Raw genomic sequence first — 455,531 nt, forward strand, 5'->3', positions numbered from 1 at the left:
TTGATCCGCTCGTCGTCGCTGCGCCGCTCGATCATATCGATATTGCCGACGATAGCGGTCAGGAGGTTGTTGAAGTCGTGGGCGATGCCGCCGGTCAGCTGGCCGATAGCGTCCATCTTCTGGGCCTGGACCAGGGCGGCCTGGGCCTGCTCGCGCTCGCCGATCTCGTTGAGCAGCCGCGCATTGGAGCGCTGCAGCTCATGGACGCTCTCGGCGACCCGCTTTTCCAAGGTTTCGTTCATCGCCATCAAGGCCGCCTCGGCGGCCTTGCGCTCGGTGATGTCGAGCGTCACGCCCGACACGCGCCTCGGCAAGCCCGGGGCTGGGCGGCCGCGAACCTGGAGCCAGTGAACCGAGCCGTCGGGCCAGACGACGCGATATTCAACGCCGTAATCCTCGCCTCGCTCGAAGGCCTCAAGCCCGCCCTGACGCCGCTCCGCATCATCGGGATGAACCGCGGCCTCGACCTGCGCCAGGGTCAGTTCGGCATCGGGGCTACGGCCAAAGTGAGCCTTGGTCATGGGCGACACCGCGATCTGGCGACTGTCGAGGTCGAGGTCCCAGGCGCCAAGCTGACCGGCGTCCAGAGCAAAACGAAGCTTCTCTTCGGCTTTGGCCTGCTCGACCAGGTGATCCCGGGCCACGTACTGGCGTCGACGCGCACGCACCGCCGAGGCCGCCGCGCTGATCAGCGTCTCGGCGTTGATCGGCCGCTCGAGCAGCACGATGTTGCCGATCGCGCTCAACCGCGCCGCATCGGCCTGGGTGCGCTTGCCCGGCTGCTTGGTGACCAGGACAATAAACGGAAAGTCCGACCATGCCGGTTGGGCGGCGAGCCACGCGGTAAGAGTATCGGTGGCGTCGGCGGCCAACGCCTCCTCGGTCAGGACGGCCGCCCCTGCGTCCTCCCGCAGCGCCTGCGTGAGCGCCGACAGGTTGGGACAGATCAGCGTTCGGTGGCCCAGATTGGCCAAGGTCTCGGCGATCACCGGCGCATCCCTGCCTCGCGGCGCCAGGATCAGGATGCGTTCATCCATGCGCGCGCGGCTCATCGCCTTGGCCGAGCATGGGCACCTTGCCTTCGTAGGACGGCAGGCCCGACATCACGCCCTGGAAGTCGGTCAGGGCTTCGCCCACCTCGATGCCATCATGGGTCAGGCGGATCTCGCGGATGGTCTTCTCATGCTCGGTGGTGCGGCTCTTGACCGCCGAGATGGCCGTGCGGATCGCGCCGGCCGCCTCGAAGAAGCGGAACAGCAGGATGCTGTCTGACAGATAGCTCAGATCGATGTCGCTGCGGACTTCGCCGATGAAGCCGTGCTGGCCAAGGATAAGCAGAGTGACGACGCCCTGCTGGTTCAGGTAGGTCAGCAACTCGTGCATCTGCAGCAGCAGGAACTTCTGGCCCGGCATGGCCTGCAGATAGGCGTTGAGGCTGTCGATGACGATAGTCTTCGCGCCGACTTGCTCGACTGCGCCGCGGACATGGAAGGCGAACTCTCCCGGCGACAGCTCAGCCGGATCGATGGCGCGGATCGTAAGCTGGCCGTTGTCGAGGAAGGGTTGGAGGTCCATCCCCAATGATCTGGAACGGGTCAGAAGGGTCGGCAGGCCCTCGTCGAACAGGTAATAGGCGACCTTTTCGCCACGCTCCAGGGCGGCCAGGGCGCAGCGCACCGCCGTGGTGGTCTTGCCCACGCCGGATGGTCCGCTGATCAGCGTATTGGTGCCGCGCGACAGGCCGCCGCCGACCAGAGCGTCCAGGCCCGGCGTGCCGGTCGACACGACTTCGTGTGTGAAGTCAGCATGATGATGGGCCGCCACCAGCCGCTCGAAGACGGTGACGCCGCCGGTGTCCAGCTCGAAGTCGTGGAAGCCGCCGCGATACTTGACGCCGCGCATCTTGACCACTTCCAGGCGCCGACGCTGCGCGCCGTATTCCTGAGGGGTGCGCTGCAGGCTGATGACGCCATGGGCGATGCTGTGGAGCTGAAGGTCGCCATCTTCGGCGGTCATGTCATCCAACAGCAGCACCGTGCACTTACGGGTGGCGAAGAAGTGCTTGAGCGCCAGGATCTGTCGGCGATGGCGCAGCGGGTTCTGCGCCAGCAGCCGCATTTCCGACAGGCTGTCGAAGACCACCCGCAGCGGCTTGGTCTCCTCGACCTGACGCATGACGCCGCGCGTAGTCTCGCCCAGCTCGACGTCGGAAGGATGCAGCACCGATTGTTCGCTGTCGGGATCCAGGCCCTCCTCGCTGACCAGCTCGAAGAGGTCGATGCCGTCGAGCGACCAGCCGTGACTGGCCGCGGCGGCCCGCAGCTCGGTCTCGGTTTCCGACAGGGTGATGTAGAGCCCGCTTTCGCCCAGCTCGCGGCCTTTGAGTAGGAACTGCAGGGCCAGGGTGGTCTTGCCCGAGCCCGGCGTGCCTTCAATCAGATAGATGCGATCGCGCGTCAGCCCGCCGCCCAGGATCTCATCCAGGCCAGGGACCCCGGTGGCCACACGCGGCTCGGACTGGCTGGCGGTCGGATCAATCTGCATAGGCGCTCCTGGCACAGGGTCTCGGACTTATCGGCAAGCGCCTCAAAGGCTTTGCACGGCCTTTTAACTCGCGAGCTAAAGCCAAGGTTTCTCCGGACCGGAAAATGTGCCGCTGGAACGGGTCAGCACGGCGGCTGCGAGGGAACCTTTGCCTTGGCAGGCCGCTTCCTCGCCATGAGCGATCTGAACCGCGCCAGCCTCGAAGACATCACCGCCACGGGCATAGAGGCGCACATCGCGCGCCAATTGATGTTCTGGGGTCCTTTTCGCGCGTGGGAGGACTTGCTGTGGCTCAGCGATGTTGACGACGAAACCCTGGAGCGCCTGAAGGCGCGTGGCTTTGAACTTCGGGCCGGTTTCGATCACGACTGGGCCCCGCCGAAGCGGTTCGAAGTGTCCCAAGCCGCCGCTCGGCGCTGAGACCCCGCCGCGCCCGATCGCCACCGCGGCCCAAGTCCAGGACCCCGTGCTGCGCCCAAGAATGGCCTAGCGCCGACATGACCCGCTCGTCAGGCGGCGATGTCGTCGTCCATGGAACGTGGCGGAAAGAAGAACCGCCCCGCAGTGGCGCCGTCACGCAGCTTGATTTCCAGGACGACAGGTTCGCCGGCGTCAGCCAGGCGATGGGCGAGCGCACGCGCGGCCTGCTCGGCGCTCGCGCCGGTAGCGAAGATCATCGGGTTGTCACTGAGGTCGCTGAGAACCGCCCACGCTTCACTGGCGGGCTCGACATAGATATGAGTCGGCATAATCGATTTTGAACTGGTTAGAGGTTCCGGGCCGATGACGGCCGGCCCAGCGAGGACCGGCCGTCCGCCCCAACTCAAGACAACCCGGCGCCGTCCAGGCGGCGAAGCGCGGCGAGCACCTCGCTGAGCGCCACCGGGGCCAGGGTTCCCAAGAGCCATCTCTGAGTGGGCTGATCCTCCACCGCGCTGGCGTCGGAAGCCCAGGCGGCCAGGATCTCGCGCTTGGCGGCAAGATCGAGGTCCTCGTCCTTGACGACCTCCAGCGGATGGAGAAAGCCGACGGCGGGTCGCACCCGCCAAGGTGAGGCGCGATCCGCAACAGCCGTGGAGAAGGGCATGGCCGTTCCCCCGTGCTTAGGCCGCGCGCCGCGCCTTCGGCGCCTTCAGCGCCAGAGGCGACACCCCGCTTGTTCCGATCGGGATCTGCCGCGGCTTGGACGCCTCGGGGATTTCCCGAACCAGATCGATCGTCAGGACGCCGTCCGCGTGACGGGCCTCCTTGACCACCACATAGTCGGCCAGCTCGAACCGACGCTCGAAATTACGGCGCGCCACCCCCTGGTGGATGAAGGTTCGCGCGGTCTGGCTGTCGGCTTGCACCTTGCGTCCCCGGACCACCAGGAGATTGGGCTGGGCGATGACTTCCAGGTCGTCCCGCGCAAAGCCGGCGGCCGCCACGGAAACGCGGTAGCCGTTTTCACTGGTTTTCTCGATGTCGTATGGGGGATAGCCGCCTTCCTCGTGACCGCGCAGCGCGGCTTGCGCCAGATCGACCAAGCGATCGACACCGACCATGGTGCTGTAGAGCGGGGAAAAATCAAAAGCGGTGCTCATTTCCATCTCCTCGAAAGCAAGTTGGACATGAGGGGCGCATCGAAGCGCTCGAGCGCCCCAGGCCGCAGGGCCCTGTCGGCGCCCGGCAAGCACCGGATCAATTAGTTCGCGTCGAACGGCCGTCAAGAGGTGCGTTGGCCCAAAAAACACCGACGCTCTGAGCAGGCCGAGCGGCGCCATAAGCCAACCCAACGATCGCTTCACAAAGCGGACCTTCGGGCGTCAGGACTAGAGCGTTAGCCTCTGCTTCAACCGGTCGCGGCCAGCGACGGCCATAGATGTGCACGGTAGGCCTCGTAGCAGCGGCGGCCGGCTTCCAGGCGCATGAGCGCGCCTTCGGCGATGAACCGCGCGCAGTCGGGATCGGCCGTGACCAGCGGGCGCAGGACCTCGGCGTTCCAGGCTTCCGAATGGGCGATGTCGAGCGTGGCGTGCAGCGCGAAGTACTTGCGCGTCTTGCCCACGCCCAGGCGCTTGAGCCCCTTGGCGACCAGATCGGCGCGCCAGGGCGCGGTCAGCTCCACCGCGCCCAGCGCGCCAACAGCGTGGTAGGCGTAGCGCCGCGTGGTCGCGAAGGCGACGAGCGTGTTGCCCAAGGCCAGCGACGCCGGTTCGGTCGTCTCTATCGCCGGCCGTAGCTCCAGGGCCTGGGCTAGCTGGTCCAGCATCGGCCCGTGCATGCCGGCCTGCGCGCCGCGCCCCATCTCGTCCCAGTAATTGCGAGCCAGCTCCAGCTTGGCGACGACAGGCATCTTCACCTGGGTCAGGGCGACCAGATCGTCGAAGCCGGCTTCGCCCGCCACTTCTTGCTCAAGGAACCAGCGCATCGACTCGAAGTCGGCGGCCCTCTCGAGCCACGGGAACAGGGGATCGTCCTGGCCTGGACCGTCGACCTTCAGCCCTTCGAACCAGGCGATGAAACCTTCGACGTCGCTGGGCGCGGCGGCGGCGCGGTCGGCGACCAGCAGGCGCTGGCTTTCGACGAAGGCGCCTTCCAGCTGGCGCATCGTGTGCTCTTCCGCAAGGTCGGCTTCCCAGTCGGCGTGGGGCTTGGCCGGGTCGAGCCGGCGGTGGTTCCAGCGCGACAGGCGCCGCTGGAGCGCCGCGTCGATGGCGGCGGAGTCGTCCAGCGCCGGCGTATTGGCCGGGCTGACCTGGGGACGGTGGGCGAACGTGTTGATCATGGCGGCGTAAGACCCTCAGCGCGTCCTGGGTTCCCGCCAAACCATCATCCGATAGGTCGCCGAGCCCGTAGAGGAACCACCCGGAACCGGCCCATGGAAGGCGTGTTCTTGCATCCCGTTCTCGGTAGGTGACGACATGCACGACGATCCGATGGTGAGGTTCTCGATCGCCCCGACAAGCTCCGGCGCCTGGCTGTGGCGGACCTTCGATCTGGACGGTCAGCTTCGCGCCCAGGGCCTGGTGGCCACGCGGAAGCTGGCCGCAGCCCTGGTGATCAGGGACATCGTATCTCCCGATCTTCGGCGGGTTTCGCAGCTTTCCGCAAAGGCCGCCTGACATGCGCATCCTAGAGGCGGCGACCTATCGCGGGCCGCATCTCTACGCCGCCCGGCCCATGGTTCGCATCCAGCTGGACCTCGGCGCTCTTGAAGCCTGGCCGACCAACCGGCTCCCGGGCTTCACCGATCATTTGATGGCGGCCCTGCCGAGCCTCGAGGCGCACGGCTGTTCCTATAAGTCCCATGGCGGGCTGCTGCTGCGGATGCGCGAGGGAACGTGGCTCGGCCACGTGATCGAGCACGTCGCCCTGGAGCTGCAGAAGCGGGTCGGGGTGGAGGTCGGGCGCGGCAAGACCCGTTCGGTCAAGGGGCGTCCCGGCGTCTACAACATCCTCTACGCCTATGAGGGCGAAGGCCTGGGCCGGGCCGCCGGACGCGCCGCCATCGAGTTGGTCCACAGCCTGCTGCCCCGCGACCTGCGGGGCGTGGAGGGTCTGGACCGCGTGGCCCCGCCGTTCAGCGACCTGACGCCGCCGCTGTTCGATTTGCCCCGCACCTTGGAGCAATTGCGGGCGATCTCGCGCCGTGAGACGCTGGGCCCGACCACGCGGTCCCTGGTGCAGGAAGCCCGCCGCCGCGGCATCCCCGCCCAGCGCCTGGATGAGCAGAGCCTCGTACAACTGGGCTGGGGCGCGCGTCGAAAGCTGATCCGCGCCAGCATCACCGGCCAGACCAGCCACATCGCCGTCGTGACCGCGGGCGACAAGGCCCTGACCAAGACCCTGTTGGCGGCCGCCGGCGTCCCCGTCCCTCGCGGCGGTGTCGTGCGCACGCTCGACGAGGCCCAGGCCCAGGCCGCGCGGATCAAGGGACCGGTGGTGCTCAAGCCCCTGGACGGCAATCACGGCCGCGGCGTCAGCCTGGGCTTGGAGACGCCCGAGCAGGTGCGGTGGGGCTATGAGCAGGCGATCAAACACGGCCGCCGCGTGATCGTCGAGGAGCAGTATGTCGGCCGTGACTACCGGATCCTGGTGGTCGGTGGTCAGGTGGTCGCCGTGGCCGAGCGGGTGCCCGCCCAGGTCGTCGGCGACGGTCGCGGCACGGTGCTGGACCTGATCGAGACGGTGAACCAGGACCCTCGACGGGGCGTCGGCCACGAGCAGGTCATGACCCGGATCGTCGTCGACGACCAGGTGCGCGAGATGCTGGCCCGCGCCGGCCTGGGACTGGATGATGTTCCCGCCGCCGGTGCGGCGGTCACCTTGCGCGCCACCGCCAACCTTTCGACGGGCGGCACGGCGATCGACCGGACCGACGAGATCCATCCCGACAACGCCGCCATCGCCCGCCGAGCCGCCCTGACCGTCGGACTGGATGTGGCCGGCATCGACTTCATGGCGCCCGACATCACCCGCTCCGTGCGCGAGACCGGCGGCGGCATCGTCGAGATCAACGCCGCCCCGGGCTTCCGCATGCATCTGGAGCCGTCCCAGGGCCAGCCCCGCGACGTGGCCAAGGCCGTGATCGCCAACCTTTTCCCACCAGGCGGACGCAGCCGCATCCCGATCGTCGCGGTCACCGGCACCAACGGCAAGTCGACGGTCGTGCGCATGGTCTCCCGCATCGCCCGCGAGATGGGCAAGACGGTGGGCCTGACCAACACGACCGGCGTCTACATCAACGACGAGAAGATTCTCGAGGCCGACGCCAGTGGGCCCAAGAGCGCGCGCATGGTGCTGCGCGACCCGACGGTTGAGGTCGCGGTGCTCGAGACCGCGCGTGGCGGCATGTTGCGCGAGGGTTTGGCCTTCGACCGCTGTGACGTCGGCGTCGTCCTGAACGTCACGGCTGACCATCTGGGCCTGAAGGGCGTCGATACGCTGGAGGACCTGGCGGCGGTCAAGTCGATCGTCACGGAGTCGGTCTCGCGCCGCGGCGTCAGCGTCCTCAACGGCGACGATCCCCTGACCCTGCGCATGGCGCGTCACGCCGGTGGACGGATCGCTTACTTCACGCTCGAAGGCGGGCTGGAGATGAGCCCTTTCCTGCAGAAGCACCAAGCCGAGGGTGGACTGCTGGTCGCGTTGGAACCCTCCGTCGGCGGCGGGGACATCGTCCTCTACGACAAGGGTCGGCGCTGGCCGATCCTTCGAGCGGACGAGATCCCCGCCACCCTGAACGGCCAGGCCCGGTTCAACGTCGCCAACGCCCTGGCGGCGGTCGCCGCCGGGCATGGCCTGGGCGCGGCGCCAGAGGTGATGGCCAGGGCTCTGCGAGCCTTCACCTCTTCGCACGCGGAAAATCCGGGACGGTTCAACGTCCACGACGCGCACGGCTTCCGGGTCATCGTCGATTACGCCCACAATCCCGGCGCCATGCGGGCGATGGGCCAGCTGGTGACTCAGCTGCGGCCGTCGGTCGGCCGGGTGATCGGCGTGGTCAGCATCCCGGGAGACCGCCGCGACGAGGACATCCTGGAGATGGGCGCGATCGCGGCGGAGATGTTCGACGACCTGATCTTCCGCGAGCTGCCCGACGGCCGTGGGCGTCCGGAAGGATCGGTGCTGTCTCTTCTGACCCAGGGCGCGCTGGAGGCCGGCTTTCCCGCCGAACGGCTGCATCGCATCGCCAGCGAGTCCCGCTCCGTCGACGCCGCGCTGCGCATGGCCCGGCCGGGTGACTTGGTCCTGGTCTTCCCGACCGCCGTCGGGGCGGTCTGGAACCAGGTGGTGGCCTTTCAAGCCGCATCCCCGCCCCTTTCCAACGCCGGACAGGACGCCCTCCATGCCTGAGACCGCCTGGGCGATCATCCTGCACGGCGGGGCCAAGACGATCGCGCCCGACCAGGAACAGGCGCATCGCGACGGCTGCCTGCTGGCCCTGGCGGCCGGCCAAGCCATCCTCGAAGCGGGCGGCGACGCCCTGGACGCGGTGGAGGCCGCGGTCCGCGCCCTCGAGGACGATCCGGCCTTCAACGCCGGCTACGGGGCCGTGCGCAACGCCAAGGGCGAGGTCGAGTGCGACGCCGCGATCATGGACGGCCGAACCCTGGCGGTCGGCGGCGTCGCGGCCGTACAACGCCTGCGTCACCCGATCTCGGTCGCCGCCGCCATGCTGCCCGAAACACCGGTCCTTCTAATCGGGCACGGCGCGGAATGCTTCGCCAGGGAGCATGACGCCGAGCTCTGCGAGCCCGCTGACCTTGTCGTCGAGCGGCCCGGCGATCCCGGCTGCGACACCGTCGGTTGCGTCGCCCTGGATATCCACGGCAATCTGGCGGCGGGCACCTCGACCGGCGGTCTGACCGGCTGCCACCAGGGCCGGGTCGGCGACTCCCCCCTGCCCGGCTGCGGCCTCTACGCCGACAACGCCGTCGGCGGGGTGTCGCTGTCGGGCGACGGCGAGAGCCTGATCCGCACCACCTTGGCCGCGCGCCTCATGCACAGCCTGGAAGCCCTTCCCCCGGGCGAGGCCATCGCTGCGGCCCTGGCCCGCCTGGCGCGGGTCGGCGGCGAGGCCGGCCTGATCGTCATCGACGCCGACGGCCGCCTCGACTGGGGTCACAACAGCGCCCACTTCGCCGTCGCCCACGCCCGCGCGGGACATCTCGCGCAGGCCTTCGTGAACCGGGCCGAAGACGCCCAGAAAGAACCGACATGACCGCACCTCCCGCCGCGGAAGGCCCGCTGATCATCATCGGGGGGCACGAGGACAAGGAAGGCGACAAGGTCATCCTCAAGGCCGTGGCCGAACGTCTCAAGGGCGGCCGCCTGGTGCTGGCCACCGTCGCCTCGCATGCGCCGGAGGGCTATTTCGAGACCTATCAGAAGGCGTTCGCCCCGCTGGGCGTGACTGACTTGGTCGAGCTCTATGTCGACGACCGCGCCGAGGCGCATGACCCCGGCAAACTGGCCCTGCTGGACGGGGCTGCGGGGGTGTTCTTCTCCGGCGGCGATCAGCTGCGGATCAGCAGCCAGATCGGCGACACCCCCATCGAAGCGCGGATCCGCGAGATTTGGAAAGCCGGCGGCGTGCTGGCCGGCACCTCGGCGGGCGCGTCGGTGATGAGCGACACCATGATGGTCCGCGGCGCCAGTTCCGAGACCCATCGGATCGGCGACCTGCAGATGGCCCCCGGCCTAGGCCTGGTGCGCGACGCGATCATAGACCAGCACTTCGCCGAGCGCGGCCGGATCGGACGTCTGCTGGGTGCGGTCGCCCAGAGCCCGCGCGTCCTGGGCGTCGGCATCGACGAGGACACCGCCATCGTCCTCCAGGGCGACGATTTCAAGGTGATCGGCAGCGGCGCGGTCTATGTGGTCGACGCCGAGGGGGTCAGCGCCTCGAACGTCGCCGAGGCCCGGGCCGAGCGGGCCCTGTCCATCTTCGACGTCCGCCTCCACGTCCTGGCCAGCGGCGACGGGCTGAACCTGACCACGCGGCGGCCGCACGGCCAGCCTGCCGCGCCGGCGCCGGCGGAGACCTAGCCCGCGCGCCGGATGACCGCCCCGACGGCGGCGATGCGCTCAACGTCGGCATAGGCCTCACGCCGCAACTCGCCGCCGAAGATGTCGGGATCCAGCTCTTCGTAGGTGAGATGGTGAGACGAGCTCGCCACCAGGCCTTCGAGAGCCGAACGGAAGGCGTCGATCCCGCCGTCCAGGATGGCGCTGCCGGTGTAGAGCACGAACTTGCCGCCGACGCTCAGGCGCTCCAGAGCCTGGCCGCTCCAGTCCAGCGACAGGCGCGCGCCGCGCAGGTCGCCGCCGTCCTTGTAGGCCCGGCCGGACTCTCCGGCGACATAGGGCGGATTGGCGACAATGAGATCGTACGGCCCGTCGAGAGAGGCCATGCCGTCGCTCAGCCGCGCTTCGAACGCGACCCCGGCATGGGCGGCGTTGATCGAAGCCAACTCCAGGGCGCGGGGGTTGACGTCACCGAGCGTCAGCCGCGCGCCGGGAAAGAGCCTGGCGGCGGTCAGTCCGCCGACCCCCGCGCCGCAGCCGATCTCCGCGATCGAGCCGACGCGGTCGCCAGCCGTGGCCTGGGCGATCAGGCGGGCGAAGCGGTAAGAGTCCGGCCCCAGGAATACCGCATCGGCGGCCGTCGCCGGAAAGGCCGAATGCAAGAACAGGGTTCCAGCCAGACGCGACACCCGCAGCTTACTCCGGAACCGCCCCCTTTCCTCGATCAGCGCGTCCCCCACCGCCAGCAGGTCGAACAGCGCGGGCTCAAGCTCGTCGCGGTCGAAGGTCTGGCTCCAGCCGAGGATGGCCCGGAGCGGATCGCCTTGTGACAACCGCCGTTCCGCCGCCCGCCGGCAGACCGACGGCGTGGGCGTGACGAAGTCGTAGGCCCGCGCGTCGAGCGCCGCCAGCAGGGCGCCGAGCGCCGAGGATCTGTCCAAGTCTGATCTCCCTGGGGCCATCAACGGCCCTATCTTTTGATGTCGTGGCCGAGCGAGCGCCCAGCGATTGTTCAGCGTCGGGCGGCCCGTTTCGGGGCGTCGTCGATGCTGGACGCGAGACCAGAGCCCGCGCCTGCCCCTTTAAGTCCAGGCTCGCCCCACCGTTCCCTTCCGGCCGGCCGGAAGGCGGGCGGAACACCCCCGGGGACCAACGGTTACAGTCACACGCAAAACGCGTGGTTCCCGAAAGCTGCAATGCCCCTGATCATCCTCGCGCGGATCGCGCTCTCGCTGTTGTCCCTGGCCGTGCTGGCGGCCGGCGGATACGCCCTGTGGTCCTGGTACGACGGGCGATGGATGCTCGACGCGGCCGGCCACGCGCTGCACGTCCGCGACGACTGGCGTCTGTGGCTGGGCCTGGGGCTGCTGGCCTGGTCGTTCCTGGGTCGCCTGGTGATCACGCCGCTCCTGGCCCGCCGCGACAGCGATCCCAGCCGACCGGAGCGCGGCGAGGGCCAGTTCCTGGATAGCCCGACCGGCTCGCGGCTTTATGTGGAAGTCCACGGCCCGGCGAACGGGCCGACCGTGATCCTGACCCACGGCTGGGGCCTGGACAGCACCATTTGGTTTTATCTCCGCCGCGCCCTGACCGCCCGCTACCGTGTCATCGTCTGGGACTTGGCGGGCCTTGGCCGCTCGCGCGCGGCGAAGGGCGCGGTGGACCTTTCCCACTTCGCGCAGGACCTGCGGGCTGTGATGGCCTTCGCGGGCGCGCCGGCCGTGCTGGTTGGCCACAGCATCGGCGGCATGACCATCCAGACCCTCATTCGCGACCATCCCGGCTCGGCCGAGGCCATGGCGGGCGTGGTGCTGGTCAACACCACCTACACCAATCCCCTGAAGACCATGGTCCTGGCGCCCCTGGCCCAAGCCCTGCGCTGGCCAGTCCTCGAACCGGTCCTGCGGTTGGCCATCCTGTTGCAGCCCCTGGCCTGGCTGTCGGCCTGGCAAAGCTATCTGAGCGGTTCGGCCCACCTAGCCAACCGCCTGGGGTTCGCCGAGCACGTGACGCACAGCCAGCTGGAGCACACCACCCTTCTGGCCACTCGCAACCCACCGGCCGCCCTCGCGCGGGGCAACCTGGCGATGTTCGACTGGGACGCCGACGGCGCACTGCAGGCCGTGACGTCGCCGATCCTGATCCTGGCCGGAGACGAAGATATCGTCACGCTGAAGTCGGCAAGCCAGGTGCTGGCCCGCGCGACGCCGGGCGGCCAGTTGCTGACCATCGACGCGGCCAACCACATGGGCTTCCTCGAGCGGCACGACATCTACCTCGAAAAGATCGAGGCCTTCTGCCTGACCGCCTGGAGCCCGGCGCCTCGGGCCGCGTTCGAGGTGCACACGATCCGTGACCACGGTCTTGAGGTCGGAGAGCGATCATGACGCGTTGGATCAAGGACAACAGCCTCACCTTGGTTCTGATGCTGATGTTCGCCGCCAGCTTGGTCGGCCAGTGGCTGACCGGGTGGCGGGTGGCGGTCGAGGACCTGCAGCGCCACGGCCAGGCGGCCATCGGCCCGTTGATCTATCTCTCCGACCCGATGTTCATCTCGACGGTGTTCGAGAACTGGGAGAGCGAATTCCTGCAGATGGCGGTCTACGTCGTCCTGACGGCGTTCCTGATCCAGCGCGGCTCATCGGAATCCAAGGATCCGGACGCGCCGGAACGCGATCGCCTGCCCAGCCGGAATTCCAAGGCTCCTCGCTTCGCGCGTGTCGGCGGCGCGCTTGGCTGGCTCTATGCCCATTCTCTGGGCATCGCCCTGGGCCTGCTGTTCGTGGCCTCGTTCCTCCTGCACTGGACGTTCAGCGCAAAGGCGGCGGCGCAGGAGGCCGCCGAGCATGGCCGGGTAGGAGTTTCGGCGCTGGCCTATCTGGGCGACCCGCAGTTGTGGTTCGAGTCCTTCCAGAATTGGCAGAGCGAGTTCCTGTCGACCGCGGCGCTGGTGGTGCTCTCCATTGTCCTGCGCCAGAAGAGTTCACCGGAGTCCAAGCCCGTGGCCGCGTCGCACGGCCAGACTGGGGCCTAGCCAGGCTCAAACCACGTCGCTCTGCAGACGAAGGTAGGTCGGGTCGAACTGTCCGAGGCTCACCAGGCTGTCCCAATCGGGAATGGTCACCAGGCCCGCCCTCCATTCGAGCAGACCTTGCTGGCGCAGGTCCATCAGGACGCGGTTGACGTGGACGGGCGTCAGGCCAAGGACATCGCCTAGATCGACCTGGGTCATGGGAATGCTGAACCGGTAGTCGCGCGCCAGACCCGCGCTCTCCAGGCGGCGGTAGAGCTCGCAGACCAGGTGAGCCAGACGACTGGCTGCATTCTGCTGTCCCATGGTCACCAGCCATTGGCGATGAATGGCTCCATCGACCACGGTCTCCAGCCACAGGAGCCGCGCCAGGTGCGGATGGCTTTCGGTCAGCCGTCGCAGGTCGGCGTGGGCGGCGGGCGCGATGACGCAGTCGCCCAGCGCCACGACGCCGTGGTCCATCTGGCGCATCAGCAGACTGTGAAGATCGACGAAATCGCCCGGGACATTGACCTCGGTCAGTTGCCGGCCGCCGTCCACGGTCAGGCTGTAGCGCGCGCAAAATCCACTCACCAGGAAGGTGCTGAAGCCGGGCCGGTCGCCCGGTTCGACCAGCAAACCGCCGGCCGGAACGTGCCGTTCGGGTCCGAGCAGGCCCGCCAGGACGCTGCGCTCCTCGTCGGACAAGGCGTCGCGCCGCGCCAGCTTGTGGATCAGGGGCGTAATCGTCGGTGATGAGGACATGGCGCTCAGGGACGCTACGTCCCGCTCTGGGTCAAGACCGGTCGGTCGGCCGACTGATCGCACATCAAATGATCGGTCGAACTAACCTAGATCAACGCCCGCCTCCGCCCATCCGCCTAGGATGTGTCGATCCACGGAGGCTCTGTGTCGACCAGACCTATCGAACGCGGCGGCGCCGACAGGGTTCAGCGAGCCCCAGCCCTAAGAGGGCCTGCTTGAGCCGCCTGCTCATCGCCAGCCTGGACCGCTTCGGTCCCTTGCGCGACAGCGTCCGCGACAGCCTGATGTCGTGCACCCAGACCGTCGAGCGCTTCGAGGCGGGACAAACGATCCTGGCGGCGGGCGGACGATCGCAGTTGCGACTTCTGTCGCGCGGCCTGGCGGTCAGGCAGCGCGTGCTGCCAGACGGCGGGCGGCAGATCTTCGGCGTCGCCACGCCCGGCGACCTGATCGATATGGCTGGGCTGTTCGTCGGCGCCGATCACGAGGTGCAGGCCCTTGGGTCGTGCGAGGTGCGCAAGACCACTACCCACGAACTGCGCACGATGGTCCGCGCGCATCCTAATCTGCTGGCCGCCCTCTGCCGTGTCGTGCTGACCGAGGCCCAACAGCAGCGCAACTGGATGATCGGCCTGGGACGGCGCTCGGCCGCGGCGAGGACCGCCAATCTGCTGTGCGAGGTCTATTGGCGGCAGCAGGCGCTGCAGCTGGCGCGGGACGGTCACTGCGAGTTCCCCGCCGTGCAGGGCGACATCGCCGACGCCTTGGGCCTTTCGGTCGTCCACATCCACCGCGTGCTTCGGGGCCTGCGCGACGACGGTCTGGCAACACTGCGCAACGGGACGCTGCAAATCGACGACTGGGACAAGCTCGCGGCCCTAGGGTCGTTTGACGCCGAGCGGCTGCGGCCGCAACAGGATCCCGCAGAGCAGGCCACAGTCACGACCGCCCGACGTCACGCGATAAGCCCTGACGAGGCCTGACCCATAGTCCGATCAATTGATCGCAAGCGCGACCAGGCAAGGCGTGAGCGGTCAACCAAAGCTCACCGTTGAGCCGCCTATCGGCATTGGACGTGGAACAGCGCCGCTCAGGGAACCTTGATCAAAGGCGGGCCAGACCGCGCGAGGTGCGGCGATGAAGACCTATCACTTCGATATTTCGGGCGAGGTGCGACCGACGCTCGAAGTCGTCGAAGCCGCCGACGACGCCTCCGCCGCACGCCAGGCGCTGCTTTTACTATCGGAAATCCTGCGCGACCGGGCCCTCTCCGCCGATGCCGGCGTGGCCCTGCGTATCGTAGTCCGCGATGACCGAGGCCGCACGATCTGGGACGGCGCGGCTTCGGGCCGGCTCTGACGCGGAACGTCGTATCGCGCGTGGCGCTATGTGACGGAAGGGATCTTAAATGACCAACCGCCTGACCCAGGCCCAGGCCATGGAGGCCCAGTCGGCGCCGGCCCTGCCGAGCGATGCGGGCTGGTGGTACGAGCCCAAATGGGACGGCTTCCGCTGCCTGGCCTTCCGGCAGGGCCGGGTCGTGACCTTGCAGGCCAAGTCCGGCAAGCCGCTGACCCGCTACTTCCCCGAGGTCGTCGATCTGCTGGCGGCCCTTCCCGAGGACAGCTTCGCGCTCGACGGCGAATTGCTGATCCCCATGAACGATGGTTTCTCCTTCGAGGCCTTGCAGATGCGGTTGCATCCGGCGCAAAGCCGCATCCTTCGCCTGTCGGCCGAGACGCCGGCCATCCTCGCCGCCTTCGACATGCTGCAGGCGCCCGACGGCGCTGACCTGCGCGACGCGCCCTGGCGCCGGCGGCACGCCGTCCTGACCGCCTTCCTTGAGCGCCACGGCGGCCCTCGCCTGACGCTGACGAAAGGGACCGAGGACGCGACCCTCGCCCAGGCCTGGCTCGACGAGGGCAAGCTGGAAGGGATCGTCGCCAAGCGCGTGGACGGCCCCTATGCCGAGGGCGAGCGGGCGATGATCAAGGTCAAGCGCCAGCGCACGGCCGACTGCGTGGTCGGCGGATTTCGATACGGCAAGGACAGCAAGCTGGTCGGGTCTCTGCTGCTGGGCCTCTACGACGACAAAGGCCTGCTCGACCATGTCGGCTTCACCTCCGGCCTCGCGGCCGCCGACAAGCCGGCCCTGACCCGGCGGCTCGAGGCCCTGGCCGGCGGCAGCGGCTTCACCGGCGACGCGCCCGGCGGGCCCAGCCGCTGGTCGGACGAGCGGTCCAGCCAGTGGACCCCGCTCTCGCCCGAGATCGTCGTGGAGGTGTCGTTCGACCACGTTTCGGGCGGGCGTTTTCGCCACGGCACGAAGCTGATCCGCTTCCGGCCCGACAAGGCGCCCGGCCAGTGTCGGATGGAGCAGATCGCCTAGGCGTCGAGCTCGATCCAGGTCGGGGCGTGGTCACTGGTCTTGTCCCAGCCACGGACGTGACGATCGACCTGGGCCCGCGACAGTCTCGGCGCCAACTGGGGACTGAGCAGCAGGTGGTCGATCCGCAGCCCCGCGTCCCGCCCGTAGGCGTTCCGGAAGTAGTCCCAGAAGGTGTAGATCCGCTCGTCGGGATGGAGCGTACGCAGGGCATCGGTCCAGCCCTGATCGACCAGGCGACGATAGGCTTCGCGCACTTCGGGACGAAACAAGGCGTCGTTGAGCCAGCGCTCGGGCTTGTAGACGTCTAGATCGGTGGGCATGACATTGTAATCGCCGGCCAGCACGATGGGGACGTCGTGCTCGAGCAAGGAGGCCGCATAGGCCTGAAAGCGGGCGAACCAACGCAGCTTGTAATCGAACTTCGGACCCGGCGCGGGATTGCCGTTGGGCAGGTAGAGGCACCCCACCAGCACGCCGTTCACGGCGGCCTCGATATAGCGGCTGTGCAAATCCTCGGCTTCGCCCGGCAAGCCGCGGCGTGTCTCATGCGGCTGATCTCCGCGCGCCAGGATCGCCACGCCATTCCAGCTCTTCTGGCCCAGCCAGATCGCGCCGTAGCCTGCCGCCTCGATCGCCGCGAGCGGAAACCTCTCCTGCGGGGCCTTGAGTTCCTGCAGGCAGACGACGTCGGGCCGGGCCTCGTCCAGCCAGCGCAGCAGCACCGGCAGGCGGCCGTTGACGCCGTTGACGTTGTAGGTGGCGATCTTCATGCGGCGGTCGGCGAAGCCATCCACACCTGAATCTTATGCGCCGCGCCGGGACCGTCTTCGTTGAGCTGCAGATCGACCCGCCACGCGGCCAGGCCGGGATGGCGACCGAAGAATTCCTGGTCATGGGCGGCGTGGACGACGAACTCGGCGTCGGCCGGACGGGTCGGGATGTCGGCGTTGGCGGCGATCCGCGCAGGGTCCTGGCCGGGGTTCGGCTTGAGCCAGACCAGGACGGTCCACTCCGCCAGGTCCGCCTCACCGGGGTGCATGGTCACCTTGTAGCGGTCGACATCGGGATGCCCATCCCAGAAGCCCTCGTCGTGGGGCGCGGCTTTGATCAGGAGGTCGGCGCCTTCTGGCGCTTCGGGCGCCGGGATCGGGGCCGCCACGGCGGGGTCGGAAGAAACGGCTTCGAAGGTCATGACGGCTCCTGAGCGCAAGGAACTGCGCGGCGTCGGCGCATGGGGCGCCCTGGTTTGCGGAACGCGTGACCGGCCTATCGGCCGCATTCGAGCTGGCTGTCTTCTGTTCTTCGATCCGGCTCGCATTTCGTGGTGATCGCGGCCGGCGAGATTCTCGAACCGCGCGCTTTTGGCGCACTGTTCCTGCCCCAACCGGTGTGGAGCTTTCCGGTGTCCATCCCCATCTGACTCTTTCACCAAGCTTATGAATCGGAGACGCGATGGCCGGCGGCTGGACGCATGACGGCGGGGTTCTAGACCAGATCAACGACACGGTGTCGGACGGCGTCTCGCACGCTCGCGCCCGCCTGCCCGTCGGCGAGGGCACGGCCTTCTGCGTCGAATGCGGCGAGGACATTCCGGCGGCTCGTCGTCAGGCGCTGCCCGGTGTGCGGACGTGCGTCCACTGCCAGTCGGGCCGTGACAGCCGCATCGTCCTGGGCGGGATCAATCGCCGAGGCAGCAAGGACAGCCAGCTGCGCTAGGCGGGATCGTCCTCCCGGAAAGCGACCAAAAACGTCTCGATCAGACCTCGCGCCAGCGCCTCGAACCGATTGGCCGCGCCGGCCGGAACGCGCACGCGAAGCTCGCCGCCCCTGTCCGCGATGGAGCCGCCGGTGAGGGCCACGATCAGATGTAGCTGATCTTGGGCGTCCCGCGTCCGATCGGGCGCGTTGAACGACGCCGCCTCGGCGCCTGGCGGAATGATGAAATGATAGACCGCGACCCGGCGGACCGCCGTGGCATGCGCCTCCAAGCGGGCGAGCCGGGCGGCGACGCTGTCTTGATCCTCCGTCAGCGCGGAGGCCTCACCGATCGCATCGAATCCGAGATCTCCCGGATAGCTTTTCATGACCGGCGAGGTCATGGCGCCTAGCCTTGGCGATCACCCTTGTCGCCCTGGCCCGGGCCGGCGTCGTGCTCGGAATGGCGTCGCTGGTCGGCGGCCGAGGACTTGCCGACATCGGCCGCCTCGGTGAAGTGGCCTTTGTCGTCGCGGCGGACATAGCGCTTGTCGCCGGGCGTGGGTTCGATCAGTTCGCGTTTGGACATGTGAAGACTCCTTGCCGAAAACCAAGCCGTCGGACGCGACAAGGTTCCCGATCGGCTTGTCGGGCTTCAGCTTCTGGACGCTTCCGAATTGGCGGCGATCGAAGCGGCCACAGCGCCTGGATCGACCGGCTTGGCCATGGCGTCGGATTCGCGATCGACCCGGTCGGCGACATTGGGCTGATCGTGACGCAGCTCCTCGAGCAACGCGATGATCTTGGCGCTTCTCTTGTCGGCCAGCAGGGCCAGTTCCAGGGTCAATTGCGCACGCTGGTCCGCCAGTTGGTCCTCGCGCCGCTGGGTGACGAGGATCAGGACCGAGACCAGCAGGGCGGCGATGGTGGCCGCCAGCTCCAGCCAGGCGAATGACGGCTGATCGACGCGCCCGCCGCCGCGCCAGGCCGCCAGGCCCGCCCATATCCCGACTATCGCCGTCAGGACGATGACCGCCCAGGGGCGGCCCAGGCGCTCGGTGGTCGCGTCGATGACCTTTTGCAGGCCGCTGGCGCCTCGGTAATGCTCGCGATGGAAATCGGCTACCGCCTCGACGGACTGGACGACGTGATCGTCCAGATCGCCTGGCGACGCTGAAGCGTCCAGCTGTCGCGCCGTTTCACTCACGACGCCGGTCACCCCCGCTGGGCGACGCACGAGGCCGAGGCGCGTTGCTCCTCGATCATCACGCCGCTTGCTTCCGCCAGTCGGGTTTCAGGACGACCTTGGTCACCTCGTTCTGGTTTTCCTTGAACATCTTGTAGCCGTCCGGAGCGCTCTCCAGCGGCAGGCGGTGACTGATCAGGAAGGTGGTGTCGATGACGCCCTCGCCGATCAGATCCAGCAGCGGACGCAGGTATTTGTGGACGTGGGTCTGGCCGGTGCGAATCTGCAGGCCCTTCTCCATCAGGGCGCCGATCGGGATCTTGTCGCCCATGCCGCCGTAGACGCCGGGCACAGAGACCCGGCCGCCGGTGCGGCAGGCCATCAGCACCTCGCGCAGCACGTGGGCGCGGTCGGTGCCCAGGCGGGTGGCGACCTTGACCGCGTCGACGACATTGTCGATCGAAAAGCCGTGGCTCTCCATGCCGACCGCGTCGATGCAGGCGTCCGGGCCGATGCCGCCGGTCATGGCCATCAGGGCCTCGCGCACCTTGACGTCATGGTAGTTGATCACCTGGGCGCCCAGGGACTTGGCCAGCTCCAGGCGGTGGGGATGGTGGTCGATGGCGATCACCTTGTGGGCGCCCTGAATCAAGGCGCTCTGGATCGCGAACAGGCCGACCGGGCCGCAGCCCCAGACCGCCACGGTGTCGCCCGGCTCGATCTGGCAGTTCTCGGCCGCCATCCAGCCGGTGGGCAGGATGTCCGACAGGAACAGCACCTTGTCGTCCTCCAGCCCGTCGGGAATGACGATCGGGCCCACGTCGCTATAGGGCACGCGGACATATTCGGCCTGACCGCCGGCATAGCCGCCGGTCATGTGCGAATAGCCGAACAGCCCCGTCATCGCCGTGCCGTAGGCGATCTCGCCCAAATCCTGGGTCTCGGCCGGATTGGAGTTCTCGCAGCCTGAGAATTGCTGCTTCTCGCAGTGGAAGCACTTGCCGCAGGCGATCACGAACGGAACCACGACGCGCTGGCCCTTCTGCAAGGTCGAGCCGGGTCCCGTCTCGACGACCTCGCCCATGAACTCGTGTCCCAGGATGTCGCCCTTCTCCATCGACGGGATCATGCTGTCGTAGAGGTGAAGGTCCGAACCGCAGATGGCGGTCGAGGTGATCTTGATGATCGCGTCGCGGGGATTGACGATCTTGGGGTCGGGAACCGTGTCCATCCGGACGTCGTGTTTGCCGTGCCAGGTCAGGGCGCGCATGCGCGTCTCCATCAAATGAGGGTTCGGGGTCAGCCTTGCGGCGCGGCGTCGGGGCCTTTGGCGGTCGAGATCTCGCCGGTCTCCATCAGCTGCTTGAAGCGGCGAAGCTCGCGGCGCGCCTGGATCTTCGGCTCCTTCTGGAAGAGCTTGGCGATCAGCTTGCCGAGATCGCCGCCGGGCGGCTCGTAGACGATGGTGGCGGTGACCTCCGTGCCGCGTCCCGGCGGAGCGTCGCGGAATTCGATACGGCCGGCGTTCTTGATATCCGCGCCCTCCGCGGACTCCCACGCCAGGGCCTCGTTCTCGACCTCTTCGGTGAGGACGCCGTCCCACTCGACGGTCTTGCCGGCCGGGGCCTTGACCACCCAATGGGAACGGCCGCCCTCACCGGGCGTGACGCTCTCGACGTTCTCCATGAACAGGGCGAGGTTCCGGAAGTCGCGCCAGAAGGCGTAGAGCTCCGCGCGTGGGCGGTTGATGGTGATGGTGCGGCCTACCAGGGCGGCGGCATGCCAGTCGTGCTCCTCGGCGACGGCGTGGGCGACGTCGCGCTGGCGGACGGCGGCGGTCAGCGGCGCATCGCTTTCCAGCGCGCGGGCGATGGTCTCGTCGGACATTGGGGATGTTCCTCCTGCCCGCTGACAACCGCCCGCGACCACGCCCGTTCCTATAGTGAAGTCAAAGACTTGCTATGTCGTTCAGCCGACCGAGCGATGCGATCGGACGGCGTGGCCGCCTCGCGACGCTCAGGCCATGCCTCTGCGTCACGCCATAGGAAACGCCCTCGGAACCGGGTTCCGAGGGCGTAGATCATCATGACGGCGTTGAGGATCAGCGCGCGTCGCGAAGATAGATCGTCTTGCTGCGACCACGCAGGAGAAGACCCACGACAATGCCGATGGCCCCGGCGATCGCCACCGCGGGCAAAGGCTTTGACAAGACGTAGGTCTCGACCGCATCGAGCTGTTCGTGGACCTGGCTCCGGACGCCATCCAGTCTGTCTTCGAACGCATCCTTGACGGTGCTCTTGGCCTCGCCGAAGGCCTGCTGCACCGAGCCGACCGCTTCCCTGACCTTGCCCTTGGCCTGGAGATCGGCATTGCCGGTCAGGCCGCCAACGGCGTCTTGGACGCGTCCCACGCCTTGGTTCGCCACGCCCGTCACTTGCTCGTTCATCACCGGCTCCCGCTGGTTCGACGCCCGCTTGATCGCGAGCCCTCCTCAAACCCCCGCCGTCACGGCTTGTTCCTGGGAGGCTTGACGCGGCGTTCGTGGACGGTGGCGAGGAGCATCATTTGATGGGCCGTTACGGGATCGTCGGAACGGCGGCCCCGGGGAGTCGGTTGATGAGGCCTCTCCCAATCGGAACTCGCCCCATGGCCACCACGGCTAAGACCAAAGCCAGGAAGACATCGACGCGCGCGGCCACCAAGGCCGCCGCCGCGCCCAGGACCGCCGGACCGGACGCCATCTCCCTGCTTATCGCCGACCATCGAGAAGTCGATGACTATTTCGACGAATACGAAACCCTCACCGACGACGCGGCCAAGAAGGCGTTGGCTGACAAGATCTGCCTGGCGCTGAAAGTGCACGCCCAGATCGAGGAAGAATTCTTCTATCCCCCGGCCCGAGAGGAGACCGGCGACGGCGACCTCATCGACGAGGCCATTGTCGAACACATGGGCGCCAAGACCCTGATCGCCCAGATCGAGGCCGGCGCCCCCGGCCAGCCGCTTTACGACGCCAAGGTCAAGGTGCTGGGCGAGCAGGTCCGCCACCACGTCAAGGAGGAAGAGGAAGAGCTCTTCCCCGAGGTGCGCCAGACCAAGATCGATCTGGACGCCCTGGGCGCCAAGCTCGCCGCCCGCAAGGCCGAACTGATGGCTTTGCTCGCCGTCCCTCCGGTCCTGGCCTGAACGCCCCTTCCCTTTCATGACGAGCGCCCGCGCTCGAAGGACATCCCATGGCCAAGAGCCCCTCGAAGACCATCCCCAAGTCCCCGGCGAACCCCACGTCCCCCGCGAACGGCGCCCAGGACCGCAACGGCGCCGTCGGCGAAACCCTGGTCGCGCCGGGCGGCGAGTTGCACCAGCAGGCCGGCGAACCGGCAAGCCAATTGACCACCAACCAAGGCGTGCCGATCGCCGACAACCAGAATTCGCTGAAGGCCGGCGCGCGGGGCCCGGTTCTCCTGCAGGATTTCATCCTGCGCGAGAAGATCATGCACTTCGACCACGAGCGCATTCCCGAGCGCGTGGTCCATGCCCGCGGCTCGGCCGCGCACGGGTTCTTCGAGTGCCTGGACTCGGCGGCCGACGTCACCAGCGCAGACTTCCTGCAGCGGCCCGGCGAACGCATCCCCGTTTTCACCCGCTTTTCGACCGTCGCCGGCAACAAGGGCTCGATGGACCTGGCCCGCGACGTGCGCGGCTTCGCGGTTAAGTTCTACACCCAGCAGGGCAACTTCGATCTCGTCGGCAACAACATCCCGGTGTTCTTCATCCAGGACGCGATCAAGTTCCCCGACCTGATCCATGCGGCCAAGCCCGATCCCGACCGGGAGTTCCCGCAGGCGCAGACCGCGCACGACACCTTCTGGGACTACATCTCGCTGACGCCCGAGAGCATGCACATGATCATGTGGATCATGTCGGACCGGACGATCCCGCGCTCCTATCGAATGATGGAGGGCTTCGGGGTCCACACCTTCCGGCTGGTCAACGCCGCCGGAGCCTCGACCTTCGTCAAGTTCCACTGGCGGCCCAAGCTGAACGCCCAGTCGGTGGTCTGGGACGAGGCCGTCAAGATCAACGGCGCCGACCCGGACTTCCATCGCCGCGACCTCTGGGAAGCCATCGACACCGGCGATTTCCCTGAGTGGGAATTCTGTCTCCAGACCTTCACCCAGGAACAGGCCGACGCTCTGCCCTTCGACGTCCTGGACGCGACCAAGGTCATTCCCGAAGAGGTCATCCCGCTGCGGGTGGTCGGGCGCATGGTGCTGGATCGCAACCCCGACAACTTCTTCGCCGAGACTGAGCAGGTCGCCTATTGCGCCTCGCACGTCGTGCCCGGCATCGACTTCACCAACGACCCGCTGCTGCAGGGGCGGCTGTTCTCGTATCAAGACACCCAGCTCAAGCGCCTGGGCTCGCCCAACTTCCATCAGATCCCGATCAACCAGCCCAAATGTCCGTTCCACAACCTGCAGCGCGACGGCCACATGCAGATGGGCGTCCCCAAGGGCCAGGTTAACTACGAGCCGTCCAGCCTCGGCGCGGACGTGGCGCGGGAGTCGCTCGAGACCGGCTACCGCACCTTCCCCGCTCCCGAGACCGGCGAGCAACTGCGCGTGCGGCCAGAGACCTTCGCCGACCACTTCACCCAGGCCCGGATGTTCTTCTTCAGCCAGACCGAGCCCGAGCGGAATCACATCGTCGCGGCCCTGATCTTCGAGTTGAGCCGCTGTGAGGTGGCCGCCGTTCGCGAGGCGATGCTCTCGCGCCTGGCCAATATCGACGAGACGTTGGCCCTTCGCGTGGCGGCCGGTCTTGGCCGGGCCGGCGACATCATGCCCGCGCCAGCATTGGTCCCGGCCGCGGAGATGGAGTTGTCCCCGGCGCTCAGCATCCTCGCCAAGGCCGCCCCGGGGTTGATCGGTCGAAAGGTCGGCTGCCTGGTGACCGACGGCGTGAATGACGCCCTGCTGGCGCAGGTCCGTGAGGCGGTGGCCGCGGCCGGCGCCAAACTCGCCATCGTCGCCCCGACGATCACCGGCGTGGTGACGGCGGGCGGAGAACGCGTCCCCGCCGACTTCCGCGTGGACGGCGGCCCTTCGGTGCTGTTCGACGCCGTCGTGCTGCTGCCCTCGGACGAAGGGGGCGCGGCGCTGGCGTTGGAGGCCACGGCCGTCAACTTCGTACGCGATGCGTTCGGGCACCTGAAGGTCATCGCCTACCTTCCGTCCGCTACGCCCCTTTTCGTCAAGGGCGGGCTGTCGGACGCCAATCCTGACGCCGACATCGGGCTGATCAACCTGCCGAAAGCCTCGATCGCCGACTTCATCGCGGCGGCCGAAGCGGGACGTGTGTGGGCGCGTGAACCTCTGGTGCGCAAGGTCTTCTAGGCGTCAGAACGTCGAAGCCCCATGCGCCGTCGTGCGTATGGGGCAAGCCCTAGAGCATGATAGGACGCTAGCCGCTGTCGTTGAACGCCCGTCGATCATCGTTTCCAACCCAGATCAACGCGGACCTCTCGACGGTCGGCTACGAGATCGCGGAAGTCAGCCATGTCGCCGAAGATCGGATCGATCGCCACGTGGTCGCGTACGTCGGAGCCGAAATCGCGCATCGGCGAGCGATAGAACGGCGACAGCCAAAGCGCGTCCACGTCCAGATCGACCAGATAGTCAAAGCGGCGCACCACGCCACGGAGGTCACCGATTCCATCCCCGTTCGTGTCCTGGAACGAGCGCGGGTAGATTTGATAGATCACCGCGTACTTCCACCATACTTCGGCGCGTACAGCCTTCTCTGGCGCCATCCCCTGCGCCAAGCTTGGGCGCGCCAGAACAACAAACCCGACCGCGCCTGGCGGTCGCGCTCGATCACCAGAGCCTGTCGCTAACCCTCCAGCGGCCTTGCAACGCTGGCGCAACTGCGGTGGAACACGCCAGCGCCCCAGCGGTTAGAGCCTCCGAGCCAATTGGGGGCCCCATGTCCAAGTATAGGCCGATCAACCCACCCGCCGTGGTCGGAGCCGGACGTCGAGAGTTGCCGGCCTATGTCTCCAACGGCCTCATCGGCCTGCGCGTTCGTGACGTACCGCTGACCACGGGCATGACTTTGCTCAGCGGCTATAGCGGCGAGCATTATGAGCGTCAGATCGAGGCCGCCGCCGTCGCGCCCTACCCGATCGCCGGGGACATCGCCCTGGACGGCGCCTGGTTGTCGGACATGCCCCATCAGGTCTTCGATCTGCAGCAGGTCTACGACTTCTCGGCGGGCGAACTGACCAGCCGGTTCACGTTCCAGGCCGAGGGCTTCACCGCCCAGGTCGAGGTCCTGACTTTCTGCAGCCGCACCGATCCGACGCTTGTATGCCAAGAGGTCAGCGTCAAACTCGACAAGGCCTGCAGCCTGGGCCTTCGCGCCATCGTCGACGCCAGCGGCGCCGACGGTCGCGCTCTCAGGCACAGCCGTGTGACCCCCGGCGAGCCCGAGCCCGCCACCGACGGAACCTTGCTTTGGGAGTCGGCCGGCGCTCTCTCCACCTGCGGGGTCGCCTTCGTCACCGAGCTGCTGGGCGCGGGCGATCGGGAAGCCACGCATCCGAAGTTGCGCGATCACCGGCTGGTCACTGAGTACGGCTTTCGCGCGCGAGCCGAGCGAACGGTGCGCCTGCGCCAAATCGCCAGTCTCGTGCCGTCGGCCCTCCATGCCCTGCCCGACCAGCAGGCCGCGCGCCTGGCGGCCAAGGCGGCCAGCGACGGGTTCGACAAGATCCGCCGGCAGAACCGCGCGGTCTGGAACGAGCTGTGGAAAGGCCGCATCCGCCTGGAGGGCGCCGGAGACCGCTGGCAGGGACTGGCTGACGCGGCCTTCTTCTATCTCAACAGCTCGGTTCATGCCTCGTCGCCCGCCTCGACCTCGATCTTCGGCTTGGCCACCTGGCACGACTACCACTACTATTTTGGCCATGTGATGTGGGACATCGAGGCCTTTGCGGTCCCGGCCTTGTGCATGGTCCAGCCTGATGCGGCCGAGGCGCTGCTCGATTATCGGTCCTCGCGGCTCGAAGCCGCCCGTCAGAACGCGAAGCTGATGGGCCGCCGCGGTCTCCAGTTCCCCTGGGAAAGCGCCCCGACAAGCGGCCAGGAGGCCGCGCCGCTCCCCGGCACGGCGGCTTGGCACGAGGACCATGTCTCGCTCGACGTGGCGCGCGCCTTCGCGTTTTATGCCGACGTCACCGGTGATCGGGAGTTCCTGCGCACCAAAGTCTGGCCGGTGCTGGCCGGGGTCAGCGAGTGGATCACCACGCGGGTGACCAGGACCCGCGAGGGCTATGCCATCAACGCGTCCATGGGCATCGCCGAGCGCGAGAACCCGGTCGACAACGCCGCCTTCACCAACATGGGCTCCGTGGTGGTGCTGCGTAAGGCCATCCGCGTCGCGGCCGATCTAGGCCTGCCAGCCGATCCGGCCTGGGAAAAGATCGCCGAAGGCATAGCCATCCCCATGCGCGGCAAGGCGGTGATCTCGCACGACGCCTATCGCGTCGACGAAGAGAAGGGCGCCACGCCTGACCCGCTGATGGGCCTTTTTCCGTTCGGCTATCCGTTGGCGCCCGCGGAGGAGAAAGCCACTCTCGAGCTTTATCTGGGGATGGCGCAGGACTATATCGGCAGCCCGATGCTTTCGGCGCTTTACGGCGCCTGGGCCGCGCGGCTGGGCGACCGCCCGCTCGCTCTCAAGCTGCTGGACGAAGGCTATGGGCAGTTCTGCACCGGACGGTTTCTACAGACCTTGGAATACCGCGCCGACCGTTTTCCCGAACAGCCGCAGGCAGGGCCCTTCTTCGCCAACATCGGCGGGTTTCTGACCGGCCTGCTGTTCGGGTTTACGGGTCTGCGGGCTGGGCCCGATGCGCTCGAGACGTGGATCGAGCGCGAGGTGGTTCTGCCCGACGGGTGGACGGCCATTGAGGTCGATCGCCTATGGATCCGTGGGATGGCGACCCGGCTGTCCGCGCGGCAAGGTGAGAGGGCCCGCCTCGAACCTCTGTGATCCGTCGCATCGGTGTTGCGCCATTAGCGGACATTGGCTCACCTCCCGGAAGCCGCCCTCCGTGCGGCCTAAACTGAAAGTACGCAAAGACGAGAACGTCGATCGAAACGCTGATGCCGCACTGACGATCGCCGCAGGTCTTACGTCAGGACCGATGGACCATTCTCCCGTCATCCACCGCAGAGAAAGGTTCTCCCCATGCTTTCGAAGACCACGATCCGCCCCGCCGTCGTCCTGGGCGCCGGCGCCGCGACCTTGCTGCTCCTGACCGGCGCCGCCCTCGCCCAACCGCGAGCCCAGGCCGCGAGCGCCAGCTTTGCGCGCGCCGCCGAACGGGTGGAAGCGCAAGGCTTCACCATCCTGGAAATGGACCGCGACCGGAAGGGCTTCGACGTCGAGGCCGTGGCGCGTGACGGCCAACGCATGGAGCTCGACGTCGCCGCCGACGGCGCGATCCTTCGCCAGCGACCCGACCACTGATCTCTTGCGCCCGACGCCTCGGCGTCGGGCGCCCTAGCCCTGGGCGGCCGCGATGATCGCCAGAAAGCTGTCGGCGCGCAGCGAGGCGCCGCCCACCAGCACGCCGCCCACCTCGGGCGCGGCCAGGATCGCCGCGGCGCTGTCGGCCGTGACCGAGCCGCCATAGAGGATCGACGCCCGGCCGGCGTCGGGTCCCATGTCCAGCAGTTCTTCCCGGATCGCCTGATGCATCGTGGCGATGTCGCCTTCCGAGGCCCGCGCGCCCGTGCCGATCGCCCAGACCGGTTCATAGGCCACCGCGATCGCGCGCCCCGCCGGGACCGGCGGCAGCGAGCCTCGCAGCTGGCGGCGCACCACCTCCAGGGCCCGTCCGTCCTCGCGCTCGTTCCACCGTTCGCCGACGCAGACGATCGGCTGGAGCCCCGCCTCGAAGGCCGCCAGGACCTTGCGCGCCACCAGGGCGTCGCTCTCGTCGCGTCCCCAGCGCCGTTCGGAATGACCCAGGATCACCAGCCGCGCGCCGGCCTCGGCCAGCAAGGCGGCCGAGACCTCGCCCGTGAAGGCGCCGGAGGCCTCGACATGGCAGTCCTGGCCGCCCGTCAGGACCCCCGAGCCCCGCACCTGTTCAGACACCCTGTGCAGCAGCGTGGCCGGCGGACAGATCGCGACCGTCGGCCCGGAGATCTTGCCGGCCAGGGCGGCCGCCACTGTCGCGGCTTCCCGCAACGGGTCGGGACCGCCGTTCATTTTCCAGTTGCCGGCCACCAGGCGCGACGAAGCGGGCGTCGAAATCGCCATGGGTCGTCTCTCGATGTCGGGGAAGAGCGGACGTGACAAGGCCCGGACGTCACGGGGACGCCCGGGCCTCGCGCGGGGTCTAGAAGGTGTAGGACAGGCCGAAGCGGTAGGAGCGGCCGTAGGTCTCGGACTCCGCGAAGCGGCTGCGGGTCTGGTAGTAGTAGTAGTCGGTCGCGTCGTTGAGGTTGTTGCCCTCGGCGAAGATCTCGACCTTGTTGATCCGATAGGCCACGCGGGCGCTGAGCGTGGTGACCTTGTCGAAATAGATGTCGCTGGCCCCGGTGGCGTCGCCGGTGTTCAGCTCGAACAGGTAGGCCGAGCGGTAGGTGTAGGCCAGGCGGGCCGAGAAGTTGTACTTCTCGTAGTACAGCTGGGCGCTGGCCAGTCGCTTGGACTGGTTGGGCAGCTGGATCTTCCGCGAGCGGTCCGGCACGTTCATCTTGCCGTCGACCAGGGTGGCGTTGAAGTTCACGCCCAGGCCGTCGAACGGCGACGGCAGGAAGGTCAGCGGCTTCTGGACGTTGAACTCCAGGCCCGTGACCCGCGCCTTGTCGCCGTTGGTCATCTGGGTGACGTCGGCGTTGACCAGGGCCACGCCGCCGAAGGTGCCGCTCTCCGTGACCGTCGACGAGAAGATCGGGTTCTCGATCCGCTTGTGGAACAGGCCCAGCGAGATGCCGCCTTCACCGGCGAAGTAGTATTCCAGCGAGGCGTCGAAATTGACGGCCTTCTGCGGCTGCAGGTCGGGGTTGCCGAGCGTGACCTCGTTGTCGGCGGCGCTGACCGCCAGGGTCGGCGCCAGGTCCGCGTAGTTCGGGCGGCCCAGAGCCGTGGTCACCGCGGCGCGGGTCAGCAGGCGCTCGGAGATGTTGTACTTCAGGTTCACGCTGGGGAACCAGTCGGTGTAGTCGTACGCGCCGAACTGGTTGTAGGTGTCGTTGACCGTCGAGGTCGGCGTCACGGCGATGGCCGAGGTCTTGCCCTCGGTGTGCTCGACCCGCACGCCCGGGATGACGGTCAGGTCGCCCCGCGTCACGCTGGCCATGCCGTAGCCGGCGGTGATCTTCTCGACGACCTTGAAGTCCGAACCCAGGGTCTCGATCAGGCGATCGGTGGCGGAGTCGGTGAACAGCCCCTTGTTGGCGTCGAAATAGGCTCGGGCCAAATTGTAGTCGACGGTCGGGCCGAACGCGAAGCGACCCTTGTAGACGGTGGGGATGGTCGCGTCGGTCTCGCCCACCAGGGTCTCGCCGTTGCCGCGCGTATAGACGTGGCCGTTGGCGTCGGTGAACTTGTCGCGATCCAGGTACTTGGCGCCGAATTTCAGGTAGCTGCCCTCGCCCCAGGCGTCCATCGGCAGCTTGTAGTCGACCCGCGCCTGGTTGAGGTTCTCCTCGGCGCGGCGGCTGACTTGCTTGTACTGGCGCAGGTTGTAGGTGCTGGCCGCCAGGGCCGAGGTTCCGGCCGTCAGGCTGTCGGGCAGGCCCACGGTGCCGGTGAAGGCGCCGGTCAGGGTTCCGGTCGAGCGGTAGTCGAACTCGTCGCGGATCGGGTCCTTCTTCTCCGACAGGGCGTGGGTGCCCTGGACGGTCAGCACGCCCTTGCCGACATTGAAGTCGCCGCCGAAGGCCAGGGTGGTGGTGTCGGTGATCTCGTTGCGCAGACGCACCAGGTGCCGCGCGGTCGTCGAGGTGATCACCCCGCCGTCGGCGTTGAGCGAGGAATAGCTGCCGGCCGATCCCGGGAAGAAGAAGCGGAAGCGATCGCGCGTCTCGTTGTCGTCGAACTTGGAATACATCAGGCGGGCGTACAGCTTGACGTCGTCGTTCGGCCGCCAGTCGAAGTTGGCCACCGCGCCCGAGCGCTTGCGGACCGCGGGGCTGTACGAACGCATGTCCAGTTCGGCGGGCAGGTCGACGCCGCCGACGATCTGGCGGCTGCCGGCCAGCACGTCGTCCGACACCGACGGACGCTTGGAATAGTTGCCGGCCAGGACCAGGCCGAACTGGCGATCGGGGCCGAACTTGCCGCCGACCGAGACGTCGCCTTCGGTGCCCTTGGCGTCGGTGGCCTCGAACGTGCCGCGCACGATGCGGGCGCTGAGGATGTTCTTGTTCCGGTCGAAGGCGGTCAGGGTGTTGATGTCGACCTGGCCGGCGATGGCGTTGGCGTCGAGGTCCGGCGTCAGCGACTTGATCACCGTGACCGAGCCGATCAGGGCCGAGGGGATGTCGTCCAGCTTGACGTTCCGCGACTCCGGCTCGGGCGCCGAGGCGGTCTGGTTGTTGATCGTCACGTTGGCCAGGTTGGGCTCGATGCCCCGGATGATCAGGTAGCGGCCTTCACCCTTGTCCGTGGCCACCGACACCCCCGACAGGCGACGGACGGCTTCGGCGACGTTCTGGTCGGGCAGCTTGCCCACGTCGTTGGCCGAAACGACTTCGACGGCGCTGACGGCGTCCCGCTTCTTCAGCAGCGAGTCGCGATCCGAGGCGCGTTGGCCGGTCACCACGACTTCTTCGACCGTCGTGGTGGCGGCTTCCTGCGCGGCGGCCATGCACGGCGCCACGATGCAGGAGCTCAGCAGCAGCGCGCCAATTAGATTCCTGGATGCCATGGTCGTCACCCTCCCCTTCTGTTCGCCGACTCTCCGCAACGGCGCCATTGGGCGCTCTGGGCCGACGACCAGACACTACGAACAGATTTTCTATTTTGCAAGTGAGATAGAAAATTTCGTGCAGTTATCCATTTCGACCGTTCATTCCAACACGGTCGTTCACCGCGGCCCTACACGACGTCGGCCGCCCGCGCCCTCCAGAGGATCGATACGGCCAGGCCGCCCAGGTCCGAACGCCCCAGGCTGAGTTCGCCCGCCGAGGCCTCGACCAGATCGCGGACGATCGCCAGGCCCAGGCCGTGGCCCGGTCCGGCCTCGTCAAGCCGTCCGCCCCGCATCAGGGCCGCTTCCGCCCGCCCCTCCTCCATGCCCGGCCCGTCGTCGTCGATGGACAGGCGCACCCCGCCGTCGGTCACGACGCCCGCCACTCGCACCTGCCGGCGGGCGAAACGGGCGGCGTTCTCGATCAGGGCGCCGAGCATTTCGGTCAGCACGTCCTCCGCCACCGGCGCGCTCAGGGTCTCGTCGAGCTCGACGTCGAAGATCAGCCGCTCGCCCTCGGCCGTGCGCTCGACCACCGCCACCAGGCGTTCGGCCACCGCCAGGGGCGAGGCCTGGGCGTGAAGGGTGGTTTCGCGCGCGGCGGCGGCGCGGGCCCGCGCCAGCTCGGTCTCCAGCGCCGCCGCCATGGCCTCGATGGCGCGGTCCAGGCCGTCGGCGGCGTCGACCGCCCCGGCGGCCCGGGCCCGGCGGCTCTGGGCCGACAGGGCGGCCAGCGGGGTCTTCAGGCTATGGGCCAGGTCGCCGGCCCGGCGGCGGGCGCGCGCCAGATCGGCCTCGCGGGCCTGGGCCAGGTCGTTGATGGCGCCGATCAGGGGCGCGATCTCGCGCGGATGGTCATCGGCCATGCGGGCCGAAGGGCTGCCGCGCAGCCGGGCCAGGTCGGCGCGGATCCGGGTCAGGGGCGACAGGCCCAGCACCACCTGCACGGTGGCCGCCGCCGACAGCACCAGCCACAGCCCGCCCAGGAAGATGGCGAGGTCGCGGCCGAACTCGGCGCGGGCGGCGCGCAGGGCCTTCTCCTCGCTGGCCACCTGGACCAGCACGGCGGGGCCGGCATGGTCGGGCCGAACGCGGCGCTCGACCAGCAGGATGCGGTCGTCGAACGGTCCGGCGGCGATCCGCGCGCGCCAGGTCTCGGCCGGCGCCTCGGCCGGCGGCTTCAGGGCCTGGTCCCAGAGCGAGCGCGACCGCACCGCCCCCGCCGCCGTCGACACCTGCCAGTAGAGGCCGCCGGCCGGGGTCTCCAGGCGCGGATCGGCGGGCGCGGCGGCGACCACCGGCTTGCCGGCCGGATCGACCGACAGCCCGGCCACCAGGTTCAGGGCCACGCGGGTCAGTTCGTCGGTCTCGCGGCGCTCGATGTGGCGCTCGAACAGCCAGGTCATGGCCAGCCAGGCCACGGCCAGCGCGACCAGGACGGCCATGGCTCCGCCGAGGATCAGGCGCAGACGGAGCGAGCCGGCCTTCACGGGCGAACCTTCATGCGGTCGCGCCGCCCAGCTGGTAGCCGAAGCCCCGGCGGGTCTCGATCACCTCGGGCCCGACCTTGCGCCGCAGCCGCACCACCAGGGCCTCGATGGCGTTGGCGTCGCCGCTGTCGGCCACGCCGTACAGCTGCTCGGCCAGCTCGCCCGCCGACACCGCCCGCCCCGGCTGGTGGGCCAGGCAGTCGAGCAGGCGGAACTCCAGCGGCGACAGCCGCACGGGCGCGCCGTCGATGGTCGCCGACATCCGCCGGGTGTCGAGCGCCAGGCGACCGATCTCGATCACCGGCGACACCCGGCCCGCCGCGCGACGCACCAGGCCGCGCAGCCGCGCCAGCAGTTCGCCCATCTCGAACGGCTTGGCCAGGTAGTCGTCGGCGCCGGCCTCGATCCCCTCGACCTTTTCGGTCCAGTCGCCGCGCGCCGACAGGATCAGCACGGGAAAGGCCCGTCCGTCGGCCCGCCAGCGGCGCAGCACCGACAGGCCGTCCAGGCGCGGCAGGCCCAGGTCCAGCACCACGACGGCGTAGTCCTCGACGCTGCCCTTGAACGAAGCGTCCTCGCCGTCGCGCGCCAGGTCGACCACGAAGCCGGCGGCGCTCAGCGCCTTGACCAGGTCGGGCCCGACGACGGGATCATCCTCGACGACCAGCGCCCGCATCAGTCGTTCTCGATCTTCAGCACCGTCCCGGTGCGGGCGTCGATGTCCAGTTCGCGGACCCGGCCGTTGCGGCCGAGGATCTTGACCTCGTAGACCAGCTTGCCGTCGTCGTCCTCGAGCTCGACCTTCAGCACGTCGCCGGGGGCGCGCTGTTCGGCGATGGCCAGGATGCGGGTCAGCGGCAGCACCTGTCCCCGGGCCAGGGCGGTGCGCGCGGCCTCGTGGTCCTTGCTCTTGTGGTCGTCCGCCCAGGCGGCGGCGGGGACCGCGGCGGCGAGCGACAGGGCCAGGACGGCGACGAGGCGTGAGGTGAGGTGCGGTTTCATGGGGCCCAGGATTCCATGGCCATCCTGACACCGCCCTGACGAACCGCAACGGCCGGATGTCAGGCGCGCACAGACAAAGCTTCTCCAGGGACGCGGAAGGGCCGCGTGGGGAAGACCGACATGACCGCAAGATCCTTCGCCGTTCTGGCGGCCGGCCTGATTTCGACGGGCGCCGTCACCCAGGCCCAGGCGGCCCAGGACGCGGTCACGCCCTACCCCGCCGCCTATTTCGCCGACGCCCAGCCCTATTCGGCCTTCGACATGGTCAGCCGCCTCCCCGGCTTCGGCTTCGACGGCGGCGACAGCGACATGCGCGGCTTTTCCGGCGCGACCGGCAACGTCCTGATCGACGGCCAGCGGCCGACCAGCAAGTCCGAGAGCCTGGAGACCATCCTGCGCCGCATACCCGCCCGCTCGGTCGTTCGCGTCGAACTGATCCGCGCCGGCGCCGCGGGCGTCGACATGCAGGGCCGGGGCCTGATCGCCAATGTCGTGCGGGTGCGCGAAACCACGACTCGCGGCCGGCTGGAGGCGTCGAGCGCCTTCCACCCCGACGGCGTCATCGCCCCGCGCCTGGCCGGCGAGGTGTCGCGGCGACGCGGCGACCGGCTGCTGGAGCTGTCGGCCTCGATCGGCCGCACGGTCGACGACGAGAAGGGTCAGGGTCCGCTCATCCGGACGCGTCCGGACGGAACCCTCCAGCGGGACGCCCTCTATCGCGAGGACAAGGGCGCCCGCGTGGCCGAAACGGCGGTGGGCTACGAGCGCCGGGCGCTGGGCGGGAAACTGCGGCTGGACGCCAATCTGAGGAATGAGAAGACGCGCGCGGACATCCTGGAAACCGAGCGCGCGCCCGACGCGTCGGTCGAGGCCGTGGTCGAACGCGAGCATGTCCAGGAGACCGAGTTGGGCGGCCGCTTCGAGCGCCCCGTGTCCTCGCGCTGGACCCTGGAGGCGCAAGCCCTGCGCCACGCCACCCGCACGCGGGCCGGCGACCATGCGGTCGAGGGAACGGAGACCTCGACGACCCGTCTGTCGTCGGAGGCCGACGAGACCATCGCCCGCGTCCTGCTGCGCCGGGACGCCGCGACGGTCACCCTGGAGCTGGGCGGAGAGGCGGCGCTGAACAGCCTCGACAGCCGCTCGGCGCTCGAGGAGAACGGCCAGGCGATCGCCCTGCCCTCCGCCAATGTCCGGGTCGAGGAACGGCGGAGCGAAGCCTTCGCCACGGCGACCTGGCGCGCGCGCCCGGCGCTGACGATCGAGGCCGGCGCCCGCGTCGAGGCCTCGCGCCTGCGCCAGACCGGCGACAGCCAGATGGAGAAGACCTTCCTCTACCCCAAGCCTCGCCTGCAAGTGACCTGGGCCCGCGACGCGCGTCACCAGCTGCGGTTCGAACTGGAGCGCCGCGTGGGTCAGCTGGACTTCGAGGATTTCGTCAGCTCGACCTCCCTGACCTCCAACACGGTGACCGCCGGCAATCCCGATCTCGAGCCGGACAAGACCTGGCGACTGGCCGCCACCTGGGAACGGCGCTTCGGACAGGCCGGCGCGATCGTGCTGACCGCCCGGCACGACGAGATCACCGACGCCATCGACCGCGTGCCGATCGTCGGCCCCGGCTACGCCTTCGACGCGCCGGGCAATATAGGCCACGCCACGCGCGACGAGATCGCCCTGAACCTCAGCCTGCCGCTGGATGTCCTGATCCCCGGCGGTCTGTTGAAGGCCGACGTCGTCGCGCGTCGCAGCCGTGTCGTCGATCCCGCCACCGGCGCGCGGCGCGGCCTGTCGGACGAACCTGCCCTGGAAGGCGCCCTGCACTTCACCCAGGACCTGCCCGCCCGCCGCATGCGGTGGGGCGTCGACGCGGTGATGGGCGAGGAAAAGCGGGAGTATCGCTTCGACGAAGTGCGGACCGACAAGGTCGCCGCGCGCTGGTCCGCCTTTCTCGAGATGCGCCCCGCCCCCGCCTGGAATCTGCGTCTGGAGGTCGACAACCTGACCAGCGGCGCGGTGGACCGCCGGCGCGAACAGTATGCGGGCCTGCGCGGCGGGGCGCCGCTGAAGCGTGTCGAGACCCGGAGCATGGATCACGGAGCGTTCGCCGGCGTGACCCTGCAGCGGTCGTTCGGCGGCTAGGCCGCCTTGCGCGCCGCCCCGCCCATCGCCCGCCAGCGCTCGCGCTTGGCCAAGGCCCGTTCCAGGGTCGAGCGCTTGACCGGCAGGCCCTTGCGCAGCTTCACCCAGGTGAACTCGCTGATCCCGAACACGTCGAACAGATAGCGGTCGGTGATGGCCGGAAGGCTCGCGCGCAGGTCGGCGAACTCTTCGGCGGTGACGGTGACAAGGTCGAGCATGGCGATCGGTCCTCTTGGCGCATGCGGGATCGACGAGCGGCCGGGGTCGGCGCTCGGTACAGCGGTTTGCTTACAGATGTAAGAACGTCAGGCGGTCTCGACCGGCCTCAGTTCGTGCAACAGAGCCGCGCTCAGTTGCGGCGTCACGGCCAGGACCGTGCCGTTCATCAGGTCCAGCGGCCGACCCAGGGTGTCGGTGACCACGCCGCCGGCTTCGCGGACGATGACCGCGCCCGCCGCCATGTCCCACGCGCTGACGCTCTGCTCCCAGTAGGCGTCGAAGCGGCCGCAGGCGACATAGGCCATGTCGACGGCCCCCGCGCCCAGGCGGCGCACGCCCGACACCCGGTCGGTCAGGCGCTTCATCTCGGCGTGGAACTGCGCCTGGCGCGGCTTGCCCATGAAGGGAATGCCCACGCCCAGCACGGCCTGCTCCAGGCCCTGGCGGGTGGAGACCTTGATCGGCTGGTCGTTGAGCCAGGCGCCCTGCCCGACCTCGGCCCGGAACATCTCGTCCAGCATCGGCACGTAGGTCACGCCGGCGATCACCTCGCCGTCGCGGGCCAGGGCGATGTTCACGGCCCAGATCGGCAGGCCGATCAGGAAATTGGCGGTGCCGTCCAGCGGGTCGCAGATCCAGGTGTGCGAGGCGTCGGCGCCCGGCACGACGCCGCCCTCTTCGCCGAGGAAGCCATAGTCCGGATAAGCCTCGGCGAGGATCGTCTTCACGGTCTGCTCGGCGCGGACGTCGGCGATGGTGAAGGGGTCGGCCGGACCGTTCTTGTGCTTGATCTCCAGGGTGGCGATCTCGGCGAAGTCCTGCTTCAGGCGGTCGCCGGCGGCGCGGGCCGCGCGGATCATGGTCTGGATCAGGGGGGAAGGCTGGCTCACGCTCAATCTCTCAGTTTCGTGCGCCACAGGCTGGTGGCGAGGGTCAGGGACAGGACCGACGCGCCGATCCAGAACAGGATGGCCGGTCCGAAGTCGTAGTGGCGCACGCCGTCGACGACGCGCATGCCCTTGTCGATCAGGGCGCCGCTGACCTGCTCCTGGATGGCGGCGCCGATGTAGCTGAACACGCCGATCAGGCCCATGGCCGCGCCGGCCACCCGCTTGGGGCAGATGTCGGTGGCGAACAGACCGCCCAGCGAGGTGACCAGCGCGGTCATGCCCAGGCCGAACAGGACCATGCCGGCGATCAGCACCGGATAGGTGTTGGGGCCGTAGAAGATGATGGCCAGCCCCGCCAGCTCCATCAGGCCAAACAGCAGGTTGGCCGGCGGACGGCGGGCGTTGAACAGCTTGTCCGAGATGAAGCCGTAGCCGATGGCGCCGAAGATCCCGGCCAGGGTGCTGATCATCAGCATGCCGCCGGCCTGGGCCAGGGAATAGCCCCGCGCCTCCTGCAGATAGAGCACGCCCCAGCTGTTGATCGCGTAGCGGGTCACGTAGATCAGGGCCGACGACAGGGCCAGGGCCCAGACCGCGGGGATCTTCAGGATCTGCAGCTGGGTCTTGAAGGTGCTGCCGGCCGCCGACTTGGCCTTCTCGGCCTGCCAGTGATCGTTGCGCCAGTCCGCGACCGGCGGCAGGCCCAGGGTGCGGGGGCGGTCCTGGATCAGGAAGTAGCTGCCGATCGCCACCAGGATCCCGACGAAGGCCGGGGCCCAGAAACCGTAGCGCCAGCCGAAGGCGCCCACGACGCCGCCGACCGCCACGAAGGTCAGGCCCTCGCCGATCGAATGGGCGGTGCTCCAGATGCCGTAGTAGCGGCCGCGCTCGCGGTTGGAGAACCACTGGGTCATCGACACCACGCCGGCCGGCGCGCCGAAGCTCTGGAACCAGCCGTTCAGGCCCCACAGCACCGCCGACAACGCCACGGTGGTCGAAAAACCCATGCCGATGTTGGCGATCGCCGAGATCAGCACGCTGAAGGCGAAGAAGCGCTTCATGTTGGCGTGGTCGGCCAGGAAGCCGTTGGTCAGCTTGCCGAAGGCGTAGGTGTAGAACAGGGCCGAGCCGATCAGGCCCAGCTCGGTGGGCGAGAACACGCCGGCGTCGATCAGCGGCTTCTTGACCATGCCCAGGGCCAGGCGGCAGGTGTAGGACAGTCCGTAGCCGAGCGTGATCGCCACCATGATCCGGAAGCGATGGCGCTTGTAGAGCGTGTCGATCATGCCCTTGTCGCCGAGCAGCGGCGCGTCGGGACCGGGCGCGAAGAACTTCAGCAAGGCGCTCATGTGCGGATCGTCTCCCCGGTCCCCCGCGACGCTTCGAGCGGCGTCGTCATCGACCTTCATTCGAACAGACTATTTCATTTCGATTTTGAATGGAAGATTTTTTCTACTTCGAGAACGATTTGGAACACCCAAAAAGAAGGCCCCGAACCCGTGAGGTTCGAGGCCCAGTTCAGCGCACGCAGGAGCGCTTCCGTCCGGGGGAGGAGCCCGAAGTCACATCGTCGGAATGACGAAGCTCTGGTCCAGCACGGCGCCGCCCTTGGGCCAGCGCTGGGTCACGGTCTTGGTGCGGGTGTAGAACCGCACGCCGTCCAGGCCGTACTGATTGAGGTCGCCGAAGCCCGAGCGCTTCCAGCCCCCGAAGCTGTGATAGGCCACCGGCACGGGGATCGGCACGTTGATCCCGACCATGCCGATCTCGACCTGGTCGGCGAATTCGCGAGCGGCGTCGCCGTTGCGGGTGAAGATCGCCACGCCGTTGCCGTACGGGTGGCGCGAGGGCAGCTGGATGGCCTCGGCCAGGCTCTCGGCGCGGACGATCTGCAGCACCGGGCCGAAGATCTCGTCCTGGTACGATCGCATGCTCGGCTTGACGTGGTCGAACAGGGTCGGGCCGACGAAGAAGCCGTCCTCGTGGCCTTGCAGGGTGAAGCCGCGGCCGTCGACCACCAGCTCCGAGCCCTCGTCGACGCCCATCTGGATGTAGCTTTCGATCCGCGCCTTGTGGGCGGCGCTGACCACGGGGCCGTAGTGGGCGTCCTTGTCGGTGCTGATCCCGACCCGAAGCCCGCCGATCGCCGCGACCAGCTTCTCGCGCAGGGCGACGGCGGTCTTCTCGCCGACGGGCGTGACCACCGGCAGGGCCATGCAGCGCTCGCCGGCCGAGCCGTAGGCGGCGCCGATGATGTCGGCCACCGCCTGGTCGAGGTCGGCGTCGGGCAGGACGATCCCGTGGTTCTTGGCCCCGCCCATGGCCTGCACCCGCTTGCCGTTGGCGCCGGCCCGCGAGAACACCGACTGGGCGATGTCGGAGCTGCCGACGAAGCTGACGGCCTTGATGGTCGGATGGTCGAGGATGGCCTCGACGCAGTCCTTGTCGCCGTGCACGACGTTGAGGATCCCCGGCGGCAGGCCGGCCTCGAGCAGCAGCTCGGCCAGGCGCACCGGCACCGACGGATCGCGCTCGGACGGCTTGAGGATGAAGGCGTTGCCGCTGGCGATGGCCGGTCCCATCATCCACATCGGGATCATGGCCGGGAAGTTGAACGGGGTGATGCCCGCCACCACGCCCAGCGGCTGGCGCATCGAATAGACGTCGATGCCCGGCCCGGCGCCCTGGGTGTATTCGCCCTTCAGCAGGTGCGGGATCCCGCAGGCGAATTCGATCACCTCCAGGCCGCGCATGATGTCGCCCTTGGCGTCGGCGATGACCTTGCCGTGCTCGGACGACAGCAGGTGGGCCAGCTCGTCCATGTTGGCGTTCAGCAGGCGCACGAACTCGAACATCACCCGCGCGCGGCGCTGGGGATTGGTCGCGGCCCAGGCCGGCTGGGCGGCGGCGGCGTTGGCGACGGCCGCGTCCAGCTCGCCCTTGGTCGCCAGGGCGACGCGGGCCTGGACCTGGCCGGTGTTGGGATCGAAGACGTCGCCGAAGCGGCCGGAGGCGCCTTCGACGGCGCGACCGCCGACGAAATGGGGAATGCTACGCATGGGTCGTCCTTCCTTGGGAGACCGGATCAGCTCTTGCGGGCGATCCAGTCGTGGGCCGGGTCGTTGCGGAAGATCCACTTCCTGTGCGGGCCGGCCATGACGTTGAGGTAGTAGAGGTCGTAGCCGTGCGGGGCCCCGACCGGGTGGTAGCCGCGCGGCACCATCACCACGTCGCCGTCCTGCACGCAGACCGTCTCGTCCAGGCTGCGATCGTCGGTGTAGACGCGCTGGAAGGCGAAGCCCTGCGGCGGGTTCAGGCGGTGATAGTAGGTCTCCTCCAGCGCGGTCTCCTCGCCGTCGGTCGCCGTGTCGTGCTTGTGCGGCGGATAGCTGGACCAGTGGCCGCCGGGGGTGATGACCTCGACCACCAGCAGCCCTTCGGCCGGCGCGGTCTCGGGCAGGATGTTGCGGACGTGCCGGACGTTGGTCCCCTGCCCGCGCACCTCGCGCGGCATGTCGCCGGCCGCGATCAGGCGGGGCGGCAGGCCGGGCTTGGCCGGCGCCGAGCACAGGGCCAGCTCCACCGGCGTGACCGCCGTGACGCTGAACGCCGCGCCGGCCGGGGCGTAGACCGCGCCGGGGGCCGCGTCCTCGAACACGCTGGCGCGGCCGCCGATCTCGCCGAACGCCTCGTCGGCCACGGTCACCGCCGCCTTGCCGCTCATCACGACCAGGCAGGTCTCGCGGGCGGCGTCGCCGCCCTCGAACCGCTGGCCGGGCTCCAGCGTGACGACCTTGAAGCCGACGTGGCTCCAGCCGGCGCTTCGCGGCGTGACTTCCAGCACAGCGCCCGAGGCGTCGGGCGCATGGGGGCGGACGAGAAGGTTGGTCATGACCTCACGCCGCCTTCAGGCCCGCCGCGGCGGCTTCCTTCTTGAGGGTCGCCAGGCCGATCTCGCCGTATTCGCGCGGGTTGGCGACGGCGGGATCCTGCTCGGCCTCGACGATGATCCAGCCCGAATAGCCGATCTCGGCCAGGGCCTGCATCACCGCGCCGTAGTCCAGATAGCCGTCGCCGGGCACGGTGAACATGCCGGCCAGCACGCCGTCCAGGAAGCTGCCGCCGCCGCGCGAGATCACCTTGCGGAACACCTCGCTGCGGATGTCCTTGCAGTGCACGTGGGCGACGCGGTGCGGATAGCTGCGGATCATCGACACCGGGTCCAGCCCGCCCAGGGCCGCGTGGCCGGTGTCGACGGTCAGGCCCACCGACGGACCGGTGTTGGCCAGGAAGGCCTCCAGGTCCTCGGGCCGCTCGACCACGGTGCCCAGGTGATGGTGGTAGGCGAACTTCAGGCCCTGGGACTGGATGTAGTCGGCCACCTTGGTCAGGCGCGCGCCGAACTCCTTCCAGCCCTCGGCGTCGAGGCGCGGCGTGGCCGACAGGGCCTTGGACTTGTCGCCGTGGATGGCGTTGCTGGTCTCGGCGTGGACGAAGACGGTGCTGCCCATGGCCTTGAGCAAGGCCAGGTGCTTTTGCAGGGCGGCGATTTCCTCGTCGGCCGACTGAACTAGAAGATTGCCGCTGTACCAGCCGCCGACCAGCGACAGGCCGTAACTGTCGAGCAGCGGCTTCAGCACCGCTGGATCGCGCGGGAACACCCCGCCCAGCTCGACACCTTCGAAGCCGATCGCCTGGCAGTCGGCCAGTACGCTGGCCAGCGGCGTGTCGCCGCCCAGCTCGGGCATGTCGTCGTTGATCCAGGCGATGGGGCTCACGCCGAAACGGATGGTCATGGGCATCTAGTCTCCCGTACGCTGTTGCTTGATCTTGTTTTCGTAAGTTTCGCGGGCCGCGTTCACCGTGGGGCGCATCGAGACCTCGGGCACCGCCACGTCCCACCACGCGCCGCCGCTCTCGGTGGTCGGCATCGGGTCGGTGTCGATCACCACGACATAGCTACGGTCGCTGGCCTTGGCGCGTTGCAGCGCCGCCCCCAGCGCCGCGAGATTGGCGACCTTCTCCGAACGCGCGCCCAGGCTGGCGGCATGGGCGGCGAAGTCAATGTCGGGCAAGGTCTGGTGGACCGTGTCGGCCAGCAGGTTGTTGAACGGCGCGCCGCCGGTCGCGGCCTGCAGGCGGTTGATGCAGCCATAGCCGCGGTTGTCGAGCACCGTGACGATCAGCTTGGTCCCCAGCATGACCGAGGTGGCCAGCTCGGAATTGAGCATCAGATAGCTGCCGTCGCCGACCATAACGTGGACCTCGCGGTCCGGCGCGGCCATCTTCACGCCCACCGCGCCGGCGATCTCGTAGCCCATGCACGAGAAGCCATATTCGACGTGATAGCCGCCAGGCTGCTTGGTGCGCCAGAGCTTGTGCAGCTCGCCGGGAAGGCCGCCGGCCGCGCAGACCACCACCGCATCGTCGGACGCCGCGCGCGACACCGCGCCCAGCACCTGGGCGTCGGTCGGCAGGGCGCGCTCGTCCGGCGCCGTGGCGGCGTCGAAGATGGCGTCCCAGCCGGCAACGCGTCCCACGCTCTCGTCCATCCAGGCGGCCGGGGCCTTCCAGCCGTCCAGCCGCTCGGCCAGGGCGGAGATCACCGCGCCGGCGTCGCCGACCACGCTGACCGCGCCGTGCTTGTGGGCGTCGTGCGGCGCGACATTGACCTGCACCAGCTTACGGCCCGGCGCGCCGAACAGCGCCCGCGAGCCGGTGGTGAAGTCTTGCAGCCGCGTGCCGATCCCGACGATCAGGTCGGCCGCCTCGGCGGCGGCGTTGGCGGCCGACGAGCCGGTGACGCCGACGCTGCCCAGGTTGCACGGATGATCCCAGACCAGCGCGCCCTTGCCGCCCTGCGTCTCGGCCACCGGCACGCCGGTGTCGAAGGCCAGGGCCGCCAGGGCCGCCTCGGCGCGGGCGTACAGCACCCCGCCCCCGGCCACGATCAGCGGCGTCTTGGCGGCCTTGATCAGGGCGACCAGATCGTCCAGCTCGCGCGGGTCCGGCTGCGGCGCGCGGATGCGCCAGACGCGCTTGGAGAAGAAGGCTTCCGGATAGTCGAAGGCCTCGGCCTGGACGTCCTGGCAGAAGGCCAGGGTCGCGGGTCCGCAGGTCGCCGGATCCAGCATGGTGGCCAGGGCGCGCGGCAGGCAGTCGAGGATCTGCTCGGGCCGGACGATGCGGTCGAAATAGCGCGACACCGGCTTGAAGCAGTCGTTGGCGCTGATCGTGCCGTCGCCGAAGTCCTCGACCTGCTGCAGCACCGGATCGGGCCGGCGGCTGGCGTAGACGTCGCCGGGCAGGAACAGCACAGGCAGGCGGTTCACGTGCGCCAGGGCGGCGGCGGTGACCATGTTGGTCGCGCCCGGGCCGATCGAGCTGGTGCAGACCATGGCCCGCTCGCGCCGCGACTGCTTGGCGTAGGCGATGGCGGCATGGGCCATGCCCTGCTCGTTGTGGGCCCGCCAGGTGGGCAGCACGTCGCGGACGCCATGCAGGGCTTCGCCCAGGCCGGCGACATTGCCGTGGCCGAAGATCGCCCAGACCCCGGCGAAGTACGGGACGACGCCCTGGCGGGTCTCGACATGTTGCCGGCTCAGCCAGCGGACGGTCGCCTGGGCGGCGGTGAGACGAACAGTAGCCATTACGCGGCCTTCTCCCCAGCGGCGCGCGCTCGGCGCCAGGCTTCGACCAGGACCGTCAGCTTGCCGGCCAGCGCCCGCACGGCCGCGTCGTCGTCGAGACGGTCGCTCAGCCAGTCGCGGGCCACATCGTAGAAGATGGTCCGGCCGACGGCGAAGCCCTTGATGATCGGGAAGCGCGCGGCGACCTCGAACGAGGCCAGCAGTTCGGCCTCGGGGGCGGACAGGCCCAGCAGCACCACGCCGCGGCACAACGGGTCGTTCTCGTTGACCGCGCTCTCGATCTCGCGCCAGGCGGCGGGGTCGGCGACGGGCTCCAGCTTCCACCAGTCGGGGCGCACGCCGATGGCGTAGAGCCGGCGAATGGCGCGGGCCACGGTGTGGGAGTCGGTGTCCATGCCCTTTGGCAGGATCACCTCGACCAGCAGCTCGTGGCGGGTCTTGCGGCAGGCGTCGAACAGCCGGAGCAACTGGCGCTCCTGGCGCTCGCGCAGCGCGATCTCATCGTCGGGATGATAGAAGACCAGGCACTTGACCACGTGGTTCAACGGCCACTCGGCCAGTTCGGTGGCCACGTCGGCCGAGCTCTCGAACTCCAGCGGCCGCGACTTGGGCAGCTCGATCGGACGACCGATCCAGTAGGGGCGATCGGCCGCCTGGGCCAGGGCGTCGAAGCCGAATCGGCCGTCCAGCAGCACGCCGAAGCGATCGTCGCCCCCCGCCACCGCCTCGACGGCGCGCAGGGCCAGGGTCTTGAAGTGCGGGATGCGCGCGGCGTCGCCGCCGGTCTCGGCGATCAGGTCCTCGAACTGGCTGCGATGGTCCATGGCCAGCACCGTCAGTTCGTCGTGCACCCCCTCGCGGGTGGTGGCCCAGTGGGTGTGCTCCAGGTCGGCGTCCTCGCGCAGGCGGAACGGCCGCTCGCGCTCGCCCAGGAACTGCTCCAGCTCGATCCAGGTCGGCATGGCCGGGGCGCAGCCGTGGCGCGAGACGACGATGGCCCCGCAGGCGTTGCCCCACTCGCAGCAGGTCTCGACCGGCTCGCCGCGCAGCCAGCCGCGCAGAAAGCCGGCCATGAAGGCGTCCCCTGCTCCCAGCACGTTGAACACCTCGACCCGGAAGCCGCGGGCGCTGACGCCTTCGTCCAGCGTATCGGGAACGGCGCCCGGGAAGGCCACGCAACCGTCCGGACCGCGCTTGCAGACCAGCAGGGCGCCGGACCGCTCGCGGATGGCGCGCAGGGCGGCGATGGTGTCGGTCGTGCCGCCCAGGATGTGGATTTCTTCTTCGGTACCGACGATCAGGTCGCAGAGGGTCAGCACCTCCTGCAGCTTGCGCGTGACGTCCTGGTTCTCGACGAAGCGGTTCTCGCCGGCGTCCTTGCCGGTCAGGCCCCACAGCACCGGGCGGTAGTCGATGTCGAAGGCCACTCGGCCGCCGGCCGCCTTGACCGCCTTGGCCGCCTTCAGGCTGGCCGCGTAGACGTTGGGCTGGGACAGGTGCGTGCCGTTGATCAACACGGCGCCGGCCCGGGCGAACCAGGCCTCGTCGACGTCGCCGGCCTCCAGCGCCATGTCGGCGCAGTTCTCGCGATAGAAGATCAGCGGAAAGGTGTCGCGGTCGCGGATGCCCAGGACGACCAGGGCGGTCAGGCGCTCGGCGTCGGTCAGCACCCCGGCCACGTCGACGCCCTCGCGGGCCAGCTGTTCGCGGATGAACCGGCCCATGTGGTCGGCACCGACCCGCGTCAGCAGGCCGGTCTTCAGGCCCAGGCGCGCCCCGCCCGAAGCGGTGTTGGTCGGGCTGCCGCCCAGGTACTTGGCGAAGGAGGCCATGTCCTCCAGCCGGCCGCCGATCTGCTGGCCGTAGAGATCCACGCTGGAACGGCCCACGGCGATCAGATCGAGAGTTTTAGCGTCCTGCGCCATGCCAGTTCCACGTCACTTGGAGCCGGCTTCCCACCGGCGATATGTAACGCATATTCTAACTCTGGAACGCTTGCAATATCCATTTCATTTTGGAGGCGAGATAGAACAGATCGTTCAACCCGGCTTGGCGGCCTTGGCGGAGCGCCCCTTGGCGCGCGAGCTTTCGAAGGCGAATCCGATGACCAGGGCCTGGGCCAGGCAGATCGAGGCGGCCAGCGAGCGGAAGGTCCGCACCTCCGATTCGCGCACGTGCAGCACCAGCGCCGCCGGCTTGGCGATCGGGCTGACCAGGCTGTCGCTGATCGACAGGATGGCCGCGCCGCGCGCCGCCGCCATCTCGACCGCCTGGATCGTCTCTTCCGCATAGGGGTGGTAGCTGACGGCGATCAGCACGTCCTTGGGGCCGATGGTCTGGACCTGCTGCTTGGTCAGGCCCGCCACGCCGTCGATGAACAGGGTGCGCTTGTTCACCTGCTGCAGCGAATAGGCCAGGTACGAGGCCACCGGGAACGAGCGCCGGAAGCCGACCACATAGACCGTCTCGGCCTTGTCGATCATCTTCACCGCCTGGGCCATGTCAGCCTCGCTGACCGTCTGGGCCAGGTTCTGCAGGGCCAGGGTGTTGCCCTCGACGAACTCGGCCAGCACGTCGGCCCCGCCCTCGGGCTTCTTGGCGACCGCCTCGTTGAAGTGGCGCACGCGCTCGCCGTATCCCAGGGCCGCGTGGCCCGACAGCAGGCCGTCGCGGAACAGCCGCTGCATCTGGCTGGCGCCGGGATAGCCGAACGTCTTGGCGAACCGGACGATGGCCGACGGCTGCACGCCGCAGCGCTCGGAGATCACCGCCAGGGTCTCCAGCGCCATCTCGTTGGGCTCGTCCAGCACATAGCGGGCGATCTGCTGCAGGCGCTTGCTCAGCGAGTCGTAGCGCTCGAGAATCGCCGCGCGCAGTTCCTCGGCCGTCTTCGGCGCCGTTTCCAACGCCGGGGTCGCTTCGTCCATCGGTCCCTCGATATGATCGCTCTAGAATTAGAATATCCGTTCCGCGCCCGAACACAAACGCACCAGATTCATCGCCGCATTCCACTTTCCATCTGGAAGGAATTTTTGTTCCATATTACAGCACAATGGAACGCGGCCCCGGAGAGCCGCCGATCGGGGAGTGACGAACATGATCAAGGTGGCTCAGCTGGGCGCGGGCAGGATGGGGGCGATCCACGCCCGCAACGCCGCCGCCAATCCCCGCCTCGACCTCGTCGCCCTGGTCGATCCCCGCCCCGAGGTCGCCGGCCCCCTGGCCCAGGCGCTGGGCGCGCGACTGGCCAGCTTCGACGCGGTTCTGGCCGATCCGGACATCAAGGGGATCATCGTCGCCAGCTCGACCGACGCCCATCTCGACAACGCCCTGGACGCCCTGCGCGCGGGCAAGGTCGTCTTCTGCGAAAAGCCGCTGGACCTGGACCTGGCCCGCCTGCTGGCCGCCTCGGGCGAACTCGAGAAAGCCGAGGGCAAGCTGTTCGTGGCCTTCAACCGGCGCTTCGACCCGCACTACCAGGCCCTGAAGGCCAGGATCGACAGCGGCGCGATCGGCCAGCTGGAGAGCCTGCACATCGTCAACCACGACCCGGCCACGCCGCCCCCGGCCTTCATCCCGACCAGCGGCGGCCTGTTCAAGGACTTCACCATCCACGACTTCGACCTGGCGCCCTGGCTGATGGGCGAGCGGCCGGTCCAGGTGTTCGCCTGGGCCAGCTGCCTGATCGATCCGGAGATCGGCCGCCTGGGCGACGTCGACACCGCCAAGGTCGTGCTGACCACCGCTTCGGGCCGCCTGTGCATGATCAGCAACAGCCGCCGCAGCGGCTACGGCTACGACCAGCGCATCGAGGCCTTCGGCTCGAAGGGCGCGGCGCGGGTCGACAACCTGACCAACACCGCCGTGTCGGTGTGGGGCGAGGCCGGCGCCCAGGCCGACAAGTTCCCCTACGCCTTCATCGACCGCTACGCCGGCGCCTATGCCGCCGAGATGGATCATTTCGCCGATGTCCTGGAAGGCAAGGCCGCGCCGGAGACCGGCTTCGCGGCCAGCGTCGCCTCCCTGGAACTCGCCGAAGCCGCCGCCCGCTCGGCGGCGACCGGCGCCCCTGTCCGACTCTAGAGTATCGAGGTTCCCATGCACGACATCGCCATTTTGGGCGCCGGCCGCATCGGCCGCATCCACGCCAAGAACGTCGGCGGCCAGCCCGGCCTGCGCCTGAAATACGTGGTCGACCCGGTCGCCGCGGCGGCCGACAGCCTGGCGGCGGACACCGGCGCGAGCGTCACCGACCTCGACACCGCCCTGAACGATCCGGCCGTCGCCGGCGTCATCGTCGCCAGCTCGACCGACACCCACCTCGACTACTGCCTGAAGGCCGTGGCGGCGGGCAAGGCGGTGTTCTGCGAGAAGCCGATCGACCTGGACCTGGCCCGCGCGCGCTCGGCGCAAGGGCTGCTGGGCGGCAAGGACGTCAAGCTGTTCCTCGGCTTCAACCGCCGCTTCGATCCCAACTTCCAGGGCCTGAAGGCCCGGCTGGCCGGCGGCGTCGTGGGCGCGCTGGAGACGGTGCACATCACCAGCCACGACCCGGCCCCGCCGCCGGTGTCGTACGTCAAGGTGTCGGGCGGCCTGTTCAAGGACATGGCCATCCACGACTTCGACATGGCCCGCTGGCTGCTGGACGAGCCGGTCGTCGAGGTGTTCGCCGCCGCCAGCTGCCTGGTCGATCCGGCCATCGGCGAGGCCGGCGACGTCGACACCGCCAAGATCCTGCTGCGCACGGCCTCGGGCAAGATCTGCGTCATCAGCAACAGCCGTCGCAGCGGCTACGGCTACGACCAGCGCATCGAGGCCTTCGGCGCCAAGGGCCTGGTGCGGGCCGACAACGTCATGGAAAGCACCGTCAGCGTCTGGGGCGAGGCCGGCGCGGCCAGCGACAGTTTCCAGAACTTCTTCCTCGACCGCTACGCCGAGGCCTACCGCCGCGAGATGGCGCACTTCGCGGGGATCCTGCGCGGGGATGAACTGCCGTCGGTCGGCTATGTCGACGGCGTCGAGGCCCTGGCCCTGGCCGAGGCGGCGGGCCAGTCGGCGAAGACCGGACAGGTCGTGAAGCTGTAAGACCCTTCTCCCCCTGCGGGAGAAGGTGGCGGCCGAAGGCCGACGGATGAGGGGTCGCACCGGCGAAAGCCGCGCGGCCCCTTCTTCGTCCGGCGTTTGAGAGACCCTTCATCCGGCCCTTCGGGCCACCTTCTCCCGCAAGGGGAGAAGGACGCAAAAAGAACGGCGGCCCTCTCGCGAAGGCCGCCGCTTCCAGTCTCACCTAGCAGGTTGGTTCAGTTCTTCGCCGGATTGGCCAGCTTGCCGCCGACGATCTTCTGGAAGGTCTCCAGCGGGCACACCGTGGCGTCGCCCTTCACGCCGCAGCCGGGGATCGGGAAGTACGAGAAGGCCGGCGGATTGCTGGCGGTCAGCGGCTGCAGCTCGCGCAGTTGGTCCATGCTCTGGGCCGTGTAGAAGGCGCGGACGAAGGCGTGGCCGCCGCTGTCCTTCAGCAGCTCGAAGCCCATGGCGCCGCCGGGGGGCGGATCGTCCCGGGGATAGTCGGCGGCGGTGAAGTGGGCGCCGAAGAAGCCGCGCAGGGCGGCGATGTTGGTGTCGTGGCCGACCAGCAGGGTCAGGCGGCCGGTATCGGCCTCGCCGTTCAGGGCCGACAGCAGACGCTTGGCGATCGGGGCGGCGTAGCGTTCGGCGATGTAGGGCGCGCCGACCTCGTAGTTGAACTTCACCGGATGGAAGCGAAGCATGGCGTGGATGTCGGCCTTGGAGGCGCGGCCCCAGCCGACCTGGTCCATCGGCTTGCCCTCGACATATTCCAGCAGGACGGTCTGGCCGCCGGTCGAGGCGATCGACAGCGCGCCTTCCAGGTCGGGACTGTCGCCCTTGTTGCCCTTCAGCTCGGACGGACGCTTGGCGATGTCGCAGCCGGCCTTGGTGGTCGGATCGCAGCCCAGCACGCGTTGCAGCACCGCGAAGTCCGCCGCGTGGACGCGCGCCTCGGCGGCGACGCCGGGCTTCTGCCGCTGGGCGGCCTTCAGCGCGATGTCGCCGTCGATGCCCTCGGCCGGATGGAAGACCGGGTCGTTGTCCTCGGTCTCGGGATGGTCGACCACGATGCCGCAGCCCGGCTGCAGGCCCTCGACGAACGACTCGGCGGTTTTGATGGCGCGCGACTTGCCGCTGGCCCAGACCACGATCTCGCCCTTGGGCGCGCAGCCGTCGCGCGGGATCAGGCCGCGCGCGCCCAGGAAGGTGCGGTTATAGGCGCCCATCAGCCGCGCGCCTTCGATCCCATGCGGCGTCAGCTCGCCGAACGGCGTGGTCCAGGTCGACCAGGGCTGGGCGGTCGTGCCTTCCGGCGTGGCGGGCGACTTGGTCGGCGGGCGGACGCTGTGGCGCATGACCATGACCATGCGGTCCAGCTTCAGATCGCCGGTCGGACCGCCGTTCGAGGCGGCGGCCGCCGGGCTCGTGACCATGGCCGCGGCTAGGGGCGCGGCGATCATCGCGGCCGTCATCAGTGCGTATCGAAGTCTCGCCATAACGCCTCCCTCGCCGCTCACGGTCGGCGGCTTGCTTGTTGACCGAGTTGTACGAATGGATATTCTATTTTGCAACTCAGTTAGAATTTTTAGTGCAATTTTTGTCGCCCAGCCCGATTTCGTCAGCGGGGCGTCAGGGCGACCGCTCTAGCCAGGTCGCACGACACAGATGCGACATCAGGGGGACCACATGATCCATCGCCGCACCACCTTCGCCGCCGCCAGCGTCCTGGCCCTGCTGATCGCCGCCCCGGCCCTGGCCCAGACCGCCGGGGTGGCCCCGGTCGGCGCGACCGTCCCGACCGCTCAGGGCGGCGCCAACGCCTCCGCCCTGCTCTACAACGCCGCCGATCCGGCCAAAAGCGTCATCGCCGCCACCGGCGAGTTGGGCGGGCTGGAGTTCTACGGCCTGGACGGCCAGCGGCGCTCGGCCCTGGCCGGCGGCGAGACCTACGGCGTCGACGTGCGCGGCGACCTGATCGCGGTGCTGGACCGCAAGGACGGCCGCCTGCGCCTGTCGCGCTACGACTTCGCCGGCGGGACCGCCGCCAGCCTCGACGCCCGCCCCCTGACCCTGGGCTACGCCGGCGAAGGCCTGTGCCTGCACAGAAGCGCCCGCGACGGCGCGCTCTACGCCTTCACCCTGGGCGGCGAGGGCCAGTTGGACCAGTGGCTGCTCTTCCAGGCCGCCGACGGCAAGCTGGACGGCCGCATCGTGCGCCGCCTGCACCTGTCGTCCGAGGCCAAGTACTGCGTCGCCGACGACGCCGCCGGCACGCTGTATGTCGCCCAGCAGGCGGTCGGCATCTGGCGCTACGACGCCGATCCCGAGGCCGAGGCCGTGGCGACCGTGGTCGACATCAACCGCCTGGGCCGCATCAAGGGCGAGGTCGGCGGGCTGGCTGTCCTGAACGGCGGCGCGGGGGGAAACTACCTGGTGGCCGCCAACGCCGACGCCGGCGACTACAATGTCTATGACCGCAACGCCGACGACCGCTTCCTGGGCGCCTTCCGCATCCAGGCCAATGGCGCGGACGTGCTGCAAGGCCCGTCGGGCCTGTTCGGCCTGCGCGCGCCCGTCGGCCCGGGCCTTCCGGCCGGCGCCCTGCTGGTCACCGACGATCGCAAGGCCGGGGCCAACACCCAGGTGCTGTCGTGGAAGGACGTCGCCGCCGCCCTGAACGTCTCGCCCGGCGCCGACGCGCCGACGGTCGCGCCCAGCAAGCTGGCCCTGGTGACGGCCACCATGGAGACCCAGCCGGTCGAGCACGGCGGCGACGCGGCCGACGACCCGGCCATCTATGTTCACCCGACCGATCCCGACAAAAGCGCCATCATCGCCACCGATAAGAAGGGCGGCATGCTGGTCTACGATCTGGCGGGCAAGCCGCTGCAGTACCTGCCCGACGGCAAGATGAACAATGTCGACCTGCGCCACGGCTTCAAGCTGGGCGGCAAGAGCGTCACCCTGGTCACGGCCAGCGACCGGACGCACAAGGCCATCGCGATCTACACGATCGACCCGGACACCCGGCAGCTGACCAGCGTCGCCGACGGCGTCCAGGCCACCGGCCTATCGGATCCCTACGGCCTGTGCATGTACCGCAACAGGAAGGGCGCGACCTTCGTGTTCATCAGCGATCCCGACGGCCTGGTCCGTCAGTGGAAGCTGGTCGCCACCCCGGCCGGCAAGGTCCGCGCCGAAGCCGTGCGCGACGTGAAGTTCGACACCCAGACCGAAGGCTGCGTCGCCGACGACGAGACCGGCGCGCTGTATGTCGCCGAGGAGGACGTCGCGCTGTGGAAGCTGGGCGCCGAGCCGGCCACGGGCACGGCCCGCAAGGCCGTCGCCCGCGTGGCCGACAATCCCGCCCTGAAGGACGACCTGGAGGGCGTGGGCCTCTACGCCCAGTCCGGCGGCAAGGGCTATCTGGTGGTCTCCAGCCAAGGCAACAACAGCTACGCCCTGTTCCGGCGCGAGGGCGACAACGCCTTTGTCGGCAGCTTCGCCGTGATCGCCGACGGCGCGACCGGCATCGACGGCATATCCGAGACGGACGGCCTGGACGTCACCAGCGCCTCGCTGGGCGCGGGCCTGGAAGGCGGCGCCTTCGTCGCCCAGGACGGCCGCAACGTCTCCCCGCCCGAGAACCAGAACTTCAAGCTGGTCCCGTGGTCCACGATCCCCCGGAAGCTGGGGCTGAACTGAGCCGAGCAAGATCGGCATGGCGCCGCTACAGGCGGTCACGCCGATATGCGCCAGGAGCTGACGTTGGCCCAGCTCCGGCAATTGGACCTTAAAGGCGCGTCGTTGCGCCGAGCCGATCCTCAAGGACGCTGCGTTGCGTATTGCCTTCCACATAAAGGCCGAGCATCGTCGCGCCATTCCTTGAAGTGGGCTTGAGCGTGACGGAAATCGCTGACGACATTGCGGCGATCGCCTCGATCGGGCTTGTTCCCAGAATTCTACAGAACATATGCCGCCTGACCGGTATGGGGTATGCGGTCGTCGCTCGGGTCACGGCCGATCGTTGGGTCGCCTGCGCGGTGGCTGACGACATAAACTTTGGCTTGCCGGTCGGCGGCGAGCTGAAGGTCGAGACGACGCTTTGCGGCGAAATTCGCGACCATCACCGATCAGTCGTGATCGACCACGTCGCGGCCGACCCGGTCTATAGCAACCATCCCACACCTGCGATGTATGGACTGCAAAGCTACATCGCCGTCCCCATTTTCCGCCGCGGCGAGTTCTTTGGCACCCTGTGCGCAATTGATCCGGCGCCGGCTCCGCTGACGGATCGCGACGCGCAGGAGACCTTCGAGATCTTCGCGGAATTAATCGGCCAGAAGCTAGCGGATCAGCAGCAGCTGGCGTTGAGCCAGGCGGCGCTGTCAGATGAACGGGCCGGTTCTGAACTGCGCGAGCAGTTCATCGCCGTGCTCGGCCACGACCTGCGCAACCCGTTGGCCGCCATCGAGGGCGGCGTGCGCCTTCTGCGCAAAGACCCGACCGGGCCGAAGAGCGGCTGGATCCTCGGGCAGATGGAGACGAGCACCGCGCGAATGGCCGGCCTGATTTCTGACGTAATGGATTTCGCACGCGCCCGTCTGGGCGGCGGCTTCAATGTCGATCTTTCTCTCGAAAACGACGTCGGGTCCGCACTGCTCGATGTCGTGTCTGAGCTTCGGACCGCCCATCCCGAACGGATCATCGAGGCTGACGTCGACATTCCCACGCCGGTGCCGGCCGACCCCGCCCGATTAGCTCAGCTCCTTTCGAACCTTTTGGCCAATGCGTTGACCCATGGCGCCGGAGACGCGCCCGTTTCGGTCGAGGCCAAGATTGTGAACGGCGTGTTCGAGCTCTCCGTGGCCAATCAAGGTCCGCCGATCCCTAGAGAAACGCTTGCCCGTCTTTTCCAGCCGTTCGAGCGGGCCGCGGCCAAGCCGACACAGCAGGGCCTTGGGCTTGGCCTTTACATCGCGTCCGAAATCGCGCGCGCCCACAATGGGAACCTGAGGGCCAGTTCGGATGCGACCGAGACGCGCTTTACCTTTCGCATGCCGCTCGAGAACTAGCGCGACCACTCAGATGCGTGTGCCGCCCCCCCAACCAGCTTGTTGGTGGACTGTGGCCGACCCGCGCCATCAGCGGACCTTCCGATCAGTGCAGAGAGAAGACCTTGAGAAATGTGAGCGGCGGCGTTGGCTCGTACCATATCAACACCCCCGGCTAGGGTCTTGGTTGCGCCTGCGCCTGGCCCAGTTCAACCCGCCGGAAGCAGACACCAGCTTTGAAGCGACGATCCTCAGTTAGATAGCTGTGCGCAAGCATCAGCTCGTACCGTGCCATGAATGGCAGGTCCCCGAGCGCGAAGGCGTCGCTGTCGTGAAGAATGCAGAACACGACTGTGTAGTCGGTGTCGTTGAAGTCAGCTGCCTTTGCCGGAAGCAACCCCGCAAACCGCGCCTTGTCCTTGGTTGCGTTGGCGTCGTGGTCATCGTTCTGGACCCACTCGGCGATCCCCACACGGGTCGGCTCGTCGGAGCAGATCGCATGGGAGTACATCTTGGCCTGCGTGAACAGATGGCTGATGGAAGCTGATCCGGACGCGTACTTCTTCACATGCACGAAGTGCTTGTTGCCGTGCAGTAAATCACAAACCTCGTAAAGGCGACGCCCCGCTATTTCGATCTTGGCTTGGTCGAGGAGGAAGAGGTCGTCGCTGCCCCGGGCGGCCGCCTCGTTGTAGACTTCCTCGCGGTTCTGGTTGCGCCCGGCATGGAAGATATTCGTTCCTGCGGGTAGGTACGGCGCATCAACGTCAAGATCGCGGGCGTTGAAGTAGCCATCGACCTTGTCCTTGAGCTCTTGCGAGACCTCGCGCCACAGGCCGTTCGAAAGGACGTAGGTCTTCCCCAGATACTCAAGTTCGGCGACGATGCACTGATAGGTATTCCAGAGAGGGAAGGTCCGCTCCTGCTCCTCATCGTACCGATAGATGGGCCACGTCCGGAGCTTGCCAGCCGTTAGGTTCCGGATGAACCGGCGGGTCGCCACGATGTCGTCGATCCGAAGGTCATCGAAACGGGGAACTTCGTCGTCATCTTCCTCGCGCTTTCGGTAGGCGAAGCTTGGATCATCCACCTCAAGGAACTCCGGAGGAGCGAGATGGATCTTGGAGAAGTCCAGCGCTTCGATCTTCGCGCAGAGCGCCGCGTCGAGAGCATCCACGATGTCAGGGTCCGACTCGTGCCGAAGATTGTCGTAGCTTCTGAATTCGGTGTCGCGGTAGTCGGCGGCCCAATAACGCTCTTCAAGGCGACGGCAGACGTCGGCAAGCGCCGACCAGCCGAACTGCGCATCCTTCGGTAGCTTGATCTGGATGCTGTCCTTGCCCTTGAAGGACTCGATCAGGTCGGCATAGGCATTCTTCACGCTCCCGGCGAGGGTACGAAGGATTTCCGCCTCGGTGTTGATCCCGAATGCGCGAAGGCTCGCGCCGATGCTGGCCTGGCGTTCGGTCTGGCGGCTGATCGCCTCGTGTGCGGATGTCTGGACGCGACGGAGTTTGTCGATGTCGCAGATATTCATCCCGACCTTGATGCCGAAGTCGTGGACGATGCGGGATCGATCGAGGAAGGCGTCGCCGTGCTGACCGAAGGTGGCGACGTAGTGGACATTGTCGCCGGCATCCGTCGAGACGCGCAGAGCCATGATGGCCCGCGGGAAGAAATTGTGGGCGACGTACGTGTATCGCTTGACGTCGAATCCCGAGTTCAGAAAACGCAGCCACGGAATGGCGTCGTCTGTCTTCTCAGCGCCGCCCGCTTTCACGTACCTGATGTAACCTGAGTAGCCGGCGTCGGCGTCGGCGAACGAGTCATACGTGTTCAGGTCGCCGTTGAGATAGTCGTCGAACTCAAGGTCGGACTTGATCTTGTAGAGAGTGACTCTCTTTATTTCACTCATCCTCCCCCCCTGGCAGCCGGCATTGCCAGCAGCTTAGCAGCGATGGAGGCAAATCCGCTAGGGATGGCTGTAGTACGGACGTATGCGCGCGTGACGCGAGATCAAATCGCCGCAAGCGGCCCTTCATTTAGCCGCGCACGAACCTGCTGCCAGCCTGGCATGTGCCGATCGAGAAGGGCTGCGAAGTGTTCGTTGTGGTTCGCCACAACAAAGTGAGCGAGCTCGTGAAGCGCAACATAGTCGAGGCAATCGACCGGAAACCGCGCGAGATCGAGGTTGAGCCTGACGGTGCGGTTGCCGGGGTTGCTGCTGCCCCATTTGGTGCGCATGCGCTGGACGTAGAAGCGGTCGAGTGAGACGCCGAGCCGCTCCTGCCATTTAGCAAGGAGCGGAGCGGCCTGACGGCGCACTTCGGCACGATACCAGTCCTCAAGCACTTGGCGGCGCGTCGCAGCCGTCGCCTGATGCGGCGCACTGAGTTCAATCGAGCGGCTGCTGATTTCGACGCCGGGATCGCCATCTGCCAGGCGGAGCAGATAGCGCCGGCCCCAGAGATAATGGCTTTCGCGCTCCAGAAACTCGCGGGGCGTTTCACGCGGCTGCGCACAGATCTTCCGCTGATGGCGCTTGATCCAACCGATCTTCGCGACCGCGAAGAGCCGTATACCTTCGAGGGTCATGTGATGGGGCGCTGAGATGCGCACCCGGCCTGTGGGCGGATAGACGCTGAGGTGGACGTTCTTGATGTCCTTGAACACCACATCGACCGACACGTCGCCAAGGCTGAGCACCTGTGCCATCAATACTCCCGCTGAGCCTTGATGATCGCGAAAACGCGTTCGACCTCGGCTTCTTCGCCAAGGACGTCGTACATGGCGGCCTTAATGACGCGCTCCTTCGGCTCGACGCCGCGCCAGCCATCCGGACGAGCATCCTTGACGGCGTGATCAACGCGAAGGGCCAGCTCCTCGTTCTCGCCGAGGTTATTGAAGAGCGCGCGCTTGCCGGGCGTGTCGAGGGTCGGCGGCGCTGCGGCCGCCGCGCCCTTACTGAGCTGGGCGGCGATCTCCGCGATGCGCTTGAGATAGGCTTCGTAGTCGATGGCCTTGGCCTTGCGGGCCCGGATGATCTCTTCGAGCAGCGCTGAAATCCGCTCGTAATAGGCGGGGTCGTTCAGGTGCTCTTTGACGATCTTGCTGCGGACATTGTTTTCAATCGTCTCGGCGATGGCCTGCTGATCGCCCTTGAGGCCCCCAAGCTGGCCCGCGATCACGGCGGCAATGCCGCTTTTGACGATGAGATCGACGAGGCTGATCCCGTCGAAGGGGGAGATTTTCCGCGGCTCGTCAGCCTCGATATAGGTGTCGATGAGGTGCCGCATATCGGCCTCGTAGGCCTTGAGATCGAGGACTTCGCTGCTGGCCAGCTTGATCATGTCGCGCAGGCGAACGTAGTGCTCGACTTGGCCTTTGATCCGGGTGATGTCGTCTTTGCTGTAGCCGGCTTCCTCCATCTCGTCGGCGATGCCCGCATAGGACCGGACGAGTGAGGCGACCGCCTTGTAGAGCGCGGCGCGCTGCGGCTCGTGCTCCTCGAGATCGGTGGCGATCTCGGTGTTGCCGCAGAAATAGCGGATGTGCTCGAGCTCGCCGCGCGGCGGCTCGACTGGCTCACACAGTGTCGCCAGCACTTCGAGCGCGTCGTCCAGGCGCTCGCGGCCCTTCTCAAGGCGGTCCTTGATCAGGATTTCGGGGCTCGCGCCGCCGGCGCTGTCGTCGATCTCGGAGGTGTAGACGGAGATCGCGTTCTCGACCTTCTTGAAGAGGTCTTTGTAGTCGACGATGTGGCCGAATTCCTTGTCCTCACCGTCGAGGCGGTTCGTCCGGCAGATGGCCTGGAACAGGCCGTGATCCTGCATGGATTTGTCGATGTAGAGATAGGTGCAGCTGGGGGCGTCGAAGCCGGTCAGCAACTTATCGACGACGATCAGCAGCTTCATGTTCACCGGCTGGTGGATGAAGCGGTCTTTGACATCCTCTTCGTAGCTCTCGGTCCGGGACATTCCGGGCTTGGCTTCAACGTCCTTCAGGAGCGCCGTGTAAGTGTTGTAGATGAACTGCTTGTCGGTTTCGGAGTTGGCGCCGGTTTCCTCCTTGGTTACATCCTGGGCTTGCGGGTTGTAGGAGGTGACGAGCGCGCAGCGCCCTTTGAGGGTGGTCTTCTGGAACGCCTCGTAAAACTTGCAGGCTTCGTAGATGCTGGACGCGACCAGGATGGCGTTGCCGCGGTCGTCGCTCAGGCGCGGTTTGACGCCAAAGTCATGGGCGATGTCCATGACGATGCGCTCGATCCGGTGCCGCGAGCTGAGCACGGTCTGCATCGTGCCCCACTTCTTCTTGAGCTCGTCCTTCTGCCAGTGGTTGAGCCCCTTGGTTTTGGCGTCGAACCAGGCCTCGATCTTGTCCTCTGAGCCGAGCTTCTGGTCGATGTCGCGGGCCTCGTAGACTAGATCGAGGACCACCTCGTCGTCGACGGCTTCGCTGAATTTGTAAGTGTGGATGTAGCTCCCAAAGACCTCGAGACTGGTGGCCTTGTCCTGCTTCAGGAGCGGCGTCCCGGTGAAGCCGACGAAGACGGCGTTCGGCATCATGGCCTTCATGGCGCGATGGAGTTTGCCGCTCTGTGTACGGTGGCACTCATCAACGAAGACGAACACTTCGCCGACCGCGACGCTCGGCTGCTCTTCAAGCTCCTTGATGAAGGCATCGAACTCGTCGCCCTTGCGCCCGAACTTGTGGACGAGCGAGCACAGCAGGCGCGGCGCGGCCTGGCCGAGTTTGGCCATGAGATCGCGGCCACTGCTGGTGCGGTGGATTTGTTCGCCGGCATCGGTGAAGACGCGCTTGATCTGCTTATCGAGTTCGTCGCGGTCGGTGATGATCGCGATGCGCGCGTTGGGGTTTTTCTCCAGTATCCACTTGGCGAGGAGCACCATGACGATGCTCTTCCCGGAGCCCTGGGTGTGCCAGATGATCCCGCCCTTGCGCTGGCGGACATGCTCCTGCGCCGCCTTGATCCCGAAATACTGGTGAACCCGGGGCAGCTTCTTCTGGCCCCCATCGAAGAGCACGAAGTCGTGCATGAGCTCGATGAGCCGGCCTTTCCGGCAAAGTTTCAGGAGATACTTGTCGAGCTTGAAACGGGCGTTGTCGTCTTCATCTTCCTTCCACTTGAGGAAGAACTTCTCCTGCGTGCCGATGGTCCCGTACTGGAGCCCTTCGGAGTCGTTGCCCGCGAAGACGATCTGCGTCGTCGCGAAGAAGGCCTCGTTGAACTCAGGCATCTGGTTCGAGAGGAGCTGCCGGATCCCGTCGCCGATGCTGACGCGGCTGCTCTTCAGCTCGATCACGCCGACGGCGATGCCGTTGATGTAGAGCACAAGGTCAGGCCGGCGCTCATGGCCGCCCTTGAGCGTCACCTCTTCGGCGACGGCAAAGTCATTGGCCTCCGGGTTTTTCCAGTCGATGACGGTAACGAGCTCGGTGACCTTGCCGGCCTCAACCTTCACCGGGACGCCGTAGCGGAGTAGCGAGTAGACTGCCTTGTTGTTGTCGTAGAGGCTGCGGCTGCTGTTGATCGCCTCTAGGCGAAGCCGGTAGGTGGCCGCCGCAATCTGCGCGTCGGAATGGCCCCGGCCTTTAAGCCAGGGCGTAAGATACTCTTCTTCGATGCAGCTGTTGCTCTGCCGGTCGGACCAGTCGCCGAGATAGTCATATTTAAGCTCATCGCGGAGGAGCTCGATCACTCTCCGCTGCGTCGCGCGCTCTGCCTTGCCGACGTGATCGCTCATGCGAATGCCACCCGAGAGGCAAGGAGCTCTCGTCCCATGCCTTGCTTGATCTTGCGAGCCTTATCAAGGCGAAGGCTTAGGGCTTCGATCTCTCGATCTAGGTCCGAAAGAACACAAGCGATCGCGACTTGCTCGTCCGGGGGTGGCACATCCAGCTTGATGGCGGACAGGAGGCGGCCATTTGTCAGAGCCCGCGTCGTGTACGAAGCGGTCGCCATGATCTGACGGCGTACATACTCTGAGCGGAGAACGTGACCTGCGAAGGCTGGCTTCAGTAGGTCTTGCTTTGGCCTAGCACGGAGGACGAAGCCACTGAAGACAGCGTTTGCCAGCTCGTCAGTCAGTACGGATGCCATGCCGATTTCGTCGACCGTTTCGGAGGTTCTCGTGAAAAAGACGTCGTCCTTGCGGGCCGAGTAGTTGGATCGCTCGACCGCGCTGACCGTCACCCTGCCTGCGAGGCTATTCGGCCGAATATAGGGACTAGAGAACACATCCATGTAGTTGATGATAGGCGTGCCGATCCCAAAGAACCGCTTCTCCTTGTTGAGCCCATTTTTGAACTCGTAGGCGTCACTGAGGGTGTGCGAATTCCAAGCTTGCGTGAAACCGGCAAGGCGACGTTCACCAGTCAGCAGCTCCTGTGCAAACCCTTGCTTGATCGCCTTCTTCTTAGTGATGAGTGCCTGAATTCCATCTATCTGAGCGTCAGCGTCGAGGAGCTTGCGCGCGACATCTTCCTGCTCTGCGATGGTAGACGGGAGAGGAACATAGAGATTGTTGAGATCGCGCAGGTTGACAACGATCTGAGCGGAGCCAGCGCTCGGCTTCAGAAACTCAGCTCTGCCAACTGAAGAGTTCAGGTAGCAAGTCAGGAACTCTGGCAGCAACTCGTCGGTGGGTCGAAGCAACCCGACGGCGCGCGAGATATTCGCGCCTTCAAGGTCTGGCGGAACCACCGCGGCCTCGCCTGGGTAGCCGACGAGCGCAATCAAGACGTCGCCCATCTTGACGATGGTTCGCCTAAACTCGTCGCTTTTCGCGGGCGATACATGGGGCATGTCCCGGCCGATCCGGCCGGCCTTGATGTCGCCGCCGCGCACCATCGGCACACCGCTGCGCACGAAGGTCCCGGCGGTGACGATGCCATAAGTCGCATCCTGACTAAGCAGCGAGCGAAGGCGGGTCGGGGTCCACTCTGAACGGTTTGCTACCATGCGAACCCCATGGCCTTGAGATGGCCCTCAACCTTGGCTGATAGCTGCTCCGTGTTTGCGATCAGTGTCGGGAGAGACGTTTCATAGCGATCCGCGAGGGTTCGCGCCCTATCAGTCAATGTCTGGCTAATTCGATCCATCTCGCCGTGAATGTCAGCGTCCACCCGAGCGAGCCACTTTTCGTCGACGGCAAGGATCTGAACCTCTGGCTCGGTGAGCTTGGCGTACTGCGCGAGTGCTTTGGCGTCGAGTTCTGCCTCGGCGCGCTTCAGCCGCCTTTTGAGATCAGCCTCAACTTCCGAGAGGCGCAGCCACTCCTGAAGGGCTGCCAGTTCCTCCTCGGTGTCGGCTGCGCCCTTGAGGTCCTTTGTCTGTGCCTTGACGGACTTGGCCGTGATCTTGCGCTTGTCGCCTTCGCCCTCGACGACGTCGCTCAATAGCCCGTCGTCGCCGGCGTTCTCATCCTCGTAAGTCGCCAAGGCGTCCGACGCTGCTTCAAGACTGGCGGTGAGCGTTTCAATCTCCGCTTGGTCGGTCTCGAAGTAACGCGCGACGATCAGGTCCTTAGGCACGAGGTCGCAGGCCCAACCCTTGTCCTTCTCCCTACCCTTCTTGTCCTTCTCGATGATCCGGTAGGGGATCGCCTTCCAGCCGTCCTGCGCGACGGCGTAAACGTCGTCCTGCATCGTCTCCGCCCAGTAGTCCATGAGGTGCTGGTAGACGTCGTATTTGTCGATGAGGGGCTTGCCGGCGTAGTGGCCGAGGAGGCTCTCCGAAGTCTCGAAGATCACGTCATTGGGGTGGACGCCAACCTTCAATGCCTTCAGCTTCTGCGCGGCCTTCGTGCGCCAAGCAGCGAAGTGATCGCCCATCGATTTGATGAACGCGGCGAACTCCGGGTGCTCGTAGATCGTCGCCTTGATCGCCGCTTTCTCGGTCGCGAGCGCTACATAGCCAGGGCGCAGATCGCGGAAGAGCGCTGACCTCAACCCGGGGCACACTGCCCAATAGGCTTGAAGCGCATCGATATCGGCTTGCGGGATGCCGCCGCGGAGGTGGCCCTCGATATCCTGCCGGTCCTCCTGCTTCTGGCTGTCGATGTAGCGGGGGAGATTGAGGTTGAACTCGTTCTTCTCGATCTCTTCGAACGGGACCATGCGGGAGTAGCCAGGGAGATCGGCGAGCTTCGTGAAGGCGTCGACAATCTTGTGGATGTCCTGCACGCGGAGGCGGTTCTTGGGGCCGTCTTTGATGAAGCCCTGAGAAGCGTCGACGATGAAGATGCCTTTACGGGCCTGCGCGTCCTTCTTGTCGATCAGGACGATGCAGGCGGGGATGCCGGTCCCGTAGAACAGGTTCGCCGGTAGGCCGATGATGCCTTTGATGTAGCCCCTGCGGACGAGCGAGCGGCGGATCTCGGCTTCCGCGCCCCCGCGGAAGAGTACGCCGTGGGGCAGGATGCAGGCGCCGGTCCCGGTGCTCTTCAGGGAGCGGACGATGTGAAGGAGGTAGGCATAGTCGCCTTGCTTCGCCGGCGGGATGCCGAAGCCTTTGAAGCGGCCATGCTTGTCTTTGAGCGTGTCCAGGCCGGTGCTCCAGCGCTTGTCGCTGAAGGGCGGATTGGCGACGACAAAGTCGAAGGATTTGACGGTTTCACCGTCGAGGAATTTCGGGTCGGTGAGCGTGTTGCCTTGCTCCACGATGGCGGTCGGGTTGTCGTGGAGGATCATGTTCATGCGCGCGAGGCCGCTGGTCGCCGCGTCTTTCTCCTGGCCGTAGAGAGTGACCTTGGCCTGCGCCTCGTCGCCGACCTTGAGGAGCAGTGATCCTGAGCCGCAGGTGGGGTCATAGACGGTCGTGTCGTTACTGGTCGCGGCCTGGCGGATGCCGATGATCTGCGCCATGACCCGGCTGACTTCGGCCGGCGTGTAGAATTGACCTTTGGACTTGCCACTCTCCGTCGCGAAGTGACGCATCAGATATTCGTAGGCGTCGCCGAGAATGTCGTCGCCTTCGGCGCGGTTCTTAGAGAAGTCGAGGCTCGGCGCTTCGAAGATGGCGATGAGGTCCGTCAGGCGATCGACCATCTCCTTCCCGGAACCGAGCTTCACCGCGTCGTTGAAATCGGGGAAGTCCGCCTGGTTGAGCTGCTGGTTCGCGGCCGCCAGAGGCGCGATGATCTTCTTATTGATCTGGTCGCCGATGTCCGGCTTGCCCTTGAGCGCCACCATGTCGGCGAACGACGCGCCTTCGGGGATATTGATCGGCGCGAACTTCCGGCCCGCGTATTTGTCGCTCACATATTTGATGAACAGAAGCGAGAGGACGTAGTCCTTATACTGGCTCGCATCCATCCCGCCGCGCAGCGCGTCGCAGCTCGCCCAGATTGAGCTGTAGAGTTCGGATTTCTTGATAGCCATTCGCACTCGTCCAAGCCGCGAGCCTCAAGACGGCAGTCCGGCGATTCCCACCCATTGTGCGCGATCCGGGGGCCTCCCGATAGTGCTACGAAGGGGGCTTGGACTTCTGCAGAAGCTCTAGTCGGTGCCGGTCGCTCAAACTCCGAAGATCAGGTGAGCGTCGGCTGCTGACAGCGCGCGGCGAAGCTTGAATTGAGGGCGGAAGGCAGCCCTTCCGAACGTCGCCTAAGAGGCATGTTTGCCCGCTCGCGGATCGAAGTCGGAGGGGCCACCGCCGGCGCCGGGAAGCGGACCTTCCGAAGGTCAGAGAAGAGTCATTATCGGTGGTTCCGACTCAGCCGCTCTAGCCGATCGCGTCAGCGATCGTCACCCGGATGGGCCGAGACCGCGGAGCGGGCTCGGCGGCGGCCGGCGCGGTTTGCCGCGTCCGGCGCCGTAGAGCGCGGTCGCGCGCCTAGCGCGCGAGACGCCCAATCAGATTTCGATCTTGTCGGGGGCATGAGCCAGGAACGTGGCGAACAACTCCTCGGGCCGCCGGCCCATAGCTCGGGCAAGAGCGATAAATTCAAGCACGTCGATGCGCCTCTGCGATCGCTCAATCAATGAAATGAAAGTCTGGTCTTTTCCGACACGCTCGCCGAGTTCTGCCTGGGTGAGACCCGACTGCTTACGCGCGCCAATCATGATTTCAACAAGTGCGCTGTGCGCGCCCTCGAATATAGTTTTTGGCATGGAGAGCCGACCAGGAATTGGACCGGCAACCCAGGTATATGGAAAAAGGCCGTATGCACTTTTTCCGTATTTTCCTCAATCTGACATCGCTTGAGCTTGTAGCAGCGCTTTGAATATCACTTCGACGTCTTCGTTCATTGCTCTGCTCAGCGCGATGAATTCCACCACATCGACGCGCCGCTGGCTTCTTTCGATCAGTGAGATAAAGCTCTGGCTTCGACCGACCCGCCGGCCGAGTTCTGCTTGTTTGAGGCCCGATTTCTTGCGCGCGTCGATCAATAGCTCGACAAGCCGTCTATGCCCTTCATCGAAAATTGAACTCGCCATTTGGGCCGACCAATCGTTGATCGGCAAAGCACCTATACGGAAAATTCGCGTATGCAGTTTTTCCGTATTTCGGTAGGATTCACCCCGTGCCTGCTCGGTCCGGGATGTTTCATGTCTCCGCTAGACGTCCAGTTCACCGCCCCCGACGCCCCGCCCTCCGAGGACGGGCGGCCGCCGCTGGCCGACGCCTATCTGCGCCACCGCGCCTGGCTGACGGCGCTTCTGGTTCGGCGCTACGGGCCTGACGAGGCCGCCGACATCGCCCAGGACACCTGGCTGCGGATCCACCGCTACATCCCGCCCGCCCCGATCCGCAGCCCCAGGTCCCTGCTGGCCCGCATCGCCCTGAACCTGGCCGCCAACCGCCTGCGCAAGACCGCCCGCGAGACCGCGACCGATCCGGGTCATGACGACCTGGCCGGCCAGGTGATCGACCAGAGCCAGGAGCAGGCGGTCTTTTTCGAACAGATGTTGCTCGCCTTACCGCCAAAGTTGCGCGATGTTTTCGCCCTCAGCCACGTGATGGGGCTCACCTATCGCGAGATCGCGCAACTTCGCGGGATTTCGGTCAAGGCGGTGGAAAAGCGAATGACCCAGGCGATCGCCCGGTGCGCCGACATGGTCCGGGGCTAGTCAGGCCCGGCCATGATCGAGAATGGAACCACGGCGCCGGACGCCCGGGACCGGCGCGCGCAGAGCGAGGCGGCGGCCTGGTACGCCAAGCTGGCGGGCCAGCGCGTCAGCAACGCCGACCTGGCGGCCTTCTACGCGTGGCGGTCCGACACGCTCAACGACGCGGCCTATACGCGGGTCGAGGCCCTGGCGACCCAGACCCGGGCCCTGGCCGACGATCCCCGGCTGCGGGCGATCGCCGAGGCGGCCGCGCGCCGCCCCAAGGAAAAGCCCTCGCTGCCGGCCCGGCTTGGCCGCCGCCCCTGGGCGACGACGGCGGGGTTCGGGTCGGTGCTGGCGGCCACGGCCTTGCTGGCCGGCCTCTTCGTCGCCACACCCTGGAACCAGAAGACCTACAGCACCGCCGTGGGCGAGCGCCGGGCGATCAGCCTGCAGGACGGCTCGACCATCGAGCTGAACACCGACAGTCAGGTGCGCGTGCGCCTGACGGACAAACGGCGCGCCCTGGTCCTGGACCGGGGCCAGGCGATGTTCGCCGTCGCCCACGATCCGAGCCGCCCGTTCGTCGTCACCGCCGACGACACGGCCGTGCGCGCGATCGGCACGCGCTTCGAGGTCTATCGCCGCCAGGGCGCGGTGCGGGTGACGCTCGCCGAGGGCCGGGTGGAGGTGTCGCAGGACCGCCCCGGGACCAGACCCCTGACCCTCAACGCCGGGCAAGGCGTGGAGATGGGCCGATCCGCCGCGCCCCGGCCCGCGTCGGTGGACGTCGCCGCCGCCACCGGCTGGACCGACGGGCGCCTGACCTTCAGGGACGCGCGCCTGGCCGACGCGGTGGCCGAGGTCAACCGCTACAGCCGCCGCCAGGTGGTGCTGGGTCCGGGCGCGCCAGCCAATGAGCGGATCAACGGGGTGTTCGACGCCGGCGACCTGGAGGCGTTCGTCACCGGCATGGCCGCGGCGCTGGACCTCAGGAGCGCGCCGCGCGCGGACGGCGGCTTCGAACTGACCCCGCGCCCCGCCCCAACCGGCTGACGCGGCTTCGCCGCGCCCACGGCCCGATCAGGCGGTCGCGTACAAGGCTTGCGACGCGCGCGGCGGCTTGACGTCATAAATCTTTCGCATCCCGGTAGGGTAGGACGCGCCCCGGCGTGTCTCACCCGCGTCGCGCTTCGACGACGGCCGCCATGGAGGCGGCGGCCAAGCGCCTTGGGGGATTGTGATGAGCGTGCGCTTTGCGTTGTTGTGTCTGAGTTCCACGGCTTTCACCGCCGGTCTGACCGGCGCGGCGTGGGCCGCGCCGCCGGCCGCGGGGCGGGCCGACCAGGTCGCCGAGATCCGGCTCGAGCCGGGTCCGCTGAACCTGTCCCTGTTCGCCCTGGCCAAGCAGACGGGCGTGCAGATCGTCTTCACCAGCCAGATGGTGGCGGGTCGCCAGGCCCCGGCGGTCAGCGGCCGGCTGACCGCCGACCAAGCGCTGGAACGCCTGATCGCCGGCAGCGACCTGCAGGTCCAGCGGGCCGCCGACCGGGTGCTGGTCCTGCGGCCGCGCGGCGGGCTTTTTCCGGCGGCGGCGGTGCGAGGGGCGCAGGACCCGGGCGTCCCTGAGCCGACGGGCGCCGACCTGCCCGTCACGCCGCCGCAGGCCCTCGCCGAGGACCCGACCCTGCTGTCGGAGATCGTGGTCGGCAGCCATATCCGGGGCGTCAAGGACGGCGCCTCGCCGGTGATCGTGCTCAGCCGCGAGGAACTCGACCGCGACGGCCGGGCCAGCGTCGCCGACGCCCTGGCCGCCCTGCCCCAGAACTTCGGCGGCGAGGCCAGCGAGGACACCGCCTCGACCGGCGCCGACCCGCTAGCGACCAATTCCAGCTCGGCCAGCGGGGTCAACCTGCGGGGCCTGGGCGCGGACGCCACCCTGGTGCTGGTCAACGGCCGGCGCCTGGCCGGCACCGGCCTGAAAGGGGATTTCGCGGACGTCTCGTCGATCCCGATGAGCGCGGTGGACCGGGTCGAGATCCTGCTGGACGGCGCCTCGGCGCTCTATGGTTCGGACGCGGTCGGCGGGGTGGTCAACATCGTCCTGAAGACCCGCTACGACGGGGCCGAGACCCGCCTGCTGAGCGGCGGCGCCACGCAAGGCGGGGCGACCCAGGTCGTGTTCGGCCAGACGGTCGGCAAGACCTGGGACAGCGGCCATGCCCTGGTCTCCTACGAGCATTCGGCGCGCGACCGCCTGCGGGCGATCGACCGGCCCTATGCCGGCCAGGCCGACCTGCGCCCGTATGGCGGGGCCGACCACCGCTGGAGCTACGGCAGCCCCGGCAACCTGCTCAAACCCGACGCGAGCGGCGCCCTGATCCCGGCCTACGCCATCCCGGCCGGCCAGGACGGCACGGCCCTGACGCCGTCGAGCTTCCTGCCCGGCGTGGTCAATCTGGAGAACCAGCAGGCCGGCTACGACCTCCTGCCCCGCCAGCGCCGCGACAGCCTCTATCTCGCGTTCGGCCAGGACCTGGCGCCGGCGATCGCGGTGTCGGGCGACGCGCGCCTGGGCCGGCGAAAATTCCACAGCCTCGGCCCGCCGGCCAACACCACGATCTATGTCGACGCCAACAATCCTGGCTACGCCACCCCCGACGGCTCGGCGATGGAGACCATCGCCTACTCCTTCCAGAACGAGCTGGGCGGCTCGATCACCGACGGGACGGCCAAAAGCGTGGGCCTGTCGCTGGGCGGGCAGGCGCGCCTGCCCAAAGGCTGGCGCCTGGAGGCCTACGGCGCCTTCGGCCAGGAACGGTTCGAGGTCCTGACGAGCAACCTTCCGCACTACGCGCGGCTGGACGAGGCGGTGGGCGTCGTCCCCAACGACCCGGGCACGGCCTACGATCCGGCCGTCGACGGCTACTTCAACCCGTTCATCGGCCAGGGCAAGAACGCCCAGAAGGTGCTGGACTTCGTGTCGGCCGGCCAGATCTGGCGCAAGTCCAGGAGTTGGACCCGCTCGGTCAACTTCAAGCTCGACGGGACGCTGCTGACCCTGCCCGGCGGGCCGGTCGGCGTGGCGATCGGCGGCCAGGCGCGCAAGGAGGCCCTGCACAGCCGCGGCTCGACCTTCCAGTACACCCTGGCCTCCTCGGCGGTCAGTCCGCGCGACGCCGAGCGGACGGTCACGGCGGCCTTCGCCGAAATCCGCGCGCCGCTGTTCTCGTCCGCCAACGCCCGGCCGGGCCTGCGGCGCCTGGAGCTGTCGGCGGCGGTGCGCCGCGAGGACTATGGCGGCGCGGTCCACAGCACCGACCCCAAGATCGGGATCATCTGGTCGCCGGCGGCCGGCGCGACCCTGAAGGCCAGCTACGGGACGTCGTTCCGGGCCCCGGCCCTGACCGAGCTGACCGATCCGCAGATCATCGCCCCGACCATCCTGCCCAACGGGCCGGCCCAGGTGATCTCGATGCTGCTCTACGGCGGCAACGCCGATCTCAAGCCCGAGACCGCCACCTCCAAGGCCCTGACCCTGGAGCTGGCCCCGCCGTCCTGGCGAAGGCTCCAGGCCAGCGCGACGCTGTTCGAGACCGCCTTCGACAACCGCATCGGCCGCCCGGCCAGCGAGAACATCTTCACCGTTCTGTCGGGCCCGGAGTTCTCGCCGTTCCGCGCCTTCGTCTCGCCGGCCAGCGATCCAGCGGACCTGGCGCGGATCCAGGCGCTGATCGACGCGCCCAATTCCTACGCCAAGGGGGTCTTCCCGGCCACCTCGTACGGGGCGATCGTCGACACCCGCTACAGCAACACCGGCCAGCTGCGGGTGCGCGGCCTGGACGCCGGCGTGCGCTACCAGGCCAGCCTCGGCGACGATCCCCTGGCGCTCAGCCTGTCGGGCTCCTGGCTGCTGGACTACCAGCGCAAGGTCACCCCGGCCGCCTCGGCCGTCGAGCTGGCGGGCACGGCGGGAAACCCGGCCGACCTGCGCCTGCGGGCCAGCGCGTCCTGGACCCACGGGGCGTTCACCACCACCTCGTCGCTCAACCGGGTCGGGGACCTCGACGGCGACGGCGGCCGACGGATCCACGCCTGGACCACGCTCGACCTCAACATCCTGTGCGCCCCCAAGGCGTCGGCCTGGCGGGGCCTGACCGCCAGCCTCAACGTCCAGAACCTGCTGGACCGCGACCCGCCGTTCTACGACTCGGCGCTGGGCCTGGGCTACGACCCGGCCAACGCCGATCCGGTCGGGCGCGTCGTGACCCTGCAGCTGAGCAAGACCTGGTAGCCGCCCCCTAAGACCTGGGCGGCGCGCCGCGCCGCCCTTCCCTCCCTTGAAGACGGAGTTTCCCATGCGACGGCTCGCGCCGCGTCTGCTCGCCTGCGCCTGGCTGCTCGCCGGCGCGGCGCACGCCGATCCCCTCGCCGACCCCACGCTTGCGCCCTCCCCGTCCGGCCGTCTCCATCCGTTCGGCCTGGACGACCTCCTGGCCCACGAGAGCCTGGGCGAGGTGACGTTCTCGCCGTCCCGGCGCTGGCTGGTGACCCAGTCGACCGGCCCTTACGGGTCGATCCGCGACTGGTCGCTGCTGGCCTGGGCCGAGATGACGATCAGCCGGCTGGACGTCGTCGACCTGAAGACAGGCGGCCCGCCCCGCCGGCTGTTCGCCGACGCCGCCGACCACGGCTACCTGCCTGGGCCCTATTCGCCGTCGGGCGACAGGATGGCCGTGACGCGGGTGCGCGGCCACGACCGGGAGCTGGGGGTCGTGGACCTGGCGACCGGCAAGGCGATCTGGACGGGCCTGACCCCGGCGCACAACTACTTCGGGGCGACGCTGCAATGGCGCTCCGAACGCGAACTGATCGCGGTGACCCAGAACCCGGACGCGCCCAGCGTCACCCCGATCTACGAATGGCAGGTCCAGGCCCGCCTCCTGACGGCCTGGACGGACGCGGCGGCCGGGCGTCTGAGCGTCACCCCGGTCGGCAGCGGCAAGTATCTGGGCCGCCACGCCCCGCCGACCTTGCGGCAGCTGGTCTCGATCGACACGGCGACCGGCCGGGCCAGGCGGCTGCTTGACGCCGACGTGCGGGACCTTGCCCTGTCATCGGACGGGGCCAGGGTCGCGATCCTGTCGGCCGAGGAGGACGTGCGGCCCGACCCGACGCAGGTCGCGCGCACCAACATCCCCTCGCGCCGCCAGCGGCTGGCGATCCTCGACCTGGCCACCGGCCAGATCTGGCGTCCCTGTCCCGATCGCGACGTCGCCACGGGCCTCATGGCCTGGTCGCCCAGCGCCAAGGGGCTGCTGATCTCCGCCAAGGCCGACGGGCAGCCCTGGGAGCAGTCGGTCTATTGGCGCATCGATCCTGGTCCCCGTCGGGCCGCACCGCTGGCCCTTGGCCCCTACAAGCCGGCCCCGGACGGCGACCCCAACAACCTGGGCGCGGCGCGCGGTCAGTGGTTGGGCGAGGATCCGCTGGTGCTGGCGCGGCCGGCCGAGGCCGCGCCCGACGCGCCCCGGACCTGGATCCGCCTGTCGCGCCAAGGCCCCATAGCTTTGGGCGGAGATGTCGCCCCGGGGGCCGACCAGCTGCTGGCCGTGGGCGCCGACCATGTGGTCCTGGGCGACGGCCGGCGCCTGTGGCGGGCCAGCGCCACCGGCCGGGTCCGCCCCCTGGCCGACAACCTCCGCCCCGCCCCGCGGCCCGCGCCCGCGCAAGGCCAGCGACCGGCCGCTCCGCCGCCCGCCCCCGCCGACCTCATCCTGGCGCGCGGCGCGGCCGCCGCCGCCCCGACCACGCTGCTGGTCCTGGCCGGCGGCGTCGCCGAGCGGGTCCTGATCGCCGCGCCGGCCGGCGAGACCGTCCTGGCCGCGCAGGCCCGCCCGGCCGCCCTGGCCAGCCGGACGCGCGACGCGCAGGGCGTGGAACGCGTCTGGCTGCGCCAGGCCGGCCGCGCCCCGATCCCGGTCCTGACCCTCAACGCCCGTCAGGCCGACGTGGCGTTCGCCCGACCGCGCGCGGTGCGCACCACCGGCTCGGACGGCAAGGTCCTGACCCACTGGCTCTACCTGCCGCCGACCCTGTCCCCGGGGGCGCGCGCGCCCCTGGTGGTCGTGCCCTATCCGGGCCGCGCCTTCCCATCCGACCCGGCGCGGCTGCGGCCGCCGGGAGAGGAATACTTTCCCAGCGTCCAGATCCTGGCGGCCGCCGGCTATGCGGTGCTGACGCCCAGCCTGCCGATCGACGAGACCCGCGAGCCGATGGAGGGAACGGCGGAACGGATCCTGGCCGTGGTCGACGCGGCAGCGGCGGCCGGCGAGCCGATCGACCTGGATCGACTGGCGCTGTGGGGCCAGAGCTATGGCGGCTATGCGGTGCTGGCCGCGGCGACCCAGAGCCCGCGGTTCAAGGCCGTGGTTGCCTCGGCGGCCTCGCCGGACCTGTTCGGCGCCTACGGCGCCCACGGCCTGACCTCGAACCTGGCGCCCGACGCCGGCTCGGCCATCCTGGGCGCCATGGGCTGGCTGGAGAGCGGCCAGGCGCGCATGGGCGTCCCGCCCTGGCGCGACCCGCAGCGCTATGTCCGCAACAGCCCGCTGCTGGCGGCCGACAAGATCACCGCGCCCATCCTCCTGATCAGCGGCGATCTCGACGGCGATCCGAACGGGCCGCGCGCCATGTTCGACGCCCTCTATCGCCTGGACCGGGACGCGATCCTGCTCGACTACCACGGCGAGGCCCACGTGCCGGCGATCCCCGCCAATCTTCGCGACCTCTACGCCCGGGTGCTCGCCTTCCTGGCCGATCAGCTGCCCCCGACCGCCGCTCCCCCGGGCGGCGGCGCGGCGGCCGCCGGGCCGGCCGGCGAGGCGACGTCCCCGGCGTCGGGCGGGTCCGCGGCGGCTCCCCCCGCCGCCTGACCCGGAGCCTGGCCGGGGTCAGGCGCCCCTGCCCCGGCCAGGCGATCCTCCCAGGTGCGCGCCCAGGCCTCGACGAACACCACCCGCATGATCTCGCCGATCAGGTCGCGCCAGATCATCACGTGGGGATCGAGCAGCGGCGCGAGCCGCTCGCGATCGATCAGGCCCCGCGCGGCCAGGCGCCCTTCCATCAGGAAGGGGGCCAGGACGTCGAGACTGCCGGCCACGCTGCGGGCGAAGAAGGCGGTCACGTCGCCCTTGCCGCGACGCTCCAGGATCGCGGCGGGCAGCCGCCCGGCGAAGGCGCGGCGGGCCAGCGGCCTGTCCAGCGCCCCCACCGCCAGGGCGAGCGTCGGGGTGGCCAGGCACAGCTCCACCACCGGCTGGGCCAGCAGCGGATGGACAAGGTCGGCGACCCGGCCGCGCCGGCTGTCGCCGATCAGCGCCTGGGTGTTGACCAGGGCCTGGACCTGCACGCGCTTGGCGCCGGTGACGCCGCGCACGGCCTTCTGCCAGGGATGACGACGACGCCGGTCCTGGGGCCGCGCCAGAAAGCTGGGCCCCACGAGCCCGGGCGGGTCGGCCGCCGCCCGGCTCAGCGCCAGCGCCGCAAGACGCCACACCGACATCCGCATCCGCCGGGCCAGCAAGGACAAGGTCTCGCGCCGCCGGCGCGCGCCCCGCGGCCCAAACAGCGCCTCGCGGGCGACGGCGACGTCGGGCATCTGGTAGAAGACCGCGTCGCCGCCGTGGCCGGTGAACAGGGCGTCCGCGCCCAGGGCCTTCAGGCGATCGGCCAGCTCCTGGTCATGGTCGGGATCCTGGGCGTTGAACGGCGGGCGCGGGCCGCCGGCGCAGGCCAGCAGCTTTTCCAGATCGTAGTGCAGGTCGCCCCGGGCCACCGCGGTCAGCGGCAGGCCATGCTGGTCGGCGACGCCCTGCGCGTATTGGCGCTCGTCGCCCTCCGGCTCGGGCCAATAGTGGTGGCTCAGCGCCACGACGGGCGCGCCGGCCTCCAGGAGGGCGCAGGCGACGATGGCGGAATCCAGCCCGCCGGAGGCCTCGGCCAGGATCGCCTCGCGTCCCTGGGCCAGGGCCTTGGTGACGCCGTCGATGCAGGCCTCCAGCGCCGCGGGGGCCGTCGCGGTCCGGGCGTGGCGCGCCCGGCGCGCATGGACGGCGGGCGCCCACAGGCGCAGCATCTCCTCGCCTTGCGGTCCAAACCGCAACGTCCCGGCCGCCACCGCCTGGACCCCGGTCAGGCAGACCTCGTCGCTGGAGAGCGCGATGTCGCCGAGCAAGGCCTCGACCCGCGCCCAATCGATGGCCAGACCCTCCGGCGCATGGGGACCCGTCGCCGGGATCTGGCTGGCGACCAGGGTCACCTCGTCGCGCGTCCAGGTCACCGCCTCCAGCCCGCCCATCGGATCGCGCAGGATGGCCGGCGGCTCGCGGCGCGGCGTGAACAGCGCGACATAGGCCCCCCATCCGCAGCGGGTCAGGACCAGGCCGGCGTCGCGCGGTTCCAGACCCTTGAGCAACGAAAGGTCGAAGGCGGCCGGCGCGCCGGCAAGGGTCGCCTCGGTGTCGAACACCTTGCCGATCAGCACGCCGTGGCCGTCGGGCAAGGCGGTGACGGCGGGCGGGTGGTCGCCGCGCACGCAGACCAGCTGACGGAACGCCTCGTGGGCGATGCGCCACCCACCGTCGCCCAGGATGGCCTCGCGCATGCGCTCGGCCGCCACGCCCGGCATGCCCGGCGGCCAGGTCAAGGCCAGATAGTCGCTCATCTAGACCACCAGGATCGGCCGGTAGGGCATGACCCGCGCGGCGGTGTCGTCGAGCACCACGTCGCCGGCCTGCAGCCAGCAATGGGCCGAGAACGGCCAGGTCCGCACGCCGATCACCCACCAGGCGTCATGGCCGCAAAGCCGCAGGTACCGCAGGGCCATGTAGCTGCGCGCCAGGCACGCCCCGTCGAACGGCGCCCAGACCCGCAAGGCCGCGAACCGGGCCGCCTCGGCCAGCAGCGCCGGGCTCGGGGCCGGGACCAAGGGCGCCGGGTCGGTCCGACGCGCCGCCGCCCAGGCCAGGAGTTCGCCGAACGATCGCGAACGCAGGTGGCGGCGGGCGGTCCAGGCCGCCCGCAGCAGTCGCAGGAGCGTCTCGGCGTCGACCTTGGCCGGCGCGGCGGCCTCGACCTCGCGCCGCGCAGGCGCCAGGGCCGGCGCCGGACGCGGCGGTCCCCGGTCGATCAGGCCGGCCTCGACAAGGCTCTGGCGGATCGCCTCGTCGGTGATGTCGACCGCGCCCCCGGAACCGACCTCGACGCACGATGCCGCATCGACCAGGCAGAAATAGGCGTCGGCCTCGACGTCCAGCAGCACCAGGTCCTGGTCGATCGCCACGCCGTGGACCCGCGGCGACAACCGCCAGTCCACGGCCGCCGCCGCCCCCGCGCCGACGCGATCCCTCACGGCAGGTCGTAGGTCAGCAGGATGTTGTGCGGCTCGCGGTACATCAGCCCCATGACCGATCGGGTCAGGCGACGGGCCGAGCCGAGGCGCAGCAGCGCCGGGGGACGGGCTTGGAACTTGGACATGGCGGTTCTTTCGTTGGGGCCTGACGAGGCGAAGGCGCGGGTGGGCAGGACAGGACGGCGGTCCGACGCCGGCGAACCGGCGCCGGACCGGGTGTCGGCGCCTTTCGGCGCCCGGCCTTCAGAGCGGGAAGACCTTCAGCGCGGCGTTGTTGGCCTCGCTGACCGTGCCGTCGCGGATCGACAGGGTCAGGGTCTTGGCCGAACCGAGGCGCAGCAGGGTGATCTTGCGGGACATGGGATCCCTCCTTGGGCTTGAAACCGCCAATCGCGGCCCCTCAAGCCAGCGCCCCGGGCCTTTGATATTCAAACGATATCCGATCGATATTTTTCGCCCAGGGCCAGGCGGGCGATCGTCGGCGACAAATCGATCCGGACCCGGTGGTGGCGACGCACCCGCGCGCGCACGGTCGGCTTGTCCCGGGCCTGGAAGGCGGCCATCAGCGCCTGGGCCTCGATCGCCAGGTCCGGGATCAGACGGGCCTCGATCGACCGGAACGGGGCCAGGCGCTCGGCCGTGCGTTGGTAGGCCTGGGCGAGCATGAGGTCATCGCCCGTCAGCATCAACTCCAGATAGAGGGCGTCGACGACGGCGGCGGGATCGTCGAGCGGATCGGCGGCGGGGAGCGGCGGCCTGGGCGGCCAGCGCCGCCGACCGGCCCGTCGCGCGGCGCCGGGCGCCAGGGCGGCGGCGAGATAGAGCCGCCGCAGGTCATAGAGTTCCGCCAAGGCCGGCCCGTCCAGCAGGGGGCGCGTGTAGATCGGCCCGCGCTTTTCCACCAGTTCCTCGCCCGCCAGCCGGGAGAGGGCCTCGCGGACCGGCGTCGTCGACAGGCGAAGCTGCGCGGCGATCAGCTGGATCGGCAGGGGTGCGCCCGGCGCATCGGCGCCATCGCGCAGACGCTGGCGCAGGGCGCTCAGCGCCAGGCCGAAGGAATCACGGGGTGGAGACAAGGTTCTGGTTCCCAAACCACCCAGGCAGTTTCAACGCCGTCGCGGCCCGGTCGAGCCCGCGACGCCGGCGTCCTCGGCTGAGGCGGAGGTTTTTGCGGCGCCGCCAACGATTTTGGCGCGCTTTTCGGCCGGCCGGGCGACCGCGCTCGCCTTCGAACCCCCGCGCTGCACGCTCCATGCAGGAAACCGGTACCGCCCTTCTGGAAATCGGCACGGTACACGGATCAAGGCGCTTGGTGGTCGGGCAGACGACATTAAATCTGGCTCCGCGGCGCGGAATACGTAGGGTTGTAGTTTGACCATGGGTTCGCGTGCGGCCTCATGTCTGTAGCCAGTGTCGAGTACAGCTTTGGTCAAACACGCATCCGAGGACCTGGAGCGTCAGCGCCAGCTCCTGTCGAAAACCCTGAAACTGATCCGCGGCCTGCGCCACATGAGCGCGCGCGAAGTCGCCGCCGCCATGGGCCTGCCGCTGCGAAGCTACTACAGCTTCGAGGCCGGCCAGGGCCCGCTTGACATCGCCAAGATCTGGCGGTTCGCCGAGGCTGTCGACTGCGACCCGGCCGGGATCATGGACGCCTTGATGCTCGGCTCGCCCGACCACGCCCTGCGCAGCATGGACAACAAGATCGCCTCCATCCAGCTGGCCTCGTTCCGGCGCTTCAGCGACAAGGTCGGCGACCGCATGACCCACATCGGTCCCTCCACCCTGATCGAGGCGTTCAAGCGCCCGTTCGACAGCCTGGAGGAGTATCTGGACAAGCGCGACGAGAGCACCGAGCGCTGGCTGGCGGAGAACCTGCCCAAGATCCTTCCGCCCGGCGACGGGACCTGACGGGCGCGCGCCAGATCGCCACGGCATCGATATCGGAGGCGTCCGGATCGGTCGCTTCGCACAGGCCCCAATGGGCGGGCAGATCCTCGATCGCGCCCGACCCGACGCGCTCGTAGTCGGCGCGGTAGCGGTCGTTGCGGCGCAGGAACTCCCAAGCCAGACGCGCCGCCGAAGGATCGATCGCCGGGGCCCGCGCCTGGCGAGGCGAGGGTCGCGAGGGGCCGGAAGGGGCGACGCGGTGTTTGGCCATGCCTGAATTGAGCGCCGATCCGCCTCGCCGGAAAATCGCCTCGGCGCCTGACCGGGCGACCAGCGGACAAATCCTCGCCACCCGACCGGCTCGAGCCGAAATCACGTCCGGCCGTACCGGATTCGGGCACGTTTTCTACCAAAGCTGGCACAGACCGTGCAGCCAATCGGCCCCTCCGGCAGATGTCCCCAGGAAAGACCCGCCCAGCACGAGCAGGCACAGACCGCCCCCGCGCCAGGCGGCCGAGCGCCAGATCTCGACGACCTCGGGCTTATCCCCTCGGGCCGGCCGCAAGCCGCAGAGCGCGCGATAGCCGCCCGCGACGAGCCCCTCGGCGGCGCGCAGCAGGCGCTGGACCCGCATGCGCATGTAGTCCGAACGGCCGGCCCAATCATCGCGGACCCTCCCCGCGCCAAACAGCAGCATGGCGATGTCCCTCTGGCTGGCGCCGTGCGCCCGGGCGTCATGGGCCTGGAGGATCTGCGCCCACCGCTTGGCCTTGGGCGGCGAACGCCCTCCCGTCGACGGCAAACGGCCGGTGTCGCGCAGGGCCACGAGCAGCCGCAGGCTGGCCAGCGAGCCGACGCCGACGGAATGAGGCGGCAGCAGGTAGCGGCAGCGCACCGGCCCGGCCAGGACATCGCCCTCGGCGACCGCGAAGCGCAGGCGGCGCGGGCCGTCGCTGACCACCACATGCTGGCCGCCGTCGCTGGTGCGCACGACCAGGATTGCCAGGCCCGAGCCCAGCAGGTCCAGGGCGTCGCGATCACCCGCCGCCGAAGGCGACACGCTGAACACGGGCACCGAGGGATCGGCCTGCCAGCGCCAGATCACGGCCGGGATCGGATCGCCCTCGGGCCCGGTCCCGGCGAAACAGAGGTCGGGAACCTCGCCCCCGCGGTCCCCGTCCGCCCGCTCACCGGCGCCGGGCGCCATCCCTCGCCGGCCGAACTCCCAGGCCCACACCGCCGCGTCGGCGCCCAGCAAGGGACGGTAGGTCTCGGCCGTCCTCCAGGCCGGCGGGGGCGTTCGATCAGCCGGCATGGGACCTGCGCGTCGTAAGCTCACGCAAAGTCTGATCAGCCTTGTTGGCCGAGTCGAGATCGACAGGGCGGCGCGAGCGGTTGCGCGCCGGCCGCAAGCGGGCCATTCATCTCCCGTCGTGGTCGCCGTCGGCCTGCGACCTTCGGTCGTGGACGGCCAGGCCCAGCGTTGGATGGAGGAGGCATGCCGCCCGTGCTCGACCCTCAGATCGCCGACGCGGCGCCCTGGTCGGAGACCCTGACGGACTACGATCTGGCCCACCTGGTGGTCTATCTGCGCCTGCTCGACGCCGAGCGCGAGGGCGCCGATTGGCGCGAAGCGGCGCGGCTCATCCTGGGACGCGGCGCCGATGTGGACGAGGCTTCGGCGCAGCGCTGTTGGGAGACCCACCTCAAGCGGGCCGAATGGATGACCGTCACCGGCTACAAGGACCTGCTGGCGGCGAGGCGAGGCTAGGCCCGCGCGGCGACATCGCCAACCTGCCGTCTGGAACCCCGTGGCCGCCGCTTGGGCCGCTCAAGGGCTGTTGGGCCCGCACGTTCCTTGCGGGCGACAGCCGTGTCGCCAAGGTGAAGGGCCGTGAACCCGAAGGAACAGGCGGCCGTCTTTGCCGACGCCCGCCGGACGCGAACGAGGGAGCCGAGCCGTGGCCGACGAGAAGTTCCTCACCACCGACGAGGTCGCCAAACGCTATCGCGGCGAGGTGTCTGTCGGCACTCTGGAAAACTGGCGCGCCCAACGGATCGGGCCGGCCTTCGTCAAGGTCGGCAAGGCGGTGCTCTATCCGATCGAGGAACTGGACGCCTGGGACCAGCGCAACCTGGTGGCCTGCGATGACGCCAGGGTGGTGGGCCGACGGCGGCGGCGGTCCGAGGTCCCGCCGCCGCCGCCGCGCGCCTTGAGGTGAGCGCCCGGCGTCGAGCCGGGCCCGGCGCCATCGCCCATTCCGTTCGACGGGCCCAACCTCGCCCGCACGGCGACGAATGCCGTGCGGGCCTCTCCGGGTCCTTGGCGCGACGCCAAGGACCCGGGATTTCGGATCGCGCCGGGGGCCTTGGCCGCGGCGGCGACTAAAGGACGTGCTTGAAGGACACGCCCAGGAAATAGCGGCGACCAAACACCTCGTATCGGCCCGTCCGCTCCTTGTAACCGTTGTAGGTCTGGAACGGCGCGTCGGTGAGGTTGTCGGCCTGGAACCGAAGGCTCACGCCCTTGAGCGGCGAGGTGTCGGCGAAGTTATAGGACGCGGAAAAATCGACCAGGGCGTCGCCCTTGTTGAAGGTGATCAGATTCTGGCCGCCGATGTTGATGGCGTAGTCGGAGCGGGTGCGATAGTCGACGAGCGCCTCGAAGCCGCTCTTGTAGTAGTAGACGCCCGCCGCGCCGACCTTCTTGGAAAGGCCCGGCAGCGGAATGTCGCCGATGGCCGAACCTGGATGCGGGGTTGCTGTTGAGCGCGCGATCCGATCGGCCGACGACGGCCGGCTTCGACTACGAGCAGGTCGTGGGGCGCTTGCTGGAGCATAACGGCTGGAAGGTCACCAGCACGCCGACGCCTCCAGGTGCATTTAGCAGAGAAAGCGATTTTCGCGTCGAGGGAAGGGGCTTTGGCCTAGATGTGGAGGCCAGGCTGCCAGGCAAACGCCGGCCGACGGCGCTGTTCGATCTGCCGTCCGATCTGAAGATCAACGTTGCCGATGGGCTGGTGGTCAGTGAGAGCGCCGAGCCTGGTCCGATCCTGGAAACCCTCTGCCAGGACGGGAAATTACTGGTGAACCTGCAGGACCTGCGCTGGCTCGACGCCGAAGCCAACAGCTTGTGGATCATCGTCGCGCATCAGGCTCGCCGACTGCTGCGTGGCTTGAGCGGACGCGCGCGCTCCCTCTATTTCCGGGCCTTAGCCCAATCGGCGATCGACGCTAACCGCGTCGACGCCCCCGATCGTAAAGTCTTCATCCAAAGCCTGGGTCCCGTCGAGGCTTGGGGGATCGCCCTAGAGGCCTTCGGCGACGATCACGTGGTCCTCGAGGTCTCCCTGGCCTACGATCCCGCTGCGCCGCAGGACGCCGCCAAGACGTTCTTCCTGAGCGTGGACCCTGGAGGGCCATCCATTCACGTCCCGTCGTTGCCCACTTAGAGGGCGGTGGCGTACGCGTAGTTCTCAGTTCCGACCGCCTCTGCGCACCTACGCCCAAGTACGCAACGGCCCCGGGAAGGTGCCGTTTGGCCGCACTCAGTACGCCGCGAGCCGCGTACCCCTGGGGCCGGCGCTCATTTCGCAACCGGGCCGTCGCAACGTCCGCAAAGGGTGGATTGCGGCCCTCTCCGCTTGATCTATAGACAGCTATTTCTACAACTGTAATTCTTCATTCTCGGCTGCGCTGGAGAAGGTGATGCGGTTTGTCGTTCTACCTTTCGCGGCGCTCGCTGCCGTAGCGATCTCGTCAGATATAGAAGCCGCTCAGCGCCTCGCGCCCTCTGCGTGGACCGCGAAACCCGGCGCTGCTGACTTTGCCCGGTGCATGCCGGGAAGCACGGACATTCGACCCGGCGAAGCGCTTCTGATCTGCAAAGTTCAGAAGGATGGGCACCTCACCGATTGCAGCGCACGCTCAAGCAGAGACCCGCGGCTCGAAGAGTGGGCGCTTTGTGTATCCACGGAATTCAGGACTTCGCATCGCCGACAAGGCCAAAGCGTGGAAATTCCATTGCGCTGGGCTTCGCCCGATTGATTGTCCGTTCTGGGTCGGGAAGAGAAATTGGGTCCGTGCCGAAAACCGGACCTTAGCCAACTGGGGCGACGCGGTGTCGGCCGGCTCAATGTCCAGTTTCGGGCGGGTCGCTGAGTTCCGCTTCCGACCCATCTCCGCCGTTCGATAGGTCTGCTATAGAGAGCGTGTCGCTACCTAAAACGGGCGTGACTACGGCTTCGCCCCCCGAGGGATACGACCGGGCGCTCCCAATGTGAGTTGGGAGCGCCTTGATCGCGCCTTCGACCCTTGCTGACATTGCGAGGGCCGTACATCCTTGCTGGATGACCTACTCCGCTGAAGTCTTGCGCACGGCACATCGACACTCGTCCAAGCATCGACGGGTCATTGAAGCCAGTGACGTTTGCGGCTGTTTTTATTGCCTGGAGACGTTCGGGCCAGCGGAGATTGAACGTTGGCTCAACGAAGGCACTGGCACAGCCATTTGCCCGCACTGCCAAATCGACTCAGTGCTCGGATCGGCATCTGGCCTTCCCGTAGAAGATCCCGACTTCCTGCGCGAAATGAACAATCACTGGTTCGGATATCTAGGATCCAGCGACGGCCGCGCGGCCGTCGAGCTCTAGGGTCAGGTGGACGAATTGCACAGGGCGGACGTCATGCCGAAGTACAAAGTCGAATGGGACTTCGGTGACCAGAAAGTCCGACTTGGCACGTTGATCTTCAACGATGACGAGGCCGCCGTCTCAGAGGTGGCTGAGCTCTGTCGGCGCGAAGGAGTGGGCGCTACGATCACACGACCTGATCGCAAGCTCACTGTAGCGAGCATTGTCCGCCCGAACTTCCGCTAACCACCCCGAACCGAAGTTGGGAAGGTCCGTAGGGCGGCAACGCGCCGAATGTCGAAATGCTGGCGCGATGCTCCCGGCGATGAACGAATCAATCTGTCATCAAGTCTGCCCATTGCCCTGGAAAAACGGTCTGGACGATATGGCCCCGCCTTTCAGCGCCTTCTCGGCGCTCCTGCGGAGTGTTTCGTCGGAAACCTTTCCCGCGAGGTCGGCGGCGAGGTTGGCATCTCTTCCCAGCAAAAGCCGAATGACACCTTGGAAATTGCGCCTCTGCCGCCAGTTCAGCACTGGCTCGGATGCTATGACCAGTTCGTCCAGGACCGGCGCCCAAACCACCTTGTCGTAGGGAAGTGCGGCCTGAAAGAGCAGCATCAGCGCCTCTGACCGGCTGCCTAGGTTTTCGATCCGGCGCGCGAGCGGAAGCGTCCGCCGAGCGATGGCGGTCGCCGTGGCGCCTCTTTCCAGCAAAGCGCGGACAGGCCACGCGCTGGCGCCGACCGTTTGATACGGGTCGCTGGCGCGCAACGCGACGTCGGCTGCTTCTTGGAGGATCTCGGCGAATTTCGCGTCCCTCCAGTATCGTCCCACCCAAGATAGGGCCTGGCTGCAGAACCATGGGTCCGAGATATGTCGGGCGATCTTCAGGGCCTCGGCCGGCTCGGCCTCGCATAGTCGCTGCACTTGGTTACGCATCTGGCTGGGTTGCAAGGCGGGCATCGACGGTCCGAAGTGACTTCAATCGGTGGTTATGGAGAAGGTTGACGCTCGCGAGCTTAAGGTCGGGTTTCCACCCACTTCTGAAGTTCGCGGCGTCGGCTTATCGACCGTCTTATCGCACGAAGCCGCAACGAGCAGAGAACGGAAGAGGGTGATGGGCTGCTTACGACCCTTGTCGGACTCTTTGACGCTGTGTGATGTGAGACGCAATCAATCAACGGAATGCGGCTGACAGCTATGACACCCGACGACTGGTACGATCACGATGCTCTGATTGAGGAGGTGATGATCGACGTCCCTAATCGCAGGGTCTCGATACGAGGGGCGTCGTACGCGGGGCCAGAAGCGGCTGCCCGCAGCCCTTTCACTATCCTATTCGTAGACGTGAATACCGTCACCACGGTCGCCGACATGGTCGAGCTGACGGCGAACACCTTCGCGGGCCATGTCAATCACGCAAAGCTCGCGAACGGGCCCGGCACATCGCACCTCTATCTGGTGGAGGGACATCTGTCCGTGACCTCTCAGAGTGCGCCGCGCTTCGTCTAAATTGGCGAGCGAAAGGTCTGTAAACCACCCTTTGCAGACGTTGCGACGGCCCGGTTGCGAAGTGAGCGCCGGACCCAGGGGCACGCGGCTCGCGGCGTACTGAGCGCGGTCAAACGGTACCTTCCCGGGGTCGTTGCGCACTTGGGCGTAGGTGCGCTGAGGCGGTAGAAACTGAGAACTACGCCTAAGCAATGGCCCTTTGAGATGCTTGCGCCTGAACTGGACACATTGAAGGTCGGCAACGGTTAGGGGCGTCGACAAGCCGTTCTGGAACGTCAGACAGGAATTCGCTCTCGCATCACTGCGGCCTAGTGTCGATGCGCGATTCCACCACCTCCTGCCCCGGCCTTTGCCAGCACATAAACGATATCTCTGAACCTTCTCCAGATTCATCCTTCTGGATATAGGTCATACGAATTATATTTCCCCACACAGCACTGGCGCTGTACGAAATGCTTTTCGGATTAGCTTGGGCGTGGTGCAAATATCGCTCTACGATGACCTTACAGCGCGAAAATCCAAGCTCTTCACCCGACATTTTCTTCTCGCCTGACCCATCTGGAAAGGGCTTCTGATCCATGGCTAAAGTTCCATTCAGCTGAAGCGAGACCACGACGACCGTCAAAGCCAAAATGCCCGCTCGCCGCGACACAACGATCTACCTCACGCCTAGCTTCGGCGTTCGCATAGGCTTCGGTAAAGGCTGAATCCACACGTCCGTTGGAAGCCCTCCCGGCCTGAAGAACACCTGAGATCCGTCTGGAAAGTATACTGTTCCCATATGCCAGATCGGATCCTCTCTATGCACAGCTTCGAGGGCGTCACAGGCCATCTTAGCTTGAGCACAATTTGTAGGACGCCCCCCCGGGGGGCTGGAGTTCTCGTTGCGCGGTATACCTGTCCACGCCCTACTGGCCCTGCATTGTATATCGGCCCTCACGCATGGCGGAAGAACGTAGTTGTTTTCGGCGACCTCGGTCACCTCATCCTCGTCTTCGCCCTCAATCTGACTGGCGTCACCTGTCTGGGTGGACTGATTGGATTCATCAGATTTCGGCGGTCCTCTTTCGCCATTGTCCACGAGCACACTGCACGTGCCCGGTAGATCGAAATCACTCTCGCAAGGACCTAGCGACTGTGTCCTATCGGGAGTTTTGGCGTTAAGTCCGAGCGCATCGCTCCGATTCAGCGGGTCATTGCCCACATAGGCATACCAGTTGAGCCCGTCGCTATAACCGATGGGATCAGTCTGGAGGAACCGCCCCAGGGTCGGCGAATAGGCCCGGGCCTTGTAGTGATAGAGCCCCACCTCCGGCAGCCAGATCTGTCCGGTATACTGGAAGCGGCCTGTGTTGATCCCCGGGACCCCGTACTCGTCATAAGTGTTGATGTTGATCGCAGCGCCACTTGCGTTGGTCGCTGCCACAATGGAGCTCCGCTCATCGGCCAGCAGCCAGCGGCGGTCGCTCATCCCCGAGCCTTCGTACCAGACCAGCGGCTCGTCGGTTCCCGGCCCCGGCACATAGCGGCGAAGCACGGCGTTGCTGGTGTTGAGCTCGGCGATCAGGTCAGGTCCGGAATAGACGAAGCGCGTCACAGCGCCACCCGTCGTCTGGCCAAGCCGACCGAGCGGATCGTAGCTCAGGGTGGCGCTGATCGAGCCGGACGCACCGGTTAGGCGGTTGTCGAGATCGTAGGCGAACCCCGTGGCGCCGCCGCTGATCAAGTTGCCGCGGCCGTCGTAGGCCAGAGCCGTCCCGCCCGCCGTGGTCGCCTGGTTGAGGCCGTTGATCGTGTAGGAGAGGCTGCTTGCCGCTCCCGGCGCCCAGAGATAGGCGCTGTTGTAGGAGGTGCGGCTCTTGATCTGATTGGCGGCGTTGTAGACCAGGGTCCAGGTCTGGTCCTGCGATGTACTCGCCAAGTCGAGGTTCAGGGAGTTAAGCCGCGAGGCAGCGTCGTAGCCGTACCAACTGACAACGCCGTTGCCGCGCGACAGATAGGTGCGACGCCCGAGGTTGTCGTAACCGAAGGTGGCCAGATAGACGGCGTTATTCTCACGGATGCCGACCACCTCGCCAGCGACGTCGTAGTCATAGTTGACGTAGTTGCCGTCGGACCATTGCAGCGTCGTTCGCCGCCCGGCCAGATCGTAGCCGGTGTAAGTCGGAAACCAGGTCCCGTCGCGATAGTCGTAGGTATAGGACGGCCGACCAAGGCCGTCATAATAGTGGGCGATGATCTTCTCGGCGGCGTCGCCCGAATAGGTGTAGGTCGGGCGGCCCAGGTTGTCGAAATAGTACCAACCCTTGGGACCATCGCGATAGGTCATCCGGTTGAGGGCGTCGAACGTGTAGCTTGTGGTCTGCCCGGCCTGCCCCACGACGCTAGGGCGATGCAGCCAGCTGGTGCGATTGTCGTTGGCGTCATAGCCGTAGGCGTCGAAGTCGGTGGTCGAGCTGGCGCAGCAGGTGGTGTTGGGATAGCGCGCCTTGGCCAGCCGATCGAAGGCGTCGTACTCGTAGGTGGTCAGATTGCCCTTGCCGTCGGCGACCGTGCCTTCCTTGCCCTGGAGGGTGTAGGTGACGACCTTTTCGACGCGCGGCTGGCTGGTTCCGTAGCCGGTGGTGATCCTGGTCACCCGATCAACGCCGTCATACTCGGTGTAGGTCACCCGATCGTCGCCGTCGGCGCCGCCGAGGGTCGGCGTGCAGGCAGAGGCCGGCGGAGTGGCCGTCGGGTTCATCCGCACCGCTTGGCAGGTCAACCGGCTGTCGGCGTCATAGCCGTACTGGGTCAGGGTCTGGGCGACGCCGCTGACGACCAGGCTCTCGAACGCCTTGCGTCCCGGAAGGTCGTAGGTTGTCTGGACCGCCTGCAGCGCGACGAAAGTGGCCAAGTCGGCGTCCGATTGCCCCGTCGTCGTGCCGGTTTCGACGTTGGTGACCTGGCCATCGAGATTGTAGGTCGTGCGCGTGGCGCGGTAGAGCAAGGCGCCCGCACCGTCGGGGTCCGGGCCGATCACCATCACCGGCTGGCGACCGTCGTCATAGGCCGTGCGCGTGATGTCGGCGCCCCCCGGCAGCGGACCATCGACGGTGCGCACATCGCCACGGTAGCTATAGGTCACGGTCGTGGTGGCGGTGAGCGTTCCAGCGCCATCTCCCGAGGAGGTGGCCAGGGCCAGCAGGTTGCTGCCCAGCGACGCGCTGCCCGCCTCATAGGTCGTGGTCGTGCGGACCTCGTCGGCGGTGTTCACGCAGGGCGCCGGCGCGGTGGCGGTCGCCGGACCCAGGGTGGCGCAGACCGAGGTGGCGACAGGCAGATAGGTCGGTCGCGCATCCTGGACGATCGCCCCGGCGGCGTTCTTGTACCAGGCATAGAAGGGCGCGTAGCTCGTGCGGACCTGCGGCTGGATCGCGCCAGACGTCGGCGCTGGCGAGGTGACCGTGAGCACGCCGCCATGCGCCGGATCGTAGGTGTAGGCGGTCACCGCCCCGCGCGCATCGGTCACCGTGGCCGGCTGGTTGCAGATCCGGAAATTGCTGGCGTCGCAGTTGGCCGGATAGGTGGCGGTGACGACCAGGGGCGAGGCCCCAGAGTTCAGCTTCGGGCTGCGCGAGACCGAGGTGATGTTGCCGCGGGCGTCGAAGCCGTAGCTGGTCCCGTTGTATTCAGTCGCCCGCTGGATCGAGGACAGCCGGAAATTGGTGTAGCCGTAGAGGGTGGCGTAATCGACGCCGTTGGAGACCGAGTACAACCGCGTCACCCGGTGATGGGTGGCCAGATCGACCAGGGTCGAGCGATTGGTGACCACGCGGGTGTGACCCAGCGGATCGGTGACCTGGGTGGCGCTGTTGATGATGACCTGGTTGGGATTGGACGGATAGCCGTACTTATAGCCGTCAGGTATCGCGTAGACGTAGTTGCCCGTGTCGGTCGTGACCTGCTCTACGATCTGGGTTTCGCCATTGTAGTAGACCAGGACGTCCTGACCGCTGGCGCGCCCAGGACGGCGTATTCCGCTCAAGAGGCCATTGAACAGGTAGTGCGTGGTGCGCCCCAGAGCGTCGGTGACGCTCCGCTCGTTGGCGGCGTAGCCGAAGGTGAGACTGGGCCAGGTGCGGGAATAGCTGCAGGTCAGCGCCGACGGGTCGCAGGCGTCATAGGCCCTGTTGAGCGCCGTGACCTTGGCGATCTGGTACCAGGCCGAGCCTTGCCCGCCCCAGCTATTGCTGGCGTAGTCGAAATGCAGCTGATAGCCGTCGCTGCTGTTGACCGATTGCAGGCGCACGTCGGTGTCGACGCGGTAGGTGAAGTCGATCGTGCGACCGTTCGGATAGACGATCTTGACGATCGAGCCGAGGTTGTTGACCACCCCCAGCATGTAGGTCGGATAGGCCGACGAATAGGTCGCCACGGTGCCGTCGAGCAAGGTGAGGGTGAATAGTCCGCCGCCCATCACCAAGGTGGCCGTGTTCCCCTCCTGGGCGGCGAAGGTGTCGCCGGTCCGCTTGAAGGGGAAGGTCTGCCCCATCATCGTGACGGTGTACCAGGCATCATTGGTCAGGGTGGAGGTGGCCACCATGCCGTTGGTGGTGTCGCTCCACGGCGTGACCGATCCGGAGTCGTAGCTCTGCGAATAGCTGAGCCCGCCGCCCTTGGGGCCGATCAAAATCGTCGGCGTGGTAGCCGTCATTGACCCGCTGAGCAGGTTTACCCCGTTCCCATCAATGGGATTGTAGGTGTCGGGCGGCTTGATCGCGCCGGCCTGAGCGTGGGCCGTTCGGGCGCCGCCCAAGACCGCTACGCTAAGAAGCAAAGCCGCGGCGGCGCACACGCCTCGCGAAATCTTGGAAAACGTCACGATCGCCCCCTTTCCTAGTTCGCGACCGCCAGCGGAGAGCGCGGCGGTGGCGGCGGACTGGGGAACGGCGGTGGGGGCGGCGTCGGAGGCGGAGCTGGGGGTGGCGGCGCCGAGTGGACGGGCAATGCAGACACGGCCGAGGCGGAGGTTTGGCCAGCGACACTGCTGGAGGGGGCGGAGGTGCTCGCCGCGCGTCCGAGGAGATTTGTGGACGTCATCTGGGTCCGATTGGCCGCGGCGTCGTAGGTGTAGGTGGCGCTGCGGGAAGGGCTTGCGACGATGCGCACCTGACCTTGCGGATCATAGCTGTAAGTCGTCGTCACCTGTGCTGACGAAGGTCCGGCAACGCTCAGCAGCGCCGCCGCACTCGCACCAGCCATTATAGTCAGATGCCCTCGAACGCTCACGGCGCCACCCTTGATTGCGAAGCTCAACCATACACCTCGCCGAGGGAGCAGGCAATTTGTGCAATTTGAAGTAGTGAGCATTCACCATGCGGTGAAGCAGGCGCCAGACCGATGACGTGTCGCTCGCAGCGTAATGCGTGCGGTGTAAGGGTAGCTTCCGCGTACCGGGGCGTATTTGAGCGTAGGTGCGCTGAAGCGGTAGGAACTGAGAACTACGCCTACGCCATGGTCCTCTAGATGTTAGCGCCCGGGCGGACGTCGTGAACGTCCGCAAAGGGTGGGAAGTGAACGCCGCTTCGCTCACTCCGAGCGCAATGCGGCAAGCGCCGCGAGATCGGGCATCTGACCGTAATCCGTTGCGAAAACTTCGGGTGACGTTCGCGCCCACTCCAGCACCGACGCTTCGCTCTCGATCCAACTAGCGAACCCTCGAGCCTGCCACGAGTAGCCCTCGGCATTGGCCAATTCGAACAGCTTTTCGACAAAGCGCTCAGCTAGCGACTGTCCCCAAGATAGCGCTGCGTCAGCCGAGGGGGCATCGATCCAGACAGTCTCACTGGATTCATCATCCCAGCCGCCGTCACGATTGGCGGCAAACTCGTCCGGGCTCTCAAATCCAAATCTGAACAGGTAGCGCATACGCAGACCATAGAGCTGACACTGCCAAGTTCCGCAACGGGTCGGGTGCAGAAATGGGGGCCGAGCCTAAACCGGACCTTGGGTGTCATTCCGGAAAGCGGACGGCGCGAAGGTCTGTTCGGGGTGGCCAGGAGACCTAGGGAACGTGAACCGACCAGACCTCAATCCGCCCTTGGAGGCCGCCGAATAGTTTGGCGTGGAGGACTAGGTCGCTAACGGCCTCCTCGTCGGTGCTGAGGTCAATCAAGAACTCCCACCAGCCGTCCATCCAACGATAGACCGAACGTTGCCAAACCTTTTCGCTCAGCGGAACAAGCCTTGCTCCATAGGCTGCAATCTGCTCTTCGATGAACCGAGCCGTGTCCGCCTCGATCTGCGCAACGCCATTGAGCTCATGTCTCGCCAGCTGGAAATCACCAGCGACGAAGGCGGCCACTACCGCCTGAAACCGAGATCGTAGCCCCTCGGGCACCGCGTGTTCTTCATCGTTCTGAGCGAGCATGGGCGGGACTATGGCAACGCTCCACAAGGTCAGCAACGGGTCGTAAGCGGCTGTCGACTTGGTTGCTGGATCCAGACGCCAGGCGCGTCGGATCGTTGGACGGGCGCCGATGTCGGCTTGCGACCCATCTCCGAAGTTCGTCGGGTCTGCTATAAGACCAGCGTCGCGCTTAAAACGGGCGTTACTACGGCTTCGCCCCCCGAGGTAACCGACCGGGCGCTCCCGACGTAAGTTGGGAGCGCCTTGGGACCGACAACCACCCTTTGCGGACATTGCGACCGTCCAGTTGCGAAGTGAGCGCCGGACCCAGGGCACGCGGTTTCACCGGCGTACTGAGTGCGGCCAAACGGTACCTTCCAGGGGCCGTTGCGTACTTGGGCGTAGGTGCCCCGGGTACGATTCGTACCGCCAGATCGCTCGCATCCGCCCCCCCCCCCCAGCCTACCCCAGGCCGTCCTGTAACTGCCCGAAATTGACTCCGATGAAGAGAGCCGAGCAATAAGGACAGGGACGCGGCGATCGTCGGCCTCCGCCTCGAATCTACTCACGCGCTGCCCCCGGACATAACTCGGGAGACGCGGGCTCTACGGCGACCGTTAGTTCGTCGGTCGTGGACGGTTGCTTCTCCGCCCCCACGACCGAGATCGCCGGGTCCCTCGAAGGCTTCTGAGCTATCGTCACGACATCATCAGCCGCGAAGACCTTTCTGCTTTCGGAGGAGCTATCTAGCGGCGAGGACACATTGGGTCCGTCGCCCATTCTCCATCGACTACCATTCGCCATCGCCCACGAACTAAATTATCCGCAACTTCAAACATGGATGCTCGTGATAATCCGTGATTTTAGCCTGCCTCCTGAACGCAAGAGCGAAATACATCCCCGATAACCGACATCAGTTGACTCCCGATTTTTAGAAAATCCACCAGAATCAAACACTTAAATACTATGCATTACTGCTGCACAACCACCCGAGCGGCGATCCCACGCCCTCGCGGCCCGACATCGAGATGACCAAGCAGATCGTCGAGGCCGGCAAGGCGCTGAAGATCAACGTCCACGACCACCTGGTGGTCGGCCGCGACGGTGTGGCCAGCTTCAAGGCGCTGGGCCTGTTCTAGTCCGGCGTCCGAAGACAGGACCCTCGCGCGACTTGCGGACTTTCAGACCAGGCGCGGACCCAGCACGGCCAGGAGGGCGCGCGCTTCGTCCCGTTCATCCTCGGAGATGTGGACGCCGCCATCGGCGATCGCGAGGCATCGCAGGGCCAGCTGGACGTTCTTCCGGACACCCACGCCTTCGAGATAGCACTTCGCGAGATCCAGCTGCGCGCCGTCGTCGCCGCCTCGAGCCGCCCGCTGGAACCAGCCGAACATGTCCTGGTAGCGCCCAAGCTCGCGATAGAGGATAGCGATGTTGTTCGCCGCGCCCGTCGAGCCGTGGCGGCGCCAGGCGCGGCGATAGAGTTTCATCGCGAGGGGCTTGTCCACCTCGACCCCCAGCCCTTCGTCATACAGGTAGGCCAGCCGGGTGAGGCACTCCGCCGAGCCGAGGGACGAGCCACGCTCGAACGAACGCAGCGCCAGATCGAAATCGCCCGCCTCCTCGGCGGCGTCGCCAATTCGAAACAGGGCGTCCGTCGTCACCATGACCCTGTTCTTGCATGGCGGCCGGAGCGCGCCAACGGCTCACGAGGCGCCGACGTGAACCGGCAGCGCTTTGCAGCGTTCAAGCCTGAACGCTCGGAACGAGCGGCAGTGGGAGCTTGAGCATGGATCGTCGCCTCTTCGTCGCCTCGGCCCTGGGACTGCTGGTCCCAGGCGCGGCCCTCGCGCAATCGGGCGGACCGCCCGGCGGCGGGAAACCCGGCGGCGGTCACGGCGGAGGCGGACCAGGCGGCGGCGGTCATCCGCCCGGCGGCGGGAATTCCGGCGGCTCGCGCCCGCCCGGCGGCGGGAACGGCGGAGGACGACCGCCCGGCCAGGGTCAGGGACCGGGCCCGAGACCGCCCGCGCCCAAGCCCCCGCCCCGCCCGCCGTCGGGCGGTCACCGCCCTCCCCATCCCGGCCCCGGGCCGCGTCCACCGGGCCCCGTGGGTCCGCACCGCCCCGGCGCGGGCCGTCCGCCCGGCTTCCGTCCGGTCCATGGTCCGCGCTGGCGCTATCCGTCGGGCTATCGCTACCGCCGCTGGAGCATCGGCGTGGTGCTGCCGTCGCTGTTCCTGACCCCGACCTACTATTACGACGACTACTGGCGCATGGGCCTGGAAGGGCCGCCGTGGGGCTATCAATGGGTGCGCTACGGACCCGACCTGCTGCTGGTCGAGACCCGCACCGGCCGGATCGCGGACGTCATCTACGGCGCGTTCTACTAGGGTTCGAGTCCGGCGCGGCGAACACTTGCCCCCTACGGACCGCTTCGCGGTCGTCTTCCCCCGCAGGGGGAAGAGCCTCGCGGCGGCGGCTCCGCCCCCTACGGGGGCGGACAGACCGCTTAGCGGTCAGGTGGGGGCAAGTGGGCCGCCCCGCCTTGACCGACCGCCCGCAATCCCCGAGCGTGGCCTTAGCAAACGCCATGTCGGAGCCAAGATGTCCCGCCTGCTGACGATCCTCCTCGGCTCCGCCGCCCTCGCCGCCGCCGCGCCCATCACGACCTGGGCGGCCGACGCGCCCATCTCGAAGGCCGATCGCGCGCTGCACGAGAAGATCCTGACCCTCGACACCCACCTGGACACGCCCGAGCACTTCGCCCGCAAGGGCTGGAGCATGGCCGACCGGCACGACGTGAAGGCGGACGGCACCCAGGTGGACCTGCCGCGCATGGACGCCGGCGGCCTGGATGGCGGGTTCTTCGTGATCTACACCGAGCAGGGCGCCCTGACCGCCGAAGGCTATCGCGGGGCCCGCGACGCGGCCCTGGAGCGCGCCGCCGAAATCCGCGAGATGGTCGCGGCCCATTCCGACAAGTTCGAGCTGGCCTACACCGCCGACGACGCCGAGCGGATCAACAAGGCCGGCAAGAAGTTCGTCTTCCAGAGCATGGAGAACAGCTGGCCGCTGGGTGAGGACCTCACCCTGATGCAGACCTTCTACGCCACCGGCGTGCGGATGGCCGGTCCGGCGCACTTCAAGGCCAACCAGCTGGCCGACAGCTCGACCGACAAGCCGCTCTGGCACGGCTTCTCGCCGCTGGGCCTGCGCTGGCTGGCCGAGGCCAACCGGCTGGGCATCCTGATCGACGTCAGCCACTCGTCCGACGACGTGGTCGACCAGGCCGTGGCCCTGTCAAAGGTTCCGATCATCGCCTCGCACTCGGGCGCCAAGGCCATCTACGACCACCCGCGCAATCTGGACGACGGCCGGCTGAAGAAGATCGCCGACGCCGGCGGGGTGATCTGCATCAACTCAGTCTATCTGAAGAACACCAACGCCAGCCCCGAACGCCTGGCCGCCCTGAAGGCCCTGGGCCCGGCGCCCGACAGCGAGACGGCGAGCGAGGCCGACATCATCGCCTATCTGAAGAAGAAGGCCGAGGTCGACGCCAAGCTGCCGCCGATCCGTGCCTCGTTCGAGGACTTCATGGCCAGCCTGACCCACACCCTGAAGGTCGTGGGTCCCGAGCACGTGGGGATCGGCGCCGACTGGGACGGCGGCGGCGGGGTGGTCGGCTTCGAGGACGTCGCCGACCTGCCCAAGGTCACCGCCCGCCTGAAGGCCGCCGGCTACACCGACGCCGACGTCGCGGCGATCTGGGGCGGCAACGTGCTGCGCGTGGTGCGCCAGGTGCAGGACTACGCGGCCAAGCAGGCCGCCGCGAAGTAGACGCCCGCTTTCGGGTAACGTCGTTCTCGGTTAGCGTCTCCCGGCGTCGCTGGGAGGGGTTTCCGCATGAACCGTGTCGCGTCCTGGGTCGGCTTGGCCGCCCTGCTGTGTCTCGCCGCCCTTCCCGCCGGGGCGCGGGCCGCCAGTTTCGACTGCGCCAAGGCCGGCACGCCCACCGAGAGGGCGATCTGCAAGGACCCGGCGGTCTCGAAGCTGGACGAACAGGTCGCCGCCGCCTTCAAGGCCGCCCAGGGCCTGTGGCCGGCCGGGAACTGGTCGAGCTACATCCGCACCGAACAGCGCAACTGGCTGGGCGACCGCAACACCATCTGCAAGGCCGACGCCGCCTGCCTGAAGCAGGACTACGAGCGCCGCCTCAGCTTCCTGACCCATCCCAGCCTGAAATGGATGGGCCGCTACGTCGCCGGCAAATGCCCTGCGGACGGGGTCTATCTGGACGTGTCGCAGAGCTATCCCGACGCCGGGATCGGGGTTGAGCTCTACATCTGCCCAAACTCGGCGGGGAACATGCTGATGCAGGCCGAGGGCGCCGTCGACGCCTCGGGCAAGCTGAGCTTCGAGGATGCGGGCTGCCCGCGCACCCTGACCTTCACCCAGGACACCGCCACCCTGTCGTTCCCGAAGACCGAACGCTGCGCCCTGGGGACCGACCAGCGGGTCTTCCGCCGCGATCCGGCCAAGTCGCCCTATCTGAACGAGTAGGCCCTCATGACCCGTCTCCTCGCCATCCTCGCCGGCCTGCTGCTTGTCGCGACCGCCGCGCCGGCCGCCGCCGCCAGCTTCGACTGCACCAAGGCCCGCACCAAGGTCGAGAAGCTGATCTGCAAGGACCCGCAGCTGTCGCGCCAGGACGAGGACCTGGCCAAGGCCTATGGCGAGGCGCTCAAGCTCTGGGACGGCCAGATCGCCGCCTATGTGAAGCTGAGCCAGCGCGGCTGGGTGGGCTCGCGCGCCCTGGAGCCGCCGGAGGTGAGCGGGGGCGGGATCCTGTGCACCGACGACGAGACCGCCCTGCCCTGCCTGCGGACCATCCACGCCGACCGCATCGCGGTGCTGAGGAACCCGGGCTTCCGGCTGAGCGGCGTCTACACGCGCGGCCCGGACATGATCAGCCTCAAGGCCGTGCCGAACGGCCTGAACCTCGGCTACATGCTGGGCGATCCGAGCGCGACCCAGGGCTTCACCGACGACACCCGGCCCGTGAAGATCGCCGTCGGCCAGACCGTGGTCAGCTTCCCCCTGACCGGGACCGGTCCCGACGCCTGCGTCCTGGACGCGGCCTTCGTTGTCGACACCGTGACGATCACCCAGAAGGGCCCGTGCGGCGGCGCCAAGCTGGGCGGCTGGTGGAAGCGGGACCAGACGCGCGATCCCGAGGCGGAGCTGTTCTAGGATTCTCACCGGTGTCATCCCGGAAGCCTCGCAGAGGCTGTCCGGGACCCAGGTGACTGGGCGCACGCGGCGCGGCTGCCCTGGGTCCCGGACAAGCGCTGCGCGCTTTCCGGGATGACAACCGTTTTTGAGTTCAGGAGCGCCGAGCTCGCTGCCACGCCTCCCAGACCCGCCACCCGAGCAGCACCGCCAAAATCCCCGCATAGACCAGGGGCGGCCGGTGGTCGGCCTTCACCAGCAGGTAGTAGTGGGCCACGCCCAGCGGGACGATCACGTAGATCAGCCAGTGCAGTTTCTGCCAGGTCGCCCGGCCCAGGCGCACGACCCAGCCGTTGGTCGAGGTCACGGCCAGGGGGATCAGCAGGGCGAAGCCCAGCATGCCCAGGGTGATGAAGGGCCGCTTGAGGATGTCCTTCACCAGCTGGCCCCAGTCGAAGAACAGGTCGACGCCGATATAGGTCAGCAGGTGCAGGCAGATATAGGCGAAGGCGAACAGGCCGACCGTGCGGCGGAAACGGACCAGGCGCGGCTTCTTCAGGAGGCGGGCGGCGGGGGTGATCGCCAGGCCGACCAGCAGCAGGCGCAGGCCCCAGACGCCGATCTGGCGGATCAGGGCCTCGATCGGATTGGCCCCCAGGTCGTCGCTGAACACCCGCCAGGCCAGCCAGACCAGCGGCGCGAAACAGGCCAGCCAGACGGCGGCGTAGACCAGGTTGTCCTGGGTTTTCGAAGGGCGCTTGCTCTTGGCCGCCCGCTTCACCGAGGCGTCCATCAGAAGTTCCGCTTCAGGTCCATGCCGCGATAGAGGTCGGCCACCCACTCGCCGTAGCCGTTGAACGGCAGGGTCTCGCGGCGGCGGAACTCGCCGATCCGGCGCTCGGTGGCCTGCGACCAGCGCGGATGGTCCACGGCCGGATTGACGTTGGAATAGAAGCCGTACTCGCGCGGGGCCAGGTCGTTCCAGGCGGTGCGCGGCATCTTCTCGACCAGGCTGATCCGCACGATCGACTTGGCGCCCTTGAAGCCGTACTTCCAGGGCACGACCAGCCGGACCGGCGCGCCGTTCTGGTTGGGCAGGACGTCGCCGTAGAGGCCCACGGCCAGGATGGTCAGCGGATGCACGGCCTCGTCGATCCGCAGGCCTTCGCGATAGGGCCACTGCAGGGTGTCCCAGCGCTGGCCGGGCATTTCGGACGGCCGCATCAGGGTCTCGAAGGCGACGAACTTGGCCTTGGAGGTCGGCTTGACCTTGGCCAGCAGGTCCTTGAGGGGGAAGCCGACCCAGGGGATCACCATCGACCAGCCCTCGACGCAGCGCATGCGGTAGATGCGCTCCTCCAGCTTGTTTCCCTTGATCAGGTCGTCGATGGCGAAACTGGCCGGGGCCTCGCACTCGCCGTCGACGCGGACCGTCCACGGGCGGGTCTTGAGGGACCCCGCGTTCTCGGACGGGTCCTCCTTGTTGACCCCGAATTCGTAGAAGTTGTTGTAGCCGGTGATGTCCTTCTTCTGCGTCTTGGCCTCGGTCGTCGAGAAGCCGGGACCGTAGGCCAGGTCCCGCGCCTGGGCCGCGCCGGCCGCCGCCATCAGGCCCAGCCCGGCCGCCCCGCCGATGAACTCGCGCCGACGCAGGTAGAGCGCCCGGTCGGTGACGTCGTTGTCGGTCAGGTCGGGGGCGTGGCGGATCAGCATGGGCGGGCTCCGGGGAGGCTACCTTGTAGGATACGTGCCGGGAGCCAGAATGGTTACAGGGCGTGTGTTGAATGTGACCACTTGCCCCCTACGGGTCGCTTCGCGACCGTCTTCCCCCCGACGGGGAAGAGCGCTGAGGCTCCGCCCCCTACGGGGGCGGACAGACCGCGAAGCGGTCAGGTGGGGGCAAGTGGGTGAGCCACCCTACCCCTTCACCACCGCCTCGAATGCGCCCCGCGCCTCGGTCTTCGCCTTGGCCAGCTTGGTCTTCAGCGAGCGGAACTCGCGCACGCCGCCGGCCCGGGCCAGCAAGGCGCGGAAGGCCTTGGGCTCGGTGTCCGGGTCGTGGCCGTCCTCCAGGGCCACCTTCAGCAGCTGGGACAGGTCCTGCTCCAGTCGCCAGGCGCTCTCCAGCGCCGTCAGCGCCGCCGGGTCGCCCAGCTTGGCCCGGCCCAGGGCCGCCAGGGCCTCGCCGGTGTTCTGGGCCAACGGACCGCCGTCCGCCGCGTGGACCAGCTGCAGGAACTGGGCGGCGAACTCGATGTCGACCAGGCCGCCCGGCGTCAGCTTCAGGTCCCAGTCGCCCTTGCCCGGCCGCTCGTCCTCCATCAGCTGGCGCATCTCCAGCACGTCGACGGCCGTCTTCCTCGGATCGCGCGCCCGGCGCAGGGCCGCGGCGATCGCGGCCTCGGCCCGCGCCTTGAACGCCGGCGAGCTGGCCCAGATCACCCGCGCCCGGGTCAGGGCCTGCAGCTCCCAGGTCTCGGCCTCGCGCTCGTAATAGTCCTCGAACGCCGCGTAGCTGACCGCCACCGGCCCCTTGGTGCCCGAGGGCCGCAGCTTCAGGTCCACCTCATACAGCGTGCCCTCGCCGGTCGGGGCCGACAGGGCCGAGGTCAGGCGCTGGGTGAAGCGGGCGTAGAAGCTGTCGGCGCTCCAGCCCTTGATGCCCGACATGCCCGCCGGATCGTCGGACGCGTACAGCGTCATCAGGTCCAGGTCCGACTTGGCGGTCATCTCGCGCGAGCCGGCCTTGCCCAGGGCCACGACGGTCACCTGCCCCGGGAACTCGCCGCCCAGCCGCTCGACCTCGGCCAGGGCCGCCGGGGCCAGGCCGCCGACGATCAGGTCGGCCAGGTCGGCGAAGGCCGCGCCCGCGTCGCGGGCCCCGGCCGTACCGCTGATCACCCGCACCCCGATCCGGAAGCTCTGGTCACGGAACAGCCGCCGCGCCGCGTCCATCGCCCCCTCGAAATCGGCCGGGTCCCAGGGCGCGTCCTTGGGCATCTCGATGGGCCCGAAGAAGGCCGGGTCCAGCAAGGCGTCCAGGGCGGTGGGGCGCCGCGCCAAGGTGCTGGCCAGGCGCGGCGCGAAGGCCATGACCTCGACGATCAGTTCGAACAGGCGCGGCTGGGCCAGGAAAAGCGACTGGATCTGCACCCCGCTGCTCAAGGACGAGAAGAAGTCGCCGAACCGGTTGAAGGCGTCGTCGGGCGCGCCGGTGGCGTTGGCCGCGTCCAGCAGGCGCGGGGCCAGGCGGGTGAACAGTTCGCGGCCCCGCTCGGTGCGGGTGGCGGCGATGTGGCCGTGGTGCCAGCCGCGGATCGTGGCGGCCACCCGCTCGGGATGGCTGAAACCCATCCGCTTGAGCGTGGCCAGGGTCTCGGGATCGTCCTCGACGCCGGTGAACACCAGGCTGCCGAACCGCGACGACAGCTCCTCCTCGCCCTTGAACAGCGCGCCGTAGCGGCGGTTCACCCCCTTGAGGATGTTGCCGATCACTGCGTCGAAGCTGCGCAGGGCGGCGTGGCCCCACAGGGCCGCCACCTTCTTGCGGTCGGCGTCGCTCTCCGGAAGCTTGTGGGTCTGGTCGTCGGCGATCATCTGGGCCCGGTGCTCCAGGGCGCGCAGGTCGCGATAGGCCTTGACCAGATAGTCGCGGTCCTCGGGCGTGACGTGCCCGGCCTCCGACAGGGCGGCCAGGGCCTCCAGGGTGCGCGGGCTGCGCAGGTCGGGATGGCGGCCGCCCAGGATCAGCTGCTGGGTCTGGACGAAGAACTCGATCTCGCGGATGCCGCCGCGCCCCAGCTTCAGGTCCGCCCCCTTGGCGGTCAGGCGGTCGTCCACCTTGTAGGCGTGGATCTGGCGCTTGATCGAATGGATGTCGGCGATGGCGGCGAAGTCGAGGTTCTTGCGCCAGATGAACGGCTGCAGCTCGGCCAGGAACGCCTGGCCCCGCGCGAAGTCGCCGGCGCAGATCCGCGCCTTGATGTGCGCCGCCCGCTCCCAGTTCTGGCCGACGCTCTCGTAGTAGTCCAAGGCCGCGTCGATCGGCATGGCCGGCGGGGTCGACGAGGGGTCGGGGCGCAGGCGCAGGTCGATGCGGAAGACGTAGCCGTCGGCCGTGCGCTCGGCCAGCAGCCGGCCCAGATGGTTGGCGATGCGCACCGCCACGCCCTGCGGCTCGACGCCCTCGGCCACCGGCAGGGCCTCGGGCGCGTAGAAGATCGAGAAGTCGATGTCGCTGGAATAGTTGAGCTCGAACGCCCCGTGCTTGCCCATGGCGATGCAGAACAGGCCCGGGGCCGGACCGTCCGGGCCCTCGCCCACGTGGGTCAGGGCGCCGCGCGCCACCTCCAGCCGCACGGCCTGGGCCAGCGAAGCGTGCAGGACCGCGTCGGCGAAGCGGGTCAGGGCGCCGGTCACCGCGTCCAGGTCCCAGACCCCGCCCAGGTCGCACAGGGCGGTCAGCAGGTGCAGGTCGGCCTTCAGCTCGCGCAGCGCCCGCCGGGCGGTCTCGAAGTCGGGTTCGGCGGCCACGGCCTCGGCCTGGGCCAGGATCTGGGCCAGCCGCGCTTCCGGATCGCCCTCCAGGATCAGCGGCAGGCGCTTGCCGTCGCGCCGCGCCAGGCCGGTCAGATACGGCGAGGCGGCGAACACCGGCGCCAGGGCCGGCCAGGCGGCCTCGACCGACGGCGCGGCCTCGCCGACGCGCCGTGTGATCGTCTCGTGCGCCCGCTCGGCGGCCTTGGGATCGACGACGGGGCCGCAGGGGGTGAGGCGTTCGAGCAGACGAGTCATGGCGGGCACTGTGGCGCGGGAGGGCGGCGAGGTCATCCCGTCTCGTGACGGATCACGCGAGCCCATCGACGCCCGCTTGACAGTCGATGTTACAGGCGTAATCGTTCGAGTCTGGAGACCGAACGCCATGAACATCACCCAGGCCGAAAGCCGCATCATGGACGCGCTGTGGATGCGCAATCCGCTGACGGTGGACGAGATCATGGCCGAGGTGGCCGAACCCCAGGGCTGGGGCGAGGCGACGGTCAAGACGCTGATCAACCGCCTGCTGAAGCGCAAGGCGATCCGGTCGGACCGCATCGACGGCCGGGCGCGCTACGCCCCGATCATCCAGCGGGCCGACTATGTGCAGGCCGAGAGCCAGAGCCTCCTGAACCGACTTTTCGACGGCCAGCTGACGCCGCTGGTGGCGCACTTCGCCCAGCATCGCGCCCTGTCGACCGACGAGATCAAGCAGCTGAAGTCCCTGATCGAGGGCCTCGAAAATGATGGCTGAACTGCTGGCCCTGACCCTGTTGCGCACCCAGGCGGCGGCCGCCGCGGCGGTGCTGCTGGTCCTGTTGCTGCGGAGCCCGACGCGGGCCGTGTTCGGCCCCGGCCTGGCCTATCGCCTGTGGGCGCTGGTGCCGGTCGCGGCGATCGCCACGGTCTTCCCCAGCCTGTCCGAGACCCTGGGCTCGGGCGCCCCCGCCTCGCTGATGGGCGAGGAGCGCGCCGTGCTGCTGCTGGCCGTCTGGCTGGCCGGCGGCGTCGCCCTGGCCACGGTGATCCTGCTGCAGGAGCGCGCCTTCCGCGCCCGGGCCGAAGCCGGCCGCGCCGGCCCGGCGGTCATGGGGGTCTTCTGGCCCCGCGTCGTCCTGCCCGCCGACTTCGCGACCCGCTTCGACGAGCAGGCGCGCAAGATCGTCGACCTGCACGAGCGCGCCCACATCAAGCGCGGCGACCCGATCGCCAACCTGGCCATCGCCGGCATCCAGGTCCTGGGCTGGTGCAACCCGCTGATCCATGTCGGCGCCCTGTGCGCGCGGCTGGACCAGGAGATGGCCTGCGACGCCACGGTCCTGAGCCTGCGCCCCAACCTGCGCCGCACCTACGCCGAGGCCCTGGTCGAGGCGCACACCCGCCGGACCGGCTCGCCCCTGGCCTGCTTCTTCGCGGCCCATCCGCTGCTGCTGCGGGTCAAGCTGCTGGCCAAGCCCGAGCCCAGCTATCGCCGCCAGACCGCCGGCGCGGCCGCCGTCGCCCTGATGGCCGTGGCCACCGCCCTGGTCGTCTGGACCGTCACGCCGCGCGGCCCCCTGCCCAACCAGGAGATCTCCTGGCCCGGCCGGTTCGTCGGCGACACGCCGGTCGACAGCATCACCCTGCCCAAGCTCAACCACTGATCCCGAAGCCCGCCGCGGTCCCGCGCTCATGGCTTGACGACTCGGATTACGTTTGTAAGTTTTACAAACTACGGACGTAATCCACGCCTCGCGTGGAAGCAGGCGGGGCGGCCATGACCTTCGTTCTCAGGATGCCGGAAACGCGCGGCCCCAAGAGCCGCCGCAAGAGCCTGGCGGTGAAGGCCTTCGACCTGGGCGTCATGGCCCTGGTCGCCTTCGCCGTCGGCCTGATGGTCATGTACACCGTGCAGTACGAGCTGAAGGTCGAGCCCAAGGCGCCGGCCCGGGAGGGCGCCCAGCTGATCAAGGCCAGGTCGATGGCCCGTGTCCGCTGGGCCAGCGTCAAACCGCGGCTGATCGCCCGCCTGGCCCAGCCCCATTCGCTGGAACTGGGCCAGGTGTGGGCGCGGCGCGACGGCCGGGTCTGCGGCCTGGTCAACGGCTGGGGCAGCTTCGGCGGCCTGACCGGCATGACCCGCTTCTACGCCCAGGGCGACGAGCCGGTGTTCAAGCAGGACGGCGGCGGCCAGGCCTTCGAGGAGGAGTGGTGGGCCTGCAAGCGCGACCGCTACGTCGTCATCCGCGAGGGCTCTGACGAACCCGGCTTCTGCGCGACGAAGCTGGGGCAGCAGCGGTGCTACACGGTGGTGTACGGGCGGTGAGTTGAACACTTGCCCCCTACGGACCGGGGCGGACAGACCGCGAAGCGGTCAGGTGGGGCAAGTGGGTGCGCTTCTGACCCCTACTCCACCCGTGGCAAAAGCAGCGCCACTCGCAGGCCCGGCCCGAAGCCGCCGTATTCGCCGGGCCCCTCGGCCAGCTCCAGCCGTCCGCCGTGCGAGGCGGCCACCGCCTGGACCAGCGACAGACCCAGGCCCGCGCCCGGCTCGCTGCGGCTGTTCTCCAGGCGGACGAAGCGCTGGATCACCCGGACGCGGTCGGCCTCGGGCACGCCGGGGCCGGTGTCGGTGACCGAGAACTCCAGCTCGCCGGACGAGGTGCGTCGGGCCCGCAGCATCACCGCCCCGCCTTCCGGCGTGTACTTGATGGCGTTGTCCAGGATGTTGGCCAGGGCCTGGGCGATGAACTCGCGGTTGCCCCGGATGTTGAGCGCCGGGACGATCTCGGCCTTGAAGTCCAGGCCCTTGTCCTCGCAGCTGGCCTCGTAGAGCTCGGCCATGTCCGAGGCCAGCTCGCTGGCGTCGAACACCGTCTGGTTGGGCGCCTCGCCGGCCGCCTGCAGGCGGGCGATGGCCAGCACGGCGTTGAAGGTCTTGAGCACGCCGTCGGCGTCGATCAGGGCGGTCTCCAGGGCGGCCACGGGGTCGCCCTTGCCGTTCTCGACGTCGATCAGGGCCACCTCCATGCGCGCTCTCAGCCGCGTGAGCGGCGAGCGCAGGTCGTGGGCGATGGCGTCGCCGGCGTGGCGCAGGCCGCCCATCAGCCGCTCGATGCGGTCGAGCATGTCGTTCAGCCCCTCGGCCAGCTCGTCGTACTCGTCGCGGGTGCCGCGCACCCGGGCCCGGGCGTGCAGGTCGCCGGCCCGCACCGCGTTCACGACGTCGACCAGCCCCTGCATGCTGCGCGAGACGTTGCGGCTGATCAGCACTCCGCCGGCCAGGCCCAGGATGATGACCAGCGCCCCGGCCCCGCGCAGGGCCCGGACGATCTTCATCACATAGCCTTCGGACTCCTGGACGTCGGCGCCGACGAACAGGGCCTCGCCGCCCGAGAGGCGCTCCTGCACCCCGCGCGCCGCGCGCTTGACCTCGGCGCCGTCAATGTCGGTCTCGGTGAGCTTGAAGGTCTCCCAGGTGGGGCCCGGGCCCGTGAAGTCGTCGATCGGCGACTCCTCGATCGAGCCGGAGATCCGCTTCCCGTCCTTGTCGAGCAGCAGGTATAGGAACGGCCGCTCGCCGGTGGCGCGCTCGACGATGGTCTGGTTCAGGGCGTTGACCCCGCCCACCCGATAGGCGGCCTCCAGGCTCTCCATCTCGCGGGTGATGTCGGCGTCGGCGCGGCGGTTCACCTCGCCGGCCGTGGCGATGTAGATGTAGCCCAGGAACGCGCTGGCGGCCGCCGCGAACAGGGCCAGGAACAGCAGCGTCAGCCGGAACGGCGTGGATCGGATCAGGCGCGGCAGGCGCATGGTTCAGCGGGGCTCGTCTAGAAGAGCGGACAGGTCGCGGCGGCCATCGACGATACGCAACACTTCAACGTCTCCCTCCACGAGGTCGTAGATGATCACCCACGGCCGAACCGGCAAAGTGAATGTATTTTCACCCAGGTCACGCCGGGCGCGATCCAGTTGAGGAAACGCCGCGAGCCGGTCCAGGGATTTTTCCAGGCGTTCGAGCTGCGCGACCGCGACGCCAAGCCCGTTGTCCCCCGCGACCCTCGCCATTCCGACCTTATCGCTTGGCGAGATGCCGGCGCGTTCCTTCGGCGATGATCTCGGCGATCGTGCGCTTGTCCGATCGCCCCTCGGCGAGCTGCCGGCGCGCGACGTCCAGCGACTCCTTCAGCGCGTCCCGATTGCGCTCGAACCAGGCTTCGAGTTCGGCCTCGGACGGTTCAGCGCTGAAGTCCTCGCGCTCGGGAACGGGCTGGGTCAGCTTGTTCATGGCTCCAGCCTATCACGCCCGGGACCAACCGCCTACGGATCGAGCCGGTAGCCGGCCCCGCGCACGGTCTGCAGCATGGGGCGGTCGAAGCCCTTGTCGATCTTGGACCGCAGCCGGGAGATGTGCACGTCGATGACGTTGGTCTGGGGATCGAAGTGGTATTCCCACACCTTCTCCAGCAGCATGGTGCGCGTCACCGACTGACCGGCGTGGCGCATCATGAATTCCAGCAGCTGGAACTCGCGGGGCTGGAGGTCGATCTCCTTGCCCTGGCGATGGACCGTGCGGTTGATCAGGTTCATCTCGAGCTCGCCCACCTTCAGGGTGGTGGCCACCGCGCCCGTCTCGCGGCGGCGCGACAGGGCGTCGACCCGGGCGATCAGCTCGGCGAAGGCGTAGGGCTTGACCAGGTAGTCGTCGGCCCCGGCCCGCAGGCCGGTGACGCGGTCGTTGATCTCGCCCAGGGCCGACAGGAACAGCACCGGCGTCTGGTCGCCCTCGCGGCGCAGGGTCTCGACCACCTCGACGCCGTTCTTCTTGGGCATCATGCGATCGACGATCATCACGTCGAACCCGCCCTTGCCCGCCTCGGTCAGGCCGGCCTCGCCGTCGGGCGCGTGGACGCACTCGTAGCCCGCCTCGGTCAGGCCGTGGCTCATGGCGCCGGCGGCTTCGAGATCGTCCTCGATAATCAGGATACGCATGCAGGTCCCCAGATGCACGAAAGGGCGTCACCGTGCGAATCGATGACGCCCTCTGTCGTGTCGTCGTCACGTCCCCGCAATGGTGACGTGATCCGGGCGCGGGCGAAAGCCCCCGCGTACCGGCGTTAGCCTATGCCTCCTACGGCGCGATCTTCAGCGGCACGATCGTGGGGCGACCGGCGCGGATGATCCGCAGGTTGACGCTGGGGCGCTGCAGCTTCTTGGCCGCCTCGACCGCCGCGTTGACCTGCGAGGCCGAGGTGACCGGATCGCCGTTGACGCTGGTCAGCACGTCGCCCTTGCGCAGGCCCTTCTCGCCGGCGTCGGAATTGACCTTCACGCCGTCGATCAGCACGCCGCGGACGGTGGGATCGATGCTGTAGGTGCGGCGGGCCGCATCGTCGATCGGCGCCAGGCTCATGCCCAGGGCTTCCGACTTCTGGACCTGCGGCTTGGTCGGCGCCTCGGCGCCGCCCTCGTCGCTGTCGTCGTCGCTCAGCGCCAGTTCCTTCTCGGTCGGACGCACGCCCGACTTGATGTCGATGGTGCGGGGCTTGCCGCCGCGCAGGATCGACAGCTTCAGGGTGTCGCCGGGACGGCCCTTGGCCACTTCGCGGGTCAGTTCCGAACCGTTCTTGATCGCCACGCCGTTGACGGCGGTGATCACGTCCTCGGGCATCAGGCCGCCCTTCTGGGCCGGACCGCCGGCCACCAGGTCGGCGACGATGGCGCCCTTGACGTCGCCCAGGCCCTGGGCGTCGGCCATTTCCTTGGTGAAGGGTTGGATCTGCGCGCCGATATAGCCGCGCACCACCTTGCCGCCGCTGATCAGCTGCTTGGCGGTGGCCTCGGCCACGTCGGCGGGGATGGCGAAGCCGATGCCCACCGAGCCGCCGGTCGGCGAGAAGATCGCGGTGTTGACCCCGATCACCCGGCCGTAGATGTCGAACGACGGACCGCCCGAGTTGCCCCGGTTGATCGGCGCGTCGATCTGGATGTAGTCGACGAAGGTCGACGAGCTGTCGCCCAGGTCGCGGTTGTAGGCCGAGATGATGCCGGCCGTGGCGGTGCCGCCCAGACCGAACGGGTTGCCGATGGTGATCACCCAGTCGCCGACCCGCGGCTTGGCCTGGTTCTCGAAGTTCACATACGGGAACGCCGCGCCCTTGGCCTTGGGGTCGACCACCTTCAGCACGGCCAGGTCGGTGCCCTCGTCGCGACCGACGATGGTGGCCTTCAGCTCACGGCCGTCCTTCAGGACCACGTTGATGCCGTCGTCGTCGGCGTCGGCGACCACGTGGTTGTTGGTCACCAGATAGCCGTCGGCCGAGATGAAGAAGCCCGAACCCGAGGACTGCTGCTTGGGACCGGGGGCTTCCTCGCCCTCCTCGCCCGGCTTCTGGCCGCGCGGCACGATGTCGAAGCCTTCCAGGCCCGGGATGCGCAGACGCGGGGCCGCGGCGGCCTTGGAGGTCACGTCGATCTGCACCACGGCGGGCGAGACCTGTTCGAAGATGTCGGCGAACGACATCGGCGCGCCGGGCGGCGGGGCGAACATCGGAGCCGGAGCGCCCGAGGTGCGGACCACCTGGGCCGGCTCGGCCGCCCCCGCGGGCGCCATGCGCATGCCGACCCCGGCCAGAGCCGCGCAGGCCACGCCCGCGCCGGCGACCGCACCGACAAAGAAACCAGACTTCCTAGCAGCCATCTTACGTCTTTCCTCACCCACGGCGCGCGGCGCCGGGTCCTTGGCTTGAGAACCTAGTTGCGCTGGCGAAAGGCGCAATGGTCTTCGAAAGAGATCATGCGTCCACGCTCAAGATGGTCTTGGGGCGTCTTCGCGGCGCAATCGTGTCATTCGTCCTTCAACAACACCTGAAGACGCGCTTCTTCCTCCTGGGAAAGTCGCTGCGCGTCTTCACCGTCGACCGCCGAAGCCGACCGCCTACGTAGAAGCAAAATCATCAACACGCCGCCCAAGATCAGCGCAATCCCAGGCGTGGCCCAGAGCAGCGCGTTGCCCAGCGAGAACGGCGGCTTGAGCAGCACGAACTCGCCGTAGCGCTCCACCAGGAACGCGCGGATCTCCTTGTCGCTGCGTCCCTGCTTCACTTGGTCACGGACCACCTGGCGCAGGTCGCCCGCCAGGGACGCCTCGGAGTCGTCGATGGACTCGTTCTGGCAGACCAGGCAGCGCACCTCGCGGAAGATCTCGCGGGCCCGGGCTTCCTGGACCGGATCGGGCAGGCGCTCGGCCGGATCGGCCGCGGCGCCGGCCATGCAGGCGATGGCCGCCAGGACGATCAGGAGGCGCTTCACGCCGCCTTCTCCGCTTTGCGCGCGCTCGCCTTGTTCCCAATGGCGAACCGCAGGCGGCGGTCCGACAGCGAGACCAGGCCGCCGATCGCCATGATCAGCGGGCCCAGGAAGATCAGCCGCACCCACGGATTGACGAAGGCCCGCACCAGCCAGGCCGGTTGGCCGTTGTCGCCCGCGCGGCGCTCGCCCAGCACCACGTAGAGGTCGTCCAGCACCTTGGGGCAGATCGCCACTTCCGAGGTGGTCTGCTTGCCGGTCGGATAGAAGCGGCGCTCGGGCTTGGCCTCGCAGACCGGCGCCCCGGCCTTGGTGATCGTCACGATCCCGCGCTCGGCGATGTAGTTGCCGCCCTCGGCCGTGCCGACGTCGGTCAGGGTCAGTTCGTAGGCGCCCAGCTTCAGCTGGCCGCCGACGCTCAGGGCCTGGGCCGCCTCGACCCGCCAGGTGGTCTCGAACGACGCGCCCAGCACGAAGACACCCAGGCCCGCATGGGCCAGGGTCGTGCCCCAGGCGCCGCGCGGCAGGCCAGTGGCCCGGCGGCGCACCTCGGCCCAGGGGGCGCGGAAGGCCTTGACCCGCTCGGCGAGCTCCAGCACGGCCCCGCCGATCAGCCAGAAGCCCACCACCAGGCCGGCGCTGGCCAGGGCGCTGCGGGGCGAGACCACGGCGAAGGCGACCAGGCCCAGGATGGCGGCGACCGCCAGGGCCAGCCACAGGCGGCGGACCACCAGGCGCGCGTCGCCGCGCTTCCAGGCCAGCAGCGGTCCGGCCGGCAGCACGGCCATGGCCAGCACCATCAGCGGCACGAAGGTCATGTTGAAGAACGGCGCGCCCACCGACACGGCCTCGCCGTCGGTCGCCTCGCGGATCAGCGGGAACAGGGTGCCGACCAGAACCACCGCCGTCGCCGTCGACAGGATGATGTTGTTCAGGACGATGGCGCTCTCGCGGCTGACCGGGGCGAACAGGCCGCCGCTGTTCAGGCTGGGGGCGCGCAGGGCGAACATCGCGAAGCCGGCGCCGGCCGCTATGCCCATGATGGTCAGCAGCAGGACGCCGCGCGTCGGGTCGACGGCGAAGGCGTGGACGCTGGTCAGCACGCCCGAGCGCACCAGGAAGGCGCCCAGCATCGAGAAGGTGAAGGCCGCCAGCCCCAGGAACACGGTCCAGCCCGGCAGGGCGCCGCGCTTCTCCAGCACCACGGCCGAGTGCAGCAGGGCCGAGCCGATCAGCCAGGGCATGAAGCTGGCGTTCTCGACCGGGTCCCAGAACCACCAGCCGCCCCAGCCCAGCTCGTAATAGGCCCAGAAGGCGCCCAGGGTGATGCCGACGGTCAGGAAGCTCCAGGCCGCCAGGGTCCAGGGCCGCACCCAGCGGGCCCAGGCCGCGTCGACCCGGCCCTCGATCAGGGCGGCCATGGCGAACGAGAACACCACCGAGAAACCGACATAGCCGCAGTAGAGGAACGGCGGGTGGAAGGCCAGCGCCGGGTCCTGCAGCAGCGGGTTCAGCGACGCGCCCTCGACCGGGACGTCGTAGAGCCGCGCCATCGGGTTGGAGGCGAAGACCGTATAGGCCAGGAACAGCACGCCCAGCGCCCCCTGGGTGGCGGCCGCATAGGCCCGCAGGCGCGGCGGCAGGGCCTCGCCGAAGCTGGCCACGGCCGCGCCGTAGCCGGTCAGCACCAGGCACCACAGCAGCATCGAGCCCTCGTGGCTGCCCCAGGCGCCGGCCACCTTGTAGAGCATCGGCTTGGCGGTGTGGGAGTTGGCCGCGACGTTGGCCACCGAGAAGTCCGACATCACGAAGGCGTGGATCAGGGCCAGGAAGGTCAGGGCCGTGCAGAGGAAGGCGCCCAGCGCCGCCCCGCGTCCGGCCCCGGCCAGCAGCGCCGACCGCCGCGCCCCGCCGACCGCCGACAGGATCAGCTGCAGCGCCGACAGGATCAGGGCCAGGACGAGGGCGTAGGCGCCGAATTCGGTGATCATGATTTCGGCTTCTGACCGTAGGGGGTCGCGTCATAGGCGGGCTTGGCGCCGTCGCCGCGCCACTCGCCCTGTTCCTTCAGGGCCTTGGAGACCTCGCGCGGCATGTAGCGCTCGTCGTGCTTGGCCAGCACCTGCTTGGCGACGAAGGTCCCGGACTCGTCGAAGGCGCCCGAGGCGACGATGCCCTGGCCCTCGCGGAACAGGTCCGGCAGGTCGCCCTTGAAGCGGACCAGGGCGGTGGAGCGCTGGTCGGCCACGACGAACTCGACCAGGCCGTCCGGGTGCTTGACCACGCTGCCGGCCTTGACCAGCCCGCCCAGTTGCACCTTGCGGCCGGCCGGCACGTGGGCGGCGGCGGCCTGGGCCGGGGTGTAGAACAGCGAGATGGCGTCGCGCATGCCCCACAGGGCCAGGCCCACGGCCAGGGCCACGACGGGGGCGGCCACGGCCAGGACGGTCAGGCGGCGGCGCGCCTTGCGGGATTTGGGCAGGAAGCTCATGGCTGGCCGGTATTCTGGGGCGTCTTCTGGGAAGGGGTTTGGGCCGCCTGGTTGAGGGCGGCCAGCACCTTGGGCTGATCCTTGTAGCGCGCCTGGGCCGAGGCCAGGGCGGCGTCGCGGCGGGCGGTGTCGCCCAGCACCGAATAGGCGCGCACCAGCTTGACCCAGCCGTCGGGATCGTCGGGATTGGCTTCCAACCGGGCGGCGAGGCCCGCGACCATGCCCTGGATCATGCCCTGGACGTCGCCGTCGCGCGCGCTCTCGGCCGGCTGGCCGGTCGGGGCGGCCGAGGGGCGCAGGCCGCCGTCGGCCTGGACCTGGGCGATCTGGTGGCCGAAGCCCATGCGGCGCGGATCGTCCGCCGGCAGGTCGGCCAACAGGGCCTTCCAGTCGGCCAGGCCGCCCTGGACGTCGCCGTCGCTGATCCGGGCCAGGCCCAGGTGGTAGCGGGCGCTGGTGTTCTTGGGGTCGCGCTTCAGGGCTTCGGCGAAGGCCTTGCGGGCGTCGGCCCCGATCTCGCCCTGGGCCTCGGCCACGAAGGTCTCGCCCAGTCCGGCCCACAGGTCGGCGCGGGCGGGGGCGATGATCACCGCGCGGCGCAGGGCCTGGGCCGCGCCCGTGGCGTCGCCGGCGGCCATCCGGGCCAGCGCCAGGTTCTTCAGCGGCTCGGGGTCCTTGGGACGCTGGACGGCGATCTGCTCCAGCACGGCGGCGATCTTCTCGGGCTCCAGCCGGCTGGGGTCGCTGTTGCGCCACTCGGCCACGCGCTTGATGTAGGGCTGGTCGGGCACGCCCATCCCGCCGATCATGCCGTAGACGCCCAGCGCCACCAGCGGCGCGGCGGCGGCCAGGACCAGCACCAGCGGCCGCAGCCGCGGATTGGCCGGCGGCCACGGCGCCTGGCCGTCGGCGGCGGCGATCAGCCGGCGGCCGGCCTCGGCCCGCGCGCCCTTCAGCTCGGCGTCGGCCAGCAGGCCGCGCTCGGCCAGGTCGTCGATCTCGGACAGTTGGCGGCGATGCACGGCCAGGCTGGCGTCGTCGCCCACGCCCGCGGACGCCTGCGCGGCTCCGCGCAGCATCAGGGCGGCGACGACGGCCGACAATCCCGCCGCGGCGATCCAGAAAGCGATCATGAGGGCGTGTTAGCCGGGAAAATGGCGGCGCCGTTAGCGAAAAAATTCCGTAAGGGGAGGCCATACACCCTGATCCGCTCATCCCGGCGAATGCCGGGACCCAGATGGAATAGCGGCGTGGTGGGGTCCATGAGCTCAGCGCTCATCCAGCCAGCCCAAACGACATGGGATCTGGGTCCCGGCATTCGCCGGGATGAGCGGGATGGAGTTAGGCCGCCGCCGCCATCGCCGCGGCCGCGCGGCGGCGGACGATCTCGGCGGTCTTCTCGTCGCGGCTGTAGGCGATGTAGCCGGCGGCCAGGTCCAGGTACTGGCGGGCCAGGCCCTGGTCGCCGCCGTCGCCGGTGCGGACGATGTGCAGGATGTCCTCGATGTACTGGTCCAGGCGGCCGTTCAGCTTCTCCAGCACCTTGGTCCGGCTGGAGCCGTAGCCGCTCTGCTGGGCGCAGCCGCGGATCTCGGCGATGAACACCAGCACCGCGGTCAGGCGGCGGCCCAGCGTCTCGTCGGGCTCGGACGTGAGCAGGGGCACGCCCTTGCCGTTCTTGCCGCTCAGGAACGAGATCGGCCGCAGCGGCAGGGCCGCCAGCAGCTCGCGCTCGGCCGCGCCCATCCGCGCCTCGACCGCCTCGGCGACGGCCGTCTTGTGCTTGGCGATCCGCCGGCCCCACGGCCCGTCCTTGGCCAGGTTCACCGACCGTTCGACCTCGGTGATCTCGGCCGCGGCCTTCTGGGCGGCCAGGGCGGCCTTGCGGCCCTCGGCCTCGCCCTTGGCGGGATCGAAGCCCTCGATGAATTCGATGTTGCGGGCGATGTCGGCCAGCACCCGCTCGCCGAACACGCTGACCTCCGACGAGGCCCAGAACTTGTCGCCCGGACGGTCCATGACCGCCGAGATCACCCGCAGGATCCGCCAGTCGTCGGGCAGGTGGGCGGCCAGGATCTCGAACAGCAGCGGCCCGGCGTCGGCGCGGATGTCGCAGGCGTCCTTGTAGGCCAGGCGGGCGGCCGAGGCGCGCTCGTCGCTCATCTTGCTGACCCATTCCGACAGCCTGGGCAGGGCGGCGCGGACGATGTGCGACAGCTCCAGGCACGAGGCCAGCTCGTCGATGTCGCAGATCGGGTCCAGGGCCTGGAAGCCCGGCTCGGCCTGGGCGCGCAGTCCCTTGGCGGCCAGCTTGCACAGGTCGTTGAAGACTTCCGGCGGCCCCTCGTCCAGGTCCCACGGATTGCAGCGCGCCGCGGCCTCTTCGACCTGCTTGGGCGCGACGTCCTTCAGGGCGCTCCACAGCAGGGCCAGGGTGCGGGGCGGGAAAGAGGTCTGCTCGGTGTCGCGGTTGGCGCACAGCGGCGCGATCGGGGCCAGCACGCTGTTGCGGACGTAGCGGGCGGCGGTCTCGTCCTCGACCAGGCCGCGCACGGCCGCCAGCGCGCCCTGCCCGCCGGCCGGTCCGGCCAGGGCGAGCTCCAGGCTGCGCAGGGCGGCGTCGGGCGCGGCTTCCACCAGCTTCCGAACCATCAGCAACTTGTTGGCGGCGATGCCTGCCATAATCCCCCACCGGACGAGCCCGAACCAGGCCGCGTCAACCATGTCTCCAACGAGGTTAAGACTTTCCGAAACCATAAGTTTTCGCGACGCGAAGACCGGCGTCGAAACGTCGCTGCCGCAAGCCGCCGGCGTCTGTCGAAAACCGACGAAATTTCAGGTTGCAGGCGCCCGCCTCACCCCTCCGAGCGCGGCAGCACCAGGGTCACCCTCAGACCGCCCAGCGGCGAGGCGCCCAAGGTCACCGAGCCGCCGTAGGCGCGGGCCAGTTCGTCGACGATCGACAGGCCCAGGCCCGAGCCCGGCGTGTGCTCGTCCATCCGCTGGCCGCGCTTGAGGGCGTCGCTCCAGCGGTCGGGCGGCAGGCCGGGGCCGTCGTCGTCGACGGTCAGGGTCATCTGCTCGGGCGAGCTGGCCACGGCCTCGGCGCGGACCTTGCCCTTGCACCACTTGCCGGCGTTCTCCATCACGTTGCCGGCCAGTTCCATGAAGTCCTGGCGCTCGCCCTGGAAGCACAGGTCCTCGGGGCAGCGCCAGTCGATCTCGATGCCGCGCCCTTCCGACTTGTCCTGGAAGATCCGCTCCAGGGTGACGGCCAGCTCGTCCAGGATCGGCTCGACCGGCGTGCGCTCGCCCGAGGTCTGGGAGCGGGCGGCGGCGCGGGCCCGGCGCAGGTGGTGGTCGACCTGCTCGCGCATGGTCTGGGCCTGGCGCTCGACGACGTCGGCCAGCCCGCCCGGCTGCTGGCTGGCCTCGGTCAGCATCACCGACAGCGGGGTCTTCAGGGCGTGGGCCAGGTTGCCGACGTGGGTGCGCTGGCGCTCGACCACCTCCTGGTTATGGCTGAGCAGGGCGTTCAGCTCGACGGCCAGGGGCTCCAGCTCCTCCGGATAGGCGCCCTCCAGCTTCTCGGCCTTGCCGCGCCGCACCGAGGCCACCTCGCGGCGCAGGCGGAACAGCGGCAGCAGGCCGACCCGCACCTGCACCACGACGGCGGCGATCAGGCCTGCGCCCAGGATCACCAGAGCCACGGTGGTGATGCGCCCGAAGCGGTCGGCGTCGGCGTCGATGGGCGAGCGGTCCTCGGCGGCGATGAACACCACCGGCCGCGGATAGCCGGGCAGGCGCGCCAGCAGGGCGGCCGCGCGCAGCGGCCGGTTCTGCGGCCCCTTGAGGTCGAAATAGAGGGTCTTGCCCGACTCCGACATCAGCCGCTCGGACTGCTCCATCGGGATCATCAGGTCGCTGTCGAACAGCGAGCGCGACCGCTCGATGACGTTCAGCCCCCCGCCGCCGGCCGGCTGGTCGAAGATCGTCCAGTAGCGTCCCGAATAGGCCCGGGTGGCGCGGATGTCGGTCAGCACCGGGGCCTTCAGCACCCCGTCCTCGACCGTTGAGCCGGCGTAGAGGTCGTCGGTCAGCACGGCCAGCGACTGGTCGAACCGCCGGATCGCCGCGTCGCGGAACTGGGCGGTCAGGAACACGCCCGCCACCAGCAGCACCACCAGGTTCCAGATCCCGGCCAGCAGCACCAGCCGACGGACCAGCGAGCGCTTGCTGAGGTCCCACATGGTCAGCTGGCCTGGCGGGAAGGCGTCACTCGGTCGTCTCGCCTTCCAGCGGCGTCAGGCGGTAGCCCAGGCCGCGCACGGTCTCGATGCGGTCGCTGCCCAGCTTCTTGCGCAGACGGCCGATGAACACCTCGATGGTGTTGGAGTCGCGGTCGAAGTCCTGGTCGTACAGGTGCTCGACCAGCTCGGTGCGGCCGATCACCCGGCCCTGGTGCATCATCATGTAATGCAGCAGGCGGTATTCCAGCGAGGTCAGGCGCAGGGGCTCGCCGTTGACGCTGGCCCGGGCGGCGCGCGGATCCAGGCGCAGGCCGCCGCACGACAGCGTCGGCGACGCGTGGCCGGACGAGCGGCGCAGCAGGGCGCGCAGGCGGGCCAGCAGCTCCTCGGTGTGGAACGGCTTGGTCAGGTAGTCGTCGGCCCCGGCGTCGAAGCCGGCCACCTTCTCGTTCCACGAGCCGCGCGCGGTCAGGATCAGCACCGGCGTGGCGACGTTGCCGCGCCGCCAGCGCTCCAGCACCGACACCCCGTCCACCTTGGGCAGGCCCAGGTCCAGGACGACGGCGTCGTAGGGTTCGGTCTCGCCCAGGAACTGGGCTTCCTCGCCGTCGGCGGCGTGGTCGACGGCGTAGCCGGCGTCGCCCAGGGCCAGCTTCAGCTGGCGCGACAGGTCCGGATCGTCTTCGACAAGCAGGATACGCATGAAAAGCCTCTGTCTCGTGACGCGGTTGGCGGCTTAGTTGGCGCTGAGGATCTGGCCGGTCCGGGCGTCGACGATGAAGTCGATGCGGCGGCCGTCGGTGGTGGCCCAGCGGACCCGGTAGTTGGGACCTTCCAGGCCGGCGTCAAGCACGCGACCGGGCGTGCGCCGGCCGATCTGTTCGATCACCCGGCCCAGCGGCACCAGTTGGCCCGATTGCACGCCGCCCCGCGCCTGGTCCTGCCGGGCGCGCCAGTCGGCGCCCAGCGAGTCCGGGCCGCGCTGCGCCGACGCCACGCCCGGGAGGGTCGAGGCGGCCAGGACGGCGGCGAAGAGGAAGTGAATAGGCTTCATGGGCTAGGGTTTAGAGCGCTGCGGCTGAATAGAGGCTGAACACGGCCGTTATGGACGGGTAGCGACGTTCTGTCACGGATTCGGCGTGGGAAAAGCCGGCGCCCGCCCGGCGGCCCGTTCCTTGGCCGGAAAAGGTCGTGGTCGGAGCATCGGCGCGCCGATCGCGGGCTCGTCGCGCGTCGGCCGACAGCCTTGCCAGTCGGATAACGCGGTTCTAGCGTGCAATCTTCGCGTGCAGGGCGGCGGATCGCATCCTTCGAGCCCTGCATCACCGTCCTTGGGGGGACCAGGCATGCGACCGTTCGGAAATCCGCGGGGATGGGCCCTGGCCCTCGTGTTGGCCCTGGGCCTGGTCGCCGCCGGCGGGGCGGTCTCGAAGGCGCGGGCCGACGGGCCGCCGCCCAGCGCCACGCCCGCCACCGACGACGGCGTGATCCAGTCCGTCGGGCTGCCGGGCTCCAGGCTGGGCGCAAACTCCGACCAGATCACCTTCCTGCCCACCGGCGCGGCCCAGCCGGTGACCCTGACCGTGGACCGCATGGCCGACAAGCTGACCCTGGACCAGGGCGCGCGGCCGGGCGACCGCATCTGGCTGACGGTCGACGACCCGCTGAACCCGCGGCACGTGGTGCAGATCACCCGCCTGGCCCGGCCCGCGCCGGTCCTGCAGCGGCTGATCGCCCTGGGCGCGGCCTTCGCGATCATCGCCGCCCTCGCCGCCCTGGCCACCGCCGGCCGGCCGTGGAAGTTCCTGGTCGGCGACGACAACCGGATGAGCAATTCCCAGGTGCAGCTGGTGCTGTGGTTCGGCGTCGTGGCCGTGGTCTACGGCGCGGACCTGATCCTGCGCGCCTGGTTCCTGGGCTGGGACTTCATCGGCGGCATCTCGATGACCCCCAACGTCCTGGCCATGACCGGCCTGTCGGGCCTGTCGTTCGGCGCCGCCAAGGTGGTGGCCGTGCAGAAGAGCGCCGACGCCCCGGCCCCGGCCGTAGCGCCCCCGGCGTCCGGAGCGCCCGCGACGCCCGCCGCCCCGGTCCCGCCCGCCGTCGCCGCGAAGCCGAAGTTCACCGACCTGGTGCTGAACGACTACGGCGACGCCGACCTGGGCGACTTCCAGATGATCCTGATCAGCAGCGCCGCCACCGTGATCTTCGCCTGCGCCAGCTGGGAATTCCTGACCCTGATCGACATCGCCAAGACCACCACCCTCCCCGACGTCGACACCGCCCTGCTGGGCAGCTTCGGCATCGGGCAAGGAGCCTATCTGATCAAGAAGGCGGCGCTGCCGAACGGGGTGGGCTGAGGGCGACCTCGCTTCAGTCCTCCACGGCCTGCGACAGGTCCATGTCCGTCACCGCCGCCGTCTCGGCCTTGCGCCGTTGCACGCGCGCCGGATCAAGTTCCTTGCTCGACTTCCCGCCCCGGGCGCGCAAGGCCGCCTCCAGGTAGGACCGCCGGTAGAGCCTGGCCTGGTCCACCGCCGTGCGCCCGTTCTCGTCCACGGCGTTGACGTCGATCCTGGCGTTGTCGAGCAGCGCGGCCACGCTGTCGGCGTTGAAGCAGCCCGCCGCCAGGGTGTGCAGCGCCGGCCAGCGGCTGAACTCGCTGGGCGGATAGACCACCGGCAGACCCGATCGCGCGAGCAGACGGCCGGTCGACGGCTTGCACGGATTGCCCAGTCCCGACCAGTTGAACCAGATCACCTCCGGCTCCTTGGCCTTGGACGGATCGAAGCCCTTGGCCAGGAACAGCGCCAGCACGTCGTCGTAGCCGCTGTAGGTCGCCGAGGCGAACGACGGCTCCAGCGCTTGCGGCCCTTGGGTGCGCGCCAGCTCGGTCGCCACCAGGTCCATGGCCTTCAGCTTGTCGGCCCCCGGCCCCGATGGCAGGCCGGAGGTGTCGGTGCTGGTCTGGCCCAGCGAGAACGACGGCAAGCCCGGCGGGGGATTGCCCAGATTGCCCAGGTTCTGCAGCGCCGACGGCAGGCCTTTGGCCCCCGCATCGACCAGCATCCGCAGGCCGCGGGCGTCGCCGCGCATCGCCACGGCGACGACGGGCATGAGGTTGGAGGGCTCGGACAGGTAGCCGGAACCCGGCGCGCCCAGCGCCGGATCGGGCTTCAACGCGCCCTTGTAGACCGGCGTCGCCGAGCGTTCGTACCCGCCCTCGCCCCCGGCGCCCCGGGCGATCAGCGCCTCCAGCATCTCGGGCGTGCCCTTGATCGCCGTCGCCGACAGCAGGGTCGCCTTGCCTCGTTCGCGCAGGTCGGCCGCCTCGGCGACCAAGCCGTTGAAGGCGGCGGTGTCGCCGGCTTCGAGGGCCGCGCGGATCCGCAGGCGGCGTTGGCCGGCCTCCTGCACGCAGGCCAGCAGGGCGGCCTCGTCGCCCTGGCGGGCCGAGGCCTCGCACTGGGTCAGGCGCGCGGCCGGCAGCAGGTTCAGGTCGGCGCCGTAGTCCTGCAGGAAGTCCAGCGCCGCGTCGCGCCGCGCCTCGGCCGCCGCCCGCCAGATCCGCGCCTCGGCGGGCGAGCGGGCCGCTTCCGCGCCGGGCCCGGCGACGTACAGGCGGACGAGGTCTTCGCGCCCCAGGCCCCGCAGCCAGGCCAGCGCCGAGGCCGCGCCGTCGGGCGTGGCGCCCAGATAGGCCAGCAGGCGCCGGCTTCTGGCCTTGTCGTTCGCCTGGATCGCCGCCAGCAGCGACGCCCGGATCTCGTTCCCGGCGTCGAAGCCGCCCTTGTCCACCCCGGCCGCGAGCGGGGCGTCCAGCACGTCGAAGCGGTCGCGGTCCACCAGCAGACCCGGCCAACTGCAGTGGCGATTCTCAGGCGGCGCGTCCGGCCCCTGGAAGAACAAGCGGCCGCGGAAATCGCACAGTCCGGTCATGCCGGACGGCCGCGCGCCCTTGGCCAGCATCAGGTCGGCCAGGGCGGTCTGCCTGTTCTCCAGCGCCAGGGCCAGGGGACCGGCGTCGCCCGGGTCATGGAGATTGGGATCGGCGCCCCGCATCAGCAGGGCCTTGGTCATGGGCTCGTCCTGGCGCTCCGTCGCCCAGTTCAGCGCCGTCTTGCCCAGGGGATCGACGGCGTTGACGTCGACGGCCGGGTCCAGCGCCGCCAGCTTGGCCAGGTCGCCCGACCGCGCCGCCTCGCCCGCCGTGCGCACCGGCCCCTCGTAGCGCGCGGCCCGGGGCAGACCGATGGGCGTGCAGACGTCGCGATAGGGAAAGGCCGGATCGGCGACCAGGGCGCCGTTATAGATCCTCATGAAGGCCAGCGACGCGGCCGTGTGCTCGCCGTCGCCGCCGCGGATCACGTCCTGGTTCACGTGCCACTTGCCGATCAGGTCCAGCTTCCAGGCCGTGCACGACACGCCCGGCAGGCTCCAGCCGCTGGGCTCGGGGCCGATGAAGTTGGTCGCGGCCAGCCTGAAGTCGCCCCTGGCCGCGGCGGCCAGGGCCTCGGCGCGCGGACTGCGGGCGTTCAGATTGGCCACCCGCTGGCGCAGGACCCGGCAGCGCGGGTCGTCGCTGTCGCAGCTGGGCAAGGGTTGGGGCTTCCAGGGCTGGGCCTGCGCCCAGAGCGCCGCCAGGGTCTCGAAGCGGTCGCCGCCGCAGCCGGCCGCGTTGCTGGCCCCGTCGGGCGCGCCGCGCTCCAGCGCCGCCACGCAGGCGTCCGTTTGCCGCGCCACGAACGCCGGCAGCCCGCCCTGCGGGATGATCATCGGCACGACGCGGCCGGGCGCGCCGTTCAGGCCGGCCATGTAGGTGGTGATGTGCAGCGGCGCGCGCGCCGCCAGGGCCTGGGCCTTCAGCGTCCTGGCCTCGGCCTCGTCGCGCGGCGTGTCGCGCAGGCCGTGGGCCCTGACGATCGCCAGGGCGTACTGGGCGTCGTCCTTGCCCTGGGCGGCCTCGGCCGCCAGGACGTCGACGGGCGTCGTCAGCACCTTGATCAGCGGCCCGGGCGGAGGCGGGGGCTTCTTGTCCGCGGCCTGGGCCGCGCCCCCGACCGAAAGGACGGCGACCGCCGTCGCGAACACTGCTGCGCGCATACCCGAGCCCCCGCGGATGACGGATGTAATCTGTCAGGCCGCGACTAGGACGGCAAGACCTACCGCCGCTTCGGCGCGTACGGCCGTTTCTCGCGCCACGTCTCCGCGAACTTCTCCAGCTCGGCGTCCGGCGCGTCCGGCAGGGTCACCACCAGGCGGGCGAACAGGTCGCCGCGATGGCCCTTGGCGTCGGCCAGGCCCCGGCCCTTCAGCCGCAGCTTGGCGCCGCTGTTGGAGCCCTTGGGGACGGTCAGGGTCACCGGGCCGTCGGGCGTGGGGGCCTCGACCTTGCCGCCCAGCACCGCGTCGGGGACGGTGATCGGCAGGTCCATGACCAGGGCGCCGTTCTCGGGGCGGTAGATCGGGTGCGGCTTGATGGCCAGCTCGATCAGGGCGTCGCCCTGCCCGCCCCGGCCCGGGCTGCCCTGCCCCTTCAGCCGCAGGGTCTGGCCTTCCTGGGCGCCGGCCGGGATGGTGACGTCGATCGTGCGGCCGTCCGAGAAGGCCACGCGCTTCTTGCCGCCCTTGATCGCCTCTTCCAGGTCGATGTCGAGACGGGCGCGCACGTCGGCGCCCTTGGGCGAGAAGCCGCCGCGCTCGCCGCCGCCGAAACCGCCGCGGTTGCGGCCCAGGATGTCGCCGAACAGGTCGTTGAGGTCGATCTCCGGCCCCTCGCCGCCGCCCATGCCGCCCCGGCGTCCGCCGAAGCCGGCGCCGAACGGATTGCCGCCGCCCCCGCCGAAGCCGCCCCGCATGGTCTCGCGGCCGTCGGCGTCGATCTCGCCGGCGTCGAACTTCTTGCGCTTGTCGGCGTCGCCCAGGATGTCGAAGGCGGCGCTGACCTGCTTGAACTTCTCCTCCGACTTCTTGTCGCCCTTGTTGGCGTCGGGGTGATGCTGCTTGGCGAGCTTGTGGAACGCCTTGCGGATTTCCGCCGCGCTCGCGGTGCGGGAAACGCCAAGCTCCAGATAGGGGTCGCGCGCCAAGGAGGCTCCTCACGTCAGTTCGAAAAGGCGGAACGTCTCAATTAGGCCGTTCGGCGCGGCGCGCAAGCATTATGTTGCATTAATATCACAGCAAGGTTCGCGATCGAGCGCCCCAGCCGAACAGCGCCGAGCCCTGGGCGATCCTGACAGCCAGGGTCCCGGCCGGTCCAGAGGGGAAATCGGCGGCGCGCTGGGCGGCGGTGTAGGTGAAGGCCGGCGTCGTGGTTTCGACCGCCCGGACCACGGTCTCGCCGTCCAGGACCTCGACGCGATAGACCTCGCGCTCCTCGCCCAGCGGGACCTCGGCGTCCCAGCCGTCGCCGGCCAGGCGAGCGCGGCGGATCCAGGTGACCACGGCGTCGCCGCCCTGGGCGCGGACCTTCAGGCGGGCCGGCGACCAGGGACGGGCCGACAGGCCGCGCCAGGTCTCGACAGCCTCGCTCATCGACGGCCCCGAGGCCGGACCGCCGGCCGGAGCGGCGCGCCAGGTCAGGGGCAGGCCGCGCTCGGCGGGCGTCAGATCGGCGCGGACCAGGGCCTCGTCCAGCATCACCACGCCCGCGCCTTCCGGGGTCAGGGCGGCCATGGCCGGATCGCTGCCGGCCTGGCCGCGCAGCAGGCCCGACAGGGTCCAGACGTCCTCGGCGACCGGTTCGGCGGTCAGGAACTGGACGACCTCCCATTCGCCGTTCGCGCTGCGCACGGCCACGGCGTTGGCGCCGGCCAGCACGGCCGAGCGGTCGCGGCTGATCGGGGCCGCGCCCTCCAGCCGCACGGTCAGGCGCGTGGCGCGGTCGAAGCGATGCAGCGGTCCGGCCGGCAGGTCCGACAGGGTGACGCCCACCGTGGCCGGAACGGCGGCGGTGGCCCGGACGCCCAGGGCCTCGAGCCCGACGCCGGCGTGGACGTCGAACGACCGCCAGGGCGAGGCGGCCACGGCGACCAGCGGCCGCTCGTCCGCCTGGCCCGGCAGGTCCAGGACGTGCAGCACCGGCGGGCCGGCGATCTCGCGCGGCGCGGCGGGCGACCAGTCGAGGTCGCCGCCCACGCGGACGGGCTCGACCACCGGCGCCAGCCGGGCGCGAGGATGTTCGTCCAGGTCGATCCGCGTCACCCGCCAGGTCGCATCGTCGAGGGAGAGGCGGTCGCCGGGCTCCAGGCGCAGGGCGGCCAGGGGCGACAGATGAGCCGTGACCTCGCGCGGGTCGGCGGCGGCCAGCAGGCGCTCGGCCACGGCGCGGGCGTCGGCGGCGGCCAGGACCAGCGGGGCGTCGAGGTCGGCGCTCCCCTCGCCGTCGTCGCGGCGGACCAAGATCGAACCGGTCTGGTAGTCGCGGGCGGCGTCGACGAAGCGCAGGCGCAGGGCCTGGACCGGGGCGGTCATGGTCCGGACGGCCTGGACCGGCGCCTCGCGGTCCTCGGGCCAGGCCAGGTCGTCGTCGCCGAAATCCAGGGCCGCGACGCCCGAGCGTCCCGCCAGCACGACGCCGTCGCCGCGCTCGACCGGATCGAGGGCGAAGGCCTCCAGCAGCGGCGCCAGGGCGTCGCGCAGCCGCATCGGCCGGTCCACCACATAGCCGACGATCGACCCGCCGGCCTCGCCGGGATCGACCGCCACGCCGGCCCGGTCGGCCAGGGCCGCGATCAGCTCCGGCAGCGGCGCGATCCCCGAGCGGCCGTTCAGCCAGTGGCCCAGGGTCCAGTTCGGCCCGTCGGCCCAGACGGCGGCGCGGGCCGGGAAGTCCGGGAACGGCCGGGCGTCCCAGCACCAGGCGGCCGCGTCCTGGATCATCGGTCCGCCATAGACCGGCGAGAGCGGATTGGCGGCGGGGTCGGCCAGCCAGGCCAGCACCGCCTCCAAGGCCCGCCGCTGGCCCAGCTCGTCGCGGGTCCCGTCCGAGAACGGCGGCAGGGCGCTCTCGGCGCTCTTCGTATCGACGAACAGGTTCGGGGCGTTGGCGCCCTTGTCGACCGCGCCGCAGCCGAATTCGACCAGCCGCAGCGGCTTGGACTTCGGGACCCAGGCCGTCGGCGTCGTAGAACGCATGCCGCCCGGGCGGTTGAAGTGCTGGCGGCTCCACCACGAGGCCAGGTCCTTGGGCCGGAACACCCAGGGCTCGGCATGGGCGCCGTCGGTGATCGGCGTGCGGACCTGGGCCGTCCGCGCGGCGTCCGAGACGTAGAACCAGTCGAAGCCCTCGCCGCCCGCGAGGTTGGCGCGCAGGTAGGCCTGGTCGTGCGGCCCGCCCTGCCCCGCGTCCAGATGCGTGTCGCCGTCGCGCCAGTCGGCCATCGGCGGATAGAAGTCGACGCCGACGAAATCGATGTCGGCGTCGGCCCACAGCGGGTCGAGATGAAAGTGGACGTCGCCCGTCCCATCGCCGGGCTGGTGCCCGAAATACTCGCTCCAGTCGGCGGCGTAGCCCAGCTGCGTCGCCGGCCCGAGCAAGCCGCGGACCTCGGCCGCCAGGCTCCTGAGCGCCGTCACCGCCGGATAGGACGAGGCCCCGTCGCGCACCGTGGTCAGGCCGCGCAGCTCCGAGCCCAGGATGAAGCCGTCCACCCCGCCCGCCAGCTGGGCCAGCTTGGCGTAGTGCAGCAGCATGCGGCGCAGGCCCCAGTCGCCGGCCGGACCGCCATAGGTCGGCAGGCCGTCGGCGGCCCCGAACTGCGCCGCCGTGGCCGCGCCGAAGAAGGCGGCGACCTGGGCGCCGGCGGCGGCGGTCTTGTCCGGCGATCCCGCACGGCCGGCGGCCGGGTGGCAGGTGATCCGGCCGCGCCACGGATAGGCTCCCTGGGCCGCGCCGCCGTAGGGGTCGGGCAGCGCATTGCCGGCCGGCACGTCCATCAGCACGAACGGATACAGCGTCACCCGCAGCCCGCGCCGCTTCAGCTCGGCGATGGCCTGCAGCACCGCCCGGTCGGCCGGCGTGCCGCCATAGGCCGGGCCGCCGCCACTGAACGAGACCACGGCGGCGGAGGCGCGGTCGACGCCGTTCACCCGCCACTCGAACGGGATCGTCGCCTTGGCGGCCGTCTCGACCTTGGGCCGGATCGCGCACGAGCCGCAGCGCAGGTCGTCGCCGAACCAGGCGACCACCAGGGTCACCTCCTCGACGTTCGGCAGCTGGACCTGCAGCTGGTCCAGCGACACCACCAGGTCCGGCCGGCCCTCGCCGTTGTTCACGGTCTCGGCCTTGGTCCGGGTCAGGCCGTCGCGGCGCAGGACCGTGTCGGTGGCGTAGACGAACTCGCCCGCGCCGGGGATCAGGCACACGCCCTTCAGGCGCTCTTCAAGGCCCGGTGTCGCGCCGCTGGCGCGTGGCCGGTGGAACACCTCGAACGACAGCTGCGGCGGGCGATTGCCGTAGGCGCCCAGCGGCAGGTCCTCGAACACCACATAGGCCGTGCCGCGATAGGCCGGGGCCTCGCCCTCGACGGCCGCGATCAGGGGGTCGGGCAGTTGATCCTCGCCGCCCGTGTGGACGCGCATGACCACGCCGGCCATGTCCATCGGCTTGCCGTCGGCCCAGACCCGGCCGATCCCGTCGATCGGGCCTTCGCAGACGGCGACGGCGAACGACAGGCTGTAGGCGGCGCTGGTGGTCCGGGCGCCCTTGCCGCCGCCGACCCGGCCCTCGACCCAGCGCTCCTTGAAGCGCGCCGCCCAGATCACCTGGCCGGCCACGCGGGCCCGGCCGAACACCGCCGCCATCGGCGCCCCCTCGGCGGCGCCCGACAGCCGCAGCTCCGGGATGCGCGGCCCGACCTGGCGGGCGGGCGCCAGGCCGTTGAGCGCCGCGCCGGCGACCAGTCCGACGGCGGCCTGGCCGGCGGCGGTGAGGATGACCTGGGCCATGGGGTTCTCCTTCAGGATTCGGGATAGCGGAACGCCGCGACCAGCCGCTCGCGCCACCAGCGGCCCAGCCAGCTCTCGACGCAGGCGCGGCCCCAATAGGCGTGAATCATGCGGTCGTCGGCCGAGCGGATCGCGCAGTGCTTGGCGGGGGCGCCGGGGGCCATGCGGAACAGCAGCACGTCGCCGGGGCGGGCGGCGGCGGGGTCCAGCGGGATCAGGCGGCGCTCCAGGGCCTCGCGCAGCAGCTCGCGCCCGCCCAGCTCGGCCCAGTCCGGGCGGTAGGGCGGCGGGACCTCGGGCTCGGCCCCGTGCAGGGCCCGCCAGACGCCGCGCACCAGGCCCAGGCAGTCGCAGCCGACGCCGCGCAGCGAGGCCTGGTGCTGGTAGGGGGTGCCGAGCCATCGGCGGGCTTCTTGGAGGGCGCGCTGACTTACCGAGTCAGGAACGGCGAACGCTTGCCCCCTACGGACCGCTTCGCGGTCGTCTTCCCCCGGAGGCGGAAGAGCGCTCCGCCCCCTACGGGGGCGGACAGGCGGCGAAGCCGCCAGGTGGGGGCAAGTGATCCCCTCACCGCCGCCCGCCGTCATTGCGCTCCCCCTCGTTGGGATACAGCGTCAGGAAGTCCTCGCCCGGCGCCGTCGGGAATCCGCGGAAGTTCGGGCCGTTGCCGAACACGCCCCGGCATGTCGTCCAGCGCTTGTCGCAACTCGCCCCCGGGAAGGCCGAGACATCCACGCCGCAGCGCGCGTCGCCGAACGCCGCGTCGCAGGAGCGGCCGAAGGTGCGCCCCGCCACGCGGTCCAGGGCCGCCAGCGGTCCCTCGAGGCTCAAGGTGAAGGCCCCGCCCTCGGCCTTGGCCGCCGCCACGCGGGCCGACCACAGCGAAACCGACAGGGCCGGGGCGGACCAGTCCACGACCCGGCAGTCCACCCGCGCCCCGTCATAGAGCCCGGCCAGCAGGTCGGCCTCGGTCAGGGCCGCGTCGTCGAAGCCGCCGACCGCCGCGGCCTGGCCGGGCGCGAAGCCGGCCGCCGCATCGGAGGCTCCGGCGGTCCAGCCGCTGGCCGCGCGGCACGTCACACCGTCGACCACGAGATCGCGGTCGTGGTCGGTGAAGCCCAGCGTCGCGCCGTCGGCCCGGGTCAGGATCCAGGCATGGCAGAGCGACGCCGCGCCGCCCTCCAGGCGCGCGGCCAGGTCGGAAGGGACCGCCCGCATCAGACCCGCACCTCGACCAAGGCCACGGCGCCCACCCGGGCGGCGTTGAAGCTCTCCAGGGTCACGTCGATGCGGTCGCCGTCGAAGCGCACGGGCACGTCGAACTCGAAGCCGGCGGTGACCGTCGCCCCCGCCGCCGGGGCGGTCGTCAGGGTCACCAGGCCCGTGGTCGCGTCGACCGCGAAGGCCCCGGCCCCCAGGGCCACGCCCGCCACCGCGACCTTGACCGTGCCGGCCACGGGCTTGGCGATCATGCGGACCGCCGCCGTCTCGCCGGTCCCGTAGGTCTTGCACAGCGGGAAGGTCCTGCGCGTCCCGTCGCCGATCCCGATCGCCTGGTCGGTCGCCGCCGGCGTCGCCGAGGGCGCGCACGACTTGCCGTCGGCCGGGTCGCGGAAGCGGAAGCCGTGCAGCCGCCCGCGCCGCGCCTCGAAGAAGGCGACCAGCTCGGCCGCGTCGTCCAGCGGCCGCGTCGCCGTGCCGATCAGGTAGCGCCGCCGCCCCTGGGCCCAGGGGCTGGAGCGCCGCTCGAAGCCCGAGGCCAGGGTCGTCACCTGGGTGCGCCGCTCGACGCCGCCGGTGCAGCCGAAAGCCAGGCGCGCGGGCAGGCGCGCCTCGTGGAACGCGGTCATGGCGCCGCCTCCTTGCATGTGAGTGAACATTCACTTATGATCACCATATCGGAGGGGCGACCATGAATTTCGCGAAGCTGTTGCTGGACCCGCGCGGCGTGATCGGACGACAGGCGTTCGCCGACGGGCTGCTGGCCCTGGCGGCGATCATCGCCCTGCTGCTGGTGAGCCTCGGGGTGCTGGCGCTGGCCGCGTCATGGTCGGTCGGCGACCTGGCGATGGCCCTGACGCCGCTGCTCGGCACGTCGTTGCTGGTGACCAAGATCGTCGCGGCGAACATCGAGAATAGAGCCGCGCCCGACCTGATCGCGCCCGCCCTGCTGATGGGCGCCCGCCTGTACGTTCTGGCGTGCCTGTGCCTGAAGCGCCTGAGGGACGCCGGGCGGGGCCCGAGCGGGCTGATCATCGCCGGCGCCATGAGCCTGGGCTTCCACGTGCTGATGGGCCAGTGGGCCCAAACGCTGCTGACCTCGGAGATGGGCGAGCTCTTCCCGCCCCTGATCGACGTCACGTTCAACCTGCTGCTCTGGGGCGTCTTCCTGCTCTCGCTCCTCGTCAACCGCTCGCGACGCAACGCCTGAAGAAAGGTCCGCCCGACGCTGCGGCCTTAGCGCCCCTGCATGTGAGTGAATATTCACCTATTGAGCCGAGAACCTTGGAGGAACCCGTCGATGCGTGCGTTGTCCCTGCTGTTCGATCCCCGCGGCGCGATTGACCGCCGCACGTTCTGGAGCGGCCTGCTGCAGCTGGCGGTGCTGGGCCTGGCGATCGATCTGGGCCTGGCGAATCTGGGCGTGGACCCGGCCCTGGCCGCCCTGCCGGTGGTCGGCGACGCCTTCGTGATCGGCGGACTGGCCGGCCAGGTCTACGGAGGAACCGCGCCCGACGTCGCCCTGACCTCCGCGCTGCTGATCGTCGCCGCCCGCTACTACGTCGTGGCGTGCCTGATGTTGAAGCGCTCGCGCCACGCCGGCCAGGGCCTTCGCCCGACGATCGCCTTCGGCCTGGTCAACCTGGCGGTCCACGGACTGATGGGCCTGTGGGCCTGGGGCCTGTACGGCGAGGACATGGCGGTGCTGGTCCCGATGTTCGCCGACATGGCGGCGGGCGCGCTGGTCTGGACGATCTTCCTGGGCTGGCTCGGCTCGCGCCGCGCGTGGAACCCGCTGCCCGGGACGCGGGTGTTCAGGTCCGCCCAGGTTAAACCCGCGTCATGACTTGCAATTCACTTAAACCGCGAGCCTGCCGCCCCTAATCTCGCTTCAGGATTTGGGAGCTGGAAATGGACTGGAAATCGCTGTTCTTCTCCGCCGAGGGCCGCATCGGCCGGCAGGCGTTCTGGATCGGCTGGCTGGTGCTGCTGGGGGTTCAGATGTTGGCCGGGTGGATCCCGGTGGTCGGCCACGCGCTGGGCCTGATCGCCCTGTTCGCCTGGGTGTGCCTGTGCACCAAGCGCCTGCATGACATGGGCCGCAGCGGCTGGTGGCAGGCGCCGGCCCTGGCCCTGGGCCCGGTGCTGGTCGTCGGCTCGGCCCTGTGGATCGGCTTCGGCGCGGCCGTCGCCGCCCTCACCGGCGGCGAGCCCGAGCTGGCCGCCCTGGCCGGGGTTGGCGTCCTGCTCGTCAGCATCGCCGTCGCCTTCATCTCGATGATCGCCTTCACCCTGTGGGTGGGCGTCGTCGAGGGCGAACCGGGCGACAACCGCTACGGCCACCCGCCGCTGACGGCGGTGGTGGTCTGAGCCTAGGGCGACGCGAAATCCCTCTCCTCCGGGAGAGGGATTTTTGCGTTGCTTCCCTTCCCCCGGACCGCCCCCTAAGCTGCGCCTTCGCAATGGCGTCGGGGGACGGTCGTGAACGAACTGAAAGCCTACCTGCTCGGGCGGTCGACCCGATCGGAATACTGGATCGGCGTCGTCTGCATGACGATGGCCTGCATGGTCGCCAACTTCCTCTTGCGGAATCCGACCCTGGTCAGCGGCCTGAGCTTCATCCCCTGGGCGGTCATCGCCTCGCGCCGCCTGCGCGACTTCGGCCGTTCCCCCTGGTGGTGCGTCTCCACGGTGGTCGGCGGGTTCGTTCTCGGCCTGGTCGCCGGCGTGATCAACGCCTTCGTCCAGGCCGGCGGCGGCGCCGCGCCGCTGACGCCGCCCTTGATGATGCTCGGCTATGGGCTGGTGAACTGGGGCGTCATCATCTTCATCGGCAGCCAGAAGAGCGTCGCGCCCGGCGCTCGCGCGTCCACCTCCAGTGAAGAGGCCGCGCTGCTCAACACCTTCGATTGACGGCTAAAGCCGCCTCGCCCCAAGGCTGACCGCCCGGGCCAGGGCCTGGGCCAGCTGGGCGTCGGAGCGGGCCAGGGACGCGACCTCGCCGCCCTGGACGTTGACGGTGACATTCACGCCGCCGGTGCCGGCCGGCGCGATCGTCCCGCCGCTGGCCGGCCGGAACAGCTCGGGCCCGCGCTCGCCCACCAGATAGGCCCCGCCGGCCGCCACAGGGCCGCCGTCGGCCCTCGCTCCGGAGAATGGGGCTCCGGAAAACGCCGAGCCCAAGGCGCCGGCCAAAGCCTGGACCAGGCCGCCGCCGCCGCCGGAGGTCCCGGCCGACATCGCGTCGATCACCGCCCGCGCCAGCTCGGCCAGGCTGACCTTGCCGTCGGCGGCCGCGTGGGCCAGCGAGCGGACCAGGCCGGCGCCGGCCTTGGCGAAGGCCTCGTCGATGCCGCGCGCCGCCTGCTCGGCCGGGGCGCGCAGGGCGGCCAGGGCGGCGGCGGCCTCGGCGGCGCGGGCGGGGACGGCGTCCAGGCCATCCGGATCGAAGTCGCTCATGGGGTTTCCTCGTCGGGAAAGCGGGCGATCAGGGCGCCGAGGGCCGCGCGGTCCAGGACCGGGGCGGCGGGGGCTTCTGTCAGGGCGCGCCACTCGGCCAGGGACAGCCGCCAGAACGCCTCGGGCGGGATGGCCAGGTGCAGCGCGGCCAGGCGCAGGGCGTCTCGCCAGCGCGCCGTCATGCGCAGGCCGCCAGGGCGGCGGCCACGGCCGCGACCGCTTCGGGGATCGAAACCCCGTCCGGCACGGCCGGGTCCTCGCCGCCGCCTTCCAGCAGCGCCGCCAGCACGGCCAGCAGTTCGCCCGCCGACAGCCGCGCGAACCGTTCGGGCAAGGCGCTCCAGTCCTGCAGGCCCAGGGCCGCCTCGATGCGGGCCAGGGCGCCCAGGATCAGGCACAGCCGGCGCGGCGTCCCGGCCAGGGGGACGACGACCTCGCCCCGGGCGGGGTTGGGGGTGTGGGGCATGGACTGTTCTTCTTCGAAGCCATCCCCTCTTGCACCGTCATCCCGGGCCTCGTGCCCGGGACCCCTGGTTCAGCTCGCACGTGAAGCGCAAGCGGTTCGCCAGCGAACCGCCCCTCCCGCACCTGCGGCGGACAGAGGGGTCCCGGGCACAAGGCCCGGGATGACGGTGGTTTGTAGGGATGGATGTTGTGATCGGACGCTAGATCGCCGTGAACGTCACCGCCCCGGCCGAGGCCAGGGACAGGGCGAAGGCCGCCTCGCCGTCGTGGTCGCCGGCGTATTCCAGGGCCGCCACCAGGAACGGCCCCTCCAGCTGGACGAAGTCGGGGATCACCAGCCGCCACGTCCGCGCCGTCTGGGCGAAGAAGCTGTCGCGGACCAGGGCGTCGGACGCCGTGTCGCGGAACACGCCGGCGCCCGAGACGGCGACCGAGCGCACGCCGGCCCCGGCCAGCAGCTCGCGCCAGCGGCCGGCGCTGTCGCCGTCGGTGGCGTCGATGGTCTGGGCGTTGAGGCTGATCGTCCGGGCCCGCAGGCCGGCCACGGTGGTGAAGGCCGGCGTCGGGGCGCCGTCGCTGATCTTCAGCAGGATGTCTTTGCCGGCTTGGGCGGCCATTTCAGGATCTCCGGTTTTCGGGGATTGGGGCGATCACTTGCCCCCTACGGACCGCTACGCGGTCGTCTTCCCCCGGAGGGGGAAGAACCGCGCGCGAGAAGGCTCCGCCCCCTACGGGGGCGGACAGACGGCGAAGCCGTCAGGTGGGGGCAAGGGGGTGAGCCGCTGAAGCTCAGACGCTCTCGGTCACCGCCCGCACCCGCAGCACGCCCAGCGACAGCTCGCGGTCGGCGGCGCGGAAGACGTCGGCATAGGTGACGCGCAGGGTGACCAGGCGCCGGCCGGCGACGGCGGGCGAGGCGTTGTGCAGGGCCGCGCGGACGGCGGCGGTGACGGCGCGGGCCTCCTCCGGCCCGCCGAACTTGCTGGCGCAGGTGACGGTCAGCAGGTGTTCCAGGCCATCCGCCTCAGGCCCGAACGGCCGGCTCTCCTGGCGGCTCAGGCTGACGCACGGATATATCGGCCGCCGCGGCGCATCGATATGCACGCGGCCCTCGACCAGGGCCGAGACGGCGGGCGCGGCCTTCAGGGCCTCGACCACGGCGGCGGCGATCGCCGCGTCGGGGCCGCTCACAGCCGGGCCTCGCGATACGGGGCCAGCCAGGCCTCGACCAGGCCGGGCGGCGGTTCCGAACCGTCCCGGTGTTCGTAGGCGTGGGCGACCAGGACCAGCACGGCCAGGCGCAGCGGCGCGGGGCTGGCGGCCGCCAGGACCAGGCCCGTGGCGGCGGCGACGCGCGCCTCGGCGGCGTCGATCAGCAGGCCGACCAGGGCGTCCTCCGTGGCGTCGGCCACGCGCAGGAAGCCCTTGGCCTCGGCCAGGGTGATGGAGAGGGGCATGAAAACCTCCTGAGCCCCTCCCCCTCGTGGGGAGGGGTTGGGGTGGGGGGCTACGACGGTGGAAACGGAGTGGGGCGGCCAACGCCGTTCCCCCCACCCCCTGCCCCCTCCCCACGAGGGGGAGGGGGAGCCGCGATGCCCTTACGACACCGCGAACTTCAGCAGCTTGATCGCGTCGAAGTTCTGCACTCCGCCGCCGACCCGCTTGGTGGTGTAGAACAGCACGTGCGGCTTGGCCGAGTACGGGTCGCGCAGCACGCGGACGCCGGCCCGGTCGACGATCAGGTAGCCCTTCTCGAAGTCGCCGAACGCGATGGCCATGGCGTTGGCCGCGACGTCGGGCATGGCCTCGATCTCGGTCACCGGATAGCCCAGCAAGCTGGCCGACTGGCCCGGCTGCAGGGCCGCGTTCCAGATGTAGTTGCCCTGAGCGTCCTTGAACTTTCGCACGGCGCTGACCGTGCGACGGTTCATCACGAAGCGGCCGTTCTGGCGGTACTGGGTCTTGGCCGCGTAGATCAGGTCGATCAGCTTGTCGGTCGGGTTGCTGGCCGGCCAGGCGCCGGCGACGCCGGTGGCCAGATAGCCGACCTGCCCCCAGGTGGCCGAAGCGTCGGCGGCCGCCGTATAGGCCAGCAGGCCTTTGGGTTTGTTGACCCCGTCGCCGGCGACGAAGGCGCTGGTCTCCTGGGCGGCGAAGGCGTCCTGCACCTCTTCCGCCAGCCACTCGTCGATGTTCACATAGGCGTCGTCGAGCAGGGCCTGGGTGGCGGCCGGGCTGGCGTAGAGCTCGCCGGCCGGGAAGTCGATCACGTCCAGGGTCGGGGCCGTGGTCTCCGGACGCGCCGCGGTCTCGGCCACCCAGCTGGCGGCCAGGCCGGCGGTCGAGACGGGCTTGCGGAACGTGCCGGCGCCGATGGTGCGCACCTGGCAGATGTCGCGCATCGGGCTCGCCGCCGCGAGACGGCGCAGGATCTGCCGCTCCAGCTCGGCCGGGGCGACGTAGCCGCCGGCCGTGGCCACGCCTTCGGACAGGCCCTTGGCTTCCAGGAGAAGCGCCGGGGTCTCGCCGGTCTTGATGTAGCGGTCGAAGGCGGCCTTGCGCTCGTCGACCCGCGCCAGCGGCGTGTCGCCGCCGATGGAAGGCCGCCGGGCGTCGGCCAGCACGCGGTCCAGCCGCGCCTGGGCGCTGGAAACGGCCTCGTCGATGCGGGCGACCTTCTCCTCCAGCAGCACGTCGGCGCGCTTGGTCTCCAGCGCGGCGAGGCGCTGGTCGTTGGCGGCCTTGAAGCCCTCGAACGCGGCCAGCACCTCGTGCAGCGCCGCCCGGGCCTCGGGCGAGGCCGCGGCCTGTTTGGTTTCTTTCATGGGGTTCTCCGGTTTTGGGAACGGTCCTCCCCGCGCGGGGGAGGCGTCGGCGAGGCCGACAGCGGGGTTCACGGAGGGGAAGGGTCGCTCCCCTCCGTCGCCCGGATCGCGTCCGGGGCGTCACCTCCCCAACGGGGAGGATTTCGGCGGCGCGGCTTTTCGTACGACGTACCGACTGGCGCGAGCCGGCTTCAAGCCCGGACCACGCACGGAAGCTCCAAGCTCAGTCGAAGTATACGCGCCACAATGCAGAGCAAGACTTGCCACGGCCGAAAGAAGATAGTCGCTTTTATTTCGACTTTCCGGCCAAACTCAGGTATAGTGTAAGAATGGTGGTGAGGCCAAAGGCAGCATCCACCTGCGGCCACCCTCGCGCTCTCGAGGGCAACCTAAAGGACACCATGTCCCCTACCTCTCCGCAGAAGCGGATCTACAAAGTGACCGGCGTGATGCCGGACCATAAGCGGAAGCACCCCCAGAAGGTGGTGCGCTACGTCATGGCCTTCGAGCCGAGCTACGCCGTGTCGCGCTTCCAGACCGATACGAGACGCGTCGCGCGGGCCTGGAAGCCGATCATCGTCAAACGCCTGCCGCCCGGCTCACGGCTTCTGCACTAAACCCAGAACGCCCCCGGTTCGCCGGGGGCGTTTTTCGCGCCGGCGCCCAAGGCGGGGAGCCCCCCCTGTCCGCTGAAATCCTGTACGGCCGCTAGGGCCGCGCCGCGGCCGCCAGGTCGATCTCGCGATAGGTCGACAGGCGTTCGAAATGCAGGTTGCAGATCTCGGCGCCGGGCGAGACCATCAGCCGTATGCGGGTCTGGGCCGGCTCGTCGTGCCAGATCACCAGCCGCAGGATCACCTGGTCGCTGATCCTCAGCGGCCGGCCATGGTCGCGCTGCAGCTGGTCGAGGGTTGCGCCGCAGGCCTTGAAGGGCACGCGCAGCATGACCAGCGACAGGCCCTTGTCGTCGTAATAGTAGGTCGTCCGGACGGCCTGGCCGTTCAGCACGTACTGACCGGCCGACCGCGCCTGGCCCTTCGACAGCACCTCGCCGCGCTTGACCGGCTTGGTCCCGGGCATCGCCGCCTCCACCTGGGCGGGCGACATGTCCCACTCGGTGGCGGCCCACCCGGCGTGGGCCGCGGCCGGAACGGTCGCCAGGACCAGGGCCGTCACGATCGTCCAGATCCGCGTCATCGAAACTTCCCCCCGCCCTTCCGGGCAAGCTAGACCACGGCGCGGCGCCGGGCTAGCCGACCTCCGCCGCGCTGGGCGGGCCCGAACTTCCAAGGCCGACGCCGCGCGCTATGGTGGGGCATGGACCTCTCAGCGAACCGCCGCCCGGCGGCCGTCGCCGCCCTGCTCGCGGCCTCTCTGCTCGGCTCGGCCTGCGCCTCGCCGTCGGACCAGGCCCCGCCCGCGCGCGAAACCGGCGCCGCGGTGTGCCAGGCCCGGCGCACCGAAGCCCAGTGCACGAGGCTCGGGCCGCCGGGCGTCGACGCCGCCGGTTGCCTGTGGAACAGCGCCCGGAAGCTGTGCCTGTACGACGAAGGCTACCGGATGCCGCCGCCGCCCTTGCCGCCGCCGCCGGTCAGGAGCCTCGTCCCGAACCCCGGCTCACCCTGAGCCGCGCCCCCGGCAGCATCGGGAAGGTGACGATCGACACCTCCCACAGCTCCACCCCGGTCAGCACGCGCAGGCGTCCGGTCTCGTCGGGGCGGGCCTTCACGGCGCGGAAGCCAATGGAGAGGCCGTCCAGGGCCCCGGCCTCGACCAGGGCGGCGACCAGGCGGCCGCGCGGCGTCGTGCGCAGGACGCGGCCCCGGACGTAGAGGCCCTGGGCGTCCTCGAAGAGCTCGTCCCAGACCCCGATCGGCTCGGCGTCGTCGTGCTGGTGCAGCATCTTCACGGCCGCCGGGCCGGTGCGCGCCAGGCTGGCGGCGAAGGCCCCGGCGGCCGTGACGTCGTCGTTGAGGTCGCGCGTCCAGAAGAGGCTGGCGTGGCCTTCGATGGGGAGGTCGTCTTCAGTCATTCCGGTCTCCGTCCAGCTTGCTCTCGATCCGGGCCAGCGAGGCGCGGGCAGCCTCGGTCTGGGCTTCCAGTCGGGCCAGGCGCTCGGCGACCGGGGCCTGGGCGTCGAGGCGCTGGCGCAGGTCGTCGATCCGCGCCGACGCCCGTCCGGCCCACATCAGGGCGGCGGCGGCCTGCAGGGCCACGGCCACGAGGAGGCCGACCGAGACCTGGCGGTCGAGCCGCCAGCGGGTGGGTGAGGTCATGGGTTTCTCCTGGGGCGGCGAGCACTTGCCCCCTACGGACCGCTTCGCGGTCGTCTTCCCCCGGAGGGGGAAGAGCCTCGCGCGTCAGGCTCCGCCCCCTACGGGGGCGGACAGGCGGCGAAGCCGCCAGGTGGGGGCAAGTGTCAGCCCTCCAACCCCGCCAACCGCCGCCGCTCCGCGTCCGTGAGGAAACTCGCCCCCTCCAGCCGCGCCCACAGCGCATCCCGTTCGGCCGACAGCGCCGGCACGGCGTCCAGGTCGCAGGCCACCCGCGCGCCCGGGAACTTCGGCTCGAGCCACACCGACAGCGCCCGCGCCGCCCGCTCGGCCAGGGGCACGACCGTGTGCCGCCAGAACGCGCCGTTGGCCTCGCGGTAGTTGGCGTAGGTCGCGTCGCCCGGCACGCCCAGCAGCTGGGGCGGCACGCCGAAGGCCAGGGCGATCTCGCGGGCGGCGGCGTGCTTGCCCTCGACGAAGTCCATGTCGGCGGGCGTCAGCGACATCGGCCGCCAGTCCAGCCCGCCCTCCAGCAGCAGCGGCCGGCCGGCGTTGGCGGTCCCGGCGTGGGCGTCGCCCAGCTCGGCCTTCAGCCGCTCGAACTGCTCGGCGCTGAGCCGGTCGCCGGCCTCGCGGTTGGCGTAGACCAGGGCCCCCGACGGCCGGGCGGAGTTGTCGAGCAGGGCCTTGTTCCAGGCGCCCGAGGCGTTGTGCACGTCGATGGCGAAGGCGGCGGCCTCCAGCGGCGAGAAGCCGTAGTGGTCGTCGGTGGGGTTGAACAGCCGCAGGTGCAGCACGGGCAGCCAGCCGGACGCGTCGCGGCCGATCCGGGCGGTGCGGCCGGCGACCTGGTAGTCGTAGGCCAGCGGCCAGCCGCGCGGGCCGGGCGCCACGGTCATGCGGTCGGGTCGCAGGGCGTAGAGCTCGGTCGGGACGGCGTCACCGCCCGTGTTGTCCTGGGACGCTTCGAGATAGCCGTTCCCCGCCACCTGCAGATGGCCGAAGAACGCCTCCATCAGGTCGGCCCCGCCCTGCTCGGGATTGGGGGCCTGGAGCAGCCGGCGCAGCGGATGGTCGTCGGCGCGTTTCCCACCGACGAAGACGGTGAGCGGCACCGCGGCGGCGGCCTCGGCGATCATTCGCACGCAGCGATAGGCGATCGGGTTCTTGGCGAAACCTTCCGACGCCAGGGCCGCGTAGTCGCGCGGCGTCCAGCGAGGACGTCCGGCCGTGGTCAGGGCGATCAGGCGGGCGGCGCGGGAGTCCTTGGCCTCGGGCGGGCGGGGTTTGAACAGGGGCATGGAAGGCCTCGCGGAGGTTGAGAACATAACGGGAACATGTTAGGGATGAGCCGCCCGGCCAAGAGGCTCCGCCCCCTACGGGGGCGGACAGACCGCGTCGCGGTCAGGTGGGGGCAAGGGGGTGAGCCACATGCCTGCGCCACGACCTACGATCGCCAACGCCAGACGGCTTCGCAAAGAGATGTCCCTGCCGGAACTGATGCTGTGGAACGCCATCCGGCGAGGACAGCTGGATGGCTTGAAGTTTCGACGCCAGCATCCGATCGGACCGTACGTGCTGGACTTCTTCTGTCCGGCGCACCGGCTGGCGGTCGAGGTCGACGGCGCGGAGCACTACGCCGAAGATCGTTCAGAGAAGGACGCGGCGCGGGATCGTTGGCTGGCGCGACAGGGAATCATGACCCTGCGCCTTCCGGCGAGCGGGGTGCTCAACTCCCTCGACGGCGCGCTGATGGCCATCCGTGAGCAGCTCACCCACTTGCCCCCACCTGGCGGCTTCGCCGCCTGTCCGCCCCCGTAGGGGGCGGAGCCTCGCGCTCTTCCCCCTATGGGGGAAGACGACCGCGAAGCGGTCCGTAGGGGGCAAGTGTTCGGTGCAGGGCGACAGAAGAGTAACATCGCACCGGCGATCACTTGCCCCCTCCGCGCCTTCGGCGCTCCTCCCCCGGAGGGGGAAGAGCCTCACAACACCGACAACCGCGGCCGTCGCCCCACCCCCAGCATCAGATCGCTCACCGCCCAGACCAGCGCATCCGCCCGGTCCGGGCTGTGGTCCAGGTCGCCGGAGCCCAGGGCCATCAGTTCCTCCTCCAGGGCGACGAACGCCCCGCAGTGGACCACCCTGCCCTGTTCGTACAAGGCCGCCACCGGCTCGGCCCTCGCCCGTTTGCCGGTCGAGGCCTTGACCAGTTTCACCGGGCACGGCGGCCCCGCCTGGGCCAGGACCGAGCGGACCATGTCGCCGCCCTGGTTGGCCTCGGCCACCAGGGCGTCGGCCGACCAGGCGACGGCGGCCTCGACCGCGCGGCGGGCCCAGGCGTTGGGCGACAGGCCGCGGGCGGTGCGGTCCTCGAGCACGAAGGCTCTTCCGTCAAAGCGTCCGCAGACCACGATCCCGCAGGCGTCGCCGCCCGCCGTGGCCGGCGGATCGACGGCCACGACCACGCGCTCGAAGGCGGCCGGCGGCGCGCCCCGGCAGCGGGCCAGGTCCTCGGCGCGGAACAGGCCGCCCTCGCCCTCGACGATCAATCCATCCAATTCCTGCGCGGCAAGCCGCGTGCCGCCGTAGAGGCCCTGCAGCGTCGACAGGAAGGCCGGCGCCAGGTGGGCGGCGTTCGCCGAGGTCGGGGCCCGGGTGTCGACCGTGCCCGGCTCGGCGATCAGATTGCGCAGGGCGCGGATCGGGCGGGGCGTGGTGGTGACCACCAGGCGCGGATCGGTCCCCAGGCGCAGGCCGAAACGCAGCATGGCCAGGGTCTCGGCGGGTTTCGGCCAGGCGCAGAACTCGTCGGCCCAGGCGGCGTGGAACTGCGGCCCGCGCAGGGCGTCGGGGTCCTCGGCGGAGAAGGCCTGGGCGACGGCGCCCGACTTGAACACCAGCCGCCGGCGGCTGACCTCCCAACGGGGGCGCTCACCGGGGAGGTACAGACTCTTGATGCCCGAAGGGCCCTCGATCATCACCTCGCGCACGTCGTGGAAGGTGGGCCCGACGAGCGCGAGGCTGCCTTGGCGTTCGGCCTGCTCTTTGATCCAGGCGGCGCCGGCGAAGGTCTTGCCGGCGCCCCGACCGCCCAGGAACAGCCAGGTGGTCCAGGGGTCAGACGGGGGAGTCTGATGCGGCGCCCGCGCTCGCCGCGCCCGCAACGCCGTCAAGCAGCGCATCACCAGCTTCCACGGCGCCAGCTCCGTCCAGAGATTTAGATTCTCGGGCTCCTTCAACAACGCCCAGTCGGCGTCGGATCTCGGCTCGAACTTGCTCCACCCGCTCGGGGGTTCGACCAGTGTCGTCATCCATTTCCATCTCCTCGGGGGTCTCGGCCTGGTTCTCGTTGGCGGCCGGGACCTTCAGCCCCACCGCCTCGGCGGCCTTGGCCCGGGCCGCGACATCGGCCACGCCCTTGCGGCTGGCCGACAGGGCGCCGCTGACACGGCGGCTGGCCAGGCCGGAGCCGGCGATCAGCGCGTTGAGTTCGGCCTTGGAGCACGCGGGCGCGTCGGTCTTGATCCGATCGACGTTGAAGGCCTGCAGGTCCGCCAACACGGCGTCGCTGTTTCTGATGCTGTGTTCGGGGCTCATCTCGCTTCTCCCGGCCATGACACAAAGGTACGGGAGCAGCGAGCGCCGCTGATAACTTAGGTCGAAAAAGTTCAAGGCCTTGATTTCGCTTAAGATCGATCGCTATCCGCCGAGCATCGACGACGCTCCATCCCCGTCAGGCCGGCCCCGGAACGCCATCCGCCGCGGTCGGCGCGCTTTCCCGGCCGTCCGCGAGGCAGTAGCTAGGCCGTATGACCGAACCCCAAGTCGATGAAGGCGACCTGATCTTCCAGAAGATCGCGGGCGTCGTCCTGGCCGCGATCCTGACCGTCGGCGGCGTCGCCGCGATCGGGTGGGCCGACGCCTCCGTCGAGCCGCGCATGGAAGCCTTCGCCCGGGCGGCGCCCGGGATGATCTTCTGGTGGCGGGAAGACGTGGGCTGGCCCCTGGTGCTGGGCATGGCGCTGCTGCTCACGCCCCTCGTCGTGGTGCCCGGCGCCTTCGGCCTCCGGTTCCGCCAGTTCCTGCCGACCTTGCGCCCCCGCTGGCGCGTCGCCCTGGTGCTGGGGCTCGCCGTCCTGATCGGCGGCGACGCCGCGGTCTATCGCTGGCTCGGCGGGCGCGACGTCGGCGTGGCGACGATCGACGGCGTCCAGTGGCTTCGCGACGGCGCGCCCCACGATCAATGGCGCTGGGAGCAGGCGGTCGAGATCACCGGCGGGTGCTCGACCTCCCGCCGCAACGCCGGATCCGAGCCCCACTACGGCGTGGCGTATCTCGTCGCCTTTCCGGGAAAGCGGGAAGCCCGGCTGTCGTTCAGGATGGCGGACCCCGCGACCTGGACCGCGGCCCTGCGGCCCATCGACGACAAGCTGACCGCCGCCGGCGTGAAGCGGTCAATGGACGGCGACGCCGAATGCCTCGCGCACTACCAGGCGGGGATGCTCGAGGACGATGGGCGGGCCTTCCAGCATGTCCTGAGGCCGGCCGACTGACGGCCCGACCGCCGGTCCTGGGCCGCGCACGACGGGACTTTGGAAGCCCCTGCAGAATTTCAATCACCGCCCGGGGGTGACATCCGCCGAACTTGCCCCTACCTTGGCCCCATGATCCTCGCCGCCCAGCAACAGCTGTTTTGGTATTTTAGCTATCCGACGCCTCTGGCGCCGGGAGGGGATCGTTCGGCCTGAGATCAGGCTCTTTAGAACACCTTTCACCAGCCGCCAGGGGTTCCCCGGGCGGCTTTTTTGATGGCCGCCGGACCTCCCAGACTTCCAGGAGTTACCGCCGTGCCTTCCTCGACCGCCGCCGCCAATATCGCCCAAAATCTCGCAGCACTCCCCGTCCCCACCGACGACCTGCGGATCAAACAGCTCCAGACCCTCAGTCCGCCCGCCCAGGTGATCGGCGAGGCCCCCGCCAGCTCGTCGGTGGCCGAGGTGGTGGGCGACGCCCGCGCCGCCGTCCACCGCATCCTGCACGGCCAGGACGACCGGCTGGTGGTGGTGATCGGGCCGTGCTCGATCCACGACCCCAAGGCCGCCCTCGACTACGCCCAGCGCCTGGCGGCCGAGCGCGAGCGCCACGCCGGCGAGCTGGAGGTGATCATGCGGGTCTATTTCGAGAAGCCCCGCACCACGGTCGGCTGGAAGGGCCTGATCAACGACCCGGGCCTGGACGGCGGCTTCCGGATCAACGAGGGCCTGCGGCTGGCGCGGCGGGTGCTGCTGGACGTCAGCGCCCAGGGCCTGCCGGCGGCCTGCGAATTCCTGGACGTGACGACGCCCCAGTACATCGCCGACCTGGTGGCCTGGGGCGCGATCGGGGCCCGCACCACCGAGAGCCAGATCCACCGCGAGATGGCCTCGGGCCTGTCGTGCCCGGTGGGCTTCAAGAACGGCACCAACGGCGACGTGAAGGTGGCCGTGGACGCGGTGACGGCGGCGGCCCAGCCGCACCATTTCCTGGCCGTGACCAAGGAGGGCCGCGCGGCCATCGCCACCACCACCGGCAACGAGGACGGCCACGTGGTGCTGCGCGGCGGCAAGGCCCCCAACTACGACGCCGCCAGCGTCGCGGCGGCGGCTGAAGCGCTGACCAAGGCGGGCCTGCCGGCGCGTCTGATGGTCGACGCCAGCCACGCCAACAGCGGCAAGAACCACGAGAACCAGCCGGCCGTGGTGGCCGACATCGCCGCCCAGGTGGCGACCGGCGCCGCGCCGATCATGGGCGTGATGATCGAGAGCAACCTGGTCGCCGGCCGCCAGGACATCGTCCCCGGCCAGCCGCTGGTCTACGGCCAGTCGGTCACCGACGCCTGCGTCGATTGGGAGACCTCGGTGCGGATGCTGGACGCCCTGGCCGCGGCGGTGAAGGCGGGCCGGGCGGGGCGGGCCGGCTAGAACGGCTTCACGCAGGTGATCCCGGCGCGGGCGTTCATGTCGTTGCCCATGCCGTCCACGTCGCCGGCCAGGCGGGCCCGGCAGCCCTTGCTGGGCCGGCGCGACAGGAACGGCTCAGGGTTCTTGGCGTAGCGGCCGGTCAGGTCCAGGTTCAGGCGCGGGTTGGCCGGGGCGGCGTCCGCCCAGCGCCGGGCCTCGCAGTCCTCGCGCTCGCGGCGGGTCAGGTCGGCCCGCGCGCAGCCGCCCAGGCCTCGCAGGACCGGCGCCGGCCCCTGCGCTGGCGCGGGCTCCGGCCGGGAGTCGCCCATCGTGAAGGGCGCCACGTCGCCGGGCGGCGGGGACGCCGCCGCCTGGACCTCCGGCTCGGGCCTGGTCCGGGCCCGGGCGGCGCGATCCTCCGGCGCCGACGGACGGGCCCGGTCGCGGCGGGGCGTGCCCGGAGAGGCGGGCGGGACCAGCGAGGCCTGGATGACGGGGGGTTCGACAAGCGCCGGCTCGGTTCGCGACGCGTAGCGCACCAGCAGGACGAGCAGGACCCCATGGAAGACGGCCGACACGGCGATCGCGGCCGTGCGCACGCCGCCGGCCCGTGTCTTCCCCCGTCCGGCCATGCCGCCCCGTCCTCCCAAGACGGCGGGTACTGCGCCCTGGATTGCGGACTGAAGTGTGGCCGAGCTTGGACCTCTTCGAGGCCTCGAACGCCGTCGTCATCCCGGAAAGCGCGCAGCGCTTGTCCGGGACCCAGGTGAACCGCACCGCGCCAGCCCAGTCCCCTGGGTCCCGGACAGCCCCTGCGGGGCTTCCGGGATGACAACGTGAGGGGAGGCGGCGGAAAATCCGCTCCCTCTGTCGGCTCCGACCGACCTGCCCCGTCCTAGCTCCGAACACCGAAACGGAGCCCGCCATGTCGTTCCAAGGCTATCTCGACACCATCCAGGCCAAGACCGGCCTCGACGCCGACGGGCTGAAGACGGCGGCCGACGCCGCGGGGCTGTCGACCGACGGGGCGCTGAAGCCGGGGGTCAAGGCCGGCCAGGTCGTGGCCTGGGGCAAGGGTGAACTGGACCTGGGCCACGGCCATGCGATGGCGATCTACGCCCTGCTGTCGGGCAAGCGGGCGGAGGGGGACGCCTAGCGCCCTTCCCCCCGCGCCCCTACCCCGCGATCGGCGACAGCGACTTCAGCTCGTTCAGGCCCTTGACGCTGTTCTTGGCCCAGGTCTCGACCTGGCGGCCGAAGTCCTGGCGGTTGCTGACCCGGTTGCGCCATTCCATCGAGAAGTCGTCGATCGTCCGGCTGTCGACCGCCCGGCCCAGCAGCGAGCCGGTCAGGGAATCCCGGGCTTCCACCACCAGGGTGGCCCCGCCCGCGTCGCGGCTGTAGCTGCGGACGATCCCGGGGGTGTCGATGTCCGGCGCGGTGACGGTGATGTCGATCAGGGCGGTGCGCACCCGCAGGACGTCGGACGCCGCCTCGGTGACCACCGGATAGCCGCCGTCCGTATAGGCCTTCTCGAGGATCTTGGTGGCGCCCTTGCGGCCCTCCTCGGCGATGCGCGCGATGTCCCGGTCGGTGATCTCCATCGAGGGCGACCGCTGGTCCCTGTTGAAGTCGCGCTGCCAGTTCTTCTCGAACGCGATCTCCGTGGGGTCGATGATCACCTTGGCGTAGCCGCGGAAGTCGGCGCCGGGCCGCAGATAGACCAGCTCGAACCGCTTGGCCTTGACCTTGACCAGCCCGTCCCACTCGGCCGGCGGCTTGGCCGCCAGGGCGGGTCGGGCGACGGCGGTGAAGACGAGACCGCCCAGGGCGAGGGTGGTGAAACGGCGTCTGTCCATGATGGCGCTCCGGATGCCTGATCCGTGGCGACGATCCGGCGGAGGCCCCAGGGTGTCTATCGGTGCAAACCCTTGCCGGGCCCGGGAACATACCGATGCGAGGGGTTGCGGGCGTCTCCCGAAACGTCGCAAGCTCGACCATTGCTTTTGGGGAGCCCGCGATGGGAAGCATGTCCTGGATACACTGGCTGGTCTTTCTGGGCGCCACGGCCGTGTTGTGCGCCGCCCTGTATCCCGGCGCGCGAATTCTCCAGCGGGCCGGCTTCTCGCCCTGGTGGGTGGCGCTATGCCTGATCCCGGGCGGCGTCTTCGTCTGCTATCTGCTGCTGGCCTTTGTCCCGTGGCCGGCGCTGGACGAGCGGCGGACGGAGGCCTGAGGCCCCCGTTCAGAACCCTCAGTCCTCGGGGTCGTAGATCACGTCGCTCTTGTCGTACATCAGGTCGGTCGCCACGAAGTCCAGGGCGTCCTCCGGGTCCTCGAAGCACAGCTCGCTGACCGTCTGGTCGCGCACCGAGATGCCCGCCTTGTGGGTGCTTTCCGGGTCGCCGGTGATCAGCGGGTGCCACAGCGGCAGGCTCTTGCCCTCGTGCAGCCGGCGGTAGGCGCAGGACGGCGGCATCCACTCCAGCCCCTCGATGTTGTGGGGCGTCAGCTTGATGCAGTCGGGCACGGTCTTCCTGCGGTTGGGATAGTCCTTGCAGGTGCAGCGGTGCTCGTCGAACAGCTGGCAGTGCACCCGCGTGGGGATGATCTCGCCGGTGTCTTCGTCTTCGAAGCGAACCAGGCAGCAAAGGCCGCAGCCGTCGCATAGACTCTCCCACTCGGGGACGGTCATCTGGTTTAGGGACTTCGTCTCCCAGAAAGGTTTGCGCGCCATCATCGCGGCGTCCTAAACCCAAATGACGCTGAGACCAAACGGGACCGTGGGGCCGACTTGAACGACTGGACGCTGCCGCCCTATCGCTTCGACGACAAGCCGGCGGGCCAGGAGCCCGCGCGGCCGCCGGAATTCGGCGCTTCCCCGCCCCCGCCGCCGCCTCCCGAGCCGCCGCCGGAAGAGCCCTACCGCGCGGATTTGAAGCACGCCAAGGCCAAGGCGAAGGCCCGCAAGGCGCGGTGGATCTGGATCCCGCTGCTGGTCGTGCTGGTCCTGGGCCTGCTGGCCGCCGGGGCCGGCGGGACCTATGTCTGGCTCAAGTACCTGAAGGACGCCCCGCCCCTGCCCTCGCGCGAGGCCCTGTTCGCCGTGAACCGGGCGCCGGGCATCCGCTTCGAGGACCGCAACGGCCAGGTGATCGCCACCCGCGGCCCGCGGTACGGCCAGCGCATCACCCTGGCGGGCGTGCCCAACTACGTGCCCCTGGCCTTCCTGGCCGCCGAGGACCGCCGGTTCTACAAGCACGGGGCCATCGACCTCTACGGCATCGCCCGCGCCGCCTGGGCCAACCACAAGGCGGGCCGCACCGTGCAGGGCGGCTCGACCCTCAGCCAGCAGCTGGCCAAGGGCCTGTTCCTGACCCCCGACCGCATCACCAGGCGCAAGGTCCAGGAGATGTACCTGGCCTGGAAGCTGGAGCGGGTGCTGACCAAGGACGAGATCCTCGAGCTCTATCTGAACCGGGTCTATTTCGGGGCCGGCACCTACGGCGTCGACGGCGCGGCCCAGACCTATTTCAACAAGCCCGCCAGCCAGCTGACCCTGTCGGAATCGGCCCTGCTGGCCAGCCTGATGAAGGCCCCCTCGCGCCTGGCCCTGACCCGCGACATGTCCGGCGCCCTGGCCCGCTCGCGCCTGATCCTGGCCAACATGCGCAAGGAGGGCTGGATCACCGCCGAGCAGGAGAGCCGGGCCCTGGACGACACCCCGCGCCTCTCGCCCCTGGCCGCCCAGGATGAGGGCGACTTCGGCTGGGTGCTGGACTACGCCACCTCGGAAGCCGTCCGCATCGCCGGCCAGAACGCCCCCGACCTGGTGGTGCGCCTGACCATCGACCCGCGCCTGCAGCACGCCGGGGCCCAGACGGTCCGCGAGGCCATCCGCGTGGCCGGCGAGGGCGCCGGAGCCCGCCAGGCGGCCCTGCTGTCGCTGTCGGGCGACGGCGCCATCCGCGCCATGGTCGGCGGGACCGACTATAGCGAAAGCCCGTTCAACCGCGCCGTCCAGGCCCGCCGCCAGCCGGGCTCGACCTTCAAGCCGTTCGTCTACGCCGCCGCCCTGGAGAAGGGGGTGCTGCCCACCGACATCCGCGTGGACGGCCCCGTCCAGTTCGGCGACTGGAAGCCCGAGAACTACGCCGGCGGCTATCGCGGCCCGATGACCGTGCAGGACGCCCTGGTCAATTCGATCAACACCATCGCCGTCAAGCTGGCCCAGGAGGCCGGGGGTCCCGCGATCGGCGACCTGGCCCGGCGGTTCGGGATCACCAGCCTGCCCTCCAACCCCGACCTGTCGGTGGCGCTGGGGGCCTACGAGGTCAACCTGCTGCAGCTGACCTCGGGCTTCCAGGTGTTCCAGCAGGGGGGCCTGCGCGTCCAGCCCTACGTGATCGAGAGCATCGCCACCCAGGGCGGCGAGCCGATCTTCAACCACACCGCCCCCGCGACGCCCTCCAGCGTCTACGACATCAGCAAGGCCAGCATGATGGTCAAGATGATGAAGAAGGTGGTCGAGGTGGGCACCGCCAAGCGGGCCGCGTTCGGCTGGCCGGCGGCGGGCAAGACCGGCACCAGCCAGAACTGGCGCGACGCCTGGTTCGTGGGCTTCACCCCCGACTACGTCACCGGCGTCTGGGTGGGCAACGACGACGACCGGCCGATGAACAAGGTGGTCGGCGGCGACATCCCGGCCAGCATCTGGCGGCGCTACATGCTGGTGGCCCACGAGGGCGTGGCGGTGCGCGACTTCCCGTGGCTGCTGCCCGATCCCGAGCCCCAGTCCTCGCCCGATCCCCGCAACGGCTTCTACGAGACCCTGTCGGCCGAATTCGCCCGCTCGGCCTCGGAGCTGGAGCCCCCGGCCACGCCGGACAGCGCGCCGACGCCGGGCCAGGCGCCGGAGCAGCTGCCTTACTAGGCAACCTGAATCCCTCTCTCTTTGAGAGAGGGAGGGGCCCGCCGCGAAGCGGTGGGAGGGTGAGTGGTTTCACCGCCGGCCGGAAACCTCCATCCGTTCCGCCACGCTTGGATCGCGGGAAGAAGAGCAAGACGGCCGGCCGAACGGCCGACGCCCCTTTCGGTGAGGGTGTAACCACTCACCCTCCCATGGCTTCGCCATGGGCCCCTCCCTCTCTCCAAGAGAGAGGGTGTCGCGCGCCCTCCATCCCCGTTCCATCCCCCCAAATGCCTGCCACCCCGCAACCCCTTACGACGCGCATCAAACCGTCTGAAATCAACCATTTGTGCGGTTACACATATCGATAATCGATCTGAAGATATCGACCGTCGATGAGCAACGTTACAGTACTTACAGCCTCGCAAGGATTCACACTCAGATCACAGAGCTATTTGAGGACTCATCTGAATAGTGAGGCTTAGATATCGGCGTTTTCTCTACGCCCCATTGCACCGCTGACACCCAAAAGTCCCATTCCCGCCGCAATTGGGTATCAGCCGTTGCTTGGATGTGACAGGTCCTAGACATATTCATTACATAACGGCGTCCACGATTGACGGTCGTCTCGGGCCGCTCCTATCCCAACGTCAACCGGGGACGGAGGTCCTCCGGGAAACCTGAAACTGACAGGGCGACGGGACGAGCGGGTCGATAGGGCCAGGCTCCGAGCGCCCGGAGGGACCGACATGAAATTGCAGACCAACCGCGGGCGCCTGCTCGCGACGACGATGATCGCGGGGGTCGCCACCTTCGCCGCCTTCGCCGCGAACGCCCAGGACGCCGCCCCCACGGCCGCCCAGGCCGCCGCGCCGGCCGACAACGAAGTCGAAGCCGTCGTCGTCACCGGCTCGCTGCTGCGCCGCACCGACACCGCGACCCCGTCGCCGGTGACCGTGCAGACCACCGAGCAGTTGAAGGCCCAGGGCATCACCACGATCTCCGACGCCATCCGCAGCCTGTCGGCCGACAACTCCGGTTCGATCCCCGCCGCCTTCGGCAGCGGCTTCGCCGCCGGCTCGACCGGCGTGTCGCTGCGCGGCCTGTCGGTCAACTCGACCCTGGTCATGATCGACGGCCTGCGGAACGCCAACTACCCGCTGGCCGACGACGGCCAGAAGGCGTTCGTCGACCTGAACTCGATCCCGTTCAACGCCGTTGAGCGCATCGAGACCCTGAAGGACGGCGCCTCGTCGCTGTACGGCGCCGACGCCATCGGCGGCGTCGTCAACATCATCATGAAGTCCAACTACCAGGGCATGAGCGCCGACGCCTCGTACGGCGCCAGCCAGCACGGCGGCGGCGACCAGTTCCGCTTCACCGGCGACGTCGGCTACGGCGACCTGGATACCGACAAGTACAACGTCTACCTCGACGTCGAGTACCAGCTGGACAAGCGCATCAAGGGCGACCAGCGCGGCTTCCCGTACAACACCAACGACCTGACCTCGATCCCCGGCGGCCAGAACAACAACCCGCAGACCGGCGGCAGCACCTTCTACGGCAACGTCAAGCCGGCCACGATCACCGGCAACGACCTGACCACCGGCCTGGCCGTCGACGGTTCGGTCTGGCAGCCGCTGCGCACCTGCGCCAGCAACGCCCCGCTGACCGAGCAGTTCGACGAGGACGGCGTCTCGATGGGCACCTACTGCGCCCAGAACGTCGCCAACTTCGCCGACATCCAGCCCAAGCAGGAACGCGCCGCGATCTACGGCCGCTTCACGATCAAGCCGACCGACAACCTCGAAGCCTACATGTCGGGCAGCTTCGTCCAGTCGAAGACCTCGGTGAACGGCACCCCGACGACGCTCACCTCGAGCACGCCGAACAACCTGTCGAACCTGGTCCTGCCGGTGTGGATCTGCTCGGCCGGCGCCGACTGCGCCACCGCCGCCGACCGTCAGCTGAACCCGAACAACCCGTTCGCGGCCAGCGGCCAGTACGCCCTGACCAAGTACCGCTGGAGCGACATCCCGGCCACGTCGGACTACACCAACCGCATGCTGCGCCTGGTGGGCGGCGTGAAGGGCGCCGCCGCGGACTGGAACTACCAGGCCAACCTGGTGATCGCGCATGACTCGCTGGAAAGCACCCTGACCGGCTTCATCAGCTACAAGCAGCTGATGAGCGACATCCAGACGGGCGCTTACAACTTCATCGACCCGACCAAGAACAGCCAAGCCGTGCGCAGCGCGCTGTCGCCCGACCTGGCCAAGACCTCGACCACGGACCTGGACTCGATCAACTTCCAGGCCTCGCGTCCGGTCTTCAGCCTGCCGGGCGGCGACGCCCAGCTGGGCCTGGGCGGCGAGTTCCGCTACGAAGCCACCAACGACCCGGCCCTGAACCCGGTGAACGACGCCCAAGGCCTGGGCAACGCCCGCACCGAGGGCAACCGCACCGTGGCCTCGGCCTTCGCCGAACTGGGCATGCCGATCACCGACAAGATCGAAGTGAACGCCTCGGGCCGCTACGACCACTACTCGGACTTCGGCGGCAACTTCTCGCCGAAGATCGGCGTGAAGTTCACCCCCATCAAGACGGTCGCCCTGCGCGGCACGATCTCGAAGGGCTTCCGCGCGCCGTCGTTCTCCGAAGCCGGCAACTCGGCCAGCCAGGGCTTCACGACGTTCTCGTTCAAGGCGGACAAGTACGCGGCCTTCCGCGACTCGCACGGCAACAACGAGTACATCAAGGACTACTCGCTCTCGTCGATCACCACGGCCAACCCGGACCTGGATCCGGAAAAGTCGACCAGCTACACCCTGGGCGCCGTGTGGGCTCCGACCCGCAGCTTCAGCATCTCGCTGGACTACTACCACATCAAGAAGACCGACGTGATCGCCCAGGCCAGCGCCGGCGTCGCCCTGGCCGCGTACTACGCGGGCGAGGCCATCCCGGCCGGCTACATCGTCACGCCGGACGCGATCGACCCGGAACACCCGACGGCCCTGCCGCGCGTGCTGTCGGTCAGCTCGCCCTACATCAACGCCGACTCGCTGGTGACCAGCGGCCTGGACCTGAACGTCCAAGCCACGTTCTACCTGCCGGCCGACGTGAAGTGGTCCAGCAACCTCGATGCCACGACCATCTTCGACTACAAGTACACGCAGGACGGCACGACGTATAACTACGTCGGCAAGGAAGCGCCGTACGTGCTGTCGTCGGGCGCCGGCACCCCCAAGAACCGCCTGTCGTGGACCAACACCTTCGAGCGTGGCCCGATCCACGTGACGGGCGTGATGAGCTACGTCAGCGGCATGCGCGAGGAAGACGACAGCTACACCGAGGGCTGCCTCTACGGCGACGCCGCCTTCAACTGCCGCGTCAAGTCGTTCACGACCGTCGACCTGACGGGCGCCTACGACGTGAACGAGAAGGCCACCGTCTACGCCGACGTGATGAACCTGTTCGACACCGGCCCGATGTTCAACCCGGCCAACTACGCCGGCGTGAACTGGAACCCGACCTACTCGCAGTCGGGCATCGTGGGCCGCTACTTCCGGGTGGGCGTCCGCCTGAAGTACTAGGATCTCGCGTACGGGGGCATCAGTTCGCCCCCGATGAGAGGAGGGGCCGCCCGCGAGGGCGGCCCCTTTTTCGTTGGGGACGACACAGGGGACACACACTCACTCTCAAGTCTCTGCCGGACTGGCTGAGGCCGTGCCGTGAGTGTGTGTCCCCACCTTCGCCCACCGCCTCACTTGACAATAGAACAAATAGAGAACATAATTTATCATCTTCGGGGGAGATCGCATCGATGCCCAGAACGGCGCGCGTGGTGTTCCCGGGCGTTCCGCATCATGTGACCCAGCGCGGCAATCGACGGCAGTCGACCTTCTTCAGCGTAGACGACTACGCGACCTATCTACGCATCGCAGCCGGCGTCTTCGCCGAGGCCGGGGTCCAGGTCTGGGCCTATTGCCTGATGCCCAACCACGTCCACCTGATCGCGACGCCTCCCGACGAGGCGAGCCTGGCGCGCGCGATCGGCGCGGCTCACGTCCGCTACGCGCGTCATATCAATCGCCGCGAAGGTTGGTCGGGCTATCTCTGGCAAGGCCGGTTCGCCTCGTTTCCGATGGACGAGCCATACCTTCGGCTTTGCGCTCGCTATGTAGGCCTCAACCCCGTGCGCGCGGGCTTGACCAAACGGGCCGCCGACTGGCCCTGGTCCAGCGTGCGGGCGCACCTGACCGGCGAGGCCGATCCCCTGCTGACGCCCGAACCGCTGGCCGAACTCCTGGGCGCGGAGATGGCGACCTTCTTCGATCTCGACGCTCCCGAAGAAGGATACGATCTGGTGCGCGGCGCCACGCGGACAGGCCGCCCCTTGGGATCAGCGGCCTGGCAGCGGGCGACACAGGGGACACACACTCACTCCACGGCCCCAGCCAGACCGGCCAAGGCCTTGCCGTGAGTGTGCGTCCCCGTCAGACCCTGTAGGCCCTGTTGATCCGGTAGTAGGCCAGCAGCACCGCGCCGACGATCAGGGGCGGGAGGAGCGCGAACAGCCAGCCGCCGAGGTCGATCCCGGACGGGGCGGCGCCCGCGGCCAGGCCGGTCATGATCCCGATCCAGGCCAGGGAAACCACCGTCCAGCAGGCGAAGGTGCGGGCCCAGCCCTCCAGCCGCCAGAGGGCCAGGGCCAGGCCGCCGCCCATGGCCAGGAACAGGGCGGTCAGGCCGGCCCGCGCGCTCGCGCCGGCGCCCGGGTCGAGCGCGCCGATCAAGGTCCAGATCAGGCCGCCGCCCAGGACCAGCAGCACGCAGGAGCCGACGCCGTAGGTGATCCGCGAGGCCGCCATCCGGGCGCGCCAGGCCCGCGGCTCCCGGTCCCAGATCGCGTTGGCGGCGATCACCGCCAGGATGCAGCCCCCGCCCAGCAGGAACAGGTTGCGCGCCCCGCTGCTCTCGGCGGCCCGCGCGCTGAGCCCTTCGCCGACGATCCAGAAGAACGCGCCGTAGAGCAGCACGGCCACGACCCGCCCCAGCCGCGACTTCGAGAGCCAGGCGTTCGGCACGAGCTGCAGCAGGAGGAACAGCCAGAAGAAGCCGCCCAGGCGATCCGCGACCGAGGGCCAGAGCCGGCCGTCGGCCAGCCAGAGCAGGCCCGCCACGATCACGGCGGCGACCATGTGGACGCGATAGGGTTTGGCGATGGGTTCGGCGGTGTCGGTCATGCTCGCCAAGGTAGCGCTAGTTTCGCCCGCCGGGGCAAGCCCCAATAAATCCCACCGCCCCCTCGCCCCGCCTGCTATACGCCCCCATCTCCTCCCCTTCCCGTCCGACAGTTAGACCCTCTCGATCATGGCTTCCCCGACTCGCGCCCCTGTCCTGGCCCTCAAGGACGTCCGCCTCGCCGATGGGGCCAAGCCGCTGTTCGACGGGGTGGACCTGGCGCTGGAGCCGCGGGTGCGCGCCTGCCTGGTCGGGCGCAACGGGGCGGGCAAGTCGACCCTGCTGAAGATCCTGGCCGCCCAGGGCATCGAGGCCGACAGCGGCGAGCGCGCGGCCCAGCCCGGCGCCAAGATCGTCTATGTCAGCCAGGAGCCGGACATCACCGGCGAGACCCTGCTGGACTACTGCACGGCCGGCGGCGCCGAGGACTACGAGGCCCACGCCACCCTGGCCGACTTCGGCCTGGACTACGCCAAGAGCACGGTGGGCCTGTCGGGCGGCGAGCGGCGTCGCGCCGCCCTTGCACGAGCGTTCGCCGAGCAGCCCGACGTGCTGCTGCTGGACGAGCCGACCAACCACCTGGACATCTTCGCCATCCAGACGCTGGAAGAGGAGCTGGCCAATTCCAAGTGCGCGGCCCTGATCGTCAGCCACGACCGCGCCTTCCTCAACCGCGTCACCCAGCGCACCTTCTGGCTGGAGCACCGCAAGGTGCGCCGCCTGGACAAGGGCTTCCACGAGTTCGAGGTCTGGAGCGAGCAGGTGCTGGCCGCCGAGGCCGACGAGGAGCGCCGCCTGAACAAGCAGCTGGAGCGCGAGAACGCCTGGCTGGCGCGCGGCGTCCAGGGCCGCCGGGCCCGCAACGAGGGCCGCCGCCGGGCGCTGATGGACCTGCGCGCCCAGAAACGCGACCTGCAGGCCGACAAGCGCGGCAGCATGACCCTGGCCGTCGAGAGCTCGGGCACGTCCGGCAAGAAGGTGGTCGAGGCCAAGCACGTCACCAAGACCTTCGGCGAACGGGTGATCGTCCAGGACTTCTCGACCCGCATCCTGCGCGGCGACCGCGTGGCCCTGGTCGGTCCCAACGGGGCGGGCAAGACCACCCTGGTGCGCATGCTGCTGGGCGAGATCCCGATCGACAGCGGGACCATCACCCTGGGCACCAATCTCGAGATCTCCTACGTCGACCAGAACCGCATGGCGCTGTCGGAGAAGATGACGCTGTGGGACTTCCTGACCCCCGGCGGCGGCGACTCGATCCTGGTGCGCGGCCAGCCCAAGCACGTGGCCGGCTACGCCAAGGAGTTCCTGTTCACCGAGGCCCAGCTGCGCCAGCCGGTCACCAGCCTGTCGGGCGGGGAACGCAACCGCCTGCTGCTGGCCCGGGCCCTGGCCACGCCGACCAACCTGATGGTCCTCGATGAGCCGACCAACGACCTCGACATGGACACCCTTGACCTGCTGGAAGAGGTGCTGGCCGACTTCGAGGGAACCCTCATCCTGGTCAGCCACGACCGCGACTTCATCGACCGCCTGGCCACCTCGACCATCGCCATGAACGGCCACGGCAAGGTGCTGGAGACGCCCGGCGGCTGGAGCGACCTGATCGACCAGGCCCCGGATTTCTTCAAGGGCGCGCGGGGCGCGGCCGGCGACTTCGCCACGGGCGCGGGCTCGCACAAGGCCATCGTCACCCCGTCGGCCCCGCCGCCGCCGAAGAAGACCGTCAAGCTGTCCTACAAGGACCAGCGGCGGCTCGAGGAGTGCGAGGCCCTGATCGCCGCCTCGCCCACGATCATCGGCGACCTGGAGGCCAAGCTCCACGACCCGAACCTCTACGCCAAGGACCCCGTCGGCTTCGACAAGCTGATGAAGGCCCTGGACAAGGCCCGCGCCGACCTGGCCACGGCCGAGGAGGACTGGCTGGCCCTGGAGGAGAAGAAGGAAGCGCTGGCGGGCTAGCTGGCCTTGTCCAGGCGGTCGGCCGTCTCCCGGTCCGACTTGGCGCCGGGGCCGTCGCCCAGCTCGTCCTTGACGTCCGCGCGCCAGCGCAGGGCGTCGGCGTATTCCGGATCGGCCGCCAGGGCCGCGTCCAGCTCCTCGAGCGCGCGGCGGTAGTCCTTCACCAGCCAGTAGACCCGGCCCTTGCGGGCCAGGGTCATGCTGTCGTTCGGCGACAGGCGCAGCGAGGCGTTCAGGTCGCGGATGGCCCGGTCGTAGCGGCTCTGGTCGATGAACACGTCGGCGCGGTTGTAGTAGGCCGGCTCGTAGTCGGGCTGGACGACGATCGCCTGGTCGTAGTCGGCCAGGGCGGCGGCGTAGCGTTCGGCCCGGGCGTGGGCCAGGGCGCGGTTGTTCAGGACGAAGGCCGACTTGGGGGCCAGCTTCACCGCCGCGTCCAGGTCGGCCATGCCGGCGGCCTCCTGGTCGTCGAGGGACAGCACCTGGGCCCGGGCGACCAGCAGGTCGGCGTCGTCCGGCGCCAGGGCCACGGCGCGGCCGTAGTCGGCGATGGACTCCCGCAGGCGGCCCATTCGGCGCAGCAGCCGGGCGCGGGAGCGCCAGGCCCCGGCGTCCTTGGCGTCCAGCTTCACGGCCTGGTCGTAGGCGCGCTTGGCCTCGTCGTACTGGCCCTGGTTCACCAGGGCGTCGCCCAACGAGATCTGCAGGTCCGCGCGTTTCGGCGCCGCCTGGGTCGCCAGGCGGTAGGCCGCGACCGCCGCCGGCCAGTCCTCGCGATCGGCGTAGACGATGGCCTTGTTGACCTTGGCGGCGATGTTGGCGGGATCGATGGCCAGGACCTGGTCGTAGGTCTTCAGCTCCGCATCGCCCTGGTTCAGGTTGCCCAGCTCGATGCCGATATTGATCAGGGCGTCCAGGTCCTTGGGATCCAGCTCGGCGGCCTTGCGGAAATCCGCGAGGGCCGCCTCGTGCTCGCTCTTCTTGGACAGCTGCTGGCCGCGATTGTAGTAGGCCGCGGCGCTCTTCGGCAGGGCGGCGATGACGACGCCGTAGGCCTCTATGGCCCGGGTCGTCTCGTCCCGGGCGCCCAGGATCATGGCGCGCTCGAACAGCAGGTCGGTGTTCTTCGACGCGCGCTTGAGGCCGGCGTCGGCCGCCGCCAGGGCCGCGTCGTAGCGTTCGGCCTTGCGCTCGAGGAACGCCACGGCGACCCAGGCGTCCAGATAGTCCTCGTCCAGCTTCACCGTCTCGCGGTAGGCGGCGAGGGCCTCGTCGGGCCGCTCCAGCGCTTCCAGGGCCCGGCCCTGGACGTAGCGGGCCCGCGCCAGCTTGGGCTCCACCCGGATGGCCGCCTCCGCGTCGCGCAGGGCCGCGGCCTTGTCCGAGCCCAGCTCGAGCAGCGACCGGTAGGTCAGGGCCCGGGCGTCGGCCGGGTCGGCCGCCGCCGCCACGCCGTAGGCCTTCAGCGCCTCCGCCGTGCGCTTCTGGTATTCGATCGCCAGGCCCAGCGGCAGCAGGATGTCCACGTCGCCGGGCGACAAGGCCAGGGCCGACCGCAGGTCGCGCTCCGAGGCCGCCGGATCGTCGTCCATCGTCAGGTCGGCGCGCTGCACATAGGTGCGGACCGACTTGGGATCGACCGCCAGGGCCGCGTCGTAGTCGGCCTTGGCGCCGGCGCGGTCGTCCTTGAACCACTGGCGCACGCGGCCGCGGTACAGCAGGGCCGCGGCGTTGCGGGGCTGGACCTTGAGGGCGGCGTCGAAGTCGGCGATCGCCTCGTCGGCCCGGTCCTGGTCCATGCGGGCCGCGCCGCGCGCGACCAGGGCCCCGGCGTCGCCGGGCGCCAGCTTGAGGGCGGCCTCGGCGTCCTTCTCGGCCTCGGCGTTGAGGTCCAGCCGCCACTTGGCCTGGCTGCGGATGGTCAGGACCTTGGCGCGCTGCGCCGGATCGGCCACGCCCGCCTCGATCGCCTTGTCGCAATCGTCGACGACCTTCTTGCGGTCGCCCTTGTGCGGGAAGGCCTCGCCGGCCAGGCACGCGGCCAGGGGGTCGGAGGCCGGCGCCGTGGCGGCCAGGCTGGGGACCGAGGCGGCCGTCGCCAGCAGGGCGAGGACCAGGGACGGCAGGCGGACGGGACGGTTCATGGTTCTGCTCACTTCGTCCAGCCCGCGGGATAGGCCACGCCGACGATCGGGTCGCGGGCCAGCCATTTGGCCGCCGCCGCCCGCACGTCCTGCAGGCTCACCGCCGACATCAGCGGCTCGTAGCTCAGCGCCTCCTCGAGGATCGCCGGGTCCTGGTTCGAGCCGGCCATCGCGCCGGCCCACCAGGCGTTGGTGTCGCGCCGGGCGCGGGCGGCGGCCATGATCGGCTGGCGCGCGTCCTCCAGCATCTGGGGCGTGATCTCGCCGGCCCGGAGCTGGGCGGCGACCTTGCCCGCCTCCTCCACCAGCGCGTCGATGTCCTTGGGGGCGGCGTCGATATTGACCTGCAGCACGCCCTGGTCGCCGAAATCGGGACCCAGGGTGAAGACCTGGGGCGCGTAGGTCTTGCCCAGCTCCTCGCGGATGCGCCGGCGCAGCGCCGTGTCGAACACGGCCGCCAGCAGCTTGAGCGAATACTCCTCGGGCCGGCGCTCCGGCGTCGAGACGTAGAGCGGCCAGAGCAACTGGGCGGCGGCCTTGTCCCGCTGGCCTTCGTGCGTGACGTGGATCGGCGGGACCGGCGCGTCGGGGTAGCGCATGAACTGGGGCTGGACCCGGTCGCGCGGCGCGGTCGACCGCGCCGGCAGGGCGCCGAAGGTGGTCGAGACCGCCGCGATCGCCGTGGCCTCGTCGATGTCGCCGACGATCGTCAGTTCGACCGGCGCGGTCGTCAGGATCGGCTTGAACACGCGCTCGAAGTCGGCCGACCGGATCCGCGCCATCTCCTCGCGCGACGGGGCGTTGCCGGGCCAGTCCGGCGCGATCTTGCGCGCGACCGCCATGTTCACCGCGGCCTCCGGCTGGGTCAGATAGGTCCGGTACATCATGTCGATGGCCGTCGGCAGCCGCGCGTCCAGCGACGGCCGGAACCCGGGGTCCGACATGTAGGCGGCCATGACCTGCAACTGGTCGTCGACCCCGCTGGTGAAGGTCGTGTTGCGCATCGAGAAGCCCTTGGGACCCATGCCCAGCTGGAAGGCCCAGGCCGCCCGGGTCTCGAACATCGTCTGGATGTCCTCGAAGCTGTGCTTGCCCAGTCCGCCGGCGATCACCACCGCCGAGCCCAGTTCGGCGGCGGCATACTGGCTGTCGTCGACCTCGCGCCGGCCGGCGCCGAAGTTGAGCCGGACCTCGACCTTGTTGGGCTCCAGCTTGGTCTGCTTGAAATCCAGGACCAGCCCGTTGGCGAAGCGCAGGCGGGTGAAGCCGGGATCGGCCACCGGCTCGCGCTTGATCACCTTCCCCGGCTTGCCGAAGCTCGTATAGCCCCAGGTCAGGGCGGCGCGGTCGGCGTAGCGCGCCTGCGGCGTCTCGCCGGCCCCGCGGGTCCAGGCGGCCAGCAGCGCCTCGCGCGAGGCCGGCTTGGCGCCCGTCATGAACAGCAGGGGCTCCGAGCCCGTCCAATCCGCCGCGAAGCTGGCCTTGACCTCGTCGGGCGTCATGTCCTCCACCGCCAGGTCGTAGGCGTAGATGGCGTCGGCGGGGCTGGTCGCCACGTCGCCGACCAGGGCCTTGGCGACGATGTCGTCGGCCAGGTTGGACGACTTGCGCGACCCCACGCCCACCACGCCGCCGCGCAGGCGGGCGCGGGCGATCTCGACCGCCTTCTCCACCTCCAGCTCGGTAGGGCCGTCCTTGGCGAACCGGTTGATCTCGGCTTCCCCGGCCCGCAGGGCCTCGGCCCAGCCGTCGCCCGTGGGCATGACGATCAGGCAGGCGATCCCCATGTCCCGCACCTCGGTCGACAGGGCCATGGCGCCCAGCAGGTGGTCCTCGTTGGCGGCGGCCTTCTGGGCCAGCCTCTGGTTCAGGATCGCCTGCCAGACCTGGCTGCGCGTCCGGACGCGCAGGCGCGCGACGTCGTCCTTGGCGACGGGGTCGCCGGGGCGCACCCGGCAGGCGCTGAGCACGGTGGGCAGGCTCTCGCCGGCCACCGACAGCGCGTCCTGGACCCGGCCGGGCGGCGGCTGCACGATCTTGGCCCGCACCGGCTTGGGGCCGCGCCCCGTCCAGCTGGAGAAGGCGCTCTCGATCATCGCCCGCATGTCCTCGACCGGCATGTCGCCGACCACGGTCACCACGGCGTGCTCGGGGCGGTACCAGGTGTCGTAGAAGCGCTTGAGGTCGGCCGCCCGGGCGGCCTGGACCGTCTCCAGCGTGCCGATCGGCGAGCGTTCGGCCGACCGCTGGCCGGCGCCCTGGAACTTGGCGGCGGTCTCCTGGGCGGTCAGCAGCGGATTGCTGCGGGACTCCATCTCGGCGATCACCACGCCGCGCTCGAGGTTCACCGCCTCGTCGGAGAAGATCACGCCGTCGGCCACGTCGCGCAGCCAGCCGAAGCCGGTCTTCAACTGCGCCGGGTCGGGCGCGGGCATGTCCAGCTGGTAGGTCGTCGAGAAGATCGTCGTGGCGGCGTTCTGGTCGCGCCCGAACGCCACGCCCCAGGGCGCGAAGACCTTGTCGGTCGCGCCGTTCGGGAAGCCGCGCGTCGAGCGGAAGGCCATGTGCTCGATGAAGTGGGCCAGGCCGCGCTCGGGATCGGCCTCCTCGTAGCTGCCCACGTCGATCGCGAACCGCAGCGAGACCGCGCCCTTGGGCGCGGCGTTGCGCATGATCAGGTAACGCACGCCGTTCGGCAGGGTCCCGCGCGTGATGCTGGGGTCGGGCGTCAGGGACGCGTGATCGACCTTGGGGGCCGCCCGAACGGCCTCCTCCGCCCGGGCGCCGCCCGTGGCGATGACGGCGAACGCCAACGCGCCCGCCATGCCCGCGATTTTCCTCAAGACGCCCCCGGAACGCTGAACTCAACCCCAGGGAAGGCCTAGCCGTTATGGCGACGCTTCGCCAGAGGGTTCGAACACGCCCTACACCACCACCTGCGACCCCATCTCCACCACCCGGCCCGCCGGGATGTGGAAGAAGTCGACCGGGTCGGCGGCGTTCTTGACCATCCAGATGAACAGCTTGTCGCGCCACAGCGGCATGCCCTCGTGGGGCGAGGCCACCACCGTGCGGCGGCCGACGAAGAACGAGGTCGACATCAGGTCGAAGGCCAGGCCCCGGCGGCGGCAGCTGCCCAGGGCGCGGGGGATGTGCGGGGTCTCCATGAAGCCGTAGCGCACGGTCACCCGCTTGAAGCCGGGGCCCAGCGGCGCGATCTCGATCCGGTCCTTCTCGTCCACGCGCGGCCGGTCGGCGGTGACCACGCTCATGACGATGTTGTCGGCGTGCAGGATCTTGTTGTGCTTGAGATTGTGCAGCAGGGCCGTGGGCGCGACCTCGGCGTCGGCGGTCAGGAAGATCGCCGTGCCCGGCACGCGGTGCGGCGGCCGCGCCTCCAGGGTGGCGATCAGGTCGGCCAGGGGGATGTTGTCGCGGTGGGCCTTGGCGTGGACGATGTCGGCGCCCTCGCGCCAGGTCCACATGACCACGACGATGGCGGCGGCCACCACCAGCGGCACCCAGCCGCCGTCGGCGATCTTCAGGACGTTGGCGCCCATGAACACCAGGTCCAGGGCCAGGAACGGGGCCAGCAGCAGGGCGCAGGCCCACAGCGGCCACTTCCAGTAGCCGCGCATCACCACCGCCAGCAGGACCACGGTCACCACCATGGTCGTGGTCACCGCCACCCCGTAGGCCGAGGCCATGTTCGACGAGGTGCGGAACATGAACAGCAGGAACAGCACCCCCGCGGCCAGGGCGACGTTGATCGGCGGCACGAAGATCTGGCCGGCCACCGTCTCGCTGGTCCGCTTGATGTTGATCCGCGGCAGCAGGCCCAGCTGCACCGCCTGCTGGGTGACCGAGAAGGCGCCGGTGATCACCGCCTGGCTGGCGATGATGGTGGCCAGGGTCGTGAGGATGATCACCGGCCAGTAGAAGGCGTCGGGGATCAGGCCGAAGAACGGGTTGGCCATGGCCTCGGGGTCGGCCAGGCACAGGGCGCCCTGGCCCAGATAGTTCAGCATCAGGCACGGCAGGGCCACGGTCAGCCAGCCCAGGCGGATGGGGGCTTTGCCGAAGTGGCCCATGTCGGCGTACAGCGCCTCGGCCCCGGTCACGCACAGGAAGACGCTGCCCAGGATGGTCACGCCCAGAGGGCCGTCGGCGACCAGCAGGCGGACGGCGTGCATCGGGTTCAGGGCGGCCAGGATCTCGGGGCGGGCCAGCACGTGCGGCAGGCCCAGGGCCGCCAGGGTCAGGAACCAGACCAGCATGATCGGCCCGAAGAACTTGCCCATGGTCTCGGTGCCGCGCATCTGCACGGCGAACAGGCCCAGCAGGATGGCGGCGGCCAGGGGCAGGACGAACGGGGCGAAGTGCGGGCCGATCACCGGGGCGGTCGTCAGGCCCTCCACCGCCGACAGCACCGAGATCGCCGGGGTGATCAGGCCGTCGCCGTAGAACAGGGCCGCCCCCGCCACGCCCAGCAGCATCAGCCAGGCCGAGCGCTTCTTCATCGCGCGCTGGGCCAGGGCCATCAGGGCCAGGGTGCCGCCCTCGCCGCCGTTGTCGGCCCGCATGACGATGACGACGTATTTGAGCGTGACCACCAGGGTCAGGGCCCAGAACACCAGCGACACCACCCCGAACACCGCCAGGCGCGGGTCGACCGCCCCGGCGTGGGCCAGGGCCTCGCGCATCGAATAGAGCGGGCTGGTGCCGATGTCGCCGAAGACCACCCCCAGGGCGCCGAGCCACAGGGCGCCGAACCGGGCCGCGCGCGCGGCCGGCTCGGCCGGTTCGGGGGATGTATGGGCCATCGGCTCCGGAGTCCGTCGAAAGGAGCGACGGCCTACGCCCACGGGGCATAAGGGCTCCATGCGGATTCCCGGGCCGGGCATAAGGGAGTTATAAAGATCAGTATACGGATCGAATAAGCGCCGATGCGCGGCTTTTCGTCGATTTCTCGACTTAGGAACACCCGCCGCCGGGCCCCGTTGATCTCCCCGCCGGAAGCCTCCGGCGCGATCAGGGAACCACGACCATGGGCGAGCAAGACAACCGCGAGAACCTGCAGCAGCAACCGTCCGACGACCAACGCCGGCAGGCCGACCAGCAGAACCAGCAGGGCGAGACCCGTACCCCGCAGCAGCAGCAGGACGACGCCGCGCGCAACGCGCCGGGCCAGCAGAACCAGCAGGGCCAGCGCCGTGACGACGGCCTGAACGAAGGCGTCGAGGGCACGCGCGTCGAAGGCCTGGACGAAGGCCTGGAAGGCGGCGTCGACACCGGCGCCATCGAGCCGGGCAACACCGGCCAACGCTGATCCCGCGATCAAACGACGAGGCCGCCCCCTCCCCGGGGCGGCCTTTTCCGTCCGCGATTTCCGTAAAGAGACCCGACAGGAGCACGCCGTGTTTGGTGGCGAACGACTGGCGCGCATCGGCGCCTTCACCCCGGAATTCCCCGACGCCGAAGCCCTGCACCGGGGCTTGGCCCACTGGAACCACCGCCGCCTGGCGGTCGGCACGCCCGATCCCGACTGGCGGGCCGAGCTGTCCGACGACGCCCGGATGAAGCGGATCGAGGGCGAGTATGTCGAGCAGTTCCGCGACCACATCCTGCCGCTGGTCAGCGGCGTGCCGACCAACGCCGACGACTTCGTGGCCTGGTTCGAACAGCTGCGGGAGACCGGCCCCGGCCAGGACGACCCGCTGTTCGACTGGCTCGAAGGCGCGGCCAGCCTTCCGGACCTGCAGTGGTTCCTGACCCAGGAGGCGGCCGGCGAGGCCGGCTTCGACGACCTGGTGGCCATGACCCAGGTCAAGGTCAGCGACCGCGCCAAGCTGGAGCTGGCCCGCAACTACTGGGACGAGATGGGCCGCGGCGCGGCCGCCGGCATGCACGGCCCGATGCTGACCCGCACGACGCAGGTGCTGGGCCTGACCCCGACCATCGATTCCACCCTGTGGCAGTCGCTGGCCCTGGCCAACACCATGACCGCCTTCGCCACGACGCGGCGCTACACCTACCAGTCGATCGGCGCCCTGGGCGTGGTCGAGCTGACGGCGCCCGGCCGCGTGGCCTGCGTCGACGCCGGCCTCAAGCGCCTGGGCGTCTCGCCCTCGGCCCGCAAGTATTTCGCCCTGCACGCCCAGCTGGACATCGAGCATTCCAAGGCCTGGAACGCCGAGGCCCTGCATCCCCTGGTCAGCGAATTCCCCGACTGCGCCCGCTTCATCGCCGAGGGCGCGGTCATGCGCCTGATCTGCGGCGAGCAGTGCTTCGACACCTATCGCGCGCACCTTTGGGCGCACGTGCACCCGGTGGTCTACGCGGCGGAGTGACAGACCGGGGACATGCCCTTGCGGCGTGTCCCCAACCGCAAGCGCCGCGCCAAGACCTGGGGACACGCCGCGAGGGCATGTCCCCGGTTGCTAATCGTGCAGCGGCGCCTCGGCCTGCTTGCGCGACGGGTCCGTCACCACCGTCCCCACCGAGGCGGCGATGACGAAGGCGATGGCCAGCCACTGGCGGCCGACCAGGTGCTCGCCCAGCACCAGCAGGCCGGCCAGGGCCCCGACCGCCGGCTCCAGGCTCAGCATCACCCCGAAGCTGCGCTTGGAGATGCCGCGCAGGGCGACCATCTCCAGCGAATAGGGGATGGCGCTGGACACCACCGCCACCACCAGGCCCAGGCCCAGGGCGAGCGGGCTGAGCAGGGCCGCCCCGGCCGCGACCAGGCCGAACGGCGCCACCACCAGGGCGGCCGTGGCCATCCCCAGGGCCACCGAGCGGCCGCCGTGCAGGTGCCCCGTCCGCTGGCCGGCCACGATGTACAGCGCCCAGCACACCCCCGCCGCCGCCGCGAAGCCCACCCCGACCAGGTCGAGGTTCAGGCTGACGTCGCCCAGCGGCAGCAGCAGGCCCAGGCCCGCGACCGCCAGGGCGATCCACAGGAAATGGACCGGCTTGCGCGCGTGGATCATCGCCAGGCTGAGCGGTCCGGTGAACTCGATGGCGATGGCCAGGCCCAGCGGGATGGTGCGGATGGCCATGTAGAAGCACAGGTTCATCACGCCCATCACCGCCCCGTAGCGGACGACGGCCAGCAGGTCCCCGCGGGTCATCGGCATGCGCCAGGGCCGCCAGATCAGGCACAGGATCAGGGCCGAGAAACCCACGCGATAGGCGCTGGTCCCCTGCGCCCCGACCAGCGGGAACAGCGTCTTTGCGAACGAGGTGCCCGCGCACAGCGACACCATCGCGCCCAGGAGACAGACGTAAGGGAGGGCGGCGCGAAGGCTGGCGGACGCGGTGAAACGGGACATGGGCGGTGTCTAGCAGCTACAGCGTCTTCCCCCTATGGGGGGCGCGCCGGCGAGGCGGACGAATGAGAACGCGTCGATGCGGTTCAGCGCTCGCCCGGGAAACGGCGTCGCATTTGTCGGAGCCACAGCACGGGAAAGACCACGCCGAACACAACCGCCAGGACGATGGTCGGCCACGGATTGCTCACGCCTCGCTCGCCGTCGATCAGCCCCAAAGCGTCGACGCCCAGCATGACGGCGCCCCAGAAGATCGCCATGAACACGCCCATGGCGGCCAGCGCCCAAGGCCTGACGTGAAAACCGGGAGGGCGATCGATCGGCTGAGTCATGCCCAAGCTTTAGCAGCACGGGCGGCGGATCGAAATGCGAGAACTCACCTCGATCCCTTGGTCAACGTCGGTAGATCGCCTGATTTACGGTTCGACGACATCCGCCAGGATGCGCCTTCCGCCTGGGAGACCGCCGTGGCCGTCCGCCGCCTCACCGCCGCACTGGCCGCCGCGTTCGTCCTGGCCGCCTGCGGAAGCACGCCCAAGGGTTTCCTGCTGCCGACCGCCGCGCCCGCGGCGCCCGGCGCGCGCCATATCGACATGCTGGTGGTCACCACCCGCGCGGCCTCGCCCGCGCCGGGGGTGATCTACGGCGGCGAGCGCGACACCAGCGCCTCGGCCGCCGAGATCGTGGTCTCGGTGCCGCCCGGCCACAGGATCGGGGCCGTCGAGTGGCCCAAGCACGAGCCGCCCGACCCGGCCACCGAGTTCACCACCGTCAGCCTGGCCCCGTCCGACAAGGCCAACACCCTGGCCTGGTTCAACCGCATGGGCGGCGAGCACGCGCGGCTGCTGGTGTTCGTGCACGGCTTCAACACGCGGTTCGAGAGCGCCGTCTACCGCTACGCCCAGTTCGTGGCCGACTCCCAGGCCGACGCCGCGCCGCTGCTGTTCACCTGGCCCTCGCGCGGCAAGCTGCTGGACTACCAGTACGACCGCGACAGCGCGATCTATTCGCGCGACGCCCTGGAGGAGGCCCTGACCAAGGCGGCCGACGCCCCGGCGGTCAAGGAGATGACCGTGGTGGCCCACTCTATGGGCACCTACCTGACCATGGAGGCCCTGCGCCAGCTGGCCATCCGCCGCGGCGGCCTGCCGGCCAAGATCAACAACGTGGTGCTGGCCTCGCCCGACATCGACCCGCAGGTGTTCGCCCACCAGGTGCAGGCCCTGGGCCCGAACCCGCCGCACATCACCATCTTCGTCTCGCGCGACGACCGGGCCCTGATGGTCTCGCGCCTGCTGTCGGGCAACCTGCTGCGCCTGGGCGCCATCGACCCCAGCCGCGAGCCCTTCCGCTCGAAGCTGGAGGCCAACGGCAACATCACCGTCATCGACCTGACCAAGCTGAAGGCCGGCGACAGCCTCAACCACGGCAAGTTCGCCCAGAGCCCCGAGGTGGTGAAGATGCTGGGCCAGCAGCTGATCAACGGCCAGGTGCTGACGCAGGGGGAGTGAGGGGGCGGAGCGCTCTTCCCCCTGCGGGGGAAGACGGTCGCGAAGCGACCCGTAGGGGGCAAGTGTTCGCCGCCGCGGCGACGGACGGGGATCGTGGCTCACCCACTTGCCCCCACCTGGCGACTTCGTCGCCTGTCCGCCCCCGTAGGGGGCGGAGCTAGAACGCCTCGTCTTCCTCGGCGCCCTCTTCCTCTTCCCCGCCCATGGCCGCTTCCAGGCTCTCGATGATGTCGTCCATCTGGTCGGGCGTGATCGAGACGTAGAGCGCCTCGCCGCCGACGGCCGAGACCAGCAGGCGGTAGCCGTCCTCGGTTTCCTGCAGGCTGAAGGTTTCGAGGGGCTGCAGCTTGGCCATGGGGGTGTTCCGGCGTTCGGGATGGGGAACGGCGGATATAAGGGGTGTTCCCCCGGAAATCACCCCTTCAGCGCCCCGCGCCGCAGCATGGCGATGTGGCCGGCGATCAGGGCCTCGCGCTCGACCCACGGGAACTCGGAGCGGGCGATCAGCAGCGAGACCAGGCCGTGCAGGCCGGCCCACAGGGTCTGGGTCAGGCGCAGGGGGTCGTCGTCGCGGGTCAGGCCGGCGGCGTGCAGGTCGGCGATCATGGCCACGAAGCCCTGGAAGGCCTCCATGCCCGCCGCCATCGGCCGTCCGCCGGTGCGGGCGTGGAACGCGCCCTCGGGGCCCTTCTCGACCATGAAGGCCACGCGGTAGGCGTCGGGCTCGCTGAGGGCGAAGTCGATATAGGTCATCATCGCCCGGTCGAACATTTCGGGCGTCGGCGTCCAGCGCGACCTGCCGTCGTCCATCCGCGCCTTGAGCTTGGCGAAGGCCCGCACGCACAGCTCGGCGATCAGGTCGTCCTTGGTGGCGAAATAGGCGTAGAGCGCCGGCTGGCTGATCCCCGCCGCCTCGGCGATCTGCCGGGTCGAGACCCCGTGCACGTCCTTGGCGCTGAACAGCCGCAGGGCCGCGTCGAGGATCTCCTCGCGGCGCTCGGCCCCCTGGCCCTTGGGTTTACGCGGCGATCGGACCTGGGGCGACTTCATCGTGTTTCAGCCTTTCCCAGGCCCGAGGCGGCTTGACAAGAAGCGATAATCTATCACTGATAACTTATCGCTGATCGATAGTCGAGGGGTTGGGCTGTGGGCGAGGACTTGAAAGCCGGATCGCTGCGGGACGCCCCCTCCGTCACGTTGCCGATGGCGACGCGCCACCTCCCCCGTTTCACGGGTGAGGAGGACCCGCGTCGACCTTCTCCTCACCCGCGCAGCGGGGGAGGTGGCGCGAGGCGCAGCCTCGTGACGGAGGGGGCGTCCGCCGCGCTCCTCCTGACCCTCGCCGCCTGCGGTCCCGCCAAGACCCCCGCCGCCCCGCCGCCGCCCCAGGCGGTGGAGGCCGTCGCCGTCGGCGCCCCGCGCGCCAGCGGCGGGGTCACCGCCACCGGGACCCTGGAGCGCCGCCGCGAGATGGCGCTGTCGTTCCGCATCGCCGGGGTGCTGACCAAGGTCGGGGTCGAGGCCGGCGACCCGGTCCGGGCCGGCCAGGTGCTGGCCAGCATCGACCCCGCCGCCGTCGACGCCCGCCAGCAGGCCTCGTCGTCCGACCTCGACAAGGCCCGCCGCGACCTGGAGCGCGCCAAGACCCTCTACGCCAAGGGCTACGTGGCCAAGGTGCGGGTCGACGACGCCGAGAGCGCCGTGCGCTCGGCCGCCGCCGCCTACAATTCCGCCGCCTTCGACCGGCGCTGGGCCCAGCTGGTCTCGCCGGCGTCCGGCGTGGTGCTGGAGCGCAAGGCCCAGGCCGGCGAGGTGGTCAAGCCCGGCCAGGCCGTGGTCACCGTCGCCGACCTCAACAGCCCGCTGGTGCTGCGCGTGCCCCTGCCCGACCGCGAGGTGGCGGGGGTGAGCGTCGGGACGCCGGTCGAGGTGACGGTGGACGCCCTGCCCGACCAGGTCCTGGCCGGACGCGTCACCCGCGTGGGCCAGTCGGCCGACGCCCGCACCGGGGCGGTGACCGTCGAGATCGAGGTCGCCGCCCGACCCGACCTGCGCAGCGGCCAGATCGCCACCGCGCGCCTGGCCAGCCGCGCGCCGGCCACGACGGGTCCGACCTTCGCCCGCATCCCCGCCGAGGCGGTGCTCGAGGCGTCGGGCGGCAAGGCGGCCGTGCTGCGGCTGGATGGAGGCCGCGCCCGTCGCACGCCGGTCCAGTTCGGCGGCTTCGACGGCGACGACGCCCTGGTCGCCGGCCTGCCCGACGGGACGCGGGTGATCACCGCCGGCGCGGGTTTCGTCTCCGACGGGGATAGGGTGACGGTGACGGACCCGAAGGCGCTGGGCGCGGCGAAGGCGGGCAAGTGATGCCGGTGGCCTCCATCATGCGTGACGAACGCAAGCATCTCGCGCCCCCCTCCCCCGTCATCCTCGGACTTGTTCCGAGGACCCCTCGCGCCGCCGCGCTGTCGGGGGCGGGCCAGCGCTCGTCGACGCCGCGCGCGCCTTGGAGCGGCAACTTGGTTGAAGCAGGGGTCCTCGGAACAAGTCCGAGGATGACGGGGGCTGAGGGTGTGACGGGCGTTGGGGGCTTCGCATGAAGTTCGACCTCGCCGGGTTCGCGGTCCGCCGCTGGCAGTTCACCCTGGTCGCCTTCGGCCTGCTGGTGATGCTGGGCCTGAACGCCTTCATGAACGTGCCGCGGTCCGAGGACCCGCACTTCCCCGTGCCCATCGTGGTGATCCGCGCCGTCCTGCCCGGGGCGGAGCCGTCGGAAATGGAGCAGCTGGTCGCCGACCCCATCGAAGACGCGGTCGACGGCCTGGACAACATCGACAAGGTCGAGTCCACCAGCCTGGACGGGGCGGCGGTGATCCGCGTCCACTTCACCTGGGACGTCGACCCCGAGCGCAAGTACGACCAGGTGGTGCGCGAGGTGAACGCCATCCGGGGCAACCTGCCCGCCGGCCTGGCCCGCCTCGACATCGACCGCGTGCGCACCACCGAGGTGTCGATCGTCCAGGTGGCCCTCACCTCCGACGTCCTGCCCATGCGCCGCCTGGAGAAGGTGGCCGATCGGCTCCGCGAACGCCTCGACCGCGTGCCCGGCGTGCGCCAGTCGCTGTACTACGGCGCGCCGCCGTCGGAGGTGCGGGTGTCGCTGGACCTGGCGCGGCTGTCGGCCCTGAAGCTGCCCGCCACCGCTGTCTCCGACGCCCTGAAGGGCGCCGGGGCCGAGGCCCCGATCGGGGCCGTCCAGGCCGGCGACCGGCGGTTCAACGTCAAGGCCGGCGGGGCCTTCCGCTCGCTGGACGCGGTCAAGGACACCCCGGTGCGCTCGATCGGCGGCCAGGTGGTGCGGGTGCGCGACGTGGCCCAGGTGGCCTGGGCCCAGGACGAGCCCACCCACCTGGCGCGCTTCAACGGCAAGCGCGCGGTGTTCGTCACCGTCACCCAGAAGGACGGCCAGGACGTCGCCAAGATCACCGCCAGCGTCGACAAGGTGCTGGACGACTACGAGAAGACCCTGCCGGCCGGGGTGAAGCTGGAGCGCGGCTTCGTCCAGGCCCGCAATGTCGAGCATCGCCTGAACAACCTGTTCCGCGACTTCGGCATCGCCCTGGCCCTGGTGCTGATCACCCTGCTGCCGCTGGGGCCGCGCGCCGGCCTGGTGGTGATGGTGTCGATCCCGCTCTCCCTGCTGATCGGCCTGGTGCTGCTGCAGGCCTTCGGCTTCACCCTGAACCAGCTGTCGATCGCCGGCTTCGTGCTGGCCCTGGGCCTGCTGGTCGACGACAGCATCGTCATCACCGAGAACATCGCCCGCCGCATCCGCGAGGGCGAGGAGCGCACGGCCGCCGCCGTCAACGGCGCCAACCAGATCGCCCTGGCGGTGCTGGGCTGCACGGCCTGCCTGATGCTGGCCTTCCTGCCGCTGATGGCCCTGCCGGCGGGTTCCGGCGCCTACATCAAGTCGCTGCCGGTGACGGTGCTGTGCACCGTGGGCGCCTCGCTGCTGGTGTCGATGACCATCATCCCGTTCCTGGCCAGCCGGGTGCTGGACAAACACTCGGACCCGGAAGGCAATCCGCTGCTGCGCGGCGTGAACGGCGCGATCCACCGCTTCTACCGGCCGGTGCTGCACTTCGCCCTGGCGCGGCCGTGGCTGAGCCTGGCGATCATGCTGGCGATCTGCGCCACCACCGTGCCGATGCTGAAGATCGTCGGCTCGTCCCTGTTCCCGGCCGCCGAGACGCCGCAGTTCCTGGTCCGGGTCGAGACCCCCGACGGCAGCCCCCTGGCCCGCACCGACCGCGCCCTGCGCTTCGTCGAGGCCCGGCTGAAGCAGGAGCCCAAGATCGTCTGGCAGGCCGACAACCTGGGCCGCGGCAATCCGCAGATCTTCTACAACATCACCCAGCGCGAGAGCGCCACCACCTATGCCGAGGTGTTCGCCAGCCTGGAGCGCTGGGAGCCGGGCCAGAGCGAGAAGGTGCTGGACCGCCTGCGCGAGGATTTCGCCCGCTTCCCCGGGGCGCGGATCAGCGTCGTCACCTTCGAGAACGGCCCGCCGATCGACGCCCCGGTGGTGATCCGCCTGACCGGCCAGAACCTGGAGGTGCTCAAGGCCCTGGCCGCCCGCGCCGAGCAGGTCCTGAAGGCCACGCCCGGCACGCGCGACGTCAACAACCCCGTGCGGCTGGACCGCACCGACCTGGACCTGGGCGTCGACGAGGGCAAGGCCGCCGCTCTGGGCGTGCCGGCCGGGGCCCCGCGCCGCGCCGCCCGCCTGGCGCTGTCGGGCGAGGAGACCGGCCGCTTCCGCGATCCCGACGGCGACGACTATGCGGTGAAAGTCCGGCTGCCCATGAGCGTGGGCCCCAATCCGCTGGGCAGCCGCAACGCCCTGGCCGACCTGTCCAAGATCTACGTCCCCACCGCCGACGGCGAGGCCGCGCCCCTGGGCTCGATCGCCACCCCGACCCTGCGCTCCAGCCCCGCCCGCATCGACCGCTTCGACCGCGAGCGCACGGTGGCCGTCAGCGCCTATGTCCAGACCGGCTACCTGACCGCCAAGCTCACCCAGGACGTGGTCGCGCGCCTGGACCGCGAGCTGCCCATGCCGCCCGGCTACCGCCTGACCCTGGGCGGCCAGGCCGAGGCCCAGTCGGAGAGCTTCGCCGGCCTGGGCGCGGCGGTGATGGTGGCGGTGTTCGGCATCCTGGCGGTGCTGGTCCTGGAGTTCCAGAAGTTCAAGACCGCCCTGGTGGTGGCCGGCATCATCCCGTTCGGCCTGTTCGGGGCCGTGGCGGCCCTGTGGATCACCGGCTATTCGCTGAGCTTCACCGCGACCATCGGGCTGATCGCGCTCATCGGCATCGAGATCAAGAACTCGATCCTGCTGGTCGACTTCACCGAACAGCTGCGCAAGGGCGGCATGGGCCTGCACGACGCCATCGAGCGCGCCGGCGAGGTGCGGTTCCTGCCGGTGCTGCTGACCAGCGTGACGGCCATCGGCGGGCTGCTGCCGCTGGCGATGGAGGGGTCGGGGCTCTACTCCCCGCTGGCCATCGTGATCATCGGCGGGCTGATCACCAGCACGGTGCTGTCGCGGGTGGCGACGCCGGTGATGTACTGGCTGACGGCCCGGGGGAAGGCGGAGCGGGCCTGACGCACCGCTTCCGCCCAGGGCGCGCCGGCTTCAGGGGATGTAGCTGGCCGTCGTCTTGAACTCCAGGTGGCCCAGCAGCGACCGCATGAAGCCGCCCAGGCCCTTGGCCCACATGAAGTCGTAGACGCGACTGTACTCTTCGAGCAGCACGCCCGGGTTCGACCATTCCCGGGTCTGGGTGTCCGGATCGGTATAGGTTTCGCTGCCATAGGACAGCTCGAACCAGAGCCCGGCATAGGTCCTGTTCGACGGGGCCTTCACCGCATAGGTGAAGCGCCTTCTGCGGTCGCCGACCCCGTCCCAGGTGTTGACCTTGTAGTCCAACCTGCTGACGCTGTGCTTCCCGGCCTCGATATTGACGATTTCGCCGGACTCTTCGGGAACCTGGGTTATCAGCTTCCCGAGAACATAATAGTTGTGCAGCTTCTTGCCGAGCTGCACGAAGTCATAAGCCACGAAATCGAAATTATACTGCACGCTGGTGACGCTGTGCACCATTCCGCGTTCCTTATCCAGGACGCTCAGAATGGAGTCGAATATCTGCTTAAACCCAGGCACCGCGGCATGGTACCAGTGATGGAAGGTGGGCAGCTGGACGCCGGCCTTGCGGACGACAATCCTGTCCTGGTAGACGGCGACCTGGAAGTCGTAGATGTCGTCCTTGAATTCGACCGCGAAATAGTCCGCCCCCTTTCTATTCTCCAGGGAGCTTTCGTTGAAGAATTCCGCCGTTCTCAGAAGGCTCGCGACATCCTCGCGCAACCGTTCCTGAAGTCGCGCCCGCAGCGCGCCATCTTCCCAGTCGGCGATCGCCGGGAAATAGGCGGTCAGGGTGAACCCGTTTATATCCCCGACCTTGTATTGGAACGCGTTTACCGGAGCTAGATTTTGCCAATCCGGTATAACCAGATTTCCCATACTATATCTCCAGAATCTCTTCAGTTATATTGATCACCTTCTCGGTGTTGCCTTCGAAGGCGTAGGCCCGCTTGGCCAAGGCCGGGAAGACGATCTGCTGCAGGCCGCGCGCGCCCATGGACAGGGCGGCCGCCCGCTTGGCGACGGCCCGCATGAAGCCGTCCGAGAACTTCAACGTCTTCCCAATTCTTCGAAAATGCTGTCGCCACACCAGTAGAGGCGAGGTGCGCCCGTGCCTCAGTATCTGCAGAAGGGCGTCTTCCGGCAGGGACTCGTACTGGATGATGGCCGGGAGCCGCGCGACCAGCTCCGGCATGAAGCCGAAATTGACGAGATCATCCGAGACGATCGTGCCCTTGGGCGCCTCTCTCAGCAGCCTGGCCACCTCCGGACGGCGCTTTCGGGTGTTCTCGGTGCCGTCGATATCGACGAACGCCCCGCCCGCCAGCACCATCGCGCTCGACCCCGTCCCGCCCTCGGCGACCTTCGCCTGGCCCTCTATGAACTTCAGGAGGGATCTCTGGATGTCGACTTTCCATTCGCGGTTGTTGTCGTGGGACTTCGCCGCGATCTTGTCGAACTCGTCCAGGAACACGACGATCTTGCCGCGATCGCCGATGAGATTGTTGATCCTGTATTCGATCTCCTCGACCGCCGACCCGCCCCTGGCGCCCGACGGAACCAGGGTCGTGCTGTCCACGATCAGGAACGGGATGCCGAGATAGGCGCACGCGATCTGGATGGAAAAGGTCTTGCCCGATCCGGTCGGCCCCAGGACGAGACCGTTGGGTGGCGGGTGCAGCACGTTCTTCTTGGAGTCCCAGGACAGGTACATGGAGAGGATGAGGCTCAACCGCTCCTTCGCCTCCTCCTGGCCGACGACGAAGGAATCCAGATGAGCTCGGATGTCGGAGGCCCGGCGTTCGCGGCCCTTCGACTTGTCCTTTTCGACGTTCAGGCGAAGCGCCCTGCCGGAAGCCGACCTTCTGCGCCGCGGGGGGATCAGCTCGCCGTCCGCCTCCATCGCTCAGCTCTCCGCCTGACGATTGACGAGACCCTGCATCGCCGCGCGTATGTCCCGGACCTCGCTGCTGGCGGCGATCAGCTCGTCGATCAGCGCGATGACTTCCGACGTCCCCTCGCGAACCAGGGAGCTGGTGCGCTCGTCGCTCTGGATGCGGGACTTCAGATCGATCAACATCAGCACCGAAGCGGGAACCTCCTTCAGCTCCGGCCGCAGCTCCAGGATCGACTTTCTGTTTTCGCTGACGATCGTCGTGATGATCTGCAGTCGGGTCGAGAGTATCAGCTGGTCCAGGCTGCTTCTCGAAGAAGCCTGGTCCTCGAGGAACTGCTCGTCGCGCTTCATGGCGTCGCGGTGTTGCTGATGAAGCGTGTAGAGGACGCCCAGCAAAGCGATCCCCGAAAACAGCGAGTTCACAAGGCCGAAGGAGTCGCCAATGACCCCGGCGTCGGACCAGGACTTCACCCCTGCATGCAGCAGCAGAACGGGCGCGATCCATAGAGCCAGCATAGCGGCCCCGACCGCAACATACGGTATCTTTCGCACGACGACTCCCCCTAAGGGCGATCTAGAAGCAAGCTGCCCGCTCTAGTCAAGATTGCTCGACGCGCCAGCTCAACTATTCTTCGCCCATCGCGGCCCCTTGCCTATTTTACACTCGTATAGCAACCTCCTCCCCACACTCTGGGGAGAGGAACGAGCATGGCCGTCCAGCAGCGCGACGCCGTCATCATCGGCGGGGGCCACAACGGGCTGGTCTGCGCCTTCTACCTGGCCAGCGCCGGGCTGAAGGTCACGGTCTGCGAGGCCCGCGACGTGGTCGGCGGGGCGGCGGTGACCGAGGAGTTCCACCCCGGCTTCCGCAACTCGGTGGCCAGCTACACGGTCAGCCTGCTGAGCCCCAAGGTCATCGCCGACATGGACCTGCACGGCCACGGCCTGCGGATCCTGGAGCGGCCGATCTCCAACTTCCTGCCGATCGACGACAAGACCTACATGAAGCTGGGCGGCGGACTGGAGCGCACCCAGGCCGAGTTCCGCAAGTTCTCGGCCCGCGACGCCGAGCGCCTGCCGGCCTATTACGACATGCTGGACGAGATCGGCGACGTGCTGCGCGACCTGGCCGCCGAGACCCCGCCGAACCTGGGCGACGGCCTGCCGGGCCTGCTGCGCGGGCTGAAGCAGGGCGGCCGGCTGGCGGGCCTGTCCCGCCAGCGCAAGCGCGACCTGCTGGACCTGTTCACCAAGAGCGCCCGCGACGTCCTGGACGGCTGGTTCGAGAGCGACGCGGTCAAGGCCAGCTTCGGCTTCGACGCCGTAGTCGGCAACTTCGCCAGCCCCGACACGCCGGGATCGGCCTACGTCCTGCTGCACCACACCTTCGGCGAGGTGAACGGCAAGAAGGGCGCCTGGGGCCACGCGGTGGGCGGCATGGGCGCGATCACCCAAGCCATGGCCAAGGCCTGCCGCGCCAAGGGCGTGGACATCCTGCTGAACGCCAAGGTCGAGGGCGTGCATGTCGAGGACATGCCTAAAGGCGCCGGCAAGCGGGCGGTGGGCGTGCAACTGGTCGACGGGACCCAGATCATGGCCCCTATCGTCAGCTCCAACCTCAACCCGGCCCTGCTGTACGGGTCGCTGGTGCCGCCATCGGCCCTGCCCGCCCCGTTCAAGAAGGCGATCAAGGGCTACAAGAACGGCTCGGGCACCTTCCGCATGAACGTGGCCCTGTCGGAGCTGCCCGACTTCACCTGCCTGCCCGGCAAGGCCGTGGCCGAGCACCACCAGTGCGGCATCGTGCTGTCGCCGACCCTGGACTACATGGACGAGGCCTATCGCGACGCCAAGGCGACGGGGATTTCGAAGCGGCCGATCGTCGAGATCCTGATCCCCTCGACCCTGGACGACAGCCTGGCCCCTCCGGGCCAGCACGTGGCCAGCCTGTTCTGCCAGCAGTTCGCCTGGGACCTGCCGGACGGCCGCAGCTGGGACGACGAGCGCGAGGCGGCGGCCGACCTGATCATCGACACGGTCAACCAGTGGGCCCCGAACTTCAAGGCGTCGGTCCTGGGACGGATGATCCTGTCGCCGGTCGACCTGGAGCGGAAGTTCGGCCTGGTCAACGGCGACATCATGCACGGCCACATGTCGCTGGATCAGCTGTGGGCGGCCCGGCCGGTGCTGGGCCACGCCAGCCACCGGGCGCCGATCAAGGGGCTCTACATGTGCGGCGCCGGGTGCCACCCGGGCGGCGGCGTCTCGGGCAATCCGGGGCGCAACGCGGCGCGGGAGATCCTGCGCGACCGGGATTTCACGACGGCGGTGAAGCTGAGCCTGGTGGGGCGGTGATGTCTCGAAAATCCGCTCATCCCGGCGAATGCCGGGACCCAGATGGAATGGCCTTGAGGCTGACGCCAAGAGCTCTGAGCTCCTCCAATCAGCCACCCCACTATGGGATCTGGGTCCCGGCATTCGCCGGGATGAGCCGATTTAAGGAGATCTGGTGATGGATATGGCCCAACTCCCCGACCACGACCCCGACGCCGACGCCGACTACGGCCTGCCCGGCTGGATCTACGGCAGCGAGCGGTTCTTCCGCGAGGAGCAGGACAAGGTCCTGCGCCCCTCCTGGCAGATCGTCTGCCATCTGAACGACATCCCCCGGGCCGGCGACTTCCACACCTTCGAGTTCCTGGGCGAGAGCGTGGTGGTGGTGCGCGGCAAGGACGGCGGGGTCCGGGCCTTCGCCAATGTCTGCCGCCACCGCGCCGCCCGGCTGCTGGACGGCCCCGTCGGCCACTGCGCGCGGATCGTCTGCCCCTACCACGCCTGGACCTACGCCCTGGACGGCCGGCTGATCGCCGCGCCCTATCCCGAGACCTACCCCGCCCTGAACGTCGACCAGCAGAGCCTGGCCCCGTTCCAGGTGGAGGTCTATCGCGGCTTCGTCTTCGTGCGCCTCGAGGGCGATGGCCCCAGCGTCGCCGAGATGATGGCCCCCTACGACCACGAGCTGGAGCCCTACCGGTTCGAGGAGATGGTCCCGTTCGGCCGGGTCACCCTGCGGCCCCGCGAGGTGAACTGGAAGAACATCAGCGACAACTATTCCGACGGCCTGCACATCCCCGTGGCCCATCCGGGCCTGACGCGGCTGTTCGGCAAGGGCTACGGCGTCGAAGCGCAGACTTGGGTCGACAAGATGTGGGGCCAGCTGATCGACGAGCCGTCGCGCAACCCGTCCGAGCGCCTCTACCAGCGCATCCTGCCCGACTCCGACCACCTGCCGCCCGAGCGCAAGCGGCTGTGGACCTATTTCAAGCTCTGGCCCAACCAGGCCTTCGACATCTATCCGGACCAGGTGGACTTCATGCAGTTCATCCCGGTCTCGGCCACCCGGACCATGATCCGCGAGATCGCCTACGCCCTGCCGGACGAGCGGCGCGAGATGCGGGCGGCGCGCTATCTGAACTGGCGCATCAACCGCCAGGTCAACGCCGAGGACACCGAGCTGGTGGCCCGCGTCCAGCAGGGCATGGCCTCGCGGACCTTCACGGCGGGACCGCTGGCGGAGACCGAGGTGAGCTTGCGGAGCTTCGGCCGGAAGATGCGGGCGCTGATCCCGCAGGCAAGGCTGCCGCGGCCGCCGGAGGGGTGGTGACCCACGGCCCCATCACGACAACAAAGGTTGTCATCCCGGAAAGCGCGCAGCGCTTGTCCGGGACCCAGGGGCGGCTGCACGGCTTTCGCCCGGTCCCCTGGGTCCCGGACAGCCTCTGCGGGGCTTCCGGGATGACAACCGTTTTGGATGCTCGGGGCCTTCAGCCATGACCCCTCGCGCCGCCTTCACCCGCGAGGCTCCCGACGTCCGTCGCACGGCCTTGATCGAGGCCGCCGCCCGGGTGCTGGCGGCCAAGGGCGTGGCCGGCGCCTCCGTGCGGACGATCTGCGCCGAGGCGGGGGTCAGCGCCGGCCTGCTGCGGCACTATTTCGACGGCGTCGACGCCCTGATCGCCGCGACCTACGAGGCGACCGGGGCGCGGATCGACGCGGCGCTGGAGGCGGCGGTCGAGGCGGCGGGCGGCGATCCCCGCGCGCGCTTGTCGGCCTATCTGACCGCCAGCTTCGCCCCGCCGGTGCTGGACCCGGACCTGCTGGCCACCTGGCTGGCCTTCTGGAGCCTGGTGAAGGTGGACGCCGACGTCGCGGCGATCCACCGTCGCACCTACGCCGGCTATCGCGCCCGGCTGGAGGAGCTGCTGGCGGCCTGCGATCCGTCGGTGGACGCGAGACTGGCCGCCATCGGCCTGACGGCCGTCGTGGACGGGCTGTGGCTGGAGCTGTGCCTGGACGAGACCGTGTTCACCCCGGCCGAGGCGGGAGCGATCGCCGAGCGGCTGGCGGCCTCTTACCTGACCCCTCTCCCAGAGGGAGAAGGTGAGTTTTAAGCCGCCGCCTGGGCGCCGAGGCTCGCGCGGCCCCAGCTGGCGCGGCGGACTTCCGGTTCGGAGACCGACACCCGGGCGGTCTTGCCCTGGGTGCGCATGTGGCGGGCCAGCATCTCGGCCACGCCGACGGCTTCGGGCTGGGCGGGATAGGAGCCGATCAGGTCGGGGGCGTCGTTCCAGGTCACGTGCCAGACGCCGGAGACGGGTCGAACGAAGTAGGTGTGTTCGTCGGCCATGGGGATCACTCCTTTATGCTCACTCAGCGTCGGTCTTACCGCGCGTGCATGACAGCTGTTTCAATGCTGCACAGCAACATCGTGTTGCATTGCACACTGCAGGAGCCACGCCAAGCGGACTTTTGGTGAATCCCCAGGCAAGATTGCGGCGGCTCGAGTGATAAAAGGAAATGCGCGGACGACACGGGGGACACACACTCGCGGTGCGGCCTCGAAAATCGTCACGGCGCGAGGGGCGAGTGTGTGTCCCCTCCTTCGGCCGTTCCTAGTGCTTCCAGACGAACAGCGAGACCACGGCGAGGATCAGGCTGACATAGAAGCCCAGTCCCCACATCAGGTGCTCGCCCTCGTCGTCGCTGTAGCGGGAGTCGAGCAGGCGATCGCCGAGCGGCAGGGCCGCCCCGAACGAGACGACCAGCTGACCGGTGGCGATGAGGAGGCGAGTGATCATGGTACGGACGGTGCGCCTCAAAGGTTAACGGGACGCTTAAGTTGTAGGTTGCGATTCGCTCAACGACGTTGTGGCAATTGCGCCCGGAAGACCTTTTCCCGCACGGAGCTTTCAAACCGATCGCCTCGCCCTATGCTGTGGTCACGCTTCGAGCCGTGACATGAGCCTGACCGACGCCCTTCTCCTCCTGGCCTTCATTCTCGCCAACATGGCGGCCGGCGCGATCTCGATGTTCCGCTACGCCCAGGTGAGCAGCATCCTGGCCCAGCGGCATCCGGACCTCTGGCGGACCTTCCAGGGGTATTCCTTCGCCGCCCGCGACGCCGCGGGCCGCTTCTACTGCAGCCGCGCGCCCTTCCGCCTGAACGACCCCGAACTGTCGCGCGCGGTCATCCGGTCGTGGATCGCCACGGGCGTCTGGATCGCCGTGATCCTGGCCGCCTTCGCGACCGCCGTCGTGCGCGGCGGCTAGGCGCTCAGTCCTTCACCACCACCCCGCCCTTCATCACCGCGCTGACGTGCTCCAGCACCGAGACGTCGGCCATGGCGTCGCCGTCCACGGCGATCAGGTCGGCGTAGCGGCCGGGGGCGACGGCGCCGACGTCGGTCTTGCCCATCAGCTCGGCCGCCACGGTGGTGGCCGACTGGACGGCCTGCATCGGGGTCATGCCCCACTGCACCATGTACTTCATCTGCCGGGCGTTCAGCCCGTGCGGATAGACCCCGGCGTCGGTGCCGTAGGCGATCTTGACCCCGGCCTTCACCGCCTTGCGGAAGCCCTCGCGCTGGGCCTGGGTGGTCTCGTAGTTCTTGCGCAGGGTCTCGGCCGGCCAGCCGTGGGCCTTGCCGTAGGCGTCGATCCAGTCGCCGTCATAGATGTCGGCCACCAGGAACACGCCCTTGGCCTTCATCATGGCGATGGCCTCGTCGTCCATCAGCGAGCCGTGCTCGATCGAGCGCACGCCGGCCCGCATGGCCGACTTCATGCCCTCGGCCCCGTGGGCGTGGGCGGTGGCGTAGGTCCCGCGGCGGGCGGCCTCCTGGATGGCCGCGCGCATCTCGTCCTCGGTCAGCTCCTGCTGGCCGGGCTCGGTGCCGACGGTCAGGACAGCGCCGGTGGCGATCAGCTTCAGGAAGTCGGCGTGGTGGGCCAGGATGTTGGCCGCCTTGCGACGGGCGTCGGCGGCGTCGGTGACCACGCCCACGCGCATCTCGTCGGGCAGCTTCACGTCGTCGGAGATGCCGGTGATCTCGCCGCCGCCGCCGGGAATGGTGATGTAGGCGCCGGCCACCGACATGCGCGGGCCAGGCACCAGGCCGTTGTCGATCGCGTCGCGCAGGGCCACGTCCCCGAACGCCCGCCAGGTGCCGACGTCGCGCACGCTGGTGAAGCCGGCCTCAAGGGTCTTCCGCGCGTGGTCGGCGCCGATATAGGCCTGGTAGGCGGCCGTGGTCAGCAGCGGCTCGGCGATGTTCTCGGTCTGCTCCTGGTCGACCAGGTGGGTGTGCATGTCGATCAGGCCGGGCAGCACCATGCGCTTGGACCAGTCGACGACCTTGCCGTCGGCGGGGGCGGCCTTCCACGGCCCGACCGCCACGATCCGCTCGCCGTCGATGGTGATCATCTGGTCGGTCAGCACCTTGCCCTGCAGGGTGTCGACCAGCTTGCCGGCGTGGACGTAGACGGGGGCGGCGTGCGAGGCGAACGCGGTGAGCGTCAGGGCGGCGGCCACGAGGGCGGTGCGGATCATCTGAACGAGCCTCTTTATGATCCGCTCATCCCGGCGAATGCCGGGACCCAGATCCCATGGCGGTGTGTCGGATTGGATGAGCTCAGCGCCCTTGGCGTCAGCCTCAAAGCCATTCCATCTGGGTCCCGGCATTCGCCGGGATGAGCGGATATCCTGAATGTCATGAGCTGGCCGAACGCCCCCGGGTCAGCAAGTAGAACGGCGCCCCCACGGCCAGCAGGGCTATGCCCCAGAGGACGGCCTCCTTGCCGGCCCCCACCAGGGTGAAGACCGCGTAGAGCCCGGCCAGGACGGCGATGACGGTCAGGGCCAGGGTCGGGGTGATCCGCCGGGCCGCCTGCAGCTTCAGCGCCGCCAGGGCGCAGGCCAGGTAGGTGAACAGCGAGGCCGTGGTGGCCAGCAGGGCGATGAAGGTGAAGACCTCGGCCATCGACTTGGCGTAGTTCATCGCCACCAGCACGGTCAGGAAGCCGGCCGACATCAGGTGGGCGCGGGCGGGCGTGCCGCGTTTCGACTCCTTGGCCAGGAAGGCCGGGAACACCCCGCCCCTCGCCATGGCGTAGGGCATCTCGCCCTGCAGCAGCACCCAGCCGTTCAGGGCCCCGAAGGCGCTGATCGCCGCGAACAGGGCCAGCAGCTGGCCGGCCGCCGGCCCCCACCAGCGGCCGACGAAGTCCGACAGCGGGGCGTTGGACGTCTTCAGCGCGTCGACCGGGGTCAGCAGCACCACCGCCGAGCAGACCAGCAGGTAGATCAGGCCGGTGAACACCGTCCCGGCCAGGGTGGCGCGCGGGATGGTGCGGGTGGGGTCGACCACCTTGCCGGCCGGGACCGTGGCCGACTCCAGGCCCAGCAGCGCCCACAGGGTCAGGGTGGCGGCGGCGGTGATCGCGCCGGGATGGATGTCGGCGGGGCGGAACGGGGTCAGGCTGACGCCCCCGGGAGCGCTTGGGCCGCGGCCGATGATCCAGAAGGCTAGGCCCGCCACGGCCACCAGCGGCAGCAGCTTCAGCACCGTCGTCACCACCTGCACCCCGCCGGCCAGGCGGGCGCCGGCGATGTTGATCCCGACCATCGTCCAGACCGCGCCCAGGGTGACCAGCAGGTGCATGCCCGGCACCTTGGCGATGGCCGGGAAGATCACCGACAGGTAGCTGACCGCCCCCGTGGCGATGGCGGCGTTGCCGACCCACAGCGAGATCCAGTAGCTCCACGCCACCATGAACCCGACCAGCGGCCCGAAGGCCTCCTGGGTGTAGGCGTAGGGACCGCCGGCCTTGGGGAACTCGCGCGACAGCCCCGCGAACACGAAGGCCAGGGCCAGGCCGCCGGCGATCGTCACCAGCCAGCCGAACACCGCGTTCCAGCCGTAGGGGGCCAGGGAGGCGGGCAGCATGAACACGCCCGAACCGATCATGTTGCCGACGACCAGCGCCGTGCACATCCAGAAGCCCAGGGCCTTGGGGCCCGTGACCTGGGGGATGGGGACCTTCTGGTGGGTCTCTGTCATGCGGTTACGCTTTCACGGGAACAGAGGTTCGTCACGCAAAACTCGTTGTCATCCCGGAAGCCCCGTAGGGGCTGTCCGGGACCCAGGGGACTGGGCAAAGGCGGTGCGGTTCACCTGGGTCCCGGACAGCGCTGCGCGCTTCCGGGATGACAACCCTGACTGCGGTTAGAACTTCTGCCCGAACTTCACCCCGAAGGTCCGCGGCTGGTTGGGCACGATGTAGACCTGGGTTCCGCAGACGGTCTCGGCGCATTCGGCGTAGCGGTTCAGGCTGGCGCGCTTGTCGAAGGCGTTTTCGAGGAAGGCCTGGAAGGTCCAGTTGTCGCGCCCGACCCCGGCCGAGAAGTCGGCGGTGGCGTAGCCCGACTGCTTGCCGATGATGCCGCGCTCCAGGATCCGCAGGTCGGTCCAGTTGCTGGTCTGGCCGGCCGCCGAGCCCTGGACGAAGGCGTCGTAGCCGTTCAGGTCGAACTCGTAGCGGGCGGTGATGTTGGCCTTGAACTTCGGCGTCACCGGCAGGGCCGTGCCGTCCGGGGCCTCGGGATCGGGGCAGTCGGTTTCCGGATTGCCCGAGGCGTCGACGAAGCCGCAGTAGTTCTTGGTCAGGGCCGCGTCGGTGTAGGCCGCCGAGCCGTTGATCGTGAAGCCGTGGCTGACCGCGAAGGTGAAGTCGGTCTCCACGCCCTTGATCTCGGCGGCGCCGGCGTTCTTGATCTCGGTCAGGCCGTTGGCGCCCAAGAGGGCGAACTGGAAGCCGTTCCACTTCTCGAGGAAGACCGCGCCGTTCCAGCGGAAGCGGTTGTCGGCCCAGGTGGTCTTCCAGCCGAACTCGTAGTTCTTCAGGTAGTCGGAGCTGTAGGGCGGCAGGGTGCCGCGCCGGTTGATCCCGCCCGGCCGGAAGCCTTCCGAATAGGTGACGTAGACCAGCTTGTCCTCGTCGACCTTGTAGGTGAGGTTCACCTTCGGCGTGTTGCCCTTCTCCTTGGTCCGCTTGTCGAGGTTCGTACAGGGCGAGCCCTCGATCTCGGGGCCGGTGAAGCAGGCGCCCTCGCCCGTGCCCGAGCTGTAGCCCAGGCCGTAGCCGTAGAAGCCCTTCAGGCTGTTGTCGGCCTTGAAGAAGCGGATGCCGGCCGTCACGGTCAGCTTGTCGGTGATGTCGAACGCCGCCTCGCCGAACGCGGCGCTGTCGCGGTCGACCCGCTTCTGCTGGGTCAGCCAGATGGTGTGCGGATAGCCCGGCACCGACAGGTCGGTGCCCAGCGCGTCGATCTGGTAGTTCTGATAGATGCCGTGGGTCTGGCGCTGGTAGAATAGCCCGCCCACCACGCGGAAGCGCTTGTCCTGCGGAGTCGAGACGCGGATTTCGTGGCTGACCTTGCTGTAGGCGTCGTGGCCCGTGATGTATTGCGACGGGTCCACCGGGTTGCCGGCGTTGTCGGTCCAGTAGGCGCCGTAGCCGGCCAGGGTGTCGTAGAAGTACGAGTAGTCGGTGTAGTCCTGGTGGGTGTCGACGTCGCGGTCCAGGTACGAGCCGGCATAGACCACGTCGAGGTTGGCGATCTGGCCCTCGACCGTCATGGCCGCCTGCCACCACTTGTCGTTCGAGCTTTCCGGATAGTAGTGCGCGACCTTCAGGTCGCCGACCGAGGGGTCGTACGAGAACAGGCCGCCGACCTTTTCCTGCTGGGCCATGATCGAGGGCGTGATCACCCAGTTGTCGCCGGCCTCGACCCGCAGGGCCGCGCGGCCGCCGTAGACGTCGACGTCGTTGTAGTTGTCCTTGATCCGGTAGCCGTTGCTGACCGTCACGCCCGAGGTCGGGTAGGTGCGCGACCCGGCGACGTTGTCGATGAAGCCGCCCTGGTGCTCGGCCCAGCCCACCAGGCGCACGGCGACCTTGTCGCTGAGCGGCTGGTTGACGAAGCCCTCCAGCACGTAGCCCGGGTCGCCGTGGTCGATGACGTTGCCCTCGATGTCGTAGCCGGCGCTGAAGCCGGCGGTCGTGGGCTTGTTGGTGATGATCCGCAGGGTGCCGGCTTGCGAGCTGGCGCCGTACAGCGTGCCCTGCGGCCCGGCCAGGGCCTCGACCCGGGCGATGTCGTAGATGTGGATGTCCAGCGCGCCCTGGATCGTGGTGATCGGCTGTTCGTCCAGATAGATGCCGACGCTGGGCAGCGGGCCCGAGTGGTTGCCGTCGCCGCCGCTGGCCACGCCGCGCATGTAGACGTTGGAGAAGCCCGGCGAGGTGGTCTGGAACGACACGCTGGGCAGGTACTTCACATAGTCGGTGAAGTTCTGGACCTGCAGCTGCTCCAGCTTGGCCTCGCCCAGGGCCTGGATGCTGACCGGCACGTCCTGCAGGTTCTCGGAACGCTTCTGGGCGGTGACGACCACCTCTTCCAGCGCCACCGAGCCCCCCGATTGCGCCTGCGCGTGGGCGGTGACCGCAGTCAGCATGGATGAAGCCAGAAGGGCCGTGGTCCAGACCGCCATCTTGGACGATCCGTGCGCACTACGCTTAGTCAACGGCATTATCGCTCCCCCGGAACACGTTAGGTGAACGATGGTCATCCCGTGGTTACGGACCCGCAAGGATCAAAATTCAAACGAACGTCAATTCCGCCGACTGTTGCAGAAATGGCAGGGTCCGGAGCGAGTGATCAAAATTCAGGCGCGGCGGGGTAACAGGTCAGGACGGGTCCCAGGGCGGACTTCAGGGGGTCCAGCCACGATTCGTAGTTCTGCCAATGCTCGACCGCGTCCTTGAAGATCGGGCGGCGCACCTGCTCTGAGCTTGCGGTGCGCACGGCGCGGTCGTTTTCGTGGAAGTTCAGACAGCTTTCCTCGAACGGCAGGCCGCAATAGTCCAGCAGCGCGCGGATCTGGGCTTCCGGGTCGGCGACCATCTCTTCGTAGATCACGCGGTACGCGCGGCCCGGCAGCACGGCGTCGAAATGGGCCATCAGCTCCACATAGTCGGCGTAGTAGCGGCCGATGTCGTCCAGGCCGTAGCTGAAGGCCTGGCCGCGGGCGAAGTGCTGCTTGAAGCCGGAGAAGCAGCAGCCCATCGGGTGGCGGCGGGCGTCGATGATCTTGGCGTTCGGCAGGGTCAGGGCGATCAGGCCGACGTGGGCCCAGTTGTTGGGCATCTTGTCGATGAACAGCGGCCGGCCGGTCTTGCGCTGCACCCGGGTGCGGTCGAGGAACTCCTGCCCCAGGGCCGCCAGCTGGTCGGGGTCCAGGTCGGCCAGGATCTCGGGATAGGCCGAGGGCTCGCGCGAGCTCTTGGCCCCGCCCAGCCGCTTGGCGATCGCGCCGATGTCGGGCAGCTCCATGGTGCCCTCGACGGCCGAGTGGCTGGCCAGGATCTGCTCCACCAGGGTCGAGCCCGAGCGCGGCAGGCCCAGGACGAAGATCGGGTCCGGCGCCGGGCAGCCCTGCCCGGCCCGCTCGGCGAACAGGTCGGCGGTCAGCACCGCCTTGGACCGCGCCACGTGCCGGCGGTTGCGCTCGGGATCGTAGGCCAGCTGGGCCCGGCGCAGGGCCGCGCCGCGCGCGTAGTGCTCGAACGACCGCGCCCAGCGGCCGGCGTCCTCGTGGGCCTTGCCCAGGGCGTAGTCCAGGTGCAGGCGGTCGTCGTCGGACAGGTCGGCCCGCGCCAGCTGCGCCTCCATCGCCGCCAGGTCGGCCTCGTCGAAGCGCCAGGTCTTCATGTTGGCCAGGCTCCACCAGGCCTCGCCCAGCGAGGGGGCCTGGTCGACGGCCTTGCGGTAGGCGGCCGCGCAGTCGGCGGCGCGGCCGACGGTCTTCAGGGCGTGGCCGTAGCTCATCCAGCCCTTGGGCTGCTGCGGATGGCGGGCCAGCACGTCCTCGTAGATGGCGATGGACTGGGCGTATTCGCCGATCCGCGCCAGGGCGGCGGCCTTGAGGTTCAGGTGGGCCGGGTTGCGCGGCTCGTCGGCCAGCAGGCGCTCCAGCTGGACCAGGGCGTCCTCGGACCGGCCCAGCCGGTAGAGGACCGTGGCCAGGTTCTGCCGGGCGGCGGTGAAGCCGGGGGCGATCTCCAGGCAGCGGACCAGCAGGGTCTCGGCCTCTTCCTGCCGACCCAGCCGGGCCACGGCCTCGGCCAGCATGCGCAGCGCCGCCGGGTCGTCGGGGCGGGTGTCCAGCAGCGCGCGCAGGGCCTTCTCGGCCTCGCCGGGCTTGCCGTCGACCAGGGCGCCGGCGGCGGCCATCAGGGCCGGGTCACGGACCCCGCCCTTGATCTGCAGGACCGTCTGCCGGGCCCGGGCGACCTGGGCGCCGGCCTCGTCGCCGACCAGCTCCAGGGCCTCGGCCAGGCCGCGCCAGGCCTCGGCCAGGTCCGGCTCGGCGGCGACGGCGCGGCGGAACGCGGCGACGGCGCCCTGCGTCTGGCCGGCGGCGGCCAGGCTCCAGCCGTGCTCCAGCTGGACCGGCGGCGACTGGGGGAAGGCGCGCGACAGGGGGTCGAGGGTCCGCAAGGCCTGCGGGAGGTCGCCCGCCAGCCGCAGGGCCGTGGCCAGGATCAGCGTCGCCTCGGCATGGCGCGGCACGGCCTCCAGGATCGCCCCGGCCTGCTCGGCGGCCAACCGCGGGTCGACGCCCAACAGCCGCCGGGCATGGGCCAGGGCGGTGGCGACGGTTCCGGCGGGCTCGGTGGTCGTGGTGGACATGGGAGGATGGGAGGATGGGGCGGTGGGGATGTCAATCGGCGGCGCCCTGCCGGCGACCACTTGCCCCCTACGGGTCGCTTCGCGACCGTCTTCCCCCACGGGGGGAAGAGGCTCCGCCCCCTACGGGGGCGGACAGACCGCGAAGCGGTCAGGTGGGGGCAAGTGGGTGCGCCGCCGCCTCACAACCGATCCCGCATCGCATACCAACTGAGCCCCGCCACCGTCAGCGGCCACCGCAGCAACCGCCCTCCGGGGAACGGCGGCGTCGGCAGCCGCGACAGCAGCGCCATCCCCTCCCCCTCGCCCAGGGCCGCGTCGGCCAGCAGCTTGCCGAACCACGGCGCCAGCATCACCCCTTGCCCCGAATAGCCCGCCGCGATCCGCACGCCGGGCGCCAGGTCGCGGACGAAGGGCGCGCGGTGGACGGTGATGCCCAAGGTCCCGCCCCAGGCGTGGGTGACCTCGACGTCGGCCAGGCCCGGATAGACCTTCAGCATGTGCCGCCGCACGAAGGCCTTCAGGTCGGGCGGGAAGCCGGGGCGGTAGTTCTCGCCGCCGCCGAAGATCAGCCGGCCGTCGGGGCTCTTGCGGAAATAGTTGATCACGAACCGGCTGTCGGCGACGGCGGCGTTGGAGCGGATGATCGTCTCGGCCCGCTCGCCCAAGGGCTCGGTGGCCAGGATGAAGTTGTTGATCGGCATCACACGGGCCCGCGCGGCGCCGCCGACCAGGTCGTCCAGATAGCCGTCGCCGGTCAGGATCAGCTGGTCGCAGGCGACCGTTCCGCCGGGGGTGTCGACGCGGATCGTCGTCCCTTCGCGCCGCCAGGCCGTGGCCCGGGTCTGCTCGAAGATCACAGCCCCCGCCGCCATGGCCGCCCGGGCCATGCCCAGGGCCAGGTTCAGCGGATGCAGGTGGCCGCCGCCCCGGTCGACCAGGCCGCCGTGATAGACGTCGGTCCCCAGCTCGTGGGCCAGGGCGTCGTCGTCGATCAGGGTCAGCTGGTCGTAGCCGTAGCGCGCGGCCATGTGCGCGATGTGGGCCGCGTCCTCGGCCTCGCCGCCGCGCTTGTGGCGGGCGTGGATCATGCCGGGGCGGAAGTCGCAGGCGATGGCGTGCTCGGCGATCAGGGCCAGCAGGTGGGCGCGGGCGTCCTGGGCCATCTTCCACAGGGCCAAGGCGTCGTCGCGGCCGACCGTCTTCTCCAGCCAGGCCTGGTCGTTGCGCTGGCCGGTGTGGACCTGGCCGCCGTTGCGCCCCGACCCGCCGCTGCCGACCTGGGCGGCCTCGAGCACGACGACGGAGACGCCGCGCTGGGCCAGCTCGAGCGCCGCGCCCAGGCCGGTATAGCCGGCGCCGACGACGCAGACGTCGGCGCGGGTGTCGTGTTGCAGCGGCGGCAGCGTCGGGAAGGGCGTGGCGGTCGCCGCGTACCAGGACGTGGCGGGGTGGCCGGCGTTGGCGAACACCTACTTGCCCCCACCTGACCGCTTCGCGGTCTGTCCGCCCCCATAGGGGGCGGAGCCTCTTGCGCGGAGCCGGCGGAGGCTCTTCCCCCTGCGGGGGAAGACGATCGCGAAGCGATCCGTAGGGGGCAAGTGGTCCAGCGCCCTAGACATTCAGCAACAGGAACTCCCGCTCCCACGGGCTGATCGTGCGCATGAAGGTCTCGTACTCGGCCTGCTTCACCGTGGCGTAGGCGTTGCAGAAGGTGGTCCCCAGGATCTCGACCAGGGGCTTGGCCTCCTCGAACAGGGTCACCGATTCCAGCAGGGAGCGGGGCAGCTCGATGCCGCGCACGCTGGCGTCGGTGTCGACCGGGGCGGTGGGCGACAGGTTGTGGATCATGCCCAGATAGCCGGCCGCCAGCACCGCCGCCATGGCCAGGTACGGATTGGCGTCCGACGAGGGGATGCGGTTCTCGACGCGGCGGTTGGCCGGGTCGGACGGCGGCACGCGCAGGCCGCAGGTGCGGTTGTCGTAGCCCCACTGGGTGTTGACCGGGGCCCCGCTGTCGCGCGCGATCCGGCGGTAGCTGTTCACGTAGGGCGCCAGGATGGCCATGATCGCCGGCAGGTAGCGCTGCTGCCCGGCGATGAAGGCGTAGAACAGCGGCGTGGCGTCGCCGCTGTCGGCGTTCGAGAACAGGTTCTGGCCGTCCTTGTCGAGGATCGACTGGTGGATGTGCATGGCGCTGCCGGGCTCGGCGGCCATCGGCTTGGCCATGAAGGTGGCGTAGATGTCGTGCTCCAGCGCCACCTCGCGGATGGTGCGCTTCATCATGAACACCTGGTCGGCCAGCTCCAGCGGATTGCCGTGGCGGAGGTTGATCTCCATCTGGGCCACGCCGCTCTCGTGGATCAGGGTGTCGATCTCCAGGCCCTGGCGCTCGGAGTACTCGTACATGTCCTCGAACAGGGCGTCGAACTCGTTGACCGCGGCGATGGAGTAGCCCTGGCGGCCGGTCTCGGGCCGGCCCGAACGCCCGATCGGCGGCTTCAGCGGGTAGTCGGGGTCGGTGTTCTTGTCGACCAGGTAGAACTCGATCTCGGGGGCCACGATCGGCTCCCAGCCCTTCTCGCGGTACAGCGACAACACCCGGCGCAGCACCTGGCGCGGGCTCTCCTCGACCGGCCGCCCGTCGGGATGGAAGGCGTCGTGGATCACCTGGGCGGTCGGGTCCTGGGCCCAGGGCACCACGGCCAGGGTGGCCAGGTCGGGGGTCAGGAAGATGTCGGTGTCGGACTGCACCGCGTTCACCGCCCCCTCGAACTCGGGGAAGTCGCCGGTGATGGTCTGGTAGAACACCGCCAGCGGCAGGTTCATCGACGGCGCGCCCAGGAACTTGCGCACCGGCATGATCTTGCCCCGCGCCACGCCGGCCAGGTCGGGCACGACGCACTCGATCTCCTCGATGTTCTGGCGGGAGAACCAGTCGCGCGCATCGTCGAGGGTGGGCACCCCGCGCGTGGTCTTGGGGCCGGGCTTGGACTTCTTTTCTTTGTACTTCATGGGGCGCTCCTCGCGCTTTTCGAAGTCTAGTCTCTTGAGTTTTGGCGACAATCTCACCGTCGTCCCATGACGACGGACGGGCGTCAGGAGGTGTTCTCACGTCCTCTCCCGTTGTCATCCCGGAAGCGCGAAGCGCTGTCCGGGAGCCAGGGGCGGTGCGCACGGCCCCTGGGTCCCGGCTCTCCGCTGCGCTTCGGCCGGGATGACAACGGTGGGGTGCGGATCAAGACACGGGCTCTGCCTTCAGCGCCCGCAGCACCGGCTCGGCCTCGTCCAGGGACTTCCTGATGATCGCCACCAGGTCGTCGATCTGGGCGTGGGTGATGATCAGGGGCGGGCAGCAGACGATGCTGTCGCGGATGGCGCGGACCATCAGGCCGTTGGCGATGCACAGGTCGCGCACGATCGGCCCGGCCTCGCCCTCCTTGTCGAGGAAGCGGTGATTGGTCCCCTTCTCGCGCACGATCTCGACCGCGCCGATCAGGCCCAGCGAGCGGGTCTCGCCCACCAGCGGGTGGTCGTTCAGCGTGGCCAGGGCCTTGGCCAGGTAGGGGCCGGTGTCGTCGCGGGTGCGCTCGACCAGGCCCTCGCGTTCCATGATCTCGATGTTCTTCAGGGCCACGGCGGCCGCCGTCGGGTGGCCCGAATAGGTGAAGCCGTGGATGAAGTCGCCGCCCTTCTCGCGCAGCTCGGCGACGATGTGGTCGGCCACGCCGACGGCGCTGATCGGCAGGTAGCCGGACGACAGGCCCTTGGCCATGGCGATCATGTCGGGCTTCACGCCGTAGTGCTGGTGGCCGAACCATTGGCCCAGGCGTCCGAAGCCGCAGATCACCTCGTCGCAGACCAGCAGGATCCCGTACTTGCGGCACACGGCCTCGACCGCCGGCCAGTAGCCGTCCGGCGGGATGATCACCCCGCCCGCCCCCTGCACCGGCTCGCCGATGAAGGCCGCGACGTTCTCGGGGCCGACCTCCAGGATCTTGTCCTCGATCGCCTGCACCGCCCGGTCGCGGAAGGCGGCCGGGTCCTCGCCGAAGCCCTCGCCGAAGTGATAGGGCTGCATCACGTGCTCGACGCCGGCGATCGGCAGGTCGCCCTGCACATGCATGTGCTTCATGCCGCCCAGGCTGACGCCGGCCACGGTCGAGCCGTGATAGGCGTTCCAGCGGCTGATGAAGACCTTGCGCTGCGGCTGGCCCTTCAGTTTCCAGTAGTGGCGGGCCAGGCGGAAGACCGTGTCGTTGGCCTCCGACCCCGACGAATTGTAGAAGACGTGGGTCAGATGGCCGCCCATCTTCTCGGCGATCTTGGCCGCCAGCTTCACCGGCGGCGGCGTCGCGGTCTTGAAGAAGGTGTTGTAGTACGGCAGCTCCAGCATCTGGTCGTAGGCCGCCTTGGCCAGCTCGTCGCGGCCGTAGCCGACATTGACGCACCACAGGCCGGCCATGCCGTCCAGGATCTGGTGGCCCTCCCCGTCATGGATGTAGACGCCGTCGGCCCGGGTGATGATCCGGCTGCCGCCCAGCTGGGCGATGACCTTGTGGTCGGCCTGGGCCGGCAGGTGGTGGGCCAGGTCCAGGCGCTTGAGCTCGGCGATGTCGTGGTTGCGGATCGGGACGGTCATCGGGGGTGCTCTCCTGGACGTTTCTTGTTCTCTAAAATCCGCTCATCCCGGCGAATGCCGGGACCCAGATCCTATGGCGCTGGGTCGGGCTGGACGGACGCTGCGCTCAAGGACCCCACCTCAACGCCCCGCCATCTGGGTCCCGGCATTCGCCGGGATGAGCGGAACGAGGGGTTCGCCCCGCAGCGCGCGGCCGAACACTTCGAAGAACGCCTGGCTCTGCGGGTTGCGCTCAGGCTTCCATTCCGGATGCCATTGCACGGCCAGGACCGGCGCGCCGTTGACCTTGGCCGACACCGCCTCGACCACGCCGTCGGGCGCCCGGGCCTCGACCAACAGGCCCTCGCCCAGCCGGTCGACGCCCTGGTAGTGGACCGAGTTGACGACGGCGGTCTCGGCGCCGAACGCCGTGGCCAGCACGCCGCGCGGGGTCAGGTCGACGCGGTGCTCGTGGTCGAACATGGCGTCGAAACCGGCCTCGTCGGGGGCGTGATGGGCCAGGGGCGCGCCGTCGGCCGACATGTCGCGCCGCAGGGTGCCGCCGAACGCGACATTGATCTCCTGGAAGCCCCGGCAGACGCCGAACACCGGCCGGCCCAGGTCGAGCATGGCCTCGATCAGGTCGGCGGTCATGGTGTCGCGCCCGGCGTCGAACGGGCCCGGGGCGTCGGGGACGTCCTGGCCGTAGAGGGCCGGGTCCATGTTCGACGGGCTGCCGGTCAGCATCAGGCCGTCCAGGCGGGCGGCGACCTCGGAGGCCTTCATCAGCTCGGGCATCGACGGCACCAGCAGCGCCGCGGCGTCGGCGTACTTCATCGCCCCGGCGACATAGCGGTTCATCACCGCCTGGGCCGGTTCGATCCCGACGGTGCGGGTGCAGCAGATGATCCCGGCGACGGGTCTCATGCCGTGCCTCCCTGCTTGCCCCCTACGGACCGCTTCGCGGTCGTCTTCCCCCATAGGGGGAAGAGCCTCGCGGCGCAGGCTCCGCCCCCTATGGGGGCGGACAGGCGACGAAGTCGCCAGGTGGGGGCAAGTATGGACGCAGGGCCTGTCATGATCAGCTCAACAACACCGCCGGCGAGCACGCGTGCCAACCCAGCCACACGGCCTCGCCCAGCTTGAAGTCCTCCTGGTCCCAGCGGGTCAGGTTCTGGCGCGCCACCTTGATGCGGCGGCCGCTCTTGATCTCGACCTCGTAGAGGCTCTGGCCGCCCAGATAGGCCTCGTGCTTGATCACCCCGGCCACGGCGTTCTGGCCGACCGGGCAGTCGCCCATGTTCGGCGGGGGCGCGCCGTCGGGGCGCTTGTGCAGCTCGATCTTCTCGGGCCGCAGCGCCGCCCAGACCGTGCCGCCGCGCGCGCCGGTCACCCCGTGGTCCAGGAAGATGTCGCAGTCCAGGTCCGGCGATTTGACCACCGCGTGGCTGGGCTCGTCGACGGCCAGCACGCCCTCGAACAGGTTCACGCTGCCGATGAAGTCGGCCACGAAGCGGCTGTTGGGGAACTCGTAGAGGTCGCTGGGACCGGCCACCTGCTGCAGCACGCCGCGGTTCATGACCGCGCAGCGCGACGCCAGGGCCAGGGCCTCGTCCTGGTCGTGGGTGACCATGATGAAGGTGATGCCCACCTTCTCCTGCAGGGTGCACAGCTCGGTGCGCATCTGCTCGCGCAGCTTGGCGTCCAGGGCCGACAGCGGCTCGTCCAGCAGCAGCACGCGGGGCCGCTTGACCAGGGCCCGGGCCAGGGCCACGCGTTGCCTCTGTCCGCCCGACAGCTGGTCGGGCTTGCGGCCGGCCAGGCCGTGCAGCTGGACCAGGTCCAGCGCCTCCTCCACCCGCCGGTCGCGCTCGGCCTTGCCGACCCGGTCCACCTTCAGGCCATAGGCGACGTTGTCGGCCACGCTCATGTGCGGGAACACGGCGTAGGATTGGAACACCATGTTCACCGGCCGCTTGTTGGGCGGGATGGTCGAGACGTCCTGGCCGTCGATCAGGATGCGGCCCTCGGTGGGCGTCTCGAACCCGGCCAGCATCCGCAGCAGGGTGGTCTTGCCGCAGCCCGACGGCCCCAGCAGGGCGAAGAACTCGCCCTCGGTGACCGTCAGCGACACGTCGTCCACCGCCGCCAGCTTGCCGAAGCGCTTGGTGACGTTCTCGAAGGTGATGATGGGTTGGCTGGTCACCCTCGGTTCCCCCTACTTCCGCTCATCCCCGCGAAAGCGGGGATCCAAGCGGCCTTGGCTTGCTGTGCGCTGAGCGAAATCACCAGCTCGGCTTGGGTCCCCGCTTTCGCGGGGATGATCGGCGTGAAGGCGGCGTTCATTTGCCGTCCCCGTGCGCGCCCGCCGTCGCCGCCGGGTCGCCCTGCAGCTTCAGCGCCACGGCCGTCAGGATCACGGTCAGCACGATCAGGATGGTCGAGGCGGCGTTGACCTCGGGCGTCACCGAGAACCGGACCATCGAATAGACCTTCACCGGGAAGGTCACGGTGTCGGGTCCGGCCGTGAAGAAGGTGATGACGAAGTCGTCCAGGCTGAGCGTGAAGGCCAGCAGGGCGCCGGCCACCAGCGACGGGGCCATGTGCGGCAGGATCACGTCCTTGATCGTGCGCCATTCGCCGGCGCCGAGGTCGCGGGCGGCCTCCTCCATCTCGCGGTTGAAGCTGGCCATGCGGGCGCGGACCACCACCGCCACGAACGGGAACGAGAACGACACGTGGGCGATGGTGATGGCCCCCAGGTTCAGCGGCCAGGGCAGGCCCACGGGCCAGGGCAGGACCTTGGCGAAGAACACCAGCATGGCCACGCCCATGCAGATCTCGGGCACCACGATCGGCAGGGCCAGGGCCCCGTCCAGCACGGTCTTGCCCGGGAAGCGGAACCGCCACAGCACCAGGGCGACCATGGCCCCCAGGGCCACGCTCAGCACCGTGCACAGGGCCGCGATGGTCAGGCTGTTGGCGAAGGCCTCGATCAGCGACGAGTTGTTGAAGGCCTTGTCGTAGTATTTGAGCGTGAAGCCCTTCCAGACGATGTTGCGCCGGCTGTCGTTGAAGCTGAAGGCCATCAGCGCGATCAGCGGCGCGTAGAGGAACACCCCCACGGCGGCCAGCCAGGCCTGCATCTGCCAGCGGCGGAGGTATTCCAGGGGGCCGGGGGGTGATCTCTTCGGCATCAGAAGTCCCCCAAACGGTTGTCATCCCGGAAGCCCCGCAGGGGCTGTCCGGGACCCAGGGGACCGGGCTGATGCGGTGCAGCTGCCCTGGGTCCCGGACAAGCGCTCCGCGCTTTCCGGGATGACAACAGGAGGTGCGGAAGTGAGGTGCTCATGCCTGCGCCCCCTTCTTCCGACCCAGCAGCGCCTGCACCGCGATCGCGACAAACGTCAGGTACATCAGCAGGAACGACAGGGCCGCGCCGAAGGGCCAGTCGTTGGCGCGCTTGAACTGGCGCTCGATGACGTTGGCGATCATCTGGCTGTCGGGACCGCCCAGCAGGTCGGGCGTCAGATAGGCGCCCAGGGCCGGGATGAAGGTGATCAGCACGCCCGAGGCGATGCCCGGCAGGGCCAGGGGGACCACCACCTTGAACAGGGTGCGCATGTGGCCCGCGCCCAGGTCGAGGCTGGCCTCCAGCAGCGACTTGTCCAGGCGGTCCAGGGCCGAGTACAGCGGCAGCACCATGAACGGCAGGTGGACATAGACCAGGCCCACCACCACCGCGAAATTGGTGTGCATCATCTCCAGCGGCTGGAACGGCTGGAGCGGCATGATCTTGGCCGCCAGGGTCCAGATCGCCTCCAACCCCTTGTTGATGTAGCCCTCGTTGCGCAGCACGGCGATCAGGGCGTAGGTGCGGATCAAGAGGTTCGTCCAGAACGGCAGCATGATCAGCAGCAGCAGCCAGGTCTTGGCCTTCTGCGAGGCGAAGGTGATGGCCAGGGCGACCGGGAAGCCGATCACCAGGCACAGGAAGGTGGTCAGGGCCGCCATCCAGGCCGACTTCAGGAAGATCTTCAGGTACAGCGGCTCGATCGCCCGGGCGTAGTTCTTGAACGTGCCGGTGATGGCGATCTGGGTCAGGCCCTCGTTGTGGCCGAAGCTGTAGGCCCAGACGATGGCCAGCGGCAGCAGGAAGAACAGCACCAGCCACACCAGCGGCGCGCTGAGCGCCGCGGCGAAGACGGATTTGGCCTGTTTCCAGGATTGCTCCATGGTCCCTCTATTCCAGCTCTGAGGTTGTCATCCCGGAAGCCTCGCAGAGGCTGTCCGGGACCCAGGGGACCGGGCGGAGGCGGTGCGGTTCGCCTGGGTCCCGGCTCTACGCTTCGCTTCGGCCGGGATGACAACGTTTTGAGTCAAGTGATCCGATCAGGCCGCCCGCACGCGGGTGATGACTTCCTCGTACAGGCTGGCCTTTTCCGGCCCCTCGAACGCGCCGTACTCGCACTTGGCCAGGGCCGCGGCGGACGGGAAGATCACGGGGTTGTCCTTGTACTCCGGCGGCATCAGCGCCTTCGCGGCGGCGTTGGGCGTCGGGTAGAGGATCGTCTTGGAGATCTCGGCCCCGGCCTGGGCGTCCAGCAGGTAGTTGATGAACTTGTGGGCGTTGTCCGGACGCGGCGCGCCCTTGGGGATGCACAGGGTGTCGGAGTTCAGCAGGCTGCCCTCCTTGGGGATCACGAAGTCGATGTCCGGATCGTCCTTCATCACCTGGGCGATGTCGCCGTTGTACTCCAGCACCAGGTCCACATCGCCGGCCACCAGCATGTCCTGGCCGTTGTCGTCGTGGAACGCCTTCACGTAGGGCTTCTGGCGGATCAGCATTTTCTCGATCTGCTGCACCATCTCGGGCGGGATGTTGTTGACGCTGTGGCCCAGGTACTTGGCGCACAGCCGCACCAGGTCGGCGCTCTCCGACAGCAGGGCGATGCGGCCGTTGTACTGGGCGCTGTCGAACAGGTACTTCCAGCTGTCGGGCACGCCCTTCACCTTGGACTTGCGATAGCCGATGCCCAGCACCAGCCAGGTATAGGGCAGCGAGTACTTGCGGCCCGGGTCGTAGTCCGGGTTCAGGAAGGCCGGGTCGACGTTCTTGATGTTGGGGATCTTGGCGTGGTCCAGCACCTCCAGCATGCCCGCCTGGCTCATGCGGGTGACGAACTCGTTGGACGGCACGATCACGTCGTAGCCGGCGTTGCCCGCCTTCAGCTTGGCGAACAGCTCGTCGTTGGTGGCGAACAGGCTCATGTTCACGTCGACGCCGGTGGCCTTCTTGAAGTCGCCCAGCGTGGTCTCGCCGATGTAGGTGTCCCAGTTGTAGAAGTTCAGCTTGGGCTCTTCGCCGTTGGCCGACTTGGCGGCCTCGCCCTGGGGCTTCTGGCCGCAGGCGGTGAAGCTGATGCCGATGGCGGCCGCGCCCATGGCGGTCAGCAGCGAGCGGCGGGTGCCGAGAATGCGGTTGGTGCTCATGCCCTTACAGACTCCCCAGAGGTTGTTTCCCTTGCGCGATCAGGAACCCTCCCGACCCCGCGTTCAACTCAAGCCGTACTCCCAGCGTCCCGCCGTCAGGCGTTGCGCAGATACCAGTCATAATCCAGCTGCCCGACCACCTCGGCGAAGCGCGCCTGTTCGGTGCGCTTGACCGAGACGAACATCTCCACGAACCGCTCGCCCAGATAGTCGCGCAGCACCTCGCTGGCCTCGAACAGGTTCACCGCCGCGTACCAGTCGGTGGGCAGGCGCACCTTCTCCTTGGCCGCGGCCGCGTAGCCGTCGCCGACCACCGCCGGGCCCGGATCGATCTTGTTGCTGATCCCGTGGTGGGCGCAGGCCAGCAGGACAGCCAGCACCAGATACGGGTTGCCGTCGGCCCCGGCCACGCGGTGCTCCACATGCCGGGTCGGCGGCGGGCCGGCCGGCACGCGCAGACTGACCGTGCGGTTGTTGACGCCCCAGGTCGGGGCCACCGGCGCGTAGCTGTTGGCCTTGAAGCGGCGATAGCTGTTGGCGTTGGGCGCCAGGATCGCCATGCAGTCGGCCATCAGCGCCTTCATGCCGCCGATCGCGTGCTTGAGCAGGGGCGAGCCTTCCGGATCGTCGGCGGCGCAGAGGTTGTTCCCCTCGCTGTCGTTGAAGCTGACATGCACATGGAAGCCGTTGCCGGCCTGGTCGGCCCAGGGCTTGGCCATGAAGGTGGCCTCGCAAGCGTGCTTCAGGGCCACGCCCTTGGCGGCCCGCTTGTAGCGCAGGGCGTCGTCGGCGGCCTGCAGGGCGTCGGGCTTGTGCTTGAGGGTCAGCTCCACCTGGCCCGGGGCGAATTCCGAGATCGCGCCTTCCAGCGGCACGCCCAGCACGTCGCACACGTCCCACAGCTCGCGCAGGAACGGGGCGTAGGCCTCCAGCTCGGGCAGGCCGTAGACCTGGATGCCCTGCGGCCGCTCGCCGGTCTGCAGCGACCGGGCCGGCAAGAGCTCGCCGGCCGGGCCGCGATGCTGTTCGACCAGGTAGTATTCCAGCTCGCAGGCCACCACCGGGGTCAGGCCGTCGGCGGTGAAGCGGTCCAGCACCCGCCGCAGCACGTGGCGCGGGTCCAGGTCGTTGGCCGCGCCGTCCAGCTCGTACAGCGACAGCATCACCTGGGCCATGTCGGGACCGAGCCACGGCGCCAGGGTCAGGGTCCCCGGCACGGGCCGCGCCCGGCGGTCGGCGTCGCCGTCCTCCCAGACCAGGCCCGTGTCCTCGCAGTCGGCGCCCTGGGTGTCGACCACCAGGATCGAGCCGGGCAGGAAGCGGCCGTACTCGTAGATCGCCTGCAGCTCGTGGACCCGCAGCCGCTTGCCGCGCGGCACGCCGGTCATGCTGGTGAAGAAAACGTCGACGTACTTCACCTGCGGATGGGCGGCGAGGAAGTCGAGGCATTCCTGCGGGTCGGCGACCAAGGGGAGCGTCATGGGCGTTTCTCGACACCCTCTCCCATGGGGAGAGGGTGGGACCCACGCGAAGCGTGGGAGGGTGAGGGGGTAAGGTGTCGGACGGGGTGCCGGAAAAGGGTCGAACGAGGACGGCGAAGGCGTAACCCCTCTCCCTCCCACCGCTTCGCGGCGGGCCCCTCCCTCTCCCTCTGGGAGAAGGTGTCGAAACGCGAACCCGTCATGTCCCTAGCCCTTCAAGCGCCCCAGCAAACCCATCCACCGCCTCGACCAAACGATCGATCGCCGCGTCTTCGGTGACCGGCGACACCAGCATCATCGTATGGAAGGGCGCGATCAGCACCCCTCGGTTGATCAACCACAGATGAAGCGCGTGCAGCAGGTCCGGGTCCAGCGTCTCGCGCATGGCGGCGGCGTTTTTCGGCGGGCTGGCGGCGAAGACCAGCTCGACCCGCGCGCCCACGTGAACCACCGACCAGGCCAGGCCGCGCGCCGCGATCACCCCGCGCAGCCCCTCGACCAGCCGGCCGGCCCCGGCCAGCATCTTGGCGTAGGCGGCGTCGGTCATCACCTCGGACAGCATGGCCCGCATGGCGGCGATCGCCAGGGCGTTGCCCGACAGCGTGGTGCCGACGCCGGACTGGCCGGGGCCAATCCGGGCGGCGGCGGCGTCCATGCGCTCGGAGAGCTCGGCCGTCACGCCCCAGACCGCGGCCGGCACGCCGCCGGCGATGGCCTTGCCGACCACCAGCATGTCGGGCTCCAGCCCATGGGCGCGGGCGTAGCCGCCGGGCGCGGTCGAGATCGTGTGGGTCTCGTCGACGACCAGCAGGGTCCCCGCCTGGCGGGTCAGGTCGCGCATCACCGACAGGAAGCCCGGCTGCGGCAGGATCATCCCGCAATTGGTCATGGCCGGCTCGGCCAGGACGGCGGCGACGTCGCCCGGCGCCAGGGCCTGGGCCAGGGCCTCGGGGTCGTTGAACGGCACGACGCGGGTGGTGGCGGTCAGGTCGTGCACCTGGCCCAGCAGGCCCGGCTTCATGACCGGCCGGCCGTCATCGAGGACCACGAAGGCGTCGTCGACCATGCCGTGGTAGCAGCCGTCGAACACCACGATCACCGGCCGCTGGGTCACCGCCCGGGCCCAGCGGATCGCGGCGCGGTTGGCGTCGCTGGCCGTGGTCGCCATCTGCCACAGCGGCAGGCCGAAGCGCTCGGCCAGCAGCCGGCCGACGATCACCGCCGAGGCCGTGGGCAGCATGAAGCCGGTCCCGCGCTTGGCCTGGTCGGCGATGGCGCGGGCCACCGCCTCCTGGCCGTGGCCGAACATGGCCGGCGTGTCGGCCAGGCAGAAGTCGTCATACAGCTTGCCGTCGACGTCGGTGACCTGGGCGCCCACGCCCTGGGCCGCGAAGATCGGGCACGGGCTGGCCCAGTCGGTCATCCAGTGCATCGGCGCCCCGCCGCGCCAGACATCGGCCGACTGCCGCGACATCGCGCACGACCGCGGATGCTCGGCGACGAACCGCCGGGCCTCGTCCTGGATCAGGTCGGCGAGGATCGGGGCGTTGGCGGGTTGGGGCGTCAGGGCCGGGCTCACACCACCCCTCCAAAACACAGGTATTTCGTCTCCAGATACTCGTCCAAGCCCTCGGAAGACCCCTCGCGGCCCAGGCCCGAGTCCTTGACCCCGCCGAACGGCGCGACCTCGGTGGAGATGATGCCCTCGTTGATCCCGACCATCCCCGCCTCGATGGCCTCGGCCACGCGCCAGCAGCGGGCGACGTCCTTGCTGTAGAAATACGAGGCCAGGCCGAAGGGCGTGGCGTTGGCCAGTTCGACGGCCTGCTCCTCGGTCTCGAACTTCACGATCGGGGCGACCGGGCCGAAGATCTCCTCCTGGAACAGCCGCATCTCGGGCGTCGCGTCGACCAGCACCGTCGGCTGCCAGAACCGGCCGCCCAGGTCGTGGCGCGCGCCGCCGACCGTGGCCCGGGCGCCCTGCTCCACCGCCTCGCGCACCAGGCCCTCGACCTTGGCGATGGCCTTGTCGTTGATCAGCGGGCCGATGGTCACGCCGTCCTGCGTACCCGGCCCCACCTTCATCGCCCCGACCTTCTCGGTCAGCCGCGCGACGAAGGCGTCGTGGATGCCCGACTGCACGATCAGCCGGTTGGCGCAGACGCAGGTCTGGCCGGTGTTGCGGTACTTGCTGGCGATCGCCCCATCGACGGCCGCCTCCAGGTCGGCGTCGTCGAAGACGATGAAGGGCGCGTTGCCGCCAAGCTCAAGGGAGAGCTTCTTCATCGTGCCGGCGCACTGGGCGTAGAGGGTCTTGCCGACGGGCGTCGAACCGGTGAACGACAGCTTGCGCACCCGGGCGTCCTCGCACAGGGCCTTGCCGATGCCGGCGCTGTCCTTGCCGGTGACGACGTTCAGCACGCCGGCCGGCACGCCCGCCTCGACCGCCAGCCGGGCGATGGCCAGGGCGCACAGCGGCGTCTCGGCCGCCGGCTTGACCACCACGGTGCAGCCGCTGGCCAGGGCCGGTCCGACCTTGCGGGTGATCATGGCGATCGGGAAGTTCCACGGCGCGATGGCGGCGCAGACGCCCACCGGCTGCTTGATCGAGGCCAGGCGCTTGCCCGGCATCGGGGTGGGGATGGTGTGGCCGTAGGCCCGCTTGGCCTCGTCGGCGAACCAGTCGATGAACGCCGCGCCGTAGGCCACCTCGCCGCGCGACTCCGCCAGCGGCTTGCCCTGCTCGGCGGTCATCAGCCGGGCCAGGGCCTCGGTGTGGGCCAGCATCAGGTCGGACCATTTGCGCAGGATCGCCCCGCGCTCCTTGGCGGTCCTGGCCGCCCAGGTCGGGAAGGCGCGATGGGCGGCCTCGATGGCCACCTTGGTCTCCGAAGCGCCCAGGTCGGCGACCTCGGCGATCACCGACCCGTCGGCCGGGTTCAGCACCTGGAAGGTGGTTTCGCTCTCGATCCAGAGGCCGTCGATGAAGGCGGCGGTTTCGACGAGTTCCAGGGTCTTGAAGGTCATTGGGTCATCACCTCAGCGTCACGGACACCGACTTCAGGTCAGCGTACTTGTGCAACGTATGTAGGCTCCGATCGCGACCGAATCCCGACTGCTTGAAGCCGCCGAACGGCATGGTGATGTCGCAGGCGTCCCAGCCGTTGACCCAGACCAGCCCCGCCTTCAGCCGCCGAGCGGACGTGAGGGCACGGTCGATGTCGCTGGTCCACAGGCCGGCGGCCAGGCCGTAGACGGTGTCGTTGGCCAGGGCGATCGCCTCGTCGGCGTCCTTGAAGGTCTGCACCCCCAGCACTGGGCCGAACACCTCCTCCCGCGCCAGGGTGTGGTCGGGCTGGAGGCCGTCGAAGATGGTCGGCTCCACATAGAAGCCGCCGGTGTCCTGGCGCACGCGCTGGCCGCCCAGAAGCCGGCGGGCGCCCTGGCTTTCGGCGGTGGCGATGTAGTCGAGGGCGGTGTTCATCTGCCGCTCGCTGACCATGGCCCCGAACACGGTGTCGGGGTCCAGCGGGTCGCCGGGGACCATGGCCTTGGCCACCGCGATCACCTTCTCGACGAAGGCGTCCTTGATGCCCTCCTCGACCAGCAGGCGGGAGGCCGCGGTGCAGACCTCGCCCTGGTTATAGAACACGCCCCAGGCGGCGGCCTCGGCGGCGGCGTCCAGATGCCTGCAGTCGGCGAAGACGATCTGCGGCGACTTGCCGCCCAGCTCCAGCGACACGCGCTTGAGGTTCGACCGACCCGAATACTCCATCAGCCGCCGCCCCACCGGACCCGACCCGGTGAAGGCGATCATGTCGACGTCCATCGACAGGGCCAGCGCCTCGCCCGCGACGCCGCCCAGGCCGGGGATCACATTCAGGACCCCTGCCGGGAGTCCAGCTTCAAGGGCCAGTTCGCCCAACTTCAGCGCCGTCAGCGGCGACTGCTCGGCGGGCTTCAGGACCACGCTGTTGCCCATGGCCAGGGCGGGGGCGACCTTCCACATCGCCATGTGCAGCGGGAAGTTCCACGGCACGATGGCCCCGACCACGCCCAGCGGCTCGTGCACCGCCCAGCTCAGCCGGTCGACCGGCGCGGCGCCGACCTCGCCATACACCTTGTCCAGCGCCTCGGCGTACCAGCGACAGGTGCCGATCGACAGCGGCACGTCGACGGCGCGGGCGTCGCGGATCGGCTTGCCGGTGTCCAGGCTCTCCAGCAGGGCCAGGTCCTCGGCGTCGCGCTCCATCAGCTCGGCCAGGCGGAACAGCACCGCCTTCTTGGCGCGCGGGCCCTGGTCGCGCCAGCGGCCGTCCTCGAAGGCCTTGCGGGCCGAGGCCACGGCGCGGTCGACGTCGACGGCCTGGCAGGCGGCGACCTTGTTGATCAGCGTCCCGTCGCGCGGCGAGACGTTGTCGAACGTCTGCCCCGACGCCGCCTTGACCAGGCCGCCGTCGATCACCGCCCGGTCGGGCAGGGACAGAGCCTTCAGGGCGTCGAAGATGGACGGGGCGGTCACGCGGGGTTGCTCCAGAAACTGTGATCACAGTTTGCGTCGGGTGGGCGACTGTCAAGGTGGGGGCGCACCGTGACGATGGGGAGCGAGACCACCGCCCAATCCCTATGCACCGTCATCCTCGGACTTGTTCCGAGGCCCCCTGGTTCAGCCGTGTTGACGTTCGCGGGACGGACACGGCGATCGCGGCGCTCCAATCTCGAAGGACAGCGAAGCGGCACGAGGGGTCCTCGGAACGGGTCCGAGGATGACGGAGCTAAAAATTGCACATGCCGTGGCGCCGCCCTCACCGCCCCGCCTCCACCGCCGCGCGCATCTTGTCCATGCCCTCCGACAGGTCGGCGGCGATGGCCCGCCTCGCGCCGTCGGCGTCGTGGGCCTTCAGGGCCTCGGTGGCTTCGACGTGGCGGTCGGCGGCCAGGCCGTCGGCGCCGACGCGGCCGAACACCACGCGCATGAACGGACCGATCTGCAGCCACAGGCCGTTGGCCATGGCCAGCAGCACTTCGGCCTCGGCCCGCTCGTAGATGGCGAAGTGGAAGTCGTGGTTGGCGGTCATGTAGGCGTCGACGTCGCCCAGCTTCAGGGCCTCGTCGACGGCGGCGTCCAGCTCGCGCAGGCGCTTGACCAGGGCGGCGTCCACATGGGGCGCGGCGCGGGCCGCCAGCTCGGGCTCGACCCACAGCCGGGCCTGGGACAGCTGCTCCAGCCGGCTCGCCGTCAGCGAGGGCACGGACAGCCGCTTGTTGGCCGGGTTGATCGCCAGGGCCCGCTCGGCCGCCAGCCGCCGCACGGCGTCGCGCACCGGCATCGGCGACACCCCCAGCTCGGCCGCCAGGCTGCGCAAGCTGACCCCGACGCCCGGCGCGATGCGGCCGGTGATCAGGGCCAGCCGGATGGCGTCGTAGACCTGGTCGTGGACGGCCACGCTGTCGGCGAGGGGTTTCCTTCGCGGCGAGGCGGGAGGCGAAACGGGGGACACACACTCACTCCTCTGCCTGCGCCCCGATCACACCAAGCCCGAGGGTGAGTGTGTGTCCCCACCTCCGGCCGCGGCGTCCGGTTTGGTCTTGCCAGCAGACCTCCAATCGCGATCACAATGCAAGACCTTGGAGCGCGCCCCATGCCCGATTTCGGCCCCAACGACCTCGACGCCTTCTGGATGCCGTTCACGCCCAACCGGCGGTTCAAGGCCAACCCGCGCATGCTCTCGTCGGCCGAGGGCATGTGGTACCGCACGCCCGACGGCCGCCCGGTGCTGGACGCCACCTCGGGCCTGTGGTGCGTCAACGCCGGGCATAATCGCCCGAAGATCGTCGAGGCGATCCGCAAGCAGGCCGGCGAGATGGACTACGCGCCCAGCTTCAACATGGGCCACCCGGCGGCGTTCGCCTTCGCGAGCAGGATCGCCCAGATCACCCCGCCGGGCCTGGACCGCATCTTCTTCACCGGCTCGGGTTCGGAGTCGGTCGACACCGCCCTGAAGATCGCCCTGGCCTATCACAGGGCCCGCGGCAAGGGGACCAAGACCCGGCTGATCGGCCGCGAGCGCGGCTATCACGGCGTGGGCTTCGGCGGGATCTCGGTGGGCGGCATCCCCAAGAACCGAATGTACTTCGGCGCGTTGCTGACCGGCGTCGACCACCTGCCCCACACCCACGGCGTGGCCGGCAACCTGTTCAGCCGGGGCCAGCCGAAGAACGGCGCCGAGCTGGCCGACGCCCTGGAGGCCATCGTCGCCCTGCACGACGCCAGCAACATCGCCGCGGTGATCGTCGAGCCGGTGGCCGGCTCGACCGGCGTGCTGGTGCCGCCCGAGGGTTATCTCCAGCGCCTGCGGGCGATCTGCGACAAGCACGACATCCTGCTGATCTTCGACGAGGTGATCACCGGCTTCGGCCGGGTGGGCGCGCCGTTCGCGGCCGAGCGGTTCGGGGTGATCCCGGACATGATCTGCATGGCCAAGGGCCTGACCAACGCCGCCGTCCCGGCCGGCGCCGTGGCCGCCTCGGACGCCATCTACCAGGCGATGATGGACGGCGCCGACGCGGCCATCGAGCTCTTCCACGGCTACACCTATTCGGCCCACCCCCTGGCCTGCGCGGCGGGCATGGCGGCGCTGGAGGTCTATCAGGAGGAGGGCCTGTTCCAGCGTGCGCTGGAGATGGAGCCCTACTGGCGCGCGGCCGTGCACGCGCTGAAGGACGCCCGCCACGTGATCGACATCCGCGACTTCGGCCTGATCGCCGGGATCGAACTGGAGCCGAGGCCGGGCGCCCCGACCGCCCGGGCCATGGCCGCCTTCGAGACCGCCTTCGACCAGGGCCTGCTGATCCGCGTCACCGGCGACATCATCGCCCTGTCGCCCCCGCTGATCATCGAGAAGGCGCAGGTCGATCGGGTGGTGGAGACGATCAGAGGGGTGCTGGCGGGGGTGGACTGAGACGCCGCGCCCGGCTCGGGGGACACACACTCACGGCAAGGCCGCGCCGATCCGGCACGCCGTCGGGTGTGAGTGTGTGTCCCCAAAGTCGTCCGCCCAAGCTTGACTTGAACCCCTCCCCCTCTCGACCTGAGAGGGTATAAGAGGCCATGACCGTCACCGACATCCGCCCGTCCAGGCCCGCCCCGATCAGCGGCAACGCCCTGATCCTGATCGCCGCCTTCACCGCCCTGACCTTCGCCCTGGCGTGGATGGACGAGCCGCCCGGCGTGCTGACCTTCGCCTTCGTGGCGGTGGGCTGGATCCTCAGCGTGGTGGTCCACGAGTTCGCCCACGCCTATGTGGCCCACAAGGCCGGCGACCATACGATCGTCGAGAAGGGCTACCTGACCCTGGACCCGCTGAAATACACCGACCTGACGACCAGCATCCTGCTGCCGCTGATCGTGCTGGCGGTGGGCGGCATCGGCTTCCCCGGCGGGGCGGTCTATCTGCGCGAGGACCTGATGCGCAGCCGGCTGGGCCGGTCCATGGCCTCGCTGGCCGGGCCGCTGGGCACGCTGGCGGTGCTGGTCGCGCTCTCGGCCTGCCTGGCCGCCGACCGGGCGTTCGGCGTCGACGACAGCGCCCTGGCGCGCGCCGCCTCGTTCCTGGCCTTCCTGCAGGGCTTCGCCCTGGTGCTGAACCTGCTGCCCCTGCCCGGCCTGGACGGCTTCGGCGTGATCCGCCCCTACCTGCCGCCCGCGATCCAGCAGGGCGCCCTGCGCCTGGGCAACCTGGTGTTCATCGGCCTGTTCCTGGCGATCTTCTTCGTCCCGGCGGTCAACGACGCCCTGTTCCGGACGGTGCTGGCGATCACCGACCTGTTCGGCGTGGCGCGGCCGGAGATCGGCGCGGGGCTGCGGGCGTTCCGGTTCTGGGAGGCCTAGCCTAGGCCGCGCTCAGCTTCGCCGCCGGGGTCGGCGTCACGGCCGGGCGAAAGGTCGCCGCCGGCTTTTCCACCCCCGCCGTCTGGACCAGGCAGCCGTACCAGCCCAGGCCCTCATAGGTCTCGTAGCCCGGGGTCAGGGCGTAGCCGACGGTCCGGTCGCCCTCGGCGTAGCTGCCCATGTCGCCGCCCGAGGTGTCCAGCTTGAAGGTCTCCTCCAGCACGCCCCTGCCGTCCGAGCTGGCCAGCACCCGGTGGTTCTGGTCCAGCAGCAGCACGCGCGAGCGGGCCTTCTCCTCGTCGGTCAGGCGCACGCCGTCGACCACCGCCTGGGCCTGGGGCTTCCAGTCGAAATGGACGCCCAGCACGCCGATCACCCGGCCGTCGGCCTGGCCGCCCTCGCGGATGGCCGTGGCGTAGGTGGCGACCGGGGCGTCGTTCAGCGCCCGCACCCGCTCGATGTCGCAGACGGTGAAGTCGTCGCCCGACTTCGTGCGCATGGCGTTCTTGAACCAGTCGGTCTCGGCCACCGAGGCGCTGCGGGCGGCCGGATACTTGTCGGGCCGGCCGCTGGCGATCACCCGGCCGGACGGGTCGGCGATCCAGAGGTCCAGATAGACGGTGTAGGCGTCGAGGATCACCTTCAGCCGGCGGCTGGCGTGGTCGCAGGCCTCGCGCGACGGAGCCGCCACGCAGTCGACCACGGCGCTGTCGGTGGCCCACCAGCGCACGTCGCAGGTGCGCTCATAGAGGTTGCGGTCGATGATCTCGATGGCGTTCAGGGCCAGGTCGGCCAGGCGCTGGCCGCGCAGGTGGCCCAGGATCGCCCCGCCGATGGCGGTCAGCTCGTTGAGGTCGGCGCGCACCTGGCTCTCCAGGGCGGCGGCCACCACGTCGATCTGGGTGGAGATGGTCTTGAACTCTTCCGCCACGATGGCGAAGCCGCGCCCCGCCTCGCCCGCGCGGGCGGCGACGATCAGGGCGTTGATGGCCAGCATCTTGGCCGAACGGTTGACGTAGGCGATCTCGCCGATCTTCTCGCCGGCGACGTGGCTCAGGCGTTCGCTGAGCTCCAGGATGCGCTCTGGGCGGAGGCTGGCGTCTTCCGTCGACATGGTTTCCCCCGAAACCGGGCGGCGACGCTCCGAACAGCCGAATCGCTCGCCAGACAAGCGAGAATGACACCCGTGTCAGCTTTCGGGGATGGGGGAAGGACAATTCGTCGCGCATTTTCACAGGTTTAGCGGCAAGCGGCCTGTGGAAATGTTCAGTTTCGCGGCAATCTATGCCTCATTAATCATCAACGCCCGACAGCGGTGTCATAGCGACGTCGCAGCGAAGCCTTGCCGCACAAGAAATGACACCGGTGGACAGGATTTAGGGAACACGAGACAGTCCCACCGATAATCCGCTCATCCCGGCGAATGCCGGGACCCAGATGGAATGGCTTTGAGGCTGACGCCATGAGCGCTGAGCCTGTCCAGTCAGCCTCCCAGCCATGGGATCTGGGTCCCGGCATTCGCCGGGATGAGCGGTTCAAGAGGGGAAACGACAGATGATCCGAACCGCCCTGGCCCTGACCCTGGCCCTGTCCGCCACCGCCGCCCAAGCCGCGCCGCGCGAGGTCCCGGCCTTCCCCGGGGCCGAGGGCGCGGGACGGCTGTCGCTGGGCGGCCGCGGCGGGGCGGTGATCAAGGTGACCAACCTCGAGGATTCCGGCCCGGGCAGCCTGCGCGCCGCCGTCGAGGCCCAGGGCCCGCGCACCGTGGTGTTCGAGGTGGCCGGCACGATCCCGCTGAAGAGCGAGCTGAAGATCGCCAACGGCCGGATCACCCTCGCCGGCCAGACCGCCCCGGGCGGCGGGATCACCCTGCGCGACCACACCCTGGTGGTGGCCGCCGACGACGTGGTCATCCGCTTCATCCGCTCGCGCCTGGGCGACGAGAGCAAGACCGAGGGCGACGCGATCTGGATCAATTCCGGCCGCCGGATCATCCTGGACCACGTCTCGGCCAGCTGGTCGGTGGACGAGACCCTGTCGGCCAGCGCCCGCTACGACAATCCCGGCCAGGGCTTCCATGATCTCACGGTGCAGTGGTCGATCATCGCCGAGAGCCTGCGCCACTCGATCCACGCCAAGGGCGACCACGGCTACGGCAGCCTGATCCGCGGCGGCAACGGCTCCAAGATCAGCTTCCACCACAACCTGTGGGCCAACCACCTGGCCCGCATGCCGCGCCCGGGCAACTACGACGGGCCCGACAAGGACCCGGTCGGGGCGTTCTTCGAGTTCCGTTCCAACGTCTTCTACAACTGGGGCAAGGGCCACGCCGGCTACGACGCCGACAAGGCGGCCCTGGCGGCCTACAGCTTCGTCGACAACGCCTATGTCATGGGCCCCGACAGCGAAAAGCCCATCGCCTTCAACGAGAGCAACAGCCTGGCCAAGGCCTGGTTCGCCGGCAACAGCATGAACGGCCAGGTCCCGGCCGATCCGTGGAGCCTGGTCAGCGGCCTGCAGGCCGACGGCTGGCGCCAGGCGGGGCCGATCGAGGTGGCGCCGGTGGCGGCCGACCCGGCGGCCTCGGCCTACGAGCGCGTGCTGAAGGACGCCGGGGCCAGCGTGTTCCGCGACAGCGTCGACGCCCGCGTGGTGGCCGGGGTGCGCGACAAGACCGGCAAGCAGATCGACAGCCAGAAGGAGGTCGGCGGCTGGCCCGTGCTGCCGGCGGGCAAGGCGGCGGTCGACACCGACGGCGACGGGATGCCGGACGCCTGGGAGAAGGCGCACGGCTTCGATCCCCGGAAGGCCGACGGGGCGGCCCTCGCCAAGGACGGTTCGGGCTACACCAACCTGGAGCTCTACCTGGCGGACGCGGCGAAGCGGCGGGGCTAGCGGCTCACCCACTTGCCCCCACCTGACCGCTTCGCGGTCTGTCCGCCCCCATAGGGGGCGGAGGACCTAAGCGCGCGCCCTCTTCCCCCTGTGGGGGAAGACGATCGCGAAGCGATCCGTAGGGGGCAAGTGATCGCCGCGCCGACCTTTGCCCCTGTTCAAGCTTTCCGCTAAACCCGCCCCCATGTCGCACAACACCTTCGGCCACCTGTTCCGCGTCACCACCTGGGGCGAAAGCCATGGGCCCGCCCTGGGCTGCGTGGTCGACGGCGTTCCGCCCGGGATCGCCATCAGCGCCGAGGCCATCCAGGCCTTCCTCGACAAGCGTCGTCCCGGCCAGGGCAAGTTCGTCACCCAGCGCCAGGAGCCGGACGCCGTGCGCATCCTGTCGGGCGTGTTCGAGGACGAGCGGACCGACGGCCTGCGCACCACCGGCACGCCGATCAGCCTGATGATCGAGAACACCGACCAGCGGTCCAAGGACTATGGCGAGATCGCCCAGGCCTTCCGCCCCGGCCACGCCGACTACCCCTATTTCGCCAAGTACGGCGTGCGCGACTATCGCGGCGGCGGACGCAGCTCGGCGCGCGAGACCGCGGCGCGGGTGGCGGCCGGCGCCGTGGCGCGGCTGGTGATCCCGGGCGTCACCGTGCGCGCGGCCCTGGTGCAGATCGGGCCGCACAAGATCGACCGCGCCAACTGGGACTGGGACCAGGTCGAGCAGAACCCCTACTGGTCGCCCGACGCCGCGATCATCCCGGTCTGGGAAGAGCACCTGGAGACGATCCGCAAGGGCGGCTCCTCGACCGGCGCCGTCGTCGAGGTGGAAGCCACGGGCGTGCCGGCCGGCTGGGGCGCGCCGCTCTACGGCAAGCTGGACGCCGAGCTGGCCGCGGCCCTGATGTCGATCAACGCCGCCAAGGGCGTGGAGATCGGCGAGGGCTTCGACAGCGCCGCCCTGACCGGCGAGGAGAACGCCGACCAGATGCGGATGGGCAATGACGGCCCGGTGTTCCTGAGCAACCACGCCGGCGGCGTGCTGGGCGGCCTGTCCACCGGCCAGCCGGTGGTGGCGCGCGTGGCCTTCAAGCCGACGTCGTCGATCCTGATCCCGCGCGAGACCGTCAACGAGGCGGGCGACGAGATCGACCTGCGCACCAAGGGCCGCCACGACCCCTGCGTGGGCATCCGCGGCGTACCGGTGGTCGAGGCCATGACCGCCTGCGTCCTGGCCGACGCCTTCCTGCGCCACCGCGGCCAGACCGGCGGCGGGGCGTTCGTTCCGGGCGTGGACGGGCGGCGGGGTTAACCCTTGCGCGCCTCCGGCCACTCTTCGGGCCGCAGGATCATCGTGGGACGGAGGAAGGGCGATCGGACCCGATCGTAGTCCTGCACGTCAAGATCTCGACAGATGATCTCAAGCAACTCGCCACCCCCGACTTCGGGCGGGGGGCCCTCGTGCGTCTGGCGCCAGAGCTCCAAGGCTTCGCGCTTGATGAGTTCGTCGCGAGACGGCATGGGAAACAATATCCTCCGCCCCTGAGAACTCTTCGCACTGCGACTCGTTCAATTTTTTTTCGTTGACAAAGGGTAATCAAGCACGACCTGGCGTTAATAATATTCTGAATATCGGTCGTGAAGACTCGCCCCCGGACGCCGTGTCGCGATGGGCAAGAACTGAGCCAGCCCCGCATTTCGGAAACCAACGTTTTCCGGAAAAGCTTGAGCATTCAGGTAAATCACCCATTGACCGATTATTTCGGGCTCGTAACGTTCATCCCACAACGACGCGTCGGGGGACGCGTCATTTCGAGCGAGCCGGGGGGCGCGTGCGCTTCGATCTGCTGAAGATCCTTCTGGTCGACGACAATCAGCACATGCGCATGCTGCTGACCGAGATCCTGCGGGCGCTGGGCGTGCGGCAGATCTTCGAGGCGCTGGACGGGGCCGAGGCCCTGCAGCTGATGCGCGACATCGAGATGGACCTGGTCATGACCGACCTGACCATGGGACCGCTGGACGGCATCGACTTCGTCAACCTGCTGCGCAACTCGCCCGACAGCCCGGCCCCGTTCTGCCCGGTCATCATGATCACCGGCCATTCCACCCTGCGCCGGGTCGCCGAGGCCCGCGACGCCGGGGTCAACGAGTTCCTGGCCAAGCCGGTCACGGCCCGCGGGGTGATCCACCGCATCAACCTGCTGATCGAGCATCCCCGCCAATTCATCCGCTGCGCCGACTATTTCGGCCCCGACCGCCGGCGCCGCCCGGACCCGGCCTTCACGGGCCCCTATCGCCGCCAGGGCGATCCGGGGGTGGAGCTCCAGCTGTACTAGCTATTCTTATTCCGCTCATCCCGGCGAATGCCGGGACCCAGATGGAATGGCGGTGTGGCTGACGCCATGAACGCTGAGCGCCTCCAATCATCCGCGCCGCCATGGGATCTGGGTCCCGGCATTCGCCGGGATGAGCGGAGCATGGATAGGCCACACAGCGGCCATCGGACGCGGCGACCCTCGCCTCGCCCCGGGCTAGAAAGCTCGCCCAGTCTCCAGTGAGCTTGCCCCCATGCCGCGTTCCATGTCCCCGCGTCGCCTGCCCCTCCTCCTGACCCTGCTGGCCGTCGCGGCCGGAAGCCAGGGCTGCCTGGCCGTCGCGGCCGGCGGCGCCGTGGTCGGCGCGACCGGGGCCGTGGTCGGGACCACCGCCAAGGTCGCGGTCGGGGCCGGCAAGGCGGTGATCCCCGGCGAAAGCAAGAAGGACCGCGAGAAGCGCGAGTTCAAGGAATGGAAGAAGGCCCAGCGGGACGGCTAGGCGTCAGCGGTCTTCCGGCGCCGAGTCGACCAGGGCGCCGCGCAGCGCCTGGACCTGGTGGTTGAGCGCGACCAGCTGGTCGACCGTCATGCCCGAGCGCCGCAGCAGGGTCTCGGTCAGGCAGCCCGACCGGGCGTAGAGATCGCGCCCCTTCTCCGTCAGGCTGACATTGACCTGCCGCTCGTCGGCAGGATTGCGCAGCCGCCCGACGAAGCCGGCCTGCTCCAGGCGCTTGACCAGCGGGGTGATCGTGCTGGGCTCCAGGGCCAGTCGGTCGGCGATGGCCCCGATCGTCAGGCCGTCGGCCTCCGCCAGGGCGGTCAGCACCAGGTACTGCGGATAGGTGACGCCCAGCGCGTCCAGCAGCGGCTTGTAGGTGCGGTTGATCGCGATCGTCGTGCTGTACAGCGAAAAGCACAGCTGGGCGTCCAGCGGGATCAGGTCGTCGGCCAAGGCGGGTCTCTCCATGCAGGGCGCCCCGAAGCGCCCATTCATCTTTTATCACAAAAAAGCATATCGCGATAAGAAATATCTGGACAAGCGATCCGCGGCACCTTAGCCATATCGTTATCGCGATAAACATTATCGCATTGAGACAACCAAGGGAGATCCGACATGACCTCGTTCCGCAACCTGATCGCTTCCGCCGCCGCCCTGACCCTGGCCGCCGGCGTCGCCGCCACCGCCGCCCCGGCCTCGGCCGCCCCCGCCTCGGCCAAGGCCGTGAAGAACATCGTCCTGGTCCACGGCGCCTTCGCCGACGGCTCGGGCTGGGCGGGCGTCCACAAGATCCTGGTCAAGGACGGCTACACGGTCAGCATCGTCCAGAACCCGACCCTGTCGCTGACCGGCGACGTGGCGGCGACCAAGCGCGTGATCGCCTCGACCAACGGCCCGGTGATCCTGGTCGGCCACTCCTACGGCGGCGCGGTGATCTCCGAGGCCGGCACGGACGCCAAGGTCGCCGGCCTGGTCTATGTGGCCGCCTTCGCGCCCGAGACCGGCGAGTCGGTGCAGTCGCTGATCGCCACCCCCGTCCCCGGCGCGCCGGTCCCGCCGATCCTGCCGCCCAAGGACGGCTTCCTGTCGCTGGACCGCGCCAAGTTCGCCCACGCCTTCGCCGCCGACGTGGACCCGGACGTCGCCGCCGTCATGGCCGACTCGCAAGTGCCGTGGGGCGTCGAGGCCCTGGGCGGCAAGATCACCGTCCCGGCCTGGAAGACCAAGAAGAGCTGGTACCTGGTGGCCGCCGACGACCTGATGATCCCGCCCGTCGCCCAGCGCGCCATGGCCAAGCGGGCCGGCGCGACCGTGGTCGAGACCGCCGGCAGCCACGCGGTCTTCGTCGCCAACCCGGCGGTCGTGGCCAAGCTGATCGAGGACGCCGCCGAAGGCGTCGGCAAGTAGTCGCCGGACGCCCCGCTTCCCTCTCCCCTGGCCTCCGAAGGCGGTCGGGCGAGGGACGAAGAACAGAAACGCCGCGAACAGCCCTTCAGCTGTCGCGGCGTTTTTCGTCTATGCGACCCGTCAGCCTCCGGCCGACACCTACGCCGCCGCGATCGCGCCCGGCAGGTACAGCCGCATCGGGCGCACCTCGTAGGCCCCGCCGGGATTGGCCACGGCCAGTTCGCGGGCGATGGCCAGGGCCTCGTCGATGTCGGCGACGTCCAGGGTGTAGAAGCCCAGGAACTGCTCCTTGGTCTCGGCATAGGGGCCGTCGACCACGAAGGCGGGCTCGGTCTTGACCAGGGTCTTGGCGCTGGTGGTGCCGTTCAGCCGGCCCGACGGGCCCATCTTGCCCTCGGCCAGCAGACGGTCGTGGATGACGCCGAGACGGCCCATGACGGCGTCGTCCTGTTCCTTGGTCCAGCCCAGGACCTCGGTCTCGTTGTTGTAGCAGAGCAGCATGTAGAGCATCGGCGGCCTTCCCCGGCGTCATCGGCGAGGCAGAGATAGGGCACGGGGACGCGGGTTGGAAGAGCGGCGTTTTCCGACACGTGGGCGGATCGCCGGGATCGCGGCGTCAGGCCGGATACGAAACGCTCTGCTCGACCTTGTAGCGCAGCAGCCTCAGCTCGCGCCGGGCCTCGTCGACCGCCATGCGGATGGTGGTCACCGCCGAGCTGTTGGCCGGCGCCCGGTCCAGGACCTGGGCCGCCAGGGTGATGGCGGCCAGGCTCTGCCCCACCTCCTCGTAGAGACCGGCGACGCCCTCGGCGTGCTCCCGCCGGACGGTCGCCAGCCGGACGCGGGCCCGGTTGCGCTCGCGCCGCGCGACCAGCAGGGGGGTCAGGTCCTCGTGGGCGATCAGGACCCGCGCCGCCGGATGGATGATCGTCCTGGCCCGCAGGCGGAAGGTCCGCGCGGCGCAGTGATAGGCCAGGCTGAACCGCTCGGCGCGACCGCCCAGCAGGGCGGCCAGTCCGCGCTCCGCGCGCCCGGCCGTCCGGTCGCCCTGGGCCGCGGCCTTGCGGCAGACCTCCAGGTAGTTGCAGCCGACATAGTCCGAGGTCGCGTCGTTCTGGCGGCCGAACCGCCGCCAGCTGCTGTTGACCTCGATCACCCGCCCGGTCGCGTCCAGCACGGCGACGTGCGCGTTGAGCACGTCGATCCCGTCCCAGGCGCCGGCGGCGTCCCGCCCGTCCATGCCGAAACGCTCCGTTCAAGCCTCGATCGGCTTCAACAGATCATGTCGCGGACAGTCTGCGAATTCGGCCGTTTACGCGGAAGGCCGGGGGGCGAAACCCCTATAGATTCAACGCGCAGCTTTCGCCGATGGTCGGGCGCGACAGCACCACGCGCGACAGGCCCGGGAACTGCGGCTTCAGGCGCTCGGCGAAATAGAGGCAGATGCGCTCCAGGGTCGGGCTTTCCAGGCCGGGGCGGTCGTTGAGCAGGCCGTGGTCCAGCTCGGAGGCGACGGCCTTCAGGGCGACGTCCAGGCTCTCCAGGTCGGCCACCCAGCCGGCGTCCTGCATCTCGCCCTTCACGCTGGCCTCCACCCGGAACGAGTGGCCGTGCAGCTTGCGGTAGCGATGGTCCGTCGGACCTTGCTCGATGTAATGGGCCGCGTCGAAGAACGCAGCCTTCGTGATCTCGAAGACGGGCTTCATCTGTACTTCTTTTGACAGGCCTGGGAGGCTCTAGCGCGTCGACCCTGTCACCAAGTCGAGCGCCTTATCCGTCAGGGCAGGCCGAGATATTTGTGCGTCTGGACGCTTAAACGCCATTGTGGGTGCGAAAGGCAATAGGCGACGGCCAATTGCGTGTTCCTGTCGCGGTCCGGGCCGTCCATCGGCTGCAGGTAGAAGCGCTCGAAATCCAGGCCCTCGAAGCGTTCGGGAAGCGCCTTCTCCTGCGGGAAGACCAGCTTGATCTCCTGCCCCCTGGTCTGCACGACGGGGGCGTCGGCCTTGGGGCTGACGCAGACCCAGTCGATGCCCTCGGGGGCCTCGACCGTGCCGTTGGTCTCGACCGCGATCATGAAGCCGCGGGCGTGCAGGGCGGCGATCAGGGCTTGGTCCAGCTGCAGCAGCGGCTCGCCGCCGGTGCAGACCACCAGGCGGTCGTCCGGCCCGCCGGTCCACTGGGCCTCGATCACGTCGACCAAGGCGTCGGGCGTGGCGAACTTGCCGCCGTTCTCGCCGTCGGTCCCGACGAAGTCGGTGTCGCAGAAGGTGCAGACGGCCTTGGCGCGATCCTGCTCGCGGCCGGTCCACAGGTTGCAGCCGGCGAACCGGCAGAACACCGCCGCCTTGCCCGCCTGGCCGCCCTCGCCCTGCAGGGTGAGGAAGATCTCTTTGACAGAGTAGGTCATCGAGCGATCTCGCCCCCCACCGTTGTCATCCCGGAAAGCGCGGAGCGCTTGTCCGGGACCCAGGTGAACCGCATCGCCTTTGCCCAGCCCCCTGGGTCCCGGACAGCCTCCGCGAGGCTTCCGGGACGACAACTGAAAATGCGAATCTCAGACACCGAGCACGTCCCGTCCCGCCGCGTCCCAGTCCTCGTACCCCTTCTGGCGCAGGTCGCAGGCCGGGCATTCGCCGCAGCCGTGGCCCCAGGCGTGCAGCTCGCCGCGGTCGCCCTGGTAGCAGGTGTGGCTCTCGACCACGATCAGGTCGACCAGGTCCTCGCCGCCCAAGGTCTTGGCCAGGGCCCAGGTCTCGGCCTTGGTCAGCTTCATCAGCGGGGTCTCGACGACGAAGTCGCGGTCCATGCCCAGGTTCAGCGCCTGCTGCATGGCGTCCAGCGTGTCGCGCCGGCAATCGGGATAGCCCGAGAAGTCGGTCTCGCACATGCCGCCGACCAGCGCCCCCAGGCCCCGGCGGTCGGCCAGGGCGGCGGCGTAGATCAGGAACACCAGGTTGCGGCCCGGCACGAAGGTGGACGGCAGGCCGCGCTCGGTCATCTCGATGGCGACGTCGGCGGTCAGGGCCGACTGGGCCACGGCGCCGAAGCCGGTCAGGTCCAGTACATGGTCCTCGCCCAGGCGCTCGGCCCAGTGCGGGAAGCGCTGGGCCATCTGGGCGCGCACCGCCTGGCGGGCCTGCATCTCGATCACGTGGCGCTGGCCGTAGTCGAAGCCGACGGTCTCGACCCGGGCGTAGCGCTCCAGGGCCCAGGCCAGGCAGACGCTGGAATCCTGGCCGCCGGAGAACAGCACCAGGGCGGCCTCCGCGCGGGACGCGCCGGCCGGGGATTGGGGGGAGGTGGACATGGCGCCTCTCTACACGAGGCGCGGGCGGTTGGCACGCCCGACGAGGCCCCGCCCGAGACGGCAAGACCTTGCCGGTTTTCCGCCGTTTCCGCCGCCCGCATGCCCGGAGGACCGGGCCTGGGGGTGTGCGCCTCCCGCATCAGCCTGAAACATTTGTTTCGAACGCTGATATTTGGGCTGTACCTTCAGCGCGAATGCGACACTATGGGCCAAGCGCGTCGGCACGCCGCGTCAAGGTTTCCTGGCCTGAAGCCACGACTGACGTTACGTCAGCCGCCGGACCGACTTTTCTAAATTCGGCGAAAACTTGCATACCCAGAGGTTAATGTGACCCTGGGTAAAGTGAAAACGCGTAACCTATCAATGATTACTTAGCGTGAGGCCGGTTGACAGCCTCAAACGCCAAGTATGCAATCCCCTTATGCTGCGAGGGGTCCGCCGTACACCCGCGTAGTGCTTAAAAGTACGGCGCCGAGGAAACAACAGGCGTCCGCAGGCCCCGCCATAAGGAGCCGCGACGTCCAGGGAGGGAATAGAATGTCGCGATCTCTGCGTATGCGGAGCCTGCTGGCCATGGGCGCGTCCGTGACCGTGCTGGCCGCCGTCGCCGCTCCGGCCTTTGCTCAAACCGCATCGACCCCGTCCGCCCAGCAAGGCGGCGGCAACGTGCTCGAGGAACTGGTCGTCACCGCCCAGAAGAAGGAAGAAGCGCTGCAGGACGTGCCGATCGCGGTGTCGGCCTTCAGCCAGGACAGCCTGCAAGCGCAGAAGATCGACGGCGGCCCGAACTTGCAACAGGCCATTCCGAACGTCACCTTCGCCAAGGGCAACTTCACCAACAGCTTCAACTTCGCCATCCGCGGCATCGGCAACAAGGCCGTGGGCGTGTCGACCGACGCCGGCGTCGGCGTCCACCTGAACAACGCCCCGATGCAGTCGGGCAACCTGTTCGACGCCGAGTTCTTCGACGTGGAGCGCGTCGAAGTGCTGCGCGGCCCGCAAGGCACCCTTTACGGCCGCAACGCCACCGGCGGTCTGGTCAACGTCATCACCGCCAAGCCGACCGACAGCTTCGAGGCCGAGGTCACCGGCGAGGTGGGCAACTACAGCACCCAGAAGCTGCGCGGCATGATCAACATGCCGATCGCCGGCGACAAGCTGGCGATCCGCGTGGCTGGCAACTATCTCAAGCGCGACGGCTACGTCACCAACACCTTCAACAACCACAAGGTCGACGACCGCGACCTGTACTCGACCCGCGTCTCGGTGATGTTCAATCCCATCGAGACCCTGCGCACCAACTTCATGTGGGAGCACTTCAAGGAAGACGACAGCCGCGCCCGCGTCGGCAAGCAGCTCTGCACCAAGGACCTGGGCCCGGCCACCATCGGCGGCGTGGCCACCGGCACCGCCCGTCCGTTCCTGACCCAGGGCTGTCTGCCCGCCTCGCTGTACGGCGACAGCGCCTACGGCACGGTCAACACCTCGGGCACCCTGACGGGCGAGCTGGGCAACCTGGTGGGCTTCACCAGCGGCGACGCCAACCTCGGCGACACCACCAGCCGGAACCTGCGCGAGATCGAGACGCTGTTCGACCCGATCTACCAGTCGAAATCCAACGTCTACCAGTTCAACCTGGAATACGATCTCACCGACGACCTGACGCTGACGTCGCTGACCTCGTACAGCAAGGGCAGCGTCTATACGAAGCTGGACTACAACCGGAACGTCTCGACCGTTCCGTTCAACAACACCCCGTTCACGCCGGGCGGCTTCTTCACCGACCCGCAGGTGGGCACGACCAACAAGTTCACGACGCTGGACGTCTCCTCGGGCAGCTCCGAGCAGTGGAGCCAGGAAGTCCGCCTGCAGTCGAACTTCGACGGCCCGCTGAACTTCAACGTCGGCGGCATCTGGTTCGACTACAAGACGGTCACCGACTACTACGTGATCGGCAACTCGCTGACCATTTCGGCCCTGGCCCTGAACTACCAGAACACGGGCAACCCGAACTGCAGCCCCACGGCCCTGCCCACCAGCTGCATCGGCATCGACACCAACGCCACGCCGGACGGCAGCGGCCACAACTACTATGACAACCGCTCGCCCTATCACCTGAAGTCGAACGCCATCTTCGGCGAACTGTACTGGCAGGCCAACGAGAAGCTGAAGTTCACCCTGGGCCTGCGCCGCACCCACGACGACAAGCGCCTGGACGTGTACGACACCGTGCTGCTGGCGCCGGGCATCGGCCTGACCCAGAGCGCCACCAACCCGCAGGAAAAGTCGGTCTTCAACGAGCTGACCGGCCGCTTCGGCTTCGACTACAAGCTCAGCGACGACAACCTGCTCTACGCCTTCTATTCCAAGGGCTACAAGGGCGGCGGCTCGAACCCGCCGGCGGCGGTCGGCTCGGCCGTCAAGCCGACGTTCGCGCCGGAATTCGTCAACGCCTTCGAAGTGGGGTCGAAGAACACCCTGCTGGGCGGCAGCCTGCAGCTGAACGCCACCGGCTTCTACTACGACTACCAGGGCTACCAGATCTCCAAGATCGTCAGCCGCACCTCGGTCAACGAGAACATCGACGCCACGGTCTACGGCCTGGAACTGGAGTCGGTCTGGTCGCCGGTCCACAACCTGCGCATCAACGCCAACCTCGGCTATCTGCACACCAAGATCGCCGACGGCGTGTCGTCGATCGACACCATGGACCGCACCCAGACCAACCCGCTGTACCAGGTGGTCAAGGCCGGCCCCAGCATCCCGGGCGTGGCCGTCGGCTCCAACTGCGTGGTCGCCAGCGCGGGCATCGCCACGGCCCTGACCGTCAACCCGGCCCTGGGCGCCACCGTCCCCTTCGCCTGCGGCGGCAAGGCCTTCTACACCGCCTTCCTGCAGAGCCGCGGCGTGCCGCTGGTCTTCGCGAACGCGATCAGCAACGCGATGTTCAACTACGGCTCGGGCTACTCGATCGAGGGCAAGGCCGCGGACCTGTCGGGCAACGAGCTGCCCAACTCGCCGCACTGGACCGCCTCGGTCGGCGCCCAGTACACCTGGGACTTCTCGGGCGGCTGGTCGGCCACCCTGCGCGGCGACTACTACTACCAGGGCGAACAGTACGCGCGGGTCTACAACACCGCGTACGACCGCCTGAAGTCGTGGGAGAACGCCAACGTCACGCTGAAGATCGAGAAGCCGGAGTGGGGCTTCCGCATCGACGCCTACGTCAAGAACATCGGCAACGACACGCCGATCACCGACGCCTACACCACCGACGACAGCTCGGGCCTGTTCACCAACCTGATCACGCTGGAGCCGCGCACCTACGGCGTCGCCCTGACCAAGCGGTTCTAGGCCTCGGTCTCGAACCATCGCTCCCGGGGCGACCCGGGAGCGCCCTACCAAGGGCGGCGGAGCGATCCGTCGCCCTTTCTGTTTGGGGGTCCGGGATCAGGTCTGCGGGCAGAGGAAGCTGGCGGTGACGTTGCTGAGCGGCCCCGGCCACTCGCCGAACATGATGGTGCCGCTGTAGCTGTAGAGGGGCGAGGCCGGGAAGCAGAGGTTCATGTTGAACTTCAGCAGGTCGCCCGTGCTGGCCGCGACCACCGTCAGCGGAAAGCCGATCAGCGGCGCGTTGTCGTAGATGAACAGCACGCCGGTGAACGGCGAGATGACCGGCGCGGCCGGGTTGGGGAACTCCAGCGTCCCGGTCACCGGGACCACCTCGCATCGCGCAGTCGAGATCGAGGCCGCCGGATCCCCGGTCGTCTTCGCGGCCAGCTCGTCCGGCACGACCAGGGTCAGGTCGTATTCGAAGCCGACCTGCTCGCCGGGGCCGGCCATGATCTCGGGCTGATAGACCGTCAGTTTCAGCTTGATGGACTGGGGCATCGGTGGGTCCTCGATCCAGGGTTCGGGCAATCGACCGCGGAGTGCGGCCACGCCCGATGGTGGCGTCGCGAACATGTCACCCGTATGAAGGGAATTTCGTCGAGCGCTCTACGGCAGGTTTCGCGCGACGTCCCACCTTCCTGCCAAAAGAACAGGCGGTACGCGTCGCCGCGTGACCGCCTGAAGTCGTAGCCGGGGTCGGGGGAGAAACCGCCGGCTATTCGTGGCTGTCGGCGAAGGCGGTGTGCATGCGGTGCAGCCTTGCCTCGTCCTCCGGCGACAGCTCGCGCGGACCCAGCACGACGTCGACGCGCAGCACCTTGCCGGTGAAGCGGAACGGGGTCTTGTAGCTCTTGCCCACCGGCGAGCCGGTGTCCGAGCCCACCCCGAAGGTGTCGATGCCGAAGCGGCCGGCGACGGTGTTCTCGATCCGCGCCCGCCCGACCTCCTTGCCGTCGATGCCGATCACCGCCTCGCCGCCCTTGCCCAGGCCCCCGCCGTCATAGGCGAACTCCATCGACACCGTGCTGCGGCCCGGCGGCACGGGGACGCTGGAGATCACGTCCGTGCGCTGCCGCTCGAACCAGTTGTAGTGATAGGCCAGCTTGCCGTTCTGGACGTACAGGGCGTAGCCGGCCGAGGCGCCGCCGGCCGCCAGGATGATCCCCTCCCCGCCCTTTTCCGGCATCTCGATCTCGGCCGTGATCCGGTGCGAGCGGTTCTTGGTGTTGGGCGAGGCCGTCTCGGCCAGGCGCGAGGCCCCGGCGTAGTAGGTGAAGTGGGTGCGGTTCGGGTCCGCCCCGCCCGGCGAGGGCTTGGGCGTGGCCAGGCGCCCGGAGCCCCGGTCGTCGAACGGATAGACGTTGTTCTTGCGGGCCTCCTCGTCGAACACCGCCTTCAGCTCGGCCAGCTTGTCGGGATGGACGGCGGCCAGGTCGTTGGCTTCGGAGAAGTCCTCGTCCAGGTGGTACAGCTCCCAGCGATCGTTCTCCCAGTGGCCGGGAGCCAGGTCCTGGCGCCACGGCAGGGTGTGCTGGGCGCAGGCGATCCAGCCCTTGTCGTAGATCGCCCGGTTGGTGAAGACCTCGAAATACTGCCGCTCGCGCACCGGGCGGGCCTTGGGGTCGGCGAAGGTCGAGGTGATCGCCACGCCGTCCAGCGGCTTCTGCTCCACCCCGTCGACGAAGGCCGGCGCGGGGATGCCGGCGACGTCCAGGATGGTGGGCATGATGTCGATCAGGTGGGTGAACTGGTCGCGCACCCCGCCGTGGTCGGTGATCCTGGCCGGCCAGGCGGCGACCATCGGATTGCGCGAGCCGCCCAGGTGCGAGGCCACCTGCTTGACCCACTGGAACGGCGCGTTGCCGGCCCAGGCCCAGCCCAGCGGATAGTGCGGCTCGGTCTCGGGCCCGCCGATCTCGTCCAGCTTGGCCAGGTTGTCCTCCAGCTTCGAGGGCACGCCGTTGAGGTTCATGATCTCGTTGACCGTGCCGGTGAAGCCGCCCTCCGAGCTCGCCCCGTTGTCGCCCACGATGTAGAGGATCAGGGTGTTGTCGGCGTCGGGCAGGGCCTCGACCGCCTCGATCAGGCGGCCGCATTCGCTGTCGGCATAGGCCAGGTAGCCGGCGAAGTTCTCCATGAACCGGGCGTAGAGCCTGCGCTCGTCGGCCGACAGGCTGTCCCAGGGCTTCACCCAGTCGGGACGCGGGGTCAGGGCGGTGTCGGGCGGGATCACCCCGGCCTCCAGCTGACGGCGATAGGTCGCCTCGCGCACCGCGTCCCAGCCGGCGTCGAACTGGCCGGCGAACTTCTCGCGCCAGGCCTTGGGCGCATGGTGCGGGGCGTGGGCGGCGCCGGGGGCGAAGTAGAGGAAGACCGGCTTCTGCGGGGCCACGGCCTTGCTGTAGCGCATCCAGTTGATGGCCCGGTCGGTCATGTCCTCCATGAAGTGGTAGCCCTCTTCGGGCGACTTGTGGGGCTCGACCGCGACGGTGTTCTCGAACAGCACCGGATAGTACTGGTGGGTCTCGCCGCCGATGAAGCCGTAGAAGTAATCGAAGCCCAGGCCCGTGGGCCAGCGGTCGAAGGGCCCGGCGACGCTGCTCTCCCAGTCGGGCGTGTTGTGGTTCTTGCCGAACCACGAGGTGGCGTAGCCGTTGCCGCGCAGCACCGAGGCGATGGTCGCCGTGCTCTTGGGGATCATGTTGTTGTAGCTGGGGAAACCCGTCGCCCACTCCGACAGGAAGCCCACGCCGCAGTTGTGGTGGTTGCGCCCGGTGATCAGGGCCGCGCGGGACGGTCCGCAGATCGCCGTGGTGTGGAAGCGGTTGTAGCGCAGGCCGCGCGCCGCCAGCTTGTCCAGGGCCGGGGTCGGCACCGGCCCGCCGAAGGTGCTGACCTGGCCGAAACCCACGTCGTCCAGCAGGATGACGATGACGTTGGGCGCGCCCTCGGGCGGCTTGGGCACCTTGGGCCAGTCTTCCTTGGAGTCCAGGTAGGTCTTGCCGATCACGCCCTGGAATGGCGGCTCGGGCAGAGGCAGGCGCGAGCGGTCGGTGGCGTCGGCCATAGCGGTCTCCTGGAAAGCGGTCGAACTCGCGCAGGAGCTAGCCAGCGCGGCGGCCAGCTCGCCATGGGGTGAAGCCCCTAGAGCGATCGACGCATCTCCCGGTTTTCCGTCGCGGCGACGGCGACCGCCCCGTTCGACTCCAAATCCCCAAAAACCCTGACCATTTACGACTCCGCAACGCCAACAGGCGAAGGTGAGGTCCCAAAGACGTTCCGCCAAACGGCCGCATGGACACGCTCGCCCGCCTTATCGACCGCCGAGCCCCGATCGACCCCGCGACCCCGTGCGCCGAGGTCGTGGCGATGTTCGACGCCGCTCCGCGCGCCGCCGCCCTCCCCGTGGTCGTGGACGGCAAGCCGGCGGGCCTGGTCTATCGCGACGTGTTCCTGGCCCAGATGGCCGTCGCCCCCGCCCTGGCCGACCGCCCGGTGTCCGAGGTCATGGACCGCGAACCGCGCGCCGTCTCCGCCGGCGTGACCGCCGCCGATTTCGTCGACCGCCTGGCCCAGAGCACCACCCCGATCTTCCGCAGCGCCTATGTCGCCGTCGACGAGGCCGGCGACTATGTCGGCGTCGGCGGGCTGGAGTCGCTGCTCACCTCCCACCGCCGCCGCCAGCGCGAGGCCGACGAGGCCATGGCCCTGGTCGAGCGCATGGCCCACGACATCGGCCATCACCTGGACGGCGTCCTGGCCTTCACCGAGCGGCTGGAGCAGTCGCGGCTGACGCCCGACGCCGCCGCCTATGTCCGCGCCATCGGCGACACCAGCCGCGACATGAGCCAGGTGCTGGGCCGGGCCATGGACCTGCGCCGCGCCGCGACCGGCGGCCTGACCCTGTCGCCCGCCCCGGCCCTGCTGCGCGACCTCAGCGACGCCGTCGAGGCCCGCTGGGCGCCCCGCGCCGCCGAGGGCGGCTCGACCCTGCTGTTCTCCTATGACGGCCCGCCCGACGCGGCCGCCCTGATCGACGCCGACCGCGTGCTGCAGGTGTTCGACGCCCTGATCGAGAGCGCCCTGGCGAGCGGCCGCGGCGTCATCGAGGCCAGCCTCAAGGCCCACGCCGTCGAGAACGGCCTGCTGCTGGAAGGCCGCGTGCGCGACAACGCCCCCGGCGCCGCCGAGGCCCGCCTGGCGCGCGTCCTGGCCCCGCTGGGCGCCGGCAGCATCGAGGACAGCAACGAGCTGGCCCTGGGCGTGGGCATGGCCCTGGCCCACGGCCTGACCCGCGCCATGGGCGGCCCGCTGCGGGCCGAGGCCAACATGGGCGCCGGCCTGACCCTGCAGTTCGCCGTGGCCGTCCCGGAGGCGATCCTCGCCGACCAGCACGACGACGAGCCGGTGCTGGACGCCCGCTCGGCCCACATCCTGATCGTCGACGACAACGCCACCAACCGCATGGTCGCCGAGGCGCTGTGCGAGATGTTCGACTGCACGTCCGAACAGGTGGCCGACGGCGTCGAGGCCGTCGAGGCCGCCAAGTCGGGCCGCTTCGACCTGATCCTGATGGACATCAAGATGCCGCGCATGGACGGCGTCACCGCCACCCGCGCCATCCGCGAGCTGCCCGGCCGGGCCGGCGCCGCGCCGATCGTCGCCCTGACCGCCAACGCCGACCCCAACGACGTGGCCACCTACATCGCCGCCGGCATGCAGGACGTGGTCGAAAAGCCCATCAAGCCGGAACGCCTGGCCGTGGTGCTGTCGGCCCTGCTGGGCGATGACGATGGGGACGAAGACGGCGACGCCGAGGCCGCGGCCTAGCGGGCCGCTAGAGCTTCACGACCTCGCCGTCTTCCTTGGTGAAGCCCTCGGGCCTGCGGTCCAGCAGGTCGAGCACTTCCTCCGACGGCCGGCACAGCTTCACCCCTTTCGGCGTCACGACGATGGGCCGGTTCACCAGGATCGGGTGCTCGACCATGGCCTCCAGCAGGCGCGCCTCGTCGACGCCCTCGGCCAGCAGTCCCAGCGCGTCCGCCGGCGTCCCCTTCTCCCGCAGCAACTGGCGCAAGGTCAGGCCGGCCCTGCCCGCCAGGTCGCGGAGCTGGTCGCGGGTCCAGCCGGCCTGGAGGTATTCGACCACCTGCGGCGCGTAGCCGGCGGCCTGGACCATGGCGACGGTGTTGCGCGAGGTCCCGCAAGCCGGGTTGTGGAAGATGACGATGGGGAAATCGGCGTCGCTCATGGGGTCGTGTCCGGCTTGAGGAGCCAGCCGAAGATGCCCGCCGCGAGGAGGGCGCCGACGAACTGGGCGAGGATGAAGGCGGGGGCGCTGGAGGGCGCGATCCCGGCGAAGGAGTCCGACAGGGCGCGGGCCAGGGTCACCGCCGGGTTGGCGAAAGAGGTCGAGGCCGTGAACCAGTAGGCGGCGGTGATGTAGAGGCCGACGGCCATGGCCGTGCTCTCGGGCCGGAAGCGGCTCACGCCCAGGATGGCGGCGACGAGGCCGAAGGTCGCCACGACCTCGGCGAAGGCCTGGGCCCCGCCGCCGCGCAGCTTGGTCGAGACCTGCAGGATCGGCTGGCCGAACATGGCGTGGGCCGCCCAGACGCCCAGCACCGCGCCCGCCACCTGGACCGGCGGATAGGCCAGGGCCAGGCGCCACGGCAGGTCGTGCCGCAGGACCGCCACCAGGGTCACCGCCGGGTTGAAGTGGGCGCCGGAGATCGGCCCGAACATCCAGATCAGCACCACCAGCGCCGCGCCCGTGGCCAGGGTGTTGCCCAGCAGGGCGATGGCGACGTTCCCGCCGGCCAGCCGCTGGCCCATGATCCCCGAGCCGATCACCACCGCCAGCAGCAGGGCCGAGCCGAGGCCTTCCGCGACGAGGCGGCGCGCGACGCTGAACGTCACGGCTAGCCGCCGGAACCGACGGGCGCGCAGGCCGGGCAGCAGTCCTTCACGCGGGCCAGGATCGAGCCCAGCGGCGCGCAGATCTCCGGCGCGCCGTCGCAGCAGTCCTCCATCAGGAAGCCCAGCAGGCCGCTCATGGCGTCGTAGTCGGCCGAGTAGATGATCGACCGTCCCTCGCGCCGCGAGACGATCAGGCCCGCGTGCGACAGGACGTTGAGGTTGGCCGACAGGCTGTTGGGCAGGACGTCCAGCGTCCGGGCGATATCGCCCGCCGCGATCCCCGCGGGACCGGCCTTCACCAGCAGGCGGAAGATCGCCAGGCGTCCCTCGTGGCCGAGGGCGGACAGCATGTTGACAGCGGGCTTCGATTCCATATTTCCAATATGCTGGAAATATCTGACAGTTCAATGACGCATTTGGAGACGCCCGTGAGCCCGTTCCCTGACCTCGACCCGAAGTTCCTGGCCCAGGTCGACCAGGAGCGGCTCGACGTCGCCGCGCCGTCCGCCCATCCGCCGCGCATCCTGCTGCTGTACGGGTCGCTGCGGGCGCGCTCGTTCAGCCGCCTGCTGGTCGAGGAGGCCGCCCGCATCCTCGACGCCCTGGGCTGCGAGACCCGCATCTTCGACCCGCGCGACCTGCCGCTGCCCGACGCCACCGGCCCCGACCACCCGAAGGTCCAGGAACTGCGCGCCCTGTCGCAATGGTCGGAGGGCCAGGTCTGGTGCAGCCCCGAGCGGCACGGCGCGATCAGCGGCGTCATGAAGGCCCAGATCGACTGGATCCCGCTGGAGATCGGCAGCGTCCGGCCGACCCAGGGCAAGACCCTGGCGGTGATGCAGGTCAGCGGCGGCTCGCAGTCGTTCAACGCGGTCAACACCCTGCGCCTGCTGGGACGCTGGATGCGGATGATCACCATCCCCAACCAGTCGTCTGTGGCCATGGCCTACAAGGAGTTCGGCGAGAACGACCGGATGAAGCCCTCCAGCTACTACGAGCGGGTGGTGGACGTGATGGAGGAGCTGGTGAAGTTCACCCTGCTGACCCGCGATCGGGCCGACTACCTCGTCGACCGCTACAGCGAGCGCAAGGCCAGCGGCCGCATCCCCGAGCACGTGGCGCTGGCCGCCGAGGCCATGCGCCACGAGACGGCGCCCACCGCGCCCTAGCCCGCAGCCTAGCCCGCCGCCTTCTGGGGTCCGGCCCGAGCCGCCTCGGCCTCCAGCCGCGCCAGCAGCTGGCGCGCCGCGTTGCTGCCGTCGTGCGGGTCGTTGGCCAGGGGCTTGAGCAGGGCCACGGCGCGCCGGTAGTCGCCGCGCATCGCCAGGGCCTGGACCGCGCTGAAGGTGACCTCGGACACCTGCGGCGCCAGCTCGTTGGCCAGCAGCAGCCCCTCCATCACGTTGTCGCTGGGATAGCCCGGCGACAGCGAGCGGCTCCGGGCGTAGGCCAGCAGGATCTGGTAGCGGGCGCCGTCGATCTTGAACGCCCGGCCCAGCACGCCCTGGGCCTGCTTGTACAGCGCCGCCTTGCGGGCGGGATCGGCGTCGCCGGTCTCCATCAGGATCTGGGCCTTCAGCTCCAGGGCCTCGACATCCTCGGGCGCGGCCGCCAGCCGTCGATCGATCACGCCGTCGGCGGCGGCGAAGTCCTCGGCCTGCAGCCGGGCCCGCGCCAGGGCCCGCTGGGCCAGGCCGTCGTCGGGATAGCGGGCCGCGCGCTTGGCCACGTCCTCGGCGAAGGCCTTGCGCGCCGCCAGGTCGCCGGGCGGCGAGATCATCCGGACCGTCTCCAGCAGCAGGTCGTCGGCGGAGGCCGGCATCGTGGTCACCGTCACCTCGACCGAGCGGGCGCGCTTGCGGGTGAAGACCTGGACCGGCAGGTTGGTGTGGGTGTAGTCGTGCAGGTCCTTCTGCAGGTCGGCCAGGCTCCGGCCGGTGGCCGCCTCCATCGCCTTGACCGACGGCGTCCCCTCGCCGACCGCCTTCATATAAGCCTGGAGCTGGGCGTAGCGGGCCGGGTCGCTCATCAGGTAGTGGGTCAGCAGCCAGGCCAGCGGGTAGTAGGTATCGGCCGTCGGCTCGTCGACCCGGGGCGCCTCGGTCAGCAGCCTGTCCAGCGGCATCCAGCGGCTCTGCATCAGCCAGGAGGCCCGGTTGGTGTTGAACTTGCCGACCACGATGCTGTCGCCGTCGAACGCCGTGGTCATGAAGTACTCGGCGTAGCCCTCCACCAGCCACGGCGCGTAGGCGTAGTTGAAGTACTGCTTCATGAAGTGGTGCACGTACTCGTGCAGCATCACGTCGTCGTTCTCGACCTCCTTGGCCCGGCCGACGATGGCGACGCAGGCGATGCCGCCGGCCGAGGTGGTGTAGTAGCCGCGAAGGGTCTCGTCGGCGCCGGGCATGGCCCGCCGCAGGGCCGGCGTGCCGCGCACCAGATAGACGTCCAGCTTGCGCGGCGGCACGGCGTCGACCGGCAGGCGGTGCATGAACCGCAGGACCATGTCGAAGTCCTCGAGCTTGGCGGCGTAGTCGCGCAGCACGTCCTCGCCCACGATGCCGTGGACCACGAACCGCGGCGTCTCGGCGCGTCGCCACGAGCCCGTCCCGGTCGTTTCGGCGCGCGCGGCGGCGCCTCCCATGGCCGAGAGCGCCAGCAGCCCCGCCATCACGTCACGACGACCGGTCCGGCCGTCCCCGGCCGCCGCGTCCCGCTTCTCGATCATCCCCGTCCCCCGAAAGCCACTCGCCCTCAGGTTAGGGCGCCCGGGCGTCCAAACTCAAGCTTGGGGACGGCGGCGCATGGGCTAGGGTGGCGCCATGCCCGCGATCCTGCTCCAGCGCCTGCGCCGGTCCCTGACCACCCTGCCCGACGCGCGAGGCTGGGCGCTGTGCGGCCTGGTCGCCGGGGTCGTGGGCGGGCTGATGGCGGCCATCGGCTTTTCGACCGGGCTCTACGCCCTGACCCCGACCGTCCCCGGCCTGCCGCTGCGGCTGCTGACCGTGCTGTTCGTGCCCGCCCTGGGCGAGGAGATCCCGTTCCGCGGCCTGCTGGTCCCCGCTCGTGACGAGACCCGGCGGCCGTGGATCGCCATCGCCGTCTCGACCGCGCTCTACGTCGCCTGGCATCCGCTGGAGGCCCTGACCTTCCTGCCCCAGGCGGGCATGTTCCTGCGCCCGGACTTCCTGGCCTGCACCGCCCTCCTCGGCCTGGGCTGCGCCCTGATGCGCTGGCGCACGGGCTCGCTGTGGCCGGCGGTGCTGCTGCACGGCGGCTTCGTGGTGGTGTGGCAGACCTGGCTGGGCGGGGTGAGGCTGTAGGGAGCGGTTGCGAACCGGCGCCGCCCCATGTCTAAGCTCAGCCATGACCTCGACCGATCTCAGCGCCCGAGACCGCGATATCCGGATGCTGCACTGGACCGATCAAGGCGACAGCGACTGGAGCGCCACCGCCCCCGGCGGCTGGGACCTGTACTATGCGGGGGCGCGGTTCGGCCTGCGGCGCGGCTACAGCCGCTACACCTCCACCGTGACCCTGACGCGGCGCGGCAAGGCGCCGGCGAGCCTGGTGCGCGAAGGCGGCTTCGACCGGCTGGCCAAGCGGATCGGCTACGCGGTCGAGCCCCAGACGGGCGACGCCGATTTCGACCGCCGGGTCTATCTGATCACCGACGACGACGCCCTGGCGCGCGCCCTGGGTGACAGCCCCGAAGCCCGGCGGGCCGTGCTGGACCTGCTGGACCTCGACATCTCCAGGATCGACGTCACGGGCAACGGCTTCACGATACGGCTGGGCGAGTCGGCGGATCCCGAGAACGACGGGGGCGGCGCGCTGTCGAACCTGGCCCTGCATCTGGACGCCCTGTCCGACGCGGGCCGGACCCGTCGAGCGCCGCCGGGTCCCGACGGGGGTCGGGGCTGGGCGGTCTCGGCATCGGCTGGTTCTGCGTGGTGGCCGCGGCGGTCTTCGGCTTCTGGGCGTGGGGCGGCGACCAGGCCTGGGACCAGCAGATCGAGACCTTCGCCGACACCGATTGGCTGGGCATGGGCCTGCTGGCCGCCGTCGCCGTGGGTCCGTACGCCTTGCTGGGCGGCCGGCGGGCGAACTCGCACCGGGCGCTGGCCCTGATGACGGCGGCCATCCTGGCGCTCATGCCGCTCAGCCAGCGCTTCCTGCAGATCGAGGTGAACCGTCTCCACGCCCGGAGCTGGACGCTTGCCCCGGCGGTTCCCACCGCCCTGCGTCCCGATCCCGATCGCCAGTACAGCAAGGGCTATCTGCTGGACGCCACGGTCGAGGACCGGCCGGTCGTCAGGGCGCTGAGCCTGGACGAGGGCAAGCTGGCCCTGGAAGGCCGCTTGTGCCTGACGGGCGTGGTGATCGAGGGCCTGCGCGGCCTGCGCTACGTCAAGGGCGTGCGCACCTGGACCTGCCGACCGGGCGAGATCAGCCCTGTCCCGCCGCCCTCGCCCGCTCCGCCGGCCGAGGACGCGTCCTAGGACCCGGCTAGAACCGAAACCCCAGCTTGGCGCCCACGAACTTGCCGTCGGGGTCGTAGCCGCGCGCCCGGCCGGCGCCGCTGTCGTCGGCGTTGGGTTGGAGGCCGCACAGCAGGCCCGCGCCCAGCAGGGCGTCGCCGGCCTTGCCCTCCACCGAGGTCCGCGCCACGCCGGGCGGCAGCGGCGCCGGGGCGCGGGAATACAGCACCGGCAGGCCGGGCGCCTTGAGGTCCAGGGGCTTGGGCGAGGCCAGGGAGAGCCTGGGCGCGGGCGCCTGCGCCTGGGCTTCGCCCGCGCAGGCGACGGCGGCGATAAGGGCGAAGACCGCGAAGGTGGGGCGAAGGGCCGTCATGCCTTCAAGATGGGGAAGCGACGGCCGGCGCCAAGGGGCGACCCGCGATGTTGCGTCGCAGCAAAACCCCTTGAAAATGACAACGTTGTCATCCATATGGGGCGCATGGGGACGATTTGATGTCCCGTCCAACCGAGAACGGAAGAAACCAATGCTCAGCCTGATCGTCCTGACCCTGTCGGCCATCAAGGCCCAGCGCGCCGCCTAAGCGCGCCGGCCTCCGCCGCAGAAAAGAGCCCGCGAACCCGGTTCGCGGGCTTTTTCTTTGGGCGCCTAGTTCCCCTCTTCCAGCAGGCGCCGGGCGATGACCTGGGCCTGGATCTCGCCGGCGCCCTCGAAGATGTTGAGGATGCGGGCGTCGGCCAGCAGGCGGCTGGCGACGTATTCCATCGCGAAGCCGTTGCCGCCGTGGATCTGCAGGGCGTTGTCGGCGGCGGCCCAGGCCACGCGGGCGGCGACCAGCTTGGCCATGCCGGCCTCCAGGTCGCAGCGCTTGCCCTCGTCCTTCTGGCGGGCGGCGAAATAGGTCAGCTGGCGCACGCCCATGATCTCGGCGGCCATCATGGCCAGCTTGTTGTGGACGCGCGGGAATTCGAAGATCGCCTGGCCGAACTGCTTGCGGTCCAGGGCGTAGCCGAGGCCGGTCTCCAGCGCCGCCTGGGCCACGCCCACGGCGCGGGCGGCGGTCTGGATGCGGGCGCTCTCGAAGGTGGCCATCAGCTGCTTGAAGCCCTGGCCGGGCACGCCGCCCAGCAGGTTCTCGGCGGGCACTTCGAAGCCGTCGAAACCCAGCTCGAACTCCTTCATGCCGCGATACCCGATCACCCCGATCTCGCCGCCGCTCATGCCCTGGGCCGGGAAGTCGTCGCCGTCGACGCCGCGCGGCTTGGGGGCCAGCAGCATGGACAGGCCGCGATAGTCGGTGGTGGCCGGGTCGGTGCGGACCAGCAGGGTCATGACGTCGGCGCGGGCGGCGTGGGTGATCCAGGTCTTGCTCCCGGTCACCACGTACTGCTCGCCCTTCAGCTCGGCGCGGGTGCGCAAGGACCCCAGGTCCGAGCCGGTGTTGGGTTCGGTGAAGACGGCGGTCGGCAGGATCGAGGCGTCGGCGATCTTCGGCAGCCAGTATTGCTTCTGCTCCTCCGTGCCGCCGGTCAGGATCAGCTCGCCGGCGATCTCCGACCGCGTGGCCAGCGAACCGACGCCGATCCAGGCCCGCGACAGCTCTTCCGACACCACGCACATGGCGGTCTTGCCCAGGCCGCTGCCGCCGTATTCCTCGGGGATGGTCAGGCCGAACACGCCCAGGGCGCCCAGCTCCTCGACCAGTTCGATGGGGATCAGCTGGTCCTTCAGGTGCCAGTCGTGGGCGAAGGGCGTGACCTTCTCCTCGGCGAAGGCGTGGAACTGGTCGCGGATCATCTCGAAGGTCTCGTCCAGGCCCGTGTGCTCCAGCGTCGGGCGACCGCGCGCCTCGGCCAGGCGCTTGGCGACGCGGGTCTTCACGGCCTGGGTCCCGCCCTCGACCATCAGCTTCATGATGCCGTTCGAGAACAGGCGGTTCATGACGCCCCGGTCCTTGACCAGGTGGGCGGGGCGGACGATCTCGCCCTGGTTCATCGGGACGCCGCCGATCAGCTGGGCGGCGTATTCGGAAAACAGCAGCTGGGCCAGCAGGGCCTCGATCTCGCCGAACCGGCCTTCCGCCTCCAGCCGCTCGGCCCAGCCGGCGACCTGGTTCAGCAGCTCGGCATAGGCGGCGTACCAGCCGTAGCCGTGGACCTGGTGCTGGTGCTCGTCGGCCAGGGCGCGATCGATCTTGCCGTTCGCGCCGGTGATGGCGGCCTTCACCTCGGGCTTGGCCTCGGCCACGAACAGCTGGGCCGCGCCGGCGGCTTCACGCAGCAGCACGGTCAGGCCCGGCAGGATGAGGGTCTGGGTGTCCGTGCTCGTCATGGCTTGCTCCCGTGCGGCAAACAGTTGTTTTCTTTCACTGTGGAGCCTTTCGCAGCTGCGAGCAATGCCGCACTGCAACATAAATCGGTCCGACGGGGGCGAAAGTTCCCCCGGGCGCGTTCACCAGGGCCCAGGGGAGAGAAACAGATGCTGGTCGTCCACCACCTCAACGAATCGCGCTCGCAGCGCATACTGTGGCTGCTGGAGGAGTTGGCCCTGCCCTACGAGATCCGCTTCTACGAGCGCGATCCCCAGACCCGCCTGGCCCCGCCCGCCCTGCTGCACGTCCATCCGCTGGGCAAGTCGCCGGTGCTGACCGACGGCTCCACGACGATCATCGAGAGCGGGGCGATCACCGACTACGTCATCCGCCGCCATGCCGGCGGCCGGCTGGCGCCCGACCCGGCGAGCGCGGACTACGACGCCTACCAGCAGTGGCTGCACTACGCCGAGGGCTCGGCCATGCTGCCGATGCTGCTGCGGATGTATGTCGGCCGGCTGGGCGCGGCGGGCGCGCCGCTGCACCCGCGCATCGAGAGCGAGATGGCCAACCACCTGTCCTATGTGGACGGGGCGCTGGAGGGCCGCCAGTTCTTCGTCGGCGACGGCCTGACCGGCGCCGACATCCAGATGAGCTTCGTCGCCGAGGTCGCCAAGGCCCACGGCAAGCTGGCCGACTATCCGAACCTGGAAGCCTGGATCCGCCGCATGCACGCCCGCCCGGCGTGGAAGACGGCGCTGGAGAAGAGCGGGCCTTACAAGCTGGGGGAATAGCGCCCACGCGGCGCCGCTCGCCCCACAGTTACACACAGCCGCGTGCTCACCCGCGCTTCACAAGCTTGACGATATCGGTTTAGGTGGCCGCGCGGGATGGGGCCCGCGGGGGGAAACACTTTGAAATTATTTCATAAAGCCGCCTTTGCGGCGCTGTTCGTCATGGCCGCCACAACCGCCAGCGCCCAGACCATCAAGGTGCCGGAGGGCACTGAAATGGTGATCAGCATCGACGAGAAGCTGTCGTCCGAGAGCAGCCACGAGGGCGATCGCTTCTCGATCAGCCTCGACGAGGACCTCAAGCTGTCGGACGGGACGGTCCTGCGGGCCGGATATCGCGGGGTCGGCGAGGTCGTCGAGGCTCGCGACAACGGGGCGCTCGGCAAGAACGGGAAGCTGAACGTTCGCCTTGTCTACCTGAAGGTCGGCGACGACCGCATCAAGCTCCGCGCCACCAAGGGGTCCAAGGGTGAAACCCGCGTGGGCGCGACGGTCGCCACGGTGATCCTGTTCTGGCCGGCCGCGCCGTTCATCCGGGGCAAGGACGTCAGCATCCAGAAGGGGACAATCATGACCGCCTTCGTCGATCAGGATACGAGCTTGCCGACTCCTCTACCGTCCCCGCCCGGCGACATCGACTAGGTCGCCGGCGCCGCCGGCGGCCAGGCTTTCGGGTTCGGAAGCGACAGGCCCCCTCCCTCGCGGAGGGGGCCTTTTCGTTGCGTGGCCCCACAGCGGCCCCCGCGACAGCAACCTGACACTGCGCGTAACTTCTGGTTTAGCTTCCGGGACTAGCCTGACGGGGCCGAGCCCCCTCGGCACAGTCCTGGAGCGCCCGTGCAGATTTCCGCCACGACGCCGAACGCCACCGCGCCGAACGCCGCCGCGCAAGCCCCGACGCCCGCGCCCGCCGACGCGCCGCAAGCCGCGCCGCCCGCCGCGCCGGCCGTGACCGTGACCCTGTCGCCCGAGGCCCGCGCGGCCCAGGCCGCCCTGGCCGCGATGCCGATGCAGGACGCCGTCGAGCAACTGACGTCCGGCGCCCAGGACGCCCCCTCGGCCGGCCCGCTGGACCGGATCAAGTCGCTGCTGCTGAAGCTGGCCGACGGGTCCGGCGTCCCGAAGGCCGAACAGGTCCAGGCCTATGTCGATGTGCAGAAGGCGATCTTCCTGGACGACGACAGGACCTGGTGGACCCAGAGCAGTCCGGAGGACCGCAAGGCCTACGCCGCGATCATGGACGGCGGCGCGATCAGCACGGAAATCCGCAAGGCCGCCGACGACTTCAACCGCTGGAGCCTGTCGCAGGACATGCGCTCCAACGTGCCGCGCAAGAACCTGGCGCACCTGAACGCCCTGTCGCCGCTGGAGCAGCAGATGGTCTTCGCCGGCACGGCCAGCGCGGACGGCACGATCGGCGCGGGCGTGACCTCGCTGGACCAGTGGAAGGCCCAGATGCAGGTCGACATCGTCAATGTCGACAAGATGATCGCCATGGACGAGACCGAGAAGAAGGGCGGGTCGGGCAAGACCGCGACCCCGGCCAAGACCGGCGCCAAGGTCGCCGACGATGGCGCGGCGGCGGCGAACGACGCCTCGCCCGAAGCCCAGGCCCTGGACGCCCTCACCTCGCCCGACCGGGGCGATGGCCTCGCGGCGGCGGCCCTCAGGATGCTGCGGAAGGCCGCCGAGGCCCGGGCCGAGGCGAAGGAACAGGCCGAAAAGGCCCGCAAGGACGCGCCGCGCACGGACGGGACGCCTCGCGCCATCCTCGAGCCCTACGTGATCGGCGACAAGGTCGACAAGGCGGTCTGAGGGCCCCTCACGCTGTCATCCCGGAAGCCTCGCAGAGGCTGTCCGGGACCCAGGGGACTGGGCTGAGGCCTTGCGGTTCACCTGGGTCCCGGACAAGCGCTGCGCGCTTTCCGGGATGACAACGTTGGGCGCCGCCCCCCTACGGCGACGTCGCCACCGCCCACGAGAAGTCGGTGTGGGTGACCGTGGTGCTGAAGTAGGTCGGGTCGGTGAAGAAGGCGATCGGCTTGTTGTAGTTGGCCGGATAGGGCTGGCTGTTACCCACCACCGCCACGCCGTGACAGCTCATGCAGTTGGAGGTGATCCCGGCCGGGATGCTGGGATCGGTCTCCAGATAGGGGTTGAAGCAGACCTGCATGGTCTGGCTGCTGGGCGTGGTGGTCTGGTTGTAGGCCGTACAGGCGGCGTAGTTGCTCCAGGGGCCGCCCAGCGAGGTGGGCTGGCCCTGCTTGCTGCCGGGGAAGCCGTTGGGCGTGTCGCCGCCCGGCTGCCACCAGAAGGTCTGCCAGGTCCAGAACGGGATCTCCTTGGTGTTGACGTGCATGGCCAGCAGCACGGCGTAGTCGCCCTCGGCCACGGTCTTGCCGGTGGCGGCGGCGAAGTTCTTGGCTTCCGGGGCGGTCAGGCGCACCGCGTAGAGGGTGCTGAGCGGGGTCCACAGGAAGGTCTTGCAGGCCGTGCCGGCGGTGCTGACGCTCGCGATCTCGGCCGGGGTGGCGGGCCGCACCGGGCCGGTCCCGTCCGGCGAGACCAGCATGCAGGTCGTCCAGGTGCGGATCGTCGGATTGGTCGGGTTGGTCGAGCCGCCCGGCCCCTGCCACAGCGGCTGCACCGTCAGGCCCTTGGCCGCGACCGTGCCGAACACCGGCTTCAGCTCGATGGCCTGGACCGGGAACTCGTTGATCCCCCGGTTCTGGGGCGTGGTCCCCGTCGGCCACGAGGCGTTCAGCTTGGTCAGGCCCGACTGGGTGCTGTAGTCGTACTTGGCCCCGCCCGGCCCCGCCTGCGGCGAGTCGATGAAGGTCGCGGCCTGCGGGTTGAACTTGTTGTCGGCGGTGACGTCGGAATTTCCGAACGTGCCCAGCGCCCCCAGCTTGACGCCCTTGGCGTGGTGGAACTGCAGCGGGGCGGCGAAGTTGCGGATCACCCGCGGCTTGGCCAGGCGGGCCTCGAGGCTGACGCCGTTCGTGCCGGCCTGGACGGCCGCCAGGTTGGTGGGGAACACGTCGTTGGGCCCGGCCCAGGTTTCCCAGATCGGCAGCTCCTGGTCGTTGAACTTCTGGCCGGACGGCGCGGCCATGGCCTGCCACAGGCTCCAGGCGTGGCCGCGGATCGAGGCGGTGTCGCCGGCGTCGATCCAGGCGTTGATGGTGGCGGTGGGCACCGGGAAGTTCGGACCGACCGGCAGCGGCACCGGCGTCACCACGCCCGGCGTGGCCGGGGCCGGCGCGCCCTCGCCCGAGGTCTTGGTCCCCTGTTCGCAGGCCGCCGTCAGGGCCAGCAGTCCGGACGCCGCGATCAGACCGATCTTGCGCATAGCCGTTCCTCCCATAGGGACGACTTTCGCGCACATTCGTCGACATCGCCCTCATGGGTAGTATTCACCGCGCGGCTCGACCGTCAATAGAGCGCGGGAGCCGGGGGCGCGCGGACGCCGCCTCCCGAAAAATTCTCAGATGAACGAATTCTGTCGGTCCAGCTGTCGGCGCGGTTCAGCTTCGCCTTGGCATGGTGCGTCTCACGGGGCCGACGGCTCCGGACCATTCAAGGGACGAAGGACGAAGACCATGACCAAGACCATCACCTTCAAGAAAGCGATCGCCGGCCTGGCCATGACCGCCACGGCCCTGACCCTGGCCACGGCGCCCACCACCGCCAGCGCCATGTCGCAGAAGCTGGGCGGCGTCATCGGCTGCAACGCCTCGGGCGGCAAGCAGGAAGCCGGCGCCGTGATCGGCGGCCTGCTGGGCGCCGTCGCCGGCAACAAGCTGGCCAAGAACGACCGGGGCACGGGCACCGCCATCGGCGCCGTGGTCGGCGCGGGCGCCGGCTCCTACGCCGGCTGCCAGATGCAGAAGACCCGCGCCGCCAACAACGCCGGCGGCGTCTACACCAGCAACGGCATCCGGGTTTCGAACAGCGTCGACGCCGCCCCGATGACCAAGATCAAGGGCAAGTACGTCGCCCGCTCGAACCTGAACCTGCGCGCCGCCGCCTCGACCCGCGGCGAGGCCGTCGGCACGGTCGAGGCCGGCCAGACCTTCCAGGCCCTGGGCCGCACCGGCGACGGCAAGTGGATCCTGGTCGGCCAGGACGGCGTGGGCGTCGGCTACGTCTCCAGCGCCTACGTCTACCGGGCGTAGGCGTCCTTCCGGAACGGGCCGCTTAGCGTCGGGCCCGGGTGCAGTAAGCGTAAGGCGAGCCCGTCTGTCCCCCCGGCAGGCGGGCTCGCTGCGTTGCGGCCTCAGGCCTTCTTTCAGGCCTTAGGGCAGCCCGTGGACGCGATGCCCCGGGGCTTGAGCGCGGCGCACAGCCGCCCCTTGAACCGCTCGGTCGCGCCGGACACCTCGCGGAGGCTCAGGGACTGGCTCAGCTCGATGCTGCCGATCGTGGCGCCCAGCACGTCGAGGATCGCCGGATTGCGCATCATCGTCATGCCCGCCTCCTGCTTTTCGGCCTCGGTCAGGGCGTCGGGCGTGCGCACCGTCTTCTGGCCCAGGGGCGACTCGTAGAAGGCCAGGGCGCCGGTCAGCTGCTCGGCCGTCAGCCGGGCGGCGTAGTAGCGGTCCAGGCCCTGGATGATCTTGTCCACCATGTCGCGGCGCGTGTCCGTCAGGGCGTCGTCGAGGGCCGCCATGAACTTGGCCTTCTGCTCGGGCGGCGCGTTCTTCAGGCCCTGGAGGGTCATGTCCCGCGCCGGGGCCAGCGCCTGCTTGAAGGTCTCGTCCAGGCCGGCGCGGATGTTCATCGCCTTGACGAAGCGGCCGCCCAGGGCGAGCTGGTCGGCGGGGATCGGCTGCGTCCCCAGGGCGACGGCGACCGCCGCGCTGTTCAGGGCCTGCAGCTTCTCGGCGTCGGTCTGGCCTGGCGCCTGGGCCTGGATCTGGGTCTGGGCTTGCGGCTGAGCCGGCGGCGCGGCCTGCGCCCAGACCGGGGACGCGCCCGCCAGCAGGCCGACGACGCCCAGGCCGGACAGGACGGCCTTGCGGAATTGGATCATGGAACTCCCCCTCGATGGTCGCCGCCATAGCACCGCTTCGCGCGCCCGCCCAGGCGCCGCGCTCCGCCTTGCCCCGACTCCGCGGCTAGGCTTCAGTGCGGGCCTGACTTTTCCGGGACGCCACCATGATCGCCACCACCCGCCGCGCCGCCCTGTTGTCGGCCTTCGCCACCGTCGGGGCCGCGGCGCTGGCGAAACCGGCCTTCGCACGCCAGGCCGGCAAGGCCGGCGCGGCGGTCGACCAGTTCGCCCAGGAGGTCATGGCCGCCTTCCCCGACGAGCCGGGCCTGGGGATCTGCGTGGTCGAGGACGGCGAGATCACCCTGGCCAGGGGCTACGGCGTCAAGCGCCTGGGCGCGCCGGACAGGGTCACCGACTCCACCCTGTTCGGCGTGGCCTCCAACACCAAGGCCTTCACCGCCGCCGCCCTGGCCATGCTGGTCGAGGAGGACAAGGTCAAATGGGACGACCCGGTCACCAAGTACCTCCCGGCCTTCGAGATGAGCGACCCGGTCGTCACCAGGCTGATGACCGTGCGCGACCTGCTGTGCCACCGCTCGGGCCTGACTCTGGGGGCCGGCGACCTGATGATCTGGCCCAACCCCACCCACAGCCGGGCCGACATCGTCGCGGGGCTGAAGTACCTGCCGATCGGCGGCCAGTTCCGGGGCGGCTACGCCTATGACAACGTGCTGTACGTGGCCGCCGGCGAGGTGATCGCCGCCGTCACCGGCGCGCCGTGGGAGGTGTTCATCCAGAAGCGGATCCTGGACCCGCTGAAGATGACCGACAGCGTGCCCCTGCCCTCGCTGATCGGCGGCCGCTCGCGGGCCGAGCCGCACGCCCGGATGGGTCCGCCGGTGCGGGGCCTGGGGCCGCAGACGGTGCTGCCGTTCGACGGCAGCTTCGACTCGGCCGGCGCGGCGGGCGGCCTCAACGCCAGCCCGCGCGACATCGGCAAGTGGATGCAGGTCCAGCTGGGCCTGGGCACGACGCCGGGCGGGGTGAAGCTGTGGACCGAGGCCTCGGGCCGCGAGATGTGGAAGCCCCAGACCATCACCGCCTGGTCCGACGGCCCGACCGCCGACAATCCGGTGCGCGCTTCGCTGCAGGCCTACGCCCTGGGCTGGTTCGTCAACGACCACCGCGGCGAGAAGATCGTCTGGCACACGGGCGGCCTGGCCGGCTTCATCTCCTATACCGGCCTGCTGCCGGGCCGGAAGTCGGGGATCATGGTGATGACCAACGCCGAGGAGGCGCCGGTCTTCCGGTCCCTGCGCTACGGCGGTCCCGACCGGCTGCAGGGGCGCAGCGACTTCGACTGGATCGCGTCGAGCCGGAAGGTCCAGGCCGAGAACGACGCCAAGACGATCAAGGAGGCCGCCGAGGCGGTGACGCCCAAGGGCGGCGGGGTGGCCCCCACCCTGCCGCTGGCCGCCTATGCCGGGACCTACCGCGACCCCTGGTACGGCACGGTGACCGTCTCGGTGTCCGGCAAGGGCAAGAAGGCCGGGCTGAAGATCGCCTTCGACAAGACCCCCGCCCTGCGCGGCGCGCTGGAGACCTTCGACGGCGACACCTTCAAGACGCGGTTCGAAGACCGCTCGCAGGAGGACGCCTTCGTGGTGTTCTCGGTGAAGGACGGCAAGGTCACCGGCGCGACCATGCGGGCGGTCTCGCCCCTGGCGGACTTCTCGTACGACTATCAGGATCTGAAGCTGGTGCGGGTGTAGGGGGCGAAAACCCTCTCCCGAAGGGGAGAGGGAGGGGCCCAACGCGCAGCGTTGGGAGGGTGAGGGGTAAAGCCGCGAAAAGCGAAACGCCCGTTACTTCGCTTGCCATTGGCCGGGCCAAGGCCAAGCTCTCGCCGTGGACCGGATCGTCAACGCCCGTCGCCTGCGTCAGAGCCAGACCTTGGCCGAAGAAAGGCTCTGGGCGATCCTGCGTGGACGCCGCCTCGACGGGTACAAGTTTCGTCGCCAAGTTCCTATCGACCGCTACTTCGCTGACTTTGTTTGCCGGGACGCCAAGCTGATCGTCGAGCTCGACGGCGCTTCACACGAGGATCGCTTCCTGCATGACCAAACCCGGACCGAGGTGCTGGAGCGCTGCGGTTTCCATGTCCTGCGGTTCGACAACGAGGCCGTGCTGTCCGATCCCGGTGGAGCCGCCGAGGCCATTGGCGCGGCGCTCCGGCTGAGGTTTTAACCCCTCACCCTCCCACCGCTTCGCGGCGGGCCCCTCCCTCTCCCAAGGGAGAGGGTGCTAGGTTACCCGCCACCCCTGGGCGATGAACAGGATCTGCTTGTCCATCATCGCCGACAGCTCGGCGGCCGTGGCCTGGCGGCACGCGGCCAGGCGGTAGTTCCAGGCGTAGGCGGCCTTGAGCACGTCGATGGCCAGCTGCGGGTCGAGGTCGGGGCGGACGTCGCCGCGCTCGACGCCGCCCAGCAGGACGTCGCGCAGCATCTCGGTCAGGGGCTCGTTGCGGCCGTACGGCGTGACGCCGGGGTCCTGGCTGGGGCTGTAGGAGGCCGCGATATGGGCCAGGAACAGCTTCACCCGCCGGGTCTCGAACTCGTAGTGGATGGCGAAGATCGAGCACAGCCGGTCGGCCGTCGAGCCGCGCAGGAAGGGCACGACCCGGTCGAACTCGGCGTAGAGGTCGCCCAGGCGTTTATCCATGACATGGCTGAGCACCTCCGCCTTGGAGGCGAAGGTGGTGAAGACGCTGCCGACAGAAACCCCGGCCCGTTCGGCGATCGCCCGGATGGTGGTCTCTTCGTAGCCTGTCTCGTTGAACAGGTCGCGAGCGGCCTCGAGAACCTTCTCGCGCGTCGCCTGTTTCTGCTCGTCTCTTACGCCCACGCATGTCCCCCCGGATAGCCTGCGTCGTACTATTGTCCCGGCGGCGGACGCTCCGACAAAGAGCGTCCGCCCCTGGTCGTGATCTTACGCGCGCGCGCCCGCCAGGATGACCTTCAGTTGATCCGAAAGTCGCGACAGCAGTGCTTCGACCGACCAGGCGTCGAAAATCGCCCGGCGATAGTTGGCCACATACACGTCCCAGATGATCTCGGCGAGCAGCTTAACGTCGGCTTCACCCTTAAGTTCGCCGCGCTCGACGCCGCGGGTCAGCACGCCGTTCAGCAGGTTGAAGATGTGCTTGAGGTGCGAACGGTTGCGGCGCTCGGCGCTTTCCGAACGGGTCCACGACACGGCGATGCTGGCCTGCAGCAGCGGCAGTTGCTCGACATGGAAGCCGTAGGCCACGGCGAACATGCCGATGACGCCTTCTTCCACGGTGGCGGCGGCCAGGCTGGCCTGCTTCATCTGGGCGTAGATGACTTCGTAGTCGGCGGTCAGGATCTCGTCGAACAGCTCGCTCTTGTCCGAGAAGCTGGCGAACACCGCGCCCGTCGACATGCCGGCGGCCTGGGCGATGTCGCGGATGGTCGCGCCTTCGTAGCCACGCTCGGTGAAGAGACGGCGGGCGGCCGACAGGACGCGTTCGCGCGTGCGCTGCTTGGCCAGGGCCCGGCGGGTCAGCTTGACCGGGGTTTCGGTCGGGGACTCGATGTTCAGCGAAACAAAGCTCATTGGGCAGTCTCCAGGCGAGCAAGCGCGGCTTCGGCGCGCTTCTCGAATTCATTGCAATATTCGTCGACGACGGCGGTGAGGACGTCGGCGTAGCGACGCGCCAGGGCGCGTCCGTCCTGCGCGGCGTCACGCAGGTCGATGATCAACTGGCGGACTTCCGCCATGGCGTCTTCGCGCTCGGACGCGGAGAAGTCGGCGACAGCGGCGCAAGCGCTCTGGGCCATTCGGTTTTCTCCTGCCTCCCCGCTGAGGATGGGCGCTGACATGACCTGCGGTGAGGAGTTGATCATGTTCAACGAACGCGCACTGGAATTTGAAGGTGGCGCGTTTATCCCCTGCTGCAAGGGCGCGCAACCAAAAAACCGAACCAAAATCATCGAACAGCAGCGTTTCCGTCATGTATGGTACCGTTCTCGCGCGGTCACTGCGACAAATGCACTCAACGAACAGAGTCGCCGAATCTTGGTATGGAACCCAAGGATGCACGCGCGACCGACTCGCGCGGCCAAGCTTGCGATCCCTTCCTCCGGCGCTCTGGCCAAGCCTGAAGCGAGGGCCTACTTTCCGCCGCCATGAGCCACCTGTTCGATTTCCTGATCCCGATCGCGCTGGCCGCGGTCCTGATCACCCTCTGCGTCGGCATCTACGCCCTGTTCCGGGGCGGGGATTTCGGGCGTTCCTATTCCAACAAGCTGATGCGCCTGCGCGTGGCGCTGCAGTTCGTGGCGGTGCTGGTGCTGGTCGCCGCCTTCTGGTGGCGCAACCACTGACCGTCGTTCTCTCAATGGACGAGGGTCCGTTCGGTTGCGCGACGCGCTCGAGATCGTTCGCGTTCAGATAGATTAGGCAGGGGTCCGCCGATGGTGACGCTGAACCGCATCTACACCCGCACCGGCGACAAGGGCCTGACCCGGCTGTCGACCGGCCAGCCGGTCAGCAAGGCCTCCCTGCGGGTCGAGGCCTATGGCGGGGTCGACGAGACCAATGCCTTCATCGGCGTCGCGCGCCAGCACACCAAGGCCGACGCCGAGCTGGACGCCCTGCTGGAGCGCATCCAGAACGACCTGTTCGACCTGGGCGCGGACCTCGCCACGCCCGAGCAGAACGAAAAGCCCGAATGGGAGCCGCTGCGGGTGGTCGACAGCCAGGTCGAGCGGCTGGAACGCGAGATCGACGCGATGAACGCGCGCCTCTCGCCCCTGACCTCGTTCGTCCTGCCGGCCGGCAGCCCCGCCGCCGCGGCCCTGCACGTGGCCCGCACGGTCTGCCGCCGCGCCGAGCGCAAGCTGGTCGAGCTGATGGGAACCGAGGGCGAGATCGTGGGCGAACCGGCCCTGCGCTATCTCAACCGCCTGTCGGACCTGCTGTTCGTCGCCGCCCGCCGCGCCAACGACGACGGCGCGGCCGACGTCCTGTGGAAGCCGGGCGCGACGCGGTAGGATTTTGAAACCCTCTCCCAGAGGGAGAGGGAGGGACCCGCGCCGCAGGCGTGGGAGGGTGAGGGGTTACACCCTCACCGATTTCGCACGAGCGCCCTGCCGGCACGCCGTCAGACGTTTAAACCCCTCACCCTCCCAGGCTTCGCCTGGGCCCCTCCCTCTCCCTTTGGGAGAGGGTTTCGGGAGGACCTACTTCTTCGCCGAATGCTCGGCCCGGGGGCCTTCCATCTTGTTCGGGTCGGTGTTGATCGGCGGCACGTTCAGCGGCCGGTGCGTGATGGTCTCGATCGAATAGAGCTTGGCGCACTTCATCCACTTGCCCGCCCAGGCATACTCCGGCCCGCGCGCGACGCAGCGGTCGCGCGGCCAGACGTAGAAGTAGTGGAAGCAGAAGACGCTCAGCGTGGCGCCGAGGAACACGGCGAAGAAGATCTTCTGCAGGCGGGAGATGTTGCTCTTCATGGAGCCGCCTCATACTGGGCCGCCGCCCAACTGGCCAGAGACTTCTGGCCAGAGGCTTCTGCGTCGCGGCCGGCGGCGCTGGAAAGCCGGCCCCGGATGCGCTTAGCTGCCCGCGAGCGCGAGGGTCCGCCATGCTGCAGCCGTTCGGTGAGGAAATCTGGCTGGCCGAAGGCTCCATCGCCGTGGTGGCGGGCTTCCGCTATCCGACCCGGACCGCCGTCATCCGCCTGCCCGACGGCGGGCTGTTCGTCTGGTCGCCCATCCGGCTTTCGGACGACCTGAAGGCGGCGGTCGACGCCCTGGGCGAGGTTCGGCACCTGATCGCCCCCAACTCGATGCACCATCTGTTCGTCACCGACTGGCAGCGCGCCTATCCGGCCGCCAGGCTCCACGCCACGCTGGGCCTGCGCCAGAAGCGCCAGGACCTCGACTTCGACGGCGATCTCGAGGACGCCCCGGCCCCCGGCTGGGCCGGCGAGATCGACCAGGTCCTGGTGCGGGGCAACAGGATCACCACCGAGGTCGTGTTCTTCCACCGGCGCAGCGGCACCACGATCTTCACCGACCTGATCCAGCATTTCGGCCCGACCTGGTTCACCGGCTGGCGCGCCGTGGTCGCCCGGCTGGACCTGATGACGGCGCCCGAACCGGAGGTGCCGCGAAAATTCCGCGTCGCCTTCGTCGATCGCCGCGCCGCTCGCATGGCGGTGGAAAAGATCCTGGCCTGGCCGACCCGAAAGGTGGTGATGGCGCACGCCCCGCCCGTCGAAACCGACGGCCAGGCCTTCATCGCCAGGGCGTTCCGATGGTTATCGCCTTGAACGATCCCGTCCTTAAGTGTGCAGCGCAGCGGACGCGGGCGGCGAAGTATCGTACAACTGTTTGAACGTAGCGGCCGTTTATGCGTTACGCTTACGTCAGGGGAAACTTGCAAACCTGCCGCAACGCGGTAAGTGCGTTCGCGCAGGCAGGAAAAACTAGCCAGGAGGCGGCGTAGACCGATGAAGGTTCTGGTCCCGGTCAAACGGGTTATCGATTACAATGTGAAGGTCCGGGTGAAGCCCGATCAGACCGGCGTCGACCTGGCGAACGTCAAGATGTCGATGAACCCCTTCTGCGAGATCGCGGTCGAGGAAGCCGTGCGTCTGAAGGAGAAGGGCGTCGCCACCGAGGTGGTGATCGTCTCGATCGGCCCGGCCCAAGCCCAGGAAACCATCCGCACGGCCCTGGCCATGGGCGGCGACCGCGGCGTGCTGATCACGACCGACGCCGATCCCGAGCCCCTGGCCGTGGCCAAGCTGCTGGCGGCCGTGGTCGCCGAGGAGCAGCCCAACCTCGTCCTGATGGGCAAGCAGGCCATCGACGGCGACAACAACGCCGTGGGCCAGATGCTGTCGGCCCTGCTGGGCTGGCCGCAGGCCACCTACGCCTCGGCCGTTGAGATCTCGGGCTCGACCGCCAAGGTCACCCGCGAAGTCGACGGCGGCCTCCAGACCCTGGACGTCGACCTGCCGGCCGTGGTCACCGCCGACCTGCGCCTGAACGAGCCGCGCTACGCGTCTCTGCCCAACATCATGAAGGCCAAGAAGAAGGAGATCGTCAGCAAGACGGTCGCCGACTACGGCGTCGACATCGCCCCGCGCCTCAAGGTCGTGAAGGTCGCCGAACCGGCCAAGCGCTCGGCCGGCGTCAAGGTGGAAACCGCCGCCGATCTCGTCTCCAAGCTCAAAACCGCGGGGGTGCTGTAATGGCCGTTCTCGTCGTCGCCGATAACGACAACGCGCACCTGCGCGACGGCACCCACAAGACCGTCACCGCCGCCCTGAAGCTGTCGGGCGACGTGGACGTGCTGGTGCTGGGCAAGGGCGTCAGCGGCGTCGCCGCCGAGGCCGCCAAGATCGCCGGCGTCCGCAAGGTGCTGGTCTCCGAGAGCGATGCGCTCGGTCACGGGATCGCCGAGGCGGAAGCCGACGCGGTGCTGGCCGTCGCCGGCGCCTATGACGCCATCCTGGTTCCGGCCACCTCGGGCGGCAAGAACTTCGCCCCGCGCGTCGCCGCCAAGCTGGACGTGGCCCCGATCAGCGACATCGTCGATGTCGTCTCGGCCGACACCTTCACGCGCCCGATCTACGCCGGCAACGCCCTGGAGACCATCCAGACCAGCGACGCCAAGAAGGTGATCACCGTGCGTCCCACCGCCTTCGCGGCGGCGGGCGAAGGCGGCTCGGCCTCGGTGGAGACCGTGGGCGGCGCCGACGCCGGCAAGACCCGCTTCGTCAGCGAAGAGATGGTCAAGTCCGACCGTCCGGAACTGGCCGCGGCCAAGATCGTCGTCTCGGGCGGCCGCGCCATGGGCTCGGCCGAGGAGTTCCAGAAGGTGGTCGAGCCCCTGGCCGACAAGCTGGGCGCCGCCGTCGGCGCCTCGCGTGCGGCCGTGGACGCCGGCTACGCGCCGAACGACTACCAGGTCGGCCAGACCGGCAAGGTGGTCGCCCCGGCGCTGTACATCGCCATCGGCATCTCGGGCGCCATCCAGCACCTGGCCGGGATGAAGGACTCCAAGGTGATCGTCGCGATCAACAAGGACGCCGACGCCCCGATCTTCCAGATCGCCGACTATGGCCTGGTCGCCGACTACAAGACCGCCGTGCCGGAACTGATGGACGCCCTGACGGCGGCCGGTAAGTAAGGCTTTCGCGGTTTCGCGAATGGAGAAGGCCCGGGCGCGATCCCGGGCCTTTTTCTTTGGGCGCCGCGGGCGAAGGTGGGGACACACACTCACCCCGCCGCCTCGCCCCTTGACCATGAGCCGTGGGGTGAGTGTGTGTCCCCCGTGTCTGTCACCGATCCCACCAAGGACCCCGCATGCCCTACGTCACCCATCGCGGCCAGCGCATCCACTACACCGTCGAGGGCGAGGGACCGCTGGTGGTGCTGCAGCACGGGCTGTTCATGGACAGCGAGAGCTGGCGGGCCAACGGGATCGTCGACGCGCTGAAGGGCCGCCACCGCGTGGCCTGCGTCGACTCGCTGGGCCACGGCCTCAGCGACAAGCCGGCCGATCCGGCCCTCTACGCCCAGGACCAGCGGGCCGGCGACCTGGCGGCGGTGATCGACGATCTGGGAGAGTCCAGCGCGGCGGTGTTCGGCTATTCGATGGGCGCGTGGATGGCCGTGGGCCTGGCCAGGCATCACCCCGAGAAGGTCTCGCGCCTGATCGTCGGCGGCTGGGACCTGGTCAACGGCGTTCCCAAGGGACCGCAGGGCCCGCTGACCTTCGACATCTTCATGGCCTTCGCCCGCGCCACCGCCCCGGCCCTGGTGGGCTGGGTGACGCCGGAGATCGAGCCGGCCATGCGCGCCTGCTTCGAGGCCCTGGGCCAGCTGGACGGCGCGCCCGAGGCGGTGCTGGGCGGCGGCTTCCCGGTGCTGCTGTGGGACGGGCGCGAAGACCCCTATCACGCCCCGATGCAGGCCTTCGCCGCCGCCCAGGGCCTGCCGTTCCTGTCCAGCGACGGCGGCCACGTGCCGGCCATCGTCACGCCGGGGGCGGAGACCGTCCGTCAGTTGGTCGGATTCCTCGACACCCCTTGAACCCGCTCATCCCGGCGAATGCCGGGACCCAGATCCTATGGCGGAGGGTCTGATTGGATGGACCCAGCGTTCTTGGCGTCCGCCCCATCGCCATTCCATCTGGGTCCCGGCATTCGCCGGGATGAGCGGAGGGTGGGGTTAGCGCGGGCTGTGGATCGGCACGCTGGCCGCCCAGGGGACCTCGGCGTTGGGCAGCGGGGCCGACAGCCTGTCGAGCGAAGCGAACAGGAAGGTCAGGACGGCGACGCCGGAGATCAGAAGCAGCTTCATGGGAGCACCTGTGAGAATGGATGGCGGCCACGGCGGCCTTGCACAGGTAGAATGGCTCGACAGGGCTTGAATTACGAACGATGGTATCTGGCCTAACTTGTGAGCCAGACTAACGACCCCAATGGCATCCATGCGCCTGCCGCCATTCCTGACCCTGACCGCCCTCGAGGCCGCCGCCCGCCATCGCAGCTACAGCCGCGCGGCCCGCGAGCTGTTCGTCACCCACGGCGCGGTCAGCCAGCAGATCCGCAAGCTGGAAGACGAGCTGGGGACCAAGCTGTTCGTCCGCCAGGGCAACGCCATGGTCCCCACCGCCACCGGCCAGCGCCTGGCCGGCCACGTCACCGACGCCCTGGCGACCTTGCGGGCGGGCGTCGACGAGGCGCGGCTGGCCGCCAACGGCCCGCTGGTGATCAGCAGCAGCGCCGCCTTCGCCCGGGGCTGGCTGGTCACCCGCCTGGAACGCCTGGCCCGCGAGGTGGACGAGCCCGACCTGATCCTCCGCGCCGAGGACCGCGTCGCCGACCTGACCACCGACGGCGTCGACATCGCCCTGCGCTTCGGCCTGGGCGCCTGGCCGGGCGTGGAGGTGGCCACCCTGATGATCGAGCGGCTGTTCCCGGTCTGCAGCCCCGATTTCCTGGTGCGCCACCCGATCAGGGAACCGCGCGACCTGCTGGACGTGCCCCTGCTGCGCCACGTCGGCCTGCCGTGGTCGATGTGGCTGACGGCCATGGGCGTGGACGAGGTCCCGCGCCAGCAGGGCCTGGGCTTCGAGGACACCGCCCTGATGCTGGACACGGCGGCGCACGGGGTGGGCGTGGCCCTGGCCCGCAGCGGCCTGGCCGAACGCGACCTGCGCGAGGGCCGCCTGGTCCGCCCGTTCGCCGACACCATGGGGGGCGAGGTGGCGGTCGAGACCGGCAACCACTTCGTCTGGCGCGCCGACAGCCCCAAGCTGGCGCGGATCCTCAAGCTGCGGGACTGGTTCCTGGCGGAGACGGCGGGGTTGCGGGGGTAGCTACCCCTCCTCCGTCATCCCGCGCATCCCGTCGGCGAACTTGCGCATCAGGCGCACCAGGTCGTCGAAGTCCCGCGCGTTCCAGTCCTCGAACAGCTGCACCGCCATGCGCCCGCGCGCGGCGTCCAGGGCGTCGGTGGCGGCGCGGCCCTTGGCGGTGACCACCGCCTCGCGGACCCGGCGGTCGACCTGGCCGGCCCGGCGCTCGACCAGGCCCAGCTCCTCCAGCCGCGCCACCTGGCGGCTGACCGTGGTGTGGTCGCGCCCCACCCGGCCGGCCAGGTCGACCACGCCGATCGGCCCCAGGCGCTGGATGAACACCAGCAGCGGGAACAGGGCGCGCTCCAGCGCCAGCCCGGCCTTTTCCAGCAGGGCGGCGTCGTTCTCGGGCCGGTTCAGCACGCTGGCGATATCGATCAGCGACCGGTGCAGCTCGGGCAGCGAACGCAATATATGTGTATTTTGCACATTATTTGTTGACATGGATCCTGCGGTCTCGATATGTGTGCGAAATACACACATTATCGAGGCGGCCATGAACAAGCAAGCTTCCACCAACACTCAAGTCCTGATCTGCGGCGCCGGCGCGGCCGGCCTGACCCTGGCGATCGACCTGGCCCGGCGCGGCGTGGCGATCCGGCTGATCGACAAGCTGCCCGCCCCGTTCGCCGGCTCGCGCGGCAAGGGGATCCAGCCCCGCACCCTGGAGGTGCTGGAGGACCTGGGCGTCGTCGACCGCCTGGCGGCCGTGGGCGCGCCCTATCCGGTCCAGCGCCTGCACAAGGCCGACGGGACGTTCACTGACAGCCAGGAGGTCATGGTCTCGCCGCCGACGCCGGAGGAGCCCTACCGCACGCCCCTGATGGTCCCGCAGTTCCGCACCGAGGCGGTGCTGCGCGAGCGCCTGGCCGAACTGGGCGGGACGGTCGAGTACGGCCGCGCGCTGACGGGCTTCGACCAGGACGCCGACGGGGTCACGGCCACGGTCGCCGGTCCGGACGGGACCGAGACGATCCGCTGCGGCTGGCTGGTCGGCGGCGACGGCGGCCGCTCGTTCGTGCGCCACGTCCTGGACATCGGCTTCCCCGGCAAGACCCTGGGCGTGCGAGCCGTCGTCGCCGACATCGCGCTGGAGGGCCTGTCGCGCGACTTCTGGCATCGCTGCGGCGAGGGCGACATGGACCGGCAGATCGGCCTGTGCCCCCTGCCCCACACCGACCTGTTCCAGCTTCAGGCGCCGATCCCTCTCGAGGGCGAGATCGACCTGTCCGTCGCCGGCCTGCAGGCCTTCATCGACGATCGCTGGACCGCCGGTCGCCTGAAGGTGAACCGCGTGGACTGGGCCTCGGCCTACAGCATGAACGCCCGCCTGGCCGACCGTTACCGCGAGGGCCGGGTGCTGCTGATGGCCGACGCCGCCCACATCCATCCGCCGACCGGAGGCCAGGGCCTGAACACCAGCCTGCAGGACGCCTACAATCTGGGCTGGAAGCTGGCCGCCGTGCTGGCCGGCGCGCCCGACGCCCTGATCGACACCTATGAAGAGGAGCGCCGCCCGATCGCCGCCGGCATGCTGGGCCTGGCCACGGGCCTGCTGGAAAAGGCCAAGCAGGGCGAGATCAAGCGCGGCCGCGAGGTGCACCAGCTGGACCTGGGCTACCGCTTCTCGTCGCTGGCCCCGGACGCCGTCCGGCCGGAAGACCTGCTGCAACCCGGAGACCGCGCGCCCGACGGCCGCCTGGCGGGCGCGGCCGGCGGCGCCAAGCGCCTGTTCGACCTGCTGGCCGGTCCGCACTGGACCCTGCTGGCGCGCGCCGTCGACCCGGCCGCCCTTCCGGCGCCCCGCCCCGGCCTGCACGTCCACCGCGTCGGCGGCGCGAGCGGCGACCTCCGGGACCCCGACGACGTGCTGGGCGCGACCTACGGCCTGGCCGAAGGCGAGGCGGTCCTGATCCGGCCGGACGGCTATGTCGCGGCGTTCCCGGCCGCGACGGACGGGGCGCGGCTGGAGGGCTATCTGGCGGAGGTGGGGCTGGACGCGCCCTCCCGGGCGGCGCGGGCGGCCTAGCGCCTAGCCGCCGCGCTCGCAGCCCAGCACGGCCCCGACCACCAGGGCCAGGGCGCCCGCCACCAGCAGGAGGAACTTGACCCAGGTCGCGACCTGGGCCGCCCGCGCCGTCCCGTCCCGGGCGCCCTTGGCGATCATCCAGGCCTCGAGCCCGTCCTCGACCAGGTCGGCCAGGGCGGCCAGCAGCACCAGGCCGGCGCCGGCCCGGAACATCGGCGTCAGATAGGCGTGGACCGGGACGCCATGGCCGTAGACCGGCTGGTTGACGATCAGCAGCTGGGCCAGGACCACGGCGAAGGCCGCGTAGCCGGCGATGAACAGCAGGTCGAAGCCGAACGCGGTCCGGACATAGGCGAAGACCTTGGGCGGGTCCGCCGCCGCCCGCCAGCGCGCCACCGCCGCGTCGAAGGCCGCCGCCGTCCGCCGCCGCTGCAGGCCCAGGGTGGTGGGCAGCTTCATCCTGCGCAGCTTGCGGTCGGCCCAGCCGATGACGCCACCGCCGACCGCCATCGCCAGGAGCGCCGCCGCCAGCCACCGCCACAGCTCCACGCCCTTGGCCTTGCCCGGCGCCGGGCGGGTCTGGCCGCCGACCGCCTGGAGGCCGACGTCGCCCAGGATGTCGCGCAGCCGGGTCTCGGCCAGGCAGGCGCTCTTCATCTTCAGGTCCGGCGCGATCAGAAGCCGCTGGGCGTCCTTCGGCTTCGGCTGGATGCCCAGGGCCTCGTCGGCGTGCTGCATGGCGCTCTTGGACAGCGCCCAGTCCATCGGCACCTGGCCGCTGCTGGGCTTGCACAGGTGCACCAGGCGATAGGTCGGCGACACGCCCCATTCCCCGGCCTCCTCGGGACTCGCCTTCGGCGCGGCCTCGCCGGGGGCGGGGCGGTCGTCCGGGGCGATGTCGCCGCCGTGGTTGCGCACGGTCTGGGCCAGGGACATGGCCGCCGCCGTATCGTGGGAACCGCGCGAGGCGGCCAGGCCCAGCAGCGGCCCCAGCACGTCGGGCGCGAAGTCCTGCGGCTTGGCCTTGAACAGCGGGTCGGGCTCGCAGCCCTCGGGCGGCTTGCCCCCCGGCGGCGTCTCGCAGACCTCGGCGCCCGCCCGGATCAGGTCGGCGGCCGTGTCGTCCTGGCTGGTGGCGTTGTTCAGCTCGATGAACACCGGCTTGAGCTTGTACCCGCCGGCGTTGGCCAGGCGCAGGGCCGCCGCGGCGACGTCGGCCATCGAGGTCACCCCGCCGCCGTCGAAATAGCCGCCATCCAGCAGGTGGCCCTGGCTTTGGCGATGGGCGTCGATCAGGGTGCCGCCCGGGCTGACCAGCGGGAAGCGCGCGCCGTTGTGGATGGCCGTCGAGATCCGCACGTCGCGGCCGGTCAGGGCGTGGAAGTCCACCGCGTTGGGGAAGTCCTCGGGCGTGATGGCGATGTCGGCGGTGATGATGCGCCGGCCGTCCTCCTGCCGGGCGCCGTTGATGATCACGATGGGCAGCCAGGACGGCGCGGCGGCGCCGGCGGCCGGACGCCACAGCGACAGGAACGGCCGCGTCCACAGGTCGGCCTCGGCGCACCGCGCCTGGCCGGCGGTCTCGTCGCCCGCGCGCCGGCAGTGCTGCCGCCAGCCGGACTCGAAGCCGGTCTCCAGGGTCTCGGCGCGGTCGGGCAGGACCGGCAGGGCCACGGGCAGGAAGCGCTGGGCCAGGTCGGGGAACAGCAGGCCCGAGACGGCCGGGCTGAGATAGTCGATCCCCGCCACGTCGGCCACGCGGTCGGCGAACGGCGCGCCGTCCAGGTCCGGCCGGTCGGCCAGGGTCGAGACATAGGCCATCACCCCAACCGAGCCGCCCGAGACGCTGCTGATGGCGAACACCCGGTCGCTGAACGGCCTGGGCTGGTCCTTGGTCTCGTACTGCAGCTTGCCCAGGACGTCGGCGGCCCAGTAGCCGGCGCGCGACGCCCCGCCCTGGGCGGCCACGAAGACGATCGGCGTCTCCGGCCCGCCCGGCTGGCACGCCTGCGGTCCCTGGGCCCGGCACCAGGCGTCCAGCCGCATGGCGATGGTGTCCTTGCCGGTCTTGGGATCGGGACGATCGGTCGCTTCCGGCGGGACCGGGCGGGCGGGCGGCAGCGGCATGGCCGCGTCGGCGTCGGTCTGGCGCTGCAGCGTGCGGCGGCCGATCGCGTGGTTGTCGTTGATGAAGCTGAAGCCCAAGGCCAGCAGCACCAGCCCGGTCAGCACCGGCAGACGGGTCGAACGGCTGGCGTGCAGCATGGCGGCCAGGGCGGCGGTGATGAAGGCCAGGCCCAGGAAGACCACGCTGATGGCGCCCAGGAACTGCGACGGCCCCACCGGCCAGACGCACAGCACCGCCATCGACGCCAGGCCCAGGACGAAGGTGCCCCACCGGGTCAGCCGGCTGAGCCGGCGATTGTCCAGCCGGAAGTACATCGTGACGTGGCGCCGGGCCCAGAGCACGAACACGGCCACCAGGCCCAGGCCGAAGAAGATCCAGGGCAGGGCCCAGAGGTCGACCTCGGCCCGCCAGGTCGCCACCCCGGCGATGAAGAACGGCCCGCCGCCCAGGATGCGCGGCGTCCACTCGCGCAGCCAGTCGATCAGCCGCGACTGCCGGCGACGGGCGGCGAACGCCTGGGGCTCGCGCCGCCGGTGCTGCTCGATGATGTAGCGGGTCCAGAACCAGCACTGGAAGCCGTAGAAGGCGGTGGCCAGCACCATCCAGGCGGCCTTGCAGGTGTCCGACCCGGCGGTCACCGCCAGGTCCGCGCCCTGTTCCATGAACATCAGCGCCGCGCAGACCACCAGCAGGGCGGCCACGGCCGGCGCGCCGCGGATGGCTTCCAGGTCGGACACGAGCGCGGCCCAGAACGCCTGGATCGGCGCGAGCCAGCGCCTGAGGCGATCGCGGGCGGTTCTCCAGGCCGAGGCCTTTTCCGGTTGCCCGGTTTCCGGTTGATCGTCCATCGCGCCCCAGCCCCCCGAGGTCGACGCTCCAGGGCGCCGTCGCCGGTCAGCCTAACCCAGAGTTGAAGGTTTTCAATCTATAGAGACAACCACTCTCGCCAAAGGCGCATGGCCGGTCGCCGCGATCCGCGCCCTCACGCCGTCCTGAACCCGCGCAGCACATTGGCCTCGGTGCTCAGCTGCAGCTGGGCGTAGTCGATGCGCGGCGTGTCGGAGAACAGCAGGTAGTAGTACTTCATCTGCTCGGACCACCAGTAGCCGGGGCAGTTGTCGCCCTGGGTCATCGGCCGGGTGGTGATGTCCTTCAGCGCCGTGTAGCCGAAGGCGGCGCGGCTGGTGGCCTTCATCTCGCGATAGTGGATCGCCGCCAGCCGGCGATAGCGGTCGTCGCCGTCGTCCAGCCACAGGTTCAGGCAGGCGTCGGGATATTCCGGACGCAGGCCGGTGTGCTTGCGGCGCGGCTGGGCCGTGGTCACGTCGATGGACTCGGGGATCACCCCGAACCTCTCCTGGAGGTAGGTGAACGAGGCCAGGTAGTCGTCGCCCTGGACCTTGCGGCCGATCTGGCTCAGCAGGCCGGCATAGTAGCAGGCCAGCTCGCTCTGGGCCGTGGCGGTCACCGCCCCGGTCTCGAAATCGACCATCGGGAACCACAGCCGGCCGTCGTAGCGCTTGGCCTGGTGGGCCAGCTGGGCGTCGATGCACTCGACCGCCCAGCGCTGGCAGTCGGCGTCGGCGAACAGCTCCCAGCCGTCCTGCAGGTACTCGTAGAAGCTGTCGGCATAGACGTCGATGCTGGCGTTGCGGCTGGTGAACTCGCCGGTCACCGCGTGGATGTTGGCGGCCATCAGGCCGATCTTCGAACGGCGGTCCAGGGCGTGGCGCATGGCCCGCTTGGCCATGTCGAAATACTTGCGGTCGCCGGTCAGCTGGCTCAGCACCCCGAACTCGGACAGGTAGGTGCCGATCTCTGCCAGGTTGGTCTCGGGGTCGCTGACCGCCCCGGTGCGCAGGTTCACATAGCGATACGGCAGGCCGTGGGGCGAGGCCTCGAAGGCCTTGGCCAGGCGGTCGGCCAGGTCGCGGGCCTTGGCCAGCAGCACGGGATCGCCGCAGGCCAGGTGGGCCGAGAGGAGGCCGCCGACCAGGCGGATGTTGGTCTCGAAGACCTGCGCATTGCCGTCGACGTCGAAGTCGAGGTTCTGCTTCACCCAGTCGACGCCCGCCTGGAATTCGGCGTCCAGCCCCATGATCCATAGGGTGTCCAGCGCCTCGACCAGCGACAGGCCCAGGTCGTGGCCCTCGACGAAGAACGATTGCGACGTGCCGCTGACCGGGTTGATCTCGTCCTTGCCCCAGGCCTTGGCGACATAACCGCGCCAGGCCCACTGGAACTCGGAGCGGACGTCGGCGGCCAGGGCCTTCCAATCCTCGGCGGGAGCGGCGGCGGCGAAGGCGGGGGTCGCGGCGGCCGAGGCGACCAGGGCCAGGGCGCGACGGCGGGAGGGGCGGAAGCTGTGCATGGCGGGAGCCTATCTCATTGCTGTCGTCCCGGAAGCCTCGCAGAGGCTGTCCGGGATCCAGGGCGCCGGGCTGATGCTTTGCGGGTTCAGCTGGGCCCGGACAAGCGCCGCGCGCTTTCCGGGACGGCAACCGCATCCACAACCCTGGAGAATAGCCCCTGCGGCGTTTCCGCTGCGTCGCAGCAAAGCCTTGGCGACGACGGGGTTGGTCGTGCTAGAAAAGCCGGCATGAACTCGGGCACGGCGCGTGACGCCCTGCCTCGCCTCGAACAAGGCTAGTCTGAATGACGGATATCAAGACGGTCGGCGTGATCGGCGCGGGCCAGATGGGGTCGGGGATCGCTCATGTCGTCGCCCTGGGCGGCTACGACGTGCGCCTGCACGACGTCTCGCGCGAGCGCATCGACGCCGGCCTGGCCCTGGTCGAGAAGAACATGGCCCGCCAGGTGCATCGCGGCATCATCGACCAGGACGCGATGGACGCGGCCCTGAAGCGGATCACCGCCGCCGAGGACCTGGCCCTGGTCGGCGCGACCGACCTGGCCATCGAGGCGGCCACCGAGAACGAGGAGATCAAGAAGTCGATCTTCCGCGGCCTGCAGCCCCACCTGGGCCCCAACACCCTGCTAGCCTCGAACACCTCGTCGATCTCGATCACCCGGCTGGCCAGCGCCACCGACCGCCCCGAGCGGTTCATCGGCCTGCACTTCATGAATCCCGTCCCGCTGATGAAGCTGGTCGAGATCATCCGCGGCATCGCCACCGACGTGCCGACCTACGAGCGCGCCGTGGCCTTCGCCAAGTCGCTGGGCAAGATCACCAGCAACGCCGAGGACTTCCCCGCCTTCATCGTCAACCGCGTGCTGGTGCCGATGATCAACGAGGCGATCTACACCCTGTACGAGGGGGTCGGCACGGTCGACGCCATCGACACCGCCATGAAGCTGGGCGCCAACCATCCGATGGGCCCGCTGGAGCTGGGCGACTTCATCGGCCTGGACACCGTGCTGAGCATCATGAACGTGCTCTACGAAGGCCTGGCCGACAGCAAGTACCGCCCCTGCCCGCTGCTGGTGAAGTATGTCGAGGCCGGCTGGCTGGGCAAGAAGACCGGCCGAGGCTTCTACGACTACCGCGGCGACGTGCCGGTGCCGACGCGGTAGGGGCTACCAGAGCGTCGGGACGCCGTAGGCGACGAGTTGCGGGTCGCGGGTGATCACGGTGGCGTTCTCGACCAGTCCCTGGGCGGCGATCAGACGGTCGAACGGATCGCCCTGCTGACGAGGCAGCCGGCCCGCAGTCACGGCGTGGCGGGTCTCGACAGGTAACCAGGTGAAATCGAGCGCACGCACCGCATCCTCGATGTCGGCCGGCAATAGCTGGATTTCGGCGCTGCGGGGTCGCTTGAACTCGATTTCGTAGGCGCAGGCGGCGCTGACGAAGACTTCGTTGTCGATGTCCTTGAGCAAGGCGGCGAGTCTCGAAGGCAGACGCCGTGACTGGCTCAGCGCCCAGATGACAGCGTGGGTATCAAGCAGCAGCTTCATCGTCGGTCGGGAAGATCGGCCCATCGACCGCGTCCAAGGTCTCGGGATCGGGCCCGATGAAGAGGTCTTCGGGCAGGTCGAGGTTCAGGTGGTCCCAGATCCCAAGTTGACGCTCGCGTTTCGGCGAGGCCGTGTCTGGGATCGAGGCATTGTCCGGGACCGGCGACGGCGTCGCGACCGCCAGCACCTCGCCGTCGCGTGTCAACTCCACGACTTCGCCAGCCTGAAGATGCGCCAGGAACTCGGCCAGATCGGCCAGTCGTTGATGTCGACCCGGGTCGTCATGACGCGAGCATAACACCGGAACACAACCAGAACAACACCCGTCCCGCCCCCGCTCTTGGGGGACACGATGGCCTCGCGAACCTCGAGACCCGGAATGCCGAGACCGCCGAATAAGGTGTTTCCCCCGCGTCCGGAGGGGTTCGCCCAATGGCGTTTTTCCCGTGGACCGGCCGAATCCTCTCCCTGCCAGACGCCGTCAGGGAGCCCCGCCGTGTCCACGCCCGATCACCTTCCGCGCCCCGATTTCCGCTTCACCGGCCAAGTGGGGCGAACCTTCAAGGACTCCGATCCGGCCCAGTTCCCCCAGCCCGTGCAGCCGCCCGAAGGCGCGCCCAACATCGTGCTGATCCTGCTGGACGACGTGGGCTTCGGCCAGTTCTCGACCTTCGGCGGCGGGGTGCCCTCGCCCACCATGGACCGGCTGGCCAAGGAGGGGATCCGCTACAACCGCTTCCACACCACGGCCCTGTGCAGCCCCACGCGGGCGGCCCTGATCACCGGCCGCAACCACCACTCGGCCACCTTCGCCGGCATCACCGAGGCGGCCACGGGCTTCGACGGCTACACCTGCGTCCTGCCCCGGAACTGCGGCACGGTGGCCGAGGTGCTGCGCCAGAACGGCTACATGACCGCGTGGATCGGCAAGAACCACAACACCCCCACCTGGGAGACCAGCCCCGCCGGTCCGTTCGACCGCTGGGCCAACGGCCTGGGCTTCGACTATTTCTACGGCTTCAACGCCGGCGACATGAACCACTGGCACCCGGTCCTCTACGAGAACCACAACCTGGTCCCGGCCTCGGACGATCCCGACTACCACCTGACCGAGGACCTGGCCGACAAGGCCGTCGAGTGGGTCAGGCGGGTGAAAAGCATCGCGCCCGACAAGCCCTACTTCCTGTATGTCGCGCCCGGCGCCACCCACGCGCCGCACCAGGCCCCCAAGGCCTGGATCGACCGGTTCAAGGGCCAATTCGACGACGGCTGGGACGCCTATCGCGAGAAGACCCTGGAACGGCAGAAGGCGCTGGGCGTCGTGCCGCCCGACACCCAGCTGACCGAGCGCTCCAAGGGCCTGCCGGCCTGGGAGGGCCTGAACCCCGACCAGAAGCGCCTCTACGCCCGGATGATGGAATGCTTCGCCGCCTACGGCGCCCAGGTCGACGAGGCCATGGGCCGGGTGGTCGACGCGGTGAAGGACCTGCCCGACGCCGACAACACCGTCATCCTCTACATCGCCGGCGACAACGGCTCGTCGGCCGAGGGCGGGCTGGAGGGCTCGCTGAACGAGAACCTGTTCTTCAACGGCTTCCCGGAAACTTGGCAGGACAATCTCACGGCCATCGACGAGCTGGGCGGGCCCAAGCACTTCAACCACTTCCCCTCGTCCTGGGCCCACGCGATGAACACGCCGTTCCAGTGGACCAAGCAGGTGGCCAGCCATTTCGGCGGCACCCGCAATCCGCTGATCGTCAGCTGGCCCAAGAGGATCAAGGACAAGGGGGCCCTGCGCGACCAGTTCCTGCATGTGATCGACATCGTGCCGACCCTGTACGAATGGGCCGGGATCACCGCGCCCCTGGAGCTGAACGGCGTGGCGCAGAAACCCATCGAGGGGATCAGCTTCGCCTTCACCGCCGACGACGCCGAGGCGCCCAGCCTGCGCCGGACCCAGTATTTCGAGCTGGGCTGCAACCGCGGCCTCTATCACGACGGCTGGATGGCCTCGGCGCCGTCCTTCGTGCCCTGGGAGCCGACCCGCGACGAGAACTGGAATCCCGACAAGGCCGTCTGGGAGCTCTACAAGGTCGACGAGGACTTCTCCCAGGCCAGGGACCTGGCCAAGGACCACCCCGACAAGCTGCGCGAGCTGCAGGACCTGTGGTGGGCCGAGGCGTCCAAGTACAGCGTCCTGCCGCTGGACTGGCGCGCGACCATCCGCATGAACGCCGAGGCCATGGGCCGGCCCAGCCTGATCGGCAAGCGGACCAAAGCCGTCTACTACGAGGGCATGACCGCCCTGCCCGGCGCGGCCTGCCTGCCCATGCTCAACAAGTCCTGGACCATCACCGCCGAGGTCGACCTGCCGGACGACAAGGCCAGCGGCATGATCGTCACCCAGGGCGGGTCGGAGGGCGGCTACGGCCTCTATCTGCGCGAGGGCCGGCCGGTGTTCGTCTACAACTTCCTGGGCCAGGAGCGGCCCACCTTCGCGGGCGAGGCGGCCCTGCCGGCGGGCAGGACGACCCTCGAGGTCGCGTTCAAGTACGACGGCGGCGGCATGGGCAAGGGCGGCGCGTTCACGCTCAAGGCCGGCGGCAAGACGGTCGCGGGCGGGCGCATCGAGCGGTCGGTGCCGATCCAGTTCGCCATCTTCGAGGGCCTGGACATCGGCCTCGACACCGGCTCGCCGGTGGACTGGACCTACAAGCTGCCGTTCAAGTTCACCGGCAAGGTCGAGAAGGTGACGATCGAACTGGGGAAGTGAGGGTTGCCTGAGTGGTCATCCCGGAAAGCGCGCAGCGCTTGTCCGGGACCCAGGGGCAGCCGCACCGCATCAGCCCAGTCTCCTGGGTCCCGGACAGCCTCTGCGAGGCTTCCGGGATGACAACGGTTTGGGTTGCGGGAATAGAAGCCCCTACCCCGCCCCCATCGCCACGGCCACGTGGTAGACGGCGAACGAGGCCAGATAGGCCAGGGCGGTCATGTAGACGAACATCACCGTCGGCCAGGTCCAGCCGTTGGTCTCGCGCTTGACCACGCCCAGGGTGGCCATGCACTGCGGGGCGAAGACGTACCAGGCCAGGAACGACAGGGCCGTGGCCAGCGACCACTGGTGCGACAGCAGGGTGCTGAGCGCCTCGTGGGAGTCGGCGTCGCCGCCCACGGCGTAGACCGTCCCCAGGGCCGCCACCGCCACTTCGCGCGCCGCGAAGCCCGGGATCAGCGCCACGGTCATCTGCCAGTTGAAGCCGATGGGCTCCATGACGGGGGCGATGAAATGCCCGATGCGGCCGGCCAGGCTGTAGTCGATGGCCGGCCCCGTCGCGCCCTCGGGCGGATAGGGGAAGGTCGACAGCACCCAGACCACGATCATCAGCGGCAGGATGATGCGGCCGGCGCGGCTGAGGAAGATCTTGGCCCGGGTCCACAGGTTCATCGCCACGTTGCGCGGCTCGGGCCAGCGATAGGTCGGCAGCTCCATCATGAACGGCTCGACCGTGCCCCGCCAGAACACCCGGCGGATCACGAACGACACCACCAGCGCGCTGACGATGCCGGCGGCGTAGAGGCCGAACATCACCAGGCCCTGCAGGCTCAGCACGCCCCAGACCTTGGTGTGCGGGATGAAGGCGGCGATGATCAGGGTGTAGACCGGGATCCGCGCCGAGCAGGTCATCAGCGGCGCGACCAGGATCGTCGTGAGCCGGTCCTGCTTGTTGTCGATCACCCGCGTGGACATGATCCCGGGGATGGCGCAGGCGAAGCTGGAGAGCAGCGGGATGAACGCCCGCCCGTGCAGGCCCGCCCCGCCCATGATCTTGTCCATCAGGAAGGCCGCGCGGGTCATGTAGCCGCTGTCTTCCAAGAGCAGGATGAAGAAGAACAGGATCAGGATCTGGGGCAGGAAGACCAGCACGCTGCCCACCCCGGCGATCAGGCCGTCCGTCAGGAAGCTGGCCAGCAGCCCCTTGGGCATGTGCTCGCCGATGAAGCCGGCCAGGGCCTGGAAGCCCCCGTCGATCGCGTCGGCCGGCACGGTGGCCCAGGTGAACACCGCCTGGAACATCACGAACAGCAGGGCGAACAGGATGATCAGCCCGCCGACCGGGTTCAGCAGCACCGCGTCGACCTTGCCGGTGACGGTGTCGGGGCGCTCGGGCGGCTTCACGCAGGCCTTGAAGATGCGCTGGGCCTCGGCGTGGGCGGCGCGGATCTCGCCGGCGGTCGGCTCGCGCCAGACGTTGTCGTGCGCGCCCTGGTGGGACGCGGCCAGGGCGCTGGCCTTCTCGACCAGCTCGTCCAGGCCGCGCTTGCGGGTGGCCACGGTAGTGGCGATCGGCGCGCCGATCTCGGTGGACAACCGCTCCAGGTCGATGCGCAGGCCCTGGCGCTGGGCGATGTCGAACATGTTGAGCGCCAGCACGAACGGGCGGCCCACCTGCTTCAGTTCCAGCACCAGGCGCAGCACCAGCCGCAGGTTGGTGGCGTCGGCCACGCAGATCAGGACGTCCGGGGCGGCTTCGCCCGACAGCTTGCCCAGCACCGCGTCGCGGGTGACGATCTCGTCGGGGCTGCGGGCCCGCAGGCTGTAGGTGCCGGGCAGGTCCAGCACGTGGGCGCCGCGGCCGCCGGGCAAGGTCAGCACGCCCTCCTTCCGCTCGACGGTGACGCCGGCGTAGTTGGCGACCTTCTGGCGGCTGCCGGTCAGGGCGTTGAACAGGGCGGTCTTGCCGGAATTGGGATTGCCGACCAGCGCCAGGCGCGCGGGGCCCTGGGGGGCTTTGGGGACAGCGTCGGTCAAGGCCTTAGATCTCTTCGAACTGGACGGTGACGGCGGCGGCCTCGCGGCGGCGCAGGGCCACGCGCATGTCGTCGATGCGGACGGCGATGGGGTCGCGGCCGAACAGGCCCTCGTGCAGCACCTCGAACGCGGCGCCCTCCACGAAGCCCATCTCCAGCAGGCGGCGCTCCAGCTCTTCCGGATCGATCGACTCGGACCGGCCCGTCTCGCCGCCCACCCGCACGATGACCCCGCGCTGCCCCTTGCGGGCCGTGCTGAGCGGGCCTTCCGCGCCGCGCGCGCCCAGGGGGGCGCCCGAGGCGGAGTCTGGGAGGTCGATGACTTCGGAAGCTAGGCTGAGAGCGTCGGACATGATCGCACCGGAAAAACTTGCGAACGATTATCAGTCCAAGGTCACGCTGTCATGCGGCGATTGGGCGGCGGCGCGACATCGCGGTGGGACGCGATGTCGCGCCGGGCCGCTAGGCGTTGAAGACCACGGCCGCCGGACCGTTGCTGATCCCCGCCGAATTGGAGACCGCGGCCTCGGTCGACCAGTTCCCGTCGGCGTCCACCGAGTGGTAGAGGAAGCCGCCCGGCTGATCGCGGCGCTGGTACAGCAGATAGAGGCTGCCGTTGTAGACGACCGCCGCCGGCGTCGAGATCTGGCCGACGGTGCCGGGGATCACGGAATCGTCCGACCAGCTGGTCCCGTCGAAGGTCTTGTAGACGAACTGCCGGCTGGGCTCGGAGAACACCACCCAGAGCTTGCCGTCGAAACCCGCCGCCCCGACCCCGTCGAGCACGCCGGGGGTGTTGTCGACCTGGGTGGTCTGCCACAGCGCGCCGTCATAGGCGGCGTACCACAGCCGGGTCTGGTTCCTGGGGTCGCGCCCCTCGCCGCCCCGCACCAGGACGTAGATCTTGTTGTCCCACACCGTCGCCGCGGGCGTGCCCAGGGTGTCGAAGGCGGCGGGCTCGGACTTGATGTACTCGTCCGGCCCCCAGTTGGTCCCGTCGAACGTCTTGCACCGCAGCGCCGGGTCGTTGGGGATGGTGTGGAACAGGTAGATCTTCTCGTTGTAGGTCACCGCCGCGACGCCGGCCGCCAGCCCGCCGGTGTTGGGCACCTGGGCCTCGTCGGTGAACGTGTCGCCGTCGTCGGTGGAGACGTAGTAGAAGATCCCGCCGCGGCCGTAGAACAGGTAGAGCACGCCGTTCAGCACGGCCGCGCCGGGCGTGGCGTCGATCCCGCCCTGGTTCTGGACCGACTGCTCGTTGGACCAGTCGTCGTCGTTCAGGCTCTGGTACATGAACCCGTTGCTGTTGGCCGTCCGGTGGAACGTATAAAGCTTGTCCATCGCTGGTGTCCTCCCGACGGGCCGGCGTCGGAGGACGCCCGTCGCCCCGCCTTGTTGGCGCACGCGTCATGCGCGTGTCGAAAGAAAACACCGCCCGGAAGGCGAGTCTGTCCCGCGAAATAGCGACAGGGCGCGGCGCCCGTCGCCCGGCCCCGCGCGTTCACGAACAGATGATTTGTGGTTAAGGCGCGGCGTAATGGCTCAGAGTCGTTAATCTGTTCGACTCACGGCCAGCGCGACTCGCATACTGAGCTTGACGATTCGTAGGGACCCTCGAATGCGAAGGCTGATGCTGGCGCTGCTGACCGGCGCCTATCTCTGTCTGGCCTTGGTTGTCTCCCTCGCCCTGTGGCGCATGGGAGCGGCGCCGGCTGTCGGCCTGGCCGCCTTCATCGGCGCCATGGGTCTGTGCTTCGCCATCCACGGCGTGATCGCCAACGTCCTGCAGGGCGCGGCCCTGCGCGTCGACATCGAGACCATCCGCGAGGCCCACGGCATCCTGCTGGAGCAGGTCGAGAAGGTCGACGCCCGCATCACCGGCCTGCTGGAGAGCGTCGCCGACGACGCCCAGCGCCGCTCGGCCGAACTGACCAGCGAGGTCCACCAGCTGGAGGACCTGGTCGTGCGCATGAGCGAGCGCCTGGAACACCAGCTGAGCTACCAGGTCGAGGTCGCCCGCAGCGAGCCGCGCGGCCGCTCGCCCCAGTCCACCGCCCTGATCGAGGTGGTGCAGGACGCCCTGGCCGAGAACCGCGTCGACCTCTACCTGCAGCCGGTCGTCAGCCTTCCCCAGCGCCGGACCGTCTTCTACGAGAGCTTCTCGCGCCTGCGCGACGAGACCGGCCGCGTGATGATGCCGGCCGAGTACCTGGCCGTGGCCGAGCCCGAGGGCCTGACCGCCGCGATCGACAACCTGCTGCTGTTCCGCTGCGTGCAGATCGTGCGCCGCCTGGCCAAGCAGGACCGCAAGGTCGGGATCTTCTGCAACATCTCGCTGGCCAGCCTGGCCGATGAGGCGTTCTTCGCCCAGTTCCTGGAGTTCCTGCAGGTCAACAAGGACCTGCACGGCGCCCTGATCTTCGAACTGGGCCAGCAGGCGTTCAACGACCGCGGCCCGGTCGAGGCCCGCCACATGGCGCGCCTCGCCAGCCTGGGCTTCCACTTCAGCCTCGACAAGGTCACCGACCTGGACCTGGACTTCCAGGACCTGGCCCGCGCCGACGTCAAGTTCATCAAGGTCGGCGCCCAGCTGATGCTGGACCAGCTGGAAGAGCAGGACGGCAAGCTGGTCATCGCCTCGCTGCCCGACCTGAACGCCGAGGACTTCGCCGGCCTGACCCGCCGCTACGGCATCGAGCTGATCGCCGAGAAGGTCGAGGAAGAGCGCCAGGTCGCCGAGGTGCTGGAGCTCGACATCGGCTACGGCCAGGGCCACCTGTTCGGCGAGCCCCGCGCCATCCGCGACTCGATCATCGCCGAGGCCGACCCGCCCCAGGACTTCATGCGCGGCGCCCTGCGCCGTCGGGCCGGGCGGTAGGGCCCCACCGGAACGAACATCGAAGGCCTCCCGGTCGCCCGGGAGGCCTTCTTCGTTTCAGGATGGCCTAGGCGTTCATGCCGACCACCCGCTCGACGCCGGCCGTCGTCTGGTTGTCGACATTGCCCAGGTTGACCGCGCCGTAGAAGACGTTGCCCGTCACGGCGAAGTCGTTGCAGGCGCTGTCGATCCGCACGCCCCAGTAGGTGGCGCGGTCCAGCTGGGTGGCGACGTTGCCAGAGCACGCGAACCCGCGGCTGTTGTAGAAGCCGATATAGTGGTCGAGGTTCGTCCCGTCGTTCTTGCCGACCGCGTAGATGCGGTTGCCCGAGACGACGGCCCCGTCGACATTGGTCAACTCGACGAACGGCTGGGAGGTGTTGCCGACCCAGTTGTTGACGATCGACACGGTGCGGATCCGGCCGCCGCCGGACGTGGTCGTCTTGATGGTCGGCTGCGCCGCGTACAGCCCCCGGAAATAGAGGCCCTCGATGTTGAGGTTGTCGACCAGCGAGTTCGCGCCGGTGGCGGTGACATCGAAGCCCCGGCCCGAATTGAAGCTGGCGTCCTGACCGTCGAACTGGCTGCGGGGATTGAACCAGATGTCGCCGACGGCGCCGCCGGCCTGGGCCAGGATCTCCACGTTCAGGTCGGCCTGGTTGATCACCGAGTTGTTGAAGCCGAAGCCCTTCACCTGCCCGACGTCACCGGCCTCGGTATGGTCGGAAGGCCCCACGGCCTTGAGCACCAGACCGCGTGAATTGCCGCCGGGCTTGCAGACGATGTTGCACAGGTTGAGGTTCACGTCGCCCGTGAAGCCCGACGGGGTGGCCTCGATCAGCATGCCGACGGCGTTGTCCACCTTCTGCGACCAGATTCCGCAGTGCTCGAAATTGATCTTGCCGCTGTTGTAGATGTGGACGCCGTACTGGGCGTTGGCGATCGCGACGTTCTCGACGGTGTTGGCCGTGAAACTGCCGGTGCGGCCCGTCGTGCTGATGATGCGCACGCCCACGGCGCCGGGGACGATATGGTCGACCCCGTTCACCGTGTAGGTGCAGTCGATCATGAAGTCGCGCAGGATGAAGTCGGTCAGCGGGCCGAAGGCGCCCGGCGTGACGACCAGGTTGATCAGCGGCGAGTTGGCCGGGAAGTTGACGGTGGGGACCAGCTTGGTCGCATAGGTGGCGCCCGCCCCGAACATCTCGAGGCTCAACCTGTCGGTCAGCGTGAGATTCAGCGGCGCGTCGAGCAGGTACGACCCCTGCTGCAACCGGATCGTCGGACGCGTACCGTCCGGGTTCGAGGTCGCGGCTTGCAGCGTGTCGAAGGCGGTCTGGATCGCGGCCCCCGTGAAGGCCGTGGGAACGATAATGGTCATTTGAAAATCCTCAAAAATCAGAAATTCCGGACAGGCGAAATGCGCCGCCGGCTTCTTCCTTCTATGGTCCAGGCACGTCAAAATCGGTCGCTAAAGCTTGACCGGTCCGCGCATTTGACCGCTCACGTCGGCCCACCCTAAGGTTGTTCCGCAATCGAAGGGGGACTCGACATGCAAGCCGGACCGCCGCCCGCCTCGCCGCCGCCCATCGCCTCGCCTCAAGTTCCCGCGCCCAGCACGGTGAAGGGCGCCAGCGCCACGATGACGGTGGTCGCCCGCGACCAGTCCCTGGTCCTGACCAAGGCCCGCCGGTCCGAGAGCGCCCTGGTCCGCCACCAGGTGTTCCTGCGCTACGACGTCGACCGCAAGGTCCCCGACGGCGCCGACCAGCGGACCGTGCAGTGCGGCTGGCGGCTGCGGGCCTATCTGCAGCGCTCGATCTGCTTCTCGTCGATGACCGGCCTGCTCTCCTGCACCGACCCGGTGTCGGAGGAGCTGCCCACCGGCGAGACCGGCGCGGCCGACCAGGGCCAGGACCCGGCCCTCAGCACCTGCGACCTCAACTTCGCCCCCGCCCGCGAGGCCCGCGACCGGGTGATCGCCGCCGTGAGGGCCGACGCCCAGGCTCGGTTCGACGAGGACTACGCCCTGAACGTCAAGCCGCAGATGCTGGCCTCGGGCGTCAAGATCGCCAAGCCGAAGTCCTGAGGCCTCAGCGCGGCACGGCGAAGCTGAACGGGATCACGACCGGTTCGCCGGTGGTCGTCCCGTCGATGCTTTCAGGGCTGTAGCGGAAAAGCCGGCTCACCTTCAGCGCCGCGTCGCCGAAACCGTATTCGGGCGGGGATTCCGACAGCACCTGGCAGCTTTCCAGAGCCCCCCTCGCCCCGATGGCGCAGCTCATCCTGGCCGTGCCGCCGACCTCCATCCGCTGCGCGCGATCCGGATAGTAGCGCGCCATGTCTTCCCCGTTCGGCGTCCGCAGGGGGGTGTTGGGGCGGTAGTCGATCACCCCCGGCGCGACGACGGGCGGGACCGGCGCGGCGGCGACCAGCCAGGGCGGCGTGTAGGGCCCCGTGGCGACGTTCAGCTCGACCGTCGATCCGACCGTCGAGTGTCCTTCCTGGGTCCAGGTGAGCGTCCTGATCCCCTTCAGGTTCTCGAGCACCTGGCGCTCCACCTCCGGGTCCGAAGGGAGGTTTTCCAGCACCGTGCAGGCCTCCAGTTCGCCGCCCTGGGCGACCTGGCAGCGCAGGCGGGAGCGTCCGGCGACGGGCGGCGTGGAGGGCGCGGGCGGCGCCTTGGCCTTGCCCGCCCTGCCCAGGGGCGCGGCCGGCGTCCGTCCGGGGAAGGGGTTGGTCAGCCAAACCCGGTCGGCCACGCCGAGGCTCTGGTCGAAAGCGACCGAGAAGGAGATACGACCGGGATAGGGGGACGCTTCGGCCTTGAACCTGTCCGCGAGCGCCAGGGCCGCCGCTCCGAAGCCTTCGTCGGCGGGCGCCTGCGCCAGGACGCGGCAATCGCGCAGTACGCCGGCCGGGGTCGGCGTGCAGGCCAGCCGGGCGAAGCCCGCCAGCCCCTTGGCCTTGGCCGACGCCGGATAGGCCGCCTGCACCTGGGCCGGGGTGGGAACAGCGGTCCATTCGCCCGGCGTCGAGCCTTCGCCTTCGAACGGACGACAACGGACGTCGCAGGCGAAACTGACCATGATGGGGATCGACATCGCCGCCGGCGCGCCCGCCTTGCGGCCGGGCGTGAACCGATAGAGCGGCGCCAGCTTCAGGGCCGCCTCGCCGAAGCCCAGCCCGACCCGGCCTTCCTGGCCGACCGCGCAGGCGGTCGTCCGTCCCTCGACCGTCACCGTGCACCACAGGCTGGCCCAGCCTTCGACGCCGGTGAAGCGCGCGGCGCGCGGCCAGGCGGCGTAGAGGGCGTCCGGCGACGGCGCCGCGACGCGCGCCGGGAGCCGATACTCCACCCCGCCCGCCCGGATCGGATTGTTCTCGGGCAGCTGGAACTGGATCCGAAACGGTTCGGACCGGACAAGGTTGGCGTCCGGGTTCTTGGGACCGCCGACTTCGTAGCGCTTGACCAGGGCCAGGGCGGCCGGGCCGAAGCCCGCGCCGGCAGGGCTTTCCGAGATCAGCCCGCAGGACCAGAAGCCGGCGCCATAGGTCTGGCAGGCCACCACCGCCTCGCCTTCCACGCCGTTGGCCCGGGCCTCCGGCGGATAGGCGGCCTGGATCTCCTGGCTACGCAGACGGAACTCCGGCTGGCCGGTCCCCTCCTGGGCCGCCGCGCGCCCGGCCAGGCAAGCCGCGACCACCGCCGCCAGGACGCCAAAACGCTTCATCATGCCCGCCGCCCCCAAAGCCACGCTTGCAACCCTAGGGGGCGGCCCGGGCGGCGACAAGGACCTGGCGAAGCCGTCAGGCCACGGGCCCCTTGTTTGGCGCGGCCGGATCGCCCGGAGAAGCGGCCCGAGGGGGCGAGCCCTGCGTGGACGACGACCCGGCGCTCCATTGCGAGCCGCTGGAGAACTCGAAATCGACCCCCGCCTTGGCCGCCGCCTTGCCCAGGGCGATCAGCTGGCCGGCCGGCAGGCCGCCGGGCTTGTCGAAGACCGCCCGCTCGCCGCCGTCGGGCAGCTTCTCGACATGGGACTGGACCGGGGCGGCGGAGAGGCGGTGCTGGGCGATCAGCGCCTCGACCTTGTCGGCCGGTCCCGACAGCACGACATGGGTCGACTGGGAGCCCTGCCCGCAGGCCGCCAGCAGGCAGGCCGCCGCCAGGGCCGCCGTCATCAGGGCGGAGCGGAGCATAGGCTTGGCGTCGGATCGGGTCATCGGAACCTCGTCGCGGAAGGGCGCAGCTTGGACCGGCCGCGCGACGGCGGCAACCGTCCCTCCGGGCGACTATCGCGGCGCCTGGACAGACCGGCCGAACGCGGGCCTGTTCCCGGTCCACGCCAACCGACACGTCCGCCCGCCCATGCTGATCGAAGCCACCGACGCCCACTTCGCCGCCCTGATCGCCGGGCGCGCCCCCGACGGCCTGGCGGTCGCCGAGGGCGGGGTCGAGACGCCGGAGGTCCTGGCCATGCTGCGCGGCCTGTCGGCCGAGGTCGGCGAGAGCTTCCAGCCCAACGCCTGGCTGATCGTCGAGGACGGCGAGGTGGCGGGCCTGACCTCGCTGGTCCGCACGCCCTATGTCGGCGACACGGTGATGATCGGCTACGGCGTCGCCGCCTCGCGCCGGGGCCGCGGGATCGCCCGCCGGGCCGTGGCCGAACTGCTGGCCTGGGCGCGGTCCGACTGGCGCGTGAAGACCGTCACCGCCGAAACCTCGATCCACAACGCCGTCTCCCAGCGCGTGCTGGAAGCCAACGGCTTCGCCCGCACGGGCGAGCGGACGGACGAGGAGGACGGGGAGCTGGTGTGCTGGGCGGTGGGGGTTTAGTTCAGTCCGTCATCCTCGGACTTGTTCCGAGGCCCCCTCTGTCGGCTGGTTTGCCGTTTGGGTGGATCCGCGACCTCGCCGCGCCACGGATCACCCTTCTTCTCGGCTGAAGCAGGGGTCCTCGGAACAAGTCCGAGGATGACGGGCATGATGGTGGCCGTCAGCTACCGCCGCGCCAGGCCGTCCAGCATCCACAGGGCCGCCAGGGTGCCGAACAGCACGGCCAGGGCCGAGAGCAGGAACATCCGCAGGCCCTGGGCCAGGGCGACGCTGAGGGTGGTCAGGGCGGCGACGGCCCAGGCCGAGGCCAGGACCTTGCCTTCCAGCGAGGTCAGGACGGGTCTGGGGGGCAGGAGGAAACGGACGGCGCGCCAGCCTTTTCGCCACAGACGTTTTGCCCGAACCCCAAGCCGCACGAGAGAGCCCCTCCACACTGACGGCAAAAGTGTAGGGGTGGGCGCCGGGTGCGTCCACGGGGAAAACAACGTTATCCGTGATTTATCGATCTTTTCGACACGGCCTTGCCGGGTTGTGTCGCGTCGCCGACGATGTTCAACCGCGCTTGCGCGCCCGAGGGGTAATCGTCACCGTCATCAGCTTGCCCTGGCGGATCAGGACGAACGGCGCCGGCTTGTCGATGCTGTGGTGGTCCAGGGCGCGCAACAGGTCGTCCAGCCCGGTCAGGGGCGCGCCGCCGGCGCTGATCAGCAGGTCGCCCTCGCGCACCCCGGCCTTGGCGGCGGGACCGCCGGCGTCGACCTGGGCTACGAACACCGCATAGCCCTGGGTCACGCCCGTGGCCCGGGCCAGACCCGGCGGGATCGGGGCCTGCTGGGCGACCAGGCCGATCGAGCCGCGCCGCACGTGGCCGTGGGCCACCAGCTCGGCGATCACGAAGCTGGCGGTGTTGGACGCCACGGCGAAGCACAGACCCTGGTAGCCGGCGATCACGGCGGTGGCGATGCCCACCACCTCGCCGGACGAGCTGACCAGCGGGCCGCCGCTGTTGCCGGGATTGAGGGCCGCGTCGGTCTGGATCAGGTCCTCGATCAACCGGCCGCGCTCGCCGCGCAGGGACCGGCCCATGGCCGAGACCACCCCGGTGGTCACCGTCGCCTCGAAGCCCAGCGGGGCGCCGATGGCGATCACCAGCTGGCCGCGCCGCAGGGCCTTGGAGTCGCCCAGCCGCGCGACCGGCAGGTCCAGCCTCTGGTCCAGCTGCAGCAGGGCCAGGTCGGTGTCGGGGTCGTCGCCCACGCAGCGCGCCGTCACGCTGCGGCCCTCGGCGGTGATGACGATGAAGCGGCTGGCCCCCTGGACCACGTGGCTGTTGGTCAGGATCAGGCCGTTCGGCGCGATGGCGAAGCCCGAGCCCACGCCCTGCATGCGCGGGTCCTCCATCATCGGATGGATGCGCACGACGCTGGGCCCCACCGCCTCGACGGCGCGGACCACGGCGTTGGAATAGGCGTCCAGCAGGCTGTCCTGGGAGGGGACGACGCAGAACGGCGCCGGCTCGCCGGCGTCCAGCACGAAGACCGCCTCGGACTCCTGGTCGGGATACGACAAGATCTCATGCCGCCGCGGCGCCTTGGGCCGCCGGGCCTTGGCGAACATCTCGTACTTGCGCGCTTTCAACATCCGGCCCCCGCCCCGTCGTGCGGCGAAGGTTAACGGCAAGAACGTGGGTTGGCGAGTCGGAGCGGGGCCGGGACGCCCCCTCCGCCATGTCGCGTATCCGCGCCATGCCACCTCCCCCGTTTCACGGGTGAGGAGGAAGCCGAGCCGCCCGGCTCCTCACCCGCATGGCGGGGGAGGTGGCGCGATGCGCAGCATCGTGACGGAGGGGACGTCCCCGTGTGTGTCCTCAGAACGCCGGCGCCACGATGGCCCGCGCCGCCACCTCGTCGCGCAGCACCTGCTCGACCAGCAGCTCGATGCTGTCGAACTTCAGTTCGGGGCGCAGGAAGGCGATCAGGTCGGTCTCGATGACCTGGCCGTAGAGGTCCTCGTCGAAGTCGAACAGCCAGGTCTCCAGCCGCGTCTCGACCTCGCCCGTCGTCGGGTTGTTGCCCAGGTTGGCCACACCGGGCACCTCGCGGCCGTCGGGCAGGCGGGTGCGGGTGGCGTAGACGCCCAGGCGCGGCACCACATAGTCCTCGACCTCGACATTGGCCGTGGGGAAGCCCAGCTGGCGGCCCAGCTGCTGGCCGCGCCGGACCACGCCCTCGATGGCGAACGGCCGGCCCAGGATGCGGGCGGCGCCCTCGGGATGGCCGTCGCGCAGGGCGTCGCGCACGCCGGTCGACGAGAACTTCTCGCCCTCGCGGTTGGCCACCGGCTCGGCCACCGAGACCGAGAAGCCGTACTCCGCGCCATAGGCCTTCATCAGGTCGGCGCTGCCGGTGCGGCCCCGGCCGAACGAGATGTCGAAGCCGACGGCCACGTGCTTCACGCCCAGGCCCTGGACCAGCACCTTCTCGACGAACTCGCGGTCGCCGAAGCTGGCCATCTCGAAGTCGAACGGCAGCAGGTACAGCAGGTCCACGCCCAAGGCCTCCAGGGCGCGGGCCTGCTGGTTGTGGGTCATCAGCTTGAAGGCCGGCTCGCTGGGGCGGAACAGGCGGCGCGGGTGCGGATCGAAGGTGACCACGCCCAGCGGGGCCTTGGCCGCCTGGGCCGCCTTGGCGGCCTGGGCGATCACCTGCTGGTGGCCGCGATGCACGCCGTCGAAATTGCCTAGGGCCACACAGGCGCCCCGCTCGCCCTCGGGCAGGTCTTTCCAGCCGTGGATCGTCTTCAGCCGCATCGAGGACACCTCTTACGCCGCCTTGCGCGGCACGAGGACCACGGCCTCGCCGCCGACCACGGCCTTGCCGTTCACCAGGCAGCTGGTGTCCAGGGTGACGCGGGCCTTGGCCTCGTCGATCGCGGTCACCGTCACCCGGGCCACGACCTCGGCGCCGATCTTGACCGGGCGCTTGAAGTTCAGGGTCTGGGACAGATAGACCGCCCCGGGACCGGGCAGGGTCGTGCCCAGCACCGCCGAGATGTAGCCGGCCGACAGCATGCCGTGGGCGATGCGCTCGCCGAACGACGTGGTCGCGGCGTAGTCGGCGTCCAGGTGCACGGGATTGGTGTCGCCGGTCACCTGGGCGAAGGCGACGATGTCGGCCTCGGTCACGGTGCGGACCAGCTCGGCCGATTGGCCGACGCTCAGGTCCTCGAGAAACAGTCCCGGCATCACGCGCCCCTCATTCTTCTTGTGCATTGCACCAATCTTAGCGGCGCGGTTCCTACCAGACCAGATCGCCCATGGCGTGGGTCGCGCCCACCCGTTCGGCGGCCAGCAGGCCCTCGACCTTGGCCGGGTCCAGCCTGCCGTCGGGGCCGACCGCGGCCGCGCCGTGGATGCCCTTGGCGATGAACAGGCAGGCCAGGTCCTGGTCGTGCGCGCCCTTGACGTCGGTGATCACGCCGTCGCCGATGCACAGCACCCGCGAGCGGTCGACGGGGCCGCCCTTCAGGGCCTGCGCCTCGGCCAGGGCCAGGTCGTAGATCGGCCCGTAGGGCTTGCCGGCCATCAGCACCTGGCCGCCCAGGGTCTCGTACAGGTCGGCCAGGGCGCCGCCGCAATAGATCAGCTTGGAGCCGCGCTGCACCACCCGGTCGGGATTGGCGCAGATCAGGGTCAGGCCGCGCTCGGCGGCGATCGCCAGGCGGTCGGTGTAGTCGGCGGGCGCCTCGTTCTCGTCGTCGACCATGCCAGTGACGGCGACGAAGGCGGCGTCCTGGGGACCGGCGGTCTCCAGGCCCAGGCCGTCATACAGCGGCAGGTCCCGGTCGGGGCCGACGATCCAGGCCGGACCCGGCGCGCGGGCGGCCAGCAGGGTGCGGGTGGCGTCGCCCGAGGTGACGAAGGCGCTCCAGGCCTCGCGCGGCACGCCCAGCCGGTCCAGCTGCTCGATCACGTGCTCGGAGGGGCGCGGCGAGTTGGAGATCAGGATCACCGGCCCGTGGTGTTTGCGCCACTCGACCAGAGCCGCGCAGGCCTCCGGGAAGCTCTCGACCCCGTTGTGGATGACGCCCCAGACGTCGCACAGCAGCACGTCGTAGCGGTCGGCGAGGGCGGACAGGCCAGTGGGCAGATCGGTCATGGACAGGGGCGGTACCGGGCGGAGACGGATGCGTCAACGGTAGCGCATGTAGGGACGCGGGGGCGCTGGGGCCAGCGGAGGGATGCTGGTGAAGGGATGAGCTTTGCTGCCTTCCCCCCAACTGTTGTCATCCCGGAAGCCCCGCAGGGGCTGTCCGGGACCCAGGGGCGGCCGCACCGCATTCGCCCAGTCCCCTGGGTCCCGGACAAGCGCTACGCGCTTTCCGGGATGACAACCATCTTTACAGCCGCAATGGTTGAGTTCCATGCGCAGCTACCACGTCTACATGCTCGCCAGCCAACGCAACGGTACGCTCTATGTCGGCGTGACCGGCGACTTGTCGCGGCGCGTATGGGAACATCAGGAAGGCCTGACACCTGGCTTCACATCGAAATACGGCGTCGTCCGCCTGGTCTGGTACGAGGAATATCCCGACGTCGGCGATGCGATCAGGCGGGAGAAGAGCCTCAAGCGCTGGCGTCGCGCCTGGAAGCTGCGGCTGATCGAAGAGAACAATCCGCCGTGGCTGGATCTCTACGAGACCTGGAACGGCTGACCGTCCCCCAACAGTGTCATCCCGGAAGCCTCGCAGAGGCTGTCCGGGACCCAGGGGCGGCCGCACCGCATTCGCCCAGTCCCCTGGGTCCCGGACAAGCGCTACGCGCTTTCCGGGATGACAACCGTGGGACGGACGGGCGGAGAGGGTTACGCCCCGAACCCCTCCTCCATCCAGCGCCGGTACAGCGCCACCCGGTCGTCGTCCCAGTACGGCCCGCCCATCGGCATGCGGGGCTCGTTGCCGTCCGGGCGGACGAAGTCGAACACCGTCCGGCCGTTGGCGTGGTCGGCGTAGCCCTCGCCGCCCGCCGGGTCGGCCATCCAGTCGTAGCTGTCCAGCTTGACGCCCTTGCGCTTCATGCAGGCCAGGTCGTGGGCGTTGAACAGCGGCCGGATGTCCTTGGCGTAGGAGACCATCGCGCCCTCCCTACCAGTTGAAGCCCTGGTCTTCCCGGGCCTCCTTGATCTGGTCCTGGAACTCCATGCCGAACGACCAGGCGAACTCGGCCGGGAAGTTGGTCCGCCGCAGGGCGCGGCCGTACTGCGGATATTCGGCGGCCATCGAGGCGGTGTAGGTGTCGTTGAAATAGGTCTCGCGGTTCTTCAGCTCGTTCCAGGTGACCGAGTACTGGTGGCAGCCGATGCAGTTGGTGCGGCCGTTGCCGGTGTGGTGCTCCAGGTTGGGGTTGCTGCACCAGGTGGTGACCTTGTCGTAGGGCGCGGGGTTGCGCTGCTCGGTCGCGCCGTCGTAGGCGGCCTTGATCGCCGAGGCCAGGCCGGGCTGGCCGCTCTCGTAGGGCCCCCAGGGCTTGGGGTCGGTCTCGTTGAAGGCCGTGGTCACGCACATCTTGTAGTGCGACCAGACCCCGCCGTTGAACTTGGCCAGGGCGGCCGGGCGGTCCTGGCCGAAGTCCTCGTCGGGCTTGGGGCTCCACCACAGCGAGATCCAGATCCATTCGCGGGTGTCCTTGGTCGAGAAGTGGATAGACTTCAGGCCGTAGACCTTCCCGTCGGTGGTCTGGACCGCGTAGATGCCGTTGGTCGTCACCGGCTCCAGGGTGGGCTTGGGCCAGCTGCCGCCCTTCAGGACGGCGGTGATCGCCGCGGCGTCGGTGGCGTGGGCGCTGACCTTGGGCGCGGCGCCGTCGATCTCGTCCCAGCTGGTCTTGACCATCACCGCGTTGCGCGGGAACTCGTCGACGCAGGGCGAGAACTGGCTGGCGCTGGGCGGCGGCTGGTTCCACGGGATCTTGTTGGAGCAGGTCTCGATGCCCTGGGCCTGGGCCAGGACGTGCTCGACGAACGACGGGCTGAACAGGGTGAAGCCCCGGCCCAGCTCCTCCTCGGGCGCGCCGCGGTCGAAGCCCTCGGACTGCTTGAGCACCTGGGTCAGGTTGGCCGAGACCAGGCTGCGGACCATGTTCTTGTCGGTGCCGGCCTGCTCCATCACCTCGTGGGCGATCTCGGCGCGGGTCTTCTTGCAGGCGGCATCGGCCTTGCAGGCCGCCAGCTGGGCGATGAACAGCTTGATCTTCTGGTCGACCTCGGGATTGACGCTCATCCCCTCGTACCAGGTGTGCCACAGGGGCACCTCGTAGGTCTTGCCCTCCAGGGTCAGCTTCTGGGGTTCCAGCAGGGCCTCGACGATGGTCCAGGCGGTCTTGCGGCGATCGGCCATCGAGGCTTCCAGCCGGTCGAACAGCGCCTTGGGGTCCTCGGCGATCGGCGTGTAGTCCTTGCCGCGCCCGATCAGCAGCCGCCCCAGGGGCGAGGCTTCGCCCGCCTGCGGGTTCAGGCCGTTGGCGGTGAGGAACTGCACCGGGGCGCCCTCCCCGGCCGGCGGCGCCTCGGCCGTGGTCCCGCCCGGCCCGCAGGAGGCCAGCAACGCACCAATGAGAGCCAGTGGCGCGGCCAGGGCGGCCAGCAGGGGGATCCTCGTTCTCGACGATGCGGACATGGGGCGTTTCCTCGAATGGGGCGGCTTACCCGCCTTGCCAGGTTTGGATCAGTCGCAGGTGGTCGGGGGTGAGCAGGGCGCCGGAATTGACCCCGGGCCCGACGTCGGCCGGGGTGGCGTCGGCCTCGTAGCCGTGCACGGCGACCACGGTCGGGGCGGCGGCGTCGCCGATCCAGACCGGGCCGCCGCTCTGGCCGTCGGTGGTGTCGATCTCGTAGTACAGTCGGCCCTCCAGGCTGGTGCGCACCGGCCCCTTGGCCACCAGCAGGTGCTCGTAGCTGCCGGCGTATTCCGGATAGCCGGAGACCACGGCGGCGGTGCGGGGCAGCGCGGCGGGATCGATGGCGTCGTGCTTCATCCAGCCCACCCGCTCGCCGACCGGCTCGTCCAGGTGGATGCAGCCGATGTCGTGGGCGCGGTCGCGGTCCGCCAGCCAGGGCGGGGCGCAGTCGAAGCGCGTGGAGACCACCGCCCCGAACGGCCGCTTGTTCCAGCTCTGGCCGGGGATGACCGTGACCCGGCGGGCCCAGCCGCCGAAGGCCGGGTTGTGCAGGCAGTGGCCGGCGGTGATCACGGTCGAGGGGCCGGCCAGCCAGCCGGTGCCGTTGAACACGCCGGCGCCGGTCTCGATCCGCAGGGCGCAGACCATCCGCCAGGGCGCGGCCGTGGTGGTCAGCTCGACCCGGCGACGGTCGCGCGGGCCCAGGATGCTGAACATCCGGGCGCGGCCGGCGGGCGCCCGGGAGGGCGGCTCCGGCGCCAGGAGCGGCGCCAGGGTTCCCTCCGATCCCGCCGACAGCGGGACATCCAGGTCGATCGATACGGAATCGGACTGCGGACGATCCATGGCGGCCCCGCCTGCTTGGCGGGTCAAGGCTCGCCCAAAACAAGCACCCGCGTAAAGCTCAATCTTTAGGGGAGCGATGCGCGACGTCGGCAGGATCGTGCATCAAGTCTGCAGGATCGGCCTACCGTCCCGCGCGGCGCCGTGGCATGCCCCGCCTGTTCATCTCCCCCTGAACTTCGAGGACTCTCCGATGGCCATCGCAAAGGGCTACGCGGCCGCATCCGCGTCCGCGCCTCTGACCCCCTTCACCTTCGACCGCCGCGAACCCAACGACGACGACGTCGTCATCGCCATCAAGCACTGCGGCGTCTGCCACTCCGACATCCACATGGTCGACAACGGCTGGGGCCAGAGCGTCTATCCGATCGTGCCGGGCCACGAGATCACCGGCGTGGTCACCGCCGTCGGCTCCAAGGTCAGCCGCTTCAAGGAAGGCGACCGGGTCGGCGTCGGCTGCTTCGTCGACAGCTGCACCACCTGCGCCGCCCGCGACCTGGACCGCGAGCAGTACATGCCCGGCCTGGTCCTGACCTACAGCGGCTTCGAGCCCGGCGCCGACCTGCCCACCTACGGCGGCTATTCCGACCACATGGTGGTCAAGGAGGGCTATGTCCTGTCGATCCCCGACAACCTGCCCCTGGACGCCGCCGCCCCGCTGCTGTGCGCCGGCATCACCCTCTATTCGCCGCTGCGCCACTGGAACGCCGGTCCCGGCAAGTCGGTGGCGATCCTGGGCCTGGGCGGCCTGGGCCACATGGGCGTCAAGATCGCCCACGCCATGGGCGCCGAGGTCACGGTGCTGAGCCAGACCCTGTCCAAGCAGGCCGACGGCCTGGCGATGGGCGCCGACCACTATTACGCCACCAGCGACGCGGCGACCTTCGAGACCCTGGCCGGGACCTTCGACCTCTTGATCTGCACGGTGTCGGCCGGGATCGACTGGGGGGCGTACCTCAACCTGCTGAAGGTGGACGGGACCATGGTGCTGGTCGGCGCGCCGGAAGAGCCCGTGCCGCTGAACGCCTTCGCCCTGATCCCCGGCCGCCGCACCCTGGCCGGCTCGATGATCGGCTCGATCAAGGAAACCCAGGAGATGCTCGACTTCTGCGGCGAGCACGGGATCGTCGCCGACATCGAGACCATCGCCATCGACCAGATCAACGCGGCCTACGAACGCATGCAGAAGAGCGACGTGCGCTACCGCTTCGTGATCGACATGGCGACGCTGTAGGGCGCCTCGGGGACACGTGCGTGCGCGTGTCCCCCGGTTCTACGGCCTTCCCCCCGAGGGATCGAGGGAACGGCCCGAGTGTGCCGCCCGGCCGGACGGAGCACCTTGCCGGGAGTGCAATCCCGACCGAGGTCCCTCGTCATGAACTCCACCGTCCGCGCCCTCGCGGCGCCTGTCCTGGCCGCCTTCGCCCTGGCGGCGACCTCGGCCCCCGTGCTCGCCGGCGGGGCCGACCCGGCCAAGAAGGGCTCGGTCTCGCAGGAGGCGACCGGGGCCATCGAAATCCACGGCGGCGGCGTCGCCCTGGGCGTCGGCGTCAGCTGGGGCAAGGGGACCCTGACCTATCGCGGCGAGAAGCACGCGCTGAAGGTCAACGGCCTGTCGGCGGTCGACATCGGCGCCAGCGGCTTCACGGCCAGCGGCACGGTCAGCAACCTCAAGCAGCTGTCCGACATCGAAGGCACCTACCAGGCGGCGTCCCTGGGCGCGACCGTCGCCGGCGGCGGCAGCGTCTCGACGATGAAGAACGACAAGGGCGTGGTCATCAAGGTCAACGCCACCAGCCGCGGCCTGCGCCTGACGGCCGCGCCGTCGGGGGTGAAGATCCAGCTGGCGAAGTAGGCGGCGGACGACGCCCCTCCAATCTCCGGGGACGACGAAGGGGACACACACTCACCCAACGGCCTTGCCGAACTGGTGGCGTGCCTGCCGTGAGTGTGTCCCCACCTTCGCGCGCGGCCCCTCACGTCGCGTCGTGGAAGATCACCCCCAGCACCCGCCGGCGCCCCGACCGCACGGTGCTGACCCCGTGGCGCAGCACGCGGCGGTGGACGCCGCGCGTCCCCGTCGCCGGGCGCTCGCGCACCGCGAAGATCACGCCCTCGCCCTGCTTCAGCGGCACGACCTGCGGCCGCGACTGCTGGCGGGGACGCTGCTCGACCAGCACGAACTCGCCGCCCTCGAAGTCGCGGCCCGGCTCGTCCAGCAGGAAGGCGGCCTGCAGCGGGAAGACGTGCTCGCCGTACAGGTCCTGGTGCAGGCAGTTGTAGTCGCCCGGGCCGTAGGTCAGCAGCAGGGGCGTCGGCCGCGCCTGGCCCGCCGCGTGGCAGCGGGCCAGCATGTCGTCCAGGTCGTCCGGGAAGCGCCGGTCCTCGCCCAGCACCCGCGCCCACCGGTTGGCGACGGCGGCCAGCGGGCCGTAGAGCCCCTGGCGCAACCGCTGCACCGGGTCGGGCAAGGGGTAGGCGAAGTACTTGTACTCGCCCTGGCCGAAGCCGTGGCGGGCCATCACCACCCGGCTGCGGAAGCCGGCCTCCTGGTCGTAGAGGCCGGCGACCTTGGCGCAGGTCTCGGGCTTGAGCAGCGGCCCGGTCAGGGCCCAGCCCTGGGCGTCGAGGTCGGCTTCGATGCGGCTCCAGTCCAGGCTCACGCGGCTTCACTCATTTGCGTTTCTTTGGCGAGCAGCGCGCGCTTCCGCTCGACGCCCCAGCGGTAGCCCGAGAGGCCGCCGTCGGCCCGCACCACCCGGTGGCAGGGGGTGATCACCGCCAGCGGATTGGCCCCGCAGGCCTGGGCCACGGCCCGCACGGCGGCGGGACGGCCGATGGCCTGGGCGACGGTCTTGTACGAGGCGGTCGTCCCGGCCGGGATGGCCCGCAGCGCCGCCCAGACGGCCTTCTGCAGGTCTGTGCCCTGGGCGTCGAGCGGCAGGTCCAGCTTGGCCTCCGGATGGTCGACCTGGCGGGCCACGGCCTCCAGGTCGGCGGCCAGGCCGGCGGGAGCGGGCGTCAGCCGGGCCGCGCGGAAGCGGCGCTCCAGGTCGCGGACCAGAACGTCGGGATCGTCGCCCAGGGTCACCAGCCGCAGGCCGGCGTCGGAGCGGGCCACCAGGGCCAGGCCCAGGCTGGTCGGGACCGTCGCCCAGCGCAGGGTCTCGCGCGGCTGGTCGGGCTTGCAGCGCAGGCAGGCTCGGAAGCCGGCGGCGCGGGCGCTTTCGCGGGTGTCGTGGAACTCGACGTTCTTGCGCAGCGGCCGCCCGGCGCAGCTGGCCAGGCAGTAGACGCCGGTGGTGCGCACGGCGATGAAGAAGGCGCCGTCGAGGTCGCGGTCGCGGCGGCGCATGGCCTCCCAGCGCGCGTCGTCGGTGAGGAATTGAGAAGCGGTCATGGTCGGTCTCCTTTCGTGAGAAGGAGCATGCGCGCCATGACCTGCGGCGTCATTCCGATGCTTGCGGTTCCGGTTTGGGGCCGCAGATCAGGTCGACCATCACCGGGATCGTGGCCTCCAGCTGCTCGCGCGTCTCGCCGGCCCGGGCGCGGACCGACAGGGCGTTCATCATCATGCTGGCCACGCGGCCCAGGGCCACGGGATCGGCGCTGGACGGCAGCTCGCCCTTGGCCTGGCGGCGCTGGATCAGGCCTTCGACGCCCCGGTCCAGCTCGTGCAGGCCCTCGGCGACAATCCGGCGGGCCTCCTCGTCGACGGCCGCCTGGCCCAGGCCCGCGCTGACCAGGAAGCAACCGCGCCCGCTGCCGTCGTCCGCCAGGTAGAAGCCCAGGGCCGTGCGGTAGATCCGGGTCAGCACCTCGCGCAGCGACCCGCCGCCCCGGAAGGCCTCGGTCATGGCGGCGCGCGAGCGGTCCATGTAGGCGTCCAGCGCCGTCTTGAAGAGCGACTGCTTGTCGCCGAACGCCCCGTACAGGCTGGGCCGGTTCATGCCGGTGGCGGCGCTCAGGTCGTCCAGCGAGGCGCCGGCGTAGCCCTGGGACCAGAAGGTCTCGGTGGCCTTGGCCAGGGCGACCTTGGGATCGTAGGCGCGGGGACGGCCCCGACGCTTGGCGGGGGTTTCGGACATGGCTCTCTCCTGGTCCGGAATCTAATTTTTGTACCGTTTCGCAGTTTATTCCTTGACCACCGTTATTTTTATGCGAAACAGTATGAAAAAGCAACGGAGGGTTCGATGGACCTCTATTTCTCGCCGATGGCCTGTTCGATGGCGACCCGGATCGCGGCCTACGAGGCGGGGGCGGACATCCGCTTCCTGAAGGTCGACACCAAGGCCCGGCCCAAGGTGGTCGAGGACGGGACCGCCTTCCTCACCCTCAACGGCATGGGCCAGGTGCCGGTCCTGCGGACCGACGACGGCGAACTGATCGTCGAGAACGCGGTGATCCTGCAGTACGTGGCCGACCGCTTCCCGGCGTCGGGCCTGATCCCCGCCGACGGGGCGGAGCGCCGCAAGGTGCAGAGCTGGCTCAGCTTCGTCGGCACCGAGCTGCACACCGGCGTGTTCATCGCCCTGCTCAGCAAGACCGCCCCGGAAGGCGCCAAGGCCTTCGCCCGCGAGCTGCTGGCCGAGCGCCTGGCCTTCCTCGACGCCCACCTGAAGGGCCGCGAGTTCCTGCAGGGCCGGTTCAGCGTGGCCGACGCCTACCTGTTCGTGATGCTGACCTGGGCCCGCTACCTGGCCATCGACTTCACGCCCTATCCGAACCTGGCCGCCTATCGCGACCGCCTGCAGACCCGGCCCTCGGTGGCCAGGGCCTTCGACGAGGAATTCACCCTGTTCAAGGCCGCGGCCTGAAAGCCGTGACCTGAACGGGGGACACACACTCACGGCGCGGCCGTGATCCACGCGGCCCTATCCCCGCCGTGAGTGTGCGTCCCCTCCTTCAACCGCTCCACTCCCCAGGAGACACCCATGCGTAACCTGATCATCGCCGCCGTGGCCCTGGCCGCGGCGGGCGGCCCCGCCATGGCCGAAACCAAACCCCAGACCGGCTGGCTGACGCTGGCCGCCCCCACAACCCGGGACCACCTGGTGTTCGACGGCACGCTGTGGCGCTGCAAGGCCGACGTCTGCCGCTCGACCCAGGTCAAGTCGCTGCCGCCCCTGCGCAGCTGCAAGCGCCTGGCGCGCGAGCTGGGGCCGATCACCGGCTTCGGCTATCGCGGCGTGACCCTGTCGGACGCCGAACTCGGCGAATGCAATCCGGCCCAGATCGCCAAGACCCCGGCGGCTTCGGAAGTCGCCGTCGCCCACTGATCTCCGACCTCGGAGGAGGACCTCGGGGGCGTGCGCAAGCGCGCCCCCTTTTTTTCGTCCCCATAACCTCCGTCATCCTCGGACTTGTTCCGAGGACCCCTGCTTCAGCCGAGAAGAAGGATGATCCGTGGAGCGGCGAGGTCGCGGATCCGCCCAAACGGCGAACCAGCCGACAGAGGGGTCCTCGGAACAAGTCGAGGATGACGGTGATCGAGCTAGCTGACGCGGTGAGAGCAACGCGTTTGCCCCTCCCCGCCTCGTCTGCTATCCCCCGCCCATGCCTTTCGTTCGGAAGACCTCGCGAATTAACCGCCCGGCGTGACGCCGCCGGACGAGTTTCCAGCGCGCGCCGGGTTCCCCCGCGAATTTTCCCGAACATTCCAAGCTGGATAGCTCTCCCATGGCCGACGACGCCACGACGACCGCCCGCGACTACCGCGAAACCGTCTTCCTTCCCGACACCCCGTTCCCGATGCGCGGGGGCCTGCCCAAGAAGGAGCCCGAGATCCTGGAGGGCTGGGCCGCCCTGTCGGACAAGGGCCTGTACGGCGCCGTGCGCGCCGCGCGCCAGGCCGCCGGCGCCCCGCTGTTCGTGCTGCACGACGGCCCGCCCTATGCGAACGGGGCCATCCACATCGGCCACGCCCTGAACAAGACGCTGAAGGACTTCGTGGTCCGGTCGCGCTTCGCCCTGGGCTACGACGTCGACTACGTGCCCGGCTGGGACTGCCACGGCCTGCCGATCGAGTGGAAGATCGAGGAAGAGTTCCGCGCCAAGGGCCGCCGCAAGGACGAGGTGCCCGCCGCCGAGTTCCGCGAGCGCTGCCGCGAATACGCCGCCCACTGGATCGAGGCCCAGAAGGTCGAGTTCCAGCGCCTGGGCGTGCTGGGCGACTGGTGGAACCGCTACGCCACCATGGACTACGGCAGCGAGGCCACGATCGTGGCCGAGTTCCACAAGTTCGCGCAAACCGGCCAGCTCTATCGCGGCTCCAAGCCGGTGATGTGGAGCCCGGTCGAGCGCACGGCCCTGGCCGACGCCGAGATCGAGTACCACGACCACGTCAGTCCGACCGTCTGGGTGAAGTTCCCCGTCAAGGCCTATGACGAGGACCGCTACGCCATGTCGGGCGCCGCCGCCGGCGACAACGTCTTCCGCCTGCCGCCCAACGACGCCAGCGTCGTGATCTGGACCACCACCCCGTGGACCATCCCGGCCAACCGGGCGATCTCGTTCGGGCCCAAGGTCGAGTACGGCCTCTACGAGGTCGAGGCCCTGGAGGAGAACCTCGAGTTCGCCCCGTGGTCCAAGGTCGGCGACCGCCTGATCGTGGCCGACAAGCTGGCCGAGGACGTCCGCCAGGCCGCCAAGGTCGCCAAGTGGCGCCGCGCCGAGCCGGTCGACCCGACGGGCCTGATCTGCGCCCACCCGCTGGCGCAATTCGATGAAGGCTACGGCTTCGACGTGCCGCTGCTGGCCGGCGAGCACGTGACCGACGACGCCGGCACCGGCTTCGTCCACACCGCCCCGGGCCACGGCGCCGACGACTACCTGGTCTGGCTCAAGAGCGGCTACAGCCTGGACGCCATCCCCGACACCGTCGATCCCGACGGCGCCTACTTCGCCCACGTGCCCCTGTTCGGCGGCCTGAAGGTCATCGAGACCGAGGGCAAGAAGGCCGGCAAGTTCGGCCCCGCCAACGGCGCGGTCATGGACAAGCTGATCGAGGCCGGAAACCTGCTGGCGCGCGGCCGCGTCGAGCACAGCTATCCGCATAGCTGGCGCTCCAAGGCCCCGGTGATCTTCCGCAACACCCCGCAGTGGTTCATCCGCATGGACCAGCCGGTCCCGACCCTGGGCGGCAAGACCCTGCGCGAGACGGCCGTGAAGGCCATCGCCGACACCGCCTTCCACCCCGACGCCGGCCGCAACCGCATCGGGGCCATGGTCGAGACGCGTCCGGACTGGCTGATCAGCCGCCAGCGCGCCTGGGGCACGCCGCTCGCCATGTTCGTGGACAAGGAGACGGGCGTCCCGCTGATGGACGAGGCCGTCAACCGCCGCATCCTGGACGCCATCCAGGAAGGCGGCGCCGACGCCTGGTTCACCCGTCCCGACGAGGACTTCCTGGGCGGCGACCACGACCCGGCCCAGTACGAGAAGGTCGTCGACATCCTGGACGTCTGGTTCGACAGCGGCTCGACCCACGCCTTCACCCTGGAAGGCCGCAACGACAGCCGCAGCCCGGCCGACCTCTATCTGGAAGGCAGCGACCAGCATCGCGGCTGGTTCCAGTCGTCGCTTCTCGAGAGCTGCGGCACGCGCGGCCGCGCGCCGTACAAGGGCGTCCTGACCCACGGGTTCACCCAGGACGAGAACGGCGAGAAGATGTCCAAGTCCAAGGGCAACACCGTCGAGCCCCAGGCCATCACCAAGGAGTCCGGCGCCGAGATCCTGCGGCTGTGGGCGGCGATGGTCGACTATTCCGAGGACCAGCGGATCGGCAAGACGATCCTGGCCACGACGACCGACGCCTATCGCAAGCTGCGCAACACCACGCGCTACCTGCTGGGCGCCCTGGCCGGCTTCGACGAGGCCGAGCGGGTCACCGACTACGCCGACTTCCCGCCGCTGGAGAAGTACGTCCTGCACCGCCTGTGGGAACTCGACGCCCAGGTGAAGGCCGCCTACGAGGCCTATCGCTTCAGCGACGTGATCCGGCCGCTGATCGACTTCTGCCAGGGCGACCTGTCGGCCCTGTTCTTCGACATCCGCAAGGACAGCCTCTATTGCGACGCGCCCACGGCCCTGCGCCGCCGGGCCTATCGCACGGTGCTGGACTACGTGTTCGAGCGCCTGACGGTGTGGCTGTCGCCCCTGACCTGCTTCACCATGGAAGAGGCCTGGACGACGCGCTTCCCCGACGCCGGGTCGAACGTGCTGCGGGTGATGCCGGAGACCCCGGCCGCCTGGCGCAACGACGCCGAGGCCGCCCGCTGGGCCAAGGTCGAGGCCGTGACCTCGGTGGTGACCGCCGCCCTGGAGGTCGAGCGCCGCGAGAAGCGCATCGGCTCGGCCCTGGAGGCCGCGCCGGTCGTCCACATCGCCGAGCCCGACCTGCTGGCGGCCTTCGACGGCGTCGACGCGGCCGAGGTGTTCCGCACCAGCCAGGCGACCCTGGTCGCCGGGACCGCATCCGCCGCCTTCGCCCTGGACGAGATCAAGGGCGTGGCGGTGGAGCCCAAGCTGGCCGAGGGCAAGAAGTGCGCCCGCTCGTGGCGCATCCTGCCGGAGGTGGGAACCGACCCCCGCTATCCGGAGCTTAGCCTGCGCGACGCCGAAGCTGTGGCGTGGTGGGATAGCCAGCACGCCGCCTGACATCCTTATCGTTGTCATCCCGGAAGCCTCGCAGAGGCTGTCCGGGACCCAGGGGACTGGGCTGACGCCTTGCGGTTCCCCTGGGTCCCGGACAAGCGCTCCGCGCTTTCCGGGATGACAACCTTTGGGGACCGCTTCCGGGATGACAACGGTTTTGCGGCGGCTTAAGGACGAAGAATGCTCAAGATCACCCGCCTCGGCTGGACCGCCTACGCCATCGCGATCGTCACCATCGTGCTGGACCAGATCAGCAAGGCCTGGATCCTGTCGACCCTGGGCGCGGCGCCCGGCGCCAGCCAGCAGGTGGCCGGGCCGTTCTACCTGACCCTGGTGCATAACCTGGGCATGAGCTTCGGCCTGTTCCGCGGGTCGGAGCTCAGCCGCTGGCTGCTGACCCTGTTCTCGGCCGCGGTGGTGATCGGCCTGGCGGTCTGGGCGCGCAAGGCGGTCAAGCCGCTGGTCGCGGCGGGAATCGGCCTGATCATGGGCGGGGCGTTCGGCAACAACCTGATCGACCGCATCCGCTACGGCTACGTCGTCGACTTCATCGACGTCTCGCGCCTGCACTTCCCCTGGGTGTTCAACGTCGCCGACTCGGCCATCAGCATCGGGGTCGCCCTGCTGCTGCTGGACAGCTTCCTGTCGGAAGAAAAGACCATGGCCAATCCGGACGGACACGGGCTTTAGGCGTACAATAGCGCCCTAACACAGCCACGATTTCGAGGAAGATTGGCGCCCGGCCTCGGATGTCGTATCGAGAGCGTCCGAATTTACGGCCCGGGGGGCCGGTGGAGCAGGTTTCATGAGTTTCTATCGGGTCGCGACCCTGGGCGTTCTGGCCTCCGTGGCCGCCATGGGCCTCGCCGGTTGCCAGTCCACGTCCAAGGCGCTGGGCATGAGCAAGGTGGTTCCTGACGAATTCCGCGTCGTCACCAAGGCCCCGCTGGTGGTGCCGCCCGACTACAGCCTGCGTCCGCCGGCCCCCGGCGAGCCGCGCCCGCAGGAGCTGCAGCCCGAAAGCGCCGCGCGCCAGGCCCTGATCGGCCAGAGCAACGCCGCCGGCCGTTCGGACGGCGAGAAGCTGCTGGTCTCCAAGGCCGGCGTCGACAAGGCCGACCCGCTGATCCGCTTCGTCGTCGACGACGAGAACGGCGACCTGGCCCACAAGGACGAGAGCTTCTCGCAGAAGGTCATGTTCTGGAAGAAGGGCGACAAGACCGCCGCCCCGACCGCGTCCGAGACCGGCGCCACCGACGCCACCCCGGTCGACGCCGCCACCGAAGAGGCCCGCCTCAAGGAACTGACCGGCAACGGCACGATCGTCATCGCCCGCGAAAAGGACAGCAAGATCAAGCTGCCGGGCCTGTAGGGCCGGGTTTTGACCCGCTGAAGTTCGAAAGGCCCGGAGGGAGACTTCCGGGCCTTTTGCTTTGGCTCCGCCCCCTACGGGGGCGGACAGACCGCGAAGCGGTCAGGTGGGGGCAAGTCGGTGAGCCTCGGCGCCCTACGACCCACTTGCCCCCTACGGATCGCTTCGCGATCGTCTTCCCCCACAGGGGGAAGAGCCAGCCTCACTCCCCCGGCGTCGACACCTCGAACCCCCGCGCCCGCATCTGGTCCAGCACCCCGCCCCGCGCCACCAGGCTGCGGACGCCGTAGACCGCCACCGCGTGGCCCGGCGTGCGCATCGCCGCCGACAGCGCCTCGACCTCGTCCGCCGTCCCCTTGCGCTCCAGGTCGGCCATGCCGGGCAGGGCCAGCAGGCAGCGCTGGAAGTTGCGGGGGCCGGCGATGGCGCCGCGCACATCGCCGCGCGCCCAGGCGCGGGCGGCGGCCCGGGCGGCCTCGGGGCCGGCGTTGACCTCGTCCAGCACGCCCTCCAGGCAGATCAGCCCGGCCTCGCGCGAGTGCTCGCGCACCGCCGTCCTGATCAGCGGCATGGCCTTGTAGGTCGCGGCCGGCCGGGCCTTGACCCCGTGCTTGCGGGCCAGGCGGCCGATCGTGCGTTCGGGCTCGGCCGTCTCCAGCCGCACCGACTTGCGGTAGTCGCCGGCCATCATGATCCCCGCCCCCAGCGGGCTCCAGCCCTCGTAGGCGTCCGGCCCCTTGCCCAGGGTCGCGCGGGCCTTCGCCAGCTTGGCGGCCAGGCCGCCGGCGGACGCCTCCAGCGGTTCCTTCGACTTCAGCTTGCCGCGCAGGGCCAGGGCGGCCGGCAGGTCGCCGATCCCGGCCTTGCCCTCCGGCGGCAGGATCACCGCGAAAGCCCCGTCCAGCCGATGCTCCAGCACCCCGGTGTCCCAGGCCTGGCCCTTGGGCAGGGCCTGCAGCACGCCCAGCATGTAGATCGTGGTGTCGCCGTCCGAGATCCGCCACCAGGCCGGTCCCGGCAGCCTGGCGCTGACCACCAGGGCCTCGACGACATTGGCCTCGGGATCGTCGAGGCCGGGCGCGGTCTGGGCGTGGGCGGGGGTGGAGGTCAGGGCGAGGGCCGCCGCCAGGATCGCCAGTCGCCGCATGTCGTGGACCTCCAGCTCAGCCGGGGACACGCCCTCGCGGCGTGTCCCCAACAGACGCAGTGCGAGACTTGGGGACACGCCGCAAGGGCATGTCCCCGTCAGAACCCTCTACTCCCCCGGCGTCGTCACCGTGAAGCCCTTGGCCCGCAGCTGGTCCAGCACCCCGTCCTCGGCCAGCAGCGAGCGCAGCTCGATCACCGCCACGGCCTTGCCGGGCGTCTTCAGCGCCGCGGAGATGGCCCGCACCGCGTCGTCGCGGCCGTCGCGCAGGTCGCGGGCGATCGACGGGGTCGAGGCCAGGCAGCGCGAGAAGCCGCGGTCGGCGGCCAGCACCTCGCGCACCTCGCCCCGCGCCCAGCGCTCGGCCAGGGCCTTGATCCCCTCCTGGCCGCTCTCGGCCTGGCGCAAGCCGGCGTCCAGGCACAGCTCCTGCAGCGGCTGCGGCGCCCCGCCCAGCGACTTGATGGCGTCGACCAGGCTGTAGCCGGGCAGGTTCTGGATGCGGGGACGCTTGTCCAGGTCCTTGCCCTTGGCGATGTCGCGGATGGCGTCGGTGACGCCGCCCAGATGGATCGAGACGTCGCCGCCCTCCCCGCCGTTGGCCACCAGGAAGCCGGCGAAGGCGGGTTTGACCTCGTCCATGCTGTCGGGCTTCTCCTTCATCGCCGCCAGCCGCGCCTCCAGCCGGGCCCGCAGGTCCGGCGGCAGGGTCTGGCGCATCGGCTTGTCGGTGATGAAGTAGCGCTTGCCGGCCAGGGCCAGCGAGATCAGCCGCACCACGCTGACGTCGGCCTCCTGGCCCATGATCAGCACGTTGGCCCCGTCGACACGCCGCTTGAACACCGACTCGTCGACCTCCAGCTTGGCGGGCGTCAGGGCCGGCACGCCCAGCACATAGACCGTGGTGTCGGCGTCGCTGACCTTCCACCAGGCCGGCCCCGGCAGGCGGGCGTTGACCACCAGTTCCTCGACCATGTTGGCCTCGGGATCGACCTTGCGCAGGTCGATCGGCCCGGAGGCGTCGACGGCCTGCTGGGCGAAGGCCGAACCGGAAAACATCAGGCCCAACACCGCCAACGAGGCGGCCAAGCGCAACTGCGTCACTATCTGTGTGTCTCCAGCCGTGGCGGAATCGATCTAAGATGATCGGTCTTCCACACTTGGAAGGGCCCCAAGCTGGGCCGTCAAATTACCATGCTGCAATGCGGCCCCGGCCGCGCCGAAAGCCGTCCCAGATGCCGATCCGCCGCCTGCCGCCCGAGACCGTCAACCGCATCGCCGCCGGCGAGGTGGTCGAGCGCCCGGCCAGCGCCATCAAGGAGTTGGTCGATAACGCCATCGACGCCGGCGCCACCCGCATCGAGGTCGAGGCCCACGGCGGCGGCCTGACCCGCATCCTGGTGGCCGACGACGGCTGCGGCCTCTCGGCCGAGGAACTACCCGTCGCCATCGAGCGCCACGCCACCTCCAAGCTGGCCCCCGACGAGGACGGCCTGTGGGACCTGCTGCGCATCCACACCATGGGCTTCCGGGGCGAGGCCCTGCCCTCGATCGGCTCGGTGGCGCGGCTCTCCATCTCTTCGCGCGCCAAGGGTCAGCGCGACGCCTTCTCGATCCTGGTCGAGGGCGGCAGCGTCGGCGACGTGGCCCCGGCCGCCTTCGCCGGCGACCACGGGGCGCGGATCGAGGTGCGCGACCTGTTCTACGCCACCCCCGCGCGCCTGAAGTTCATGAAGTCCGAACGCGCCGAGGCCCTGGCCATCACCGAGGAGCTCAAGCGCCAGGCCATGGCCCACGAGGCCGTCGGCTTCTCGCTGGACATCGACGGCCGCCGCATCCTGCGCCTGCCGCCCGAGCATCCCGGCCCGCAAGGCCGCCTGGCCCGCCTGTCGGCCGTGCTGGGCCGCGACTTCCACGACAACGCCCTGGAGATCGACCAGACCCGCGACGGCGTGCGGCTATCCGGCTTCATCGGCCTGCCCACCTACAACCGCGGCAACGCCGCCCACCAGTACCTGTTCGTCAACGGCCGCCCGGTGCGCGACCGGCTTCTCCAGGGCGCGCTTCGCGCGGCCTACGCCGACTTCCTCGCAAGAGATCGTCATCCGACCGCCGCCCTCTATGTCACGCTCGACACCGCCGAGGTCGACGTCAACGTCCACCCGGCGAAAGCCGAAGTGCGGTTCCGCGACCCGGCCCTGGTGCGCGGCCTGATCGTCGGGGGCCTGCGCCACGCCCTGGCCGCGGCCGGCCACCGGGCCTCGACCACCACGGCGGCGAGCGCGCTGGACGCCATCCGGGCGCAGAGCCTGGTCCCGCCGGGCGGCGGCGGTTACAGCGGCTACCAGCCCGCCCCCTCCCCCGCCGGCTTCTCGGCCTGGCAGTCGGGCGGCTGGACGCGGCCCGCGCCCCAGGTGCTGCCGGGCCTGTCGGACGTCTCGGCGAGATACGAGGCCGCGCCGGAGGAGGTCTACGCCACCCGCGCCGAGGCCTTCGGGGGCGGCGGCGGCGGCGTCGCCGAGGCGGTGCGCGAGGCGGCCTACGGCGGCTACGACGCCCCGCCCAGCGTCGCCTATCCCGGCCAGCCGGACCACGGCCCCGCCCCGGCCTTCGACCCCGTCGACTTCCCGCTGGGCGCGGCCCGGGCCCAGGTGCACGAGACCTACATCGTCGCCCAGACCCGCGACGGCGTGGTCATCGTCGACCAGCACGCCGCCCACGAGCGCCTGGTCTACGAGCGGATGAAGGGCGAGATGGCCGCCGGCGGCGTCGCCCGCCAGACCCTGCTGCTGCCCGAGGTGGTCGAGCTGGACCCCGCCGAGGCCGAACGCGTCGTCGCCCGCGCCGAGGAGCTGGCGGCCCTGGGCCTGGTCCTGGAAAGCTTCGGCCCCGGCGCCGTCCTGGTCCGCGAGACCCCGGCCCTGCTGGGCAAGACCGACGCCGCCGGCCTGGTCCGCGACATCGCCGACGACCTGGCCGAGAACGGCCAGGCCCTGGCCCTGAAGGAACGCCTGGAAGAGGTCTGCTCCACCATGGCCTGCCACGGCAGCGTGCGGGCGGGGCGGCGGTTGAACGCGGTGGAGATGAATGCGCTGCTGCGGGAGATGGAGGCGACGCCGCATTCGGGGCAGTGCAACCACGGGCGGCCGACTTATGTGGAGCTGAAGTTGGCGGATATTGAGAGGCTGTTTGGGCGGCGGTAGGGGGGCGGGCCAGGTCGCCCCCCTACCGCCGGGCGTCTAGACCAAGGCCGCGCGACGCTTGGCCTTGTGCTTGATCAGCACCTTCTCGAATTCGCCGACGGCGAACTCGTGGCTCGCCTGGTTCTTCGAAAGCTTCTGAGGATCGAACCGCGCCATGTCGAGAACAAGCCGATAGGCACCAGCGATGTCAGGCAGATACGCGTCGAGAAATTCGAACGGGTCCGTCGCCCAAACCACACTATTGCCGTCGATCGTCATCAGTCCCTTGAGCCCATACACCAACGGCATGATCAGGCCGTCCGGATAGCGATAAGTAACCGGCCGATCCGTGAACGGGGTACGAGGCTGAGTCGCCACGTATGCGGTTTTGTCTTTCGCCTGCTCGCGTCTGGCGGGGTCATAGATCTTTACGATCGGGTTCGCCCCGAAACGGAAACCGTTGGAATTATAAGCCTCCGGGAATTGGGCATAGATCTTGTCGTAGAGCTTCGGAAGATTAGCCAGGATATCGAAGCAGGAGGCGACTGTATCGTTGATGAGTTCATGGGTGGGTCCGTCTCGAGGTTCGGAAATCTGCGGATTCAACATCAGCTTGTCGAACTGCTTCGAGCACTCTCCCTTGTTCCGGTAGATGTTCTGAGGGGTCACCGAAATATCGAGCGGCAGCAGCTGCTCTTCATTGGCCTTGTTCAGCGGGATCCACGCGAGGGCGAGGAGGTCGCGCACTTTGATAGGCCTGGCTTCGCTGCTCTCCCACTCGTTGCTCTTCCACTCGACGCGAGCGGCAAGGTCCGGATCCAGACGCTCCCGAATCTCCGTGTAAAAACCAAGCTTGTTCGACTTCGTTTCCTGGGTCAGTTGGGCGTTGTTGTTCCGCGCCGCGCAGATCTCCAGCACCGACATCTCGAACTGCTGCACCGAGTTCGCGTCTTCAGTATCAGAGGGAACCAGCAGTTCGACGGGAACGAGAAAGTCGAAGCGATCCCGGACCTCTTCGAGTTCGGACCGGCGTTCCAGCCAAAGATCCTTCATCTCGTCCCAGCGAGAGACGCCAGCGAGTTCTCGCCTTTCGACGACGTGAGAAAGCATGTGGATGCCGATGCCCAGCATATTGTGGCCACCATCGAGAACACCTTCAGACGCCGGATCCTCGAAAACCAGTTGGAAGCGGTTGCGCTGGAGGGGTTCGTACATGGAAGTGCCGAGCAGGATGCCCTTCGTCTTGAAAGGGAAGAGCTCCGGAGTGCTAACGAGCGAGTCGATGATCGCCTCGGTCACTGCCCCGGTTTTTGCGGCACGGGGGTTAGCCTCCAAGGAAAGATGATCAAACAGAGGGTAGAGGTCCCGTCCACGAACGAAGCCCGTGTACCGCTTAATGCCGGCGATGGAATTTTCGGCCGAGACGTGGCTCAACCGCTCCTCGTCGCGCGCATTCGGCTGTTCGGCCACAAGGGCAAAACGGATGATAATCTTGGGGGTGTCAGTCATTTCCAGTCCTTCAATCGAAGAGACTGGCCTCGGCCATCAGACGCACCTTCGTGCGCAAGCCATTTCGGTCCAGGACCGATCTGATTTCGCCGCTTTGCAGCAGCACAAATAACCGAAACCATCTCGGTTTCTTTTCAGCCTCCATCCAGAGGCACGGTGAAGTTGTGGCTTTCGCCACCAGTTGTCAAGGTAGCAGTGAAGCTGCCTACCCCTGGCTCGATCTCGGCCAGCGGAATACCACCCAAAACTCACGGCTTTGCTTGAGGCGTTCCTATCGCCAGTCGATGTCGATGGGGGTGATCAGGCCCGTCTCGTGGTCCCAGACTTCAGGATCGTCCCTCGCCGCGCGGACGATGATGCGGTCGCCCTGGTCGTTGATCGCCAAAGGGATCGCGTCGGATGGGAAGCCGGCCCAGGCTCGCGCCTGGTCGACTTCCTTCACGATGTGGCTGGCGGTGCGCGCGATGGTCCGGCGATCGGTCGGGTCCCATACGGGGTGGATGGTCCAGTCGTCGTCGGCGGTGGCGACCTCCCCGCCATTGTCCTTCGTCAGGCGCTCCCGGAAGGTTGGCGGCAACCGGCGCCCCAAGGCCTGCTCGGCCTCGACGATCAGCGCCTCGCGGACTGGAAATGGCATGAGCTCCCCCTCGGCGGCTTTGACGGCGAAGGCTGCATCCGCCCCGCCGGATGCGGCCACGCCTTAAACCCTTGGTGGATGGGAGCTCTGGGGACTGACCGAGTCAAGGACCGCCTCCGGCGGCCGCGGAGCGGCGGCGCGGCGCGCCGTCCTTGACTCGGTCAGTCCCCAGAGCACGCTGGCAGCCAAGGTTTCAAGGCGCGGCCTCGCCGCTGCGGGCGGTCTTTCCGGGCTCGGCCACTCCCTTTTGATCCGCTCATCCCGGCGAATGCCGGGACCCAGATGGAATGGCTTTGAGGCTGACGCCACGAGCGCTGAGCCTCTCCAATCAACCAGACCGCCATGGGATCTGGGTCCCGGCATTCGCCGGGATGAGCGGAGGTTAGGGGGATACAGCGCGCTCAATCCCCGCGACCGTCGAGACAAACCCCAGCCAATTCAACGCCCTGCAACAAAATCAGCGTCACATCCGCCGCCGCGTTCAAACCGCCCGCATACTGGTCCTCGCCCTGTCGTGGGGAGGACGTCCGGCCGGCGACCGATACGTGCGACAGGGGCGGTCGAGCGGGAAGCGTTCGTCGGTGGTCTTCAGTGACGCTTCGGCGTCCTGGGCAGGTTTCCCTGAAACATCGGGACGAAGCCCAGGCGGCGGAGGATCGGCGGACGCGGCGGGCCCGGGCTGAAATCGCCCGGGCGGTCCGGAAGGGTCGTCAACCTTCCGCCCGTCGGGGGCCTCCATCGGGAGCGGGTTAAAACCCCGCACCTCGAAGGCTCACCGGAAAACGATCCGCGCGGAGCGTCCAGACCCTGTCGAAACGGTACTCTCCACAATCCTATGCCGGGCATGGCCCGGACGCTCCGCCGCCTCCCACCCGCCGGGCTCCCCGGTCGGGGACATGCGCTCGCGCGTGTCCCCAGCAGCAGTCTCCGCGCCAGGACTTGGGGACACGCCCAAAGGGCATGTCCCCGGCCTTGCCGGCCGCCTGCCGCCCGAAACTGCGCCGCGCCCCGCCACGTTGATCCCGGAACACCCGTCCTCCGGAGCCCTCCCATGCAACTCCATCGCGGCCGACTGATCGACCATGTCCACCTGCGCACCCAGGACCTGCCCGCCATGAAACGGTTCTACAAGGCCGTGCTCGAAACGATCGGCGTGCCGCTGGTCGAGGGCAGCATCCCCGGCGCCGGCGACCACGTCTGGGCCGACGAGCTGTGGATCGACGTCGGCGAGCCGGCCAGCCACGTGCACCTGGCGTTCCAGGCCGCCGACCAGGAAGCGGTCAAGCGCTTCCACGCCGCCGCCCTGGCCAACGGGGGGCGCGACAACGGCGGGCCGGGCGAGCGGCCCTACCACCCCGGCTACTACGCCGCCTTCGCCTACGACCCCGACGGCAACAACATCGAGGCGGTGTACCACGGGCCGCACGAGCGTTCGGCGCCCAGCGTGGAGATCACCTTCCCCGATCCGCCGAAGGGCTAGAGGCGCGGCGTCAGGCCGTGGGTTCGACCAGGGTCAGGCCGTAGCCTTCCTGGCCGTCGTCGGTCACGGCCTCGACCATCTGCAGGGTCACGTCCTGGCCGGGCCGGCCGGGATCGACCTCGACGGTGTTGGTCACCACGCCATCGACCACGGCGTAGAAGGCGAAGCTGTTGCCCGTGCCCACGTCCAGCCGCTCGGTGGGCTGGACGACCAGGTCCGAGGACAGCACCGCCTGGCCGGGCGCGTCGGCCGCGTAGGCGGTGATCGTGAACAGCACCGGCTCGCGCAGGGTGTTGATCAGGACCAACCTGTCGGGCACGTCGCCGGGCTGGCTGGCCAGCTCGAAGAAGAACACCCCGTCGCCGGCTTCGAGCCGGGCGGTCAGGCGCCAGGCGCCGTCGGGCAGATGCACGGTGTTGGTCGTGTAGGTGTTGCCGTCGATCGCCACCGAGGCCGAGACCGTATAGCCCTTGACCGGCGGGACGATCACCACGCCCTCGGCGGCGACGTCGACCTTGCCGGACAGCGCCTGGGTCCGCTCGTCGCCGCCCTTCAGGATGGTCAGCTGGGCGGACTGGTCGGTGGAATTGACGGCGGTGATCTGGGTCATGGCGGCTCCCCCCGGGGCTTCACATCCCGGGGATAGCACAACCTTGGCAGGCGGATCACGCCTTTCGCGGTAGCTCCAAAACTAGCGGCCGGACGCCTCGAACGCCGCGAACTCCCGCTCCAGCCGCCATTGCGCCGTCGCCTTGCGGCTGCCGGCCAGGAAGGCGTCGCAGGCCGGGCCGGCCTTGGCGCAGGCGGCGACCGGCGTCTTGGGCGCGGTCCACAGGCTGGGCCCGGGCAGGAAGCTGTATTCCAGGCTGGCCCGGGCGGCGGCCTTGAGGTCGAGATAGGTCAGGCCCTGCTCGGTGACGGCCCGCAGGTACTCGTTGGTCAGGTCGATGCGCGAGACGCCCTCGTCGTCGGTGGACAGCACGAACGGCACGCCGGCCTTGCGGTAGAGGTGCAGCGGGTGGTCGGCGCCCTTGACGCCCAGGATGACGTCGTTGCTGGTCAGGTTGATCTCGACGGCCACCTTGTCGCGGGCCATGCGGGCCAGCAGGTCGTTGGCGCCGTCCTCGTAGGCGATGTCGACGCCGTGGCCGATGCGGCGGGCGCCGGCTGTCTCGACCGCCTCGCGGACGTGGAAGCGCAGCTCGCGCGGGGTGACCAGGCCCAGGGTCAGCTCGCCGGCGTGCAGCGACAGCTTCACGTCCGGATACTGGGCGTGCAGGTACTGCAGCATGCGCATGTGCAGCCGGTAGTCGGACAGCGAGACCGGATGGTCCTCGGGCGCGACGATGTTGACGCCGACGAAGCGCGGATCGGCCTGCGCCAAGGCGAAGGCCGAGGCCAGCTGGGCGAAGACCACCGACGGCTTGAGGATGCGCACCGCGAAGCCCTGATAGCCCAGCACCACGGCGCAGGGACCGGTGCGCGGCTTCTGGGCCAGGCAGCCCTGGCGGCGGTCGGCGTCGGCCTCGGCGGCGTCGAACTCCTGGCGGGCCTGGGCGACCATGGCCGGCAGCCGGGGCTTGATCGCCGCCAGGGCGCCGGCGAAGTCGTCGGTCCAGGGCGTGTCGCTGAACGACCAGGCCAGCTCGCCCATCGCCGTGGGGTTCACCGAGGTCTCGACATAGCCGACGGTGTCGCCGGCGGCGTATTCGCGGGCCACGGCCAGCAGGGCGCCCAGCTTGCCGTCGCCCGCGGCGCCGAACCGGCCGAAGGTGGCGAAGAACTGGTCGTGGCCCGAGGCCATGGCCCCGTCGGCGCCGGCGTCGTAGTTGCGCATCGACAGGGCGTTGATCGCCCGGTTGTAGAGGCCCGTATTGGCCGCGGCCAAACCCTTGGCCGGGACCCTGCCCGGCGCGTCGCAGGGGCCGGGGACGATGGACGGCAGGACGTCGGTGGTCACGCACAGGCCGCCCTCGTCGGCCCAGGCCAGGAAGTCCTCGGCATAGGCCGCGCCGGACAGGTGGTTGTGCAGGTCGCCGCCCTTGGGCATGGCCCGCAGGAACAGCCGCAGCTGGGCGCGGTCCTTGGCGACGGCGTTGAAGCGGCCGACCGTGCTGGCCTCGGCGGCCTGGGCGACCGCCGGGGACGGAGACGTGGCGGGCGGAGGCCGCTGGGCGTGGGCGGTCCCCGCCGTCGTCAGCAGCGCGGCCGTCAACACCGCGACAGGAGCCGCGCCCGCCAGTCGTTTCACGCCGATCATCGTCTCGCCCACCCAACCCCATTCGAAGTGTCGGCCAAGGTGATCGGCATCGCCGGCTAAATCCAGCGCAAATCCTGTCCCTGGAACGCCTTCGTGGGGTTTGCCCCCGCCCAGGGGGAACGGGACGCGGCTCAGGCCACCGACGAGACGGGGGCGATCTCGGGGGTCGTCGACCAGTCGTGCATCGGCAGGTTCAGCCAGGGCAGGTGCGTGGCGCCGACCGGCTTCTCCAGCAGGTCGGTGACCGCCTCGCCGGTCAGGAACGGCGCCTGCTGCTCGATGCAGTGGTTCAGCTCGCGGCGGGTGCGCACGTCGGTGATCCCCTGCCAGACCTGCTTGCGGCGATAGACCGGGGCGTCGCGCAGGAAGCGGTTCACCGCCGCCAGGCGGGTGGGCTCGTCGGCCTGGGGCAGGACCAGGGTCACGCTGCTGGCCAGGTCGGACGGCAGGTCCTCGATCCGGAAGGCGGGGTCGGCGACCCGCAGGTCCAGCCGGGCGAAGAACGGGTCCAGGACGCGCTTGACCTGCGACAGGGCCGAGAACGACGGGGCGCGGGGCGTATCGTAGACCGCGGCGGCCAGGCGGGCCCGCGACCCGGCCGGCAGGGCTTCCAGATGCGGCAGCAGCTCGGCCCGGGCCCCGGGCTTGACGATGGTCGAGAAGCTGATCGGGAAGAACATCACCCCCACCGGCACGGCGGCCAGGGCCTCGGCCGCGGCGGCCAGGGTCGGGATGTCGTCCTCGGGGCGGTCGGCCTCCTGCCGCGCCGGCGACAGGCCGAACACCGACGCCGTCCGCGCCGGCCGCCAGACCGCCACGCTGCCGATGAACACCTGGCGGGGTCCGTGATAGACGCCGCGCCAGCCGACCCGGGCCGGCGGGCCGGGGTCCTCGGCGGGCGGCGGCGCCAGGGCGGCCAGCTCCTCCATGGTCGGCGCCCCGCAGACGGGTCCGCCCTGGGGCACGACCGAACTGACCTCGTTCGGCGTGATGCGGCAGACGCGCCCGACCAGCGAGCCGTCGTCCTCGCCGTCCAGCAGCGCCTTCAGCTCGGCGGCGTGCAGGCCGGCGAAACGCATGACGTCGGTCTGGTCGCCTTCGAACATCAGGAGGACGATGTCGCCGTCGCCCTTGTCGCCGAACAGCTTGTGCTGGAGGTCGCGCGACAGGGCCTGCAACTCCCGGGCGTCCAATTGGGTGGCGCGCGGGTCGGCCAGCACGAACGAGAACGGCGCCACCAGCCCATAGCGGCGCGGCCACAGCCAGGTGGTCTCCAGATAGGCTCCGGCCACCTTGCCCACCAGGCCGGCCATGGTGTCGTTGTCGGCGAACCGGAGTTCGTCGCCCACGAAGACCTTCAGGCACGCGATCGCTGTCATGCGGCCAACATGCGCGGGGAAGGTTAGCGGTCCTGACCCTCGGGACCGAAATCGCCCGCGACCCAGCGTCGCGGGGGATGGACCTCGCTAGGCGACCTTCAGCGGCAGGGCCGCGGCCGGGGCGGCGCCGATCGGGCTGGCCATCAGGTCGGTGATCGCGGGGCCGGAGACGAAGCGCAGGCCGGCGGCGCGGCAGGCTTCCAGCTCCTTGGGGTCGCGCAGGCCGGTCACCCCTTGTCGAACCCCCTTGGCGCGGTAGGCGCCCTGGGCCGAGGCGAACTTGCCGATCGCCTCGATGCGCAGGCGCAGGTCGTCGTCGGGCAGGGTCAGGGTGATGCTGGTGGCCAGGTCGCCCGGCAGGGTGGCGACCGGGAAGTTGGGCTCGGTGATGTTCAGGTCGATGAACGCGAAGTGCGGCTGCAGGAACGCGCGGATCTGGCCCAGCGTGCCCAGCGAGGGCTCGCGCGGGGTGTCATAGATCGTCGCGCCCAGGCGGGCCTGCATGGCCAGCGGATAGCGCGACAGCCGGCGCTTGTAGGCCTCCTGCGAGGACGGGGCGGTCAGGTTCCAGAAGCTGAACGGCACGAACAGCATGCCCGCGTCGCCGGCCTTGGCGAAGGCGGCCTGGGCGTCGTTCAGGCAGGTCAGGTCGCGGGTCAGCAGCGGGGCGTCGTCGGTGGGGCGCGGGGTCAGCAGGTCGGCGCGCAGGCCGATGGCCGCGCCGACGAACGACTCCGACGGCGGATGGTACAGGCCCCACCAGCCGGTGGCGGGCGGGGGCGGCGGCTTGGGCTTTTCCGGGGCGGGCGCCGGCTTCGCGGCGGCGGCGGGCGCCGACGGGGCGGCCGGGGCCTTTTCGGCGGCCGGCGCGGCGTCGGCGACGGCTTCGGCGGCCTCGACGATTTCCGCCGCGGGCTCGGCGACGGCCGGAGCGGCCTTGGCCGGCGCGGTCTCGTTCAGGGCGGCCTGCAGTTGCTCGTCGACCACGGCCTCGCTGGGCGCGCTGGGCACGGCGCGGATCTCGGCGGCGGTGATCACCTGGACGTGGCCGGCCGGACCGGCGTAGCCGCGGCCGGCGATCAGGCTGGCCAGGGACGCCTGGGACAGGGCTGCGAACTGCAGGACCGAGGTCTCGTCGCCCTCGAAGGTCAGCAGGCAGACCTGGCCCGCCTGACGGTCCGGGAACAGGCCGGCCTCCAGCTCGACGGCCAGGGTCTGCATCTCGACCGGGTCCAGGCTCTCGGCCTTGGTGTCGGCCAACACGAAGGCCAGGGGCGCGACGGCGCCGTAGCGGCGCGGGGCCTTCCAGCGATGCTTGAGGTACAGGTCGGCGGCGGCTTCCACCTGGGAGACCGGGATGTTCCGACCCGCCTCGCCCAACGGACTGGCGGTCCCGGCGACCAGAATTCTCAAGCACGCAATAGCCGTCATGGGCCGGGAAACTACGCGCGAAAGCTTGGCGAAATCTTTACGTGAAGATAGCTAACGCCATCTTTACCTCAAAGATCAACGTTCTTCGCAGAACTGTGACAATTGGGCGCGGATTCGCGGGGAAAACGCCCCATTCAGCCCAGCCTCCGTCATCCTCGGACTTGTTCCGAGGATCACGAGCGGAGCTACGCGAACGTCTCCTGCAGCCGGAAATCCAGCCGCTGCTTCACGCCCGGCCAGTCGGCGTCGGTGATCGAGAACACGGCGGTGTCGCGCACGTGGCCGGTCCAGGTGATCTTGTGGTTGCGCAGCACGCCCTCGCGGTCGGCGCCCAGCTTCTCGACCGCCGCCTGGCTGCGGGCGTTGCGGACGTCGACCATGAACTCCACCCGGATCGCGCCGGCGTCGAAGGCATGACCCAGCAGCAGCCGCTTGGACTCCGGATTGATCGGGCCCGAGCGGGCGTCGGGGTGCAGGAAGGTCGAGCCGACCTCCAGCCCGCGATGCAGCTTGCGGATGTTCAGGTAGCTGGACGTGCCCACCACCTTGCCGTCGCTCAGGCGGCGGATGGCGTAGCCGATGCGCTCGCCGCGCTCGGTCTCGCCCTTCAGCGCGCCCCACCAGTCGGCGAAGCCTTCGCCGCAGCCGTTGGTCGACATGATCTCCCAGCTGGCGGGATCGCAGTCGATCGCCCCCTTCAGCTCGGCCCGCAGTTCGCCAGGTACTTGGGGGGTGATCGGTTCCAGCCGGACGTAGCGGCCTTCGAGGGGGTGAATCTGGATGTTCATGGCCGGCAGGATGGCCTCGACCGGCGGCCCCGCGCAAGCATCTGGCGCCCCTCTTTTCCATCGGTCTGGCTCTTTGCGCCCAGGGCGGCGGCGGGGAGAGTGCGGGCGGCGCGACGCTGCCGACACATCCTGACACCGACAGGCCGCAAGTTCCGGGCGGCGGTCGCGCACCTGACCGCCTAACGACGACGCGCGGCCGCCTTGGACCGCGACGCACACGGGGAGAGACCGATGACTTCCAACCCACGCCGGGTCGCGGCCGGGCTCGCCGCGCTGCTGGGTCCGCTGGCCCTGGCCGCCCCCGCCTTCGCGACCGATGAGCCGGCCGCCCGCCAAGCCGTGTCCGACGCCTGGTGGACCGGACCGATCCTGGCCTCGGGCGCCTCGACCCTGCCCAAGGGCCACGCCCTGATCGAGCCCTATCTCTACGACGCCAAGCCCTACGGCGCGATCGACGGCGAGGGGAAGCGCCACGACGTTCCGGACGCCGACGGCTTCGGCTCGCTGACCTATCTGCTGTACGGCGTCACCGACACCTTCACCGCCGGGGTCATCCCGCGCTTCGGCTACGCCCGGACCAAGGCCGGCTCCAGTTCGGGCGTCCAGCTGGGCGACTTCACCGTCCAGGGCCAGTACCGCCTGACCCAGTGGAAGGAAGGCGGTCGCACCCCGACAATCTCGGTGCTGCTGCAGGAGACCCTGCCCACCGGCCGCTACGACCGATTGGACGACCGCCCGCACGACGGGTTCGGCAGCGGGGCCTACGCCACCACCCTGGGGGTCAATTCCCAGACCTATTTCTGGACGCCCAACGGCCGCATCCTGCGTACCCGCCTGAACCTCGCCTACACGGTCTCGGGCCACGCCGACGTCGAGGGCGCCAGCGTCTATGGCACGCCGACGGGCTTCGACGGCCGGGCCAAGCCGGGCGACTCGTTCAACGTGGACCTGGCCTTCGAGTACAGCATCACCCGCCAGTGGGTGGCGGCCCTGGACCTGGCCTATCAGCGCGACGCCTCGACCAAGGTCAGCGGCGTCGACGGCGCCGGCGTCGCCTACGAGCGCCGCTCGCCGGTCAGCCAGGCCCTGATCCTGGCCCCGGCCGTCGAGTACAATTTCAGCCCCGCCGTGGGCGTGATCATGGGCGCCCGCATCGTCCCGGCCGGCCGCAACGTCACCGCCTCGGTGACCCCGGTGATCGCGGTGAACTACGTGCTGTAGCACCTGGCCCGACCCTATCGGTTTTCCCAGCTTGCCCTGGACGGCAACCGGCGCTAGCTTGCGTTCAAACACTTGTTTGACACGCAGAAAAAGAACGGGATCGGGAAGCGCCATGGATTTCGACATCTCCCCCACGCAGCGGCAGTTCCTGGACCGCGTCACCGCGTTCATGGAAGAGCACATCAAGCCCGCCGTCCCGGTCTACGAGGCCGAGATGAACGTGCTGGGCGCCGAGCGCTGGAAGGTCGTCCAGGTGGTCGAGGAGCTGAAGGCCAAGGCCAAGGCCGCCGGCCTGTGGAACTTCTTCATGCCGCCGCACAGCGGCCAGACGCACGTCGACGACACCTTCCAGTTCGAGGGCGTCCAGCTGACCAACCTCGAATACAGCCTGATCGCCGAACAGCTGGGCAAGATCGGCTTCGCCTCCGAGGTCTTCAACTGCTCGGCGCCGGACACCGGCAACATGGAAGTGCTGATGCGTTACGGCACGCTGGAGCAGAAGGAGCGCTGGCTGCGCCCGCTGATGAACGGCGAGATCCGCAGCGCCTTCCTGATGACCGAACCGGCGGTGGCCAGTTCGGACGCCACCAATATCGAGACCCGCATCGAGCGCGACGGCGACCACTATGTGATCAACGGCCGCAAGTGGTGGAGCTCGGGCGTGGGCGATCCGCGCTGCAAGGTCGCCATCGTCATGGGCAAGACCGATCCCGACAACGCCAGCCGCCACCAGCAGCAGAGCCAGGTGCTGGTGCCGATGGACGCCCCCGGCATCGAGATCGTCCGCATGCTGCCGGTGTTCGGCTATGACGACGCCCCGCACGGCCACGCCGAGGTGATCCTCAAGGACGTGCGCGTGCCGATCCAGGACGCCCTGCTGCTGGGCGAGGGCCGCGGCTTCGAGATCGCCCAGGGCCGCCTGGGCCCCGGCCGCATCCACCACTGCATGCGCACCATCGGCACGGCCGAGGTGGCGCTGGAGAAGATGTGCAAGCGGCTGATGAGCCGGAAGGCCTTCGGCAAGTACATCTCCGACCACTCGGTCTGGGAGGAGCGCGTCGCCGAGGCCCGCATCAACATCGAGATGTGCCGCCTGCTGTGCCTCAAGGCCGCCGACATGATGGACAAGGCCGGCAACAAGTCGGCGCGTCTGGAGATCGCGATGATCAAGGTCGCGGCCCCGCGCCTGGCCCTGAAGATCATCGACGACGCCATCCAGGCCCACGGCGGCGGCGGCGTGACCACCGACTTCGGCCTGGCCAAGGCCTATGCCGGCATCCGCACCCTGCGCCTGGCCGACGGTCCGGACGAGGTGCACGAGCGCACCATCGCTCGCATGGAGTACGGCAAGTACGGCGACCTGGTCTTCAAGCAGAAGGCCGAGAAGGAAGCCGCCCTGCACGTGCCCGGCATTCGCTAGCCGCGCCACCCCCGACGCGGTGAAGCGGTGAAGGCCTCCCGGAGCGATCCGGGAGGCCTTCTTCAGTTCTGGACGTCCCCTCCCGCTATCGGACCCCGGCGGCTATTTCGCCGACGCCGGGCCCCACCCGCCGTCGGGGTCGTCGTCCGCCGCCGCCACCGACGCCACCGCCTGGCCGCCGACCGGGATCGTGAAGCCCGGCATGCGGCGCGGCGCCGCCGTCGGGATCGGCGTGGCCGGAGCCCGGGGCGCGCCCGCCGCGGCGTTGACGCACTGGGCGGTGTCGCTCAGCGCGTGCTGCCCCAGGCAGAAGACGTCCTCGTACTGGGGACCGGCCACCGCCAGGCATTGGTAGAGGTTCAGCTTGGCCATCTTCATGCACTGGCCGCTGGTCTCTTCGTGCATGACGTTGTCCAGCTCGCCGACATGGTCGTCGTCGGCCGCGCCCAGCAGGGCCAGGGCCGCCAGGGCCGCGGCCCGGACGGTCACCGGCGTGAAGGCCGCGCCGCCCTCGCCCCCGCCGCCGAAGGTGCGCTCGCCCCCCTCGCGCGGGGCCGTCGCCGCCTGGATCAGCCGGCCGGCGTCGTGGTCGTCGGGATTGAAGAAGGCGGCCGAGATCGCCTTGACCTTGGCCAGACGGCCGGCGCTGTCGACGATCGCCCCCTTCGACCAGTCCTGGCGCTGGATGTCGTAGGCCGCCTTGCGCACCGCCTTGCCGGTGGCGTCCAGCGGCGCGCCGCGCTTGAGCAGGGCCGCCTGGGCCCGGCTGGCGGCGGCCGCCACGCCCTCGATGTCGAGGACGCTCTCGGGGTCGTCCTGCAGGCGGGCGGCCAGCACCTCGGACGGGGTGTCGCGGGTGGCCCGCCGCACGCCGTCGATGAAGGCCGGCTCCTGCAGGGCCGCGATGGCCCCGTAGGCGATCATCCCGGCGTCCAGCTGTTCGGGCTGGTAGGCCGCGCCCTTGGCCAGGGCCTCGGAGACGCCGCCGCCGTCCGCGAACGCCGCCGAGATGCCGCCCGCGCCCCGGGTGTAGGTTTCGAAGGCGCTGGCCGCCGCGACGACGTCGCGGGCCAGGCTGACGCCGGGTTCGCTCCGCTCCTGACGAGCGACCGCGAAACCGGACACGGCGACCACGGCGACAAGCGCGCTCGTCGCCCAAATGACAGGGTGTTTCATCTTGATAGCCCCAGGCCGAACTTCAGCCCTACTGAACGTCCCTCAACTGGAGCATTCCCCAATATTTTCGCCATAGCGAGAGACATGGTTCATGTATTGGACTATTTTACTGCACACCTCCGGTGCGTTAATCTTAAAAATAAGGTCTTCACCCTAGTTCACTACGGGAACTACCTTATGTCGGAAAGTCGACACTTCTCCAAACGTCAGTATTCAAAGCCCGGAGCGCACCGCCGCGCCCGCGGCGGGCCGGGCCGCCGACGGGAGCGGTCCGGCCGCTCCCGTCGGGATTCGCCTCAGTTCCCGACCGGGATCGGCGACGACATCGCCGCCACCGCCTGACCCGCCACGGGGATCGTGAAGCCGCGGGACGGACGGGCCGCCGGACCGGGCGCCGTCGTCGGGAGCGTCCCGCCGCCCGCCGCCTCGTTGACGCACTGGGCGGTGTCGATCAAGGCGTGCTGGCCCAGGCAGAAGACGTCCTCGTAGTGCGGACCGGCGACGGCCAGGCACTGGTAGAGGTTCAGCTTGGCCATCTTCATGCATTGGCCGCTGCGCTCGTCGTGCATGACCTTGTCCAGGCCGTCGACGTCGTCGTCACCGGCCGCGCCCAGCACCGCCAGGGCCGCCAGGGCCGCGGCGCGCGTCGTCACCGGGGTGAAGGCCGCCCCGCCCTCGCCGCCGCCGTTGAAGGCGTCGCCCTCGCGCGGGGCCGTCGCGGCCTGGATCAGCCGACCTGCGTCGTCGTCGCCGGGGATGAAGAACACCGCCGAGATCGCCTTGACCTTGGCCAGGCGGCCGGCGGCGTCGACGATCGTGCCCTTGGACCAGTCCTGGCGCTGGATGTCGTAGGCCGCCTTCTTGACCGCCTTGCCCGTGACGCCCAGCGGCGCGCCGCGCTTGAGCAGGGCCGCCTGGGCCCGGCCGGCGGCGGCCCCGACGCCGTCGATCTCGAGGACGCTCTCCGGATTGGCCTCAAGGCGCTCGATCAGCGCCTGCTCCGAGGTCTCGCGGGCCGCCTGGCGGACGCCGTCGATGAAGGCCTGCTCCTGCAGAGCCGCGATGGCGCCGTAGGCGATCATGCCGGCGTCCAGCTGCTGGGGCTGGTAGGCCGCGCCCTTGGCCAGGGCGTCGGCGACGCCGCCGCCGCTTTCGAACGCGGCCGAGATCGAGCCCGCGCCGCGGGTGTAGGTTTCGAAGGCGCTGGCCGCGGCGACCACGTCGTGGGCTAGGCTGACGCCCGGCTCGCCGCGCTCCTGGCGGGCGACCGCGAAACCAGAGACGGCGACGACGGCGATCAGCGCGCTCGTCGCCCAGAGAACAGGATACTTCATGATGATGGCCCCAGACCGAACTTGAGGCCTATTGGGCGATCATCGCGGTTGATCAGGTCGTAATTTTCACCCTTAATCGACCGTTAAGATACAAGTATTGGACTAGTTTTGACGCGCATTTTGTCGCACTTCGCGTTTCACATTCAGGAACATTACTTCCAATAGACAATTATATGAACGAATGTCGAGCAGCCGACAGTTTCCACTACTGAAACCTCAAAGCGAGGAACACTGCATGGCAACGACGACGGGTGGCGCGCGCCCGTCGCCATGACGACGTCCGAAAACCGCGAGACGGCGCCCCTTCCGGGGCTATGATCGGGCGCATGGACCTCGACCCCGACGTTTGCTACCGCGCCATCCAGACCCGCGACGCCCGCTTCGACGGCCGGCTGTTCGTGGCCGTGAAGACGACGGGCATCTACTGCCGGCCGGTGTGCCCGGCCCGCACGCCGCTGCGCCGGAACGTCACCTTCCACGCCACCGCCGCCTCGGCCCAGGAGGCCGGCTACCGCGCCTGCCTGCGCTGCCGCCCGGAGACCTCGCCGCAGCTGGGGGCCTGGAACGGGGCGTCCAACACCGTCAGCCGCGCCCTGGCCCTGATCGAGGCCGGCGCCCTCGATGAGGGGGACGTCGAGACCCTGGCCGAGCGCGTCGGCGTCGGCGGCCGCCAGCTGCGGCGGCTGTTCCTGCAGCATCTGGGCGCCACGCCGGTCGGGGTAGCCCAGACCCGGCGGGTGCTGCTGGCCAAGCAGTTGATCCACGAGACCGACCTGCCGATGGGCGAGGTGGCCCTGGCCGCCGGCTTCGGCAGCGTGCGCCGCTTCAACGAGACCTTCCAGCAGCTGTACGACCGGCCGCCCGCCGCCCTGCGCCGGCGCAAGGTCCTCCCCTCTTCCCATGGGGCCGCTCCGCCCGGCGAAGCCATCTCCCTGACCCTGCGCTATCGCCCGCCCTACGACTGGGACGGCATGCTGGCCTTCCTGGCCATGCGCGCCATCCCCGGCGTCGAGGTGGTGCGGGACAACGTCTACCGCCGGACCATCGCCCTGGACGGCGCGGCCGGGACCCTCGCCGTGACGCCGATCGGCGGCGACCGTCTGAGCGTGGCGGTGCGCTTCCCCAAGCCCTCGGCCCTGCCCCGCATCCTGGCCCGGGTGCGCGGGGTTTTCGACCTGTCGGCCGACCCGGTCGGCATCGGCGAGGTGCTGTCGCGCGACCCGCGCCTGGCCCGGATGGTCGCCGCGCGCCCCGGCCTGCGGGTGCCCGGCGCCTGGGACGGGTTCGAGCTGGCCGTGCGCGCGATCCTGGGCCAGCAGATCACCGTGGTGCAGGCGCGCAAGCTGGCCGGCGAGCTGGTGGCCTCGCATGGCGAGGCGCTCTCGGACCCCTGGGCCGAGCCCGGCCTGACCCACGCCTTCCCGACGCCCCAGCACTTGGCCGCCGCCGACCTGTCGGGCCTGAAGATGCCCGGCGCGCGCATCCGCTGCCTGTCGAGCATGGCCGCCGCCGCCGTCGACGATCCGAACCTGCTGTCGCCGACCGCCGGCCTGGCCGAGATGGTCGCCCGCCTGCGCGCCCTGCCTGGCATCGGCGAATGGACGGCCCAGTACATCGCCATGCGCCAGCTGCGCGAACCCGACGCCTTCCCGGCCGCCGACGTCGCCCTGATGCGCGCCCTGGCGGACGCCGACGGCGTTCGTCCGACGGCGGACGAACTCCTGGCCCAGGCCGAGGCCTGGCGCCCCTGGCGGGCCTATGCGGCCCTGCACCTGTGGGCGTCGCTGGCCGACGAAGGCGCGCCGCCGATCCGGAAGGTCAAGCGTGCGGCCTGAGGTCCTGACACTGAGCGTGCTGTCCACCCCGATCGGCGAGATCGACGTGGTCGCCGACGCGGAAGGCCGCCTGCGGGTGCTGGAATTCCACGACCAGCCCGAGCGCCTGGCCAGGGCCCTGCGCCTGCACCACCGCGGCCAGACCGTGGAGACCGGCGCCGCGCCGGCGGCCGTGCGCGATGGCCTGGCCGCCTATTTCGCCGGCGAGCTGGAGGCGCTGCGGACCGTTCCCTGGACGATCGGCGGCACGGACTTCCAGCACCGGATGTGGCGCGCGCTGGTCGAGATCCCGCCCGGCGAGACGACGACCTATGCCGGCCTGGCCCAGCGGCTGGGCCGCCCCTCGGCGATGCGCGCGGTGGGCGCGGCCAACGGCGCCAACCCGATCGCCGTCGTCGTGCCCTGCCACCGGGTGATCGGAACCGGCGGGTCCCTGACCGGCTACGGCGGCGGGGTGGAGCGCAAGCGGTGGCTGCTGGAACATGAAGGCGCCCGCGCCTAATCCGCTCATCCCGGCGAATGCCGGCACCCAGATCCCATGGCCGTGTGGCTGACTGGAAGAACTCAGCGCTTTTGGCGTCGGCTCCAAAGCCATTCCATCTGGGTCCCGGCATTCGCCGGGATGAGCGGATTTCAAAGGTTCCCCCGCCTCTCACATCCCCTAAGATGGCCAGGTCCCGCGGAACCCCCAGGCCCCATGCAGCTGTCCCTCCCGACCACCACCTCCGTCCGCTGGCTCAGCTGGCTGCGGCGGCGGATCCGGTCCAGCGAGCTGTGGCTGATCGCGGTGGCCATCCTGATCGGGGCGGGCGCCGGGGCCCTGGCCGTGCTGCAGGCCAAGCTGGCCCACGGCCTGCAGGTGATGCTGTTCGCCATCGACATGGACGAGCGGCTCAGCGCCCAGAGCGTGATCGCCCCGTGGCGACTGTGGGCCATCCCGATCGGCGGCCTGGCGCTGGGCGCGGCCACCTGGGCCTGGCTGAAATACCGCCCCAAGCCCGCCGTCGACCCGGTCGAGGCCAACGCCCTGCACGGCGGCCACCTGTCGGTCCGCGACAGCACCTTCATCTGCGGCCAGACCCTGCTGTCGAACGGGGTCGGGGCCTCGGTCGGGCTGGAGGCCGCCTACGCCCAGGCCGGCGCCGCCATCGCCTCGTTCGTCGGCCAACGGCTGAACCTGCGGCGGGCCGACATGCGCACCCTGGTCGGCGCGGGCGCGGGCGCGGCCATCGCCGCCGCCTTCGGCGCGCCGCTGACGGGGGCCTTCTACGCGTTCGAGATCGTCATCGGCGCCTACACCGTCGCCAACCTGGCGCCCGTGGCCGCCGCCGCCCTGGCCGCGGTGCTGGTGGCCGGGCGCATGGGCGGCCTGCCCTATCTGCTGAAGACCTCGACCCCGGCCGTGCAGTCGTGGTTCGACTACGGCCTCTACGCCCTGCTGGGCGTGGTCTGCGCCTTCGCCGGCATCGCCCTGATGCGGCTGGTGGCCTCGGCCGAGGGCCTGGTCGGCAAGACCAAGCTGCCCAAGACCTTCCGCCCGATGGTCGGGGGCCTGGCCCTGGCGGCCATGGCGATGATCACCCCCCAGACCCTGTCGGCCGGCCACGGGGCGGTGCACGTCAACCTGACCGCCGACCTGGGGCTGAAGATGCTGGTGATCCTGCTCTTCATGAAGGCCCTGGCCAGCGTGGTGTCGCTGAGCTTCGGCTTCCGGGGCGGCCTGTTCTTCGCCTCGCTGTTCCTGGGCGTGCTGGTGGGCCAGATCTTCGCGGCCCTGACCGTCTTCGTGCCCTGGCTGCCGTCGCTGGATCCGACGGTGGCGGCCCTGGTTGGCCTGGGCGCGTTCGGGGTGGCCGTGGTCGGCGGCCCCTTCACCATGTCGTTCCTGGTGCTGGAGGCGACCGGCGACTTCACCGTGGCCGCCGCGGCCCTGGTGGCCTCGCTGATCGCCAGCGCCATCGTGCGCGAGACGTTCGGCTACTCGTTCTCGACCTGGCGGCTGCACCTGCGCGGCGAGACCATCCGCAGCGCCCACGACGTCAGCTGGATGCGCCCCCTGACCGCCGGCCGGATGATGCGCAAGGACGCCAAGACCATCCCCGCCGAGGCCACCCTGGCCGAGTTCCGCCGCCGCTATCCGCTGGGCTCGACCAAGCGGGTGGTGGCCCTGGACGCCACGGGCCGCTACGCCGGCATCGTCCGCACCGCCCTGGCCTACGCCCATCCCGACGAGAGCGAGGAGGCCGTCGCGTCCCTCGCCCAGTACGGCGACACCGCCCTGACGGCCGACCAGTCGATCAAGGAAGTCATGCGCGCCTTCGACCACACCCAGGCCGACGAACTGGCGGTGATCGACGGCAATCGCGAGGTGATCGGGATCCTGTCGGAAGCCTATGCGACGCGGCGGTACGCCGAGGAACTGGACAAGGCGCGGCGGGAGCTGACGGGGGAAGTCTCCTAAAACCTTCTCCCAGAGGGAGAAGGAGGGGCCCGCGCCGAAGTCGTGGGAGGATGAGGGGTTACACCCTCGACCGGCGTGCCGGCCCGCCGTCAACCGTTCCTACCCCCTCACCCTCCCGCCGCTACGCGGCGGGCCCCTCCCTCTCCCTATGGAAGAGGGATCAAATAAATCGGATTCCCGATCAGCAGCAGCCGCCCCTGCGCATCCCGCAGGTTCAGCCGCACCCACGACGCCTTGTCGCCCATCTTCACGGTGAAGGCCCCGTTCGCCCCCACCGCCACCGGCAGCTTGGCCCCGTCGCGGATCACCTCGACGCCCGCCATCTCGCCGCCGGTCACGGACACCGTGAACGCCACCGCCTCGCCCTTGCGCGCGGTCAGCACGCCGCCCATCGCGGCCGCGCCCGCCTTGGACCTGGCCGAGAAGTCCAGTATCCGGTCCCGGGTCCCGTCGAGATCGATGAACACCCGGCCCGCGCGCACGCCCGCCAGAATCCCTGCCGTCGACAGCTCTTCAGCATGGACCACCGTGGTCGGCCGGCCCACGGACCCGGGCGTGTCGGGCGTCAGGCCGGCGTCGTGGTTGTCGCTGCCGCCGACGGCGGTGATGCGGTGGCCGGCGTTCAGCTGGGCCTCCCAGAACGGAACCCCGAACAGCGGACCTTCGACGCCGCCCTGGGCGCGCTGGGAGCCGCCGTTGGCGACCTCGATCGACTGCACCTGGTCATAGTCCGTGTCCGGAACGGTCCAGCCGCAGCCCATGCACTGCTCGCCCGAGGGCGAGCTCGGGTGGTTGATCGAGAACACCCCGCCGGCCGCCGCCACCGCGTCCTGCAGGGCCTTGATCGTCGGCACGCTGGGGTCGCCCAGCCGGAAGTCGATGAAGGCCGTCGGGCCGAAGACGTTGGCGTGGCCCTGGAAGGTGGTGACCTCGCGGCCAGGGATCAGCAGCAGCTGGTCAAAGGCCGGCTGCAGCTCGGCCATGGCCTCGTAGTGGCTGGTGGTGTTGTGGTCGGTGATGGCGATGAAATCCAGGCCCCGGGCCTTGGCGGCCTCGACGGTGCGGTAGACCGGGCACGGGGCCCGGACGCCCGACTGCGCCAGGCAGGAGCCGTCGCTGTGGGCGGTGTGCATGTGCAGGTCACCGCGATACCAGCCGGGCGCGGCCTTCAGCGGCCCGGGCGCGAAGTTGGTCACGCCGGGTCGGCGCTCGAAGGTGATCCTGGCCTCGTAGGCGGCGCTGGAGTTCGGCCGGGCGTTGGGCACGCCCAGCAGCAGGGTCCAGCGGCCGGCCGGCAGCGGACCGGGCAGGTAGCTGGGGGTGGCGTCCTCGGCCGAGACCGTGAAGCGCTTCTTGTTGCCGCCGCTCCAGCCGCGGAACCGCACAGGATCCAGCAGGCCCAGGTCGACGACGGTCTTCTGATCGCGGGCGTAGTCGACCTCGACGGTCAGGCGGATGACGCCTTCCGGTACGTCGAAGGTCACCGGCTTGTAGGTCTGGTGGTCGGCGCCCAGCACCTGGCCGGTCAGGACCAGGTCGGGCTTGCCCGCGTCGGCGGCCCAGGCGGGCGAGGCCAGGAAGAGGAAGATCAGCGCCAGCCAACGGACCATGTTCGGCTCCCTAAAAAGGCGGGCGACCGGTCGAAACCGGCCGCCCAGTCGCGGGGAATGCGGGGAAGAAGGACTAGAACCGGTACATCAGCGCCGCGCGGAACGAGCGGCCGAACTCCGGACGGCCGATGCCGTACAGGGCCCCGGCCTCGCCGCTGATGATCTGGCCGGCGCGGGGATTGCCCTCGGTCAGGCCCAGTTCGTTGGTGAGGTTGTTGCCGTAAGCGTAGACCGTCAGGGCGTCGGTGATGTTGTAGCGGACCGTGGCGCCCAGCAGGGTGTAGGCCGGCAGCTTCGAGGTGTTGGCGGCGTCGGAATAACGATCGCCGTAGCGCTCGACGGTGGCCTGCAGGCGCAGCTTGCTGTCCAGCAGGTTCAGGCCCGGCGTCACCCGGAACGAAGTCTTGGGCACGCGGATCAGCTGGTTGCCGGTGAAGTCGCGGGTGCGGCTGGCCGTCGTGGCCGGCGGCTTGACCTGGCAGGTCGGGTCCGAGGCCGCGACGGTGCAGCTTTCCTCGAACTTGTAGTCGCCGAACTCGGGGTTCTGGATCGTGGCGCTGACGTTCAGGTCGAACCACGAGACCGGGCGCACCGTGCCTTCCAGCTCCAGGCCCAGCGTCTTGGTGTCGGTCATGCTGGTCTGGTTGACGTAGGCGCCGGTGGTCGGATTGAACACCAGGCTGCCGAAGCCGAGGTTGTCGTAGGTGGTCTGGAAGGCCGTGGCGTAGAGCTCGATCTTCGGAGTCACCCATTTGAAGCCCAGCTCCGACAGGTCCATCGTCTGGACCATGCCCGTCGAGTTGGTGGCGTTGGTGATGTAGTCGCCCAGAGACGGCAGGCGGAAGGCCGAGGTGTAGCGGGCGAACATGCCCATATCGCCGGTGAACTTGTAGTCGACGCCCAGGGTCCAGCCGGCGTGGTCGAACTTGCGGTCCAGGCGGTCATAGACGCCCGTGCCGGCCAGCACCGTGTCGTCGGCCGGGGTGGGGGACTGGCCGAGATTGATTGTGGTCGAGCGCTCGCTGCGGCCCTCGAACTCGATCTTCTCCCAGCGCACGCCGGCGTCGACGCGCAGCTTGGGCGTGATGCTCCACTCGTCGGTCAGGTAGAGGGCCACGGTGTTGGACTTGCCGTCGCCGTTGGCGAACTCGGCGCCGTAGCGGCTGATGCCGTTCTCGGTCAGGCTGGACAGCACCTTGCCCGTGGCGTCGACGGCCACCAGGTCCAGGCGGCGGGCATTGCTCCGCACGTCCAGCAGGGCGTTGGCCGAGTAGCGGTTGAAGGCCTCCTCGACGTGGGCGGTGTAGACGCCGAACGCCACGTCATGGCTCTGCTCGCCGAACTCGAACTTGTGCAGGAAGCGGGCGTCGTTGATCAGTTCGTCCAGCGGCACCGAGACGTAGCGGAGCGAACCGTCCAGCACGAGGCCGTTGCCGTTCTGGCCGGCGCCGGCGGTGTTGAACACCTCGCCGCTGGTCGTGTAGCGCAGCTGCACATCGGTGGCGCCGGGCGTGGCGGCCAGCAGGGCGGCGCGGTACTGGGCGATGCGGGCGCTGCCCAGCACCGGGGTGTTGGGGAACAGGCCGATGCGCTTGGACTCCGAGGTGCGGTAGCGCAGCGTGTCCTGGAAATGCCAGCCGTCGAACGGCTCGTACTTGAACACCGCCGTGGCCTGGGTCAGCTCGACCTCGGTGCCGCGCGTCAGGTCCCAGTTGAACGGGCCGGTCGGGCCGCGCAGGGTCAGGTGGGCGGTCTCCGGCCCGGCCAGGGTGCCGGTCAGCGGGTCGAAGCCGGGGGCGGCGCTGGGCTCGCCGGCGGCGTTGAACTTCAGCGGCACGCCCGCGAACAGGATGACGTTGTCGTCCAGGTGTTTCAGGTTGAACTCGATGCTGCCGCGCTCGAAGTCGCGCCCGGCCTCGATCCGCCACTGATAGCCCTTGTTGGCGTCGAAGCCCGGGTCGCGGATGCCGTCTTCCTCGCGCCAGAAGCCGCCGATCGAAGCGTGCCAGCCGGCCGCCAGCGGGCCGCCGTAGAACAGGTCGACGCGCTTGGTGCCGTAGTCGCTGATCTGGACCTTGGCGATGCCTTCCGGCGTGTCGCCGCCCTTGCGGGTGATGAAGTTGACCGTGCCGCCGGGGGCGTAGGAGGCGAAGATCGACGAGGGGCCGCCGCGCACCACCTCGATGCGGTCGATGGTCTCGTCCAGGCGGAACGACTGGTCGGCGTTCAGATAGCCCAGGCCGCCGTCGTGCTGGATCGGCGCGCCGTCCTCCTGCAGGGCGATGGCCGAATAGCCTTCCTGCGGGATGCCGCGGGCGCGGATGTTGGCGCTGGCCTCGCCGCCCGAGGCCTCGACCCAGAAGCCGGGCACGGCCTTCAGCGCGTCGGCCACGCCCATCGGGGCGCGCATCCGCAGCGCCTCCTCGTTCATGGTGGTGACGGCGTAGCTGGTCTCCAGCCGGGTGCGGGCGTCCGAGCCGGCGCGCGAGGTGACGATGATCTCGGCGACGGTGTCAGCGGCCGCCGAGCCGGCGGCCAAAGGGGCCGAACCCTTTTCGCGCAGGGTGATGACCTGGGCGTTGGCCGAGGCGATCTCCAGCTCGCCGCCGTCGATCAGCCGGCGCAGGGCCTCCTCGCGGCCGTAGGCGCCCTTCAGCCCGGCGGTGCGGTGGCGGGCGGCGACGTCGTAGGGGAACATCAGCTGCACGCCGGCCTGGCGCGAGAAGGCGTTCAGGGCGGTGGCGGTGTCGCCGGCCGGGATGTCGAAGGTCACCCGCGCGGCCGCTTGGGCCACGGCCTTCACCGGGACGACGGAAACCAGCGCCGTGGTGGCCAGCAACGCGCATGCGCCCAGGCGCAGACCCAAGGTCTTGATCATAGGAGAGCCCCCTGTTGTCGTTGATCGCCGTGATCGGCGTCTCGAACGGCAAGACGGGGGAGCGGGGCAAAACCCCTATCGAGATTTAAGAAGAATTCGCGACGGCCCGTCCTCGACGATCCGTACACCGAAGGTCATGCGCAGGGCGTCCAGGAAGCTGTCGGGATCGCCGGTCAGGAAGCGGCCGCCCAGGCGCAGGGACCCGGCCTTGTCGTCGGCGATCACCAGCTTGCGGGTCAGGTAGCGATTGTACTCCTCGACCGCGACCGACAGGGGCTGGCCCTCGAAGACGATCTCGCCGCGCCGCCAGGCCTGGACGCTCTGGACCTCGTCCTCGGGCGTGGCGACAACCGCGACGCCGTGCGGCGTGACCTCCAGGGCCTGGCGGGCGTCGGCGGGCCCGACCACCTGGGCCCGGGCCGCGCCCGAGGCGGTCTCGACCGCCGCCTGGCCGGCCAGCACGATCAGGTCCAGCCCCGCCGGGCGCAGGCGGGCGTTGAACTGGCCGGCGGCCAGACGCGCCAGGCCTTGAGACGTGAATAGCTCGAACGGCCGCAACTGGTCGTGGGCGATCATCAGCGCCGCCTCGCCGCGCGACAGCCACAGCCGCCGCCGCTTGCGGTCGAACCGCCAGAAGACCTCCGTGTCGGTGTTCAGCTCGACCGAGCTGCCGTCGGGCAGGGCCAGGGTGCGGCGCTCGCCCACCCCGGTGGTCACGCGGTCGCGCAGCAGGACGTCGCGCTCCAGATAGGCCGCGCCCGCCAGGCCGGCCGCCAGGGCCGCCCCGCCGCCGGTCAGCCAGGCGCGCCGGCTGGGCCGCGGCGTCGCCTCGTCCTCGGCCTCGCGCAGGGCGTCCAGGCGGCTCCAGGCCGTGGCCACCTCGGCGAAGGCGGCGGCGCGGCGCGGATCGGCCTCGCGCCAGGCGTCCAGGTCCTGTTCGGAAGCACGGCCGGCGTCGAGGCGCGCCAGCCACAGCGAGGCCTCGGCGATCAGCGCGTCTCTGTCTTGATCGCCCGGTTTGCCCATGAACTCGATCGTTTCCCGATACTGCGGCCATCGCCCGTGGCCAGGGCCTTGGTCAAGAGCTTCAGGCCCTTGGCGAGGTGTTTCTCGACTGTAGAGACGGACAAGTTCAACCTAACCGCTATCTGCCCGGGCGAAAGGCCGTGCATTTTTCGCAAGGTCAGCACTTTTCGGCACTGGACCGGCAGCCGCTCGAGGGCGGCCAGCACCAGGTCCAGCTCCTGGCGGGCGCTGGTCACCGCATAGGCGTCCGGCGCCGGGTCGGGCAGAGCGTCCATCTCCAGCACCCCGATCTGACGGATGCCCACCACCTTGGCGCGGCGGAAGCGTTCGAAGGCCAGGTTGCGGATGATGGTCATCACGAACCGCTCGGGCGTCTCCAGCCGTCGCCACTCGGCCACGCCCAGCACCTTGGCGTAGGCCTCCTGCACCAGGTCCTCGGCGTCGCCCTCGTCGCCGACCAGCTTGCGGGCGTAGGCCCGGTAGTTGGCCGCGTAGGGCAGGACGCTGGCGGCGAACCAGCGGTCGATGTCGCGTAGCCAAGCCATGGAAGACGTCCGCCCCCTCATCGCTGCGCCGGATCCTCGAGGCGCTGAACTAGCCGCATCGTGTGTCGGTTTGCTGACAGCGCCCCGGGGCCTTGCCGACGGCGCGGATGGGCTTAGGTGTGAGGGGCGGCGCAGCGCGAGGGACCCCGGTGGTGAGCGATCGGCTCTGGCATGGCCAACTGGACCTCGGCGACCGCTGGGCGGTGTGGACCGGCTCCATCGGGGCCAGCGTCCCGCACCGCCACCTGGCCGCCCAGCTGGTGTTGGGCGACACGCCGGTGGGCGTCGTGGACGGCCTGGGCCGGCGGCATGAGGCCCGGGCCGTGCTGGTCGATCCCCTGGTTCAGCATCGCCTTGAGCCGCACGACCAGGCCCGCCAGGTCTTCGTCGAGGCCATGGCCCCCAGCGCCGAGGCCGTGGCCATGCTGACGGCCCTGCGCCCCCTGCCCGACGCGCTGGTCCTCAGCTCGCCCAATCCGCGCCTCCAGGCTTGGCGGCGCATCCTGACCGATCCCGAACCGCATGACGCCGCGCCGCTGCCCGAGGCCCTCGCGCGCTCGCTGGCCGTGATCGACGCGCGGCTGGCCGAAGGACCCGTGCCCCTGGCCGTGGCGGCCTGGGCGGCGAACCTGTCGCCCGAGCGCTACCGCCACCTGTTCGTCGAGGCCCTGGGCCTGCCCTATCGCCGCTACCTGCTGTGGCGCCGGGTCCAGCGGGCCTTCGTGGCGCTGAAGTCCGGCGAGGACGTGACCGCCTCGGCCCACCTGGCGGGCTTCGCCGACGCCGCCCATTTCGCCCGCACGCTGAAGGGGATGTTCGGGGTGATGGCGACGCAGATCCCGGTTTGAGGCCGCCGCACCAAAATCGTTGTCATCCCGGAAGCCTCGTAGAGGCTGTCCGGGACCTAGGGGACTGGGCGAATGCTGTGCGACTGCCCCTGGGTCCCGGACAAGTGCTGCGCACTTTCCGGGATGACAACCGTGGGATGGCGGCTAAGTGAGCCCCCTAGCCGCTACGTTCAATCGCCCTCCTCCGCCGCCGGCCATGCTGCCCCCATGACCGACACCCGCCCCCCGGACACCCGCCCCTACGTCCCCGCCCTCGGCCGGCCCGAACTGACCGGCCTCTACGACTACGTCGTCGCCCTGGCGACCCGCGAGCGGACCTGGCGCTCGGCCCTGGTCGCCCTGATCGATCCCCGGCCCGGCGAGACCATCCTCGACGTCGGTTGCGGCACCGGCGCCCTGGCGGTGATGCTGAAGACCGCCTGCCCGGCCGCGCGGATCGTCGGGGTCGATCCCGATCCGGCCATCCTGGCCCTGGCGACCGCCAAGGCGCGCAGGGCGGGGGTCGAGATCGACTGGCGCCGGGCCATGGGCGACCGGCTGGCCGAGGTCGCGCCGGCGGGATCGGCCGACAAGGTCGTCTCCAGCCTGGTGCTGCACCAGTGCCCCCTGCCGATGAAGCTGGCCATTCTCCAGGCCATGCACGCGGCGCTGAAGCCGGGCGGGGCGATGATCGTCGGCGACTACGGCCTGCAGCGCACGGCGTTGATGCGGCTGCTGTTCCGTCAGGTGCAGATGGTCGACGGCTTCGCCCTGACCGAGCCCAACGCCAAGGGCGTGCTGCCGTCGCTGATGGCCCAGGCCGGCTTCGCGGGCGTCGAGGAGCGGCGCGTGGTCCCCACCCTGACCGGCTCGATCTCGCTCTACCTGGCGACCAGACCGGAGCCCAAAGCCCTTCCCCGCGTTTGACGTCCATCTGTTTCCGAGGTGGCGTCATGACCGATTTCGATTTCCGCCGGGACCTGATCTCCCGGCCGATCCTGCAATGGGCGCGCGGCGTCATGCCCGCCCTGTCCCAGACCGAGCGCGAGGCGATCGACGCCGGCGACACCTGGTGGGACGCGGCCCTGTTCACCGGCGATCCGGACTGGAACGAACTGCTGGCCTTCCCCACGCCGAAGCTGCGCCCGGACGAGCAGGCCTTCATCGACGGGCCCGTCGACACCCTGTGCGCCATGCTCGACGACTGGACCATGACCTGGGAGACGCGCGACCTGCCGCCCCAGGCCTGGGCCTATCTGAAGAGCCAGAAGTTCTTCGGCATGATCATCCCCAAGGACTACGGCGGCCTGGGCTTCAGCGCCTTCGGCCACGCCGAGATCGTGCGCAAGATCGCCACCCGCTCGGTGTCGGCGGCGGTGACGGCCATGGTGCCCAACAGCCTGGGTCCGGGCGAGCTGATCATGAAGTTCGGCACCCAGGCCCAGCGCGACCACTGGCTGCCGCGCCTGGCCGACGGCCGCGAGGTGCCCGCCTTCGGCCTGACCAGCCCCGAGGCCGGGTCCGACGCCGGGGCCATGATCGACGAGGGCGTGGTCTGCCGCGGGCAATGGAAGGGCCAGGAGGTCCTCGGCATCCGCCTGAACTGGCACAAACGCTACATCACCCTGGGACCGGTCTGCACGGTGCTGGGCCTGGCCTTCAAGCTGCGCGACCCGGACGGCCTGCTGGGCGGCGAGGAGGACATCGGCATCACCTGCGCCCTGGTCCCCACCGACACGGCCGGGGTCGAGATCGGCCGCCGCCATCTGCCCGCCTTCCAGACGTTCCAGAACGGTCCCAACTGGGGCAAGGACGTCTTCATTCCGATGGACCTGGTGATCGGCGGGGCCGAGCGCGTGGGCCAGGGCTGGAAGATGCTGATGACCGCCCTGGCGGCGGGTCGGGGCATCTCGCTGCCGGCCCTGTCGGGCGCGGCGGCGTCGTTCAGCGCCCTGACCACCGGCGCCTACGCCCGCGTGCGCAGCCAGTTCAACGTGCCGATCGGCAAGTTCGAGGGCGTGCAGGAGCGCCTGGCCCGCATCGCCGGCAACGCCTACCTACTGGACGCCGGTCGCCGCCTGACCTGCGCGGGCCTGGACCTGGGCCATCACCCGTCGGTGATCTCGGCCCTGCTGAAGTCGGGCGCCACCGAGCGGATGCGGGTGGTCGTCAATGACGCCATGGACGTGCACGGCGGCAAGGCGGTGATCGAGGGGCCGCGCAACTACATGGGCTCGCAATACCGGGCGATCCCGGTGGGCATCACGGTCGAGGGCGCCAACATCCTGACCCGCAGCCTGATGGTGTTCGGCCAGGGCGCGATCCGGGCCCACCCGTACCTGCTGCAGGAGATCCTGGCCATCGGCGAGGAAGACCGCGCCAAGGGACTGGCCGACTTCGACGCGGTGTTCTGGAAGCACGTGGCCCATTCCGTCCGCACGGGCCTGCGGGCCTGGAGCCGCAGCTGGACCGGCGGCGCCTTCGCCCCCGCGCCGGACGCCGGACGGGCCTCGAAATTCTACCGCCGGATGGGCCGCTACAGCGCCGCCTTCGCCCTGACCTCGGACATCGCCCTGCTGACCCTGGGCGGCGCGCTGAAGCGCAAGGAGATGCTGTCGGGCCGCCTGGGCGACATCCTGGCCGAGCTCTATTTCCTGTCGGCCGCCCTCAAGCGCTGGGAGGACGAGGGCCGCCAGGACGCCGACTTCCCGCTGCTGCAATGGTGCATGGACACGGGCTTCGCCACGATCGAGCAGCGCTTCGACGAGGTGTTCGCCAACCTGCCCAACCAGCTCGCCGGCTGGCTGCTGCGTGCGGCGATCCTGCCGCTGGGGCCGCGCCGCCGGGGGCCCTCGGACAAGGTCACCACCGCCTGCGCCGAGCTGCTGCTGCACCCTTCCGAGACCCGCGACCGGCTGATCGAGAACGTCTATGTGGGCGGCGCCGACGAGGCCGTCGGCCAGCTGATCGACGCCTTCGAACGGGTGGTCGCCACCCAGCCGATCCACGACCGCCTGCGCGCCCAGAAGGTCCGCCACTGGCGGGACGGGGTCGAGCAGGGCTGGGTGTCGGCGGAGGAGATCGCGGCCCTGGAGGCCGCCGACAAGGCCGTGGCGGCGGTGATCGCCGTCGACGACTTCGCGCATGACGGGCTGAGCACCCGGAGCGTCGCCGACGCCCATCCCGCGCCTCCGATCTGGACCGACGGCGTGACGCCGCGGCCGGGGTTCGAGGAGCAGCGGACATTCAGCGGGGTGGGGCCGTAGACGACTTGGGGGACACACACTCACCCATGGGCTTCGCCAGGTCGGCAAGGTCTCAGGGTGAGTGTGTGTCCCCGCCTTCAAACTCCGCGCTTGATTTATAATATAATTGACGACACCTTCCGCCCGCCTCCTCAACGAGGCGTGTAAACGTCGGGAGAGAACGTCATGCGGGGCAACCGCTTCATCATCGCCGGGATGGCCGCCAGCCTGATCAGCCTCAGCGCCGCCCAGGCCGCCCCGGACTCCATGAAGCCCCCGATCTATCTCGGCGTGGACATCTCCTACGCCAACGAGATGGACGACTGCGGCGCGGTCTACAAATCCGGCGGCCAGCAGGTCGACCAGTTCCGGTTCTTCAAATCGGCCGGCGCCAACGTCGCGCGCATCCGCATCTGGAACGATCCGGACTGGACCAAGTACTCCAACCTCGCCGACGTGAAGCGCAGCATCAAACGCGCCAAGCAGGCCGGAATGCAGGTGCTGCTGGACTTCCACTATTCCGACGACTGGGCCGACGGCGACAAGCAGATCGCCCCCAAGGCCTGGGCCAAGCTCTCGACACAGGACCAGGCCAAGGCGTTGTACGCCTTCACCCACGACACCCTGGTCGAACTGGACCGCGAGGGCCTGATGCCCGAGCTGGTGCAGGTGGGCAACGAGACCAACGGCGAGATCGTCTCCAGCCTGGCCAAGGCCAAGGAACCCATCCACTGGGACCGCAACGCCCTGCTGTTCAACGCCGGGATCAAGGCCGTGCGCGACGCCGGCAAGGAGACGGGCAAGCCGCCCCGGGTGATGCTGCATATCGCCCAGCCCGAAAACGCCGAGCCCTGGTTCGCGGCGGCGACCAAGGCCGGCGTCACCGACTACGACATCATCGGCCTCAGCTACTACAGCAAGTGGTCCAAGCGCTCGATGGCCCAGCTGGGCCAGACGATCGACCGGCTGCGCCACACCTACGCGGCCGACGTCCTGGTGGTCGAGACAGCCTATCCGTTCACGACAGAGAACGCCGACACCTCGCCCAACCTGCTGGGCGAGGACTCGCTGATCGCCGGTTATCCGGCCACGCCGGCGGGCCAACAGAAATATCTGGTCGACCTGACCCAGCTGGTGCTGTCCAGCGGCGGCACGGGCGTCTTCTACTGGGAGCCGGCCTGGGTCTCGACCAAGTCGTGCGGCACCCGCTGGGGCAAGGGCTCCAACTGGGAGAACGCGGCGGTGTTCGACTACAAGGGCCAGGACAACGGCAGCGCCGAGGCCTGGCTGAAGCACGCCTACGTCCTGCCGGTGGAGGTGACGTTCAAGACCAAGGCGACGAGCGAAGCCGCCTTCATCGACGGCGACTTCCTGGCCGGCGTCGGCCCCAGGCCCATGACCCGCGAGGGCGACGCCTTCGTCTACCGCACGCGCTTGGCGCCCGGGACCTCGGTGACCGTGGCCACGGCGACGACGGCGGCGGGCGTGGCGGACGCCTCGGCGGTCACCGCGACGGTGGGACAGCGAGCCAGCGTGGTGCGGGTGGGGGAGTAAATACCCCTCCCCTCAGCCACTCAAAGGTTGTCATCCCGGAAGCCCCGCAGGGGCTGTCCGGGATGACAACGGTTTTGGGTGAACCCCGCTACTTCCCGTAATCCAGGCTCGGATACCAATCCCCGCCGCGCCCCTCCGGCGTCATGTCCAGGAAGTTCCACAGCGGGACCAGGTCGGGGGCGCCGCGGGGATCCTGGCCGGGATCGGCGCTGTCGCCGGTCATCTCGCCGGACCAGAAGTGGCGGATCGTCCCGCCCCGGCGGGTGAAGACGTTGTAGGCCGGGATCTCGTCGCCGTTCGGCAGCAGGCCGAAATAGTCGCGCGAGTAGTTCCCGTTCAGGTCGGTGTAGAGCCGCAGGTTCCGCCAGCCGCGTTCCCGCTTGAAGGCCAGCAGCTTGTCGAGCGGCGAGCGGGCCACCACCGCCAGCGACATCTTCTGGTCGAGGTCGGCGGCGTTGCCGTCCAGCGGGCCCAGCAGGGCCGTGCACATCGGGCAGGGCCGCTCGCGCTGCGGTCCGAACATGTAGCTGTAGACGCCCAGGGTCTGCTTGTCGCGGAACAGGCCGGCGAAGTCGACGCGGCCCTCCTCGCCCTCGAACTGGTAGTCGCCCCGCACCTCGCCGCCGGGCGGCAGGTCGCGGCGCTGCTGGGCGACGCGTTCGAGATGGCGGCGCAGCTCCAGCTCCTCGGCCAGCAGCGCGGTGCGGGCGGCGCGGTATTCGGGACTTTCGTTGGGGAACCGCACCGGGCTGCGCGCGGCGAGTTCGGCGGCGGGGGTGAGGGTTGGTCGGGCGTCCATGGCGACGGCCTCCGTTTCTGATGTCGACATAACTGAAGACGCGCGAGGTGGGTTCTTTGCGACACAGCGGTCCGACAAATCGGCCGTCCCACATGCTGAGGCTTGTCATGTGTGATTGATATGATAAATAAAGGCTCCGCTTGGCGCTCGCGCCAGGACGGGAGCGCTCGCCAGAAGCGCAACGGCGCGGACCCCGCGCCCACCTCGAACCGGCCGCCTTTTTCGCGCCGGAGAGTTCACCGCATCACAAACACAGAGCAGCCGCGTCTTTGCGAACGCGGCGCCGTCGTCCCTGGGGGAACCAACGATGACCCACTACAAATTGCTTGCAGCCGCCAGCGGCCTGGCCCTGATGGCCGCCGCCAGCGCCCATGCGCAAACCGCGCCGGCCCCGGCCTCCGACTCGTCGCAGGTCGACGAAGTCGTCGTCACCGGCGTGCGCAAGAGCCTGCGTGAAGCCCTCGACGTGAAGCGTGGTTCCGACAAGGTCGTCGAAGCCATCTCGGCCAAGGACATCGGCGTCCTGCCCGACGTGACCATCGCCGAATCCATCGCCCGTCTGCCGGGCGTCAACGCCACCCGCGACCGCGGCAACGACAGCCAGGCCGTCGTGCGCGGCCTGGGCGCCCGCCTGGTGCTGGGCACCGTCAACGGCCGCGAAGTCGCCTCGTCCGAGCCGGACCGCAACGTCCGCTGGGAGATCTACCCCTCGGAAGTCGTCCAGGGCGTCCAGGTCTACAAGTCGCAGTCGGCCGACCTGATCGCCGGCGGCGTGGCCGCGACGATCAACATCGATACGATCGCCCCGCTCGATTACAAGGGCCCCGAATTCGTCCTGCGCGCCGGCCCGGTCTTCTACGACGGCGGCAAGGACATCCCCAACTACGACCAGACCGGCTACCGCGCCTCTGGCTCGTGGGTGCACAAGATCAATGACGACCTGGCCATCGTGCTGGGCCTGACCAGCCAGAAGCAGAAGAACGGCTACGTCTCGTTCCAGGGCTGGGGCTACAACGACTCGACCATCCGCCAGCCGGCCGGCGCCAGCGATTCCAGCGGCGACCTGAACGGCGACGGCAAGCTGGACGCCACCCCGTGGGGCGCGCAGCTGGAGGTCAAGAAGCTCAGCCAGAAGCGCAACGGCGTCTCCACCGGCCTGCAGTGGAAGCCCAGCGACAACTTCGAACTGAAGTTCGACGCCCTCTATTCCGACATCAAGATCAACGAGAACCAGGACCAGGCGATCTACGGCTGGAACAACTGGGGCAACTGGGCCAACGGCAACGCCGGCGACTACAACGCCCCGGGCGCGTCCTACACCCTGATCAACAACACGGTCGTGGCCGCCAACCTGGTGTCCAACAACGCGGTGCACAGCGTGATCGCGCGCTACACCGAGGACAAGAAGCTGTTCGTCACCGGCCTGAACGGCAAGTGGACCAACGACGCGTGGACCGTCGTCGGCGACCTGTCCTATTCGAAGGCCGAGCGTGAGAACAACTGGGCGGCGGTGCGCCTGGAAACCTATCCGTCGACGATGTCGTTCGACACCCGCGCCGGCGTGAAGCCGACCGTGAAGCTGACCCAGGACATCACCACCCTGCCGCAGTACAACTCGTGGAAGGGCGGCCAGAACGACGGTCCGGAACACCTGAACGACGAGCTGGCGGCCGGCGCGCTGGACTTCACCCGCGACCTGGCGGGCGGAGCGTTCAAGAGCGTCCAGTTCGGCGCGCGGGCCTCCAACCGCACCAAAGACCACAGCATGTTCCAGTTCTACCCCTGGGCCAACGCCGGGACGGTCGTGCCGGCGAGCATGCTCAGCTACTACAAGGTCAGCGCCTTCGACGTGCCGGCGGTCGTCACGGGCGACTTCGACGCCCTGGCCGCGGTCCTGTACGGCGCGAACGCCTTCGACCCCAGCCACGGCTCGGAGAACCTGGCCCAGCAGTGGAGCGTCAACGAGAAGGTCTTCGAAGGCTACGGCAAGCTGAACTTCGCCGCCGACAGCATCGGCGGCTCGTGGGCGACCGGCAACATCGGCGTCCGCGTGGTGCACACCGAGACCAGCAGCGACGGCCAGCAGGCCGACACCCTGGGCGTGTTCTCGCCGGTGTCCATCGACAACGACTACACCGACATCCTGCCCTCGGCGAACGTGAAGTTCGACTTCGGCGACGGCAAGGTGTTCCGCCTGGGCCTGGCCAAGGTGATCGCCCGTCCGCCGCTGGACGAGCTGCGCGCCAGCCGCACCCTGACCACCTGGTCGCCCTACACGGGCAGCGCCGGCAACCCGACGCTGAAGCCGTTCGAGGCGGTGCAGTTCGACGCCTCGGCCGAGTGGTACTTCCGTCCGGAAGCCCTGATCGCGGCCTCGTACTACTACAAGGACGTCAGCTCCTACATCGGCTGGAAGCAGACCCCGATCGCCTACGGCGGCACCACCTACGCCGTCTCCAGCCCGACCAACGGCGGCGACGGCTACATCCAGGGCCTGGAACTGACCTTCCAGACGCCGTTCTTCTTCCTGCCGGGTCCGTTCGACAAGTTCGGCGTCTATTCGAACTACGCCTACGTCGACTCCGACCTGAAGGAGTTCTCGCCGGTCAACAACCCGCTCGACATGACCGGCCTGGCCAAGCACACCGCCACGGTCGACCTCTGGTACGCCAACGGTCCGGTCGAAGCGCGCCTGGGCTGGAAGTACCACTCGCCGATGACGGTCATCTACGGCTGGAACGGCGCGGACCTGCAGACCCTGGAGAGCGAGAAGACCCTCGACTTCAGCGCGTCGTACAACATCAACGACCACGTCACGGTCCGCTTCCAGGCCAACAACCTGACCAACGAGGAACTGCGGATGTACCGCGACAACGATCCCAACCGGATCGGTCGCTATGACGTCTACGGCCGTCGCTACCTCGCCGACGTGACCTTGAAGTTCTAACCCTTTCCGCCACCCCTTCGTCCTGCGGGGGTGGCGGCGGCAAGCTCGTCTTGCCAAGCTGGGATTCATCACACCTCCCCGATGACATCCTGCACCTGGGGAGGAAGCCATCCGCGCTTCCTCCCCATTTTTTTGCTTTCCGCGTGAGGACCCCATGGTCGATTTCAGCCGCCGCCAAGCCCTGGCCGCCACCGCCGGCGCCGCCGTCCTTGCGGCCGCGCCCGCCCGCGCCGCGCCGAAGAGCGCGCCCGCCGCGTCCTCCCGCCCCGTCCTTCCCGTCATCGACCTGGCCCCGCGCGAGCGCCTGTCGCTGGACTTCGACTGGCGCTTCAAGCTGGGCCACGCCCAGGACCCGGCCCGCGACTTCGGCTTCGGGGCCAACCAGCGCACCTTCGCCAAGGCCGGCGCGACCGCCGCCAACTGGCAGGTCAGCCAGCTGTCCGACCCCGCCTTCGACGCCGGCGCCTGGGCGTCGGTGACCCTGCCCCACGACTGGGCCGTCGAGTTGCCCTTCGTCGACAACCCCGCCTATGTGCCGTCCGGCAAGCCCGACGACGAGGACCTGCGCGCCGCCCACGGCTACAAGCCCCTGGGCCGCGAGTTCCCCGACACCAGCGTCGGCTGGTACCGCAAGACCTTCGCCCTGCCCGCCGCCGACGCCGGCAAGCGGCTGTCGATCGAGTTCGACGGCGCGATGCGCGACGCCCTGGTCATCGTCAACGGCTACATCCTCGAGCAGGAAGACAGCGGCTATTCGCCGTTCCGCGTCGACATCACCGACATCGCCAATCTCGGCGCTGACAACACCCTGGTGGTGCGCGTCGACGCCAGCCTGGGCGAGGGCTGGTTCTACGAGGGGGCGGGCCTCTACCGCCACGTCTGGCTGGTCAAGACCGCCCCGGTCCACGTGCCGCAATGGGGCGTGTTCGTGCGCGCCAAGGCCGATGGGACGCTGACGATCGACACCGACCTGGTCAACGACGGCGACGCCCGCGCCGAGTTCGAACTGCTGCACACCGTGCTGGACGCCGCCGGCAAGCCGGTGCTGACCCCCGCCGCCGCCTCCGACCGGCTGCCGGCCTGGGAGCGCCAGTCGCTGTCCCTGACCGTGGCCCTGGACAATCCCGTGCTGTGGTCGCTGGAGACCCCGCACCTCTACACCCTGGTCACCGAGGTGAAGGTCGGCGGCGCGGTCGTGGACCGCCATGCGACCCGCTTCGGCTTCCGGTCGATCGCCTTCGACGGCGCAAAGGGCTTCCTGCTGAACGGCCAGAGCGTGAAGCTGAAGGGGACCTGCAACCACCAGGACCACGCCGGCGTGGGCGCGGCCATTCCCGACGCCCTGCAGGTCTGGCGGCTGGAGCAGTTGAAATCGATGGGTTGCAACGCCTATCGCGCCGCTCACAACCCGCCGACGCCCGAGCTGCTGGACGCCTGCGACCGCCTGGGGATGGTGGTCATCGACGAGACCCGCCGGATGTCCAGCGACGCCACCTCCCTGGACGAGCTGGAGCGCCTGGTCCGCCGCGACCGCAACCACCCGTCGGTGATCCTCTGGTCGATCGGCAACGAGGAGCCACAGCAGGGCACCGCCCGCGGCGCCAAGGTGGCGACCACCATGAAGCGGCTGGTCAACCGCCTGGACCCGACCCGCCCGGTCATCGCCGCCATGGACTCCGGCTTCGGCGAGGGCATCAGCGCCGTCATCGACGTTCAGGGCTTCAACTACCGCCACGAGAAGATGGACGCGTTCCACGCCAAGTTCCCGGACAAGCCGATCATCGGCACCGAGAGCGCCAGCACCGTGGCCACGCGCGGCGAATACGCCCGCGACGACGCCAAGCTCTACGTGCCGGCCTACGACACCGAGCACCCCTGGTGGGCGACCACGGCCGAGAAGTGGTGGAGCCACGCGGCCGACCGTCCGTGGGTGGCCGGCGGCTTCATCTGGACCGGCTTCGACTATCGCGGCGAGCCCACGCCCTTCAACAAGTGGCCCAGCATCAGCTCGCACTTCGGCGCGCTCGACACCTGCGGCTTCCCCAAGGACAACTACTACTACTACCGCGCCTGGTGGCGGCCCGAGCCGCTGTTGCACCTGCTGCCGCACTGGAACTGGGAAGGCCGCGAGGGCCAGCCGATCGCGGTCTGGGCGCACAGCAACTGCGACAAGGTCGAGCTGTTCCTGAACGGCAAGAGCCAGGGCGTGCGCGACGTGAAGCCCAACCACCACGTCGAATGGTCGGTCCCTTACGCGCCGGGCGTGATCGAGGCCCACGGCTACAAGGGCGGCAAGGTCGTCCTGCGCGAGCGCCGCGAGACCGCCGGCCCGGCCGCCGCCCTGCGACTGACCGCCGACCGCTCGCGCTACGCCGCCGACGGACAGGACGTGGCGGTGCTGAAGGTCGAGGTGCTGGACGCCAAGGGCCGCATCGTGCCCCGCGCCGACGACCTGGTGACCTTCGCGGTCGCGGGTCCTGGCGACGTGATCGGGGTGGGCAACGGCAATCCCACCAGCCACGAGGCCGACGTCGCCAGCCAGAGGAAGGCCTTCAACGGCCTCTGCCAGGCGATCGTCCGCACGCGGCGCGGCCAGGCGGGCGAAGTGCGGGTGACGGCCTCGGCGCCGGGGCTGAAGACAGCAAGCGTCAGCTTGACGGCGGGCGCCTAGAGACCTCTGACCTCAACAAAAGTTGTCATCCCGGAAGCCTCGCAGAGGCTGTCCGGGACCCAGGTGACTGGGCCAATGCAGTGCAACCGCCCCTGGGTCCCGGACAAGCGCCACGCGCTTTCAGGGATGACAACGGATTGTGCGATCAATCCAGCGCCTTGAACCGCACCGCCGCGCCGCCGCCCGGCGCCATGTCGAACTCCAGCGAGTCCTTGCTGGTCACCACCTTCTTCGACACCGTCAGGGCCGTGGTGTTGGTGATGTAGTCCGCGCCCGGACCGTCGGCGTAGATCTGGGCCTCGTAGCGCTTGCCGGGGGCCAGGAAGTCCAGTTTCTGAGTCAGCTTGCGGGCCGTCTCGTCGGTCAGGGCGCCCAGGAACCAGTCCTTGCCGCCGCGCGGTTGGCGGGCCGTCACGATGTAGTCTCCGATCTCGCCCTGCAGGGTCTTGGACGTCTCCCAGTCGGTGGGCACGTCGCGGATGAACTGGAAGGCGTCGGGCCTGGCCTCGTAGTTCTCCGGCAGGTCGGCCGCCATCTGGATGGGGCTGTACAGCACCACGTACAGCGCCAGCTGCACCGCCAGGGTCGACTGGCCGCGGCGGGTCAGCTCGGTCTTGCCGTGCACCACGTCGAAGACGCCCGGCGTGAAGTCCATCGGCCCGCCCAGCATGCGCGTGAACGGCAGGATCACCGTGTGCTCGGGCGGGTTGGTCGGGTTGCCCCAGGCGTTGAACTCCTGGCCGCGCGCGCCTTCGCGGCTGAGCATGTTGGGCCAGGTTCGGCGCAGGCCGGTGTCCTTGACCGGCTCGTGGGCGTCGATCGAGATGTGGTGCTGGGCCGCCACCTGGGCGACGTGCAGGTTGTGGCGGACCATGTACTGGCCGGCGAACCACTGCTGCTCGCCCTGTTGGTCCAGGATCGTGCCGCTGTGGCGGACATAGCCGGTCTTCACCTGCGAGATGCCGACGCTCTCATAGAGCTTCATGGCGTCTTCCAGCTGGGCCTCGTAGTTGGGCACCGCCCCGGCCGTCTCGTTGTGGCCGATCAGCTTGACGCCCTTGGACTTGCCGTAGTCGGTGATCGCCTTCAGGTCGAAGTCCGGATAGGCCTTGGTGAAGCTGAACTTCTCGCCGTTGCTGATCCAGTCGCCGTCCCAGCCCTCGTTCCAGCCTTCCACCAGCACGCCGTCGAAGCCGTACTTGGCCGCGAAGTCCATGTAGCGCTTGGTGTTGGCGGTGTTGGCGCCGTGCTTGGGACCGCTGCCCCAGGTCGAGCGCTCCAGGTGCATCTCCCACCAGATGCCCACGTACTTGCCCGGCTTGATCCACGAGGTGTCGGCGATCTTGCTGGGCTCGTTGAGGTTCAGCTCGATGCGGCTGTCGGCCAGGGCGCCGGCGGTCTCGCCGATCAGCACCGTGCGCCACGGGGTGGTGAAGGGGCCGGTCTTCTTGGCCAGGGTCCCGTCCTGCCACGGCATCAGCCGGGCCTTCAGCGTCCCCGCCCCGTCGCCGGCCAGCAGCATGCTGGGGAAGTCGACCAGGGCCGCCTCGTGGAACGACAGGTACAGGCCGCCGGCCTCGTTGCCTGCCGTGCGCTTCAGGGTCAGCGGCGTCTCGGCCAGGGTGATCCGGCGGGCGTCGGTCTGCTTGTAGAGGTACTCGTCGCGCTCCTGGCCCAGGCCCTCGTACCACCAGGCGTCATAGGCCCCGACGGGCTTGAAGGCGGTGCGGTCGTCGGTGACGGACACGTTCTGGCCGGCGGGAACGGCGCCGTAGGCGTAGCGGAAGCCCAGGCCGTCGTCGAACAGCCGGAAGGTGACGTCGAAGGTCTTGCTCAGCGGCGTGTCGCCGGCCAGCGAGACGGTCAACTCCGAATGGTTGTCGCGGATCACCCGCTGCTCGCCCCAGGGCTGCTCCCAGCTGCTGTCGGAGGCCGAGCGCCTGGCGCCGGTCAGGGCGGTGATCCGCGCGGCGGGCTCGCCGGCGAAGGTCAGGCCCAGGGGCGCGGCCGCCAGCACCGGCTTGCCGCCGCGCGACACCTCGTAGAAGGCCGAGCCGTCCTTGGTGAAGACGCAGACCTCGATCACCTTGCCCGGCGACTGGGCGCATTCGCGGTCAGCGGCGGCCGCGACGGCAGGGGCGGCCAGGGCGCTCAGCAGAGCGCCGAACAGGGCCGGGGTTCGCAACATCATCGAACGGTCTCTTTCGTCAGAAGAAGAAAAAAGGGCGTCTCGGCTCCGCAGGCCAAAGCCGAGACGCAGGGGAGGACTGGTCGCGTCGCCCGCGCGCGGACGACGATGAGGGAGAAGGAACGGCGCATCAGGAGCTCACCGCCTCGATGAAGCCGTTGGCGGTCAGCCGGCCCTGGGCCGGATCGGCCTTGCCCGCCTCGGGCCCCAGCAGGGCCGAGTGCAGGACGTGGTTGCGATAGACGATCAGCCGGTTGAACACGCCGTCGGCCTGGCCGATCAGGTCGTAGTCGGCCATGTCGGCCCCCGGATAGACGGCCGTGCCGACGCCGCGCTCGGCCAGCTGGGCCTGGGCCACGGCCACGTAGGTCGCATGGCGGCTCTGGTCGACGCTCTCGAAGCCGGTGGCCTTGTGGCGGAAGAAGCCGGTGCCCCCGTGATCGCCCCGGCCCAGGTAGTGGACCATGGCCAGCCGGTTCGGATCGGGCCCGTCGTGGTGCGGGATCTTCTGCACCGGCTGGGCGTCGCGCGCCGAGGTCGTGGCCAGGCCGAAATAGCCGAAATACTTGACGTAGACGTCGCTGGGCAGGCCGAAGGCGGCCGCGATCGGCCCGCGCAGGGCGGTGACCACGGTGCGGTAGTACGACTCCGGCAGGTTGGCGTTCAGCCCCGGATAGTTGGTGTGCGGCGGGCTGTAGAAATCGGCCTGGCGCGCGGCCTCGATCATCGAGTCCGGATCGTCCAGCACCTCGTCGACCACCAGCAGCGGCTGGCGCTCCTCGCCCAGGTGGAGGAGCTGGAGCCGAATCTGGCGACCGAGCAGCAAGGGGGGAACGGCGATGGCTGCGGTCATGCGCCGCCCTTCAGGAAGGCCATCTTCAGCTGGCGCGCCAGGTTGGCGCGGAACGACGGGCTCATCGGCCCCAGAGCGCCCTTCAGACCGTCCGGAATGTGGGCCGTCGCCTCGCCGTCGCCGGCGAAGACATAGGCCTCGAACATCGACCGCCAGTAGGCGCGCTCGCCCGGCGGCAGGTCCTTGAAGGCCAGAAGCGCGGTCAGGAAGACGTCGTTGGCCCGCTCCAGCCCCGCGCCCGTGTCGCCCCACCACCAGTTGACCATGGCGTTGTAGGGCGCGAGCGAGGTGACGTGGTGCCACCAGTATTTCGGCACGAACAGGGCGTCGCCCGGCTCCAGCCACGCGACCTCGGCCGCGGCGTACGCGTCGCGATAGCGCGGGAAGCGGGCCAGGTCCGGGGCCTCGGGATCGACCAGCGACAGCGGCGGCGGATTGTCCAGCGGGCCGACATAGAGGTTGGCGACCTGGGTCGGCGGGAACAGCACGAAGCGGCGGCGGCCGGCGATCACGCCGGCCAGGTTGTGGTCGCGGTCGTTGTGGGTCTGGGTGCGGACGGCCCCGCCCACCCACAGGCGCGGCATGACCTGCGGCGGCAGCAGGGGGCTGGGGTTCCGGCGCACGAATTCCGGCATGTGGCTGGCCAGGGGCAGCATCTGGATGGCCACGAACGGGGCGTCCGGCTCGCCCAGCAGGCGTTCGATGCGGTCCAGGGTCTCGCCGATCCCGGCCTGGCGCTTGGAGAAGGCGAACTCGCGCAGGTCGGCGCCGTAGCCGAAGCGGCCGCCGGTGGCGGCGGGGGCCTCCATGACCGGGGCCGGGGCGCCGGCGTCCATGGCCTTGAGGTAGGCGTTCAGGGCGGCGGGTCCCTGGCGCCCAGCGGCCAGGGCGGGCCAGGCCTCCAGCAGCCCCTTGATCACCACCGGCCGCTCGGCGCGGACGATCGCGTCGAAGTCCGCCGGCGAGGCGCAGGCGGCCGTCGCCACGCGCGGCAGGGCGTCGATGTCGCAAGGCTGGATCATGCCGCCGCCGTCCATCAGCAGAAGCTTTCCAGATAGAGGTCGTGGGTCGGCTGCTTCAGCACCTGGCCCTTGATGAAGGCCAGGATGCGCCGGAACTCGCCCTTCACGACCTCGGGCGAGGTGCGGTCGATCATCGGCGCGTGGGCCTCGGGCGTCACGCCGTGACCGGTCAGCAGGGCCCGCCAGCTGTCGGCGACGAAGGTCTCGTGTTCCGAGGGCGGGATGTCGCCCCGCGCCTGGAAGGTGGCGATCTTGTGGGCCAGGACCTCCGAGACGCCCGCCGCCCGCGCCCGCTCCCAGAACGGCGCCTTCGCGTAGCGGTTGGCGACGTAGTGGGCCGACTGGAAGTCGCGCAGGCGCTCGTAGACCTCGCGCATCGTGGCGTTGTACGTCGCCCGCTCGGCGTCGAAGTCGGCGGCCACCGGGAACAGCGGCAGCAGGTGCACCAGCCCCAGTTGCACGGCCTGCAGGTCGACGCCGTGCACCGGATCGAAGGCGCAGGCCGCCTCGCCCACCGCCACGCAGTTGCGGCTCCAGGCCTGGACGCGACGGCCCGGATCGCTGACCGAGACCACGGCGTCGGCCAGGGCCAGGCCCGAGATGCGGCCGGCCATCTCGAGGGCCTGGTCGTCCGTGCACAGATCGCCTGCATAGGCCTGGACCACATGGGTCGCCGCCTGACTGGGGTGCAGCCCCACCCAGCCGCGCGCCCAGGCGCGGATGTCGGCGTAGGGCGGCAGCGAAGCGAAGCGCGGCCCCTGGGCGCGCAGCACCCGGTCGGCCGGGAAATGGCCGCGCCCGCTGTCGCGCGCCACGCCCAGGGCGGTCATCAGCAAGGCCTCGCCGCCCGTGGCGTCGACGAACAGGTCGCCCCGCACGCTGCGGCCCTCGCCCAGGTCCAGGGCGGCGATCTCGCCGTCGGCGTCGAGGGTCGGCGCGACGGACAGGGCCTGGTGCAGCTCGACGCCCAGCCGCTTGGCGAGGCCCTTCAGCGCCGCGGCGTAGGCCAGGGCCGGCAGGTGGTAGCCGTAATCGGTGCGGCCGAAGACCTCGGTCTCCTCGTCGGGCAGCAGCACCCGGCCCTGGCGGGCGGCGGCGGCGGTCAGCGAGAAGTCGTCCAGCGCCACGTTCAGCCCCAGGCCCCGGGCCTTCAGCCAGAACGGGAAGAAGTCGCGGTTGTCGATCGGCGCGCCATAGGCGCCGTGGGCGTGGAAGAAGGCCGGGGTCGCGCCCGAGACGTCGGCGAAGTTCTGGCCCAGCGAGAAGGCGCCGCGCGTGGCGCGCAGCACGTCCGCCTCGTCCAGGCCCAACATCCCGTGCAGGGCCTCCAGCGGCGGCAGGCTGGCGTGGACGTCGGCGGGCGTCAGGCGGGTCGGCAGCTCCACCGCCGTGACGCCGACCCCGGCCGGCCGCAGGGCCGCGCGCAGCACGCAGGCCGACAGCCACAGGGCCGCATCGCGCCCCACCACGACGATGCTGACGGGCGCGCTCATCACGACACCGCCCGCACGGCCTGGACCGGTCCGCCCAGGTCCCCGGGCGCGTAGCGGGCCAGGAAGTCGGCGTGGTTGGTCATGGTCGCGACATTGCCGTCGATCCGCGCCTTCAGGTCGGCCAGGCGGGCCTCCAGGTCGTCCAGCGTCAGGCTCTCGGCCAGGCGGTCATACGCGCGCGGAACCAGCCCCTGCCCCTCCAGCACCGACAGCCAGCTGTCGCGCGAGAACAGGCCGTACTGGTAGTTGGGCAGGGCCGCGCGGCGCTCAAATAACAGAAGCTTGGCCGCCAGGCTGTCGGGGATCGGCATGGTCCGCACATGGTCCCACAGCGGTTCGCCTAACCGGCTGTTGGCGCGGTAGTGCAGGATCAGGAAGTCGCGGACCCGGTCGTACTGGATCTCGAACAGGCGGTTGAACTCGGCGACCAGCCGCGGGTCCATGCGGTCGCCCTCGCCCGGGGTCGGCATCAGGTTGACCAGGTCGATCACGGCCGCCTGGATCAGGAAGATGCTGGTCGACTCCAGGGGTTCCAGGAAGCCGCTGGACAGGCCCATGGCCACGACGTTACCGCTCCAGCCCCGCACGCGGCGGCCGGCCTTGAAGCGCAGCAGGCGCGGCTCGTCCAGCGCCGGGCCGTCCAGCTTGGCCAGCAGGGTCTCGCGCGCCTGGTCTTCGCCCAGGAAGGCGCTGGAGAACACGTAGCCGTTGCCGGTGCGGTGCTGCAGCGGAATGCGCCAGCGCCAGCCGCCCAGGTCGGCGCTGGCGCGGGTATAGGGCGTCAGGCCGTCGCCGCCCGTGGCGCAGGGCACGGCCAGGGCGCGGTCGCAGGGCAGCCAATGGCCCCAGTCCTGCCAGGCCACGTCCATCTGGCCGGCCAGCAGCAGCGAGCGGAAGCCGGTGCAGTCGATGAAGAGGTCGCCCGGGATCACGGCGCCCGACTTCAGGGTCAGGCTGCGCACCTGGCCGCCGGCCGTGTCGCGGGCGATGTCGGAAACCAGGCCCTCGATACGCGTCACGCCCCGCGCGGTCGCCCAGCGGCGCAGGAAGCCCGCATAGAGGCTGGCGTCGAAATGGTAGGCGTAGGCGTAGGTCGAGCGGATCGACTTGTCGTCCTGGTTGGGAAACTCGAAGGCGTTCGCCCGGCACGCGGCCACGGCGTAGGAATAGGCCTGCAGCGGCGCGACCTCGCGCCCGGCGTTCCTGGCCCGCACCCAGTGATGCTGGAAGTCCACCCCGTTCCACGGCTCGCCGAACGTGCCGAACGGATGAATGTAGCGGTCGCCGGGACGGTTCCAGTCGCGGAACTCGATGCCCAGCTTGATGGAGCCCTGGGTCTCGCGCAGGAACTGCGCCTCGTCGATCCCCAGCATGTCGTTGTAGGTCTTGATGTGCGGCAGGGTGGCTTCGCCGACCCCCACCGTGCCGATCTCGTCGGACTCGATCAGGGTCAGGTCGTAGGCCTTGGGATCCAGCAGCCGCGCCAGGCCGGCCGCACACATCCAGCCGGCCGTGCCGCCCCCGACGATCACGACCTTCAGGGTCGCGCCCTTGTCCGTGTGCATTGGTCCTGGCCTCCCGTCTACGCCGGAACCGACGCCGCCGCGGAGGATCCGCGACGGCGTGGCCCGATCGGGGGATTAGTACTTGAAGCGGATGCCCAGTTGGATGCGGCGGTCGTTCCGGATCCACGACGAGTCGATCTTCACCGGCTTGGCGCCGGGGGTCAGGGCCGAGTCGCCGAAGACCTGCTGCTGGAAGACCGTGGTGGTGTCGAGGAGGTTGGAGCCGTCCAGCGACACTTCGATGTTGTCGCTGACCTGGTAGCGGATCGAGCCGTCCAGGAACCCCGCGCCCTTCTGGTACATCGGCAGGCCGATGCAGCAGTCGAGGTTGTTGGTCAGGAACGCCGAGCGCCAGCTGTAGGCCAGGCGCATGGCGATCGGGCCTTTCTCGTACAGGCCCACGATGTTGTAGGCGTCGTCCGAGATGCCGGCCAGGCGGTGGCTGTCCATGACCGCGCCGTTGACCTGCAGGCCGCCGCCGAAGGCGACGGTGCCGCCGGCCGCGTAGCCGGGCTGGGTGGCCAGGTTGGAGTTATGGATGTCTTCCTGCTTGGTGTGGGTGTAGTTGGCCTGGATGCCGAGGCCGTCCCACGGGCTGGGCAGGAAGTCGAAGAAGGTCTGGTAGGCCACTTCGAAGCCGGTCAGTTCGCCGCCGCCGTTGCCGTTGCGCGGGCCGCGGACCAGCACGTTCTGGGTCGAGCCGTTGTTGGTGAACGAGCGCAGGAACTCGCCGTAGGCGATGCTGCCGTTCAGCTTCTTGTAGAAGACATCGAAGGTGAACGAGCTGCTTTCGGTGAAGTAGTGCTCGAAGGCCAGGTCGAACTGGTCGGCGGTGATCGGCTTCAGCGCGCCGAAGCCGGAGTCGGCGTTGAACTGGAAGTTGAAGCCCTTGACGTTGGACGCCACGTGCGGGGCGTTCGGGTCGTTCCAGATCACGTACTGCGAGTTCGGCGAGGTGTCGGTCGACGGCACCTGGATGCCGACGAAGTTGCGCAGCAGGCCGAAGTCAGGCCGCGACATGGCCCGCGAGGCGGCGAAGCGCACGAAGCTTTTGTCGCTGAGGCCGAAGCGGACGTTCAGGCTGGGCAGCCAGTTGTCGTGCTTGCCGCTGAAGTCGTTGTCCGCGCCGCCGCCGTTGCTGAAGTTCAGCAGGTCGGGCGTCAGCCAGCACGAGATGTTGGTGACCGAGTTGGGACCCAGCGGCGCGTTGCACGGCGTGGTGGCGGCCGAGGTGTACCAGGTGCTGGTCGGGAACGCGACGCCGCCCGAGCTGGTGGTCTTGGTCTGGACGAAGCGCAGGCCGACATTGCCCTGGACAGTGATGCCGTTGAAGATCGTCATGTCGTCGCCGCCGAAGCGCAACATGCCGTAGGCGGCCATGGTCTCTTCCTCGACATCGACCATTTCCGGATCGATGAAGCAGCCCTCGGTGTTGTTGGCGCGCTGGCACAGCGGGGTCCAGGCCATCGGCGAGTTGGTGGTCGCGCCGCTCAGCGCCTTGATCAGCCCGTCGTGGTCGGCCAGCGTGCCCTTGCTGAGGAACACCAGGTCGTTGTTGGGGAACACCTTGCCGTCATAGAAGTCGCCCAGGCCGGCGACGCTCCAGATGCCGGCGCCGTAACCCTGGAAGTTCCCGGCGTGGCCGCAGGCGGCCGGATAGGGCTGGGGCGTGGTGTTGTCGACGTTGAAGCCCGGGCCGTTGCAGTTCCACGGCGCGGCCACCGGCGACCAGTTGTAGGTCGAGTAGCGGACCTTCTGCTTGCGGTCGGCGTAGCGCACCCCGACCTTCAGCGAGTTCAGCCAGCCGCCCTCGTTGAACTCGTACTCGCCGTCGGCGCGCAGGGCCAGTTCGTGGGCGTCGTTGTCCTCGTAGTGGTCCTGGATGAACGGAATCCAGTAGTTGTGCGGGTTCGACAGGAAGCCCGGGGCGTAGTTGACGTTCGAACCCGGCTGCAGGGTGATCTGCGGCGTGCCCTTGTCGTTCACCTTGTACTGGGCGTCCGCCATCGTGCGGTTGGCGACCAGGATGTCGTAGTTGTTGGTGTTGGCGTCGATGTACTGGACGTCGAAGCTGGTGTGCAGCCGGTCGTTGACGTCCCACTGCAGGTTCGCCGAGAAGTCGCTGGTGCCTTCGGAGTGGTCGAAGTTGCGCGCCTGGTTCTCGATGTAGAGGCCTTCGCGCTGGGTGGCGCAGGCCGAGCCGGCGCCGCAGTAGTTGACGAAGGGCAGGCCGGGGACCGCCGAGCCGCGGTTGATGTTGTCCTGGGTGCTGGTGCCCCAGTCGCCGGTCGGCTGGGTCAGGATGCCCGAGGTCAGCATGCCGTTCGGGCCGAAGGTGAAGGCCGGCGAACCCTGGGCGGGCGCGATGACGGCCGAGGTCTGCGGCGAATAGGCCGACGCGGCCCACAGGCCGAACAGCACGACGTTGGTGCTGCGTTCCAGCCAGGCGTTCTTGTACTTGGAATTGTTGTACTGGGCCTTGAAGCGGACGGTGCCGTCGTTGTTCTCGTACTGGACGGCCAGGGCCGTGCCCTTGCGGACGCGGTCATACTCGACCTGCGAGTAGTTGACCTGGTCGGGCATGTAGACCCAGCCCGTGCCGCCGTAGGGGTTGGCCGTACAGGGGATCGAGCCGTCGGCGTTGACGATCGCCTTGCCGCTGGAGTCGTTCATGCCGGCCGAGCAGAAGGTGCCGATGCGCTGCATCACCACGCCTTCGGTCTGGGTCAGCACGTGGGAATAGGCGTAGTCGGCCATTACGCCGATGCGCCCGAAGTCGGTGTCCCAGTTCTTGCTGACGATGCCCGAATATTCGTAGGTGACCTTGTCGGAGCGGTCGCCGTAGTTGGCCTTGCCCGACAGCGAGATCACCTGATCCTTGGCGTCGAACGGCAGGCGGGTGCGCAGGTTGACCGTGCCGGCGATGCCGCCTTCGATCATCTCGGCCGTCTGGTTCTTGTAGCTGTCGACGCCGGCCATCAGTTCCGGCGAGATGTCGTTGAAGTTCAGGCCGCGGGCGGCGTCGGCCGAGAAGCTGTCGCGGCCGTTGAACTCGGTGCGCACCTGGGTCAGGCCGCGGATCAGCACCCCGGCCGGCTCGGCCGAGAAGTGCGAGCTGTCGTCGCTGGACTGCAGGCGGGACACCGTGATGCCCGGCACGCGCTGCAGCGCCTCGGCGACCGACTTGTCGGGGAAGGCGCCGATGTCGGTGGCGGTGATGGAGTCGACGACGGTGTCGGCGTTCTTCTTGATCTGCTGCGAGGTCTCGAGCGACTTGCGCACGCCCACGACCACGACCTCGTCGACCGTGGCGGCGTCGTTGGCGGACTTGTCCTGCGCGAAGGCCGGCGCGGCCGCGCCCATGACGCCCCCCAGGACGCCCAGGGCCGCGATCGCCGCCAGCGACACCCCGCCGCGCAGAAGCGCCTTGCGGCGGACATTGAACTTGCTCATCCCGTTCTCCCTAATTTTCTGCCCGCGCCTTGGTCGCGCGGGTTTTTTTTGATGAAGCCGCGCCGTCCCTCCCGGAGCGTTGCGGAGACCCCTGCACCCTCGGTCCGTCCGCGCCCCGCGGGGACGCGTCGAACCGGTGATTTCCGTTGAAAGGCGTCGGCGCCGCGCGGCGCGTTCGACGCGATGAGCGTCCGGTCTCCCCGACCGGGATCGCTCGCGGGGCGCTCGGCCCCGTCATCCCCCTCCTCCCCTCCTCTTCGTCACGGCGTTCGCCGTTGTCCGGTCCGCCGCCAGCGCCGGCCCCTCGGGGCCGACTCTCGCAAGATTTGCGGCGCCGAGCGGCCGGAAAGCGATGCGGATAAGCCTCCGCGCGCCGCCCAACCGTTCGACTTGCGCAATCTTGCGTTCTTTTGCGTCAAACGCAAGAGCGTTGTTTTGCGAAATTTCGCGCCGTTAGCGCTAACTTTCCCGCAGAATCGCCAGTTGTGGCATTTTTGGAACGATGGATTTTCTCGAGAGGCCTTGCGGAGCGGCTCATTCCACGCAATTCTTGCGTGAATTCGAAAGGCGAAGGGATGAGCGCAATCCCCACGACGCGCGTGCAAGCTTTGCCCCGCCCCGCCGGACGGGGCGTCCGGCTATCGAATCGGATCTCGGGCGGGATCGCGGACGGCCAGGGCGCTGATCGCGGCCAGGGCGAAGGCGCCCGCCGCCAGGCCCAGGGCCTGGATCGCCTCGCCCTTGAACAGACGTCCGACCACCGGACCCAGCACCACGGCGGCGATCAGCTGGGGCAGGACCAGGAACAGGTTATGGATGCCCATGTAGACGCCCATCTTGTGGGGCGGCACGGCGCTGGACAGCATGGCGTAGGGCGCCGACAGGATCGAGGCCCAGGCCACGCCGATCCCCACGATCGGGATCCACAGCAGGGCCGGGTCGTCGATCACCACGAAGCCCACGAAGCCCAGGGCGCCCATGGCCAGGCAGAGAGCGTGGCTGACCCGCAGCCCGATCCTCGCCACCAGGGCCGGCAGCAGCAGGGCGACCAGGGCGGCCACGCCGTTGTAGCCGGCGAACAGCACCCCCACCCAGTCGGCGCCCTGGTTGTAGGCGGCCGAGGCCGGATCGGTCGCGCCGTAGTGCCGGGCCGTCACGGCCGGGGTCGTGTAGATCCACATGGCGAACAGGCCGAACCAGGTGAAGAACTGCACCACCGCCAGGCGGATCAGCACCTGGGGCATGTGCAGCATGTCCTCGACCACCTCCAGCACGCCCAGCGACGCCTTGCCCTGGCGGCGCAGCCAGGTGGCGGCCAGCTGGGCGGCGCCGAAGGCGGTGGCCGAGCCGGCCAGCACGTAGATCTCGCGCGCCCAGCCGCTGGCGAAGGCCAGGGCGCAGGCCACCAGCCCGGCGATGGTCCACAGCGCCCCGCTCTTCAGCATCAGGGCCGCGCCCTCGGCGCTGGGCGTGCGGTGCTCGGGCTGGACCCGCGCGCCGTCGGCCAGGGTCTCGGGCGGATGCTCGTGCGTGGTGAAGACCGTCCACATCACCGCGACCAGCAGGGTGACGCCGCCCACGTAGAAGGCGGTGTGGACCGACGGCGGCAATTGGCCGGCGACGGCCTGGCCCGACACGCCGAACCAGTGGGTCAGGACCCACGGCAGGGCCGAGGCGAACACCGCCCCCGCGCCGATGAAGAACACCTGCATGGCGAAGCCGGTGGTGCGCTGCTCCTCCGGCAGGGTGTCGGCGACGAAGGCGCGGAACGGCTCCATGGCCACGTTGATCGAGGCGGACAGCACCCACAGCATCAGGCTGGCGGTCAGCACGCTGGACGCGTTGGGCATCAGGAACAGCGACACCGCCGTCAGGATCGAGCCGTAGAACAGATAGGGCCGCCGCCGACCCAGCCGACCCCAGGTGCGGTCGCTCAGATGGCCGATGATCGGCTGGACCAGCAGGCCCGTGGCGGGCGCGGCGATCCACAGGATGGCCAGCTCGTTGAGGTCCGCGCCAAGGGTCTGGAAGATCCGGCTGGTGTTGACGTTCTGCAGACCCCAGACGATCTGCACCCCGAACAGACCGCAACACATGTTCCAGATCTGCGCAAAGGACAGCCGCGCCTTCGTCATGCGGCGCGGGTCCCGCGTCGCCCAAAAAAGTCTTGGGGGGCGAGGTCTTGGCGGCTGCCTTGCAAAGGCTTTCCTTCGATGTGCATTAAGGCGCAGAACGTGGTTCTCCTGACAGTATCTGGACGCAATGGGCAGCGGTAGCAACAACAGCACGACGCTGGACGATCTGGCGAAGCTGTCGGGCGTCTCGGCCTCGACCGTCTCGCGCGCCCTGAACGACCACCCGTCCATCAGCACCCGCACCAAGCAGCGCATCTGGGCCCTGGCCAAGGAGCACGACTATCCGTTCCGCCGCTACATGCCGGCGGGGCCGATCGGGTCGGAGGGCTCGATCGCCATCGTCACGCCGCGCACCCACGGCCGCCCGCTGCCGCTGTCGCACCCGTTCTTCCTGGAGCTGCTGGCCAGCATCGGCGAGGCGGCGCGCGACCGCGGCTGCGACTTCACGGTCAGCCACACCGCCCCGGCCAGCTACGACGACCTGCTGACGGTCACCACCACCAGCCGCGCCAACGGTGTGATCTTCCTGGGCCAGAGCAACCTGCACGAGGCGTTCAACGAACTGGCGGCCGCCGACGCCCGCTTCGCGGTCTGGGGCGCCCAGCTGCCGGGCCAGAGGTACTGCTCGATCGGTTCGGACAACCTGCTGGGCGGGCGGCGGGCGACGCTGCACCTGGCTCGGCTGGGCCGCAAGCGCATCGTCTTCCTCGGCGAGACCGAGCCGGAAGCCCTGCAGCGCAAGGCCGGCTATCTGGAGGCCCTCAAGGAGAGCGGGCTCGAGGCCGACCCGGCCCTGATCTGCCCCGTCGATTTCGAGCTGGAATCGGCCGAGGCCGCGGTCAGCACCCTGGTCCGCCGCAAGGCCGCCTTCGACGCCATCTTCGCCTCCAGCGACCTGATCGCCCTGGGGGCCATCCGCGCCCTGCGCCGGGCCGGCATGCGCGTGCCCGAGGACGTCTCGGTGGTGGGCTACGACGACATGCTGCTGAGCCGCCTGTCGACCCCCGCGCTCAGCACCATCAAGCAGGACACCTACAAGGCCGGCCGACTGCTGGTGGCCCGCGTGCTGGACGCCGACGGCGACCACCGGCCCGAGCGCCTGGCCACCGACCTGATCGTGCGGGAAAGCTGCGGGGGCTAGGCCAGCCGGAGCCTTCTCGCCGAAGTGTGGCGAAACTCACCAACGAGCTGTGCCGTTCGACACCGCCGCCTGGGGCCGACGCTCCCAGAGTGAGCTGGCCATTCCCATGGCGGACGTCGAACGGCCTGCCTCCGCCTTGGCGCGGGCGCCCGGAACGCGGCGTCGCAGCTCACCTCGCGGAGAGGATTCGTGATGGACCTGACCTTGAACGACCCGCCGGCCACGCGCCGCTACCAGCTGAGCGATCTGATCGCGGGCGCCGACGACAGCGTGCGCGGCGCCCTGGTCGGCGCGCACGGCCTGCGCCAGTTCCTCAACACCATCGACGAGCTGGACCATGCCGCCCGCGTCGAGATCGTCGAGCAGGCCATCTGCCTGCTGGAGGGCTTCTACGCCCACCTGCCGCTCAAGCGCGCGATGCACGCCGTGGATCCGATCCAGCGGCTGAAGCTCCTGAAGCGCCGCCTGCACATGGTGGAGTCAGAGGTCCAGTTCCACCACGAGATGACGACCATCTTCACCTCGCTGCGGGACCTGCACACCAACTACATCCTGCCGAAATACTTCGCCGATGCGGTGGCCTTCCTGCCGTTCAAGGTCAAACCCTGCTACGACCGGGGCGATCGTCGGTACGTCGTGTCCGACCTGGTGGCCGGCGTCTCGGACCCCAACTTCCGGCCCGGTGTGAAGCTCACCCACTGGAACGCGATCCCGATCGACCGCGCGGTCGAGATCGCCGCCAGCTACCACGCGGGCAGCAATCCGGCCGCCCGTCACGCCCGGGGCGTGGACCTGCTGACCACGCGCGCCATGAACCTGTGGCCGCCCCCGGACGAGGAATGGGTGATCGTCGGCTACCTGGACGCCAACAACCAGGCGCGGGAGGTCAATGTCGAGTGGAATGTGATGAAACTGCCGCGCCGCCCGGAAAGCGTCGCCGCCGCGCCGGCGATGGCGGAGTTCATGGGCATCGACCTGGAAGGCGACTCCCGGCGCCGTCTCACCACCCTGCTCTATGCCCCGGCCGCGGCGAAGCGACGGGCCGCCGTCGCGGAGGCGGCGGGCGGCGATGTCGCAAGCGCCGCCAGCGGCCTGAAGTCCAACTTGCCGGAAGTGTTCACCGCGGCGGCCGTCAGCCACGGCGGCCAGACCTTCGGCTACCTGCGTATCCAGACCTTCGACGTGGACGACGATGCGTGCCTGGTCGAGGCGATCCGCCTGCTCGAGCACCCGCTGTTCCCGAAGACCGGCGTGATCCTGGACGTGCGGGGCAACGGCGGCGGGCTGATCTGGGCGGGCGAGCGCCTGTTGCAGCTGTTCACGTCCCGCCGCATCGAACCGACGCGGGCCCAGCTGGTCGCCACGCCGCTGGCCGTGGAGCTCTGCGGCGCCGATCCGATCCTGGAGGCGTGGAAGCCGTCGATGGCGCGCGCCTTCGAGACCGGCGCGATCTATTCGGCCGCCTTCCCGATCACCGACCTCGCGCGCTGCAACGACATCGGCCAGCGCTACTTCGGTCCGGCCGTGCTGCTGACCGACGCCCGTTGCTACAGCACCACCGACATGTTCGCCTGCGGCTTCCTGGACCACGAGATCGGCCAGATCATCGGCCTGGACGCCACCACGGGCGCGGGCGGCGCCAATGTCTGGGACCACGAACTGGTGCGGCAGCATTGCCTCACCGCGGGCGTCGTCACGCCCCTGGCGCAGATGGACGCCGGAGTGGGCATGCGGGTGGCGATCCGTCGAACCCTGCGCGTGGGCCCCGAAGCCGGGACCGAGATCGAGGACCTCGGCGCGCCGTCCGACATCATCCACCAGCCGACCCTCGACGACATCCTCCACGACGACAGGGACCTGCTGGACCGGGCGTGCCTGGTGCTGTCCGGAACCTCGACCGCCAGCCTGCCGGTCACGATCACCCGCAACGGCGCTTCCGTCACCCTGGACATCGTCACGACCGGGATCGACCGGCTGGAGATCTTCGTCGACCGGCGCCCGAACCTGTCGAAGGACGTCACCACCGCCTCGACGCAGCTGACCGTGCCGGCGTCCGTCGGGTCCACCCTGCAGATCGACGGCTTTGTGAACGGTCAGCTGGCCGCCGTGCGGCTTCTGACGATCTGAACCCGTCCCCATTCCGACCGGAGGAACCCCCATGGCGACCCTGAACGAACTGCTGGCCCGCTGGGCGACGCTCGGCCCGCCCGCCGAGGACGGCGCGGCGCAATTCTCCATCGTCGCGGGGAGGGAGACGACGGCCGACGCGCTTCAGGCGCTCGTCGAAGCCGCCGCACCGGGCCACGACCCCGTGGTCACGCCCGCCTTCCTCGGCGCGCTGGCGGAGGAGACCGGCGGCCGCTTCTGGATCCTCACCTTCCCGGACCTGGACGCGCAGCGGGGCGAGACCCTGGCCTTCGAGGTCGCCCGGGCCCTGGCCAGCGAGCTGGGTCTGGAGTCCTGCCGCCCCGTGCTGGTCGACTCCCTGATCGGCCAGGCGATGGTCGATCCCACCGTGGCCGGCGCCGCGGGCCTCGTGGGCTTCTTCACCTGCAAGGGCGACAACATGGGTCCGGAGGCCCGGGGCTGGGCGCCGTGGGCCCTGGGCGTCAAGGCGGCCTGGGACGCGCACGGCAAGGGCGCGGGCGTCACCATCGCCTCGATCGACACCGGCTACAGCGATCACGTCGAGCTGCAGGGCGTGATCAGCGCCAAGCCCCAGCTGAACCTGGTCGAGAACAACGCCAACGCGCGCGACCCGTTCTCGACCAATGTCCCGTTCAACAACCCCGGCCACGGCACCCTGGTGGCCAGCGTCGCCGCCAGCCGCGGCGACATCGACGCCGAGGGGAACACCACGGGACCCGGCGAGATCACCGGCGCGGCGCCCGAGGCCGAGATCCTGCCCATCCGCGCCATCCGGTCGGTCGTGGACCTGCGCCAGTCGCGCATCCCCGCCGCCATCGAGCACGCGATCGCCCAGAACTGCGACGTGATCGTCATGGCCCTCGGCAGCCCCTTCCCGATCGAACCCGTCGAGGTGGCCTTGCGGGCCGCCGTGCGCCAGGGGATCGTGGTGGTCTGCGCCGCCGGCAACTGCGTGGGCCTGGTGGTGTTCCCGGCCCGCTTCGCGCCCCTGGGACTGTCCACCGCCGTCGCCGCCGTCGACTACCTCAAGGCCCCCTGGGAACGGACGTCCAAGGGCGACTCCGTCACCGTCAGCGCCTTCGGCGAGGCCGTGTGGGGCGCGCGCAAGCGGGACCAGGCCTCGCCCAACGACGCCGTCGCGCGCTCGGAAGGCACGACGCTGGCCACGTCGCTGACCGCCGGCGTCGCCGCGCTCTGGGTCGCCCGGCACGGCGGGCGCGCGGTCCTCAAGGCCCATGCGGCCGCGGCCGGCACGACCGTGCAGGCGATGTTCAACCGGCTGATCGCCGCCAGTGCGAGCAAGCCGTCCGGCGGATGGCCGAAGGGCATGGGGGCGGGGCTGGTGAACGCCGGCGAACTGCTGTCGCGCCCGCTGCCCGAGACCGCGACGCTCCTGGCGGACGTGCCGCTGGCCGACGACCACGTCACGCCGCTGAAGCGGTTCCTGGGCCCGACGGCGTCCGAGATCGACGGCCTGGCGGGGCTGGAGGCGGCCGGCCTCGACGAGGGTCTGGCCGCCGAGGCGCTGTGGCGGCTCTATCGCGGCTCGGCCCGCGACCGGACCGCCGCGATCGCGGGCCAGGACGTGATCGGAGCGATGGGCGGCGCCCAGCTGACACGGTTCAACGGCCCGCCCCCGTCTCCGGACCTGGAGGCCGCCCTGGCGGGCAAGCCCCGGCTGAGGGATCTGGCCCGATAGCCGGCTCGGCGATGGCGCCTTACCTCGCCGCCAGCAGCGCCGCGATCGGCACGGCCTCGCCCATCGCCTTGTAGCCCGCCGCCGACGGATGCAGCTGGTCGCCGGAGTCGTAGGCCGGCAGCAGCCGTTCGGGATGGGCCGGGTCGCGGGTCACGGCGTCGAAGTCGATCACCGCGTCGAAGGCGCCCGAGGTCCGGATCCAGGCATTGACCGCCTGGCGGTCGGCGTCGGCGTCCGCGTCGGAGCGGTAGACCTTGGTCCCGCCGCACGGGAGGATCGTGGCGCCCACCACGCGGATCCCGCGCTCGTGCGCCCGGGCGATCACCTGGCGGTAGCCGGCGATCAAGCCCGCGACCACCGCCGCCCGCTTCTCGGCCGTGACCGGGCCCTCGCGCGACAGGCCGCCGATGTCGTTGATGCCGATCAGCACGATCACCGCGCGCACGCCCGGCTGGGCCAGCACGTCGCGCTCCAGGCGCGAGAGGGCGTTGGGGCTGGTGTTGTCGGTCAGCAGGCGGTTGCCGCCGATGCCGGCGTTCAGCACCGAGACGCCCCGCGTGCGCGGATCGGCCTGCAAGCGGGCGGCCAGCACGTCGGGCCAGCGCTCGTAGACGTCGACGCCCGCCCCGGTGCCGTCGGTGATCGAGTCGCCCAGGGTGACGATCGCGCCCGCGCTTTTTTCCGCCCCTTCGACATCGACGCCCGCCAGCTGGGCCCATTGCAGCCACGTGGCCGCGCCCCGCAGGTCCGGCGCGGCCAGCTGGTCGCCGGCGGCGACATAGGCCGTGGTGCGGGCGGCTCGGTGGGCGGTGATCCGGTCGGGCGGCTGGGGCAGACGCAGGCTGACGGCGACGCGGGCCAGGCCCTGGGTCGGCAGGTCCACCGGATCGGACAGCCAGGTCGCGCCGGGCGGCACGGTCACGCCGGCCTGGCCGCCGTCGAAGGTGACCCTCCGGTCGGTCCCGGCCGCGACCGCCGAGCCGGCCGGCGCCGCCGACAGGGCCACGTGGGCGCCGTCGATCCGCAGCGGCGCCGCCCCGAACTGGTTGGAGACCCGCAGCCGCAGGCGCGGTCCGCCCGCCGTCAGCCGCACCACCTGGCGCAGGGTGACCTCGCCGCTCGGCGATCCCGGCAGGGTCGCCGCGGCCTCGGACGGCACGGAGGCCGTCGTCCACGAGCCGATCCAGCGCGACGCCGAGACGGCCGGCCAGGCCGTCCCCACGCACAGGGCCAGAACCAGAAGACCCGAACCGATCCGACGCATCGCGCTCTCCCCGATATCTCATAAAATGGATTGACGTTACAGAATATGGAATTAGCGTCGCTGGCAAGATCGCGCTTTCCGGCCGTCGGCGCCGAAGACGGCGCACGAAGAGGAAGCGCGCCATGAACACCCCCACACGACGTGACGTGCTGGTGCAAACCGCCCTGGCCGGAGCCCTGGTCAGCCTGTCGGGCAAGGCCCTGGCCGCCGCCCCGGCCAAAGGCGCGCCGCTCCCGCCGACCGAGGTCCGCTGGATCGACGACAAGGCGCCGGGGTTGAACGCCGGCCAGACCTGGGGCGTCCCGTGGCCGCAGGGCGCGTTCAAGCCCAAGCAGCCGTTCCTGGCCCGCGACGCGGCCGGGGCCGAGGTGGCCCTGCAGACCTGGCCCCTGGCCTATTGGCCGGACGGCTCGCTGAAGTGGACCGGTCACGCGGTCCCAGCGGGCGACCTGGGCCAGCGCCTGACCATCGCGCCGGGCAAGACCGGCCTTGCCGCAGCCGGCGTCCGCGTGACCGAGACCCCGGCCGCCGTCGAGGTCTCGACCGGCCCGGCCACCTGGCGCTTCCCGCGCGACGGCTCGGCCCTGATCGCCTCGGCGACCCGGGGCGGCCGCGAAGTGCTGCGCAACGTCCGCCTCGTCCTCCAGACCCAGGACGCGCCCGAGATCGAGCAGTCACCCGTGGGCCGCAAGACCTTCGAGAGCGTGCTCGACAAGGTGACCGTGGAGCAGTCCGGTCCCGTCCGGGCGGTGATCCGGATCGAGGGCCGCCACAAGAACGGTGACCGCGCCTGGGCCCCGTTCATCGTGCGGTTCTACGCCTATGCCGGCGCCGACTCCCTGCGGATGCTGCACACCTTCATCTTCGACGGCGACGCGGCCAAGGACTTCATCTGCGGCCTGGGCGTGACCGCCGACGTGCCGATGACCGACGCGGCCTATGACCGGCACGTCCGCTTCACCGGCCAGGACGGCGGCCTGTGGGCCGAGGCGGTCAAGCCGCTGACCGGCCTGCGCCGCGATCCCGGCAAGGCGTTCCGCGAGGCCCAGATCGCCGGCCGCAAGGTCCCTGCCCTCGACCAGATGGCCGCCCCGGTGCGCTCGTCCCTGCATCTGATCCCCGACTGGGGCGACTTCCTGCTGTCGCAGCCCACCGCCGACGGCTTCACCATCCGCAAGCGCACCGCGCCCGGGCACGCCTGGATCCCGTCCGACGGCGGCCAGCGGGCCAGCGGCGTGGCCTATGTGGGCGGCGCCGCCGGCGGCGCGGCGATCGGCCTCTGCAACTTCTGGCGCGCCCCGCCCACCGCCCTGGAGGTCCTGGGCGCGGCCGGCGACACCGCCCGCCTGACCGCCTGGCTGTGGTCGCCCGACGCTCCGGTGATGGACACCCGATTCTATCACGACGGCATGGGCATGGAGACGCACGCCCAGGAGACCGAAGGCCTCAACATCACCTACGAGGACTACGAAAAGAACTGGGGCACGCCGACCGGCGTCGCCCGCACCTCGGAGCTGCGGCTGTGGGCGCTGGAGGCCACGCCGACCCGCGACCAGTTCCCGAAGATGGCCCAGTTGAACGACAAGCCGCCCCGCCTGATGACCACGCCCGAGCGCCTCCATGCGGCCGGGGTGCTAGGCGCCTGGAGCCTGGTTGACCGCAGCACGCCGGCCCGGGCCCGGATCGAGGACCGCCAGGACCAGCTGCTGAACTACTATCTGGGCCAGATCGAGCAGCGCCGCTGGTACGGCTTCTGGAACTACGGCGACTTCATGCACAGCTACGACGTCGACCGCCACGTCTGGCGCTACGACATCGGCGGCTTCGCCTGGGACAATTCGGAACTGTCGACCGACCTGTGGCTGTGGCTCAGCTACCTGCGCGGCGGCCGGGCCGACGTGTTCCGCATGGCCGAGGCCATGACCCGCCATACCGGCGAGGTCGACGTCTATCACGTGGGTCCCTACCGGGGCCTGGGCACCCGGCACGGCGTGCAGCACTGGGGCGACAGCTCCAAGCAGCCCCGGGTCAGCAACGCCATCTACCGCCGCATCTATTATTACCTGACCGCCGACGAGCGGGCGGGCGACCTGATGCGGGCCCTGACCGACGGCGACGAGTCGCTGACCCGCGTCGACATCGGCCGCAAGCTGGGCGACGACGGCTGGCCCAAGGGCGAGGTCCGCGCCTCGTTCGGCACCGACTGGAGCTCGCTGTGCGGCGCCTGGTTCACCGAGTGGGAACGCACCGGCGACCCGCGCTGGCGCGACCGGATCGTGGGCGGCATGAAGACCATCGCCGCCCTGCAGAAGCAGTGGTTCGCCGGCAGCGCCACCTACGACGTCAAGACCGGCAGGTTCTCCGGGGCGGGCGACAAGCTGGCGGTCTCGCATCTGAACGCGGCGTTCGGCGCCCCCGAGATCCATGTCGAGATGTTGTCGCTGATCCGCGAGCCCGCCTACGACAAGGCGTGGCTGGACTATTGCCGCTGGTACAACGCCTCGCGCGAGGAGCAGACGGCCCAGTTCGGCCAGGCGCTGGGCGGCAACGGCCTGCGCCAGGGGCATTCCCGCCTTACCGCCTACGCCGCCTCGCGCCTGGGCGACAAGGCCCTGGCCCAGCGGGCCTGGAAGGAGTTCTTCGGCCGCGGCGTGGTCGAAGACCTGAACCTGTCGACCGCCACCAGGCACTACGCCGGACCCGACGTCCTCAACCCCATCGACGAGGCCGCCGGGGTCACCACCAACGGCACGGCGCAATGGGGCCTGGCGGCGATCATGAACCTGGCCCTGGTGGCCGACGCCCTTCCGGCGAGCGAGGGGTAGAGTTGGGGACATGCCCTTGCGGCGTGTCCCCAAATCCAGGCGCCGCGCTTGACGATGGGGACGCGCGGCAAGGGCGCGTCCCCAGCCTCGGCTCGGTATCCAGCGACACACTTCCGAAACACTTCATCGCTTTCGGACAGTCCAGCTTATCGACGTCGATACCGAGGGGTCATCCAGGAGCCACGGCGGCGCTCTAGCCAGGGACGGCACGCAGCACAGGCCGTCCATGTCCCGCAAATTCCTCGCCACGGCCGCCTTGGCCCCTCTGCTGATCTGCGGAGGAAAGGCGGTCGCCGAAACCCAGGTCACCAGCAGTTCGCGCACCACGCCGATCGCCACCTCCACCGCCAATTCGGGGGCGGCCGACGACGTCAAGATCACCAGCGACGGCGCGATCACCCTCTCCAGCTCCGGCGCGATCGCCACGCTGGACAGCGACAACACCCTGACCAACGCCGGCTCGTTGAGCAGCGTGGGCGTCAACGACTCCATCGGCGTGCTGGTGCTGGGCGGCCATACGGGCACGCTGCTCAACAGCGCCACGATCAGCCTGACCGAGGACTACGACTACACCGACGACGACGACGACGGCGACTATGACGGCCTGTTCGCCAAGGGTTCGGGCCGCTACGGCATCCGGGTGACCGGGACCGATCCGTTCGTCGGCACGATCACCAACGACTCGACGGGCGCGATCACCATCGAGGGCAACGACTCGGCGGGCATCAGCCTGGAGACAGCCCTGACCGGCTCGCTGCTGCACGCCGGGACGATCAGCGTGGTCGGCGACCGCAGCTACGGCGTCCACACGACGGGGACGATCAGCGGCAACCTGACCAGCACCGGCTCGATCAGCGTGACCGGCGCCGGCGACGTCGGCCTGGCGGTCGACGGCGACGTCGGCGGCGTGCTCGCCATCCAGGGCACGATCTATTCGACCGGCTACCGCGTCACCAGCCGCTACACCGATCCGGACGACGAGGCGTTGCTGGACGCCGACGACCTGCTGCAGGGCGGCGGCGGCGTGAAGGTCACGGCCAATGTCGCCGGCGGCGTGCTGCTGGACGTCCCGCCCACCGACACCAACGACGACACCTCCGACGACGAGGACGGCGACGGGACCACCGACAGCAGCGAGGGCTCGGCCGCGATCACCGCCTACGGCTCGGCCCCGGCCCTGCTGATCGGTTCTGACACCCGGTCCGTCACCCTGGGCGCGGTCGGGACCGGCGAGGACGCCTACGGCCTGATCATCCGGGGCTCGGTGACGGCGGCGGGCGTCCACGACGGGATCAGCGCCACGGGCGTGCAGCTGGGCGGCGACGCCGGCCAGTCGACGATCATCACCGGCGGGGTGAAGGTCAGCGGCTCGATCGCGGCCAGCGCCTACGAGGGCGACGCCGTCGCCCTGAAGCTGAACGCCGGAGCCGTGGCCGACACCCTTTGGAACACCGGCTCGATCGCCGCCTCGGTCACCGGCGACACCGCCGTCACCGCCAAGGCCGTCAGCATCGGCGCCGGGTCGGTGATGACCAGCATCACCAACGCCGGGGTCATCAGCGCCACCGTCGGCGGCGAGGGCGGCTCGTCCTACGCCATCATCGACGAGACCGGCGGCCTGAAGACCATCACCAACACCGGCTCGATCGCGGCCTATGTGGTCGCCACGGACGACGAATACGATACCGACGACGACGACACCGACGCCAGCAACGAGGTGATCCACGGCCTGGCCACGGCCATCGACGTGTCGAAGAACACCACCGGCGTGACCATCGTCCAGTCGGGGGTCAACGACGGCGACGACGGCGACGACGGGGTGGCCGACACCGACACGGACGGCGACGGCGTGGACGACGCCGACGAGCCGATGATCCGCGGCCGGGTGGTGCTGGGCTCGGGCGCCGACAGCCTGTCGATCCTGAACGGCGGCCTGATCGGCGACGTCTGGTTCGGCGACGGCGCCGACAAGCTGACCATCGACGGCACCGGCTACATGATCGGCGCCCTGCACGACAGCGACGGCCTGCTGGACATCAAGGTGGGCAACGGCTCGCTGGGCCTGACCAATACCGAGACCATCAAGGCCACCAGCCTGACCCTGGGCGCCGACAGCGTGCTGGTCTTCACGGTCGACCCGGCGGCCGGGACCCAGACCAAGCTGGTGGTCGACACCGCCACGGTCGAGACCGGCGCCTCGCTGGGCCTGAACTTCAAGAGCCTGCTGACGACGCCGACGACCTACACCGTGATCCAGGCGAACAACCTGACCGCCGGGACGATCGACCAGGACCTGCTGGGCCACGTGGCCTACATGTACGTCGCCAACGGCTACGCCTCGGGCAACGACGTCAATATCGACGTGCGGCGGCGCACGGCGGCCGAGGCCTCGCTGTCGCGCAGCCAGACCGCCGCCTACGACGCGGTGTTCGCGGCCCTGTCCAACGACGACGACATCGCCACTGCCTTCCTGAACCAGAGCACCCGCGACGGTTTCCTCAGCGTCTACGACCAGATGCTGCCCAGCCAGGGCGAGGGCCTGTTCGCGGCCCTGCAGACCGTGCAGCAGCAGATCTCGGCGGCCACGGCCAACCGTCCCGATCCCGGCGACCGCTACGGGCCCGACAGCGTCTGGCTCCAGGAGATCAACGTCCTGGTCCGCCGCGAGGACGGCGACACCCAGGGGTCGGACACCCAGGCCCTGGGCATGGTCGCCGGCTACGAGGCGATGGGCGACGCCGGCGGGGCGCTGGGCGTGACCCTGGCGGCGGTCAGCCTGGAGGAGCACGACACGGTCGCCAAGCTGGGCGAGAAGACCACCGCCTCGATCCTGCAGGCCGGCCTCTACTGGCGGCGCTCGGTCGGCGGCTGGCGGTTCAACCTCGGCGGCGGGGCCGGCTACAGCCGCTTCAACGGCGACCGCGGCCTGGTCACCGCCGACGTCGACGGCGATGGCACGGCCGACGTCAGCATCACCAACACCGCCGCCTGGAACGGCATGGTGGCCAACGCCTTCGCCGGCGTGGCCTACGAGGCGCGGCTGGGCGACGTCTACCTGCGCCCCGAGGGCCGGCTGGACTATGTCTGGCTGTGGGAAGGCGAGCGCAAGGAGCACGGCGGGGGCGCCGGCTTCGACCTGACCGTCGCCTCGCGCGAGGCCGACAACCTCAGCGGCGACGTGGGCCTGGTGCTGGGCAAGTCGTACGGCAAGGACGTCTGGGTGCGGCCCGAGCTGCGGGTCGGCTATCGCAAGACCCTGGCCGGGGCCATGGGCGACACCATCGCCAGCTTCACGGGCGGCACGCCCTTCACCCTGCTGGCCGACAACGACCGGGACGGGGCGGTGACCCTGGGCTTCGCCCTGCGCGCCGGTTCGGCCCTGTCCTACGTGGCCCTCGAAGGCGGGGCCGAGGCTTCGCGGAAGCAGACCAAATACACCATGCGGCTGACAGGGAGGGCGATGTTCTAGCCCGTGGAAAAGCGCATCCTCATCCTCGACGGCGACCCCGTCGCCCGTCACGACATGACCGGCCTCCTATCGGGCTACGGCCTGACGGCCCTAGGCGCCGGCACCGCCCGCGAGATGGAGCAGATCCTCCGCGAGACCCAGGTCAACCTGGTGATGCTGGACATGGTGCTGCCCGACGCCTCGGGCCTGTCGGTCTGCTCGCGCCTGCTGACCCTGCCCTCCCCGCCCGCGATCATGGTGGTCTCGGACTCGGGCGAGGAGTGCGACGTGGTGGTGGGCCTGGAGTTGGGGGCCGACGACTACGTGATCAAACCCTACCGCCCGCGCGAGCTGCTGGCCCGGGTCCGGGCGGTGCTGCGCCGTCACGACGACGGCCGCCCCGACGAGCCGGCGCGCGACGCCACCCCGGTCTTCAGCTTCGACGGCTGGCGGCTGAACGTCGCCACCCAGACCCTGCTCGACCCGCGCGGCGGGACCGTGCCGCTGGCGACGGCCGAGTTCCTGGTGCTGTGGGCTTTGGTCGATCGGCCAAACCAAGTGCTGACCCGCGACGAGCTGCGCCAGGGTCCGCCCGACGCCCACGCGCGCCCCGCCCCGCAGCAGGTGAACGTCGCCATCAGCCGCCTGCGCAGCAAGCTGGGCCGCATCGACGGCGGGGCCTACCTGATCCGCACGGTGCGCCACGTCGGCTACATCTTCGCGACCCGGGTGGACCGGGTGCAGGAGTAGGGGGCGGGCGGGAAGCCAGCTAGCCGTCGACCATCCCGACCGCATCCGGGCTTCTCGCGCGGGCCGCGTCCGTCATGCGCGACAGGGCTTCGGCGATGAAGTCGCGCTCGGCCTCCGGAGTCGCGAAGAAGCGCCGAGGCAGGACCATGGCGCTGCTCTGCACCAGGAAGACCCAGTGCTTGCGGGTTCGATAGAGGTCGGTGACGCACGACCAGCGGGCGGTCGTCGTCAGGTCGGCCAGGTCATAGACGATGGTCTCGGGCGTCAGGCGCAAGGTGAGCGCCAGGTCAGCCCGCTGTCCCCGCTTGCCGAGCGCTTTCCGCAGGCTCGGGCCCGACAGTCTCTGGACCACGAGAACGCCCACGACCAGCCCGCCGATGGCGAACTCGACCGACATGAAGGCCGAGAACCACGATCCCGACGCCCACACGGACAGGGGAACGCCGACGCCCAGCATGCAGACCATGATGATGGCCTTGGCCTGGCGCGGCGACAGGCCCCAGCGGGCCTTGATATAGGCCATGGCCGACGCGCTTTCGCCCGCCACGATGATCCCTGAAGCTTCCATCGCGTCCCCCTCCGACGCGTCTAGCTCACGACGCGGCCCGCGGGAAGCGCGTTGCGGCTCCTACCCCAGGTCCAGCGCCCAGGTCTGGCCGACCAGGTCCTTGCCGAACGACTGGTGCGGCGCTTCGGCGACCAGGACGAAGCCGGCGCGCTGGTAGATCCGCCGCGCGGCGACGAGCACGCTGTTGGTCCACAGCTCCAGGCGGCGGCAACCGACCGCCCGGGCGCGGTCGATGCAGGCCTGGACCAGCATCGCGCCCACGCCCCGGCCGCGGGTGTCGGGCTCGACATAGAGCAGCCGCAGCTTGCCGGTGTCCGCCGTCTCGCCGCGCACCAGGAAGATCGAACCCACCACCCGGCCGTCCAGCTCGGCGATCCAGGCGGCCTCGCGGGCCGGATCGAACGCCTGGACGAAGTCGGCGAGGATGCGGGCGACCAGGGCCTCGTAGTCCTGGTTCCAGTCGTACTCCTGGGCGTAGAGCACCGCCTGGCGGTGGATGATCCAGCCCAGGTCGCCGGGCCGCAGGTCGCGCAGCACGACGCCGGACGACGCCTCGGCGTCGGGCGTCTCGTCGAACACCCGGCGGATGGAACGGGTCGCCGCCAGCAGGGTCTCGCGCTTGGGCGCCGGCAGGCCGTCCAGCAGCTCGCCGACCGCGCCGCGGGTGTTGCGTTCCAGGGCCGCGAAGGCCTCGCGGCCGGCGGCCGTCAACCGGATCGACCGACTGCGCCCGCCGCCGGGATGGGGCGCGGTCTCGACCAGGCCCCGCGTCTCGAAGCGCTTGAGGGTGCGGCTCAACTGGGCGGGGTCCAGGTCGAGGGTCCGGGTGATCTCAGCGGCGCTGGGTTCGTCGCGGTGGGCCAGCTCATAGAGGATCCGGGCCTCGGTCAGCGAGAACGGGCTGTTGTCCAGCCGGGGGTTCAGCAGGCCCAGCCGGCGCGTGTACAGCCGGTTGAACGCGCGCAGGGCGGCGATTTCCGTCTCCGGGACCATGGCTGTCTCCTCGGTGTATATTGACTGAGTCAAATAACCGATATCTTGACTGAGTCAACACGTTGCGACGGAGGTGATCGCCGGCCGCCGCGACGTTCGGCCGCGCCTCCGAAACCGCTGAATCCAGGCGTTGTTTTTCACGCTCGATACCAACCGATACAAATGACCCGCCCTCGAGGCGCGACCCGAAATCCGCGCGAAACAAACGCGGTCCTCCTAGGAGATGGGACGCACGACCCGCCCATGGCGCTCATGGCGAAGGTCCAGCCGCGGCCATAATCTGGCTGTATGGGGCCCACATGACTTTGCGCGCACTCGCCGAAACCGCCACCGTCCTGCTGGTCGAGGACGACGACGTGCTGCGCCAGGAGATGGCCGGCTATCTGGACACCCAGGGCTACACCGTCCGCGAGGCCCCCACGGTCGCCGCCGCGCGCGAGGTGATGGAGACCCGCTCGGTCGACGTGATGGTGCTGGACGTCAACCTGCCCGGCGAGAACGGCCTATCGCTGTGCCGCCAGGTGGCGGGGTCCGACGGCCCGGCCATCCTGCTGCTCAGCGCCCTGGGCGATCCGGTCGACCGCATCGTCGGCCTGGAGCTGGGCGCCGACGACTACGTGGTCAAGCCGATCCCGCCGCGCGAGCTGCTGGCCCGGGTCAAGGCCCTGCTGCGCCGCCGGGCCGGGGGCCAGGGTCCGCGCAGCGACGTGCGCCTGTTCGCCGGCTTCCGCCTGGACGTCGCCGCCCGCCAGCTGACCGCGCCCAACGGCGTGCTGCTGCTGCTGACGCCCGGCGAGTTCACGATCCTGTCCACCCTGGCCGACCACGCCCGCTCGGTGGTGTCGCGCGACGAGCTCCTGACCATCATCGCCGGCGAGACGGTCGAGAACCTGGGCCGCCGCGTCGACCTGCACATCAGCCGCTTGCGCCGCAAGATCGAGGCCCAGTCCGACGCCCCGCTGATCCGCACCTATCGCGGCATGGGCTACATGCTGGACGCCAGGGTGACGGTCGAATGACCGCCCGGGGGGGCGCTTCGAGGGGCTCCTTCCTGGCCGGACTGTCCAGGCGGTGGCCCAGCCCGCCGATCGCCGTGCAGATCCTGGCCCTGCTGCTGGCCGCCCTGATGGTGGCCCAGACCGTGACCCTGGGCCTGACCCTGCTGCTGCCGCCGGCCCCGGCGATGCACCACAGCCTGGCCGACATCGCCTCCGGCCTGCGCGGCGCCGTGCCCGACAACGACAGCGACCGTCCCCTGGTCCGCACGATCGAGACCCAGCCGCCCAGCCTGCAGAGCCCCGGCTGGGTGGCGTCCGAACCCGCCAGCGCCGACCTGGCCCGCCTGCTGAAGGTCCCGCGCGAGGACGTCCGCCTGCTGTTCTACGCCCCGCCGCCGTTCGCCGGCGCCGAGAGCCGCCGTCCCGGCCGGCCGCCCTCCCTGGCCCTGCTGTTCACCACCTACGCCGAGGCCCAGACCCTGCCGGCCGGACCCGGCCCCGGCGGAGTCGGGATGCGCGGCGGCATGGGCCCAGGGGCGATGACGGGCGTCATGACGGGCGGTCCGCAGGGCTTCCCCGCCGGCGGCGGCCAGCGGGTCTTCCGGGGCGGCTACGGCGCGCAGGACGGCTCCGGCGGCCAGCGGACCTTCAGCTACCAGTCGTCCGGCGCCCGCTCGGATCGCGCGACCGACCCGCTGTTCGCCGCGCCGTTCCGCTCTCGCCAGGTGACCCTGCCCGACTCGCTGCGCGGGGTGACGCCGTCGTCCCCGCCGCTGGACCCGGTGGCCGACGCCGCCGCGCGCGAACCGCCGCCGATCCGCCGCCCGACGCCGCCCCAGCCCCTGGCGCCCGCCGTGCCGGTCACCGAGCCGGTCCAGGCCGCCCCGACCGTCGCCCTGCCCGCGCCCCGGGCCAGCGCGCCCGCCCCCGCGCCCGAGCCCGCGGTCGGCCGCCCCCTGCCCGCGCCGGTGACCCGCAGCCTGTTCGGCCTGGCCCCGCCGCCGTTCATCGAGGGCGACTTCGTGGCCGCCCTGCGCGTGGGCCCGAACCAGTGGGTGACCCTGCGCCCCCGGCCCGAGGCCTTCCCCAACAGCTGGCAGCGGCGGGTGCTGATGTGGTTCGCCCTGTCCCTGGCCGTGGTGGCGCCGCTGGGCTGGGTGTTCGCCCGCCGCCTGGCCGCGCCCCTGGCCGGCTTCGCCGCCGCCGCCGAGCAACTGGGCCGCGACCCTGCCTCGCCGGTGATCGTCGCCGACGGCCCCGCCGAGATCGGCCGCGCCGCCCGGGCCTTCAACGCCATGCAGGGCCGGCTCAGCCGCTACATCACCGACCGCACGGCGATGATCGGGGCGATTTCGCACGACCTGCGCACGCCCCTGGCCCGCCTGCGCTTCCGCCTGGAGCGCGCCTCGCCCGCCCTGCGCCGCGAGATCGGCCAGGACCTGGACCAGATGGAGGCGATGATCACCTCGGTGCTGGCCTTCATGCGCGAGGACGCCGAGGCCGGCGCCCGCCAGCGGGTGGACCTGCGCTCGCTGCTGGAATGCGTGATCGACGAGGCCGAGGTCACCGGCGCCGACGTCGCCCTGGAGCCGGGCGAACCGGCCGAGGTCGAGGTCTCGGTGCTGGGCCTGCAGCGGGTGTTCGCCAACCTGGTCGACAACGCGGTCAAGTACGGCGACAGCGCCCGCGTCGCCCTGCACGTCGAGGGCGACGAGACGGTGGTCGAGATCCGCGACCGGGGCCCGGGCCTGGAGCCCGGCGAGCTGGAGCGGGTGTTCACCCCGTTCTACCGCGGCGTCGAGGCCCGCACGTCCAGCAAGCAGGGCGTGGGCCTGGGGCTCAGCTCCGCCCGCTCGGTGGTCCGCGCCCACGGCGGCGACATCCGGCTGAGCCTGCCGGGCGAGGGGCTGCTGGTGCAGGTCCGCCTGCCGCTGGTGGCCGCGGCCGCGCCGGCGACGCCCGTGCGGCTGCAGGCGGCGGAGTAGAGGGCGTCTTCCAGCTCGAAGTTGGGGACACACACTCACTCAAAGGGGCGGCCAGCTTGGCGGGGCCGCAGGGTGAGTGTGTGTCCCCCAAATCGTCCCGATCAGTGCCCCTCGTGCCCCCCATGCGCCTCGGCCATGCCGCCCTGGCCGTCGGGGATGCCGATCTTGACGTTGGCCATCATGCCCTGGTCCTCGTGGTCGAGGATGTGGCAGTGCAGGACGTACTCGCCGATGTAGCGCTCGTAGCGGGTGCGCACGGCGATCTTGTAGCCCCGCTTGACGAACAGGGTGTCCTTCCACTGGTCCAGCACCCCGGCGTAGTCGGGGTCGTAGGCCGGCGTGCCCGGGTCGGTGACTGGTTGGCCCGCCGGGTTCAGCACGCTGATCACCTGGAACGGATTGACGTGGATGTGGAACGGGTGGGACCCGACGTCCGAGGTCAGCCGCCACTCCTGGACGTCGCCGATCTTGGCCGTGCGGTCGATCCGCGACGGCACATAGACCCCGCTCTCGTCCGGCGGCAGCTTGGGTTATTGACCTGGAACAGGGACTTCCCCGGCCGCTTCGGGTCCGCGACGATGGCGAACCGCAGGTCCTGCGGCGGCGCGTTCAGCTCCGCCTCGGCGATCGGCTTGTGCCAGACGAACTTCGACAGCTTCAGATTGGCGTCGATGTCGGCGACCACCTCGGCCTTGATCTTGCCGTCGGTGATGTTGCGGTCGGCGGCGGCCTTCATCTGGTCGCGCAGCGCCTTGTCGGGATCGGCGGGCGCCCTGCCCGCGGCCACCACCGCCACGCCCAGCAGCTTGATCGGCTCGGCCGCCTGGCTGGGGCTGCCCAGGGCGTCGCTGGCCCCGTCGATGATGCAGTAGTTCCCGGCGGTCGGGAAATAGACCAGCAGGTCGGCCCGGTAGCCGGGCTGCAGGCGCGCCTCGCTGGTGCGGAACACCTGGGACCGGGTCAGGCCGTCGACCGCCACCTCCCACATCGGCAGGGCGCTTCCGCCGCAGAACTCGCGCATGAACTTGTCCTGCCGATCGGCGGACACGGTGTTCCAGTCGGGCGCTCCGGCCTTCATCGGGAACAGCCGAAAGTTCACGGCCTCGCGCACCCCGCCGTGGATCAGCCGCCAGCGCTCGAACCGGCCGGCCTGGAGCCCCGTGACGCCGGGCTGGACCTTGCCGTTGATCGAGGTGAAGCGGCCGGAATACTGCCAGCTGGTGCTGTTGCTCAGCTGCTGATCGTAGTCGCGGATCTCGCCGACCTGGCCCGCGTTGCAGAGCCACGGCTGGCCCTTGGGCGTGTTCGACTGCTGGATCTTCCCGTCCTTGTCGAAGCAGGCGTACTGCACCTGCTGGAACATCAGCACCTTGTCGGGGAAAGCCTGGCCCTTCTCGTCCTGCAGCAGGACGTCGATGTCGCCCGGCGTGGTCGCCGTCGGCACGCGGTCGTCCTTGATGATCAACGCCCCGGTCATGCCGCTGGACACCTGCAGGGCGGTCGAGCCGTGCTTGTGCGGGTGGTACCAGAAGGTGCCGGCCGCGTGGTCGGACGGGACGTTGTACTCGTAGTCGAAGGTCACGCCCGGATTGATCGAGATCAGCACGTTGTCGCTGTTGCCCGACGGCGAGACCCACAGGCCGTGGGCGTGCAGGTTGGTCTCGTTGAAGCAGTGGGGCACGTTCACGCCCCCGTCCGGCATCTTGCACTTCTCGACCGGCAGGCGCTTGCCATCCTTGGTTTCGAACAGGTCGTTGTTCAGGCTGATCCGCACCGTCTGGCCGGGGCGCATGGTGATGGTCGGGGCCAGGAAGGGCGTGTCCGGGTCGACCGCCGAGCTGTGGTACGAGCGCAGCAGCACCTTGTCGTCGCTGAGCGTCCACGGGTTGCGGACCGTGCCCTCGGTGAACTCGATCGAGAATTTGTAGAGGATGTTCTTGCGCGGATCGACGTAGCTGTCGGCGCCGGGGATGGGCTCCGGCGGCTTGATCACGCCCAGGGGCGCGGTCAGCCTGGGCGGCGCGGGCTCTTCCTCCGGGATGGCGGCCGGCGGGTTGGCGAAGACGTTCGGCGGGGCCGCCTTCAGCGCCTGGGCGGCCGGCTTGGCGGCCTTGTCCTGGGCCAGCCCGTGCGACGGCGCGGCCGCCAGGGCCAGGGCGACGGCCGAGACGCCGGCCAGGGCGACGCACCGCGTGCGAGCGTGAGATTCCATGACTGCCCCTCCCAACGGCGCCGCCTCGGCCACGGAGATTGACCAGGGATTGCGGCGCGCCGAATGACTACCCATGCGCGAACTATCGCTCAAGGAGGGCCGATTGGAAAGGCGCAGCTTTGGGTTGGATCAGGCCGCCGAGATTCCGCAGTACCGCTCCAGGAAGGCCTGGTGCCCGGGCAGCCCGCCGACGGCGCGGGCGATGTTGGCGCTCAGGCCCGACAGCGCTCCGCGAAGCTCCTCGGGCGGCATCAGCCGGCCCATCTGGTGATAGCCGGTCGGCTGCAGCCGCTGACCCAGCATCACCTGCAGCCACGAGTCGACCTGGAACAGCTCGCCCGGCGCCTGGAAGGCCTGGGCGCTTTCGCGGAAGAGCTCGATGCGGTGGGCCAGGCTGTCGGGCACGTCCATGGTTCGGCAGCGGTCCCAGAACGGGCTGTCGGTCCGCTCGGTCAGCTTGTAGTGCAGGATGATGAAGTCGCGGATCTTCTCCAGCTCGTCGACGGCCTGCTGGTTGTAGCGGGCGATCACCGCCTCGCTGAATCCGGTGAACGGGAACAGCTGCATCAGCCGCGTCACCCCGATCATGATCAGGTGGATCGAGGTCGATTCCAGCGGCTCGACGAAACCGCTGGCCAGGCCCAGGGCGACGCAGTTCTTGGACCAGGTCTTCAGCCGCCGGCCGGTGCGGTAGCGGATGACGCGCGGCTCGATCAGCCGCTCGCCGTCCAGCGCCTCCAGCAGGGTGGCGCGAGCCTCGTCGTCCGACATGTACTCGTTGCTGTAGACCAGGCCGTTGCCCACCCGGTGCTGCAGCGGGATCTTCCAGCGCCAGCCGGCCGTGTGGGCGATGGCGCGGGTGTAGGGCACGGCGGGGCCCGTCGACTTGGTCTGGACCGCCAGGGCGCTGTTGGTCGGCAGCCAGTGCCCCCAGTCCTCGTAGCCGGCCTTCAGGGTCTGTTCGATCAGCAGGCCGCGGAAGCCCGTGCAGTCGACGAACAGGTCGCCCTCGACCCGGTCGCCGTTCTCCAGGACCAGGGCCTCGATGAAGCCGGTCTCGGCGTTCTGCTGGACCTGGCCGATCTTGCCCTCGACCCGCTTGACGCCCAGGGCCTCGCTCATCTTGCGCAGGAAGCCGCCATAGAGCGTGGCGTCCAGGTGGTAGGCGTAGTTCAGCTCCGGCCCCTCGCCCACCGAGAACTTGTCGGCCTCGGCGGCCTTCAGCTCGAAGCAGTAGTCGCCCAGCTCGCCGCCGAAGCCGGCCGCCTTCGCCTGCAGCCAGAAGTGATGGAAGCTTCCCATCCAGTTCGACTTCCCCACCTGGCCGAACGAGTGGATGTAGCGGTCGCCGATCTGGCCCCAGTTCTCGAACGAGATGCCCAGCTTGAACGTCGCCTGGGTGGCGCGCATGAACGCCGGCTCGTCGATGCCCAGCAGGGCGTTGAAGGTGCGGGCCGTGGGGATGGTGGACTCGCCGACCCCGACCGTGCCGATCTCGTCGGACTCCACCAGGGTGATGTCCAGCAGCGGGCCCAGCTGCTTGGCCAGGGCCGCGGCGGCCATCCAGCCGGCCGTGCCGCCCCCGGCGACGACGACCCTCTTCACGACCTGATCCTGCATGGCGTTCTCCTGGTCGTCAGCGGTTGAGGCGGTTGAGCAGATAGGCCCGCAGCCGGCGGGCCTTGCGGTCGTCCATCGGTCCGAGGTCGCCGCGCGCGCCCTCGGGCAGGTGCGCGCCGGCCCGGTCGGCGGGACCGAAGACGTAGTAGTCGAACAGTTTCTTCCAGGCCTGCTTCTCGAAATCGGGCCGGTCGCGCAGGCTGAGCAGGCCGTGCAGCAGGGTGTTCATGGGGGTGTCCATGAAGGCCGGCGCGGCGTTCCACCAGTAGTTCACCAGCACGTTGAACGGAGCCAGCGCCTCGACCTGGTGCCACCACAGGGCCGGATAGACCAGCACGTCGCCGGGCTCCAGCTCGGCCACCTGGGCGGCGGCCAGGGCGTCGCGGAAGCGCGGGAACCGCTCGAAGTCCGGGGCGTCGAAGTCGACCATGCTGACCGCCTGGCCGCCCGGCGTCATGTCCAGCGGGCCGGGATAGAGGTTCTCCACCTGCTCGGGCGGGAACAGGGTGAAGCGACGCCGGCCCACCGCGCAGACGGCGATGTTGTTGGACATGTCGTAGTGGGCGGCGGCGACCGTGCGGTTGCCGATCCAGATGCTGGCCAGGGGCGTGGCGTCGCCCAGGGCGGTCAGGTCCAGGCCCAGGTCATTCTCGGCCCGCAGGCCCGGCAGATAGGCGTCGATGTCGCTGGAGCCGATGTAGAGCGACGGCGCGCCGGGTTCGTCCCCAGGTTCGTCCAAGGTCTGCTCGATCCGCTTCAGGAAGGCCGGCAGCGGCGTGCGCTCGGTCTGGAAGTTCAGGCGGGCGACGGCCTCGTCATAGCCGAACCGCCCCTTGATCTCAGGCGCGCCGGTATAGCCGACGAAGCGCTCGCCGCGATCGTGCGACAGGAGGTAGTCCATGGCCGCGCGGGGCGACCGCAGGCCCGCCCGCACCAGCGGCCAGTCGCGGGCCATGCCGCGGAAGATCGTCGGCCGCTGGAGGGTCAGGATCTCGTCGAACGGGATCTGCTCGGGCGTCAGCCCCTCGACCACCGGCGTCCTGCGAGCGATGTCGGTCATCGGATCCCTCCGCTCAGGCCCCGGCCCGCTTGCGGTTCTTCAGCTCGACCAGGAACCCGACATTGCCCAGGGACGACAGGACCCATTGGGCGGCGGCCAGGAACCCGCTGCGATGCAGCGCCTCCAGCCCGGCGGCGTCCAGGGCCGCGAACCGGTCCTGGGAGATCGTGTAGAGCTCGGGCAGGTCGTACTGGGTGTAGTCGTCCAGCTTGATCTCGACGTCGACCGGCTCGACCAGGCCGTGGGCCTCGAAGGCCGCGAACATCGCCTTGCTGAACTCCAGGCCGTCGTAGATCACGCCCAGCAGGCGCGCGACGTGCTGCAGATAGGGCGAATTTCCCCCGGCCGGCAGGAACACCGGCTCGCCGTCGGCGGCGCCGACGCGGGGGTGGTCGAGGTCGACATGGATCATCGGCTCGGCGCCCCGGTCGCGCAGGGCGATCGAGAACGGACCGCGCTGCTGGATGGCCGGCACGTAGCGGGCGTTCCAGCCGCCTGGCTCGAGGAACAGGTTCTCGTCCCGGTCCAGGCCCAGCAGGGCCACCGACTGGAAGGCGCCCTCGGCGTCCTTGCGGAAGAAGATCGGATACTCGCGCTGAACCGCCTCGAACTCGGTGGGGAAGATCAGCACCTGGTTGATGTCGTCGCCAAAGGCGGGACCGTGCCCCGTGGCGACCCGCAGGTCGCCGTGGTCGACGTTGTTAAGCAGCACTCGGTTCGTCATGTCCGCCCCAACTTCCGGTCCCGGACCCGCGGCGCGGGTTCGGTGTCCGGCCACTGTAGAGAAGAAAGGGCCGCTGCGAACAGCGGCCCTTCCCCCCGACCTAGGTCGGGGCCCCAAGACAAGAGTCCCGCGACCCGACCATGGCTACGTTCCTTAGAACTTGTAGCGCGCTCCGAGCAGGAAGCGGCGGTCCAGTTCTTGCGCGTACCACAGCTCGTGTTCGTCGCGAGCGTAGGTGCGCAGGCTCTCGTTGGTCAGGTTGATGCCTTCCAGCGAGATCGCCAGCTTGGACGTCACGTCGTAGCTGATGTTGAAGTCCAGCTCGCCGAACGGCGCGACGAACACCGGGTTGCGCGAGCCGCCGCGGTTGGTGGCCTGCAGGAACTTGTCGCGCCAGTTGTAGGCCAGACGCGCCGAGATCCCGTTCTTTTCGTAGATCAGGGTGGCGTTGGCCGTGTCGCTCAGACCCAGCAGGGCGAACTGGTCCTGGCCCGGGTCGGAACCGATGTCGAAGCCGACGTCGCCGCGCACCAGGGTGTAGGCCCCGGAGACGCCGAAGCCGGTGTCGCCGAAGAAGTGCTGGGCGGCGATTTCGAAGCCGTGGATCTTGCCCGTCTTGTTGTTGATCGGCTGCGCGACCTGGAAGTTGAGCAGCGGATCGGACGCGTTGGGCGAGACGTCGGTGGCCGCGAGGATCGCATCGACGAAGGCCTGGTTGAGGTCGCCGGACGGACCGCGGTTGGCCTGGTACTGGGCCGTGGCGGCCGCCACCGAACCGGTCGTGTTGATCAGCGAGGTCATCGTGAACAGGTTGACGTCGGTCTGATCGGCGCCGATCGCGGCCAGGGACGCCTTGGCGTCGCCCGAACGGGTTCCGGCGGCGCCCGAGCTGGCGTCACGCAGGCCGAACAGGCTCTGGTTGAACGTGCCCGTACCCACGAAGTTGTTCACGCGCTTCTCGAAGAAGCCCGCCGAGATGTAGCTGTCGGGCTTGTAGTACCACTCGACCGAGACGTCGAAGTTGTCCGAGATCAGCGGCTGCAGTTCCGGGTTGCCCCGGGTGGCCAGCGGGATGGCGCCGTTGGCGATCGGACGGTTCGGCGCCTGAGGGGCGACCGAAGCGAACAGGTTGCCGTAGTCCGGCCGCGCGATCGTGCGGCTGAACGAGAAGCGACCGATCAGGTCCTTCCTCAGCTCCATCTGGAAGTCCAGGGCGGGCAGCAGGTTGCTGTACTTGTTGCTGCCCGAGATCGGCGAGTAGGTGGACGCGGTGTCGATGCGGAAGTCGTTGTCGGCGGTCCAGACGACGGCTTGCGGCGTGCGGATCAGCGACACGGACTCCGACTTGGTCTCCTCGTAGCGGGCGCCGGCGACCATGCTGGCCTCGTGGCCGGCCAGTTCGCCCTTCCAGGTCAGCTGGCCGTAGACGGCCCAGATCTTCTCGTCGACGCGGTTGTCGTCCTGGCTGGTCACGCCGATGGCGTTGCCGACCGAGACGTAGTGCGGCGACAGGGCGTTGTAGAGGGCGATCGCGTCGGCGCGGAAGGCGACCAGGCCCGTGCCGCTCTGATGCGCGTCGAAGGTGTCGAAGCGGCAGGCCAGGCAGAATTGTTTCACCAGGTTGCCGGCGTACTGCGACACGTCGCGCGGGTTGGAGATGCCCCAGCTGCCCAGGTCCTGCTGGGTGTTGATGCTGGCCTGCTTCATCTTCGAATTGCGGTAGTCGAAGCCGAAGTCGAAGCGGCTGCCGCTGTCGTCGAATTCGTAGCCGCCGTCGGCGCGGAATTCCTTGATCTCCTGGTCCTGGCTCTGGGCCGAGGTGCGGGCCACCTGGCTGCCCAGGTCGCCGACATCCAGCACGCCGTTGCCGTTGCCGCGCGGCAGGGCGTCGTTGATGACCACGGCCTGGACCGGGATCTTGCCGTTGTAGTCCACCGAGTGCGTCGAGATGATCGGCGCGCCGATGCTGACCGAGGTCGAGCTGGTGCCGTTGGGGGCGTCAGGATCGCTGGACGCCTTCGAGATGTGGCCGTCGACCGTGATCTTGAAGCGGTCGGTGACGTCCCAGGCGCCGTTCAGGCCGAACGACTTCAGCTTGTCCTCGTTGGCGCGGTACTGCTGCTCGAAGCCGGTGTCCTTGGTGCCGCTGAGGGTTTCCTGCAGGAACACGGCGGTGGCGACCGTCGGGTTCTTGTCGAAGGTCACCTTGTCGAACGGACGGTTGAACCAGTTGGTCTGGTCGTTGCGGCGTTCGAACGACTTGTTGTCGGCGTACAGGCCGTCGGCCGTGATCAGGATGTTCTCGGTCGGGCGCCATTGCACCGACGCCTGGGCGTTGATGCGTTCGCGGCTGCCTTGCGAGAAGTGGTAGCGGCTGTCGTTCGGGATCGCCACCAGGGTGTCGCCGCTGGCCGGCGCATTGGTGATCTGGGTCGCGCCGCCGTTGCGGACGAAGCCGTTGGCCGGATTGATGAAGTCGGAATACTTGCGGATGTTCCAGTCGTTCGACGTGGCGCTGGTGCTGGTGAAGTTGCGCTTCTGGTAGCTGCCGAACAGGGTGACGCCGAACTTTTCGTCCGCGTCGGTCCAGTTCAGCAGGCCCGAGACTTCCGGCGTCACCTTGGACGCGTCCTCGAGCTTGTTGTCCATGCTCGTATCGTAGACCGCCTTCACGCCGAGGCTGCCCGTCAGGCCGCTCTCGCGCGCGTCGAAGGGACGGCGGGTCTTGACGTTGATCGTCGCGCCGATGCCGCCCGACGGGATGCCCGCGCGGCCGGTCTTGTAGACTTCCAGGGTCGAGACGCCTTCCGAGGCGAGGTTCGAGAAGTCGAACGAACGGCTGGTGCCGGTCTGGAAGTCGGCCGACTGGTCGCCGCCGACGGTGGAGACGTTGGCCGAGGGCATGGTCCGGCCGTTCAGGGTCACCAGGTTGAAGCCGCCGCCGAAGCCGCGGACCGTGACCTGCGAGCCTTCGCCGTTGGTGCGGTCGATCGAAACGCCGGTGATGCGCTGCAGGGATTCCGCCAGGTTGGTGTCGGGGAACTTGCCCATGTCTTCGGCCGAGATGGCGTCGACCACACCGCTGTTGCTGCGCTTGATCTCGATCGAGCGCTCCAGAGAGGCCCGGATGCCGGTGACGACGATCTCGTCGACCGTGCTGCTGTCGTTGTTGCTCTGGGCCTGGGCCTGACCGCCGGCGAAGATCGCCACGGACAGCGCTATCAGAGACGCAGAGGTATTCAGGCGACGGTGTCGCTTCATAGCCGTTTCCCCGCACAAGTAGCCCCCGAGGGGGCATTGGTTCTTTTTGTTTCGACGCCGATACGTGGACCCCGACCGTTTTTGCGATTGTCGTCAAAAACAGCGGAATATCGGCGATCGAGTTAGCGGTAACATCAGTACGCGAAATCGGTCAAGCGACCCAAAACCGATTTTGACAGCGCTGTATCGGCTCATTTCTCATACAAATGATCAGAAACCCTGACAAATAAGCGGGTTGCCGCTTTTTTGACGCAAAAGCCTTTTTCGCAAGGCGGTTCGGTTGTTGCAGTCCCGACACAGAGGGCGCCCGAGCAATCTGCGCGTCATCCGCTCACGGCGCTTCGTCCTGACGTAGCGGAAACCGGCTTTGGACGGATCGGCGGTCGCCCGCCGAAGCTCTGCAAGAAACCCCGTTGACGAGACCCTGAACAATGTTACCGCTATCGCGGGCTTTTCAGGCTGGCGGTCATTCGCTCGCCCATCCGCCCGTGGATTACTCAAGGGGCCGGCGTCCTCGCGACGGCGGCCCCCTCTTTCTCCCAGCCCCTCTCCGCCCGATCGCCACCGGACCTCGAAATATGGGACCGGTACCAAAAGTGCGTTGACGCCCGCCCGCAAGACGGGAAGGTTGCGCCCGGAACCTGGAGAGACGTCCAGGACGGGAGGAGCATCATGGAAGTCTTGTCGCGGTCGTTGAAGGCCGCCGCGCTGGCCGCGAGCCTGATGGCCGGCGTCGCGCCCGCCGCCCTGGCCCAGGCCCCGGCCAAGCCTGCCGCGAGCCCGGCTTCCGGCGCCCTCAAGCTCAACGCCAAGGGCTATCTCGAGACCCCCGGCCTGAACGTCCTGGTGTTCAGCAACGGCTCGGAAGACCTGTTCAACGACGCCAAGATGAGCGGGGTCGAGCTGATCCAGCACGGGGTGCGCACCGTCACCAACGGCGACGTCCGCCTGAGCCCCACGCCCGGCCAGTGGGACCCGATGGCCAAGCTGATCGAGCGCAAGGTCGACCCGGCCACCGGCGTGATCACCGCCACCCTCGAATTCGTCGGCCAGGACTTCCGCTACGCCATCCGCGTCGAGCCGCGCGGCCGGGACTTCACCGTCAGCGTCAACCTCGACAAGCCCCTGCCCGCCGCTCTGGAGGGCAAGGCCGGCTTCAATCTCGAGGTCCTGCCCTCGGCCTATTTCCGCAAGACCTTCCTGGCCGACGGCAAGCCGGGAAGCTTCCCGCTGTATCCCAGCAGCCCCATGGCGGCGCCGGTGGACGGCCGCGCCGAGCCCCTGCCCCTGGTCACCGCCGGCCGCTTCGTTCTGGCCCCGGAAGACCCCGCGCGGCGGATCACCATCGCCAGCGCCGCCGGCGGCCCGGTCTCGCTGTACGACGGCCGCAACCAGGCCCAGAACGGCTGGTACGTGCTGCGCGCCCCGATCCCCGCGGGCAAGACCGGTCGGGTGGTCGAATGGACCGTCTCGGCCAACGCCCTGCCCGGCTGGGTCCGCCCGCCGTCCATCGCCCACTCACAGCTGGGCTACGCGCCGGGCCAGAAGAAGGTGGCGATCGTCGAGCGCGACCCGGCCGATCCGCCCAAGGCCCAGGCCCGGCTGCTGAAGGTGGGCGAGACCGGGGTCTTCACCCCGGTGCTGACCGCCCCGCTCGGGGCCTGGAAGCCCTGGCTGCGCTACGCCTACGCCGACTTCGACTTCTCGTCCGTGACGACGCCGGGCCTCTATGTCGTCGAATACGCCGGCCGGCGCACCGCGCCGTTCAAGATCGATCCGACCCTCTACGCCGACGCCTGGCATCCCACCCTGGACGTCTATTTCCCGGTCGCCATGGACCACATGTTCGTCAACGAGGCCTATCGGGTCTGGCACGGCGACAGCCACCGCGACGACGCCCTGCAGGCGCCGCTGAACCACGAGCACATCGACCTCTATCGCCAGGGCCCGACCACCGACACGCCGTTCAAGCCGATGGAGCACATCCCCGGGCTCAACGTGGGCGGCTGGTTCGACGCGGGCGACTTCGACATCCGCACCCAGACCCACTACGCGGTCGTGCGCACCCTGGTCGACACCTGGGAGCAGTTCCGCCTGACCCGCGACGAGACCACGGTCGACGAGGCGCGGCGGCACGTCGAGATCCACGTGCCGGACGGGACGCCCGATATCCTGCAGCAGATCGAGCACGGCACGCTGCAGCTGCTCGCCCAGCACAAGGCCGTCGGCCACGCGATCCACGGCATCGTCGAGCCGGACGTCGGCCAGTACACTCATCTGGGCGACGCGGTGACCAAGACCGACGGCCTTGTCTATGACGCCAGCCTCGGCCCCGACCAGGTCAAGGACGGCCGCAGCGGGGTCAAGGACGACCGCTGGGCGTTCACCAGCAAGTCCACGCCGCTGAACTACGGTTCGATCGCCGCCCTGGCGGCGGCCAGCCGCGCCCTGCGCGGCTATCGCGACGCCCTGGCCGACGACTGCCTGGCCACCGCCCAACGGGTCTGGGACGAGGAGCACAGCCACGCCCCCGACCTCTTCCACCACGGCAACACCACCGGCGGCGACATCGTCGACGAGGAGTTCAGCGCCGCCGTCGAACTGCTGATCGCCACCAAGGACCCGAAATACGCCGCCCGGATCGACGAGCTCTGGCCCAAGGTTGAGGCCCGCTTCGCCCAGAACGCCGACTTGGCCGCCCGGGCCGTCCCGTTCATGCCGCCGGCCTTCAAGGCGCGGATGGCGCCGGCGGTGCGGGCCTACAAGGCGCAGAGCGACAAGCTGCTGACCGAGAACCCGTTCGGCGTGCCGATCGCCATGGGCGGCTGGGCCGGCAGCGGCGGCGTCGCCGAGTTCGGCCTGACCCATTGGGCCCTGCACAGGGCCTTCCCCGAGATCATCGACGGCCAGGCGGTGTTCCGGTCGCTGAACTATCTGTACGGGACCCATCCGGGCTCGGACATCTCGCTGGTCTCGGCCGTGGGCACGGTCTCCAAGGAAGTCGCCTACGGCAACAACCGCGCCGACTTCAGCTTCATCGCCGGCGGCGTGGTGCCCGGCGAGCTGATCGTCAAGCCGGACTTCCCCGAGAACAAGGAGGACTGGCCGTTCTTCTGGGGCGAGAACGAGTACGTGATCAACGTCGGCGCCAGCTACATCCAGCTGGTGAATGCGGCGGCGGCGTTGGCCAAGGAACCCTCCAACGCTCCAAAATAACAACCGTCATTCCGGGCCTTGCGCCCGGAACCCCTCGTTCAGCTCGCACGTGAAGCGCAGGCGGTTCGCCGGCGAACCGCCCCTCCCGCACTTGCGGCGGACAGAGGGGTCCCGGGCACAAGGCCCGGGATGACGGCTGAAATTGAAGGGCGAAACGACTAGGCCGAAACAGCCGGATCCAGCTGCGCCCACAGCTTCCGCTCCGCCCCGAACCGGTCCGGGACCACGCTGCAGGCCACGTCCAGCACCATGGTCGATCGGGTCTTCAGGTCGTAGGCGGGCCAGGCCGGCTGGCCGGGCGCGCTGGGCTTTCCCGACCGCGCGAAATTGGCCCACATGGTGCTGATGTTCCGGGCCGCCTCGAAGCGGTCGGCGCGGTCGCCGGCCAGGGTCTTGGGCGAGGCCACGGTGTTGAACACCAGGGGGATGTCGCTGGCGTGCATGGCCCCCAGCTCGATGTCGGTCCCGTCCATCTTGCGGTTCGAGCGGTAGGCGATGTTGTAGACATAGACCGGCGCCTTGCCCTGGGCCGCCTTGCGCTCGGCGGTGACCACCGAGCCCGCGCCCATGGCGTGGTAGCTGAGCGCCGTCAGGTAGAGGTCGCTGGGGCTCGCGCCCGGATGGGCCGCCCGCAGGGCGTCGATCACCATCGGGGTCTTGTCGCCGAGCCTGGGCGCCAGCCGCGCCTTCAGCCCCGCCTCGTCCAGCCGGAAGGCCTCGATGTCCTTGTTCTGCCACGAGAAGAAGGCCGCCTCGCGATCCAGCCAGCCGATCATCAGCGGCTTGCCCGCGGCGCTGGCCGGGGCCGTCGGGTCGAACGGGTGGTGCGGCAGCAGACCGCCGTCGACGATGGGTCCGTAGCTGCCCGGATTGAGCGACTGGATGCCCTTCCAGCCGCCGCTGTCGCCCGGATACTTGGCCAGCAGGGCCTTCTGGGCGGCCAGGACCTGGGGCGCGGGGACATCCAGCAGCTTGCGCCAGTCGGCCGGGGCGATGCCCAGCAGGTCCAGATAGAACCGCGTCGTCTGGGCGGCGACGTCGGGCGTGGAGATCCGCACCACCGGGCCGCTCTGGATGATGGCCTTGGAGAACAGCGGCGCGACCGACGGCATGGCGTAGAGGCACGAGGTCTTGGCCCCGCCGCCGCTCTCGCCGAAGATCGTCACGTTGCCGGGATCGCCGCCGAACGCGGCGATGTTCCGCTGCACCCACTTCAGGGCCAGCACGATGTCCGACAGGCCCTGGTTGCCGGACCCGGCGTATTCCGCCCCGCCCAGCTCGCCCAGGTACAGATAGCCCAGCACGCCCAGGCGATGGTTGTGGGCCACCACCACCACGTCGTGCTCGCGGGCCAGCATCGAGCCGTCCTGGGCCGTGCTGCCGCCCGAGCCGGTCGTGTAGCCGCCGCCGTGGCTGTAGAACATCACGGGCTTGCCCTTGCCCCCGCCCGCGGGGGTCCAGACGTTCAGCACCAGGCAGTCCTCGCCCGGGGCCGGCTCGTTCAGGCCGTAGACGGTGGTCGGGTCCTGCAGGGTGGGCGTGCCCAGCCGCGTGGCGTCGCGCACCCCGGTCCAGGGCGCGACGGGGCGGGCCGGCTTGAAGCGGTTCGGTCCCGAGACGCTGTCGCCGTAGGGCACGCCCTTGTAGGCGTCGACGCCGCCGGTCCGCACACCCCGCAGGCGGCCCTCGGCGACCTCGATCTCGACGGCTTCAGAGGGGGCGTCGGCGCGCGCCGCCCACGGCAGGACCAGGCTTCCAGCGATGGCCGCGCCGCCGGCCAGCAGGCGCCGGCGATCGACGCCGTTCTCGAAGGACTTCATGGAAGCCTCACCATTCTCGAGCGGTCTCCGGCCGACGCCGGAGCCCGGGTTCATCCTGCGTGACTCCGGGATCCGACAGGACCCCGACCTTGGTCGAAGCCTGCTAGCGGCACATCTTGTCAAGTTCCGCCCCGCCCCAGGCGGGCTGCGACGGCACGGGCAGTCCCTTGGCCTTCATGGCCTCCTCCAGGGTCGTGGGGACGGCGGTGGCCTCGGCGTGGAAGTCGGCGGCGTAGAACTTGTCGCGCTCGGCCTCCTCCAGGCCGACGAAGGTCACGCCGTTGTCCTGATACAGCTTCAGCAGCCTGGGCATCATCCGCGCGTCGAAGGCCCCGGCGTGCATCAGCAGCACATAGGGGATGTCGCGGCCGTACAGCGTCGCCGACAGGCCGCGCTCGAAGTCCAGGCTGTCCTTGGCGGCCTTCAGGTAGCTGGCCTCCAGCACCGCCACGGCGGCCGTGTCACCCTTGGCCATACAGCGGGCGTAGGGCTCGTTCCAGGCGTAGTCGCCGAAGCTCATGGTGACGCTGGCGATGCGGTAGCCGCGGGCCTTCAACACCTTGCGGGCCGCCGCGTGCTTCTCGGGCGTCTCGCCCTCGCTGAGATAGGGGTAGCGCACCCAGCGCCAGTCCTGGCCGGCCATGTGCTTTTCCAGCAGCGGCTCGTTGCGGACGAGGTCGGCCTCCCAGTCGGCCAGGCCGTTGGTGTTGAGGTTCATGTGCGACCAGGTGTGGTTGGCCAGCGGATGGCCGGCCGCGCGCCACAGCGACAGCACGCCCACCGAGTCCGGCTCCTTCTCCTCCTGCACGCCGTTGACGAAGCCGTAGACCGGCCCCGTCCTGGCGTCGTGGAAGGCGGCTAGCAGCCGGCCGGCCACGTCCATGCGGCTGACGCCGGGCGGCAGGGCGCTGTGGGCCGGCAGGTCGTCGAAGGTCAGGGCCATCTTCACCGGCGTCGCGGCCCGGGCGGCCTGGGCCGCGCCCGCCGTCATCGCCAATACGGCCAGCGGCGCGATCCACCGCGACCAAAGCCCAGCCCGCGCGCGCCGCGCTCCACCTTCGACAGCCATGCGTCCTCCCGTTTCATCCTTCGCGGATGATAACGGTAACAGTTATGCCGTCCGCAGGCTTCGCCGCAAGGCCCCTAGAAGGTGTAGTCGAACCCGAGCCGGAAGAGGTTGCCGCGCACGTCCGCCTCGGAGCTCAGGGTGGCGTAGCTCGACCCGACCGTGGCCTGGGACTTGATCGTGCCGAAGTCGGTGTACAGCCACTCCCCGCGGATCGCGGTCCTGTCGCTCAGGGCGTAGGCGCCGCCGAGGCCAGCGGTCCAGCCCCACTTGACGTCGGACTTCTCGTTGTTGCCCGTGATCGGCGTCGTGCGGGTGTCGCGGTAGCGGGTCGACAGCTTGATGTCCGACGCGGCCACGCCGCCCGTCGCGTACACCAGCCAGGTGTCGTTGCCGTAGCCGATCCGGGGACGCAGGGTCCACATCCAGTCGGTCTTCACCTTCTGCTCGATCGTGAAGTCGACCGGCGGATTGATCGCCAGCCCCGACCGGTAGGTCTTCTCGCGGTCCTCGCCCAGATTGTAGTAGCCGATGTCGGTCTCCATCCCGATCAGCCACGCCCCCGTCCAGTAGTTGACGCCCGCCTGGAAGCCGCCGGTGAACCCGACGTCGTTGTCGTCGTCCTCCGAGATCGGGGCGTTGATCAGGCCGATGTCGCCGGGCGGGATGACCGTCCCGCCCGAACCGGCCGCCGCCTTCATGCTCAGGGTGGTGTCGCCCCACGACGCGCCGACATTGCCGCCGACATAGAACCCGTCCCAGGGCGCGCTCTGGGCGACGGCCGCGCCGGCTCCCAGGCAAACGACCCCGACCGCTCCGAGAGCGGCCATGAACTCCGACCCGCGCATGCTCGTCCTCCACGCCTTACGATGACGGGGGCGAGCATTCCCGCCGAACCCGCCGCCCGGTATCCGGTGCGGACCTGAGGGCGGAAGACGGGGGACCGGAGGCGGCGCGCGGAACGACCCGCGCGCCGTTCACGCCTACTCGATGATGCGCAGCACGACACGACGGCTGGCGGCCAGGTCCTCGGGCGTGTCGCCGGTCGCGGCCGGGCGTTCCTCGCCCCACGACACCGTCTCCATGCTGGCCAGCGGGATGCCCTGGCTGAACAGGAAGCGGCGCGTTTCCAGGGCGCGCTTCTCGCCCAGGATGCGGTTCTTGTCGCTGTCGCCGCGCGGGTCGGCGTTGCCGACGATCTCGACGAAGACCTTCTTGTTGTCGGCCTTCAGGCGCTCGGCGAAGGCGGTCAGGGTGGCCTTGGCCTCGTCCGACAGGTCCCACTTGGCGGTCTCGAAATTGATGGTGTCGCTTTCGCTCACCACGGTGCGGACCATCTTGCCCCGCGCCAGGCCGTAGGCCTCGTCGGCCCGCGACTGCGCCGCCTGGGCGGACTTGTCCACGCCGTCGACCCGCGTCGACAGCGCGTTCACCTTGGCGTCGACGGCGTCGACGCGGGCGTTCACGGCGGCCACGTGTTCGTCGACGTACTGCTCGGTGGCGCAACCGCTCAGGGCCAGCCCACCAGCGACCAAGACGGCGGCCGCGACGCCCGAAAGATAATGACCCATCTTGGATCTCCCAGCTCTTGCCAAACTCGGCGAGGAGTTTGGCGCCCGGGCGGACAAGACCTATCAGGTGTAGACCTGAGCCTAGACCTCAGTTCACCCGAATCTGGGCTTGCCGAATCCTATGGTCGCGCATTGGCCTTTTCCCAGGCCCGCACCTTGACCCGGGCGGCGTCGAAAACACGTTCGTAATTGCCCTTCAAGACCTTCTCGCGCGTCTCCGGCGTCAGCTTGGCCCAGAGCGGCTTGTAGGCCTCGTAGACGGCGAAATACTGCTCGGGCGAGCGGGGCGCGACCACGTCGCTGCCGAACAGGAAGCGGTCCGGGTATTTGTTGATCAGGGCCGCCGCCAGGGTCGAGGACTCGTCGGTCGCCACCAGGTACTTGGCCACCTCGTCCCACGAGATGTCGAACATCACGTTCTTCATGGCGGGGTTGGAGAGGATCTCCTCCAGATAGGTCGCCTCGGACTTCACCGGCTGGACGACCCGCCCCATGCCGGCATGGGCCCAGATGATCGTCGTATTGGGATGGCGCGCGTACAGCGCCGTCAGCTGGTCGAAATAGCCCCGGACCTTGGCGTCCTTGGTGAAGGGCCGGACCATGTCGTTGTGCAGGATCGCCACCAGCCCGACCTCGCCGGCGAAGTCGAGCAGGCGGTCCAGCGACGGGTCGGTCAGGCTGGCCCCGCCGCCGGCGATCTTGGGCGAGACGAACTCCTTGTGCACCGAGAACTCGCCGATGCCGGTGAAGACCCCGGGGAACAGGGTCAGCACCCGCCGCACGTGGTCGGCGGCGTACATGTCGGCCGGGTTGAAGCCGGTGATCATCGGATCGACCCGCTTCTGCTGCTCCGGCGACAGGGCGCGGTACTGCAGGGCGATCTGGGCGTCGGTGAACGAGTAGTAGTACAGCGGCGCGTCGGCCTCGAGATAGTAGGTCGGGGCGATGTCGCCGCTCTCCAGGTGCGACCACTCCTGCTGCAGCGGGATGCCGAACAGGGTGGTGCGGCACACCCGGTCGCCCATCAGCTTCAGCACCTCGGCGGCCGAGGGCCCTTCCTGGATGTAGTTGGTCAGGTGGAAGTGGCTGTCGCTGAACTGGCAGCCCTTCGGGGTCGGGACCGGGGTCTGGGCCGCGACCTGCGCGGCGACGAGCGCCAGCGGGAGCCCCAGGGCGGCGAAGAGAAATCGGCGAGGCATCGCGACCTCCTGGTCCTAGAAGGCGAGGGAGAAGTCCGAGACGAGGGTGAAGCCGTTCGCGCCGACCGGGACGGGATAGGCCGTGTAGCCGACGGGAGAACGGTCGGTGTAGAGCCCCATCACGTTGACCCGCAGGTCCCGACGCTGGAACGGGTAGTAGTTGACGCCCAGGGCGACGTCGTAGGGGTCGCCGTAGCCGCCGTAGATCTTGGAGCCCGACAGATAGAGCATCAGGGTCTTGGGGATCAGCATGGCCGAGGCCTGGAGCTGGAAGCCGGTGTCGTGCAGGTCGGTGACCGGGACGATCCCGTTGACCTTGAAGTTGTCCAGCCAGCGCGAATAGTACTCGAACTCCAGCGCATAGCCCCGGTGCTTCACCGCCGCGTCCAGGGCCACCATCTGGTAGCGCGCCTCGGTGATCCGGCCCGGCGTGCCGAAGGCTTCGTTGGCGAACAACAGGGTGCCGTCGGACAGCCGCAGCTGGGTGTTCTCGATGGACTCGGTATTGGGTTGCGACTGCGGCGTCTCGGTGCTGCGCGTGTAGTGGACGCTGAACAGGGTCGCGACCTTGTCGTGGTTTTCCGGATCGCCGAAGCCGTTGGCCGGGCCGAACTCTCCGGTGGTCGGCATCCAGGTCAGGGCGCCCGACCAGGTGTTGGGCTTGGCGTCCAGCTGGCCGGCGTTGACCCCCAAGGCGCTCAGGTTGTTGGCCACCATCACCCGGTATTCCAGGCCCTTGGCCAGCTTGCCGTCGGCCCAGATGCCCTGGGTGTACGATCCCCGGAAGAACTCGTCGGCGATCGGCCGGTTGTCGTTGCGCAGCCAGTACGGGAAGGTCCGGTTGGTCGAACGCGTCGACGGCACCGACTGGATGCCGAAATAGACCCGCAGGGCGTCGTTGAATTTCCAATTGAGGTTGCCGGCCAGCACCACCTGGGCGCCCAGGCCCTGGGCGGTCTGCGAGGTCCAGGCATAGGCGTTGTAGCCGAACCGCGGATCGAACAGCCAGCCGCGCACGGTGATCTGCACCTTGGCCAGCTGGAAGTCCTCGCGCGGTGTGACGGTCTTGGTCCGCCCGAAGGCGTCCACATAGGATTTGTCCAGCTGGTGCTGGTTCAGGTAGCGCAGGTAGCTGACCAGGCCCAGGTCGACCTCGCCGATGTCGGAGCGCATCAGGATCAGGCCCTTGCCGGGCTCGAAGCCGCCCCAGCGCGCCGGCGGGGCGGCGTCCTCGGCCGCTCGGGTCGGCAGCCGCACGATGTCGTCGGACGCGGCCGTCGTCGTGGCGACCGGCGCCGTCGGCGGCGGGGCGCCCGCGGCCCAGGAGAGCTGGGCGTCCAGGGCGTCGATGCGCTTGGCCCGCGCGGCCTCGGCCGCCTTGGCCGCCTCGTTCTCGGACCTCAGGGCCTGGAGCTCGCGGCGCATGGCCGCCAGGTCCTCGGCGCTGGCGACCGGCGGCGGCGGCGGCGCCGTGGCCTGGAGCTCCTGGGCCAGGACGGGGCTCGCCGCGCCCGCCAGCACCAGGCCGGCCGCGGCGCAGGCGAGGGAGGACGCCGGGCCCAGCCGGGTCCGACGCCGATACGCAAAGCGTGGCATGAACTTCACCTCGGACCGATCAGGTCGGCTTGGCTTCGTACGGATTGCCGCCCAGGGCGTTCGAGATGTCGATGATCGCCTTCTGGCCGCGCACGCTGTTGCCGGCGGCGTCGAGCGGCGGCGAGAAGGTGCCGACCCCGAACTTGCCCGGCGACACGGCGATCAGCCCGCCGCCCACGCCGCTCTTGGCGGGCAGGCCGGTGTGGAACAGCCACTTGCCGCTGTCGTCGTAGAGCCCGGCGGTCGCCATCACCGCCAGGAGGCGGGAAACGTGCTTGGGGTCGATCACCTGCTTCTTGGTGATCGGGTTCTTGCCGCCGTTGGCCAGAGTGGCGGCCATGTTGCCCAGGTCCTTGGCGTTGACGGCGATGGCGCACTGGCGCGTGTAGATGTCGGTGGCCACGGCCGGGTCGCTCTTGAACCGTTCGTAGGCCCACATCAGGGCGCCGATGGCCCGGTTGCGCTGGTTGGTGTCGGCCTCGGACTTGTAGACCTCCTCGTCGACCGACAGCTGGCGGCCGGCGAAGTCGGAATGCAGGGCCAGGATCTTCTTCCAGACCTCGTCGGGCGTGCCCTTGACCATGCCGGTGGTGGCGATGGCGCCGGGATTGACCAGGGGGTTCATCTCCTTGCCGCGGTATTGCTCGACCGCGACGATCGAGTTGAACACCTGGCCGGTGGCGTCCACCCCGATGCTGTTCTCGATCAGGTCCTCACCGGATTCCTGGAACACCAGGGCCAGGGTGAAGACCTTGGAGATCGACTGGATCGAGAAGGTCGGCTCGATGTCGCCGGCGGTGGCCAGCGCCCCCTGGGGCGTGGCCAGGGCGATGCCGAAATAGTTCGACGGCACCTTGGCGAGCGCGGGGATGTAGTCGGCGTTCTTGCCTTCCTGCAGCCCCTTGTACTTGTCGTAGGCGGCCTTGACCGCCGCGGCGGCGGCGCCCGAGGCCTGGGCCTGAGCGGGCGGAGCCGCGGCCAGGCCGGCGCCGGCGGTCAGGCCGAAACCCAGGACGGCGAGACCCCTGGCGAGGTCGCGGCGGGAAGCGTTGGTCTGCATCATCGGATCGTCTCCCGTGAGCCGCCTAGCGGAAATCTTTGCTGGAGAAGCTGTACTTGAACGACACCTGCACCCGCAGGTCGTCGCCCTTGTTGTCGTTGAAGTCCTTGCGCTCGCCCCACAGCAGCTCGCCGCCGATCAGGATCCGCGGGTCGGGCGTGTAGAGCAGGTTGGCCGAGGCGTACTGGCCGTACGTGTAGGCCGTGGCTTCCTGGAAATCGGTGTTGTCGACCTTGGTCATGCTCCAGCCGACCGAGCTGGACCATTGGTCGTTCCAGTAGTGGTCGTAGTAGGCCGTCAGGCCCAGCAGCGGCAGCACGTCGCCGCGCAGCGAGCCGGGCGGCACGGGGGTGGGCAGCGGCAGGGTGACGCCGGTCGCCGCTTCGGGGCCCATGTCGGTGCCGCCGTCGTTCATGTAGCTGGCGATACCTTCGCCGTAGACCACGCCCAGATGGACGACGTCCTTGGCTCCGACCTTGATGTTGGACGTGGCGTTCACGCCCCAGCCCAGCTTGGTGTTCTTGGGTTTGTTGTCGGTCGCGCCGACGGTTTCGTAGCCCACCCGCCGCAGGATGCCCGCCAGCTGCACGTGGCCCCAGTCGCCCTGGTAGCGATAGTGGCCGGTCAGGTCGGGCAGGCTCTCGTCGCCCCGGATGTTGGCGCCCAGCTCCGGAGAGACGGTGCGGATGTTGCCCGGATCGATGTCGTTGCCGGGCTTCTCGACCGCGATCGCGAACTGGCCCGGGCCTGAACCGAAGGTGTAGCGGATCTGCGGGTTGCGCAGGAACACCATCCCCGTCGGACCCCAGTACTCGATGGTGTTGGGGAAGATGTCGCCGTCCATGAACACGCTGTTGGTCTGGCCGGCCAGGACCGGGCCCCACTGACCGTAGGCGTGGCGCAGACGGAAGGTGGTCTGGCCGGCGTCGCCGCCGACCCCGAACAGGTCGAATTCGAACTGCACGAACAGCGGCTTGCCGGCGATGTCCTGCTGGGCCTTCACGCCGAACCGGCTCTGCTTGACGCTGATCGAGGTCTGGCCGTTGTCGCCGAACGTGCCTTGCGTCGTCGGGATCTTCGAGGGCCGCAGGGCGTCGTCCCAGGCCGGGTCCACGCGGTTGAAGTCCTGGGTGAAGTCGACCTGGGCGAAGCCGTAGACCTCGAAGTTCGGCGCGTCCTGGGCGTGAGCCGCCTGAACCATGCCGAGGCCGCCGACCAGCGCGGTCGCCATCAGCAATCGCGGCCCGAGCCGCCCGTGGAGAGTTCCCATCGTGTCGCCCCTATGTACTGGACCCGGTGACCGGCGCGGCTGATCCACGCGTCTCCGGCAGAGGCTAGAAGCGGCTCCGGAGCGAACGTATCCGGTGGGGACCTGATACGACCCGAGGTCGATTGCCCGTAACCCTCGCGCCTTTCGCGAGCGCCGGAACGGTCGGCGCGGCCGGGACGCGGGCCTCGGCTCGGGCGCCTGCGGCCCGGCGGCTGGGGTATCCGCCGGATGGCCCAGGCCCGCGGCCCACCCGACCGTGGGCGCCAACCTGGAGGCTTCCCATGACCCCCGCCCGCCCCCTCGACGCCGGAGACCTCGCCTGACCCTGGCGCTGCTCGTCGCGGCGGCGCTCGCCACGACGGAGGCGCCGGCCGAGGCGGCCCGACCTCCCGCGACGACGCCCTCCGCCGAACAGGCCCCGCAGCAGCCGCCGACGGCCGAGGACCAGGCCGAGGCGCCCCACGCCCTGCTGGTCGTGCCCCTGAAGCTGCTGTCGGTGCTGGACCAGGACTTCAGCCTGGGTCCGTGGACCTTCCGGGGCTACATCCAGCTCGACGGCGCGAACTACACCCAGCCCGCCGCCGGACCGCCGGAGACCGACTTCCGGCGCGGCGCCATCGGCAGCGGCGACACCCTGGACGCCCGGGCCCTGGCCGACGGCTCGTACCTGCGCAAGGCCCGCCTGGGCGGCGAGGGCCAGTGGGGCGAGAACCTGTCCTACCGGGCCATGTTCGACATCGGCGGCCGCGACGAGCACGGCGAGGCCCGCGTCGCCGAGGTCTGGGCCCGCTACAGCCGCTTCGCGCCCTGGGTGTTCATCGCCGGGGCCTATCCCCAGCTGACCAACATGGAGGATGCGACCAGCACCGACGCCAACCCGTTCCTGGAGCGGGCGACGGCCGCCAACCTGGCGCGCGGCCTGGGCGGCGGCGACGGCCGGCTGGGCGTGACCGTGCGGCGCGCGACCCGCAACTGGATGACTGCGGTCAGCCTGACGGGACCCGTCCTGCACGAGGACGACGAGACCTCGCCCAAGTCGGCGGTGATCGTGCGGACCTCGCGGGCCTTCTATCCGTCGGCGGACTCCAGCTACCACCTGGGCGGATCGCTGATCTACGTGCTATCGCCCGGCGACCCTCAGGACGGCCGGACGCCGGGGTTCGGCGTGCGGCTGCAGGCCACGCCGGAGGTGCGCGTCGACGACACGCCCCTGCTCGACACCGGCGACATCGTCGCCCACCACGTCCGGGTGCTGGGCCTGGAGTTCGCCGCGCGCCGCCGCAACCTGTTCCTGCAGGCCGAGGCCTTCCATTTCGCGGTCGAGCGCTCGTCCCGCGACCTCCCGCGCGACCCGCGCTTCTTCGGCTTCTACATCGAGGGCAGCTGGATGCTGACGGGCGAGGCGCGGCGCTTCGACCAGACGCGCGCGGTGTTCGGACGCCCCCTGACCCGGCGCCCCCTGCGGACCGGGGGCTGGGGCGCCTGGGAGCTGGCCGCGCGCTACAGCCGGATGGACGCCAATTCCTACGCCGGCGACCCCGGCGCGCCGCCCCCGCCCGGCGGGGTCCGGGGCGGCGACCAGGCCATCCTCAGCCTGGCGCTGAACTGGTACCCCTCCAACCGCATCCGCCTGATGCTGAACGCCATGCATGTGAAGGTGGACCGCCTGAACCCCGCCAGCCCCGCCGATCCCGAGCCTTTCGGCCCCGCCCCGACGACCCCGCCGGTCGGCGTCCAGATCGGCCAGACCCTGGACGTCGTGGCCATGCGCCTGCGTTACGCCTTCTGACGCGGTATGCGCCTGATACGCCGGCGCGGGGTGTACGGCGCCGGCCCGAGGGTTTTCCCCGATGGTGATCCCGGCCGTCATGGCGATGCTTGGCCGCAGCAGATCGAGGCCGAGAAAATGGATCGTCGACAGCTCATCCCGGCGGTGTTCCTGGCGTTCACCGTCGCCACCGCCGCACCGGCGCTGGCCGCCAAGCCCCCTCAGACCTGGGACGGCCTGATCCAGGTCAAGACCAAGGGCTTCGACCTGGTCTACCTGGCCCCGGGCGCGACCTTCACCGGCTACACCAAGATCAAGCTGGACCCCACCGAGGTCACCTTCGAGAAGAACTGGCGTCGCGACTACAACAGCCAGGGCCTCGGCGTTTCGCGGGACATTTCCGAGAAGGACGTCCAGAAGGCCATCACCCAGGGCGTCGCCGGCGCCAGCGAGATCTTCGCCGAGGAGTTCAACAAGGGCGGCTATCCGGTGGTCACCGAGGCCGGGCCCGACGTGCTGTGGCTGAGGACGGGCGTGCTCAACGTCCGCGTCTCGGCGCCGGACACCATGGACCCCGGCCGCACCTACAGCTTCGCCAACGACGCCGGCGAGGCGACCTACTTCATCGAGGTGCGGGACTCCCAGACCGGCGCCCTGCTGGGCCGCGCCGTCGACCGGCGCGTCGTCGGCGACAACACCTACGGACAGCGCAACCGCGTCACCAACCGCATGGACTTCCGGCGGGTGGTCGAGCGATGGGCCGAGCTGAGCCTTCGCGGCCTCAACGAACTGAAGGCGCGGTCGCCGATCAGCGACACCGGGCAACCGGCTCCAGCCCCGCCCAAGTAGCCGTTTGCAGTGGACGGCCCGCGCGCGGAGGCGGGCCTTGGACTTGCTTTCTGTCGGGAGAGGCCAGTGGAAGGACGCTTGAGATGTCCCATCGGCTCGACCAGACGCTGCCGCTGCTGTGGCCCCTGTTCGGCGGCCATCAGGGGATCGCGTCGCCCGCCCCGCCCGCCGCCCTCGGGCTGGCGGTGACCGGCATGCTGCGGCGGGCCAGATCGGCCCTCGCGCCGGTGCAGGCCTCGTTCGACTCCGTCCCGATGCTGAAGCCCGCCAGTCGCGCCGCCGCCAGGCTTCTGGCCACGGTCTCCAAGGCGCTGGTCCAGGAGACGGCCCTGATCAACGAGGCCGGCGTGGTGATCGCGGTCAATCCCGCCTGGAGGGACGCCGCGCGCCGCTCGGGCGCGTCGCGTCACGCCGGCCTGGGCGAGCCCTATCTGGACTTCTGCACGCGGATCAGCCCGGTCCTGGGACGGAGCGCGTTCCGCAACGGCGTCCAGGACCTGCTGAGCGGTCGCAGCTCCTCGTTCACCCACCACTACACGGTGACGGACAGCGAGCCGCCCCACCGCCGCCATGTGCGGATCAGCCCCCTGCCGTTCAGTCCCCAGCCGGCGTTCGTGGTGGTGCACGACGACCTGCCCCTGCCGAAGGCGCGGCCGTCGCCGGCGCGGGCCTGCGACCTGCTGGCGGCCCAGGAGGAGGAGCGCGTGCGCATCGCCATCGAGCTGCACGACTCCACCTGCCAGCACCTGGCGGCGCTCAACCTGTCGCTGGGACGCCTGCGCCCCCTGGTCTCGGGCGACAAGGCCGACGCGGTGCTGGACGACATGGAGACCTCGGTCGGCGAGGTGATGAAGGAGATCCGCGTCCTCTCCTACCTGATCAAGCCGGCGGGCCTCGCGCAGAACGGCCTGGCCCACGCGGTGCGCGGCTTCGTCAACGGCTTCGGGGCCCGCACCGGTCTCACCGCCAGCTTCCTGACCCGCGGCCCGGTCGACGCCGCCCCGCCGCCGGTCCAGCACGCGGCCTACCGCATCGTCCAGGAAGCGCTTTCCAACGTCTACCGCCACGCCGAAGCCCAGCACGCCGACGTCGAGCTGATCAGCCACGGCGGCGTCCTGACCGTCCGGGTCAGCGACGACGGCAAGGGCGTCGCGGCCCTGCTGCGGGGCGACGGCGCCGGCCTGGACTCCGGGGTCGGCATCGCGGGCATGCGCGCCCGCGCGGCCCAGCTGAAGGGGCGGATCGAGATCACCTGCCCCGGAACCGGCACGGTCGTGGTCGCCGTCCTGCCCGCCGGGGCCGGTACGGTGCGCTTCCCGGCGTCGTCGCCGCGAGCCGGCAAGCCCGGGCGGCTCCGCCCTCGACGTCAGGGTAATCACGGATCGTCACGGCCTCCGCCGGGCGCGAGTTTGAACCGTCCGCCCTCCTCCCCTCAGACGGCGGACTAGGAGGTTTCCAGACCTCCTTACTGGGCCCCGCACGCGTGCGGGGCCGTTCTTTGAGACCCTCAGGGAGAGCCAAGGATGGCCCGTCGGCCCGACGCCAACGACAACGCCGAAACCTCGGCCGGGGCCAGGCTGGTCGAGACGGTCACGGCCGTCGTCCTGTCCGTCGCCGGACTGATGGCGTCGTGGGCCAGCCACCAGGGCGCGATCTGGAACGGCATGCAGAGCGTGCATTTCGGCCGGGCGAACTTCGAACGCGGCGCCGCCTCGCGGGCCCGGTTCGAAGGCGACATGGTCCGCTCGGTGCAGATCGACCTGTTCAGCGACTGGATCGAGGCCAAGAGCCGGGGCAACGACGCCCTGGCCCAGTTCTACCGCACCCGCATGCCGGCCAACTTCCACGACCAGTTCGAGGCCTGGCTGGCCACCCGCCCGCTGGACGACCCCAAGGCCCCGCCGACCCCGTTCGCCATGACCGGCTACCGCACGCCGGGCTTCGAAGAGGCCGAACGCGCCGAGAAGGAGGCCGAGACCCAGTTCGCCTTGGGCGAGGCGGCCAGCCGCACCTCCTACGCCTACAACCGCGCGGGCGTGGTGCTGGCCACGGCGATGTTCTTCGGCGGCATCGGCCAGGTCTTCCGCCAGACCTCGGTGCGCTTCACCCTGGCGGCCGTGTCGATCGTGACCTGGCTGATCGGCCTGCAGATGCTGCTGACCATCCCGACCTCGACCGACGCGTTCTCGCTGAAGGCGATCCTGGGACCGCCGCCGGCGTCCGCCCCGCCGCCCGCCCCGCCGCCCTAGGGCTGGGTCGGCGGCGGGTTGGTCGGCGTCGGAGTCGGCGTGGGCGCCGACGAGGTCGTCTTGCCCGGGGCTGCGGCCTTGCCCTCCGCCGAGGCCGGGTCGGGCACGTTGACGTAGACGATCGTGTCGCCCTCGTAGCGCGGCTCCAGATAGTAGCCGTCGCAGCGGTAGTAGGAGTGGCCGTAATACGGATAGCCCCCGCATCCGGCCGGCAGCGAATAGTAGGCCGCCCCGTAATAGGGATAGGGCGTCAGGGCCGCCGCGGTCACCGCCGCCGTGGCGCCGATCACCATCCCGGCCGCGATCGGGTGATAGAAGCCGTCGTCCCAGCCGCCCCAGCCGTCATCGATGTTGATGTTGGTGTTGTTGTTGATGTTGGTGTTGCGGTCGCCGCCGCCGATGGTGTTGTCGCCGCGGTCGGGACGGTCGCCGCGATCCCCCCTGTCGCCGCGATCCCCCCGGTCGCCCCGGCCGCCGTCTCCGCGATCGCCCCGGCCGCCCGCATCGGTGCGACCGCCGGCCGCCGCCCGATCGCCCGTGGACGGCCGCGAGCCGGTGGACGGCCTTGAGCCGGCGCCGGCCCCGCTTCCCAGCCCGGACCCGCCGCTGGGCCGTTGGGCCGCGCCGCCGCCCAGGCCGCCGCCCGCCCCCGCCCCCGCCCCGGTGCTGGGACGCGTCCCCGCGCTGGGACGCGAGCCGGTGGACGGCCGGCTGAAGCTGCTGCCCGAGGACGAACCCCGGTTGTAGCTGGACCGGCTGCCGCCGCCGAACGACGAGGAGCCGCCGCCGCGGCTGAAGCCCCCGCCGCCGCCTCGGCTCATGCTGCTCATGCCGCCGCCGCGCGCGCCGCCACCGCGGCCGCCGCCCCGCCCCGCGTCGGCGGCGTCGACATAGATGATCATCGAGGCCGCGACGCCGGCCGTGATGGCGATCACATGGGGGATACGGACTTTCATGGCGTGCTCCCGGTATCGGTCTCGAGCGTACTCATGCGGATGGATTTGGCGTTGGGACCGGCCTTGAACGTGAAGGTGTCGGCCGGGAAGGTCGGGTTCAGGGTCCAGGCCAGCCGCGCCACATAGGCGGGCTGCTCGGCCTGGGAGCGATCGACGATCAGCAGCTTGCGCGGCAGCGGGCGGTCGCCCTGCTCGATCCACACCGACCAGTCCACCTCGCCCTGGCGGAAGGCGTACTGGTTGGTGAGCACCCCGTCGATCGTGGCGGGGCCCACCAGGAAGCCGCTGCTCAGGTCCTCGGCCCGCCGGCTCTTGGTGTCGTTCCAGCGGAACAGGTCCTCCAGCGGCAGGGCCAGGCCGAATTGGTCCCACAGGACGTCCAGCGTCTTGATGATGGTGTCCGGCGCGGGGACCGTCGCGTAGTAGTCGTGCCGGGGCGAGAACACCGTGAACGACTTGCCGTCGTAGAAGAAGCTGCGCGTCTTCATGTCGGTGACGACGTCGATGACGAAGCCGTTGGGGCGACGCACCTTGTAGTGGGCCGACCCGTCGATCTGCACGCGCTGTCCGATCTCGGTGATGACGTCGACGGTGGTCTGGGTCTTGATCTCGAAGCTGGACAGCGTGCCGAGATAGGCGCTCATCCGCTCCAGCGCCTGGCGCGCCTCGGGCTCGACCGTCGGCGTCGCCGGCCCGGTGTTCGGCGTCGCCGCCGGCGCGGCGGCGGGCTTCGGCGCCGCGGGGGCTAGCATCGCCTGGGCGAGGGTCAGGGAGGGTAAGGCCGCCGCCGCGACGCTCAGGACGCAGCAGGCGACGAAGGGCAGTGGTCTCACGACGGAGTCCTCCTGTTTGGCTTAAGACTTTCGGACGACGCGCCCCCCGGCCTGGAGCCGTCCACGTCCAGGTCCACGATCTCGATCGGCGGCATGCGCCAGGCGCCGGACAGGGCCTCGCCGCGGGGCGCGTAGAGCCGCATGATCAGGCACATCTCGCCGTGCGGGGCGGACAGCCAGTTGCCCAGGTCGCCCGGGGCGGGCGGCAGGTCGTGGATGATCAGGCTCAGCGCGCCGTCGTCGTCGGGGCTGAGGTCGTTGCGGTCGCCGATCCCGTGCCGCTTGTCCCCCGAGGCGGTCGGGCGGGTGTGCAGTCGCCAGAACCCGCGCACCGGCGGCAGGCCGTCGGGCGGGAAGCGCAGGCGCGAGCTGCGGTCGCCGCGCAGCGGACGGCCGTGGCCGTCGTGCTCGCAGACCAGGGTCAGCAGTTCCTCGCGGGCGGGGGCGCCGAGGCTGGAATAGGCGCGGCCGGCCTGGGCCAGGGACGCGCCGGACTCGTCGTGCTGCGGCACGGCCACCGCGTGCCAGCCGATGCCCCGGCTCTCCGAGATCGCGGCCGTCGCGGCCCGGATCGCGGCCAGGCCGTCGGCGAAGCCCAGCTCCAGGGCCTCGGCCAAGTCCGGCGACCAGCTGGAAACCGGCGGCGGTCCGTCCAGGTCGCGGCGGAACTGGTCGATCAGGGGTCGCACCGACCGCTCGAAGCCGATCGGGGCGCGGTCCAGCACCGAGTCCAGGCGATGGAAGAACACGGCCGGCCCCAGCTCGATCACCTGCCGAAGGCTGGAGACGGCCGGCGGCTCCAGGCTGGTGACGTGGTCGGTGCGATGCTCGGCCCGCCGCCCCAGCGAGCTGACGTGCTGGTTCCGGGAGACGGCCTCGGCCTCGGGGCGGTCCAGCGGCGAATGGGCGTGGATGCGGCTGACCGCCCAGCAGGCGTCGCTGGGCGCGCGGCGGGCCAGGTGGGTGTGCGGGACCTCGCCGCTCCAGCGCGGGCCGACCACCGCGACGTCCACGCCGTCGTCGTTGTCCGTGCGGGTCCCCAGGCTGGCGAACGGCTCGCCGGCGGTGTCGATCAGGGTGAGGTCGAAATGCCGCCCGTGGGTGTGCGGCAGGTGCAGCACCACGGGGCCGTCGGTCAGGTCGATCCAGGCGCTGGCGATGACGATGCGGGGGTCGTCCTCCAGCAGCCCCGGCGCCAGGTCCGCGCCGTCGGGCGGCAGCAGGTGGAACTGCTGCAGCGCGACGGGATGGACCCGCCGCACCGCGTCGACCAGGAACAGAGGGAAGCACAGCGAAAACACGTTGGCCGCGATCGCGCGGGTGGTGTTCTGGCCTCGCGGCTTGAAAATCTGCTTGGTCACCGATCGCCTCCGCACACGCGAAGTGTTTCGAGATCACGGCGAGGGGGGTATCAGGCCGAACCCGGAGGCGACCCTGGCGCCGACCTAGGCCTGGATCATTTTGTGCTTTATCGCGAAGCGGACGAACGCCGCCGCGGTCCGCACCCCGGCCTTGCGCATGCCCGCCGCCCGATGGCTCTCCACGGTCTTGATGCTGATCTTCAACTGGCGGGCGATCTCCTTGTTGACCTTGCCCTCGGCGATCAGCTGGGCGACCTCCAGCTCGCGGGTGGTGAAGCTCTCCAGCCGCGATTTCTTGCGTTCGTTCAGCGCGGCGTAGAGCAGCAGCTCCGAGACCGGCGACGAGAAGTACAGGCGGTTGACGTGCAGGGCCGAGATCGCGCCCTCCAGGTTGGTCCCGGTGTCGGACTTCAGGACATAGCCCCGCGCCCCCGCCGCCAGGGCGCTGCTGACCGTCTCGTCGTCGTCGTGCATCGTGAACAGCAGGACGCGGATCTTGGGGCACTCCTTCTGCAGGAGGCGCGTCAGGGCCACCCCGTTCAGGATCGGCAGCGACACGTCGAGGATGGCCACATCGGGTTTTTCCTGGAGGGCCAGTTCCAGGGCCTGCTGGCCGTCGGAGGCCTCGGCGCAGACCATCCAGCCGGGATGGTCCTCGATGACGTTTCGAACACCTCGACGGACCAGCTCGTGGTCGTCGGCAATCAGAATACGCAGCATCCTCGCCCCTCCCTGTGGACAAGCGCCGCGCTCGACCGAAGCCGCGCGCGACCGCCGGCAGGACAGGGGGACAGGCCCGCTCACGCGGTCGCCTTCGCGAAACCTCGCCCCTCAACGCCCCTCAACACCAACGCGGACCATGACGAGGGTTTCTCCGGATCGATCGTCCCTTCGACGAAGGGACTCCCCCCGCACGAACAGCGCCCAACCGTTCGTTTCAATGCTGAAACAGACACCCAAAGGTGGTGGAGCGCCATCCGCATAAACCTCCAGCGTCTCTCAGGTGTTCACCCAAGGGGCATCTAGGTCCCCGCGGCGCATGATGGGGCGAAATCGGAGGCTCCCCGTGCCATCGACCGCCCTGCTCGTCCCCCTGCTGGCCCTTGCCCTCGCCGACCCTCCGACGAGCGACGCCTTGATCCTGCGATGCCGGATCGACAGCGCGACCCAGACCACGCGGACCTTCCGCGTCGCGCCCCGGCTGCTGCAGGAATGGAAGCCGGCCGAGAAGCGGTTCGGACCCAATCTGTGCGAGGTCTTCAGCTGCACGGCGGATCGCGCCAAGCTCGAGGGCGTCATCGCCTCGGCCTCGCTGATCCTGACGCTCAGCGTCGACCGGGCCAGCGGGCGGGGATCGTGGAAGACGGTCGGCGCCTCGGGCCTGAAGCAGACCACCGGCCCCTGCGCCGTGGAGCGCGAGAAGCCGGCGCCGAAGCCCGCCGGCGCGCCCTAGCAGGCGTCGAGCCCCGCCGCCCGGAAGACGCCGATCGCCGCCGCGACCTGCTGGGCCGACGGCGGCTGCGTGGCCTCCAGGTCGTAGTCCAATCCCAGCCGGGCCCACTTGAAGGCCCCCATCTGGTGGAAGGGCAGCACCTCGACCCGCTGGACCACGCCCAGGCCGGCGGCGTAGTCGGCCAGGGCGGCCATCTCGCCGGGGACGTCGGTCAGGCCCGGGACCAGCACGAACCGCAGCCACATCGGGCGCTTCAGGCGGGCCAGGCGCTCGCCGAAGGCGATGACGCGGGCATTGTCGACCACGCCGGTGACCCGCTCGTGCTGCGCCGGCGTGAAGCCCTTCATGTCCAGGATCACCAGGTCGATGTTCGACAGCTCCTCGTCCGACAGGCGTTCGGCGTAGAACCCATTGGTCTCGATCGCCGTGTGCACGCGCATGGCCTTGGCCGCGGCGAACAGGCGGGCGACGAAGCGGGCCTGCATCAGGGGTTCGCCCCCCGACAGGGTCAGCCCCCCGCCCATCACCTTCAGGCCGTTGGCGTAGGTCCGCAGTTCCTCCACGGCCCGCTCGAACGGCACGGGCAGGCCGTTGGTCAGCGTCCAGGTGTCGGGGTTGTGGCAGAAGCGGCAGCGGAACATGCAGCCCGCCAGCCAGGCCACCAGCCGGATCCCCGGCCCGTCCACCGCCGAGCCGGTGGTGAACGAGTGCAGAAAGCCGATCTCGCCCGTGGCCAGGCCCGTGCGGATGTTCATCTCCGGCACCTGCCGGCTGAGCCCGACCCGCAGCTCGAACTCGTTGGCGGCCTCCAGGGCCGGCGCCTTGTCCTGGCCCGCCTCCGCCACGTCAGCCGCCGTGGAAGGTGCGGTTGATGACGTCCAGCTGCTGCTCGCGCGTCAGCCGCACGAAGTTCACCGCGTAGCCCGACACCCGGATGGTCAGCGACGGGTAGTTCTCCGGATGCTCCATGGCGTCCAGCAGGGTGTCGCGGTTCAGGACGTTGATGTTCATGTGGTAGCCGGTCGAGCCGAAGAAGGCGTCGAGGATCCCGGTCAGGTTGGTGATCCGGTCCTCCGCCGTCCGCCCCAGCCCGCTGGGCACCAGGGTGGTGGTCAGCGAGATGCCGTCCTCGGCGTCGCGATAGGGGATCTTGGCCACCGAGGCGGCCGAGGCGTGGATGCCGTGGGTGTCGCGGCCGTGCATCGGGTTGGCCCCCGGCGCGAACGGATCGCCCTTGCGCCGCCCGTCCGGCGTGTTGCCGGTGTTGCGGCCGTAGACCACGTTCGAGGTGATGGTCAGCACCGACTGGGTGTGCCGCGCGTGGCGGTAGGTCGGGTACTTGCGCAGCTTCTCCATGAAGGTGCTGACCAGCCACGAGGCCAGGTGGTCGACGCGATTGTCGTTGTTGCCGAACACCGGGAACGCGCCGTCGATCAGGTAGTCGACGATCAGGCCGGTCTCGTCGCGGACGACCTTCACCTTGGCGTACTTGATGGCCGACAGGCTGTCGGCCACCACCGACATGCCGGCGATGCCGAACGCCATGGTCCGGAACGGCGCGTAGTCGTGCAGCGCCATCTCGATCCGCTCGTAGGCGTACTTGTCGTGCATGTAGTGGATGACGTTCATGGCGCTGACATAGGTCCCGGCCAGCCAGTCCATCATCCGCTCGTAGCGGATCAGCACGTCCTCGAAGTCCAGGTCGTCGCCCTGGACCGGTTCGAACGGCGGGGCGATCTGCTCGCCGCTGACCTCGTCGCGGCCGCCGTTGATCGCGTACAGCAGGCACTTGGCCAGGTTGGCGCGGGCCCCGAAGAACTGCATCTGGTGGCCCAGCCGCATGGGCGAGACGCAGCAGGCGATGGCCCCGTCGTCGCCCCACTCGCGGCGCATGATCTCGTCGCTCTCGAACTGGATCGAGCTGGTGTCGATGGCCACCTTGGCGGTGAAGCGGCGGAAGCCCTCGGGCAGGCGCGGCGAGTACCAGATGGTCAGGTTCGGCTCGGGCGCGGGGCCCAGGTTGTAGAGGGTCTGCAGGAAGCGGAAGCTGGTCTTGGTCACCAGCGCCCGCCCGTCGTCGCCCAGGCCGCCGATCGACTCCGTCACCCAGGTGGGATCGCCCGAGAACAGGTCGTCGTATTCGGGCGTGCGCAGGAACCGGACGATCCGCAGCTTGATCACGAAGTCGTCGATGATCTCCTGGGCCAGGCTCTCGGTCAGCGCCCCGGACGCCAGGTCGCGCTCGAAATAGATGTCCAGGAACGTCGAGACCCGGCCCAGCGACATGGCCGCGCCGTTCTGCTCCTTCACCCCGGCCAGGTAGCCGAAGTAGAGCCACTGCACGGCCTCCTTGGCCGTGGTCGCCGGGCCGGAGATGTCGAAGCCGTACTTGGCCGCCATCACCTTCAGCTCGGCCAGGGCGCGGATCTGTTCGGACAGCTCCTCGCGGTCGCGGATGATCTCGTCGGTGGACCAGGCGTCGTCCAGCGCGGCCTTCTCGGCCCGCTTGGACTCGATCAGCCGGTCCACGCCGTAGAGGGCCACGCGGCGGTAGTCGCCGATGATCCGCCCCCGCCCGTAGGCGTCCGGCAGGCCGGTCAGGACGTGCGACGAGCGGCAGCGGCGGACGGCCTCGGTATAGGCGTCGAACACCCCCTCGTTGTGGGTCTTGCGGTACTTGCTGAAGGTCTCGACCACCGCCGGGTCGGGCTCGTAGCCGTAGGTCTTCAGCGAAGTCAGGACCATGCGGAAGCCGCCGTTGGGCATGATCGCCCGCTTCAGCGGCGCCTCGGTCTGCAGGCCGACGATGACCTCGTTGTCCCTGTCGATGTAGCCGGCCTCGTGGGCGATGATCGTGCTGGGGATCTGCGAGATGTCGAGCACGCCCTTCTTGCGTTCCTCGACGAACATGGCCTGCAGCCGGGCCCAGATCGCGGTCGTGCGCGCGGTGGGGCCCTCCAGGAACGACTCGTCGCCGTCATAGGGCGTGATGTGCTCCTGGATGAAGTCGCGCACGTCGATCTCGCGCGACCACAGGCCCGCCGCGAAGGCCGGCGGCGCCTTTTCGGCCGTGGGGGAAGGCTTCAGGATCGAGTCGCTCATGCACGCCTCCGAAGACTGGGATCAGGCTGGACTGGGGGTGACGGACGGCGGCGCCGCGGACCGGGCGCGGGTCCCGGTCTCCCTCAGGAGCAGGGTCAGCAGCACCGCCAGGGCGACCCCGTAGAGCAGCGGCGAGAACGCCGCCTGGTAGTGCTCCAGCTCGCGCGGGCCGCCCTTCGAGGCCGCCAGCAGCCAGCCGCCGAACACCGGCCCCAGCAGGGCCGAGAACGAGAAGTTGATGAAGTTGACCACCCCGGTGGCCGTGCCGCTGTGCTCGGGGCGGTTGGCCTCCTTGATCACCGTGTAGGGCAGCATGGCCGCGCCCGAGGCGATCCCCGTCGCCAGGCCCAGCGCGAAGGGCGGGAACAGGTTCGGCGGGCCGTACAGGATCATCGCCAGGCAGGCGGCCAGCAGCACGCCCGAGCCGACGATCACCGGCTTGCGTCGTCCCATCCGGTCCGAGAGCAGGCCCGCCAGGGGGCAGCCGATGATCCAGCCGAACGGCACCGAGGCCGAGCGCAGCACCGCCACGCCGTAGGGCATGTCGTGCGCCTCCTGCAGGAAGCGCACGCCCCAGACCATGTCGAAGATGGTGGTGGGGATGAAGAACAGGCCCGAGATCAGGCCGCACAGGATCGACTGCGGATTGGTCCCCACCTGCCAGATGGCGCTGGCCGCCGAGCCGACCCAGTTGCGGTTCCCGCTCTTGCGGCCGCCGGGCATGACCAGGATCAGCAGGACGGCGATGACCGCGCCCGCCACGCCCATGGCCAGCCAGAAGGTCCGCCAGCCGACGCCGCCGGCGATGGCCGGCCCGACCAGGAACTGGCCCGCCGAGCCGCCGGCCATGCCGAACATCTGGGTCACGCCGATCAAGGTGGCGGCCTTCGAGGCGGGGAAGTTGGTGGTGGCGATATAGGCCGCGCCGATCAGGGCGAAGACCCCGCCCACGCCCTGCAGCAGCCGTCCGGCCGCCGCCAGCTTGCTGTCGCCGGTGGCGAACAGCAGCGCACCGACCGCGACGATCGCGCAGCCCAGGGGCACGACCTTGCGCGCGCCCAGCTGGTCCATGGCCACGCCGGCCACCAGGCTGAACGGCGCGTAGCCGTAGTAGAAAAGGCCCACCAGGGCGGCCAGTCCCGCCGTCGACAGGCCCAGGGCGTCGGACAGCTGCGGCATCATCACCCCGGGCGCCGAGCGCAGGATGTACTGGTAGAAATAGAAGATCGAGGTCGCCAGCCAGGCGACGACGATCACGCCGCCGACGCCGCCAGCACTGGCGATCCGCCGCGCCATCGTCGCCTCAGCACAGGGTGACGGAGACGGCGAGACCGCCTTCGGAGGTCTCCTTGTACTTGGAGTTCATCTCCTTGGCGGTCAGGGCCATGGCGTCCACCGTGCTGTCGAAGTCCACGCGGCGATTGACCGGGATCTCGTTGGTGGCGATCAGGTAGCCGGTCCAGGCCTTCACCGCCCCGAAGGCGCAGCGTTCGATGCAGGGCACCTGGACGAAACCGGCCACCGGATCGCAGGTCATGCCCAGATGGTGCTCCAGCGCCCCCTCGGCGGCGTTGGCCGCCACCTGCGGCGGGGCGCCGTAGGCCTGGGCGATGGCCGCCGCACCCATGGCCGAGGCGACGCCGATCTCGGCCTGGCAGCCGCCCTCGGCCGCCGACAGGGTGGCGTTGTGCTTGCAGAGATAGCCGACGACCGCGCCCGCCAGCAGGGCCTCGCGCAGCTTGTCCTTCGACATCTTCGCCCCCGCCGGACCCAGCGAGTAGATGACGGCCGGCAGCACCCCGGCCGAGCCGCCGGTCGGGGCGGTGATCACCAGGTGGCCGCGGGCGTTCTCCTCCGAGCCCGCCAGGGCGTAGGCCGAGACCAGGGCGATCGCCCGGCGCGCGGTGCCTTCCTGGCCCTGGGCGTTGACATAGACGTCGTGCGCCTTGGTCTTCAGCTTGATCGGTCCCGGCAGGGTCGAGGTCGGGGCGGCCAGGCCGGTCTTCACCGTGGCGTCCATGGCCCCCAGGATCTTGTCGAGGAAGGCGTTCACCTCGGCTTCGCTCTGGCCGGTGATCGAGGTCTCGTTGGCCATGGCCAGCTGGGCCAGCGTGATGTTGTCGCGCTTGCAGTGGGCCAGGGCCTCGCTGATCCGCGCATAGGGATATTTCGGCGGGTTCTTCTTGGGCGGTTCGTAGCCCTTCCACTCGATGAAGCCGCCGCCGACCGAATAGTACTCCTGCTCCAGCAGCACCTTGTCGCCGGCCAGCAGCTTGCAGGTCATGGTGTTGGGGTGGTGGAAGTCGCCCTTGGTGGCGTCGTAGACGATGTCCTTCAGCGAGACGGGGATGTCCTTGCCGCCCAGCTTGACCGTGAAGGTCTGGTCGGGATTGGCCGCCAGGCCGTCGAGGAAGGCGGGATCGACCGTGGCCGGCTCGTTGCCCACCAGGCCGGCCAGGGCGGCGCGCTCGGTGCCGTGCCCCTTGCCCGTGGCGCTGAGGCTGCCGAACAGATTGACCTTCAGCGCCGTGGCCTGGGCCAGCTGGTCCGCCGGCAGCCTGGTGCAGCGCTGATAGAAGTCGTAGGTGATCCGCATCGGCCCGATGGTGTGGGACGACGAGGGCCCGGGACCGACCTTGTAGAACTCCTGGGCCGTGGTCATCACCGGGCCCTTGGACTTCTTGACCACGTCGAGGCTGGGATCCAGGGCGGGCGCCCCGCCGCCGCCCGGGGCGCCGGGCGCCTTGGCGGGGATGTTGGAGACATCCTTGGGCTGGCAGCCGGTCAGGGCGCCGATCGACAGCGCCAGGGCGCTGCGCATCATGAAGGCGCGGCGGTCGGAGCCCGCCGGGGGTTCACGCGTGTCGAGTTCGGGGACGATCGCCCCCTCCGCCATCTTGTCCATCGCCTCGCCCTTTTGGAGAGGGCCGCCGAAGGCGCCCCCGCCCCTCTGTTTCGTGCGACGGCAGTGTCCGGCCGAGCTGTCGGCCAAGCCATTAGGGTAAGACCCGAGATCGGCGCCGGCTAACCCTCGGAGCGCCCCCCTGTTGAGAACCGGTCTCAGCTCGAGGCCGGCGCCAGGCTCAGCAGCGCGGCGGTGTGGCGGGCGATCATCCGTTCCTCGTCGGTGGGCACGACCCAGACGGCGGCGCGGGCGCCGTGGGGGCTGATCTGGCGCGCCTGCCGGCCGAAGCGCTCGGCGGCCTCGTCGATGTCCAGCCCCAGCCAGCGGCAGCCCCTGACGATGTCCTCGCGGGCCTGGGCGTCGTTCTCGCCGATGCCGCCGGTGAAGACCAGGCCGTCGACCCCGCCCAGGGCGGCGGCCATCGAGCCGATCTCGCGGACCACCCGATAGACGAACAGGTCGATGGCCTCGGCCGCCTCGGGCTCGGACGAGGACCGCAGGGCGCGCATGTCGGACGAAATCCCCGACACCCCCAGCAGGCCCGAGCGCTTGTAGACCAGGTCCTCAAGTCCCCGGGCGTCCATGCCGTAGGCGTCGATCAGGTGGATCAGCACCCCGGGGTCGAGGTTGCCCGAGCGGGTGCCCATCATCAGCCCGTCCACGGCGGTGAAGCCCATGGTGCTGGCCACGCTGCGCCCGTCGTGCATCGCGCACAGGCTGGCCCCGTTGCCCAGGTGGGCGACGATCACCCGGCCCGAGGCCAGGTCCGGCGCCAGGTCGCGCAGACGCGTCGAGACGAACTCATAGGACAGGCCGTGGAAGCCGTAGCGCTGCACCCCCGCCTCGTGGAACCGGCGCGGCAGAGCGAACCTCTGGGCCAGCGGCGGCTGGACGCGATGGAAGGCGGTGTCGAAACAGGCGACCTGGGCGACGTGCGGCGCGCCCTGGGCGATGGCCTCGATCGGGGCCAGGTTGTGCGGCTGGTGCAGCGGGGCCAGGGGCTCCAGCGCGCGCAGGGCGGCGATCACCGAGGCGTCGATCCGCACCGGCCTGGCGTAGTCGCGGCCGCCGTGCACCACCCGATGGCCCACGCCCAGCACCGTCCGGTCGCCCTTGCGCTGGATCGCCGCGTTCAGCACCTCGTGGGTGGCGGCGGCGTGGTCGAACCCTTCGGCCGGCCAGCTCTGCTCCTCCAGCACCTCGCCCCGGCCGTCCTTCAGCACCAGGCGCGGCGAGACGCCGATCCCGTCCAACTGGCCCTTCAGCAGCACGGTCTCGCCGGGCCCGGCGTCGTAGACGGCGAACTTCAGGCTCGACGAACCGGCGTTGAGGACCGCCAGGCAGGCGCTCATCGGGGACTCTCCCTCTAGACGATGGCGGCGGTGGTCCGACGCGCGGCGCCCAGCAGGGACGCCACCGCGCAGGAGGCCAGGCGGGTCAGCTTGGCGTCGGCCCGGCTGGTCAGGATGATCGGCACCCGCGCGCCCAGCACGATCCCGGCGGCGTCGGCGTCGGCCAGGAACGACATGCACTTGGCCAGCATGTTGCCGGCCTCCAGGTCAGGCACCACCAGCACGTTGGCGTGGCCGGCCACCGGCGAGACGATGCCCTTGATCGCCGCGGCCTCGGGGCTGATGGCGTTGTCCAGCGCCAGGGGGCCGTCGATCAGCGCGCCCTTGATCTGGCCCCGGTCGACCATCTTGCACAGGGCCGCCGCCTCCAGGGTGGAGGGCACCTTGGGATTGACCGTCTCCATGGCGCTGAGCACGGCCACCTTCACCACCCCCTCGCCCTTCTGCTCGGTCAGGACCAGGGCCATGTCGATGGCGTTCTGGACGATGTGGATCTTGTCCTCGAGCGTCGGGTTGATGTTCACGGCCGCGTCGGTGACGACCAGCGGGGAGGGGTGGCCCGGCACGTCCATGATGAAGCAGTGGCTGATCCGCCGCTCGGTGCGGATGCCGGTGTCGCGGGCCACCACCGCCCCCATCAGTTCGTCCGTATGCAGACTGCCCTTCATCAAGGCCTCGGCGCGGCCGGCCCGGACCAGCTCCACCGCCTTGGCGGCGCTGTCGTGGCTGTGGGCCGAGTCGACCTGCTCGAACGGCGAGATGTCCAGCTTGGCGGCCGCCGCCAGCTCGGCCAGGCGCGCGGCGGGTCCGACCAGGATCGGCTCGATCAGCCGCAGCCGCGCGGCTTCGACCGCGCTGTCCAGCGAGACCGCGTCGCAGGGATGGACCACGGCGGTGACCAGCGGCGGGTGCCGCTGGGCGCGGGCCAGCAGGTGCTCGAACTTCTCGTGCTTGCGCCCTCCGGCCTGGGCCTTCGGGGCGTCGAGGGTCTCAGGCATGGTCGGGCTCCTGCGCGGGGGACGCCTGCGAGCATGCCACCGCCCTCAGCCTGGTGACCAGACATGGATCAACCCGTTCGGCGACCTTTCCGCCCATCTCATCCTCCTGTGGCGGCCACGGTCTGCGGCTGGCTCCATTGGTCGTCGGTCAGCTTCCAGCCCCCGCCCAGCGCCTTGTAGAGATTGACCACCGCGATCAGCTGGTCGCGCTGGGTCTGGGCCAGGGCCTCCTCGGCGGGGAACAGCTGCTGCTGGGCTTCCAGCACCTCGAAATAGCCGGCGCGGCCGGTGTCGTAGCGGCTCTGGGCCAGGTCGACCGAGCGGCGCAGCGAGGCCACCTGCCGCTCCAGCGCCCCGCGACGGGCCACCAGCGTCTTCTGGGCGGCCAGGGCGTCGGCGGTCTCGCCCAGGGCGACCAGGGCCGTGTGGCGGTACTGGGCGACGGTCTCGTCCCAATAGGCCTTGCGGTTGTTGTAAATCTCCTCCAGCCGGCCGCCGGTGAAGATCGGACCGGTCAGGCCCAGGCCGACGGAGCCGATCCCGAACGTGCCGGTGTCGCCGCTGACATTGGCGCCCACCAGGCCGGCCAGGGCCGAAAGCCCCAGGCGCGGGAACTTGTTGGCCACCGCCACCCCGACCTCGGCGTTGGCCCGCATCATCCCCTGCTCGGCCGCGCGGATGTCGGGACGGCGCTGCAGCAGCTCGGTGGTCGCGCCCAGCGGGGCGGCGGGCAGGGCCTGGGCCGCCAGGGGCCGACCGCGCGCGATCGGTCCGGGCGGCGCGCCCATCAGCACGCTCAGGGCGTTCTCCTGCACGGCGATCCGGCGGCGGAGCTCCTCGATCCGCGCCTCGGACGCGTCGCGGTTGGCCTGGGTGCGCTCGACCGGCAGGCGGCTGTCGCGGCCCGCCTCGAAGCGCTGGTTGAACAGGTCGTAGGTCGCGCCGTAGGTGCGGGTGCTCTCCTCGGCGATGGCGATCTCGCGGTCCAGCTCCAGCAGGCGGAAATAGCCCTCGGCCACCTCGCTGGTCAGGCTCAGCAGGATCCCGCGCCGGATTTCCTCCTGCTGGAGCAGGCTGGCCTCGGCGGCCTGGTTCGAGCGCTTGATCCGGCCCCAGAGGTCGAACTCCCAGGCGAAGTCGAGCGCGCCCCCGATGCTGCTGTAGTCCTGGGTGTCGTTGTCGGACGGCGAGTACGCGGACTGGGCGCCCACGTCGCCGCGATAGCCCAGCTGCGGCTTGCCCTGCGAGGCCGAGACCCCGACCAGGGCGCGGGCCTGGGCGATGCGGGCGACCGCCACCTGGAGGTCGGGATTGTTGGTCAGGGCCTGGCCGATCAGCCCCTGCAGGGTCGGGTCGTCGAACACCGCCCACCACGGCAGGTCGGCCAGCGAGGCCGAGGTCTCGGTGGACGCCGGCGCGTCGCGATAGGCGGGCGGCAGGCTGACCTCGGGGCGGACGTAGTCGGGTCCCACCGTCTTGCAGCCGGCGGTCGCCAGGACCCCCGCGGCCAGGACCAGGGTTGCGCTTATGCGGAGCGGGCTCATCTTCGAAAGACCCCTTCTCACTTGACCGCGGCCAGCATTTTCCGGAACCGCGACAGGGTGTAGACGCTGTAGGCCGCGCCGATCAGGAACATCTTCAGGAGGGCCGGCCAGACCATCGCCGGCGTCGCGTCGCGGAACAGGACCGCCTGCGAGAAGGCGACGAAGTGGGTCGACGGCACGAACTGCATGATCTTCTGCAGCACCATCGGCATGCTCTCGAGCGGCGTCTGGCCGCCCGACAGCAGGCTCATGACGATGTAGACGGGGAAGGCCAGCAGCCCGAACTGCGGCATCGAATTGACGATCGTCGCCAGCATGATGCCCAGCGCCGTGACCGAGAACAGGTACACGCCCAGGCCCAGGGCGAAGAGCGGGATCGAGCCCGTGGCGATGGGCACGCCGATCGCGCCCTTCACCACCAGGAACAGCGAGAGCATGGCGGCCAGGATCACCACGATGCCGTTGGCCCAGATCTTGGCGAACATCAGCTCGAACGGCCGCAGCGGCATGACCAGCAGGTGCTCGATGTTGCCGTGCTCGCGCTCGCGCAGCACCGCCGCCCCGGTCAGGAAGATGGCCAGCACCGAGATGTTGTTAATCACCTGGTTCACCGCCACGAACCAGCTCTGCTGCATGTTCGGATTGAACCGGGCCCGGGTCTCCAGGCTCACCAGCGGCTGGTTGTTCGGATCGGTGCGGCCGGGCCAGAGGTGGGCCACGGTGCTCTCGATGATCTGCTGGATGTAGGAGGGCCCGCGCCCCGCCTGGCTCATGGCCGTGGCGTCGGTGATGACCTGGACGGTGGGCGGGTCGTTGTCGATGATGTTCGCCTCGAAGTCCGGCGGGATGTCGACCACGAAGGTGAACGTCCCCCGGTCCATGACGCGGTTGATGTCGCCGAAGCCGATCTCCTGGGCGGGCAGGAACAGCGGCGGCAGCATGGCGTCGCCGACCAGGCGGGCGGCCTTGGAGTCGTCCTCGTTGACGATGGCGATCGAGGCGTTGATCACGTCCATCACCGCGCTCTTGGCCGGCGTGTAGACCGAGAAGGTGAAGACGTAGCCGATCAGGAACAGCAGCACCGGGTCGCGGGCCAGGCTGAGCAGCTCCTTCAGGCCGAGCTGGAAGATATGGCCGACGGCGCGCATCGCATCAGGCCTCCTGCTTCTTCAACAGGACGACCGAGAGCCCGAAATAGATCAGGGCGATCAGCGCCAGCGCCAGCACGTTGGGCCACAGGGCGGCCATGCCCAGGGCCTTGGTGAACGTGCCCACGCTGACGGCCTGGAAGTAGGTCGAGGGGAAGATCTTGGCCGCGATCGCCGCCCCGCCGGTCAGGGACGAGACCGGCACGAACATGCCGGAGAACTGCACCGCGGGCAGGATCGAGATGATGGCCGCCGCGAAGATGGCCGCGGTCTGGGTGGCGGCGAACACCGAGATCAGCAGGCCGAAGCCCGTGCTGGCCAGCACGTACAGCACCCCGCCCAGGGCCAGCACGCCGATGCTGCCCTTGATCGGCACGCCGAACACGAACACCGCCAGGGCCACCAGGGTGATGAACTGGACCAACGACACGGCCACGTAGGGCAGTTGCTTGCCCAGCAGGAACTCGGTCCGGCTGGCCGGGGCGGCGTAGAAGTTGGCGATCGAGCCCAGCTCCTTCTCGCGCACCACCGCCAGGGCCGTCAGCATGCTGGGGATCAGCATGATCAGCAGCATGATGTCGCCGGGCACCATGGCGTAGACGCTGAGGAAGGCCTGGTTGTAGAGGGCCCGGGAATTGATCTTCACCGCCGTCTGGGCGGGCGGGATGCCGCGGTCCCGGCGCACCTGGACGTCGTGGGCCTTGTGGGCGGACTCGATGTAGCCGCGCGTCGTCTCGGCGCGGAACGGCACGGCGGCGTCGATCTGGGCGTTGACGGTCGGCTGGCGGCCCGCCTGCAGGTCGTTCTCGAAGCCCGACGGGATCTCCAGGGCGAAGCGCAGCTCGCCGTTGCGCAGGCGCCGGTCGCGCTCGGCGTAACTGTACAGCGGCGCCTTCTCGTCGAAATAGATCGATCCTCGATAGGTGTCGGCATAGGCCCGGCTGGCCGGGGTGTTGTCGTAGTCGAGGACCGAGAAGGCCAGCTTCTCGACGTCCAGCGAGATGCCGTAGCCGAAGACGATCATCAGCAGGATCGGGCCGATGACGGCGAAGATCAGCCGCACGGCGTCGTGCTGCAGCTCGATCGCCTCGCGCCGGGCGAAGGCCCAGACCCGGCCGACGCTGAAGCCCTTGGGCGGGACCGAATGGCCCATGTCCGCCGGCGGCTCCGAGGCCGGGCCGGCCGAGGCGTCGGCCGCCCCGCCCAGCTCCTCGGCCGCCTCCTCCAGGTAGCCGATGAACGCGTGCTCCAGATTGGGCGCGCCGCGTTCGGCCACCAGGTCGGCGGGCCGCCCCTGGGCCAGCACCTTGCCCCGGTGCATCATCGACATCCGGTCGCAGCGCTCGGCCTCGTTCATGAAGTGGGTCGACAGGAAGATCGTCACCCCCCGCTCGCGCGACAGGCGGATCAGCAGTTCCCAGAACCCGTCGCGGGCCACCGGATCGACGCCCGAGGTCGGCTCGTCCAGGATCAGCACCTCGGGCTCGTGCAGCACCGCCACGGCCAGCGACAGCCGCTGTCGGATGCCCAGGGGCAGGCTCTCGGCCAGGGTGTCGGCCACCTCCGCCAGCCCGAAATCGTCGATCAGCTCGGCCACCCGCGCCTGGCCCTTGTCGGGCGGCAGGTCGAACAGGTGGGCGTGCAGCATCATGTTCTGCCGCACGGTCAACTCGGTGTAGAGCGAGAAGGCCTGCGACATGAAGCCGACGCGGCGGCGGGACTCGATGTCGCCGCCCTTGACCGGCTTGCCGAACAGCAGGGCCTCGCCCTCGCTGGGCGGCAGCAGGCCGGTCAGCATCTTCATCGTGGTGGTCTTGCCGCAGCCGTTCGAGCCCAGGAACCCGAAGATCTCGCCCTGCTCGATGCGGAAATTGACGTGGTCGACGGCGGTGAAGGCTCCGAACTTCTGGGTCAGGCCGTGGGACTCGATGGCCGGCGGGCCCTCGGACGACACCCAGGGGGTGATCACCGGCTCCCTGTGGCCGCGCGTCTGCTCCTCGGGCAGCAGGCGCACGAACGCCCGCTCCAGGGTGTCCTGGCCGGTGCGCTGGCGCAGCTCCTCGGCGGTGCCGGTGGCCATCACCTGGCCGGCGTTCATCGCCACCAGCCACTCGAAGCCCTCGGCCTCGTCCATGTAGGCGGTGGCGACCATGACGCTCATCTGCGGGCGGCGGCCGCGGATCCGCTCGATCAGCTCCCAGAACTGGCGGCGCGCCAGGGGGTCCACCCCCGTCGTCGGCTCGTCCAGGATCAGCAGGTCGGGGTCGTGGATCAGCGAGCAGCACAGGCCCAGCTTCTGCTTCATCCCGCCCGACAGCTTGCCCGCCGGCCGGTCGCGGAACGAGGTCAGGTCGGTGCTCCAGAGCAGGTCGTCGATGCGCCAGGCCCGCTCCTCGGCCGACTGCCCGAACAGGCGGCCGAAGAAGTCGATGTTCTCGTAGATCGACAGGGTCGGGTAGAGGTTTTTGCCCAGGCCCTGCGGCAGGTAGGCCACCCGCGCGGCGATGCTGTTGCGGAAGCCGGCGTCGCCGATGTCGCCGCCCAGCACCTCGACCTCGCCGGACTGCATCTTGCGCACGCCCGCCAGGATCGCCAGCAGGGTCGACTTGCCCACCCCGTCCGGACCGATCAGGCCGATGGTCTTCTGGGCCGGGATGTCGAGGCTGACCCCGTCCAGCGACGTCACCTTGCCGTACTTGTGGGTGAGATTCCGGATGCTGGCGACGTGTTCCAGAACCGGGGGATTCATTTGGGGCCCGCCGTCGCGCCGGTGCTTTGCCAGAGGTTGGTCGGCGGCGAGGTCGTCGCCTGCAGCCGGTCAGGCCAGGGGGCCTTCTCGTCGAAGCGCACATAGCCCATGCCGGGCAGGCCCGACTTCACCAGGGGCTCGTACTGCCGCAGCCGCTCCTTGGGCACCTGCAGCTTGACCCGGAAGGTCAGGTTGTGACGCTCCTCGGCGGTCTCCACCGTCTTGGGCGTGAACTGGGCGGCGGGCGACACGTAGGAGACCACCGCCCGCACCGGATATTCCTGGGCGGCGTCCAGGACGATGCGCGCCTCCGAGCCCAGCCGGACCTTGCCGGTGATCTTCTCGGGCAGGAAGACGTACATGTAGACGTCGGCCAGATCGAGCAGCGAGAACACCCGGCCGCCGGCGGGCAGCACCTCGCCCGGCTCGGCCAGGCGGCTCTCGATCCGGCCCCGGATCGGGGCGACCAGCACCGCGTCGGCGATCTCGGCGCGCAGCCGGTCGGCCGTGGCCTTCGCCGCGTCGATCGACGAGCCCGCCTGCACCACCTCGGCCTGGGCGCCGGTCAGCTGGGCCTGGCCCGACAGCATGTTGGCGGTGTCGGTCTCGGCCTCGCGACTGCTGACCGCGCCGGTCTGGACCAGCGCCTTGGACCGCCTGTTCTGCAGGGCGGCGAAGGCGTATTCGGCGCGCCGGACGGCCACCTGGGCCAGGGCCACGCGGCGGGCGTCCTCGGCGGCGGAGATCTCGGCCTCGGCCTGGCGCAGCTGGGCCTCCAGGGCCGAGGTGTCCATCCGGGCCACGACCTGGCCGGCCTCGACGGTGGCGCCCTCGTCGACCAGCACCTCCTTGATCCGGCCGGGATACTTGGTGGCGACGTAGATCTCGTTGGCTTCCAACCGGCCGTTGCCGCCGGCGAACCCGGGCGGCAGGTCCGGCCGTGTCAGCCAGACATAGGCGCCCACCCCCGCCCCGATCACCACCAGGGCGGCGACGCCGATCAGCAGCGTCTTCCGCGACTTGCGCGGCGGCGGCGGCTTGGGCGCGGGGGGCTTGGGCGCCGGGGGCTTGGTGTTGTCAGCGGGACGGCTGACGGCAGCCGGTTCGGACATTGCATCAACCTCGCCGAAAGTCCCGGCAAGGCTAAGCCGGCCGTCCCGGCGCCCGATATCAGGTGAACTACCAAGCCCCCTTGGCCATCCACCGGGGCCTTCCACCGGGCCGCCGGCCGCCGTCGCGACCCGCCGCCCCCGGGCGGTTGAAAGGCGCCCGCCCAGGGTTGAAACGGCTGGTCAAAAAACCTACAGGTCGGCGATCACTGTTATCCGGTTAAGTTTTGGGTCATACTTTCACCGAGTTAGGGCGGGACCACAACCGGTGGTTGGAGGGGTGGGGTTGCAGATTCTCATCGGAATGCGCCGCGCGATCGCGGGCGCGAGCGCAATGGCGTGCCTGGGCGCCGCCCTGTTCGCCGCCTCCCCCGCGAAGGCGCAACTGGCCCTGCCCTCCCGCCAGGAACTGGACCCGGCCCGGGCCGCGCCGATCGCGGCCGCGCCGCGCGGCAGCCTGTTCAAGGGCGTCGAGGCCGGCCCCTGCGCCTTCCGCGACAGCCCCATCAAGGTCACCCTGAAGGCGGTGGAGTTCCACGGCGCGACCTCGGGAGCCCTGGCGATCTCCGACCAGGCCCTGGCCTCGACCTATGCCGAGTTCGTCGGCCGCGAGGCGCCGCTGAGCGTGGTCTGCGACATCCGTGACCGGGCCGCGTCGCTGTACCTGCGCCGAGGCGTGCTGGCCTCCGTGGTCATTCCCCAGCAGAAGATCGCCGACGGCAAGCTGGTCCTGACCGTGGTCGAGGCGCGGATCGCGTCGGTGACCTATCACGGCGACGCCGGCCCGGCCCAGAAGCAGGTCGTGCGCTTCCTCGACCACCTGCGCGGCCTGGCGCCGTTCGATCTCGACGTCGCCCAGCGCTACCTGCTGCTGGCCTCCGACGTGCCCGGCGTGCGGATCCAGTCCGTGCTGCGGCCTTCGCCCCAGGGCGACGGGGCGCTGGACCTGGACATCGCCGTCGCCCGCGACGCCGTCGACGGCGCGGTGGTGGCCCAGAACTACGGCTCCAAGACCGTCGGCCGCGACCTGACCCTGGCGCGGCTGGACCTGAACAGCTTCACGGCGCTGGGCGAGCGGACCTCGATCCTGGCCTACGGCACCCTGTCCAGCGACGAGCAGCAGGTCCTGCAGGCGGTCGAGCGCTTCTATGTCGGCGGCGACGGCCTGTCGGTCGATCTCTCGGGCTCGTGGGGCTGGACCAAGCCGGGCGACGTGCTCAAGCCGCTGGACCTGGAGGGCGAGTCCTTCGCCGGCAGCATCCGCCTGACCTATCCGCTGGTGCGCCACCGCCTCCGCAACCTCAACATCGGGTTCGGCCTGGACTGGATCGACCAGAAGGTCGAGTTCGGCGGCGGCGTGGCCGTGCTGACCGACGACAGCCTGCGGGTGTTCTTCGCCCGCCTGGACGGTCACTACGCCCCCGCCAGCCTGGCGGCCAATTCGGTGGCCATGACGGGCGTGATCGAGGTCCGCCAGGGCATCCACAACCTGGGCGCCAGCCGCTACGGCGACCTGAACGCCTCGCGCTTCCTGGCCAAGCCGGACGCCACGGTGTTCCGCGCCGAGGGCGAGATCGGCGGCGCCGCCGGACCGCTGGTCGGCAAGCTGAAGGTCGCCTGGCAGCACACCGACGATCCGCTGCTGTCCTACGAGGAGTACGGCGTCGGCAACCTGACGATCGGGCGGGGCTACGACCCCTCGATGGCCTCGGCCGACCGCGCCGTGGCGGCCACGTTCGAGGTCACCACCGTCGCCCTGCCCCTGAACAACGGCAAGTCCGCCTGGCGGCCCTACGCCTTCTACGACGCCGCCGAGCTGACCAATATCGGCTTCGGGGCCAACAAGCTGGACCTGAGCTCGGCCGGCGTGGGCGTGCGCGCCCAGGTCACCCGCCAGGTGGGTTTCGACCTGACCTGGGCCAAGCCCTTCGACAGTCCCTACGGCGTGGGCGACGCGCCCTCGTCGCGCGTCCTGATCTCGCTGTCCGCCGCGTTCTAGCCTGCTGAAGTTTCCGGAGCGTCCTCCCATGACCCCGTCCCCGATCCGCCCCGTCTCCCATCCCGCCCCGCGCGTCACGCGCCGGACCCGGCTGCTGGCCGCCTCGGCGCTGGCCGGCTCGGTCCTGGGCGGCGTCGCGATGCTGGCCTCGCCAGCCGTGGCCGGGACCCTGCCGGGCATTCCCAGCGCCGCCAACATCACGGTCTCCTCGGGCGGCGCCCAACCGACGATCAGCTTCCCCGACGCGATCACCCTGCAGATCGACCTGAACGCGCCCCGCACGGTGATCAACTGGGCCGACCTGCACCTCAGCAGCGGCGACGCGATGAACTTCCTGTTCGACGCCGCCAGCGACATCGTCCTGAACAAGACCACCAGCCAGATCCAGTTCGACAACGGCAGCGTCGTGACCGGCAAGGTCGGGGCGGCCACCGCCGGCAACGTCTGGTTCTATTCGCCCCAGGGCGTGATCGTCTCGCCCGGCGCGACCATGACCGCCGGCGGCTTCCTGTTCAGCCGCGGCACGGGGATGAACGACGCGGCCTTCGTCGCCGCCGCCGATCCGCTGGCCAACCTGCGCGCCGCGACCGACGCCCTGATCCAGATCACCACGATCAGCTCGGCCACCAGCGCCTCGATCGACGCCAGCGGCAACGTCCTGCTCAACGCGTCCAGCGGCGCCCTGAACGTCAGCATCGCCGAAGGCGCCACGGTGGGCATTTCGACCACCTCGGGCTCGATCACCGCCAGCGAGGTCACCGCCACCAGCGGCGCGGCCTCGGTCACGGCCGGCGGCCCCGGCGCGACGGTCACCCAGATCACCGGCGAGACGGGCGTGACCGTCTCGTCGACCAACAACACCTCGGTCGGCTCGGCCACGACCACGACCTCGGGCGACATCCTGATCACCAGCAACGGCTCGGCGTCGCTGACCCTGGGCAATTCGGCGCGCGACGTCACCCTCAGCGCGCCGCAGGTGTTCGTGAGCACCGTCGACGCCGGGCGCGACGTCTTCATCACCGGCACCACCTCGGCCTTCGTGACCAACCGGATCTTCGCCGGCGACGACATCGAGATCACCGCCAACGGCGACGTCACGGCGAGCGGCGCCTATCTGAAGTCGACCGGCGCCGGCGCGACCGACGACGCCCACATCCTGGTGCGCTCCGACACCGGCTTCGCCAACGCCGGCAACACCCTGCTGACCCAGGGCACGGGCGCGCAGGCCGGCGATATCACCATCCAGGCCGCGACCACCGCGACCCTCGGCACGGCCGACTCCACCCGCGACATCAAGGTCGCCGGCGCGACCTCCAGCCTGGCCAACGGCACGGCCGCGCGCGACATCGCCGTCACCGCCACCAGCGGCACGGCGACCGTCACGACGGCGGCCACGGCCGGGGACGACGTCGAGATCACGGCGGCCGGCGGCGCCGTCCTGGCCTCCGGCGCCACCCTGAAGTCCACGGGCGTCGGCGCCGCCGACGACGCCCACGTCCTGGCCAGCTCGACCACCGGCGCGGTCAATGTCGGCTCGGCCGTCACCCAGGGGACCGGCACGCAGGCCGGCGACATCACGATCCAGGCGGCGGCCGCTTCCGCCGCGACGCTCGGCTCGGGCGACTCCAGCCGCGACCTGACGATCAGCGGCGCCAGCGCCAGCCTGACGACCGGCCAGTCCGGGCGCGACCTGTTCGTCACCGCCACGACCGGCAACGCCACCGTCACCACCTACGCCATCGCCGGCGACGATCTCGAGATCACCACCACCAGCGGCAACGTCCTGGCCGGCAACGCCAACCTGTGGGGCGGATACTCGGGGGGCAGCGACGACGGCCACGTGCTGGTGCGCTCGACAAACGGCTCGGTCAACGTGCTGTCCGCCGAAAGCCGTGGCGGCGGTGTCACTGCAGGAGACACGACGATCCAGGCGGGGACCACCGCGACCGTGGGCGGGGCCTTCGGCAGCCGCAACCTGACGATCAGCGGGGCGGGCAGCTTCGACCTCAGCGGCCTCTATTCCGCGAACAACACGGCCTCGTTCACCTCGACCGCCGGCGCGATCACCGAGAGCGGCGGCTCGGTCGCCGCCGCCACCCTGACCCTGAACGGGGCGACCGGCGTCACCCTGGGCCAGATCAACAACATCACCAGCCTGGGGGCCAGCAACAGCGGCACGGGCAGCTTCACCTATCGCGACGTCAACAATTTCAACCTGACCGGCTCGATCGTCTCGGGCGGTGACGTGTCGCTGATCTCCGACAACGGCGCCATCGGCCAGTCGGCCGGCACGATCACGGCCGATGTCCTGAACATCACGGCGGCGACCGGCGTCACGCTGAACCAGGAAAACACCTTCACCAGCCTGGGTGTCGTGAACAACACCACCAGCGGCGCGGTCACGATCCGCGACGCCGACGGTTTCGACATCAGCAACGACATCGACTCGGCGGGAAGCGTCCTCCTCTTCGTCTCCAGCGGCGACCTCACCCACTCCGGCGGGACGTTGCACGCCGGCGACATGTTCTCGTTGGACGTCGGCGGGACGATCACGGTGGGCGACGTTGTCGCGGGCGGCCGCGTCGGCATCTTCGGGGACGGCGACATCGACGTGGCCTCGGCCACGGCGGGCGGCGATATCGAGATCGGGTCGATCGGGGGCCGCGCGATCCTGCGCAAGGCCGTGCTGACCGGCTCGGGCGCCGGCCATGACCTCAGCCTCGTCGCCGCCGGCGACGCCATCCTCGGCGCCGACGACTACACCAGCATGACCACCGACAACGTGTTCAGCCGCACGGGCGGAAGCACGGGCGCGGCCACCATCCGGTCGACGGCCGGCGACGCGCACGCCTATCTCGACACCAGCGAGGCGATCACCTCGCTGGAAGGCGAAGGCGTCGATGTGACGATCAACACCGGCCCGGCCGTGTTCGGGACGATCACGGCCAACAGCAACAACATCTATGTCGAGGCGCTGGACGGCGCCCTGACCGTCGGTTCGGCCACGGCGAACAACGGCGACGTGGAGCTCTACAGCGCCGGCGGCGACGACGTGACGATCACCGGCGCGGTGCACGGCGCCGGCCTGGTCGACATCGAGGGCGACGGCCTGCTGCACCTGACCTCGACCAGCGCCGTCACCAGCGACGACGAGGTGAACCTGGGCGGCGACACGGTGACGATCGAGGGCACGGTCCACGGCGACGGCCCGGTGCAGATCGGCGCCAACGGCCTGATCGACGGCACGGCCGCCATCGAGATCTCCAGCGGCGATGACCTGACGGTCATCGGCGGCACGGTCGACGTCGGGTCGCTGCAGGCCGACGGCCAGATCAACGTGGCGGCCTATGACGGCAATGTCGACATCCAGTCGGCCCAGGCCGGCGTCCTGGTCCAGGCGGTCGCGTTCAACGGCGACATCTTCATCGACGACGCGCGGGGCGACGACCTGGGCGTCGCGGCGCAGGCGCTGGTCGGCGACGTCCTGGTCAACCGCGCCAGCGCCACCGGCGTCGACGGCGTGGTCGTCGTGCAGGCCGGCGGCGACGCGACGCTGCGGGGCGCGGAGGCGACAGACGGCATCCTGGTCTACGCGTCGGGCACGGGCAAGGCGACCTTCGGCGCCGACGACCGGAACTCGATCGTCACCGACAACTACGCGTTCACCGCCGCCAATTCGGGCGCGGGCTGCGGCTGTGGACCGCTTCCGGACGGACTGCAGGTCGTCTCCGACGGCGGCGACGCCGTGGTCAACGTCAATGCGCTCAGCAACCCGATCGCCCTGGTCTCCGCCAGCCCCACGGGCGCCGCGACGGTGGTCCTGACCAGCGGCGACCTGAAGATCGACCAGGTGCTCGGCTACAACATCAGCCTCGACGCCGCGGACGGCACGCTGGAGACCGGCCTCACCACCATCAGCGGCGGCGACTACACGATCGCCGCCCACGACTTCCTGGGCGACGCGCTGACCCCGACCCTGTCCAGCGGTCTCATCCACGACGTCAGCATCACCGACAGGCTGGGCGACCTGGACCTGGGGACCGCCGCCATCCATGCCGACCACTGGCTGACCATCCTGGCCTCGGACGGCGCGGTGACCGGCGCGGCGCAGCTGAGCGCGGGCAGCGGCTTGAACGACGGCCGGGTGGTCGTGACGGGTGAAGGCATCGCCCTCGACACGGTCGCGAGCGACGGCCTCGTGACCCTGGAGGGCGGAAACGGCCTGGTGGACGTCGCCACCAGCCTCGACGTCTGGGGGAACTACAATCTGCGCGGCGGCGATTTCGCCAACGCCGCCCTGACGCCGCAGGGGTCCATGCTCGGCACCTGGGCCATCAACGACCGGGTCGGCGGTTTCGACTTCACCGGCAAGACCCTGCACTACGGCGGCGCCGTCCAGCTGTTCGTGAACGGCGTCGTCAACGGCGGCGACATCACCGTGGACACGGGCAACATCTATGCCGAGGTCAGCAGCGGACACCTGGGCACGCTGACCGGGCCGCAGTTCGTCGGGGCGACCAGCATCGACGGCGGCATCGACGTGGACCTGATCCAGGCCGGGACGACCGCCCGGGTCTGGGCCACGGACTTCGGCACGGCCCGCCTGGGCGGGGCGATCATGAACGGTGCGGGGCCCCTGCAGGTGGTCGTCAAGGCCTACGACGGCGACGCCGTCCTGGGGGCCGCGACGCCGGGCGCGATCACGGCGGCCAACCTCGTCACCTCGACCGGCGCGACCACGATCGACGTCACCGGCGCGACGGGCCGGGTCGACGTCAATCTGGACCACATCACCGGCGCGAACCTGACGACGGTCGACGCGGCGCGAGGCGCGGCCGTCAAGGTCGCCAACGGCCCCCTGACCCTCGAGCAACTGACGGCGGGCGACGACGCCCAGGTGACCGGCGGCGGCGAGACGCGGCTGGTCTGGGCCGATGTCGGCGGCGACCTGGCGGTGACCTCGACCGCGGGCGGCCTGCGCTTCGGCGACGCCGTCACCCCCTACTGGATCAATGTCGGGGGCGACCTGACCCTGAACGCGGCGACCGACATCACCCAGCAGGGCAACTTCGACGCCAACGCGCTGAACGTCACGGCGGGAACCGGCGTCGTCCTGCTGGGCGACAACCGGATCGACTACCTCGGCGCGGTCAATGTCGCGGCGGGCGGCTTCGCCTTCCACGCCACCACCGCCTACGACATCTACGGCCCGGTCAACGCCGTGGGCCAGACGGTGGACCTGCGCTCGGACGGCGCGATCGGCCAGGTCTCGACCGGCACGATCACCGCCAAGACCCTGAAGGGCTCGTCGGTGGGCGGCGCCGACCTCGGCGCCTTCAACCAGGTGGCCGAGCTGGGCGACTTCTCCAACACCGGCGGCGGTGTGCTGAGGCTGGTCGAGGGCCGGTCCCTGACCGTGACCGGGGCCGTGTTCAGCAGCGGGCGCGTGGCCCTCACCTCGCACGGCGGCATGACCCTCGCCGCCGGCGGCACGGTCCGGGGCGACGGGACGGGCGACGCCGTGACTCTGGTGTCCGACGGGGTGTTCACCAACGCCCGGGGGGCCGACGCGGTGACCGCGGGCAACGCCGCCGGGCGCTGGCTGATCTACACCCAGGCGGTCGGCAACGCCCAGGGCTCGACGGCGGGCAACAGCTTCAACGGCCTGTCCGGAAAGAGCTTCTACGGTTCGGCGTACGACTTCTTCAACGAACGGTTCGCCGTGACGCCCAACGCCGGCAACCGCTTCGTCTACGCCTACCAGCCGACCCTGACGGTGACGCCCAACAGCCTGACCATGACCTATGACGGCACGATCCCGACGATCTCGACGGGCATCACCGGCCTGGTCAACGGCGACCTGGCGGCCGACGCCGTCACATGGTCCGGCGCCCCGCTGGTGGTGGGCGCCACCAGCAAGAACGCCGGGACCTACGTCCTGACCGCGAACCTGGCCGCCCTGTCCTCCGACTCCAACTACGCCTTCGTCTCGGGGACCGGCCGACTGGACATCCTGCGCCGCTCGGTGGCGGTGTCGGCCGACGCCCTGTCCAAGCAGTTCGGCCAGCCCGATCCGGCCCTGACCTACCAGGTCACGGCGGGCTCGCTGGTGGCGGGCGACGCCTTCACCGGCGCCCTGGCGCGCGACGCCGGCGAAACGCCCGGCGGCTACGGGATCACCCGCGGCACGCTGGCCCTGTCGGCGAACTACGACCTGACCTTCACGGGGGCCGTGCTGACGATCCAGACGATCCCGTCGAACGAACGGGGCGACGGGTCGTCGTCGCTGAAGTACATCACCCAGTCGCTGGACTTCACCCTGGACTGGAATCCGGAGCCCCACCTGAGCACCGAGGGCCCGCCCGCGACCCAGGGCGCCATGGTCGGCGGCGGCAAGGTTGCGGCGCTGCGGTAGGACGAATGCAGGTTTAGCGGCCTTGGGGTTTCATCCCCTGTTGTCGTCATCCCGGGCCTTGTGCCCGGGACCCCTGGTTCAGCTCGCACGTGAAGCGCTTTGGCGCGCTGGCGCGCCACCCATCCGCACCTGCGGCGGATAGAGGGGTCCCGGGCACAAGGCCCGGGATGACGATTTGTTGGGAGAGGGTTCGAACGTCGATCGCCCCCGAAGGGCCCGGGCCTAGCCGAAGGCCCGGCGTCCGCGCTCGACCGACATCCGGTGGGTGTCCGCGACCGCGATGTCGCGGCTCTTGATCGTCCGCATGAACAGCCACTCGCCCGTCACGCGCCGGGGCGTGAGGTCGATCATCATGTAGCCGCGCCGGCTGGTGTCGGCCCATTTCAGCTCGGGATTGGCGGCGACGAAGCCTCGGGCGACGACCGCCGGATCGGCTCCGAGATCGCCCTCGGCGCCGCCCGAGGTGACGCTGTGGCCGGCGAACTCGACCCCGGCGGGGCGTCCGTCCTGGCTCAGCGCATAGGCCCAGGCGTTGTGGCTGTCGCCCGACAGCATCACCAGGTCGGCGTCGGCCGCCTGGGCCGCCTTCAACAGGCGCGCGCGGGCGGCGGGATAGCCGTCCCAGCGGTCCATCCACATGGGCAGGCCCAGCTTGGCGGCGCGGATGTCGTTGCGATAGCCGGCGACCTTCTTCTCGGAGACCTCCGGCCGCAGCCAGTCCAGGACGTCCTGCGGCATCACCGTGCGGCCCAGGATCGTGCCCATGCCGACCAGCTGCCACGCCGTCGAGCGGGCGTTGGCCTTCAGCTGGTGGGCCAGCCAGCTCTCCTGGGTCGAGCCCAGCATGGTCGCCGAGGGGTCCTGCCAGGGCCCGTCGCGGAACGCCTTCAGCGCCGCGTCGGGGTCGGCGGCGCGGAAGGCGGCGCCGATGTCGGCCGGCCTGGTGCGGCCCAGCAGGCGCGACTCCGTGCGGTAGAGGGTGGCCAGGGTCCCGATCGGATAGGCCTTCCAGGGCTCGTCCGACACCGGCATCCATTCGCGATAGACCTGCATGGCGGCGGCGCGGCGGACGTTCCAGTCGCCCTCGGCGGCCGGCTGGTGGTTCTGGGCCCCGCCCTCCCAGCTGTCGTTGGCCGACTCGTGGTCGTCCCAGAAGGCCACCATCGGGGCCATCTGGTGCAGCCGCTGCAGGTCCGGATCGGCGCGGTAGCAGGCGTAGCGCAGGCGATAGTCCTGGATCGTCAGGATCTCGTTGGACGGCTGCAGCTGCTCGCGGCGCCCCTCGGCCCAGTCGCCCTCCTTGATCGAGGCCGGACCGTATTCGTAGATGTAGTCGCCGGTGTGCAGCCACAGGTCCAGGTCGGGCCGCGCGGCGGCGTGGCCGTAGGCGTTGAACAGGCCGACCGGCAGGTTCGAGCACGAGAACACGCCCAGCTTGAAGCGCGGGACCTCGCCGACCGGCAGGGTCTTGGTGCGGCCGACCGGCGAGCGGGCGCCGTCGGGGGCCACGAACCGGTACCAGTAGACAGTCCCCGGCTTCAGCCCGTCGACGGTGATCTTGGCGGTCCAGTCGCGATAGGCCCCGGTGCGCACCACGCCGCCGGCCGCCACCTTCGCGAAGTCGGGATCGAGCGCCAGCTCCACGTCGAGCCGCACCGTGTTGTCGCTCGTGGCCGGGACATAGCGCGTCCACAGCAGCATGGCGTCGGGCCCCGGCTCGCCGCTGGCCACGGCGTGGGTGAAGCCCGTGGCGCCCAGCATCACGGCGGCCAGGCTCCGGCCGGCGGACAGGCCCAGCGCGCCCAGCCCCAATCCGGCGCCCAGGACGAGGCTGCGACGATCGATGTTCAGGACCACGGCGGGCCTCCCGGGATGGCTTGCAAGGAGAAGGCGGCCGCGCGCGTCGCACCTCGGGCGCGCGCGGCCAGTCTGGGTCGGCGGCAGGGGAGCACCGCCGACGCCAGGGGCGGGAGGGGCTAGAAGGTGCCCTTGATCCCGACGTTCCACATCGAACCGTAGATGCTGTACTGCTGCACCCGGTCGCGGACGTTGGAGTAGATGACGTCCGGCGCGTTGAAGATGTTGCGGCCGGCCAGCATGACCTCGAACTGCTTGTTGATCTTGTAGCTGGCGCTGACGTTCCAGAGCTCGCGGGCGTCGTGGTAAAGGACGCCGTTCGGCGAGGTGGCCGGCGTGGCGCTGAGGGCGCTGGTCCGGTACTTGCCCTGGGCGTTGCCGGTCAGCTGGACGTCGAACTTGCCGTAGCTGTAGCGCAGGCCCAAGTTGGCGGCCGTCTTGGGCATGTTCACGCGCTCGCCGTCGGGATCGATCTTGGTGATCGAGCCGCGCAGGCCCAGGCCCCGCAGCGCACCCGGCAGGAAGGTCATCTGCTGGTCGTATTCCAGCGTCACGCCGCGGTTGATGCTGACGCCCGGCAGGTTCGTGGCGCTGCGATAGCGATAGCCCGGATAGTCGTCGGGACTGTAGCCGACCTGGGTCGGATCGGAGAACTCGTAGCCGGTCACCTGCATGTCCTTGACCTCCAGCTGGTAGGCCGACACGCCGATGATGCCCGACGGCTCCAGATAGTACTGCAGGCTGGCGAAGTACTTGGTCGAGTGCTCGGGCTTCAGCTGCGGGTTGGGCACGGTGACGATCAGGTTGGTGTCGTCCACCGAGACCACGCCGCCCAGGTTGCCGTAGTCGGGACGCAGGATCGACTGGCTGAAGGCTACTTGGCCGACCAGCTTCTTGGTGAAGTCGTACTTGGCCCCGCCGCTCCAGAACCAGTCGTCGTACTCGCCGTGGCGGGTGGCGTAGGTCCCGTTGCGGTACTTGTAGAGCAGGCCCGGCACGGTGGCCGGATCCAGGCCGGCGGCCTTCACTTCCTTGTCGCTGCGGACATCGGCGACACGGGCGTCGGTCTCGGTGCCTTCATAGCGCAGGCCGAGGTCGAACTGGGCCTTGCCCACGCGCGGCTGGAGCTCGAAATAGGCGGCGTTGACCGTCTCGCCGACCTTCTTGTTGTTGTCGAGCCGGCGCTTCAGGTTGCCCGCCAGGTCGGGCGCGAAGTAGTCCGGGTGCTCCTTGTAGATGTCGTAGACGGCGTAGTTGCTGTCGGCCCGCCAGTTCTGGGCGTTCAGGTTGCCGGCGTCGAAGCCCTGGATCTCGAAATTGTAGTAGTGGGTCCAGGGGATGACGGCCTCGGGCGCCTTCTGGGTCAGGTCGTGCGTCGGGCCGATGTACTGGAATTGCTGGTACGCGCCCTCGTTGGTCTTCCAGACGTTGGTCCGGTAGGTCGCGCCGGCTAGGACCTTGAGCTGGACCGAGCCGATCTCGAGCTTCTTCTTCAGGTCCAGGTTCACGCCGTACATCTGGTTCTGGGCGTCGGACTCGGCGGTGCGGATGTTGTTGCCGATGTCGTCGTCACGATTGAAGCTGGTCGGGTCGCTCCACGACCGGCCGGCGGTCTGCTGCAGGGTCCAGTCGTTGGAATCGGTGGACGCGCGGTCCAGCGTGAAGCCGATGCGGGTCAGGTAGCTGTCGGTGCGCTGGAAGAAACCCTTGGAATTGTCCCGGAAATTGAACTCCGAGCTGGAATAGCTGCCGCGCAGCAGGGCTTCCCAGGTGTCGCCGCGGTATTCCAGCTTCGGGGCGAACAGCCACGAGGGCGTGCCGGCGTAGCGGTGCGAATACTGGGTGTGCAGGCGGGTGTTGGTCCCGTTCGGATTGACGACGATGTGGGTGGGCGTCGAGGCCGCCGTCGCCTGGGTGGCCGTGGCCGTGCCGAAGATCAGGTAGGTGTACTGGTTGAAGTACTCGACGTCGTAGAACGAGTAGCTGCTGCGCAGGCTCAGCGCCCACTGGTCGGTCAGCTTGTAGTCGACGCTGAGGTTGGCGGCCTTGCGGTGGGTCAGCTTCGGACCCGGACGCCACATGACCTGGTAGGGCAGCACCCGGCCGTTGGCGAGGTAGGACCAGTCGGTCTGGATACGGTCCTGCTCGACGAAGTTGGCGTTGTAGCTGGCGTTCAGCGCGATCCCCAGGCGGCCGTCCAGGAAGACGTCGGCATAGCCGATCTGGCCTGACGGATAGATCGAGGCGTGCTTCTCGTCGTCCGGCAGGTACTTGCGCTCCAGACTGGAGTCCGAAGTGGCGACGCCGCCCAGCTGGAAGCGCAGCAGGCGGCTGCTGCGCTGGAAGGCGTACTTGCTGCGCATGTTGATCGCGCCGCCGGGGGAGTCGGCGTCCATGCTGGCCTGCAGCGTGTTGTTCAGCTCGATCGAGTCGATGCCGGTGATCGACATCTGCTCGAACGAGTTCTGGCGGCCGTTGTTGTTGTTCGAGGTCGCCGTCGCCATGCGGGCGCCGTCGGTGGTGAAGGTCGAGTACTTGGGGTCCAGGCCGCCGATGCGGACGGCGGTGGCGTCCACCTCGGTGTAGTCGATCGACAGGCCGGGCATGTTCTTCATGAACTCGCCGACGTCGCCCATGGTCAGGGCGCCGAAGTTGTCGGCGGCGACCACGGTCTTGGCGTTGGTGGAGGCGCGGCGCTCCATGATCGCGGCGGCCTGGCCTTCGCGCTTGGCGGCGACAGTGATCGCCTCGACCTCGCCGTCGCGGGCGGCGTACGACTGCGGGCGCAGCTCGAAGGCCACGGTGGCCGTCTGGCCCGCGGCGACGTTGGCGACGGCGCGGGTCTCTTCCAGGCCGGTGTACTTGACCACCAGGGTGACGTCGCCGGCCGGCACGTTGGTCAGCCGAAAGTCGCCGCCGTCCTCGGAATAGGCGACGATGTTCGTGCCCTCGACGCGGATCTCGGCGTTGCGGACATATTCGCCGGTCGCGGTGTTGAGGATGCGGCCGCGCACGCCGCCGACGCCCGTCGCCTGCGGCGTCGCGTCGGACGCGCCCTGGATGGTCGACTTCAGCGTGATGACCTGGCCGTCGTCGGAATCGATGCGAAGCGGCGTGCCGGCGATCAGGCGGTTCAGCGCCGTGCGCACGTCCATGCGGCCCTTCACGGCCGGCGTCATGATCCCTTCCAGGTGGCGGGCGGGCGCCACGATCTGGACCTGGCCCTGACGCGCCAGCTCGGGGATGGCGCGGACGGCGGACTGGGCGGGAATGTCGAAGATGCGGTCCTGCGCGCAGGCCGGCGCGGCGATCGCCAGGGCGACGACGGCGGCCCCACAGGCGAGGACGGAGTAGCGGGAATTCATCGGCGGTAGCCCCCAATCGTCGCGTTGGTCGCGACGTTCGCGGTTGAGAGCCGTCAGGCCGGGGCTTCCGCTATTTTGTAACAAAAACTTCTTGGTCGACGCCCGTTTAGTGGCTCCCGGTCGCGCGGGACGGATCGCGGGTCAGGACAACCTCCTCGCCCTTCTGCTCGAGCCGGGCGTCGAACACCCGCGCTATGGCCCGGCTGAAGCCGACGGGATCGTTGGCGGCGAACAGGCCGGTCACCGGCTCGCGCGCCAGGTCCGGATCGCGGACCTGGATGCGGGTGTCGCTGTAGCGGGCGAAGGTGTCGGCCGCCTGTTTCAGGGTCTCGCCCTCGAAGGCCAGCTTGCCCTCGCGCCAGGCCAGCTCGCGGGTGACCGCCTCGGGCCCGACGGCCTGGGGCCGCTCGGCGACGGACCGGCCGCCGATGGGATCGGACAGGACCAGCCGGGTGTTGGCGGTCAGCGCCACGGGGTCGGCGGGCGCCGCCAGCTTCAGGGGGGCGACCTCGACCTGCCCCTGGTTGACCAGGACGTCGACGGGATCGCCGCCCAGCTTGCGGACCCGGAACCCCGCCTGAGCGGTGCTCAGGCGACGACCGTCGACCTCGACGATGAACGGCCGCGTCTCGTCGCGCGCCACCGAGAAATAGGCCTCGCCCTTCAGCAGGGTGACCAGGCGCTCGCCGGCGCTGTACTTCACGCGGATCCTGGTCTCGGTGTTGAGCAGCACGGTCGAGCCGTCCTTCAGCGGCGCCAGGCGGATCTCTCCCCGCTCGGTGCTGATCACCGCCCCGGCCGCGGGCATGCCGACGCCCAGGGCGACCAGCGAGGCCGCGGCCGCCGCCCCGCCCGTCCAGGCCAGGGCCTGGCGGCGCGACAGGCGCCTGGAGCGCGGCGGCCCGGGTTCCTCGAAGGCGGCCGGGTCGAAATCGTCGCCCAGCGCCTGGGCCGACTCGCTGAACATCGACAGGGCCCGCGCGCGCAGCAGCGCGCCCCTGGCGCGTGGATCCCCACCCAGCCAAGCCTGGAGCGCGTCTTCCTCCCCCGAAGTCAGCGGCCCACGATCCAGCCGCGCCGTCCAGTCGGACGCCGCCTGATCAATGTCTCGACTGGTGTCTCGTTCGGCCATCTATCGAGGCAATCTCCGCTTCCAAGGTCCTAGAGGTTTGGGACCGCCTGTTTCCGCTACGCCCGAACCAATCAATCAAGAACGAGATGCCGCGTGAAATGTGAGTCTCGACGGTATTCTCGGATATCCGCATTCGCGCCGCGATTTCGCGCTGGGACAAGCCCCTGACCCGGCGCAGGACGAACGCCTCGCGGGTCTTGCGCGGCATCGCCGCGATCGCGTGCGCCAGCTGGCGCAGTTCGTCCCGGTCGATCGTGTGCTGCTCGGGCGAGGCGGCCTCGTCCGCATGCTCCAGCCGCTCCAGGTCGTCGACCGTGTGGATCGGGACGATCCGCGCGCGGCGGACATGGCGCACGATGACCGAGCGCGCCACCTGGAACAGGTAGGCGCGGGGATGCACGATCCCGTCCACGCTCTCCAGCTCGGCCAGGATCGTGTAGGCCTCCTGGATCACGTCGCCCGGATCGACGCCCGGCGGCGCGCTGCGCGACAGCCACCCCCTGAGCGCGGGTTCGTGCGGCAGGATGTGCCGCAGGAACCACCGTGTTCTTTGCCTGTCGGCGTCGCTCATTCCTGACCCGCTGACTGGATATTGCGCCGAGCGGCCCGCCGTCGGGAACGACAGGACGGCGCCGCTTGAAATCCGTCCCCTGCCTAGCCGCCAATTGTGACACTCGGCCCTTTCCGCACGCTCACGGACGATCGCGGGGCCGCTCCAACCTTCGGTGGCGCCGGGGCGGTCACGGCGCGGGCGCCTTGGCCAGGGCGTCGCGCTCCTCCGCCGTCGCCGGGACGAACGGCGTCTGGGCGTCGCCCGTCCAGCGCATCAGGGTGAGGTCGGCGGTCTGCTTGCCGTCGATCCTGGCGTTGACCGCCAGGTAGAACAGGCCGCGGCCGACCGGCTGGAGACCGACGTCGGCCTTCTGGTTCCAGCCGCGCACGCCGGTGGCGGCGTCCTTCAGCCCGTCGTCGGCCAGGGGCAGCAGCGCGCCCTGCTCCCAGCCCTTGCCGTCCGGACCGGACACGCCGACCAGGTCGCCGCTCACGGGCTTCCCGCGCGCCTCGACCGCGTACAGCCCGTACTTCGGGAAGTTCGGCTTCTGGCCCAGATAGACGCCCATGAACCAGCGCCGGGAGGCCTCGTCATAGGCCAGGTTCTGCACGCCGTAGCGGGTGTTGCCGGTGCGGACGAAGTACTTGCCGTGCACGGCCGCCGGGCCGTTGCGGTGCGGGGCGGCCTCGGTCAGCGGGCTGGCGTAGCGGGCCCAGTCGGCGACGTCGTACTGCAGCAGCACCTGGTGGTCGTTGTCGGTGCGGCTGGTGTTGCCGTAGACCCCGTAGGCCACGGTCAGATAGCGCTTGCCGTCCACCTGGCCGAACGCCGGGCCGAAGCTGACGCCGTCGATGCCCGAGCAGTCGTAGCGATGATCGGGCGAGGCGACAACGTCGCCCTTGAACTTGCCGTCGTCGCCTTCGAAGACGCCGTCGCCGTTCAGGTCGGCGGCGTAGTCCTTGACCACCTCGGGCAGGTAGACCGTGCGGAAGATCTCGCTGGAGCCGGCCTCGACGCCCACCCGGTCCAGCCGGGCCACGTCGATCACGGCGATGTAGAAGGCCTTGTCTTCCTTGTATTCCAGCGAGCCGTAGACCTTGCCGTCGGCCGGATTGAAATCCAAGTCGCCCAGGTGGCCGGTCCAGCCCACCAGCGTGCCGATCAGCTTGCCGGAGAAGTCGTACTTCGCCAGCAGGTTGGTGAACGAGTAATAGACGTAGCCGCCCTTCACATCGACGGCGACGCCCTGCACGTGGCCGGACGCCCAGGTCCCGCCGTTCTGCCGGAGCGGCAGGGCGGCCACGCCGGCCTGGACCGGTGAGACCATGCCCAAGGCCAGGGCCAGACCCGACGCGGCGGCGGCCAGGCGAAGACGATCGAACATGATTCCAAGCCCCGCTTTGCGTTTTGGGCGGGGCTAAGGGGCCGTCACGACAGACGCGTGACGCCTGCGTGACGGTTCGACGAAACGCTCAGCCCTTCGGCGCCTGGGCCACCCAGGTCTCGCCCTGCTTGCGGACGATCCGGATCAGCGTGCCGATCGAGTGGTCGACGTCCATCAGGTGCAGGCCCCACGACAGGTCCACCCCTGTGTGGCGGATGATCTGGCCGCCCAGTTCGTCGGTGCGCGGGTCGCTGGGCACGGCGTTGACGTGCAGGGCCAGGTAGTCGAAGTCGCCGTTGCGGACGCACTCGGTGGTGACCAGGCCCGGCGTCCTGACGAAGAAGGTCGGGATCGGCCGCATGGGCCGCACCCATTCGGGCGGAATGTCGCCGCCCGAGCCGTTCAGGAAGCCCTTGGTGATGAAGTAGGACTCCGGCTGCCCCTTGCCGCCGGCCAGGGCGGCGGGGTTGACGCACGCGGCCCGCAGGCCGTCGCGGGCCTTGCCGAAGCGCGAGACGGCGGGCGGCGGCAGGCGGTCGCGGAAGGTGACATAGGTGATCGCGCAGCCGACCTGCGTGTCGGCGTGGCACAGCGGGACCGACTTGAACGAGCCGCCGACGTCCTTGTCGGGCGGGACCATGACCAGGCCGCCCATCAGCAGGGCCGAGACCAGCTGCTTCTGGACCGGCTTGCCCTCGATCTCCTCGGCGATCAGCCGGGTCAGCATGGCCGTTCCCTGGCTGTGGCCGATCAGGACCACGCCCCGGCCGTGGTTCTCGTGGGCCAGGTACCAGTTCCAGGCGTCGACCACGTCGGCATAGCCGCCGAAGCCGGGCGGGGGCTGTTCGCCCACCGGCTTGGCGCCGCCGGCCGGATAGCGCAGGCGGCGCAGGGTGCCCTGACGGTACAGCGGCGCGAACTGGCGGCAGACCGATCCGAACCGGGCGAACTGCACCTTGATGTCGTCCCACTCGGCCGCGTCGGGCGAGAAGTCCGAGATCCAGCCGGCGTCGTTGGAGACGGTGGGATAGACGAAGAAGCAGTCGATCTTCGGGTCCTTGGCCGGGACGTAGCGCTCGAGCGTCAGCCGGCCGCTGGGCGCGACGACGGTGGCGTCCAGGTCGACCTTGCAGCGGTTGTCCCGCAGGTCGGGCCGGCACAGCCACAGGGCCGGATCGGCGTAGTCGGGATGCTGGACGGTCGGGTCGGGCGCGGCCGCCATGGCGACGCCATGGGCGGCGGCCAGGGCCGCCAGGCCCAGCAGCAGGTTGGACAGAGCCTTCATCGGCATCCCTCCCTGGACGAGCGTCGTGTCGCGCTCTTGGAAAAAGACTGGGGGCAAAAAGAAGGGGCGCCGAAGCGCCCCCTCAGATCACAGAACCTCGAACAGTCCGGCGGCCCCCATGCCGCCGCCCACGCACATGGTGACGACGACGTGGCGCGCGCCCCGGCGCTTGCCCTCGATCAGGGCGTGGCCGACCATCCGGGCGCCCGACATGCCGTAGGGGTGGCCCATGGCGACGGCGCCGCCATCGACGTTCAGCCGCTCGTCCGGGATGCCCAGGCGGTCGCGGCAGTACAGCACCTGGCAGGCGAACGCCTCGTTCAGCTCCCACAGGCCGATGTCGTCGATCTTGAGGTCGAAACGCTCCAGCAGCCGCGGGATGGCGAAGACCGGACCGATGCCCATCTCGTCCGGCTTGGTGCCCGCCACGGCCATGCCGACATAGCGGCCCAGCGGCTGGAGGCCGCGCTTGGCGGCGAGGCCCGCCTCCATGACCACGCAGGCCGAGGCGCCGTCCGACAGCTGGCTGGCGTTGCCGGCCGTGACCACGCCGTTCTCGCGCACGGCCTTGAGGGCGGAGAGGCCCTCCAGCGTGGTCTCGGGCCGCACGCCCTCGTCGCGGTCCAGGGTCACCTCGCGATGCGAGACGGCCTGGGTGGCCTTGTCGACGACCTTCATGGTCGCCGTCATCGGCACGATCTCGGCGTCGAGACGGCCGGCGGCCTGGGCGGCCGCGGCGCGCTGCTGCGAGGCCAGGGAATAGAGGTCGCAGGCCTCGCGGCTGATCCCGTAGCGGGCGGCGACCGTCTCGGCGGTGTCCAGCATCGGCATGTAGGCGTCCGGATGCAGGGCCACGAGGCCGGGATCCTGGTCCACCCGCATCTGCGGCGTCTGGACCAGCGAGATCGACTCCACGCCGCCGGCCACGATCACGTCCATGCGGTCGACGATGATCTGCTTGGCCGCGGTGGCGATGGTCATCAGGCCCGACGAGCACTGGCGGTCCATCGTCATGCCGGAAACGGTGACCGGGAAGCCCGCCCGCAGCGCCGCCATGCGGCCGATGGTGGCCTGGTAGCCCTGCGGCAGCGAGCAGCCCAGGATGCAGTCCTCGATCTCGTCCGGCGCGACGCCGGCCCGCTGGACGGCGTTGGTCAGGGCGTGGGCGGCCAGGACGGTCGACGGGGTGTCGTTGAACGCCCCGCGATAGGCGCGGCCGATCGGCGTGCGCGCCGTGGAGACGATGACGGCGTCGCGCGTCACGAGCGCACCCCCACGGCCTTGGCCATGAGGCCGGCGCTGGCGACTTCGCGCTCGGCCTGGGTGAAGCCGTAGGCCGGGACGATCTCGCCGGCGCGGTCGCTGATGGCGTCCCACTGACGGATCACCTGCTCGCCCGCGTCGGCGCCGCCGCCGATGTAGCGGCCGTCGGTCATGGTGACGTTGGCCGTCGCGAAGTGGCCGGCGCCGGCGCACAGGATGGCGCGGGTCGGGGCGTCGTCATGGACCAGGGCCAGCAGGCCCGGGCTGACCAGGGCGGGGTTCAGGCGCTCCAGGCTCTCTTCCGACAGCACGCCCTCGGTCATGCCTGTGGCGGCCGTGGGGGCCAGGCAGTTGACCCGCACGCCGTACTTCTCGCCCTCGATGGCCAGGGTCTGCATCAGGCCGACCAGCGCCATCTTGGCGGCGCCGTAGTTGGCCTGGCCGAAGTTGCCGTAGAGGCCCGACGACGAGGTCGTCATCACGATGCGGCCGTAGCCCTGCTCGCGCATCGTCTCCCACACGGCCTTGGCGCAGACCGCCGCGCCCATCAGGTGGACGTCGACCACCAGGCGGAAGTCGGCCAGGTCCATCTTGGCGAAGCTCTTGTCGCGCAGGATGCCGGCGTTGCTGATCAGGATGTCGATCCGGCCCCATACGGCCTTGGCCCGCGCGACCATGGCGCCGACGGCGGCCTCGTCGGTCACCGAGGCGGCGACCCCGATCGCCTCGCCCCCGGCGGCGACGATCTCGGCGGCCACGCGGTCGGCGGCCTCCTGGGTCAGGTCGTTGACCGCCACCTTGGCGCCCTGGCTGGCCAGGTACAGCGCATGGGCGCGGCCCAAGCCGCCGCCCGCACCGGTTACGATCGCGACGCGTCCTTGCAGCAACATCGAATTGTCTCCCCGACTTGGCGAACTCCCGTTCGCATTCGTTTATTCTGATGTTAGTGAGTATATTATGCTGCAGCGCAGCTTCGCAAGTGCGAAGGCCGCGTCCTCACCCGCCGCCGTACTCGGATCGCAGCCGGATCTTGTCGATCTTGCCGGTGGCGGCCAGCGGCATGCGCGGCAGGCGGTAGACCGCGTCCGGCACCCACCACGGGGCCACGCGGCCGCGCAGCGAGGCCAGCAGGACCTCGTCGCTGACCTCGCCCTGGGTCTCGACCAGCAGGATCGGACGCTCGCCCCACTTGGGGTCGGACCGGCCGATGACGGCGGCCAGCGACACCTCGGGCAGGGCCCCGACCACCGCCTCGATCTCCGCGGGATTGATCCATTCGCCGCCGGACTTGATCAGGTCCTTGGCCCGGCCGGTGATCATCAGGTTGCCCTGGGCGTCGATGCGCGCCAGGTCGCCGGTGGGGAACCAGCCGTCGGCGTCGGTCGCCGGCGCATCGTGGCCGAAATAGCGCTGGATCACCGCCGCCCCGCGCACCCGCAGGTGACCCTCGACGTCGCGCTGCTGGGGCAGGGCCACGCCGTCCGCGTCGGTCAGCAGCAGGTCCATGCCGATGGCCGGACGCCCCGAGACCGCGGCCTCGGAAAGCGTGCTCAGCGGCGCCACCGTGCCCGACGGCGACAGCTCGGTCATGCCCCAGCTGGTCTGCACCCGCACGCCCAGGCGCTGCTCCAGGCGTTCCATCAGGGCCGGGGCCATCGGCGCCCCGCCGACGATGATGCGCTGGAGCGACGGCAGTTCGCCGCCGACCGCTTCCAGGTGCTCGACCAGGCCCAGCCAGACGGTCGGCACGCCGACGCCGATGGTCACGCCCTCGGCGGCGATCAGCCGGGCCAGGCTGGCGCCGTCGGCCTGGCGTCCGGGCAGGACCAGCCGGGCGCCGACGGCGGGGGCGGCGAACGGCAGGCCCCAGGCGTTGGCGTGGAACATCGGCACCACCGCCAGGACGGTGTCCGCGCCCGAGATCGCCATAACATCGGCCTGCAGGGCCCGCAGGGTATGCAGGAAGCTGGACCGGTGGGTGTAGGTCACGCCCTTGGGGGCGCCGGTGGTGCCGGAGGTGAAGCACAGGCCGCACGGCGCGGTCTCGTCGAACTGGCCCCAGGCCACCTCGCCCGTCGCCGCCTCCAGCAGCGGCTCCATGAGCACGCCCCGGCCCTGGGCCGCCGTCCCGTGCACGGCGTCGATCAGCAGCAGGTGCTCGATCCCGGGCACGCGCTCCAGGATCTGGCCGGCCAGCGGCGCCAGATCGGCCGAGGCGATCAGGACGCGGGCCTGGGACTGGACGACCATCGCGGCCAGGTGCTCGGCGGTCAGGCGCGGGTTCAGGGTGTGGCAGACCGCCCCCATGCCCATGATGCCGTACCAGGCCTCGACATGGGCCTGGCTGTTCCAGGCCAGGGTGGCCACGCGGTCGCCGGTCCGCACGCCCAGGTCGGCCAGCAGGACCGAGGCCTTGCGGCTGCGGACGAGCAGGTCGGCATAGCCGATCCGGTCGATCGCCCCGCCGTCCCTAGCGGTCACCACCTGGGCGTCGGGACACCACTTGGCGGCGTGCTCCAGGAACTTGTCCAGCGTCAACGCGAACGCCTGCATATCACCGTCGATCATCGGTACTCTATTCATCGAAGCTGGTTGTCGGCCCGGAGGGTCAGCGGCATTGGGGCGTCGCGGCGGGAAGCGGCGGCGCCAGGATGCCGACGTTCCAGTTCCACGGCGTGTCGCCCTGGGCCCGGCGGCGGCACATGACGGTTTCGTTCAGTTCGTACATGCCCGGCCGCAGGTGGACGCCCGGCTGGGGCGTCTCGGCGAAGGCCATGTAGGCGCGGTCCTTGCCGTACGGCTTCCAGGCGGGCTCGCCGGCCGCCTTGGGAACGCCGTCGCGGGCGAACGAGGCCCAGTACTGCGTCATGGCCGCCGACAGCTTGGCCTCGGCGGGCGTGTCCGGGTTCTTCGGCCAGGCCGGCGGCGTCGTGCTGGCCGTGCCGAAGACGTAGGGGATCTCGCTGGCGTGGAAGCCGTGCAGCCCCGCCGCGTCGGCCGCCGGATAGCCGTGGTCGAACAGGTAGAAGTAGCCGGGCTGGCCGATCGCCGTCTGCTTGGCCGCCAGCCGCTCGGCCGTCCAGCCGTAGAGGGCGTCGCGCGGGACCAGCAGCATGGTCTCGGCCAGGTCGGCGGACGGATACAGCCGCAGGAACTCATCGGCCTGGTCGCCGTAGCGCTCGCGGATCGTCTTCTCGTAGGTCGCCGCGTCGGCGGGCGGCGGCGGGGCCAGGAAGCGCAGCGAGCGGATCTCGCCGCTGTTGAAGCCGGCCAGGACCGGCACGTGGGCCTGCTCGCCGCGGTCGAAGGCGTCGACCAGCTGGCTGGGCAGCACCTTGCCGTCGACGGCGCCGAAGGTCTGGAAGCCCACCGCCAGCGATTGGGTGGTCAGGGTCTCGGCGTCCATGGCCCGCAGGTCGGCCAGGCTCTTGGCGCCCAGCTTCCCGGCCGTGGCCGCGCCCATGGCCTCGGCCGGGACGTGGCCGTACTTCGGTTCGCGCAACGGCGGCGTCGAGACCATGTAGGCGCTCTGGGCGATCGCCTTCTGGAACAGGCCGCGGGCCGGCGGCGAGGCCATCAGGTACATCACGCTGAGGCCGCCCGCCGACTCCCCAGCGATGGTGACGTTCGAGGCGTCGCCGCCGAACGCGGCGATATTGGCCTTCACCCACTTCAGGGCGGCGATCTGGTCCAGCAGGCCGTAATTGCCCGAGACTTGGTCGGGCGACTCCGCGCTGAGCTCGGGGTGGGCCATGTAGCCCAGGACGCCGAGGCGGTAGTTGATCGAGACGACGATCAGGCCCTGCTTGGCCAGGGCCGTCCCGTCGTACATGCTCTCGCTGCTGGCCCCGCCGATCAGCGAGCCGCCGTGGATCCAGACCAGCACCGGGGCCTTCTTGGCGTTGTCGGGGGCCCAGATGTTCAGCGACAGGCAGTCCTCGCTCATCGCCTTGAGGGTCGAGCTGTAGATGCCGCCGGGACGGGGCTTGGGCTGGTAGCAGACCGGACCGAAGTCCAGGGCGTCGCGCACGCCGCTCCAGGCCGGGGCGGCGACCGGCGGCTTCCAGCGCAGCGCGCCGACCGGGGCGGCGGCGTAGGGCACGCCCTTGAACACCCGCAGGCCGTCCTGCTCGACGCCGCGCAACGCCCCGGCCGGCGCCTGGACGACGGGCGCGGCCGCCAGGGCGGGCGCCGCGAAGGTCGAAAGGGGAGCCGAAAGCGCGAGGACCGAAAGCACGGGGACCAGAGCGCGGCGGACGCGCGAACCCATGGACCTTTTCCCAGCCTGCATGATGTTTCCTCCCCGTTTCAGGCGTCGATCCTTGGCGCCGACGCTGCGACCCAGCGTGCCCGACGAGTCCGCCCGCTGTCAATGTTCACTCTCATGCGTGTGAACTTGATCTTCGATCCCTTTTGAGCGCATGCTCGGGGAAAGCCAAGCTCGAAAAACGGCGGCTGGGAGGAAACCTTTTGAAGATCACCCGTGCAACGCGTGGCGGCCCCGTCCGCGCGCCCCAGGTCCAGGTGGGCCGACGACGCCCGGCGGTCGGCCGATGAGCGTTTCGCCCTCCCCCCGCCAGATCGACGAGCCCGCGCGCCCGACCGCCGTCGGCGGCCGCGCCTGGATCGTCCTGGCCGTTCTGTGGTTCGTCTATGTGCTGAACTTCCTGGACCGGCAGCTGATGTCGATCCTGGCCAAGCCGATCCAGGACAGCCTGCACGTCACCGACGGCCAGCTGGGCCTGATCGGCGGCCTCTATTTCGCGATGTTCTACTGCTTCATCGCCATCCCGGTGGGCTGGCTGGCCGACCGCACCAACCGCGTGGCGGTGCTGTCCCTGGCCTGCGGCATCTGGAGCGCGGCGACGGCGGCCTGCGGGTTCTCGGCCAACTACGCGCAGTTCGCCGTGTCGCGGATGACGGTCGGCTTCGGCGAGGCCGGCGGCGTGCCGCCCTCCTACGCCATCATCTCCGACTACTTCCCGCCGGGCCGGCGCGGCACGGCGCTGGGCATCTACAATCTGGGCCCGCCGATCGGGGCGGCGCTGGGCATCGCCTTCGGCGCGGCGATCGCGGCGGCCTTCGACTGGCGCCACGCCTTCATCGTGCTGGGCGTGATCGGCGTCGTGACGGCGGCCATCCTGCCGTTCGTCGTCAAGGAGCCGCCGCGCGGCGGTCTGGACGGCGCGGCCGGCGCGGCTCCCGTGAAGGCCGGCTTCTGGTCGACGCTGAAGATGTTCTTCTCGCGCCCGACCCTGGTGCTGGCCGCCCTGGGCAGCGGGGCGACCCAGTTCGTCACCTACGGCCTGGGCAACTTCACCACCCTGTTCCTGATGCGCGAGAAGGGCATGGCCCTGCACGACGTGGCGCTGTGGTACGCCCTGGTGGTGGGGATCGGCATGAGCGCCGGGATCTTCGTCTCCGGCCGGGTGATCGACCGCTTCACCCAGAAGTCCAAGGTCGCCTACGCCATGGCGCCGGTCATCTCGCTGACCCTGGCCATCCCCTTCTATATCGGCTTCGTCTGGGCCCCGACCTGGCCCCTGGCCCTGGCCTTCCTGTGCGGCCCGACCTTCCTGAACTACTTCTACCTGTCGTCGGCCGTGACCCTGGTGCAGCAGGAGGTGCGGCCCGAGCAGCGGGTGATGTCCGGCGCCCTGCTGCTGCTGGTGATGAACTTCATCGGCCTGGGCCTTGGCCCGACCTATGTGGGCGCGGCCAGCGACTTCTTCCGCGCCAGCCATCCGCACAACTCGCTGCAGATGGCGCTCTACACCCTGGTGCCGTTCTACGTGCTGGCGGTGGCGCTCTTCCTGTGGCTGGCCCGCATCTTCGCCCGAAACGAACGCGAAGAACGGGCCGGCGGGGCCGTGGGGGCGGCCTGACGGTGCGCGGGCTTCACGCCTTCAGGGCGATGAAGCCCGCCGCCATGAACCGGGCGATGCGCTTCTTGACCGCCGGGAAGTCGTCGGAATGGCAGCACCCGCTGGACAGCCGGTCGATCCGGCCCGTCCGCGCCAGGGTGTTCATCAGCGCGCCGCTGACGAAATGATAGCCCCAGAAGATCTCCTCCTCGTCGTAGCTGGGCAGGGCCCGCTTGAGGATGCCGACCAGCTTCAGCACGACCGGATCGAAGTGCTCGTCCATCAGGGCCGCGCCCTCGGGGGTGTTGCTGACCCGGGCGCAGAAGGCGGCGTAGTTCATCCAGTGCTCGCCGCCCTCGTAATAGAGGTCGAGGTCCGTATCGAGGAAGGCGTGCAGCGCGCCTTCGACCGTGGGCTGGTCGCCCGCCGCCCGCTCGTACTCCTCCAGGGCCACCATCCGCCGCCCGGACGTCACCCCGGCGCGGCGCGCGAACACCGCCTCGAACAGGTTCACCTTGTCCTTGAAGTAGTAGTTCAGCAGCGTCGTGTGGATGCCCACCCGCTGGGCCACGTCGCGCAGGGTCACGCCGTAGAGGCCGTTGCGCGAGAACAGGTACTCGGCCGCGTCCAGGATCTGCTCCAGGCTCTGGGCGCGTTGCTCGGCCTTGGTGCGCCGCCCCGCCTTGATCTCCTCAGCCGTCGCTCCCGCCAACCCGTCCTCCTGGTCCCAGCCCCCGCCTAGTCGGGGCCGGACGCGCTCGTGTCAATGTTCCCATAACGGCAACGCCTCGCCGTCGATCTACGACCATTTCTTCAAATGATCCCCGATTGACACCGCTGCAACAAATATAGCAACGTTCACTCTTGTGAGAATGAGCGTCTGAGAGACTCATTCCCGAGGGGAGAACGCCACATGAAAATCGGGCTTACGAGCGTGTCCGGCCTCGCGCTGCTGATCGGGATTTCCGGTCTGGCGTCGCCGGCCTGGTCCCAGGACGCGCCGCCTTCGTCGGAGAAGGCCACCCAGGTCGAGGAAATCGTCGTCACCGGCTCCAACATCCGGGGCTCGGCGCTGGACGCCGCCCTCCCCGTCGAGGTCTATTCGCAGCAGGCGCTGGAGAAGCAGGGCTCGCCGTCGGCCCTGGAGTTCGCCAAGAGCCTGACCATCTCGGGCCCGACCACCGGCGAGTCCTACTATTTCGGCGGCCCCGCCCTGGTGGGCTCGGTGAACTACAACCTGCGCGGCCTGGGCGCGGACAAGACGCTGATCCTGCTGAATGGCCGGCGGATGAACCAGAACACCGCCAACATGCCGTCGATCGCCCTGGCGCGCACCGAGATTCTCAAGGACGGCGCCGCCGTGATCTACGGCGCCGACGCCACCGGCGGCGTCGTCAACTTCATCACCCGCGACCGCTTCGTCGGCCTCGAGGCGCAAGGCCAGTACAAGTACATCGACGGCTCCAAAGGCGACTATTCGGTCGGCGTGATGGGCGGCATCGGCGAGGACAAGGTCAACCTGCTGGTCTCGGCCGAGTACGAGCACCGCTCGCGCCTGAACACCATGGAGCGCGAGTTCACCAAGGCCTCGCTGAAGCCGGGGCCTGGCTACAATCCCGCGCCGTGGTCCACCCTGACCAACCTGACCGGCTGGATTCCGCGCGGCGCCCTGCCGGCCGTTCCCAGCGCCACCGACACCGGCGAATGGGGCCCGGCCGTGGGCGGCATCGTCTCGGACTTCACCGCCGCCAGCTGCGCGGCGGTCGGCGGCCGCTACGACAACAACTTCACCTGCGCCTACAACTACATCCCCTACTACCGGCTGGTGGAGAACCAGGACACCTATCGGCTCTACGCCCAGCTGAAGGCCGACATCAGCGACTCGATGAAGTTCCACATGGACGCGTCGTACGGCCGGGTGACCCTGCCCCAGGTGATGGGATCGCCGGCCCAGCCGGTGTCGCGCGGCCCGGCCCTGGCGACGGGCGCCGTCAACCAGTTTTACGTGCCGATCAGCAACCCGTTCGCGGCCGAATTCGCCGCCCGGAACGGCATCGTCGGCGCCCAGGGCTTCACGCCGGTGACCTATCGCCTCTTCGGCCACGGCGGCAATCCGTACTATTCGGGCGGCGACGGCTTCGGCGTGGCCGACCGCATCGACAACAAGGTCTGGCGCATCTCGGGCGGGATCAACGGCGACCTGGGCGACCTGGCCCCGTTCGCCAAGAAGGTCGGCTACGACTTCGCCCTGACCTATAACGACGCCTACAACTACAACACCCACGCCGACACCATCGGCTTCCGCCTGCAGGAAGCCCTGAACGGCTTCGGCGGCCCCAACTGCCACGCCACCGACCTGGACCCGGCCCGCTTCGGCACCCAGAACGCGGCCGCCGCCGGCAAGAACGGCTGCCTGTACTGGAACCCCTTCTCCAGCTCGTTCAAGGGCCAGCCGGTCCTGGGGCTCTCCAACCCCAACTACGTCGCCGGCGACGAGAACCCCAAGGACCTGGCCCTGTGGATGTTCGATCCGCGCGCCGTCGAGACGCTCAGCCACAACTTCACGGCCGACCTGGTGTTCAACGGCCAGTCGGGCCTGAAGCTGCCCGGCGGCGAGATCGGCTGGGCCCTCGGCGCCCAGTACCGGTCGCTGGCCAACCGCGTGAACGTGCCCAGCGCCTTCAACAACGGCTCGGTCCAGTGCGAGTGGCCGACCAACACCACCAGCGCCAACGGCGCGGGCTCGGGCAATCTCAGCCCCACGCCGACGCCGACCACCGACCCGAACTTCCGCGGCTGCACGCCCGACGCGCCGGGCCCGTTCGTCCTGTTCGCCCCGACCCTGCCGTCGCAGGCCGAGCAGAGCCAGTACTCGCTGTTCGGCGAGCTGCAGGTGCCGCTGTTCTCGAACGTCGACATCCAGCTGGCCGCCCGCAAGGAGAAGTTCTCCAACGACCTGGGCGCGACGGTCTACAAGGTGTCAGGCAAGTGGAACGTCTGGGGTCCCCTGACCCTGCGCGGTTCGTACGGCACCAACTACCAGACCCCGCCGCTGGGCGTGACGCCGGGCGCCATCACGGTGGCCGCGCGGACCTACACGGTCGCCGCCAGCAACTGGCTGGCCGCCCAGTTCATCACCGACGCCGACCTCAAGCCCGAGACCGCCAAGACCTCGAACCTCGGCGCGATCTGGCAGAGCCGCGGCTTCGCCGACGACCACAAGTTCCGCCTGATCGTCGACTATTTCGACATCAAGACGAAGGACCAGATCGGCCAGGTCGCCGACCCGAACCAGATCGCCAGCCTGGTGTTCAACGGCGCGGGCGGCACGATCACCACCTGCGATCCGGCCAAGCAACCGCTGCTGGCGCGCATCACCTTCAACGCCGGTTGCGTGGTCGGGATGAGCGGCGTCGGGACCTTCTCGGCGGTGTCCACCCGCTACGGCAACGGGCCGGGCCAGACCACCAAGGGCTTCGACATCCAGGCCAACTACGGCCTGCCGGTCGGCCCGGGCGATCTGGACGTCAACCTGACCGCCACCCGGGTGACCGAGCTGCGGACCGGGGCCACCACCCTGGACGGCGTGACGATCTCGACCGGCGACGACCGGCTGGGCACGCTGAACTTCGCCACCTTCGCCCAGGCCGCCCCGAAGTGGCGCGCCAACCTCGGCGTCAACTACGGCCTGGGCCGCCAGAACTTCCGCCTGGGCGTCAACTTCGTCTCGGCCGTCAAGGACGAGCGGGCCGGCGTGCAGTACGGCGAGGACGGCGAGAACTGGATCACCACCGACTTCACCTACCGCGTGGAGCTGGCCGGCGACATGGCCCTGACCCTGACGGCGGCCAACATCTTCGACCGCGATCCCCCGCCCGCCCAGGAAGAGTTCGGCTACGACCCGTGGACCGGCAACCCGCTGGGCCGGACCTTCGAAATCGGCCTCAAGAAGAGCTTCTAAGTTCCTTCCTCCCTCGGGGCGGGCGTCACGGCGCCCGCCCCTTTTTCTTTTTCAGCGTACGATCCGAACAAACAGGGGGAGACGACCATGAGCACCCACAAGACCTCCGGCGTCGGACGCCGGGACATCCTGGCCGGCGCGGCCCTGGCCCTCGCCCCGACCCTGGCGCCGGCCGCCGCCGACGCGGCCGCCAAGACCAAGCGCCCGGCGCCTCCGGGCTTCCTGTGGGGCACGGCGATCTCGGCCTATCAAAGCGAAGGCGGCAACACCAACAGCGACGCCTGGCTGATGGAGAACATCCAGCCCAGCATGTTCAAGGAACGCTCGGGCGACGCCTGCGACAGCTATCACCGCTACGCCGAGGACTTCGCCATCGCCGGCGGCCTGGGCCTGAACTGCTACCGCATGGGCGTGGAGTGGGCGCGGATCGAGCCCAGCGAGGGCCATTTCTCCGAGGCCGAGCTGGACCACTACGCCCGCATGCTGGAGGCCTGCCGCGCGCGCGGCCTCAAGCCCATGGTGACCCTGAACCATTTCACCACGCCCCTGTGGTTCGCCCAGCGCGGGGGCTTCGAGGTCGCCGACGCGCCCGAGCTCTTCGCCCGCTACTGCAAGAAGGTGGTCGAGCGCCTGGGTCCGCTGATGGACAAGGTCACCACCTTCAACGAAGCCAATATCCGGCTGCTGGTCGACCTGATGCCGGGCATCCAGTCGGCGATCCCCTTCGTCAAGGCGGCCATCGCCGCGGCGGCCAAGGCCACGGACTCGCCGCGCTTCTCGCGCCTGGCCTACGCCGATCCCCAGGTGGTGACGCCGATCATGATCGAGGCCCACAAGCGCGCCTACGACGCCATCAAGCAGGCGCGGCCGTCGCTGCCGGTCGGCGTGACCCTGACCACCCAGGACATCCAGTCGGCCACCGATCCCGCCTTGGTCGAGGTCTATCAGCGCCGGCTGTACGGCGACTGGGTCGAGGCAGCGCGCACCCACGCCGACTTCTTCGGGGTGCAGACCTACACCCGCTTCGTCGTCGACGAGAACGGCGTGCGGCCGCCGCCCAAGGACGCCGAGCTGACCCTGTCGGGCTACGAGTTCTATCCGCAGGCCCTGGCCAACACGATCCGCTGGGCCCACCGGACGATCGGCAAGCCGGTCTATGTGACCGAGAACGGCATCGCCACCAACGACGACGCCCGCCGGATCGCCTTCATCGACCAGGCCCTGGACGGCGTGCGCCAATGCCTGGACGAGGGCATCCCCGTCCACGGCTATCTCTACTGGTCGCTGCTGGACAATTTCGAATGGACGTCCGGCTACGGCGTGCCGTTCGGCCTGGTGGCGGTGGACCGCAAGACCTTCCAGCGCACACCCCGGCCCAGCGCCGTGCACCTGGGCCGGATCGCGCGGGCGAACCTGATCTGAGAGGGGCGGTTCATCTGAAGGGGAGCGCTCCCCTTCCTGTTGTCATCCCGGAAAGCGCGCAGCGCTTGTCCGGGACCCAGGTGAACCGCAAAGCACCAGCCCAGTCCCCTGGGTCCCGGACAGCCCCTGCGGGGCTTCCGGGATGACAACGGTTTTGGGTGGGCAAGGCGCCCCTGAGCGTCTCTTAGAAAATCCGCTCCGGCGCCCCGGACGCCACGTCGCTTCGGGCCGCCACCAGGGCCAGCCAGGCATCGACCTTGGGCAGCTCGCACTCGAAGAAGAAGCGGCACGCCCACGCCTTGCCGTCGGCCAGATCGCGGTCGGTCAGGCCGGCGGCGGCGACCGCCTGGTCCAGCCACTGCCAGGCCACCACCACGTGGCCGAACGCCCAGAGGAAGGCCGTGGCGTTGTCCAGGGCGGACCGGCGGTCCTCGCCCTGCAGCACCTCGATCGTGGCCACCACCGACCGCCAGGCCTCCGACAGGGCGCGCGCGTGGACCGCCAGGGCGGGAACCCCTTCGGCGGCCTTGGCCGTCCTGGAGATCCTCGCCGCCAGCACGGGCAGGCCCGCCCCGTCCGACAGGATCTTGCGCCCCACCAGGTCCATGCCCTGGACGCCCGTCGTGCCCTCGTGGATCGGGTTCAGCCGGTTGTCGCGCCACAGCTGCTCGACGTCGAAGTCGCGCGTGTAGCCGTAGCCGCCGTGGACCTGGATCGCGATGTCGTTGGCCGCCAGGCCGTATTCCGAGGGCCAGGTCTTGGCGACCGGCGTCAGCAGGCCCAGCAGGGCGGCGTCGGCCTCCGAGCCCTCGGCCGTGTCGACCAGGCGGGCGCAGTAGAGGCACAGGGCCAGGGCGCCCTCCACATAGGCCTTCTGCTGCAGCAGCATCCGGCGCACGTCGGGGTGCTCGATGATGGCGACGGGCGGACCCGAGCGCCGGCCGGGCGGACGCCCCTGCAGCCGCTCGCGGGCGTAGTCGACCGCCAGGCGGTGGCTGCGATAGCCCAGGGCCGCCGCCCCCACCCCGACGCCGATCCGGGCCTCGTTCATCATCTGGAACATCTGGCGCAAGCCCTCGCCCGGCGCGCCGACGATCCAGCCCACGGCCCCGTCCCGCTCGCCGAAGTTCAGCAGGCAGTTGGCCGTGCCGCGATAACCCATCTTGTGGTTCAGCCCGGCCACGGCGACGTCGTTGCGGGTCCCGTCCGGCAGGACCTTGGGTACGATGAACAGCGAGATGCCCGCCGTCCCCTCGGGCAGGGTCCCGTCCGCGTTCGGGACCTTGGCCAGCACCAGGTGGACGATGTTGCCGCTGACGTCCTGGTCGCCGCCCGAGATCCACATCTTGTTGCCGGCCAGGCGGTAGCGCCCGCCCAGGGCGTCCTGGCCGTCGGGCGTCGCCTTGGTGCGCACGTCGGCCAGGCTGGACCCCGCCTGCGGCTCGGACAGGCACATGGTGCCGAACCACCGCCCCTCGATCTGCGGGCGGGCGAAGGCCTCGACCTGGGCCGGCGAGCCGAAGGTGGCGATCAGCCGGGCGTTGGCGACCGTCAGCATCGGATAGGCGGCGGTCGAGACGTTGGCGGCGGCGAAGAAGGCGAACGAGGCGGCGCAGACCAGATAGGGCAGGCCGAGGCCGCCCTGCGCCTCCGGGAAGCCCGCCGAGAACAGGCCCAGCTCCGCGTACTGGGCCAGGGCCTCGCCGATGGCGGGACAGATGCGGACCTGGCCGTCCACCAGCGCCGGCTCCTCGACGTCGTTGCGCTTGAAGTGCGGCAGGAAGGCGTCGGTCGCCAGGGTCTGGGACAGGTCCAGCACCGCATCGACCGTCTCGCGGTCGACCCCGGCCTGGAGCCAGTCGTGGAGCAGGAAATCGACGTCGCGACGATCGAGCAGCGGAGTGGTCATGCGGAAGGCCTCAGATGATCGTCGCGCCGCCGTCGATCACGAGCGTCTGGCCCGTGATGTGGCCGCCGGCGTCGGATGCGAGCAACAGCGCCGCGCCCATCAGGTCGGCGGGCCCGCCTAGCTTGCCCAGCGGCGTCCAGCGCAGCATCTCGTCACCATGCGCCTCGACCGTGGCCGCCGTCATCTTCGACGGGAAATAGCCGGGCGCCAGGGCGTTGACGCGGATGTTGCGCGGGCCCCATTCGGCGGCCAGGGCCCGGGTCATGTTGATCACCGCGCCCTTGGCGGTGTTGTAGGCGATGGTGCCCGGCCGGTCGGGATGGTGGCCCTGCAGCCCCTCGATCGAGGCGACATTGACCACCGCCCCCTTGCCCTGCGGGATGAAGGCCGTCTTGGCCACCGCCTGGGTCAGCTGGAACAGGCCGGTCACGTTCAGGTCGATGACCTTGTTCCAGCCCTCCGGCGGATAGTCCTCGGCCGGCGCGCCCCAGACCGTGCCGGCGTTGTTGACCAGGATGTCGATCCGGCCGAAGCGCTCGAACACCTGCCGGACCAGGGCCGGGGCCGCGTCGGGCGCGCCCAGGTCGGCGGCGAAGCCCGCCGCCGCCAGGCCCTGTTCGTTGAGCTCCGCCACGGCGGCATCCAGCTCGGCCTGCTTGCGCGCGACCAGCACGACCATGGCCCCGAACTCGCCCAGGGCTGTGGCGATCTGCAGCCCCAGGCCGCGCGAGCCGCCGGTGACGACCGCCACCCGCCCGCGCAGGTCGAACAGGCCGGCCAGGACGCCGGCGCCACGCTCACTCATCGCTTGCTTCCTTGTCTTCCGGACACGCTCACGCGTCGACCGGCGCGCCCCGGCAGATCGCCTCGAAGCCCGCCGCCATGAACCGGGCCATGTGCCGGCGGATCGAGATGAAGTCGTCGGACGAGCACAGGCCGTGCGACAGCTCGTCCAGGCGTCCGGTGCGGGCCATGTTGTGGGTCATGGCGCCTGACACGAAGTGGTAGCCCCAGAAGATCGTCGCCTCGTCGCAGTCGGGCATGGCCTTCTTGAGCAGGTCGATCAGGGCCAGGACGACCGGGTTGAAGTACTTGGTCATCTTCTCGGCGCCCCAGCCGGCGGCGCTGTTGGCCTGGGCGCTGATCTTGCCGAAAGCGATCCACTGCTCGGTGTCGTGGATCTGGACGTTCAGGTCGGTGTCGATCCAGGCGTGCAGCGCGCCCTCCACCGTCACCTTGTCGCCCACCTCGTCGGCGTAGCGGCGCATCGCCTCCAGGCGGTTGCGGGCCGAGATCGGCGCGCGCCGCGCCCACACCGCCTCGTACAGGCTTTCCTTGCCGTTGAAGTGGTAGTGGATCAGCGTCGAGCTGACCCCCACCCGCGCGGCCACGTCCTTGAGGGTGACGCCGTGATAGCCGAACTCGGCGAACAGCTGCTCGGCGGCGTCCAGGATGCGCTCGATCGACTCCTCGCGCACGCGGGCCTTGTGCTTGCGGGCGCGGGCCGGTGCGGGCGCGGTCTGGGGTTCGACGTGATCGGTGCTGGTCATCGCTCTTCGGGTATCGGCTTTGCGGCGGGCGCGTCAACGTGCTCCGGCCGTACGGACTCCGCCATGCCCGAGAAGACGTCTCCCGCCGCCGGGAAGGCGACGGGAGACAGGCAAGGGAGGGTCGCCCTGGTGGTCAAGTTCCCGCTCAGAAGTCGTAGCCGACCCGCAGCCCGAAGGTGCGCGGGCGGACGATCGAGTAGCGGCTGTAGACGAAGGCTTCGGGGTGGATGTAGGTCACCGCGCGGCTGTTGCCGATGTTCTCGGCGTAGAGCATCGCGTTGACCTTGCCGTACCGGATCCCGGTCTGGAGGTTGGCGTAGGTGTAGCTGTCGGTGTGGTCGTACAGCGGGCTGACGACCCCGGCCTTGCCCGGCGTGTTGGGGAAGCCGTTCGGGAACGAGCCGACGTGCTGGATCTGGACGCTGGTGAAGCCGGTGGCCGTCCCGCCCAGGCTGTAGCTGTAGGTGCCGTAAAGCGTCCCCTGCAGGCGCGGCGAGGCCAGGCGCGCGCCGTCCACGGCCCCCGAGATGGTGGCCTCCTGCTGGGTCAGCTCGGTGACGTTGGCCTTGTTGATCGACCCGTTCACGCCGAGCACCCAGCCCTCGGCCGGCGAGAAGGCGGTCTCGGCCTCGATGCCCCGGCTGGCGGCGCGGCCGACATTGGTCGCGAACTGGACCGAGTCCGACTGGCGGTTGGCCTGGACCTGGATGTTCTTCCAGTCGATGTAGTAGGCGGCCAGGTTGGCGGTCAGCCGGCCGTCCAGCCAGCGGCCCTTGGCCCCGATCTCGTAGTTGATCAGGTTGTCGGACCCCGCCCCGGCCGGGATGACCAGGTCGGTCGGATCGACCGTGCTGACGCTGCCGGCCCGCGAATTGTAGACCGGCGTGCGGTAGCCCGTGGACACCGTGGCGTAGGTCGTCAGGTCGTGCGACGGCTTGTAGGTCAGGCTGGCCTTCCACGACGCCTTCTTCGCCGACGGGTACTTGGCGTAGGACGCCGGGGTCGGCACGACCGCCAGCGGTCCGGAGATGCCGAACAGGGCGTAGGTGAAGTAGGCGGTGTTGAAGCCCGGATAGACGTCGACCTCGCCGCCGTACTTGCCGTAGCGCACGCCGCCGGTGGCCTGCAGCTTGTCGGTCAGGTGGTAGGTCAGCTCGCCGAAGCCGGCCAGTTCGTAGGTGCGCGTGTCGCTGCCGAACTTGGCGAAGGTCGTGCCCGGCAGGCCCGTGATGTGGTGGCTGGCCAGGTAGGCCGCGCTGGAGCGGTCCTCGCCGACCAGGTCGGTGTCGCGGTGCAGGTAGAAGCCGCCGGCCACCCAGTCGAACTTGCCGCCGGTGTCGGAGGCCAGCCGCGTCTCCTGGACGAAGGCCTTCGAGGTGTAGCTGTCGTAGAGATAGAACGGGATGGCCAGATTGAAGGTGCCGGCCAGGTCGACGTTGAACAGGCCCTTGCCGATCGAATAGGTCGACGAGCTGGTCAGGCGGGCGCCGTCGAACTGGTACTCCAGCGTGCCGTTATAGACCTGGGTCTTGGTCGTGTACTGGTCCGGGATCGTGCTGTAGCGCTTGCGGTCGCCCAGCGACGGCGTGGTCATCGCCGCGTCCTTGGGGTCGCTGTCCTCGTAGGAGGCCAGCAGCTTGACGCTGAGCCGGTCGTTCGGCTTCCACAGCAGCACCGCGCGGCCGCCGACGTCCTTCAGGGCGTTGGCGTTCTTCACGCCGGTGCCGAGGTTGTCGATGTAGCCGTCTTCGTCACGGTAGAAGCCGACCATGCGCAGGGCCAGCTGGTCCTTGACCAGCGGCAGGTTGACCATGGCGTTGTAGCGCTGGCGGACGCCGTCGCCGTCCGGCGTGTAGCCGAGGTCGGCCTGGACCGAGGCCGCGTAGCCCGTCGTGTCCGGGCTCTTGGTCAGGACGCGCAGCGCGCCCGACAGCGAACCCGAGCCGAACAGCGTGCCCTGCGGGCCGCGCAGGAACTCGACGCGCTCGACGTCGTACATGGCCGGGTCCAGCGTCACGGTGTTGCCGATCGTGGTGAGCGGCAGCTCGTCCAGATAGACGGTGGTGGTGGTCTGCAGGCCCGCGCCCCAGCCGTTGGTGGAGATGCCGCGGACGGTGAAGCGGGCGTTGTTGTTGCTGGCCTGGTTGAGGACCACGCCGGGCGTTTCGCGCGCGATGCCCTCGAAGCCGACCACGCCCTTCTGGGTCAGTTCGGCCTGCGAGAAGGCGGTGATGCTGAGCGGCACGTCCTGCAGACGTTCCTTCCGACGGGTCGCGGTGACCACGACCTCCTCGACGGTGCTGACGGCGGCGGTCTCGCGCGGCGCCCCGGTGGTGGTCTGCGCGATCGCGGGCGTGGCGGCCGCCATCAAGGCGATCAGCGACGCCGTATAGGCAAAACGACTCATTGATATCCCTCCCCTGTCGCCGCCGCGCCCTTGGTGACGCTGTTCGACGAACGACGTGACCATCGCATCGCAGCTTCGCCGGAGTCAATACTGACTAACGAGTAAGTCAATATTATAGGTCGCGCGCCGCCCTCCGCGCGTCGGGCGAAGCCCGCCTGGCCGCGGATTCCCGGCGCTTAAGAGTCTTTTCAGCCAAGCATGGCCTTATGGCGCTCCTGGCCGCCCCTCGGGGAAATCGCGACCGGAGTTCATCCAAAGGGACCGCGAGACGTGCACGGCGAAACCCCCAGCGATCAGAGCGGCTACGGCGCCCTCGACGTGCTGGACGCCAGCCAGGACTGCGCCTGGATCCTGCGCCTGGACGGTTCGATCGAGCACGCCAACCGTCGCGCCCAGGCCATGTTCCCCGCCGACCCCGGCCCCTCCTCCGCCGCCTGGCGGACGATCTGGCCCGAGGAGAGCCGCTTCTCGCTGGACCGGTCGTTCAACGTCGCGGCGGCCGGACAGGTCGCCCGCTTCCGCGCCTTCCTGGGCGAGGCCCAGCACGCCCGGACCTATTGCGACACCACCATCTCGCCGATCCTCGGTCCGGAGGGCCAGGTGGTCCGCCTGCTGGCGACGGCCCGCGACGTCACCCAGACCGTCGAGACCCAGGGCTTCCTGCGCACGGTCATCCAGCTGCTGCCCTCGCCCCTGACGGTCAAGAACGTCGAGGACGGCCGCTACGTCCTGATCAACCGCGCGGCCGAGGACGCCTTGGGCGTGGTCGCCGACGAGGCGGTGGGCAAGCGGGGGTCCGAGGTCCTGCCGCCCGCGATCGCGACCCACGCCGCCGAGATCGAGGCCAAGGTCCTGGCGTCCGGCGAGATGCAGCTGTCCGAGGAGGTCTTCGGCGAGACCGCCGACGGCGCCCCGCGCTACTTCACTACCAAGACCCTGGCCACCTACGACGACGTCGGGGCGCGCCACCTGATCACCCTGGCCGAGGACGTCACCGCCCGCCGGTCGGCCGCCGCCTCGCTGCGCGCCGCCCTGGACCAGGCCGAGCAGGCCAGCCAGGCCAAGACCGCCTTCCTGGCCAATATGAGCCACGAGATCCGCACCCCGCTGAACGGCATCGTCGCCGGCGCCGACCTGCTGGCCAAGGGCGCGCTGGACCCGCGGGCCCGCGAACTGGTCGACATCATCCTCAAGTCCGGGCGCGGGCTGGAGCGCCTGCTGTCCGACATCCTCGACCTGGTGCGCATCGAGGCGGGCCAGGTGACGGTCGAGAACGGCCCCTTCCACCTGGGCGACCTGGCGCGCTCGGTTGGCGCGCTCTGCGCCCTGCGGGCCGAGGAGAAGGGCGTGGTCCTGGCGGTCGAGGTCGCCGCCGAGGCCGACCTGACGGTGGTCGGCGACAGCAACCGCCTGCGCCAGGTGCTGACCAACCTGCTCAGCAACGCCGTGAAGTTCACCGACGCGGGCCGGGTCACCCTGGTCGCGGACGTCGACGCCCCCCTCGGTTCAGGCGGCCGCGCGCGGTTCTCGGTGTCCGACACCGGGATCGGTTTCGACGCCGCCCAGAAGGCGCGCATCTTCGACCGCTTCCAGCAGGCCGACACCTCGTTCACCCGCCGGTTCGGCGGCGCCGGGCTGGGCCTGGCGATCTCGCGCGAGCTGGTCGAGCTGATGGGCGGCGCCCTGGAGTGCGACAGCGCGCCGGGCCAGGGCTCGACCTTCTGGTTCACCCTGCCCCTGGCCGCCCATCACGAGCCGGTCGTCGAGGCGACCGCCGAGGCCGACCTCGAACCGCTGGACATGCCCCGCATCCTGGTGGCCGACGACCATCCGACCAACCGCAAGATCGTCGAGTTGATCCTGGCCGAGGTGGCTGAGATCTACACCGCCGAGAACGGCGCCGAGGCCGTCGAGGTCTGCGCCACCGTGACGCCGGACCTGATCCTGATGGACATGCAGATGCCGGTCATGGACGGGCTGGACGCGGTCCGGGCGATCCGGGCGCGCGAGGCGGCGACCGGCGCGGCCCGCACCCCGATCATCATGCTGACGGCCAACGCCCGTCCCGAGCACATGGCCGCCAGCCGCGCGGCGGGCGCCGACCTGCACCTGGAAAAGCCGATCACCAGCGCCATGCTGTTCGCCGCCATCGGCCAGGCCTTAGAGGCGGTCCAGGCCGCGCCGGAACCGGTCGCGGAAACCGCCTGATCCTCGCCGCCGGGCCGGAAAAAGCGCCCGATCTTTACCCGACCTTCGCTAATCCCGGCGCATAGTCGGGACAGTGTAAATCATCCGGCGATTTCATGGGCTTGGCCTCTTCCTCCGCGGCTTTCGCAACGCCTTTCCAGGCCACCTCGCCCGCCCCCGGCGGCGCGCAGATCGGCGCGCGGCTCGAGTCCGCCCGCCAGGTGGTGGAAACCCGCTTCCTCGAGGCCGGCGACGTATTGTCGCGGGCGGTCGAGGGCGTCGGCTCGCTGATCGCCGGCCTGGACGCGATCCGCGCCAATCTCGACGCCGAGACGGTGACGACGACCACCGGCGAACTGGCCCAGGCGGCCCAGACCCTGAAGTCCCTGCCCGACAATCTCAGCGCCCGCCGCGACCGGGTCGGCGAGCTGGTCAAGTTCAGCGATGGCCTGGCCGGCCGGATCGCCGAGATGCGCCAGCACCTGGCCTACCTCCGGGTCTTCGCGATCAACATCAAGATCACCTCGGGCGGCATCGCCGCGGCCGGTCCGGAATTCGCGATCTTCGCCCAGGAGATCTACGACTGCATCGAGATGGGCGGCGCCCAGCTGGACGCGCTGAACACCGACCTGATGGGGCTGGACCACACCCTGCGCGGCGCCCTGGCCCACGAGCAGGACCTGGCCCGCCACTGCGCCGAGCTGCTGCCGGCCGTGCCCGACGCCCTCACGGCCAGCGCCGCCGCCATCGCCGACCACCACGCCCGCATCGCCAGCGTCGCCGTCAGCGTCGCGACCCTGGCCCGCGACGTCCAGAAGAAGGTCGGCGGCGGCCTGGCCGCCCTGCAGATCGGCGACATCACCCGCCAGCGGATCGAGCACGTCCAGGCCGGCCTCAAGTACCTGGACGAGACCGCCGAGATCTCGGCCCTGGACGCCGAGCCGCGCGCCCGCGCCCACGCCTTCGTGCACCGTCTGCTGGGCGCCCAGCTCAGCGCGATGACCGAGGACTTCGAGCGCGAGGTCGCCCGCATCAACCAGAGCGTGGTCGGCATGGCCGCCGACGCGGTGGAGCTGCTGCGCCTGCGCGACCTGGCCTCGGGCCAGGGCTCGGATCAGATGGGGGGCGCCGAGACCAACTTCCTGCGCAACCTGGAAGGCAATGTCGGACAGGCCCTGGGGCTGGTGGGCGACATGACCGCCGGCGAGCAGGCGGCCGAAGAGGTCAGCCGCTCGGCCGCCGTCTCGGCCCGCGAACTGACCGAGCGCATCGCCGGCATCCAGAACATCCGCGCCGACGTGCAGATGATGGCGCTGAACACCACGCTGAAATGCGCCCGCATCGGCGAGACCGGCAAGCCGCTGGGCGTCATCGCCGTCGAGCTGCGCGCCCACGCCATCCACCTGGAGAAGTCGGCCGCCCAGACCACCAGCTCGCTGGAAGGCCTGTTCGACGCCGCCGAGGCCCTGGGCCGCAGCGAGGCCGGACGCTCGGGCGACGACGGCAAGGCCGCGGCCGCCGCCTCGGTGCTGAGCGGCGCCGTGGCCCGGATCGGCAAGGCCGGCGACGGGGTCGACACCGCGCTGGACGCCGTGGCCCGCCAGGGCGCCGACGTCGTCGACCTGCTGCGCCGCGCCGCCCAGCGCAGCGACCTGCACAAGCAGATCGGCTCGGTGCTGGACACCGCCGCCAACCAGCTGCTGGACATGGCCGGCGACGCCGAGATCCCCACCGACGACATCGCCCCGGCCCTGCACCCGCTGCTGGCCAGGCTGGCCAAGCAGTACACCATGGCCCAGGAACGCGAGGTCCACCGGGCGATGACCGAGGGGTTGGCCGCCATGGAAGCGGCGACCGAGGTCGCGGTCGCGGCCCCGGCCGACGACGAGGACGACGTCCTGTTCTGACCTTGCCCCCTCTCCCAGAGGGAGAGGGTGACTTCTACCGGTGCGCCGCCCGCAGCACTTCGCCCGCCAGGCCCTGCAGCGGGACCACGCGGTCCACGCAACCCAGGGCGATGGCTTCCTTGGGCATGCCGAACACCACCGAGGTGGCTTCGTCCTGGGCCAGGGTGTAGGCGCCGGCCTGTTTCATCTCGGACATGCCGCGCGCGCCGTCGTCGCCCATGCCCGTCATGATCACGCCCACCGCGTTCGAGCCCGCCGAGCGGGTGGCCGAGCGGAACAGGACGTCCACGGACGGCCGGTGGCGCGAGACCAGCGGGCCGTCCTTGACCGAGACGTAGTAGCGGGCGCCGCTGCGCTCGAGCAGGGTGTGCTTGTTGCCGGGGGCGATCAGCACCCGGCCGCGCCGCACGGTGTCGCCGTCCTCGGCCTCCTTGACCTCGACCGCGCACAGGCTGTCCAGCCGCTTGGCGAACGAGGCGGTGAACTTCTCGGGCATGTGCTGGACGATGACCATGCCGGGCGAGTCCGGCGGCAGGGCCTCCAGCAGCACGCGAAGCGCCTCGGTGCCGCCGGTCGAGGCGCCGACGCAGACCACGCTCTCGGTGGTGCGGGCCATGGCCCGTGTGGCGACCGGAGGCGGCAGCATGGCGTCGGCCGTCAGCTTCTTCTCCGGCTCGTGGTGGTGGGGCCGGGTGAACTGCGGGACCGGCCGCTTGGACCCGGCCAGCTTGGCGCCGGCGGCGGCCTTGACCGCGTCGCAGATGCGGATCTTGGACTCCAGCAGGGCGTCGGCCACGCCCATCTTCGGCTTCAGGATGATGTCGACGGCCCCCGCCTCCAGCGCCTGCAGCAGGGTCTCCGACCCCGCCTCGGTCAGGGACGAGCACATCACCACCGGGATCGGCTTCTGGGCCATCAGCTTGCGCAGGAAGGTGATGCCATCCATGCGCGGCATCTCGACGTCCAGGGTGATGACGTCGGGGATCTCCTCGGCGATGCGCCGGGCGGCCACGAACGGGTCGGAGGCCACGCCCAGCACCTCGATCTGCGGATCGGCCTCGAGGATCGACGCCAGGGTCTGACGGACCGTGGCCGAGTCGTCGATGATCAGGACACGGATCTTGCGGACCACGGACATCGTTTTTATCGCTTCTGGAAGACCGTGTTGGCGATCTGGACGACGGGCAGGTCGATGCCGACGATCGACTCCGAGTGACCCAGGAACAGATACCCGCCAGGCGCCAAATGGTTGCACAGGCGGGTCAGCACCTTGGCCTGGGTGGCCTTGTCGAAATAGATCAGGATGTTGCGGCAGAAGATGATGTCGAGGCCGGTCTCGATCGGATAGGCGTCGTCCATCAGGTTCAGGCGGCCGAAGGCCAGCTTGGATCGCAGCTGCGGCTTGATCCGCATCTCGTTGCGCGAGGCGTCGCGCGACCGCATCACGTAGCGCTGGCGGCGGGCGATCGAGACCGGCTCGATCATGGCCTCCGAGAAGCGGCCGGCGATCGCCTGGTCCAGCACCTCGGTGCAGATGTCGGTGCACAGGACCGAATAGTCGAGCCCGCGCTGCTTCTCGCAGAACTCGTCCAGGATCATGGCGATGGTGTAGGGCTCGGCGCCGGTCGAGCAGGCGGCGCTCCAGACCTTGATCTCGCGCTTGCCCTTCCCGGCCAGGGCCGGCAGCCCCTTGGCGACCAGGAAGTCGAAGTGGGCCGGCTCGCGGAAGAACTCGGTCTTGTTGGTGGTCACCGCGTCGATCAGGTGGATGACCTCGGCCTCCATCCCGTTCTCCTCGAACAGGTAGCGGCAGTAGGCGTTGACGTCGGCGATCCGCGTCGCCCGCATCCGGCGGCGCAGGCGGCCTTCCAGCATGGTGCGCTTGTTGGACGGCATCTTGATGCCGCTGTAGTCGTGGATGAACGTCGCCAGGCGATTGAAATTCCGAGCGGTGAGCTGCTCGGGTTCTGGGGCCTGCTGCACGGCGGCGGATTGTCTCGACACGGGCGTCTCCGTTCGCGGCGTCTGTCGCGCCGCTGGTCATGCGAGCGGCCCTCGGGGCCGCCGGGCGCGTTCTGGCCTTAAGCGGCCTGGCTGAGGGCGGCGGCGTCCTGGCTGGTCAGCAGGCGGCCCAGGTCGAAGATCACCACGAAGCCCCCCTTGCCGGCCGAAACGTCGCGGCGCACGACGCCCTGGATGTATTCCGAGCGCCACGGCACGCCGATGTCGGGCGCGCCCTCGATCTGGTCCTCGGAGAACGAGACGACCTCGATCACCCGGTCCGCGATCAGGCCCAGCGACAGCAGGCGGTCCTCCAGCGGCACGTCCAGCACCAGGATGCGCGTGGCGCCGGTCGGCTCGACGGCGGGCAGGCCCAGCTTCAGGCGCAGGTCGATGGTCGGCGTGCCGCGGCCGCGCACGTCGGTCAGGCCCATCAGGTAGTCGGGCCCTTCCGGGATCGCGAACGGCGCCTGGTAGTCGAGGATCTCGCGGACATGGGCCACCGAGACCGCGAAGACCTCGGCGCCCAGGCCCAGGGTGACGAACTGGCGATCGACAGCCATCAGGCGTACTCGCGGAAGTCGGCGTCGTCGGCGTCCGGGCCGCCGTTGGTCAGGTCCAGGGCGAAGCCGCCGGCCCGGGCCTGCTGGGCCGCGACCGTCTGGCGGGCCGGAGCCGAGGCGGCCGGCTTGCGCGGCGCCGAAGCGGCGGGGCGCTTGGCCGGCGCGGCCGGGCGGGCCGCCTGGCGACGCGGGGCGGCGCCGGCGGTGTTGGTGCGGAAGTAGGCGATCGAGGCCTGCAGTTCCTCGGCCTGGGCGGCCAGTTCCTCGGAGGTCGCCGACATCTCTTCCGAGGCGCTGGCGTTCTGCTGGGTCACCTTGTCCAGCTGCTGGATGGCCTCGTTGATCTGGGCCGCGCCGATGTCCTGCTCGCGGCAGGCGGCGCTGATCTCGGCCACCAGTTCCGCGGTCTTGCGGATGTTCGGCACCAGGCTGGTCAGCATCTCGCCGGCCGACTGGGCGGCCTTGACCGTGTCGGACGACACCGCGCCGATCTCGGTGGCGGCGGTCTGCGAGCGCTCGGCCAGCTTGCGCACCTCCGAGGCGACCACGGCGAAGCCGCGGCCGTGCTCGCCGGCCCGGGCGGCTTCCACGGCCGCGTTCAGGGCCAGCAGGTCGGTCTGGCGGGCGATCTCCTGCACGATGGTGATCTTCTCGGCGATCGTGCGCATGGCCTCGACGGCGCGGTTGACCGCCTCGCCGCTGACTTCAGCGTCCTTGGCCGACTGGCGGGCGATTTTCTCGGTCTGGGCGGCGTTGTCGGCGTTCTGCTTGATGTTGGAGGCCATCTCCTCCATCGAGGCCGAGGCCTCCTCGGCCGACGAGGCCTGCTCGGTGGCGCCCTGCGACACCTGCTCCGAGGCGGCCGACAGTTCCTGCGAACCGGCCGAGACGTTTTCCGAGGCCGAGATCGCGTCGCCGACCACGCCGCGCAGGCGCTCGATCATCACGTTCACATGTCCCAGCAGGTCGGCGATCTCGTCCTTGGTGGTGATGTCGACGGTCTTGGTCAGGTCGCCCTCGGCCACCGCGCGCACGGCGTCCGAAGCCCGGTTCAGGCCCTTGCTGACCGCCATCGAGATGTAGAGCGCCGCGCCGACCGCGATCAGCAGCGAGACCGCCGCCAGGATGATCAGGCTGGTGCGGACCTTGGCGAAGTCGGCGTCGGCGTTGTCGGTGGCCGCGTCCATCTGGGCCTGCGACAGCTCGACCAGCTCCTGCACCTGGGCGGAGGCTTCGAGGACCGCCTTGCGGCCCTCGCCCATCGAAATGGCCGTGGCCTCGGCGTCGCGATTGGAGGCGGCCAGGGCGTAGACCTGCTCATGCGCGGCGATCATGCGCTCCCAGGCGTCGCCCAGGGCCTGCCACTTGGGCCGGCCCTCGGCGGTGGCCAGGCCTTCGGTCTTGGTCAGCAGGGCGTCGAAGGCCTGCTTCTCCTTGCCGATCGAGGCCTCCAGCGTCTTCACCTCCTCGGGGGTGTCGACCAGGACCATGTTCTTCTCGGCCCGCACCACGTTGAGCATGTGGATGTTCAGCTGCTGGGCCGCCCGCAGGCGCGTGGCCGGGCCGTCGACCAGCGCGTTCATGTCGCGGTTGGTGGACGACAGGCTGTTGATCCCGAACAGGGTGGCCGTGAGCAACAGGGCGATGATCACGCCGAAGGCGAGGCCGAGCTGCAGTTTGATCGTGAAGCGCATGGTCTAGTCCCCTCGACGTAGTCAGGTGGATCGCCGGTCGGCGGTCCTCAGTATTCGGTGAATTCGCGGTCGTCGGCGTCCGGGCCGCCCTGGTTCAGGTCCAGGGCGAAGCCCTGGGCCCGGGCCTGCTGGACGGCGACGGCGCGCGGCGCGGTCTTGCGGGCCGGAGCCCTGGCGGGCGCGGCCGGCTTGGCGGCGGCGCGGGCCGGCAGGCGCACGACCGGGGCCGCCGACTTGCGCGACGCCTGGCCGCCGTTCGACAGGCGGAAATAGGCGATCGAGGTCTGCAGCTCCTCGGCCTGGGCGGCCAGTTCCTCGGAGGTGGCCGACATCTGCTCGGACGCCGAGGCGTTCTGCTGGGTCACCTTGTCCAGCTGCTGGATGGCCTCGTTGATCTGGGCCGCGCCGATGTCCTGCTCGCGGCAGGCGGCGCTGATCTCGGCCACCAGCTCGGCGGTCTTGCGGATGTTGGGCACCAGGGCGGTCAGCATGTCGCCGGCCGACTGGGCGGCCTTGACCGTGTCCGACGACACCGCGCCGATCTCGGTGGCGGCGGTCTGCGAACGCTCGGCCAGCTTGCGCACTTCCGAGGCGACCACGGCGAAGCCGCGGCCGTGCTCGCCGGCCCGGGCGGCCTCGACGGCCGCGTTCAGGGCCAGCAGGTCGGTCTGGCGGGCGATCTCCTGCACGATGGCGATCTTCTCGGCGATCGTGCGCATGGCTTCGACGGCGCGGTTGACCGCTTCACCCGACACCTCGGCCTCGTTGGCCGACTGGCGGGCGATCTTCTCGGTCTGGGCGGCGTTGTCGGCGTTCTGCTTGATGTTGGAGGCCATCTCCTCCATCGAGGCCGAGGCCTCCTCGGCCGACGAGGCCTGCTCGGTGGCGCCCTGCGACACCTGCTCCGAGGCGGCCGACAGTTCCTGCGAACCGGCCGAGACGTTTTCCGAGGCCGAGATCGCGTCGCCGACCACGCCGCGCAGGCGCTCGACCATGCGCTGGAGGGCGATGCCCAGGGTGTCGCGGTCCGACAGCGGCTTGGGGTCGACGGTCAGGTCGCCGTCGGCGATCTGGTCGGCCAGGCCGGCGGTGGCGTTCAGGTTGGCCGTCATCCGGCCGACCGTGTCGATCAGGTCCTTGATCTCGTCGTTCGAGGTGACGCTGGCCGTGACGCTCAGGTCGCCCAGGGCGACGGCTTCGGCGACGTCCGACACCTTGCGCAGGCCGCGGCTGATGGTCGTGGAGATCCACCACGCCGCCGCGCCGGCCAGGATCAGGGCGACCAGCGCCGCGACGATCAGCACGTTGCGCGTCATGGCGTAGGCGCGTTCGGCGGCGTTCTCGGCGGTGACCAGGTGGGTCTGCTGCAGGTCGACCAGCGTGGCGGTGGACTTGCGCAGGGCGGCGGTGATCTGGCTGGACGACGGGGCCTGCGAGAGCTTGGCGGCCTCGTCGGCGTGGTTGTCCATGGCCAGCTTGCGGACCTCGGCCTCGATCGGTGCGTACTGGTCCCAGGCGCCCTGCAGCTCGGCCCACTGGCCCTTGTCGGCGGCGGGGGCCTCGGCGGTCGACTCCGCCAGCTCGGTCTCGAACTCCTTGCGGAACTTCAGGATGTCGGCCTCGTAGCTGCGCATCTTCTCCGGGCTGGTGGCCAGGATCAGGTTCTTCTGCGAGCGCACCATCTCGACGAACGAGGTCTTCAGCCGCTGGGCGGCGGCCAGCTGGTTCACCGGACCGTCGAGCACGGCCTTCAGCGAGCTGTTCAGCGAGCCGAGGCTGGCGACCGCGAAGATCGTCGCGCCCATCAGCATGGCGATGAGCAGACCGAAGGCCAGGCCGAGCTTGAGTTTGATCGTGAAGCGCATGGTGGGATTCCCGCTCAGGACTGGAGCGCGTTGATGGGGGTGACGTTGGCGGTCGACTGACCGCGCGCGGCGAAGATCTGGTCGAGGTCCGGGATGACGATCACGTCGCCGGCCCGCCGGGCCAACAGGCGGATGAAGTCCGACCGCCACTTCAGGCCGACCCGAGGGGCTTCCTCGGTGACGGCCCGGTCGATCGCGGTGACCTCGTGGACCTTGTCCGCGCGCAGGCCGATCAGGGTGGCCTCGCCGTCCAGGTCGTACTCGATGACCACGATGCGGCTGTCGATGGTGGGTTCGGCGACTTCCATGTCGAAGGCGACGCGCAGGTCGACCAGGGGGATGACCCGGCCGCGGAAGTTGATCACGGCGCCGACGAACGGCGGCGCGCCGGGCACGCCGGTCTCGGGCAGCAGGTCCAGCACCTCGCGCACCAGCCCCGCCTCGAGGGCGAAGGTCTCGCCGCGCAGGTCGAAGGTCAGGGCCTCGATGGCTTCAGTGGGGGTTTCGGCTGTCATGTCCGGGCCCTTCATCAGCTGGCGGCGCGCAGTTGCGCGTCCTGGCGTTGGCCGGCGGCCACCAGGTGGGCGATGTCGAGGATCAGGGCCACGCCGCCGTCGCCGAGGATCGTCGCGCCCGAGAAGGCGCCGACATCGGCGTGGAAGGGCGACAGCGCCTTGATGACGGTCTGGTGGTCGCCCAGGATCTGGTCGACCACCAGGCCCACGCGGTCCTGGCCCTGGGCCTGGCCGGTGGAGACCACCACGATCTTCTGGTGGGGATCGGGCTCGAGGCCCGTGGCGAACATCTGGCGCAGGCGGATGAACGGCACCAGCTGGTCGCGCAGGGTGATCAGGCTGCGGCCCGTCGAGCGCACGTCCTGCTCGACCGACAGCTCCACGCACTCCTCGACCGAGGCCAGCGGGATCACGTAGCGGCCGGTCCCGACCCGCACCAGCAGGCCGTCGATGATCGCCAGGGTCAGCGGGATGCGCAGCGAGACGACCGAGCCGGAGCCCGGCGTGCTGGTGATCTCGATCGAGCCGCGCAGGCCCTCGATGGTCTTCTTGACCACGTCCATGCCGACGCCGCGGCCCGACAGGTTGGTGATCGCCGCCGCGGTCGAGAAGCCGGGGGCGAAGATCAGCTGCAGCAGCTCGCTGTCGCTCAGCACTTGGCCCGGCTGGATCAGGCCGTTCTCCTCGGCCTTGGCGCGGACGCGGGCGCGGTCGACGCCGCGGCCGTCGTCGGTGATGGTGATCACCACCTCGGCGCCCGACTGGCGGGCGGCCAGCACGATATGGCCGGCCTCGGGCTTGCCGGCGGCGCGGCGCTGCTCGGGGGTCTCCAGGCCGTGGTCGGCCGAATTGCGGATCAGGTGGATCAGCGGGTCGGCCAGGCGTTCGATCACCGTCTTGTCCAGCTCGGTGGTCTCGCCCTCGGTCGACAGCTCGATCGTCTTGCCGGTGTCGCGGGCCAGGTCGTGGATCAGGCGGCGGAAGCGGCCGAACAGCTGGGCGATCGGCACCATGCGGACCACCATCATGGTGTCGCGCATCTCCGCGGCCAGGCGCTCGATCTCCTCGGCGACGGCGCGCAGGGCGATGTCGCTGCTGGAGGCGGCCAGCTGCTTGAGGCGGGACTGGGCGATGACCAGCTCGCCCACGCGGTCCATCATCTCGTCCAGGCGCTCGGCCGGGACGCGCACGGTGTCGCCGCCGGCCTTGCGGCCCTCGTTGGCGGCGGCCTCGACCGGGGTCGCGGCGTCCTGCGCGGCGGGCGCGACTTCCAGGGTCTCGGCGACCGCCTCGGCTTGCGCCGCGGCGTTCAGGTCCTGGATGTCCAGGGTCATGTCGTCGATGACGAAGATGAAGACGTCCTCAATGGCGTCGCGGCCGTGCTTGGTGACCAGGGTCACGTCCCAGGCCAGGTGGCACTCGGTGGGGACCAGGACGTCGAAGTCGGGGACGGCGTCGGTGACGGCGACCACCGCGCACTCGCCCAGCTCGCGCAGCTCGTCCAGCAGCGGCAGGGGACGGGTGCCGTTGACCAGGGCGTCGGCCGGCAGGCTGAAGCGGACGCGCCAGCGGTTCAGGCCGGGCTCCGACGGCGCGGCGGCGGGGGCGGCGCCGGCGGGCTGGCCCGCGGCCTCGACCACGCGGCGCAGTTCAGCCAGCAGGGCCTCGCCGGCCTCGGCCGGGGCGGGACGGCCCTCGGCCAGGGCGCGCATGTGGTCCTGGGCGGCCAGGACCGCGCCGACCAGCTCGGGCGTGGCGGCGACCTCGCCCTTGCGGACGCGGTCGAAGGCGGTTTCGCAGTGGTGGGTGAAGGCGGCCAGGGCGTCGAAACCGAACATGGCCCCCGACCCCTTCAGGGTGTGGAGGCCGCGGAAGACGGCGTCGACCAGGTCTCGATCCCCGGGACGATGCGCCAGGTCGAGCAGGCCCTGCTCGATCTCCTCCAGCAGGTCCTGGGCTTCCTGGCGGAAGGTCTCGATGGGATCGAGGCCGCTCACTTGGCCAGGACCTTCTTGACCACCCGGACCAGCTGTTCGGGGTCGAAGGGCTTGGTCAGCCAGCCGGTCGCGCCGGCGGCCTTGGCCTGCGCCTTGATCTCGGCGTCGGACTCGGTGGTCAGGAACAGGATCGGCACGCCGGCGCCGGCCGGGCGCTGGCGCAGTTCCCGGATCATCTGCAGGCCGTCCATGACCGGCATGTTCAGGTCGGTGACGATCAGGTCGAAGCCGCCGGCCGAACCCTTGTCCAGGCCGTCCTGGCCGTTCACCGCCTCGGTGACGGCGTAGCCTTCGCCGCTCAGGGCGATCTTGATCGCCTGACGGATGCTGGCGGAGTCGTCCACGGTGAGGATCGAAGTCATTGGGCGTTCCCTTGCAGCCAGAACTGCGTGCGCTCGGAGGTTTGATCGTCGAGGAAGCCGCCGCGTCGCAGCACTTCCAGTACTGCGCCGCCGGCGGGCTGACGCAACGTAAGGTTACGTCCAGTCTCGGCGGCCTTGCGGCGCGCGGATTCGAGCAGTTGGACGAATGTCAGATCGATTTCGCTGACGCCGTCGATGTCCACGACAACGGGGCCGTCCTGTCCCAAGGCGGCTCCAAGCTCGGCGTGAGCTTGAGAAATACTGGCGACCGTCAGGTCACCGGTAAATGATACCAGGTTGTGTTCGACGCCCGACAATAAATTCAGCCCCCGGAACAAATAAATACCACCGTTATCTGGGATATTTATCTTGTACGGAAGCTTGTGAGGGCGCGATTAAATTAAGGTAAACAGGACAACCTGCAGGGGAGCGACAATTTGTCCCTATCCGCGCGAGGCGGCGATACGACTCGCGCCAAGCGCGTCCCAGCGCCAATTCCTGAGGAAACACCGCGCGTTGCACCGCCGCTCACCGGCCGCGGAGGGCGGCGACCAGGGCGTCCCCTTCAGGCCAGGGACCGAAGCCGGCGGCGGGGTTCAGGTGGCCGACAGCGCCCATCCCGCTGGTTCGGCGCCTGCTTCGGCGTCCGCCGTGTCGAGACATCAGTAACAGACGCCTATACTCGCATGAAACGAGTATCGACAAATAACAACTTACAGTACAAATTCGAAAGGCGTAACCGAGGGCGCGAGCCGCGCCGGCCGCACGCACCCTGGGCCCGTGGTCGAGCAAGGATGTGACCGATGAGCGTCTCGGAGTCGAACCTGTCGGATCCGCGCTACGGCTTCGACCTGGTGGTCGCGGTGACCCAGGCCAGCGTCAACGCCACGCTCAAGCAGTTGCTCGCGGGCCTGGCCGCCCCCGAGGTCGTCCTCTGCTACGTCTACGACGCCAACGGCGACCTCGTCCCGATCGACTACCAGACGCTGGTGACCGAGGCGAAGGGGGCCGACCCGTTCACGATCCCCCCGGACGCCGACCCGAAGGACCCCCGCCTGGTCAACCTGGCCGCGCTCGGCTTCGTCGGAGGGGTCAAGGCCCGACTGGGCCTGCCGGACATGCCGCTGGCCGACCTGCCGCCGATCGTGACGTTCGGCGCGGGCGCCGGCGCCCCCGTTCGGTTCAACCTGCTCTGCGCCGAATTCCAGATCGTCGGCATCGAGTATATCGGGCCGACGCACATGAAGTGGACCAACACGTCGCAGCCCAGCGGCTCGGGGCCGCCCTGGTATTTCTCGGCCAACGTCTCTCTGGACATCACGACGATCGATCCCAGCTCCCGGGTCCCGCCCGCCGTACAGCAGCGCATCATCGATCTGCAGCACGCCGCGCCCAACGCCTTCACGATTCAGAAGCTGTTCCTCGACCTGGACACCGCGATCCTGGAAACCGTCCCCCAGATCGAGGGCCTTTCGTCGGGCTCCGTGCTCTGGAACATGATCTCCGCGGTGTTCCTGGGCGCCTATTTCACCCAGCTGAAGCAGAGCGGCGACCCCGTTCTGAGCTACAGCTTCACCGTGACGGCGCCGCGGTCCGCCACCCTGCAGCTGGGCGCGGTGTCGCGGGAGGTCTCGCCCCTCCTGCAGAACGGCCATCCCATCAGCAACCCGACGCCGGCCCAGTCGAACGCCGCGGCCCTGGTCTATGTCGGCTCGCAATCGACCACCGCCCCGATCCCCGTGCCCTTCGCCTGGAACTGGGTGGAGCTGAACGAGGTCGACGCCTTCTCGGGCGTGCAGGCGGTCCGGCGCGATGTCTTCGCCGCTTACCTGGCCCAGCTGGTCAACGCCGAGGTCGGCGTCCTCTGCCTCGACACCAATGTGCACCTGAGCCATTCGGGCGAGAGTTTCACGATCAAGTATTCCACCGCCCCGGCCAGCGCGCCGCGGGGTTTCGCGCCCATCTCCCTGGTCGGCCTGCCCTCTCCCGACGGCTTCAACGACCTGCTGTCGCTGGACTTCGCCTGTCCCCCCTCGCACGACAGTTCCACGAGCGCGAGCCACGCCGTCAGGATCTGGGGCAACTACGACTACGCCCTGACCGGCCGGGTCGGCGTGAGGGGCAACCAGATCCGGATCTGGGTGGAAGCGGTCGCCTCCATGTCCTTCAAGCACACCGAGGGCTTGGCCTCGTTCATCGACCTGCCCTACGCGCCCTACTACGACAAGAAGCTGACGGTGCTCTACACGCTCGGCGTCGACCAGAACGGTCTCCTGCAGGTCACCCAGACCAACGGGACCGTCTCCCACGCCAAGGCATGGGACTTCCACCCCAGGGGCCTGGTCGGCCTGCTCGGCCTCGAGGGCCACCTCAAGGCGGGACTCACCAGCGTCGAGGACAGCCTGGCGGCCTATATCGACAGGGCCTTCACCCGCTACGTCGACGACCTGACCGCCACGATCAACGGCTACCGGGCCTGGGTCTTCCCGGGGAACGAGGCCTTCACGTTCAAGGACCTGTACTTCTCGGACGGCCACGACCTCACGGCGCGGCTGACCTACGTCAACCCCAACTGACGGAGGGCGCGCCATGAGCGGCTACACCATCGCGGCCTCGTCCGAGCTGATGGAGAACTACATCCAGGCGGACGTCCTGCTGCCGCAGGACAAGTTCGTCGCCCTGCAGACCGACGCGGGGGCCTCGCTGCTGTTCTCGCTGGGCACGGGCGGGACGTTCAACCTGACGGTCGAGGCGCCCGGCCAGACCCATGGCTGGCGTCAGGTCGACCTGGGCGGCGCGCTGATCGCCGGCGCCTTCGGCGGCAAGGCCTCGGTCAAGGCGTTCGGCGCGGCCCAGGCGGCGGCGACGGGCGGGGCGGGCGCGCGGATCCACCTGGCCGTGGTGGTCGGCGACGACACCGGCGACCACCTCTATCTCAGCCTGGGCAATTCGGAGTCCGACCTGGGCTGGACCGCCGCCCCGGCCTGGACGGCCGCGCCGTTCGACGCGGTCGACGGCGCCGGCCAGCCGATCGATCCGCCCAGCCCGTTGCGGATCGCCGACGTCCTGATCAGCGAGGCCGGCGACGCCGAATACGTCGTCGTCGATATCCTGCGCGACCCGACCCAGCCCGTGGGCTTCCTGTCGCGCTACTATCTCGACCCCGCCGCCGACGCCGCGCCGAAGTGGCGGCCGCACGACCTGGCCGTCGACATCCAGGCCAAGGACTACGTCTCCCGCCTGGGCCGCGCGGCCCACGCGTTCGGCGTCGACGGGCTCTACACCAAGGGGACCGTCGGGACCTCGGGACAGCTGGTCTACACGCCGCTGTACAACGTCTTCGACCCGTCGCTGCCGGCGCTCCCGTCGCGGCTGAACCTGCCCGGCGGCCTCGTCGCCGACGCGATCGCCGTGGCGCGCAACCCCGACGGCGCCTCCGACCTCTATGTCGCGGCGGCGGGCGGCCTCTACTGGTTCGCCAGCGACAACCAGAAGGACCAGGCGCAGGGCGTGCCGGTCGCCGCCCATCCCCTGCTGTCGGCGGTGCGCGCCCTCCATGCCTACGCCGCCCAGGACGCGGTGACGGTCTGGGGGCTGAACGGCGACGACACCGTCTTCTACCTGACCTGTCCGCTGGGCCGGCAGGCCCAGGCGGCGGCGTGGAGCGCCCCGCTGCCGATCCTGACCGGCGTCGACGCGATCTCGCCCTTCGTCGACCGCGCCTACAGCGCCAACACCTTCTTCGCCCACACGGGGGACGGGCTGGCCAAGCTGGTCAAGTCGCCGACCACCGGCCTGTGGGCCCGGCGGCCGATCACCCTGCCGCCCCGCGACACGACCCAGGCCTCGGCGGCGATCCACAGCTACACCACCCACCTCCAGGTCACCGACGCCGACGGCCGGCCGGCCCGGAACCTGGCCGTGAGGCTGACCGCGACCAACGTCACCTCGGTCTATATCAACCACCTCTACTACCTGGTCGGCCCGTCGCCCGTGGACGTCCTGACCGACGCCCAGGGCGCGGTGACGATCGTGGAGACGACCACCAGCCTGGCCGGCACGCGGTTCCTGGCCTCGGTCGACGGCCAGCCGGACCTCGCCATCAACACCCTGGACGCGGCCTGGGCGCGCAACGCCCAGTACACCACCGCCGACAGCCTGCGCTCGGCCCAGATCGTCGACCGCCAGGGGAACAGCCGCGCCTTCATCCCGGCCGGGACCTCGAAGGGCGACCTGGACCGCGTGGCCTATTCCAACCAGTGCCTGGCCAAGGCCTACGCCAAGGTCGCCGCCGCGCCGTTCCCCCAGGCTCGCCCGGCCGCGCTCGCCCCGCCCCCGTCGCGGACGGCGGCCCTGGCGGCGGCGGGGATCGGCGAGGGCATGGCGGTCGACGTCGGCGACCTGTTCGGCTGGCTGGAGTCGGGCGTCGAGGCGGCGATCCAGTTGGTCGAGGACGCCAGCGACGGCGCCTGGCTGTTCGTGGCCACCATCGGCGAGGCGGTCTATCACGGCGTGCTCGACGGCGTGGAGGCGGTCGTGGCGGCCGCGACCTGGATCTACCACGCCATCAAGGTGGCCGTCGAAGACGTCATCCTGTTCCTGCAGTTCCTGTTCGAATGGCAGGACATCCTGGTCACCCACCGGGTGCTGAAGAACGTCCTCCTGCGCCTGGCCCAGGCGGCGGTCTCGGAGATCGAGACCTTCAAGGCCGATCTGCAGCCGCTGTTCCAGCGGATGCGGAGCGCGCTCGACGGCTGGGCCGACATCCCCGACTTCGAGCAGAGCGCCGGGGCGACCCTGGCGTCGAACCCGCCCGTCGCCGGCCTGAACAGCGCCCCCGCCAACCTCGGCGTCCACCACTTCAAGGGCGGCTGCGCGTCCAGTTCCAGCGACCTGTCGCCCGCCACGCCGGCCGAGGCGATCCTGCAGGACCTGATCCACCTGATGGAGGCCGAGGGCGAGACCCTGGCCGCGGCCGTCGACGCCATCCGCACCGACATCCTCGAACAGTTCAGCAGCCTCAGCCTCACCGACATCCTCAAGCGCCTGGTGGCGATCTTCACCGACACGCTCCTGCAGTCGGCCGAGAACGTGCTGGTCACGATGCTGGACGTGCTGGCCCAGCTGGCGGCGGGGGTGGTCGACACCCTGGCCCACCGGCTGCACATCCCGGTTCTGTCCTGGCTGTACAAGGAGCTGACCGGCGACGACCTGTCGTTCCTCGACCTGGTCTGCCTGGTCGCGGCCATCCCCGTCACCCTGGTCTACAAGGCCGCCGCCCGCCGCGCGCCGTTCCCCAGGCACGACGCCTTCACCCAGGGGCTTATCGCGGCGGGCGACCTCGACGCGATCAAGGCCCAGTTCGTCGCCGCGCCCCATCCTGGCCCGAAGGCCGCCGCCCCGGTGCTGGACCAGGACAAGCTCAAGATCTTCGCCTTCGCGACCGGCGTCGGGTCCCTGTTCGGCGGGATCGTCCTGGTC

General features: G+C 69.6%; 382 protein-coding genes and 2 pseudogenes (2 of these 384 running past the window's edge). 141 read left to right on the top strand and 243 right to left on the bottom strand.

The features are described 5' to 3' along the window. Positions 1 to 1,037, bottom strand: partial view of a PAS domain-containing hybrid sensor histidine kinase/response regulator gene (locus BR39_RS0102655; RefSeq protein ID WP_035018192.1) — the 5' portion only. 991 nt of this gene lie to the left of the window's left edge; the window shows 1,037 of its 2,028 coding nt (coding positions 1-1,037); the start codon lies at positions 1,035 to 1,037; the stop codon falls past the left edge of the window. After that, a complete protein-coding gene (locus BR39_RS0102660) occupies positions 1,030 to 2,544 on the bottom strand; it encodes an ATPase domain-containing protein (protein ID WP_029907473.1) in 1,515 nt (504 codons plus the stop codon). Before BR39_RS0102660 ends, BR39_RS0102655 begins: the two co-directional genes overlap by 8 nt. Positions 2,545 to 2,718: 174 nt before the next feature. Between BR39_RS0102660 and BR39_RS0102665 the strand changes: the two genes are divergently transcribed. Continuing rightward, positions 2,719 to 2,964: a hypothetical protein gene (locus BR39_RS0102665; RefSeq protein ID WP_156035556.1), complete on the top strand. Its 246-nt coding sequence runs from the start codon at positions 2,719 to 2,721 to the stop codon at positions 2,962 to 2,964. A gap of 89 nt (positions 2,965 to 3,053) precedes the next feature. Here BR39_RS0102665 and BR39_RS0102670 read toward each other — a convergent pair whose 3' ends face one another. From BR39_RS0102670 to BR39_RS0102685, 4 genes are all read right to left on the bottom strand, one after another. After that, positions 3,054 to 3,293 carry a hypothetical protein gene (locus BR39_RS0102670; RefSeq protein ID WP_029907475.1) on the bottom strand — a complete coding sequence of 80 codons (240 nt, stop codon included), beginning with the start codon at positions 3,291 to 3,293 and terminating at the stop codon, positions 3,054 to 3,056. Between the two features lie 74 nt (positions 3,294 to 3,367). After that, entirely contained in the window at positions 3,368 to 3,631 is a 264-nt protein-coding gene (locus BR39_RS0102675; RefSeq protein ID WP_029907476.1) for a hypothetical protein, read from the bottom strand. Positions 3,632 to 3,647: 16 nt separating this feature from the next. Further along, entirely contained in the window at positions 3,648 to 4,127 is a 480-nt protein-coding gene (locus BR39_RS0102680; protein ID WP_029907477.1) for an Hsp20 family protein, read from the bottom strand. 248 nt (positions 4,128 to 4,375) lie between these two features. Then, positions 4,376 to 5,311 carry an iron-containing redox enzyme family protein gene (locus BR39_RS0102685; protein WP_081916474.1) on the bottom strand — a complete coding sequence of 312 codons (936 nt, stop codon included), beginning with the start codon at positions 5,309 to 5,311 and terminating at the stop codon, positions 4,376 to 4,378. Between the two features lie 136 nt (positions 5,312 to 5,447). On the opposite strand from BR39_RS0102685, the gene BR39_RS0102690 reads away from it, so the two are divergent. The 4 genes from BR39_RS0102690 to BR39_RS0102705 are packed head-to-tail and all read left to right on the top strand — an operon-like array spanning position 5,448 to position 10,077. Further along, positions 5,448 to 5,648, top strand: coding sequence for a hypothetical protein (locus BR39_RS0102690; RefSeq protein WP_029907479.1), 201 nt, complete (start codon positions 5,448 to 5,450; stop codon positions 5,646 to 5,648). A gap of 1 nt (position 5,649) precedes the next feature. After that, the gene (gene cphA / locus BR39_RS0102695; protein WP_051695103.1) at positions 5,650 to 8,382 is read left to right on the top strand and encodes a cyanophycin synthetase; all 2,733 of its coding nucleotides are present in this window, start codon (positions 5,650 to 5,652) and stop codon (positions 8,380 to 8,382) included. After that, positions 8,375 to 9,250: an isoaspartyl peptidase/L-asparaginase family protein gene (locus BR39_RS0102700; protein WP_029907481.1), complete on the top strand. Its 876-nt coding sequence runs from the start codon at positions 8,375 to 8,377 to the stop codon at positions 9,248 to 9,250. Before cphA ends, BR39_RS0102700 begins: the two co-directional genes overlap by 8 nt. Then, positions 9,247 to 10,077, top strand: coding sequence for a cyanophycinase (locus BR39_RS0102705; RefSeq protein WP_035018131.1), 831 nt, complete (start codon positions 9,247 to 9,249; stop codon positions 10,075 to 10,077). Before BR39_RS0102700 ends, BR39_RS0102705 begins: the two co-directional genes overlap by 4 nt. On the opposite strand, the gene BR39_RS0102710 is transcribed toward BR39_RS0102705, so the two are convergent. Beyond that, entirely contained in the window at positions 10,074 to 10,997 is a 924-nt protein-coding gene (locus BR39_RS0102710) for a methyltransferase (protein ID WP_035018132.1), read from the bottom strand. The two genes, BR39_RS0102705 and BR39_RS0102710, sit on opposite strands and share 4 nt — an antisense overlap. Before the next feature lie 255 nt (positions 10,998 to 11,252). On the opposite strand from BR39_RS0102710, the gene BR39_RS0102715 reads away from it, so the two are divergent. Further along, a complete protein-coding gene (locus BR39_RS0102715) occupies positions 11,253 to 12,443 on the top strand; it encodes an alpha/beta fold hydrolase (RefSeq protein WP_051695105.1) in 1,191 nt (396 codons plus the stop codon). Beyond that, positions 12,440 to 13,090 (top strand): DUF6766 family protein, encoded by a 651-nt coding sequence (locus tag BR39_RS0102720; protein ID WP_029907485.1) that lies wholly within the window; start codon positions 12,440 to 12,442, stop codon positions 13,088 to 13,090. The genes BR39_RS0102715 and BR39_RS0102720 overlap by 4 nt, the downstream gene beginning before the upstream one ends. 6 nt (positions 13,091 to 13,096) lie before the next feature. On the opposite strand, the gene BR39_RS0102725 is transcribed toward BR39_RS0102720, so the two are convergent. After that, positions 13,097 to 13,831 (bottom strand): Crp/Fnr family transcriptional regulator, encoded by a 735-nt coding sequence (locus BR39_RS0102725; protein WP_029907486.1) that lies wholly within the window; start codon positions 13,829 to 13,831, stop codon positions 13,097 to 13,099. A 215-nt stretch (positions 13,832 to 14,046) separates the two neighbouring features. On the opposite strand from BR39_RS0102725, the gene BR39_RS0102730 reads away from it, so the two are divergent. From BR39_RS0102730 to BR39_RS0102740, 3 genes are all read left to right on the top strand, one after another. After that, positions 14,047 to 14,814, top strand: coding sequence for a Crp/Fnr family transcriptional regulator (locus BR39_RS0102730; protein ID WP_051695107.1), 768 nt, complete (start codon positions 14,047 to 14,049; stop codon positions 14,812 to 14,814). A gap of 154 nt (positions 14,815 to 14,968) precedes the next feature. Continuing rightward, positions 14,969 to 15,190 carry a hypothetical protein gene (locus BR39_RS0102735; RefSeq protein ID WP_029907488.1) on the top strand — a complete coding sequence of 74 codons (222 nt, stop codon included), beginning with the start codon at positions 14,969 to 14,971 and terminating at the stop codon, positions 15,188 to 15,190. A gap of 49 nt (positions 15,191 to 15,239) precedes the next feature. Further along, entirely contained in the window at positions 15,240 to 16,220 is a 981-nt protein-coding gene (locus tag BR39_RS0102740; RefSeq protein ID WP_029907489.1) for an ATP-dependent DNA ligase, read from the top strand. Here BR39_RS0102740 and xth read toward each other — a convergent pair. After that, entirely contained in the window at positions 16,217 to 16,990 is a 774-nt protein-coding gene (xth, locus tag BR39_RS0102745; protein ID WP_029907490.1) for an exodeoxyribonuclease III, read from the bottom strand. The two genes, BR39_RS0102740 and xth, sit on opposite strands and share 4 nt — an antisense overlap. Then, positions 16,987 to 17,412 carry a hypothetical protein gene (locus tag BR39_RS0102750; protein ID WP_029907491.1) on the bottom strand — a complete coding sequence of 142 codons (426 nt, stop codon included), beginning with the start codon at positions 17,410 to 17,412 and terminating at the stop codon, positions 16,987 to 16,989. Before BR39_RS0102750 ends, xth begins: the two co-directional genes overlap by 4 nt. A gap of 260 nt (positions 17,413 to 17,672) precedes the next feature. Here BR39_RS0102750 and BR39_RS0102755 point away from each other — a divergent pair, with 260 nt between their 5' ends. Then, positions 17,673 to 17,936 carry a DksA/TraR family C4-type zinc finger protein gene (locus BR39_RS0102755; RefSeq protein WP_029907492.1) on the top strand — a complete coding sequence of 88 codons (264 nt, stop codon included), beginning with the start codon at positions 17,673 to 17,675 and terminating at the stop codon, positions 17,934 to 17,936. Here BR39_RS0102755 and BR39_RS0102760 read toward each other — a convergent pair. The 6 genes from BR39_RS0102760 to BR39_RS0102785 form a co-directional block, all read right to left on the bottom strand. Beyond that, entirely contained in the window at positions 17,933 to 18,319 is a 387-nt protein-coding gene (locus tag BR39_RS0102760; RefSeq protein ID WP_051695109.1) for a hypothetical protein, read from the bottom strand. The two genes, BR39_RS0102755 and BR39_RS0102760, sit on opposite strands and share 4 nt — an antisense overlap. A 5-nt stretch (positions 18,320 to 18,324) precedes the next feature. Continuing rightward, the gene (locus BR39_RS0102765; RefSeq protein WP_029907494.1) at positions 18,325 to 18,504 is read right to left on the bottom strand and encodes a hypothetical protein; all 180 of its coding nucleotides are present in this window, start codon (positions 18,502 to 18,504) and stop codon (positions 18,325 to 18,327) included. Between the two features lie 66 nt (positions 18,505 to 18,570). Then, positions 18,571 to 19,134: a DUF1003 domain-containing protein gene (locus BR39_RS25180; protein WP_051695111.1), complete on the bottom strand. Its 564-nt coding sequence runs from the start codon at positions 19,132 to 19,134 to the stop codon at positions 18,571 to 18,573. A 46-nt stretch (positions 19,135 to 19,180) separates the two neighbouring features. Further along, positions 19,181 to 20,371, bottom strand: coding sequence for a zinc-dependent alcohol dehydrogenase (locus BR39_RS0102775; protein ID WP_029907496.1), 1,191 nt, complete (start codon positions 20,369 to 20,371; stop codon positions 19,181 to 19,183). Between the two features lie 29 nt (positions 20,372 to 20,400). Further along, positions 20,401 to 20,988 (bottom strand): SRPBCC family protein, encoded by a 588-nt coding sequence (locus BR39_RS0102780; RefSeq protein WP_029907497.1) that lies wholly within the window; start codon positions 20,986 to 20,988, stop codon positions 20,401 to 20,403. A gap of 214 nt (positions 20,989 to 21,202) precedes the next feature. Further along, positions 21,203 to 21,547 (bottom strand): CsbD family protein, encoded by a 345-nt coding sequence (locus tag BR39_RS0102785; RefSeq protein WP_029907498.1) that lies wholly within the window; start codon positions 21,545 to 21,547, stop codon positions 21,203 to 21,205. Between the two features lie 200 nt (positions 21,548 to 21,747). Between BR39_RS0102785 and BR39_RS0102790 the strand changes: the two genes are divergently transcribed. Both BR39_RS0102790 and BR39_RS0102795 read left to right on the top strand, forming a co-directional pair. Next, positions 21,748 to 22,287 (top strand): hemerythrin domain-containing protein, encoded by a 540-nt coding sequence (locus BR39_RS0102790; RefSeq protein WP_029907499.1) that lies wholly within the window; start codon positions 21,748 to 21,750, stop codon positions 22,285 to 22,287. A gap of 47 nt (positions 22,288 to 22,334) precedes the next feature. Then, positions 22,335 to 24,497 carry a catalase gene (locus tag BR39_RS0102795; protein ID WP_081916484.1) on the top strand — a complete coding sequence of 721 codons (2,163 nt, stop codon included), beginning with the start codon at positions 22,335 to 22,337 and terminating at the stop codon, positions 24,495 to 24,497. Between the two features lie 95 nt (positions 24,498 to 24,592). Here the strand turns inward: BR39_RS0102795 and BR39_RS0102800 are convergent, their stop codons facing one another. Then, positions 24,593 to 24,913, bottom strand: coding sequence for an alpha-amylase family glycosyl hydrolase (locus BR39_RS0102800; RefSeq protein WP_081916614.1), 321 nt, complete (start codon positions 24,911 to 24,913; stop codon positions 24,593 to 24,595). 173 nt (positions 24,914 to 25,086) lie between these two features. Here BR39_RS0102800 and BR39_RS0102805 point away from each other — a divergent pair, with 173 nt between their 5' ends. Next, positions 25,087 to 27,156: a glycoside hydrolase family 65 protein gene (locus tag BR39_RS0102805; RefSeq protein WP_029907503.1), complete on the top strand. Its 2,070-nt coding sequence runs from the start codon at positions 25,087 to 25,089 to the stop codon at positions 27,154 to 27,156. Positions 27,157 to 27,354: 198 nt separating this feature from the next. Beyond that, positions 27,355 to 27,636, top strand: a complete 282-nt coding sequence (locus BR39_RS0102810; RefSeq protein ID WP_029907504.1) for a PepSY domain-containing protein — start codon at positions 27,355 to 27,357, stop codon at positions 27,634 to 27,636. A 33-nt stretch (positions 27,637 to 27,669) separates the two neighbouring features. On the opposite strand, the gene tpiA is transcribed toward BR39_RS0102810, so the two are convergent. From tpiA to BR39_RS0102835, 5 genes are all read right to left on the bottom strand, one after another. Further along, a complete protein-coding gene (tpiA, locus tag BR39_RS0102815) occupies positions 27,670 to 28,434 on the bottom strand; it encodes a triose-phosphate isomerase (protein ID WP_029907505.1) in 765 nt (254 codons plus the stop codon). Positions 28,435 to 28,513: 79 nt separating this feature from the next. Beyond that, positions 28,514 to 30,991 carry a TonB-dependent receptor gene (locus tag BR39_RS0102820; RefSeq protein ID WP_051695114.1) on the bottom strand — a complete coding sequence of 826 codons (2,478 nt, stop codon included), beginning with the start codon at positions 30,989 to 30,991 and terminating at the stop codon, positions 28,514 to 28,516. A gap of 230 nt (positions 30,992 to 31,221) precedes the next feature. Further along, a complete protein-coding gene (locus BR39_RS0102825) occupies positions 31,222 to 32,583 on the bottom strand; it encodes a sensor histidine kinase (protein ID WP_029907508.1) in 1,362 nt (453 codons plus the stop codon). A gap of 10 nt (positions 32,584 to 32,593) precedes the next feature. Then, positions 32,594 to 33,262 (bottom strand): response regulator transcription factor, encoded by a 669-nt coding sequence (locus tag BR39_RS0102830; RefSeq protein WP_197026661.1) that lies wholly within the window; start codon positions 33,260 to 33,262, stop codon positions 32,594 to 32,596. Continuing rightward, complete coding sequence (locus BR39_RS0102835; protein WP_029907512.1) at positions 33,259 to 33,585, bottom strand: PepSY domain-containing protein; 327 nt, start codon at positions 33,583 to 33,585, stop codon at positions 33,259 to 33,261. The genes BR39_RS0102830 and BR39_RS0102835 overlap by 4 nt, the downstream gene beginning before the upstream one ends. Before the next feature lie 120 nt (positions 33,586 to 33,705). Here BR39_RS0102835 and BR39_RS0102840 point away from each other — a divergent pair, with 120 nt between their 5' ends. Next, positions 33,706 to 35,727 carry a TonB-dependent siderophore receptor gene (locus tag BR39_RS0102840; RefSeq protein ID WP_156035557.1) on the top strand — a complete coding sequence of 674 codons (2,022 nt, stop codon included), beginning with the start codon at positions 33,706 to 33,708 and terminating at the stop codon, positions 35,725 to 35,727. On the opposite strand, the gene BR39_RS0102845 is transcribed toward BR39_RS0102840, so the two are convergent. The 9 genes from BR39_RS0102845 to BR39_RS0102885 form a co-directional block, all read right to left on the bottom strand. Further along, positions 35,724 to 35,945, bottom strand: coding sequence for a hypothetical protein (locus BR39_RS0102845; RefSeq protein WP_029907515.1), 222 nt, complete (start codon positions 35,943 to 35,945; stop codon positions 35,724 to 35,726). The two genes, BR39_RS0102840 and BR39_RS0102845, sit on opposite strands and share 4 nt — an antisense overlap. An 87-nt stretch (positions 35,946 to 36,032) precedes the next feature. Continuing rightward, positions 36,033 to 36,836, bottom strand: coding sequence for an inositol monophosphatase family protein (locus tag BR39_RS0102850; RefSeq protein ID WP_029907516.1), 804 nt, complete (start codon positions 36,834 to 36,836; stop codon positions 36,033 to 36,035). Positions 36,837 to 36,838: 2 nt separating this feature from the next. Further along, on the bottom strand, positions 36,839 to 38,185 hold the full coding sequence (locus BR39_RS0102855; RefSeq protein ID WP_029907517.1) for an MFS transporter: 1,347 nt from the start codon (positions 38,183 to 38,185) through the stop codon (positions 36,839 to 36,841). Positions 38,186 to 38,398: 213 nt separating this feature from the next. Next, positions 38,399 to 39,895 carry a CoA-acylating methylmalonate-semialdehyde dehydrogenase gene (locus BR39_RS0102860; protein WP_029907518.1) on the bottom strand — a complete coding sequence of 499 codons (1,497 nt, stop codon included), beginning with the start codon at positions 39,893 to 39,895 and terminating at the stop codon, positions 38,399 to 38,401. A gap of 26 nt (positions 39,896 to 39,921) precedes the next feature. Further along, positions 39,922 to 40,728: a 5-deoxy-glucuronate isomerase gene (iolB, locus tag BR39_RS0102865; RefSeq protein ID WP_029907519.1), complete on the bottom strand. Its 807-nt coding sequence runs from the start codon at positions 40,726 to 40,728 to the stop codon at positions 39,922 to 39,924. Positions 40,729 to 40,732: 4 nt separating this feature from the next. Continuing rightward, positions 40,733 to 41,632, bottom strand: a complete 900-nt coding sequence (gene iolE, locus BR39_RS0102870; protein ID WP_029907521.1) for a myo-inosose-2 dehydratase — start codon at positions 41,630 to 41,632, stop codon at positions 40,733 to 40,735. Positions 41,633 to 41,638: 6 nt separating this feature from the next. Beyond that, positions 41,639 to 43,486, bottom strand: coding sequence for a 3D-(3,5/4)-trihydroxycyclohexane-1,2-dione acylhydrolase (decyclizing) (gene iolD / locus BR39_RS0102875; RefSeq protein WP_029907522.1), 1,848 nt, complete (start codon positions 43,484 to 43,486; stop codon positions 41,639 to 41,641). After that, the gene (gene iolC / locus BR39_RS0102880; RefSeq protein WP_029907524.1) at positions 43,486 to 45,411 is read right to left on the bottom strand and encodes a 5-dehydro-2-deoxygluconokinase; all 1,926 of its coding nucleotides are present in this window, start codon (positions 45,409 to 45,411) and stop codon (positions 43,486 to 43,488) included. Before iolC ends, iolD begins: the two co-directional genes overlap by 1 nt. A gap of 114 nt (positions 45,412 to 45,525) precedes the next feature. After that, positions 45,526 to 46,413, bottom strand: coding sequence for a MurR/RpiR family transcriptional regulator (locus BR39_RS0102885; RefSeq protein WP_029907526.1), 888 nt, complete (start codon positions 46,411 to 46,413; stop codon positions 45,526 to 45,528). 169 nt (positions 46,414 to 46,582) lie between these two features. Between BR39_RS0102885 and iolG (BR39_RS0102890) the strand changes: the two genes are divergently transcribed. Then, positions 46,583 to 47,569, top strand: a complete 987-nt coding sequence (iolG, locus tag BR39_RS0102890) for an inositol 2-dehydrogenase (RefSeq protein ID WP_029907528.1) — start codon at positions 46,583 to 46,585, stop codon at positions 47,567 to 47,569. Positions 47,570 to 47,584: 15 nt separating this feature from the next. Further along, positions 47,585 to 48,571, top strand: coding sequence for an inositol 2-dehydrogenase (iolG, locus tag BR39_RS0102895; protein ID WP_029907530.1), 987 nt, complete (start codon positions 47,585 to 47,587; stop codon positions 48,569 to 48,571). A gap of 215 nt (positions 48,572 to 48,786) precedes the next feature. Here the strand turns inward: iolG (BR39_RS0102895) and BR39_RS0102900 are convergent, their stop codons facing one another. Further along, a complete protein-coding gene (locus tag BR39_RS0102900; protein ID WP_029907532.1) occupies positions 48,787 to 50,052 on the bottom strand; it encodes a histidine-type phosphatase in 1,266 nt (421 codons plus the stop codon). Positions 50,053 to 50,242: 190 nt separating this feature from the next. Between BR39_RS0102900 and BR39_RS0102905 the strand changes: the two genes are divergently transcribed. Then, positions 50,243 to 52,261 carry a phytase gene (locus tag BR39_RS0102905; protein WP_156035558.1) on the top strand — a complete coding sequence of 673 codons (2,019 nt, stop codon included), beginning with the start codon at positions 50,243 to 50,245 and terminating at the stop codon, positions 52,259 to 52,261. 197 nt (positions 52,262 to 52,458) lie between these two features. Then, positions 52,459 to 53,631, top strand: coding sequence for a GAF domain-containing sensor histidine kinase (locus BR39_RS0102910; RefSeq protein WP_156035632.1), 1,173 nt, complete (start codon positions 52,459 to 52,461; stop codon positions 53,629 to 53,631). 154 nt (positions 53,632 to 53,785) lie between these two features. Here BR39_RS0102910 and BR39_RS0102915 read toward each other — a convergent pair whose 3' ends face one another. The 7 genes from BR39_RS0102915 to BR39_RS26000 all read right to left on the bottom strand — a co-directional run bounded on the left by BR39_RS0102915 (position 53,786) and on the right by BR39_RS26000 (position 64,098). After that, complete coding sequence (locus BR39_RS0102915; RefSeq protein ID WP_029907538.1) at positions 53,786 to 55,525, bottom strand: DUF6119 family protein; 1,740 nt, start codon at positions 55,523 to 55,525, stop codon at positions 53,786 to 53,788. Positions 55,526 to 55,626: 101 nt separating this feature from the next. Beyond that, a complete protein-coding gene (locus tag BR39_RS0102920; RefSeq protein ID WP_029907540.1) occupies positions 55,627 to 56,325 on the bottom strand; it encodes a M48 family metallopeptidase in 699 nt (232 codons plus the stop codon). Beyond that, a complete protein-coding gene (locus BR39_RS0102925) occupies positions 56,325 to 59,375 on the bottom strand; it encodes a type I restriction endonuclease subunit R (RefSeq protein WP_029907541.1) in 3,051 nt (1,016 codons plus the stop codon). Before BR39_RS0102925 ends, BR39_RS0102920 begins: the two co-directional genes overlap by 1 nt. Further along, the gene (locus BR39_RS25610) at positions 59,372 to 60,592 is read right to left on the bottom strand and encodes a restriction endonuclease subunit S (protein WP_051695118.1); all 1,221 of its coding nucleotides are present in this window, start codon (positions 60,590 to 60,592) and stop codon (positions 59,372 to 59,374) included. The genes BR39_RS0102925 and BR39_RS25610 overlap by 4 nt, the downstream gene beginning before the upstream one ends. Then, the gene (locus BR39_RS0102935) at positions 60,586 to 63,012 is read right to left on the bottom strand and encodes a type I restriction-modification system subunit M (RefSeq protein ID WP_029907545.1); all 2,427 of its coding nucleotides are present in this window, start codon (positions 63,010 to 63,012) and stop codon (positions 60,586 to 60,588) included. Before BR39_RS0102935 ends, BR39_RS25610 begins: the two co-directional genes overlap by 7 nt. Positions 63,013 to 63,486: 474 nt before the next feature. Continuing rightward, positions 63,487 to 63,744, bottom strand: coding sequence for a helix-turn-helix domain-containing protein (locus BR39_RS0102940; protein WP_029907547.1), 258 nt, complete (start codon positions 63,742 to 63,744; stop codon positions 63,487 to 63,489). A 75-nt stretch (positions 63,745 to 63,819) separates the two neighbouring features. Continuing rightward, positions 63,820 to 64,098 carry a helix-turn-helix transcriptional regulator gene (locus tag BR39_RS26000; RefSeq protein WP_231499382.1) on the bottom strand — a complete coding sequence of 93 codons (279 nt, stop codon included), beginning with the start codon at positions 64,096 to 64,098 and terminating at the stop codon, positions 63,820 to 63,822. Positions 64,099 to 64,182: 84 nt separating this feature from the next. Here BR39_RS26000 and BR39_RS0102945 point away from each other — a divergent pair, with 84 nt between their 5' ends. The 4 genes from BR39_RS0102945 to BR39_RS0102960 all read left to right on the top strand — a co-directional run bounded on the left by BR39_RS0102945 (position 64,183) and on the right by BR39_RS0102960 (position 71,618). Further along, complete coding sequence (locus BR39_RS0102945; RefSeq protein ID WP_029907549.1) at positions 64,183 to 64,704, top strand: RNA polymerase sigma factor; 522 nt, start codon at positions 64,183 to 64,185, stop codon at positions 64,702 to 64,704. A gap of 12 nt (positions 64,705 to 64,716) precedes the next feature. After that, the gene (locus BR39_RS0102950; protein ID WP_029907551.1) at positions 64,717 to 65,739 is read left to right on the top strand and encodes a FecR family protein; all 1,023 of its coding nucleotides are present in this window, start codon (positions 64,717 to 64,719) and stop codon (positions 65,737 to 65,739) included. Between the two features lie 187 nt (positions 65,740 to 65,926). Continuing rightward, on the top strand, positions 65,927 to 68,977 hold the full coding sequence (locus BR39_RS0102955; protein ID WP_029907553.1) for a TonB-dependent receptor: 3,051 nt from the start codon (positions 65,927 to 65,929) through the stop codon (positions 68,975 to 68,977). Positions 68,978 to 69,041: 64 nt separating this feature from the next. Beyond that, positions 69,042 to 71,618 (top strand): prolyl oligopeptidase family serine peptidase, encoded by a 2,577-nt coding sequence (locus BR39_RS0102960; RefSeq protein WP_051695121.1) that lies wholly within the window; start codon positions 69,042 to 69,044, stop codon positions 71,616 to 71,618. Here BR39_RS0102960 and BR39_RS0102965 read toward each other — a convergent pair. From BR39_RS0102965 to BR39_RS0102985, 5 genes are all read right to left on the bottom strand, one after another. After that, positions 71,504 to 73,408 carry an asparagine synthase-related protein gene (locus BR39_RS0102965; RefSeq protein WP_081916488.1) on the bottom strand — a complete coding sequence of 635 codons (1,905 nt, stop codon included), beginning with the start codon at positions 73,406 to 73,408 and terminating at the stop codon, positions 71,504 to 71,506. The two genes, BR39_RS0102960 and BR39_RS0102965, sit on opposite strands and share 115 nt — an antisense overlap. Further along, positions 73,409 to 74,095: a lasso peptide biosynthesis B2 protein gene (locus BR39_RS0102970; RefSeq protein WP_156035559.1), complete on the bottom strand. Its 687-nt coding sequence runs from the start codon at positions 74,093 to 74,095 to the stop codon at positions 73,409 to 73,411. Then, complete coding sequence (locus BR39_RS27215; protein ID WP_255347284.1) at positions 74,092 to 74,220, bottom strand: hypothetical protein; 129 nt, start codon at positions 74,218 to 74,220, stop codon at positions 74,092 to 74,094. Before BR39_RS27215 ends, BR39_RS0102970 begins: the two co-directional genes overlap by 4 nt. 118 nt (positions 74,221 to 74,338) lie before the next feature. Beyond that, positions 74,339 to 74,455: a hypothetical protein gene (locus BR39_RS26895; protein WP_231499383.1), complete on the bottom strand. Its 117-nt coding sequence runs from the start codon at positions 74,453 to 74,455 to the stop codon at positions 74,339 to 74,341. A gap of 68 nt (positions 74,456 to 74,523) precedes the next feature. Further along, a complete protein-coding gene (locus BR39_RS0102985; protein WP_231499384.1) occupies positions 74,524 to 75,171 on the bottom strand; it encodes a GntR family transcriptional regulator in 648 nt (215 codons plus the stop codon). Between the two features lie 349 nt (positions 75,172 to 75,520). On the opposite strand from BR39_RS0102985, the gene BR39_RS0102990 reads away from it, so the two are divergent. Further along, positions 75,521 to 76,006 (top strand): helix-turn-helix domain-containing protein, encoded by a 486-nt coding sequence (locus tag BR39_RS0102990; protein ID WP_029907564.1) that lies wholly within the window; start codon positions 75,521 to 75,523, stop codon positions 76,004 to 76,006. Here the strand turns inward: BR39_RS0102990 and BR39_RS27410 are convergent. Together BR39_RS27410 and BR39_RS0102995 are read right to left on the bottom strand one after the other, a co-directional pair. Continuing rightward, the gene (locus tag BR39_RS27410) at positions 75,894 to 76,256 is read right to left on the bottom strand and encodes a transcriptional regulator domain-containing protein (protein ID WP_369795609.1); all 363 of its coding nucleotides are present in this window, start codon (positions 76,254 to 76,256) and stop codon (positions 75,894 to 75,896) included. The two genes, BR39_RS0102990 and BR39_RS27410, sit on opposite strands and share 113 nt — an antisense overlap. A 135-nt stretch (positions 76,257 to 76,391) precedes the next feature. Then, entirely contained in the window at positions 76,392 to 77,300 is a 909-nt protein-coding gene (locus tag BR39_RS0102995; protein ID WP_081916490.1) for a DUF2285 domain-containing protein, read from the bottom strand. 183 nt (positions 77,301 to 77,483) lie between these two features. Here BR39_RS0102995 and BR39_RS0103000 point away from each other — a divergent pair, with 183 nt between their 5' ends. Together BR39_RS0103000 and BR39_RS0103005 are read left to right on the top strand one after the other, a co-directional pair. Beyond that, positions 77,484 to 77,756: a DNA -binding domain-containing protein gene (locus BR39_RS0103000; protein WP_029909945.1), complete on the top strand. Its 273-nt coding sequence runs from the start codon at positions 77,484 to 77,486 to the stop codon at positions 77,754 to 77,756. Between the two features lie 190 nt (positions 77,757 to 77,946). Then, positions 77,947 to 78,207 (top strand): AlpA family transcriptional regulator, encoded by a 261-nt coding sequence (locus BR39_RS0103005; RefSeq protein ID WP_029907568.1) that lies wholly within the window; start codon positions 77,947 to 77,949, stop codon positions 78,205 to 78,207. Between the two features lie 163 nt (positions 78,208 to 78,370). Here the strand turns inward: BR39_RS0103005 and BR39_RS26320 are convergent, their stop codons facing one another. Next, positions 78,371 to 78,508, bottom strand: coding sequence for a hypothetical protein (locus tag BR39_RS26320; protein ID WP_156035560.1), 138 nt, complete (start codon positions 78,506 to 78,508; stop codon positions 78,371 to 78,373). 236 nt (positions 78,509 to 78,744) lie between these two features. On the opposite strand from BR39_RS26320, the gene BR39_RS0103015 reads away from it, so the two are divergent. Continuing rightward, positions 78,745 to 79,437: a hypothetical protein gene (locus tag BR39_RS0103015; protein ID WP_029907570.1), complete on the top strand. Its 693-nt coding sequence runs from the start codon at positions 78,745 to 78,747 to the stop codon at positions 79,435 to 79,437. A 1,524-nt stretch (positions 79,438 to 80,961) separates the two neighbouring features. On the opposite strand, the gene BR39_RS0103020 is transcribed toward BR39_RS0103015, so the two are convergent. Further along, entirely contained in the window at positions 80,962 to 81,579 is a 618-nt protein-coding gene (locus tag BR39_RS0103020; RefSeq protein WP_029907573.1) for a hypothetical protein, read from the bottom strand. A 237-nt stretch (positions 81,580 to 81,816) separates the two neighbouring features. On the opposite strand from BR39_RS0103020, the gene BR39_RS0103025 reads away from it, so the two are divergent. After that, entirely contained in the window at positions 81,817 to 82,128 is a 312-nt protein-coding gene (locus BR39_RS0103025) for a hypothetical protein (protein WP_156035562.1), read from the top strand. Between the two features lie 298 nt (positions 82,129 to 82,426). Here BR39_RS0103025 and BR39_RS26325 read toward each other — a convergent pair whose 3' ends face one another. From BR39_RS26325 to BR39_RS0103040, 4 genes are all read right to left on the bottom strand, one after another. Beyond that, on the bottom strand, positions 82,427 to 82,708 hold the full coding sequence (locus BR39_RS26325; protein ID WP_156035563.1) for a hypothetical protein: 282 nt from the start codon (positions 82,706 to 82,708) through the stop codon (positions 82,427 to 82,429). Between the two features lie 78 nt (positions 82,709 to 82,786). Further along, the gene (locus BR39_RS25615; RefSeq protein WP_156035564.1) at positions 82,787 to 86,992 is read right to left on the bottom strand and encodes an RHS repeat domain-containing protein; all 4,206 of its coding nucleotides are present in this window, start codon (positions 86,990 to 86,992) and stop codon (positions 82,787 to 82,789) included. A gap of 707 nt (positions 86,993 to 87,699) precedes the next feature. Further along, entirely contained in the window at positions 87,700 to 88,038 is a 339-nt protein-coding gene (locus tag BR39_RS0103035) for a hypothetical protein (RefSeq protein WP_029907578.1), read from the bottom strand. 136 nt (positions 88,039 to 88,174) lie between these two features. Further along, complete coding sequence (locus BR39_RS0103040) at positions 88,175 to 88,540, bottom strand: hypothetical protein (RefSeq protein ID WP_051695126.1); 366 nt, start codon at positions 88,538 to 88,540, stop codon at positions 88,175 to 88,177. Positions 88,541 to 89,496: 956 nt separating this feature from the next. On the opposite strand from BR39_RS0103040, the gene BR39_RS26010 reads away from it, so the two are divergent. Further along, a complete protein-coding gene (locus BR39_RS26010; protein ID WP_081916496.1) occupies positions 89,497 to 89,658 on the top strand; it encodes a JAB domain-containing protein in 162 nt (53 codons plus the stop codon). A 42-nt stretch (positions 89,659 to 89,700) separates the two neighbouring features. Here BR39_RS26010 and BR39_RS0103050 read toward each other — a convergent pair whose 3' ends face one another. Further along, positions 89,701 to 90,186, bottom strand: coding sequence for a tetratricopeptide repeat protein (locus BR39_RS0103050; protein ID WP_029907582.1), 486 nt, complete (start codon positions 90,184 to 90,186; stop codon positions 89,701 to 89,703). Between the two features lie 122 nt (positions 90,187 to 90,308). On the opposite strand from BR39_RS0103050, the gene BR39_RS0103055 reads away from it, so the two are divergent. From BR39_RS0103055 to BR39_RS25625, 4 genes are all read left to right on the top strand, one after another. Further along, a complete protein-coding gene (locus tag BR39_RS0103055; RefSeq protein ID WP_029907584.1) occupies positions 90,309 to 90,911 on the top strand; it encodes an RcnB family protein in 603 nt (200 codons plus the stop codon). Positions 90,912 to 91,125: 214 nt separating this feature from the next. Beyond that, positions 91,126 to 92,358: a dipeptidase gene (locus tag BR39_RS0103060; RefSeq protein ID WP_029907586.1), complete on the top strand. Its 1,233-nt coding sequence runs from the start codon at positions 91,126 to 91,128 to the stop codon at positions 92,356 to 92,358. 66 nt (positions 92,359 to 92,424) lie between these two features. Continuing rightward, positions 92,425 to 93,081, top strand: coding sequence for a lysozyme inhibitor LprI family protein (locus BR39_RS25620; protein ID WP_051695128.1), 657 nt, complete (start codon positions 92,425 to 92,427; stop codon positions 93,079 to 93,081). Between the two features lie 6 nt (positions 93,082 to 93,087). Further along, positions 93,088 to 93,771 carry a lysozyme inhibitor LprI family protein gene (locus tag BR39_RS25625; RefSeq protein WP_051695129.1) on the top strand — a complete coding sequence of 228 codons (684 nt, stop codon included), beginning with the start codon at positions 93,088 to 93,090 and terminating at the stop codon, positions 93,769 to 93,771. 133 nt (positions 93,772 to 93,904) lie between these two features. Here BR39_RS25625 and msrQ read toward each other — a convergent pair whose 3' ends face one another. From msrQ to BR39_RS0103085, 3 genes are all read right to left on the bottom strand, one after another. Beyond that, entirely contained in the window at positions 93,905 to 94,543 is a 639-nt protein-coding gene (gene msrQ, locus BR39_RS0103075) for a protein-methionine-sulfoxide reductase heme-binding subunit MsrQ (protein WP_029907591.1), read from the bottom strand. Continuing rightward, on the bottom strand, positions 94,543 to 95,463 hold the full coding sequence (msrP, locus tag BR39_RS0103080; protein WP_029907592.1) for a protein-methionine-sulfoxide reductase catalytic subunit MsrP: 921 nt from the start codon (positions 95,461 to 95,463) through the stop codon (positions 94,543 to 94,545). The genes msrQ and msrP overlap by 1 nt, the downstream gene beginning before the upstream one ends. Positions 95,464 to 95,667: 204 nt before the next feature. Further along, a complete protein-coding gene (locus tag BR39_RS0103085; RefSeq protein WP_029907595.1) occupies positions 95,668 to 98,544 on the bottom strand; it encodes a bifunctional [glutamine synthetase] adenylyltransferase/[glutamine synthetase]-adenylyl-L-tyrosine phosphorylase in 2,877 nt (958 codons plus the stop codon). Between the two features lie 127 nt (positions 98,545 to 98,671). On the opposite strand from BR39_RS0103085, the gene BR39_RS0103090 reads away from it, so the two are divergent. The 3 genes from BR39_RS0103090 to BR39_RS0103100 all read left to right on the top strand — a co-directional run bounded on the left by BR39_RS0103090 (position 98,672) and on the right by BR39_RS0103100 (position 100,591). Further along, on the top strand, positions 98,672 to 99,040 hold the full coding sequence (locus BR39_RS0103090; protein ID WP_029907597.1) for a BlaI/MecI/CopY family transcriptional regulator: 369 nt from the start codon (positions 98,672 to 98,674) through the stop codon (positions 99,038 to 99,040). After that, entirely contained in the window at positions 99,030 to 99,929 is a 900-nt protein-coding gene (locus BR39_RS0103095) for a M56 family metallopeptidase (RefSeq protein WP_029907599.1), read from the top strand. The genes BR39_RS0103090 and BR39_RS0103095 overlap by 11 nt, the downstream gene beginning before the upstream one ends. Positions 99,930 to 100,042: 113 nt before the next feature. After that, positions 100,043 to 100,591, top strand: coding sequence for a hypothetical protein (locus tag BR39_RS0103100; protein WP_029907601.1), 549 nt, complete (start codon positions 100,043 to 100,045; stop codon positions 100,589 to 100,591). Positions 100,592 to 100,671: 80 nt separating this feature from the next. Here the strand turns inward: BR39_RS0103100 and BR39_RS0103105 are convergent, their stop codons facing one another. The 13 genes from BR39_RS0103105 to BR39_RS0103165 all read right to left on the bottom strand — a co-directional run bounded on the left by BR39_RS0103105 (position 100,672) and on the right by BR39_RS0103165 (position 113,368). Then, a complete protein-coding gene (locus BR39_RS0103105; RefSeq protein WP_029907603.1) occupies positions 100,672 to 102,078 on the bottom strand; it encodes a HAMP domain-containing sensor histidine kinase in 1,407 nt (468 codons plus the stop codon). 3 nt (positions 102,079 to 102,081) lie between these two features. Next, the gene (locus BR39_RS0103110; protein ID WP_051695133.1) at positions 102,082 to 102,333 is read right to left on the bottom strand and encodes a type II toxin-antitoxin system RelE/ParE family toxin; all 252 of its coding nucleotides are present in this window, start codon (positions 102,331 to 102,333) and stop codon (positions 102,082 to 102,084) included. Positions 102,334 to 102,340: 7 nt separating this feature from the next. Continuing rightward, a complete protein-coding gene (locus BR39_RS0103115) occupies positions 102,341 to 102,553 on the bottom strand; it encodes a hypothetical protein (protein WP_029907607.1) in 213 nt (70 codons plus the stop codon). Between the two features lie 32 nt (positions 102,554 to 102,585). Next, positions 102,586 to 103,257 (bottom strand): response regulator transcription factor, encoded by a 672-nt coding sequence (locus BR39_RS0103120; protein ID WP_029907609.1) that lies wholly within the window; start codon positions 103,255 to 103,257, stop codon positions 102,586 to 102,588. A 139-nt stretch (positions 103,258 to 103,396) separates the two neighbouring features. After that, a complete protein-coding gene (locus tag BR39_RS0103125) occupies positions 103,397 to 104,965 on the bottom strand; it encodes a trypsin-like peptidase domain-containing protein (protein ID WP_029907611.1) in 1,569 nt (522 codons plus the stop codon). 146 nt (positions 104,966 to 105,111) lie between these two features. Continuing rightward, the gene (locus tag BR39_RS0103130) at positions 105,112 to 105,576 is read right to left on the bottom strand and encodes a cytochrome c-type biogenesis protein (RefSeq protein WP_029907612.1); all 465 of its coding nucleotides are present in this window, start codon (positions 105,574 to 105,576) and stop codon (positions 105,112 to 105,114) included. Beyond that, a complete protein-coding gene (locus BR39_RS0103135) occupies positions 105,573 to 107,564 on the bottom strand; it encodes a heme lyase CcmF/NrfE family subunit (protein ID WP_029907614.1) in 1,992 nt (663 codons plus the stop codon). The genes BR39_RS0103130 and BR39_RS0103135 overlap by 4 nt, the downstream gene beginning before the upstream one ends. Next, positions 107,561 to 108,064, bottom strand: coding sequence for a cytochrome c maturation protein CcmE (gene ccmE, locus BR39_RS0103140; protein ID WP_029907616.1), 504 nt, complete (start codon positions 108,062 to 108,064; stop codon positions 107,561 to 107,563). Before ccmE ends, BR39_RS0103135 begins: the two co-directional genes overlap by 4 nt. Continuing rightward, entirely contained in the window at positions 108,061 to 109,197 is a 1,137-nt protein-coding gene (gene ccmI, locus BR39_RS0103145; protein ID WP_029907618.1) for a c-type cytochrome biogenesis protein CcmI, read from the bottom strand. Before ccmI ends, ccmE begins: the two co-directional genes overlap by 4 nt. A gap of 208 nt (positions 109,198 to 109,405) precedes the next feature. After that, positions 109,406 to 110,746, bottom strand: a complete 1,341-nt coding sequence (locus tag BR39_RS0103150) for a hypothetical protein (protein ID WP_029907626.1) — start codon at positions 110,744 to 110,746, stop codon at positions 109,406 to 109,408. Positions 110,747 to 110,919: 173 nt separating this feature from the next. Next, positions 110,920 to 112,314 (bottom strand): sensor histidine kinase, encoded by a 1,395-nt coding sequence (locus BR39_RS0103155; protein WP_029907628.1) that lies wholly within the window; start codon positions 112,312 to 112,314, stop codon positions 110,920 to 110,922. Positions 112,315 to 112,339: 25 nt separating this feature from the next. Next, the gene (locus BR39_RS0103160) at positions 112,340 to 113,017 is read right to left on the bottom strand and encodes a response regulator transcription factor (RefSeq protein WP_029907629.1); all 678 of its coding nucleotides are present in this window, start codon (positions 113,015 to 113,017) and stop codon (positions 112,340 to 112,342) included. Positions 113,018 to 113,050: 33 nt separating this feature from the next. Then, positions 113,051 to 113,368: a PepSY domain-containing protein gene (locus BR39_RS0103165; protein ID WP_029907631.1), complete on the bottom strand. Its 318-nt coding sequence runs from the start codon at positions 113,366 to 113,368 to the stop codon at positions 113,051 to 113,053. A gap of 292 nt (positions 113,369 to 113,660) precedes the next feature. Here BR39_RS0103165 and BR39_RS0103170 point away from each other — a divergent pair, with 292 nt between their 5' ends. After that, the gene (locus BR39_RS0103170) at positions 113,661 to 114,674 is read left to right on the top strand and encodes a hypothetical protein (protein WP_029907632.1); all 1,014 of its coding nucleotides are present in this window, start codon (positions 113,661 to 113,663) and stop codon (positions 114,672 to 114,674) included. A 13-nt stretch (positions 114,675 to 114,687) separates the two neighbouring features. On the opposite strand, the gene BR39_RS25630 is transcribed toward BR39_RS0103170, so the two are convergent. The 6 genes from BR39_RS25630 to BR39_RS0103205 form a co-directional block, all read right to left on the bottom strand. Continuing rightward, entirely contained in the window at positions 114,688 to 117,417 is a 2,730-nt protein-coding gene (locus BR39_RS25630; protein ID WP_156035567.1) for an ankyrin repeat domain-containing protein, read from the bottom strand. Positions 117,418 to 117,476: 59 nt separating this feature from the next. Next, positions 117,477 to 118,403: a DnaJ C-terminal domain-containing protein gene (locus BR39_RS0103185; protein ID WP_029907634.1), complete on the bottom strand. Its 927-nt coding sequence runs from the start codon at positions 118,401 to 118,403 to the stop codon at positions 117,477 to 117,479. 85 nt (positions 118,404 to 118,488) lie between these two features. Further along, positions 118,489 to 122,262: a glycoside hydrolase/phage tail family protein gene (locus tag BR39_RS0103190; RefSeq protein ID WP_029907635.1), complete on the bottom strand. Its 3,774-nt coding sequence runs from the start codon at positions 122,260 to 122,262 to the stop codon at positions 118,489 to 118,491. A gap of 11 nt (positions 122,263 to 122,273) precedes the next feature. After that, positions 122,274 to 122,849: an NlpC/P60 family protein gene (locus tag BR39_RS27220; protein ID WP_081916498.1), complete on the bottom strand. Its 576-nt coding sequence runs from the start codon at positions 122,847 to 122,849 to the stop codon at positions 122,274 to 122,276. After that, a complete protein-coding gene (locus tag BR39_RS0103200) occupies positions 122,830 to 123,480 on the bottom strand; it encodes a DUF2163 domain-containing protein (RefSeq protein WP_029907638.1) in 651 nt (216 codons plus the stop codon). Before BR39_RS0103200 ends, BR39_RS27220 begins: the two co-directional genes overlap by 20 nt. Then, positions 123,480 to 124,112 (bottom strand): DUF2460 domain-containing protein, encoded by a 633-nt coding sequence (locus BR39_RS0103205; RefSeq protein ID WP_029907640.1) that lies wholly within the window; start codon positions 124,110 to 124,112, stop codon positions 123,480 to 123,482. The genes BR39_RS0103200 and BR39_RS0103205 overlap by 1 nt, the downstream gene beginning before the upstream one ends. A 62-nt stretch (positions 124,113 to 124,174) precedes the next feature. On the opposite strand from BR39_RS0103205, the gene BR39_RS0103210 reads away from it, so the two are divergent. The 4 genes from BR39_RS0103210 to BR39_RS0103225 all read left to right on the top strand — a co-directional run bounded on the left by BR39_RS0103210 (position 124,175) and on the right by BR39_RS0103225 (position 126,396). Beyond that, positions 124,175 to 124,693, top strand: coding sequence for a hypothetical protein (locus BR39_RS0103210; RefSeq protein WP_029907641.1), 519 nt, complete (start codon positions 124,175 to 124,177; stop codon positions 124,691 to 124,693). 90 nt (positions 124,694 to 124,783) lie between these two features. Then, a complete protein-coding gene (locus tag BR39_RS0103215; RefSeq protein ID WP_156035568.1) occupies positions 124,784 to 125,329 on the top strand; it encodes a hypothetical protein in 546 nt (181 codons plus the stop codon). Positions 125,330 to 125,394: 65 nt separating this feature from the next. Continuing rightward, a complete protein-coding gene (locus tag BR39_RS0103220) occupies positions 125,395 to 125,853 on the top strand; it encodes a DUF805 domain-containing protein (protein WP_029907643.1) in 459 nt (152 codons plus the stop codon). A gap of 111 nt (positions 125,854 to 125,964) precedes the next feature. Next, the gene (locus tag BR39_RS0103225; protein WP_029907644.1) at positions 125,965 to 126,396 is read left to right on the top strand and encodes a DUF805 domain-containing protein; all 432 of its coding nucleotides are present in this window, start codon (positions 125,965 to 125,967) and stop codon (positions 126,394 to 126,396) included. Positions 126,397 to 126,399: 3 nt separating this feature from the next. Here BR39_RS0103225 and BR39_RS0103230 read toward each other — a convergent pair whose 3' ends face one another. The 7 genes from BR39_RS0103230 to BR39_RS0103260 form a co-directional block, all read right to left on the bottom strand. After that, positions 126,400 to 126,942, bottom strand: a complete 543-nt coding sequence (locus BR39_RS0103230; protein WP_029907645.1) for a hypothetical protein — start codon at positions 126,940 to 126,942, stop codon at positions 126,400 to 126,402. After that, a complete protein-coding gene (locus BR39_RS0103235) occupies positions 126,939 to 127,124 on the bottom strand; it encodes a phage tail assembly chaperone (protein ID WP_029907646.1) in 186 nt (61 codons plus the stop codon). The genes BR39_RS0103230 and BR39_RS0103235 overlap by 4 nt, the downstream gene beginning before the upstream one ends. Beyond that, positions 127,121 to 127,408, bottom strand: a complete 288-nt coding sequence (locus tag BR39_RS0103240; RefSeq protein ID WP_029907647.1) for a GTA-gp10 family protein — start codon at positions 127,406 to 127,408, stop codon at positions 127,121 to 127,123. The genes BR39_RS0103235 and BR39_RS0103240 overlap by 4 nt, the downstream gene beginning before the upstream one ends. A 199-nt stretch (positions 127,409 to 127,607) precedes the next feature. Next, positions 127,608 to 128,024: a phage major tail protein, TP901-1 family gene (locus BR39_RS0103245; protein WP_029907650.1), complete on the bottom strand. Its 417-nt coding sequence runs from the start codon at positions 128,022 to 128,024 to the stop codon at positions 127,608 to 127,610. Positions 128,025 to 128,196: 172 nt separating this feature from the next. Continuing rightward, a complete protein-coding gene (locus BR39_RS26330) occupies positions 128,197 to 128,598 on the bottom strand; it encodes a DUF3168 domain-containing protein (protein ID WP_029907651.1) in 402 nt (133 codons plus the stop codon). Further along, positions 128,595 to 128,864 (bottom strand): head-tail connector protein, encoded by a 270-nt coding sequence (locus tag BR39_RS26335; RefSeq protein ID WP_029907653.1) that lies wholly within the window; start codon positions 128,862 to 128,864, stop codon positions 128,595 to 128,597. Before BR39_RS26335 ends, BR39_RS26330 begins: the two co-directional genes overlap by 4 nt. Positions 128,865 to 129,005: 141 nt before the next feature. Continuing rightward, a complete protein-coding gene (locus BR39_RS0103260; protein WP_029907654.1) occupies positions 129,006 to 130,232 on the bottom strand; it encodes a phage major capsid protein in 1,227 nt (408 codons plus the stop codon). Positions 130,233 to 130,633: 401 nt separating this feature from the next. Between BR39_RS0103260 and BR39_RS0103265 the strand changes: the two genes are divergently transcribed. Then, on the top strand, positions 130,634 to 130,849 hold the full coding sequence (locus tag BR39_RS0103265; RefSeq protein WP_029907656.1) for a hypothetical protein: 216 nt from the start codon (positions 130,634 to 130,636) through the stop codon (positions 130,847 to 130,849). Positions 130,850 to 130,940: 91 nt separating this feature from the next. On the opposite strand, the gene BR39_RS0103270 is transcribed toward BR39_RS0103265, so the two are convergent. Further along, a complete protein-coding gene (locus tag BR39_RS0103270) occupies positions 130,941 to 131,429 on the bottom strand; it encodes a hypothetical protein (protein WP_029907658.1) in 489 nt (162 codons plus the stop codon). Between the two features lie 120 nt (positions 131,430 to 131,549). Between BR39_RS0103270 and BR39_RS0103275 the strand changes: the two genes are divergently transcribed. Beyond that, complete coding sequence (locus BR39_RS0103275; protein ID WP_029907660.1) at positions 131,550 to 131,858, top strand: hypothetical protein; 309 nt, start codon at positions 131,550 to 131,552, stop codon at positions 131,856 to 131,858. Here BR39_RS0103275 and BR39_RS0103280 read toward each other — a convergent pair. The 3 genes and pseudogenes from BR39_RS0103280 to BR39_RS0103290 form a co-directional block, all read right to left on the bottom strand. Further along, complete coding sequence (locus BR39_RS0103280) at positions 131,824 to 132,264, bottom strand: HK97 family phage prohead protease (protein ID WP_029907662.1); 441 nt, start codon at positions 132,262 to 132,264, stop codon at positions 131,824 to 131,826. The two genes, BR39_RS0103275 and BR39_RS0103280, sit on opposite strands and share 35 nt — an antisense overlap. After that, a complete protein-coding gene (locus BR39_RS0103285) occupies positions 132,257 to 132,508 on the bottom strand; it encodes a hypothetical protein (RefSeq protein WP_029907664.1) in 252 nt (83 codons plus the stop codon). The genes BR39_RS0103280 and BR39_RS0103285 overlap by 8 nt, the downstream gene beginning before the upstream one ends. Before the next feature lie 143 nt (positions 132,509 to 132,651). Further along, positions 132,652 to 133,897: pseudogene (locus BR39_RS0103290) on the bottom strand (phage portal protein). Between the two features lie 90 nt (positions 133,898 to 133,987). On the opposite strand from BR39_RS0103290, the gene BR39_RS0103295 reads away from it, so the two are divergent. After that, positions 133,988 to 134,326, top strand: a complete 339-nt coding sequence (locus BR39_RS0103295) for an endonuclease domain-containing protein (RefSeq protein WP_231499386.1) — start codon at positions 133,988 to 133,990, stop codon at positions 134,324 to 134,326. A 161-nt stretch (positions 134,327 to 134,487) separates the two neighbouring features. Here BR39_RS0103295 and BR39_RS0103300 read toward each other — a convergent pair whose 3' ends face one another. Then, entirely contained in the window at positions 134,488 to 135,687 is a 1,200-nt protein-coding gene (locus BR39_RS0103300) for a DNA-packaging protein (RefSeq protein WP_231499387.1), read from the bottom strand. Continuing rightward, positions 135,623 to 136,102 carry a hypothetical protein gene (locus BR39_RS26900; RefSeq protein ID WP_231499388.1) on the bottom strand — a complete coding sequence of 160 codons (480 nt, stop codon included), beginning with the start codon at positions 136,100 to 136,102 and terminating at the stop codon, positions 135,623 to 135,625. Before BR39_RS26900 ends, BR39_RS0103300 begins: the two co-directional genes overlap by 65 nt. Positions 136,103 to 136,314: 212 nt before the next feature. On the opposite strand from BR39_RS26900, the gene BR39_RS0103310 reads away from it, so the two are divergent. From BR39_RS0103310 to BR39_RS0103315, 3 genes are all read left to right on the top strand, one after another. Beyond that, entirely contained in the window at positions 136,315 to 137,058 is a 744-nt protein-coding gene (locus BR39_RS0103310) for a hypothetical protein (protein WP_029907678.1), read from the top strand. A gap of 111 nt (positions 137,059 to 137,169) precedes the next feature. Further along, entirely contained in the window at positions 137,170 to 137,253 is an 84-nt protein-coding gene (locus BR39_RS26340) for a hypothetical protein (protein ID WP_156035634.1), read from the top strand. A gap of 126 nt (positions 137,254 to 137,379) precedes the next feature. Beyond that, on the top strand, positions 137,380 to 138,465 hold the full coding sequence (locus BR39_RS0103315) for a 3-deoxy-7-phosphoheptulonate synthase (RefSeq protein ID WP_369795629.1): 1,086 nt from the start codon (positions 137,380 to 137,382) through the stop codon (positions 138,463 to 138,465). On the opposite strand, the gene BR39_RS0103320 is transcribed toward BR39_RS0103315, so the two are convergent. Then, positions 138,462 to 139,076 (bottom strand): hypothetical protein, encoded by a 615-nt coding sequence (locus BR39_RS0103320; RefSeq protein WP_029907702.1) that lies wholly within the window; start codon positions 139,074 to 139,076, stop codon positions 138,462 to 138,464. The two genes, BR39_RS0103315 and BR39_RS0103320, sit on opposite strands and share 4 nt — an antisense overlap. A gap of 293 nt (positions 139,077 to 139,369) precedes the next feature. Between BR39_RS0103320 and BR39_RS0103325 the strand changes: the two genes are divergently transcribed. Beyond that, positions 139,370 to 139,600: a DUF4287 domain-containing protein gene (locus tag BR39_RS0103325; RefSeq protein WP_029907709.1), complete on the top strand. Its 231-nt coding sequence runs from the start codon at positions 139,370 to 139,372 to the stop codon at positions 139,598 to 139,600. 19 nt (positions 139,601 to 139,619) lie between these two features. On the opposite strand, the gene BR39_RS0103330 is transcribed toward BR39_RS0103325, so the two are convergent. After that, the gene (locus BR39_RS0103330) at positions 139,620 to 140,303 is read right to left on the bottom strand and encodes a DUF3313 family protein (RefSeq protein WP_029907711.1); all 684 of its coding nucleotides are present in this window, start codon (positions 140,301 to 140,303) and stop codon (positions 139,620 to 139,622) included. A 170-nt stretch (positions 140,304 to 140,473) separates the two neighbouring features. Here BR39_RS0103330 and BR39_RS0103335 point away from each other — a divergent pair, with 170 nt between their 5' ends. Beyond that, entirely contained in the window at positions 140,474 to 140,680 is a 207-nt protein-coding gene (locus BR39_RS0103335) for a hypothetical protein (protein ID WP_156035569.1), read from the top strand. 18 nt (positions 140,681 to 140,698) lie between these two features. Here the strand turns inward: BR39_RS0103335 and BR39_RS0103340 are convergent, their stop codons facing one another. Then, positions 140,699 to 141,184 (bottom strand): YcgN family cysteine cluster protein, encoded by a 486-nt coding sequence (locus BR39_RS0103340; RefSeq protein WP_029907716.1) that lies wholly within the window; start codon positions 141,182 to 141,184, stop codon positions 140,699 to 140,701. Between the two features lie 54 nt (positions 141,185 to 141,238). On the opposite strand from BR39_RS0103340, the gene BR39_RS0103345 reads away from it, so the two are divergent. The 3 genes from BR39_RS0103345 (at position 141,239) to BR39_RS0103355 (ending at position 147,836) form a co-directional block, all read left to right on the top strand. Continuing rightward, a complete protein-coding gene (locus tag BR39_RS0103345; protein ID WP_029907719.1) occupies positions 141,239 to 143,377 on the top strand; it encodes a PBP1A family penicillin-binding protein in 2,139 nt (712 codons plus the stop codon). Positions 143,378 to 144,102: 725 nt separating this feature from the next. Continuing rightward, positions 144,103 to 146,946: a TonB-dependent receptor gene (locus tag BR39_RS0103350; RefSeq protein ID WP_029907721.1), complete on the top strand. Its 2,844-nt coding sequence runs from the start codon at positions 144,103 to 144,105 to the stop codon at positions 146,944 to 146,946. A gap of 230 nt (positions 146,947 to 147,176) precedes the next feature. After that, positions 147,177 to 147,836: a transposase gene (locus tag BR39_RS0103355; RefSeq protein ID WP_051695140.1), complete on the top strand. Its 660-nt coding sequence runs from the start codon at positions 147,177 to 147,179 to the stop codon at positions 147,834 to 147,836. Between the two features lie 13 nt (positions 147,837 to 147,849). On the opposite strand, the gene BR39_RS0103360 is transcribed toward BR39_RS0103355, so the two are convergent. Next, positions 147,850 to 148,599: a hypothetical protein gene (locus BR39_RS0103360; RefSeq protein ID WP_029907725.1), complete on the bottom strand. Its 750-nt coding sequence runs from the start codon at positions 148,597 to 148,599 to the stop codon at positions 147,850 to 147,852. A gap of 127 nt (positions 148,600 to 148,726) precedes the next feature. On the opposite strand from BR39_RS0103360, the gene BR39_RS0103365 reads away from it, so the two are divergent. Then, positions 148,727 to 150,559, top strand: coding sequence for an ABC-F family ATP-binding cassette domain-containing protein (locus BR39_RS0103365; protein WP_029907728.1), 1,833 nt, complete (start codon positions 148,727 to 148,729; stop codon positions 150,557 to 150,559). Here BR39_RS0103365 and BR39_RS0103370 read toward each other — a convergent pair. The 3 genes from BR39_RS0103370 to BR39_RS0103380 all read right to left on the bottom strand — a co-directional run bounded on the left by BR39_RS0103370 (position 150,556) and on the right by BR39_RS0103380 (position 157,526). Then, on the bottom strand, positions 150,556 to 152,703 hold the full coding sequence (locus BR39_RS0103370; protein WP_029907730.1) for a tetratricopeptide repeat protein: 2,148 nt from the start codon (positions 152,701 to 152,703) through the stop codon (positions 150,556 to 150,558). The two genes, BR39_RS0103365 and BR39_RS0103370, sit on opposite strands and share 4 nt — an antisense overlap. A gap of 8 nt (positions 152,704 to 152,711) precedes the next feature. After that, positions 152,712 to 155,528 carry a pitrilysin family protein gene (locus BR39_RS0103375; RefSeq protein WP_029907732.1) on the bottom strand — a complete coding sequence of 939 codons (2,817 nt, stop codon included), beginning with the start codon at positions 155,526 to 155,528 and terminating at the stop codon, positions 152,712 to 152,714. A gap of 99 nt (positions 155,529 to 155,627) precedes the next feature. Continuing rightward, entirely contained in the window at positions 155,628 to 157,526 is a 1,899-nt protein-coding gene (locus BR39_RS0103380) for a potassium transporter Kup (RefSeq protein ID WP_029907733.1), read from the bottom strand. Positions 157,527 to 157,750: 224 nt separating this feature from the next. Here BR39_RS0103380 and BR39_RS0103385 point away from each other — a divergent pair, with 224 nt between their 5' ends. Continuing rightward, positions 157,751 to 158,032: a hypothetical protein gene (locus BR39_RS0103385; protein WP_029907736.1), complete on the top strand. Its 282-nt coding sequence runs from the start codon at positions 157,751 to 157,753 to the stop codon at positions 158,030 to 158,032. Positions 158,033 to 158,120: 88 nt separating this feature from the next. Further along, complete coding sequence (locus BR39_RS0103390; RefSeq protein WP_029907737.1) at positions 158,121 to 159,053, top strand: iron-containing redox enzyme family protein; 933 nt, start codon at positions 158,121 to 158,123, stop codon at positions 159,051 to 159,053. A gap of 90 nt (positions 159,054 to 159,143) precedes the next feature. On the opposite strand, the gene BR39_RS0103395 is transcribed toward BR39_RS0103390, so the two are convergent. Both BR39_RS0103395 and BR39_RS0103400 read right to left on the bottom strand, forming a co-directional pair. Continuing rightward, positions 159,144 to 160,037 carry a DMT family transporter gene (locus BR39_RS0103395; protein WP_029907739.1) on the bottom strand — a complete coding sequence of 298 codons (894 nt, stop codon included), beginning with the start codon at positions 160,035 to 160,037 and terminating at the stop codon, positions 159,144 to 159,146. 83 nt (positions 160,038 to 160,120) lie between these two features. Then, the gene (locus BR39_RS0103400) at positions 160,121 to 160,366 is read right to left on the bottom strand and encodes a hypothetical protein (RefSeq protein ID WP_029907741.1); all 246 of its coding nucleotides are present in this window, start codon (positions 160,364 to 160,366) and stop codon (positions 160,121 to 160,123) included. A 135-nt stretch (positions 160,367 to 160,501) separates the two neighbouring features. On the opposite strand from BR39_RS0103400, the gene BR39_RS0103405 reads away from it, so the two are divergent. After that, positions 160,502 to 161,545, top strand: coding sequence for an alpha/beta hydrolase (locus BR39_RS0103405; RefSeq protein WP_029907743.1), 1,044 nt, complete (start codon positions 160,502 to 160,504; stop codon positions 161,543 to 161,545). Positions 161,546 to 161,702: 157 nt separating this feature from the next. Here the strand turns inward: BR39_RS0103405 and BR39_RS0103410 are convergent, their stop codons facing one another. Further along, on the bottom strand, positions 161,703 to 161,900 hold the full coding sequence (locus BR39_RS0103410; RefSeq protein ID WP_029907746.1) for a hypothetical protein: 198 nt from the start codon (positions 161,898 to 161,900) through the stop codon (positions 161,703 to 161,705). Between the two features lie 59 nt (positions 161,901 to 161,959). Then, the gene (locus BR39_RS0103415; RefSeq protein WP_029907747.1) at positions 161,960 to 162,595 is read right to left on the bottom strand and encodes a TetR/AcrR family transcriptional regulator; all 636 of its coding nucleotides are present in this window, start codon (positions 162,593 to 162,595) and stop codon (positions 161,960 to 161,962) included. Positions 162,596 to 162,847: 252 nt separating this feature from the next. On the opposite strand from BR39_RS0103415, the gene BR39_RS0103420 reads away from it, so the two are divergent. Continuing rightward, positions 162,848 to 163,909, top strand: coding sequence for an efflux RND transporter periplasmic adaptor subunit (locus BR39_RS0103420; protein ID WP_029907749.1), 1,062 nt, complete (start codon positions 162,848 to 162,850; stop codon positions 163,907 to 163,909). 229 nt (positions 163,910 to 164,138) lie between these two features. After that, complete coding sequence (locus BR39_RS0103425; RefSeq protein WP_029907751.1) at positions 164,139 to 167,213, top strand: efflux RND transporter permease subunit; 3,075 nt, start codon at positions 164,139 to 164,141, stop codon at positions 167,211 to 167,213. Positions 167,214 to 167,243: 30 nt separating this feature from the next. Here BR39_RS0103425 and BR39_RS0103430 read toward each other — a convergent pair whose 3' ends face one another. The 3 genes from BR39_RS0103430 to BR39_RS0103440 are packed head-to-tail and all read right to left on the bottom strand — an operon-like array spanning position 167,244 to position 169,665. Next, positions 167,244 to 168,131: a hypothetical protein gene (locus BR39_RS0103430; RefSeq protein ID WP_156035570.1), complete on the bottom strand. Its 888-nt coding sequence runs from the start codon at positions 168,129 to 168,131 to the stop codon at positions 167,244 to 167,246. Between the two features lies 1 nt (position 168,132). Beyond that, positions 168,133 to 169,155, bottom strand: coding sequence for an AAA family ATPase (locus BR39_RS0103435; protein WP_029907754.1), 1,023 nt, complete (start codon positions 169,153 to 169,155; stop codon positions 168,133 to 168,135). A gap of 3 nt (positions 169,156 to 169,158) precedes the next feature. Continuing rightward, complete coding sequence (locus BR39_RS0103440) at positions 169,159 to 169,665, bottom strand: hypothetical protein (RefSeq protein ID WP_029907755.1); 507 nt, start codon at positions 169,663 to 169,665, stop codon at positions 169,159 to 169,161. Between the two features lie 192 nt (positions 169,666 to 169,857). Here BR39_RS0103440 and BR39_RS0103445 point away from each other — a divergent pair, with 192 nt between their 5' ends. The 3 genes from BR39_RS0103445 to BR39_RS0103455 all read left to right on the top strand — a co-directional run bounded on the left by BR39_RS0103445 (position 169,858) and on the right by BR39_RS0103455 (position 173,600). Then, positions 169,858 to 171,504 (top strand): NAD(P)/FAD-dependent oxidoreductase, encoded by a 1,647-nt coding sequence (locus tag BR39_RS0103445; RefSeq protein ID WP_029907756.1) that lies wholly within the window; start codon positions 169,858 to 169,860, stop codon positions 171,502 to 171,504. A 157-nt stretch (positions 171,505 to 171,661) separates the two neighbouring features. Further along, entirely contained in the window at positions 171,662 to 172,813 is a 1,152-nt protein-coding gene (locus BR39_RS0103450; RefSeq protein WP_029907757.1) for an aromatic ring-hydroxylating dioxygenase subunit alpha, read from the top strand. A gap of 166 nt (positions 172,814 to 172,979) precedes the next feature. After that, positions 172,980 to 173,600 carry a TetR family transcriptional regulator C-terminal domain-containing protein gene (locus BR39_RS0103455; RefSeq protein ID WP_035018137.1) on the top strand — a complete coding sequence of 207 codons (621 nt, stop codon included), beginning with the start codon at positions 172,980 to 172,982 and terminating at the stop codon, positions 173,598 to 173,600. Here the strand turns inward: BR39_RS0103455 and BR39_RS0103460 are convergent. Beyond that, complete coding sequence (locus BR39_RS0103460; RefSeq protein WP_029907761.1) at positions 173,597 to 173,836, bottom strand: hypothetical protein; 240 nt, start codon at positions 173,834 to 173,836, stop codon at positions 173,597 to 173,599. The two genes, BR39_RS0103455 and BR39_RS0103460, sit on opposite strands and share 4 nt — an antisense overlap. 265 nt (positions 173,837 to 174,101) lie before the next feature. Beyond that, positions 174,102 to 174,287 (bottom strand): hypothetical protein, encoded by a 186-nt coding sequence (locus BR39_RS0103465; protein ID WP_029907763.1) that lies wholly within the window; start codon positions 174,285 to 174,287, stop codon positions 174,102 to 174,104. A 160-nt stretch (positions 174,288 to 174,447) separates the two neighbouring features. Here BR39_RS0103465 and BR39_RS0103470 point away from each other — a divergent pair, with 160 nt between their 5' ends. Then, a complete protein-coding gene (locus tag BR39_RS0103470) occupies positions 174,448 to 174,759 on the top strand; it encodes a hypothetical protein (RefSeq protein WP_029907765.1) in 312 nt (103 codons plus the stop codon). 4 nt (positions 174,760 to 174,763) lie between these two features. On the opposite strand, the gene BR39_RS0103475 is transcribed toward BR39_RS0103470, so the two are convergent. The 13 genes from BR39_RS0103475 to BR39_RS0103535 form a co-directional block, all read right to left on the bottom strand. After that, positions 174,764 to 176,038, bottom strand: coding sequence for an amidohydrolase family protein (locus tag BR39_RS0103475; RefSeq protein WP_029907767.1), 1,275 nt, complete (start codon positions 176,036 to 176,038; stop codon positions 174,764 to 174,766). Positions 176,039 to 176,198: 160 nt separating this feature from the next. Then, positions 176,199 to 177,548, bottom strand: a complete 1,350-nt coding sequence (locus BR39_RS0103480) for an amino acid permease (RefSeq protein WP_029907769.1) — start codon at positions 177,546 to 177,548, stop codon at positions 176,199 to 176,201. Between the two features lie 165 nt (positions 177,549 to 177,713). Further along, on the bottom strand, positions 177,714 to 180,005 hold the full coding sequence (locus tag BR39_RS0103485) for a TonB-dependent receptor (protein WP_231499389.1): 2,292 nt from the start codon (positions 180,003 to 180,005) through the stop codon (positions 177,714 to 177,716). A 203-nt stretch (positions 180,006 to 180,208) separates the two neighbouring features. Then, the gene (locus BR39_RS0103490; protein ID WP_029907773.1) at positions 180,209 to 182,242 is read right to left on the bottom strand and encodes a tetratricopeptide repeat-containing sulfotransferase family protein; all 2,034 of its coding nucleotides are present in this window, start codon (positions 182,240 to 182,242) and stop codon (positions 180,209 to 180,211) included. Positions 182,243 to 182,421: 179 nt separating this feature from the next. Next, on the bottom strand, positions 182,422 to 183,711 hold the full coding sequence (locus BR39_RS0103495; RefSeq protein ID WP_029907775.1) for an FAD-binding oxidoreductase: 1,290 nt from the start codon (positions 183,709 to 183,711) through the stop codon (positions 182,422 to 182,424). 142 nt (positions 183,712 to 183,853) lie between these two features. After that, positions 183,854 to 185,254 (bottom strand): glutamine synthetase family protein, encoded by a 1,401-nt coding sequence (locus BR39_RS0103500; protein ID WP_029907778.1) that lies wholly within the window; start codon positions 185,252 to 185,254, stop codon positions 183,854 to 183,856. Positions 185,255 to 185,477: 223 nt separating this feature from the next. Then, complete coding sequence (locus BR39_RS0103505) at positions 185,478 to 186,881, bottom strand: aspartate aminotransferase family protein (protein WP_029907780.1); 1,404 nt, start codon at positions 186,879 to 186,881, stop codon at positions 185,478 to 185,480. 120 nt (positions 186,882 to 187,001) lie between these two features. Beyond that, positions 187,002 to 187,787 (bottom strand): gamma-glutamyl-gamma-aminobutyrate hydrolase family protein, encoded by a 786-nt coding sequence (locus BR39_RS0103510; protein WP_029907782.1) that lies wholly within the window; start codon positions 187,785 to 187,787, stop codon positions 187,002 to 187,004. 154 nt (positions 187,788 to 187,941) lie between these two features. Further along, complete coding sequence (locus BR39_RS0103515) at positions 187,942 to 189,066, bottom strand: ABC transporter ATP-binding protein (RefSeq protein WP_029907784.1); 1,125 nt, start codon at positions 189,064 to 189,066, stop codon at positions 187,942 to 187,944. A gap of 136 nt (positions 189,067 to 189,202) precedes the next feature. Beyond that, entirely contained in the window at positions 189,203 to 190,057 is an 855-nt protein-coding gene (locus BR39_RS0103520; protein WP_029907786.1) for an ABC transporter permease, read from the bottom strand. A 151-nt stretch (positions 190,058 to 190,208) separates the two neighbouring features. After that, positions 190,209 to 191,096, bottom strand: a complete 888-nt coding sequence (locus BR39_RS0103525) for an ABC transporter permease (RefSeq protein ID WP_029907788.1) — start codon at positions 191,094 to 191,096, stop codon at positions 190,209 to 190,211. A gap of 156 nt (positions 191,097 to 191,252) precedes the next feature. Continuing rightward, the gene (locus BR39_RS0103530) at positions 191,253 to 192,353 is read right to left on the bottom strand and encodes a PotD/PotF family extracellular solute-binding protein (RefSeq protein ID WP_029907790.1); all 1,101 of its coding nucleotides are present in this window, start codon (positions 192,351 to 192,353) and stop codon (positions 191,253 to 191,255) included. Between the two features lie 95 nt (positions 192,354 to 192,448). After that, the gene (locus tag BR39_RS0103535) at positions 192,449 to 193,834 is read right to left on the bottom strand and encodes a glutamine synthetase family protein (RefSeq protein ID WP_029907792.1); all 1,386 of its coding nucleotides are present in this window, start codon (positions 193,832 to 193,834) and stop codon (positions 192,449 to 192,451) included. 73 nt (positions 193,835 to 193,907) lie between these two features. Between BR39_RS0103535 and BR39_RS27415 the strand changes: the two are divergent. Beyond that, positions 193,908 to 194,045 (top strand): annotated as a pseudogene (locus tag BR39_RS27415) (hypothetical protein); the annotation flags it as partial. On the opposite strand, the gene BR39_RS0103540 reads toward BR39_RS27415, so the two are convergent. The 4 genes from BR39_RS0103540 to BR39_RS0103555 all read right to left on the bottom strand — a co-directional run bounded on the left by BR39_RS0103540 (position 194,034) and on the right by BR39_RS0103555 (position 199,335). Then, positions 194,034 to 195,413 (bottom strand): aspartate aminotransferase family protein, encoded by a 1,380-nt coding sequence (locus BR39_RS0103540; RefSeq protein ID WP_231499390.1) that lies wholly within the window; start codon positions 195,411 to 195,413, stop codon positions 194,034 to 194,036. The pseudogene BR39_RS27415 and the gene BR39_RS0103540 overlap by 12 nt on opposite strands. Further along, positions 195,410 to 196,861, bottom strand: a complete 1,452-nt coding sequence (locus tag BR39_RS0103545) for an NAD-dependent succinate-semialdehyde dehydrogenase (protein WP_029907796.1) — start codon at positions 196,859 to 196,861, stop codon at positions 195,410 to 195,412. Before BR39_RS0103545 ends, BR39_RS0103540 begins: the two co-directional genes overlap by 4 nt. A gap of 7 nt (positions 196,862 to 196,868) precedes the next feature. Beyond that, positions 196,869 to 198,371: an aldehyde dehydrogenase gene (locus BR39_RS0103550; RefSeq protein ID WP_197026662.1), complete on the bottom strand. Its 1,503-nt coding sequence runs from the start codon at positions 198,369 to 198,371 to the stop codon at positions 196,869 to 196,871. 268 nt (positions 198,372 to 198,639) lie between these two features. Then, positions 198,640 to 199,335 carry a GntR family transcriptional regulator gene (locus BR39_RS0103555; RefSeq protein WP_029907800.1) on the bottom strand — a complete coding sequence of 232 codons (696 nt, stop codon included), beginning with the start codon at positions 199,333 to 199,335 and terminating at the stop codon, positions 198,640 to 198,642. Positions 199,336 to 199,452: 117 nt separating this feature from the next. Between BR39_RS0103555 and BR39_RS0103560 the strand changes: the two genes are divergently transcribed. Both BR39_RS0103560 and BR39_RS0103565 read left to right on the top strand, forming a co-directional pair. Next, positions 199,453 to 200,796 (top strand): aspartate aminotransferase family protein, encoded by a 1,344-nt coding sequence (locus tag BR39_RS0103560; RefSeq protein WP_197026635.1) that lies wholly within the window; start codon positions 199,453 to 199,455, stop codon positions 200,794 to 200,796. A gap of 149 nt (positions 200,797 to 200,945) precedes the next feature. Continuing rightward, entirely contained in the window at positions 200,946 to 201,725 is a 780-nt protein-coding gene (locus tag BR39_RS0103565; RefSeq protein WP_029907805.1) for a site-2 protease family protein, read from the top strand. A gap of 1 nt (position 201,726) precedes the next feature. Here BR39_RS0103565 and BR39_RS0103570 read toward each other — a convergent pair whose 3' ends face one another. After that, entirely contained in the window at positions 201,727 to 202,839 is a 1,113-nt protein-coding gene (locus BR39_RS0103570; protein WP_029907807.1) for a methyl-accepting chemotaxis protein, read from the bottom strand. A gap of 440 nt (positions 202,840 to 203,279) precedes the next feature. On the opposite strand from BR39_RS0103570, the gene BR39_RS0103575 reads away from it, so the two are divergent. From BR39_RS0103575 to BR39_RS0103595, 4 genes are all read left to right on the top strand, one after another. Then, positions 203,280 to 204,620 carry a pectate lyase gene (locus tag BR39_RS0103575; protein WP_029907809.1) on the top strand — a complete coding sequence of 447 codons (1,341 nt, stop codon included), beginning with the start codon at positions 203,280 to 203,282 and terminating at the stop codon, positions 204,618 to 204,620. 184 nt (positions 204,621 to 204,804) lie between these two features. Then, positions 204,805 to 205,929 carry a chorismate synthase gene (aroC, locus tag BR39_RS0103580; protein WP_029907811.1) on the top strand — a complete coding sequence of 375 codons (1,125 nt, stop codon included), beginning with the start codon at positions 204,805 to 204,807 and terminating at the stop codon, positions 205,927 to 205,929. Between the two features lie 520 nt (positions 205,930 to 206,449). Further along, positions 206,450 to 206,956: a response regulator gene (locus BR39_RS0103590; RefSeq protein ID WP_029907815.1), complete on the top strand. Its 507-nt coding sequence runs from the start codon at positions 206,450 to 206,452 to the stop codon at positions 206,954 to 206,956. A 232-nt stretch (positions 206,957 to 207,188) separates the two neighbouring features. Continuing rightward, positions 207,189 to 207,434, top strand: coding sequence for a hypothetical protein (locus BR39_RS0103595; RefSeq protein WP_231499391.1), 246 nt, complete (start codon positions 207,189 to 207,191; stop codon positions 207,432 to 207,434). Between the two features lie 3 nt (positions 207,435 to 207,437). Here the strand turns inward: BR39_RS0103595 and BR39_RS0103600 are convergent, their stop codons facing one another. Then, positions 207,438 to 207,902 (bottom strand): MarR family winged helix-turn-helix transcriptional regulator, encoded by a 465-nt coding sequence (locus BR39_RS0103600; protein ID WP_029907820.1) that lies wholly within the window; start codon positions 207,900 to 207,902, stop codon positions 207,438 to 207,440. A gap of 147 nt (positions 207,903 to 208,049) precedes the next feature. On the opposite strand from BR39_RS0103600, the gene BR39_RS0103605 reads away from it, so the two are divergent. Then, positions 208,050 to 208,841: an alpha/beta fold hydrolase gene (locus tag BR39_RS0103605; RefSeq protein ID WP_029907822.1), complete on the top strand. Its 792-nt coding sequence runs from the start codon at positions 208,050 to 208,052 to the stop codon at positions 208,839 to 208,841. Positions 208,842 to 208,979: 138 nt separating this feature from the next. Here the strand turns inward: BR39_RS0103605 and BR39_RS0103610 are convergent, their stop codons facing one another. The 5 genes from BR39_RS0103610 to queC form a co-directional block, all read right to left on the bottom strand. Further along, a complete protein-coding gene (locus BR39_RS0103610) occupies positions 208,980 to 209,351 on the bottom strand; it encodes a YciI family protein (protein WP_029907824.1) in 372 nt (123 codons plus the stop codon). Between the two features lie 106 nt (positions 209,352 to 209,457). Beyond that, positions 209,458 to 210,081, bottom strand: coding sequence for a hypothetical protein (locus BR39_RS0103615; protein ID WP_029907827.1), 624 nt, complete (start codon positions 210,079 to 210,081; stop codon positions 209,458 to 209,460). 100 nt (positions 210,082 to 210,181) lie between these two features. Beyond that, complete coding sequence (locus tag BR39_RS0103620) at positions 210,182 to 210,547, bottom strand: 6-carboxytetrahydropterin synthase (protein WP_029907829.1); 366 nt, start codon at positions 210,545 to 210,547, stop codon at positions 210,182 to 210,184. 71 nt (positions 210,548 to 210,618) lie between these two features. Next, positions 210,619 to 211,251, bottom strand: coding sequence for a 7-carboxy-7-deazaguanine synthase (gene queE, locus BR39_RS0103625; protein ID WP_029907830.1), 633 nt, complete (start codon positions 211,249 to 211,251; stop codon positions 210,619 to 210,621). 147 nt (positions 211,252 to 211,398) lie between these two features. After that, positions 211,399 to 212,151 (bottom strand): 7-cyano-7-deazaguanine synthase QueC, encoded by a 753-nt coding sequence (queC, locus tag BR39_RS0103630; RefSeq protein WP_029907832.1) that lies wholly within the window; start codon positions 212,149 to 212,151, stop codon positions 211,399 to 211,401. Positions 212,152 to 212,688: 537 nt separating this feature from the next. Between queC and BR39_RS0103635 the strand changes: the two genes are divergently transcribed. Further along, on the top strand, positions 212,689 to 215,505 hold the full coding sequence (locus BR39_RS0103635) for a TonB-dependent receptor (protein WP_029907834.1): 2,817 nt from the start codon (positions 212,689 to 212,691) through the stop codon (positions 215,503 to 215,505). A 96-nt stretch (positions 215,506 to 215,601) separates the two neighbouring features. On the opposite strand, the gene BR39_RS0103640 is transcribed toward BR39_RS0103635, so the two are convergent. Both BR39_RS0103640 and BR39_RS0103645 read right to left on the bottom strand, forming a co-directional pair. Further along, positions 215,602 to 216,042 (bottom strand): hypothetical protein, encoded by a 441-nt coding sequence (locus BR39_RS0103640; RefSeq protein WP_029907842.1) that lies wholly within the window; start codon positions 216,040 to 216,042, stop codon positions 215,602 to 215,604. Between the two features lie 217 nt (positions 216,043 to 216,259). Beyond that, positions 216,260 to 218,611, bottom strand: coding sequence for an arylsulfatase (locus tag BR39_RS0103645; protein WP_029907844.1), 2,352 nt, complete (start codon positions 218,609 to 218,611; stop codon positions 216,260 to 216,262). 227 nt (positions 218,612 to 218,838) lie between these two features. On the opposite strand from BR39_RS0103645, the gene BR39_RS0103650 reads away from it, so the two are divergent. Further along, complete coding sequence (locus BR39_RS0103650) at positions 218,839 to 220,374, top strand: response regulator (RefSeq protein WP_029907845.1); 1,536 nt, start codon at positions 218,839 to 218,841, stop codon at positions 220,372 to 220,374. A 7-nt stretch (positions 220,375 to 220,381) separates the two neighbouring features. Here the strand turns inward: BR39_RS0103650 and arsC are convergent, their stop codons facing one another. The 3 genes from arsC to BR39_RS0103665 are packed head-to-tail and all read right to left on the bottom strand — an operon-like array spanning position 220,382 to position 221,837. Further along, on the bottom strand, positions 220,382 to 220,795 hold the full coding sequence (gene arsC / locus BR39_RS0103655; protein ID WP_029907847.1) for an arsenate reductase (glutaredoxin): 414 nt from the start codon (positions 220,793 to 220,795) through the stop codon (positions 220,382 to 220,384). Beyond that, positions 220,792 to 221,463, bottom strand: a complete 672-nt coding sequence (locus BR39_RS0103660) for an MIP/aquaporin family protein (protein WP_029907849.1) — start codon at positions 221,461 to 221,463, stop codon at positions 220,792 to 220,794. Before BR39_RS0103660 ends, arsC begins: the two co-directional genes overlap by 4 nt. 2 nt (positions 221,464 to 221,465) lie before the next feature. Further along, complete coding sequence (locus BR39_RS0103665; protein WP_029907851.1) at positions 221,466 to 221,837, bottom strand: helix-turn-helix transcriptional regulator; 372 nt, start codon at positions 221,835 to 221,837, stop codon at positions 221,466 to 221,468. Positions 221,838 to 221,891: 54 nt separating this feature from the next. On the opposite strand from BR39_RS0103665, the gene arsH reads away from it, so the two are divergent. Continuing rightward, entirely contained in the window at positions 221,892 to 222,632 is a 741-nt protein-coding gene (gene arsH, locus BR39_RS0103670; RefSeq protein WP_029907853.1) for an arsenical resistance protein ArsH, read from the top strand. Positions 222,633 to 222,640: 8 nt separating this feature from the next. On the opposite strand, the gene BR39_RS0103675 is transcribed toward arsH, so the two are convergent. Continuing rightward, complete coding sequence (locus tag BR39_RS0103675) at positions 222,641 to 224,191, bottom strand: lipopolysaccharide assembly protein LapB (protein ID WP_051695142.1); 1,551 nt, start codon at positions 224,189 to 224,191, stop codon at positions 222,641 to 222,643. A gap of 94 nt (positions 224,192 to 224,285) precedes the next feature. Between BR39_RS0103675 and BR39_RS0103680 the strand changes: the two genes are divergently transcribed. The 3 genes from BR39_RS0103680 to BR39_RS0103690 are packed head-to-tail and all read left to right on the top strand — an operon-like array spanning position 224,286 to position 225,965. Beyond that, entirely contained in the window at positions 224,286 to 224,786 is a 501-nt protein-coding gene (locus tag BR39_RS0103680; RefSeq protein WP_029907856.1) for a type II CAAX prenyl endopeptidase Rce1 family protein, read from the top strand. 43 nt (positions 224,787 to 224,829) lie between these two features. Further along, complete coding sequence (locus BR39_RS0103685) at positions 224,830 to 225,594, top strand: hypothetical protein (RefSeq protein ID WP_156035571.1); 765 nt, start codon at positions 224,830 to 224,832, stop codon at positions 225,592 to 225,594. Next, entirely contained in the window at positions 225,510 to 225,965 is a 456-nt protein-coding gene (locus BR39_RS0103690) for a hypothetical protein (protein ID WP_029907860.1), read from the top strand. Before BR39_RS0103685 ends, BR39_RS0103690 begins: the two co-directional genes overlap by 85 nt. 7 nt (positions 225,966 to 225,972) lie before the next feature. Here the strand turns inward: BR39_RS0103690 and BR39_RS26675 are convergent, their stop codons facing one another. Beyond that, the gene (locus BR39_RS26675; protein WP_029907862.1) at positions 225,973 to 226,317 is read right to left on the bottom strand and encodes a hypothetical protein; all 345 of its coding nucleotides are present in this window, start codon (positions 226,315 to 226,317) and stop codon (positions 225,973 to 225,975) included. Positions 226,318 to 226,590: 273 nt separating this feature from the next. Beyond that, a complete protein-coding gene (locus BR39_RS0103700) occupies positions 226,591 to 228,273 on the bottom strand; it encodes an acyl-CoA dehydrogenase family protein (RefSeq protein WP_029907863.1) in 1,683 nt (560 codons plus the stop codon). A gap of 147 nt (positions 228,274 to 228,420) precedes the next feature. On the opposite strand from BR39_RS0103700, the gene BR39_RS0103705 reads away from it, so the two are divergent. From BR39_RS0103705 to BR39_RS26355, 3 genes are all read left to right on the top strand, one after another. After that, on the top strand, positions 228,421 to 229,047 hold the full coding sequence (locus tag BR39_RS0103705; RefSeq protein ID WP_029907865.1) for a glutathione S-transferase family protein: 627 nt from the start codon (positions 228,421 to 228,423) through the stop codon (positions 229,045 to 229,047). Between the two features lie 162 nt (positions 229,048 to 229,209). Continuing rightward, on the top strand, positions 229,210 to 229,689 hold the full coding sequence (locus tag BR39_RS0103710) for a hypothetical protein (RefSeq protein ID WP_051695143.1): 480 nt from the start codon (positions 229,210 to 229,212) through the stop codon (positions 229,687 to 229,689). A 195-nt stretch (positions 229,690 to 229,884) separates the two neighbouring features. Next, the gene (locus tag BR39_RS26355; RefSeq protein ID WP_029907868.1) at positions 229,885 to 230,862 is read left to right on the top strand and encodes a hypothetical protein; all 978 of its coding nucleotides are present in this window, start codon (positions 229,885 to 229,887) and stop codon (positions 230,860 to 230,862) included. 139 nt (positions 230,863 to 231,001) lie between these two features. Here the strand turns inward: BR39_RS26355 and BR39_RS0103720 are convergent, their stop codons facing one another. Next, a complete protein-coding gene (locus BR39_RS0103720) occupies positions 231,002 to 232,399 on the bottom strand; it encodes a hypothetical protein (protein WP_029907870.1) in 1,398 nt (465 codons plus the stop codon). A 250-nt stretch (positions 232,400 to 232,649) separates the two neighbouring features. Here BR39_RS0103720 and BR39_RS0103725 point away from each other — a divergent pair, with 250 nt between their 5' ends. Further along, positions 232,650 to 233,225, top strand: a complete 576-nt coding sequence (locus tag BR39_RS0103725; protein ID WP_029907872.1) for an SH3 domain-containing protein — start codon at positions 232,650 to 232,652, stop codon at positions 233,223 to 233,225. A gap of 113 nt (positions 233,226 to 233,338) precedes the next feature. Here BR39_RS0103725 and BR39_RS0103730 read toward each other — a convergent pair whose 3' ends face one another. Then, positions 233,339 to 234,082 (bottom strand): DUF2059 domain-containing protein, encoded by a 744-nt coding sequence (locus BR39_RS0103730; protein ID WP_029907875.1) that lies wholly within the window; start codon positions 234,080 to 234,082, stop codon positions 233,339 to 233,341. 125 nt (positions 234,083 to 234,207) lie between these two features. Here BR39_RS0103730 and BR39_RS0103735 point away from each other — a divergent pair, with 125 nt between their 5' ends. Both BR39_RS0103735 and BR39_RS0103740 read left to right on the top strand, forming a co-directional pair. Continuing rightward, a complete protein-coding gene (locus BR39_RS0103735; RefSeq protein ID WP_029907876.1) occupies positions 234,208 to 235,815 on the top strand; it encodes a serine hydrolase in 1,608 nt (535 codons plus the stop codon). Positions 235,816 to 235,951: 136 nt separating this feature from the next. Next, positions 235,952 to 236,290, top strand: a complete 339-nt coding sequence (locus tag BR39_RS0103740) for an endonuclease domain-containing protein (RefSeq protein WP_029907878.1) — start codon at positions 235,952 to 235,954, stop codon at positions 236,288 to 236,290. 57 nt (positions 236,291 to 236,347) lie between these two features. Here the strand turns inward: BR39_RS0103740 and BR39_RS0103745 are convergent, their stop codons facing one another. The 3 genes from BR39_RS0103745 to BR39_RS0103755 form a co-directional block, all read right to left on the bottom strand. Further along, a complete protein-coding gene (locus BR39_RS0103745) occupies positions 236,348 to 236,950 on the bottom strand; it encodes a TetR/AcrR family transcriptional regulator (protein WP_029907880.1) in 603 nt (200 codons plus the stop codon). 84 nt (positions 236,951 to 237,034) lie between these two features. Further along, the gene (locus BR39_RS0103750) at positions 237,035 to 237,682 is read right to left on the bottom strand and encodes a TetR/AcrR family transcriptional regulator (protein WP_029907882.1); all 648 of its coding nucleotides are present in this window, start codon (positions 237,680 to 237,682) and stop codon (positions 237,035 to 237,037) included. Then, positions 237,679 to 237,906 carry a hypothetical protein gene (locus BR39_RS0103755; protein ID WP_029907884.1) on the bottom strand — a complete coding sequence of 76 codons (228 nt, stop codon included), beginning with the start codon at positions 237,904 to 237,906 and terminating at the stop codon, positions 237,679 to 237,681. Before BR39_RS0103755 ends, BR39_RS0103750 begins: the two co-directional genes overlap by 4 nt. A 64-nt stretch (positions 237,907 to 237,970) precedes the next feature. On the opposite strand from BR39_RS0103755, the gene BR39_RS26360 reads away from it, so the two are divergent. The 3 genes from BR39_RS26360 to BR39_RS0103765 all read left to right on the top strand — a co-directional run bounded on the left by BR39_RS26360 (position 237,971) and on the right by BR39_RS0103765 (position 239,121). Beyond that, positions 237,971 to 238,258, top strand: a complete 288-nt coding sequence (locus BR39_RS26360) for a hypothetical protein (protein ID WP_156035572.1) — start codon at positions 237,971 to 237,973, stop codon at positions 238,256 to 238,258. Then, positions 238,255 to 238,452 carry a twin transmembrane helix small protein gene (locus tag BR39_RS0103760; protein ID WP_029907886.1) on the top strand — a complete coding sequence of 66 codons (198 nt, stop codon included), beginning with the start codon at positions 238,255 to 238,257 and terminating at the stop codon, positions 238,450 to 238,452. Before BR39_RS26360 ends, BR39_RS0103760 begins: the two co-directional genes overlap by 4 nt. 90 nt (positions 238,453 to 238,542) lie before the next feature. Beyond that, complete coding sequence (locus tag BR39_RS0103765; protein WP_029907888.1) at positions 238,543 to 239,121, top strand: cob(I)yrinic acid a,c-diamide adenosyltransferase; 579 nt, start codon at positions 238,543 to 238,545, stop codon at positions 239,119 to 239,121. A 189-nt stretch (positions 239,122 to 239,310) separates the two neighbouring features. Here the strand turns inward: BR39_RS0103765 and BR39_RS0103770 are convergent, their stop codons facing one another. Beyond that, the gene (locus BR39_RS0103770) at positions 239,311 to 239,583 is read right to left on the bottom strand and encodes a hypothetical protein (RefSeq protein ID WP_029907889.1); all 273 of its coding nucleotides are present in this window, start codon (positions 239,581 to 239,583) and stop codon (positions 239,311 to 239,313) included. A gap of 131 nt (positions 239,584 to 239,714) precedes the next feature. Between BR39_RS0103770 and BR39_RS0103775 the strand changes: the two genes are divergently transcribed. From BR39_RS0103775 to BR39_RS0103790, 4 genes are all read left to right on the top strand, one after another. Continuing rightward, complete coding sequence (locus BR39_RS0103775) at positions 239,715 to 240,404, top strand: DUF4336 domain-containing protein (RefSeq protein WP_029907892.1); 690 nt, start codon at positions 239,715 to 239,717, stop codon at positions 240,402 to 240,404. Positions 240,405 to 240,584: 180 nt separating this feature from the next. Continuing rightward, a complete protein-coding gene (locus BR39_RS0103780) occupies positions 240,585 to 241,331 on the top strand; it encodes an electron transfer flavoprotein subunit beta/FixA family protein (RefSeq protein ID WP_029907894.1) in 747 nt (248 codons plus the stop codon). Further along, positions 241,331 to 242,272, top strand: a complete 942-nt coding sequence (locus tag BR39_RS0103785) for an electron transfer flavoprotein subunit alpha/FixB family protein (RefSeq protein WP_029907896.1) — start codon at positions 241,331 to 241,333, stop codon at positions 242,270 to 242,272. Before BR39_RS0103780 ends, BR39_RS0103785 begins: the two co-directional genes overlap by 1 nt. 176 nt (positions 242,273 to 242,448) lie before the next feature. Then, positions 242,449 to 243,177: an alpha/beta fold hydrolase gene (locus BR39_RS0103790; protein ID WP_029907898.1), complete on the top strand. Its 729-nt coding sequence runs from the start codon at positions 242,449 to 242,451 to the stop codon at positions 243,175 to 243,177. A gap of 138 nt (positions 243,178 to 243,315) precedes the next feature. Here BR39_RS0103790 and BR39_RS27225 read toward each other — a convergent pair whose 3' ends face one another. Further along, positions 243,316 to 243,447: a hypothetical protein gene (locus BR39_RS27225; protein WP_255347285.1), complete on the bottom strand. Its 132-nt coding sequence runs from the start codon at positions 243,445 to 243,447 to the stop codon at positions 243,316 to 243,318. 130 nt (positions 243,448 to 243,577) lie between these two features. Here BR39_RS27225 and BR39_RS0103800 point away from each other — a divergent pair, with 130 nt between their 5' ends. Beyond that, on the top strand, positions 243,578 to 244,468 hold the full coding sequence (locus BR39_RS0103800; RefSeq protein WP_029907899.1) for a LysR substrate-binding domain-containing protein: 891 nt from the start codon (positions 243,578 to 243,580) through the stop codon (positions 244,466 to 244,468). On the opposite strand, the gene BR39_RS0103805 is transcribed toward BR39_RS0103800, so the two are convergent. After that, positions 244,469 to 244,918 (bottom strand): MarR family winged helix-turn-helix transcriptional regulator, encoded by a 450-nt coding sequence (locus BR39_RS0103805; RefSeq protein ID WP_197026636.1) that lies wholly within the window; start codon positions 244,916 to 244,918, stop codon positions 244,469 to 244,471. Positions 244,919 to 245,003: 85 nt separating this feature from the next. Here BR39_RS0103805 and BR39_RS0103810 point away from each other — a divergent pair, with 85 nt between their 5' ends. Beyond that, positions 245,004 to 246,536: an FAD-dependent oxidoreductase gene (locus tag BR39_RS0103810; RefSeq protein WP_029907903.1), complete on the top strand. Its 1,533-nt coding sequence runs from the start codon at positions 245,004 to 245,006 to the stop codon at positions 246,534 to 246,536. Between the two features lie 3 nt (positions 246,537 to 246,539). On the opposite strand, the gene BR39_RS0103815 is transcribed toward BR39_RS0103810, so the two are convergent. Further along, entirely contained in the window at positions 246,540 to 249,512 is a 2,973-nt protein-coding gene (locus BR39_RS0103815; RefSeq protein ID WP_029907905.1) for a hypothetical protein, read from the bottom strand. 134 nt (positions 249,513 to 249,646) lie between these two features. Next, a complete protein-coding gene (locus tag BR39_RS0103820) occupies positions 249,647 to 251,035 on the bottom strand; it encodes a glycoside hydrolase family 47 protein (protein ID WP_029907906.1) in 1,389 nt (462 codons plus the stop codon). A gap of 284 nt (positions 251,036 to 251,319) precedes the next feature. Here BR39_RS0103820 and BR39_RS0103825 point away from each other — a divergent pair, with 284 nt between their 5' ends. Then, complete coding sequence (locus BR39_RS0103825) at positions 251,320 to 252,198, top strand: 3-hydroxybutyryl-CoA dehydrogenase (RefSeq protein WP_029907907.1); 879 nt, start codon at positions 251,320 to 251,322, stop codon at positions 252,196 to 252,198. A gap of 3 nt (positions 252,199 to 252,201) precedes the next feature. On the opposite strand, the gene BR39_RS0103830 is transcribed toward BR39_RS0103825, so the two are convergent. Together BR39_RS0103830 and BR39_RS26030 are read right to left on the bottom strand one after the other, a co-directional pair. Beyond that, a complete protein-coding gene (locus tag BR39_RS0103830) occupies positions 252,202 to 252,582 on the bottom strand; it encodes a type II toxin-antitoxin system VapC family toxin (RefSeq protein ID WP_029907908.1) in 381 nt (126 codons plus the stop codon). Continuing rightward, on the bottom strand, positions 252,566 to 252,787 hold the full coding sequence (locus BR39_RS26030; RefSeq protein WP_231499392.1) for a hypothetical protein: 222 nt from the start codon (positions 252,785 to 252,787) through the stop codon (positions 252,566 to 252,568). The genes BR39_RS0103830 and BR39_RS26030 overlap by 17 nt, the downstream gene beginning before the upstream one ends. A gap of 291 nt (positions 252,788 to 253,078) precedes the next feature. On the opposite strand from BR39_RS26030, the gene BR39_RS0103840 reads away from it, so the two are divergent. Beyond that, complete coding sequence (locus BR39_RS0103840; protein WP_035018142.1) at positions 253,079 to 255,355, top strand: arylsulfatase; 2,277 nt, start codon at positions 253,079 to 253,081, stop codon at positions 255,353 to 255,355. 150 nt (positions 255,356 to 255,505) lie between these two features. On the opposite strand, the gene feoB is transcribed toward BR39_RS0103840, so the two are convergent. From feoB to BR39_RS0103855, 3 genes are all read right to left on the bottom strand, one after another. Next, positions 255,506 to 257,392 (bottom strand): ferrous iron transport protein B, encoded by a 1,887-nt coding sequence (gene feoB / locus BR39_RS0103845; protein ID WP_029907911.1) that lies wholly within the window; start codon positions 257,390 to 257,392, stop codon positions 255,506 to 255,508. Positions 257,393 to 257,396: 4 nt separating this feature from the next. Then, complete coding sequence (locus BR39_RS0103850) at positions 257,397 to 257,744, bottom strand: FeoA family protein (protein WP_029907913.1); 348 nt, start codon at positions 257,742 to 257,744, stop codon at positions 257,397 to 257,399. A 109-nt stretch (positions 257,745 to 257,853) separates the two neighbouring features. Further along, a complete protein-coding gene (locus BR39_RS0103855) occupies positions 257,854 to 258,732 on the bottom strand; it encodes a sialidase family protein (protein WP_029907915.1) in 879 nt (292 codons plus the stop codon). Between the two features lie 277 nt (positions 258,733 to 259,009). On the opposite strand from BR39_RS0103855, the gene BR39_RS0103860 reads away from it, so the two are divergent. Beyond that, positions 259,010 to 260,269 carry an EAL domain-containing protein gene (locus BR39_RS0103860; RefSeq protein WP_029907917.1) on the top strand — a complete coding sequence of 420 codons (1,260 nt, stop codon included), beginning with the start codon at positions 259,010 to 259,012 and terminating at the stop codon, positions 260,267 to 260,269. A gap of 67 nt (positions 260,270 to 260,336) precedes the next feature. Here BR39_RS0103860 and BR39_RS0103865 read toward each other — a convergent pair whose 3' ends face one another. Continuing rightward, the gene (locus BR39_RS0103865) at positions 260,337 to 261,650 is read right to left on the bottom strand and encodes a hypothetical protein (RefSeq protein ID WP_029907919.1); all 1,314 of its coding nucleotides are present in this window, start codon (positions 261,648 to 261,650) and stop codon (positions 260,337 to 260,339) included. 171 nt (positions 261,651 to 261,821) lie between these two features. Here BR39_RS0103865 and BR39_RS0103870 point away from each other — a divergent pair, with 171 nt between their 5' ends. Then, positions 261,822 to 262,358, top strand: coding sequence for a hypothetical protein (locus tag BR39_RS0103870; RefSeq protein WP_029907921.1), 537 nt, complete (start codon positions 261,822 to 261,824; stop codon positions 262,356 to 262,358). Between the two features lie 4 nt (positions 262,359 to 262,362). Here the strand turns inward: BR39_RS0103870 and BR39_RS25640 are convergent, their stop codons facing one another. Continuing rightward, complete coding sequence (locus BR39_RS25640; RefSeq protein WP_051695144.1) at positions 262,363 to 264,006, bottom strand: energy transducer TonB; 1,644 nt, start codon at positions 264,004 to 264,006, stop codon at positions 262,363 to 262,365. A gap of 73 nt (positions 264,007 to 264,079) precedes the next feature. Continuing rightward, a complete protein-coding gene (locus BR39_RS0103880) occupies positions 264,080 to 264,496 on the bottom strand; it encodes a hypothetical protein (protein WP_156035573.1) in 417 nt (138 codons plus the stop codon). A 145-nt stretch (positions 264,497 to 264,641) separates the two neighbouring features. Here BR39_RS0103880 and BR39_RS0103885 point away from each other — a divergent pair, with 145 nt between their 5' ends. Continuing rightward, positions 264,642 to 265,109, top strand: a complete 468-nt coding sequence (locus BR39_RS0103885) for a GNAT family N-acetyltransferase (RefSeq protein ID WP_029907927.1) — start codon at positions 264,642 to 264,644, stop codon at positions 265,107 to 265,109. A gap of 164 nt (positions 265,110 to 265,273) precedes the next feature. Here BR39_RS0103885 and BR39_RS0103890 read toward each other — a convergent pair whose 3' ends face one another. The 5 genes from BR39_RS0103890 to BR39_RS0103910 all read right to left on the bottom strand — a co-directional run bounded on the left by BR39_RS0103890 (position 265,274) and on the right by BR39_RS0103910 (position 269,266). After that, complete coding sequence (locus tag BR39_RS0103890) at positions 265,274 to 265,525, bottom strand: hypothetical protein (protein WP_231499393.1); 252 nt, start codon at positions 265,523 to 265,525, stop codon at positions 265,274 to 265,276. Between the two features lie 136 nt (positions 265,526 to 265,661). Continuing rightward, on the bottom strand, positions 265,662 to 266,750 hold the full coding sequence (locus BR39_RS0103895; protein WP_029907931.1) for a S1C family serine protease: 1,089 nt from the start codon (positions 266,748 to 266,750) through the stop codon (positions 265,662 to 265,664). Positions 266,751 to 266,976: 226 nt separating this feature from the next. Next, positions 266,977 to 267,918, bottom strand: coding sequence for a bifunctional riboflavin kinase/FAD synthetase (locus BR39_RS0103900; RefSeq protein WP_029907933.1), 942 nt, complete (start codon positions 267,916 to 267,918; stop codon positions 266,977 to 266,979). A 12-nt stretch (positions 267,919 to 267,930) separates the two neighbouring features. After that, entirely contained in the window at positions 267,931 to 268,356 is a 426-nt protein-coding gene (locus BR39_RS0103905; protein ID WP_197026663.1) for a MaoC family dehydratase, read from the bottom strand. A gap of 49 nt (positions 268,357 to 268,405) precedes the next feature. Next, positions 268,406 to 269,266: a TIGR01459 family HAD-type hydrolase gene (locus tag BR39_RS0103910; protein ID WP_029907937.1), complete on the bottom strand. Its 861-nt coding sequence runs from the start codon at positions 269,264 to 269,266 to the stop codon at positions 268,406 to 268,408. 265 nt (positions 269,267 to 269,531) lie between these two features. On the opposite strand from BR39_RS0103910, the gene BR39_RS0103915 reads away from it, so the two are divergent. Then, positions 269,532 to 269,822, top strand: a complete 291-nt coding sequence (locus BR39_RS0103915) for a GIY-YIG nuclease family protein (RefSeq protein WP_029907939.1) — start codon at positions 269,532 to 269,534, stop codon at positions 269,820 to 269,822. 149 nt (positions 269,823 to 269,971) lie between these two features. Here the strand turns inward: BR39_RS0103915 and BR39_RS0103920 are convergent, their stop codons facing one another. The 3 genes from BR39_RS0103920 to BR39_RS0103930 are packed head-to-tail and all read right to left on the bottom strand — an operon-like array spanning position 269,972 to position 272,655. Beyond that, positions 269,972 to 270,241, bottom strand: coding sequence for a hypothetical protein (locus BR39_RS0103920; RefSeq protein ID WP_029907941.1), 270 nt, complete (start codon positions 270,239 to 270,241; stop codon positions 269,972 to 269,974). Positions 270,242 to 270,251: 10 nt separating this feature from the next. After that, positions 270,252 to 271,781 (bottom strand): hypothetical protein, encoded by a 1,530-nt coding sequence (locus BR39_RS0103925; protein WP_156035574.1) that lies wholly within the window; start codon positions 271,779 to 271,781, stop codon positions 270,252 to 270,254. Positions 271,782 to 271,806: 25 nt separating this feature from the next. Continuing rightward, positions 271,807 to 272,655, bottom strand: a complete 849-nt coding sequence (locus BR39_RS0103930) for a serine protease (RefSeq protein WP_156035575.1) — start codon at positions 272,653 to 272,655, stop codon at positions 271,807 to 271,809. Between the two features lie 163 nt (positions 272,656 to 272,818). Here BR39_RS0103930 and BR39_RS0103935 point away from each other — a divergent pair, with 163 nt between their 5' ends. After that, a complete protein-coding gene (locus BR39_RS0103935; protein ID WP_029907946.1) occupies positions 272,819 to 273,859 on the top strand; it encodes an NAD(P)-dependent alcohol dehydrogenase in 1,041 nt (346 codons plus the stop codon). Positions 273,860 to 274,000: 141 nt separating this feature from the next. Next, on the top strand, positions 274,001 to 274,480 hold the full coding sequence (locus BR39_RS25190; protein ID WP_051695145.1) for a hypothetical protein: 480 nt from the start codon (positions 274,001 to 274,003) through the stop codon (positions 274,478 to 274,480). A gap of 121 nt (positions 274,481 to 274,601) precedes the next feature. On the opposite strand, the gene BR39_RS0103945 is transcribed toward BR39_RS25190, so the two are convergent. From BR39_RS0103945 to BR39_RS0103955, 3 genes are read right to left on the bottom strand one after another with little or no spacing between them, the layout of a single operon-like run. After that, positions 274,602 to 275,288, bottom strand: a complete 687-nt coding sequence (locus tag BR39_RS0103945; protein ID WP_029907951.1) for a 2OG-Fe(II) oxygenase — start codon at positions 275,286 to 275,288, stop codon at positions 274,602 to 274,604. Next, on the bottom strand, positions 275,285 to 276,025 hold the full coding sequence (locus tag BR39_RS0103950; protein WP_029907952.1) for a methylated-DNA--[protein]-cysteine S-methyltransferase: 741 nt from the start codon (positions 276,023 to 276,025) through the stop codon (positions 275,285 to 275,287). The genes BR39_RS0103945 and BR39_RS0103950 overlap by 4 nt, the downstream gene beginning before the upstream one ends. A 49-nt stretch (positions 276,026 to 276,074) precedes the next feature. Beyond that, on the bottom strand, positions 276,075 to 276,713 hold the full coding sequence (locus tag BR39_RS0103955) for a TetR/AcrR family transcriptional regulator (RefSeq protein ID WP_029907953.1): 639 nt from the start codon (positions 276,711 to 276,713) through the stop codon (positions 276,075 to 276,077). A 105-nt stretch (positions 276,714 to 276,818) separates the two neighbouring features. On the opposite strand from BR39_RS0103955, the gene BR39_RS0103960 reads away from it, so the two are divergent. From BR39_RS0103960 to BR39_RS0103980, 5 genes are all read left to right on the top strand, one after another. Next, complete coding sequence (locus tag BR39_RS0103960) at positions 276,819 to 277,442, top strand: glutathione S-transferase C-terminal domain-containing protein (RefSeq protein WP_029907954.1); 624 nt, start codon at positions 276,819 to 276,821, stop codon at positions 277,440 to 277,442. 117 nt (positions 277,443 to 277,559) lie between these two features. Further along, entirely contained in the window at positions 277,560 to 277,904 is a 345-nt protein-coding gene (locus BR39_RS0103965; RefSeq protein WP_029907955.1) for a hypothetical protein, read from the top strand. 400 nt (positions 277,905 to 278,304) lie between these two features. Next, complete coding sequence (gene ileS, locus BR39_RS0103970; RefSeq protein WP_029907956.1) at positions 278,305 to 281,283, top strand: isoleucine--tRNA ligase; 2,979 nt, start codon at positions 278,305 to 278,307, stop codon at positions 281,281 to 281,283. A 177-nt stretch (positions 281,284 to 281,460) separates the two neighbouring features. After that, a complete protein-coding gene (gene lspA / locus BR39_RS0103975; protein ID WP_029907957.1) occupies positions 281,461 to 281,970 on the top strand; it encodes a signal peptidase II in 510 nt (169 codons plus the stop codon). Positions 281,971 to 282,085: 115 nt separating this feature from the next. Then, positions 282,086 to 282,652: a DUF3035 domain-containing protein gene (locus BR39_RS0103980; RefSeq protein ID WP_029907958.1), complete on the top strand. Its 567-nt coding sequence runs from the start codon at positions 282,086 to 282,088 to the stop codon at positions 282,650 to 282,652. A 202-nt stretch (positions 282,653 to 282,854) separates the two neighbouring features. Here the strand turns inward: BR39_RS0103980 and BR39_RS0103985 are convergent, their stop codons facing one another. After that, on the bottom strand, positions 282,855 to 283,799 hold the full coding sequence (locus BR39_RS0103985; protein WP_029907959.1) for a TraB/GumN family protein: 945 nt from the start codon (positions 283,797 to 283,799) through the stop codon (positions 282,855 to 282,857). 108 nt (positions 283,800 to 283,907) lie between these two features. Further along, the gene (locus BR39_RS0103990; protein ID WP_029907960.1) at positions 283,908 to 284,903 is read right to left on the bottom strand and encodes a TraB/GumN family protein; all 996 of its coding nucleotides are present in this window, start codon (positions 284,901 to 284,903) and stop codon (positions 283,908 to 283,910) included. A 131-nt stretch (positions 284,904 to 285,034) separates the two neighbouring features. On the opposite strand from BR39_RS0103990, the gene mutL reads away from it, so the two are divergent. Then, entirely contained in the window at positions 285,035 to 287,002 is a 1,968-nt protein-coding gene (mutL, locus tag BR39_RS0103995) for a DNA mismatch repair endonuclease MutL (RefSeq protein ID WP_029907961.1), read from the top strand. A 36-nt stretch (positions 287,003 to 287,038) separates the two neighbouring features. Here mutL and BR39_RS0104000 read toward each other — a convergent pair whose 3' ends face one another. Together BR39_RS0104000 and BR39_RS0104005 are read right to left on the bottom strand one after the other, a co-directional pair. Beyond that, positions 287,039 to 288,490, bottom strand: a complete 1,452-nt coding sequence (locus BR39_RS0104000; RefSeq protein ID WP_029907962.1) for a hypothetical protein — start codon at positions 288,488 to 288,490, stop codon at positions 287,039 to 287,041. Between the two features lie 271 nt (positions 288,491 to 288,761). Beyond that, entirely contained in the window at positions 288,762 to 289,187 is a 426-nt protein-coding gene (locus BR39_RS0104005) for an SMI1/KNR4 family protein (RefSeq protein WP_051695147.1), read from the bottom strand. A 991-nt stretch (positions 289,188 to 290,178) separates the two neighbouring features. On the opposite strand from BR39_RS0104005, the gene BR39_RS0104010 reads away from it, so the two are divergent. Beyond that, positions 290,179 to 290,607: a VOC family protein gene (locus BR39_RS0104010; protein WP_029907964.1), complete on the top strand. Its 429-nt coding sequence runs from the start codon at positions 290,179 to 290,181 to the stop codon at positions 290,605 to 290,607. 10 nt (positions 290,608 to 290,617) lie between these two features. Here the strand turns inward: BR39_RS0104010 and BR39_RS0104015 are convergent, their stop codons facing one another. The 5 genes from BR39_RS0104015 to BR39_RS0104035 form a co-directional block, all read right to left on the bottom strand. Continuing rightward, positions 290,618 to 291,217, bottom strand: coding sequence for a hypothetical protein (locus BR39_RS0104015; RefSeq protein WP_029907965.1), 600 nt, complete (start codon positions 291,215 to 291,217; stop codon positions 290,618 to 290,620). Between the two features lie 81 nt (positions 291,218 to 291,298). After that, complete coding sequence (locus tag BR39_RS0104020) at positions 291,299 to 292,867, bottom strand: adenosine deaminase (protein WP_029907967.1); 1,569 nt, start codon at positions 292,865 to 292,867, stop codon at positions 291,299 to 291,301. Between the two features lie 131 nt (positions 292,868 to 292,998). Continuing rightward, the gene (locus BR39_RS0104025; protein WP_029907970.1) at positions 292,999 to 294,246 is read right to left on the bottom strand and encodes a hypothetical protein; all 1,248 of its coding nucleotides are present in this window, start codon (positions 294,244 to 294,246) and stop codon (positions 292,999 to 293,001) included. Between the two features lie 87 nt (positions 294,247 to 294,333). Beyond that, entirely contained in the window at positions 294,334 to 295,659 is a 1,326-nt protein-coding gene (locus tag BR39_RS0104030) for a hypothetical protein (RefSeq protein ID WP_231499395.1), read from the bottom strand. A gap of 203 nt (positions 295,660 to 295,862) precedes the next feature. Further along, positions 295,863 to 296,465, bottom strand: a complete 603-nt coding sequence (locus BR39_RS0104035; protein ID WP_029907974.1) for a GNAT family N-acetyltransferase — start codon at positions 296,463 to 296,465, stop codon at positions 295,863 to 295,865. Between the two features lie 231 nt (positions 296,466 to 296,696). Between BR39_RS0104035 and BR39_RS0104040 the strand changes: the two genes are divergently transcribed. Both BR39_RS0104040 and BR39_RS0104045 read left to right on the top strand, forming a co-directional pair. Beyond that, the gene (locus BR39_RS0104040; RefSeq protein WP_029907976.1) at positions 296,697 to 297,686 is read left to right on the top strand and encodes a transporter; all 990 of its coding nucleotides are present in this window, start codon (positions 296,697 to 296,699) and stop codon (positions 297,684 to 297,686) included. 112 nt (positions 297,687 to 297,798) lie between these two features. After that, positions 297,799 to 299,106 carry an acyl-CoA dehydrogenase family protein gene (locus tag BR39_RS0104045; protein WP_029907982.1) on the top strand — a complete coding sequence of 436 codons (1,308 nt, stop codon included), beginning with the start codon at positions 297,799 to 297,801 and terminating at the stop codon, positions 299,104 to 299,106. A gap of 102 nt (positions 299,107 to 299,208) precedes the next feature. Here the strand turns inward: BR39_RS0104045 and BR39_RS0104050 are convergent, their stop codons facing one another. Both BR39_RS0104050 and BR39_RS0104055 read right to left on the bottom strand, forming a co-directional pair. Continuing rightward, positions 299,209 to 300,240 (bottom strand): hypothetical protein, encoded by a 1,032-nt coding sequence (locus tag BR39_RS0104050; RefSeq protein ID WP_156035576.1) that lies wholly within the window; start codon positions 300,238 to 300,240, stop codon positions 299,209 to 299,211. A 338-nt stretch (positions 300,241 to 300,578) separates the two neighbouring features. Beyond that, positions 300,579 to 301,616, bottom strand: a complete 1,038-nt coding sequence (locus BR39_RS0104055) for a hypothetical protein (protein WP_029907984.1) — start codon at positions 301,614 to 301,616, stop codon at positions 300,579 to 300,581. A gap of 326 nt (positions 301,617 to 301,942) precedes the next feature. Between BR39_RS0104055 and BR39_RS0104060 the strand changes: the two genes are divergently transcribed. The 3 genes from BR39_RS0104060 to BR39_RS0104070 all read left to right on the top strand — a co-directional run bounded on the left by BR39_RS0104060 (position 301,943) and on the right by BR39_RS0104070 (position 305,912). Continuing rightward, positions 301,943 to 303,451 carry an AlkA N-terminal domain-containing protein gene (locus BR39_RS0104060; protein ID WP_029907985.1) on the top strand — a complete coding sequence of 503 codons (1,509 nt, stop codon included), beginning with the start codon at positions 301,943 to 301,945 and terminating at the stop codon, positions 303,449 to 303,451. Continuing rightward, positions 303,441 to 303,953 carry a methylated-DNA--[protein]-cysteine S-methyltransferase gene (locus BR39_RS0104065; protein WP_029907986.1) on the top strand — a complete coding sequence of 171 codons (513 nt, stop codon included), beginning with the start codon at positions 303,441 to 303,443 and terminating at the stop codon, positions 303,951 to 303,953. The genes BR39_RS0104060 and BR39_RS0104065 overlap by 11 nt, the downstream gene beginning before the upstream one ends. 195 nt (positions 303,954 to 304,148) lie before the next feature. Beyond that, the gene (locus BR39_RS0104070; RefSeq protein WP_029907988.1) at positions 304,149 to 305,912 is read left to right on the top strand and encodes a chloride channel protein; all 1,764 of its coding nucleotides are present in this window, start codon (positions 304,149 to 304,151) and stop codon (positions 305,910 to 305,912) included. A 146-nt stretch (positions 305,913 to 306,058) separates the two neighbouring features. Here the strand turns inward: BR39_RS0104070 and BR39_RS0104075 are convergent, their stop codons facing one another. The 4 genes from BR39_RS0104075 to BR39_RS0104090 all read right to left on the bottom strand — a co-directional run bounded on the left by BR39_RS0104075 (position 306,059) and on the right by BR39_RS0104090 (position 311,971). Then, entirely contained in the window at positions 306,059 to 307,522 is a 1,464-nt protein-coding gene (locus tag BR39_RS0104075) for a CehA/McbA family metallohydrolase (protein WP_029907989.1), read from the bottom strand. A 73-nt stretch (positions 307,523 to 307,595) separates the two neighbouring features. Next, positions 307,596 to 310,400 (bottom strand): TonB-dependent receptor, encoded by a 2,805-nt coding sequence (locus tag BR39_RS0104080; protein ID WP_029907991.1) that lies wholly within the window; start codon positions 310,398 to 310,400, stop codon positions 307,596 to 307,598. Positions 310,401 to 310,475: 75 nt separating this feature from the next. Further along, on the bottom strand, positions 310,476 to 311,426 hold the full coding sequence (locus tag BR39_RS27335; RefSeq protein WP_029907992.1) for a FecR domain-containing protein: 951 nt from the start codon (positions 311,424 to 311,426) through the stop codon (positions 310,476 to 310,478). After that, positions 311,390 to 311,971, bottom strand: a complete 582-nt coding sequence (locus BR39_RS0104090) for an RNA polymerase sigma factor (protein ID WP_029907993.1) — start codon at positions 311,969 to 311,971, stop codon at positions 311,390 to 311,392. The genes BR39_RS27335 and BR39_RS0104090 overlap by 37 nt, the downstream gene beginning before the upstream one ends. 152 nt (positions 311,972 to 312,123) lie before the next feature. On the opposite strand from BR39_RS0104090, the gene BR39_RS0104095 reads away from it, so the two are divergent. The 4 genes from BR39_RS0104095 to BR39_RS0104110 all read left to right on the top strand — a co-directional run bounded on the left by BR39_RS0104095 (position 312,124) and on the right by BR39_RS0104110 (position 317,597). Further along, complete coding sequence (locus BR39_RS0104095; RefSeq protein ID WP_156035577.1) at positions 312,124 to 312,819, top strand: AraC family transcriptional regulator; 696 nt, start codon at positions 312,124 to 312,126, stop codon at positions 312,817 to 312,819. Between the two features lie 207 nt (positions 312,820 to 313,026). After that, positions 313,027 to 313,725, top strand: a complete 699-nt coding sequence (locus BR39_RS0104100; RefSeq protein WP_029907995.1) for a class I SAM-dependent methyltransferase — start codon at positions 313,027 to 313,029, stop codon at positions 313,723 to 313,725. Positions 313,726 to 313,751: 26 nt separating this feature from the next. Next, a complete protein-coding gene (locus tag BR39_RS0104105; protein ID WP_029907997.1) occupies positions 313,752 to 316,064 on the top strand; it encodes an acyl-CoA dehydrogenase in 2,313 nt (770 codons plus the stop codon). Between the two features lie 165 nt (positions 316,065 to 316,229). Then, positions 316,230 to 317,597 (top strand): arabinogalactan endo-1,4-beta-galactosidase, encoded by a 1,368-nt coding sequence (locus BR39_RS0104110; protein ID WP_029907999.1) that lies wholly within the window; start codon positions 316,230 to 316,232, stop codon positions 317,595 to 317,597. Between the two features lie 88 nt (positions 317,598 to 317,685). Here BR39_RS0104110 and BR39_RS0104115 read toward each other — a convergent pair whose 3' ends face one another. Further along, complete coding sequence (locus BR39_RS0104115; RefSeq protein WP_029908001.1) at positions 317,686 to 318,396, bottom strand: DUF899 family protein; 711 nt, start codon at positions 318,394 to 318,396, stop codon at positions 317,686 to 317,688. A gap of 307 nt (positions 318,397 to 318,703) precedes the next feature. On the opposite strand from BR39_RS0104115, the gene BR39_RS0104120 reads away from it, so the two are divergent. Both BR39_RS0104120 and galA read left to right on the top strand, forming a co-directional pair. Further along, positions 318,704 to 321,343 carry a TonB-dependent receptor gene (locus tag BR39_RS0104120; RefSeq protein ID WP_029908002.1) on the top strand — a complete coding sequence of 880 codons (2,640 nt, stop codon included), beginning with the start codon at positions 318,704 to 318,706 and terminating at the stop codon, positions 321,341 to 321,343. A 154-nt stretch (positions 321,344 to 321,497) separates the two neighbouring features. Next, on the top strand, positions 321,498 to 324,014 hold the full coding sequence (galA, locus tag BR39_RS0104125; protein ID WP_029908005.1) for a beta-galactosidase GalA: 2,517 nt from the start codon (positions 321,498 to 321,500) through the stop codon (positions 324,012 to 324,014). Between the two features lie 145 nt (positions 324,015 to 324,159). Here galA and BR39_RS0104130 read toward each other — a convergent pair whose 3' ends face one another. From BR39_RS0104130 to BR39_RS0104160, 7 genes are all read right to left on the bottom strand, one after another. Further along, on the bottom strand, positions 324,160 to 326,205 hold the full coding sequence (locus BR39_RS0104130; RefSeq protein ID WP_029908007.1) for a glycoside hydrolase family 97 protein: 2,046 nt from the start codon (positions 326,203 to 326,205) through the stop codon (positions 324,160 to 324,162). Between the two features lie 127 nt (positions 326,206 to 326,332). Continuing rightward, complete coding sequence (locus BR39_RS0104135) at positions 326,333 to 327,055, bottom strand: DUF6445 family protein (protein ID WP_029908009.1); 723 nt, start codon at positions 327,053 to 327,055, stop codon at positions 326,333 to 326,335. Continuing rightward, the gene (locus tag BR39_RS0104140; RefSeq protein ID WP_035018218.1) at positions 327,052 to 328,077 is read right to left on the bottom strand and encodes a cupin-like domain-containing protein; all 1,026 of its coding nucleotides are present in this window, start codon (positions 328,075 to 328,077) and stop codon (positions 327,052 to 327,054) included. The genes BR39_RS0104135 and BR39_RS0104140 overlap by 4 nt, the downstream gene beginning before the upstream one ends. Positions 328,078 to 328,091: 14 nt before the next feature. After that, positions 328,092 to 329,570, bottom strand: coding sequence for a tryptophan 7-halogenase (locus tag BR39_RS0104145; protein WP_029908012.1), 1,479 nt, complete (start codon positions 329,568 to 329,570; stop codon positions 328,092 to 328,094). Further along, the gene (locus BR39_RS0104150) at positions 329,570 to 331,135 is read right to left on the bottom strand and encodes a tryptophan halogenase family protein (protein WP_029908014.1); all 1,566 of its coding nucleotides are present in this window, start codon (positions 331,133 to 331,135) and stop codon (positions 329,570 to 329,572) included. Before BR39_RS0104150 ends, BR39_RS0104145 begins: the two co-directional genes overlap by 1 nt. Before the next feature lie 75 nt (positions 331,136 to 331,210). After that, positions 331,211 to 334,588 (bottom strand): TonB-dependent receptor, encoded by a 3,378-nt coding sequence (locus BR39_RS0104155; RefSeq protein ID WP_029908020.1) that lies wholly within the window; start codon positions 334,586 to 334,588, stop codon positions 331,211 to 331,213. Between the two features lie 638 nt (positions 334,589 to 335,226). After that, positions 335,227 to 336,723, bottom strand: coding sequence for an MFS transporter (locus BR39_RS0104160; protein ID WP_029908021.1), 1,497 nt, complete (start codon positions 336,721 to 336,723; stop codon positions 335,227 to 335,229). A gap of 127 nt (positions 336,724 to 336,850) precedes the next feature. Between BR39_RS0104160 and BR39_RS0104165 the strand changes: the two genes are divergently transcribed. The 3 genes from BR39_RS0104165 (at position 336,851) to BR39_RS0104175 (ending at position 341,711) form a co-directional block, all read left to right on the top strand. After that, positions 336,851 to 337,864, top strand: coding sequence for a LacI family DNA-binding transcriptional regulator (locus BR39_RS0104165; RefSeq protein WP_029908022.1), 1,014 nt, complete (start codon positions 336,851 to 336,853; stop codon positions 337,862 to 337,864). A 192-nt stretch (positions 337,865 to 338,056) separates the two neighbouring features. Further along, a complete protein-coding gene (locus BR39_RS0104170) occupies positions 338,057 to 339,991 on the top strand; it encodes a S41 family peptidase (RefSeq protein ID WP_051695152.1) in 1,935 nt (644 codons plus the stop codon). A 31-nt stretch (positions 339,992 to 340,022) separates the two neighbouring features. Beyond that, a complete protein-coding gene (locus BR39_RS0104175; RefSeq protein ID WP_029908024.1) occupies positions 340,023 to 341,711 on the top strand; it encodes a S8 family serine peptidase in 1,689 nt (562 codons plus the stop codon). A gap of 19 nt (positions 341,712 to 341,730) precedes the next feature. Here BR39_RS0104175 and BR39_RS0104180 read toward each other — a convergent pair whose 3' ends face one another. After that, on the bottom strand, positions 341,731 to 342,975 hold the full coding sequence (locus tag BR39_RS0104180; RefSeq protein ID WP_029908025.1) for an SGNH/GDSL hydrolase family protein: 1,245 nt from the start codon (positions 342,973 to 342,975) through the stop codon (positions 341,731 to 341,733). Between the two features lie 122 nt (positions 342,976 to 343,097). Here BR39_RS0104180 and BR39_RS0104185 point away from each other — a divergent pair, with 122 nt between their 5' ends. The 3 genes from BR39_RS0104185 (at position 343,098) to BR39_RS0104195 (ending at position 349,998) form a co-directional block, all read left to right on the top strand. Next, positions 343,098 to 345,800 (top strand): hypothetical protein, encoded by a 2,703-nt coding sequence (locus tag BR39_RS0104185; RefSeq protein WP_029908026.1) that lies wholly within the window; start codon positions 343,098 to 343,100, stop codon positions 345,798 to 345,800. Between the two features lie 226 nt (positions 345,801 to 346,026). Beyond that, positions 346,027 to 349,269, top strand: coding sequence for an autotransporter outer membrane beta-barrel domain-containing protein (locus BR39_RS0104190; protein WP_029908027.1), 3,243 nt, complete (start codon positions 346,027 to 346,029; stop codon positions 349,267 to 349,269). A gap of 3 nt (positions 349,270 to 349,272) precedes the next feature. Then, on the top strand, positions 349,273 to 349,998 hold the full coding sequence (locus BR39_RS0104195) for a response regulator (protein ID WP_035018145.1): 726 nt from the start codon (positions 349,273 to 349,275) through the stop codon (positions 349,996 to 349,998). Positions 349,999 to 350,017: 19 nt separating this feature from the next. Here BR39_RS0104195 and BR39_RS0104200 read toward each other — a convergent pair whose 3' ends face one another. Continuing rightward, positions 350,018 to 350,566, bottom strand: a complete 549-nt coding sequence (locus BR39_RS0104200) for a YcxB family protein (RefSeq protein WP_029908029.1) — start codon at positions 350,564 to 350,566, stop codon at positions 350,018 to 350,020. 60 nt (positions 350,567 to 350,626) lie between these two features. Continuing rightward, positions 350,627 to 351,559, bottom strand: coding sequence for a helix-turn-helix domain-containing GNAT family N-acetyltransferase (locus BR39_RS0104205; RefSeq protein WP_029908030.1), 933 nt, complete (start codon positions 351,557 to 351,559; stop codon positions 350,627 to 350,629). A gap of 299 nt (positions 351,560 to 351,858) precedes the next feature. Here BR39_RS0104205 and BR39_RS0104210 point away from each other — a divergent pair, with 299 nt between their 5' ends. Beyond that, positions 351,859 to 352,578: a response regulator gene (locus tag BR39_RS0104210; protein WP_029908031.1), complete on the top strand. Its 720-nt coding sequence runs from the start codon at positions 351,859 to 351,861 to the stop codon at positions 352,576 to 352,578. Further along, a complete protein-coding gene (locus BR39_RS0104215; RefSeq protein WP_029908032.1) occupies positions 352,575 to 354,542 on the top strand; it encodes a cell wall metabolism sensor histidine kinase WalK in 1,968 nt (655 codons plus the stop codon). Before BR39_RS0104210 ends, BR39_RS0104215 begins: the two co-directional genes overlap by 4 nt. A 101-nt stretch (positions 354,543 to 354,643) precedes the next feature. Here the strand turns inward: BR39_RS0104215 and BR39_RS25645 are convergent, their stop codons facing one another. From BR39_RS25645 to BR39_RS0104240, 6 genes are all read right to left on the bottom strand, one after another. Next, positions 354,644 to 355,039 carry a multicopper oxidase domain-containing protein gene (locus BR39_RS25645; RefSeq protein WP_051695154.1) on the bottom strand — a complete coding sequence of 132 codons (396 nt, stop codon included), beginning with the start codon at positions 355,037 to 355,039 and terminating at the stop codon, positions 354,644 to 354,646. After that, on the bottom strand, positions 354,982 to 356,754 hold the full coding sequence (locus BR39_RS25195) for a multicopper oxidase family protein (RefSeq protein WP_051695156.1): 1,773 nt from the start codon (positions 356,752 to 356,754) through the stop codon (positions 354,982 to 354,984). The genes BR39_RS25645 and BR39_RS25195 overlap by 58 nt, the downstream gene beginning before the upstream one ends. Positions 356,755 to 356,883: 129 nt before the next feature. Further along, positions 356,884 to 358,374, bottom strand: a complete 1,491-nt coding sequence (locus BR39_RS0104225; RefSeq protein ID WP_029908033.1) for a tryptophan halogenase family protein — start codon at positions 358,372 to 358,374, stop codon at positions 356,884 to 356,886. A gap of 16 nt (positions 358,375 to 358,390) precedes the next feature. Continuing rightward, positions 358,391 to 359,434 carry a cupin-like domain-containing protein gene (locus BR39_RS0104230; protein ID WP_029908034.1) on the bottom strand — a complete coding sequence of 348 codons (1,044 nt, stop codon included), beginning with the start codon at positions 359,432 to 359,434 and terminating at the stop codon, positions 358,391 to 358,393. 13 nt (positions 359,435 to 359,447) lie between these two features. After that, complete coding sequence (locus tag BR39_RS0104235) at positions 359,448 to 360,158, bottom strand: SapC family protein (RefSeq protein ID WP_029908036.1); 711 nt, start codon at positions 360,156 to 360,158, stop codon at positions 359,448 to 359,450. Positions 360,159 to 360,311: 153 nt separating this feature from the next. Further along, the gene (locus tag BR39_RS0104240) at positions 360,312 to 363,419 is read right to left on the bottom strand and encodes a TonB-dependent receptor (protein WP_029908038.1); all 3,108 of its coding nucleotides are present in this window, start codon (positions 363,417 to 363,419) and stop codon (positions 360,312 to 360,314) included. Between the two features lie 672 nt (positions 363,420 to 364,091). On the opposite strand from BR39_RS0104240, the gene BR39_RS0104245 reads away from it, so the two are divergent. Continuing rightward, on the top strand, positions 364,092 to 366,635 hold the full coding sequence (locus BR39_RS0104245) for a glycoside hydrolase family 9 protein (RefSeq protein ID WP_029908040.1): 2,544 nt from the start codon (positions 364,092 to 364,094) through the stop codon (positions 366,633 to 366,635). A gap of 158 nt (positions 366,636 to 366,793) precedes the next feature. Here BR39_RS0104245 and BR39_RS0104250 read toward each other — a convergent pair whose 3' ends face one another. From BR39_RS0104250 to BR39_RS0104285, 8 genes are all read right to left on the bottom strand, one after another. Beyond that, the gene (locus BR39_RS0104250) at positions 366,794 to 368,455 is read right to left on the bottom strand and encodes a carboxylesterase/lipase family protein (RefSeq protein ID WP_029908042.1); all 1,662 of its coding nucleotides are present in this window, start codon (positions 368,453 to 368,455) and stop codon (positions 366,794 to 366,796) included. A 103-nt stretch (positions 368,456 to 368,558) separates the two neighbouring features. Further along, positions 368,559 to 369,524: a polysaccharide deacetylase family protein gene (locus BR39_RS0104255; RefSeq protein WP_029908044.1), complete on the bottom strand. Its 966-nt coding sequence runs from the start codon at positions 369,522 to 369,524 to the stop codon at positions 368,559 to 368,561. A 74-nt stretch (positions 369,525 to 369,598) separates the two neighbouring features. Beyond that, a complete protein-coding gene (locus BR39_RS0104260) occupies positions 369,599 to 370,369 on the bottom strand; it encodes an outer membrane protein (protein ID WP_029908046.1) in 771 nt (256 codons plus the stop codon). Positions 370,370 to 370,504: 135 nt separating this feature from the next. Beyond that, complete coding sequence (locus tag BR39_RS0104265) at positions 370,505 to 371,092, bottom strand: OmpA family protein (protein WP_029908048.1); 588 nt, start codon at positions 371,090 to 371,092, stop codon at positions 370,505 to 370,507. Positions 371,093 to 371,211: 119 nt separating this feature from the next. Continuing rightward, positions 371,212 to 372,291: an amidohydrolase family protein gene (locus BR39_RS0104270; RefSeq protein WP_029908051.1), complete on the bottom strand. Its 1,080-nt coding sequence runs from the start codon at positions 372,289 to 372,291 to the stop codon at positions 371,212 to 371,214. 15 nt (positions 372,292 to 372,306) lie between these two features. Continuing rightward, complete coding sequence (locus BR39_RS0104275; protein WP_197026637.1) at positions 372,307 to 373,887, bottom strand: hypothetical protein; 1,581 nt, start codon at positions 373,885 to 373,887, stop codon at positions 372,307 to 372,309. 19 nt (positions 373,888 to 373,906) lie between these two features. Continuing rightward, a complete protein-coding gene (gene glsA / locus BR39_RS0104280; RefSeq protein ID WP_197026638.1) occupies positions 373,907 to 374,950 on the bottom strand; it encodes a glutaminase A in 1,044 nt (347 codons plus the stop codon). 22 nt (positions 374,951 to 374,972) lie between these two features. After that, positions 374,973 to 376,178: a DcaP family trimeric outer membrane transporter gene (locus BR39_RS0104285; protein WP_197026639.1), complete on the bottom strand. Its 1,206-nt coding sequence runs from the start codon at positions 376,176 to 376,178 to the stop codon at positions 374,973 to 374,975. A 295-nt stretch (positions 376,179 to 376,473) separates the two neighbouring features. On the opposite strand from BR39_RS0104285, the gene BR39_RS0104290 reads away from it, so the two are divergent. The 4 genes from BR39_RS0104290 (at position 376,474) to BR39_RS0104305 (ending at position 381,083) form a co-directional block, all read left to right on the top strand. Continuing rightward, the gene (locus BR39_RS0104290) at positions 376,474 to 378,006 is read left to right on the top strand and encodes an OprO/OprP family phosphate-selective porin (protein ID WP_029908058.1); all 1,533 of its coding nucleotides are present in this window, start codon (positions 376,474 to 376,476) and stop codon (positions 378,004 to 378,006) included. Positions 378,007 to 378,123: 117 nt separating this feature from the next. After that, complete coding sequence (locus BR39_RS0104295; RefSeq protein ID WP_035018150.1) at positions 378,124 to 378,834, top strand: DUF3313 family protein; 711 nt, start codon at positions 378,124 to 378,126, stop codon at positions 378,832 to 378,834. A gap of 83 nt (positions 378,835 to 378,917) precedes the next feature. Then, positions 378,918 to 380,282: a sensor histidine kinase gene (locus BR39_RS25650; RefSeq protein WP_051695157.1), complete on the top strand. Its 1,365-nt coding sequence runs from the start codon at positions 378,918 to 378,920 to the stop codon at positions 380,280 to 380,282. Positions 380,283 to 380,357: 75 nt separating this feature from the next. Then, on the top strand, positions 380,358 to 381,083 hold the full coding sequence (locus BR39_RS0104305) for a hypothetical protein (RefSeq protein ID WP_051695160.1): 726 nt from the start codon (positions 380,358 to 380,360) through the stop codon (positions 381,081 to 381,083). Here the strand turns inward: BR39_RS0104305 and BR39_RS25655 are convergent. From BR39_RS25655 to BR39_RS0104325, 4 genes are all read right to left on the bottom strand, one after another. Next, complete coding sequence (locus BR39_RS25655) at positions 381,080 to 382,039, bottom strand: hypothetical protein (protein WP_051695162.1); 960 nt, start codon at positions 382,037 to 382,039, stop codon at positions 381,080 to 381,082. The genes BR39_RS0104305 and BR39_RS25655 overlap by 4 nt on opposite strands. Then, positions 382,036 to 382,872, bottom strand: a complete 837-nt coding sequence (locus BR39_RS0104315) for a DUF2092 domain-containing protein (protein ID WP_051695165.1) — start codon at positions 382,870 to 382,872, stop codon at positions 382,036 to 382,038. The genes BR39_RS25655 and BR39_RS0104315 overlap by 4 nt, the downstream gene beginning before the upstream one ends. Then, positions 382,869 to 384,233 carry a DUF1254 domain-containing protein gene (locus BR39_RS0104320; RefSeq protein ID WP_029908070.1) on the bottom strand — a complete coding sequence of 455 codons (1,365 nt, stop codon included), beginning with the start codon at positions 384,231 to 384,233 and terminating at the stop codon, positions 382,869 to 382,871. The genes BR39_RS0104315 and BR39_RS0104320 overlap by 4 nt, the downstream gene beginning before the upstream one ends. Before the next feature lie 84 nt (positions 384,234 to 384,317). Then, complete coding sequence (locus tag BR39_RS0104325; RefSeq protein WP_029908072.1) at positions 384,318 to 384,953, bottom strand: response regulator transcription factor; 636 nt, start codon at positions 384,951 to 384,953, stop codon at positions 384,318 to 384,320. Positions 384,954 to 385,299: 346 nt separating this feature from the next. Between BR39_RS0104325 and BR39_RS0104330 the strand changes: the two genes are divergently transcribed. Beyond that, a complete protein-coding gene (locus tag BR39_RS0104330) occupies positions 385,300 to 385,686 on the top strand; it encodes a hypothetical protein (protein WP_029908074.1) in 387 nt (128 codons plus the stop codon). On the opposite strand, the gene pflA is transcribed toward BR39_RS0104330, so the two are convergent. The 10 genes from pflA to BR39_RS0104380 all read right to left on the bottom strand — a co-directional run bounded on the left by pflA (position 385,683) and on the right by BR39_RS0104380 (position 400,596). Then, positions 385,683 to 386,531: a pyruvate formate-lyase-activating protein gene (gene pflA / locus BR39_RS0104335; protein ID WP_081916522.1), complete on the bottom strand. Its 849-nt coding sequence runs from the start codon at positions 386,529 to 386,531 to the stop codon at positions 385,683 to 385,685. The two genes, BR39_RS0104330 and pflA, sit on opposite strands and share 4 nt — an antisense overlap. A 1-nt stretch (position 386,532) precedes the next feature. Further along, entirely contained in the window at positions 386,533 to 388,788 is a 2,256-nt protein-coding gene (pflB, locus tag BR39_RS0104340) for a formate C-acetyltransferase (protein WP_029908078.1), read from the bottom strand. A gap of 21 nt (positions 388,789 to 388,809) precedes the next feature. After that, positions 388,810 to 390,084 carry an MFS transporter gene (locus tag BR39_RS0104345; protein WP_051695167.1) on the bottom strand — a complete coding sequence of 425 codons (1,275 nt, stop codon included), beginning with the start codon at positions 390,082 to 390,084 and terminating at the stop codon, positions 388,810 to 388,812. Between the two features lie 7 nt (positions 390,085 to 390,091). Beyond that, positions 390,092 to 391,693: an L-serine ammonia-lyase gene (locus tag BR39_RS0104350; protein WP_081916524.1), complete on the bottom strand. Its 1,602-nt coding sequence runs from the start codon at positions 391,691 to 391,693 to the stop codon at positions 390,092 to 390,094. 155 nt (positions 391,694 to 391,848) lie between these two features. Further along, positions 391,849 to 393,045 carry an acetate/propionate family kinase gene (locus tag BR39_RS0104355; protein ID WP_029908084.1) on the bottom strand — a complete coding sequence of 399 codons (1,197 nt, stop codon included), beginning with the start codon at positions 393,043 to 393,045 and terminating at the stop codon, positions 391,849 to 391,851. Between the two features lie 14 nt (positions 393,046 to 393,059). Continuing rightward, the gene (locus tag BR39_RS0104360) at positions 393,060 to 394,043 is read right to left on the bottom strand and encodes a phosphate acetyltransferase (protein ID WP_029908086.1); all 984 of its coding nucleotides are present in this window, start codon (positions 394,041 to 394,043) and stop codon (positions 393,060 to 393,062) included. Positions 394,044 to 394,141: 98 nt separating this feature from the next. Further along, positions 394,142 to 395,587 carry an efflux transporter outer membrane subunit gene (locus tag BR39_RS0104365; protein WP_051695168.1) on the bottom strand — a complete coding sequence of 482 codons (1,446 nt, stop codon included), beginning with the start codon at positions 395,585 to 395,587 and terminating at the stop codon, positions 394,142 to 394,144. Positions 395,588 to 395,604: 17 nt separating this feature from the next. Then, the gene (locus tag BR39_RS0104370) at positions 395,605 to 396,735 is read right to left on the bottom strand and encodes an ABC transporter permease (RefSeq protein ID WP_029908091.1); all 1,131 of its coding nucleotides are present in this window, start codon (positions 396,733 to 396,735) and stop codon (positions 395,605 to 395,607) included. A 4-nt stretch (positions 396,736 to 396,739) separates the two neighbouring features. Next, positions 396,740 to 399,484, bottom strand: a complete 2,745-nt coding sequence (gene rbbA, locus BR39_RS0104375; protein WP_029908093.1) for a ribosome-associated ATPase/putative transporter RbbA — start codon at positions 399,482 to 399,484, stop codon at positions 396,740 to 396,742. Further along, positions 399,481 to 400,596: an HlyD family secretion protein gene (locus BR39_RS0104380; RefSeq protein WP_051695170.1), complete on the bottom strand. Its 1,116-nt coding sequence runs from the start codon at positions 400,594 to 400,596 to the stop codon at positions 399,481 to 399,483. The genes rbbA and BR39_RS0104380 overlap by 4 nt, the downstream gene beginning before the upstream one ends. Before the next feature lie 331 nt (positions 400,597 to 400,927). On the opposite strand from BR39_RS0104380, the gene BR39_RS0104385 reads away from it, so the two are divergent. Together BR39_RS0104385 and BR39_RS0104390 are read left to right on the top strand one after the other, a co-directional pair. Further along, entirely contained in the window at positions 400,928 to 402,592 is a 1,665-nt protein-coding gene (locus tag BR39_RS0104385) for a ShlB/FhaC/HecB family hemolysin secretion/activation protein (protein ID WP_029908096.1), read from the top strand. 28 nt (positions 402,593 to 402,620) lie between these two features. After that, complete coding sequence (locus BR39_RS0104390; protein WP_029908098.1) at positions 402,621 to 409,007, top strand: MBG domain-containing protein; 6,387 nt, start codon at positions 402,621 to 402,623, stop codon at positions 409,005 to 409,007. Positions 409,008 to 409,229: 222 nt separating this feature from the next. Here the strand turns inward: BR39_RS0104390 and BR39_RS0104395 are convergent, their stop codons facing one another. The 10 genes from BR39_RS0104395 to BR39_RS0104440 all read right to left on the bottom strand — a co-directional run bounded on the left by BR39_RS0104395 (position 409,230) and on the right by BR39_RS0104440 (position 424,116). Beyond that, positions 409,230 to 410,864 carry an alkaline phosphatase gene (locus BR39_RS0104395; RefSeq protein ID WP_029908100.1) on the bottom strand — a complete coding sequence of 545 codons (1,635 nt, stop codon included), beginning with the start codon at positions 410,862 to 410,864 and terminating at the stop codon, positions 409,230 to 409,232. Between the two features lie 119 nt (positions 410,865 to 410,983). Further along, the gene (locus BR39_RS0104400; protein WP_051695172.1) at positions 410,984 to 414,229 is read right to left on the bottom strand and encodes a TonB-dependent receptor domain-containing protein; all 3,246 of its coding nucleotides are present in this window, start codon (positions 414,227 to 414,229) and stop codon (positions 410,984 to 410,986) included. Positions 414,230 to 414,335: 106 nt separating this feature from the next. Then, positions 414,336 to 415,361, bottom strand: coding sequence for a FecR domain-containing protein (locus tag BR39_RS0104405; RefSeq protein ID WP_029908103.1), 1,026 nt, complete (start codon positions 415,359 to 415,361; stop codon positions 414,336 to 414,338). Beyond that, the gene (locus BR39_RS0104410) at positions 415,330 to 415,932 is read right to left on the bottom strand and encodes an RNA polymerase sigma factor (RefSeq protein WP_029908106.1); all 603 of its coding nucleotides are present in this window, start codon (positions 415,930 to 415,932) and stop codon (positions 415,330 to 415,332) included. Before BR39_RS0104410 ends, BR39_RS0104405 begins: the two co-directional genes overlap by 32 nt. Before the next feature lie 169 nt (positions 415,933 to 416,101). Then, positions 416,102 to 417,298 carry a hypothetical protein gene (locus BR39_RS0104415; protein ID WP_051695173.1) on the bottom strand — a complete coding sequence of 399 codons (1,197 nt, stop codon included), beginning with the start codon at positions 417,296 to 417,298 and terminating at the stop codon, positions 416,102 to 416,104. A gap of 88 nt (positions 417,299 to 417,386) precedes the next feature. Then, positions 417,387 to 418,583: a DUF3089 domain-containing protein gene (locus tag BR39_RS0104420; RefSeq protein ID WP_029908110.1), complete on the bottom strand. Its 1,197-nt coding sequence runs from the start codon at positions 418,581 to 418,583 to the stop codon at positions 417,387 to 417,389. Between the two features lie 87 nt (positions 418,584 to 418,670). Beyond that, on the bottom strand, positions 418,671 to 419,846 hold the full coding sequence (locus BR39_RS0104425) for an acetyl-CoA C-acyltransferase (RefSeq protein ID WP_029908113.1): 1,176 nt from the start codon (positions 419,844 to 419,846) through the stop codon (positions 418,671 to 418,673). Next, the gene (locus BR39_RS0104430; protein WP_029908115.1) at positions 419,843 to 420,736 is read right to left on the bottom strand and encodes an SDR family NAD(P)-dependent oxidoreductase; all 894 of its coding nucleotides are present in this window, start codon (positions 420,734 to 420,736) and stop codon (positions 419,843 to 419,845) included. The genes BR39_RS0104425 and BR39_RS0104430 overlap by 4 nt, the downstream gene beginning before the upstream one ends. 106 nt (positions 420,737 to 420,842) lie before the next feature. Then, the gene (locus BR39_RS0104435; protein ID WP_029908117.1) at positions 420,843 to 422,414 is read right to left on the bottom strand and encodes an AMP-binding protein; all 1,572 of its coding nucleotides are present in this window, start codon (positions 422,412 to 422,414) and stop codon (positions 420,843 to 420,845) included. 40 nt (positions 422,415 to 422,454) lie between these two features. Continuing rightward, positions 422,455 to 424,116 carry a carboxylesterase/lipase family protein gene (locus tag BR39_RS0104440; protein WP_029908119.1) on the bottom strand — a complete coding sequence of 554 codons (1,662 nt, stop codon included), beginning with the start codon at positions 424,114 to 424,116 and terminating at the stop codon, positions 422,455 to 422,457. Positions 424,117 to 424,399: 283 nt separating this feature from the next. Here BR39_RS0104440 and BR39_RS0104445 point away from each other — a divergent pair, with 283 nt between their 5' ends. Then, positions 424,400 to 425,731, top strand: a complete 1,332-nt coding sequence (locus BR39_RS0104445; protein WP_051695174.1) for an MFS transporter — start codon at positions 424,400 to 424,402, stop codon at positions 425,729 to 425,731. Between the two features lie 13 nt (positions 425,732 to 425,744). Here the strand turns inward: BR39_RS0104445 and BR39_RS0104450 are convergent, their stop codons facing one another. Continuing rightward, entirely contained in the window at positions 425,745 to 426,422 is a 678-nt protein-coding gene (locus BR39_RS0104450) for a TetR/AcrR family transcriptional regulator (protein WP_029908124.1), read from the bottom strand. Between the two features lie 201 nt (positions 426,423 to 426,623). Between BR39_RS0104450 and BR39_RS0104455 the strand changes: the two genes are divergently transcribed. Then, a complete protein-coding gene (locus tag BR39_RS0104455) occupies positions 426,624 to 429,671 on the top strand; it encodes a TonB-dependent receptor domain-containing protein (RefSeq protein ID WP_029908126.1) in 3,048 nt (1,015 codons plus the stop codon). 87 nt (positions 429,672 to 429,758) lie between these two features. Continuing rightward, positions 429,759 to 431,093 (top strand): glycoside hydrolase family 1 protein, encoded by a 1,335-nt coding sequence (locus BR39_RS0104460; RefSeq protein ID WP_029908128.1) that lies wholly within the window; start codon positions 429,759 to 429,761, stop codon positions 431,091 to 431,093. Positions 431,094 to 431,277: 184 nt separating this feature from the next. Here the strand turns inward: BR39_RS0104460 and BR39_RS0104465 are convergent, their stop codons facing one another. The 4 genes from BR39_RS0104465 to BR39_RS0104480 form a co-directional block, all read right to left on the bottom strand. Beyond that, positions 431,278 to 433,002 (bottom strand): acyl-CoA dehydrogenase, encoded by a 1,725-nt coding sequence (locus BR39_RS0104465; protein WP_029908130.1) that lies wholly within the window; start codon positions 433,000 to 433,002, stop codon positions 431,278 to 431,280. Between the two features lie 10 nt (positions 433,003 to 433,012). Further along, entirely contained in the window at positions 433,013 to 433,807 is a 795-nt protein-coding gene (locus tag BR39_RS0104470) for an SDR family oxidoreductase (RefSeq protein WP_029908132.1), read from the bottom strand. A 28-nt stretch (positions 433,808 to 433,835) separates the two neighbouring features. Continuing rightward, on the bottom strand, positions 433,836 to 434,552 hold the full coding sequence (locus BR39_RS0104475; protein ID WP_035018157.1) for a TetR/AcrR family transcriptional regulator: 717 nt from the start codon (positions 434,550 to 434,552) through the stop codon (positions 433,836 to 433,838). Between the two features lie 145 nt (positions 434,553 to 434,697). Then, positions 434,698 to 436,959: a TonB-dependent receptor gene (locus tag BR39_RS0104480; protein ID WP_029908136.1), complete on the bottom strand. Its 2,262-nt coding sequence runs from the start codon at positions 436,957 to 436,959 to the stop codon at positions 434,698 to 434,700. A 270-nt stretch (positions 436,960 to 437,229) separates the two neighbouring features. On the opposite strand from BR39_RS0104480, the gene BR39_RS0104485 reads away from it, so the two are divergent. Together BR39_RS0104485 and BR39_RS0104490 are read left to right on the top strand one after the other, a co-directional pair. Beyond that, the gene (locus tag BR39_RS0104485) at positions 437,230 to 439,167 is read left to right on the top strand and encodes an ATP-binding protein (protein ID WP_051695176.1); all 1,938 of its coding nucleotides are present in this window, start codon (positions 437,230 to 437,232) and stop codon (positions 439,165 to 439,167) included. 95 nt (positions 439,168 to 439,262) lie between these two features. Beyond that, positions 439,263 to 441,053, top strand: a complete 1,791-nt coding sequence (locus BR39_RS0104490) for a hypothetical protein (RefSeq protein WP_029908140.1) — start codon at positions 439,263 to 439,265, stop codon at positions 441,051 to 441,053. Positions 441,054 to 441,087: 34 nt separating this feature from the next. Here the strand turns inward: BR39_RS0104490 and BR39_RS0104495 are convergent, their stop codons facing one another. The 9 genes from BR39_RS0104495 to BR39_RS26035 all read right to left on the bottom strand — a co-directional run bounded on the left by BR39_RS0104495 (position 441,088) and on the right by BR39_RS26035 (position 450,367). Continuing rightward, entirely contained in the window at positions 441,088 to 442,191 is a 1,104-nt protein-coding gene (locus BR39_RS0104495) for a chemotaxis response regulator protein-glutamate methylesterase (protein WP_197026640.1), read from the bottom strand. A gap of 5 nt (positions 442,192 to 442,196) precedes the next feature. Continuing rightward, complete coding sequence (locus BR39_RS0104500) at positions 442,197 to 443,057, bottom strand: protein-glutamate O-methyltransferase CheR (protein ID WP_029908144.1); 861 nt, start codon at positions 443,055 to 443,057, stop codon at positions 442,197 to 442,199. Between the two features lie 77 nt (positions 443,058 to 443,134). Further along, entirely contained in the window at positions 443,135 to 443,617 is a 483-nt protein-coding gene (locus BR39_RS0104505; RefSeq protein ID WP_029908146.1) for a chemotaxis protein CheW, read from the bottom strand. Further along, on the bottom strand, positions 443,617 to 445,311 hold the full coding sequence (locus BR39_RS0104510; protein WP_029908147.1) for a methyl-accepting chemotaxis protein: 1,695 nt from the start codon (positions 445,309 to 445,311) through the stop codon (positions 443,617 to 443,619). The genes BR39_RS0104505 and BR39_RS0104510 overlap by 1 nt, the downstream gene beginning before the upstream one ends. Positions 445,312 to 445,358: 47 nt before the next feature. Further along, positions 445,359 to 447,176, bottom strand: coding sequence for a methyl-accepting chemotaxis protein (locus BR39_RS0104515; protein ID WP_029908149.1), 1,818 nt, complete (start codon positions 447,174 to 447,176; stop codon positions 445,359 to 445,361). Between the two features lie 14 nt (positions 447,177 to 447,190). Continuing rightward, positions 447,191 to 447,691 (bottom strand): chemotaxis protein CheW, encoded by a 501-nt coding sequence (locus tag BR39_RS0104520; protein ID WP_029908150.1) that lies wholly within the window; start codon positions 447,689 to 447,691, stop codon positions 447,191 to 447,193. Between the two features lie 14 nt (positions 447,692 to 447,705). Further along, positions 447,706 to 449,688, bottom strand: a complete 1,983-nt coding sequence (locus BR39_RS0104525; protein WP_029908152.1) for a chemotaxis protein CheA — start codon at positions 449,686 to 449,688, stop codon at positions 447,706 to 447,708. Continuing rightward, positions 449,685 to 450,050, bottom strand: coding sequence for a response regulator (locus BR39_RS0104530; RefSeq protein ID WP_029908153.1), 366 nt, complete (start codon positions 450,048 to 450,050; stop codon positions 449,685 to 449,687). The genes BR39_RS0104525 and BR39_RS0104530 overlap by 4 nt, the downstream gene beginning before the upstream one ends. Then, entirely contained in the window at positions 450,047 to 450,367 is a 321-nt protein-coding gene (locus BR39_RS26035; protein ID WP_197026641.1) for an STAS domain-containing protein, read from the bottom strand. The genes BR39_RS0104530 and BR39_RS26035 overlap by 4 nt, the downstream gene beginning before the upstream one ends. A gap of 486 nt (positions 450,368 to 450,853) precedes the next feature. Here BR39_RS26035 and BR39_RS0104545 point away from each other — a divergent pair, with 486 nt between their 5' ends. Further along, entirely contained in the window at positions 450,854 to 452,626 is a 1,773-nt protein-coding gene (locus BR39_RS0104545) for a hypothetical protein (RefSeq protein ID WP_029908156.1), read from the top strand. Positions 452,627 to 452,639: 13 nt separating this feature from the next. Continuing rightward, on the top strand, positions 452,640 to 455,531 hold the 5' portion of the coding sequence (locus tag BR39_RS0104550; protein ID WP_051695180.1) for a hypothetical protein. 537 nt of this gene lie beyond the right edge of the window; only the first 2,892 of its 3,429 coding nucleotides appear in the window; it begins with the start codon at positions 452,640 to 452,642; its stop codon lies off the right edge, out of view.

It is taken from the genome of Caulobacter sp. UNC358MFTsu5.1 (assembly GCF_000712075.1).
Taxonomy (GTDB): domain Bacteria; phylum Pseudomonadota; class Alphaproteobacteria; order Caulobacterales; family Caulobacteraceae; genus Caulobacter.

What these genes read in the sequence shown, in the direction of transcription:
- BR39_RS0102660 (WP_029907473.1), bottom strand. Translation starts at nt 2,544, where the DNA reads ATGCAGATTGATCCGACCGCCAGCCAGTCCGAGCCGCGTGTGGCCACC.
- BR39_RS0102665 (WP_156035556.1), top strand. Translation starts at nt 2,719, where the DNA reads ATGAGCGATCTGAACCGCGCCAGCCTCGAAGACATCACCGCCACGGGC.
- BR39_RS0102670 (WP_029907475.1), bottom strand. Translation starts at nt 3,293, where the DNA reads ATGCCGACTCATATCTATGTCGAGCCCGCCAGTGAAGCGTGGGCGGTT.
- BR39_RS0102675 (WP_029907476.1), bottom strand. Translation starts at nt 3,631, where the DNA reads ATGCCCTTCTCCACGGCTGTTGCGGATCGCGCCTCACCTTGGCGGGTG.
- BR39_RS0102680 (WP_029907477.1), bottom strand. Translation starts at nt 4,127, where the DNA reads ATGAGCACCGCTTTTGATTTTTCCCCGCTCTACAGCACCATGGTCGGT.
- BR39_RS0102685 (WP_081916474.1), bottom strand. Translation starts at nt 5,311, where the DNA reads ATGATCAACACGTTCGCCCACCGTCCCCAGGTCAGCCCGGCCAATACG.
- BR39_RS0102690 (WP_029907479.1), top strand. Translation starts at nt 5,448, where the DNA reads ATGCACGACGATCCGATGGTGAGGTTCTCGATCGCCCCGACAAGCTCC.
- cphA (WP_051695103.1), top strand. Translation starts at nt 5,650, where the DNA reads ATGCGCATCCTAGAGGCGGCGACCTATCGCGGGCCGCATCTCTACGCC.
- BR39_RS0102700 (WP_029907481.1), top strand. Translation starts at nt 8,375, where the DNA reads ATGCCTGAGACCGCCTGGGCGATCATCCTGCACGGCGGGGCCAAGACG.
- BR39_RS0102705 (WP_035018131.1), top strand. Translation starts at nt 9,247, where the DNA reads ATGACCGCACCTCCCGCCGCGGAAGGCCCGCTGATCATCATCGGGGGG.
- BR39_RS0102715 (WP_051695105.1), top strand. Translation starts at nt 11,253, where the DNA reads ATGCCCCTGATCATCCTCGCGCGGATCGCGCTCTCGCTGTTGTCCCTG.
- BR39_RS0102720 (WP_029907485.1), top strand. Translation starts at nt 12,440, where the DNA reads ATGACGCGTTGGATCAAGGACAACAGCCTCACCTTGGTTCTGATGCTG.
- BR39_RS0102725 (WP_029907486.1), bottom strand. Translation starts at nt 13,831, where the DNA reads ATGTCCTCATCACCGACGATTACGCCCCTGATCCACAAGCTGGCGCGG.
- BR39_RS0102735 (WP_029907488.1), top strand. Translation starts at nt 14,969, where the DNA reads ATGAAGACCTATCACTTCGATATTTCGGGCGAGGTGCGACCGACGCTC.
- BR39_RS0102740 (WP_029907489.1), top strand. Translation starts at nt 15,240, where the DNA reads ATGACCAACCGCCTGACCCAGGCCCAGGCCATGGAGGCCCAGTCGGCG.
- xth (WP_029907490.1), bottom strand. Translation starts at nt 16,990, where the DNA reads ATGAAGATCGCCACCTACAACGTCAACGGCGTCAACGGCCGCCTGCCG.
- BR39_RS0102750 (WP_029907491.1), bottom strand. Translation starts at nt 17,412, where the DNA reads ATGACCTTCGAAGCCGTTTCTTCCGACCCCGCCGTGGCGGCCCCGATC.
- BR39_RS0102755 (WP_029907492.1), top strand. Translation starts at nt 17,673, where the DNA reads ATGGCCGGCGGCTGGACGCATGACGGCGGGGTTCTAGACCAGATCAAC.
- BR39_RS0102760 (WP_051695109.1), bottom strand. Translation starts at nt 18,319, where the DNA reads ATGACCTCGCCGGTCATGAAAAGCTATCCGGGAGATCTCGGATTCGAT.
- BR39_RS0102765 (WP_029907494.1), bottom strand. Translation starts at nt 18,504, where the DNA reads ATGTCCAAACGCGAACTGATCGAACCCACGCCCGGCGACAAGCGCTAT.
- BR39_RS0102775 (WP_029907496.1), bottom strand. Translation starts at nt 20,371, where the DNA reads ATGCGCGCCCTGACCTGGCACGGCAAACACGACGTCCGGATGGACACG.
- BR39_RS0102780 (WP_029907497.1), bottom strand. Translation starts at nt 20,988, where the DNA reads ATGTCCGACGAGACCATCGCCCGCGCGCTGGAAAGCGATGCGCCGCTG.
- BR39_RS0102785 (WP_029907498.1), bottom strand. Translation starts at nt 21,547, where the DNA reads ATGAACGAGCAAGTGACGGGCGTGGCGAACCAAGGCGTGGGACGCGTC.
- BR39_RS0102790 (WP_029907499.1), top strand. Translation starts at nt 21,748, where the DNA reads ATGGCCACCACGGCTAAGACCAAAGCCAGGAAGACATCGACGCGCGCG.
- BR39_RS0102795 (WP_081916484.1), top strand. Translation starts at nt 22,335, where the DNA reads ATGGCCAAGAGCCCCTCGAAGACCATCCCCAAGTCCCCGGCGAACCCC.
- BR39_RS0102800 (WP_081916614.1), bottom strand. Translation starts at nt 24,913, where the DNA reads ATGGCGCCAGAGAAGGCTGTACGCGCCGAAGTATGGTGGAAGTACGCG.
- BR39_RS0102805 (WP_029907503.1), top strand. Translation starts at nt 25,087, where the DNA reads ATGTCCAAGTATAGGCCGATCAACCCACCCGCCGTGGTCGGAGCCGGA.
- BR39_RS0102810 (WP_029907504.1), top strand. Translation starts at nt 27,355, where the DNA reads ATGCTTTCGAAGACCACGATCCGCCCCGCCGTCGTCCTGGGCGCCGGC.
- tpiA (WP_029907505.1), bottom strand. Translation starts at nt 28,434, where the DNA reads ATGGCGATTTCGACGCCCGCTTCGTCGCGCCTGGTGGCCGGCAACTGG.
- BR39_RS0102820 (WP_051695114.1), bottom strand. Translation starts at nt 30,991, where the DNA reads ATGGCCGCCGCGCAGGAAGCCGCCACCACGACGGTCGAAGAAGTCGTG.
- BR39_RS0102835 (WP_029907512.1), bottom strand. Translation starts at nt 33,585, where the DNA reads ATGAAACCGCACCTCACCTCACGCCTCGTCGCCGTCCTGGCCCTGTCG.
- BR39_RS0102840 (WP_156035557.1), top strand. Translation starts at nt 33,706, where the DNA reads ATGACCGCAAGATCCTTCGCCGTTCTGGCGGCCGGCCTGATTTCGACG.
- BR39_RS0102845 (WP_029907515.1), bottom strand. Translation starts at nt 35,945, where the DNA reads ATGCTCGACCTTGTCACCGTCACCGCCGAAGAGTTCGCCGACCTGCGC.
- BR39_RS0102855 (WP_029907517.1), bottom strand. Translation starts at nt 38,185, where the DNA reads ATGAGCGCCTTGCTGAAGTTCTTCGCGCCCGGTCCCGACGCGCCGCTG.
- BR39_RS0102860 (WP_029907518.1), bottom strand. Translation starts at nt 39,895, where the DNA reads ATGCGTAGCATTCCCCATTTCGTCGGCGGTCGCGCCGTCGAAGGCGCC.
- iolB (WP_029907519.1), bottom strand. Translation starts at nt 40,728, where the DNA reads ATGACCAACCTTCTCGTCCGCCCCCATGCGCCCGACGCCTCGGGCGCT.
- iolE (WP_029907521.1), bottom strand. Translation starts at nt 41,632, where the DNA reads ATGACCATCCGTTTCGGCGTGAGCCCCATCGCCTGGATCAACGACGAC.
- iolD (WP_029907522.1), bottom strand. Translation starts at nt 43,486, where the DNA reads ATGGCTACTGTTCGTCTCACCGCCGCCCAGGCGACCGTCCGCTGGCTG.
- iolC (WP_029907524.1), bottom strand. Translation starts at nt 45,411, where the DNA reads ATGGCGCAGGACGCTAAAACTCTCGATCTGATCGCCGTGGGCCGTTCC.
- BR39_RS0102885 (WP_029907526.1), bottom strand. Translation starts at nt 46,413, where the DNA reads ATGGACGAAGCGACCCCGGCGTTGGAAACGGCGCCGAAGACGGCCGAG.
- iolG (WP_029907528.1), top strand. Translation starts at nt 46,583, where the DNA reads ATGATCAAGGTGGCTCAGCTGGGCGCGGGCAGGATGGGGGCGATCCAC.
- iolG (WP_029907530.1), top strand. Translation starts at nt 47,585, where the DNA reads ATGCACGACATCGCCATTTTGGGCGCCGGCCGCATCGGCCGCATCCAC.
- BR39_RS0102900 (WP_029907532.1), bottom strand. Translation starts at nt 50,052, where the DNA reads ATGGCGAGACTTCGATACGCACTGATGACGGCCGCGATGATCGCCGCG.
- BR39_RS0102905 (WP_156035558.1), top strand. Translation starts at nt 50,243, where the DNA reads ATGATCCATCGCCGCACCACCTTCGCCGCCGCCAGCGTCCTGGCCCTG.
- BR39_RS0102915 (WP_029907538.1), bottom strand. Translation starts at nt 55,525, where the DNA reads ATGAGTGAAATAAAGAGAGTCACTCTCTACAAGATCAAGTCCGACCTT.
- BR39_RS0102920 (WP_029907540.1), bottom strand. Translation starts at nt 56,325, where the DNA reads ATGGCACAGGTGCTCAGCCTTGGCGACGTGTCGGTCGATGTGGTGTTC.
- BR39_RS0102925 (WP_029907541.1), bottom strand. Translation starts at nt 59,375, where the DNA reads ATGAGCGATCACGTCGGCAAGGCAGAGCGCGCGACGCAGCGGAGAGTG.
- BR39_RS25610 (WP_051695118.1), bottom strand. Translation starts at nt 60,592, where the DNA reads ATGGTAGCAAACCGTTCAGAGTGGACCCCGACCCGCCTTCGCTCGCTG.
- BR39_RS0102935 (WP_029907545.1), bottom strand. Translation starts at nt 63,012, where the DNA reads ATGGCTATCAAGAAATCCGAACTCTACAGCTCAATCTGGGCGAGCTGC.
- BR39_RS0102940 (WP_029907547.1), bottom strand. Translation starts at nt 63,744, where the DNA reads ATGCCAAAAACTATATTCGAGGGCGCGCACAGCGCACTTGTTGAAATC.
- BR39_RS0102945 (WP_029907549.1), top strand. Translation starts at nt 64,183, where the DNA reads ATGTCTCCGCTAGACGTCCAGTTCACCGCCCCCGACGCCCCGCCCTCC.
- BR39_RS0102950 (WP_029907551.1), top strand. Translation starts at nt 64,717, where the DNA reads ATGATCGAGAATGGAACCACGGCGCCGGACGCCCGGGACCGGCGCGCG.
- BR39_RS0102955 (WP_029907553.1), top strand. Translation starts at nt 65,927, where the DNA reads ATGAGCGTGCGCTTTGCGTTGTTGTGTCTGAGTTCCACGGCTTTCACC.
- BR39_RS0102960 (WP_051695121.1), top strand. Translation starts at nt 69,042, where the DNA reads ATGCGACGGCTCGCGCCGCGTCTGCTCGCCTGCGCCTGGCTGCTCGCC.
- BR39_RS0102965 (WP_081916488.1), bottom strand. Translation starts at nt 73,408, where the DNA reads ATGAGCGACTATCTGGCCTTGACCTGGCCGCCGGGCATGCCGGGCGTG.
- BR39_RS27215 (WP_255347284.1), bottom strand. Translation starts at nt 74,220, where the DNA reads ATGTCCAAGTTCCAAGCCCGTCCCCCGGCGCTGCTGCGCCTCGGCTCG.
- BR39_RS26895 (WP_231499383.1), bottom strand. Translation starts at nt 74,455, where the DNA reads ATGTCCCGCAAGATCACCCTGCTGCGCCTCGGTTCGGCCAAGACCCTG.
- BR39_RS27410 (WP_369795609.1), bottom strand. Translation starts at nt 76,256, where the DNA reads ATGGCCAAACACCGCGTCGCCCCTTCCGGCCCCTCGCGACCCTCGCCT.
- BR39_RS0102995 (WP_081916490.1), bottom strand. Translation starts at nt 77,300, where the DNA reads ATGCCGGCTGATCGAACGCCCCCGCCGGCCTGGAGGACGGCCGAGACC.
- BR39_RS0103000 (WP_029909945.1), top strand. Translation starts at nt 77,484, where the DNA reads ATGCCGCCCGTGCTCGACCCTCAGATCGCCGACGCGGCGCCCTGGTCG.
- BR39_RS0103020 (WP_029907573.1), bottom strand. Translation starts at nt 81,579, where the DNA reads ATGCCCGCCTTGCAACCCAGCCAGATGCGTAACCAAGTGCAGCGACTA.
- BR39_RS0103025 (WP_156035562.1), top strand. Translation starts at nt 81,817, where the DNA reads ATGACACCCGACGACTGGTACGATCACGATGCTCTGATTGAGGAGGTG.
- BR39_RS26325 (WP_156035563.1), bottom strand. Translation starts at nt 82,708, where the DNA reads ATGGATCAGAAGCCCTTTCCAGATGGGTCAGGCGAGAAGAAAATGTCG.
- BR39_RS0103035 (WP_029907578.1), bottom strand. Translation starts at nt 88,038, where the DNA reads ATGCGCTACCTGTTCAGATTTGGATTTGAGAGCCCGGACGAGTTTGCC.
- BR39_RS0103040 (WP_051695126.1), bottom strand. Translation starts at nt 88,540, where the DNA reads ATGCTCGCTCAGAACGATGAAGAACACGCGGTGCCCGAGGGGCTACGA.
- BR39_RS0103050 (WP_029907582.1), bottom strand. Translation starts at nt 90,186, where the DNA reads ATGGTGACGACGGACGCCCTGTTTCGAATTGGCGACGCCGCCGAGGAG.
- BR39_RS0103055 (WP_029907584.1), top strand. Translation starts at nt 90,309, where the DNA reads ATGGATCGTCGCCTCTTCGTCGCCTCGGCCCTGGGACTGCTGGTCCCA.
- BR39_RS0103060 (WP_029907586.1), top strand. Translation starts at nt 91,126, where the DNA reads ATGTCCCGCCTGCTGACGATCCTCCTCGGCTCCGCCGCCCTCGCCGCC.
- BR39_RS25620 (WP_051695128.1), top strand. Translation starts at nt 92,425, where the DNA reads ATGAACCGTGTCGCGTCCTGGGTCGGCTTGGCCGCCCTGCTGTGTCTC.
- BR39_RS25625 (WP_051695129.1), top strand. Translation starts at nt 93,088, where the DNA reads ATGACCCGTCTCCTCGCCATCCTCGCCGGCCTGCTGCTTGTCGCGACC.
- msrQ (WP_029907591.1), bottom strand. Translation starts at nt 94,543, where the DNA reads ATGGACGCCTCGGTGAAGCGGGCGGCCAAGAGCAAGCGCCCTTCGAAA.
- msrP (WP_029907592.1), bottom strand. Translation starts at nt 95,463, where the DNA reads ATGCTGATCCGCCACGCCCCCGACCTGACCGACAACGACGTCACCGAC.
- BR39_RS0103085 (WP_029907595.1), bottom strand. Translation starts at nt 98,544, where the DNA reads ATGACTCGTCTGCTCGAACGCCTCACCCCCTGCGGCCCCGTCGTCGAT.
- BR39_RS0103090 (WP_029907597.1), top strand. Translation starts at nt 98,672, where the DNA reads ATGAACATCACCCAGGCCGAAAGCCGCATCATGGACGCGCTGTGGATG.
- BR39_RS0103095 (WP_029907599.1), top strand. Translation starts at nt 99,030, where the DNA reads ATGATGGCTGAACTGCTGGCCCTGACCCTGTTGCGCACCCAGGCGGCG.
- BR39_RS0103100 (WP_029907601.1), top strand. Translation starts at nt 100,043, where the DNA reads ATGACCTTCGTTCTCAGGATGCCGGAAACGCGCGGCCCCAAGAGCCGC.
- BR39_RS0103105 (WP_029907603.1), bottom strand. Translation starts at nt 102,078, where the DNA reads ATGCGCCTGCCGCGCCTGATCCGATCCACGCCGTTCCGGCTGACGCTG.
- BR39_RS0103110 (WP_051695133.1), bottom strand. Translation starts at nt 102,333, where the DNA reads ATGGCGAGGGTCGCGGGGGACAACGGGCTTGGCGTCGCGGTCGCGCAG.
- BR39_RS0103115 (WP_029907607.1), bottom strand. Translation starts at nt 102,553, where the DNA reads ATGAACAAGCTGACCCAGCCCGTTCCCGAGCGCGAGGACTTCAGCGCT.
- BR39_RS0103120 (WP_029907609.1), bottom strand. Translation starts at nt 103,257, where the DNA reads ATGCGTATCCTGATTATCGAGGACGATCTCGAAGCCGCCGGCGCCATG.
- BR39_RS0103125 (WP_029907611.1), bottom strand. Translation starts at nt 104,965, where the DNA reads ATGGCTGCTAGGAAGTCTGGTTTCTTTGTCGGTGCGGTCGCCGGCGCG.
- BR39_RS0103135 (WP_029907614.1), bottom strand. Translation starts at nt 107,564, where the DNA reads ATGATCACCGAATTCGGCGCCTACGCCCTCGTCCTGGCCCTGATCCTG.
- ccmE (WP_029907616.1), bottom strand. Translation starts at nt 108,064, where the DNA reads ATGAGCTTCCTGCCCAAATCCCGCAAGGCGCGCCGCCGCCTGACCGTC.
- ccmI (WP_029907618.1), bottom strand. Translation starts at nt 109,197, where the DNA reads ATGATCGCTTTCTGGATCGCCGCGGCGGGATTGTCGGCCGTCGTCGCC.
- BR39_RS0103150 (WP_029907626.1), bottom strand. Translation starts at nt 110,746, where the DNA reads ATGGCAGGCATCGCCGCCAACAAGTTGCTGATGGTTCGGAAGCTGGTG.
- BR39_RS0103155 (WP_029907628.1), bottom strand. Translation starts at nt 112,314, where the DNA reads ATGTGGGACCTCAGCAAGCGCTCGCTGGTCCGTCGGCTGGTGCTGCTG.
- BR39_RS0103160 (WP_029907629.1), bottom strand. Translation starts at nt 113,017, where the DNA reads ATGCGTATCCTGCTTGTCGAAGACGATCCGGACCTGTCGCGCCAGCTG.
- BR39_RS0103165 (WP_029907631.1), bottom strand. Translation starts at nt 113,368, where the DNA reads ATGAAGCCTATTCACTTCCTCTTCGCCGCCGTCCTGGCCGCCTCGACC.
- BR39_RS0103170 (WP_029907632.1), top strand. Translation starts at nt 113,661, where the DNA reads ATGCGACCGTTCGGAAATCCGCGGGGATGGGCCCTGGCCCTCGTGTTG.
- BR39_RS25630 (WP_156035567.1), bottom strand. Translation starts at nt 117,417, where the DNA reads ATGCGCGCAGCAGTGTTCGCGACGGCGGTCGCCGTCCTTTCGGTCGGG.
- BR39_RS0103190 (WP_029907635.1), bottom strand. Translation starts at nt 122,262, where the DNA reads ATGGCCCAGGTCATCCTCACCGCCGCCGGCCAGGCCGCCGTCGGACTG.
- BR39_RS27220 (WP_081916498.1), bottom strand. Translation starts at nt 122,849, where the DNA reads ATGACGGCGGGCGGCGGTGAGGGGATCACTTGCCCCCACCTGGCGGCT.
- BR39_RS0103200 (WP_029907638.1), bottom strand. Translation starts at nt 123,480, where the DNA reads ATGCGGGCGGTCCCTTCCGACCTGGCCGCGCGCCTGGAGGGCGGCGCG.
- BR39_RS0103205 (WP_029907640.1), bottom strand. Translation starts at nt 124,112, where the DNA reads ATGACCGCGTTCCACGAGGCGCGCCTGCCCGCGCGCCTGGCTTTCGGC.
- BR39_RS0103210 (WP_029907641.1), top strand. Translation starts at nt 124,175, where the DNA reads ATGAATTTCGCGAAGCTGTTGCTGGACCCGCGCGGCGTGATCGGACGA.
- BR39_RS0103215 (WP_156035568.1), top strand. Translation starts at nt 124,784, where the DNA reads ATGCGTGCGTTGTCCCTGCTGTTCGATCCCCGCGGCGCGATTGACCGC.
- BR39_RS0103220 (WP_029907643.1), top strand. Translation starts at nt 125,395, where the DNA reads ATGGACTGGAAATCGCTGTTCTTCTCCGCCGAGGGCCGCATCGGCCGG.
- BR39_RS0103230 (WP_029907645.1), bottom strand. Translation starts at nt 126,942, where the DNA reads ATGAGCGACTTCGATCCGGATGGCCTGGACGCCGTCCCCGCCCGCGCC.
- BR39_RS0103235 (WP_029907646.1), bottom strand. Translation starts at nt 127,124, where the DNA reads ATGACGGCGCGCTGGCGAGACGCCCTGCGCCTGGCCGCGCTGCACCTG.
- BR39_RS0103240 (WP_029907647.1), bottom strand. Translation starts at nt 127,408, where the DNA reads ATGCCCCACACCCCCAACCCCGCCCGGGGCGAGGTCGTCGTCCCCCTG.
- BR39_RS0103245 (WP_029907650.1), bottom strand. Translation starts at nt 128,024, where the DNA reads ATGGCCGCCCAAGCCGGCAAAGACATCCTGCTGAAGATCAGCGACGGC.
- BR39_RS26335 (WP_029907653.1), bottom strand. Translation starts at nt 128,864, where the DNA reads ATGCCCCTCTCCATCACCCTGGCCGAGGCCAAGGGCTTCCTGCGCGTG.
- BR39_RS0103260 (WP_029907654.1), bottom strand. Translation starts at nt 130,232, where the DNA reads ATGAAAGAAACCAAACAGGCCGCGGCCTCGCCCGAGGCCCGGGCGGCG.
- BR39_RS0103265 (WP_029907656.1), top strand. Translation starts at nt 130,634, where the DNA reads ATGTCCCCTACCTCTCCGCAGAAGCGGATCTACAAAGTGACCGGCGTG.
- BR39_RS0103270 (WP_029907658.1), bottom strand. Translation starts at nt 131,429, where the DNA reads ATGACGCGGATCTGGACGATCGTGACGGCCCTGGTCCTGGCGACCGTT.
- BR39_RS0103275 (WP_029907660.1), top strand. Translation starts at nt 131,550, where the DNA reads ATGGACCTCTCAGCGAACCGCCGCCCGGCGGCCGTCGCCGCCCTGCTC.
- BR39_RS0103280 (WP_029907662.1), bottom strand. Translation starts at nt 132,264, where the DNA reads ATGACTGAAGACGACCTCCCCATCGAAGGCCACGCCAGCCTCTTCTGG.
- BR39_RS0103285 (WP_029907664.1), bottom strand. Translation starts at nt 132,508, where the DNA reads ATGACCTCACCCACCCGCTGGCGGCTCGACCGCCAGGTCTCGGTCGGC.
- BR39_RS0103295 (WP_231499386.1), top strand. Translation starts at nt 133,988, where the DNA reads ATGTCCCTGCCGGAACTGATGCTGTGGAACGCCATCCGGCGAGGACAG.
- BR39_RS0103300 (WP_231499387.1), bottom strand. Translation starts at nt 135,687, where the DNA reads ATGCGCTGCTTGACGGCGTTGCGGGCGCGGCGAGCGCGGGCGCCGCAT.
- BR39_RS26900 (WP_231499388.1), bottom strand. Translation starts at nt 136,102, where the DNA reads ATGAGCCCCGAACACAGCATCAGAAACAGCGACGCCGTGTTGGCGGAC.
- BR39_RS0103310 (WP_029907678.1), top strand. Translation starts at nt 136,315, where the DNA reads ATGACCGAACCCCAAGTCGATGAAGGCGACCTGATCTTCCAGAAGATC.
- BR39_RS26340 (WP_156035634.1), top strand. Translation starts at nt 137,170, where the DNA reads ATGATCCTCGCCGCCCAGCAACAGCTGTTTTGGTATTTTAGCTATCCG.
- BR39_RS0103320 (WP_029907702.1), bottom strand. Translation starts at nt 139,076, where the DNA reads ATGGCCGGACGGGGGAAGACACGGGCCGGCGGCGTGCGCACGGCCGCG.
- BR39_RS0103325 (WP_029907709.1), top strand. Translation starts at nt 139,370, where the DNA reads ATGTCGTTCCAAGGCTATCTCGACACCATCCAGGCCAAGACCGGCCTC.
- BR39_RS0103330 (WP_029907711.1), bottom strand. Translation starts at nt 140,303, where the DNA reads ATGGACAGACGCCGTTTCACCACCCTCGCCCTGGGCGGTCTCGTCTTC.
- BR39_RS0103335 (WP_156035569.1), top strand. Translation starts at nt 140,474, where the DNA reads ATGTCCTGGATACACTGGCTGGTCTTTCTGGGCGCCACGGCCGTGTTG.
- BR39_RS0103340 (WP_029907716.1), bottom strand. Translation starts at nt 141,184, where the DNA reads ATGATGGCGCGCAAACCTTTCTGGGAGACGAAGTCCCTAAACCAGATG.
- BR39_RS0103350 (WP_029907721.1), top strand. Translation starts at nt 144,103, where the DNA reads ATGAAATTGCAGACCAACCGCGGGCGCCTGCTCGCGACGACGATGATC.
- BR39_RS0103355 (WP_051695140.1), top strand. Translation starts at nt 147,177, where the DNA reads ATGCCCAGAACGGCGCGCGTGGTGTTCCCGGGCGTTCCGCATCATGTG.
- BR39_RS0103360 (WP_029907725.1), bottom strand. Translation starts at nt 148,599, where the DNA reads ATGACCGACACCGCCGAACCCATCGCCAAACCCTATCGCGTCCACATG.
- BR39_RS0103365 (WP_029907728.1), top strand. Translation starts at nt 148,727, where the DNA reads ATGGCTTCCCCGACTCGCGCCCCTGTCCTGGCCCTCAAGGACGTCCGC.
- BR39_RS0103370 (WP_029907730.1), bottom strand. Translation starts at nt 152,703, where the DNA reads ATGAACCGTCCCGTCCGCCTGCCGTCCCTGGTCCTCGCCCTGCTGGCG.
- BR39_RS0103375 (WP_029907732.1), bottom strand. Translation starts at nt 155,528, where the DNA reads ATGGCGGGCGCGTTGGCGTTCGCCGTCATCGCCACGGGCGGCGCCCGG.
- BR39_RS0103380 (WP_029907733.1), bottom strand. Translation starts at nt 157,526, where the DNA reads ATGGCCCATACATCCCCCGAACCGGCCGAGCCGGCCGCGCGCGCGGCC.
- BR39_RS0103385 (WP_029907736.1), top strand. Translation starts at nt 157,751, where the DNA reads ATGGGCGAGCAAGACAACCGCGAGAACCTGCAGCAGCAACCGTCCGAC.
- BR39_RS0103395 (WP_029907739.1), bottom strand. Translation starts at nt 160,037, where the DNA reads ATGTCCCGTTTCACCGCGTCCGCCAGCCTTCGCGCCGCCCTCCCTTAC.
- BR39_RS0103400 (WP_029907741.1), bottom strand. Translation starts at nt 160,366, where the DNA reads ATGACTCAGCCGATCGATCGCCCTCCCGGTTTTCACGTCAGGCCTTGG.
- BR39_RS0103410 (WP_029907746.1), bottom strand. Translation starts at nt 161,900, where the DNA reads ATGGCCAAGCTGCAGCCCCTCGAAACCTTCAGCCTGCAGGAAACCGAG.
- BR39_RS0103415 (WP_029907747.1), bottom strand. Translation starts at nt 162,595, where the DNA reads ATGAAGTCGCCCCAGGTCCGATCGCCGCGTAAACCCAAGGGCCAGGGG.
- BR39_RS0103425 (WP_029907751.1), top strand. Translation starts at nt 164,139, where the DNA reads ATGAAGTTCGACCTCGCCGGGTTCGCGGTCCGCCGCTGGCAGTTCACC.
- BR39_RS0103430 (WP_156035570.1), bottom strand. Translation starts at nt 168,131, where the DNA reads ATGGGAAATCTGGTTATACCGGATTGGCAAAATCTAGCTCCGGTAAAC.
- BR39_RS0103435 (WP_029907754.1), bottom strand. Translation starts at nt 169,155, where the DNA reads ATGGAGGCGGACGGCGAGCTGATCCCCCCGCGGCGCAGAAGGTCGGCT.
- BR39_RS0103440 (WP_029907755.1), bottom strand. Translation starts at nt 169,665, where the DNA reads ATGCTGGCTCTATGGATCGCGCCCGTTCTGCTGCTGCATGCAGGGGTG.
- BR39_RS0103445 (WP_029907756.1), top strand. Translation starts at nt 169,858, where the DNA reads ATGGCCGTCCAGCAGCGCGACGCCGTCATCATCGGCGGGGGCCACAAC.
- BR39_RS0103450 (WP_029907757.1), top strand. Translation starts at nt 171,662, where the DNA reads ATGGATATGGCCCAACTCCCCGACCACGACCCCGACGCCGACGCCGAC.
- BR39_RS0103455 (WP_035018137.1), top strand. Translation starts at nt 172,980, where the DNA reads ATGACCCCTCGCGCCGCCTTCACCCGCGAGGCTCCCGACGTCCGTCGC.
- BR39_RS0103460 (WP_029907761.1), bottom strand. Translation starts at nt 173,836, where the DNA reads ATGGCCGACGAACACACCTACTTCGTTCGACCCGTCTCCGGCGTCTGG.
- BR39_RS0103465 (WP_029907763.1), bottom strand. Translation starts at nt 174,287, where the DNA reads ATGATCACTCGCCTCCTCATCGCCACCGGTCAGCTGGTCGTCTCGTTC.
- BR39_RS0103470 (WP_029907765.1), top strand. Translation starts at nt 174,448, where the DNA reads ATGAGCCTGACCGACGCCCTTCTCCTCCTGGCCTTCATTCTCGCCAAC.
- BR39_RS0103475 (WP_029907767.1), bottom strand. Translation starts at nt 176,038, where the DNA reads ATGATCCGCACCGCCCTCGTGGCCGCCGCCCTGACGCTCACCGCGTTC.
- BR39_RS0103480 (WP_029907769.1), bottom strand. Translation starts at nt 177,548, where the DNA reads ATGACAGAGACCCACCAGAAGGTCCCCATCCCCCAGGTCACGGGCCCC.
- BR39_RS0103485 (WP_231499389.1), bottom strand. Translation starts at nt 180,005, where the DNA reads ATGCTGACTGCGGTCACCGCCCACGCGCAGGCGCAATCGGGGGGCTCG.
- BR39_RS0103490 (WP_029907773.1), bottom strand. Translation starts at nt 182,242, where the DNA reads ATGTCCACCACGACCACCGAGCCCGCCGGAACCGTCGCCACCGCCCTG.
- BR39_RS0103500 (WP_029907778.1), bottom strand. Translation starts at nt 185,254, where the DNA reads ATGAAGTACAAAGAAAAGAAGTCCAAGCCCGGCCCCAAGACCACGCGC.
- BR39_RS0103505 (WP_029907780.1), bottom strand. Translation starts at nt 186,881, where the DNA reads ATGACCGTCCCGATCCGCAACCACGACATCGCCGAGCTCAAGCGCCTG.
- BR39_RS0103510 (WP_029907782.1), bottom strand. Translation starts at nt 187,787, where the DNA reads ATGAGACCCGTCGCCGGGATCATCTGCTGCACCCGCACCGTCGGGATC.
- BR39_RS0103520 (WP_029907786.1), bottom strand. Translation starts at nt 190,057, where the DNA reads ATGCCGAAGAGATCACCCCCCGGCCCCCTGGAATACCTCCGCCGCTGG.
- BR39_RS0103525 (WP_029907788.1), bottom strand. Translation starts at nt 191,096, where the DNA reads ATGGAGCAATCCTGGAAACAGGCCAAATCCGTCTTCGCCGCGGCGCTC.
- BR39_RS0103530 (WP_029907790.1), bottom strand. Translation starts at nt 192,353, where the DNA reads ATGAGCACCAACCGCATTCTCGGCACCCGCCGCTCGCTGCTGACCGCC.
- BR39_RS0103535 (WP_029907792.1), bottom strand. Translation starts at nt 193,834, where the DNA reads ATGACGCTCCCCTTGGTCGCCGACCCGCAGGAATGCCTCGACTTCCTC.
- BR39_RS0103545 (WP_029907796.1), bottom strand. Translation starts at nt 196,861, where the DNA reads ATGACCTTCAAGACCCTGGAACTCGTCGAAACCGCCGCCTTCATCGAC.
- BR39_RS0103560 (WP_197026635.1), top strand. Translation starts at nt 199,453, where the DNA reads ATGCAAGACCTTGGAGCGCGCCCCATGCCCGATTTCGGCCCCAACGAC.
- BR39_RS0103565 (WP_029907805.1), top strand. Translation starts at nt 200,946, where the DNA reads ATGACCGTCACCGACATCCGCCCGTCCAGGCCCGCCCCGATCAGCGGC.
- BR39_RS0103570 (WP_029907807.1), bottom strand. Translation starts at nt 202,839, where the DNA reads ATGTCGACGGAAGACGCCAGCCTCCGCCCAGAGCGCATCCTGGAGCTC.
- BR39_RS0103575 (WP_029907809.1), top strand. Translation starts at nt 203,280, where the DNA reads ATGATCCGAACCGCCCTGGCCCTGACCCTGGCCCTGTCCGCCACCGCC.
- aroC (WP_029907811.1), top strand. Translation starts at nt 204,805, where the DNA reads ATGTCGCACAACACCTTCGGCCACCTGTTCCGCGTCACCACCTGGGGC.
- BR39_RS0103595 (WP_231499391.1), top strand. Translation starts at nt 207,189, where the DNA reads ATGCCGCGTTCCATGTCCCCGCGTCGCCTGCCCCTCCTCCTGACCCTG.
- BR39_RS0103600 (WP_029907820.1), bottom strand. Translation starts at nt 207,902, where the DNA reads ATGGAGAGACCCGCCTTGGCCGACGACCTGATCCCGCTGGACGCCCAG.
- BR39_RS0103605 (WP_029907822.1), top strand. Translation starts at nt 208,050, where the DNA reads ATGACCTCGTTCCGCAACCTGATCGCTTCCGCCGCCGCCCTGACCCTG.
- BR39_RS0103610 (WP_029907824.1), bottom strand. Translation starts at nt 209,351, where the DNA reads ATGCTCTACATGCTGCTCTGCTACAACAACGAGACCGAGGTCCTGGGC.
- BR39_RS0103615 (WP_029907827.1), bottom strand. Translation starts at nt 210,081, where the DNA reads ATGGACGGGCGGGACGCCGCCGGCGCCTGGGACGGGATCGACGTGCTC.
- BR39_RS0103620 (WP_029907829.1), bottom strand. Translation starts at nt 210,547, where the DNA reads ATGAAGCCCGTCTTCGAGATCACGAAGGCTGCGTTCTTCGACGCGGCC.
- queE (WP_029907830.1), bottom strand. Translation starts at nt 211,251, where the DNA reads ATGACCTACTCTGTCAAAGAGATCTTCCTCACCCTGCAGGGCGAGGGC.
- queC (WP_029907832.1), bottom strand. Translation starts at nt 212,151, where the DNA reads ATGTCCACCTCCCCCCAATCCCCGGCCGGCGCGTCCCGCGCGGAGGCC.
- BR39_RS0103635 (WP_029907834.1), top strand. Translation starts at nt 212,689, where the DNA reads ATGTCGCGATCTCTGCGTATGCGGAGCCTGCTGGCCATGGGCGCGTCC.
- BR39_RS0103640 (WP_029907842.1), bottom strand. Translation starts at nt 216,042, where the DNA reads ATGCCCCAGTCCATCAAGCTGAAACTGACGGTCTATCAGCCCGAGATC.
- BR39_RS0103645 (WP_029907844.1), bottom strand. Translation starts at nt 218,611, where the DNA reads ATGGCCGACGCCACCGACCGCTCGCGCCTGCCTCTGCCCGAGCCGCCA.
- BR39_RS0103650 (WP_029907845.1), top strand. Translation starts at nt 218,839, where the DNA reads ATGGACACGCTCGCCCGCCTTATCGACCGCCGAGCCCCGATCGACCCC.
- arsC (WP_029907847.1), bottom strand. Translation starts at nt 220,795, where the DNA reads ATGAGCGACGCCGATTTCCCCATCGTCATCTTCCACAACCCGGCTTGC.
- BR39_RS0103665 (WP_029907851.1), bottom strand. Translation starts at nt 221,837, where the DNA reads ATGGAATCGAAGCCCGCTGTCAACATGCTGTCCGCCCTCGGCCACGAG.
- BR39_RS0103675 (WP_051695142.1), bottom strand. Translation starts at nt 224,191, where the DNA reads ATGATCGAGAAGCGGGACGCGGCGGCCGGGGACGGCCGGACCGGTCGT.
- BR39_RS0103680 (WP_029907856.1), top strand. Translation starts at nt 224,286, where the DNA reads ATGCCCGCGATCCTGCTCCAGCGCCTGCGCCGGTCCCTGACCACCCTG.
- BR39_RS0103685 (WP_156035571.1), top strand. Translation starts at nt 224,830, where the DNA reads ATGACCTCGACCGATCTCAGCGCCCGAGACCGCGATATCCGGATGCTG.
- BR39_RS0103690 (WP_029907860.1), top strand. Translation starts at nt 225,510, where the DNA reads ATGGGCCTGCTGGCCGCCGTCGCCGTGGGTCCGTACGCCTTGCTGGGC.
- BR39_RS26675 (WP_029907862.1), bottom strand. Translation starts at nt 226,317, where the DNA reads ATGACGGCCCTTCGCCCCACCTTCGCGGTCTTCGCCCTTATCGCCGCC.
- BR39_RS0103700 (WP_029907863.1), bottom strand. Translation starts at nt 228,273, where the DNA reads ATGACGAGCACGGACACCCAGACCCTCATCCTGCCGGGCCTGACCGTG.
- BR39_RS0103705 (WP_029907865.1), top strand. Translation starts at nt 228,421, where the DNA reads ATGCTGGTCGTCCACCACCTCAACGAATCGCGCTCGCAGCGCATACTG.
- BR39_RS0103710 (WP_051695143.1), top strand. Translation starts at nt 229,210, where the DNA reads ATGGCCGCCACAACCGCCAGCGCCCAGACCATCAAGGTGCCGGAGGGC.
- BR39_RS0103720 (WP_029907870.1), bottom strand. Translation starts at nt 232,399, where the DNA reads ATGCGCAAGATCGGTCTGATCGCGGCGTCCGGACTGCTGGCCCTGACG.
- BR39_RS0103725 (WP_029907872.1), top strand. Translation starts at nt 232,650, where the DNA reads ATGACCAAGACCATCACCTTCAAGAAAGCGATCGCCGGCCTGGCCATG.
- BR39_RS0103730 (WP_029907875.1), bottom strand. Translation starts at nt 234,082, where the DNA reads ATGATCCAATTCCGCAAGGCCGTCCTGTCCGGCCTGGGCGTCGTCGGC.
- BR39_RS0103735 (WP_029907876.1), top strand. Translation starts at nt 234,208, where the DNA reads ATGATCGCCACCACCCGCCGCGCCGCCCTGTTGTCGGCCTTCGCCACC.
- BR39_RS0103750 (WP_029907882.1), bottom strand. Translation starts at nt 237,682, where the DNA reads ATGAGCTTTGTTTCGCTGAACATCGAGTCCCCGACCGAAACCCCGGTC.
- BR39_RS0103755 (WP_029907884.1), bottom strand. Translation starts at nt 237,906, where the DNA reads ATGGCCCAGAGCGCTTGCGCCGCTGTCGCCGACTTCTCCGCGTCCGAG.
- BR39_RS26360 (WP_156035572.1), top strand. Translation starts at nt 237,971, where the DNA reads ATGTTCAACGAACGCGCACTGGAATTTGAAGGTGGCGCGTTTATCCCC.
- BR39_RS0103760 (WP_029907886.1), top strand. Translation starts at nt 238,255, where the DNA reads ATGAGCCACCTGTTCGATTTCCTGATCCCGATCGCGCTGGCCGCGGTC.
- BR39_RS0103765 (WP_029907888.1), top strand. Translation starts at nt 238,543, where the DNA reads ATGGTGACGCTGAACCGCATCTACACCCGCACCGGCGACAAGGGCCTG.
- BR39_RS0103770 (WP_029907889.1), bottom strand. Translation starts at nt 239,583, where the DNA reads ATGAAGAGCAACATCTCCCGCCTGCAGAAGATCTTCTTCGCCGTGTTC.
- BR39_RS0103775 (WP_029907892.1), top strand. Translation starts at nt 239,715, where the DNA reads ATGCTGCAGCCGTTCGGTGAGGAAATCTGGCTGGCCGAAGGCTCCATC.
- BR39_RS0103780 (WP_029907894.1), top strand. Translation starts at nt 240,585, where the DNA reads ATGAAGGTTCTGGTCCCGGTCAAACGGGTTATCGATTACAATGTGAAG.
- BR39_RS0103785 (WP_029907896.1), top strand. Translation starts at nt 241,331, where the DNA reads ATGGCCGTTCTCGTCGTCGCCGATAACGACAACGCGCACCTGCGCGAC.
- BR39_RS0103790 (WP_029907898.1), top strand. Translation starts at nt 242,449, where the DNA reads ATGCCCTACGTCACCCATCGCGGCCAGCGCATCCACTACACCGTCGAG.
- BR39_RS27225 (WP_255347285.1), bottom strand. Translation starts at nt 243,447, where the DNA reads ATGAAGCTGCTTCTGATCTCCGGCGTCGCCGTCCTGACCTTCCTGTTC.
- BR39_RS0103800 (WP_029907899.1), top strand. Translation starts at nt 243,578, where the DNA reads ATGCGCCTGCCGCCATTCCTGACCCTGACCGCCCTCGAGGCCGCCGCC.
- BR39_RS0103810 (WP_029907903.1), top strand. Translation starts at nt 245,004, where the DNA reads ATGAACAAGCAAGCTTCCACCAACACTCAAGTCCTGATCTGCGGCGCC.
- BR39_RS0103815 (WP_029907905.1), bottom strand. Translation starts at nt 249,512, where the DNA reads ATGGACGATCAACCGGAAACCGGGCAACCGGAAAAGGCCTCGGCCTGG.
- BR39_RS0103820 (WP_029907906.1), bottom strand. Translation starts at nt 251,035, where the DNA reads ATGCACAGCTTCCGCCCCTCCCGCCGTCGCGCCCTGGCCCTGGTCGCC.
- BR39_RS0103825 (WP_029907907.1), top strand. Translation starts at nt 251,320, where the DNA reads ATGACGGATATCAAGACGGTCGGCGTGATCGGCGCGGGCCAGATGGGG.
- BR39_RS0103830 (WP_029907908.1), bottom strand. Translation starts at nt 252,582, where the DNA reads ATGAAGCTGCTGCTTGATACCCACGCTGTCATCTGGGCGCTGAGCCAG.
- BR39_RS0103850 (WP_029907913.1), bottom strand. Translation starts at nt 257,744, where the DNA reads ATGTCCGACGCTCTCAGCCTAGCTTCCGAAGTCATCGACCTCCCAGAC.
- BR39_RS0103855 (WP_029907915.1), bottom strand. Translation starts at nt 258,732, where the DNA reads ATGGACAAGCTTTATACGTTCCACCGGACGGCCAACAGCAACGGGTTC.
- BR39_RS0103860 (WP_029907917.1), top strand. Translation starts at nt 259,010, where the DNA reads ATGCGAAGGCTGATGCTGGCGCTGCTGACCGGCGCCTATCTCTGTCTG.
- BR39_RS0103865 (WP_029907919.1), bottom strand. Translation starts at nt 261,650, where the DNA reads ATGACCATTATCGTTCCCACGGCCTTCACGGGGGCCGCGATCCAGACC.
- BR39_RS0103870 (WP_029907921.1), top strand. Translation starts at nt 261,822, where the DNA reads ATGCAAGCCGGACCGCCGCCCGCCTCGCCGCCGCCCATCGCCTCGCCT.
- BR39_RS25640 (WP_051695144.1), bottom strand. Translation starts at nt 264,006, where the DNA reads ATGATGAAGCGTTTTGGCGTCCTGGCGGCGGTGGTCGCGGCTTGCCTG.
- BR39_RS0103880 (WP_156035573.1), bottom strand. Translation starts at nt 264,496, where the DNA reads ATGACCCGATCCGACGCCAAGCCTATGCTCCGCTCCGCCCTGATGACG.
- BR39_RS0103885 (WP_029907927.1), top strand. Translation starts at nt 264,642, where the DNA reads ATGCTGATCGAAGCCACCGACGCCCACTTCGCCGCCCTGATCGCCGGG.
- BR39_RS0103895 (WP_029907931.1), bottom strand. Translation starts at nt 266,750, where the DNA reads ATGTTGAAAGCGCGCAAGTACGAGATGTTCGCCAAGGCCCGGCGGCCC.
- BR39_RS0103900 (WP_029907933.1), bottom strand. Translation starts at nt 267,918, where the DNA reads ATGCGGCTGAAGACGATCCACGGCTGGAAAGACCTGCCCGAGGGCGAG.
- BR39_RS0103910 (WP_029907937.1), bottom strand. Translation starts at nt 269,266, where the DNA reads ATGACCGATCTGCCCACTGGCCTGTCCGCCCTCGCCGACCGCTACGAC.
- BR39_RS0103915 (WP_029907939.1), top strand. Translation starts at nt 269,532, where the DNA reads ATGCGCAGCTACCACGTCTACATGCTCGCCAGCCAACGCAACGGTACG.
- BR39_RS0103920 (WP_029907941.1), bottom strand. Translation starts at nt 270,241, where the DNA reads ATGGTCTCCTACGCCAAGGACATCCGGCCGCTGTTCAACGCCCACGAC.
- BR39_RS0103925 (WP_156035574.1), bottom strand. Translation starts at nt 271,781, where the DNA reads ATGTCCGCATCGTCGAGAACGAGGATCCCCCTGCTGGCCGCCCTGGCC.
- BR39_RS0103935 (WP_029907946.1), top strand. Translation starts at nt 272,819, where the DNA reads ATGGCCATCGCAAAGGGCTACGCGGCCGCATCCGCGTCCGCGCCTCTG.
- BR39_RS25190 (WP_051695145.1), top strand. Translation starts at nt 274,001, where the DNA reads ATGAACTCCACCGTCCGCGCCCTCGCGGCGCCTGTCCTGGCCGCCTTC.
- BR39_RS0103950 (WP_029907952.1), bottom strand. Translation starts at nt 276,025, where the DNA reads ATGACCGCTTCTCAATTCCTCACCGACGACGCGCGCTGGGAGGCCATG.
- BR39_RS0103955 (WP_029907953.1), bottom strand. Translation starts at nt 276,713, where the DNA reads ATGTCCGAAACCCCCGCCAAGCGTCGGGGCCGTCCCCGCGCCTACGAT.
- BR39_RS0103960 (WP_029907954.1), top strand. Translation starts at nt 276,819, where the DNA reads ATGGACCTCTATTTCTCGCCGATGGCCTGTTCGATGGCGACCCGGATC.
- BR39_RS0103965 (WP_029907955.1), top strand. Translation starts at nt 277,560, where the DNA reads ATGCGTAACCTGATCATCGCCGCCGTGGCCCTGGCCGCGGCGGGCGGC.
- ileS (WP_029907956.1), top strand. Translation starts at nt 278,305, where the DNA reads ATGGCCGACGACGCCACGACGACCGCCCGCGACTACCGCGAAACCGTC.
- lspA (WP_029907957.1), top strand. Translation starts at nt 281,461, where the DNA reads ATGCTCAAGATCACCCGCCTCGGCTGGACCGCCTACGCCATCGCGATC.
- BR39_RS0103980 (WP_029907958.1), top strand. Translation starts at nt 282,086, where the DNA reads ATGAGTTTCTATCGGGTCGCGACCCTGGGCGTTCTGGCCTCCGTGGCC.
- BR39_RS0103985 (WP_029907959.1), bottom strand. Translation starts at nt 283,799, where the DNA reads ATGCGGCGACTGGCGATCCTGGCGGCGGCCCTCGCCCTGACCTCCACC.
- mutL (WP_029907961.1), top strand. Translation starts at nt 285,035, where the DNA reads ATGCCGATCCGCCGCCTGCCGCCCGAGACCGTCAACCGCATCGCCGCC.
- BR39_RS0104000 (WP_029907962.1), bottom strand. Translation starts at nt 288,490, where the DNA reads ATGACTGACACCCCCAAGATTATCATCCGTTTTGCCCTTGTGGCCGAA.
- BR39_RS0104010 (WP_029907964.1), top strand. Translation starts at nt 290,179, where the DNA reads ATGCAACTCCATCGCGGCCGACTGATCGACCATGTCCACCTGCGCACC.
- BR39_RS0104015 (WP_029907965.1), bottom strand. Translation starts at nt 291,217, where the DNA reads ATGACCCAGATCACCGCCGTCAATTCCACCGACCAGTCCGCCCAGCTG.
- BR39_RS0104020 (WP_029907967.1), bottom strand. Translation starts at nt 292,867, where the DNA reads ATGATCGGCGTGAAACGACTGGCGGGCGCGGCTCCTGTCGCGGTGTTG.
- BR39_RS0104025 (WP_029907970.1), bottom strand. Translation starts at nt 294,246, where the DNA reads ATGACAGCGATCGCGTGCCTGAAGGTCTTCGTGGGCGACGAACTCCGG.
- BR39_RS0104035 (WP_029907974.1), bottom strand. Translation starts at nt 296,465, where the DNA reads ATGAACATCCAGATTCACCCCCTCGAAGGCCGCTACGTCCGGCTGGAA.
- BR39_RS0104040 (WP_029907976.1), top strand. Translation starts at nt 296,697, where the DNA reads ATGACTTCCAACCCACGCCGGGTCGCGGCCGGGCTCGCCGCGCTGCTG.
- BR39_RS0104045 (WP_029907982.1), top strand. Translation starts at nt 297,799, where the DNA reads ATGGATTTCGACATCTCCCCCACGCAGCGGCAGTTCCTGGACCGCGTC.
- BR39_RS0104055 (WP_029907984.1), bottom strand. Translation starts at nt 301,616, where the DNA reads ATGAAGTATCCTGTTCTCTGGGCGACGAGCGCGCTGATCGCCGTCGTC.
- BR39_RS0104060 (WP_029907985.1), top strand. Translation starts at nt 301,943, where the DNA reads ATGGACCTCGACCCCGACGTTTGCTACCGCGCCATCCAGACCCGCGAC.
- BR39_RS0104070 (WP_029907988.1), top strand. Translation starts at nt 304,149, where the DNA reads ATGCAGCTGTCCCTCCCGACCACCACCTCCGTCCGCTGGCTCAGCTGG.
- BR39_RS0104075 (WP_029907989.1), bottom strand. Translation starts at nt 307,522, where the DNA reads ATGGTCCGTTGGCTGGCGCTGATCTTCCTCTTCCTGGCCTCGCCCGCC.
- BR39_RS0104080 (WP_029907991.1), bottom strand. Translation starts at nt 310,400, where the DNA reads ATGATCAAGACCTTGGGTCTGCGCCTGGGCGCATGCGCGTTGCTGGCC.
- BR39_RS27335 (WP_029907992.1), bottom strand. Translation starts at nt 311,426, where the DNA reads ATGGGCAAACCGGGCGATCAAGACAGAGACGCGCTGATCGCCGAGGCC.
- BR39_RS0104090 (WP_029907993.1), bottom strand. Translation starts at nt 311,971, where the DNA reads ATGGCTTGGCTACGCGACATCGACCGCTGGTTCGCCGCCAGCGTCCTG.
- BR39_RS0104100 (WP_029907995.1), top strand. Translation starts at nt 313,027, where the DNA reads ATGACCGACACCCGCCCCCCGGACACCCGCCCCTACGTCCCCGCCCTC.
- BR39_RS0104105 (WP_029907997.1), top strand. Translation starts at nt 313,752, where the DNA reads ATGACCGATTTCGATTTCCGCCGGGACCTGATCTCCCGGCCGATCCTG.
- BR39_RS0104110 (WP_029907999.1), top strand. Translation starts at nt 316,230, where the DNA reads ATGCGGGGCAACCGCTTCATCATCGCCGGGATGGCCGCCAGCCTGATC.
- BR39_RS0104115 (WP_029908001.1), bottom strand. Translation starts at nt 318,396, where the DNA reads ATGGACGCCCGACCAACCCTCACCCCCGCCGCCGAACTCGCCGCGCGC.
- BR39_RS0104120 (WP_029908002.1), top strand. Translation starts at nt 318,704, where the DNA reads ATGACCCACTACAAATTGCTTGCAGCCGCCAGCGGCCTGGCCCTGATG.
- galA (WP_029908005.1), top strand. Translation starts at nt 321,498, where the DNA reads ATGGTCGATTTCAGCCGCCGCCAAGCCCTGGCCGCCACCGCCGGCGCC.
- BR39_RS0104130 (WP_029908007.1), bottom strand. Translation starts at nt 326,205, where the DNA reads ATGATGTTGCGAACCCCGGCCCTGTTCGGCGCTCTGCTGAGCGCCCTG.
- BR39_RS0104135 (WP_029908009.1), bottom strand. Translation starts at nt 327,055, where the DNA reads ATGACCGCAGCCATCGCCGTTCCCCCCTTGCTGCTCGGTCGCCAGATT.
- BR39_RS0104140 (WP_035018218.1), bottom strand. Translation starts at nt 328,077, where the DNA reads ATGATCCAGCCTTGCGACATCGACGCCCTGCCGCGCGTGGCGACGGCC.
- BR39_RS0104145 (WP_029908012.1), bottom strand. Translation starts at nt 329,570, where the DNA reads ATGAGCGCGCCCGTCAGCATCGTCGTGGTGGGGCGCGATGCGGCCCTG.
- BR39_RS0104150 (WP_029908014.1), bottom strand. Translation starts at nt 331,135, where the DNA reads ATGCACACGGACAAGGGCGCGACCCTGAAGGTCGTGATCGTCGGGGGC.
- BR39_RS0104155 (WP_029908020.1), bottom strand. Translation starts at nt 334,588, where the DNA reads ATGAGCAAGTTCAATGTCCGCCGCAAGGCGCTTCTGCGCGGCGGGGTG.
- BR39_RS0104160 (WP_029908021.1), bottom strand. Translation starts at nt 336,723, where the DNA reads ATGACGAAGGCGCGGCTGTCCTTTGCGCAGATCTGGAACATGTGTTGC.
- BR39_RS0104165 (WP_029908022.1), top strand. Translation starts at nt 336,851, where the DNA reads ATGGGCAGCGGTAGCAACAACAGCACGACGCTGGACGATCTGGCGAAG.
- BR39_RS0104170 (WP_051695152.1), top strand. Translation starts at nt 338,057, where the DNA reads ATGGACCTGACCTTGAACGACCCGCCGGCCACGCGCCGCTACCAGCTG.
- BR39_RS0104175 (WP_029908024.1), top strand. Translation starts at nt 340,023, where the DNA reads ATGGCGACCCTGAACGAACTGCTGGCCCGCTGGGCGACGCTCGGCCCG.
- BR39_RS0104180 (WP_029908025.1), bottom strand. Translation starts at nt 342,975, where the DNA reads ATGCGTCGGATCGGTTCGGGTCTTCTGGTTCTGGCCCTGTGCGTGGGG.
- BR39_RS0104185 (WP_029908026.1), top strand. Translation starts at nt 343,098, where the DNA reads ATGAACACCCCCACACGACGTGACGTGCTGGTGCAAACCGCCCTGGCC.
- BR39_RS0104190 (WP_029908027.1), top strand. Translation starts at nt 346,027, where the DNA reads ATGTCCCGCAAATTCCTCGCCACGGCCGCCTTGGCCCCTCTGCTGATC.
- BR39_RS0104200 (WP_029908029.1), bottom strand. Translation starts at nt 350,566, where the DNA reads ATGGAAGCTTCAGGGATCATCGTGGCGGGCGAAAGCGCGTCGGCCATG.
- BR39_RS0104205 (WP_029908030.1), bottom strand. Translation starts at nt 351,559, where the DNA reads ATGGTCCCGGAGACGGAAATCGCCGCCCTGCGCGCGTTCAACCGGCTG.
- BR39_RS0104210 (WP_029908031.1), top strand. Translation starts at nt 351,859, where the DNA reads ATGACTTTGCGCGCACTCGCCGAAACCGCCACCGTCCTGCTGGTCGAG.
- BR39_RS0104215 (WP_029908032.1), top strand. Translation starts at nt 352,575, where the DNA reads ATGACCGCCCGGGGGGGCGCTTCGAGGGGCTCCTTCCTGGCCGGACTG.
- BR39_RS25195 (WP_051695156.1), bottom strand. Translation starts at nt 356,754, where the DNA reads ATGGAATCTCACGCTCGCACGCGGTGCGTCGCCCTGGCCGGCGTCTCG.
- BR39_RS0104225 (WP_029908033.1), bottom strand. Translation starts at nt 358,374, where the DNA reads ATGCAGGATCAGGTCGTGAAGAGGGTCGTCGTCGCCGGGGGCGGCACG.
- BR39_RS0104230 (WP_029908034.1), bottom strand. Translation starts at nt 359,434, where the DNA reads ATGACCGACATCGCTCGCAGGACGCCGGTGGTCGAGGGGCTGACGCCC.
- BR39_RS0104235 (WP_029908036.1), bottom strand. Translation starts at nt 360,158, where the DNA reads ATGACGAACCGAGTGCTGCTTAACAACGTCGACCACGGCGACCTGCGG.
- BR39_RS0104240 (WP_029908038.1), bottom strand. Translation starts at nt 363,419, where the DNA reads ATGAAGCGACACCGTCGCCTGAATACCTCTGCGTCTCTGATAGCGCTG.
- BR39_RS0104245 (WP_029908040.1), top strand. Translation starts at nt 364,092, where the DNA reads ATGGAAGTCTTGTCGCGGTCGTTGAAGGCCGCCGCGCTGGCCGCGAGC.
- BR39_RS0104250 (WP_029908042.1), bottom strand. Translation starts at nt 368,455, where the DNA reads ATGAAGTCCTTCGAGAACGGCGTCGATCGCCGGCGCCTGCTGGCCGGC.
- BR39_RS0104255 (WP_029908044.1), bottom strand. Translation starts at nt 369,524, where the DNA reads ATGGCTGTCGAAGGTGGAGCGCGGCGCGCGCGGGCTGGGCTTTGGTCG.
- BR39_RS0104260 (WP_029908046.1), bottom strand. Translation starts at nt 370,369, where the DNA reads ATGCGCGGGTCGGAGTTCATGGCCGCTCTCGGAGCGGTCGGGGTCGTT.
- BR39_RS0104265 (WP_029908048.1), bottom strand. Translation starts at nt 371,092, where the DNA reads ATGGGTCATTATCTTTCGGGCGTCGCGGCCGCCGTCTTGGTCGCTGGT.
- BR39_RS0104270 (WP_029908051.1), bottom strand. Translation starts at nt 372,291, where the DNA reads ATGCCTCGCCGATTTCTCTTCGCCGCCCTGGGGCTCCCGCTGGCGCTC.
- BR39_RS0104275 (WP_197026637.1), bottom strand. Translation starts at nt 373,887, where the DNA reads ATGCCACGCTTTGCGTATCGGCGTCGGACCCGGCTGGGCCCGGCGTCC.
- glsA (WP_197026638.1), bottom strand. Translation starts at nt 374,950, where the DNA reads ATGATGCAGACCAACGCTTCCCGCCGCGACCTCGCCAGGGGTCTCGCC.
- BR39_RS0104285 (WP_197026639.1), bottom strand. Translation starts at nt 376,178, where the DNA reads ATGGCGACCGCGCTGGTCGGCGGCCTCGGCATGGTTCAGGCGGCTCAC.
- BR39_RS0104295 (WP_035018150.1), top strand. Translation starts at nt 378,124, where the DNA reads ATGGATCGTCGACAGCTCATCCCGGCGGTGTTCCTGGCGTTCACCGTC.
- BR39_RS25650 (WP_051695157.1), top strand. Translation starts at nt 378,918, where the DNA reads ATGTCCCATCGGCTCGACCAGACGCTGCCGCTGCTGTGGCCCCTGTTC.
- BR39_RS0104305 (WP_051695160.1), top strand. Translation starts at nt 380,358, where the DNA reads ATGGCCCGTCGGCCCGACGCCAACGACAACGCCGAAACCTCGGCCGGG.
- BR39_RS25655 (WP_051695162.1), bottom strand. Translation starts at nt 382,039, where the DNA reads ATGAAAGTCCGTATCCCCCATGTGATCGCCATCACGGCCGGCGTCGCG.
- BR39_RS0104325 (WP_029908072.1), bottom strand. Translation starts at nt 384,953, where the DNA reads ATGCTGCGTATTCTGATTGCCGACGACCACGAGCTGGTCCGTCGAGGT.
- pflB (WP_029908078.1), bottom strand. Translation starts at nt 388,788, where the DNA reads ATGAGCGACTCGATCCTGAAGCCTTCCCCCACGGCCGAAAAGGCGCCG.
- BR39_RS0104345 (WP_051695167.1), bottom strand. Translation starts at nt 390,084, where the DNA reads ATGGCGCGGCGGATCGCCAGTGCTGGCGGCGTCGGCGGCGTGATCGTC.
- BR39_RS0104350 (WP_081916524.1), bottom strand. Translation starts at nt 391,693, where the DNA reads ATGGACAAGATGGCGGAGGGGGCGATCGTCCCCGAACTCGACACGCGT.
- BR39_RS0104355 (WP_029908084.1), bottom strand. Translation starts at nt 393,045, where the DNA reads ATGAGCGCCTGCCTGGCGGTCCTCAACGCCGGTTCGTCGAGCCTGAAG.
- BR39_RS0104360 (WP_029908086.1), bottom strand. Translation starts at nt 394,043, where the DNA reads ATGCCTGAGACCCTCGACGCCCCGAAGGCCCAGGCCGGAGGGCGCAAG.
- BR39_RS0104365 (WP_051695168.1), bottom strand. Translation starts at nt 395,587, where the DNA reads ATGAGCCCGCTCCGCATAAGCGCAACCCTGGTCCTGGCCGCGGGGGTC.
- BR39_RS0104370 (WP_029908091.1), bottom strand. Translation starts at nt 396,735, where the DNA reads ATGCGCGCCGTCGGCCATATCTTCCAGCTCGGCCTGAAGGAGCTGCTC.
- rbbA (WP_029908093.1), bottom strand. Translation starts at nt 399,484, where the DNA reads ATGAATCCCCCGGTTCTGGAACACGTCGCCAGCATCCGGAATCTCACC.
- BR39_RS0104380 (WP_051695170.1), bottom strand. Translation starts at nt 400,596, where the DNA reads ATGTCCGAACCGGCTGCCGTCAGCCGTCCCGCTGACAACACCAAGCCC.
- BR39_RS0104385 (WP_029908096.1), top strand. Translation starts at nt 400,928, where the DNA reads ATGGCGTGCCTGGGCGCCGCCCTGTTCGCCGCCTCCCCCGCGAAGGCG.
- BR39_RS0104390 (WP_029908098.1), top strand. Translation starts at nt 402,621, where the DNA reads ATGACCCCGTCCCCGATCCGCCCCGTCTCCCATCCCGCCCCGCGCGTC.
- BR39_RS0104400 (WP_051695172.1), bottom strand. Translation starts at nt 414,229, where the DNA reads ATGAATTCCCGCTACTCCGTCCTCGCCTGTGGGGCCGCCGTCGTCGCC.
- BR39_RS0104405 (WP_029908103.1), bottom strand. Translation starts at nt 415,361, where the DNA reads ATGGCCGAACGAGACACCAGTCGAGACATTGATCAGGCGGCGTCCGAC.
- BR39_RS0104410 (WP_029908106.1), bottom strand. Translation starts at nt 415,932, where the DNA reads ATGAGCGACGCCGACAGGCAAAGAACACGGTGGTTCCTGCGGCACATC.
- BR39_RS0104415 (WP_051695173.1), bottom strand. Translation starts at nt 417,298, where the DNA reads ATGTTCGATCGTCTTCGCCTGGCCGCCGCCGCGTCGGGTCTGGCCCTG.
- BR39_RS0104420 (WP_029908110.1), bottom strand. Translation starts at nt 418,583, where the DNA reads ATGAAGGCTCTGTCCAACCTGCTGCTGGGCCTGGCGGCCCTGGCCGCC.
- BR39_RS0104430 (WP_029908115.1), bottom strand. Translation starts at nt 420,736, where the DNA reads ATGTTGCTGCAAGGACGCGTCGCGATCGTAACCGGTGCGGGCGGCGGC.
- BR39_RS0104435 (WP_029908117.1), bottom strand. Translation starts at nt 422,414, where the DNA reads ATGATCGACGGTGATATGCAGGCGTTCGCGTTGACGCTGGACAAGTTC.
- BR39_RS0104440 (WP_029908119.1), bottom strand. Translation starts at nt 424,116, where the DNA reads ATGGGTTCGCGCGTCCGCCGCGCTCTGGTCCCCGTGCTTTCGGTCCTC.
- BR39_RS0104445 (WP_051695174.1), top strand. Translation starts at nt 424,400, where the DNA reads ATGAGCGTTTCGCCCTCCCCCCGCCAGATCGACGAGCCCGCGCGCCCG.
- BR39_RS0104455 (WP_029908126.1), top strand. Translation starts at nt 426,624, where the DNA reads ATGAAAATCGGGCTTACGAGCGTGTCCGGCCTCGCGCTGCTGATCGGG.
- BR39_RS0104460 (WP_029908128.1), top strand. Translation starts at nt 429,759, where the DNA reads ATGAGCACCCACAAGACCTCCGGCGTCGGACGCCGGGACATCCTGGCC.
- BR39_RS0104465 (WP_029908130.1), bottom strand. Translation starts at nt 433,002, where the DNA reads ATGACCACTCCGCTGCTCGATCGTCGCGACGTCGATTTCCTGCTCCAC.
- BR39_RS0104470 (WP_029908132.1), bottom strand. Translation starts at nt 433,807, where the DNA reads ATGAGTGAGCGTGGCGCCGGCGTCCTGGCCGGCCTGTTCGACCTGCGC.
- BR39_RS0104475 (WP_035018157.1), bottom strand. Translation starts at nt 434,552, where the DNA reads ATGACCAGCACCGATCACGTCGAACCCCAGACCGCGCCCGCACCGGCC.
- BR39_RS0104480 (WP_029908136.1), bottom strand. Translation starts at nt 436,959, where the DNA reads ATGAGTCGTTTTGCCTATACGGCGTCGCTGATCGCCTTGATGGCGGCC.
- BR39_RS0104490 (WP_029908140.1), top strand. Translation starts at nt 439,263, where the DNA reads ATGGGCTTGGCCTCTTCCTCCGCGGCTTTCGCAACGCCTTTCCAGGCC.
- BR39_RS0104495 (WP_197026640.1), bottom strand. Translation starts at nt 442,191, where the DNA reads ATGTCCGTGGTCCGCAAGATCCGTGTCCTGATCATCGACGACTCGGCC.
- BR39_RS0104505 (WP_029908146.1), bottom strand. Translation starts at nt 443,617, where the DNA reads ATGGCTGTCGATCGCCAGTTCGTCACCCTGGGCCTGGGCGCCGAGGTC.
- BR39_RS0104510 (WP_029908147.1), bottom strand. Translation starts at nt 445,311, where the DNA reads ATGCGCTTCACGATCAAACTGCAGCTCGGCCTCGCCTTCGGCGTGATC.
- BR39_RS0104515 (WP_029908149.1), bottom strand. Translation starts at nt 447,176, where the DNA reads ATGCGCTTCACGATCAAACTCAAGCTCGGCCTGGCCTTCGGTCTGCTC.
- BR39_RS0104520 (WP_029908150.1), bottom strand. Translation starts at nt 447,691, where the DNA reads ATGACAGCCGAAACCCCCACTGAAGCCATCGAGGCCCTGACCTTCGAC.
- BR39_RS0104530 (WP_029908153.1), bottom strand. Translation starts at nt 450,050, where the DNA reads ATGACTTCGATCCTCACCGTGGACGACTCCGCCAGCATCCGTCAGGCG.
- BR39_RS0104545 (WP_029908156.1), top strand. Translation starts at nt 450,854, where the DNA reads ATGAGCGTCTCGGAGTCGAACCTGTCGGATCCGCGCTACGGCTTCGAC.